At 57.5% G+C, this 461,373-nt stretch carries 379 protein-coding genes, 10 tRNA genes, 3 rRNA genes, 2 other RNA genes, 6 pseudogenes and 2 other annotated features (2 of these 402 cut by a window edge); of the genes and pseudogenes, 257 read left to right on the forward strand and 143 right to left on the reverse strand.

The window, feature by feature from the left end; all coding sequences use genetic code 11:
- The 16 genes and pseudogenes from C1N60_RS03460 to C1N60_RS03535 form a co-directional block, all read left to right on the forward strand.
- A protein-coding gene (locus C1N60_RS03460) for a DcrB-related protein (RefSeq protein WP_058757152.1) crosses the window boundary here: on the forward strand, positions 1–31 show its 3' end. Its footprint begins 764 nt before the window's first position; 31 of the gene's 795 nt are visible here — the last part of the coding sequence; its start codon lies beyond the left edge, outside the window; its stop codon occupies positions 29–31.
- 3 nt (positions 32–34) lie between these two features.
- Positions 35–1,297 carry a polymorphic toxin type 46 domain-containing protein gene (locus C1N60_RS03465; protein WP_394521402.1) on the forward strand — a complete coding sequence of 421 codons (1,263 nt, stop codon included), beginning with the start codon at positions 35–37 and terminating at the stop codon, positions 1,295–1,297.
- Positions 1,298–1,299: 2 nt separating this feature from the next.
- A complete protein-coding gene (locus tag C1N60_RS03470) occupies positions 1,300–1,650 on the forward strand; it encodes an immunity protein Tsi6 family protein (RefSeq protein WP_394521403.1) in 351 nt (116 codons plus the stop codon).
- A gap of 770 nt (positions 1,651–2,420) precedes the next feature.
- A complete protein-coding gene (locus C1N60_RS03475; RefSeq protein WP_394521404.1) occupies positions 2,421–2,561 on the forward strand; it encodes a hypothetical protein in 141 nt (46 codons plus the stop codon).
- A 434-nt stretch (positions 2,562–2,995) separates the two neighbouring features.
- Complete coding sequence (gene tri1 / locus C1N60_RS03480; protein ID WP_394521731.1) at positions 2,996–4,060, forward strand: ADP-ribosylarginine hydrolase Tri1; 1,065 nt, start codon at positions 2,996–2,998, stop codon at positions 4,058–4,060.
- A 357-nt stretch (positions 4,061–4,417) separates the two neighbouring features.
- On the forward strand, positions 4,418–4,888 hold the full coding sequence (locus tag C1N60_RS03485) for a hypothetical protein (RefSeq protein ID WP_394521405.1): 471 nt from the start codon (positions 4,418–4,420) through the stop codon (positions 4,886–4,888).
- A gap of 352 nt (positions 4,889–5,240) precedes the next feature.
- A complete protein-coding gene (locus C1N60_RS03490; protein ID WP_021506800.1) occupies positions 5,241–7,376 on the forward strand; it encodes a type VI secretion system Vgr family protein in 2,136 nt (711 codons plus the stop codon).
- Positions 7,377–7,378: 2 nt separating this feature from the next.
- Positions 7,379–8,533, forward strand: a complete 1,155-nt coding sequence (locus C1N60_RS03495; protein WP_282954869.1) for a DUF2169 family type VI secretion system accessory protein — start codon at positions 7,379–7,381, stop codon at positions 8,531–8,533.
- Complete coding sequence (locus C1N60_RS03500) at positions 8,526–9,818, forward strand: PAAR-like domain-containing protein (protein ID WP_021506802.1); 1,293 nt, start codon at positions 8,526–8,528, stop codon at positions 9,816–9,818. Before C1N60_RS03495 ends, C1N60_RS03500 begins: the two co-directional genes overlap by 8 nt.
- A gap of 7 nt (positions 9,819–9,825) precedes the next feature.
- Positions 9,826–10,572 carry an ankyrin repeat domain-containing protein gene (locus tag C1N60_RS03505; protein ID WP_282954870.1) on the forward strand — a complete coding sequence of 249 codons (747 nt, stop codon included), beginning with the start codon at positions 9,826–9,828 and terminating at the stop codon, positions 10,570–10,572.
- Positions 10,573–10,706: 134 nt separating this feature from the next.
- A complete protein-coding gene (locus C1N60_RS03510; RefSeq protein WP_282954871.1) occupies positions 10,707–11,333 on the forward strand; it encodes an ankyrin repeat domain-containing protein in 627 nt (208 codons plus the stop codon).
- A gap of 212 nt (positions 11,334–11,545) precedes the next feature.
- Positions 11,546–15,562, forward strand: a complete 4,017-nt coding sequence (locus tag C1N60_RS03515; protein ID WP_394521406.1) for an RHS repeat-associated core domain-containing protein — start codon at positions 11,546–11,548, stop codon at positions 15,560–15,562.
- A 10-nt stretch (positions 15,563–15,572) separates the two neighbouring features.
- Positions 15,573–15,923 carry a hypothetical protein gene (locus C1N60_RS03520; protein ID WP_394521407.1) on the forward strand — a complete coding sequence of 117 codons (351 nt, stop codon included), beginning with the start codon at positions 15,573–15,575 and terminating at the stop codon, positions 15,921–15,923.
- A 636-nt stretch (positions 15,924–16,559) separates the two neighbouring features.
- Positions 16,560–16,670 (forward strand): annotated as a pseudogene (locus C1N60_RS03525) (RHS repeat-associated core domain-containing protein); the annotation flags it as partial.
- A 295-nt stretch (positions 16,671–16,965) separates the two neighbouring features.
- Entirely contained in the window at positions 16,966–17,400 is a 435-nt protein-coding gene (locus C1N60_RS03530) for a type IV secretion protein Rhs (protein ID WP_236569469.1), read from the forward strand.
- Positions 17,401–17,757: 357 nt separating this feature from the next.
- Positions 17,758–17,955 (forward strand): hypothetical protein, encoded by a 198-nt coding sequence (locus C1N60_RS03535; RefSeq protein WP_159377905.1) that lies wholly within the window; start codon positions 17,758–17,760, stop codon positions 17,953–17,955.
- 46 nt (positions 17,956–18,001) lie between these two features.
- Here the strand turns inward: C1N60_RS03535 and C1N60_RS03540 are convergent, their stop codons facing one another.
- Entirely contained in the window at positions 18,002–18,070 is a 69-nt protein-coding gene (locus tag C1N60_RS03540) for a type I toxin-antitoxin system SymE family toxin (RefSeq protein ID WP_236569477.1), read from the reverse strand.
- A gap of 485 nt (positions 18,071–18,555) precedes the next feature.
- On the opposite strand from C1N60_RS03540, the gene C1N60_RS03545 reads away from it, so the two are divergent.
- The 7 genes and pseudogenes from C1N60_RS03545 to C1N60_RS03575 all read left to right on the forward strand — a co-directional run bounded on the left by C1N60_RS03545 (position 18,556) and on the right by C1N60_RS03575 (position 23,830).
- Positions 18,556–18,894 (forward strand): hypothetical protein, encoded by a 339-nt coding sequence (locus C1N60_RS03545; protein ID WP_159377904.1) that lies wholly within the window; start codon positions 18,556–18,558, stop codon positions 18,892–18,894.
- Positions 18,895–19,269: 375 nt separating this feature from the next.
- A pseudogene (locus tag C1N60_RS03550) lies at positions 19,270–19,356 on the forward strand (RHS repeat-associated core domain-containing protein); the annotation flags it as partial.
- 325 nt (positions 19,357–19,681) lie between these two features.
- On the forward strand, positions 19,682–19,978 hold the full coding sequence (locus tag C1N60_RS03555) for a hypothetical protein (protein WP_236569468.1): 297 nt from the start codon (positions 19,682–19,684) through the stop codon (positions 19,976–19,978).
- 571 nt (positions 19,979–20,549) lie between these two features.
- A complete protein-coding gene (locus C1N60_RS03560) occupies positions 20,550–21,140 on the forward strand; it encodes a hypothetical protein (RefSeq protein WP_058776205.1) in 591 nt (196 codons plus the stop codon).
- A 495-nt stretch (positions 21,141–21,635) separates the two neighbouring features.
- The gene (locus tag C1N60_RS03565; protein WP_159377903.1) at positions 21,636–22,241 is read left to right on the forward strand and encodes a hypothetical protein; all 606 of its coding nucleotides are present in this window, start codon (positions 21,636–21,638) and stop codon (positions 22,239–22,241) included.
- A 478-nt stretch (positions 22,242–22,719) separates the two neighbouring features.
- Positions 22,720–23,031, forward strand: a complete 312-nt coding sequence (locus C1N60_RS03570; RefSeq protein WP_394521408.1) for a hypothetical protein — start codon at positions 22,720–22,722, stop codon at positions 23,029–23,031.
- 535 nt (positions 23,032–23,566) lie between these two features.
- A complete protein-coding gene (locus C1N60_RS03575) occupies positions 23,567–23,830 on the forward strand; it encodes a hypothetical protein (RefSeq protein WP_146068797.1) in 264 nt (87 codons plus the stop codon).
- A gap of 169 nt (positions 23,831–23,999) precedes the next feature.
- Here the strand turns inward: C1N60_RS03575 and C1N60_RS03580 are convergent, their stop codons facing one another.
- Complete coding sequence (locus C1N60_RS03580) at positions 24,000–24,674, reverse strand: YtjB family periplasmic protein (protein WP_021506808.1); 675 nt, start codon at positions 24,672–24,674, stop codon at positions 24,000–24,002.
- A gap of 107 nt (positions 24,675–24,781) precedes the next feature.
- Here C1N60_RS03580 and serB point away from each other — a divergent pair, with 107 nt between their 5' ends.
- The 3 genes from serB (at position 24,782) to nadR (ending at position 28,627) form a co-directional block, all read left to right on the forward strand.
- The gene (serB, locus tag C1N60_RS03585; protein ID WP_058780963.1) at positions 24,782–25,759 is read left to right on the forward strand and encodes a phosphoserine phosphatase; all 978 of its coding nucleotides are present in this window, start codon (positions 24,782–24,784) and stop codon (positions 25,757–25,759) included.
- 13 nt (positions 25,760–25,772) lie between these two features.
- The gene (gene radA / locus C1N60_RS03590; RefSeq protein ID WP_021506810.1) at positions 25,773–27,155 is read left to right on the forward strand and encodes a DNA repair protein RadA; all 1,383 of its coding nucleotides are present in this window, start codon (positions 25,773–25,775) and stop codon (positions 27,153–27,155) included.
- A 245-nt stretch (positions 27,156–27,400) separates the two neighbouring features.
- Positions 27,401–28,627 carry a multifunctional transcriptional regulator/nicotinamide-nucleotide adenylyltransferase/ribosylnicotinamide kinase NadR gene (gene nadR / locus C1N60_RS03595; RefSeq protein WP_010618490.1) on the forward strand — a complete coding sequence of 409 codons (1,227 nt, stop codon included), beginning with the start codon at positions 27,401–27,403 and terminating at the stop codon, positions 28,625–28,627.
- Positions 28,628–28,676: 49 nt separating this feature from the next.
- Here nadR and ettA read toward each other — a convergent pair whose 3' ends face one another.
- From ettA to atzF, 10 genes are all read right to left on the reverse strand, one after another.
- Complete coding sequence (gene ettA / locus C1N60_RS03600) at positions 28,677–30,344, reverse strand: energy-dependent translational throttle protein EttA (protein WP_071813584.1); 1,668 nt, start codon at positions 30,342–30,344, stop codon at positions 28,677–28,679.
- A gap of 116 nt (positions 30,345–30,460) precedes the next feature.
- Complete coding sequence (gene deoR / locus C1N60_RS03605; RefSeq protein ID WP_058757230.1) at positions 30,461–31,225, reverse strand: DNA-binding transcriptional repressor DeoR; 765 nt, start codon at positions 31,223–31,225, stop codon at positions 30,461–30,463.
- Positions 31,226–31,338: 113 nt separating this feature from the next.
- Complete coding sequence (gene urtE, locus C1N60_RS03610) at positions 31,339–32,037, reverse strand: urea ABC transporter ATP-binding subunit UrtE (protein WP_394521409.1); 699 nt, start codon at positions 32,035–32,037, stop codon at positions 31,339–31,341.
- 1 nt (position 32,038) lies between these two features.
- A complete protein-coding gene (urtD, locus tag C1N60_RS03615) occupies positions 32,039–32,830 on the reverse strand; it encodes an urea ABC transporter ATP-binding protein UrtD (protein WP_058771510.1) in 792 nt (263 codons plus the stop codon).
- Positions 32,823–33,899, reverse strand: a complete 1,077-nt coding sequence (gene urtC / locus C1N60_RS03620) for an urea ABC transporter permease subunit UrtC (RefSeq protein ID WP_058757138.1) — start codon at positions 33,897–33,899, stop codon at positions 32,823–32,825. The genes urtD and urtC overlap by 8 nt, the downstream gene beginning before the upstream one ends.
- Positions 33,899–35,464, reverse strand: coding sequence for an urea ABC transporter permease subunit UrtB (gene urtB, locus C1N60_RS03625; RefSeq protein ID WP_325969715.1), 1,566 nt, complete (start codon positions 35,462–35,464; stop codon positions 33,899–33,901). Before urtB ends, urtC begins: the two co-directional genes overlap by 1 nt.
- Positions 35,465–35,679: 215 nt before the next feature.
- A complete protein-coding gene (urtA, locus tag C1N60_RS03630; protein WP_031279577.1) occupies positions 35,680–36,948 on the reverse strand; it encodes an urea ABC transporter substrate-binding protein in 1,269 nt (422 codons plus the stop codon).
- Positions 36,949–36,978: 30 nt separating this feature from the next.
- On the reverse strand, positions 36,979–37,680 hold the full coding sequence (locus C1N60_RS03635) for a GntR family transcriptional regulator (protein ID WP_058776210.1): 702 nt from the start codon (positions 37,678–37,680) through the stop codon (positions 36,979–36,981).
- A gap of 9 nt (positions 37,681–37,689) precedes the next feature.
- Entirely contained in the window at positions 37,690–41,307 is a 3,618-nt protein-coding gene (gene uca, locus C1N60_RS03640; protein WP_394521410.1) for an urea carboxylase, read from the reverse strand.
- Between the two features lie 2 nt (positions 41,308–41,309).
- Positions 41,310–43,106, reverse strand: a complete 1,797-nt coding sequence (atzF, locus tag C1N60_RS03645; protein ID WP_104093705.1) for an allophanate hydrolase — start codon at positions 43,104–43,106, stop codon at positions 41,310–41,312.
- A 256-nt stretch (positions 43,107–43,362) separates the two neighbouring features.
- Between atzF and sltY the strand changes: the two genes are divergently transcribed.
- Complete coding sequence (gene sltY, locus C1N60_RS03650; protein ID WP_262257973.1) at positions 43,363–45,282, forward strand: murein transglycosylase; 1,920 nt, start codon at positions 43,363–43,365, stop codon at positions 45,280–45,282.
- Between the two features lie 43 nt (positions 45,283–45,325).
- On the forward strand, positions 45,326–45,634 hold the full coding sequence (trpR, locus tag C1N60_RS03655) for a trp operon repressor (RefSeq protein ID WP_021508685.1): 309 nt from the start codon (positions 45,326–45,328) through the stop codon (positions 45,632–45,634).
- Here the strand turns inward: trpR and yjjX are convergent, their stop codons facing one another.
- The gene (yjjX, locus tag C1N60_RS03660; RefSeq protein ID WP_021508686.1) at positions 45,635–46,153 is read right to left on the reverse strand and encodes an inosine/xanthosine triphosphatase; all 519 of its coding nucleotides are present in this window, start codon (positions 46,151–46,153) and stop codon (positions 45,635–45,637) included. It lies immediately after the preceding gene.
- Between the two features lie 51 nt (positions 46,154–46,204).
- Between yjjX and gpmB the strand changes: the two genes are divergently transcribed.
- The gene (gpmB, locus tag C1N60_RS03665; protein ID WP_021508687.1) at positions 46,205–46,852 is read left to right on the forward strand and encodes a 2,3-diphosphoglycerate-dependent phosphoglycerate mutase GpmB; all 648 of its coding nucleotides are present in this window, start codon (positions 46,205–46,207) and stop codon (positions 46,850–46,852) included.
- A gap of 331 nt (positions 46,853–47,183) precedes the next feature.
- Here gpmB and robA read toward each other — a convergent pair whose 3' ends face one another.
- On the reverse strand, positions 47,184–48,059 hold the full coding sequence (robA, locus tag C1N60_RS03670) for an MDR efflux pump AcrAB transcriptional activator RobA (protein ID WP_262257181.1): 876 nt from the start codon (positions 48,057–48,059) through the stop codon (positions 47,184–47,186).
- 193 nt (positions 48,060–48,252) lie between these two features.
- Here robA and creA point away from each other — a divergent pair, with 193 nt between their 5' ends.
- A complete protein-coding gene (creA, locus tag C1N60_RS03675; protein ID WP_022548913.1) occupies positions 48,253–48,726 on the forward strand; it encodes a protein CreA in 474 nt (157 codons plus the stop codon).
- A gap of 50 nt (positions 48,727–48,776) precedes the next feature.
- Here the strand turns inward: creA and arcA are convergent, their stop codons facing one another.
- Entirely contained in the window at positions 48,777–49,493 is a 717-nt protein-coding gene (gene arcA, locus C1N60_RS03680) for a two-component system response regulator ArcA (protein WP_021508652.1), read from the reverse strand.
- A gap of 609 nt (positions 49,494–50,102) precedes the next feature.
- Here arcA and C1N60_RS03685 point away from each other — a divergent pair.
- The 5 genes from C1N60_RS03685 (at position 50,103) to thrC (ending at position 55,832) form a co-directional block, all read left to right on the forward strand.
- Entirely contained in the window at positions 50,103–50,822 is a 720-nt protein-coding gene (locus C1N60_RS03685) for a tRNA/rRNA methyltransferase (RefSeq protein ID WP_031279901.1), read from the forward strand.
- 171 nt (positions 50,823–50,993) lie between these two features.
- Positions 50,994–51,065, forward strand: coding sequence for a thr operon leader peptide (thrL, locus tag C1N60_RS03690; protein WP_128601299.1), 72 nt, complete (start codon positions 50,994–50,996; stop codon positions 51,063–51,065).
- Positions 51,001–51,124: a sequence feature (Thr leader region), on the forward strand. Its footprint overlaps the gene before it by 65 nt.
- Before the next feature lie 26 nt (positions 51,125–51,150).
- On the forward strand, positions 51,151–53,613 hold the full coding sequence (gene thrA / locus C1N60_RS03695) for a bifunctional aspartate kinase/homoserine dehydrogenase I (protein WP_021508654.1): 2,463 nt from the start codon (positions 51,151–51,153) through the stop codon (positions 53,611–53,613).
- Between the two features lie 2 nt (positions 53,614–53,615).
- Positions 53,616–54,545 carry a homoserine kinase gene (gene thrB, locus C1N60_RS03700; protein WP_211725047.1) on the forward strand — a complete coding sequence of 310 codons (930 nt, stop codon included), beginning with the start codon at positions 53,616–53,618 and terminating at the stop codon, positions 54,543–54,545.
- A 3-nt stretch (positions 54,546–54,548) separates the two neighbouring features.
- Entirely contained in the window at positions 54,549–55,832 is a 1,284-nt protein-coding gene (thrC, locus tag C1N60_RS03705) for a threonine synthase (RefSeq protein WP_021508656.1), read from the forward strand.
- A 119-nt stretch (positions 55,833–55,951) separates the two neighbouring features.
- On the opposite strand, the gene yaaA is transcribed toward thrC, so the two are convergent.
- Positions 55,952–56,725, reverse strand: coding sequence for a peroxide stress protein YaaA (gene yaaA / locus C1N60_RS03710; RefSeq protein ID WP_058757132.1), 774 nt, complete (start codon positions 56,723–56,725; stop codon positions 55,952–55,954).
- A 212-nt stretch (positions 56,726–56,937) separates the two neighbouring features.
- On the opposite strand from yaaA, the gene tal reads away from it, so the two are divergent.
- The 3 genes from tal (at position 56,938) to C1N60_RS03725 (ending at position 60,027) form a co-directional block, all read left to right on the forward strand.
- Positions 56,938–57,891, forward strand: coding sequence for a transaldolase (gene tal, locus C1N60_RS03715; RefSeq protein ID WP_058757131.1), 954 nt, complete (start codon positions 56,938–56,940; stop codon positions 57,889–57,891).
- A gap of 124 nt (positions 57,892–58,015) precedes the next feature.
- On the forward strand, positions 58,016–58,603 hold the full coding sequence (gene mog, locus C1N60_RS03720) for a molybdopterin adenylyltransferase (protein WP_021508659.1): 588 nt from the start codon (positions 58,016–58,018) through the stop codon (positions 58,601–58,603).
- A gap of 113 nt (positions 58,604–58,716) precedes the next feature.
- Positions 58,717–60,027, forward strand: coding sequence for an MFS transporter (locus tag C1N60_RS03725; RefSeq protein ID WP_058757129.1), 1,311 nt, complete (start codon positions 58,717–58,719; stop codon positions 60,025–60,027).
- 39 nt (positions 60,028–60,066) lie between these two features.
- On the opposite strand, the gene satP is transcribed toward C1N60_RS03725, so the two are convergent.
- A complete protein-coding gene (gene satP, locus C1N60_RS03730; RefSeq protein WP_058757128.1) occupies positions 60,067–60,627 on the reverse strand; it encodes an acetate uptake transporter in 561 nt (186 codons plus the stop codon).
- 297 nt (positions 60,628–60,924) lie between these two features.
- On the opposite strand from satP, the gene dnaK reads away from it, so the two are divergent.
- From dnaK to C1N60_RS03750, 4 genes are all read left to right on the forward strand, one after another.
- Positions 60,925–62,835, forward strand: a complete 1,911-nt coding sequence (gene dnaK, locus C1N60_RS03735; RefSeq protein WP_021508662.1) for a molecular chaperone DnaK — start codon at positions 60,925–60,927, stop codon at positions 62,833–62,835.
- 103 nt (positions 62,836–62,938) lie between these two features.
- Positions 62,939–64,075, forward strand: a complete 1,137-nt coding sequence (gene dnaJ, locus C1N60_RS03740; protein ID WP_021508663.1) for a molecular chaperone DnaJ — start codon at positions 62,939–62,941, stop codon at positions 64,073–64,075.
- A 376-nt stretch (positions 64,076–64,451) separates the two neighbouring features.
- Complete coding sequence (locus C1N60_RS03745; RefSeq protein WP_264250687.1) at positions 64,452–65,225, forward strand: siderophore-interacting protein; 774 nt, start codon at positions 64,452–64,454, stop codon at positions 65,223–65,225.
- A gap of 85 nt (positions 65,226–65,310) precedes the next feature.
- Positions 65,311–65,850, forward strand: a complete 540-nt coding sequence (locus C1N60_RS03750) for a PadR family transcriptional regulator (protein WP_021314062.1) — start codon at positions 65,311–65,313, stop codon at positions 65,848–65,850.
- A gap of 5 nt (positions 65,851–65,855) precedes the next feature.
- On the opposite strand, the gene C1N60_RS03755 is transcribed toward C1N60_RS03750, so the two are convergent.
- Complete coding sequence (locus C1N60_RS03755; protein ID WP_021506610.1) at positions 65,856–66,143, reverse strand: SelT/SelW/SelH family protein; 288 nt, start codon at positions 66,141–66,143, stop codon at positions 65,856–65,858.
- A gap of 342 nt (positions 66,144–66,485) precedes the next feature.
- Between C1N60_RS03755 and C1N60_RS03760 the strand changes: the two genes are divergently transcribed.
- Genes C1N60_RS03760 through C1N60_RS03780 form a run of 5 tightly spaced genes read left to right on the forward strand, consistent with a single transcriptional unit; the run spans position 66,486 to position 72,521 of the window.
- Positions 66,486–68,852, forward strand: a complete 2,367-nt coding sequence (locus tag C1N60_RS03760) for a TonB-dependent receptor domain-containing protein (protein WP_394521411.1) — start codon at positions 66,486–66,488, stop codon at positions 68,850–68,852.
- 50 nt (positions 68,853–68,902) lie between these two features.
- On the forward strand, positions 68,903–69,934 hold the full coding sequence (locus C1N60_RS03765) for a hemin-degrading factor (protein ID WP_394521412.1): 1,032 nt from the start codon (positions 68,903–68,905) through the stop codon (positions 69,932–69,934).
- A complete protein-coding gene (locus C1N60_RS03770) occupies positions 69,931–70,755 on the forward strand; it encodes a heme/hemin ABC transporter substrate-binding protein (protein WP_282996058.1) in 825 nt (274 codons plus the stop codon). The genes C1N60_RS03765 and C1N60_RS03770 overlap by 4 nt, the downstream gene beginning before the upstream one ends.
- Positions 70,748–71,749 (forward strand): FecCD family ABC transporter permease, encoded by a 1,002-nt coding sequence (locus C1N60_RS03775; RefSeq protein WP_282996059.1) that lies wholly within the window; start codon positions 70,748–70,750, stop codon positions 71,747–71,749. The genes C1N60_RS03770 and C1N60_RS03775 overlap by 8 nt, the downstream gene beginning before the upstream one ends.
- Positions 71,742–72,521 carry a heme ABC transporter ATP-binding protein gene (locus tag C1N60_RS03780; RefSeq protein ID WP_282996060.1) on the forward strand — a complete coding sequence of 260 codons (780 nt, stop codon included), beginning with the start codon at positions 71,742–71,744 and terminating at the stop codon, positions 72,519–72,521. Before C1N60_RS03775 ends, C1N60_RS03780 begins: the two co-directional genes overlap by 8 nt.
- Before the next feature lie 16 nt (positions 72,522–72,537).
- Here the strand turns inward: C1N60_RS03780 and C1N60_RS03785 are convergent, their stop codons facing one another.
- Positions 72,538–73,530 (reverse strand): acrylyl-CoA reductase (NADPH), encoded by a 993-nt coding sequence (locus C1N60_RS03785; protein ID WP_104093694.1) that lies wholly within the window; start codon positions 73,528–73,530, stop codon positions 72,538–72,540.
- Between the two features lie 560 nt (positions 73,531–74,090).
- Here C1N60_RS03785 and C1N60_RS03790 point away from each other — a divergent pair.
- Entirely contained in the window at positions 74,091–76,238 is a 2,148-nt protein-coding gene (locus C1N60_RS03790; RefSeq protein WP_394521413.1) for an ornithine decarboxylase, read from the forward strand.
- A gap of 67 nt (positions 76,239–76,305) precedes the next feature.
- Here the strand turns inward: C1N60_RS03790 and mltC are convergent, their stop codons facing one another.
- Genes mltC through mutY form a run of 3 tightly spaced genes read right to left on the reverse strand, consistent with a single transcriptional unit; the run spans position 76,306 to position 78,797 of the window.
- The gene (gene mltC / locus C1N60_RS03795) at positions 76,306–77,385 is read right to left on the reverse strand and encodes a membrane-bound lytic murein transglycosylase MltC (RefSeq protein ID WP_059011803.1); all 1,080 of its coding nucleotides are present in this window, start codon (positions 77,383–77,385) and stop codon (positions 76,306–76,308) included.
- Positions 77,386–77,439: 54 nt separating this feature from the next.
- Positions 77,440–77,712: an oxidative damage protection protein gene (locus C1N60_RS03800; protein ID WP_059011805.1), complete on the reverse strand. Its 273-nt coding sequence runs from the start codon at positions 77,710–77,712 to the stop codon at positions 77,440–77,442.
- On the reverse strand, positions 77,712–78,797 hold the full coding sequence (gene mutY, locus C1N60_RS03805) for an A/G-specific adenine glycosylase (protein ID WP_394521414.1): 1,086 nt from the start codon (positions 78,795–78,797) through the stop codon (positions 77,712–77,714). Before mutY ends, C1N60_RS03800 begins: the two co-directional genes overlap by 1 nt.
- A 154-nt stretch (positions 78,798–78,951) precedes the next feature.
- Here mutY and trmB point away from each other — a divergent pair, with 154 nt between their 5' ends.
- The 4 genes from trmB (at position 78,952) to C1N60_RS03825 (ending at position 83,468) form a co-directional block, all read left to right on the forward strand.
- On the forward strand, positions 78,952–79,671 hold the full coding sequence (trmB, locus tag C1N60_RS03810) for a tRNA (guanosine(46)-N7)-methyltransferase TrmB (protein ID WP_394521415.1): 720 nt from the start codon (positions 78,952–78,954) through the stop codon (positions 79,669–79,671).
- A complete protein-coding gene (locus C1N60_RS03815; RefSeq protein WP_021313105.1) occupies positions 79,671–79,997 on the forward strand; it encodes a YggL family protein in 327 nt (108 codons plus the stop codon). Before trmB ends, C1N60_RS03815 begins: the two co-directional genes overlap by 1 nt.
- A gap of 288 nt (positions 79,998–80,285) precedes the next feature.
- Positions 80,286–81,002: a YggN family protein gene (locus C1N60_RS03820; protein ID WP_127834535.1), complete on the forward strand. Its 717-nt coding sequence runs from the start codon at positions 80,286–80,288 to the stop codon at positions 81,000–81,002.
- A 210-nt stretch (positions 81,003–81,212) separates the two neighbouring features.
- Positions 81,213–83,468, forward strand: a complete 2,256-nt coding sequence (locus C1N60_RS03825) for an Ig-like domain-containing protein (protein WP_394521416.1) — start codon at positions 81,213–81,215, stop codon at positions 83,466–83,468.
- A 70-nt stretch (positions 83,469–83,538) separates the two neighbouring features.
- Here the strand turns inward: C1N60_RS03825 and hemW are convergent, their stop codons facing one another.
- The 4 genes from hemW to C1N60_RS03845 are packed head-to-tail and all read right to left on the reverse strand — an operon-like array spanning position 83,539 to position 86,550.
- Entirely contained in the window at positions 83,539–84,669 is a 1,131-nt protein-coding gene (gene hemW / locus C1N60_RS03830) for a radical SAM family heme chaperone HemW (protein ID WP_394521417.1), read from the reverse strand.
- Positions 84,662–85,255 (reverse strand): XTP/dITP diphosphatase, encoded by a 594-nt coding sequence (locus tag C1N60_RS03835; RefSeq protein WP_058776229.1) that lies wholly within the window; start codon positions 85,253–85,255, stop codon positions 84,662–84,664. The genes hemW and C1N60_RS03835 overlap by 8 nt, the downstream gene beginning before the upstream one ends.
- 20 nt (positions 85,256–85,275) lie before the next feature.
- Entirely contained in the window at positions 85,276–85,830 is a 555-nt protein-coding gene (locus C1N60_RS03840) for a YggT family protein (RefSeq protein ID WP_021506626.1), read from the reverse strand.
- Positions 85,831–85,842: 12 nt separating this feature from the next.
- Positions 85,843–86,550 (reverse strand): YggS family pyridoxal phosphate-dependent enzyme, encoded by a 708-nt coding sequence (locus C1N60_RS03845; protein WP_021506627.1) that lies wholly within the window; start codon positions 86,548–86,550, stop codon positions 85,843–85,845.
- A 16-nt stretch (positions 86,551–86,566) separates the two neighbouring features.
- Here C1N60_RS03845 and C1N60_RS03850 point away from each other — a divergent pair, with 16 nt between their 5' ends.
- A complete protein-coding gene (locus C1N60_RS03850) occupies positions 86,567–87,559 on the forward strand; it encodes a type IV pilus twitching motility protein PilT (protein ID WP_278707369.1) in 993 nt (330 codons plus the stop codon).
- Between the two features lie 66 nt (positions 87,560–87,625).
- On the opposite strand, the gene ruvX is transcribed toward C1N60_RS03850, so the two are convergent.
- From ruvX to metK, 8 genes are all read right to left on the reverse strand, one after another.
- A complete protein-coding gene (gene ruvX / locus C1N60_RS03855; protein WP_058757113.1) occupies positions 87,626–88,042 on the reverse strand; it encodes a Holliday junction resolvase RuvX in 417 nt (138 codons plus the stop codon).
- Positions 88,042–88,605, reverse strand: a complete 564-nt coding sequence (locus C1N60_RS03860) for a YqgE/AlgH family protein (RefSeq protein ID WP_021506630.1) — start codon at positions 88,603–88,605, stop codon at positions 88,042–88,044. The genes ruvX and C1N60_RS03860 overlap by 1 nt, the downstream gene beginning before the upstream one ends.
- 85 nt (positions 88,606–88,690) lie before the next feature.
- Positions 88,691–89,635, reverse strand: coding sequence for a glutathione synthase (gene gshB, locus C1N60_RS03865; RefSeq protein WP_021506631.1), 945 nt, complete (start codon positions 89,633–89,635; stop codon positions 88,691–88,693).
- A 96-nt stretch (positions 89,636–89,731) separates the two neighbouring features.
- On the reverse strand, positions 89,732–90,463 hold the full coding sequence (gene rsmE / locus C1N60_RS03870) for a 16S rRNA (uracil(1498)-N(3))-methyltransferase (RefSeq protein WP_021506632.1): 732 nt from the start codon (positions 90,461–90,463) through the stop codon (positions 89,732–89,734).
- Positions 90,464–90,536: 73 nt separating this feature from the next.
- Complete coding sequence (gene endA / locus C1N60_RS03875) at positions 90,537–91,244, reverse strand: deoxyribonuclease I (protein WP_127834530.1); 708 nt, start codon at positions 91,242–91,244, stop codon at positions 90,537–90,539.
- A gap of 78 nt (positions 91,245–91,322) precedes the next feature.
- Positions 91,323–91,835 (reverse strand): SprT family zinc-dependent metalloprotease, encoded by a 513-nt coding sequence (locus tag C1N60_RS03880; RefSeq protein ID WP_275028166.1) that lies wholly within the window; start codon positions 91,833–91,835, stop codon positions 91,323–91,325.
- Between the two features lie 104 nt (positions 91,836–91,939).
- Positions 91,940–93,334, reverse strand: a complete 1,395-nt coding sequence (locus C1N60_RS03885; protein ID WP_394521418.1) for a sugar porter family MFS transporter — start codon at positions 93,332–93,334, stop codon at positions 91,940–91,942.
- 521 nt (positions 93,335–93,855) lie between these two features.
- Complete coding sequence (gene metK, locus C1N60_RS03890; protein ID WP_058771539.1) at positions 93,856–95,007, reverse strand: methionine adenosyltransferase; 1,152 nt, start codon at positions 95,005–95,007, stop codon at positions 93,856–93,858.
- Between the two features lie 796 nt (positions 95,008–95,803).
- Between metK and speA the strand changes: the two genes are divergently transcribed.
- The 7 genes from speA (at position 95,804) to speB (ending at position 118,361) form a co-directional block, all read left to right on the forward strand.
- On the forward strand, positions 95,804–97,783 hold the full coding sequence (gene speA, locus C1N60_RS03895; protein WP_071813582.1) for a biosynthetic arginine decarboxylase: 1,980 nt from the start codon (positions 95,804–95,806) through the stop codon (positions 97,781–97,783).
- 706 nt (positions 97,784–98,489) lie between these two features.
- Positions 98,490–99,185 (forward strand): EAL domain-containing protein, encoded by a 696-nt coding sequence (locus C1N60_RS03900; protein ID WP_394521419.1) that lies wholly within the window; start codon positions 98,490–98,492, stop codon positions 99,183–99,185.
- Positions 99,186–99,385: 200 nt separating this feature from the next.
- A complete protein-coding gene (locus C1N60_RS03905) occupies positions 99,386–112,381 on the forward strand; it encodes an Ig-like domain-containing protein (protein ID WP_394521420.1) in 12,996 nt (4,331 codons plus the stop codon).
- A gap of 71 nt (positions 112,382–112,452) precedes the next feature.
- A complete protein-coding gene (locus C1N60_RS03910; RefSeq protein ID WP_031279469.1) occupies positions 112,453–113,904 on the forward strand; it encodes a TolC family outer membrane protein in 1,452 nt (483 codons plus the stop codon).
- Positions 113,901–116,084 carry a type I secretion system permease/ATPase gene (locus C1N60_RS03915; protein WP_394521421.1) on the forward strand — a complete coding sequence of 728 codons (2,184 nt, stop codon included), beginning with the start codon at positions 113,901–113,903 and terminating at the stop codon, positions 116,082–116,084. Before C1N60_RS03910 ends, C1N60_RS03915 begins: the two co-directional genes overlap by 4 nt.
- Positions 116,084–117,307: an HlyD family type I secretion periplasmic adaptor subunit gene (locus C1N60_RS03920; protein WP_369974314.1), complete on the forward strand. Its 1,224-nt coding sequence runs from the start codon at positions 116,084–116,086 to the stop codon at positions 117,305–117,307. Before C1N60_RS03915 ends, C1N60_RS03920 begins: the two co-directional genes overlap by 1 nt.
- Before the next feature lie 133 nt (positions 117,308–117,440).
- Positions 117,441–118,361 (forward strand): agmatinase, encoded by a 921-nt coding sequence (gene speB / locus C1N60_RS03925; RefSeq protein ID WP_021506644.1) that lies wholly within the window; start codon positions 117,441–117,443, stop codon positions 118,359–118,361.
- Positions 118,362–118,618: 257 nt separating this feature from the next.
- Here speB and C1N60_RS03930 read toward each other — a convergent pair whose 3' ends face one another.
- Positions 118,619–119,374, reverse strand: a complete 756-nt coding sequence (locus C1N60_RS03930) for a metalloprotease LoiP (protein WP_021506645.1) — start codon at positions 119,372–119,374, stop codon at positions 118,619–118,621.
- 273 nt (positions 119,375–119,647) lie between these two features.
- On the opposite strand from C1N60_RS03930, the gene tkt reads away from it, so the two are divergent.
- The 6 genes from tkt (at position 119,648) to argO (ending at position 127,273) form a co-directional block, all read left to right on the forward strand.
- On the forward strand, positions 119,648–121,639 hold the full coding sequence (gene tkt / locus C1N60_RS03935) for a transketolase (protein ID WP_058771542.1): 1,992 nt from the start codon (positions 119,648–119,650) through the stop codon (positions 121,637–121,639).
- A gap of 398 nt (positions 121,640–122,037) precedes the next feature.
- Entirely contained in the window at positions 122,038–123,057 is a 1,020-nt protein-coding gene (gene epd, locus C1N60_RS03940; RefSeq protein WP_394521422.1) for an erythrose-4-phosphate dehydrogenase, read from the forward strand.
- 51 nt (positions 123,058–123,108) lie between these two features.
- Positions 123,109–124,272, forward strand: a complete 1,164-nt coding sequence (gene pgk, locus C1N60_RS03945) for a phosphoglycerate kinase (RefSeq protein WP_021506648.1) — start codon at positions 123,109–123,111, stop codon at positions 124,270–124,272.
- A gap of 104 nt (positions 124,273–124,376) precedes the next feature.
- Entirely contained in the window at positions 124,377–125,456 is a 1,080-nt protein-coding gene (gene fbaA / locus C1N60_RS03950) for a class II fructose-bisphosphate aldolase (protein ID WP_058757103.1), read from the forward strand.
- A 188-nt stretch (positions 125,457–125,644) separates the two neighbouring features.
- Positions 125,645–126,520, forward strand: coding sequence for a small-conductance mechanosensitive channel MscS (gene mscS / locus C1N60_RS03955; protein ID WP_021506650.1), 876 nt, complete (start codon positions 125,645–125,647; stop codon positions 126,518–126,520).
- Positions 126,521–126,649: 129 nt separating this feature from the next.
- The gene (gene argO, locus C1N60_RS03960; protein ID WP_104093682.1) at positions 126,650–127,273 is read left to right on the forward strand and encodes an arginine exporter ArgO; all 624 of its coding nucleotides are present in this window, start codon (positions 126,650–126,652) and stop codon (positions 127,271–127,273) included.
- Here the strand turns inward: argO and C1N60_RS03965 are convergent.
- Positions 127,252–129,528 (reverse strand): FAD-dependent oxidoreductase, encoded by a 2,277-nt coding sequence (locus C1N60_RS03965; RefSeq protein WP_370445703.1) that lies wholly within the window; start codon positions 129,526–129,528, stop codon positions 127,252–127,254. The genes argO and C1N60_RS03965 overlap by 22 nt on opposite strands.
- 61 nt (positions 129,529–129,589) lie before the next feature.
- Between C1N60_RS03965 and C1N60_RS03970 the strand changes: the two genes are divergently transcribed.
- Complete coding sequence (locus C1N60_RS03970) at positions 129,590–130,288, forward strand: IclR family transcriptional regulator domain-containing protein (RefSeq protein WP_021506653.1); 699 nt, start codon at positions 129,590–129,592, stop codon at positions 130,286–130,288.
- Here the strand turns inward: C1N60_RS03970 and C1N60_RS03975 are convergent.
- A complete protein-coding gene (locus tag C1N60_RS03975) occupies positions 130,275–131,582 on the reverse strand; it encodes an MFS transporter (protein WP_058775867.1) in 1,308 nt (435 codons plus the stop codon). The genes C1N60_RS03970 and C1N60_RS03975 overlap by 14 nt on opposite strands.
- Positions 131,583–131,801: 219 nt before the next feature.
- Between C1N60_RS03975 and C1N60_RS03980 the strand changes: the two genes are divergently transcribed.
- Entirely contained in the window at positions 131,802–132,533 is a 732-nt protein-coding gene (locus C1N60_RS03980; RefSeq protein WP_058771547.1) for an oxidative stress defense protein, read from the forward strand.
- 126 nt (positions 132,534–132,659) lie between these two features.
- Here C1N60_RS03980 and C1N60_RS03985 read toward each other — a convergent pair whose 3' ends face one another.
- Complete coding sequence (locus C1N60_RS03985) at positions 132,660–133,565, reverse strand: LysR family transcriptional regulator ArgP (RefSeq protein WP_021506656.1); 906 nt, start codon at positions 133,563–133,565, stop codon at positions 132,660–132,662.
- A gap of 182 nt (positions 133,566–133,747) precedes the next feature.
- Between C1N60_RS03985 and rpiA the strand changes: the two genes are divergently transcribed.
- On the forward strand, positions 133,748–134,407 hold the full coding sequence (gene rpiA, locus C1N60_RS03990; protein WP_021506657.1) for a ribose-5-phosphate isomerase RpiA: 660 nt from the start codon (positions 133,748–133,750) through the stop codon (positions 134,405–134,407).
- Between the two features lie 279 nt (positions 134,408–134,686).
- Positions 134,687–135,925 (forward strand): phosphoglycerate dehydrogenase, encoded by a 1,239-nt coding sequence (serA, locus tag C1N60_RS03995; RefSeq protein WP_021506658.1) that lies wholly within the window; start codon positions 134,687–134,689, stop codon positions 135,923–135,925.
- 30 nt (positions 135,926–135,955) lie between these two features.
- Here serA and C1N60_RS04000 read toward each other — a convergent pair whose 3' ends face one another.
- The 3 genes from C1N60_RS04000 to zapA form a co-directional block, all read right to left on the reverse strand.
- Positions 135,956–136,561, reverse strand: coding sequence for a 5-formyltetrahydrofolate cyclo-ligase (locus C1N60_RS04000; RefSeq protein WP_058775868.1), 606 nt, complete (start codon positions 136,559–136,561; stop codon positions 135,956–135,958).
- 70 nt (positions 136,562–136,631) lie between these two features.
- Positions 136,632–136,815, reverse strand: a non-coding RNA gene (gene ssrS / locus C1N60_RS04005) — 6S RNA.
- 39 nt (positions 136,816–136,854) lie between these two features.
- Positions 136,855–137,184, reverse strand: coding sequence for a cell division protein ZapA (zapA, locus tag C1N60_RS04010; protein WP_021506660.1), 330 nt, complete (start codon positions 137,182–137,184; stop codon positions 136,855–136,857).
- 170 nt (positions 137,185–137,354) lie between these two features.
- Here zapA and C1N60_RS04015 point away from each other — a divergent pair, with 170 nt between their 5' ends.
- The 8 genes from C1N60_RS04015 (at position 137,355) to C1N60_RS04050 (ending at position 147,557) form a co-directional block, all read left to right on the forward strand.
- Positions 137,355–137,936 (forward strand): YecA/YgfB family protein, encoded by a 582-nt coding sequence (locus C1N60_RS04015; RefSeq protein ID WP_058757098.1) that lies wholly within the window; start codon positions 137,355–137,357, stop codon positions 137,934–137,936.
- 50 nt (positions 137,937–137,986) lie between these two features.
- Positions 137,987–139,309: a Xaa-Pro aminopeptidase gene (pepP, locus tag C1N60_RS04020; protein WP_394521423.1), complete on the forward strand. Its 1,323-nt coding sequence runs from the start codon at positions 137,987–137,989 to the stop codon at positions 139,307–139,309.
- Entirely contained in the window at positions 139,306–140,484 is a 1,179-nt protein-coding gene (gene ubiH / locus C1N60_RS04025) for a 2-octaprenyl-6-methoxyphenyl hydroxylase (RefSeq protein ID WP_394521424.1), read from the forward strand. The genes pepP and ubiH overlap by 4 nt, the downstream gene beginning before the upstream one ends.
- Before the next feature lie 20 nt (positions 140,485–140,504).
- Positions 140,505–141,707, forward strand: coding sequence for an FAD-dependent 2-octaprenylphenol hydroxylase (ubiI, locus tag C1N60_RS04030; RefSeq protein ID WP_104188396.1), 1,203 nt, complete (start codon positions 140,505–140,507; stop codon positions 141,705–141,707).
- Positions 141,708–142,261: 554 nt separating this feature from the next.
- Positions 142,262–143,359: a glycine cleavage system aminomethyltransferase GcvT gene (gene gcvT / locus C1N60_RS04035; protein ID WP_372771865.1), complete on the forward strand. Its 1,098-nt coding sequence runs from the start codon at positions 142,262–142,264 to the stop codon at positions 143,357–143,359.
- Positions 143,360–143,381: 22 nt separating this feature from the next.
- On the forward strand, positions 143,382–143,768 hold the full coding sequence (gcvH, locus tag C1N60_RS04040; protein ID WP_215481486.1) for a glycine cleavage system protein GcvH: 387 nt from the start codon (positions 143,382–143,384) through the stop codon (positions 143,766–143,768).
- Between the two features lie 98 nt (positions 143,769–143,866).
- Positions 143,867–146,740 carry an aminomethyl-transferring glycine dehydrogenase gene (gene gcvP / locus C1N60_RS04045; RefSeq protein WP_021506667.1) on the forward strand — a complete coding sequence of 958 codons (2,874 nt, stop codon included), beginning with the start codon at positions 143,867–143,869 and terminating at the stop codon, positions 146,738–146,740.
- A gap of 73 nt (positions 146,741–146,813) precedes the next feature.
- The gene (locus C1N60_RS04050) at positions 146,814–147,557 is read left to right on the forward strand and encodes an SDR family oxidoreductase (RefSeq protein ID WP_282954906.1); all 744 of its coding nucleotides are present in this window, start codon (positions 146,814–146,816) and stop codon (positions 147,555–147,557) included.
- 60 nt (positions 147,558–147,617) lie between these two features.
- Here the strand turns inward: C1N60_RS04050 and C1N60_RS04055 are convergent, their stop codons facing one another.
- Together C1N60_RS04055 and C1N60_RS04060 are read right to left on the reverse strand one after the other, a co-directional pair.
- A complete protein-coding gene (locus C1N60_RS04055) occupies positions 147,618–149,057 on the reverse strand; it encodes a 6-phospho-beta-glucosidase (RefSeq protein ID WP_058781311.1) in 1,440 nt (479 codons plus the stop codon).
- A gap of 124 nt (positions 149,058–149,181) precedes the next feature.
- The gene (locus C1N60_RS04060; protein ID WP_058757092.1) at positions 149,182–149,913 is read right to left on the reverse strand and encodes a MurR/RpiR family transcriptional regulator; all 732 of its coding nucleotides are present in this window, start codon (positions 149,911–149,913) and stop codon (positions 149,182–149,184) included.
- 176 nt (positions 149,914–150,089) lie between these two features.
- Here C1N60_RS04060 and C1N60_RS04065 point away from each other — a divergent pair, with 176 nt between their 5' ends.
- The gene (locus C1N60_RS04065; RefSeq protein WP_021506671.1) at positions 150,090–150,743 is read left to right on the forward strand and encodes a PAQR family membrane homeostasis protein TrhA; all 654 of its coding nucleotides are present in this window, start codon (positions 150,090–150,092) and stop codon (positions 150,741–150,743) included.
- Between the two features lie 52 nt (positions 150,744–150,795).
- Here the strand turns inward: C1N60_RS04065 and ygfZ are convergent, their stop codons facing one another.
- Positions 150,796–151,779: a tRNA-modifying protein YgfZ gene (gene ygfZ / locus C1N60_RS04070; RefSeq protein ID WP_394521425.1), complete on the reverse strand. Its 984-nt coding sequence runs from the start codon at positions 151,777–151,779 to the stop codon at positions 150,796–150,798.
- A 228-nt stretch (positions 151,780–152,007) separates the two neighbouring features.
- Here ygfZ and sdhE point away from each other — a divergent pair, with 228 nt between their 5' ends.
- Both sdhE and C1N60_RS04080 read left to right on the forward strand, forming a co-directional pair.
- Entirely contained in the window at positions 152,008–152,274 is a 267-nt protein-coding gene (sdhE, locus tag C1N60_RS04075) for an FAD assembly factor SdhE (protein WP_010616925.1), read from the forward strand.
- The gene (locus tag C1N60_RS04080) at positions 152,249–152,668 is read left to right on the forward strand and encodes a protein YgfX (protein ID WP_394521426.1); all 420 of its coding nucleotides are present in this window, start codon (positions 152,249–152,251) and stop codon (positions 152,666–152,668) included. The genes sdhE and C1N60_RS04080 overlap by 26 nt, the downstream gene beginning before the upstream one ends.
- On the opposite strand, the gene fldB is transcribed toward C1N60_RS04080, so the two are convergent.
- The gene (gene fldB, locus C1N60_RS04085) at positions 152,665–153,183 is read right to left on the reverse strand and encodes a flavodoxin FldB (protein ID WP_394521427.1); all 519 of its coding nucleotides are present in this window, start codon (positions 153,181–153,183) and stop codon (positions 152,665–152,667) included. The two genes, C1N60_RS04080 and fldB, sit on opposite strands and share 4 nt — an antisense overlap.
- A gap of 100 nt (positions 153,184–153,283) precedes the next feature.
- Here fldB and xerD point away from each other — a divergent pair, with 100 nt between their 5' ends.
- From xerD to recJ, 3 genes are read left to right on the forward strand one after another with little or no spacing between them, the layout of a single operon-like run.
- Positions 153,284–154,177, forward strand: coding sequence for a site-specific tyrosine recombinase XerD (gene xerD / locus C1N60_RS04090; RefSeq protein ID WP_058757089.1), 894 nt, complete (start codon positions 153,284–153,286; stop codon positions 154,175–154,177).
- Positions 154,178–154,199: 22 nt separating this feature from the next.
- On the forward strand, positions 154,200–154,913 hold the full coding sequence (dsbC, locus tag C1N60_RS04095) for a bifunctional protein-disulfide isomerase/oxidoreductase DsbC (protein WP_021506677.1): 714 nt from the start codon (positions 154,200–154,202) through the stop codon (positions 154,911–154,913).
- 9 nt (positions 154,914–154,922) lie between these two features.
- Positions 154,923–156,650, forward strand: a complete 1,728-nt coding sequence (gene recJ, locus C1N60_RS04100; RefSeq protein ID WP_211726626.1) for a single-stranded-DNA-specific exonuclease RecJ — start codon at positions 154,923–154,925, stop codon at positions 156,648–156,650.
- 3 nt (positions 156,651–156,653) lie between these two features.
- Here the strand turns inward: recJ and C1N60_RS04105 are convergent, their stop codons facing one another.
- A complete protein-coding gene (locus C1N60_RS04105) occupies positions 156,654–159,410 on the reverse strand; it encodes an autotransporter domain-containing protein (protein WP_394521428.1) in 2,757 nt (918 codons plus the stop codon).
- A gap of 551 nt (positions 159,411–159,961) precedes the next feature.
- On the opposite strand from C1N60_RS04105, the gene prfB reads away from it, so the two are divergent.
- Both prfB and lysS read left to right on the forward strand, forming a co-directional pair.
- Positions 159,962–161,060, forward strand: a protein-coding gene (gene prfB / locus C1N60_RS04110) for a peptide chain release factor 2 (protein WP_152999247.1) whose coding sequence is annotated in 2 segments (ribosomal slippage) — positions 159,962–160,036 and positions 160,038–161,060 — 1,098 coding nt in all. Because the reading frame shifts where the segments join, the coding sequence is not laid out codon by codon here.
- Between the two features lie 9 nt (positions 161,061–161,069).
- On the forward strand, positions 161,070–162,590 hold the full coding sequence (gene lysS / locus C1N60_RS04115) for a lysine--tRNA ligase (RefSeq protein WP_150059322.1): 1,521 nt from the start codon (positions 161,070–161,072) through the stop codon (positions 162,588–162,590).
- 213 nt (positions 162,591–162,803) lie between these two features.
- Here the strand turns inward: lysS and C1N60_RS04120 are convergent, their stop codons facing one another.
- Positions 162,804–163,430, reverse strand: coding sequence for a hypothetical protein (locus C1N60_RS04120; RefSeq protein ID WP_059012300.1), 627 nt, complete (start codon positions 163,428–163,430; stop codon positions 162,804–162,806).
- A 391-nt stretch (positions 163,431–163,821) separates the two neighbouring features.
- On the opposite strand from C1N60_RS04120, the gene C1N60_RS04125 reads away from it, so the two are divergent.
- Entirely contained in the window at positions 163,822–164,985 is a 1,164-nt protein-coding gene (locus tag C1N60_RS04125; protein ID WP_058775879.1) for an MFS transporter, read from the forward strand.
- On the opposite strand, the gene C1N60_RS04130 is transcribed toward C1N60_RS04125, so the two are convergent.
- Complete coding sequence (locus C1N60_RS04130; RefSeq protein ID WP_058771565.1) at positions 164,982–165,902, reverse strand: LysR family transcriptional regulator; 921 nt, start codon at positions 165,900–165,902, stop codon at positions 164,982–164,984. The genes C1N60_RS04125 and C1N60_RS04130 overlap by 4 nt on opposite strands.
- A gap of 110 nt (positions 165,903–166,012) precedes the next feature.
- On the opposite strand from C1N60_RS04130, the gene lysA reads away from it, so the two are divergent.
- The 3 genes from lysA (at position 166,013) to C1N60_RS04145 (ending at position 169,059) form a co-directional block, all read left to right on the forward strand.
- Entirely contained in the window at positions 166,013–167,266 is a 1,254-nt protein-coding gene (gene lysA / locus C1N60_RS04135) for a diaminopimelate decarboxylase (RefSeq protein WP_021506686.1), read from the forward strand.
- Positions 167,266–167,718: a GNAT family N-acetyltransferase gene (locus tag C1N60_RS04140; protein WP_058757074.1), complete on the forward strand. Its 453-nt coding sequence runs from the start codon at positions 167,266–167,268 to the stop codon at positions 167,716–167,718. Before lysA ends, C1N60_RS04140 begins: the two co-directional genes overlap by 1 nt.
- Positions 167,719–167,904: 186 nt before the next feature.
- Positions 167,905–169,059, forward strand: coding sequence for an IS481 family transposase (locus tag C1N60_RS04145; protein ID WP_394521429.1), 1,155 nt, complete (start codon positions 167,905–167,907; stop codon positions 169,057–169,059).
- A 91-nt stretch (positions 169,060–169,150) separates the two neighbouring features.
- On the opposite strand, the gene galR is transcribed toward C1N60_RS04145, so the two are convergent.
- The gene (gene galR, locus C1N60_RS04150; protein ID WP_031279486.1) at positions 169,151–170,152 is read right to left on the reverse strand and encodes an HTH-type transcriptional regulator GalR; all 1,002 of its coding nucleotides are present in this window, start codon (positions 170,150–170,152) and stop codon (positions 169,151–169,153) included.
- Between the two features lie 196 nt (positions 170,153–170,348).
- Between galR and C1N60_RS04155 the strand changes: the two genes are divergently transcribed.
- From C1N60_RS04155 to lplT, 8 genes are all read left to right on the forward strand, one after another.
- A complete protein-coding gene (locus C1N60_RS04155; protein ID WP_394521430.1) occupies positions 170,349–172,622 on the forward strand; it encodes a molybdopterin-dependent oxidoreductase in 2,274 nt (757 codons plus the stop codon).
- A 311-nt stretch (positions 172,623–172,933) separates the two neighbouring features.
- Positions 172,934–174,664: a penicillin-binding transpeptidase domain-containing protein gene (locus C1N60_RS04160; RefSeq protein ID WP_021506690.1), complete on the forward strand. Its 1,731-nt coding sequence runs from the start codon at positions 172,934–172,936 to the stop codon at positions 174,662–174,664.
- Positions 174,665–175,107: 443 nt separating this feature from the next.
- Positions 175,108–176,313, forward strand: a complete 1,206-nt coding sequence (locus tag C1N60_RS04165) for an MdtA/MuxA family multidrug efflux RND transporter periplasmic adaptor subunit (protein ID WP_104188418.1) — start codon at positions 175,108–175,110, stop codon at positions 176,311–176,313.
- Positions 176,310–179,459, forward strand: coding sequence for a multidrug efflux RND transporter permease subunit (locus tag C1N60_RS04170; protein ID WP_394521431.1), 3,150 nt, complete (start codon positions 176,310–176,312; stop codon positions 179,457–179,459). The genes C1N60_RS04165 and C1N60_RS04170 overlap by 4 nt, the downstream gene beginning before the upstream one ends.
- The gene (locus C1N60_RS04175) at positions 179,456–182,557 is read left to right on the forward strand and encodes an efflux RND transporter permease subunit (RefSeq protein ID WP_394521432.1); all 3,102 of its coding nucleotides are present in this window, start codon (positions 179,456–179,458) and stop codon (positions 182,555–182,557) included. The genes C1N60_RS04170 and C1N60_RS04175 overlap by 4 nt, the downstream gene beginning before the upstream one ends.
- Positions 182,558–182,569: 12 nt before the next feature.
- Positions 182,570–183,961, forward strand: coding sequence for an efflux transporter outer membrane subunit (locus C1N60_RS04180; RefSeq protein WP_394521732.1), 1,392 nt, complete (start codon positions 182,570–182,572; stop codon positions 183,959–183,961).
- Between the two features lie 90 nt (positions 183,962–184,051).
- Positions 184,052–186,202: a bifunctional acyl-ACP--phospholipid O-acyltransferase/long-chain-fatty-acid--ACP ligase gene (gene aas, locus C1N60_RS04185; protein WP_394521433.1), complete on the forward strand. Its 2,151-nt coding sequence runs from the start codon at positions 184,052–184,054 to the stop codon at positions 186,200–186,202.
- Entirely contained in the window at positions 186,199–187,389 is a 1,191-nt protein-coding gene (gene lplT, locus C1N60_RS04190) for a lysophospholipid transporter LplT (RefSeq protein WP_394521434.1), read from the forward strand. The genes aas and lplT overlap by 4 nt, the downstream gene beginning before the upstream one ends.
- Before the next feature lie 131 nt (positions 187,390–187,520).
- Here lplT and C1N60_RS04195 read toward each other — a convergent pair whose 3' ends face one another.
- From C1N60_RS04195 to mutH, 4 genes are all read right to left on the reverse strand, one after another.
- Positions 187,521–188,561 carry an NADP(H)-dependent aldo-keto reductase gene (locus tag C1N60_RS04195; protein ID WP_394521435.1) on the reverse strand — a complete coding sequence of 347 codons (1,041 nt, stop codon included), beginning with the start codon at positions 188,559–188,561 and terminating at the stop codon, positions 187,521–187,523.
- 143 nt (positions 188,562–188,704) lie between these two features.
- Positions 188,705–188,923, reverse strand: coding sequence for a YgdI/YgdR family lipoprotein (locus tag C1N60_RS04200; RefSeq protein ID WP_021506698.1), 219 nt, complete (start codon positions 188,921–188,923; stop codon positions 188,705–188,707).
- A 116-nt stretch (positions 188,924–189,039) separates the two neighbouring features.
- Positions 189,040–189,750, reverse strand: coding sequence for a TerC family protein (locus C1N60_RS04205; protein ID WP_021506699.1), 711 nt, complete (start codon positions 189,748–189,750; stop codon positions 189,040–189,042).
- A gap of 97 nt (positions 189,751–189,847) precedes the next feature.
- On the reverse strand, positions 189,848–190,534 hold the full coding sequence (gene mutH, locus C1N60_RS04210; protein WP_058757065.1) for a DNA mismatch repair endonuclease MutH: 687 nt from the start codon (positions 190,532–190,534) through the stop codon (positions 189,848–189,850).
- 684 nt (positions 190,535–191,218) lie between these two features.
- On the opposite strand from mutH, the gene rppH reads away from it, so the two are divergent.
- The 12 genes from rppH (at position 191,219) to recD (ending at position 209,541) form a co-directional block, all read left to right on the forward strand.
- Positions 191,219–191,749, forward strand: coding sequence for an RNA pyrophosphohydrolase (gene rppH / locus C1N60_RS04215; protein ID WP_031279497.1), 531 nt, complete (start codon positions 191,219–191,221; stop codon positions 191,747–191,749).
- A 12-nt stretch (positions 191,750–191,761) separates the two neighbouring features.
- The gene (gene ptsP, locus C1N60_RS04220; RefSeq protein ID WP_058757064.1) at positions 191,762–194,008 is read left to right on the forward strand and encodes a phosphoenolpyruvate--protein phosphotransferase; all 2,247 of its coding nucleotides are present in this window, start codon (positions 191,762–191,764) and stop codon (positions 194,006–194,008) included.
- Between the two features lie 112 nt (positions 194,009–194,120).
- A complete protein-coding gene (gene lgt, locus C1N60_RS04225; RefSeq protein WP_021506703.1) occupies positions 194,121–195,002 on the forward strand; it encodes a prolipoprotein diacylglyceryl transferase in 882 nt (293 codons plus the stop codon).
- Positions 194,999–195,793, forward strand: a complete 795-nt coding sequence (thyA, locus tag C1N60_RS04230) for a thymidylate synthase (protein WP_371221510.1) — start codon at positions 194,999–195,001, stop codon at positions 195,791–195,793. Before lgt ends, thyA begins: the two co-directional genes overlap by 4 nt.
- Before the next feature lie 203 nt (positions 195,794–195,996).
- Positions 195,997–196,467 (forward strand): prepilin-type N-terminal cleavage/methylation domain-containing protein, encoded by a 471-nt coding sequence (locus C1N60_RS04235; RefSeq protein ID WP_394521436.1) that lies wholly within the window; start codon positions 195,997–195,999, stop codon positions 196,465–196,467.
- A complete protein-coding gene (locus tag C1N60_RS04240; RefSeq protein WP_394521437.1) occupies positions 196,458–196,997 on the forward strand; it encodes a prepilin peptidase-dependent protein in 540 nt (179 codons plus the stop codon). Before C1N60_RS04235 ends, C1N60_RS04240 begins: the two co-directional genes overlap by 10 nt.
- Complete coding sequence (locus C1N60_RS04245; RefSeq protein ID WP_132466992.1) at positions 196,994–197,422, forward strand: DUF2509 family protein; 429 nt, start codon at positions 196,994–196,996, stop codon at positions 197,420–197,422. The genes C1N60_RS04240 and C1N60_RS04245 overlap by 4 nt, the downstream gene beginning before the upstream one ends.
- 1 nt (position 197,423) lies before the next feature.
- Positions 197,424–197,714, forward strand: a complete 291-nt coding sequence (locus C1N60_RS04250; protein ID WP_238561997.1) for a prepilin-type N-terminal cleavage/methylation domain-containing protein — start codon at positions 197,424–197,426, stop codon at positions 197,712–197,714.
- Positions 197,715–197,775: 61 nt separating this feature from the next.
- Positions 197,776–201,156, forward strand: a complete 3,381-nt coding sequence (gene recC / locus C1N60_RS04255) for an exodeoxyribonuclease V subunit gamma (protein ID WP_394521438.1) — start codon at positions 197,776–197,778, stop codon at positions 201,154–201,156.
- 107 nt (positions 201,157–201,263) lie between these two features.
- Positions 201,264–204,161, forward strand: a complete 2,898-nt coding sequence (gene ptrA / locus C1N60_RS04260) for a pitrilysin (protein ID WP_394521439.1) — start codon at positions 201,264–201,266, stop codon at positions 204,159–204,161.
- Entirely contained in the window at positions 204,158–207,697 is a 3,540-nt protein-coding gene (recB, locus tag C1N60_RS04265) for an exodeoxyribonuclease V subunit beta (RefSeq protein WP_394521440.1), read from the forward strand. The genes ptrA and recB overlap by 4 nt, the downstream gene beginning before the upstream one ends.
- Positions 207,694–209,541, forward strand: a complete 1,848-nt coding sequence (gene recD / locus C1N60_RS04270; RefSeq protein ID WP_238561580.1) for an exodeoxyribonuclease V subunit alpha — start codon at positions 207,694–207,696, stop codon at positions 209,539–209,541. The genes recB and recD overlap by 4 nt, the downstream gene beginning before the upstream one ends.
- Before the next feature lie 52 nt (positions 209,542–209,593).
- On the opposite strand, the gene argA is transcribed toward recD, so the two are convergent.
- Positions 209,594–210,922: an amino-acid N-acetyltransferase gene (gene argA, locus C1N60_RS04275; protein WP_021506712.1), complete on the reverse strand. Its 1,329-nt coding sequence runs from the start codon at positions 210,920–210,922 to the stop codon at positions 209,594–209,596.
- 232 nt (positions 210,923–211,154) lie between these two features.
- Between argA and amiC the strand changes: the two genes are divergently transcribed.
- Positions 211,155–212,390 carry an N-acetylmuramoyl-L-alanine amidase AmiC gene (gene amiC, locus C1N60_RS04280; protein ID WP_031279511.1) on the forward strand — a complete coding sequence of 412 codons (1,236 nt, stop codon included), beginning with the start codon at positions 211,155–211,157 and terminating at the stop codon, positions 212,388–212,390.
- Positions 212,391–212,478: 88 nt separating this feature from the next.
- Here amiC and C1N60_RS04285 read toward each other — a convergent pair.
- The 3 genes from C1N60_RS04285 to C1N60_RS04295 all read right to left on the reverse strand — a co-directional run bounded on the left by C1N60_RS04285 (position 212,479) and on the right by C1N60_RS04295 (position 212,813).
- Positions 212,479–212,555, reverse strand: a tRNA-Met gene (locus tag C1N60_RS04285).
- Between the two features lie 52 nt (positions 212,556–212,607).
- Positions 212,608–212,684: transfer RNA gene (locus C1N60_RS04290), tRNA-Met, on the reverse strand.
- 52 nt (positions 212,685–212,736) lie between these two features.
- Positions 212,737–212,813, reverse strand: a tRNA-Met gene (locus C1N60_RS04295).
- A 207-nt stretch (positions 212,814–213,020) separates the two neighbouring features.
- On the opposite strand from C1N60_RS04295, the gene mltA reads away from it, so the two are divergent.
- Both mltA and tcdA read left to right on the forward strand, forming a co-directional pair.
- Positions 213,021–214,169: a murein transglycosylase A gene (mltA, locus tag C1N60_RS04300; RefSeq protein WP_021507388.1), complete on the forward strand. Its 1,149-nt coding sequence runs from the start codon at positions 213,021–213,023 to the stop codon at positions 214,167–214,169.
- Positions 214,170–214,229: 60 nt separating this feature from the next.
- Positions 214,230–215,036 (forward strand): tRNA cyclic N6-threonylcarbamoyladenosine(37) synthase TcdA, encoded by an 807-nt coding sequence (gene tcdA, locus C1N60_RS04305; RefSeq protein ID WP_021507387.1) that lies wholly within the window; start codon positions 214,230–214,232, stop codon positions 215,034–215,036.
- On the opposite strand, the gene csdE is transcribed toward tcdA, so the two are convergent.
- Together csdE and csdA are read right to left on the reverse strand one after the other, a co-directional pair.
- Positions 215,024–215,476, reverse strand: coding sequence for a cysteine desulfurase sulfur acceptor subunit CsdE (csdE, locus tag C1N60_RS04310; protein WP_021507386.1), 453 nt, complete (start codon positions 215,474–215,476; stop codon positions 215,024–215,026). The genes tcdA and csdE overlap by 13 nt on opposite strands.
- A gap of 4 nt (positions 215,477–215,480) precedes the next feature.
- Positions 215,481–216,686: a cysteine desulfurase CsdA gene (gene csdA, locus C1N60_RS04315; protein WP_394521441.1), complete on the reverse strand. Its 1,206-nt coding sequence runs from the start codon at positions 216,684–216,686 to the stop codon at positions 215,481–215,483.
- Between the two features lie 208 nt (positions 216,687–216,894).
- Between csdA and C1N60_RS04320 the strand changes: the two genes are divergently transcribed.
- The 4 genes from C1N60_RS04320 (at position 216,895) to rlmM (ending at position 219,918) form a co-directional block, all read left to right on the forward strand.
- Positions 216,895–217,119, forward strand: a complete 225-nt coding sequence (locus C1N60_RS04320) for a YgdI/YgdR family lipoprotein (protein ID WP_010616412.1) — start codon at positions 216,895–216,897, stop codon at positions 217,117–217,119.
- A 342-nt stretch (positions 217,120–217,461) separates the two neighbouring features.
- Entirely contained in the window at positions 217,462–218,379 is a 918-nt protein-coding gene (locus tag C1N60_RS04325; RefSeq protein ID WP_010616414.1) for a transcriptional regulator GcvA, read from the forward strand.
- Between the two features lie 50 nt (positions 218,380–218,429).
- Complete coding sequence (locus C1N60_RS04330) at positions 218,430–218,825, forward strand: DUF423 domain-containing protein (protein WP_021507384.1); 396 nt, start codon at positions 218,430–218,432, stop codon at positions 218,823–218,825.
- A complete protein-coding gene (gene rlmM / locus C1N60_RS04335) occupies positions 218,818–219,918 on the forward strand; it encodes a 23S rRNA (cytidine(2498)-2'-O)-methyltransferase RlmM (RefSeq protein ID WP_021507383.1) in 1,101 nt (366 codons plus the stop codon). The genes C1N60_RS04330 and rlmM overlap by 8 nt, the downstream gene beginning before the upstream one ends.
- Before the next feature lie 715 nt (positions 219,919–220,633).
- On the opposite strand, the gene C1N60_RS04340 is transcribed toward rlmM, so the two are convergent.
- The 4 genes from C1N60_RS04340 to queF all read right to left on the reverse strand — a co-directional run bounded on the left by C1N60_RS04340 (position 220,634) and on the right by queF (position 225,037).
- A complete protein-coding gene (locus C1N60_RS04340) occupies positions 220,634–221,596 on the reverse strand; it encodes an IS110 family RNA-guided transposase (RefSeq protein WP_021312959.1) in 963 nt (320 codons plus the stop codon).
- 238 nt (positions 221,597–221,834) lie between these two features.
- Positions 221,835–222,602 carry a flap endonuclease Xni gene (gene xni / locus C1N60_RS04345; RefSeq protein WP_058780277.1) on the reverse strand — a complete coding sequence of 256 codons (768 nt, stop codon included), beginning with the start codon at positions 222,600–222,602 and terminating at the stop codon, positions 221,835–221,837.
- 38 nt (positions 222,603–222,640) lie between these two features.
- The gene (gene ppnN, locus C1N60_RS04350) at positions 222,641–224,005 is read right to left on the reverse strand and encodes a nucleotide 5'-monophosphate nucleosidase PpnN (protein ID WP_021507381.1); all 1,365 of its coding nucleotides are present in this window, start codon (positions 224,003–224,005) and stop codon (positions 222,641–222,643) included.
- 186 nt (positions 224,006–224,191) lie between these two features.
- Positions 224,192–225,037 carry an NADPH-dependent 7-cyano-7-deazaguanine reductase QueF gene (queF, locus tag C1N60_RS04355; protein ID WP_394521442.1) on the reverse strand — a complete coding sequence of 282 codons (846 nt, stop codon included), beginning with the start codon at positions 225,035–225,037 and terminating at the stop codon, positions 224,192–224,194.
- A gap of 62 nt (positions 225,038–225,099) precedes the next feature.
- Here queF and syd point away from each other — a divergent pair, with 62 nt between their 5' ends.
- The 4 genes from syd to C1N60_RS04375 all read left to right on the forward strand — a co-directional run bounded on the left by syd (position 225,100) and on the right by C1N60_RS04375 (position 227,801).
- Positions 225,100–225,648 (forward strand): SecY-interacting protein, encoded by a 549-nt coding sequence (gene syd / locus C1N60_RS04360; protein ID WP_394521443.1) that lies wholly within the window; start codon positions 225,100–225,102, stop codon positions 225,646–225,648.
- 588 nt (positions 225,649–226,236) lie between these two features.
- The gene (locus C1N60_RS04365; RefSeq protein ID WP_394521444.1) at positions 226,237–226,563 is read left to right on the forward strand and encodes a YqcC family protein; all 327 of its coding nucleotides are present in this window, start codon (positions 226,237–226,239) and stop codon (positions 226,561–226,563) included.
- Entirely contained in the window at positions 226,563–227,342 is a 780-nt protein-coding gene (truC, locus tag C1N60_RS04370; RefSeq protein ID WP_278708617.1) for a tRNA pseudouridine(65) synthase TruC, read from the forward strand. The genes C1N60_RS04365 and truC overlap by 1 nt, the downstream gene beginning before the upstream one ends.
- Positions 227,343–227,354: 12 nt before the next feature.
- Complete coding sequence (locus C1N60_RS04375; RefSeq protein ID WP_104189650.1) at positions 227,355–227,801, forward strand: flavodoxin; 447 nt, start codon at positions 227,355–227,357, stop codon at positions 227,799–227,801.
- A 73-nt stretch (positions 227,802–227,874) separates the two neighbouring features.
- Here the strand turns inward: C1N60_RS04375 and garD are convergent, their stop codons facing one another.
- Positions 227,875–229,434 carry a galactarate dehydratase gene (gene garD / locus C1N60_RS04380; RefSeq protein ID WP_021507374.1) on the reverse strand — a complete coding sequence of 520 codons (1,560 nt, stop codon included), beginning with the start codon at positions 229,432–229,434 and terminating at the stop codon, positions 227,875–227,877.
- A 507-nt stretch (positions 229,435–229,941) separates the two neighbouring features.
- Between garD and C1N60_RS04385 the strand changes: the two genes are divergently transcribed.
- The 6 genes from C1N60_RS04385 (at position 229,942) to C1N60_RS04410 (ending at position 236,936) form a co-directional block, all read left to right on the forward strand.
- The gene (locus C1N60_RS04385) at positions 229,942–231,288 is read left to right on the forward strand and encodes an MFS transporter (protein ID WP_058771607.1); all 1,347 of its coding nucleotides are present in this window, start codon (positions 229,942–229,944) and stop codon (positions 231,286–231,288) included.
- Between the two features lie 10 nt (positions 231,289–231,298).
- Complete coding sequence (locus C1N60_RS04390) at positions 231,299–232,645, forward strand: enolase C-terminal domain-like protein (protein WP_104094368.1); 1,347 nt, start codon at positions 231,299–231,301, stop codon at positions 232,643–232,645.
- Between the two features lie 10 nt (positions 232,646–232,655).
- Positions 232,656–233,987 carry a glucarate dehydratase gene (gene gudD / locus C1N60_RS04395; protein WP_058757045.1) on the forward strand — a complete coding sequence of 444 codons (1,332 nt, stop codon included), beginning with the start codon at positions 232,656–232,658 and terminating at the stop codon, positions 233,985–233,987.
- A 52-nt stretch (positions 233,988–234,039) separates the two neighbouring features.
- Positions 234,040–234,807 (forward strand): 2-dehydro-3-deoxyglucarate aldolase, encoded by a 768-nt coding sequence (gene garL / locus C1N60_RS04400; protein ID WP_021507370.1) that lies wholly within the window; start codon positions 234,040–234,042, stop codon positions 234,805–234,807.
- Positions 234,808–234,826: 19 nt separating this feature from the next.
- Positions 234,827–235,711: a 2-hydroxy-3-oxopropionate reductase gene (gene garR / locus C1N60_RS04405; RefSeq protein WP_058771604.1), complete on the forward strand. Its 885-nt coding sequence runs from the start codon at positions 234,827–234,829 to the stop codon at positions 235,709–235,711.
- Between the two features lie 85 nt (positions 235,712–235,796).
- Positions 235,797–236,936: a glycerate kinase gene (locus tag C1N60_RS04410; RefSeq protein ID WP_058757043.1), complete on the forward strand. Its 1,140-nt coding sequence runs from the start codon at positions 235,797–235,799 to the stop codon at positions 236,934–236,936.
- A gap of 172 nt (positions 236,937–237,108) precedes the next feature.
- Here C1N60_RS04410 and barA read toward each other — a convergent pair whose 3' ends face one another.
- On the reverse strand, positions 237,109–239,838 hold the full coding sequence (gene barA, locus C1N60_RS04415; RefSeq protein ID WP_394521445.1) for a two-component sensor histidine kinase BarA: 2,730 nt from the start codon (positions 239,836–239,838) through the stop codon (positions 237,109–237,111).
- 90 nt (positions 239,839–239,928) lie between these two features.
- Between barA and rlmD the strand changes: the two genes are divergently transcribed.
- The 6 genes from rlmD to queE all read left to right on the forward strand — a co-directional run bounded on the left by rlmD (position 239,929) and on the right by queE (position 248,498).
- On the forward strand, positions 239,929–241,245 hold the full coding sequence (gene rlmD, locus C1N60_RS04420; protein ID WP_394521446.1) for a 23S rRNA (uracil(1939)-C(5))-methyltransferase RlmD: 1,317 nt from the start codon (positions 239,929–239,931) through the stop codon (positions 241,243–241,245).
- Positions 241,246–241,277: 32 nt separating this feature from the next.
- Positions 241,278–243,512, forward strand: a complete 2,235-nt coding sequence (relA, locus tag C1N60_RS04425; RefSeq protein WP_021507365.1) for a GTP diphosphokinase — start codon at positions 241,278–241,280, stop codon at positions 243,510–243,512.
- A 109-nt stretch (positions 243,513–243,621) separates the two neighbouring features.
- Complete coding sequence (gene mazG / locus C1N60_RS04430) at positions 243,622–244,404, forward strand: nucleoside triphosphate pyrophosphohydrolase (RefSeq protein ID WP_125310165.1); 783 nt, start codon at positions 243,622–243,624, stop codon at positions 244,402–244,404.
- 259 nt (positions 244,405–244,663) lie between these two features.
- On the forward strand, positions 244,664–246,301 hold the full coding sequence (gene pyrG, locus C1N60_RS04435; RefSeq protein ID WP_021507363.1) for a glutamine hydrolyzing CTP synthase: 1,638 nt from the start codon (positions 244,664–244,666) through the stop codon (positions 246,299–246,301).
- Between the two features lie 77 nt (positions 246,302–246,378).
- Positions 246,379–247,677 (forward strand): phosphopyruvate hydratase, encoded by a 1,299-nt coding sequence (eno, locus tag C1N60_RS04440; protein WP_021507362.1) that lies wholly within the window; start codon positions 246,379–246,381, stop codon positions 247,675–247,677.
- A gap of 149 nt (positions 247,678–247,826) precedes the next feature.
- On the forward strand, positions 247,827–248,498 hold the full coding sequence (gene queE, locus C1N60_RS04445; RefSeq protein WP_021507361.1) for a 7-carboxy-7-deazaguanine synthase QueE: 672 nt from the start codon (positions 247,827–247,829) through the stop codon (positions 248,496–248,498).
- Between the two features lie 204 nt (positions 248,499–248,702).
- On the opposite strand, the gene queD is transcribed toward queE, so the two are convergent.
- Positions 248,703–249,065 carry a 6-carboxytetrahydropterin synthase QueD gene (gene queD, locus C1N60_RS04450; protein WP_176428100.1) on the reverse strand — a complete coding sequence of 121 codons (363 nt, stop codon included), beginning with the start codon at positions 249,063–249,065 and terminating at the stop codon, positions 248,703–248,705.
- Positions 249,066–249,358: 293 nt separating this feature from the next.
- Here queD and cysJ point away from each other — a divergent pair, with 293 nt between their 5' ends.
- Genes cysJ through C1N60_RS04465 form a run of 3 tightly spaced genes read left to right on the forward strand, consistent with a single transcriptional unit; the run spans position 249,359 to position 253,616 of the window.
- Positions 249,359–251,161 (forward strand): NADPH-dependent assimilatory sulfite reductase flavoprotein subunit, encoded by a 1,803-nt coding sequence (gene cysJ / locus C1N60_RS04455; protein WP_059010908.1) that lies wholly within the window; start codon positions 249,359–249,361, stop codon positions 251,159–251,161.
- Positions 251,161–252,885: an assimilatory sulfite reductase (NADPH) hemoprotein subunit gene (cysI, locus tag C1N60_RS04460; protein ID WP_021507358.1), complete on the forward strand. Its 1,725-nt coding sequence runs from the start codon at positions 251,161–251,163 to the stop codon at positions 252,883–252,885. Before cysJ ends, cysI begins: the two co-directional genes overlap by 1 nt.
- A complete protein-coding gene (locus C1N60_RS04465) occupies positions 252,882–253,616 on the forward strand; it encodes a phosphoadenylyl-sulfate reductase (protein ID WP_058759741.1) in 735 nt (244 codons plus the stop codon). The genes cysI and C1N60_RS04465 overlap by 4 nt, the downstream gene beginning before the upstream one ends.
- Positions 253,617–253,672: 56 nt before the next feature.
- Here C1N60_RS04465 and C1N60_RS04470 read toward each other — a convergent pair whose 3' ends face one another.
- Positions 253,673–254,692: an aminopeptidase gene (locus tag C1N60_RS04470; RefSeq protein WP_394521447.1), complete on the reverse strand. Its 1,020-nt coding sequence runs from the start codon at positions 254,690–254,692 to the stop codon at positions 253,673–253,675.
- Between the two features lie 248 nt (positions 254,693–254,940).
- On the opposite strand from C1N60_RS04470, the gene cysG reads away from it, so the two are divergent.
- The 17 genes from cysG to rpoS all read left to right on the forward strand — a co-directional run bounded on the left by cysG (position 254,941) and on the right by rpoS (position 272,782).
- Complete coding sequence (cysG, locus tag C1N60_RS04475) at positions 254,941–256,356, forward strand: siroheme synthase CysG (protein ID WP_264250848.1); 1,416 nt, start codon at positions 254,941–254,943, stop codon at positions 256,354–256,356.
- Positions 256,357–256,365: 9 nt separating this feature from the next.
- A complete protein-coding gene (gene cysD / locus C1N60_RS04480; RefSeq protein WP_021507354.1) occupies positions 256,366–257,274 on the forward strand; it encodes a sulfate adenylyltransferase subunit CysD in 909 nt (302 codons plus the stop codon).
- A 10-nt stretch (positions 257,275–257,284) separates the two neighbouring features.
- The gene (cysN, locus tag C1N60_RS04485; RefSeq protein ID WP_058771479.1) at positions 257,285–258,712 is read left to right on the forward strand and encodes a sulfate adenylyltransferase subunit CysN; all 1,428 of its coding nucleotides are present in this window, start codon (positions 257,285–257,287) and stop codon (positions 258,710–258,712) included.
- The gene (gene cysC / locus C1N60_RS04490; RefSeq protein ID WP_058775993.1) at positions 258,712–259,317 is read left to right on the forward strand and encodes an adenylyl-sulfate kinase; all 606 of its coding nucleotides are present in this window, start codon (positions 258,712–258,714) and stop codon (positions 259,315–259,317) included. Before cysN ends, cysC begins: the two co-directional genes overlap by 1 nt.
- Positions 259,318–259,371: 54 nt before the next feature.
- Positions 259,372–259,692 (forward strand): DUF3561 family protein, encoded by a 321-nt coding sequence (locus tag C1N60_RS04495; RefSeq protein WP_021507351.1) that lies wholly within the window; start codon positions 259,372–259,374, stop codon positions 259,690–259,692.
- A 170-nt stretch (positions 259,693–259,862) separates the two neighbouring features.
- Complete coding sequence (ftsB, locus tag C1N60_RS04500; protein ID WP_021507350.1) at positions 259,863–260,180, forward strand: cell division protein FtsB; 318 nt, start codon at positions 259,863–259,865, stop codon at positions 260,178–260,180.
- 3 nt (positions 260,181–260,183) lie between these two features.
- The gene (ispD, locus tag C1N60_RS04505; RefSeq protein WP_021507349.1) at positions 260,184–260,900 is read left to right on the forward strand and encodes a 2-C-methyl-D-erythritol 4-phosphate cytidylyltransferase; all 717 of its coding nucleotides are present in this window, start codon (positions 260,184–260,186) and stop codon (positions 260,898–260,900) included.
- The gene (ispF, locus tag C1N60_RS04510) at positions 260,900–261,382 is read left to right on the forward strand and encodes a 2-C-methyl-D-erythritol 2,4-cyclodiphosphate synthase (protein ID WP_031279680.1); all 483 of its coding nucleotides are present in this window, start codon (positions 260,900–260,902) and stop codon (positions 261,380–261,382) included. The genes ispD and ispF overlap by 1 nt, the downstream gene beginning before the upstream one ends.
- Positions 261,379–262,422 (forward strand): tRNA pseudouridine(13) synthase TruD, encoded by a 1,044-nt coding sequence (truD, locus tag C1N60_RS04515; RefSeq protein WP_394521448.1) that lies wholly within the window; start codon positions 261,379–261,381, stop codon positions 262,420–262,422. The genes ispF and truD overlap by 4 nt, the downstream gene beginning before the upstream one ends.
- Before the next feature lie 15 nt (positions 262,423–262,437).
- On the forward strand, positions 262,438–263,481 hold the full coding sequence (locus C1N60_RS04520) for a LacI family DNA-binding transcriptional regulator (RefSeq protein ID WP_394521449.1): 1,044 nt from the start codon (positions 262,438–262,440) through the stop codon (positions 263,479–263,481).
- A 158-nt stretch (positions 263,482–263,639) separates the two neighbouring features.
- Entirely contained in the window at positions 263,640–264,710 is a 1,071-nt protein-coding gene (locus C1N60_RS04525; RefSeq protein WP_058771484.1) for an SIS domain-containing protein, read from the forward strand.
- Between the two features lie 30 nt (positions 264,711–264,740).
- On the forward strand, positions 264,741–266,108 hold the full coding sequence (locus tag C1N60_RS04530) for a PTS transporter subunit EIIC (RefSeq protein ID WP_125310172.1): 1,368 nt from the start codon (positions 264,741–264,743) through the stop codon (positions 266,106–266,108).
- 79 nt (positions 266,109–266,187) lie between these two features.
- Positions 266,188–267,579, forward strand: coding sequence for an OprD family outer membrane porin (locus C1N60_RS04535; RefSeq protein WP_152390527.1), 1,392 nt, complete (start codon positions 266,188–266,190; stop codon positions 267,577–267,579).
- 11 nt (positions 267,580–267,590) lie between these two features.
- Positions 267,591–269,435: a glycoside hydrolase family 9 protein gene (locus C1N60_RS04540; RefSeq protein WP_394521450.1), complete on the forward strand. Its 1,845-nt coding sequence runs from the start codon at positions 267,591–267,593 to the stop codon at positions 269,433–269,435.
- A 385-nt stretch (positions 269,436–269,820) separates the two neighbouring features.
- Complete coding sequence (locus C1N60_RS04545; RefSeq protein WP_021507341.1) at positions 269,821–270,447, forward strand: protein-L-isoaspartate(D-aspartate) O-methyltransferase; 627 nt, start codon at positions 269,821–269,823, stop codon at positions 270,445–270,447.
- 166 nt (positions 270,448–270,613) lie between these two features.
- The gene (nlpD, locus tag C1N60_RS04550) at positions 270,614–271,738 is read left to right on the forward strand and encodes a murein hydrolase activator NlpD (RefSeq protein ID WP_058776000.1); all 1,125 of its coding nucleotides are present in this window, start codon (positions 270,614–270,616) and stop codon (positions 271,736–271,738) included.
- A gap of 51 nt (positions 271,739–271,789) precedes the next feature.
- A complete protein-coding gene (rpoS, locus tag C1N60_RS04555) occupies positions 271,790–272,782 on the forward strand; it encodes an RNA polymerase sigma factor RpoS (protein WP_021507339.1) in 993 nt (330 codons plus the stop codon).
- A 95-nt stretch (positions 272,783–272,877) separates the two neighbouring features.
- Here rpoS and mutS read toward each other — a convergent pair whose 3' ends face one another.
- Entirely contained in the window at positions 272,878–275,421 is a 2,544-nt protein-coding gene (gene mutS, locus C1N60_RS04560) for a DNA mismatch repair protein MutS (protein WP_058776001.1), read from the reverse strand.
- Between the two features lie 472 nt (positions 275,422–275,893).
- Here mutS and mltB point away from each other — a divergent pair, with 472 nt between their 5' ends.
- The 17 genes from mltB (at position 275,894) to luxS (ending at position 288,731) form a co-directional block, all read left to right on the forward strand.
- Positions 275,894–276,976, forward strand: coding sequence for a lytic murein transglycosylase B (gene mltB / locus C1N60_RS04565; protein WP_031279678.1), 1,083 nt, complete (start codon positions 275,894–275,896; stop codon positions 276,974–276,976).
- 86 nt (positions 276,977–277,062) lie between these two features.
- Entirely contained in the window at positions 277,063–277,398 is a 336-nt protein-coding gene (locus C1N60_RS04570; RefSeq protein WP_088516493.1) for a zinc ribbon domain-containing protein YjdM, read from the forward strand.
- A 212-nt stretch (positions 277,399–277,610) separates the two neighbouring features.
- Positions 277,611–278,387 (forward strand): trans-aconitate 2-methyltransferase, encoded by a 777-nt coding sequence (gene tam / locus C1N60_RS04575; RefSeq protein WP_058776002.1) that lies wholly within the window; start codon positions 277,611–277,613, stop codon positions 278,385–278,387.
- A 102-nt stretch (positions 278,388–278,489) separates the two neighbouring features.
- Positions 278,490–278,984, forward strand: coding sequence for a nicotinamide-nucleotide amidase (gene pncC, locus C1N60_RS04580; protein ID WP_132467015.1), 495 nt, complete (start codon positions 278,490–278,492; stop codon positions 278,982–278,984).
- 93 nt (positions 278,985–279,077) lie between these two features.
- Positions 279,078–280,148, forward strand: a complete 1,071-nt coding sequence (recA, locus tag C1N60_RS04585; protein ID WP_021507334.1) for a recombinase RecA — start codon at positions 279,078–279,080, stop codon at positions 280,146–280,148.
- 107 nt (positions 280,149–280,255) lie between these two features.
- Positions 280,256–280,771 carry a regulatory protein RecX gene (locus C1N60_RS04590; RefSeq protein ID WP_394521451.1) on the forward strand — a complete coding sequence of 172 codons (516 nt, stop codon included), beginning with the start codon at positions 280,256–280,258 and terminating at the stop codon, positions 280,769–280,771.
- A 135-nt stretch (positions 280,772–280,906) separates the two neighbouring features.
- Complete coding sequence (gene alaS, locus C1N60_RS04595; RefSeq protein WP_215481437.1) at positions 280,907–283,534, forward strand: alanine--tRNA ligase; 2,628 nt, start codon at positions 280,907–280,909, stop codon at positions 283,532–283,534.
- Between the two features lie 249 nt (positions 283,535–283,783).
- Entirely contained in the window at positions 283,784–283,969 is a 186-nt protein-coding gene (gene csrA / locus C1N60_RS04600; protein ID WP_058759760.1) for a carbon storage regulator CsrA, read from the forward strand.
- A 307-nt stretch (positions 283,970–284,276) separates the two neighbouring features.
- Positions 284,277–284,369, forward strand: a tRNA-Ser gene (locus tag C1N60_RS04605).
- Positions 284,370–284,378: 9 nt separating this feature from the next.
- A tRNA-Arg gene (locus C1N60_RS04610) sits at positions 284,379–284,455 on the forward strand.
- 233 nt (positions 284,456–284,688) lie between these two features.
- A tRNA-Arg gene (locus tag C1N60_RS04615) sits at positions 284,689–284,765 on the forward strand.
- 58 nt (positions 284,766–284,823) lie between these two features.
- A tRNA-Arg gene (locus tag C1N60_RS04620) sits at positions 284,824–284,900 on the forward strand.
- A 56-nt stretch (positions 284,901–284,956) separates the two neighbouring features.
- A tRNA-Arg gene (locus tag C1N60_RS04625) sits at positions 284,957–285,033 on the forward strand.
- A 404-nt stretch (positions 285,034–285,437) separates the two neighbouring features.
- A complete protein-coding gene (yqaB, locus tag C1N60_RS04630) occupies positions 285,438–286,004 on the forward strand; it encodes a fructose-1-phosphate/6-phosphogluconate phosphatase (protein ID WP_058771641.1) in 567 nt (188 codons plus the stop codon).
- Positions 286,001–286,429 carry a YqaA family protein gene (locus C1N60_RS04635; protein ID WP_021507330.1) on the forward strand — a complete coding sequence of 143 codons (429 nt, stop codon included), beginning with the start codon at positions 286,001–286,003 and terminating at the stop codon, positions 286,427–286,429. Before yqaB ends, C1N60_RS04635 begins: the two co-directional genes overlap by 4 nt.
- Positions 286,430–286,460: 31 nt before the next feature.
- Entirely contained in the window at positions 286,461–288,065 is a 1,605-nt protein-coding gene (gene gshA / locus C1N60_RS04640; RefSeq protein WP_021507329.1) for a glutamate--cysteine ligase, read from the forward strand.
- A gap of 150 nt (positions 288,066–288,215) precedes the next feature.
- On the forward strand, positions 288,216–288,731 hold the full coding sequence (gene luxS / locus C1N60_RS04645) for an S-ribosylhomocysteine lyase (protein ID WP_010617126.1): 516 nt from the start codon (positions 288,216–288,218) through the stop codon (positions 288,729–288,731).
- A 57-nt stretch (positions 288,732–288,788) separates the two neighbouring features.
- Here luxS and C1N60_RS04650 read toward each other — a convergent pair whose 3' ends face one another.
- Positions 288,789–290,075 carry an HlyC/CorC family transporter gene (locus tag C1N60_RS04650; RefSeq protein ID WP_058759620.1) on the reverse strand — a complete coding sequence of 429 codons (1,287 nt, stop codon included), beginning with the start codon at positions 290,073–290,075 and terminating at the stop codon, positions 288,789–288,791.
- Positions 290,076–290,088: 13 nt separating this feature from the next.
- Complete coding sequence (locus C1N60_RS04655) at positions 290,089–290,883, reverse strand: cytochrome C assembly family protein (protein ID WP_010617128.1); 795 nt, start codon at positions 290,881–290,883, stop codon at positions 290,089–290,091.
- Between the two features lie 166 nt (positions 290,884–291,049).
- Between C1N60_RS04655 and ffh the strand changes: the two genes are divergently transcribed.
- From ffh to rplS, 5 genes are all read left to right on the forward strand, one after another.
- A complete protein-coding gene (ffh, locus tag C1N60_RS04660; RefSeq protein WP_021507327.1) occupies positions 291,050–292,411 on the forward strand; it encodes a signal recognition particle protein in 1,362 nt (453 codons plus the stop codon).
- 142 nt (positions 292,412–292,553) lie between these two features.
- Positions 292,554–292,802, forward strand: a complete 249-nt coding sequence (gene rpsP / locus C1N60_RS04665) for a 30S ribosomal protein S16 (protein WP_007893313.1) — start codon at positions 292,554–292,556, stop codon at positions 292,800–292,802.
- An 18-nt stretch (positions 292,803–292,820) separates the two neighbouring features.
- The gene (gene rimM, locus C1N60_RS04670) at positions 292,821–293,369 is read left to right on the forward strand and encodes a ribosome maturation factor RimM (RefSeq protein ID WP_021507326.1); all 549 of its coding nucleotides are present in this window, start codon (positions 292,821–292,823) and stop codon (positions 293,367–293,369) included.
- A 35-nt stretch (positions 293,370–293,404) separates the two neighbouring features.
- Positions 293,405–294,169: a tRNA (guanosine(37)-N1)-methyltransferase TrmD gene (gene trmD, locus C1N60_RS04675; RefSeq protein ID WP_021507325.1), complete on the forward strand. Its 765-nt coding sequence runs from the start codon at positions 293,405–293,407 to the stop codon at positions 294,167–294,169.
- A 42-nt stretch (positions 294,170–294,211) separates the two neighbouring features.
- On the forward strand, positions 294,212–294,562 hold the full coding sequence (rplS, locus tag C1N60_RS04680; protein ID WP_021507324.1) for a 50S ribosomal protein L19: 351 nt from the start codon (positions 294,212–294,214) through the stop codon (positions 294,560–294,562).
- A gap of 57 nt (positions 294,563–294,619) precedes the next feature.
- On the opposite strand, the gene C1N60_RS04685 is transcribed toward rplS, so the two are convergent.
- The gene (locus tag C1N60_RS04685) at positions 294,620–295,141 is read right to left on the reverse strand and encodes a GNAT family N-acetyltransferase (RefSeq protein ID WP_394521452.1); all 522 of its coding nucleotides are present in this window, start codon (positions 295,139–295,141) and stop codon (positions 294,620–294,622) included.
- A 303-nt stretch (positions 295,142–295,444) separates the two neighbouring features.
- Here C1N60_RS04685 and C1N60_RS04690 point away from each other — a divergent pair, with 303 nt between their 5' ends.
- Together C1N60_RS04690 and tyrA are read left to right on the forward strand one after the other, a co-directional pair.
- Positions 295,445–296,524, forward strand: coding sequence for a 3-deoxy-7-phosphoheptulonate synthase (locus tag C1N60_RS04690; RefSeq protein ID WP_021507322.1), 1,080 nt, complete (start codon positions 295,445–295,447; stop codon positions 296,522–296,524).
- 6 nt (positions 296,525–296,530) lie between these two features.
- On the forward strand, positions 296,531–297,652 hold the full coding sequence (tyrA, locus tag C1N60_RS04695) for a bifunctional chorismate mutase/prephenate dehydrogenase (protein WP_394521453.1): 1,122 nt from the start codon (positions 296,531–296,533) through the stop codon (positions 297,650–297,652).
- 33 nt (positions 297,653–297,685) lie between these two features.
- Here the strand turns inward: tyrA and pheA are convergent, their stop codons facing one another.
- The 3 genes from pheA to raiA all read right to left on the reverse strand — a co-directional run bounded on the left by pheA (position 297,686) and on the right by raiA (position 299,420).
- Positions 297,686–298,849: a bifunctional chorismate mutase/prephenate dehydratase gene (pheA, locus tag C1N60_RS04700; RefSeq protein ID WP_021507320.1), complete on the reverse strand. Its 1,164-nt coding sequence runs from the start codon at positions 298,847–298,849 to the stop codon at positions 297,686–297,688.
- Positions 298,850–298,871: 22 nt separating this feature from the next.
- Positions 298,872–298,996 (reverse strand) — a sequence feature (Phe leader region).
- On the reverse strand, positions 298,948–298,995 hold the full coding sequence (gene pheL / locus C1N60_RS04705) for a pheA operon leader peptide PheL (RefSeq protein ID WP_121497579.1): 48 nt from the start codon (positions 298,993–298,995) through the stop codon (positions 298,948–298,950). (Overlaps the previous feature by 48 nt.)
- A gap of 97 nt (positions 298,997–299,093) precedes the next feature.
- Entirely contained in the window at positions 299,094–299,420 is a 327-nt protein-coding gene (gene raiA, locus C1N60_RS04710) for a ribosome-associated translation inhibitor RaiA (protein WP_021507319.1), read from the reverse strand.
- Positions 299,421–299,484: 64 nt separating this feature from the next.
- On the opposite strand from raiA, the gene C1N60_RS04715 reads away from it, so the two are divergent.
- Entirely contained in the window at positions 299,485–299,676 is a 192-nt protein-coding gene (locus tag C1N60_RS04715; protein ID WP_132467019.1) for a hypothetical protein, read from the forward strand.
- 11 nt (positions 299,677–299,687) lie between these two features.
- Here C1N60_RS04715 and bamD read toward each other — a convergent pair whose 3' ends face one another.
- The gene (gene bamD, locus C1N60_RS04720) at positions 299,688–300,428 is read right to left on the reverse strand and encodes an outer membrane protein assembly factor BamD (RefSeq protein ID WP_058759616.1); all 741 of its coding nucleotides are present in this window, start codon (positions 300,426–300,428) and stop codon (positions 299,688–299,690) included.
- 129 nt (positions 300,429–300,557) lie between these two features.
- On the opposite strand from bamD, the gene rluD reads away from it, so the two are divergent.
- From rluD to C1N60_RS04765, 9 genes are all read left to right on the forward strand, one after another.
- Entirely contained in the window at positions 300,558–301,538 is a 981-nt protein-coding gene (rluD, locus tag C1N60_RS04725) for a 23S rRNA pseudouridine(1911/1915/1917) synthase RluD (RefSeq protein ID WP_021507316.1), read from the forward strand.
- Positions 301,535–302,263 (forward strand): purine nucleoside phosphorylase YfiH, encoded by a 729-nt coding sequence (gene yfiH / locus C1N60_RS04730; RefSeq protein ID WP_262265114.1) that lies wholly within the window; start codon positions 301,535–301,537, stop codon positions 302,261–302,263. The genes rluD and yfiH overlap by 4 nt, the downstream gene beginning before the upstream one ends.
- A gap of 125 nt (positions 302,264–302,388) precedes the next feature.
- Positions 302,389–304,962, forward strand: a complete 2,574-nt coding sequence (clpB, locus tag C1N60_RS04735; protein ID WP_394521454.1) for an ATP-dependent chaperone ClpB — start codon at positions 302,389–302,391, stop codon at positions 304,960–304,962.
- A 472-nt stretch (positions 304,963–305,434) separates the two neighbouring features.
- A 16S ribosomal RNA gene (locus C1N60_RS04740) occupies positions 305,435–306,976 on the forward strand.
- Positions 306,977–307,050: 74 nt separating this feature from the next.
- Positions 307,051–307,127: transfer RNA gene (locus C1N60_RS04745), tRNA-Ile, on the forward strand.
- A gap of 149 nt (positions 307,128–307,276) precedes the next feature.
- Positions 307,277–307,352, forward strand: a tRNA-Ala gene (locus C1N60_RS04750).
- Between the two features lie 197 nt (positions 307,353–307,549).
- Positions 307,550–310,453: ribosomal RNA gene (locus C1N60_RS04755) — 23S ribosomal RNA — on the forward strand.
- Between the two features lie 197 nt (positions 310,454–310,650).
- Positions 310,651–310,766 (forward strand): 5S ribosomal RNA (gene rrf / locus C1N60_RS04760).
- The 16S, 23S and 5S rRNA genes sit together here with 2 tRNA genes alongside, the layout of an rRNA operon.
- A 211-nt stretch (positions 310,767–310,977) precedes the next feature.
- The gene (locus tag C1N60_RS04765) at positions 310,978–312,279 is read left to right on the forward strand and encodes an MFS family transporter (RefSeq protein WP_211725403.1); all 1,302 of its coding nucleotides are present in this window, start codon (positions 310,978–310,980) and stop codon (positions 312,277–312,279) included.
- Here C1N60_RS04765 and C1N60_RS04770 read toward each other — a convergent pair whose 3' ends face one another.
- The 5 genes from C1N60_RS04770 to trxC form a co-directional block, all read right to left on the reverse strand.
- Complete coding sequence (locus tag C1N60_RS04770; protein ID WP_211725402.1) at positions 312,280–312,600, reverse strand: YfiM family lipoprotein; 321 nt, start codon at positions 312,598–312,600, stop codon at positions 312,280–312,282.
- Between the two features lie 3 nt (positions 312,601–312,603).
- Positions 312,604–313,962 (reverse strand): CDP-diacylglycerol--serine O-phosphatidyltransferase, encoded by a 1,359-nt coding sequence (gene pssA, locus C1N60_RS04775; RefSeq protein WP_176428114.1) that lies wholly within the window; start codon positions 313,960–313,962, stop codon positions 312,604–312,606.
- A gap of 83 nt (positions 313,963–314,045) precedes the next feature.
- Positions 314,046–316,733: a bifunctional acetate--CoA ligase family protein/GNAT family N-acetyltransferase gene (locus C1N60_RS04780; protein WP_394521733.1), complete on the reverse strand. Its 2,688-nt coding sequence runs from the start codon at positions 316,731–316,733 to the stop codon at positions 314,046–314,048.
- Positions 316,734–316,819: 86 nt separating this feature from the next.
- Positions 316,820–317,512 (reverse strand): tRNA-uridine aminocarboxypropyltransferase, encoded by a 693-nt coding sequence (locus C1N60_RS04785; RefSeq protein WP_394521455.1) that lies wholly within the window; start codon positions 317,510–317,512, stop codon positions 316,820–316,822.
- Positions 317,513–317,588: 76 nt separating this feature from the next.
- Positions 317,589–318,008: a thioredoxin TrxC gene (gene trxC / locus C1N60_RS04790; protein WP_021313847.1), complete on the reverse strand. Its 420-nt coding sequence runs from the start codon at positions 318,006–318,008 to the stop codon at positions 317,589–317,591.
- Between the two features lie 156 nt (positions 318,009–318,164).
- Between trxC and C1N60_RS04795 the strand changes: the two genes are divergently transcribed.
- Positions 318,165–319,307, forward strand: a complete 1,143-nt coding sequence (locus C1N60_RS04795; protein ID WP_021506463.1) for a tRNA/rRNA methyltransferase — start codon at positions 318,165–318,167, stop codon at positions 319,305–319,307.
- Positions 319,308–319,349: 42 nt separating this feature from the next.
- On the opposite strand, the gene emrB is transcribed toward C1N60_RS04795, so the two are convergent.
- The 11 genes from emrB to C1N60_RS04850 form a co-directional block, all read right to left on the reverse strand.
- Complete coding sequence (emrB, locus tag C1N60_RS04800) at positions 319,350–320,885, reverse strand: multidrug efflux MFS transporter permease subunit EmrB (protein ID WP_021506464.1); 1,536 nt, start codon at positions 320,883–320,885, stop codon at positions 319,350–319,352.
- Positions 320,886–320,902: 17 nt separating this feature from the next.
- The gene (emrA, locus tag C1N60_RS04805; protein WP_058770894.1) at positions 320,903–322,075 is read right to left on the reverse strand and encodes a multidrug efflux MFS transporter periplasmic adaptor subunit EmrA; all 1,173 of its coding nucleotides are present in this window, start codon (positions 322,073–322,075) and stop codon (positions 320,903–320,905) included.
- 149 nt (positions 322,076–322,224) lie between these two features.
- Positions 322,225–322,755, reverse strand: a complete 531-nt coding sequence (gene mprA, locus C1N60_RS04810; RefSeq protein WP_021506466.1) for a transcriptional repressor MprA — start codon at positions 322,753–322,755, stop codon at positions 322,225–322,227.
- Positions 322,756–323,468: 713 nt separating this feature from the next.
- Positions 323,469–324,464, reverse strand: a complete 996-nt coding sequence (gene proX, locus C1N60_RS04815) for a glycine betaine/L-proline ABC transporter substrate-binding protein ProX (protein WP_021506467.1) — start codon at positions 324,462–324,464, stop codon at positions 323,469–323,471.
- A gap of 63 nt (positions 324,465–324,527) precedes the next feature.
- Positions 324,528–325,718 (reverse strand): glycine betaine/L-proline ABC transporter permease ProW, encoded by a 1,191-nt coding sequence (gene proW, locus C1N60_RS04820; protein ID WP_211727384.1) that lies wholly within the window; start codon positions 325,716–325,718, stop codon positions 324,528–324,530.
- Entirely contained in the window at positions 325,715–326,911 is a 1,197-nt protein-coding gene (proV, locus tag C1N60_RS04825) for a glycine betaine/L-proline ABC transporter ATP-binding protein ProV (RefSeq protein ID WP_021506469.1), read from the reverse strand. The genes proW and proV overlap by 4 nt, the downstream gene beginning before the upstream one ends.
- Positions 326,912–327,573: 662 nt before the next feature.
- Positions 327,574–328,533: a class 1b ribonucleoside-diphosphate reductase subunit beta gene (nrdF, locus tag C1N60_RS04830; RefSeq protein WP_058781804.1), complete on the reverse strand. Its 960-nt coding sequence runs from the start codon at positions 328,531–328,533 to the stop codon at positions 327,574–327,576.
- 8 nt (positions 328,534–328,541) lie between these two features.
- The gene (gene nrdE / locus C1N60_RS04835; RefSeq protein WP_394521734.1) at positions 328,542–330,623 is read right to left on the reverse strand and encodes a class 1b ribonucleoside-diphosphate reductase subunit alpha; all 2,082 of its coding nucleotides are present in this window, start codon (positions 330,621–330,623) and stop codon (positions 328,542–328,544) included.
- Between the two features lie 35 nt (positions 330,624–330,658).
- Positions 330,659–331,063, reverse strand: a complete 405-nt coding sequence (gene nrdI / locus C1N60_RS04840; protein ID WP_021506472.1) for a class Ib ribonucleoside-diphosphate reductase assembly flavoprotein NrdI — start codon at positions 331,061–331,063, stop codon at positions 330,659–330,661.
- A gap of 4 nt (positions 331,064–331,067) precedes the next feature.
- Complete coding sequence (gene nrdH, locus C1N60_RS04845) at positions 331,068–331,310, reverse strand: glutaredoxin-like protein NrdH (protein WP_104188769.1); 243 nt, start codon at positions 331,308–331,310, stop codon at positions 331,068–331,070.
- Between the two features lie 343 nt (positions 331,311–331,653).
- Positions 331,654–331,971, reverse strand: a complete 318-nt coding sequence (locus C1N60_RS04850; protein WP_021506474.1) for a DUF883 family protein — start codon at positions 331,969–331,971, stop codon at positions 331,654–331,656.
- Between the two features lie 149 nt (positions 331,972–332,120).
- Here C1N60_RS04850 and C1N60_RS04855 point away from each other — a divergent pair, with 149 nt between their 5' ends.
- The 4 genes from C1N60_RS04855 to C1N60_RS04870 all read left to right on the forward strand — a co-directional run bounded on the left by C1N60_RS04855 (position 332,121) and on the right by C1N60_RS04870 (position 335,452).
- A complete protein-coding gene (locus tag C1N60_RS04855; protein ID WP_021506475.1) occupies positions 332,121–332,459 on the forward strand; it encodes a DUF2002 family protein in 339 nt (112 codons plus the stop codon).
- 133 nt (positions 332,460–332,592) lie between these two features.
- Entirely contained in the window at positions 332,593–334,008 is a 1,416-nt protein-coding gene (gene mmuP, locus C1N60_RS04860; RefSeq protein WP_058776476.1) for an S-methylmethionine permease, read from the forward strand.
- The gene (gene mmuM / locus C1N60_RS04865; protein WP_104188767.1) at positions 333,998–334,930 is read left to right on the forward strand and encodes a homocysteine S-methyltransferase; all 933 of its coding nucleotides are present in this window, start codon (positions 333,998–334,000) and stop codon (positions 334,928–334,930) included. Before mmuP ends, mmuM begins: the two co-directional genes overlap by 11 nt.
- Positions 334,931–335,029: 99 nt before the next feature.
- Complete coding sequence (locus C1N60_RS04870; protein WP_058758247.1) at positions 335,030–335,452, forward strand: hypothetical protein; 423 nt, start codon at positions 335,030–335,032, stop codon at positions 335,450–335,452.
- A gap of 87 nt (positions 335,453–335,539) precedes the next feature.
- Here the strand turns inward: C1N60_RS04870 and speG are convergent, their stop codons facing one another.
- The 6 genes from speG to C1N60_RS04900 all read right to left on the reverse strand — a co-directional run bounded on the left by speG (position 335,540) and on the right by C1N60_RS04900 (position 341,130).
- A complete protein-coding gene (gene speG / locus C1N60_RS04875) occupies positions 335,540–336,085 on the reverse strand; it encodes a spermidine N1-acetyltransferase (protein WP_021506478.1) in 546 nt (181 codons plus the stop codon).
- 89 nt (positions 336,086–336,174) lie between these two features.
- On the reverse strand, positions 336,175–336,840 hold the full coding sequence (locus C1N60_RS04880) for an ABC transporter ATP-binding protein (RefSeq protein WP_058776474.1): 666 nt from the start codon (positions 336,838–336,840) through the stop codon (positions 336,175–336,177).
- The gene (locus tag C1N60_RS04885) at positions 336,833–337,666 is read right to left on the reverse strand and encodes an ABC transporter ATP-binding protein (protein ID WP_104188765.1); all 834 of its coding nucleotides are present in this window, start codon (positions 337,664–337,666) and stop codon (positions 336,833–336,835) included. Before C1N60_RS04885 ends, C1N60_RS04880 begins: the two co-directional genes overlap by 8 nt.
- Positions 337,656–338,513: an ABC transporter permease gene (locus C1N60_RS04890; RefSeq protein ID WP_282995806.1), complete on the reverse strand. Its 858-nt coding sequence runs from the start codon at positions 338,511–338,513 to the stop codon at positions 337,656–337,658. The genes C1N60_RS04885 and C1N60_RS04890 overlap by 11 nt, the downstream gene beginning before the upstream one ends.
- The gene (locus C1N60_RS04895; RefSeq protein WP_021506482.1) at positions 338,510–339,562 is read right to left on the reverse strand and encodes an ABC transporter permease; all 1,053 of its coding nucleotides are present in this window, start codon (positions 339,560–339,562) and stop codon (positions 338,510–338,512) included. Before C1N60_RS04895 ends, C1N60_RS04890 begins: the two co-directional genes overlap by 4 nt.
- Entirely contained in the window at positions 339,562–341,130 is a 1,569-nt protein-coding gene (locus tag C1N60_RS04900; RefSeq protein WP_278426630.1) for an ABC transporter substrate-binding protein, read from the reverse strand. The genes C1N60_RS04895 and C1N60_RS04900 overlap by 1 nt, the downstream gene beginning before the upstream one ends.
- 751 nt (positions 341,131–341,881) lie before the next feature.
- Between C1N60_RS04900 and mgtA the strand changes: the two genes are divergently transcribed.
- Complete coding sequence (mgtA, locus tag C1N60_RS04905; protein WP_394521456.1) at positions 341,882–344,605, forward strand: magnesium-translocating P-type ATPase; 2,724 nt, start codon at positions 341,882–341,884, stop codon at positions 344,603–344,605.
- 159 nt (positions 344,606–344,764) lie between these two features.
- Positions 344,765–345,442 carry an SDR family oxidoreductase gene (locus C1N60_RS04910; protein ID WP_394521457.1) on the forward strand — a complete coding sequence of 226 codons (678 nt, stop codon included), beginning with the start codon at positions 344,765–344,767 and terminating at the stop codon, positions 345,440–345,442.
- A gap of 37 nt (positions 345,443–345,479) precedes the next feature.
- Here the strand turns inward: C1N60_RS04910 and C1N60_RS04915 are convergent, their stop codons facing one another.
- The 4 genes from C1N60_RS04915 to C1N60_RS04930 all read right to left on the reverse strand — a co-directional run bounded on the left by C1N60_RS04915 (position 345,480) and on the right by C1N60_RS04930 (position 347,693).
- Positions 345,480–346,136, reverse strand: a complete 657-nt coding sequence (locus C1N60_RS04915; protein WP_031279356.1) for an epoxyqueuosine reductase QueH — start codon at positions 346,134–346,136, stop codon at positions 345,480–345,482.
- A 202-nt stretch (positions 346,137–346,338) separates the two neighbouring features.
- Positions 346,339–346,524 carry a YegP family protein gene (locus C1N60_RS04920; RefSeq protein ID WP_021506487.1) on the reverse strand — a complete coding sequence of 62 codons (186 nt, stop codon included), beginning with the start codon at positions 346,522–346,524 and terminating at the stop codon, positions 346,339–346,341.
- A gap of 191 nt (positions 346,525–346,715) precedes the next feature.
- The gene (locus tag C1N60_RS04925) at positions 346,716–347,195 is read right to left on the reverse strand and encodes a hypothetical protein (protein ID WP_394521458.1); all 480 of its coding nucleotides are present in this window, start codon (positions 347,193–347,195) and stop codon (positions 346,716–346,718) included.
- A 144-nt stretch (positions 347,196–347,339) separates the two neighbouring features.
- Positions 347,340–347,693, reverse strand: a complete 354-nt coding sequence (locus C1N60_RS04930) for a hypothetical protein (RefSeq protein ID WP_021506488.1) — start codon at positions 347,691–347,693, stop codon at positions 347,340–347,342.
- Between the two features lie 449 nt (positions 347,694–348,142).
- On the opposite strand from C1N60_RS04930, the gene C1N60_RS04935 reads away from it, so the two are divergent.
- Positions 348,143–348,532 (forward strand): hypothetical protein, encoded by a 390-nt coding sequence (locus tag C1N60_RS04935; RefSeq protein WP_288445433.1) that lies wholly within the window; start codon positions 348,143–348,145, stop codon positions 348,530–348,532.
- A 105-nt stretch (positions 348,533–348,637) separates the two neighbouring features.
- Here C1N60_RS04935 and C1N60_RS04940 read toward each other — a convergent pair whose 3' ends face one another.
- Positions 348,638–349,552 carry an AraC family transcriptional regulator gene (locus C1N60_RS04940; RefSeq protein ID WP_394521735.1) on the reverse strand — a complete coding sequence of 305 codons (915 nt, stop codon included), beginning with the start codon at positions 349,550–349,552 and terminating at the stop codon, positions 348,638–348,640.
- 230 nt (positions 349,553–349,782) lie between these two features.
- On the opposite strand from C1N60_RS04940, the gene C1N60_RS04945 reads away from it, so the two are divergent.
- From C1N60_RS04945 to C1N60_RS04960, 4 genes and pseudogenes are all read left to right on the forward strand, one after another.
- Positions 349,783–350,538, forward strand: a complete 756-nt coding sequence (locus C1N60_RS04945; RefSeq protein ID WP_394521459.1) for an SDR family NAD(P)-dependent oxidoreductase — start codon at positions 349,783–349,785, stop codon at positions 350,536–350,538.
- 67 nt (positions 350,539–350,605) lie between these two features.
- Positions 350,606–351,034, forward strand: a complete 429-nt coding sequence (locus C1N60_RS04950) for a tautomerase family protein (RefSeq protein ID WP_166712026.1) — start codon at positions 350,606–350,608, stop codon at positions 351,032–351,034.
- A gap of 130 nt (positions 351,035–351,164) precedes the next feature.
- Positions 351,165–351,383: pseudogene (locus C1N60_RS04955) on the forward strand (hypothetical protein); the annotation flags it as partial.
- Positions 351,377–351,676, forward strand: coding sequence for a DUF1493 family protein (locus C1N60_RS04960; protein WP_262265090.1), 300 nt, complete (start codon positions 351,377–351,379; stop codon positions 351,674–351,676). The pseudogene C1N60_RS04955 and the gene C1N60_RS04960, both read left to right, overlap by 7 nt.
- Before the next feature lie 36 nt (positions 351,677–351,712).
- Here the strand turns inward: C1N60_RS04960 and C1N60_RS04965 are convergent.
- The 4 genes and pseudogenes from C1N60_RS04965 to C1N60_RS04980 all read right to left on the reverse strand — a co-directional run.
- Positions 351,713–352,734: pseudogene (locus C1N60_RS04965) on the reverse strand (phage portal protein).
- A gap of 383 nt (positions 352,735–353,117) precedes the next feature.
- On the reverse strand, positions 353,118–353,585 hold the full coding sequence (locus tag C1N60_RS04970) for a hypothetical protein (RefSeq protein WP_394521460.1): 468 nt from the start codon (positions 353,583–353,585) through the stop codon (positions 353,118–353,120).
- Positions 353,572–354,492, reverse strand: coding sequence for an endonuclease/exonuclease/phosphatase family protein (locus C1N60_RS04975; RefSeq protein ID WP_394521461.1), 921 nt, complete (start codon positions 354,490–354,492; stop codon positions 353,572–353,574). The genes C1N60_RS04970 and C1N60_RS04975 overlap by 14 nt, the downstream gene beginning before the upstream one ends.
- Before the next feature lie 508 nt (positions 354,493–355,000).
- Positions 355,001–355,573, reverse strand: a pseudogene (locus C1N60_RS04980) (primase-like DNA-binding domain-containing protein); the annotation flags it as partial.
- A 92-nt stretch (positions 355,574–355,665) separates the two neighbouring features.
- Between C1N60_RS04980 and C1N60_RS04985 the strand changes: the two are divergent.
- Positions 355,666–356,052, forward strand: a pseudogene (locus C1N60_RS04985) (DUF5906 domain-containing protein); the annotation flags it as partial.
- 723 nt (positions 356,053–356,775) lie between these two features.
- Here C1N60_RS04985 and C1N60_RS04990 read toward each other — a convergent pair.
- The 7 genes from C1N60_RS04990 to C1N60_RS05020 all read right to left on the reverse strand — a co-directional run bounded on the left by C1N60_RS04990 (position 356,776) and on the right by C1N60_RS05020 (position 363,040).
- Positions 356,776–358,857 carry a hypothetical protein gene (locus C1N60_RS04990; protein WP_394521462.1) on the reverse strand — a complete coding sequence of 694 codons (2,082 nt, stop codon included), beginning with the start codon at positions 358,855–358,857 and terminating at the stop codon, positions 356,776–356,778.
- 221 nt (positions 358,858–359,078) lie between these two features.
- Positions 359,079–361,394, reverse strand: coding sequence for a primase-like DNA-binding domain-containing protein (locus C1N60_RS04995; protein ID WP_394521463.1), 2,316 nt, complete (start codon positions 361,392–361,394; stop codon positions 359,079–359,081).
- A gap of 14 nt (positions 361,395–361,408) precedes the next feature.
- Positions 361,409–361,750, reverse strand: a complete 342-nt coding sequence (locus tag C1N60_RS05000; RefSeq protein WP_285720155.1) for a DUF5375 family protein — start codon at positions 361,748–361,750, stop codon at positions 361,409–361,411.
- Complete coding sequence (locus tag C1N60_RS05005; protein WP_058781704.1) at positions 361,737–362,003, reverse strand: hypothetical protein; 267 nt, start codon at positions 362,001–362,003, stop codon at positions 361,737–361,739. Before C1N60_RS05005 ends, C1N60_RS05000 begins: the two co-directional genes overlap by 14 nt.
- Positions 362,000–362,524, reverse strand: a complete 525-nt coding sequence (locus C1N60_RS05010) for a host cell division inhibitor Icd-like protein (RefSeq protein WP_241798369.1) — start codon at positions 362,522–362,524, stop codon at positions 362,000–362,002. Before C1N60_RS05010 ends, C1N60_RS05005 begins: the two co-directional genes overlap by 4 nt.
- A gap of 13 nt (positions 362,525–362,537) precedes the next feature.
- Positions 362,538–362,786, reverse strand: a complete 249-nt coding sequence (locus tag C1N60_RS05015; protein WP_241798368.1) for a hypothetical protein — start codon at positions 362,784–362,786, stop codon at positions 362,538–362,540.
- Positions 362,783–363,040 (reverse strand): helix-turn-helix transcriptional regulator, encoded by a 258-nt coding sequence (locus C1N60_RS05020; RefSeq protein ID WP_241798367.1) that lies wholly within the window; start codon positions 363,038–363,040, stop codon positions 362,783–362,785. The genes C1N60_RS05015 and C1N60_RS05020 overlap by 4 nt, the downstream gene beginning before the upstream one ends.
- A gap of 521 nt (positions 363,041–363,561) precedes the next feature.
- On the opposite strand from C1N60_RS05020, the gene C1N60_RS05025 reads away from it, so the two are divergent.
- Positions 363,562–364,278, forward strand: a complete 717-nt coding sequence (locus C1N60_RS05025; protein WP_394521464.1) for a hypothetical protein — start codon at positions 363,562–363,564, stop codon at positions 364,276–364,278.
- Positions 364,275–364,526, forward strand: coding sequence for an ogr/Delta-like zinc finger family protein (locus C1N60_RS05030; RefSeq protein WP_058781709.1), 252 nt, complete (start codon positions 364,275–364,277; stop codon positions 364,524–364,526). The genes C1N60_RS05025 and C1N60_RS05030 overlap by 4 nt, the downstream gene beginning before the upstream one ends.
- A 351-nt stretch (positions 364,527–364,877) precedes the next feature.
- Here the strand turns inward: C1N60_RS05030 and C1N60_RS05035 are convergent, their stop codons facing one another.
- From C1N60_RS05035 to smpB, 5 genes are all read right to left on the reverse strand, one after another.
- Complete coding sequence (locus tag C1N60_RS05035; RefSeq protein ID WP_241798365.1) at positions 364,878–365,879, reverse strand: DNA-processing protein DprA; 1,002 nt, start codon at positions 365,877–365,879, stop codon at positions 364,878–364,880.
- Positions 365,879–367,336 carry an HAD-IA family hydrolase gene (locus C1N60_RS05040; protein WP_394521465.1) on the reverse strand — a complete coding sequence of 486 codons (1,458 nt, stop codon included), beginning with the start codon at positions 367,334–367,336 and terminating at the stop codon, positions 365,879–365,881. The genes C1N60_RS05035 and C1N60_RS05040 overlap by 1 nt, the downstream gene beginning before the upstream one ends.
- A gap of 44 nt (positions 367,337–367,380) precedes the next feature.
- Positions 367,381–368,613: an integrase domain-containing protein gene (locus C1N60_RS05045; RefSeq protein ID WP_394521466.1), complete on the reverse strand. Its 1,233-nt coding sequence runs from the start codon at positions 368,611–368,613 to the stop codon at positions 367,381–367,383.
- Between the two features lie 192 nt (positions 368,614–368,805).
- Positions 368,806–369,170, reverse strand: a transfer-messenger RNA (tmRNA) gene (ssrA, locus tag C1N60_RS05050).
- 43 nt (positions 369,171–369,213) lie between these two features.
- The gene (gene smpB / locus C1N60_RS05055; protein ID WP_021506506.1) at positions 369,214–369,696 is read right to left on the reverse strand and encodes an SsrA-binding protein SmpB; all 483 of its coding nucleotides are present in this window, start codon (positions 369,694–369,696) and stop codon (positions 369,214–369,216) included.
- A gap of 159 nt (positions 369,697–369,855) precedes the next feature.
- Between smpB and C1N60_RS05060 the strand changes: the two genes are divergently transcribed.
- Complete coding sequence (locus tag C1N60_RS05060; protein WP_021506507.1) at positions 369,856–370,290, forward strand: type II toxin-antitoxin system RatA family toxin; 435 nt, start codon at positions 369,856–369,858, stop codon at positions 370,288–370,290.
- Positions 370,283–370,573 carry an RnfH family protein gene (locus C1N60_RS05065; protein WP_125309220.1) on the forward strand — a complete coding sequence of 97 codons (291 nt, stop codon included), beginning with the start codon at positions 370,283–370,285 and terminating at the stop codon, positions 370,571–370,573. The genes C1N60_RS05060 and C1N60_RS05065 overlap by 8 nt, the downstream gene beginning before the upstream one ends.
- Positions 370,574–370,624: 51 nt before the next feature.
- On the opposite strand, the gene bamE is transcribed toward C1N60_RS05065, so the two are convergent.
- The 3 genes from bamE to nadK form a co-directional block, all read right to left on the reverse strand.
- Positions 370,625–370,972, reverse strand: coding sequence for an outer membrane protein assembly factor BamE (gene bamE / locus C1N60_RS05070; protein ID WP_021506509.1), 348 nt, complete (start codon positions 370,970–370,972; stop codon positions 370,625–370,627).
- Positions 370,973–371,156: 184 nt separating this feature from the next.
- Entirely contained in the window at positions 371,157–372,818 is a 1,662-nt protein-coding gene (gene recN / locus C1N60_RS05075) for a DNA repair protein RecN (protein ID WP_394521467.1), read from the reverse strand.
- Positions 372,819–372,903: 85 nt separating this feature from the next.
- Entirely contained in the window at positions 372,904–373,782 is an 879-nt protein-coding gene (gene nadK, locus C1N60_RS05080; RefSeq protein WP_058758272.1) for an NAD(+) kinase, read from the reverse strand.
- A gap of 122 nt (positions 373,783–373,904) precedes the next feature.
- On the opposite strand from nadK, the gene grpE reads away from it, so the two are divergent.
- Positions 373,905–374,483 carry a nucleotide exchange factor GrpE gene (gene grpE / locus C1N60_RS05085; protein ID WP_394521468.1) on the forward strand — a complete coding sequence of 193 codons (579 nt, stop codon included), beginning with the start codon at positions 373,905–373,907 and terminating at the stop codon, positions 374,481–374,483.
- A 45-nt stretch (positions 374,484–374,528) separates the two neighbouring features.
- Here grpE and ung read toward each other — a convergent pair whose 3' ends face one another.
- Positions 374,529–375,206, reverse strand: a complete 678-nt coding sequence (ung, locus tag C1N60_RS05090) for a uracil-DNA glycosylase (RefSeq protein WP_058775636.1) — start codon at positions 375,204–375,206, stop codon at positions 374,529–374,531.
- A 263-nt stretch (positions 375,207–375,469) separates the two neighbouring features.
- On the opposite strand from ung, the gene grcA reads away from it, so the two are divergent.
- Positions 375,470–375,853, forward strand: a complete 384-nt coding sequence (gene grcA / locus C1N60_RS05095) for an autonomous glycyl radical cofactor GrcA (RefSeq protein ID WP_021506514.1) — start codon at positions 375,470–375,472, stop codon at positions 375,851–375,853.
- Positions 375,854–376,039: 186 nt separating this feature from the next.
- Here grcA and srmB read toward each other — a convergent pair whose 3' ends face one another.
- Positions 376,040–377,368 (reverse strand): ATP-dependent RNA helicase SrmB, encoded by a 1,329-nt coding sequence (gene srmB, locus C1N60_RS05100; protein WP_021506515.1) that lies wholly within the window; start codon positions 377,366–377,368, stop codon positions 376,040–376,042.
- 137 nt (positions 377,369–377,505) lie between these two features.
- Between srmB and C1N60_RS05105 the strand changes: the two genes are divergently transcribed.
- Positions 377,506–378,255: a tRNA(1)(Val) (adenine(37)-N(6))-methyltransferase TrmN gene (locus C1N60_RS05105; protein ID WP_058758274.1), complete on the forward strand. Its 750-nt coding sequence runs from the start codon at positions 377,506–377,508 to the stop codon at positions 378,253–378,255.
- Here C1N60_RS05105 and nadB read toward each other — a convergent pair.
- Entirely contained in the window at positions 378,252–379,859 is a 1,608-nt protein-coding gene (gene nadB / locus C1N60_RS05110; protein ID WP_058758275.1) for an L-aspartate oxidase, read from the reverse strand. The two genes, C1N60_RS05105 and nadB, sit on opposite strands and share 4 nt — an antisense overlap.
- A gap of 442 nt (positions 379,860–380,301) precedes the next feature.
- Here nadB and rpoE point away from each other — a divergent pair, with 442 nt between their 5' ends.
- The 11 genes from rpoE to acpS all read left to right on the forward strand — a co-directional run bounded on the left by rpoE (position 380,302) and on the right by acpS (position 389,643).
- Positions 380,302–380,880: an RNA polymerase sigma factor RpoE gene (gene rpoE / locus C1N60_RS05115; protein ID WP_010617748.1), complete on the forward strand. Its 579-nt coding sequence runs from the start codon at positions 380,302–380,304 to the stop codon at positions 380,878–380,880.
- A gap of 27 nt (positions 380,881–380,907) precedes the next feature.
- Entirely contained in the window at positions 380,908–381,564 is a 657-nt protein-coding gene (rseA, locus tag C1N60_RS05120; RefSeq protein ID WP_021506518.1) for an anti-sigma-E factor RseA, read from the forward strand.
- A complete protein-coding gene (gene rseB, locus C1N60_RS05125; RefSeq protein WP_031279374.1) occupies positions 381,564–382,520 on the forward strand; it encodes a sigma-E factor regulatory protein RseB in 957 nt (318 codons plus the stop codon). The genes rseA and rseB overlap by 1 nt, the downstream gene beginning before the upstream one ends.
- The gene (rseC, locus tag C1N60_RS05130) at positions 382,517–382,981 is read left to right on the forward strand and encodes a SoxR-reducing system protein RseC (RefSeq protein ID WP_021506520.1); all 465 of its coding nucleotides are present in this window, start codon (positions 382,517–382,519) and stop codon (positions 382,979–382,981) included. The genes rseB and rseC overlap by 4 nt, the downstream gene beginning before the upstream one ends.
- A 218-nt stretch (positions 382,982–383,199) precedes the next feature.
- Positions 383,200–384,999 (forward strand): translation elongation factor 4, encoded by a 1,800-nt coding sequence (lepA, locus tag C1N60_RS05135; protein ID WP_058758277.1) that lies wholly within the window; start codon positions 383,200–383,202, stop codon positions 384,997–384,999.
- 9 nt (positions 385,000–385,008) lie between these two features.
- Positions 385,009–385,980: a signal peptidase I gene (gene lepB / locus C1N60_RS05140; protein WP_021506522.1), complete on the forward strand. Its 972-nt coding sequence runs from the start codon at positions 385,009–385,011 to the stop codon at positions 385,978–385,980.
- Positions 385,981–386,098: 118 nt separating this feature from the next.
- Positions 386,099–386,779 (forward strand): ribonuclease III, encoded by a 681-nt coding sequence (gene rnc / locus C1N60_RS05145; protein ID WP_021506523.1) that lies wholly within the window; start codon positions 386,099–386,101, stop codon positions 386,777–386,779.
- Between the two features lie 48 nt (positions 386,780–386,827).
- The gene (gene era, locus C1N60_RS05150; RefSeq protein ID WP_058758278.1) at positions 386,828–387,730 is read left to right on the forward strand and encodes a GTPase Era; all 903 of its coding nucleotides are present in this window, start codon (positions 386,828–386,830) and stop codon (positions 387,728–387,730) included.
- 3 nt (positions 387,731–387,733) lie between these two features.
- Entirely contained in the window at positions 387,734–388,471 is a 738-nt protein-coding gene (gene recO / locus C1N60_RS05155) for a DNA repair protein RecO (protein WP_058775641.1), read from the forward strand.
- Between the two features lie 60 nt (positions 388,472–388,531).
- Positions 388,532–389,263, forward strand: a complete 732-nt coding sequence (gene pdxJ / locus C1N60_RS05160; RefSeq protein ID WP_394521469.1) for a pyridoxine 5'-phosphate synthase — start codon at positions 388,532–388,534, stop codon at positions 389,261–389,263.
- Positions 389,263–389,643 (forward strand): holo-ACP synthase, encoded by a 381-nt coding sequence (gene acpS, locus C1N60_RS05165; protein ID WP_010617758.1) that lies wholly within the window; start codon positions 389,263–389,265, stop codon positions 389,641–389,643. The genes pdxJ and acpS overlap by 1 nt, the downstream gene beginning before the upstream one ends.
- Here the strand turns inward: acpS and C1N60_RS05170 are convergent.
- The 5 genes from C1N60_RS05170 to C1N60_RS05190 form a co-directional block, all read right to left on the reverse strand.
- A complete protein-coding gene (locus C1N60_RS05170; protein ID WP_010617759.1) occupies positions 389,640–389,888 on the reverse strand; it encodes a YfhL family 4Fe-4S dicluster ferredoxin in 249 nt (82 codons plus the stop codon). The two genes, acpS and C1N60_RS05170, sit on opposite strands and share 4 nt — an antisense overlap.
- Positions 389,889–390,204: 316 nt before the next feature.
- Positions 390,205–391,626: a glucosyltransferase domain-containing protein gene (locus C1N60_RS05175; RefSeq protein ID WP_282954688.1), complete on the reverse strand. Its 1,422-nt coding sequence runs from the start codon at positions 391,624–391,626 to the stop codon at positions 390,205–390,207.
- Positions 391,623–392,534, reverse strand: a complete 912-nt coding sequence (locus tag C1N60_RS05180; protein ID WP_021506529.1) for a glycosyltransferase family 2 protein — start codon at positions 392,532–392,534, stop codon at positions 391,623–391,625. Before C1N60_RS05180 ends, C1N60_RS05175 begins: the two co-directional genes overlap by 4 nt.
- A complete protein-coding gene (locus C1N60_RS05185) occupies positions 392,531–392,893 on the reverse strand; it encodes a GtrA family protein (RefSeq protein ID WP_031279382.1) in 363 nt (120 codons plus the stop codon). The genes C1N60_RS05180 and C1N60_RS05185 overlap by 4 nt, the downstream gene beginning before the upstream one ends.
- 182 nt (positions 392,894–393,075) lie before the next feature.
- Complete coding sequence (locus tag C1N60_RS05190; protein WP_021506531.1) at positions 393,076–393,915, reverse strand: MurR/RpiR family transcriptional regulator; 840 nt, start codon at positions 393,913–393,915, stop codon at positions 393,076–393,078.
- A 216-nt stretch (positions 393,916–394,131) separates the two neighbouring features.
- Here C1N60_RS05190 and yfhb point away from each other — a divergent pair, with 216 nt between their 5' ends.
- Complete coding sequence (gene yfhb / locus C1N60_RS05195; protein ID WP_010618503.1) at positions 394,132–394,770, forward strand: phosphatidylglycerophosphatase C; 639 nt, start codon at positions 394,132–394,134, stop codon at positions 394,768–394,770.
- Between the two features lie 57 nt (positions 394,771–394,827).
- On the forward strand, positions 394,828–395,322 hold the full coding sequence (tadA, locus tag C1N60_RS05200) for a tRNA adenosine(34) deaminase TadA (protein WP_071813580.1): 495 nt from the start codon (positions 394,828–394,830) through the stop codon (positions 395,320–395,322).
- Here the strand turns inward: tadA and mltF are convergent.
- Positions 395,319–396,776, reverse strand: coding sequence for a membrane-bound lytic murein transglycosylase MltF (gene mltF / locus C1N60_RS05205; protein ID WP_021506534.1), 1,458 nt, complete (start codon positions 396,774–396,776; stop codon positions 395,319–395,321). The two genes, tadA and mltF, sit on opposite strands and share 4 nt — an antisense overlap.
- A 270-nt stretch (positions 396,777–397,046) precedes the next feature.
- Here mltF and purL point away from each other — a divergent pair, with 270 nt between their 5' ends.
- The 5 genes from purL (at position 397,047) to glnB (ending at position 405,432) form a co-directional block, all read left to right on the forward strand.
- The gene (gene purL / locus C1N60_RS05210; RefSeq protein WP_394521470.1) at positions 397,047–400,937 is read left to right on the forward strand and encodes a phosphoribosylformylglycinamidine synthase; all 3,891 of its coding nucleotides are present in this window, start codon (positions 397,047–397,049) and stop codon (positions 400,935–400,937) included.
- Between the two features lie 642 nt (positions 400,938–401,579).
- On the forward strand, positions 401,580–403,007 hold the full coding sequence (locus tag C1N60_RS05215) for a sensor histidine kinase (RefSeq protein ID WP_275028227.1): 1,428 nt from the start codon (positions 401,580–401,582) through the stop codon (positions 403,005–403,007).
- A gap of 3 nt (positions 403,008–403,010) precedes the next feature.
- Positions 403,011–403,682, forward strand: coding sequence for a two-component system QseEF-associated lipoprotein QseG (gene qseG, locus C1N60_RS05220; protein ID WP_394521471.1), 672 nt, complete (start codon positions 403,011–403,013; stop codon positions 403,680–403,682).
- A gap of 2 nt (positions 403,683–403,684) precedes the next feature.
- Positions 403,685–405,016 (forward strand): two-component system response regulator GlrR, encoded by a 1,332-nt coding sequence (glrR, locus tag C1N60_RS05225; protein WP_394521472.1) that lies wholly within the window; start codon positions 403,685–403,687, stop codon positions 405,014–405,016.
- 77 nt (positions 405,017–405,093) lie between these two features.
- Positions 405,094–405,432, forward strand: coding sequence for a nitrogen regulatory protein P-II (gene glnB / locus C1N60_RS05230; protein WP_007886217.1), 339 nt, complete (start codon positions 405,094–405,096; stop codon positions 405,430–405,432).
- Between the two features lie 51 nt (positions 405,433–405,483).
- Here the strand turns inward: glnB and hmpA are convergent, their stop codons facing one another.
- A complete protein-coding gene (gene hmpA, locus C1N60_RS05235; RefSeq protein WP_059009936.1) occupies positions 405,484–406,668 on the reverse strand; it encodes an NO-inducible flavohemoprotein in 1,185 nt (394 codons plus the stop codon).
- A 337-nt stretch (positions 406,669–407,005) separates the two neighbouring features.
- Here hmpA and glyA point away from each other — a divergent pair, with 337 nt between their 5' ends.
- On the forward strand, positions 407,006–408,259 hold the full coding sequence (glyA, locus tag C1N60_RS05240) for a serine hydroxymethyltransferase (RefSeq protein ID WP_021506540.1): 1,254 nt from the start codon (positions 407,006–407,008) through the stop codon (positions 408,257–408,259).
- Between the two features lie 124 nt (positions 408,260–408,383).
- Positions 408,384–409,520, forward strand: coding sequence for a 3-phenylpropionate MFS transporter (locus C1N60_RS05245; protein ID WP_394521473.1), 1,137 nt, complete (start codon positions 408,384–408,386; stop codon positions 409,518–409,520).
- On the opposite strand, the gene csiE is transcribed toward C1N60_RS05245, so the two are convergent.
- Positions 409,517–410,785, reverse strand: a complete 1,269-nt coding sequence (gene csiE, locus C1N60_RS05250) for a stationary phase inducible protein CsiE (RefSeq protein ID WP_058770857.1) — start codon at positions 410,783–410,785, stop codon at positions 409,517–409,519. The genes C1N60_RS05245 and csiE overlap by 4 nt on opposite strands.
- A 158-nt stretch (positions 410,786–410,943) precedes the next feature.
- Here csiE and C1N60_RS05255 point away from each other — a divergent pair, with 158 nt between their 5' ends.
- The 3 genes from C1N60_RS05255 to C1N60_RS05265 all read left to right on the forward strand — a co-directional run bounded on the left by C1N60_RS05255 (position 410,944) and on the right by C1N60_RS05265 (position 413,753).
- Positions 410,944–411,570 carry a DUF1007 family protein gene (locus C1N60_RS05255; RefSeq protein WP_058758288.1) on the forward strand — a complete coding sequence of 209 codons (627 nt, stop codon included), beginning with the start codon at positions 410,944–410,946 and terminating at the stop codon, positions 411,568–411,570.
- Positions 411,561–412,538: a nickel/cobalt transporter gene (locus C1N60_RS05260; RefSeq protein WP_394521474.1), complete on the forward strand. Its 978-nt coding sequence runs from the start codon at positions 411,561–411,563 to the stop codon at positions 412,536–412,538. Before C1N60_RS05255 ends, C1N60_RS05260 begins: the two co-directional genes overlap by 10 nt.
- A gap of 201 nt (positions 412,539–412,739) precedes the next feature.
- Positions 412,740–413,753, forward strand: a complete 1,014-nt coding sequence (locus tag C1N60_RS05265; RefSeq protein ID WP_058758290.1) for a hypothetical protein — start codon at positions 412,740–412,742, stop codon at positions 413,751–413,753.
- Positions 413,754–413,800: 47 nt separating this feature from the next.
- On the opposite strand, the gene suhB is transcribed toward C1N60_RS05265, so the two are convergent.
- Positions 413,801–414,604, reverse strand: a complete 804-nt coding sequence (gene suhB, locus C1N60_RS05270; protein ID WP_058758291.1) for an inositol-1-monophosphatase — start codon at positions 414,602–414,604, stop codon at positions 413,801–413,803.
- A gap of 122 nt (positions 414,605–414,726) precedes the next feature.
- Between suhB and trmJ the strand changes: the two genes are divergently transcribed.
- The 5 genes from trmJ (at position 414,727) to sseB (ending at position 419,526) form a co-directional block, all read left to right on the forward strand.
- Positions 414,727–415,470, forward strand: coding sequence for a tRNA (cytosine(32)/uridine(32)-2'-O)-methyltransferase TrmJ (gene trmJ / locus C1N60_RS05275; RefSeq protein ID WP_031279390.1), 744 nt, complete (start codon positions 414,727–414,729; stop codon positions 415,468–415,470).
- Between the two features lie 135 nt (positions 415,471–415,605).
- Positions 415,606–416,103: a Fe-S cluster assembly transcriptional regulator IscR gene (gene iscR / locus C1N60_RS05280; protein ID WP_031279392.1), complete on the forward strand. Its 498-nt coding sequence runs from the start codon at positions 415,606–415,608 to the stop codon at positions 416,101–416,103.
- A gap of 89 nt (positions 416,104–416,192) precedes the next feature.
- Entirely contained in the window at positions 416,193–417,362 is a 1,170-nt protein-coding gene (locus C1N60_RS05285; RefSeq protein ID WP_136545942.1) for an IscS subfamily cysteine desulfurase, read from the forward strand.
- A 57-nt stretch (positions 417,363–417,419) separates the two neighbouring features.
- Positions 417,420–418,706 (forward strand): aminopeptidase PepB, encoded by a 1,287-nt coding sequence (gene pepB, locus C1N60_RS05290; protein ID WP_058758293.1) that lies wholly within the window; start codon positions 417,420–417,422, stop codon positions 418,704–418,706.
- A 52-nt stretch (positions 418,707–418,758) separates the two neighbouring features.
- Entirely contained in the window at positions 418,759–419,526 is a 768-nt protein-coding gene (sseB, locus tag C1N60_RS05295; protein WP_058758294.1) for an enhanced serine sensitivity protein SseB, read from the forward strand.
- Positions 419,527–419,646: 120 nt separating this feature from the next.
- Here the strand turns inward: sseB and sseA are convergent, their stop codons facing one another.
- Positions 419,647–420,486, reverse strand: a complete 840-nt coding sequence (gene sseA / locus C1N60_RS05300; protein ID WP_021506552.1) for a 3-mercaptopyruvate sulfurtransferase — start codon at positions 420,484–420,486, stop codon at positions 419,647–419,649.
- 146 nt (positions 420,487–420,632) lie between these two features.
- Between sseA and C1N60_RS05305 the strand changes: the two genes are divergently transcribed.
- The 13 genes from C1N60_RS05305 to C1N60_RS05365 all read left to right on the forward strand — a co-directional run bounded on the left by C1N60_RS05305 (position 420,633) and on the right by C1N60_RS05365 (position 440,763).
- A complete protein-coding gene (locus tag C1N60_RS05305; RefSeq protein WP_394521475.1) occupies positions 420,633–425,513 on the forward strand; it encodes an alpha-2-macroglobulin family protein in 4,881 nt (1,626 codons plus the stop codon).
- Positions 425,514–425,519: 6 nt separating this feature from the next.
- A complete protein-coding gene (gene pbpC / locus C1N60_RS05310; RefSeq protein WP_394521476.1) occupies positions 425,520–427,838 on the forward strand; it encodes a peptidoglycan glycosyltransferase PbpC in 2,319 nt (772 codons plus the stop codon).
- A 169-nt stretch (positions 427,839–428,007) separates the two neighbouring features.
- Positions 428,008–428,439 (forward strand): nucleoside-diphosphate kinase, encoded by a 432-nt coding sequence (ndk, locus tag C1N60_RS05315; RefSeq protein ID WP_021506555.1) that lies wholly within the window; start codon positions 428,008–428,010, stop codon positions 428,437–428,439.
- Positions 428,440–428,626: 187 nt separating this feature from the next.
- Positions 428,627–429,796: a bifunctional tRNA (adenosine(37)-C2)-methyltransferase TrmG/ribosomal RNA large subunit methyltransferase RlmN gene (locus C1N60_RS05320; protein WP_021506556.1), complete on the forward strand. Its 1,170-nt coding sequence runs from the start codon at positions 428,627–428,629 to the stop codon at positions 429,794–429,796.
- Positions 429,797–429,871: 75 nt separating this feature from the next.
- Entirely contained in the window at positions 429,872–430,606 is a 735-nt protein-coding gene (gene pilW / locus C1N60_RS05325) for a type IV pilus biogenesis/stability protein PilW (protein WP_021506557.1), read from the forward strand.
- Positions 430,596–431,618: a cytoskeleton protein RodZ gene (rodZ, locus tag C1N60_RS05330; RefSeq protein WP_104188682.1), complete on the forward strand. Its 1,023-nt coding sequence runs from the start codon at positions 430,596–430,598 to the stop codon at positions 431,616–431,618. Before pilW ends, rodZ begins: the two co-directional genes overlap by 11 nt.
- 38 nt (positions 431,619–431,656) lie before the next feature.
- Positions 431,657–432,778 carry a flavodoxin-dependent (E)-4-hydroxy-3-methylbut-2-enyl-diphosphate synthase gene (ispG, locus tag C1N60_RS05335; RefSeq protein WP_104188680.1) on the forward strand — a complete coding sequence of 374 codons (1,122 nt, stop codon included), beginning with the start codon at positions 431,657–431,659 and terminating at the stop codon, positions 432,776–432,778.
- A gap of 105 nt (positions 432,779–432,883) precedes the next feature.
- Positions 432,884–434,158 (forward strand): histidine--tRNA ligase, encoded by a 1,275-nt coding sequence (hisS, locus tag C1N60_RS05340; RefSeq protein WP_031279395.1) that lies wholly within the window; start codon positions 432,884–432,886, stop codon positions 434,156–434,158.
- A 39-nt stretch (positions 434,159–434,197) separates the two neighbouring features.
- Positions 434,198–434,815 carry a YfgM family protein gene (locus C1N60_RS05345; RefSeq protein WP_021506561.1) on the forward strand — a complete coding sequence of 206 codons (618 nt, stop codon included), beginning with the start codon at positions 434,198–434,200 and terminating at the stop codon, positions 434,813–434,815.
- A gap of 19 nt (positions 434,816–434,834) precedes the next feature.
- Complete coding sequence (gene bamB, locus C1N60_RS05350) at positions 434,835–436,016, forward strand: outer membrane protein assembly factor BamB (protein WP_058758300.1); 1,182 nt, start codon at positions 434,835–434,837, stop codon at positions 436,014–436,016.
- Positions 436,017–436,192: 176 nt separating this feature from the next.
- Positions 436,193–437,683, forward strand: a complete 1,491-nt coding sequence (gene der / locus C1N60_RS05355; protein WP_021506563.1) for a ribosome biogenesis GTPase Der — start codon at positions 436,193–436,195, stop codon at positions 437,681–437,683.
- An 84-nt stretch (positions 437,684–437,767) separates the two neighbouring features.
- Positions 437,768–437,995, forward strand: a complete 228-nt coding sequence (locus C1N60_RS05360; RefSeq protein WP_132464726.1) for a zinc ribbon domain-containing protein — start codon at positions 437,768–437,770, stop codon at positions 437,993–437,995.
- 329 nt (positions 437,996–438,324) lie between these two features.
- Positions 438,325–440,763 (forward strand): glucose/quinate/shikimate family membrane-bound PQQ-dependent dehydrogenase, encoded by a 2,439-nt coding sequence (locus tag C1N60_RS05365; RefSeq protein ID WP_021506565.1) that lies wholly within the window; start codon positions 438,325–438,327, stop codon positions 440,761–440,763.
- A gap of 86 nt (positions 440,764–440,849) precedes the next feature.
- Here the strand turns inward: C1N60_RS05365 and C1N60_RS05370 are convergent, their stop codons facing one another.
- From C1N60_RS05370 to xseA, 4 genes are all read right to left on the reverse strand, one after another.
- Positions 440,850–441,032, reverse strand: a complete 183-nt coding sequence (locus tag C1N60_RS05370; protein WP_071813581.1) for a con-10 family general stress protein — start codon at positions 441,030–441,032, stop codon at positions 440,850–440,852.
- A 102-nt stretch (positions 441,033–441,134) separates the two neighbouring features.
- The gene (locus tag C1N60_RS05375; protein WP_021314501.1) at positions 441,135–441,464 is read right to left on the reverse strand and encodes a protealysin inhibitor emfourin; all 330 of its coding nucleotides are present in this window, start codon (positions 441,462–441,464) and stop codon (positions 441,135–441,137) included.
- Positions 441,461–442,474 (reverse strand): M4 family metallopeptidase, encoded by a 1,014-nt coding sequence (locus C1N60_RS05380; protein WP_059011394.1) that lies wholly within the window; start codon positions 442,472–442,474, stop codon positions 441,461–441,463. The genes C1N60_RS05375 and C1N60_RS05380 overlap by 4 nt, the downstream gene beginning before the upstream one ends.
- 125 nt (positions 442,475–442,599) lie before the next feature.
- Positions 442,600–443,967 (reverse strand): exodeoxyribonuclease VII large subunit, encoded by a 1,368-nt coding sequence (gene xseA / locus C1N60_RS05385; protein WP_394521477.1) that lies wholly within the window; start codon positions 443,965–443,967, stop codon positions 442,600–442,602.
- A gap of 168 nt (positions 443,968–444,135) precedes the next feature.
- Between xseA and guaB the strand changes: the two genes are divergently transcribed.
- Positions 444,136–445,602, forward strand: coding sequence for an IMP dehydrogenase (guaB, locus tag C1N60_RS05390; protein WP_021506568.1), 1,467 nt, complete (start codon positions 444,136–444,138; stop codon positions 445,600–445,602).
- Positions 445,603–445,674: 72 nt separating this feature from the next.
- Positions 445,675–447,255 carry a glutamine-hydrolyzing GMP synthase gene (guaA, locus tag C1N60_RS05395; protein ID WP_021506569.1) on the forward strand — a complete coding sequence of 527 codons (1,581 nt, stop codon included), beginning with the start codon at positions 445,675–445,677 and terminating at the stop codon, positions 447,253–447,255.
- A gap of 213 nt (positions 447,256–447,468) precedes the next feature.
- On the opposite strand, the gene C1N60_RS05400 is transcribed toward guaA, so the two are convergent.
- Complete coding sequence (locus C1N60_RS05400; protein ID WP_394521478.1) at positions 447,469–451,104, reverse strand: SIR2 family protein; 3,636 nt, start codon at positions 451,102–451,104, stop codon at positions 447,469–447,471.
- A 603-nt stretch (positions 451,105–451,707) separates the two neighbouring features.
- Entirely contained in the window at positions 451,708–452,619 is a 912-nt protein-coding gene (locus C1N60_RS05405) for a LysR family transcriptional regulator (protein WP_275028234.1), read from the reverse strand.
- Positions 452,620–452,714: 95 nt separating this feature from the next.
- Here C1N60_RS05405 and C1N60_RS05410 point away from each other — a divergent pair, with 95 nt between their 5' ends.
- From C1N60_RS05410 to C1N60_RS05420, 3 genes are all read left to right on the forward strand, one after another.
- The gene (locus tag C1N60_RS05410; protein WP_394521479.1) at positions 452,715–453,164 is read left to right on the forward strand and encodes an ester cyclase; all 450 of its coding nucleotides are present in this window, start codon (positions 452,715–452,717) and stop codon (positions 453,162–453,164) included.
- A 20-nt stretch (positions 453,165–453,184) separates the two neighbouring features.
- A complete protein-coding gene (locus tag C1N60_RS05415; RefSeq protein WP_394521480.1) occupies positions 453,185–454,105 on the forward strand; it encodes an NADP-dependent oxidoreductase in 921 nt (306 codons plus the stop codon).
- Between the two features lie 125 nt (positions 454,106–454,230).
- The gene (locus C1N60_RS05420) at positions 454,231–454,599 is read left to right on the forward strand and encodes a hypothetical protein (RefSeq protein WP_394521481.1); all 369 of its coding nucleotides are present in this window, start codon (positions 454,231–454,233) and stop codon (positions 454,597–454,599) included.
- 6 nt (positions 454,600–454,605) lie between these two features.
- Here the strand turns inward: C1N60_RS05420 and C1N60_RS05425 are convergent, their stop codons facing one another.
- Positions 454,606–455,514: a LysR family transcriptional regulator gene (locus C1N60_RS05425; RefSeq protein WP_394521482.1), complete on the reverse strand. Its 909-nt coding sequence runs from the start codon at positions 455,512–455,514 to the stop codon at positions 454,606–454,608.
- 140 nt (positions 455,515–455,654) lie between these two features.
- On the opposite strand from C1N60_RS05425, the gene C1N60_RS05430 reads away from it, so the two are divergent.
- The 4 genes from C1N60_RS05430 to C1N60_RS05445 all read left to right on the forward strand — a co-directional run bounded on the left by C1N60_RS05430 (position 455,655) and on the right by C1N60_RS05445 (position 459,887).
- Positions 455,655–456,971 (forward strand): amidohydrolase family protein, encoded by a 1,317-nt coding sequence (locus C1N60_RS05430; RefSeq protein ID WP_394521483.1) that lies wholly within the window; start codon positions 455,655–455,657, stop codon positions 456,969–456,971.
- Positions 456,972–457,024: 53 nt separating this feature from the next.
- Positions 457,025–458,212 (forward strand): arabinose transporter, encoded by a 1,188-nt coding sequence (locus C1N60_RS05435; protein ID WP_072208956.1) that lies wholly within the window; start codon positions 457,025–457,027, stop codon positions 458,210–458,212.
- Between the two features lie 10 nt (positions 458,213–458,222).
- Positions 458,223–458,987, forward strand: a complete 765-nt coding sequence (locus tag C1N60_RS05440; RefSeq protein WP_021506577.1) for an SDR family oxidoreductase — start codon at positions 458,223–458,225, stop codon at positions 458,985–458,987.
- 123 nt (positions 458,988–459,110) lie between these two features.
- The gene (locus C1N60_RS05445) at positions 459,111–459,887 is read left to right on the forward strand and encodes a DUF3750 domain-containing protein (RefSeq protein WP_021506578.1); all 777 of its coding nucleotides are present in this window, start codon (positions 459,111–459,113) and stop codon (positions 459,885–459,887) included.
- A gap of 54 nt (positions 459,888–459,941) precedes the next feature.
- On the opposite strand, the gene C1N60_RS05450 is transcribed toward C1N60_RS05445, so the two are convergent.
- Both C1N60_RS05450 and mgtE read right to left on the reverse strand, forming a co-directional pair.
- Positions 459,942–460,121 carry a hypothetical protein gene (locus tag C1N60_RS05450; RefSeq protein ID WP_010617609.1) on the reverse strand — a complete coding sequence of 60 codons (180 nt, stop codon included), beginning with the start codon at positions 460,119–460,121 and terminating at the stop codon, positions 459,942–459,944.
- A 47-nt stretch (positions 460,122–460,168) separates the two neighbouring features.
- On the reverse strand, positions 460,169–461,373 hold the 3' portion of the coding sequence (gene mgtE, locus C1N60_RS05455) for a magnesium transporter (protein WP_021506579.1). It continues 232 nt past the right edge of the window; only the last 1,205 of its 1,437 coding nucleotides appear in the window; its start codon lies off the right edge, out of view; the stop codon is at positions 460,169–460,171.

Here is a 461,373-nt window from a genome sequence, read left to right on the forward strand (position 1 = left end):
TGCTTTTCTTCAGAGGCACAGGGATGAATAAATCATGGCGGAATTCAATGCGGCCAGAGAGCAGGACGACGTAGCGCATACAGCTTCTGAAGGATGGATGATAGCCGGTCTTATCGGCGGAGCGATACTTGGAGCTGCGGCTGTGGTTGTTACTGGCGGTGCGGCGTTGATCGCGGTATCCGCTGCGGCGGCAGGAGCTTGTGCAGCAGGTGGGATAGGCGAAGTACTGGGTAGTATGTCCTGGGCACCACGACATAACACCGGTAAGCTCATGTCTGGCTCTCCTAACGTTTTTATCAACAGCAGAGCAGCGATACGTGCCCATTTATCCAAAGGGACCTGTGATGAACACAGTGGTTCGCTGCAATTGGTCGCAGAAGGTTCAGATAAGGTCTTTATCAATAATTACCCAGCCGCACGCATCGGTGACCGTCTAACCTGTAGCGCCGAGATAGCCAGCGGATCTGCCAACGTTTTTATCGGCGGAGGGAAGTACCAGACCGATGACATTAATCCGGAAATTCCTGGCTGGGTTAACTGGATCATGATGGGAGTTGGAACGGCTGCCGTTGCAGTTTTAGCTTCGCCAGCCATAGCATTACTTGGATTAGCCGGCGGGATCGGCGGTGGCTATGGCGGCAGCTGGATTGGTGGCAGGCTCTTCGGTGAAGGATCGGATGGGCAAAAATGGTCTATGCTGGCAGGGAGCTTCATTGGCGGCGCTGCTGGCGGCAAAGGCGGGATGAAGTTTGATGGCTGGCGGGCAGGCGAACTACCACAGCCAATCGAAACAACTGCTGCCCATGTAGAAATATCTCCACGGCGTGCAGAATTGAATGAAAAATTTGGACGCACTGGAGATTTAAATAAAGATATTACGATTCGGGGTAATAAAGAAATAGCTCGGGATTGGTTAGAGTCCAAAGGCTTCGATCCCCAGCAAATTAAAGATTTTGATAATGGAATTGATTATTCGCAAAGAGTAAGTATCGAAACATTCAACAGAAATAAAGTTCTATATCAAAATCAAGTGCCTGGTGGGCGTCAGGGAAATTGGTATGCATTAAGTGAAGATGTTAAGCCTACCAGGCTTGGTATCAATCCAAAGGGTACTATATATGGAACTGAAAATGTGGTTGATAAGGTAGTTAAGCCTTATACTATACAGCATAAGGTCGAGATGTTGCGGAGTACGTCACTGCCTGCACTTGATACATGGTCGGTTAAGAACAAACCATACCAAACAGAAGGTGGAGCAATACAGTTGCTCTCGAATGAAAAAAGCGCGTTGAGGTGAAAATGGAAAAAAATGAATATACCGCTCTGGATTATATCAATAATGCTATAGAGGCAACTAATAAAAGAGCTGCGGAAAAGCCAGACTTCATACTGTTTCAAATTGCTTTGGAACAACTTATTTATATTAAAAAAATTTTAACTGGCCAAGAGAAAGATAAAAGCCCCATACATAGTATGACTTTAGGTAGTCTAGCGTCAAAAGAATTTGATACAACAGATCCAGAACTTGCGAAGCATCTTTCAAATGCAAATTATATTGCCTCACAAATTGGTGCAGGGCTTAAAGTTATCCTTCCTCATCAGGTCGATCCCGAATATGAGAAAAGGAAAAAAAGATACCTTAAAGGTTAGAGGGGAGTATACGATAATTAAATATATGTTAGTGTGTGGGATGGAGTGACCGTTTATTTTAAATCAGGAGGCGCACAAATGCGGTTTAATTTAGAGCGTCCCTTTGCTAAAGCTAAGCGCAATCTCCAGTTCAATTAATTATCCAATAATGTGATTTGGTCCTAATGCTTAGACGTTTAGCTTCGTTAGTTATTGCTTGAGATGCCTAAGCGCTGGGAACAGTGGTGGCTATGCTAGTAATCGTTGAATCGCCTTGGATAATCAAGATACTTTTGAGTCGTTGGTAATATCGTTTTTAATATTCTGTCAGTAGTATCTTCCCGCTCAAATCATGTTTACGCTTACTGTTATAAAAAATCGTTATGATCAAAAATATCGCTGTGTGCTTCTTCCAGCGTTATGTAAATATTTTCTTTATCAGTCGTAAAGTGGTGACTTGGTCAGGAGTGATTTTTAAACTTGGGGGGGAAATAGTTAAAAATTCCTGATGGCAACGAGTGGGGTGCCAGGGACACTGGCCCCATATGGCTTCCGGGTGGCAAACCACTAAATGGTGATTGGGAGGCAGTAGTGTCTACTAAAGGTGCGGAAAAGGCATTCATTACGAAGTTTATGATTTCAAAACTGGAGAGATTGATGATAAAGGGTGTTTTGATTTATGAGAAAAAGGTGACTATGCAATTGTCGAAGCTAATGATGGTTTTATATTGAAAGTATTGACCTCTAATTTTTATGAAAATTCTCATCTTGATGTAAGTAAGGGTTTTTTGATGGGTATCGATGATTTAATTAAAGAGAGAAACTTCAATGAAATGATTTCTTTGGCTGGTGATGTAAAGAAAAACTACAACTCTTACATAGATAAAGAAGTCAGGCGGGTTAATGTCATAGGCAAAAGTTTAATTGTGTGATTGTGCATTGTGAAATTAATAGTAGCAGTAAACTCATGGGATTTCACGCTGTATAAATGTGATGATTTATATTATGTTATGAAAGTTATTTTCAGTGAGGGGGATTTTAAGATAGATATTGAGAGATATTTTATTGTAACTGAATTTATTAGTGTCAATGCCACTAATGTTGAAGAACTTAAACATCTTTCAAGTAAGATAAGGGAGAGTTATTATCTTTTTAGAGGGAATGAAATAAGCAAAAAGGATTTTAATTTTATTTAAATTTAAATAATTCTGTTTTATATTAATGCATAAACCTGCAAAAAAAGAAACTTCATGCAAAATATTCTGATGAAGCTGAAGTCTTATAGCCATTTAATGCTTATTTTAAATCTATTGATAAAGTTAATAGTTGTGGTAAGGCAGTTTTAGTTTATTTATAAGGAACTATGATGATTGACTTACATGGATCTGATGATGTTATTAATCAGTACGCCGAAAGATATCATCACCTTTTGCCTGTAAGTAAAAGACAGGCATCTCGTTCTCCAGAAGGGCAGGATGCGCTAAATCAACCTGATTGGTATGAAAGCTACCCTCAGTTAAATACAGATGTTGATGCATTGGACCGGGCAAAAGGAGCTTTTCTGGGATTAGCTGTTGGCGATGCTGTGGGTACGACGTTAGAGTTTAAAATTAGAGATAGCGCCTATGTAGAAGATATGGTAGGCGGAGGCCCTTTTAAATTAAAGCCTGGTGAATGGACGGATGATACATCAATGGCTATTTGTTTGGCAGAAGCCTGTATTGAATCGGGGCGCGTTGATATTAATTTATTCCGCGATAAGATGGTTGACTGGTATAAACATGGTGTTAATAGCGTTAACGGCTATTGCTTTGACATTGGTAATGCGACGCGCTATGCCCTGGAGCAATATATGGAGAAAGGTGGGAGCTGGTTTGGAAATACGGCGAAAAATACTGCAGGTAATGCGGGATTAATCAGGCAAGCGCCAGCAGTCATTCTTAATTGGCGCTCATTGCAGGATATCTATTTCGCTACCAAAGCGCAAAGTATGGCGACGCATGCAGCTGCAGAATCATTATCGGCATGTAATTTTCATGGCTACCTTCTTCATATGTTGATCAATGGATGCAGTAAAGATGCTGTTTTTTCCCCGCATCTTATGCCATTAGTTTCAAGGGTGCTGATAATAAATGCCGGTGAGTACAAAAGTAAGCAGCGAGAACAAATTCGTTCAAGCGGATATGTTATAGACACGCTTGAGGCAGCTATGTGGGCTGTGTGGAATACTAATAATTTTCGCGACGCTATTCTCCTGGCCGCGAATTTAGCAGACGATGCTGATAGTGTTGCTGCTACAGCAGGGCAAATAGCAGGAGCTTTATATGGTTATTCTGAGATCCCTCATGAATGGCTTGATAAGTTAGCACAACGAAAAAAGTTAGAGTTGATGGCAGAGAAATTGTTTCTCATGGGATGTGAAAATGCTTGATGACAAACATCTTAACTTCATTTTTAGATGCATTGTCCTTAGGGTGGTAATTATATATTTTAATAATGAAAATTAGATTGATTCTCATCTGTCTCTTGTATGATACGGTAGTATATTTTCGACGGTGGTGGACCTTGGATACTTTGGGTATTTTTAATTATCAGTGTCTCTCTCAAGAATTTTTTTACCGATGCTATAAGTAGTCGAAGCGCCAGAAGTGATATTCGTAACTCTGGCCTTATGGTTTCAAAATAATTTTAAGCTGCGGGTTCAAAATGTGCCAGGCATCTGCTCAGTGAAATTATATTGCCGCTCAAATAAATTGTGAGCTGAAAGATTAGTGACTGGAAAATGGTTTTGGTTGGTGATAATAAAAGTGGTGGCAGCAGTATGGGGATCGCAGCGTTTTTATTTTTCTTATTGGTGACGATATATTTTATCTGGAGTAGTAAGGTTTCCTATGGAGGAAAAACACTGGCTGGCATAGGGAAAGCTTTTATTGGGATCTTTATCGCCATTATCGCTATCGGGTTTGTGCTTAAAGGACTGGCAGCGATAATCCCAGGTTTTACCAGGGACGCCGCAGGGGATTTAATGGAAGCGTTAGGTGTGTCTTTGGTTTTTATATGGGGGATGAGGTTTATGCTTGTTGCGTTGTGCAATATTTTTGGCGCAATTATGAATTTTCACAAGAAATATAATGCTGAAAATTACATAAGGTTTTCACCGGCTATCAATAAACTGACGCCAGGGCTGTTCATTTTTTCAAAGGTCATTCTTTCTCTTGGAGCTATAGTGATTTTTTACGGTATTTGGCTGGCAAACTAAATTAAGAAGGGGAACCGATTATGATTATCGATATAGACTCTGCTTTTCCTCTTGCGCTGGTTTTTTCTAAAGAAGAGATCGGGCAGCACTTCTGAAAATGCCTTTATGCTTCGGTCAGAGAAAAAATGCTGCATTACCGGGTTGTGCTGCCAAAAAGATTCAATCCAGCGGAACATTGCCCGGTCGCGGTCAATACCCGGCTCATCGGACAGTTCCCGAATATGAAATAAGAAAAAAGCACTACAAGACCGGGTGTTAATTTTTAGCGTAATGCTTATATGCTGCATTTCACGCTATGGCGTTTAACCTCCCCCGATGACTCAATCATTTAAATAAGTTACGGAATCTGCTTATGTTCTCACGCATCACCGCGCAGCTGCCGATGGACGGCCTGCTGTTCTGGAAACTCACCGGCGCCGAGGCGCTGTCGCAGTCGTTTGAGCTGAACGCCGAGCTGCTGGCCACGGACGCGCGCATTGACCGGCACGCGCTGCTGGGGCAGCCGGTCACGTTCACGCTGCCGACGCAGAGCCTGCTGTCGCCGCGCTACCTCAACGGGAAAATCACGCGGGTGGCGGTGCGCAGCGAGGAGCTGAGCGGGACGCGCTACGCGGTGTACCAGCTGCGGGTGGAGCCGGACCTGTGGCCGATGCGCCGGGACCGCAACCTGCGGATATTCCAGGGTCAGACGGTGCCGCAGATAGTGCAGACGCTGCTGCAGGAGAACGGGGTGAACGTGGAGACGCGGCTGGGCAGCAGCTACCGTGTGTGGGAGTACTGCGTGCAGTACCAGGAGAGCAGCTTCGACTTCATCAGCCGGCTGATGGAGCTGGAGGGGATTTACTACTGGTTCCGCCACGAGGCGGAGCGCCACGTGATGGTGCTGTGCGACGGGGCGGACCAGCACGAGGCGTTCGCGGGCTATGAGACGATACCGTATCACGTGACGGCGTCGGGGGGGAGCGTGACGGAGGAGGGCATCAGCCAGTGGTCGCTGTGCGAGAGCGTGACGCCGGGGATGTACAGCACGGACGACTACGACTTCCGCAAGCCGAACGCGTGGATGCTGCAGGCGCGGCAGAACCCGGTGTCGCCGGTGCCGGGGGCGGTGGACGTGTACGACTGGCCGGGCCATTTTGTCGACCACAGCCACGGGGAGTTTTACACGCGCATCCGCCAGGAGGTGTGGCAGGTGGCGCACCACAGCGTGAGCGGAACGGGGACGGCGACGGGCATCGCGCCGGGGTACCGGTTCGGCATCGTGAACGCGCCGCACTTCAGCGACAACGGAGAGTACCTGGTGACGTCGGCGCGGTACGACTTCGAGGAGAACGGGTACGCGAGCGGCGGCGGCGGAGCGCGGCACAACATCGCGTTCACGGTGCTTCCGTCGTCGGTGACGTACCGCGCGGAGCCGGCGACGGCGTGGCCGAAGACGCACGGGCCGCAGACGGCGAAGGTGGTAGGCCCGGCGGGGGAGTCAATCTGGACGGACCGCTACGGCCGGGTGAAGGTGAAGTTCCACTGGGACCGCCTGGCGAAGGGGGACGACACGAGCTCGTGCTGGGTGCGGGTGTCGAGCGCGTGGGCGGGCCAGGGGTTCGGCGGGGTGCAGATCCCGCGGGTGAACGACGAAGTGGTGGTTGACTTCATCAACGGTGACCCGGACCGGCCGCTGATCATCGGTCGCGTGTACAACGAGGCGAGCATGCCGCCGTGGGCGCTGCCGGCGGCGGCGACGCAGATGGGGTTTTTGAGCCGTTCGAAGGACGGCACGGCGGACACGGCAAACGCGCTGCGCTTCGAGGATAAGGCGGGCGAGGAGCAGGTGTGGCTGCATGCTGAGAAAAATATGGACACCGAGGTGGAAAATGATGAAACCCACTCGGTTGGTAGTAATCGCACTAAAACCATCGGCGGCAACGAAACCACTGAGGTTAAAAAGAACCGCACTGAAACCGTCGATCAGAACGAAACCATTACCATTCACCAAAACCGTACGGAAACAGTGGACGGCAATGAAACCATCACTGTGCACAGTAACCGCACTGAAACGGTTGATCAGAATGAAAATGTGCGTATTGGTCAGAATCAGTCAGTGACCATCAATGGCAACCAAACGCTGAAAGTCGATCAGACGAAAACTGAAACGGTCGCATTAGCCTCGATGTTAAATGTCGGGCTGGCGCAGAATACCAATATTGGTGCTGCTTATGTACTCAATGTAGGGGCCGGCTGGATGACTAACGTGGGTGCGATGCAAATGCACAACGTTGGCATGAAATATTCACTTAATACCGGGCGGGACATTGGCCTTTCAGCAGGAACATCGGCGGAGTTTAGTGCGGAAGACAAGATTACCCTGGTTTGTGGCGAATCGATGATCGTGCTCGAACAGAACGGCACCATTACCATCAGTGCAAACAAAATTAAGCTGGTTGGTGAGAAGGTGATAGACATTGACGGAACGCAGATAGATATCAACTAACTATGGAAAATTTTGTCAACTATAGTGCTTTCCCGGCACAGCTTTTTGAGTCGATAGACCAGCACGATCATGGATTTAGTGTGCTGGTAACACGCGTCAGTTACGATCTGGATATTCACAGCGGCCAACTTACGTTATGCGAAGATCAGGGTGAATTGGTTGAACAGGATGAATATTACGATGAGCCGGGCAGAAGCAGTGTTCGATTCGAGAGCGATCTGGCACCCTTTAAGCCGCGTTTGGATGTCATTATCAACGGTAGTGCTCACGCTCCGGAAGGTAAGCCGGCGCGTCATTTCACCGTCGGAGCGCGTATTGGCGATTTTACTCGTTTACTAAACGTGTATGGCCCACGCGAGTGGCGCAAAATGGTGACTAGCTGGCAATTAAGCGAGGCTAAAGCGATCACTGCTCTCGAATTACGTTACGAGCATGCGCAGGGCGGAATGTTCCGCTTAGATCATGGCGACGAGATTGCATCCGCCACTAATAGCGTCGGTGTTGGCTGGCTACCCGCCAGGGCGCAGAAACAGCTTAAGTTACAGCGTATCGCAGCGCCACAGTTTGAATTACTGCCCCAGCCGATTAAAAACATTGATGATGAAACCTTGCCTGCCGGTTTTGGTTTTTATGGTCGTGGCTGGAAACCGCGTATTGGCTTTGCCGGTACTTATGACGAGGCGTGGAAGCAGCAGCGTCATCCTTTTCTGCCGCAGGATTTTCGCTTTGATTACTGGTGTGGCGCTCATCCGTGGATGCAGTTTCCATTACCCAAGCCGCTGTCACATATTCCGGTTACGCTAAAAAATCTTATCTCACAACAGGATAAGCCCGGACAGGAAATCAGTTTTTCAGTACCGGTTGAAACCTTATTTGCCTTTGTCACCACACAACTGGGGGCTGGAGTAAGCTACGATTTGCAGCTGGACACGCTGGTGGTTAATTTGCCCGAGCGCAAAGTGCACTGTACTTATCGCACAGTGTTTTCTGAATTGCTTGAGGCAGCAGTAACAGAGTTACGCTTCATCACCGCAAAGGAACGTAAGGCGATAGTGCAGAAGGCACAACAACAAATCGCGGATACCAATGACGATAGTTTTACCCCGCTGCCGCCTTCACTGGTAGGGCTCATCTCGCAGGAGTCAGGTCATGGCTGATAATTACGCTGCACGCAAGGATGGTGTGTATAAGGTGGTGGGATTACTACCCGATTTGTGTTTCACCCCCGGCATTCAGCCGCCAGTGCCATATCCGGTTACTGCCACACTGGCACCCTCGAAAAGTACGGTGGAAAGCGTACGCTTCAATGGCCACCCGGCATTCGTCTATGACATTAGCTTTGTGCCGACGACTATTGGAGATGCGGCCGGGCGTAACAAGGGCGTAGTCAGCGGTACAGTTGAGGGTGACTGCTGGTCAATTGAGCACAGTCCGGATACCTATATCGGTGGTTTTCCCCTCAACCGCGTACAGGATATCTTTGCCATGAACGGCAAGGCCAAGGGAGGGCGCGGCGGTAATCTGACCAAAAAAGAAACCTGGGAGCGACGCAAGGCGCTGATAGCAAAAGGTAAGCAGAGCAGTGACCCAAAAGTTCGGGCAGCCGCTGAAAGGCTGGAACTGAATAATACGGGGATGGAAAAAGCGAGACTTGCCGACTATGTTTATGAACCACGTGATCCCACTAAGCCTATGCCAGAAATACCTGAAGGCTGGAGTGATATTAGTAATGATCCTGAAGCTCTAACCAAATATGGTTTGTCACCGCGTGACTTAAATGCGCCCGGTGCACCGCAATTCAAAGCTAAAGTCTATGCTCCAGATAAAGAAGTATTTGGAGATGATATGTCTGCTTCAGTGGTTTTTCGGGGTACTCAGTCTGGACCTGACTGGGCAGCCAATGCGCAGCAAGCATTAAATCTTCCCACCCCATACTATAAGCAGTCAGTGGAAATTGCGTCTCAGTTGGAAAACACCACGGCTAAGATTGACTGCGTTGGGCATTCACTTGGAGGAGGCATGGCTTCAGCTTGCTCTAGGGGAAGCGGAAAACCAGGCTGGACATTCAATGCGGCAGGATTAAACAAAAATACTGTTAATAAATATGGTGGTAGCGTAATAGATCGCACCGTTGAAAATGAAAACATAAACGCTTATCGCGTTAAAGGTGAGGTTTTAACGTCGGCTCAAGAGCCTGGCTTGTGGGGAGGCGCGCTGGTCGCTACTTTAGGTGGTGTAGGGGCATTACTGGGAGGTGTTGTAGGAGCTGCTATTGGTTCAACTTTAGGGATGATCATAGTTGCTCTGCCTGCTGCACTTGGATTAAAACACGATATGGATGGTGGCGTAGGAAATCCAGTCAATAGGCACTTCATGAGTCAGGTTATCCCCTGCATAGAAGCAGAAAAACAGGCTGATGAAGAAACATTAAGTACATTATGAGGGTTGTATGATAAAAAATATCAAAAATATCATGAGGTTATTTTTATTTATTCCTTTTGCTATAATGTCTAATATAGGATGTGCAAGTATGAAAGTGTCTGAGCCAGAGGCTTATTTTAGCGGCGAGCAGCTGCAATTGGCCCAAGCGATTAAAGAAGGGAATATTAAAGAAGTTGAAGCCTTATCTTCTAATGTGAATTTAAATAAGCCAGGTGGTGAGGACATGACTATACTGGTTTATTCATTGCTCGTAGCAAGTAGTAATGATACAAAAACGGGCTTTGATATCATCTCTTTACTAGTTAAGGCCGGGGCAGATCCACTATTTAATATACCAAATTACGGAAGTGCGGCTGAGGTGATGGCGACTTCAGACGATCCTCGTTACCTGAAGGCATTAATTGATGGCGGTCTGGATAAAAATGCAGTGAGCAATTATCGTCCGCTAATTATTAATGCAACTTCCCACCATTCAAGAAAAGTGCTGGAATATCTGGTCGGTATCGGTGCTGATGTAGATCAACCTGACTCAGCTGGCAAAACTGCACTGATGGTGGGATTGGGGAGGTATGATTTAGATGAAGTTGATTTCCTGTTACAACATGGTGCAAATCCTAACGTAAAAAATAAAGCAGGCTGGGGTTTTAGAGAAATGCTACAGAAAAAAATTGAAAAAGGCGACAATGATACTACAATGAAAAAACTTCTCGACATCAAAAAAATAGCCGAAAGTAAAGGCATGAGGACCTTTTAAGAAGGAAAGGGAGTGCTAAAAATTATTACAGGGACGTACTGCATAAAGTTCTTTGCTTTCGTATTCATTCTTCTTGTTGTGAATAAATGTCTGGCTAAGGCTGTTTCAGCTGAAAATAATTCTCAGGTTATGCTTTGAAAGCCGCTGTTGCTATCAGAGAGGGAAACGCTTTTGCAGTGGATACCTTAGCTAAGGTCGATATCCTGAATATGTCAGGCAAGAAGGGAATGACACTTTTGATGTACGCGCTTTTAACCGCAACAAACAAAAAAACAGATGCCAGTTTTCAAATCGTAACCGAACTGGTAAAGAAAGGCGCGGATCCATTGTACATTATTCCTCAATATGGCAGTGCTGCAGATGCTATGGCCCGCTCAAACGATCCCCGCTATCTTAAGGCATTGATTGCGGGTGGTCTTGATAAAAATGCTGTTAGTAGTGCACGTCCATTAATTATGAACGCAACGTCAGAAAACTCAATGCCTGTGCTGGAATATCTTGTCAGTATAGGTGCCGATGTTAATAAGCCCGATACCGCTGGTAAAACGGCGCTTATTTTTGCTTTGACAAGAATGGACCTCGATCAGGTTGAATACCTCTTACATCATGGCGCCAACCCAAACGCAGTGACAAAAGCGGGATGGGGGTTTAGCAATCTACCCGAAGACATGCTTAAAAAGGAAGGTAAAAACAATGATGCTACGGCACTTAAATTAATGGAAATCAAAAGACTTGCTGTTGCTAAAGGCATGCGGATTTGAGTTTAAACTTTACTGTTGTTACCTCTTAATTTATGGGGTTCTATGATTTCTCCACAAAAGATATTACCTTCAGCCTGAAATCTCAACCTACAGTTTAGTTAGTCACCATTTTAAATGGCGGCTGCGTCAACGTTACTTTACCTTTTATTAATCTGAAAGTACCCGCACATATCCTTACTCATTAATACCTGAATTTCCTGCACGGAGCTCCAATGGCAACCGGAAACACGATTGGTAAATTACAATATGCGCCTGCGCCCCAGGGTCACGTTACGGCGGGCAGTGCCAACCCGCCAAAAAAGAAAAGCTGGTGGAGCGATTATGGCGACTGGGTGCACACTGGCCTGGATGTCCTTGGCGCAGTACCCGTCATTGGTGCCGTAGCAGACGGCGCTAACGCTGCCATTTATACCGCTGAGGGCGATTATGGCAACGCGGCACTTTCAGCTGCCTCAGCTGCAGCCAACTTTGTGCCTGGGGGTGGAGCCGCTTTTAAAGCGGGTAAGCTGGCAGCGAAAGCTGGCAAAGCGGTTGAGGCGGCAAAAGTCGGGAAAACCGTCGCCAAAGAAAGCACAGCACTGGCTGAAAAGGCTGCAGTGAAGGCAGAAAGTTCTGCGGCCAGAGCAGAAACCAAAGCAGCAAAAAAAGAAGCTGACGAAGTTATTAAAGCGAAAAAGGCCGGCAGTAATAAAGGCGGAAATGATAAAGGACATGGGCAGAAAAAAACTGAGCCCTGCAAAATTCCGCAGAGGCCATTGCCAGAGGTTGAGATGGCAATTGGTAGTCCGGTAAATCCTTTACTGGGTATTAAATTACTTTTTGACGATCATGATAAAGATTTTTCTTTTCCCGCTGCGGTACCGCTTAACTGGCAGCGTTTGTATTTCTCCGACGAAACAGGTAACGGCTGGTTAGGTCAGGGGTGGTCTTTACCTTTCGCTCAGGAATTACGCAAAGACAACGAACTGCTGATTCTGGTTGATGAACAGGGTCGAGAAATTGATTTTCCCTGGCCACAGCCGGGTCGGGAGCCGCAGTTGCATCGCTATGAGCAGCTATCACTTTCCCAGCCACAGCCGGGCGAGTTTTGCATTTCTACGCCTGATGAAAGCCAGCACTGGCACTTCTCTCATCAGGCAGGAGAGGGCCGCTGGCTACTTACGGCAATCAGCGATCGCCATGGTAATCGCCTCACTCTGCAGTACAACGCGCAACATCAGCCGATAGTAATTACTGACAGTGCAGGGCGACGCTTCAATATTACCTTTACCCGACTGATGCTTGATGAAGATCGAAGCGTTGAACGTATCACTGCCGTAAGCGTTTGTTATCCATCTGCCCCCCTGAGTGCCGAAAAGCTCTGCAGCTATGATTATTCTTCTGAAGGAGATTTAAGTGCTGTTCGCAATGAGCATGATGAGGTGCTGCGTGAATTTCGTTATCGGAATCATGTAATGGTGGCACATCGTCGTGCGGGCGAACTTGAGTGTTTCTATCACTACGATAAACACGCACCGGATGGCAAAGTACTGGCGCATCGTGACTGTCTTGGCGGTGAATGGCGTTTCGACTACGCCAGTAACAGTACAACCGTCACTGACGCATTGGGCCGCGTCACGCGCTATGACTTTGACGATAACCACGAGTTAACCGGTTTTCGTGATGCTTCGGGCGGCTATATCCGCATTCGCCGTAACGCGCGTGGACAGATAATACAGCTTACTGATCAGGCTGGCCGTGTGACGCGTTATCGCTATGATGAGCGCGGTAACTGCACTGCCGTTATCGAACCGGATGGCCAGACGACACGCTTTGACTACCATGCTCGCTGGAACCTGCCAGTGCGGGTTACAAACATGCTGGGCGGTATTCGCGAATACCATTATGACGTTGCAGGCAGCCTGATTCGCTTCACTGATGAGATTGGCCGCATTACCGAATATAACCATGACGATCAGGGTAACCTGGTTCGTATCCGCGACGCGGCAGCAGGTGTTCAAAAGCTGAGCTGGAACAGCGCCGGCTTTTTAACTAGCCATACCGATTGTTCCGGACGCACCACATGCTTTGATTATGACAAGTACGGCTGGCTCAGGCAGCAAACTGATGCCGCAGGCAACGTTACCAATCTTTATAACCGTCGTGATGGCCTGCCACAGCGCATTGTGCATGCGGATGGCGGTGTCGAGCGCTTCGAGTTTGACCGCTGGCAGCGCCTGACAGCCTGGTATGACGCACAGAACCAGGCAACACGCTGGACGCTGGCGGGGGACGGTCTGCCGTTGACGCGAACAGATGCGCTCGGTAACCCTATTAGCTATGAATACGATCGCGCACGTCGTCTGGTTGCTCTCATCAATGAAAATGGCACGCGCTATAGCTTCAGTTACGATGTGCATAACAATCTGATCGGTGAACAGAGGTTCGATGGTTCTGCCACCTATTATGAATATGATGCCAGTGGAAATGCGCTGACGCGTACCGAGCGAGGCAACGGCAGCGGCCCGGAAATTCGCACGCATTATCGGCGCGATAACTGCGGCAGGCTGCTTGAGAAGCTGGTGGCACGCGGCGGAGATGCAAAGTGGCAGCGTACCCGCTTCAGTTACGATGCGCTGGGACGTCTGACAACTGGCGTCAATCACGGCGGACGTGTGGAGCTGGAGTGGGATGATGCCAGCCAGTTGCTGGCGGAGCGCAGCCTGATTCGTGGTATTAATTACGAGCTGCGCCATCAGTATGACGAGCTGGGTAACCGTACTCATACCAGGCTACCGGACGGTCGTGAGCTGAGTAACCTTTATTATGGCAGCGGTCACCGCGTGCAGGTCAATTTTGGCGGTCGCGTCATCAGCGAAAGCGAACGTGACATGCTGCACCGTGAGGTGCGCCGTACCCAGGGAGCGCTGGCCAGCGAGTATGTTCATGATGAGATGAGCCGGCTGGTGAGTCAGCGCGCTATGCGCGGTGACAGCACGGCGGTGGCACGTGATTATGTATGGCAACGCAACGGCCAGCTGATGCAGATGGTCGATCACTACACCGGTGACCACCGCTATGAATATGACGCACTGGGCCGACTCACGCGAGCGCAGGATGAGCGGTTTGCTTTTGACCCCGCACATAATTTGCTGAGTGAGGTCGGCGCGCCGCCGCTGAAGGATAACCGTCTAAGGGTGCACGAAGACCGGCGCTGGGCGTATGACAGCTTTGGCAACGTGGCTGAGAAGCGCATTGGTCGGCACACGGTGCAACAGTTTTCCTGGAACGCCGAGCACCAGCTGACAGAGGCGGTAAGCACGCGTAACGGCACAGAACAGCGCACTACTTACGGCTACGATGCGTTCGGCCGTCGCAGCTGGAAACGTGACGCCTTTGGCGTGACGTGCTTTATCTGGGACGGCAACCGTCTGCTGAGCGAAGTGCGTGGCTCGCGCCAGCATATCTGGATTTATGAAGACGAGAGCTTTGCACCACTGGCACAGATCAGTCTGCAGCAGGGTGAAACGGAGCACGCAGCGCAGGTACACTGGTATCATAATGACGTTGCAGGCATGCCGCGTGAGCTGACCAGTGCGGATGGTAGTGTAGCGTGGCGGGCAGAGTACCGGGCGTGGGGCAACACGGTGCGGGTAGAGCATGCGCAGACGCGCCATGCTGAGCCAGTACACCAGCCGCTGCGCTATCAGGGCCAGTACTACGATGCAGAAACGGGTTTGCACTATAACCGGTTCCGCTACTATGATCCGGATGCGGGGCGGTTCATCAGTCAGGACCCGATAGGGCTGGCGGGTGGGCTAAATCTTTATCAGTATGCGCCGAACCCGCTGAACTGGATCGACCCGCTGGGGTTAAGAAAATGTGATCCTGAAAAATGGGATGTAAGTTCTCATCAAAGTAATAAAAATGCTGTTAAAGGTAAAAATCTTGGACTGGACTCTCATCATGTTGGTCAGAAGAATATTATGAAAGATCTGGTTGAAGGATATGATCCTGCGACAGCTCCAGCCATATTAGTTCCTCGAGTCGGCCACACCGTATCTAAAGAAGGATTAGGCATTGTATCCAGAAGTAAAATAAATCCCAAGACTGGATTGCCATTTGCAAATGCCAGAGATGTCGTAGCGAGGGATATAAGGGAGTTAAGAAGGGTATATCCTGAGATACCAAATAGTAAACTTCAGGAACTTATCAAATTGAACAAGTCTATGTATCCTGAATTAAGATAAAGAGGCATGTATGAATCTTGACGAACAAGTAGTTAATGCTATCTTCAAAGAGTTGTTTGAAGATAACTCCGAGCGTTATAGGCAGTCTCTCAGCAAACCAGTAAATAATGATACTGATACCTATGGTAAAGCAAGAAATGCTCTGGCTAATCTAAGTCAGGCAGAAAAGGAATGTATATTTAAATTTATAGATCTCGCGATCGCCGATAGTGCTTCGGTCATATTAGGTACTCTGGATGGTTCTCATTACCCTGATAATATTGATGGTGATTTTATTGTGATCTATAAAGATGATGAAATACAAGGAAGCCTGCAAGATATATTTATAGAAAAAGCTGAAAGTAAAGGTATATATAATTAAAAAAAGCCGGAAGCGATCTTAACGATCCTTCCGGATTTTTATTAAAAATCTTGGTGGAATGGATCATATCCAGCCGATGCGAAATGGTAATTTCAGAAGCTCTTTCCCTAAAGACATGACATGGCATCATGTTGACATGCCTGCCACACCACAACTTGCTGATTTTAATAGTTATAAAAGTTAGTACAAGATTTATCATCCTGATGGTGCCGGGGGTGTAACAAATGGCGTGGCGGAAAAAAATGCAGAAAATAAAGGAGGTTAAATGATTGCTATTTAATATTTTGATGAGATGCTAAAGAAATACAAAGGGCTTCCGGATGTAGGTCGGCTATATGTGGACAGTTCATTTGATACGGAGTCTAGGGACGATATTTATAATGGAAAGTATTATCATTAAGAGAATGAAGATGAAGAAATTGATTTTGTAAATTAATATGATGATTTTTTAGACGCTCCAATGTTTACTGCTTTAATCGAAAATTACCTTGTAAAAAGCCCTGGTTCGACGAAACTCGATCTTTTCGAAGCCACGTTTTGTTATCTTGAAAATGATGACTTCTTAATGGACTAAAAAAATGGAGGCGATCTCAACATTCCCTCCGGCTTTTTCTTTTAAGCTGCCATGTTCTGTATGCGGGGCGGTTCATCAGTCAGGACCCGATAGGGTTGGCGGGTGGGCTGAATCTTTATCAGCATGCGCTGATCTCGCTGAACTGGATCGACCCGCTGGGGTTGACTAAGTGTAAGGATAGTTTGAGCAAGCCAGAAACAAAGCACTAAAGTGGCTTGAAGAAAGAGGCTTCAAGGCTGAAAAAGTTAACACAGGGAAGTTTGGATCTACCAGAGGCAAGCCTGTAGGAATGACGACTTCAGATGGTAAAACCGGATTCAGAATAGAATATGATGAGCGTAGTGGCGCTCATATAAATGTATTCAGCGGTAAAGAAAAAGGTGAGCATTATCTATTTGAAGCTACGGAGTCATCGGTGAAAAGACTGCAGAGATTATTTGACTTGCCATCAAAATTATGGAGAGCAAAGTGACTTTAGAACAGGATGTGTTATCAGATATGGATGGCTTTTCTCCAAGGCCAATAATTATTAATGAATGGGAGCCTGTTGCGGATATTCTTTCTGAAGCTTTTCAATGGAAAGGTTCAAAAATTGATTGGGATTCTTTATTAAGACATGTTGTACGGCCAATTAAATTTGATTCCATGCAGGTTGATTTTGATGTTAAAGAGTTCATAAAAGATAGTGGCTTATATGAATTCTTAAACAAAAAGGATAAAATTTACTATATCAATGATTCCTCACTTGATTTTGCGGTTTCTCTGGATCCGAAGATTTTCCTTGAGTTTGTGGTTTATGTGATTCACAATATTCCTCAGCATCACTATTTTTTTGACGAAAGTGCAAAATGGTGCTTAGCTATCACTTCTGAAGGTTATATTGATTTCGGTGTTAGGAATTAGTTATTGCAGCCATTGATTGTGATTAGAGCCTGTAAGTAATTATTTATAACAGCCCAATGCTTAAAGGTTAGCGCTCATGGGTCTACATTATTCAATGAACTGAAATTCATTGCCTGTCGCCAGTACTGAACCGGCAACTCTATTTTTGACGCATCCTTCATAGTCAGATAAATAGTATTTTGCACTGATTTATTAGTAGAGAACACCTGGCCTTTCTTTATATGTGCTTGGATCATGCTGTTTAACTATCCGATAGCGTTAGTTGTATTGATAGCTTTGGGGCTTATCCGGCGGATAATTGATTAACATTTTATCAAGTTTAGTATTGGATCGGGCTTATCATTTTTGAGGCTGAATATGCAAAGAAAAGAACTTATAGAGTTAATTGAAAAAATCCAGCGTGGTGAAGGCACAGAAGAAGAAGCGGATAATGATATTGACTTTCTTTGTAGAAGCGTTGCAGATCCTCAGGCTGCAAATTATATCTTCCAGGAAGATCTTAGTGCTGAGGAAATAGCTGACAAAATACTGGACTATAAACCTATCCAGTTATAAAAACGAAGTCGGAAGCTATCTGAATGATCCTTCCGGCTTTTTTACTTTAGCTGCCCGCCGTCAGGATCAGGCAGCCCTGTTCCACCGTCACCTTCTGACCCACCTCAAACCCCATCTCAGCCAGCCACTTCCCGGCAAGGTTTACCTGCGGCGTGCTCCGTCTCCTCTGTGCGGGCGGTATCCCACAACATACTGCCGTTCTGTCTTTGCCGCTTTATCTGCGGCGGTGCCTGACTTAGAATGCGTTCCAGCCATCATAACTACCTCACTTAGTGGTTGTGGTGAGCAGCCTGGCGGTAGCACATTGAGGACGAATCCAGGCACAAGGCTTGTCCCTTGAAGAATCTGTTTCATGGAGCCAAGACCCCCCCCTTACGGCAGATGATGCTAAGAAAATGATGATGGAGCTTAAGGGAAAGTTAAAAAACGTGATTTAACGCTAAGAAACGAGGCATTCCAAAAGGCAGAAAAATTCATAACTAATGCTAGTAAATGTGGGGGAGCTGATGCACCTGTAAGTAAAACATTTATGGTAAAAGACACTAAGCATGAACGCGTAGATATTGAAATTATTTCTGGGAAAGAATTTTTGGAGTGAATATGTTTAATAATTACCTTGTTAATGTGAATGAATATTTGGAACTGGAGTCTTCATTGCGAAATTTCTTTTTAAGCATTGTAAACAATGGAAACACAGTGGACTGCCCATATTACAATACCACCTTTTCAAATGGAACGCCGTTCATGGATGGTGATCCTATATTTTCAGCGAGAAAGAAAAATAATGGCGATGTCATTAAGGTTGTTTTAGATGAAGATACTGTTTCAATTACCGAGTTTGATAACCAAGTAGATGGTTCTTCCATCCATGTTATAGTTGCTAATGTCTCTTCTTTGGAGTTAATTAAAAAAAGAATTATTGATTGGTGCGTAAATTAAGAAGTATCTAAAGCAAAATGATATATGGCTGTATAAATTGGAAGTGACAATGATGAACTATATAGATATTCATTTTTAATACTGGAGACATTATTGGCTAAATATGATGTCAGTTTTGGATGTGGATAATTTTAATTTTGCTGAAGTAATCAAATCACAGATATAATCATCGCAAAACAGTCCAGTGTTGAAAGAAAATAAAGAAATTATTATTTTTTTCTCTACGTCTGTAATGATTATGAAGAGTCTCGACTTGCTGGTGTTTTATATTGGCTTCAAAGAGAGGTCAGTTTTATGAGTTTTAGTCTAAAAGTTTCAGTGAACTAGGAACGAAACTAGCACTATGATTCATAATTTAGCCGAATAACATTCTAAGACCCGATAGGGCTGGCGGGTGGGCTGAATCTTTATCAGTATGCGCCGAACCCGCTGAACTGGATCGACCCGCTGGGGTTACAACGCAAATGCTCTGATGTAAATGAACCTAACTGGGCTCCTCACGGCTATAAGCATGTGGCCCCCAAAAATTCAACCTGGAAAGATGTTATTAAATCGACAAAGTCAGGCCCAGCAAAATATAAACCTGGGACTGACATAGAATCACTTGAAAGATCAGTTTATAAAAATGGTGAGTCGGTGAGTAATGGAAAACCTTGGAAAGTGAAAGACATGGGGAAATTATTGTAGCCAGTGAGGGCAAAGAAAGTCGATGGTTAAGGGTTGAAGAAAGTGGGGGGACAATTCATGGGCACCCTATATCTGAAAATGAATTTATGAGGCTTACAAAATGATTAATATGGATTTCACAACTAAGGGCGGAATTGTGACATTTGATGACTTTCATATTGATGAAAAAAAACCATTGGAGAATTTCTTAGAAGACTTAAAAGAAGATATGCTCCAGGTTGAGTTTCCAGGTGGGTTTCTTTTAGATATTGGATGGAGACCATCATTTAACATTCGGGGGAGTTTTTTTGTTTCCCTAATTAAAGATTATGATTGGGGGGCGCCAATATTTAGTGATTCAGCAAGTAATATCGAAGTGCTTAAATTGAAAGTATCCGAGGCTATTAGGTTAGTGTAATGATTAGTGCATGATTAATTATGGATATTATTGCCTTGCGTTTTAAATTGGCGTTTTTTGATTATTTATTTATGATTGTAAAAAAATAATGTGCTATTTTATAACCAGATAAATAAAAATTCAGTTAACTACCAGAGAAGTTTCCACCAAGATCTAAACTTAGTCGTATAACGTATTAAGATCCGATAGGGCTAAACGGCGGGTTAAACCTCTCCTCTCATGCGCCGAGTCCGCTTAACTGGATTGGCCCATTGGGGTTGAGTAAATAGAATGTTATAGAAAATAAAGAATCGACGCGAGGCTATAAATCTGGCTAAACAATATTCTCAAGTCCCAGGGAATTCAATAGGCGGAAAAATAGATGAACTGAATGCAACCAGTCAGGATAAAAATTGGTCAATGATGAAATCTAAAGGTGCCACAAAGCTGGGCCGAGAATAAAAGTATGGTCCAAATAAATAGTTCAAACATTCAGCTGGTCATCCAGGTGCGGGTTTACCTAATATACCAAACATCATGATTCAGGTTATGTGCATTCAGTGAACTCTAAGGGTAAAGAGGTTGTATTTACATGGTGAAGAATGAAAGGATAATAAAATTCCCAGTACCAGACTGGAAAAGGTTGTTTTCGAAGGAGTTTGATAAAATTACAACCTGTTTCTGCTATCAATATGATATTGATGAGGGTTTTTATGGGCCTTATGGTTTTGACTCCTCTATCGCTAAAAAAATCATTAATGATTTCATAAGTGATTTTCTTTTTTATGATGTTATTGAAAGAAACTTAATTAACGTTAATAACGTTTATAGGAATGGGTTGTATGTTTCCTCAGATGGAAATCCCTTAGGTAACGAAATTGAAAGTTATTCAATGGCTGTTAAGAAAAATGAATTAAGGAAGAGAAGGGGGTTGAATGAAATTGAGGTTAAAAAACCTATGTTGTTAAGTATGGATAGCGAATGTAAAATCCCAGACAAAGTCATTTTTCACTTGATAAATAATCACATTCCTTTTTTTATTGTGAATGGTTACATGCCTGAAGCCGGTAAAAGCATAATGATTTTTTCAGATGAAGTGGTTGAGCGGTTTTTGGATGTTGTGAGAAAATATAATGTTGATATTTGTGCGGTTGATAATATAGATTTGATGAAGTCATGGTGAGAAATTTAATCTAAAACTGTGATTTTTATTAAGTCACTGCTGGATTGTCTTGGCAATACCAGGCAGACTCGCTGCAACGTAAGCCACGCAATCGGGGACAGGATACGGGGTATTATTACTACCGTTTCCGCTAATATGGTTGGGATGTTGGCCGGTTAATCAGTTAGGACCCGATAGGGCTGGCGGGTGGGCTTTATCTTTATCAGTATGCGCCGAACCCGCTGGCATGGATTGATCCCCTGGGTCTTTCAAAATGCCACTTAGATAATCCTAAGAAAAAAGTAAACAGTGCTGAAATAGGCGATATAGTAAGGACTCCATCATCACATCCTGAAGATTTTGTTAAAGTAAAAGGTGGGGATTATAAGAATAATCATACAAATGAAATATGGAGTAAAAGTAATACATCGCATAGTGATAAACAAGGCGAATGGAAAGTTGGTATAGGTAAAGCGGAACCAAAGCCAAGGCATAAAATAACTATAGGTATGAGTGATGGAAAGATCATTAAAATCGATAAGTAGCCTCTCACTAAATGAAATTAATTTCTCTGGATTTAGATTGTCCAAAAGTTGGGTCGGTTTTTTTGAAAAAAAAGATTCCTTTTCATACCCTCTAATTGACGAGGCTATTTCTTTATTCGAGGGTTTTTTTGGTAAAGAGGATGAAGGTGTAATTGTTATTACAGCTCTTTCATTTAATGATGAAAGAGAGGGTGATAGAGTAACGATTGATAATTATCAGGCTTTATATGAGGAGATGAAAGATAAAAAATTACTTTCACCAATGACTGACGATTTTGAAAGTTATCTTTATGGTGATTCTTGTTTGCCGGCTTTTTCACTCAGTCTAAGTAATAACAGTAATGACTTCAGGGGATTATCAAGATTGATGATGTGCCATGCTGGAGTTGTTGGTCAGGTTTGTTTTTATATTAATCTGAATTTAAATGTGGCCATTTATCCCCACGATGATGTTGGGTTTGGATGTATTGCTCTTAATGAAAAATATAAAGAATGTGAAAAGTTTCTGCATTATTGCGCGAAAAACGAATCGTTCAATGTTTTTATTGGTGGCAGTAATGGATTGGTAAAATTATGATGGTAGATGTATTTGAAAGTTTATTATTGACTTGTTTATCCAAAACTTTCTGGATGATTAGTGGTGAGTATAAATAATAACGCAAGATACTATTAATCAATCTAATAAAACTCTTGTGAATGGGGTGGTGTTATAAATATGGGAAAAATGTAACATAATGCCATTTTGTTGACGAGGCTGATTTGTGGTCTTAATGTTTTATGGTGATCTTTATTTAATTAAGTGGTAATGATTATATTCTTTATTAATTGATTGCTATTTTTGTTAGCTATGTTTTAGTGCGTTTTTTTCAATCATTGATAAATGATTTTTACAGGGGGCTTTAGTGTTCAGGTGAATTATCCAAACGGTATTTTATTGAAATAAATGCCCAACCTCGAGTCGGGATGAATTCTAAATCAACGGTGTCATAATGATGAATTAACTGTTAATTGTGATATTTAAATTAATGATTACATAATGATTAAAGGAAATGATAGTGTCGCACATTAAAAAGAAAATCTATTTAACAGAGGCTGAGGCAATTGATTTATATAAGGAGGTTGATTATATATTGGTGTCATTAAACAATATAGCTCATTATTATTATAACGAATCAAAAATCAATGAGGAGAAGCGAAGAGCGTATGAGCGAGAAACTACCAATTTCATTGATGACAATGATATTACTACATTGTTATCGAAGATGAGAGGAATGATTGGAGGTAAATTTGACCGTGAGCCTGGAGAGGATGATATGGACGATTTGGAGAGAGCTACTGAAAACAATAAATATTGGGAAGGTCCATAATTATCAGAGTGTTAGCATAAAATTTAATTCAAACTATCCTTATGTCGATACATTGCTATATCTTTTCGGGTAAGGATAGTGCTACAACTCTCCATAAATTTTAAGAGTAGTAGATGATCAGTTAGATCTAACCGGTGGTTTAAACATTAAAACCTGTATGCCTGATTATTAAAGCTGGATCGATTCGCGGATTTTATCAAATAAACGCTACGAAAAGAAAATAGTTTTAACAATTCGATCTATTAATGGAAATTTAAAGATTATTATACTCAGCGTGATATTTTAGCGCTGATGTCATAAGATGATTGCAAAATAGTCGTCACAGTTGTTATTGTGATAATAAATTTCCCTATTATGCCAAAAACTAACAATCCGTCATGACTGGAGAGTAATCATAATTAATCTATTAGAACTTAAGGCCCCGAAGTGAAGGTTCTGCAGCTGCTCAGGGCGCTGGATATCCTGGCTTAGGATATCAAGCTGTGGTTTCAAATCTCCCCAGAACATGGGTTGTTAAAACTATGAGGGTTCCCTGGTGAATGCTTTAAATGAATTAATGAGATCGCTCGAAAAAATAATAGTTGAGCTTAATGCGAATGGTAAAATTGAGTCAGCGATTTTTTTCACTATTCGTTATAATGAAATAATTAAGTATGGTGATGATTTTTCTCTTGAAATAGTTGAAACACTATCAACATGCAGAGCTATGTCTCAATATGCTAATTTCTCCCAGAAAGAAGAAATGCTGCTTGATGATGTCGTAGATAGTGCAATAGCGATTAAAATTAAGGTCCCATAATAGTAGCCGGACGCAATCTTAACGATCCTTCCGGCTTTTTCTCTTTAGCTGCCAGTCGTCAGGATCAGGCTGTCCTGTCCAACCTTCACCGTCACTCTGTATCCCATCCCAGCCAGCCACCTCCCGGCAATATTAATCTGCGACGTGCTTCTATAGAGAGCTATCTGCCTCAACCCTCTTTCCTCTCTGTCTCCACACTCTCCGCCGCCGTCTCTTCCTCTTTATCCTCTTTCACCGTTCTGCTGGCCGTCAGCAGGAACGGGGATTGCTGCCAGCGGGTGCGGCGGTCGCGCAGCAGGGTGCGGGTCAGGATAATGCCGATCGCCAGCGCCAGCAGCATCATCAGGCGCAGAATATTGGTGGTGTTATCCACCTGACGCGATTCCGTCACCAGCACATGGGTATCCAGCGTGATACGCAGAAAACCCTGCGGACCCTCTTTCCCTTCCAGCGGCTGGACAATCTGATGATTGAAATAACTACCAGCACGTTTACCGTCGAGCGCCAGGCGGTCGCGCACATTAATACTCTCACCGCTGTGGGCCACCAGGCTACCGTCGTCGGCATAGACCGAAGCGTCCAGCACGCGGCTGTTATCCGTCATCTGATTCAGGATGGCTTCAATCTGCGTGCGGTTATCGTCGCTGTTATCCATGAGCGGTTTCAGGCTGAACGCCACCTGGCGCGTCAGCGTGTGCGCCAGCTCCTCGACCTGCTCGGAACGGGCCATCTGATGGCCAAGACTAAACCATGACGCGCCCTGCATCAGCACCACTAACAGCGCCAGCGAGATAAGAACGATCACCGTGCGATGCAGGCGAAATTTCAGTGCGGTTTTGACCATCAGAAACCCGTGTGACGTAACAGCAGAAAGGCTGGCAATTATGTTGCCAGAACCCGCGCAGACAAGGTAGCCTCTTGCGTGGTTTTGTTGTCCCTACAGGAGCTGTAATGCCAAATCGTCTTACCTGGTGCGATCTGCCCGCCGATGTCTCTCTTTGGCCGGGTTTACCCCTTTCCCTGAGCGGTGATGAAGTGATGCCGCTGGATTACCGTGCCGGTCGGACTGGCTGGTTACTGTATGGGCGCGGGCTCGATAAACAAAAACTGACTGATTATCAGCATCAGCTGGGCGCGGCGATGGTGATCGTCAGCGCGTGGAATGTCGATGAGTATCAGGTAATCCGGCTGGCGGGCTCGCTGACGCCGCGTGCCAGCAAGCTGGCACATGAGGCTGGCTTTGATGTGGCGCCGCTTGGCAAAATCCCCCATCTGAAAACGCCAGGGCTGCTGGTAATGGACATGGATTCCACCGCCATCCAGATCGAGTGCATCGATGAGATCGCCAAACTGGCGGGCTGTGGCGAGCAGGTGGCGGAAGTGACGGAGCGCGCGATGCGCGGCGAGCTGGATTTTAAAGCCAGCCTGCGCGAGCGCGTGGCGAAGCTGGCCGGCGCTGACGCCAACATCATGAAGCAGGTGCGCGACACGCTGCCGCTGATGCCGGGCCTGACCACGCTGGTGCACAAGTTGCAGGCGCTGGGCTGGCAGGTGGCGATTGCCTCGGGCGGGTTCACCTTCTATGCCGATCACCTGCGGCAGACGCTGCATCTGGCCGCTGCGGTAGCCAACGAACTGGAAATGCGTGACGGTAAGCTGACCGGTGAAGTGCTGGGGCAAATCGTCGACGCGCAATTTAAAGCCGATACCCTGAACAGTCTGGCCCAGCGCTTTGACATCGCACCGGAACAAACCGTGGCGATTGGCGATGGTGCTAACGATCTGCCGATGATTAAAACCGCGGCGCTGGGTATCGCCTATCATGCTAAACCCAAAGTGAATGAGCAGACGGAAGTGATTATCCGCCACGCTGACCTGATGGGAGTGTTCTGCATTCTCACCGGCAGCCTGATTCACGAAGAGCGTTAACTGAGGATTTGATTTGGCCAAAGCGGCAAAACGCGCCTTCGTCTGTAACGAATGCGGCGCTGACTATCCGCGCTGGCAGGGGCAATGCAGCGCCTGTCACGCCTGGAATACCATTACCGAGGTGCGCATTGCCGCCTCGCCTGCGGCCGCGCGCAATGAGCGCCTGAGCGGCTATGCCGGCAGCGCCGGCACCAGCCGGGTGCAGAAGCTGTCGGAGATCAGTCTGGAAGCGCTGCCGCGTTTCTCGACCAGTTTTAAAGAGTTTGACCGCGTGCTGGGCGGTGGCGTGGTGCCAGGCAGCGCGATACTGATTGGCGGTAACCCTGGTGCCGGTAAATCAACACTGCTGTTGCAGGTGATGTGTAAGCTGGCGGAAGGGATGAAAACCCTGTACGTCACCGGCGAAGAGTCGCTGCAACAGGTAGCGATGCGCGCCCATCGTCTGGGATTACCGACGGAAAACCTCAATATGCTGTCGGAAACCAGCATTGAGCAGATCTGCCTGATCGCCGAGCAGGAGCAGCCGAAGCTGATGGTGATCGACTCGATCCAGGTGATGCACATGGCGGAGATCCAGTCATCGCCGGGCAGCGTGGCGCAGGTGCGGGAAACTGCCGCTTACCTGACGCGCTTCGCCAAGACGCGCGGCGTGGCGATCATCATGGTCGGCCACGTCACCAAAGATGGCTCGCTGGCCGGACCGAAGGTGCTGGAGCACTGTATCGACTGTTCGGTACTGCTGGACGGCGATGCCGATTCGCGCTTCCGCACGCTGCGCAGCCACAAAAACCGCTTTGGCGCGGTGAATGAGCTGGGCGTCTTTGCCATGACCGAGCAGGGCATGCGCGAAGTCAGTAACCCGTCTGCTATCTTTTTGTCACGCGGCGATGAGATCACCTCCGGCAGTTCGGTGATGGTGGTCTGGGAGGGCACGCGCCCGCTGCTGGTTGAGATTCAGGCGCTGGTGGACCATTCGATGATGGGCAATCCGCGCCGCGTGGCGGTTGGGCTGGAGCAGAACCGTCTGGCGATTCTGCTGGCGGTGCTGCACCGCCACGGCGGCCTGCAGATGGCCGATCAGGATGTATTTGTGAACGTGGTCGGCGGCGTCAAAGTCACCGAGACCAGTGCAGACCTGGCGCTGCTGCTGGCGATGGTGTCGAGCCTGCGCGATCGCCCGCTGCCGCAGGATCTGGTGATTTTTGGCGAAGTCGGGCTGGCCGGGGAGATTCGTCCGGTGCCGAGCGGCCAGGAGCGCATTTCCGAAGCGGCCAAGCACGGCTTTAAGCGCGCCATTGTGCCGGCAGGGAATGCGCCGAAGAAGGCCATTGACGGTATGAAGGTGTATAGCGCGAAGAAGCTGGCGGACGCGCTGGCGATTCTGGACGAGCTGTAAGGCGGGTTGTTGAGGGAGGGGTGGCTTGTGGTGTGGCCTGTGCTCAACCTTTGCCTTTATCTTTGCCCTCACCCTAACCCTCTCCCGCTGGGCGGGAGAGGGAACCGTTCGCAGGGGCGGGAAGTACGGTACCGATCTGTTGTTAACCGCTCTGTTCAGGATTTTCCCCCTCTCCCGCGGGCGGGAGAGGGCCGGGGTGAGGGCCCGCGCGCACCATCCCTCTAATTCCATGCAGGAGGCACTACATGTCATCGTTTGACTATCTGAAAACCGCGATTCGCCAGCAGGGACACACATTACAGCAGGTGGCTGATGCCAGCGGGATGACCAAAGGCTATCTGAGCCAGTTGCTGAATGCCAAAATCAAAAGCCCGAGCGCGCAGAAGCTGGAAGCGCTGCACCGTTTTCTCGGACTGGAATTCCCGCGCCGCGACAAAACCGTGGGCGTGGTGTTCGGGAAGTTCTATCCGCTGCACACCGGTCACATCTACCTGATCCAGCGCGCCTGTAGCCAGGTCGATGAGCTGCACATCATCATGGGCCATGACGATCCGCGCGATCGCCAGCTGTTTGAGAACAGCGCCATGTCGCAGCAGCCCACCATCAGCGATCGTCTGCGCTGGCTGCTGCAGACCTTCAAGTACCAGAAAAACATCCGTATCCATTCGTTCAACGAAGAGGGCATCGAGCCCTATCCGCACGGCTGGGATGTGTGGAGCGCTGGCGTGAAAACCTTCCTCGCGGAGCAGGGGATTGAGCCCGACTGCGTTTATACCAGCGAAGAACCGGATGCGCCGATGTATCAGCAGCATCTGGGCATTCCGGCAGTGGTGATCGATCCGCATCGATCGTTTATGAACATCAGCGGCAGCCAGATTCGTCAGGATCCGTTCCGCTACTGGGAGTACATCCCGACTGAAGTGAAGCCGTTCTTCGTGCGCACCGTGGCGGTGCTCGGCGGTGAATCGAGCGGCAAATCGACGCTGGTCAACAAGCTGGCCAACATCTTTAACACCACCAGCGCGTGGGAGTATGGCCGCGACTATGTCTTTTCGCACCTCGGCGGCGACGAGATGGCGCTGCAATACTCCGACTACGATAAAATCGCGCTCGGCCAGGCGCAGTACATCGATTTTGCCGTCAAATACGCCAACAAAGTGGCGTTTATTGACACGGACTTCATCACTACTCAGGCGTTCTGCCTTAAGTATGAAGGGCGCGAGCACCCGTTCGTGCAGGCGCTGATCGATGAGTACCGCTTTGACCTGGTGATTCTGCTGGAAAATAACGTGCCGTGGGTGGCCGACGGCCTGCGCAGCCTCGGCAGTTCGATGGATCGCCGCGAGTTCCAGTCGATGCTGGTCACCATGCTGCGTGAAAATCACATTGAATATGTGCACGTCAAAGAGGATGACTACGACACACGCTTCCTGCGCTGCGTCGAGCTGGTGAAGCAGATGCTGGGCAGCTAGCGCAGCACAACAAAAAAGGCGCCGCGGCGCCTTTTTGTTATCACAGCGATTACTTCGCCATGCGCTTGTACTTGATACGCTTCGGCTCCAGCGCTTCGGCGCCGAGGGTGCGTTTCTTGTACTCTTCGTACTCGGTAAAGTTACCTTCGAAGAACTCCACCTTACCTTCATCCTGATAGTCGATGATGTGGGTGGCGATACGGTCGAGGAACCAGCGGTCGTGCGAGATCACCATCGCGCAGCCCGGGAACTCCAGCAGGGCGTTTTCCAGTGCGCGCAGGGTTTCGATGTCCAGGTCGTTGGTTGGTTCGTCGAGCAGCAGCAGGTTGCCGCCCACCTGCAGCAGTTTCGCCAGGTGCAGACGACCACGCTCACCGCCAGACAGTTCGCCGACGCGTTTGCCCTGATCGGTACCCTTGAAGTTAAAGCGACCGACGTAAGCGCGGCTCGGCATTTCGGTGTTGCCGATGCGCATGATGTCCTGACCGCCAGAAACTTCTTCCCACACGGTTTTGGAATTATCCATCGCATCGCGGAACTGATCGACCGACGCCAGCTTCACGGTTTCGCCCAGCTCGATGCTGCCGGAATCCGGCTGCTCCTGACCTGACATCATGCGGAACAGCGTCGATTTACCGGCGCCGTTAGGACCGATGATGCCGACGATGGCGCCTTTCGGCAGCGAGAACGACAGATCGTCAATCAGCACGCGATCGCCATACGCTTTGCTCAGGTTCTTCACTTCCAGCACTTTGTCGCCGAGGCGCGCGCCAGGTGGAATGAACAGTTCGTTGGTCTCGTTACGTTTCTGATAATCGGTGTTGTTGAGCTCTTCAAAGCGCGCCAGACGGGCTTTGCCCTTGGACTGACGGCCTTTCGCGCCCTGACGCACCCACTCCAGCTCTTTCTCGATCGATTTGCGACGCGCCGCTTCCTGAGAAGCCTCCTGCGCCAGACGCTGATCTTTCTGCTCCAGCCAGGAGGAGTAGTTGCCTTCCCATGGAATGCCTTCGCCACGGTCCAGCTCCAGAATCCAGCCGGCAACGTTATCGAGGAAGTAACGGTCGTGGGTGATGGCTACCACGGTGCCTTCGAAGTCGTGCAGGAAACGCTCCAGCCACGCGACGGATTCGGCATCCAGGTGGTTGGTCGGTTCGTCGAGCAGCAGCATGTCTGGCTTTTCCAGCAGCAGACGGCACAGCGCGACGCGGCGGCGTTCACCACCGGACAGGTTGGCGATTTTGGCATCCCACTCCGGCAGACGCATGGCATCGGCGGCGCGGTTCAGCTGGGTTTCCAGGTTGTGCCCGTCGTGTGCCTGGATCACTTCTTCAAGACGACCCTGCTCAGCGGCCAGCTTGTCGAAGTCGGCATCCGGATCGGCGTACAGCGCGTACACTTCGTCGAGACGCTTCAGCGCGCCAACCACTTCCGCGACCGCTTCTTCCACCGACTCACGCACGGTGTGTTCCGGGTTCAGCTGAGGTTCCTGCGGCAGATAGCCGACTTTGATGCCCGGCTGCGGGCGCGCTTCCCCTTCGATATCTTTATCGATGCCGGCCATGATGCGCAGCAGGGTCGATTTACCCGCGCCGTTCAGGCCGAGTACGCCAATTTTGGCGCCAGGGAAAAAGCTAAGGGAGATATTCTTCAGAATGTGACGCTTCGGCGGAACCACTTTGCCGACGCGATGCATGCTATAGACGAATTGAGCCACGTTGTGATGAGCCTCTTGGTCTGTAATGGGTGGAACGTCAGATGCTGAAGTTTAGCCGTTTTCACCCGGCAATCACAGCCGCATTGCGCGCAATCTTCCGCAGCGGCGGAATAATGCTAGCCGCAGTGCAGGGTGAGCCTGGCCGCCTGCAGCACGGCGAGCAGCGCGGGCGGAGGCGGGCTGTCGCTGACCAGCATATCAAACAGCGAGAAGTCGCCAATGCGCGCCGGCAGTACCTTGCCGTACTTGCTGCTGTCGCCGACCACGATTTTGGTCTGCGCCCGCTGCAGCGCCAGATGCTTGATGGGCAGTTCATTGAGGTTATAACAGGTGGCACCCTGCGCGGCGTCCATACCGGCGGCAGAGATAAAGGCTTTATTGGGGCAGAGCGCATCCAGCACCGTGACCTGCTCGAGCGGGGTAAACACGGCGTTATCGGCGTGGAATTCGCCGCCGCACAGAATCACCCGACAGTGCGGCTTCTCTTTTAACGCCAGAAAGGTATTGATCGCGCTGCAGATGGCGGTGAAGGGCAGATCGTTATCGATCGCTTCTATCACCAGCGGCAACGTGGTGCCGCAGTCGAAAAACACCGTGTCGTTGGCCTGTACCAGCGCGGCAGCCCGCTGTGCCAGCAGACGTTTCTTGCTGACGTTGAGGTTTTGCTGGTCGCTGACAAAATAGTGCGCCACGTTCTGCCGCGGGTCGCGCATCACATAGCCACCCAGCAGCACCACGCCCTGCGTCGCGCCGGTTAAATCGCGGCGGATGGTCATTTCTGACACGCCCAGCAGTTGCGCGGCCTGTTTTAAGTGCAGGGTGTCGCTGTGTTTCAGCGCCTGCGCCAGCTTATTGATTCGTTCGTCGCGGCGGGTTTCCATCAGTAACAGTTCGCTCAACCTTCGCTGCGGCCGGAATGGCCGGGTGGAGGGTAAACATAAGTTTTTTCTTGCAGATTAACAACCTGTCTTCTGCCTGCCCGCCCGCCGCGCGGCTAAATCGCCACCAGCCCGCGCACGCCCTCGCTCTCCATATTCGCCCCTGCGCCGCGCTGCACAATTTCGCCGCGCGACATCACCAGATAGCTGTCGGCCAGTTCGGCGGCGAAATCGTAAAACTGCTCGACCAGCAGGATCGCCATGTCACCGCGCTGCGCCAGCTGACGGATCACCGCACCGATCTCTTTGATCACCGACGGCTGGATCCCTTCGGTCGGCTCATCGAGGATCAACAGCTGCGGCTGGCAGGCCAGCGCCCGGCCGATCGCCAGTTGCTGCTGCTGGCCGCCTGACAGATCGCCACCGCGCCGCGTTTTCATCTCGCGCAGCACCGGAAACAGCTGGTAGATCTCCTCCGGGACGCGGCTGGCCTGGGCGCCGGAGAAGCGCGCCAGCCCCATCAGCAGGTTCTCTTCCACCGTCAGACGCGGAAAAATTTCGCGCCCCTGTGGCACATAAGCGATACCGGCCTGCACGCGCTGGTGGGGCTTGCGCGTGTTAATCAGCTGGTTCTGCCAGCGAATCTCGCCAGATTTGACCGGAATCAGCCCCATCAGACACTTCAGCAGCGTGGTTTTGCCCACGCCGTTGCGCCCCAGCAGGCAGGTGATCTCGCCCGGGCGAGCCTCAAACGACAGACCGCGCAGGATATGGCTGCCGCCGTAATATTGATGCAGTTCTGCTACCTGTAACATCTTAGCGCCCCAGATATACGTCGATAACCCGATCGTCCGCCTGTACCTCGCGCAGCGATCCCTCAGCCAGCACCTGGCCCTGATGCAGCACCGTCACGTGGTCGGCAATGGTTTCCACAAAGCCCATGTCATGTTCCACCACCATCAGCGAGTGCTTGCCCGCCAGGCTGCGGAACAGTTCGGCGGTGTAGTCGGTTTCGGCATCGGTCATGCCGGCTGCCGGTTCGTCCAGCAGCAGCAGGTGTGGCTCCTGCACCAGCAGCATGCCGATTTCGAGAAACTGCTTCTGCCCGTGCGACAGCAGACCCGCCTGACGCTGGCGTTCGCCGCCGAGCCGCAGCAGTTTCAGCACCTCGTCGATGCGATCGCGCTGCTCGCCGCTAAGCCGGGCGCGCAGGCTGGCCCACACCGATTTATCGTTTTTCAGCGCGATTTCGAGGTTTTCAAACACCGTCAGCGCTTCAAACACCGTGGGTTTCTGAAACTTGCGGCCAATGCCGGCGCGGGCGATTTCGACCGGCGACAGCTGGCGCAGATCGGTATCCTGGTCGTAGATCACCTGGCCGCTGTCCGGCCGGGTTTTACCGGTGATCACGTCCATCAGCGTGGTTTTTCCCGCGCCGTTCGGGCCGATCACGCAGCGCAGCTCGCCGACGCCGATCTGCAATGACAGATCGGTCAGCGCGCGGAAGCCGTCAAACGAGACGTTGATGTTCTCCAGCAGCAGCACCGGATCGGTTTGCTGACGATGGCGATCCGCCGGGTGCGGTTGGGTAAACAGTTGCTCAGTCATGACGCCTCCGGCGCAGCAGGCCAATTACGCCACGCGGCAGGAACAGCGTGACCAGGATGAACATCAGGCCCAGGAAAAACAGCCAGTATTCCGGGAAGGCGACGGTGAACCAGCTTTTGGCACCGTTGACGATGGCCGCACCCAGCAGCGGGCCAATCAGCGTGCCGCGTCCGCCGAGCGCCACCCAAATCGCCGCTTCAATCGAGTTGGTCGGCGACATTTCACTCGGGTTGATGATGCCGACCTGCGGCACGTACAGCGCACCGGCCAGCCCGCACAGCACGGCGGAGAGCGTCCAGACGAATAGCTTGAAGCCCTTCGGATCGTAACCAATAAACATCAGGCGGTTTTCCGCATCGCGCACCGCCGTCAGCACGCGACCAAACTTACTGCGCGCCAGGGCAAAGCCCAGCGCCAGGCTGAACAGCAGCAATAGCACGGTCGCGATAAACAGTGCGATACGCGTGCCGGTGGCGGTGACGCTGAAACCGAGCAGGGTAGTAAAACCGGTAAAGCCGTTGTTGCCACCAAAGCCGGTTTCGTTGCGGAAAAACAGCAGCATGCCGGCGTAAGTCAGCGCCTGCGTCATGATGGAAAAGTAGACGCCTTTGATTCTGGAGCGAAAGGCGAAGAACCCAAACAGCAGCGCCAGCAGGCCCGGCACCAGTACAATCAGGCACAGAGCCCAGAGAAAGTGCTGGCTGCCGGCCCAGAACCACGGCAGCTCATTCCACGACAGAAACGACATAAACGCCGGCAAACCGCTGCCTGCAGCCTGGCGCATCAGGTACATGCCCATGGCATAGCCGCCGAGGGCAAAAAACAGTCCGTGGCCGAGCGACAGCAGCCCGGCGTAGCCCCACACCAGATCCAGCGCTACCGCGACAATCGCATAGCAGAGGATTTTGCCCACCAGCGTCAGCGTATAGGTGGAGATCGCCAGCGGATGGCTGGCGGGCAGCAGGGCGCAGAACGGCAGCACCAGCAGCAGCGCGGTCACGATGACGCCGAGAATCAGGCTGAGGCGCGGCGCTTTGCGCACCGCGCGTAAGGTCAGTGGCTGGCTCATCAGTCAATCACCCTCCCTTTAACGGCAAACAGACCTTGTGGACGTTTCTGGATGAACAGCACAATCAGCACGAGGATCAGGATTTTGCCGAGCACCGCGCCAATCTGCGGCTCCAGCACTTTGTTGAGGATGCCGAGACCAAAAGCCGCCACCACGGTGCCGGCCAGCTGACCGACGCCGCCGAGCACCACCACGAGGAATGAATCGATGATGTAGCCCTGACCCAGTTCCGGCCCGACGTTGCCCAACTGCGACAGCGCGACGCCGCCGAGTCCGGCAATGCCGGAACCGAGGCCAAACGCCAGCATATCGATGCGCCCGGTCGGCACGCCGCAGCAGTCCGCCATGGCGCGGTTCTGCGTGACCGCCCGCACATTCAGCCCCAGCCGGGTTTTATTCAGCAGCAGCCAGGTGAGCGCCAGCACCGCGATGACAAACAGGATTACCGCGATGCGGTTATACGGCAGCACCAGATTCGGCAGCAGCTGCCAGCCGCCGGACAGCCAGCCCGGGTTGGCCACTTCGAGGTTCTGCGCGCCAAACAGCATGCGCACCAGCTGAATCAGCATCAGGCTGATGCCCCAGGTGGCGAGCAGCGTCTCCAGCGGACGACCGTATAAGTGGCGGATGATGGTGCGTTCCAGCAGCATGCCCATCGCGGCGGTGACGGCGAAGGCCACCGGCAGCGCCAGCAGCGGGTACCACGCCAGCCACTGCGGGGCAAACTGCTGGAACAGATTCTGCACCAGCCAGGTGGCGTAGGCCCCGAGCATCAGCATCTCGCCGTGCGCCATGTTGATTACGCCCAGCAGGCCGTAGGTGATCGCCAGGCCGAGCGCGGCCAGCAGCAGAATGGAGCCGAGCGACAGACCGGTAAACGCCTGCCCGAGCCAATCGCCCCACATCAGGCGCTGCCTGATGTGCTGCAGGCTGGCGGCCGCAGCGGCGCGCACCTGCGCATCGGGTTCGTTGCTGGCCTGGGTTAAGCGCGTCAGGCTGGCCTGCATCGCCGGATCGCCCGATTCTCCGAGCAGCGTGACCGCTTTCAGGCGCAGCGCGGCGTCCGGGCTGGCGAGCTGCAGATTCGCGGCGGCCATCGCCAGCACCGCGTGCACCTTGCTGTCCTGTTCGGCGGCGAGGCGCTGTTCAATCAGCGGCAGCTGGTCAGGTGCGGCATCGTTTTGTAACTGTTGCGCCGCGCGCAGGCGAGTCGCCGCATCGTCACTCACCAGCTGGTGGGCGGCGAGGGCGCTGGCAATCAGCACGCGCAGCCGGTTGTTCATGAAGAGTTTTTTGGTTTCGCCGTCCGGCTGCCGGGCGCTGTCGAGCGGCAGAAGCTGGTCAGCCTGTTTGCTGAACGGCTGTTTGTTCTGGTCGATAACCACGCTTTCATTGCGCAGCGCCTGCAGCAGCGGCAAGCGGCTGGCCTGCGGCGCCGCAGCCCACTGCTGCAGCAATGTCGCCTGCTGCGTGCGGCTGGCAGCGGCGAAATCAGCGCCATCACCGGCCTGCGCCAGCCACGGCAGCAGTAACAGCAGGCAGCTGAGAATACGGCGGAGTGTCATGGTGATCATCCTGTTATGGTTACGTTGGGTGCGGTGTGGCCCTCATCAGGGTTAGGGCGTTGTCTGGCCCTCACCCCGGCCCTCTCCCGGAGGGAGAGGGAGACGCTGCTACAGGTGAGTTCGGTAGCGGCGTGCTGGCTCGATCGGTTCCCTCTCCCGCCAGCGGGAGAGGGTGAGGGCCAGCGGGCCAGAGGGCGAGGGCCATCAGCCTCCCCTTACTGCGCCGACTTCACCGGATAGTCCGGCTTCTTATCATTCCCGGCGATGTACGGACTCCACGGCTGGGCGCGTACCGGCTGTTCGGTCTGCCACACCACGTTGAACTGGCCGTTCTCCTCCACTTCACCAATCATCACCGGCTTGTGCAGATGGTGGTTGGTTTTGTCCATGGTCAGCGTGAAGCCGTCCGGTGCTTTGAACGTCTGTCCGGCCATCGCGGCGCGCACTTTATCCACATCGGTGGTGCCGGCTTTCTCTACCGCCTGTGCCCACATGTGCAGGCCAACGTAGGTGGCTTCCATCGGATCGTTGGTGACCACCGTACTGGCGTTCGGCAGGTTGTGCGCTTTGGCGTAAGCGCGGTAGTCGGCCACGAACTTCGCATTAGTCGGGTTATCCACTGACTCAAAGTAGTTCCACGCCGCCAGCTGACCGACCAGCGGTTTGGTGTCGATGCCGCGCAGCTCTTCTTCCCCCACCGAGAAGGCGATTACCGGAATGTCGGTTGCTTTAATGCCCTGGTTCGCCAGCTCTTTGTAGAACGGGACGTTGGAATCACCGTTGATGGTGGAGATCACCGCGGTTTTGCCACCGGCGGAGAATTTTTTGATATTCGACACGATGGTCTGGTAATCGCTGTAACCAAACGGCGTGTACACCTCTTCGATATCCTTATCCTGCACGCCTTTGCTATGCAGGAAGGCGCGCAGAATCTTGTTGGTGGTGCGCGGATAGACGTAGTCGGTGCCGAGCAGGAAGAAGCGTTTGGCGCTGCCGCCATCTTCGCTCATCAGATACTGCACCGCCGGGATCGCCTGCTGGTTCGGCGCGGCGCCGGTGTAGAACACGTTCGGCGACATCTCTTCGCCTTCGTACTGCACCGGATAGAACAGCAGGCCGTTCAGCTCTTCAAACACCGGCAGCACCGATTTGCGCGAGACCGACGTCCAGCAGCCAAACACCACCGCCACTTTGTCCTGAGTCAGCAGCTGGCGCGCTTTTTCGGCGAACAGCGGCCAGTTAGAGGCCGGATCGACCACCACCGGTTCCAGCTTCTTGCCCAGCACACCACCTTTGGCGTTGATCTCATCAATGGTCATCAGCGCCACATCTTTCAGCGGCGTTTCGGAAATCGCCATGGTGCCGGACAGCGAATGCATAATGCCGACTTTAATGGTGTCTGCCGCCTGTGCGGTAAAGGCGAAGCCCATGCTGGCAACGGTAGCGGAGAGCGCGAAAGCTTTAAGCAACGAACGTCGTTTCATCATTTAAACCCCTAACTGTGTTATCTGTTGTTATTCAATGGGTTGAAGCCGAGCCTGCTGTAACATATGCAACGTAATCTTCCTGACCTCGGCCTTACTGACGGCAATGTGGTCGGTTAAAATGCGCTGTGCCTCCTCGGTGTGTTGCTGAAAAATCGCCCGTAAGATCTGAGCGTGCTCGCGGTACGTGGCATCGACCCGGTCATCCCGCGTGAAGTCGAGACGGCGAATGATGCGGATTTTTTCTGTCAGCTCGGCGTGGATGCGCGCCATCTCCTGATTGCCCGCCGCGGCCACCAGCGCCATGTGAAACGCTTCGTCGTGCGCTGATACCGCTTTGCCATCTGCCAGCCGGGCATCGTCGATCCAGAAGGTTTTCAGCGCGGTCAGGGTTTCCGCGCAGGCCAGCGGCGGCAGCGCGCACAGGCGGCGCACCGCTTCGCGTTCCAGCACGGTGCGGAAGTCGTACAGCTCCTCGAAGTAGGCGAAATCGAACGGCCGCACCTGCCAGCCGCTGCGAAACCACACCTCGACGTAGCCTTCGCGCTCCAGCCAGAACAGCGCCTGACGCACCGGCGTGCGGCTCACCGCCAGCCGATCGGCGATTTCGTTTTCGCTGAAGCGGTCACCCGGCATCAGACGGAACTCAAAGATGTCCTGCTTTAGCGCCTGATAAACCTTTTCGGCCAGCGCTTCGGGACGGCCTTTGCTGCGGGGCGCGCTACTGTTCATACCTGCTCCTTAAGCCAGCCACAGCAGGGTGTCGCCCGGACTTACCGGACGGCCCGCCTGGCAGGCAATGCGTTTCACCGTGCCGGCCTGCGGCGCGACAATCGCCAGCTCCATCTTCATCGCTTCCACGATGATCAGCGTCTGGCCGGCCTGCACCGTATCGCCCGGCGCAACCAGCACTTTCCAGATGTTGCCGTTCATGTCAGCGCACACCGCCAGCGCATCGTCCTCTGCGTCGGCGACCACCAGCGTCTCTTCACTGGTGAGCGGCGCTTCCTGCTCTTCCTGCGCCCATAGCGTGACCTCCTGCTCAAACGCTGCGGCCTGACGTTCACGGAAAGCACTGATTTCCGGCGCGTTGTCGGCGAGGAACTGCTGATGCGCCGCGAAATCAAACTCGCTCTGCTCGATGCGGATGCGGGCACGACCGGCGCGGAAATCGTCGCGCAGCTGCGTCAGTTCCGCTTCGCTCACCGGATAGAAACGCACCTGGTCAAAGAAGCGCAGCAGCCAGGGTTCGCCGGCGGCAAACTGATCGTTTTGCAGGAACTTATTCCAGATGGGCAGCGTGCGCCCCACCAGCTGATAGCCGCCCGGTGAATCCATGCCGTAGATGCACATGTACATGCCGCCAATGCCCACCGTGCCTTCGGCGGTAAAGGTGCGCGCCGGGCTGTATTTGGAACTCAGCAGGCGATGGCGCGGATCGATCGGCACCGCGCACGGCGCGCCGAGATAGACATCGCCGAGACCGAGAATCAGATAGCTGGCGGCAAACAGGGTGTCGCGTACCGCTTCGCGGCTCGCCAGTCCATTGATGCGCTGAATGAAGTCAACGTTATTCGGCAGCCACGGCGCGCTGGCGCGAACCGTCTCTTTGTAACGCTCCACCGCGCCGAGCGTGGCGCTGTCTTCAAACGCCATCGGCAGCCAGACGATGCGCGACGGCACTTTCAGCGCGCTGACGTCACCCAGCCCGGCTTCCAGCTCCAGCAGCAGCGTCATCAGCTGCTGCTGACCGATCACCAGGCTGTCATAGCGCACCTGCAGCGAGCGCACGCCGGGCGACAGCTCTTCAATGCCGGGCTCTGCACGCTGGCGCAGCGCCTGCATCAGCAGGTGTACGCGCAGGCGCAGCGCCAGATCCAGCACGTTATCGCCGTACTCAATCAGCACATATTTGTCGCCCGCCTGGCGGTAGACCGCAGCAGGCGTGGTGGCGGTCGCCGGCAGCGCCGCTAACAGGGTGGCAGAACCGATGTCGCTCGCCGCCAGCGAAGGCACCGCGAAGGTCGGTGCGTGCTGGCTGCGCAGCGTGGTTACGCTGTGCGCCTGGGCTTTCTCCAGCGCGACCGCTTCGTCGGCGCTGATCGGGTGGAAGCGGATGCGATCGCCCGGTTTGACCTGGCCGACTTTCCACAGCTCGGCTTTGGCGATGGTGACCGGGCAGACGAAGCCACCAAGGCTTGGGCCGTCGTGCGTCAGGATCACCGGGAAGTCACCGGTAAAGTTCACCGCGCCGATGGCGTATTCGCAGTCGTGTACGTTAGACGGATGCAGCCCGGCTTCACCGCCGTTAGCGCGCGTCCAGCTGGGTTTAGGCCCGACCAGACGGACGCCCAGCCGGTTGGAGTTGTAATGCACCTGCCAGTCGCTGGCAAAGAACTCATCGATGGCAGCCTGGGTGAAGAAATCCGGTGCGCCGTGCGGGCCGTACAGCACGCCAATGCGCCATTCGCTGCCGTAGTGCGGCACCAGCGCGCGATCCAGCGCTTCAGGTTCGCTGACCGGGGCTGGCGTGGTGCAGGCGGCGAGCGCCGGCTGGGAGATCGGCAGCATGTCGGCGACGCGCAGCGTACGTCCGGCGTGGCCGCCAAACTGGCCCAGCGAGAAGGTGGCGCGGCTGCCGAGGTATTCCGGCACGTCGAAACCATTACGCACCGCTAAATAGGTGCGGCAGCCGCTCTGCGCGCGGCCCAGCGTCAGGGTTTGTCCGGCTTTCACCGCCACCGGCTGCCAGTAGTCGACCGTGCTGCCGTCGAGATCGGCCGGACAGTCGGCACCGGTCAGCGCGATCAGCGCATCGCTGTGGAAACGCAGCGTCGGGCCCTGCAGGGTGAACTCCAGCCCGGCGGCGCTGGCGTGGTTGCCAACGATACGGTTGGCCAGGCGGAAGGCGAAGTCATCCATCGGGCCGGACGGCGGCACGCCGATGTCCCAGTAGCCCAGGCGGCCGGGAAAGTCCTGAATGCTGCTGAACGTGCCCGGCTGCAGCACTTCGATGACGCTGGCCGCCGGCGTAAAGCCGTCAAGGAAGCGCGTCCAGACGTTACCGCTGCGGAAGGCGTCGGTCGCCACGATCTGACGCAGATAATCGAGATTGGTGGCGATGCCGTGCAGTTGGGTAGCGTCAAGCGCCTGCTGCAGCTTCGCCAGCGCGGCGTCGCGCGTTTCGCCATGCACGATCAGTTTGGCTACCATCGGATCGTAAAACGCCGTCACTTCGCTGCCGGTCTCGATCCAGCCGTCGACGCGCACCCCCGGCGGGAAGCTGACGTGGGTTAACACGCCCGGGCTCGGCTGGAAGTTTTTCAGCGGATCTTCGGCGTACAGCCGCACCTCAATTGATGCGCCGTGCGGTGCCTGCTGCAGACGATCCCAGTCGATGGCATCGGCCGCCGCCACCTGCAGCATGCACTCCACCAGGTCAAGGCCGGTGACGCACTCGGTCACCGGATGCTCCACCTGCAGGCGGGTGTTCACTTCGAGGAAATAAAACGCGTCCTGCGCGGCGTCATAGATGTACTCCACGGTGCCGGCGCTGCGGTAATTAACCAGCTCGCCCAGCCGCACCGCTGAAGCCAGCAGCGCTTCACGCGTGGCCTGCGGCAGATTAGGAGCCGGCGTCTCTTCCACCACCTTCTGATTGCGGCGCTGCAGCGAACAGTCGCGTTCGCCCAGCGCAATCACCTTGCCCTTGCCGTCGCCAAAAATCTGCACTTCCACGTGGCGCGCACGATCAATGCAGCGTTCAAGAAACACGCCGGCATCGCTGAAAAACTGTTCCCCCAGGCGACGCACGCTCTCCCACGCGTTCTCCAGGGCCGTGGCGTCGGCGCAGCGGGTCAGACCGATGCCGCCGCCACCGGCGGTGCTTTTCAGCATCACCGGATAGCCAATGTCTTCCGCCGCGCTGAGTGCGTCCTGCAGCGAACTGAGCAGCGGCGTGCCCGGCGTCATCGGCACGCCAGCGCTGGCCGCCAGCTCACGGGCGCGATGCTTGAGACCAAATTCGCCGATCTGCTGTGCGGTCGGGCCGACAAACGCGATGCCGGCCTCTTCGCAGGCGGCGGCGAACGGCAGGCTCTCCGACAGAAAACCGTAGCCGGGCCAGATGGCCTGCGCGCCGCTTTGCTGCGCAGCGGCCAGAATTTTGTCGATGCGCAGATAGCTGTCGCTGGCTTTGTCACCGCCAAGGGCGATGGCCACATCGGCTTCGGTAACGTGACGCGCATTGCGGTCGGCATCCGAATAGACCGCCACGCTGGTTACGCCGAGGCGCTTCAGGGTGCGGATGGCACGACAGGCGATTTCGCCACGGTTAGCAATCAGAACGGTGCTGAACATGATTAGTGATTCCCCTGTGACGTCAGCCAGTTGCGCCAGCCGCCGAATTCAGTGATTTCCAGCGCCTGCGTCAGCGCTGCCGGTTCGCAGATAAAGCCTTTCACGATGCGTCCATCCGCCAGCGTCAGCGAGCCGATGCCGAGCGGTGCCGGGATTTCCGCGACGAATTCGCCAAAGCGCGCCAGCGGGATGTCCCACAGTTCAACGGTGATGGCGGCGCCGCTGTCGCCGCGCAGCAGGCCGGGCTTTTTGATCGGGCCATCGAGCAGGGCGAACAGGCGATAGTGGCTGGCGGTTTGCGTCTCTTCGACCCACACCGCCTGACGCGTGGTGAGCTGGAAATTCAGCGGCATGCCGGTGAGATGAGCGCCGACCACCGCCACGCGCACGTGGTCAGGCGACGGTGGCAGCGCGGCGGGCTGCGGCGGCAGTGCTTTGCCGGTGGCCCCGAGCGGCAGCGCCAGCTGCTGCTGCCAGCGCAGGCCAAACGTCGCCAGCGCGCGGTCGTGCCACGCCGGGGCGATCAGCGTGATGCCCGCAGGCAGCCCATCGGCGCGGAACGGGCCAGGCAGCGCCAGCGCGCTGAGATCGGCCAGGTTCGTGAAGTTGGTATAGGTGCCGAACTGCGAGTTGTAGTGCACCGGCTCCTGCTGCATCTCTTCCAGCGTATGGATGGTGGGCGAGGTCGGCACCACCAGCGCATCGAACCGGGCCAGCGTCTGCTGGATCTGGCGCGTCAGTTCGGCACGCAGATATTCGGCCTGATACGCCTCGACGGCGCTGTACTGGCGGCCGCTGCTGACGATGCCGTACACCACCGGATCCATCTCTTCCGGGCGGTCGAGCATCTCGCCGACCGCCACGGTGCGCTCGGCCACCCACGGGCCGTAATAGAGCTGCTCTGCCAGCTGATGGAAAGGGGCGAAGTCGATAGGGTGCAGCGTCGCACCGCTCGCCGTAAGCTGCTCCAGCGCGCTGAGCCACGCCGCTTCCGCCTGCTGGTCACCGTAAAACTGCGGCGCGGCAGGGATCGCCAGCGAGGGTTGCGGCTGGAAACTGGCCGGTGCGCTGCGTAGCGACTGGCGCGCGTAGGCGTCACCGGCGTCGTAGCCGCCCGCGATGCTGGCGACGCTAAAGGCATCGGCAACCGTCAGGGCAAACACCGAGATGGTGTCATTGAGGCGGCAGGCCGGTACCACACCGCTGGCCGAGAACCAGCCTTTGGTCGGCTTCAGCCCGACGATATTGTTAAAACCTGCCGGCACGCGGCCGGAGCCGGCGGTATCGGTGCCGAGCGAGAAGCCGACCAGGCCGCGCGCCAGCACAGACGCGGAGCCGGAGCTGGAGCCGCCGCTGACGTAGGCTGGATTAAAGGTGTTGCTCACCGCGCCATACGGCGAGCGGGTGCCAACCAGACCGGTCGCGTACTGGTCGAGGTTGGTTTTACCGATGACGATAGCGCCTGCCGCTTTCAGCCTGGCCACCACGAAGGCATCGGCCGCGGCCTGATACGTCAGCGCCGGGCAGGCGGCGGTGGTCGGCCAGCCTGCCACGTCGATGTTGTCTTTGACGGCAAACGGCACGCCAAACAGCGGCAGCGCGGCCGGATTGCGCTGATACGCCGCCAGCAGCGGTTCAACCTGCGCCAGCAGCTGGGCCGGCGAAGCGAGGTACAGCCAGGCATTATCCTGGTTATCGAGTGCGTCGAGATGTGCGGCCAGCAGTGCAGGGATCTGCTGTGCATCCTGCTGTGCGCAACGTTGCCAATCCTGAAGCGTAAAACCGAAGGTCGATGCCATGAGTGAATTCCAGCTGGTATACAAGATGGCATTCAACAGAGCAAAGCACGTGCCAGAGTTGTAACTGAATGAAAACGCGTAGCTATTTGATGGGTAATAAGTTTTTCTGATGATTATTTGCACAATTGCGGCGCAGGCGCTGAACAATCACGGTGCGCCTGGGTAAATTTTGTGAAGAACGTGGCAAGAGCCGGTTGGCCTGGTTAGCATGAAGGGAGTCCGGCATAAGCTGGAGCGCAGCAATGAGGAGAGCGGAGTGGAGAAGTGGCGTAACTGGATGATAGGGATCTGTCTGGTCAGCACGGCCGGCAGCGTGTGGGCCGATTCGCTGGATCAGCAACGACAGCACTATGCGCAGATCAAACAGGCCTGGGACAACAAACAGATGGACCAGGTTGAGCAGCTGATGCCAACGCTGCAGGATTATCCGCTCTATCCGTACCTGCAGTACCGCCTGCTGGCGCAGGATCTCGATCAGGAGACCGGGCTGGCGGTGAAAAACTTTATTCAGCAGTATCCGACGCTGCCGCCGGCGCGTTCGCTGCAGACGCGCTTTGTTAACGTGCTGGCGCACCGCCAGGACTGGCCGGGCGTGCTCAGCTTCAGCCCGGATGAGCCGAAGCCGGTGCAGGCGCGCTGTAACTGGTACTACGCCAAATGGGCGACCGGTCAGCAGCAGGCGGCGTTTGACGGGGCCAAAGCCATCTGGCTGCGCGGGACCGCGTTACCGAACGACTGCGACAAGCTGTTCTCGGTGTGGCAGGCCTCAGGGCAGCTGTCGCCGATCACCATCCTCGAACGCATCCGCCTGGCGATGAAAGCCGGCAACGACAGCCTGGTTAATTATCTGGCGAAAATGCTGCCGGCGGATTATCAAACCACCGCCAGCGCGCTGATTGCGTTGCAGCAGAATCCCCAGACCGTCACCACTTTTGCCAGCACCCTCGGCCCGACCGATTTTACCCGCATGGCCACCAGCTACGCCTTTGCCCGCGTGGCGCGTCAGGATATGGACAATGCGCGCATGATGATCCCGCAACTGGTTCAGGCGCAGAAGATGAGTCCGGCGGAAGAGCAGGATCTGAAAGAGACGGTGGTGTGGCGCATGATGGGCGCCGATCTCACCTCGGAGCAGGCGCGCTGGCGCGATGCGGTGGTGATGAACAGCGAATCCACCGCGCTGATTGAGCGGCGCGTGCGGCTGGCGCTGAGTGAAAACGACCGTCGCGGCCTGAACACCTGGATTGCCCGGCTGCCGGTGGAAGCCAAAGAGAAAGATGAGTGGCAGTACTGGCAGGCCGATTTACTGATGGCGCAGGGGCGCAAAGAGGAAGCGGAAGAGATACTGCGTAAGCTGATGCAGCAGCGCGGTTTCTATCCGATGGTGGCGGCACAGCGGCTGGGCGTCGAGTATCCGCTGCTGGTGGATCAGGCACCGGCGGCGGACAATAGCGTGGTGCAGGGGCCGGAGATGGCGCGCGTGCGCGAGCTGATGTACTGGGGGCTGGATAACCTGGCGCGCAGCGAGTGGGCCAACCTGATCAGCAGTAAAACTCATACCCAGCAGCAGATGCTGGCGCGCTACGCCAATGAACAGGACTGGTGGGATCTTAGCGTGCAGGCCACCATCACCGCGAAAATGTGGGACAGCCTGAAAGAGCGTTTCCCGCTGGCGTGGCGCAATCTGTATCAGCAATACACCAGCGATAAAGGCATCACGCCAAGCTACGCCATGGCGATTTCCCGCCAGGAGAGCGCGTGGAACCCGAAAGCGCGCTCACCGGTTGGCGCCAGTGGCCTGATGCAGGTGATGCCGGGCACCGCCAGCCATACCGTGAAGATGTACAACATTCCGGGCTACGTTAACAGCAGCCAGCTGCTCGATCCGCAGACCAATATTCAGATTGGTACGCAGTATCTGGAGTATGTCTATCAGCAGTTTGGTCAGAACCGCATCTTCTCTTCTGCCGCCTATAATGCCGGCCCGGGGCGGGTGCGCAGCTGGCTGAATATCAGCGGCGGCAAACTGGATGCGGTGGCGTTTATCGAAACCATTCCCTTCTCGGAAACCCGCGGCTACGTGAAAAACGTGCTGGCCTACGATGCCTATTACCGCTACTTCATGGGCAAGCCGGATAAGATTCTCGCCGACGGCGAGTGGAATCGCCGTTACTGACTGTGTTATGCTTCCGTACTCGTTAATGAGTACGGAAGCCTTCATGAGCCAACCCCTTTCCCCGCAGCCGGTTGAAGACAACTGGCTGCGTTTCATCGACCTGATGCACAACGCGTTTTCCGATGACGTAGCGCTGCCCTTGCTGCAGCTGATGATGACGCCGGATGAGCGCGAAGCCTTAGGCACGCGCCTGCGCATTATCGAAGCGTTGATCAACGGTGATATCAGTCAGCGCGAGCTGAAAAACGAATTGGGCGTCGGGATTGCCACCATCACCCGTGGATCCAACAGCCTGAAAGAGGCGCCGCCCGAGCTGAAACGCTGGCTGGAAGCGCGCCTCGGGCGTAGCTGATCACTGCTGATACAGCGGGTGAGTGAACGGACAGAGCGCCAGAATCAGGGCCTGATGATAGACGCTGGAGCGGCTCAGCAGGCCGTGGGTGAAGGCGCCAATCGCACCGCCCTTGTGTTTGATATTCTCCACGCCGGTTAAGCGCGCCATTTCGTCACCGAGCTCATGCCCGGCAGCCAGACCGGCCATCACCACCGGCGGCAGCGTAAAGCTGGCAGAGCGGGATTCACCGCGCTGCTGCGCATTCTCCACCACCATCCAGGCAAAGGCGCAGTCGCCCTCGATGCCCGCTTCAATCGCCACCCAGTAATCCGCCTGTGGCCGCACATGACGCGCGTTCGCCACGCGCTGGCGTGCGCCAGTTCGCGTTTCGGCATCGCTTAAGGGCTGCGCGGCGACGCCGCTCTCGACCTCGACCCCTTCAATATGGCAGGATCCTTCGCCGAAAACGTCGTTGAACGCCTGAGCAATTGCGCGGATTTTTGCCGGATTGATGGTGGCTGCGACAACATGGTACATAATTACCTGAACCCTCAAGACAAATTTGTCGCAGTATAACGGAAATTAAGCATGTTACAGGTCTATCTTGTTCGTCACGGTGAAACGGTTTGGAATGCGGCCCGACGCATTCAGGGGCAGTCCGACAGTCCGCTGACGGATAAAGGTGAGCAGCAGGCGCATCAGGTGGGCGAGCGCGTGAAATCGCTGGGCATTACTCACGTGATTGCCAGCGATTTAGGACGTACCCGGCGCACCGCGGAGATTATCGCTGATGCCTGCGGTTGTACGGTAACGCTGGATGCCCGCCTGCGCGAGCTCAATATGGGCTGTCTGGAGCAGCGTCCGCTCGACGGCCTGACGGCGGAAGAGGAGAGCTGGCGTAAAGCGCTGGTGGATGGCACCGAAGGCGGCCGGATTCCGGGCGGCGAGTCGATGGAGGAGATGGCGACGCGCATGCATGCCGCGCTCAACGCCTGTCTCGATCTGCCGGCGGGTAGCCGTCCGCTGCTGGTCAGCCACGGCATGGCGCTGGGTGTGCTGGTAAGTACCATTCTCGGGCTGCCGGCCCATGCGGAGCGCCGTTTGCGTCTGCGTAACTGCTCGATTTCGCGCGTCGATCATCAGCAAAGCGCCTGGCTCGCCGCCGGCTGGGTGGTGGAGACGGCCGGTGATGTGTCGCATCTGGATGCCCCGGCGCTGGATGAGCTGCAGCGTTAATCGCGGTAGCGCACGGCGCAGAATGACCGCGTATCGGTGCGCATGAATGCGCACCCTACGAGGGCATGGGCAATGCGCATCGGCGACAAACGGTAGGGGTTGTTGCTGCGGTTGAATCGGTGCGCATGAATGCGCACCCTACGAGGGTATGGGCAATGCGCATCGGCGACAAACGGTAGGGGTTGTTGCTGCGGTTGAATCGGTGCATATAAATGATCGCATATCGGTGCGCATGAATGCGCACCCTACGAGGGCATGTGCAATCCGCATCGGCGACAAACGGTGATGCTTCTGTAGGGTCGCCATTCATGGCGACCTTCGGCAACGCCCGTTACTGCTGCGGACGAATCGGAATCAGATATTCGCAGCGAATCTCCATTGGCGGCTCGCTGCGCTTCTTGCCACCGTGCGTATAGAAGCGCTCAATATCCTGGCCCTGACGGCGCACCAGGCCGAGGGTTGGCATACAGGTGCCGTACAGCAGCAGAATAAACTCCTGCAGCGCAGTGCGCGGTCCCTGATAGCTGAACTGCACATAATCCCCGGCTTCCAGAATCACGCTCTGGTTTGACTGCATGCTCAGCGCCTGCTGGTCGGCCGGCACCGCCGTGGTGTACAGAATCTCCTGCTCATCATCCTTCTCATGACTGGCGCATACCTGATGCAGGCCATACAGCACCGGTGGCACGGTATCGGTCTCCAGCAGGAACTGCTTCCAGAAGTGGATGCGCATCTCGTCGCGGTAGCTGGAGATCTGCTCCAGCGTACAGGTATAGCTTTGCGTTTGCCCCACCAGCACCGTTTCCGGCAGCGTGACGAACTGCGCTTGCGGCATCGGGTAATCATCGAGGCGAATCGGCGGGCGAATGCCGTACGAATTCCACTCCGACGAGCGGCGATACCACGCAGGTGTCTGATTAAACTGCTTTTTAAACGCGCGGGTAAAGGTTTGCTGCGAATCGAAGCGATACTGCAGCGCAATGTCGAGGATCGGCCGGCTGGTGAGACGCAGCGCGACGGCGGCCTTGGACAGCCGGCGGGCGCGGATATACGCGCCGATGGCGTGGCCAGTAACTTCCTTGAACATTCGCTGCAGGTGCCACTTGGAATAGCCCGCTTTTAGCGCAACGTTATCGAGCGAAAGGGGTTGATCCAGATGGCTTTCCAGCCAGACAAGCAAATCGCGAATGATACCGGCTTGGTCCATAAAACATCCTCATAACTCTCTGGTGGCGCAACGATGAAGTCACCGAATAGTAGCACGAATTGCACAACGGCGCGGGGGTGGTTTGCCAGTTAACTGTGCTACATCAATGCGGGTTGAAACCCGTTAGGTTTGGTTCTCGGTTCGATTAACAGTACATTACATTCACATCTATTCCGTTTGCAATGGTAACTCAATGACAATAGCTCGCAATCTTATAGTCACGCTGGCAACATTTATGTTGAGTCAGAGCGTGCTGGCCGAGGAGATCGGCTCCGTTGACACCGTATTCAAGATGTTTGGCCCCGATCATAAGATCGTGGTGGAAGCCTTCGATGACCCCGACGTTAAAAATGTAACCTGTTATATCAGCCGGGCAAAAACCGGCGGTATTAAGGGCGGACTGGGTCTGGCGGAAGATACTTCCGACGCGGCCATCTCCTGTCAGCAGGTGGGACCGATAGAGCTTAGCGATAAAATCGCGCAGGGCAAGGCGCAGGGTGAAGTGGTGTTCCGCAAACGCACTTCGCTGGTGTTTAAAAAGCTGCAGGTGGTGCGCTTCTTTGACCAGAAACGTCATGCGCTGGTGTACCTGAGCTATTCGGATAAAGTGGTCGATGGTTCACCGAAAAATGCGCTGAGCGCGGTGCCGATTATGCCGTGGCACTGAGCCGATAAAAAAACGCCCTGACGGGCGTTTTTTTGTTTCGCGACGGACGCTTAATCCTGCAGCTCGCCGCAGAAGCGGTAGCCTTCGCCGTGGATAGTGGCGATGATTTCCGGCGTATCCGGCGTCGACTCAAAGTGTTTGCGGATGCGGCGAATAGTAACATCCACCGTGCGGTCATGCGGCTTCAGCTCGCGACCGGTCATCTTCTTCAGCAGGTCAGCACGCGTCTGGATTTTGCCTGGATTTTCACAGAAGTGCAGCATGGCGCGGAACTCACTGCGCGGCAGCTTGTACTGATCGCCGTTCGGGCTGATCAGCGAGCGGCTGTTAATATCCAGTTCCCAGCCGTTGAAGCGATAGCTCTCGACCTGACGGCGCTCTTCGCTCGGCATCGCCAGATTCATGGTACGCGACAGCAGGTTGCGCGCACGAATCGTCAGCTCACGCGGATTGAACGGCTTGGTGATGTAGTCGTCGGCACCGATCTCCAGACCGAGGATTTTATCCACTTCGTTATCACGGCCGGTGAGGAACATCAGGGCGACGTTAGCCTGTTCGCGCAGTTCACGCGCCAGCAGTAAACCGTTTTTGCCCGGCAGGTTGATATCCATAATCACCAGATTGACGTCGTTATCGGTCAAAACCTGATGCATCTCGGCGCCGTCGGTGGCTTCATAGACCACGTAACCTTCGGCCTCAAAAATACTTTTGAGGGTGTTACGCGTGACCAGTTCGTCTTCAACGATAAGAATGTGCGGGGTCTGCATGTTTCGCTACCTAAAATTTGCCAACAAATCGAAAACAGGGCGTACGGCGGTTGCCATAACTGTTCCACTGAACAGTGGGCCGTTCGCAACCGGTGTACGAAATGATCTTCGGAATACACCATCCATCTACGTCAACTTCAGTGTTAGCTCAGCCAGTCAGGATGAATATTTGCGTGCCCCGTGGGTATCGGACTGGCGCTTATCCTAACCGTATTAACAGCAACCTAACAGCACCAACAACAACCGATAAGCATAAAAACAACGCTTCGTTGACTTATATCAAATGCAAGTGTAGCACGTTAACACTTTTATGAAAAACTCTTACTGGAATGCCAGCTTAGCTCACAAAAAGCAGCATTTTCGCTACATTTCAGCTGCATCAGCGCAAAAGTAAAACCTGCAGGTAATAACTTTTCAATTGCATGAAAAATAATGTTTTAATATGGGTTTGGTGCATAAATTTTGCTTATTACGCATAATTACGCCTGCCCGGCATTTTTGCCCTGTTTTAACATCCTTAACATCTTATTTTCTCAGGCCCGTGCGGTTGGTATTTTGTCGCCTGCATGCCAACATAGGTCGGGTTATTAACCGTTCGATGGAAAAATCATGCATTTCCCCCTGATCCTTGTCTCACCCGCTCGCCCGGAGAATATCGGCGCGGCCGCCCGCGCCATGAAAACCATGGGATTTAGCGAGTTGCGTATTGTCGCCAGTGACGCCTGGCAGGATCCGGCCGCGCGGCGTGTGGCCCACGGCGCCGGTGAGATTCTTGACCACGTGAAAACCTATGACACGCTGAGCGCTGCGCTGGCGGATGTCGATTTTTCCGTGGCCACTACCGCCCGCAGCCGGGCGAAGTTTCGCTATTACGCCACGCCGGCGCAGGTCGAAACCATCCTGCAGGAGAAGCGTCAGTGGCTGAACCGCATCGCGCTGGTGTTTGGCCGTGAAGACAGCGGGCTGACTAATGAGGAGCTGGAACAGGTCGATCTGCTGACCGGCATTCCGATGGCGCAGGACTATCCTTCGCTGAATCTCGGCCAGGCGGTGATGGTGTACTGCTATCAGCTATCGGCGCTGCACCAGGTAGCGGCCGCGCCGGTTGAGGCGGCTAACGCGCAGCAGCTGCAGGCGCTGCGTCAGCGTTTTCATCAGCTGCTGGTGACGCTGGAGGTCAGCAATGATGCCAAGCTGGCGGACTGGATCGATCAGCGCATCGGTCTGCTTGAGCAGCGCGACAGCGCCATGCTGCACCGTTTGCTGCACGACGTAGAAAAAAAACTTATAGATAATTGCTCGGGAAAACCGGCGCCGGACAGTGAGTGATCGGGCGTCTGTGACGCTGCCTGAACGATCGCAATCCGTTTCGGCGTCTGCGGCGCAGCACTGCGCAGCAGCACCATTCGGGTGCAAAGACAAATTCGTTGACTTAACGTGCGCTTTGCTTTACTTCTGGAAGGCAGACGGACAAGACAAAGACAGACAGAAAAAATCTCAATGCGTAACCACAGCCTGAACACCACCATTATTATTACCACCACCATTACCACAGGTAACGGTGCGGGCTGACGCATACAGGAAAAACAAAAGAAAGAAGCCCGCACCTCAACAGTGCGGGCTTTTTTTTCGGCAAAAATTCAGGAGAGCTTCAATCATGCGAGTGCTGAAATTCGGCGGAACCTCGGTAGCCAATGCGGAACGTTTTCTCCGCGTGGCAGATATTCTGGAAAGCAATGCGCAACAGGGACAGGTTGCCACCGTGCTCTCTGCGCCAGCGAAAATCACCAATCATCTGGTAGCGATGATTGAGAAAACCATCAGCGGCCAGGATGCGCTGCCGAATATCAGCGATGCCGAACGCATTTTTGCCGAACTGCTGCAGGGGCTGGCCGACGCTCAGCCAGGTTTCGATTACGATGGCCTGAAAACCCGCGTTGAGCTGGAGTTTGCCCAGCTGAAACAGGTGCTGCACGGCATCAGCCTGCTGGGCCAGTGCCCGGATGCCGTGAACGCCGCCATTATCTGTCGTGGTGAGAAGCTGTCTATTGCCATCATGGAAGCGCTGCTGCAGGCGCGCGGCCACAAAGTGACGGTGATCGATCCGGTCGAAAAACTGCTGGCGGTGGGCCACTATCTTGAATCGACCGTGGATATCGCCGAATCCACCCGGCGTATCGCGGCCAGCCAGATCCCGACCGATCATATGATCCTGATGGCGGGCTTCACCGCCGGCAATGAGAAGGGCGAGCTGGTGGTGCTGGGGCGTAACGGCTCCGACTACTCAGCGGCCGTGCTGGCGGCGTGTCTGCGCGCGGACTGCTGTGAAATCTGGACCGATGTCGATGGCGTTTACACCTGCGATCCGCGTCAGGTGCCGGATGCGCGTCTGCTGAAGTCGATGTCTTATCAGGAGGCGATGGAGCTCTCCTACTTTGGCGCCAAAGTGCTGCACCCGCGCACCATCGCGCCGATTGCTCAGTTCCAGATTCCGTGCTTAATCAAAAATACCGCCAATCCTCAGGCGCCGGGCACTCTGATTGGCGGCGAAGGCGAAGTGGATGAAAATCCGGTAAAAGGCATCACCAATCTGAATAACATGGCGATGTTTAACGTCTCCGGTCCGGGCATGAAAGGGATGGTGGGCATGGCGGCGCGCGTGTTTGCCGCGATGTCGCGCACCGGCATTTCCGTGGTGCTGATTACTCAATCCTCCTCCGAATACAGCATCAGCTTCTGCGTGCCGCAGAGCGAGCAGGCGCGCGCACGTCGCGTACTGGAAGAGGAATTCTACCTCGAACTGAAAGATGGCCTGCTCGATCCGCTCGACGTGCTGGAGCAGCTGGCGGTGATTTCGGTGGTGGGTGACGGCATGCGCACGCTGCGCGGCATCTCCGCTAAATTCTTCTCGGCGCTGGCTCGCGCCAACATTAATATCGTGGCGATTGCTCAGGGCTCCTCTGAGCGCTCCATCTCGGTCGTGGTCAGCAACGATGACGTGACCACCGGCGTGCGCGTGGTGCATCAGATGCTGTTCGCCACCGATCAGGTGATCGAAGTGTTTGTGGTGGGCGTCGGCGGCGTCGGTGGCGCGCTGCTTGAGCAGCTGCACCGTCAGCAGGCGTGGCTGAAGGGCAAGCATATCGATCTGCGCGTGTGCGGCATCGCCAATTCGCATGCGCTGCTGACCAACGTGCACGGCATCGACCTCAGCAACTGGAAGGCGGCGCTGGCGGAAGCCAAAGAGCCGTTTAACCTCGGCCGGCTGATTCGTCTGGTGAAAGAGTACCATCTGCTCAACCCGGTGATCGTCGACTGTACCTCCAGCCAGGCGGTGGCCGATCAGTACGCAGACTTCCTTGCCGAAGGTTTCCACGTGGTCACGCCAAATAAAAAGGCCAATACCTCGTCGTGGAATTACTACCAGCAGATGCGTGCGGCGGCGGCGAAATCGCGCCGTAAGTTCCTTTACGACACCAACGTCGGTGCCGGTCTGCCGGTGATTGAAAACCTGCAGAACCTGCTGAACGCCGGCGATGAGCTGATCAAATTCTCCGGCATCCTGTCGGGCTCGCTGTCGTTTATCTTCGGCAAGCTGGATGAGGGCGTGACGCTGTCCGAAGCCACCCGCATGGCGCGCGAGCTGGGCTTTACCGAGCCGGATCCGCGTGACGACCTGTCCGGTACTGACGTGGCGCGTAAGCTGCTGATTCTGGCGCGTGAGGCGGGTCATCAGCTGGAGCTGAGCGACATCGACATCGAACCGCTGCTGCCCGCCAGCCTGACGGACATCGCCGACGTCGATCAGTTTATGGCGCGGCTGCCGGAGCTGGACAACGCCTTTGCCGCGCGCGTTGCCAAAGCGCGTGATGAGGGTAAAGTGTTACGCTTCGTCGGCGCGATTGAAGAGGGCGGCGCCTGCAAAGTTAAAATCGATGCGGTGGACGGCAACGATCCGCTGTACAAAGTGAAGAACGGCGAGAACGCCCTGGCGTTTTACAGCCGCTATTATCAGCCGATCCCGCTGGTTCTGCGCGGATATGGCGCGGGGAATGATGTCACCGCGGCGGGTGTGTTTGCCGATTTGCTGCGCACGCTGACGTGGAAGTTGGGAGTTTAATGATGGTAAAAATTTATGCACCGGCCTCGATAGGTAACGTCAGCGTCGGCTTTGATGTGCTGGGCGCGGCGGTTTCGCCGGTGGATGGCTCGCTGCTGGGCGACTGCGTGTCGGTCGAAGCGGCAGACCAGTTTAGCCTGCAGAATAAAGGGCGCTTTGTCAGTAAACTGCCCGCCGATCCGCAGGACAACATCGTTTATCAGTGCTGGCAGCGTTTCTGCCAGGCGATCGGTAAAGAAGTCCCGGTGGCGATGACGCTGGAGAAAAACATGCCGATTGGCTCAGGCCTCGGTTCCAGCGCCTGCTCGGTGGTGGCCGGCCTGATGGCGATGAATGAGTTCTGCGGCCAGCCGCTTAACGACACCGAGCTGCTGGCGCTGATGGGCGAGCTGGAAGGGCGCATCTCCGGCAGCGTGCACTATGACAACGTCGCGCCGTGCTTCCTCGGCGGCGTACAGCTGATGATTGAAGAGAACGGGATCATCAGCCAGGAGGTGCCGTGCTTTGATGACTGGCTGTGGGTAATGGCTTATCCGGGCATCAAAGTCTCCACGGCGGAAGCACGCGCCATCCTGCCGGCGCAGTATCGCAAGCAGGATGCCATCAAACATGGTCGTCTGCTGGCCGGCTTTATTCACGCCTGCCACACCCGTCAGCCGCTGCTGGCGGCTAAACTGATGCAGGATGTGATCGCCGAGCCGTATCGCACCAAACTGCTGCCGGGCTTTGCTGAGGCGCGGCAGGCGGCCAGCGACATTGGCGCGCTGGCCTGCGGTATTTCGGGCTCTGGCCCGACACTTTTCGCCGTTTGCAACGAGATGGCAACGGCACAGCGGATGGCAGACTGGCTGAGCCAGCACTATCTGCAGAATGAGGAAGGCTTCGTCCATATCTGCCGTCTTGATACGGCTGGCGCACGTAAACTGGGATAACGCATGAAACTCTACAACCTTAAGGATCATAACGAGCAGGTTAGCTTCGCGCAGGCCGTGAAACAGGGCCTCGGCTCGCAGCAGGGGCTGTTTTTCCCGCTGGAACTGCCGGAATTCGAGCTGACCGACATTGATGCGATGCTGGAGATGGATTTCGTCAGCCGCAGCAGCAAGATTCTCTCTGCTTACATCGGCGATGAAATTGCCGCGCACCAGCTGGCCGAGCGCGTGAAGAACGCCTTTGCTTTTCCGGCCCCGGTGAGCCAGGTGAGCGACGATGTGGCCTGCCTGGAACTGTTCCACGGTCCGACGCTGGCGTTTAAAGATTTCGGCGGGCGCTTCATGGCGCAGATGCTGTCATACGTGTCTGGCGCGGATGAGCAGATCACCATTCTGACTGCGACCTCCGGCGATACCGGTGCAGCGGTGGCGCACGCATTCTACGGCATGGAAAACGTGCGCGTGGTCATCCTCTATCCGCAGGGCAAAATCAGTCCGCTGCAGGAGAAGCTGTTCTGTACGCTGGGCGGCAACATCGAAACCATCGCGATCGATGGCGACTTCGATGCCTGTCAGGCGCTGGTTAAGCAGGCGTTTGATGACGAAGAGCTGAAGAAAGCCATCGGGCTGAATTCGGCTAACTCCATCAATATCAGCCGTCTGCTGGCACAGATTTGCTATTACTTCGAGGCGGTGGCGCAGCTGCCGCAGGAGAAACGTAATCAGCTGGTGGTGTCGGTGCCAAGCGGTAACTTTGGCGATCTCACGGCCGGCCTGCTGGCGAAATCGCTCGGTCTGCCGATCAAGCGCTTTATCGCCGCGACCAACGCCAACGATACCGTGCCGCGCTTCCTTGCCGACGGTCAGTGGCAGCCGAACGCGACCGTGGCAACGCTGTCGAACGCGATGGATGTCAGCCAGCCTAACAACTGGCCGCGTGTGGAAGAGCTGTTCCGCCGCAAAACCTGGCGCCTGACCGATCTGGCCTACGGCGCGGTGTCGGATGAGACCACCAAAGCCACCATGCGCGAGCTGGCAGAGCTGGGTTACCTGTCAGAACCGCACGCGGCGATTGCCTATCGTCTGCTGCGCGATCAGCTGCAGGAAGGGGAGTTTGGCCTGTTCCTCGGCACTGCGCATCCGGCGAAGTTTAAGGAGAGCGTGGAAGAGATTCTCGGCCAGCCGCTGCCGCTGCCGGAAGCGCTGGCCGCGCGCGCCGATTTGCCGCTGCTGTCGCATGCCATGAAGGCGGATTTCGCCGCACTGCGGGCATTTTTGCTGAAGTAAATACCCAACGGGCCGGTCACATCGGCCCATTATGCATATTTATCGCGGCGCGATTTAACGCGCGGGTTTTTAACAGACGCGCATTAATTTGCGCCGCTACGATTCAGGTGAAGCTGGCGTTATTGCTCGCGGCGCTTAAATACCAGCTCGTTACCCTTACTCTCCGCCGCATCAAAGAAATAACCGTCAACATCAAACTTCTTCAGCTGCGTCGGTTTCGTCAGGCGCTTCTCAATCACATAACGGCTCATCAGGCCACGCGCCTTCTTGGCGTAGAAACTGATCACCTTGAACTTACCGTTTTTCTCATCGAGGAACACCGGCTTAACCAGCTCGGCATTCAGCTGCTTCGGCTTGATGGCTTTGAAATACTCATCGGAGGCGAGGTTGATCAGCACGTCATCGCCCTGTTCCGCCAGCGCGTCGTTGAGCTTTTGCGTCAGCAGGTCGCCCCAGAAGCTGTAGAGATCTTTGCCGGCCGGATTCGCCAGTTTGATGCCCATCTCTAAACGGTACGGCTGCATCAAATCCAGCGGGCGCAGCAGGCCGTACAGCCCCGAAAGCATGCGCAGGTGTTTTTGGGCAAAATCAAAGTCGGCTTCGCTGAAGGTCTCTGCCTGCAAACCGGTATAAACATCACCTTTGAAGGCCAGAATTGCCTGCCGCGCATTATCGGGTGAGAAGGGCGGCTGCCACTGGCTGAAACGGTCGGCGTTGAGGTGCGCCAGTTTGTCGCTGATGCCCATCAGCGAAGCGATTTGCGCCGGGGAAAGATCGCGCGCCACGTCAATCAGCTGCTGTGATTTTTCTAACAGCGCCGGTTGGGTAAACCGTGACGTTGCCAGCGGGCTTTCATAATCCAGTGTCTTGGCTGGCGAGATAACCATCAGCATTGTGTCTGTCCTCGTTGACCCGCTGTTTTCAGGGGATTGATGGGAAAAATGTCGCGACGAGTGTAGCAAAAAAGCTGCACGGATCGGCAAATCGCTCCCATTTGTTAGCGCTATCGTAAAGGGCACGCGGCGATGTTGCGCCGCTTAGCCTGCGTGATATTATCGCAACAGCCTTTTACACCCTGACAGTCAACTTAAGAGAAAAGAGAACCATGACGGACAAACTTACTTCCTTGCGTCAGCTGACTACTGTGGTCGCCGACACCGGTGATATCGCGGCAATGAAACTCTACCAACCGCAGGATGCCACTACTAACCCTTCTTTGATCCTCAACGCTGCGCAAATCCCTGAATACCGCAAACTGATTGACGAAGCCATTAGCTGGGCACGTCAGCAGAGCAGCAACAAAGAAGAGCAGCTGGCGCTGGTTTCTGACAAGCTGGCCGTCAACATTGGTCTGGAAATTCTCAAACTGATCCCGGGACGTATCTCTACTGAAGTTGATGCGCGTCTCTCTTACGACACCGAAGCGAGCATCGCGAAAGCACGCAGCCTGATCAAACTGTACAACGATGCCGGCATCAGCAACGATCGTATTCTGATCAAACTGGCCTCAACCTGGCAGGGCATCCGCGCGGCGGAGCAGCTGGAGAAAGAAGGCATCAACTGTAACCTGACGCTGCTGTTCTCCTTCGCCCAGGCGCGTGCCTGTGCCGAAGCGGGCGTGTTCCTGATTTCGCCATTTGTTGGCCGTATCCTCGACTGGTACAAGCAGAACACCGACAAGAAAGAGTACGCAGCGCATGAAGATCCAGGCGTGGTATCCGTGTCTGAAATCTACAACTACTACAAGCAGCACGGCTATGAAACCGTGGTGATGGGCGCCAGCTTCCGTAACGTCGGCGAAATCATCGAGCTGGCCGGTTGCGACCGCCTGACTATCTCTCCGGGCCTGCTGAAAGAGCTGGCCGAGAGCGAAGGCAGCGTAGAGCGTAAACTGAGCTACAGCGGCGAAGTGAAAGCGCGTCCGGCTAAAATGACCGAAGCGGAATTCCTGTGGCAGCACAACCAGGATCCAATGGCGGTGACCAAACTGGCCGAAGGTATCCGCAACTTTGCCATCGACCAGGGCAAACTTGAGAAGATGATCGCCGAACTGCTGTAAGGTGATATGCCGTGGCGGCTGCCGGTCGCCACGGTTTTCGCGTTTCCCTCGCTGATGCTTTGTATTATCCTTTCTGCCATTCCCCTTTTTCTCACCGCCCCGCGGTCAACACAGCGATAACTCTATGGATACTTTACGTATTGGCTTAATTTCCGTGTCCGATCGGGCCGCTAACGGCATCTATCAGGATCAGGGCATTCCGGCGCTGGAAAGCTGGCTTAGCGCTGCGCTGGCGACACCGTTTGAGATTGACACCCGCCTGGTTCCGGATGAACAGCCGATGATTGAGCAGGCGATTTGCGAGCTGGTCGATGAACGTTTTTGCCACCTGGTGCTGACCACCGGCGGTACCGGTCCGGCCCGGCGCGACGTCACGCCGGATGCGACTCTGGCGGTAGCCGACCGCGAGATGCCCGGCTTTGGCGAGCAGATGCGGCAGATCAGCCTGCAGTTTGTGCCGACCGCGATTCTGTCACGCCAGGTGGGCGTGATCCGCAAGCAGTCGCTGATCCTTAATCTGCCAGGACAGCCGAAATCGATTAAAGAGACGCTGGAAGGGTTGAAAGCGGATGACGGCACGGTGAAAGTGCCAGGGATTTTCGCGGCTGTACCCTATTGTTTACAGCTGCTGGAAGGGCCTTACGTCGAAACCCACCCGGAGGTGGTAGCAGCTTTTCGCCCGAAAAGCGCACGACGTGAGACAAACGTCTGAAAATTGCCGTTTTCAGGCATAAAATGCAGAGTGACTGGTGTAGCAAAATATTGACGGTATAGTAACCGCAGCTTTACAACCATACTGACATGGCCACTGGATACCGCACTCTTATGGATTCGCTGACAACGCGTCGACTCAACCGCCAGGACTACAAAACCCTGGCGCTGGCTGCCCTGGGCGGGGCGCTGGAATTCTACGATTTTATCATCTTCGTCTTCTTCGCTGCGGTGATTGGCGAGCTGTTCTTTCCGCCAGACATCCCGGAATGGCTGCGTCAGGTGCAGACCTTTGCCATCTTCGCCGCCGGTTATCTGGCGCGCCCGCTGGGCGGCATCATCATGGCGCACTTTGGCGACAAAGTCGGGCGTAAGAAGATGTTCAGCCTGAGTATTCTGCTGATGGCGCTGCCGACGCTGGCGATGGGCGCGCTGCCCACCTACGCCAGCATTGGCATTGCCGCACCGTTACTGATGTTGCTGATGCGCGTGCTGCAGGGCGCGGCCATTGGCGGCGAGGTGCCGGGCGCGTGGGTGTTTGTTGCGGAGCATGTGCCGGAGAAGCGCATCGGTTTTGCCTGCGGCACGCTGACTGCAGGCTTAACCGCCGGCATTCTGCTCGGTTCGCTGGTGGCGACGGTGCTGAATACTTCGCTCTCGCCGGCGGCGATACGCGATCACGGCTGGCGCATTCCTTTCTTCCTCGGCGGCCTGTTTGGCCTGCTGGCGATGTATCTGCGTCGCTGGCTGCATGAAACCCCGGTATTTCGTCAGATGCAGCAGCGCAAAGCGCTGGCGGAAAAACTGCCGCTACAGACCATTCTCGCCAGCCATAAGCGCGGTATTGCGGTGTCGATGCTGCTTACCTGGCTATTATCAGCCTGTATTGTGGTGGTGATTCTGATGGCGCCGACGCTGATGCAGAAGCAGCATGGCGTGCCGGCGGCGCTCAGTCTGCAGGCCAACAGTTTCGCGACCGTGATGCTGCTGATCGGCTGCGTGCTGGCGGGCTGGATCGTCGATCGCTACGGTGCGGCGCGCACCTTACTGATTGGTTCGCTGCTGCTGGCGCTGTGCAGCTGGAGCTTTTTCCAGCAGCTTGGTGGCACGCCGCAGATGCTGTTCATCTGGTACGGTCTGGCGGGACTGAGCGTGGGCGTGGTCGGCGTGGTGCCGTTTGTTATGGTGCGGGCGTTTCCGGCGGCGGTGCGCTTCACCGGCATTTCCTTCTCTTACAACGTGTCGTACGCCATCTTTGGCGGCCTGACGCCGATCAGCGTGACGCTGATGATGTCGCTGACGCCGATGGCGCCGGCCTGGTACGTGCTGGCGCTGGCGCTGATCGGCATGCTGGTGGCGCTGTGGTTATGGCATGACAGCCGCCAGGCTAATGCGCAGCTGGATGTCTCGCTGCATTCATCGTAATGGAAGCGCGCGGAGCGGCATGGCTCCGCGCGCCGTTGATTACTCGCCAATCGGCAACACGCTGCGCTCAAACTTCTCGTTCAGCACTTCGCCCATCGCCAGATAAAAGGCGCTGGCACCACAGACGATGCCCACCCAGCCGGCGATGCGCAGCAGCGCCGCGTGATCCAGCAGATGGCCGATAGCCAGCAGCGCAAACAGCAGCGTCAGGCTGGCAAACACAAACTGCAGCACTTTTGCGGCCCGCAGCGTGCCAAAGAACAGAAACAGCGTGAAGAGGCCCCACAGTGCCAGATAAGCGCCGAGGAAATGGCCATCGGCGGCGGCAGCCAGTCCCATTTTTGGCAGCAGCAGAATCGCCACCAGCGTCAGCCAGAAACTGCCGTAGGAAGTAAAGGCGGTCAGGCCGAAGGTGTTGCCTTTTTTATACTCCAGCAGCCCGGCAAGGATTTGCGCGATGCCGCCATAAAAGAGGCCCATCGCCAGGATAATTACATCCATTTCAAACAGACCGGTGTTGTGTAAGTTGAGCAGGATGGTGGTCATACCAAAACCCATCAGGCCCAGTGGGGCGGGATTCGCCAGCGTGGTGTTGCCCATAATTCCTCAGCAGCAGCGTTATTGTTTATTGGTTTAACGCCCGCGCCAACAGCGGTGGGGCGCGGGGCGCTGCATCATAATCAGGTGGCTTTTGCCGCACTTTGATCTCACGCGGTAAGAGAATCTAAATTTTTTTTAGTTTTAACCCTTGATGCGCTTCGAAGCGGCCCCATTTAGTTGTCATCAAGCATTGTGAGGCAGCAAAAAAATCTGCCGCAGCAGTTGAAAGTGGTCAGCGTGACCGCATCTCTGCTTCACAACCCAATTTGGCAAAGAATTTAAGTGGGAGACGTTTAGATGGGTAAGATTATTGGTATTGACCTGGGTACAACCAACTCATGTGTGGCGATTATGGACGGTGGCAAAGCACGCGTGCTTGAAAACGCCGAAGGCGATCGCACCACACCGTCAATCATTGCATATACCGGGGATGGCGAAACTCTGGTCGGTCAACCGGCTAAACGTCAGGCGGTGACCAACCCGCAGAACACCCTGTTTGCAATCAAGCGCCTGATCGGTCGTCGTTTCCAGGACGAAGAAGTGCAGCGTGATATCAAAATCATGCCGTACAAAATCATCGGTTCTGACAACGGTGACGCATGGCTGGATGTGAAAGGCCAGAAAATGGCACCGCCGCAGATCTCTGCAGAAGTGCTGAAAAAAATGAAGAAAACCGCGGAAGATTTCCTCGGTGAACCGGTGACCGAAGCAGTTATCACCGTACCAGCCTACTTCAACGATGCGCAGCGTCAGGCGACCAAAGACGCCGGCCGTATCGCGGGTCTGGACGTAAAACGTATCATCAACGAACCGACCGCAGCGGCACTGGCTTACGGCCTGGATAAAGGTCAGGGCAACCGCACCATCGCGGTATATGACCTGGGTGGCGGTACCTTCGATATCTCTATCATTGAGATCGACGAAGTCGACGGCGAGAAAACCTTTGAAGTACTGGCGACCAACGGTGATACCCACCTGGGTGGTGAAGACTTCGACAGCCGTCTGATCAACTACCTGGTTGCCGAATTCAAGAAAGATCAGGGCATCGATCTGCACAACGATCCGCTGGCGATGCAGCGCCTGAAAGAAGCGGCAGAGAAAGCGAAAATCGAGCTCTCTTCTGCGCAGCAGACCGACGTTAACCTGCCGTACATCACGGCGGATGCGACTGGTCCTAAGCACCTGAACATTAAAGTGACCCGCGCGAAGCTGGAATCACTGGTGGAAGATCTGGTTACCCGTTCGATTGAGCCGCTGAAAGTGGCGCTGAATGACGCTGGTCTGTCGGTTTCTGACATCAACGACGTGATCCTGGTTGGTGGTCAGACGCGTATGCCAATGGTGCAGGCGAAAGTGGCGGAGTTCTTCGGTAAAGAGCCACGTAAAGACGTGAACCCGGACGAAGCAGTCGCTGTGGGTGCTGCGGTACAGGGCGGCGTGCTGGCCGGTGAAGTAAAAGACGTTCTGCTGCTGGACGTGACCCCGCTGTCGCTGGGTATCGAAACCATGGGTGGCGTGATGACGTCGCTGATCAGCAAGAACACCACGATCCCAACCAAGCACAGCCAGGTGTTCTCGACTGCTGAAGACAACCAGTCTGCCGTGACCATTCACGTGCTGCAGGGTGAGCGTAAGCGTTCGGCGGATAACAAATCGCTGGGCCAGTTTAACCTCGACGGTATTCAGCCTGCGCCGCGCGGTATGCCACAGATCGAAGTGACCTTCGACATCGATGCTGACGGTATTCTGCACGTGTCTGCGAAGGACAAAAACAGCGGTAAAGAGCAGAAGATCACCATCAAAGCTTCTTCTGGCCTGAACGAGGAAGAGATCGAAAAAATGGTTCGTGACGCGGAAGCTAACGCCGAGTCAGACCGTAAATTCGAAGAACTGGTGCAGACGCGTAACCAGGGCGACCAGATTGCGCACAGCACGCGCAAGCAGCTGGACGAAGCCGGTGACAAACTGTCAGCGGAAGACAAAGCACCGATCGAGTCTGCCCTGAACGAGCTGAACACCGCGCTGAAAGGCGAAGATAAAGCAGAAATCGAAGCCAAAATGCAGGCGCTGATGGAAGTGTCCAGCAAGCTGATGGAACTGGCGCAGCAACAGGCTCAGGCCGGCGCAGCGGATGCCGGCGACGCTTCGGCGAAGAAAGATGACGACGTTGTCGACGCTGAATTCGAAGAAGTGAAAGATAAAAAATAATTGCCCCTGACCGGGCGCGACGGCTGGCCTGACAGCCGTTGAAACCAGCACGGGCGTCGGAGATCTCTCCACGCCCGTGCGATCATGTTAAGGGCAGAGAAAAATGGCTAAGAGTGATTTTTACGAGATCTTAGGCGTCTCAAAATCCGCCGATGAGCGCGAAATCAAAAAGGCCTATAAGCGCCTGGCGATGAAGTATCACCCGGACCGTAATCCGGGCGATAAAGAGGCCGAGACGAAATTCAAAGAGGTCAAGGAAGCCTACGAGATCCTCACCGATGCGCAGAAGCGTGCAGCTTACGATCAGTACGGTCATGCGGCGTTTGAGCAGGGCGGTGGTGGCGGCTTCGGCGGCGGCTTTGGTGGCGGCGGTGCCGACTTCAGCGATATCTTTGGCGACGTGTTCGGCGATATCTTTGGTGGTGGTCGCCGTCAGCGCGCCTCACGCGGCGCCGATTTACGCTACAACATGGAACTGACGCTGGAAGAAGCGGTACGCGGCGTGACCAAAGAGATCCGCATTCCAACGCTGGAAGAGTGTGATGTCTGCCACGGCAGCGGCGCCAAAGCGGGCACCCAGCCGCAGACCTGCCCGACCTGTCACGGTGCGGGCCAGGTACAGATGCGTCAGGGCTTCTTTACCGTGCAGCAAGCCTGTCCAACCTGTCATGGTCGCGGCTCGGTGATTAAAGATCCGTGCAACGCCTGTCACGGCCACGGCCGCGTTGAGCGCCAGAAAACGCTGTCGGTGAAAATCCCGGCGGGCGTCGATACCGGCGACCGTATCCGCCTTAGCGGAGAAGGTGAAGCGGGTGAGCATGGCGCACCGGCTGGCGATCTGTATGTGCAGGTTTCGGTGAAGAAACACCCGATCTTCGAGCGTGAAGATAACAACCTGTACTGCGAAGTGCCGATCAACTTTGCCATGGCAGCGCTGGGCGGCGAGATTGAAGTGCCGACGCTCGACGGTCGCGTGAAGCTGAAAGTGCCGGCAGAAACTCAGACCGGCAAACTGTTCCGCATGCGCGGCAAAGGCGTGAAGTCGGTGCGCGGCGGTGCTGTCGGCGATCTGCTGTGTCGCGTGGTGGTGGAAACCCCGGTCAGCCTCAACGACAAGCAAAAAGCGCTGCTGCGCGAGCTGGAAGAGAGCTTCGGCGGACCCACCGGCGAGAAAAACAGCCCGCGTTCGAAAAGCTTCTTCGACGGCGTAAAGAAGTTCTTTGACGATCTGACCCGCTAATCGGGTGCGCAGACAGTAACAAGCGGAGAGGCGACTCTCCGCTTTTTTTTATGCGCAGTTCTGCCATGCAGATATTCAACGGTATTGTTTTTCGTCATTCACATCCCCGACAGCCGTTACCTTTCAAAAATACGCTGACACGCTGTAGGGTCGCCATTTATGGCGACCTCAAGCCGTGAAAATCTCCACTAAAAAACGCTTCCTCACCTTGCAAAAACCGGCTCCGTTTTCGCCAATAGCATTTTTCGGCATTGCGTCGAAAATATATCATAGGTATCTTGCAAGGCGTTTAATGAGAATGATTTTCGATAACATGCACCATTAGCGGTGTGCGGCAGCGCAGTAGCGCGGGACCGTCGCTGCAGGGAGAGAAACGTTGCCAAACCCGACTCACCACCGCGCTCCACAACGCGTGCGCAATGAATTACGCTTCCGTCACATCACCGTCGCCAGCAAAACGCGGGTGGCCGATGCCTTCTGGCGCATCGTCTTTAGCGGCAGCGATCTGGCGGGGTTCCACTCGCCCTCTTTTGACGACCACATCAAAGTGTTTTTCCCGGATACGCCGGGCGGTGCGCTGGCGCTGCCACACATGACCGACGAAGGCATCGTCTGGCCTGACGGCGTACGTCCGGCGGCGCGCGACTATACGCCGCTGGCTTTTAATGGCAGCGATTCGCTGACGCTGGATTTTTACATCCACGACGGCGGCGTCGCCAGCAGCTGGGCGAGTGCCGCTCAGCCGGGCGATCGCATTGCGATGGGCGGCCCGCGCGGCTCATGCGTCGTGCCGGTGGATTATGCCTGTCAGATTTATGTCTGTGATGAGACCGGTCTGCCGGCATTTAAGCGCCGCTATCAGGAAATGCAGGCACAACAGATTCATCTGCTGGCCTGTGTTGATGAGCCAGTCGGCCGCGCGTATCTTGGCGACCTGCCGGACGTCACGGTGAGCTGGCTTGGCAGCGGCAACATGCAGGCTGAGGCGCTGACGCCGCTGCTGGACCCGATTGTGCTGCCTGCTGATGACTACTTTATCTGGCTGACCGGCGAAGGCGCGGCGGTGAAACAGCTGAGCGATTACTTTACTCAGCAGCGCGCGGCGCACAGCGACCTGGTGCGCGCCGTCGCTTACTGGCATCAAAAATAACCGGCGCCCGCCCGCTGCCGCCTGTGTTGAATTTTACCAGGCACCAGACTACTATCAACCTCCCTCAACTGACCCCGGGAAGGCGATGAAACAGCAGCGGGATGTTCCAGAGCACGCCGATGCGGCACAGCGTGCCAGCTGTGCCGGCGCACGCAGAAAGCGGCGCGAAAGGATGCTGGATGCCAGTGATATTCGCCTGCTGATGCTGCACTTTCTGGCCAGCGGCGCGGCGCACGGTTATGAGCTGATCAAATCGGTGGAAGAGTTGTCGAAAGGCGAATATTCCCCCAGCCCCGGCATTATTTATCCCAACCTGACGCTGCTGGAAGAGATGGACGCCATTCGCGTGGTGGATGCCCAGGCCACGCGCAAAGCCTACGCGCTCAACGATGCGGGCCGCGCGCTGCTGGCGGAAAATGGCGAAAACGTGGCGGTGATTATCGGGCGGCTCACTTCGCTGGCGATCCTGGTCAACAACCGCAGCATTCCGCAGGTAGAGCAGGCGATCCATACGCTTCGCTATACGCTCAATCACCGGCTGTCGCAGGAGCAGATTTCACCGGCCACGGTGGAAATTGTCGTGGCGGCGCTGCAGGACGCGGCAGAGAAGATCGCCAACAGCTAAGCGCGTTACGGTTTCTTCTTGTCCACGTGCCCCAGTTCGCGATCCGGCCAGCAGACATCGCGCACCCGCTGCTTCAGTGCTGCCGCATCGGGAAAGCCGCCTTCCTGTTTGCGTTCCCAAATTACCTGACCATCAATGCTGATCTCGAACACGCCGCCGCTGCCGGGCTGGAGCGTGACCGCGCTGAGATCGCCGGCAAAGGTATGCAGCAGCTCCTGCGCCATCCACGCCGAACGCAGCAGCCAGTTACATTGAGTACAGTAGTGAATGGTTACTGCCGGTTTATCTGCCATCTTATCCCTCCTGTTAGTGCCTGATTAAACACAGGTTAACAAATTGTGCGCACAAAGATACATCCTGATGCAAATGATATTGATAATGATTACCAATTGCATTAAATTGTTTTCGCCATCATTTGACTCTCTATAAATCCCACAGGCATCCCTGCGGCGCTGCGGCCAGTGACGCAGGGCAGCTGTGCACTGAAGCGCGCACGACACTGTGCCACAGGTGCCGGGATCGATAACATTAACTGGCCAGCGTGACGCGCTGTTTCACGGTTTTTAGCATAAAGCCGTGGTTTTCTGGCAGCAAATAAGTGAGCGAATACTAACAATTAACCAGGTATTTCGCGCATGTCTTTCAACCTTCAGGGAAATTTCCGGCAGCGTCTGTTTAACGTCGCTGTCCTTGCTTCAGCCATTCACGCAGCCTGCAGCTATGCCGCCAGCGACAGCAGTACGCTGGCGCGTTCCGCAGAGAACAACAGCAGCAATGAACCGGTAATGACCGTTACCGCACCTAAGCAGCAGGCCGGCAGCAAAACCACGCTCACCGCCAGCGATCTGCAAAAACGCGGCGCCAATGACTTCGGTTCGATCATGCGTTATGAGCCGCTGGTCAGCGCCACTGGCGCGGCGGGCGGTTCGTCAGCCGGTAAAAGCGGCTTTGACCGTGCAGGCTATACCGGCTACAACATTCGCGGGCTGGAAAGTAACCGTGTCGGTCTGGATATTGATGGCATTCCGGTGCCGGACGCCACCGGTCGTCCGTACGTCAGTCGCGCCGGTAACAATACCTTCGGTATCGGTCGCGACTATATCGACCCGTATATGTTTGGCAGCGTCGAAATTGAGAAGGGCGCTACATCGGTGGAACAACCTAACACCGCCATCGGCGGTAACGTATCGTTTCATAACAAGTCGCCGGACGACTACCTCAGCAGCGATAAAACCCACTATTTCGGTTATCAGAGCGACTACAGTTCGGCAGATCGCAGCTGGCACAACGGCATCACCGCGGCGGCAGGGGATGATGAACTGCGCGGCCTGTTTGTTTACAGCCGCCGCGACGGCCAGCAGACGCGCAACAACAGCGGCGTAAAAGACGCCTACCCGGCCAACTGGCACTCGGATGCCTTTATGACGTCGGGCATCTGGCAGCCAAACGATCAGCACAAGCTGAGCGCCACCTTCGACTACTACCACAAAACCAATCACACCCACTACGATACCTGGGACAGCAGCAGCGGCAACACTATTTGGGGCACTGCGCAACAGCAGAGCGATTCGCGCCGCTGGGGCATTAACCTTGCCGACGAGTGGACGCCGTACAACGAGATGATCGATACGCTGACCACGCGGATTTACTGGCAGCAAACCGAGGCGCACGACACCACCTGGTTACCGACCAGCGCCAGTCAGTACGGCTTCGTCTACTCTGACTACAACGTCGATACCTTAGGGTTTGACACGCGCGCCAGCAAAACCCTCGGCCGCCACGAGCTGAGCGGCGGCGTCAACGCGCGTGTGGAGAACAGCGAGCGTCCGTTCCGCCAGGAGCCGAACCCGGGCACCTTCGGCACCATCACCCAGCCACAGTCGGACAGCCGTTCCTGGACCGTGGCCGGTTATCTGCAGGATAAAATCAATTTCGATCTCGATAGCCACAATTTCGCGGTGATTCCCGGCGTGCGCGTTATTCATCAAAGCACCAAACCGAAGAACCTCGGCGATCTGACCAACGGCAGCACGGTGCTGACCGAAGAGCAGGTGGAAAAACTGTACGGCAAGACCAATTCAGACACCGAAGTGCTGCCGTCACTGACCTTCCAGTACGATATCAACCCGGCGCTCACCACCTGGCTGCAATATAAGCGCGGCGTGGAGTTCCCGACCACCAGCCAGCTGTACGGCTCGTGGAACCTTGGTTCAAGCTACGCCGGCAGCGCGCAGTATGCGCTGATTGGTAATGCCGATCTGAAAACCGAGACCAGCAACAATTTTGAGTGGGGTCTGAAAGGACAGCCGACCGACGGCATCACCCTCAATACCTCGGTGTTCTACAACACCTACAAAAACTTTATTGCCTATACCCGCTATCGTCGCGCCACCAACCCGGCGATGTTCGTCAATGTTCCGGCCAACATCTACACCAGCTATCAGGCTGAGAACCGCGACAAAGCCTACATTTATGGGGCGGAGATCAGCACCCGCGTCAACTACGGCAGCTGGTTCCCGACCGTGGATGGCCTGAGCAGCACGTTCGCGCTCGGCTACAGCGAGGGGAAAGCGAAATCCCGCTATCTGGGCGACAAATACATCGATCTCGACAGTGTCGCGCCGCTAAAAGCGATTGTCGGCGTCGCGTGGGACGACAAAGCGCGCGGTTACGGCGCGGCGCTCACCGCCACCTTCGTCAAAGGCAAACAGGCCAGCGCCACCAACCGTGAGAGCTACAGCAACAGCGGGGCGGCCATCAGCGACGCCAGCAGCGAATACATGCGCGTGCCGGGCTACGGCCTGATCGATGCCACCGCGTACTGGCAGCTGACGAAAAACGTCAGGCTGAGCGGCGGTGTCTACAACATTACCGATCGTAAATACTGGGATTACCTCAGCAGCCGCACGCTGACCAGCGCCAGCGCGCAGGAGCGCAACGACATCAATCTGGCCGTGATGCCGGGACGCACCTGGCAACTGGGCGTGAACGTCGACTTCTAATCACTTTTCGCCATGCGGTGGCGCAGGGCATTTTCACGGGAGCAAGCGCAATGCATCAACGCTATCAACACTATCTGGCGCTGAAAGGCCAGCAGCCAAAAATGTACGCGCGTGATTTAGCCGCGCTGATGGGCATAGGGGAAGCACAGCTATGCGAAGCGCGCGTGGGCCACGACGCGCAGCCGCTGCGCGCCGATTTTCCGGCGCTGCTGACGGCGCTGGCGGCAGTGGGTGAGACCAAAAGTATTACGCGCAATGCCTGGGCGGTGCACGAACAGCTGGGAACCTACAGCAATCTGCATCTCGGCGAACATGGCGGGCTGGTGCTTAATCCGCGTGCGCTCGACCAGCGTCTGTTTCCCGCGCAGTGGCACAGTGCTTTCTTCCTGCACGAGCAGACCGCGCACGGCGAACGCCAGAGCATACAGATTTTCGATCGTCACGCTGATGCGGTGCTGAAAATCTACACCACCGCGCAAACGGAGATGCCGGCGTGGCAGGCGTTAATTGAGCGCTTCCGGCTGGCGCACGCGCCTCAGCTGCAGCCGCAGCCGGTCAGTGCCACGCCGTTCAGCGACAGGGTGGATGCCGGCACTGTCGAAGCGGAGTGGCGTGCCATGACCGATGTGCATCAGTTCTTTGGCCTGCTGAAGCGTCACCATCTCTCGCGGCCGCAGGCATTTCACGCGGTGCCGGATGATTTAGCGCGTCAGGTGAGCAACACCGCGCTGGCAACGCTGCTGCCCCAGGTACAGCAGGATGGCAATGAAATCATGATCTTCGTCGGCAATCGCGGCTGTACCCAGATCTTTACCGGCACTATCGGGAAAGTGGTGCCGCTGGATAACTGGATTAACGTTTTTAACCCCACGTTCACGCTGCATCTGATGGCGGATCGCATTCACGAGAGCTGGGTGACGCGCAAGCCGGGCGGCGATGGCTTCGTCACCAGTCTGGAGCTGTTTGCTGCCGATGGCACGCAGATTGCCCAGCTGTACGGCCAGCGCAGCGAGGGCACGCCGGAACAGGCACGCTGGCGCGAGCAGGTGATGGCGCTGACGCCGACAGGAGCCGCCGCATGAAAGCGCTGATCCTGACACTGCTTGCTCTGCTGACGCTGCCGGCGTGGGCGACGCAGCGCATCATTACTATCGGGGGCGATGTAACGCAGATCGTCTACGCGCTGGATGCGCAGGCGCAGCTGGTGGCGCGCGACAGCACCAGCCAGCATCCGGCGGCGGCCACCAGGCTGCCGGATGTCGGCTATATGCGCCAGCTCAACGCGGAAGGCATTCTGGCACTGAAACCGACGCTGGTACTGGCCAGCGCGCTGGCTAAACCGTCGCTGGTGTTGCAGCAGGTGGCGGACGCCGGGGTAACGGTGGTGGAGGTCAGTGGGGATAACCGCCTCGATGCCATCACGGACAAAATCGCCACCATTGGCAAAGCGCTGCAGCGTGAACAGGCGGCCCGCGCGTTGATCGACAAGGTCAACAAACAGCGTGCGCAGCTACCGCAGCAGCCGCTGCCGGTGAAAGTGCTGTTTATCATGGCGCACGGCGGTTTACGCACCCAGGCGGCTGGTGCGCAGACCGGCGCTGACGGCGCAATTCGCGCTGCCGGCCTGGTCAATGCCATGGGCGCGGTGCCGCACTATCAGCAGCTGTCACAGGAGGGCGTCGTGGCGGCAGCACCGGATTTGGTGGTGGTCGGCGAAGAGGGGCTGCGCACGCTGGGTGGCGAACAGGCGGTGTGGGCGCTGCCGGGCCTGCAGCTGACGCCGGCCGGCCAGCATCACGCGCTGCTGGTAATTGATGAGATGGCGCTGCTGAGTTTCGGCCTTGATACGCCGGGCGCGATTTTGCGCCTGCGCCATGCGGCGGAAGCCGCGCAGCATGATTAACCGCCTGATGATGCGCTGGCTGATGTTAATGAGTATCAGCATGCTGGCGTGCATGCTGCTGGCGGCCAACCTCGGCGCGATGCCGCTGTCGCTGCGCACGCTGTGGCAGGCGCCGCTCAGCGATCTGGCCTGGCAAATCTGGCTCACAATTCGCCTGCCGCGCGTATTGCTGGCGGTGCTGACTGGCATGGCGCTGGCGGTGTCCGGCGCGGTGATGCAGGGGCTGTTTCGTAATCCGCTGGCCGATCCCGGACTGCTGGGTATCAGCAGCGGTGCCGGGCTGGCGGTGGCGCTCTCAGTGGTGTTGCCGGTCAGCCTGCCGCCGCTGCTGACGCTGTGGCTGCCCTCGCTGGCAGCGTTTGCCGGCAGCCTGGTAGTGACGCTGCTGATCTTCAGCTTTAGCCGGCTGGCGCAGGGCCAGCTGCCACGCCTGTTGCTGGTGGGCATTGCGATTAATGCGCTGTGCGGCGCGGCAGTTGGCGTGCTGTCGTGGCTGAGCAACGACCAGCAGCTGCGTCAGCTGTCGCTGTGGGGCATGGGCAGCCTGACGGGTGCCCAGTGGCCGAGCCTGCTGGTGTGTGCGCTGCTGATTGTTCCGGCGCTGCTGCTGGTACAGACGCGCGCGCGTCGCCTCAATCTGCTGCAGCTGGGCGAAGAGGACGCGCACTATATGGGCGTCGATGTTAAACGCACGCAGCGCCAGCTGCTGGTGCTGAGTGCGCTGCTGGTGGGCACGGCGGTGGCGGTCAGCGGCATTATCGGTTTTGTCGGGCTGGTGGTGCCGCACGTGATGCGTTTTTGTCTCGGCAGTGACCACCGCTGGCTGCTGCCGGGCGCGGCGCTGGCGGGAGCGATTCTGCTGTTGCTGGCGGATACGCTGGCGCGCACCGTGGTGATTCCGGCCGAAATGCCGGTCGGGCTGCTAACCAGTCTGCTGGGCGGGCCGTGGTTCCTGTGGCAGATTCTGCGCCAGCAAAGGGGGCTGAATGAGTGAGCAGTTGCAGGCGCGCGGACTGCGGTTTTGCCGGGGAACGCGTACCTTAATCGATGATATTTCCCTGACGCTACCGCCGGGCGAAATGGTTGCCCTGATCGGCCCTAACGGTGCCGGTAAGTCGACGCTGCTGCGGCTGCTGACCGGCTTTCTGCACGCGGACGCCGGCGAATGCTGGCTGGGCGATCGTCCACTAACGGCCTGGCCGCGCGAACCGCTGGCGCAGCGCCGGGCAGTGATGCGCCAGCAAAACAGCGTCACCTTTCCGCTGCCGGCTGCCGACGTGGTGGCGATGGGGCGCGCACCCTGGCCGACCGGTAACTGCCAGGCGGTGGTGCAGGAGGTGATGCAGTTAACCGGCAGCGCGCCGCTGGCGCAGCGCGACTATCGCTCGCTGTCGGGCGGGGAGCAGCAGCGCGTGCAGCTGGCCCGGGTGCTGGCGCAACTGTGGCATGACGACGGCCCGCGCGGCTGGCTGTTGCTGGATGAACCCACCTCCGCGCTCGATCTCTACTGGCAGCAGTCCACTCTGCGCCTGCTGCACCGGCTGACGCGCAATGGCCGTTTTAGCGTCTGCGCGGTGCTGCACGATTTGAATCTGGCCTCACTGTGGTCGGATCGGGTGTTGTTGTTACACCACGGCCAGCTGGTGGCGCAGGGCGCGCCGCACGCGGTAATGACCGAACCGATCCTGACGCGCTGGTATCGGGCCGACCTGCAGGTGGTTACGCCGCCAGCGCAGGATCGGCCGCAGATACAGTTGCGGCCATAACTGCACCTGCACCGGGTCAGGGCGCCTGGCGGCAATCGACAATCAGCCGCCCACGCACCTGGCCTGCCAGCAGCTGTTCTGCGCCTGCGCGCGCCTCGCTCAGTGGAATCACTTTGGTCATTTGCTCCAGCAGCGCGCCGTCAACCAGCTCCGCCAGACGCTGCCACGCCTGCTGACGCAGCGGTTTGGCGCACATCACGCTGTCCACGCCGGCCAGCGTAACACCGCGCAGAATAAACGGCGCAACGCTGGTGGGCAGATCGAGGCCCTGCGCCATGCCGCAGGCGGCGACCACGCCGTCGCGCTGGATCCCGGCTAACACATTGGCCAGCGTGTGGCTGCCGACGCTATCGATCGCGGCGGCCCAGCGCTCTTTCGCCAGCGGTTTGCCGGGCGCGCTCAGTTCGTTACGGTCGATAATCGCGGAGGCGCCGAGCGTATCGAGCAGGTAGGCGCTGTCGCTGGCGCGGCCGCTGGATGCCACGACCTCATAGCCGAGACGCGCCAGCAGGCTCACGCTGAAGCTGCCCACGCCGCCGCTGGCACCGGTAACCAGTACCGGACCGTGCTGCGGTGTGATGCCCTGTTTTTCCAGCGCCAGCACGCACAGCATCGCGGTAAAGCCGGCGGTGCCAATCGCCATGGTTTGCAGCGGGCTGAGCGCCGCCGGGACGCTAACCAGCCAGTCGCCGGAGACGCTGGCTTTCTGCGCCAGCCCACCCCAGTGTTTTTCACCCACGCCCCAGCCGGTGAGCAGCGCAACATCGTCCTGCTGCCACTCCGGATGACGGCTGTGGATCACCCGGCCAACAAAATCGATGCCCGGCACCATGGGAAACTGGCGCACAATCGGCCCTTTATTGCAGATGGCCAGCGCGTCTTTGTAGTTGAGGGTGGAGTAGCTTACTTCGAGGGTAACATCCTGATCGGGCAATTGTTGCTCTGACAGATCCTGCAGGGATGTGCGGTATCCCTGTTCATCATTTTCAATGACCAGTGCCTTGAACATGCAGCCTCCGGCTGGTTGGAAGAAGTGCGCTCCATAGTACGCTTCTGTCTTAGGGAGTGCCAGGCGGATGGGCGCGGCAGGCTGTCGCTATCGCACCGGTGTTACATTCTGCATAACTTTGCGTAATCTTCGACTATTCAGGCAGTTAAAAATAGACGCCTTAACTATTATTCATGTAAATCAATGAAGTAGCACATTGGTGTTCTGCATCAAAATTCCGCCCTGATTGGTTGTTCCCGGTAAAAAAAGATGCCATCATGTCGCCCGAATTTCTTCCCCATCTTCATCGCTGAGGACGCCGCCATGTCCGGTACAATGCACATCTGCACTTGTCGCCGTGCGCTTCATGACAAGCGCGCCTCTGTCATCTGTTGTTCGCATTTCCCGCTCACCATGCGGTGAGGCTACGCCCCGTTCGCTGTTGGATATGAGTAAAGACAGACGCGATCTGGCTTTACTGATGTCTATCGGTTGCGGCCGCCGGACGTTATTCGCCGGGGAAATTTCCTCATTGCTGTGCCACTGGCACCCACTCATCCTTCATTACGGGGATTTGTGTTATGAACCCATTGAAAATTGCTGCCAGCGTAGCGGTAGCGCCAAGCCTGAGTCTCAACACCGCGCGCGACGTGGTGACGCTGGATAATACCGATTTCACCGACGTGGCCGCGTTAGTGGTCTCGCTGGCCGATACACGCAGCGGCGTGCTGACGCTGCTGCGCCAGACCGGCTTCAATCTGCCGGTGTTTGTCGCGAACGCCTTTGATGACGCGGTGCTGACGCTCCCGGGTGTGACCGGAGAGATCAACGGCGCAGCGGAAGAGTGGCAGGCGCTGGAGCAGGCGGCGCAGGCGTACGAGGCGGAACTGCTGCCGCCGTTTTTCGACACACTGACGCGCTATGTCGATATGCAGAACAGCACCTTTGCCTGTCCGGGCCATCAGGGCGGGGCGTTTTTCCGCCGCCATCCGGCCGGACGCCAGTTTTATGAGTTCTACGGCGAGAACGTCTTTCGCTCCGATATGTGTAACGCGGACGTCAAGCTGGGCGATTTACTGATCCACGAAGGCTCGGCCAAGGATGCGCAGAAATATGCTGCGCGCGTGTTCAACGCCGATAAAACCTACTTCGTGCTGAACGGTACCTCCAGCGCCAACAAAGTGGTGACCAATGCGCTGCTGACGCGCGGCGATCTGGTGCTGTTTGACCGCAATAACCATAAATCTAACCACCACGGTGCGCTGATCCAGGCGGGCGCCACGCCGGTTTATCTGGAAGCGGCGCGTAATCCGTTTGGTTTTATTGGCGGCATCGATGCGCACTGTTTCGACGAGACGTATCTGCGCGAGCAGGTGCGCCAGGTCGCGCCACAGCGCGCGGATCAGCCGCGTCCGTTCCGGCTGGCGATCATTCAGCTTGGTACCTACGATGGCACGGTATACAACGCGCGCCAGGTAGTGGATCGCATCGGGCATCTGTGTGATTACATTCTGTTTGATTCGGCATGGCTGGGTTATGAGCAGTTTATTCCGCTGATGGCCGGCTGCTCGCCGCTGACGCTGGAGCTCAATGAGAACGATCCGGGGATTTTTGTCACCCAGTCGGTGCATAAGCAGCTGGCGGGCTTCTCGCAGACTTCGCAGATTCACAAGAAAGATAACCATATTCGCGGCCAGAAACGTTTCTGCCCACACAAGCGGCTGAACAACGCGTTTATGCTGCACGCCTCAACCAGCCCGTTCTATCCGCTGTTCGCTGCGCTGGATATCAACGCCAGAATGCATCAGGGCGAAGCGGGGCGCAGCATGTGGCACGACTGCGTCACGCTGGGCATTGAGGCACGCAAAGCGATCCTTGAGCGCTGCAGCCTGATTCAGCCCTTCCTGCCGGAGCAGGTGCACGGCAAGCCATGGCAGGCGGCAGAAACCGCCACCATCGCCGCCGATCCGGCGTATTTCAGCTTCGAACCGGGCGCGAAGTGGCACGGTTTTGCCGGTTACGATGCCGGACAGTATCTGGTGGACCCGTGCAAGCTGCTGCTCACCACGCCAGGCATTGATGCCACCAGCGGCGAATACACCCGCTTTGGCATTCCGGCCACCATTCTCGCCAACTATCTGCGCGAGAACGGTATCGTACCGGAGAAGTGCGATCTCAACTCAATCCTGTTCCTGCTGACCCCAGCGGAAACGCCGGAAAAAATGGCGCATCTGGTGGCGATGCTGGAGCAGTTTGAACAGCACGTGCGTGAGGATGCGCTGCTGGCCGAAGTGCTGCCGAGCGTGTATCGCAGGCACGTTGAGCGCTATCAGGGCTACACGCTGCGTCGCCTGTGCCAGGAGATGCACGATTTGTACGTCAGCTACGACGTCAAAGATCTGCAGCGCGACATGTTCCGTCAGGCGTGTTTCCCGAAAGTCGAGGTCAATCCGCAGGATGCGCATCAGGCGTATATTCGCGGTGACGTTGAGCTGGTGCCGATCGCCAGCGCCGAAGGGCGCATTGCCGCCGAGGGGGCGCTGCCGTATCCGCCGGGTGTGCTGTGCGTGGTGCCAGGCGAAACCTGGGGCGGGGCAGTGCAGCGCTATTTCCTCGCGCTGGAAGCGGGTATCAATCTGCTGCCGGGCTTTTCACCGGAGTTGCAGGGGGTTTACACCGAGGAGGATGACAGCGGGCACAAGCGGTTAGTGGCGAATATGATGTTGTAGGAGGGGGCTGTTCCCTACCGCACGGCACCTTCTCCCGCAGGCGGGAGAAGGTGGCGATGAGCGCGAATCAATAACGGTGGTAGCTGCGCTGTGCCTGGCTCACTTTGTACAGATAGCGGCGCGACTCGGCCGACGGATGGTTGGTGGTCAGCGTCTGATACACCTGGCTCGGTGACATGCCGTTGATGGTGGCGAAGGCGCGGTCTTTATCGCTGGAGAACACGCGCAGCACGCTGCCCGCCCCGCCGTTATAAGCGGTGATCACTGCGTAACGGCGCGACAGCGGATCCTGAATCCCGCCGAGATAGCTCTTCTGCAGCAGCGACAGATATGCGGTACCGGCATCAATATTATTGGCCGGATCGAGCAGATAGCTGCGGCTCGGTTTACCCCATTTGCCCTTCATGCGGAACACATCGACCCCGGCAGTATGCTGCACCACCTGCATCAGACCCAGCGCATCGGCGTTGCTTACCGCATAAGGGTTGAAGCTCGATTCGGTCTGCATGATCGCCAGAATCAGCGAGGCATCAACGCCATACTGTTCGGCGGCTTTGCGCACCAGCGGCAGATATTTATGCGCACGTTTGTCGAGGTGGTTGGGCACCATCGGAATGGTCACCGACCAGATAACGTGCAGCCCGGAGGTGCGTCTCTGCAGTTTGTTCTGAATCAGGTAATCGGCAAAGTTACCGGCGCGTCCCTGCCAGCGGATCGGCTGACCGGTATTATCCAGCACCTGGCCGTAGAGCAGCGGCTCTTTACTGATCTGAATATCGTTGGCGTCGGAGTAGAGATCGACGTTGCCCGGATCGTCACCAATCAACAGCGTGGTGATGATGGCCTGACGCAGGCTGGCCATCGGATCGGTGCCGGAAATGGTCTCAATGGTGATGCTACCGCTGTCGAAGTTGATGTGACTGCGGGTGTAATAGTTATCGCTGTATTTGACGTAGTCCTTGGGTCCGGCGATCAGAACCTCATTGATTCCCCAGATATTCTCGATGTTGGCGGCAAATTGCCCCATCAGAATGTCAAAACCGTTGGTGTCCTTAACCCACTCTTCATGGTACTGCGATTTTTTTTGTCCGGAGCAGGAGACTAACAGGGGTGCGATGACCAGCAGTGCTATCAGTTTTTTATTCATTGTGAATGCGTGCCTGACTCGAAAAAGAGGGCCTCAAAGGGAGGCCCTGAACGTTTATTTTTCTGGCGGGGTGTAACCTTCAATGTGCACATCTTTGCCTTCGAACAGGAAATTCACCATCTCCTTCTCCAGCACTTTGCGATCTTCCGGGTTCATCATGTTGAGCTTCTTCTCGTTGATCAACATGGTCTGCTTGGACATCCACTGCTGCCAGGCTTCTTTGGAAATCTCATTGTAGATGCGCTTACCCAGTTCGCCAGGATAGAGCTGAAAGTCCTGGCCTTCAGCTTCGCGTTGCAGATAAGAACAAAAAATGGTGCGGCTCATTACTCTTCCTCTTCGGTCAAACTGGTTCGCAGTTGAAGCTGCCGGGGATGGCGCAGCTCATGCAGCAGGCGCTCTACCGGCGCGGCCAGCCCCACTGACGGTGGTTGCGCTAAGTTATACCAGAGACCGCCGGCTTCATCCATCAGCGACCCGGAGGAAGGCCACGCCAGCCACATAGGCACAATATCTAAGTGGAAATGGCTGAAGGTGTGACGAAACGCGGTAAGCTGCTGCGGTTTCGCGTAGATGCCGCGCGCCGCCAGCCAGTCAGTCAGCGCTTGCTCACTGGTGAACTGCGGGAAGCAGAACAGGCCGCCCCACAAACCCACCGGCGGACGCTGTTCCAGAAACACCTCGTCGCCGTGCTGCAGCATCAGGAACCAGCCGCTGCGCTCTGGTAGCGTGACTTTCGGTTTCTTACCGGGATAATCAGCCCAGTTGCCTTGTGCATAAGCCGCGCAGCCGCTATTCAGCGGGCAGATTTCGCATTTCGGGCGGGAGCGAGTACACACTAACGCGCCGAGATCCATCATCGCCTGATTGAACTGGCTGACGCCTTCCGCTGGCGTGACGTCTTCACTGATCTGCCACAGTCGCTTCTCCACCTCTTTTTTGCCCGGCCAGCCGCTCACCGCATAGCAGCGTGCCAGCACGCGTTTTACGTTGCCGTCGAGGATCGGGAAATGCAGGCCAAGCGACAGCGACAGGATCGCGCCCGCCGTGGAGCGGCCGACGCCCGGCAGCGCCGCGACCTCATCGAAATGGGGCGGGAATACGCCGCCGTGCAGCTCAACCACCTGTTTAGCCGCCTTGTGCAGGTTACGCGCCCGTGCGTAATAGCCGAGGCCGGTCCACAGATGCAGCACTTCATCAAGCGGCGCGGCGGCCAGGTCGGCAACCGTGGGGAAGCGCGCCATAAAGCGTTCGAAATAGGGAATAACGGTGGCAACCTGCGTCTGCTGCAGCATCACTTCGGAGAGCCACACCTTATAGGGCGTTTTCTCCAGCTGCCACGGCAGAGTTTTACGGCCAAAGCGTTGGTACCACTCCAGCACCTGTTGCGCGAACTGCGGCGCCTGCATCATAAGAAGGAAATTTTCCGTGTTTACTCTACAATCAGGCAGGAATTCCAGCACAGAGACATCAGGGTGTAAACCGGAAGATTGCAAAGGCTTGCTTCTGTTACTTAACTTTGCATAATGCCCGTTTCCCTGAACAGGCTAACCAGCAGGTTTCAACATGATTAATGACGTCATCACCCCGGAATTTGATGAGAACGGGCGGCCTTTGCGCCGTATCCGCAGTTTTGTGCGCCGCCAGGGGCGCTTAACGAAAGGACAGCAGCTCGCGCTCGACAATTACTGGCCGGAGATGGGCGTCGAGTATCAGCCGCAGCCGCTGGACATGGTTGCGCTGTTTGGCCGCGATGCGCCGCTGGTGCTGGAGATTGGTTTTGGCATGGGCGCCTCACTGGTGACCATGGCGCAGAACAATCCGCATCAGAACTTCCTCGGCATTGAAGTGCATGCGCCAGGCGTCGGTGCCTGTCTGGCCTCGGCCAAAGAGGCTGGCGTGCAGAATCTGCGCGTGATGTGTCACGATGCGGTGGAAGTGCTGGAGAACATGGTGCCGGACAATTCGCTGCGCATGGTGCAGCTGTTTTTCCCGGATCCATGGCATAAGGCGCGCCACAACAAGCGCCGCATTGTTCAGGTACCGTTTGCCGAGCTGGTGCTGCGTAAGCTGAAGCTGGGCGGCGTGTTCCACATGGCGACCGACTGGGAAGAGTACGCCACACATATGCTCGAAGTGATGAGCAGCATTGATGGCTACAGCAATCAGTCGGAGAGCCAGAATTACGTGCCGCGTCCGGAAACGCGTCCGTTAACCAAATTTGAGCAGCGCGGGCAGCGACTGGGCCATGGCGTATGGGATCTGATGTTTGAGAGGGTGAAATAATGGCTGTAAAACGTAGCCGCCGTTTACGTAAAAAGTTGCATGTTGATGAGTTTCAGGAGCTGGGCTTCTCTGTTGCCTGGCGTTTTGCCGAAGGCACCAGCGAGGAAGAGGTGGATGCCACGCTCGATCAGTTCATCAATGAGGTGATCGATCCGAATGGTCTGGCCTATGACGGCAGCGGCTATCTGGTGTGGGAAGGGCTGGTGTGTCTGCAGCAGACCGGCAAATGCACCGACGCGCACCGCGAGCTGGTGCGTAACTGGCTGGAAAAGAAAAATCTCGCCGATATTCAGGTCACTGAACTCTTCGACGTTTGGTGGGACTAAGTTTTATTACAGTATGCTGGTGCGCATAAATGCGCACCCTACAGGGGATTGCCCTTACGGGGGCGCCATTTATGGCGACCTGGACCGCATGCTGAAGCGTATAAATGCGTACCCTGCGGGGGATGGTCCTTTGTAGGGTCGCCATTTATGGCGACCTGGACCGCATGCTGAAGCGTATAAATGCGCACCCTGCGGGGGATGGTCCTTTGTAGGGTCGCCATTTATGGCGACCTGGTAACAACCGCAAACTGTCTTGCTCTTTCCCGCACAGAATACTCAGGAGATTTCATGGTTCGTAAGGCTCTTCTCGCCGCGCTGCTGCTGGCGGCGGCTCAGGCGCATGCTGACTATCAGTGCAGCGTCAATCCAAAGGATGATGTGATCATCAAACCCCAGAGCGTGCAGGTGGTGGGCAGCAACGGCAACCTTGAAATCACGCCGCAGGGCGATGTGCAGTTCAACGGCAAGTCGGTGAGCATCGATAACGCCACGCGCCAGCAGGCGATTGACTACCAGAACGCGCTGCGTCGCGATCTGCCGTGGGTCGACAGCGGCGCAACCACCCGTCTGGAACGGGGCCGCGTGGCGCTGGATAAAGTGATTGTCGAAAAACTCGGGGCGGACAGCAATGTGCGCAATCGCCTGACCACGCTGAACGGCCAGCTCAAGCAGCAGATGAACCGCATCATCGAGCATCGCCCGGATGGCCTGACCTTCCATCATCAGGCCATTGAGCAGGTGCGCGCCGACGGCGAGAAGCTGGTGCAGAGCACGCTGGGCGGGGTGTTGCAGGATAGTCTGAACGAGATGGGCACCAAACAGGCCGCCAGCGGCAGCAATCCGCTACAGGCGCTGATGGGCAACCTCGGCGGGCTACAGCAGTCGATTCAGACTGAATGGAACAATCAGGAGCAGGATTTCCAGAACTTCGGTCATGAAGTGTGTAACCGGGTGACCGCACTGGAAAGCCAGCGCAAGACGCTGATGCAGAACGTAAAGGGCTAAGCCAGCCGCGTTGCCGCTGAATGCACGGAACATCACGGCGTCATTGTTCTTCTGAACAGTGGCGCCTTTTTTATCCCCGCAACTTTTAAGCCATGATTTAACAGATTGTCTTAGATTCGGGACGAATCTGATAACGGCAAAATTTCCGCATTAATAACTATATCAACGGGCATTCAGCCTGTTGAAATTATTAATTTTTAAGGAAATTTTATGTTATTTTCTGACACCTCTGCTTCCAGTTCACACCCGGTTTTATCACCCCCTGTGGTTATCGTTGCCGAACGCGGCTGGTACAACGATCCGCAAAAACGCTGGCAGGGAACGGTACAAACGCCGGACGCCGTTGAAGTCATCGTGACGGTTAACGGTGGCAATCCGCTACGCGTGCCGGTGATAAATGGTCACTTCGAGTGGATGCCGCCGCAGCCGATGGCCGATGGTGAATACCAGCTAACCTTCACCGCCGTGGATGCCGCCGGCAATCACAGCGCACCCACGCGCGTGGATTACAATATTGATACCCATCCGCCCGCCAGACCGATCATTGAAGCGATTGAAGACCACGTTGCCGGCGGCGTGGAGGACGGTAACAGCATCAGGCGTAACGGCTATACCAACGATGATCAGCCGGTGGTACGCGGGCAGGTCGAAGCCAACGCGCTGGTTTATCTCTATAATGGCAACCAACTTCTCGCCTCTGTCCGTGCCGATGCGCAGGGCAACTGGCAGGCGCAGCTCGATCTGCCGCAGGACGGAACCTATAACCTGACGGCGCAGGCCGAGGACCGCGCCGACAACCGCAGTCAGCCGTCGCCGAAGTGGACCTTTCATCTCGATACGCTTACCCCGGAAACGCCGACGTTCAGCTATTACGACGACAATCGCGGGCTGTATCAGGGCCAGTTTGGCCGCGGCAAACCCACCGATGATGTCCGGCCGGAACTGCACGGCGAAGCCGAGCCCGGCAGCGTGGTGCGCATTCAGTATGCCGCACCGGGCGGAAAGTGGGTTGTCGGCGGTACGGCCACCGTCGACAGCAGCGGCCACTGGCACTGGACGCCGCCGCAGGATCTGCTGCCGGACGGCGACTGGCGTTTTCGCAGCCGCAGCAGCGATAAGGCCGGCAACGTCAGTCAATGGAGCGACAGCTGGACGCTGACCGTCGACACCCGTATCAACACGCCCACCATCCTGCAGGCTATCGATGACGTCGGCACCATCCAGCCGGTGCTGCCGGGCCAGACCACCGACGATAAGCGGCTCGATTTTTCCGGACAGGCCGAGCCTTACAGTCAGGTGACGCTATACCAGAACGGCGTGGCAGCCGGCAGCGCGACGGTGGGGGCCGATGGGCGCTGGCAGATTACCCCGGACCGCGACATGCAGCCGGGTAGCAACAACTTTACGGTAAAAGCGGTCGATCTGGCGGGGAATGTCAGCAACTATGCGCCCAACTGGGCGATTAACTATGATTCCGGCGTGAAGCACAGTTCTGGCGAAGAGAACTGGAACTGTCGCGCCAATACCAGCTGGCAAACCGGCCGGGTGTATCAGTACGGCGGGTTGAAAGTCACCGAACTGAAACATGGCACCAGCAACAACTGTTTCTATACCGGCATCATGAACCGGCCGGATGGCTATGAAAGCAAAGCGATTGAGATGCTGGATCATTCGATCGTGCAGTTTGATTTTGGTGCCACCAATTACGTGGAGTTCAATTATGGCTATCTCCACAATTGCGATACCTACGTGGATATCTTCTCCCCCAGCGGCGAGCTGCTGGGGCGCGAATACCTGCAGCCCGGCGGCGCCAGCCGGTCTGAGCAGGGGTTGAACACCTTTAGCTGGCAGGCTCCGGCGGGCCAGCAGATTGGCTATATTGACGTCCATTCGGGCGAAGATCCGGATACCTATAAAAAAGTGCTGTGCTGGAACGTGCTGGTGAAGCGCGATGTCGGCTGGATTATTGATACTGTGCGCTGGGGCAAAGACGAGAGCCTGGTACAGCACCATACGCTGCCGGAAACGCAGGAACAGGAGGGCGCGCAGCTGCATCTGAATGATGTGCAGCAGTGGCTGGCGGCGCACAGCGGACAACCGCTGCAGGGCTTCTCTGCGCTGGTGCTGGAAGGAGAACATCAGCAGCTTGATTATCAGCAGCTGACGCAGCATATCAGCGGCCTGCAGCATATCGATCTCACCGGCTCCGGAGACAATCTGCTGCAGCTGGATGCGCAGCAGCTGTTGCAGCAGGCGCACCAGCATGTGCTGCTGCCAGAGCGCACGCGCAGCTGGCTGATTGATGGTGATGCCGGCGACGTGGTGCAGCTCAGCGATAGCACGCAATTTTATCAGCAGTGGCAGCAGCAGGGGACGCAGCAGAGCGGTGGCAAAGTGTGGCAGGTGTTTGAGAGTCTCGACCACAGCGCGACGCTGTTAATCAATAATGAGGTGATGGTCGCCTGAGCGTAACAGATGCAGCCGTGCGGTTTAGTACGGCTGCCAGCGGAAAAGGCGCGTGCCTTCTCCGCTGAATTTACATGAACAGCTCCAGCAGCGAATTGAGGAACAGTTTGCCTTTTTCAGTGATCTGCCAGTGCTCTGGCTGTTCCTGCACATAACCGGCGGCGATGGCTGCGTCGATCTGCGGGCGAATCACTGCCTCGTCCAGCCCGGTGTAGCGCTGAAAATCGGCGCGCGGTGCGGCTTCCAGCAGGCGGAAACGGTTCATAAAGAACTCGAACGGCTTGTCCGCGTCCGGCACGTCATGCTGCTTATCCAGATAGTTGCCCTTCATAAAACCGCGCGGATGACGGGTTTTCACCGTGCGCACGATGCGCCCGTCCGGCTGCGTCAGCTTGCCGTGCGCGCCACAGCCGATGCCGAGGTAATCACCGAAGCGCCAGTAGTTCAGGTTATGCTCGCAGCGATAGCCCGGTTTGGCGTAGGCCGAGGTTTCATACTGCTGATAGCCTGCGGCGCTCAGCAGCTGATGACCCTGCTCAAAGATATCCCACAGCGCATCGTCATCCGGCAAAACCGGCGGGCGTGAACCAAACAGCGTGTTGGGCTCAATGGTCAGCTGATACCACGACAGATGCGGCGGGTTGAGGGCAATCGCCTGGCGCAAATCGTCCAGCGCCTCTTCCAGCGACTGATCCGGCAGACCGTGCATCAGGTCGAGGTTAAAGCTGCGCAGGCCGAGACCGGCCGCCAGCTGTGCCGCGCGGACCGCCTCGTCCGGACCGTGGATGCGGCCCAGGCGCGTCAGCTTTTGCGGACTGAAACTCTGCACGCCAATCGAAATCCGGTTAATGCCCGCCCGCTGATAGCCGCTGAAGCGATCGGCTTCCACCGTGCCCGGATTGGCTTCCATGGTGATTTCGGCGTCCGCCGCCAGCGGCAGGCGCGCGCGCGCGCCATCCATCAACTGCTGCATCGCTTCGCTGCTCAGCAGGCTGGGCGTGCCGCCGCCGATAAAGATGGTGCGCACTTCGCGCCCGGCGGTCAGCGGCAGATCCTGGTCAAGATCGTTGAGCAGATGCTGTACATACTCGCTGTGCGGCACTTCGCCTTTGAGCGCGTGCGAGTTGAAGTCGCAGTACGGACATTTCTGCACGCACCACGGGATGTGGATATAAAGGCTTAACGGTGGTAACTCAGGCATTGCGCATCGCTTCCAGCAGCAGCGTCAATGCTTTACCCCGGTGCGACACGGCACGCTTTTCATCCTTGCTCAGCTCGGCGGCGGTTTTACCCAGCGCCGGCACGTAGAAGATCGGATCATAACCGAAACCGCCTTCACCGGCGGCTGCGCGGATAATCTCCCCGGCCCAGCTGCCGTGGAACACCAGCGGCGTCGGGTCGGCGGCGTGACGCACGTACACCAGCACGCAGTGGAACTGAGCCTGGCGCTCGCCGTCCGGCACCTGCTCCAGCGCCTGCAGCAGTTTGTCGAGATTCTGCTGGTCGCTGGCATCAACGCCGGCATAGCGCGCCGAGTAAATGCCCGGTGCGCCGCCCAGCGCATCGACCGCCAGCCCGGAGTCATCGGCAATCGCCGGCAGGCCGGTGATCTGCGCCGCGTGACGCGCTTTCAGGATGGCGTTTTCGATAAAGGTCAGCCCGGTCTCTTCGGCAGACTCTACGCCCAGCTCGGTTTGCGCCACGATATCCAGGCCGAAGGCCGCTAACAGATCGGCCAGTTCACGTACTTTGCCCGGATTACCGGTGGCGAGCACAACTTTTTGCATAACAGTTCCAGATTAACGAATTACAGCAGGTACCAGAGACCCGGGAACAGGTCCATACCGAGGAAGTTCAGCGCATACAGCACCAGAATCACGATCATCGCTGAGAAATCGATGCCGCCCATCGCCGGCAGGATACGGCGAATCGGTGCCATCAGCGGTTCGGTCAGCTGGATCAGCACATAGTCCATCGCGCCGCGTCCCTGGCTGATCCAGCTCATCAGCGAGCGAATGATGATCACCCAGAACACCAGATAGCCGGCGGATTTGACCAGTGACAGCAGGCCCACCAGCAGGTTGGTCGGATCGACGGAGAACACTCCGACCTGAATCAGCAGCAGAATCGGATATTTCAGCGTGGTCAGCACGAATGCCAGCAGCAGCGACGCGGTGTCAATCGGTCCCAGCGCCGGCAAAATGCGGCGCAGCGGTTTAACAATCGGCTGGGTGATCTTCACGACAAACTGCGCCAGCGGATTGTAAAAGTCACAGCGTGACCACTGCATCCAGATGCGCAGCAGCAGCACCATCACGTACAGATCAATCAGCGTTTTGACTAAAAACGTCAGTGTTAACATGAGGTTCCTCAATTATTGTTGTGAAGGGCGTGCATAATCCCGCGCGCCAAATACCGCGGTGCCGATGCGCACCATCGTACTGCCTGCGGCAATCGCCGCATCCATATCGTCGCTCATTCCCAGAGAAAGCGTATCGACGCCTGGATAGTCCTGTTGCAAGGCACGAAACGCGCTGGCCATCTGCTGGCACACCGCCAGCTGGCGCGCGTAATCCTGCTCGGGCGCCGGAATTGCCATCAGTCCACGCAGGCGCAAACGCGGCAGGGCGGCAATCTGTTGCGCCAGCCCGGCGACGGCCTCCAGCATGATGCCAGATTTGCTGTGCTCGTCACTGATATTTACCTGAATTAACACGTTGAGCGGCGGCAGCGCGGCCGGACGCTGATCGTTCAGCCGCTGCGCGATACGCAGACGGTCAACGGTATGGCACCAGGCAAAGTTTTCCGCCACCAGACGGCTTTTATTGGATTGTAACGGCCCGATAAAGTGCCATTGCAGATCAGGATGTGCGGCCAGTTCGGCAACTTTTTCAACCCCTTCCTGCACGTAATTTTCACCGAAGGCGCGCTGTCCGGCGGCAATGGCTTCTGCGATAGCGCTCGCAGGTTTGGTTTTGCTCACCGCAAGCAGCGTAATTTCTTCTGGCGCGCGGCCGCAACGTGCGGCGGCAGCAGCGATCCGCTCGCGCACTTGCTGTAAGTTGTGCTCAATGGAAGTCATAGTCAGGAGAAGTTAAATGGATTTGGATGACGTTGTGGCGCTTAGTGTAAAGCATAATGCGGCCGATCTGCACCTTTGCAGCGGACATTTACCGCACTGGCGCCGGCAGGGCGTGCTGGAGCCAATACCGCAACAGCACAGCTTGCCTGAGCGCTGGCTGCAGGCCTTTAGCGAGCAGTGGCTTAGCGCCGCGCAGCGCAGCGAGTTAGCCAGCAGCGGTCACGTCGATTTCGCCATCACGCTCGGCAACGGCAGCCGGCTGCGCGCCAATCTGTTCCGCCAGCGTCACGGACTGGCGCTGGCGCTGCGGCTGATTGCCAGCCAGCCACCGGATATAGCGCGCCTGCAGCTGCCGGACGTGGTGCGCTCAATGCTGCAGCTGGAGGAGGGGCTTATCCTCATCACCGGCGCGACCGGCAGCGGCAAATCCACCACGCTGGCGGCACTGGTGGATAGCCTCAATCGTCAGCAGGCGCGCCACATTATCACGCTGGAAGATCCGATCGAGTTTGTCCATTACAGCCAGCGTTCGCTGATTCAGCAGCGCGAAATCGGCGCGCACTGCGCTTCGTTTCAGCTCGGATTAAAAGCGGCGCTGCGTGAAGATCCGGATGTGATCCTGCTGGGTGAGCTGCGCGACAGCGAAACCATCCGGCTGGCGCTGACCGCTGCTGAGACCGGCCATCTGGTGCTGGCCACGCTGCATACGCGCGGCGCGACGCAGGCGGTGGACCGGCTGGTGGATGTGTTTCCGGCCGAGGAGAAAAACCTCGTGCGCACGCAGCTGGCCGGCAGCCTGAAAGCGGTGCTGGCGCAGCGTTTAGTCGCCGCCAAAGCCGGCGGCCGCATTGGCCTGTTTGAAGTACTGGTGGCGACGCCGGCGGTCGCTAACCTGATCCGCGAAGGCAAAATGCATCAGCTGCCCGGTGTGTTGCAGACCGGCGCGCAGGCAGGGATGCAGACTTTCGCTCAGAGCGAGCAGGCCCGGCGTGAGGCGGGATTAATTTGAGCGGCGACGTGCCCTGAGAACCGTCGACACGGCGGCGCGAAACCGCGCGGCCGCATTCGGGCTGATTTAATGCGTCTCGAACCAGTCCTGCAGGATAATCACCGCGGACTGCGAATCAATATGGCCTTTCTGCAGCGCGCGATAGCCGCCGCGTTCGAACAGGTCGGCACGCGCTTCAACGGTGCTCAGGCGCTCATCCTGCAGCTCCACCCGCACGCCGAAGCGGCCGTGCAGCCGGTTCGCAAACTTGCGCGCGCGCGCCGTCAGCGGCTGTTCGCTACCGTCCATGTTGAGTGGCAGGCCAACCACCACGTAATCCGGCTGCCACTCTTTCAGCAGCTTACCAATGAGCTCCCAGTCCGGCGTGCCGTCCTGCGCTTTCAGCGCGGTGAGCGGGCGCGCAGTGCCGGTCAGCTGTTGCCCGATGGCAACGCCGATGCTTTTGGTACCGAAGTCAAAGCCGAGCAGCGTTTCACTGGCCATCAGGCGTGCCCTGCATCGCTGGTCATGTTGTGGATGTCCACACCCATGCTGCGCGCGGCTTCACGCCAGCGTTCGGCAATCGGCGTCTGGAACAGGATTTGCGTATTGGCCGGCGTGGTCAGCCAGGCATTCTCCAGCAGCTCATTTTCCAGCTGATCCTTCTCCCACGCGCAATAACCCAGCGCCACCAGCACGTTCTCTGGCTGTTCACGCGTGCCAATCGCTTCCAGCACATCACGCGAAGTAGTGATCACCGTATTGTCAGAAATGCGGATACTGGAGGAGAACACGCGCTGGGCCGAGTGCAGAATAAAGCCACGATCTTCCGCCAGCGGGCCACCGGCAAACACCGGTTTGTCCAGTTTGATGGCAGGATCGCGTTCTGATGGGCTGATCTTAAGTTTTTTCAGGATGCCTTCGACCGTCAGGTTGTCCATCGGCTTGTTAACGATCAAACCCATGGCACCCTCTTCGTTATGCTCGCAGATATACACCACCGAGCGTTTGAAGAAAGGGTCCTGCAGCGACGGCATCGCAATCAAGAAATGGTGCTGTAAATTCATTCTCACTCGTTTACCAAAAATAGCCGGTGCTGAACGGCTGCACCGGCTTTGGGTGGTTCACGGAGCTCTCACTCCTGCGGCATCCTCAGCCCAAACGTTTTTCAATCGCGTCCATCAGCATGCCGGTGATGGAGACCGGGAACGCCGCCTCGATTTCGCGGATGCAGGTTGGGCTGGTGACGTTAACTTCTGTCAGTTTATCACCGATAATATCGAGGCCGACAAAAATCAGCCCTTTGGCTTTCAATGTCGGACCTACGCGGCGGGCAATTTCCCAGTCGCTGTCGCTCAGCGGACGGGCTTCGCCGCGGCCACCGGCGGCGAGGTTGCCACGGGTTTCGCCGCCCTGTGGAATGCGTGCCAGGCAGTATGGCACCGGTTCACCATCGACCACCAGCACGCGCTTATCACCGTCTTTGATCGCCGGCAGATAATTTTGCGCCATGCAGAAGAACTGACCGTGGTTGGTCAGCGTTTCGGTGATCACGCCGAAGTTGGCATCATCTTTTTTGATGCGGAAAATCGACGCGCCGCCCATGCCGTCGAGCGGCTTGAAGATTACATCGCCATGCTCCTGCCAGAACGCGCGCAGCTGCTCTTTGTTGCGCGTCACCAGCGTGTCTGGCGTCAGGTCGGCAAACCAGGCGGTGTAGAGTTTTTCGTTGCAGTCACGCAGGCTCTGCGGTTTGTTAACGATCAGCGTGCCTTGCTCTTCCGCGCGCTCCAGCAGATAGGTTGCGTAAATGAACTCGGTATCAAACGGCGGGTCTTTACGCATCAGCACCACGTTAAGATCGGCCAGCGGGATAGTCTGCTCGCTGCCAAACGTATACCACTGATCGTAGTTCTGCTCGACGCTCAGCAGCCGGGTGCGCGCGTAAGTCACGCCACCACGCAGCGACAGATCGCCCATCTCCATGTAGTGAATTTCATAACCGCGGCGCTGTGCTTCCAGCAACATGGCGAAGCTGGAGTCTTTTTTAATGTTGATGGACGAAATCGGGTCCATAACGATGCCAAGCTTAATCATTATTCTCTCCTCAAAGGGGAATTCAGCCACCCCGTTCCGTGCGAAAGCGTTGTGCTGGTCAGTTATCTGCGTGTGTCTTCGGGCTGAAAGTATCCCTTAACCGAGGTCACCAAACCTCACCTGAAGTGCCGTGATGGCGGTGAGCGCCGTGGTTTCGGTGCGCAAAACGCGCGGACCGAGCAGGATATCGGTAAAGCCGTGCTGCGCCGTCATGGCAATTTCCTCTGCCGACAGGCCGCCTTCCGGGCCAATCAGCAGCCGTACGCGCTCAACCGGCTGCGGCAGCGTATTGATGCTGTGACTGGCGCGCGGATGCAGATTGAGCTTCAGGCCGTCATCCGCTTCGGCGCACCAGGCTTCGAGCGTCATCGCGGCGCGGATTTCCGGCACGCGATTACGACCGCACTGCTCGCAGGCGGCGATGGCAATTTTCTGCCACTGCTGAATCTTTTTCGCCAGGCGTTCGGCATCCAGCTTTACGCCACAGCGTTCAGAAAACAAGGGCGTAATCACATTCACGCCCAGTTCGATCGATTTCTGGATAGTGAATTCCATTTTTTCACCGCGCGACATCACCTGACCGAGGTGTAAGTGCAGCGGGGATTCGCGATCGTCAGGTTGGCTGGCAAGGACCTTTACTTTTACACGCTTTTTGTCGGCCTGGGTGATTTCGGCGCTAAAAGTCAGATTACTGCCATCAAACAGCTCGATCTGCTGTCCGGCGCTCATGCGCAGCACGCGGCCGACGTGGTTGGCGGCATCTTCATCAAGCAGAACTTCACTGTTAACGGTTAGAGCTTCGGGGTGATAAATGCGGGGTATGCGCATGCGGTTCCTGCCGGCGTTATGCCGCATCGCGCGATGCGGCCCAATCGAAAAAAGCTAGTGTAGGGTAGCGCTTTCAGCGCTGGCAAGCCTGCTGTACCCAGGAATTGTGATTTCCCTGCACCGCGGCAATGCGCTGGTCGCGTTCGCACTCCCACGGCGTGACCGGATACTGCTTGTTCCACGCGGTGAACAGCTGGGTTTGCTGGCGTGACAGGCGCAGATGATACTGGTCGCGCATATAGAAGTAGGTGCGGGCGATGGCGCCGCGCGCGCGCTCGGGAGGCTCGGCGCGCTTCTGCTTAAAATCGATCTTCATGCTGCACTGACCGTACGGCTGCTCGCCACCGTTCCACTGGCTGTACTGGAAGTTGTTGCGGTCGCCGTTCACTTCGCCGATTGCTGGCTGCAGGTTGTGCAGATCGCTTTCGATGCGGCGGTAATCTGCGTCTTTGCTGCAGTTTTTCCGTCCGCCATTTTGCCAGCACTGACGCTGATGACCAAACTCCCACGCCGGCATGACGTGTTCCCACTCGATGCGTTCCGCGCGGTTGGCGTTCTTGCGCACGCTATAGCCGCAGCTGCTCAGATCCGGCACGCCTTTTTTACCGTGCCAGCTGATTTTGCAGCCGCAGTAAAAATCCGCTGGCGCATCCGCGTTGATCTTTGCCGCGACCACTTTCGCCTGCTGAAAATTGTTCTGGTTGTAATGGGTGAGACTGAGGCTGTACGCGCTGAGCGGCGCGACCAGCAGAGAGAGTAATAACAGCGTTTTGCGAGACATATTCCAAAAAGTAACCTGGTACCGAAAAAGGGCGGCAGGGTAACAGAATGGTCGGGCGCGGGGAATGAGAATCGCGGACTAATCCGCTGCGTATTCACCGGGTTGCAGCAGGGTACCGCAATGCACGCAGCGATATTCGCTCTCACCACGCAACACGCGGTTGTGGCGGCGTACCGTCAGCTGATGTTGCTGGCAGCGACAGCGATAGGGGAAGGTATTGCTGCGCACCGAAGTGATGGCGAACTGGTGGGTGCGGCGGGCGGGCACGCCCAGCACGTCCTCCATCATCCACTTCCACTCTTTGCCGTGCGGCGGTACGCGGCCGAAGGTTTTCCACACCAGCAGATGCGCCAGCTCATGCGGCACCACTTCATCAATAAAAGCCTGCTGGTTTTCCAGCAGCAGCACCGGGTTGAGGCGAATTTGCCACTGCTCCAGCCACGCGGTGCCTGCGGCCGTACCGCGCTGCTGATAAACCAGCGTTGGCTCTTCGAAATGACGTTCGAGTTTTTGCTGAGCCAGCTGCAAAAAATGGCGCAGCGAGCGCATGACGGCTTGTTGCAGGGAGATGGGCAGACGTGGCGTTTTCATGTGCGGCAGCATAAGGCGTTGCCGCGGGGTACGCAACTGCATGCGTAAAGGGGGCAGATAAAAAAAGGGCCGCCCTGCGGCAGCCCCGGTTAACGCATCTGGCCTTATTGCTGGCCGATATCGCGCAGTTTTTTGCCCGACATCAGGTTGCGCTCGATGTGCTCCAGCGAGACGTTTTTGGTCTCCGGAATCAGCGCGACCGTCAGCAGAATAAAGAACACGTTCAGCGCGGCGTAGACCCAGAAAGTCGGCGCGTTGCCCAGCGAGTTCAGCATGGTCAGGAAGGTGGCACCAACGATCATGTTGGCAATCCAGTTGGTCGCGGTAGAGACGGTGATACCAAAATCACGCCCTTTCAGCGGCTGAATTTCAGAACACAGTACCCAAATCAGCGGACCGGCTGACATCGCGAAGCCAACAATGAACATCAGCAGCATGGCGATGGCAAAGTACTGCTCACCGGCAGAGTTAATGCCAATGTGCAGCATGGTACCAAGGATGCCCATACCGGCTGCCATCACCAGGAAGCCCAGCACCAGCGTTGGTTTACGGCCCCAGCGATCCACCAGACCGATAGCAATAAAGGTGGCCAGCACGTTCACCAGACCTACGATCACCGTGCCCCACATTTGCTGCGTGGTATTGGCGAAGCCGGCGATTTCGAAGATTTTCGGTGCGTAGTACATGATGACGTTCATGCCGGTGAACTGCTGCATCACCTGCAACAGCACGCCGAGGAACACCGCGCGGCGGAAGTTGCTGTTGCTCTGGAACAGCTGCCAGCCGGACTGTTTGATCTTCAGGCTTTCGCGGATCTCATCCAGCTCGCGTTTCGCCTGCTCGCTGGTGTCACGCAGGCGGTCCAGCACGCGCTGTGCATCGCGGAAGTCACCTTTCGCCGCCAGCCAGCGCGGGCTGTTTGGCAGGAACACCACGCCAAACAGCAGCAGCACCGCCGGAATAGTGATGATGCCCAGCATCCAGCGCCAGTCGCCCGAGGCACTGAACGCGGTGTCCGACAGGTAAGCGCCGAGAATACCGATGGTGATCATCAGCTGATACAGGGAAATCATACTGCCGCGGATCTTCTCCGGTGCGATTTCCGAGAGATACAGCGGGGCGGTATAAGAGGCAACGCCGACGGCAAGGCCGAGCACCACGCGTGCGGCAATCAGCATTTCCGGGTTTGGCGCCATTGCCGACCACAGTGAACCGATAACGAACAGGATGGCACCGGCCATCAGGCTCTTTTTACGGCCGAGACGCGAAGACATCCAGCCGCTGCCCACGGCACCGACCGCAGCACCGAACATCATTGAGCTGACGATCCACTCCTGCTGATGTGCGGTAACGTTGAAATCTTTCGCGATGAAGGGCAGGGCACCGGCGATAACGCCGATATCCAGACCGAACAGCAGGCCCGCCAGAGCGGCCAGAAAGCAGACAAACAGGGTCATCGCCTTGTTTGAGGTTCTGCTTTTGTGAGTATTACCAGGCATATTGCCTCCGAAGTTTATCCATCTTTGTTTTTATCAATGTTAAGTAAGCTGCCTGCGGGAAAAAGTGAGTGCGATCACATCGATGTAATCGGTTACACACGCTGAAACCCTGTAATCCAGCATTTTTTGCCCGAATCAGTCACATAACCAGTAAGGTATAGCACCCTTTAAGTTTCTGACATCACTATAAATATCGGCTATCAGACGACGCTGAAAATAACGCATTTTCATCACCGTTACTACGCTGAAAAATCTCTAAATTGAAGATATTAAAAGGATTTCAAAATGTAATCGTTAACACTTTGTTGTAAGCGCAGTGCTAACAGTGTAGACAGCGCTGAAAAATGCGCCTGCGGTGCTGTAGACAAAAAGTGTGATGGTGCAAAGGCGGGATAGGGGAAGCGGTCAGGGACGAAAGCGTGGAAATTTCGCCAGTAAAAAAGCCCGCTTGCGCGGGCTCGATTTTACCTTCTCCGCTAAGAGAAGATCGGGGTGAGAGCCGTTGCCCGCACCCGCGTTGATTACAGGCCTGCGGCCTCGCGCAGCTGGGCGGCTTTGTCGGTCTGTTCCCACGGGAAGTGTTCACGACCAAAGTGACCGTAGGCAGCGGTTTCTTTGTAGATTGGCTTCAGCAGATCCATCATCTGAATCAGACCGTATGGACGCAGGTCGAAGAACTCACGCACCAGCAGCGTCAGCTGTTCGGTTGAAACTTTCTCGGTACCGAAGGTTTCCACCATGATTGAGGTCGGTTCTGCCACACCAATCGCGTAAGAAACCTGGATTTCGCAGCGATCGGCCAGGCCAGCGGCAACGATGTTTTTCGCCACGTAGCGCGCAGCGTAAGCCGCTGAGCGGTCAACTTTCGACGGATCTTTACCGGAGAACGCGCCGCCGCCGTGACGAGCCATGCCGCCGTAGGTATCGACGATGATTTTACGACCGGTCAGGCCGCAGTCGCCCATCGGGCCGCCGATCACGAAACGACCGGTTGGGTTGATGTGGTATTTGGTGCTGGCGTTGATCCACTCGGTCGGCAGTACCGGCTTGATGATCTCTTCCATCACCGCTTCACGCAGATCGGCCTGTGAAATCTCTTCTGAGTGCTGAGTTGACAGCACTACCGCATCGATACCGACAATCCTGCCGCCGTCGTACTGGAAGGTAATCTGGCTTTTGGCATCCGGGCGCAGCCATGGCAGCGTACCGTTTTTACGCACTTCAGCCTGACGCTGCACCAGACGGTGCGCGTAGGTCACCGGTGCCGGCATCAGCACGTCGGTTTCATTGGTGGCGTAACCAAACATCAGGCCCTGGTCGCCCGCGCCCTGTTCCAGCGGATCGGTACGGTCTACGCCCTGATTGATGTCCGGCGACTGTTTGCCAATCGCGCTCAGCACCGCACAAGAGTTAGCATCAAAGCCCATATCGGAATGAACATAGCCGATTTCACGTACGGTATTACGGGTGATCTCTTCGATATCGACCCAGGCGCTGGTGGTGATCTCACCGCCAACCAGCACCATACCGGTTTTTACGTAGGTTTCGCAGGCGACGCGTGCTTTGGGATCCTGTTCAAGGATGGCGTCCAGCACGGCATCGGAAATCTGATCGGCGATTTTATCGGGATGTCCTTCTGATACGGACTCGGATGTAAAAAGGTGTTTAGCCATTCTGTTCTTTACCTTGCAAATGGTTTGAATTCGACTGCATAGCGTAAGCGGGATGATGCCAGCTCGACGCCCCTTCAGGCAAAGCCGCAAGCAGTAGGAAGTGTCAGCGTACCAGGCTCACACCGCCTGGATGTTAATCAGTTTAGATGGAAAACCATCTGGACGGCTATTTTAGGTCACTCAGTGCGCGTTTTTCCAGTGCTTTTTCGCCATCCGCATTTATCGCTACAGATCAACTGGAATATTTTCCTGACACCCGCCGCAGCGCGCCGACAAAGATTTTGCATTTTGCCGCGTCAGACTGTATAAAACGCCGCAGTTGTCCCATGGATGACGCCCCCGTGCGTCGCGCTGTCAGAGGCTGTTGATCTGATTTTCATCCACTCCGTTTCCGCATGCTGTTAGCAGGCGCTGGAGGTGATAAAAACAATGAACCACATTTTCGCTCTCTTCGGTTCACGGCGCCGTTCTGGCGCGCTGGCACGCCTTTCCATTTCCAGTTCTGCTCTTTTCTCTCGTCGAAGTTTTCTGCGCTGCGGTAATTATCCCGACACGAGCGCCGGCTAAGCTATTCCCCCAGTTTCTCTGCTGTGTTTCACTCGCCTGTGGTGAGGTGATGCGGGACGATTTTGCCCCGTTGTTCACCGCTTCCGGCACGGTGTTTTACACTTAACCTCAGTAAGGCGCACGGTAACCTGCTGAGGCAAGATAAGCAGAATGAGGAAATTTCCATCCGGCGCAGTAGCAGCAAAATCCGGCAACTTTTTCATATTTCAACGGAAAATTGAGGTTCGTGATGTCTGACGACATGAAGAATATCAAGGGTTCGTCAGCTGGCGAACAGGGTGTACTCCGCTCGATGCAGGAGGTGGCGATGAACGATCAGGACGCAAGCAGAATGCTGCGCACCTACAACATTGCCTGGTGGGGAAACAACTATTACGACGTCAACGAACTCGGCCACATCAGCGTCTGTCCGGATCCGGATCAGCCGGAAGTGCGCGTTGACCTGGCGAAGCTGGTTAAAGAGCGCGAGGCCGACGGCCAGCGCCTGCCTGCGCTGTTCTGCTTCCCGCAAATTCTGCAGCACCGTCTGCGTTCGATTAATGCCGCCTTTAAACGCGCGCGTGAATCCTACGGCTATAAGGGCGACTACTTCCTGGTTTACCCGATCAAAGTTAACCAGCATAAGCGCGTGATTGAATCGCTGGTCAACTCAGGCGAGCCGCTGGGGCTGGAGGCGGGTTCCAAAGCTGAGCTGATGGCGGTGCTGGCGCACGCCGGGAAAACCCGCTCGGTGATTGTGTGTAACGGCTATAAAGACCGCGAATATATCCGTCTGGCGCTGATTGGTGAAAAGCTCGGCCATAAAGTCTATCTGGTGATTGAGAAGATGACCGAAGTGCGCCTGGTGCTGGAAGAAGCCGAGCGGCTGAACGTGGTGCCGCGCCTCGGCATTCGCGCCCGTCTGGCATCGCAGGGCTCCGGTAAGTGGCAGTCGAGCGGCGGCGAGAAATCCAAATTTGGTCTGGCGGCATCGCAGGTGCTGCAGCTGGTCGATATCATGCGCAAAGCGGGTCGTCTCGATAGTCTGCAGCTGCTGCATTTCCACCTCGGCTCGCAGATGTCCAATATTCGCGATATCGCCACCGGCGTGCGTGAATCGGCGCGCTTCTATGTTGAGCTGGCGAAGCTGGGCGTCAACATCAAGTGCTTTGACGTCGGCGGCGGGCTTGGGGTTGACTACGAAGGCACACGTTCGCAGTCAGACTGCTCAGTCAACTACGGCCTGAACGAATACGCCAATAACGTGATCTGGGCCATCGGCGACGCCTGTGAAGAGCACGGTCTGGAACATCCGACCGTGATTACGGAATCGGGGCGTGCGGTGACCGCGCACCATACCGTGCTGGTCTCCAACATCATCGGCGTTGAGCGCAATGAATTCAGTACGCCGGTCGCACCGGATGCCGACTCACCGCGCCCGATTCAGAGCCTGTGGGATACCTGGCAGGAGATGCACGAGCCAAGCGTACGCCGTTCGCTGCGCGAATGGCTGCATGACAGCCAGATGGACCTGTTCGACATCCATACCGGCTATTCATCAGGCACCTACGATCTCGGTCAGCGCGCCTGGGCAGAGCAGCTGTATCTCAGCATCTGCCACTATATTCAGCAGCACCTTGACCCGAGCAACCGCGCCCATCGGCCGATCATTGATGAGCTGCAGGAGCGCATGGCGGACAAGATTTACGTCAACTTCTCGCTGTTCCAGTCGATGCCGGATGCGTGGGGCATCGATCAGCTGTTCCCGGTGCTGCCGCTGGAAGGGCTGAACAAAACTCCGCAGCGGCGTGCGGTACTGCTGGATATCACCTGTGATTCCGATGGCACCATCGATCACTACGTTGACGGCGACGGTATTGCCACCACCATGCCAATGCCAGAGTACGATGTGGATAATCCACCGATGCTGGGCTTCTTCATGGTCGGGGCGTATCAGGAAATCCTCGGCAATATGCACAACCTGTTTGGCGATACCGAAGCGGTTGACGTCTTCGCCTTCCCGGATGGCAGTGTAGAAGTGCAGCTGTCTGATGAAGGGGATACCGTGGCGGATATGCTGCAATACGTGCAGCTCAATCCTAACGATCTGATGACGTTATTCCGCGATCAGGTAAAACAGCAGCAGGATATTGACGAAGAGCTGCGGGCGCAGTTTCTTGAAGAGTTTGAGAGTGGGCTTTACGGCTATACCTATCTCGAAGACGAGTAAGTGTATTTCCCGCAACGGGCTCCGGCTGGAGCCCGTTATTATCACCTTCCCTGACAATCCATCCTGCCATTTATTCAATTCGTGATCGCTATCACTCTGAAATTATCCCGGCCGAAACAGCAAATTCAAACCGTTTATTAACAAAAGCTATCTGCTTAATTCAGCAGCGAAAGCGCATCGGCAGCAAAAAAATCGTTTTTTAAATCTGTGGCTTAGTGTTGCACCTGCCCGCAAATGACCAATCTTTCTTTTATGAGTTTCTGGCTATCTATAATAAAAATTTAAGCATAAGGCGGTGGGTTAGCGATGTGCAGGCCGTCGGTTTTTTGACGCTTTCTGGAATCCCGCTCTAAGCAGTGCATTATCTCATCTTAAGGACAAAGCCAGAATTTATACCAATGCTGTATAATTTATTTCTTATTAATCAATTGATTATTGGTTTTATTTTTTTGTCAGTGCCGATAAGTAAAATCTGAAATCTAAGAATTATCTGATCTTTATATGAAACATGCAGTGAAAATGGAGCTTTATTGATTGGTTTAAACGATTAAAGTTCACGCTGTTGTTCACTGAAATCTATTTTTCAAAATGTAAGTTGTAAGTTAACCTTCAGTTAAGGTGTTAAGTTTTATCGATGTTTCCCTTACGAATCACATGAGAAAAGCTGACGGTTTAACGCGCTGTCAGCCAGTGTAAGGATCGTAAAATGCGCTGCAAATCCGACTACATTCTGATGCTGGAGCCGGTTCACGCTATTTCCGGTGAAGTGGTGGCATGGGAATTGTTGACGCGTTTCGCAGATGATGCAGATACCAATAATAAGCGTAACCCTGACAGGGATGCAGGGTTCTTCAGTCGGCTTTCTGCTGACGAAAAATGGCAGTTATTCCTCCACCAGGTCGAAAAACTTATTCAGCTTTACCATGCGGGGTTTGAGCAGGTCATCAGCGTTAATGTAGACAGAGATATTGTTTCAGGCATTTTTAAAGATGCTGAAATACCAAGAAAACTGGCCGCGCTGACGCGATTACGGCTGGAAATCTCTGCCTTCTTCACCGCACGCTTTAATAGCGCCGACCTGTTGATCCTGAAAGGCGTAGCCAAAATCACGCCGGCCCCGTTATGGCTCGATGACTTTGGTCCGGGTTATTCCAACCTGACCATGCTCGATAGCGGAATATTCGACATCGTCAAGATTGATAAAAAATTTTTTTGGCAATTTGGCGAAGATCGCACTTTCGACATTCTGCTCGACCACCTCAATCAATTATGTCGCGGCGTGATTATTGAGGGCGTTGAACATCAACGTCAGGTTGATTTGCTGTCGAAAAAATCAATTTACGGCATGCAAGGCTACCACTGGAAGAGCGTCTATCTCACTGATTTGTTGGCGCAAGTCTGAAAAGAGTTCGGCAGAGCTGTTTTTCGCACGGGCGGCAAATAACGACTCAGCGCGTTTTCACTGTGCCTCTGGCAGATGAAACCGGCCTGGAGAGGATGTGAGTAATTCATTGAATTATTCGCGAAGAATACCGGTGTCTGGCGATACCGGCCGTTTTTATGGATGCCATTAAGCTTATAACTGCGCGGGATATCGATAAAATGAACAATATCTCTGTAACGCCTAAAGGCGGAACGATTGCTACTGAAGTGAGCGGTAATCAGGTTAATTTGACTGCTCCCAGTGTGGTTAAGCTCAACCTTAATCAGGCTGATATTAAGTCTTTCACACGCAATGGTAGTGATTTAGTGGTCACCACTAAATCCGGTGAAGTCGTTGTTATTCATAAATTCTACGATGCTAACGGCGACAGCGATCTGGTGCTGCAGGACGACAAAGGCGCGCTGTGGTGGGTGGAAGATCCCGGCACAGAAGGCTTCCAGTTTGTCTCTATCGACAGCACGGAAGGGCTGTTAGCGGAAAACGTCACGGGTGACGGAACACTGACCGCCTTTGGTATCGCCGGCGCTGCGCTGGCCGGTATCGGTGCGCTGATCGCCGGTAACAACGGCGGTGGCGGTGGCGGTGGCGGTGGCGGTGGTGGGGATAACGGCGGCGGCGACAATGGCGGCGGCGGTGATACCACGGCTCCGGCGGCAGTCAGCGATCTGCTGATCACGGATAACGCGGGCAGCGTGCAGGGCGCTATCACGGGCGGCACCAGCACCGATGACAACACGCCTACGCTGAGCGGCACGGCCGAAGCGGGGACCATTGTCAGTATTTACGACGGCACCACGCTGCTGGGCACGGTCACCGTCGGTGCCGATGGCCGCTGGAGCTTCACGACACCTGCCCTGGGTGAAGGGCAGCACAGCCTGACGGTTACCGTCACCGATGCGGCCGGCAACACCAGTCCGGCCACCAGCCCGGTTGATTTCACTGTCGATACGCAGCCACCGGCAGTTGCCACGGACGTGTCCCTGACCAACAACAGCGGCGGCAGCACCACGCCGGTACCAAACGGATCGAGCAGCGATGACAACACGCCGACCCTGAGCGGCCGTGGTGAAGCGGGCGCTGTCGTCAGCGTTTACGATGGTCAGACGCTGCTCGGCACGGCGCTGGTGGGCGCGAACGGCAACTGGAGTTTTACCACGCCAGCGCTGAGCAATGGCAGCCACAGCCTGACCGTGACGCTGACGGACGCTGCCGGCAACGTCAGCGCTGCGTCCTCGCCGTTTGTGGTGACGATTCAGGCGGGCCTGCCCTCAACCAGCAGTTCGCTGCAAATTACCGACGATAGCGATGCCACGCTGCGCACGCTGAGCGATGGCGCCAGCACCAAAGACAGCACGCCGGTGCTGAGCGGCCTGGCGAGCGCTAACGCCGTCATCACGCTGTACAACGGCACCACGCTGCTGGGCAGTACTATTGCCGACGGCAGCGGTCAGTGGCGCTTCACTCCCGCTACGCTGGCAGATGGTACTTACGCGTTCCGCGCGGTTGCCACCGACGCCGCCGGTAACGTCACCACCTCCGTCACCCTGACGGTCACCATTGATACCGTGGCGCCCGGCGCGGCAGGCGATCTGCTGCTGACCGGTGACAGCAATGGCACCGTGACGCCGATTGCCGCCGGCGGCAGCAGCAATGACAACACGCTGTCGCTGAGCGGCACGGCAGAGGCCGGCAGCACCGTTACGGTACGCGATGGCAACGTCGTGCTCGGCACGGCTATCGTCGGCAGTAACGGCAGCTGGAGCTTCACCACGCCAGCGCTTAGCGACGGCAATCACAGCCTGACTACCACGGTAACCGACAGCGCCGGCAACACCGGTCCGGCGTCAGCGGCTATCGTGGTCACCGTCGATACCACCGCACCGGCGGCGATCGGCGATCTGCAGGTGATCGACAACGTGGGTGCCAGCCAGGGCCCGCTGACGTCGGGCGCCACCACCGATGACAACACACCTACCCTGAGCGGCAGCGGCGAAGCCGGTGCGCTGATCAGCATTTACGACGGCAGCACGCTCCTGGGCAATACTCTTGTCGGGGCCAACGGCAGCTGGAGCTTTACCACGCCAGCGCTCAGCAACGGCAGCCACAGCCTGACCGTTACGCAAACCGATGCGGCGGGCAACGTCAGCAGCGCGACCGCGGAATTTGTGGTCAATGTGGATGCTGCGCTGCCACCCGCCAGCGCCAGCATTGAGCTGGTGGGCGACAGCGGCAATACCCTCGTCTCACTGCAAAACGGCGCCGTCACCAATGACGACAGCCCGACCCTCGCCGGCCTGACCCGGGCGGGCAGCCTCGTCCGCATCTTTGACGGCGGCGATCTGCTCGGCAGCACTACCGCCGACGGCAATGGGCAGTGGAGCTTTGCCCTGAGCAACCTGAGTGAGGGCGGCCATGCGTTCAGCGCCACCATTACCGACGTTGATGGCAATGTGATTGACACCGTCACTCTGAACATTACGGTTGATACCACGCCACCGGCGGCAGCCAGCGATCTGGCACTGCTGAACGATGCCGGCAGTACCGCACAGCCGGTAACGGGCGGCAGCACGATCAACGATGCGACACCGCTGCTGAGCGGCACGGCGGAAGCCGGCAGTATTGTCACGATTCGCGATGGCAACACCGTTCTCGGCAGCGTCAGCGTGGCCAGTAACGGCAGCTGGAGCTTCACCACGCCAGCGCTGGGCGAGGGCAATCACAGCCTGAGCACCACGGTGACCGATGCCGCCGGCAACGTCAGCCCGGCATCAACGCCGATCGCCTTTAGCGTTGACACCACCGCGCCTGCCGCCGTCAGCGGCCTGCAGGTGACGGATAACGCGGGCAGCGCCACCGGCGCGCTGGATTCCGGCCAGACCACCGACGATCGCACGCCAACCCTGAGCGGTTCGGCAGAAGCGGGCGCGGTGGTGCGTATCTATGACGGCACCACGCTGCTCGGTAGCGTTACCGCCGGCAGCAACGGCAGCTGGAGCTTTACGCCAGATGCGCTCACCAACGGGCAGCACAGCCTGACCACCACGGTGACTGACGCGGCCGGCAACGTCAGCCCGGCATCGCCGGTGTTCACGGTCAACATTGAGGCGGGCGTGCCGGCCACCAGCAGCCTGCTGATTGTCACCGATGATAACGGCAGCACGCTGGTCGAACTGGCCAATAACGACAGCACCACCGACAGCACGCCGATTCTCAGCGGCCAGGCCGGGGCGGGCGATCTCGTCACCCTGTACAACGGCAGCACGGTTTTGGGCAGCGTGGTCGCGGGCAGCAACGGACAGTGGAGCTTCACGCCAGCGGCGCTGGCCGACGGCACCTACGCATTCCGCGCCAGCGCCGATAACGGCAGCGGCACGGTGACGGATTCGCCGGTAATCACCATCACCATCGACACCGTCGCGCCCGCGGCACCGACAGGCATCCAGCTGACCAACGATGACGGCGATCCGCTGGGCACTGGCAGCACTAACGTCTCTGCGCCAACCCTGAGCGGCAGCGGCGAAGCCGGCGGTGTGGTGATTATCTCCGATGGCGGTACGGTGATTGGCAGCACCACGGTGGGCAACGATGGCAACTGGAGCTTCACCACGCCGCCCCTCAGCGATGGCAGCCATAGCCTGACCAGCACCGTGACCGATGCGGCCGGCAATACTGGCCCGGCGTCAACACCGGTAACCGTCACCGTCGATACGCAGGCACCAGCGGCGGCAGGCAATCTGCAGCTCAGCAATGGCGACGGCACACCGGTTGCCGCGGGCGGCAGCACCAATGACACCACGCCAACCCTAAGCGGTACCGCTGAACCTGGCAGCACGGTGACCGTCAGCGACGGCGATACGGTGCTGGGCACGGCGACGGCAGGCAGCGACGGCAGCTGGAGCTTCACCCCGACCGCTCCGCTGAGCGAAGGGCAGCATAACCTGACGTCCACCGTTACCGACACGGCGGGCAATACCGGGCCGGGCAGTACGGCGGTGATTGTCATCGTCGATACCAGCGCCCCTGCTGTGGCCAGCGAGCTGCTGCTCAGCAACGACCAGAGCGGTACACCGGTGCCGGTCAGCAATGGCCTCACCAATGACACCACGCCGGTGTTGAGTGGCCGCGCGGAACCGGGCAGCACCGTAACCATTTCCGATGGCGATACGGTACTGGGCACCGCCACCGTCGGTAACGACGGCAGCTGGAGCTTCACCGCACCGGTGCTGGCAGCGGGCGACCATAGCCTGACGGCGACGGTGACCGATACCGCTGGCAATACCAGCGAACCCTCGGCCGCCCTCAGCTTTACCATTGATACCACCACGCCAGCCGCGCCGGGCAATGTGCAGCTCAGTGATGATCAGAGCGGCACGCCGGTGCTGATCACCAGCGGTGCCACTAACGACACCACGCCGGTCCTGAGCGGCAGCGGCACCGCCGGCAGCACCATCACCGTCTCGGATGGCAATACCGTGCTGGGCACCACCACGGTCAACGACGACGGCAGCTGGAGCTTCACGCCAGTCACTGCGCTGGGCGAGGGGCAGCACAGCCTGACGGCGACCGAAACCAGTCCGGCTGGCAATACCAGTGCACCGTCGGCTCCGCTGGAGGTGAACATCGATCTCACCGATCCGGCGCCCGCCGCAGACTTGCTGCTGGTTAACGATCAGGGCGCAACGCCGCTGCCGATCGCGGCGGATGGCGTCACTAATGACACCACGCCGCTGTTCAGCGGCAGCGCGGAGCCGGGCAGCCTCGTCGCGATTTACGACAATGGCAGCGTGATTGGCTCGGCGCAGGCCGATGCAAACGGCAACTGGAGCTTCACGCCGGATCCGGCACTGGAGGCGGGCACGCATAGCCTGACCACCATTGTCACCGACACGGCGGGCAACAGCGGGCCAGCGTCTGATGCGTTTGATTTCACTATCGATCTCACCGCACCGTCTGCCGCCGCTGATGTCGTGCTGAACAACGATAACGGCGAGACGCTGCAGCCGATTAACAGCGGCACCGCGACCAACGACACCACGCCGCAGCTGAGCGGCACCGCCGATGCCGGCAGCACCGTCACCATCCTCGATGGCAACACGGTGCTGGGCAGCGTGCTGGTGGGTGCCGGTGGCACATGGACCTATGCGGTACCGACGCTGAGCCAGGGCGAACATAGCCTGACCACGACGGTTACCAGCCCGGCGGGCAACGTTAGCGCACCGTCCGCGGCAATTGATTTTACCGTGGATACCACGGCACCGGCCGAGCCGACCGGCCTGCTGCTGGTGAACGATGAGGTTGATCCGGCCGTACCGGTGGCCTCTGGCGGGGCGACCAACGACACCACACCAGTGTTGAGCGGTAGCGCCGAGCCTGACAGCGTGGTGATCGTGCGCGACAACGGCGTGATCATCGGCTCGGCTACCGCCGGCAATGACGGCAGCTGGCGCTTCACGCCAGATACCGCCCTGGAAGCGGGCAGTCACAGCCTGACGGCCAGCGTCACCGATCCGGCAGGCAACGTCGGGCCGGAGTCAGCGCCGTACACCTTCACCGTTGATCTCACGCCACCGGCAGCGCCAGTGGACGTGGTGCTGAGCAATAACGATGGCAGCACGCTGGTGGCGATTGCCGCCAATGGCGCGACCAACGACACTACGCCGCAGCTCTCCGGCAGCGCCACGGCGGGCAGTATCATCACTGTCTACGATGGCGACAGCACGACGCCGATCGGTTCTGTGACCGTGGGCGCCGATGGCAGCTGGCAGTTTGTTACCGGTACGCTGGACGAGGGCGATCACAGCCTGACGGTAACGGTGACTGATGCGGCGGGTAACGTCAGCGATCCTTCCGCGCCGATTAGCTTTACCGTGGATACCACGGCGCCGGACGCGGTCGTCGATCTGCTGCTGGTGAACAACAATGTCGATCCGGCCACGCCGATCGCCTCAGGCAGCAACACCAATGACAGCACGCCGCTGCTCAGCGGAACGGCGGAGCCGAACAGCACCATCATCGTCTATGACGGACAGACGCCTATCGGCACGGCGACGGCAGGTAACGACGGCGCATGGACCTTCTCACCTGAACTGACCGATGGCTCGCACAGCCTCAGCGTGACGGTCACCGACGTCGCCGGCAATGTCAGTGCACCGAGCGCCAGTGTGGCGATCACCGTCGATACCGTAGCACCGTCGGCGGTCACCCAGCTGAGCGTCGCCAGCGACAATGGCAACGGCGATCCGGTCACCATCCCGAACGGCGGCTTAACCAGTGACAACACGCCGGTGCTGAGCGGCAGCGGCGATCCGGGCAGCCTGATTGTGATTACCTCTCAGAATGGTCCGGTGGGCAGCGTCACTGTCGGCAGCAGCGGCAGCTGGAGCTTCACACCAGCCAGTGCGCTGAGTGACGGCAGCTACACCTTAACCGTTGTGGCGCGCGACGCGGCGGGCAACGTCAGCGCGCCGGTCACGGCACAGCTGGTGATTGACGCCACCGCACCGGATCAGGTGACGGAAATCAGTCTCTCCAATGACAACGGCAGTGCGCTGGTAGATATTCCGTCGGGATCGACCACCAGCGATACCACGCCGTTGCTGGCGGGCGTTGCTGAGCCGGGCAGCACGGTGAACATTCTGGATAATGGCGCGCCGATTGGTACGGCGATTGCGGGCAGTGACGGCGCGTGGAGTTTCAACGTGCCAACCCTCACCAACGCGGCGCACAGCCTGACGGTGACCGTTACCGATGCGGCCGGTAACACCGGACCGGCGTCGGCACCGATTACCTTTACCGTGGATAGCCAGGCTCCGGCCCAGGCCACGCTGGAAGTGAATAACGACAACGGTACCGATCTGGTACTGGTGCCCGATGGCACCTTTACCAATGACAACACGCCACGCCTGAGCGGTACGGCGGAGGCTGACAGCCTGGTGACCATTTACGATGGCAATGTGGTGCTGGGTTCGACCACCGCCAATGCGGCCGGCGAATGGGTGTTCCTGTCGCCCGTGCTCACCGATGGTCAGCACACCCTGACGGCCACGGTGACGGACAGCCTCGGCAACGTCAGTGCGCCGTCTTCCAGCTTCACCGTTCAGGTTGATGCCACGCCACCGCAACCGGTCAGCGCCGTGCTGCTGCAGAATGACAACGATCCGGATAATCCAGTCACTATCGCCAACGGTGGCGCCACCAACGACAACACGCCGCTGCTGAGCGGCAGCGGTGAGGCGGGTGGTCTCGTCAACGTGTACAACGGCAACGTGCTGGTGGGGTCGGCGACGGTGGACACTGAGGGCAACTGGAGCCTGAATACGTCGCCGCTGGATAACGGCAGCTACACGCTGACGGTCGTCGTCAGTGACAACGCGGGTAACGTCAGTGACCCGGTGAGCATTGGCGTAACGGTCAACACCGTCGGGCCGGATCCGGTGCTGTCGTTTGAGGTCAACGCCAATAACGGTCCGACCGCACTGCCGCTGGTGGATGGCAGCTTTACCAACGACACCACGCCGGTGCTGAGCGGAACGGCGCAGGCGGGTGCCATCATCAATCTGTTGCAGGACGATACGGTGATTGGCTCGGTGGTCGCCGATGCCAATGGCGTATGGCGCTTTGAAACCAGCGCGCTGCAGGATGGCAGCTACGCCTTCTCGGTGCAGGTGGTGGATGCCGCTGGCAACGTCAGCGAGCCGGTTGGGCCGGTGAATGTCACCGTCGATACGCTGGTGCCAGACGCGGTTCCTGACCTGGTGGTCGCCGATAACGTGGGTGGCACGACGGGCCCGCTGGATGACGGCGCGTCGACTGATGACAACACGCCAACCCTGAGCGGCACGGCAGAAGCTGGCAGCACGGTGAACATCTACGATGGCACCACGCTGCTGGGCACTGCGCTGGCCGGCTCGGGCGGGGCCTGGAGCTTTACGACCGCGGCGCTCAACAACGGACCTCACAGCTTCACCGTGACCGTCACCGATGCGGCGGGCAACGTCAGCACGGCGACGCCGGCGTTCAGCCTTAACGTGCAGGCCGATCTGCCACCAGCCACCTCGACGCTGCAAATCACTGACGACACGGGCACGACGCTGGTGACGCTGGCAGACGGCGTGGTAACCCGCGACACCACGCCAACGCTCAGCGGCTCTGCCGAAGCCGGTCAGCTGATTCGTATTTATGACGCAAACACGGATGCGGTAATCACCAGCGTTACGGCGGATGCTAACGGCCAGTGGAGCTATACGCCGACACTGGCTGAAGGCAGCTACGCATACTACATTACCGCGCAAAACCCTGGCGGTGATGAGGGGACGCCATCGGCTACCCTCGGCTTCACCGTGGATATCACCGCGCCGGCGGTGGCCGCTGATGTGGTGATCAGCAACGATCGCAGCGGCACGGCGGTGCCGATTAGCGACGGCAGCGTCATCAATGACAACACGCCGGTACTCAGTGGCAGCGCCGAAGTGGGCAGCCTGGTCACAGTGTACGATGGCAACACCGCTATCGCGTCGGTGGTGGTGGGCGCAGGGGGAAGCTGGACGCTGACCACGCCTGCATTGAGCGAAGGGACGCACGCGCTGAGCGTGGGCGTCAGCGATGCGGCGGGTAACAGCAGCGACCGCACCCCGGCGCTTAGCTTCACTGTGGACAGCATCGCACCGAACGCCTCGACGCTGGTCATCACCAACGATGATACCGCGCAGCCGGTGCTCAACGGCGGCTACAGCAGCGATGCCACGCCAACCCTGAGCGGCGTAGCGGAAGCGGGCAGCACGGTCACCATCCTCAACAATGGTGATGTGCTGACCACGCTGACCGTGCCGTCCGGCGGCAACTGGAGCTACACGCCAGCGACAGCGCTAAGTGAAGGATCGCACACCCTGAGCGTTTCGGTGACCGATGCGGCGGGCAACGTCAGCACCAGCACCAGCGCGACGGTAATCGTTGATACCCTGGCGCCGGACGATCTGACGCTCACGGCCAGCAATAACAACGGCAGCACGCCGGTGACGATTGCTGACGGCGATACTACTAATGACAACACGCCGCTGTTACGCGGTGTGGCAGAGGCGGGCAGCGTGGTGACCATTCGCCTCGATGGCGATGTGGTGGCCTCGCTGACGGTCGGCAGCAGCGGTAACTGGAGTTACACCTCTGCGGCACTGAGCGACGGCAGTCACACCTTCAGCGTCACGGAAACGGACGCGGCGGGTAACACCGGCGAGGCGCTCAGCGTGACGCTGATCGTTGATGCGACGCCACCGCTGGTGGCTACCAACCTGACCATCACTAACGATGTGACCGGCGTCAGCATACCGGCTGGCGGCGCGACTAACGACACTACGCCAACGCTGAGCGGCAGCGCCGAGGCCAACACCACGGTTAGCGTTTATGACGGCAATACGCTGCTCGGCACGGCGCTCGTGAACGGCAGCGGCGCATGGAGCTTTGTCTCACCGACACTGGGTAACGGCGCGCATGCGCTGAGCGTGGTGGTCACCGATGCGGCGGGCAATACCGGCCCGCGCACCACGCCGGTGACCATCACCGTCGATACCGTTGCGCCGGGCGCGGCCACGCTGGTGGTCACCAACGACGTCAGCGGCAGCGTCATCCCGAATGGCGGCGTCACCAGCGATACCACGCCGGTGTTGAGCGGTCGGGCGGAGGCGGGCAGCATCGTCACCGTGCTGGATGGCACCACGCTGGTCGGTTCCGCGCTGGTGGGCAGTGACGGTAACTGGACGCTGACGCCAGCCACGGCGCTGAGCGAAACGCTCCATACGCTCAACGTCACGGTCACCGATGCGGCCGGTAACGTCAGTGCCACCACCAGCGCCACGCTGGTGATCGACACCACGCCGCCGGTGGCTATCACCGGGCTGGCAGCGGTAAACAACAACGGCAGCACGCCGGTGGCGATTGCGGCGGGTGGCGTCACTAATGACAGCACGCCACGCCTGAGCGGCACGGCGGAAGCCAACAGCATTGTGACCATCCGCGATGGTGATACGGTGCTGGGTTCGGTTACCGCCGCCAGCAACGGCAGCTGGAGCTTCGTCACTGGCACCTTGTCTGACGGTTTACACTCCTTCAGCGTGACGGCCACCGATGCAGCAGGCAATACCGGTCCCGCAGCGTCCCTGGCGCTGACCGTCGACACCGCCCCGCCGCTGGCGGCAACCGGGCTGACGCTGACCAACGACGTCACCGGTGTGGCTATCGTTAATAACGGGGTCACCAACGACAGCACGCCGACGCTGCAGGGCACGGCGGAAGCGAACGCGATTGTCACGGTTTACGATGGCAACGCGCTGCTCGGAACGGTGCAGGCTAACGCCAGCGGCAGCTGGAGCTTCGTCTCGCCGACGCTGAGTAATGCCGCCCACGCGCTGAGCGTGACGGTGACCGACAGCGCGGGCAACGTCAGTCCCCGTTCTGAGGTGATTAACCTCACCGTGGATACGGTGGCGCCAGCGAACACCAGTCTCACCATTATTAATGATGCGACCGGTGCCACCATCGTCAACGGTGGTGCGACCAACGACACCACGCCAACGCTGCGCGGCAGCGTCAGCGCGGCGGAGGCCGGGGCACGCGTCACCATTCTGGACAACGGTCTGGCACTGGGCACGGCGATTGTGCAGGCGGACGGCAGCTGGAGCTTCACGCCACTGGCGGCGCTGAGCGCCGGTCCGCACCCGATCACGGTGACGGTAACGGATGCCGCAGGTAACGTCAGCGGCACCACCGCGGCCACGGTGATCATCGATACCACGGCACCGGCGGCCATCACCAATCTGCTGGCGCTCAACAACAACGGCAGCACGGCGGTGACCATTCCGAATAATGGCGTCACCAACGATAGCACGCCGCTGTTGAGCGGCAACGGCGAGGCGGGCGCGCGCATCACGGTGTACGACGGCACCACATTGCTGGGCAGCACCACGGTGGGCAGCAACGGCAGCTGGAGCTTCGTGGTGGGCAACGCGCTGAGCAACGGCAGCCACACGCTCAACGTGACGCAGACCGACCCGGCGGGCAACGTCAGCCCGCAGGTGTCGACCACGCTGATCGTCGATACCGTGGTGCCGGTTGCCAGTACGCTGACCATCATTGATGACATCAGCGGTACGCCGGTGACGCTGGCGAACGGCGCCTTTACGCGCGATACCACGCCAACGCTGCGCGGCACCACGGAAGCGGGTGCCGTGGTCACCATCTACGACGGTGCCAGCGCCATTGGTTCTGTGACCGCGGGGAGTGATGGCAGTTGGAGCTTCACCACCGCCACGCTGGCGAACGGCGCGCACACGCTGAGCACCACGGTGACCGATGCGGCGGGTAACGTCAGCACCGGCAACATCACGGCGACGGTAAATGTGGATACCCTGCCTCCGGCGGCGGTAAGCGGGCTGGCGATCAACAGCGCCGGTACCCTCGTCACCGGTAGCGGTGAAGTGGGGGCCACGGTGACGGTGCGCGATGCCAGCGGCAACGCGCTCGGTACCACCACGGTCGGCAGCGGCGGCAACTGGTCGGTGACGCTCACCACCGCGCAGATCACCGGTGCGCCGCTCTCGGTGATCCAGACGGATCGCGCCGGTAACGTCTCGCCGGGGGCCTCGCTGACCGGTGCGATTCGCATCGTGGCGACCAACGACAGCAACGAGGTGGATTACACCAGCACGCAGGCAACGGTGAACAACGGTACGGTCAACTCGTCGCACACCGCGCTGCTGACCGTGGGGCTGGGTACGGTGCTCAATGCCAGCGTACTGAACAACGGTAATGCTTACCTGTTCAGCGTGGGTAACGATGACAGCCGTACCGTGACGCTCAACGGTTCGGTAACCAGCCTCGGCGTGGCCGCCAACTATTCGTTAAACCTGTACGAACAGCAGGCGAACGGCTCGTGGCAGTTGATCAGTATTAAGACCAACTACATTAACGCGCTGCTGACGATCGGTACGCTGAAAGGGGCAAACGTAACCTACACCGGACTGGGGACCGGCAACTATGCGGTGGTGGTGGCAGCCACCACCAACATTAGTGTGTTGCCAACCACCACGGTAAGTACGGTGTCGGATTTCACCACGCTGGCGGTCACCACCGCCGCGACGGTCACCGGTAACCTGCTGACCAACGACACCAGCTCCATCGCCGGGACGATTCCGTCCGGCACGGCGGTGGCGTCGGTGGGCAGCAGCGCGGTGGCGTCCAGCGGCAATACGGTGATCAACACCACCTACGGTACGCTGACCATTGATGCGAAGGGTAACTACACCTACACGCTGAAGGCCGGGCTGGATATCGATACCCTGCCATCCGCAGACACCTTCACCTACTCGGTGCGGGATGCCAGCGGTGCAGTGACCTCGGCGACGCTGACGGTGACGTTGCATAACGGTGCGGCCACCGCGCTGTTCGCCACCACCAGTCTGGCGGCGGAAACCACCACCAGCAGCGAGCATGATGCCAGCGGCAGCATCTGGGGAGACAGCAACGTCAGCCACAGCGGCACGCTGAGCATCCTCAATGAGCACGGCGATCTCACCACCGTGAGCAGCGTGGGCAGCACGGCGGTGGCCGGGGACTTTGGTGTGCTGACCATCGCCGCCAACGGCAGCTATACCTATACCCTGAACGCGGATGTGAATATCCAGAACATCACGCATAAGGAGGTGTTTACCTACACCCTGGCGTCGTCCGACGGCACCATCACCAGCAACACCTTTACCATTGAGCTTCACCCGACCATCACGGGCAGCGCCGCGGCTGACAGCCTCACCAGCAGCGCCTACGACGACACCATCACCAGCGGTGCCGGCGCAGATACGCTGGTTTATCACCTGCTGAGCAGCGCAGATGCCACCGGCGGCAACGGTCACGACACCTGGACCGACTTCAGCGTCGCGCAGGGTGACAAGATCGACGTCAGCAGTCTGCTGATCGGCTGGAATGATTCCACCAGTAATATCAATGACTTTGTGAAAGTGGATCATACCGCGGACGGCAATACGGTGTTGTCGATTGACCGTGACGGCAGCGGCACGGGGTACAGCAGTACGCAGCTGATTACCCTGGAAGGCGTAAACGTCTCACTGGAGGAGTTGCTGCAGCAACCGCATCAAAACCACACGGCTTAGTGGGTGTAACGCAGGGAAGCATAACGGGCACAGGGAGGTGCCCCTTTCTCTCTTTTACTGGTGAACAATCGATGGATCTGATGCAATCAGGCGCAACAACTCGCCGTACCTGTAAGCTCAGCGCCCTGTGTGCTGGCATTGTGTTTTTTCACAGTTCTCATCTTATGGCTGCCAGTGATGCCGTGACGCAGGCGGGGCGCATAACCTCAGCCGGTCTGGCGCAGCAGCAGGATCTTCCCTCCTTAACCGGTCAGGTGGCCGAACCCGCGCTGGCTAACGTGCCGGATACCTTAACCCTTAACCAGGCCGTACAGCGTGCCATCCAGTGGCATCCGGACATCGCACAGGCGATTGGCAAAATGCTGGAGCAGGCCAGCCAGGTCGATGTGGCGCAGGCCAAATACTATCCGCAAATCAGTGCCGGCATGAACAACGGCTACAGCAACGCCTACAGCGAAAAAGGCTTCAGCCCGTCATTTGTGCTGTCGGTATCACAGATGCTGTATGACTTCGGCAAAGTCAGCAGTTCGGTGCGCTCCGCCGAAGCCGGAGTGGCGCAGGAGCAGGCCAGCGTGCTGGTGAGTATTGATACCGTCGCGCACGACACCGCCGCCGCGCTGGTGCAGGTGCAGGGCTATCAGCAACTGGTGAAGATCGCCCAGGATCAGCTGACGGCGCTGAGTAAGATTGGCGATCTGGCGCGTCAGCGCAATGAAGAGGGGGCAGCATCGCTCTCGGACGCCACCCAGACCGACGCGCGTATCGAAGGCGCGCGCACCACGCTGACCCAGTATCAGGCCAGCCTCAACCGCTGGCGTGCCACGCTGGCCAGCTATCTCGGCTGGCCACTGGTGAAAAAGGTCAGCGATGCGTTTCCGCCCAGCCTGACGCGCGCCTGCGCGGTGGGCAAAGCTGACGACAAATCCAATCCGGCGGTGCTGGCGGCGTGGGCGCAGGCACGGCAGGCGCAGGCTAAACTGGATAACGCCAACGCGCAGAATTTACCCACCATTTCGCTGGAACCGCAGGTCACGCATTACCTCAACAATCACTACTCCGGCAGCGAAACGCTCGACCGCACCCAGTATTCCGCGTTCGTTAAAGTTGAGATGCCGCTGTATCAGGGCGGCGGCATTACCGCGGCGCGCGATGCGGCGGCCAGCGCGCTGCAGGCGGCCAATGCGGCGGTAAACTCGGCGCGTCTCAAAGCGCAGCAGCAGCTCAGCGAATCGCAAACCGAAGCGCTGAGCCTGTCGCAGAGCCTGGCGATCATGTCGCGCCAGCAGACGCTGGGCGAGAAGACGCAGCAGCTGTATCAGGATCAGTATCTGCAGCTCGGCACCCGTCCGCTGCTGGACGTGCTCAACGCCGAACAGGAAGTGTTTCAGACGCGCTTCGCCATGCAGCAAACCATCAGTCAGTTACGTTCACTGCAGCTCGACTGCTTATACAGCACCGGGCAGATGCGGTCAGCGTTTGCGCTGAATAACCAGCGCATCCAGTCCGTGGAGATCCAGCCATGACGCAATTACAGATTCCGGACGCCCCCAATGGCAATCCCGCCAGCGCCGCCGGTGGCGAGGTGCCGCTACACGGCTGGGCCACCGCCATTATTCTCATCGCGACCCATTATCGCCTGCCGTGCTCGCCGGGCATGATCATGGCTGCCAGCGAATGGCAGGGCAAACAGTCACATGATAAAGCACTGCGCCATCTGGCGCGTCAGGCCGGGCTGTCGCTGCAGCTGTATGAAGAGCATCAGTGGGAGATCAGCAGCTGGCGCTTGCCGCTGGCGGTGGAACTGAGCGACGGCCAGGTTGGCGTCATCACCAGCTTTGATGGCGATGACACGGTGCGCGTGCACCTGGCCGGCGATGAACAACCGGCGCCGATCGCGCTGAACACGCTGCTGCCGCAGATCCGCTACGCCGCGGCGCTGCGTCCGGTGACGGCCGCCAAAGATAGCCGTTTCGATCGCTATCTCGCCACGGTCAGGCCCGACTGGCTGCGCCGTCTGGTGCTGCACGACATGCGTCCTTACGGCTACGTGATGCTGGGATCGTTCCTGATAAACCTGCTGGCGCTGGTCGGCATCATCTTCTCGATGCAGGTGTACGATCGGGTGATCCCGGCACAGTCGTACCCCACGCTGTACGTGCTGTATATCGGGGTGATCCTCTCGGTGGTGTTCACCTATATTCTGCGCGTCGGTCGCGATCACGTCACCGATCTGCTCGGCAAGCGCGCCGATATGCGCGTCTCCGATCGCGTGTTCGGCCACGCGCTGCGGCTGCGTAACAGTGCGGTGCCGCGATCGACCGGTACCTTTATCTCGCAGCTGCGCGAGCTGGAAGCGGTGCGCGAAATGGTGACGTCGACCACGGTGACGGCGATCGTCGATATGCCGTTCTTCCTGCTGTTTATGCTGGTGATGGCGATCATCGCGCCGCAGCTGGCGTGGATCGCGCCGGTGGCGGTGCTGCTGATGATCCTGCCCGGCGTGCTGAGCCAGAAAAAACTGGCGAAGCTGGCGCAGCAAAACCTGAAAGAGTCGACGCTGCGCAACGCAGTGCTGGTGGAGAGCGTGCAGGGGCTGGAAGATATCAAGCTGATGCAGGCGGAGGATCGCTTTCTGCAGCAGTGGAACAGCTATATCCGCATCACCGCGCAGTCGGGCGTCGAGATGCGCAAAGTGATGCATGCGCTGATCAGCTGGGGCGTCACCATTCAGGGACTGGTGTACGCCAGCGTGATCGTGGTCGGAGCGCCGATGGTGATCAACGGCGATATCACCACCGGGGCGATTGTCGCCGCGTCGCTGTTGTCTTCGCGCATGATTGCGCCGATGGCGACGCTGTGTGGCGTGCTGGCGCGCTGGCAGCAGGTAAAAGCGGCGAAGAGCAGCCTCGATGCGCTGATGAATCTGCCGGTGGAGAACAGTAAAGACGAAACGCGCATTCACTGTCCGGTGCTGTTTGGCCACTATCAGTTCACCGATGCCATGTTCCGCTACTACAGCGATTCGCTGACGGTGGCACTGCGCATCAAGACGCTGACCATCAAGCCGGGTGAGCGTATCGCCGTGCTGGGGCGCAACGGCTCTGGCAAATCCACGCTGCTGCAGGCGATGGCCGGCGGCATGGATCTGGTGGGCGGCGAGCTGCGGCTGGACAACCTCAGCCTGCCGCATATTGATGTCGCGGACGTGCGGCGCAACGTCGGGCTGCTGACGCAGAACGCGCGGCTGTTCCACGGTACGCTGCGGGAAAACCTCACCATGGGCGCGGCGCACGCCACCGACGAAGCGATTTTTGCCGCGCTGACGGTCAGTGGCGGGGCCGATTTTATTCGCCGTCTGCCGCTCGGGCTCGATCATCCGGTCATGGAGGGCGGCGTCGGGCTGTCCGGCGGTCAGCGCCAGTCGCTGCTGCTGGCGCGCATGCTGCTGCGCGATCCTAATATCGTGTTGCTGGATGAGCCGACCGCTTCGCTCGACGATCATACCGAGAAGGATTTTATTGAGCGGCTGGGCGCCTGGCTGAATGGCCGCACGCTGATCGTGGCGACGCACCGCGCGGCGATTCTGTCGCTGGTGGATCGCATACTGGTGCTGAAAGAGGGGCAGCTGGTAATGGACAGCCCGAAAGAGAACGCGCTGCCGGCACCGCGCGCCAGCGGAGCGGCGGGGGAGGGACAGGCATGATGAAACAATTGCCGGCAAAACTGCGGCTGGTGACCGCAGCGGAGGTGGATTCGTCCGACGATCTGCTCGGTGAACTGAAATCGGAAAGCCACTACACCGGCGCAGTGCGGCTGATCGTCATCAGCACCGCGCTGATCGTGGTGGCGCTGGTGTGGGCGTGGTTTGGCATGCTGGATGAGGTCTCAACCGGCACCGGGAAGGTGATCCCCAGTTCGCGCGAGCAGGTGCTGCAGTCGCTGGAGGGCGGCATTCTTACGGAACTGTATGTGCATGAGGGCGATCGCGTGCAGGCCGGGCAGATCGTGGCGAAACTGGATGCCACGCGCTCGCAGTCCAGCGTCGGCGAGAGCGCGGCGCGCTACCGGGCCGCGCTGGCAGCGGCCTCGCGCCTGCGTGCGGAAGTGAACGATGATCCGCTTACGTTTCCCGCCGAGCTGAAGGGCTACCCGGATCTTATCGCGGCGGAAACCCGGCTGTATAACACCAAACGCGCCCAGCTCAATGATGCAACCCGGCAGTTTAAGGAGTCGCTGGCGCTGGCTAATCGCGAACTGGCGATCACCCAGCGACTGGCGAAAACCGGTGCCGCCAGCAGCGTGGAAGTGCTGCGCTTACAGCGCGATAAGTCTGACCTGGAGCTGAAACTTACCGATATGCGCTCGCAGTATTATGTGCAGGCGCGCGAAGAGTTGGCGAAGGCCAGCGCCGAAGCCGACAGCCTGGCGCAGGTGATTAAAGGACGCGAAGATACCGTAACGCGTCTGACCATCCGCGCGCCGATGCGCGGCATCGTGAAAAACATCAAAGTCTCGACGGTGGGCGGGGTGATTCCGCCCAACGGTGAGTTGATGAACATCGTACCGATGAACGATCGGCTGCTGATTGAAGCACGCCTTTCGCCGCGCGATATTGCTTTTATCCATCCCGGCCAGCGCGCGGTGGTAAAAATCTCCGCTTACGATTACGCCATCTACGGCGGCCTGAACGGCGTGGTGGAAAGCATTTCGCCGGATACCATCCAGGATGAAGTTAAACCGGAGATTTACTACTACCGCGTGTTTATTCGTACTGATAACGACTATGTGCAGAACAAGGCTGGCCGGCGCTTTGCCATCAGCCCTGGCATGGTATCCACCGTGGATATCAAAACCGGCGAGAAGAGCATCATGGATTATCTGGTCAAACCGTTTAACAAGGCCAAAGAGGCGATGCGCGAGCGCTAATTGCGATGCGCGGCAATCTCGGCGATAATCACGCCCATCAATCCCTTCCTCGTCGGGCCTAACGACGCGGAGGGGATTTTTTTCATCTATACCTTAACTGGCTAACCGATTTAAGGATTTAAGAGGACTCGTTATGTACAACACGCTGGGCAATCAGTACGACAACTCCCTGGTTTCTAACGCCTTCGGTTTCATGCGTTTTCCGCTGAACTTCCAGCCTTACGACAGCGACGCCGAGTGGGTGATTACCGGCGTGCCGTTTGATGCCGCGACGTCAGGCCGGCCGGGCAGCCGTTTAGGGCCGGGCGCGATCCGTCAGATCTCTACTAACCTGGCGTGGGAAGGCTGCCGCTGGCCGTGGGATTTCGATCTGCGTCAGCGCCTCAACGTGGTGGACTGCGGCGATCTGGTGTACGCCTTCGGTGATTCACAGGATCTGTCCGACAAGCTGCAGGCGCACGCGGAAAAGCTGCTGGCGAACGGCAAGCGCATGCTGACTTTTGGCGGTGATCACTATGTCACACTGCCGCTGCTGCGTGCGCACGCTAAACACTTCGGTAAGATGGCGCTGGTGCACTTCGATGCGCATACCGATACCTACTCCAACGGCCCGACTTTTGACCACGGCACCATGTTCTACACTGCGCCGCAGGAAGGGCTGATCGATCCGCAGCATTCGGTGCAGATTGGTATCCGTACCGAGTTCGATAAGAGCCTGGGCTTCAACGTGCTGGACGCCGCGCAGGTTAATGACCGCAGCGTGGATGACATTCTGGCCGAAGTGAAGCGCACCGTGGGCGATCTGCCGGTGTACCTGACGTTTGATATCGACTGCCTCGATCCGGCCCATGCGCCAGGCACCGGTACGCCAGTGATTGGCGGCCTGACCAGCGATAAAGCCACCAAGCTGATTCGCGGCCTGCAGGGTATGAACATTGTGGGGATGGATCTGGTGGAAGTGGCACCGGGTTACGATCACGCCGACCTGACCTCACTGGCTGCTGCCACGCTGGCGCTGGATATGCTGCACGTGCAGGCGGCGAATAAAGGTTAAGCGGCGGTGCGGGCGGCTGCCCTCACCCTGACCCTCTCCCCCAGGAGAGGGAACCGATCGAGCGGGCGGTGAGAACAGCACAGACTGCTCCCTCTCCCGCGTGCGGGAGAGGGAGGCGATCGAGCTGGCGGTGAGAACAGCACGGACTGCGCCCTCTCCCTCAGGAGAGGGAACCGATCGAGCGGGCGGTGATAACAGCACGGACTGCTCCCTCTCCCGCGTGCGGGAGAGGGCTGGGGTGAGGGGAAGAGCGGCGACTACTTACCATCCGCCGCGATGCGGTCGCGAATATGCTGCGCGCGCGACTCAGAATCCGGATGCGAGTCAAACATTGAGCTCTGGCGGCCCTGATCCAGCTTCGCCAGCTTCTCGAAGCTGGTCGCCAGACCAAGCGGATTAATGCCGCGCTTCTTCAGCAGATCGTACGAATAGTCATCCGCCTGCGACTCCTGGGTCTGTGAGAACTGCGCGTTAACCAGCTTCTCGCCCATCTCGCCCAGCTGTGACTGCGACAGCGAACCAATCACGCCACCCACCGACGCCGCAGCGTTGCGTGCCGCCGTGGTCGCGAAAGCCACCTGCATTGCTTTGCGCGTATGGCCGAGCGCGACGTGGCCCATTTCATGGCCGAGCACGCCTTCCACTTCGTTGTCGCTCATCATATCCATCAGACCGCTATAAACGCGGATACAGCCATTCGCCATCGCCCAGGCGTTGACGTCTTTGGTCAGATACACCTTGTAGTTGGCCGGTACGCCGTTGATGTTATCGCCCAGCGCGGCGGCGATTTTGTTCAGCCGCTGCTGATAGCTGCTGTTGGCTGGCGCCAGCTGGTTCTCTTTATCCATCTGGGCACATGACTGATCGCTCAGCTCTTTAACCTGGGCATCATTCAGCGAGTAAGCCTGAAACGCCTGCGCGCCAGACTGCAACAGTGCGTTATTATCCATTCCTTCGCAGCCGCTCAGCAGCGAAACCATTCCCAGCGCGACAACCATGGCGCGAATTTTCATATCAGCATCCTTTGAGTAACAAGTAGAGAAAACAAACACCTGAAAAACCACGCAGGTGTTTAAACGCATTGGTTATAGCGTGCCAGGGGCGGATTGGCTAGCAGACAGGCCCCGAAATGCAACCCTGAACCGCAGATTTAGCATCCTGATACATGTACTTTTGCCCCGATTTTCATGTACATTGATGTGCGACTTTTTTCTCGCTTCGCCTTATAACTCATTAATTACAATCAGTTAAGCGTGGCGGAGCATTAATCCGACCTGGAGTAGAAGATGCCCTCTCGTAAAGAGCTTGCCAACGCCATTCGCGCGTTAAGTATGGATGCAGTACAGAAAGCGAAATCGGGACATCCGGGTGCCCCAATGGGCATGGCCGATATCGCTGAAGTGCTGTGGCGTGATTTCCTGAACCACAATCCAACTAACCCGCTGTGGGCAGATCGCGACCGTTTCGTGCTGTCCAACGGCCACGGCTCGATGCTGATTTACAGCCTGCTGCACCTCACCGGCTATGACCTGCCGATGAGCGAGCTGCAGAACTTCCGTCAGCTGCACTCTAAAACCCCAGGCCACCCGGAATACGGCTACACCGCAGGCGTAGAAACCACCACCGGCCCACTGGGTCAGGGCATCGCGAACGCCGTGGGCTTCGCCATTGCTGAGCGCACGCTGGCGGCGCAGTTCAACCGTCCGGGCCATGACATCGTAGACCATCACACTTACGTGTTCATGGGCGACGGCTGCATGATGGAAGGCATCTCACACGAAGTGTGCTCCATCGCCGGTACCCTGAAGCTCGGCAAGCTGGTGGCGTTCTATGACGACAACGGCATCTCTATCGACGGTCACGTGGATGGCTGGTTCACCGACGACACCGCCAAACGCTTCGAAGCCTACGGCTGGCACGTGGTGCGTGGCGTGGACGGTCACGACGCCGACGCGATCAAAAAAGCGGTAGAAGAAGCCAAAGCGGTCACCGACAAGCCATCGCTGCTGATGTGCAAAACCATCATCGGTTTCGGTTCCCCGAACAAAGCCGGTACGCACGATTCGCACGGTGCCCCGCTGGGTGACGACGAAATCGCGCTGACCCGCAAACAGCTGGGCTGGAACTACGCGCCATTTGAAATTCCTTCTGATATCTACGCACAGTGGGATGCCAAAGAAGCCGGCCAGGCGAAAGAGAAAGCCTGGGACGAGAAGTTTGCTGCTTACGCCGCTGCGCATCCGGAACTGGCCACAGAGTTCAAACGCCGCGTGAACAACGAGCTGCCCGCTAACTGGCAGGCGGAATCGCAGAAGTTCATCGAGCAGCTGCAGGCTAATCCGGCAAAAATCGCCAGCCGTAAAGCGTCGCAGAATGCCATCGAAGCCTTCGGTAAGCTGCTGCCAGAATATCTGGGCGGCTCGGCTGACCTGGCACCAAGCAACCTGACCATGTGGTCTGGCTCGAAGCCGATCAATGAAGATGCCGCAGGCAACTACATTCATTACGGCGTGCGTGAGTTTGGTATGACTGCCATCGCCAACGGTATTGCGCTGCACGGTGGCTTCCTGCCGTACACCGCAACCTTCCTGATGTTCGTCGAATACGCGCGTAACGCAGCACGTATGGCGGCGCTGATGAAAATCCGTCAGGTGATGGTTTATACCCACGACTCTATCGGTCTGGGTGAAGATGGCCCGACGCACCAGCCGGTTGAGCAGATGGCCAGCCTGCGCACCACCCCGAACATGAGCCTGTGGCGTCCGTGTGACCAGGTAGAGTCTGCGGTGGCATGGAAATACGCTATCGAGCGCGTTGACGGCCCATCAGCCCTGATCTTCTCGCGTCAGAACCTGGCGCAGCAGGATCGTAGCGCTGAGCAGCTGGCTAACGTGGCGCGCGGTGGTTACGTGCTGAAAGATTGCGACGGCACGCCGGAGCTGATTCTGATTGCGACCGGTTCTGAAGTTGAGCTGGCAGTCGGCGCTTACGAGCAGCTGAGCGCGGAAGGTCGTAAGGTGCGCGTGGTGTCCATGCCGTCTACCGATGCGTTTGATAAGCAGGATGCGGCTTATCGTGAGTCTGTGCTGCCGAAAGCGGTTGGCGCACGCGTTGCTATCGAAGCCGGTATTGCGGATTACTGGTTTAAATACACCGGCCTGCACGGTGCCATCGTTGGCATGACCACCTTCGGTGAGTCAGCGCCAGCTGAGAAGCTGTTCGAAGAGTTCGGCTTCACCGTGGCCAACGTGGTGAAAACCGCGAAATCGATTCTGTAATTTCGCGTAACAAGTCGCGCCGCTGCGCGTTGTAGCGGCGCGATTCATCGCGCATTTCTGCTGCCATCCTTATGCTTTACCACGCGCAATAAATTGCGCCGCGACACCGATGTGCAGATCGGCGGCCCTGTTATCGCCTGAACCTGAAACGGTTCAATTATTCCTGCAGTAATAATTGTCATTGCCTGAATTTGTGACGCAGATCCAATAATCAGCAGCACAGTTGATCGCAATCATTCCTGTTATTCCTTCCATGCTTTATTCTCGCTGAACCGTTTCAGTTGCAGCCGTGTGCTCTCCGTCAGCAACCGTAACCGGGCAAGAATTCCCTGTACAAAACGCAGCGAAACGCTCAAGGTATTTGGCACGTTTTTTCAGGTGTGGCTGCAGGAAGTGAGATGACCATTCGTATCGCAATAAATGGTTTTGGTCGTATCGGGCGCAACGTGTTGCGTGCGCTGTATGAAACCGGTCGCCGGGCGGAAATCACCGTAGTGGCGATTAACGAACTGGCGGAAGCGGCTGGCATGGCGCATCTGCTGAAGTACGACACCAGCCACGGCCGCTTTGCCTTTGAGGTCCGCCAGGAGCGCGATCAGCTGTGGGTTGGTGACGATACCATCCGTATCCTGCATCAGGCTGAGATTACCGCGCTGCCGTGGCGCGAACTGAATGTTGATATCGTGCTGGACTGCACCGGCGTGTACGGCAGCCGCGACGATGGTGAAGCGCATCTGCAGGCTGGCGCGAAGAAAGTGTTGTTCTCGCATCCCGGCGGCAACGATTTGGATGCCACCGTAGTGTTCGGCGTTAACGAACAGGCTCTTAAACAAACTGACCGCATTGTCTCCAACGCATCCTGCACCACCAACTGCATTATTCCGGTGATCAAGCTGCTGGATGACGCCTTTGGCATTGAGTCGGGCACCGTGACCACCATCCACTCAGCGATGCACGATCAGCAGGTGATTGACGCGTATCACAGCGACCTGCGCCGTACCCGTGCCGCCAGTCAGTCGATCATTCCGGTCGATACGCGTCTTGCCGCTGGCATTACCCGTATTTTTCCGAAATTTAACGATCGCTTCGAGGCTATCGCGGTGCGCGTGCCGACGATCAACGTGACCGCCATTGATCTGAGCGTTTCGGTGCGCCAGGCGGTGAAGGCGTGTGAGGTCAACGCGTTGCTGCAAAACGCGTCAGAGGGGGCATTTCGTGGTATAGTTGACTATACGGAATTACCGTTAGTCTCAGTAGATTTTAACCACGATCCGCACAGTGCCATAGTGGACGGCACGCAAACGCGGGTCAGCGGTCACCACCTGATCAAAACCCTGGTCTGGTGTGACAACGAATGGGGCTTTGCTAACCGCATGATCGACACCACGTTAGCAATGGCCGCAAGCGGTTTCAGGTAAGACGCGGACTGCGTCTGGCAAAACTTATGAGAATCAACGAGAGGGTTCACCATGTCTGTAATTAAGATGACCGATCTGGATCTTGCTGGTAAACGCGTTCTGATCCGTGCCGATCTCAACGTACCAGTGAAAGAAGGGAAAGTGACGTCAGATGCACGTATTCGTGCTTCTCTGCCTACCATCGAAGCGGCGTTGAAACAGGGCGCGAAAGTGATGGTTACCTCTCACCTGGGTCGCCCGACCGAAGGTGAATACAACGAAGAGTTCTCCCTCCTGCCGGTTGTTAACTACCTGAAAGAAAAACTGAACGGCACTAACGTGACCCTGGCGAAAGACTACCTCGACGGCGTTGAAGTGGGCGCGGGTGAACTGGTGGTGCTGGAAAACGTTCGCTTCAACAAAGGCGAGAAAAAAGACGACGAAACCCTGTCGAAGAAATATGCCGCGCTGTGTGACGTGTTCGTCATGGATGCATTCGGCACCGCGCACCGCGCGCAGGCGTCTACTCACGGCGTGGGCAAATTCGCCCCTATCGCCTGTGCCGGTCCGCTGCTGTCTGCCGAACTGGAAGCGCTGGGCAAAGTGATGAGCAATCCACAGCGTCCGCTGGTCGCCGTGGTGGGTGGTTCTAAAGTGTCGACCAAATTCGACGTGCTGCAGTCGCTGGTGAAAATCGCTGACACCGTGATTGTCGGTGGCGGTATCGCTAACACCTTCGTGGCGATCGACAACAACGTCGGCAAATCGCTGTACGAGCCAGACTTCGTTGAGGCCGCTAAAGGCCTGCGCGACCAGTACGGCATTCCGGTACCGACCGATTCACGCGTCGGCACGGAATTCTCCGAAACTGCCCCGGCAACCGTGAAAAAGGTTTCCGAAGTAGCAGATAACGAAGAAATTATGGACTTCGGTGACGAAACCGCTCAGAACATGGCGAAACTGCTGAAAGACGCAAAAACCATTCTGTGGAACGGTCCGGTTGGCGTGTTTGAGTTCCCGAACTTCCGTAAGGGCACCGAAATCGTTGCCAACGCTATCGCAGACAGCGACGCGTTCTCTGTTGCCGGCGGCGGTGATACCCTGGCGGCTATCGACCTGTTCGGTATCGAGGACAAAATCTCCTACATCTCTACCGGTGGCGGTGCGTTCCTCGAGTTCGTGGAAGGCAAAAAACTGCCGGCAGTTGCCATGCTGGAAGAACGCGCGAAGCAGTAATTTTTGGGGGCAGCGCTTCGGCGCTGTCTGAAGGCTTGCCCGCTGTGGGCGAACAGATCGCATTCCCATTGGGGAGTGGACGATAAACGAAACAGGACACAACCATGTCTAAAATTTTTGATTTCGTAAAACCCGGCGTTGTCACTGGTGATGACGTTCAGAAAATCTTCAAAGTAGCGAAAGAAAACAAATTCGCTCTGCCAGCCGTTAACTGCGTCGGCACGGATTCCATCAACGCGGTACTGGAAGCTGCGGCTAAAGTTAAAGCGCCGGTCATCGTTCAGTTCTCCAACGGTGGTGCTGCCTTCATCGCCGGTAAAGGTTTCAAAACCGACAAACCACAGGGCGCTGCGATTTTCGGCGCAATCGCTGGTGCACATCATGTGCATCTGATGGCTGAACAGTACGGCGTGCCAGTAATCCTGCACACCGACCACTGTGCGAAGAAACTGCTGCCGTGGATCGACGGCCTGCTGGATGCTGGCGAAGAGCACTTCAAAAAAACCGGTAAGCCACTGTTCTCTTCACACATGATCGACCTGTCTGAAGAGTCACTGGAAGAGAACATCGAGATTTCTTCTAAATATCTGGCGCGCATGGCGAAACTGGATATGACGCTGGAAATCGAACTGGGCTGCACCGGTGGTGAAGAAGATGGCGTCGACAACAGCCACATGGACGCTTCTGCACTGTACACTCAGCCAGAAGACGTGGATTACGCTTACACCGAGCTGAGCAAAATCAGCCCGCGTTTCACCATCGCTGCGTCCTTCGGTAACGTGCACGGCGTGTACAAGCCAGGCAACGTGAAACTGACCCCAACCATTCTGCGTGATTCGCAGAAATACGTTTCAGAGAAACACGGCCTGCCGCACAACGCGCTGGACTTCGTGTTCCACGGCGGTTCCGGTTCTTCTGCTGCAGAAATCGAAGAGTCTATCAGCTACGGCGTGATCAAGATGAACATCGATACCGATACCCAGTGGGCAACCTGGGACGGCATCCTGCAGTACTACAAAACCAACGAAGCGTACCTGCAGGGTCAGCTTGGCAACCCTAACGGCGCTGACAGCCCGAACAAAAAATACTACGACCCACGCGTCTGGCTGCGTGCGGCACAATCTTCCATGGTTGTGCGCTTAGAGCAGGCTTTCAAAGAGCTGAACGCTGTCGACGTACTGTAATTTTTGCTTACCGTACAAAAAAGGCCCGAAAGGGCCTTTTTTTATGCGTCCCGTCTGGAAATCCCGGTTTATACAGCACATTTTTGGCGCTTCGCCCCATTATTGTTTACCCTTGTACTCGGGAGTGTCGGATTGAATCTGGCAGTTTTTGTACTTTCCTGCGGGAAACTCAACAACAGGGCTAACAAATGGAAGATCTTAACGTCGTTGACGGCATTAACAATGCAGGTGGCTGGCTGGTGCGCAACCAGGCGCTGATCCTCAGCTATGCGGTGAACATCGTGGCGGCTATCGCCATCATTATTGTCGGGATGATTATCGCGCGCGTGGTATCGAACGGCGTCAATCGCCTGCTGGTCGCGCGTCATATTGATGCCACCGTGGCTGATTTCCTCTCGGCGCTGGTGCGCTACGGTATCATTGCCTTCACGATTATTGCCGCGCTGGGCCGCGTCGGTGTGCAGACCGCCTCGGTGATTGCCGTGCTCGGTGCTGCCGGTCTGGCCGTCGGTCTGGCACTGCAGGGGTCGCTCTCCAACCTGGCGGCAGGCGTACTGTTGGTGACCTTCCGTCCATTCCGCACCGGTGAGTTCGTCGATCTCGGTGGCGTAATGGGGACCGTACAGAATGTACAGATCTTCTCGACCACGCTGAAAACCGCTGACGGCAAAATCGTGGTGGTGCCAAACGGCAAAATCATCGCCGGCAACATCGTTAACTTTTCGCGCGAACCTATCCGCCGCAACGAGTTCATTATTGGCGTCGCCTACGATGCGGATGTCGATCAGGTGATCGATCTGCTGCGTGAAGTGGTGGAAGCTGACGAGCGCGTACTGAAAGATCTGGGTATTCAGATTGGCCTGAACGAACTGGCGGCTTCGTCGCTGAACTTTGTGGTGCGCTGCTGGAGCAAAAGCGGAGATCTGCAGAACGTCTACTGGGATCTGATGAAGAACTTCAAGCGCACGCTGGATGCGCACGGTATCGGTATTCCTTATCCGCAGATGGACGTGCACCTGCATCAGGTGCAGAGCGAGGCGCAGCAGCCTGCGCGCAGCGAGTAAGTTATCAGGGCACCGGCTGGTGCCCTTGTTTTATCAGTTCCGCTAATGACCGATTAATTCTTTCCATTTCCGCTAATATCCGCGCCTCACTATACTGCACAACAACACCCCTTTTTCAGGAACTCTTCTGTGTTATCTGTTTACTTACAAGGGCTTGCCCTTGGTGCTGCGCTGATCCTGCCGTTAGGCCCGCAAAATGCCTTTGTCCTGAACCAGGGCATTAAGCGCCATTACCATTTGATGACCGCATCGTTGTGCACATTGAGCGATATTGCGCTGATCTGTGGCGGAATATTTGGCGGCAGCGCGCTGTTGCAGCAGTCGCCGGTTCTGCTGATGCTGATCACCTGGGCTGGCGTGGCGTTTCTGCTGTGGTACGGCTGGGGCGCGCTGCGCAGTGCCTGGCAGGGCGATGTCACGCTGGCGTCAGAGGCGGCGCTGAAGCAGGGGCGCTGGCGCATTGTCGCCACTATGCTGGCGGTGACCTGGCTCAATCCGCATGTCTATCTCGACACCTTCGTGGTGCTCGGCAGCCTCGGCAGTCAGCTGCCGTCGGCGGAGGCGCGCCGCTGGTTCGCTTTCGGCACCGCCAGCGCCTCGCTGGTGTGGTTTTTCGGTCTGGCGCTGCTGGCCGCCTGGCTGTCGCCGCGCCTGCGCACCGTGCGCGCGCAGCGCATCATTAATCTGCTGGTGGGTGGCGTGATGTGGTTTATCGCCCTGCAGCTGGCGCGTCAGGGCATCGCCGGCTGGTGATGCACATGCAGGCCGTAAAGCGCGGGCAGGGCGCCTGCGCTGGCCAGCAGCTCCAGCCGAATCTGGCGGAATGCGGTATCCGGTGGCAGCACATGATGGCACAGCGAGTGATGATTATCGCTGACCTCGGCCAGCAGCCTGTCATCCAGCCACAGGCGATAATGGGTAGTGCAGTGCGGCGTCACCGCCTGCGCATGGCCCATCTGCACCGTTTCCATCGCATGATCGAAATCGTTATCGAACAGCAACGTAATCTGGCTGGCGCGCTGCGCGTCCGGCCACTGCCAGCACACCCACGGCTGGCGATCGTCCGCCGCCGGCAGCCAGCCGTTGGTGTGGCTTTCCGGCCGCAGTTTACCGTTGAGCAAATAGTCGCAGTGCCACAGCCGCAGCGGTGTCGCCAGACTAAACGCGATCAGGATCTGATTGGGCGCGCGGCGCGGTAGCCAGAAATCAAACTCTTCCACGCCGTAATCGCCGTCGTTTATCTGCCGGGTGCGTTTCGCGACGCGCGGATTGAGGCTGTTGAAGACCATCATAATGCCCGGCAGGCGCTGGCGGGTGAGCGCCACTTCAACCGCCGGATTTTCTTCAAAGGCGATAAACAGGTAACGATCGCACTCCGCACGGTAGTCAAACGGCAGCGAATACGCCTCTTCAGCGTCAATCTGCAGGCTGTGTGTGGCCAGCAGCCGATCGCCGCAGGTATTGGCCGGATTGTCGCTGGTCAGCAGTGAAACCTTCAGCGTCTGCGTGGATGACGCCCGCAGCCGCACCGTCAGCGCCGGCAGGCGTTCTCCGGCTTTAAGCGGCAGCAGCAGGGCGCAGCGTGAGGTGAGGGCGTGCCAGCCGCCATCCGCGGGCAGGGCGTGCAGCGCGAAGGTGCTGCTGGCGCTGACCTGAGCGGCACCGGCCGGATGTGCCAGCTGCTGACGCGGAATGTACGCGCCGTGGCGCAGCAGCTGTTGCTGCAGCTGACCAATATGCTCCGGCTGCGCCAGCTGACGCGGTGTCTGGTTGTGCTGCTGACACAGCGCCGCCGCGCGGCCCACCACTTCGCCCAGCACGCCACAGGTGCACATCACGCGCGCGCTGCCAAAGGCAACGTGCGTGGCAGAGATAAGCCGACCGGTCAGCAGCAGATTATCCAGCGACTGGCTGTACAGCGCCCGAAACGGAATGGTGTAAGTGCCTTTGCTGTGGAACTGGCGGCAGCCGTCGTGAGCGCTGTACACGCCGTCGGCCGGATGCAGGTCAATCGACCAGCCGCCGTAGGCCACCGCATCGTAGTGGTCGCGCTGCGCGATGATATCCTGCTGACACAGTAGAGTATCGCCGAGAAAGCGTCGGCTCTCGCGCTTGCCGGGAATCAGCCCAACCCATTCAATGGTCAGCGTGTCGGCATCGGCAAACTCGCCGGAATTTTTGATGTAATCCCACACGCCCCAGACAATCTTCCACAGTTCCCACTTGATGGTTTCGCTTTCATGCACGGTATCCAGCCGGCCGCCCCACTCAAGCCACCACAGATCGCAGCCGTTGAGATCGGAGCTCAAACGTTTATAGCGCGGAATGGCGGTGATCTCTTTCAGCGCGAAGGAGGGCGGTACAAAGCGCACCGGCTGCGCGCTGCGTTTGGTATAAAAATAAATCGAGTGGCCGAGCTTGTGGCCAAACTGCTCGCCCGGCGCCATTTTTTCGCCAAACTCCTGCGGTGATTCTGCGCCCACACGGTGCGCTGCCCCGGCCAGATAGCCGAGCACGCCGTCGCCGCTGGCATCAATAAACTGGTCGGCCGTCACGCGATAGCGGGTCTGATTGATGGCGTTGAAAGCCTGAACCGCCTGCAGGCGCTGCGCGGATTTTTCGATGTCGCTGACTATGGTATTGAGCAGCAGCGTCAGACGCGGCTGCGCCTGCACGATGTCCAGCAGCACCATGTCGAACAGCACCGGGTTGCCCTCTTTGTTGCGCCAGAGGTTCTCCTCCATGATCTCGCCCATGATGCCGCCTTCACGCGCCCAGCGGTTGTTATTACCCATATGCGACGTCGCGCCGTTGGCCCACAGCCGCACTTCGCTGGAGGCGTTGCCGCCGAGCACCGGGCGATCCTGAATCAGCACCACCTGCTGGCCCGCGCGTGCCGCAGCCAGCGCGGCGCAGACGCCAGCCAGACCGCCACCGGCGACCAGCACATCGGCGTGTAACGACTGCAACGGAAAGGCACGCGCGGCCTGAGAAGAGAAAGTTTGCATCATGAGGTTACTCCAGCCTGAAGGCTGCTAAGATTGAATTTTTACCGTCACAAGGTGATTTATGTCTTCGCAACCCAACCAGAGCCTGATTGACGGAATTCGCTGCCTGCAATATCTGGTCTCCAGTGACAAAGCGGTCGGCGGCCGTGAACTGGCGCGCCAGATGGGGATGAACAGCACGCGGGTAAATCGTCTGCTGATGACCATGGCGTCCATCGGCCTGACGATTCAGGATGAACACCGGCGCTATCTGCCGGGCCCGGGCATTCATGCGCTGGCGGCGCAGGCCATTCGTGGATCGTCGCTGTTTGCTTCGGCACTGCCGCAGCTGGAGGCGCACGCGCCGCGCGATATCGTGGTGGCGCTTGGCGTGCTGTGGGAGGACCAGGTCATCTACATCTGGCACTCGGAGCCCGGCGAGCGCACCAGTACCAGCCAGGCGCTGGCCGGATTCCGCATGCTGCCCGCGTGGCAGTCGGTGATTGGCGTCGCGCTGCTGGCGGCGGAGAGTGACGAGGTGCTGCGGCCACGCTTCAGTGACGAACAGTGGGCGCAGATTGCGCCGCTGCTGGCGCGCAAACGCACCGGGGATTATCTGGTGTGGCATCGCGAGGACGGCGAAATCAGTATGGCGCAGCCGATCAATAACAACCGTGCGGCGCTGGCCTTCGCCAAAATCTGGCAGGCCGATGAAGCCCAGCTGGCGCAGCGTCTGCAACAGCTGCACGCGCTGGCGAAACGGCTCATCAGCGCGCGCTGACATGGTCAATTTTTCCTACCACAAACAGATAGCTGCAGATGCCAATAGCGGCCAGCACGGCGATAAAGGCCAGCGCCGGCGCGAAGTTGCTGCCGTCAATCAGGGCGCCGATGGCGATCGGCACTACGATGGATGACAGCGCGCCGGTAAAGTTAAATACGCCGCCGGCCAGACCGATCAGATGGCGCGGCGCCAGCGCGGTAACAAACACCCAGGTGATGGTCGCCAGGCCATTACCAAAAAACGCCAGCGACATAAACAGGATGATTAGCCGCGAATCTTCGGTGTAGTTAGCACCCAGAATGAACAGCGTCAGGAACAAGCCGAGGATCACCGGCAGCTTGCGCGCCACGCTGGCTGAGACGCCGCGCCGGATCATGCGGTCTGAGGCAAAGCCAGCCAGCAGCACACCACAAAACGCCGCGAAGTAGGGCAGCGACGCCACATAGCCGCTCTTGATAAAGTCCATGTGGCGATACTCCACCAGATAGGTAGGAAACCAGGTGAGGAAAAACCAGAAGGTGGCGGAGATGGTGAACTGGCCAATATAGATGCCGACCAGCTTGCGGCTGCGAAACATCTGCGCCAGATCGGCCCAGCGTGCGCGCGGCGGCTGGCTGTCCTGACGATTTTCCAGCAGTGCGCCGTTGTCACGCAGATAGTTAAGTTCAGCCTCTGATACGCCTTTATGCTGGTGCGGCTCGCGATACAGCAGATACCACACCAGCGCCCAAATCATGCCCGCCACGCCGGTAATCAGAAACAGCCCGCGCCAGCCAAACGCAGCCTGCACGTGAAACAGCAGCGGCGTCATACAGGCGAGGCCAACAAACTGTGCGGACGAGTAGATGCCAATTGCACTGGCACGCTCCTGCTCGGGGAACCAGCTGGAAATCACCCGATTGTTAGCCGGCATCACCGGTGCCTCGAAGGCGCCGACGCCGAGGCGCAGACCGAACAGCGCGCCGAAGCTGCTGGCAAAAGCGTGCAGCGCGGTGATCAGCGACCAGGCAAACAGCCCCGCGCCGTATACCAGCCGCGCACCGAGACGATCGATCAGGAATCCGCCGGGAATTTGCAGCGCCGCATAGATCCAGCCGAACGCCGAGAAGATCAGCCCCATCTCCAGCGGCGAGAAGCGCAGTTCACCGGCCATCTGCGTGGCGGCCACCGACAGGTTGGTGCGATCCATGTAGTTAATGATGATGTTGATAAACACCAGTGCCAGCATCATAAAGCGTGTGCGTCCGGCTCGCACGCTGACCGCGCTTTGGCTAAGTGGCTGTTCTGTCATAATACAACTCTCCCGAGGGGCAGAAGTGTTTCTTTAATAGAAACGCAGGCGGCGCTTTTCAGCGAATCTGTAGCGATAAATTTGCGATCGCGGATACGTTAAACCTGAGCAAAGCCGAACTTTTTGCTAATTTCAAACTCAGACCATCACGCATAGTAATGTGTTTTGGGTTTCGCCATAGTGGCGACCTGCAAATTGAACCCTTCAAGGAGGACTTTCGTGAAACTGAAAGCACTGGCGCTGGCCGCCGTAATGAGCACGGGCGCACTGTCCGGTCTGGTCCAGGCGGGAGAAGTGCCGAACGGACCGCACGTGGTGACATCAGGACAGGCCAGCGTGGATGCCCGTCCGGATATGGCTACGCTCTCCATCGTGGTGAATGTTTCGTCGAAAGACGCGGCGGATGCAAAAAAACAGGCTGACGACCGCGTGGCGCAATATTTTGATTTCCTGCAAAAGAACGGCATCGAGAAGAAAGATATTGATGCGGCTAATCTCAGCACCCAGCCGGAGTATGACTACACCAAAGAGGGTAAATCGGTGCTGAAAGGCTACCGTGCGGTGCGTCAGGTGGAAGTGACGCTGCGCCAGCTGGATAAGCTGAATGAGCTGCTGGACGGCGCGCTGAAGTCGGGCCTGAATGAGATTCGTTCTGTCGAGCTGGGCGTGGCTAACGCAGACAGCTACAAAGATCAGGCGCGTAAAGCGGCGATTGCCAATGCCACACAGCAGGCGAGCGCCCTGGCGGAAGGCTTCAATGCCAAACTGGGCCCGGTGTACAGCATTCGCTATCACGTGGCTAACTACCAGCCGATGCCGATGGCGCGCATGTACAAAGCGGCCGGTGCCGCAGCGGACACCACCGCGCAGCAGACCTACGAGCAGCAGAGCATCCATTTTGACGATCAGGTGGATGTGGTCTTCGAAATCAAACCGAATACGGCGCAGTAATCACAAGCTGTTAGCGTTTCCTGGTCGCCATAAATGGCGACCCTACGTGAATCACAATTGTTTACTGTAGGGTGCGTATTTATACGCACCAGGAAAAATGATGAACATACAGCCTGAAGATGTGGATCAGGCCGCAACTTCATCCTGGCGCAGCACGCGGTGGCCGTGGGCAATCAGCGCATCGGTCACGCTGCGCATCAGACGGCTTTCCGGCGCGAAACGGTGCCAGTACAGCATCCGGCGCTGATACAGACCCGGTGTCAAATCAACCAGCTCTCCCTGCGCCAGCTCGCGCTCAATCTGCAGGTGCGGAATCATACAGCACACCGATCCCTGTCGCGCCAGCTGCACAAAAGCCTCTGACGAGTTCACGATGTGGCACGGCACGCTGCCCGGCGATAAATCAAAGTTCTGCTGCAAAAAGGCCTGATGCATGTCGTCGAGGTGATCAAACGCCACCGCCGGGGCTTTCAGCAGCGCCGAGCGCGTCACGCCATTGGGGAAATAGCGCGCGGCAAATTCCGGCGAGGCGCAGAACAGATAGTCCAGCGCACCCAGCTGATCCACCAGGCAACTTGGCAACGGCTGCGGCTGGATACTCACCGCGCCGACCACTTCACCGCGCCGTAAACGCTCCTGCGTGCGGGTTTCATCTTCCACCTGCAGATTCAGGCGCACCGGCGAGTCGGCCAGTACATCTTTCAGCGCCGGCAGCAGCCAGGTAGCAAGACTGTCGGCGTTCACCGCCAGCGACAGCAGCAGTGGCGTGGTGCCGCCGTTATCATCGCCCAGCCACTCCTCTTCCAGCAGCTCCACCTGATGCAGCAGCGCCAGCAATTTTTGTCCCTGCTCGGTCGGGCGCGGCGGCACGGTACGCACCAGCAGCGGCTGACCAAATAAATTTTCCAGCTGTTTAATGCGCTGCGACACCGCAGACTGCGTGATGCACAGCTTCTGGGCGGCACGCTCAAAGCCGCGTTCGCGAATCACAGCATCCAGCGCCTGAAGCGTTCGATAATCCGGGCGTTTCATTGTTGTTCTCTCTCGTTCAGGGTGGAAACTACTATGCCATAAAACGGCGAAGCTGTGCGGCCGACGCGTTTTTGCGGGCTGGCTTCCAAAGGCTTACATCCAACGTCGGTCAGCCGCGCTTTTTGACAGCGCCTTGTTTTATACTACGCGCACTTCGATGTCGCACAGGTTTTAAACATACCATGACCCAGGATGAACTGAAAAAAGCGGTAGGTTGGGCAGCGCTGCAGTACGTGCAGCCAGGCACCATTGTTGGCGTAGGCACCGGTTCAACGGCGGCGCATTTTATTGACGCGCTTGGTACCATCAGGGATCAGATCGAGGGCGCGGTTTCCAGTTCGGAAGCCTCAACCGAAAAGCTCAAATCGCTGGGCATTCCGGTGTTCGATCTCAACAATGTGGATGCGCTGTCGGTGTATGTCGACGGTGCTGATGAGATCAATCCGCAGATGCAGATGATCAAGGGCGGCGGCGCAGCGCTGACGCGCGAGAAAATTGTCGCGGCGGTGGCGCAGAAATTTATCTGCATCGCGGATGCGTCCAAGCAGGTCGATGTGCTGGGCAACTTCCCGCTTCCGGTGGAGGTGATTCCGATGGCGCGCGCTTATGTGGCGCGGGAGCTGGTGAAGCTGGGCGGCCTGCCGGAGTATCGTCAGCACGTGGTTACGGATAACGGCAACATTATTCTCGACGTACATAATCTGCGCATCCTTGACCCGATTGCGCTGGAAAAAACCATCAATGCGCTGCCGGGCGTCGTCACCGTGGGGCTGTTTGCCGCACGCGGAGCGGATATTGCGCTGATTGGCACGCCGGACGGCGTGAAAACCATCACCAATTGATCTCACCGGCGCGCCGCCAGCGCCGGTTATTTCCATCCGCAAAACATCTTTTCTTGCTGCAGTGAAATTTGGTGACTTATGTCACAAATGATTCATCAACAGCAGGTTCGTACTTTGCGCTCTCGTCATCTCACGATTTTGTGTGGATTTGTGTTGTCTGCACGTGGGCGCGTGCTGGCGTGCAGGCAATCGTTTGTATTGCCGCGCCGGAAAATTTTGATATTTTGACAGAAGGCTACCTTATGGTAGTCCTCGTTGAATTCTGAATAGGGTCGGGAAATGGCAAAGGTATCACTGGAAAAAGACAAGATTAAGTTCCTGCTGGTGGAAGGCGTTCACCAGAGTGCGCTGGATAATCTGCGCGCCGCAGGTTACACCAACATCGAGTTCCACAAAGGCGCACTGGATGCTGAGACGCTGAAGTCCTCCATCCGCGATGCCCACTTCATTGGTATCCGTTCCCGTACCCAACTGACTGAAGAGATCTTCGCGGCAGCTGAAAAGCTGGTGGCGGTGGGCTGCTTCTGTATTGGTACTAACCAGGTTGATCTCAGCGCGGCAGCGAAACGCGGCGTGCCGGTGTTCAACGCCCCGTTCTCCAATACCCGTTCGGTCGCGGAACTGGTGATCGGCGAAATGCTGCTGATGCTGCGTGGCATTCCGGAAGCCAACGCCAAAGCACACCGCGGCATCTGGAATAAAATCGCCACCGGTTCGTACGAAGCGCGTGGTAAGAAGCTGGGTATCATTGGCTACGGCCATATCGGGATGCAGCTCGGCGTGCTGGCGGAAAGCCTCGGCATGCACGTATTTTTCTACGATATCGAAAACAAGCTGCCGCTGGGCAATGCCACCCAGGTGCGCCATCTCTCTGACCTGCTGAACATGAGTGATGTGGTCAGCCTGCACGTGCCGGAAACGCCGTCCACGCAGAACATGATTGGCAGCGAAGAGCTGGCGCTGATGAAGCCCGGCGCGCTGTTGATCAACGCCGCGCGCGGTACCGTGATCGACATCCCGGCGCTGTGTAATGCGCTGGCCAGCAAGCACCTGGCTGGTGCCGCCATCGACGTCTTCCCGGTTGAACCTGCAACCAATAGCGATCCGTTCAACTCGCCGCTGTGCGAATTCGACAACGTGATCCTGACGCCGCACATCGGCGGATCAACGCAGGAAGCGCAGGAGAACATCGGTCTGGAAGTGTCTGGCAAGCTGGCCAAGTACTCTGACAACGGCTCGACGCTCTCCGCAGTAAACTTCCCGGAAGTTTCGCTGCCGATGCACGCTGCCAGCGCCAGCCGCCTGCTGCACATCCATGAAAACCGCCCGGGCGTGCTGACCGCCATCAACCAGATCTTTGCCGAGCAGGGCATCAACATTGCCGCTCAGTATCTGCAAACCTCGCCAGTGATGGGCTATGTGGTTATCGATATTGATGCCGAAGAGGATGTGGCGGAGAAAGCGCTGCAGCTGATGAAGGCGATTCCGGGCACCATGCGCGCCCGTCTGCTGTACTGACAGTGCAGGGCGCCGCTGGGCGCCCTGTCTTTATCCCGCCAGCGTTTCCCACTGCCACAGCTTTGACGGCGTGAGAATCGCCGGCAATGGCACATCCCAGGCCGCCACCGGCAGCGCATCCACGCGCTGGCAGTCGTGCGCAATACCCAGCGGTAAAAAGCCATGCTGCTGCCAGTGCTGTAGCGTGCGATCGTAAAAACCCCCGCCCATGCCTAAGCGTTGTCCCTGCGCGTCAAACGCCACCAGCGGTACCAGCATCACATCCAGCTGATCGAGTGTGGCCAGCTGCGTAATATCCAGCGGCGGCTCAGGGATGCGCAGCTTGTTAGGTCGCAGCGGGGTTTCTGGCGTGTAGCGCAAAAAAAGCAGGTGACCGGGCGCAAACGGATGCAGCACCGGCAGAAAGACCTGCTTCTTTTGCTGCCACAGTTTGGCAATCAGCGGTCGGGTATTGATTTCGCCATCGACGGAGAGAAACAGCGCGATGCGTTGTGCGCTGGCCAGCGGGGCAAAATTGATGGCATGTTCAGCCAGCAGATCGGCGGCCTCAACCTGTTGCTCAGGCGTAAGATTGCGGCGCAGATGGCGCACATGCTGACGAATATCCTGACGGTCGAGAAGAGAAGATGCTGGCATGATGTCCCCGGCTGATAAGGCTGTTGATAGCCACATTATCACACCGGGAATAACAGGGTGGAACTAAGAGGAGATCTCCGAGATGCCGCCGCAGGCTGTAACCCTTGAACCCTTGGTTCAAGGTGAGTATGCCGTCGTAACCATCAGGCTTCTCGGACGGACCGAGCATGCTCACAGGTTACAGAGCGTCACACTCTGTTGGTATGAAATATCGGCTCAGGGGACTGGCCCGCTTGCAAACATCTCAGAGAAAATTGACTTCACCGTTACTCTAACACGAGTACCATGAAGTGTTATTCGAATTTAGGGCCCTGACGTTCAGTTATGCGACCTTGCTCAACTAATGCCTGCTCAATGGTCTGCTGCAGCATACGGATGCGTTGTTCCATATTGGCTGCGTAATCGCGCGTTTTACCTTTCTCTTGTGCCAGCTCGTGGCAAATGTTTAACGCGGCGATGAACACCAGCTGCTCTGTATTTGTGACTCTAGTGCGAACTTTTAAATCTTGCAACCGTTGATTGAGATCCTCTGCGGCCAGATTCAGCGCATCTTGCTGTTCAGGCGGACAATTCACTCTCAATGAACGACCAAAAATCTGAATATCTACCGGTTGTGCAGACATGCCACCATCCTGACTGATTACTTCGTTCGCATCTCCCTTACCTGTCAATGGGTTGGGAGGTGCGCAACTATATAGACCCGCGTGATAAGTTACAACCCCTTTTCTGGAAACCCTGAGGCACCTGGTGGTAGCATAACACGAACTTATTCTGCCAACGACGACCAAAGCTTATGTCTTTACAGAACGCAACACCCACTTACAACGCGCTGGCCGCGGCACTTTCCCAGCAGGGCGTAGGCATGACGCCCGCCGAGATGCACGGACTGCTGTGTGGCATTCTGTGCGGCGGCAATCAGGACAGCAGCTGGAAAACCCTGGTGCACGACCTGACTAACGAGGGCATGGCGTTCTCGCAAAGCCTGTCGCAGCCGCTGCAGGCGCTGCATGAAAACCTGGCCAACACGCTGGATGAAGAGGGTTTCCTGTTCCAGCTAATGCTGCCGGATGAGGAAGACATCACGGTGTTCGATCGTGCTGACGCGCTGGCCGGCTGGGTCAATCACTTCCTGCTGGGCCTGGGCGTGACGCAGCCGAAGCTGGACAAAGTGACCGGTGAGACCGGCGAAGCGATTGACGATCTGCGCACCATTGCGCAACTTGGCTACGATGAAGATGAAGATCAGGAAGAGCTCGAACAGTCGCTGGAAGAGGTGATTGAGTACGTGCGCGTTGCCGCGCTGCTGTGCCATGACACCTTCACCCGGCCACGCACGCCGACCGCACCGGAAGTGCAAAAACCTACGCTACACTAAGCGCGTCATCGTGGGCAGGTCGCTGCCCGTTTTCTACAGGGAGTGCAAATATGATTACACTGGAAACTTTCCGGCAACGTCGTCAGGCGCTGATCGCCCGCATGGCGCCCGGCAGCGCGGCTTTGATTTTTGCTGCACCTGAAGTGACGCGCAGCAACGACACCGAATATCCCTTTCGCCAGAACAGCGACTTCTGGTACTTCACCGGTTTCAACGAGCCGCAGGCGCTGCTGGTATTAATTAAGAGCGATGACAATCATAACCACAGCGTGCTGTTTAACCGCGTACGCGACCTGACGGCCGAGATCTGGTTCGGGCGTCGGCTTGGTCAGGAAGCCGCACCGGCGAAGCTGGGCGTTGACCGCGCGCTGCCGTGGGATGCGATTGACGAGCAGCTGCACCAGCTGCTCAACGGACTCGATGTGGTCTATCACGCACAGGGTGAATACGCGGAAGCGGATACGCTGGTGTTCAGCGCGCTGGAGAAATTGCGCCGTGGTTTCCGGCAAAACCTCAGCGCGCCGTCGACGCTGACCGACTGGCGTCCCTGGGTGCATGAGATGCGCCTGTTTAAAAGCGAAGACGAGATCGCCATTCTGCGCCGCGCAGGAAAAATCAGCGCGCTGGCACATACCCGTGCGATGCAGGCGTGCCGTCCCGGCATGTTTGAGTATCAGCTGGAAGGCGAAATCCATCACGAATTCACCCGCCACGGCGCGCGCTTTCCGTCTTACAACACCATTGTGGGCTCCGGTGAGAACGGCTGCATTCTGCACTACACCGAAAACGAAAGCGAAATGCGCGACGGCGATCTGGTGCTGATTGATGCCGGTTGCGAATTCCATGGCTACGCCGGCGATATTACCCGCACCTTCCCGGTTAACGGTAAATTCAGCCAGCCGCAGCGCGAGATCTACGACATCGTGCTCGCCTCGCTGTATAAGGCGCTGTCGATGTTCCGCCCGGGCATCAGCATCCATGAAGTCAACGACGAAGTGGTGCGTATCATGATCACCGGTCTGGTCGATCTGGGCATTCTGGAAGGCAATATCGATACGCTGTTTGAAGAGCAGGCGCACCGTCCGTTCTTTATGCACGGCCTTGGTCACTGGCTGGGGCTGGACGTGCATGACGTCGGCCACTACGGCACGCCCAGCCGCGACCGCCTGCTTGAGCCCGGCATGGTGCTCACCGTTGAACCGGGCCTGTATATCGCGCCGGATGCCAAAGTGCCGGCACAATATCGCGGCATCGGTATCCGTATCGAAGACGACATCGTTATCACCGCCGACGGTAATGAAAACCTGACCGACAGCGTGGTAAAAGACGCTGAGGCGATCGAAGCACTGATGGCGGCGGCGCGCAGCGTATGAGTATCCTGATTGCAGGCGGCGGCATGACCGGCGCCACGCTGGCACTGGCGATTTCGCATCTGACGCAGGGCCAGTTGCCGGTGACGCTGATTGAACGTCATCAGCCGGACAGCCGCGCGCACCCGGGCTTTGACGGGCGCGCCATCGCGCTGGCGGCGGGCACCTGTCAGCAGCTGGCGGAAATTGACCTGTGGCGGTCGCTGGCGGATTGCGCCACGCCCATTACCCACATCCACGTTTCCGATCGCGGGCACAGCGGGTTTGTTCAGCTGCAGTCTGAGGATTATCAGCTGTCGGCGTTGGGCAACGTGGTCGAGCTGTATGACGTGGGACAGCGCCTGTTTAAACGTCTGCGTGAGGCACCCGGCGTGACGCTGTGCTGCCCGGATCACGTTACCTCAGTAACCCGCAGCGCCGATAGCGTGCAGGCGACGCTCAGCAGCGGCGCAACGTTACAGGGCGCGCTGCTGGTGGCCGCTGACGGCGCACGCTCGCCGCTGGCAGCATCCTGCGGCATGCGCTGGCAGCGCGACGACTACCAGCAGCTGGCGGTGATTGCCAACGTCGCGACGCAGTTGCCGCATCAGGGCCGCGCGTTTGAGCGCTTCACGCAGCATGGCCCGCTGGCGCTGCTGCCAATGTCCGGCAACCGTCTGTCGCTGGTGTGGTGTCATCCGGCGGCCGCCGAAGCCACGGTTAAGCAGTGGGACGATGCCACCTTCCTGCATGAATTACAGCGCGCCTTTGGCTGGCGGCTGGGGCGCTTTACTCACGCCGGCCAGCGCGAAATCTATCCGCTGGCGCTGCAGACCGCAGAGCGTCAGGTGACGCACCGGCTGGCGCTGGTCGGCAATGCGGCGCAGACGCTGCATCCGATCGCCGGGCAGGGCTTTAACCTCGGACTGCGCGATGTGATGTCGCTGGCGGAAACCCTTGCGGCGGCGCATCGTCATCAGCAGGATCCGGGCAGCCACGCGGTGTTGCACCATTTTGCTGCGCGCCGCCAGCCGGATCGTGCGGCGACCATTGGCGTCACCGACGGTCTGGTGCGGCTGTTCGCCAACCGTTATGCCCCGCTGGTGGCAGGACGAAATCTTGGGCTGGTGGCAATGGACTACCTGCCATGGCTGCGAAACCCACTTGCCGTGCGCACGCTCGGCTGGGTTAAGCGTTAAGCATGAATTAAGGGGCAGCAATGCAAACATTTGATGTGGCGATTGCCGGTGGCGGCATGGTCGGTCTGGCGGTGGCCTGTGGCTTACAGGGCAGCGGCCTGCGCGTTGCGGTGCTGGAAAAAGCGCCTGAGCCACAATTTGATGCGGCGGCGCCAGCGTCGGTTCGCGTCTCGGCCATCAACGCCGCCAGCGAGCGTCTGCTGCAAAAACTCGATGTCTGGTCCACCATTCTCGCGCTGCGCGCCAGCGCGTATCACGGCATGGAAGTGTGGGATCAGGACAGCTTTGGCTCGATCAGCTTTGATGACGAGCAACAGGGGCTGTCGCACCTCGGACATATCATTGAAAACGAGGTGATTCACAGTGCGCTGTGGCAGCGCGCCAGCCAGTGTAGCGACGTGACGCTGATTGCGCCGGCTCAGCTGCAGCAGGTGGCGTTTGGCGATAACGAAGCCTTTATTACCCTGCAGGACGGCAGCATGATGAGCGCGCGCCTGCTGATTGCTGCGGACGGGGCCAACTCGTGGCTGCGTGACAAAGCGGATATCCCGATCACCTTCTGGGATTACGAACATCACGCGCTGGTGGCCAATGTACGCACCGATATGCCGCACGATGCCATCGCGCGCCAGGTGTTCCACGGCGACGGCATTCTGGCCTTCCTGCCGATGCAGAATCCGCACCTGTGCTCCATCGTCTGGTCGCTGTCACCGCAGGAAGCGGCGCGACTGCAATCCATGCCGGAAGCGCTGTTTAACCAGCAGCTGTCGGTGGCATTCGATATGCGCCTTGGTCTTTGCCAGGTGGAAAGCGAACGTAAAACCTTTCCGCTGACGGCGCGTTACGCCCGCAACTTTGCTGCGCACCGGCTGGCGCTGGTGGGCGATGCGGCGCATACCATCCATCCGCTGGCCGGGCAGGGGGTTAACCTCGGCTTTATGGATGCCGCCGAGCTGATTGGTGAAATCCGCCGTCTGCATCAGCAGGGCAAAGATATCGGCCAGCATCTCTATTTGCGGCGTTATGAACGCAGCCGCAAGCACAGCGCAGCGCTGATGCTGGCCGGCATGCAGGGTTTCCGTGAGCTGTTTGCCGGGCACCATCCGGCAAAAAAACTGCTGCGCGACGTCGGGCTGAAGCTGGCCGACACGCTGCCTGGCGTGAAGCCGTTACTGCTGAAGCAGGCCATGGGCCTCAACGACCTGCCCGGCTGGATCCGCTAACCCTCCTTATTACGGCACCGTTTCAGGTGCCGTTTTTCCTGCACTGACGTTACGCGATCCCCTCAAGGGTGGGCGTGGCAGTCGGCTGCCGCTTATGAATCACCGAACTGCACAGCGTTGTCCCTACCCATCGCGACCCTGTGCGCACCCGGTAACGTCACTGCAAAACCCGCCCCGGCACCATTATTGTGCATCGCTGCACCCAAATTGCCCTTCATTTGATTTATTCTAATTTCAGGCCTCAATTCGCATTACTTTAACTAATCCAAAATGTTTCTCGCCCCCGAACCATTTCCCTTGTCTGCGGCACGGCTTCCATTATTCGGCTGAATTACTGCGCAACAGGTGAATTATATGCGCGGTAAATCACATAAATGCAGTGAGATATGCTGGCGTGGCTGCCGGGGCAGCACAAAGGATGATAAGGTTTCACCCTCGTTTTCCTTATGGTTAATTGCCGTATTCGGTGGTAACTTCAGCGTAAAGAGAACGTTTGCGTCGCTCAAAACTGACGGCGCAGGCGCGTCACACTCACTTGTCTTCACAGGATGGTTATGACTCAGCAAACGCCTCTATTCGAACAGCATCAGGCCTGCGGTGCCCGCATGGTGGACTTCCACGGCTGGATGATGCCGCTGCACTACGGCTCGCAAATGGATGAACACCACGCGGTGCGCAACGATGCCGGAATGTTTGACGTTTCCCACATGACCATTGTCGATCTGCACGGCGCGCGCACCCGTGAATTTCTGCGTTACCTGCTAGCCAACGACGTCGCCAAACTGACTCAGCCCGGCAAAGCCCTCTATACCGGCATGCTGAATGCTTCAGCTGGCGTCATTGATGACTTAATTGTTTACTTTATGAGCGAGGATTTCTTCCGCCTGGTGGTCAACTCCGCCACGCGCGAGAAGGATCTGGCGTGGATCGCTGAGCATGCGCAGCCGTTTGGGGTTGCGCTCACCGAGCGTGACGATCTGGCGCTGATCGCCGTTCAGGGACCGAACGCGCAGCAAAAAGCACAGAGCCTGTTTAGCGCGGCACAGCGTGACGCGGTTGCAGGCATGAAGCCGTTCTTTGGCGTACAGGCCGGCGATCTGTTTATCGCCACGACCGGTTATACCGGTGAAGCCGGTTATGAAATCGCCCTGCCTGCCGCTCAGGCCGCAGATTTCTGGCAGCAGCTGCTGGCCGCGGGCGTGAAACCAGCCGGACTGGGCGCACGCGATACGCTGCGTCTCGAAGCTGGCATGAATCTGTATGGTCAGGAGATGGATGAAGGCGTTTCGCCGCTGGCCGCCAACATGGGCTGGACCATCAGCTGGGAGCCCGGCGACCGTGATTTCATTGGCCGTGAAGCGCTGGAAGCGCAGCGCGAGAACGGCACGGAAAAACTGGTCGGGCTGGTGATGACCGAAAAAGGCGTGCTGCGTAACGGTCTGACGGTGCGCTTTACCGATGCGCAGGGCCAGCCGCAGCAGGGCATCATTACCAGCGGCTCCTTCTCGCCAACGCTGGGCTATAGCATTGCGCTGGCGCGCGTGCCGGCCAGTATCGGTGAGCAGGCGATTGTTGAAATCCGCAATCGTGAAATGCCGGTGAAAGTGACTAAACCTATTTTTGTTCGCGCCGGCAAGCCGGTCGCTCAGTAATTTTTTTTCAGGAGAAATGGCGATGAGCAATGTGCCAAATGAATTGAAGTACCGTGATAGCCACGAGTGGGTGCGTAAAGAAGCTGACGGTACGTTTACCGTGGGCATCACCGAACACGCGCAGGAACTGCTGGGCGACATGGTGTTTGTCGACCTGCCTGACGTGGGCGCCAGCTTTGCCGTCGGTGACGACTGTGCGGTAGCCGAATCCGTGAAAGCGGCATCGGATATCTATGCCCCGCTGAGCGGTGAAATCGTGGCGGTCAACGAAGAGCTGGGCGATGCCCCGGAGCTGGTGAACAGCGAACCGTACGCCGCCGGCTGGCTGTTCCGCATCAAAGCCAGCGACGAGTCCGAGCTCGACGCGATGCTCGATGCCGAGGCCTATAAAAAGTCCATCGACGAGTAACCGGTAGTCTCGGAAGGTGCCGCACTGCGGTGCCTTCTTTTTTATCTGCCTGATTTAATGCCATTTTGTCACCCAGCCCGATTCAGGATGTACTGTAAATGACCCAGACTCTCAGCCAGCTCGAACATAACGGTGCTTTTATTGAGCGCCATATCGGTCCTGATGCCGCGCAGCAGGCCACCATGCTGGAAGCGATTGGTGCCAGCTCGCTGGCTTCGCTGATCGCTTCAATTGTGCCTGCTGATATCCAGCTGCCAGGCCCGCCGGCGGTAGGCGATGCCGCGACTGAACAGCAGGCGCTGGCAGAGCTGAAAGCCATTGCCAGCCAGAATCAGCGTTACAAATCCTGGATTGGAATGGGTTACAGCGCCGTGATCACCCCGCCGGTGATTCTGCGCAACATGCTGGAAAACCCGGGCTGGTACACGGCGTACACGCCGTATCAGCCGGAAGTGTCGCAGGGCCGTCTGGAAGCGCTGCTCAATTTCCAGACCCTGACGCTCGATCTCACCGGGCTGGATATCGCTTCAGCTTCGCTGCTGGATGAAGCCACCGCGGCCGCCGAAGCGATGGCGATGGCTAAACGCGTCAGCAAGCTGAAAAACGCGACCAAATTCTTTATCGCCGATGACATCCATCCGCAAACGCTGGATGTGGTGCGCACCCGCGCTGAAACCTTTGGCTTTGAGCTGATTATTGATCGCGCCGAAAAAGCCCGCGAGCACGACGATCTGTTTGGCGTGCTGCTGCAGCAGGTCGGTACCAGCGGAGAAGTGCACGACTACCGTGAACTGATTGCTGAGCTGAAAAGCCGCAAAGTGGTGGTGAGCGTGGCGGCGGATTTCATGGCGCTGGTGCAGCTGGAAGCGCCGGGCAAACAGGGTGCTGATATCGTCTTTGGTTCCGCCCAGCGCTTTGGCGTACCGATGGGCTACGGCGGTCCGCACGCGGCCTTCTTTGCCAGCCGTGATGAGCACAAGCGCTCCATGCCGGGCCGTATCATCGGTGTGTCACGCGATGCCGCAGGTAACACTGCACTGCGCATGGCGATGCAGACGCGCGAACAGCATATCCGCCGTGAGAAAGCCAACTCCAACATCTGTACCTCACAGGTGCTGCTGGCGAATATCGCCGGCCTGTACGCGGTTTACCATGGCCCGGCCGGACTGAAGCGCATCGCCTCGCGCATTCACCGTCTGACCTCGATTCTGGCAGCAGGCCTGCAAAACGGCGGCCTGAAGCTGCGCCATCACAGCTGGTTCGATACGCTGACCGTTGAAGTCGCGGACAAAGCGGCGGTGCTGAACCGTGCGCTGAGCTTCGGCGTCAATCTGCGCAGCGATATCCTCAATGCGGTTGGTATCACGCTGGATGAAACCACCACGCGTGAAGACGTGCTGGCGCTGTTTGCCATTCTGCTGGGTGACGCGCACGGTCAGGATATCGAGGCGCTGGACGCCGCGGTGGCGGCGGAAAACAGCGCTATTCCGGCAGGCCAGCAGCGTACCAGCGAATTCCTTACCCATCCGGTGTTCAACCGTCATCACAGCGAAACTGAGATGATGCGCTACATGCACAGCCTGGAGAAAAAGGATCTGGCGCTGAATCAGGCGATGATCCCGCTCGGCTCATGCACCATGAAACTGAATGCCGCCGCCGAAATGATTCCGATCACCTGGCCGGAATTTGCTGAACTGCACCCGTTCTGCCCGGCAGAGCAGGCGAGCGGTTATCTGCAGATGATCGGTCAGCTGTCCCAGTGGCTGGTCCAGCTCACCGGTTACGATGCGCTGTGCATGCAGCCGAACTCTGGTGCGCAGGGCGAATACGCCGGTCTGCTGGCCATCCGTCGCTATCATGAGAGCCGTAATGAAGCGGGCCGCACGATCTGTCTGATCCCGAGCTCGGCGCACGGCACCAACCCGGCGTCCGCGCAGATGGCGGGCATGGCGGTGGTGGTGGTGGCCTGTGATAAGCAGGGCAACATCGATCTCGGCGATCTGCGTGAAAAAGCAGCGCAGGCCGGTGACGCGCTGTCGTGCATCATGGTGACCTACCCGTCGACGCACGGCGTCTACGAAGAGACCATTCGCGAAGTGTGCCAGATCGTGCATCAGTACGGCGGCCAGGTGTACCTCGACGGCGCAAACATGAACGCGCAGGTTGGGATCACCACGCCTGGCTACATTGGCGCTGACGTGTCGCATCTCAACCTGCACAAAACCTTCTGCATTCCGCACGGCGGTGGCGGTCCGGGCATGGGGCCGATCGGGGTGAAGGCGCATCTGGCGCCATTCGTACCGGGCCACAGCGTGGTGCAGATTGACGGCGTGCTGACCCAGCAGGGCGCGGTTTCTGCGGCGCCGTTCGGCAGCGCATCTATTCTGCCCATCAGCTGGATGTACATTCGCATGATGGGTGCCGAAGGGCTGAAGCAGGCCAGCTCGGTGGCGATTCTCAACGCCAACTACATCGCCAGCCGGCTGCAGTCGGCGTACCCGATTCTGTACGCCGGCCGCGACGGTCGCGTGGCACATGAGTGCATTCTCGACATTCGTCCGCTGAAAGAGCAGACCGGCATCAGCGAGCTGGATATCGCGAAACGCCTGATCGACTATGGCTTCCATGCGCCGACCATGTCGTTCCCGGTCGCCGGCACGCTGATGGTCGAGCCGACCGAATCCGAGAGCAAAATCGAGCTGGACCGCTTTATTGACGCGATGCTGGCGATCCGCATGGAAATCGATCGCGTAGCCGACGGTGAATGGCCGGCTGACGACAACCCGCTGGTGAATGCACCGCATACCCAGATGGAAATCGTCGGCGACTGGACTCATCCGTACAGCCGCGAGCTGGCGGTCTTCCCGGCCGGCAGCGCCAACAAATACTGGCCGACCGTTAAGCGTCTCGACGATGTGTTTGGCGATCGCAATGTGTTCTGTTCATGCGTTCCGATGAGCGAATACCAGTAATTTGCAGGCGTAATCCAAACCCTTCAGTAATACTAAAGGCCAATTTGTCGGCCTTTTTTTATGGGAGAAGCATATGAATCTGGCACTGGTCACCGGCGGTAGCCGCGGAATTGGACGGGCAACATCGCTGCTGCTGGCGCAGGCGGGTTATCGCGTGGCAATCAATTTCCGGCAGCGCGCAGCAGAAGCGTTGCAGGTGGTAGCAGATATCGAAGCGCAGGGCGGCAGCGCGTTTGCCTTACAGGCGGATATTGCCGATGAAGCGCAGGTGGTGCGCATGTTCCGCCAGCTGGATCAGCAGCCGTGCGCGCTGCGCGTGCTGGTGAATAACGCCGGTATTCTCTTCTCCCAGTGCCGGGTTGAGGATCTGGATGCTGCGCGCATTCAGCGCGTGCTGGCAACCAACGTCACCGGCACGTTTATCTGCTGCCGCGAAGCGGTAAAACGCATGAGCACCGCACACGGCGGCCAGGGCGGCGCCATTGTTAACGTCTCGTCAGCGGCCGCGCGTACCGGCTCGCCCAATGAGTATGTCGATTATGCGGCGTCGAAAGGCGCGATGGACACGCTGACCAGAGGATTGTCACTGGAAGTGGCGGCGCAGGGGATTCGCGTCAATAGCGTGCGGCCAGGGCTGATCTACACCGATATGCATGCCGACGGCGGCGAGCCGGGGCGCGTTGATCGTCTCGCGGCATCGCTGCCGATGCAGCGCGGCGGCCAGGCGGAGGAGGTCGCTGCCGCCATCGCCTGGCTGGCCAGTGACGCCGCTTCCTACGTCACCGGCAGCTTTATTGATGCATCAGGCGGCCGTTGAGCCGCACTTCACAGCCTGTCTGCGCACGGCGCACATTTATACGTCGCGCGCCATTAGCGGTTACAGCACTTCACCATTGCTGGCAATCACCTGCTGATACCAGGCGAAACTCTTCTTCTTCGAACGGGCAAAGCTGCCGCTGCCGTCATCGTTTTTATCGACGTGGATAAAGCCGTAGCGCTTGCTGTACTGGCCGGTGGTAAAGGAGACGCAGTCGATGCAGCCCCACGGCGTATAGCCCAGCAGATCAACGCCATCCAGCGCCACCGCTTTTTTCATCTCTTCGATGTGCGCGCGCAGATAATCAATGCGGTAGTCATCTTCGATTACGCCCTCAGCATTGGCTTTATCAATGGCACCAAAGCCGTTCTCAACGATAAACAGCGGCTTCTGGTAGCGCTCATACAGCGCATTCAGCACGTAGCGCAGGCCGACCGGATCAATCTGCCAGCCCCAGTCAGACGCTTTCACATGCGGGTTAGGCACTACGCCGTCGAAGCCGGTGATCGGGTCGTCGACGCCGCTGGCTTTGGTGTCCACCGCGTTGCTCATGTAGTAGCTGAAACCGATGTAGTCGCAGCAGCCCTGACGCAGCGTTTCGGCGTCATCGGCTTCCATCGCAATGTGATAGCCCTTGCGCGCCCACTCTTTCAGCGTATAAGCCGGGTACGCGCCGCGCATCTGCACGTCGCTGAACACGTAGCGCTGATGCATCGACTCCTGCGCGCGCATCACGTCGTCTGGATGGCAGGAGAACGGATAGACCGGTACCATGGCGATCATGCAGCCAATCTGGAAATCCGGGTTGATTTCGTGGCCGCGCTTCACCACTTTGGCACTGGCAACGAACTGGTGATGCATCACCTGATACATCGTCTGCTCCGGCTTTTCATGCTCTGTGAATACGACGCCGGAGCAGCAGTAGCCGAACAGCGGATACTGCCAGTTGCGCTGGTTATTGATTTCATTGAAGGTCATCCAGTACTTCACCTTGTGGCGATAGCGCGTCATCACCACGTCACTGAAGCGCACAAAGAAATCGACCACTTTGCGATTAGCCCAGCCGCCGTACTCTTTAACCAGATGATAAGGCATCTCAAAGTGCGACAGGGTGATCACCGGTTCGATGCCATATTTCAGCAGTTCATCAAACAGGTCATCGTAAAATTGCAGGCCGGCTTCATTGGGCTGCAGTTCATCGCCGTTGGGGAAAATGCGCGTCCAGGCAATCGAGGTGCGGAAGCATTTGAAACCCATCTCAGCAAACAGCGCCACGTCCTGTTTGTAGTGTGAATAGAATTCCACCGCCTGATGGTTGGGATAGTGCTGGCCGGGCTGGACGCCGGGCGTGATGACGCGATCAACGCCGTGTGCGCCGCCGGTGAGAACATCGGCGATGCTGACGCCTTTGCCGCCCTGATCCCAGCCGCCCTCAACCTGATGGGCTGCCACCGCGCCGCCCCAGAGAAATCCGTTGGGTAACTGCAATCCTTCATTCATTTCAATACCTCGTCACGCTGTTGGCGAAAATAACACTGCCCGCAGTGTAACAACTGAAATAGCAAAGTCACGCTATAACACCGGCGCGGAAATGTGACTTGTTACCGCCAAAAAACAGGCTGTTTTATACTTGCGTGAGGCGGGCAATATAACGGCCCAGCGTCTCCAGAATATAAATGACCGGTACCTGGGTGGTAATATCGTAGCGGTCAGGCAGTTTCTCCTGCGGCACATGATAGGAGAGATTGAAATCCGCCATTTTCGCCAGCGAGCAGTTGTCGTGATTGGTGATGGAGATGATTTTACAGTGATGCAGACTGAACTGACTGGCAAAGCGCAGGATCTCTTCGGTTTCGCCAGAGACGGATAAAATAATCGCCAGCGCATTTTCCCAGGCGCTCTTACTCACCGGGTAATAAGGATCATCGATGTGATGACTGAATTTACCAATATTAGAAAAATAGCGTGCACCATATTTGCCGAGACTGCCTGAAGTACCGGCACCAATAAAGAAAATGTGCTCAGCCTCAATAATCATTTGCGCCGCGGTGGCAATCTGCTGATCAAATTCTGCGTTATTGATGCTTTTAAAAAAGCTCAGCATTTCTCCGACGCCGGAGGGCAGCAGCACCGGCGCGCTTTGCTCCTGCGCCAGGCGAAAACGGATGCGGAATTCTGACCAGCCGTCACAGTGCATTTTGCGGCAGAAGCGCAGCACCGTGGTGGTCGAGACGCCCGCCTGCGCCGCCAGTTCACGGATGGTCATATAACTGACACTTTCCCGGTGTTTGATGATGAAGTGATAAACCTGCATCTCAAGGTCATTCAAACGGGACAGGTCGCTGTGTGAAAACATTCGGGCGGCGCTCACGGCAAAAAGAAGCCTCAGTGTAACAGATTGGTTTGCCGCTGGGTTGTCACACCTCTTCACAGAATAATTTTAGCGTACATGTGTACTCTGAAATTGTTCTTCGCTACTCTGGTGCACAGAAAAAGCACAACTTTCGTTACGATGTTCAGGAATCCGACGCCATGGTACAGAACCGACTTATTGCCCAGGGCTATTCACTGGCCGAAGAGATCGCCAACAGCATCAGCCACGGCCTGGGCTGTGTGTTTGGCATCGTGGGGCTGGTGTTGCTGTTGACCCAGGCCGTTGAAATGCAGGCGAATATCACTGCCATTACCAGCTATAGCCTGTACGGTGGCAGCATGATTCTGCTGTTCCTCGCCTCGACGCTGTATCACGCCATTCCGCATCAGCGTGCCAAATACTGGCTGAAGAAATTTGACCACTGCGCCATCTATTTGCTGATCGCCGGGACTTACACGCCGTTTCTGCTGGTCGGGCTGCAATCGCCGCTGGCGCAGGGATTGATGGTGGTGATCTGGAGTCTGGCGCTAGCGGGCATCATCTTTAAGCTGACCATTGCGCATCGCTTTAAAGTGCTGTCGCTGGTGACCTATCTCAGCATGGGCTGGCTGTCGCTGGTAGTGATTTATCAGCTGGCAACCAAACTGTCGGCCGGCGGCGTCTGGCTGTTGGCGGCGGGCGGGATTGTCTATTCACTCGGGGTAATTTTCTATGTGTCGCGCCGTATCCCGTACAATCATGCCATCTGGCACGGTTTCGTGCTGGGCGGCAGCGTGCTGCACTTTTGCGCCATCTATTTTTACGTGATGTAACAAGGCCAGGGTCGCCACTGATGGCGACCCTGCGGCATACCAGCCGTAACCGTTACTCTTCCAGCGAATAGGGCAGCGGCTGAATGGTCAGCTTACCGTTTTCATCGCCTTCAACGCGCAGCACGCTATCCGGCTCCAGATCGTTGTTCAGCACCGCCTGCACCCACACGCTGCCATCATCCAGCTGTACGCCGCTCAGCACCGTGCCGGTGCGACGCCATTTGTCGCCCATCTGCAACTCCAGCGAACTGGCCGCGTCCGGTACTTTGCTGGCGCTGCCCGCCAGCCAGTAGAGCGCACGTTTGTTGGCGCCGCGGAATTTTGCGCGCGCCACCATCTCCTGGCCGGTATAACAGCCTTTTTTAAAGCTGATGGCATCCAGCGCCTGCAGGTTGGTGGCCTGCGGAATCAGCTGCGCCGTGGTGGCGCTGTCGATCACCGGCACGCCCGCCGCAATATCCAGCGCCAGCCACTGCGTGCTGTCATTCAGTTGCGCTTCCCCGGCCAGCTTCTGCTGCAGCGCTTCGGCCTGCGCCGGCGTGGTGACCAGCAGAAAACGTTCGGCCGGTTCGGCGAACCACAGCAGGGTGGTGTCATCCTGCTGCACCACTGGGATTGTGGCATCCGGCAGCGTGGCGAAAACGTTAGCCAGCGCGGCGCGCGCCTGAAAACCGGCAACGCCGAGCAGGACCGCGTCATCATCGGCCGCAATGGTCACTTTGGCGAACACCGCATACTTCTTCAGTTCGGTCACCTGCTGCTCGCGCAGATTGCGGCGCACCAGGTAGGCATAACCTTCTCCACGATGGAACAGACGCAGATTGCTCCACATTTTACCTTTGGCATCACAGTGCGCCGCCGGGCGATGCTGCGCTGCGTCCAACGCCGCCACGTCCAGCGTCAGCTGACCCTGCAAATAAGAGGTGCTGTCTTTGCCCTGCACCGATACCAGCGCCCACTCGTCGAGCGACATCAGCGTTAAAGGCAGGCGCGACGCCGCAGCGGGCTGGCGAGGCGGAAGGGTGAAAATCGGCATGAGTCCGTCCTGATCAATAAGGTTTATCCAGTAATATGCTTACCAATGTTAAAAGAGCAGTGCGCCATTGCAACCTGTTTGCGGAATCTGGCGCACAAATCGCGTGATAACCCTGTAACCGGTGGCATTGCTGTGCGTCATCGCGCGCAGCGTCTGGTTGCACGCCTGCAGCGCGGCGAAAAAGCAGGTACACTGAGCGCCACTGTTATCAGCTGTGGAAGAAGACACATGGATATTCATGACAAAGCGCGCGTCCAGTGGGCATGCCGTCGCGGCATGCTGGAGCTGGATGTCTCGATCATGCCGTTCTTTAAATATGAGTATGATTCGCTGAGCGACAGCGACAAGCAGGTATTTGTCGCGCTGCTAAAGAGCGACGATCCGGACCTGTTTAACTGGATGATGAACCACGGCGAACCGGCCGATCCCGAGTTCAAACGCATGGTGAAACTGATTCAGCAGCGCAACCGTGAACGCGGGCCGGTGGCAATGTAATCTGCGCGCGTCACGCAGCGCGCGGGCGCTGAATGTGACGCTGTTCGGGCTGGGTGGCGCGCTGTTGCTGAGCTGTCGCTGGCCGGCGGGCTGGGCCTGGGTTCAGATCGCGGTAGTGATTCTGCTGACACTGCAGTACTGGCGTAACGCGCGTCGCCTGCAGCAGCGCTGCGGAGCGCTCATGCTGGATGACAAGGGTGACTGGTACTGGCGCGGTGAGCGCTGGCAGGCGCAACGGCAGCCAGACTGGCTACCGTGGGGCGTGTTGCTGGTGCTGCGTAACCGGCGCGGGCAACGCTGGCGGCTATGGCTGCTGCACGACAGCATGCCGCCCGACGCGTGGCGCGCGTTACGCGCCCGCTGTTTTTTGCTGGATGGCGCGACGCCGCATTAAAGCAGCGCGGCGGTTTCGGTCAGAATCTGTTCGCACCACTGCTCGACGCGCTCTTCGCTCAGCTCAAACTGATTAACGTCGTCGAGCGCCAGACCGACAAACTGCTGACCATCGGCGGTCAGCGGTTTTTTACTGGTAAACTGGTAGCCGTCGAGCGGCCAGTAACCGACAAACTGCACGCCCATCGGCAGCAGCAGTTCGTACAGCATACCCAGCGCATCGAGGAACCATTCGCTGTACTCGACCTGGTCGCCCATGCCGTACAGCGCCACAATTTTGCCCTGCAGGTTGAGTGCTGGCAGCTGTTGCCACACCGCTTCCCAGTCCTCCTGCAGTTCGCCGAAATCCCAGGTCGGAATACCGAGAATCAGTAAATCGTACTGCTCCATCAGCGACGGATCGTCATCTTTCAGGTTATGCAGTGTGACTAATTCTTCACCGATAAAGTCGCGGATTTTCTCCGCCGTCATCTCGGTGTAACAGGTACTGGAACCGTAAAACAGACCGATATTCATGCAATTAATGCTCTGACTGAAACTCACTCTGGCGCAATTGTACCAGAAGCAGGCCAGTTTCAGGCATAATGAGCACGATTTCACACGGCGAGGGGCAACAGTGCAGGACAGCGATCTGATAGAACAGTTTCTCGACGCGCTCTGGATTGAGCGCAACCTGGCGCAGAACACGCTGGCGTCCTATCGTCAGGATTTGCAGACGCTCACTGCCTGGCTGCACCACCATGAGCGCACGCTGCTGACGCTGGAAGCCGCTGATTTACAGCAGTTTCTGGCTGAGCGGATTGAGGGCGGTTACAAAGCCACCAGCTCAGCGCGTACTCTGAGCGCGATGCGCCGTCTGTTTCAGTATCTGTACCGCGAAAAGCTGCGCAGTGACGATCCCAGCGCGCTGTTATCAGCGCCGAAATTGCCGCAGCGCCTGCCAAAAGACCTGTCAGAAAATCAGGTCGAGCGCCTGTTACAGGCGCCGGCGACGGACATACCGCTTGAACTGCGTGACAAAGCGATGCTGGAGCTGCTGTACGCTACCGGGCTGCGCGTCTCTGAGCTGGTCGGTCTGACGTTGAGTGATGTCAGCCTGCGTCAGGGCGTGGTGCGCGTCATCGGTAAAGGCAATAAAGAGCGGCTGGTGCCATTAGGTGAAGAAGCAATTTACTGGCTGGAGCACTATATGGAACATGGGCGGCCGTGGCTGCTAAACGGGCAGACCATTGACGTGCTGTTCCCCAGCAACCGCGCGCAGCAGATGACACGCCAGACCTTCTGGCATCGCATCAAACACTATGCCACCCTTGCCGGCATCGACAGCGAAAAGCTGTCACCGCACGTGCTGCGCCACGCATTTGCCACACATTTACTGAACCATGGTGCCGATTTACGCGTCGTACAGATGTTGCTGGGGCACAGCGACCTGTCGACCACCCAGATTTACACGCACGTGGCGACTGAGCGCCTGCGTCAGTTACATCAACAGCATCATCCGCGCGCCTGAGCAGCGGCAACAAGGATTTGAGATGAAAAAAACCGTTACGACGCTGGCTCTGCTGGTCAGCGCCTTTTCTGCGCTGGCCCATGCCGATGACAGCGCGATTCAGCAATCACTGAAAAAACTGGGTATGCAGCAGGCGGAAATCCAGCCGTCGCCGCTGCCGGGTATCAAAACGGTGATGACCGAAAGCGGTGTGCTGTACGTCACCGAAGACGGCAAGCACATGATTCAGGGCCCGCTGTACGATGTCAGCGGCGCGCAGCCGGTTAATGTCACCAATCAGCTGCTGGAGAAAAAAGTCGCCGCGCTGGCACCGGAAATGATTGTCTACAAAGCGCCGAAAGAGCAGCACGTGATCACCGTGTTCACCGACATCACCTGCGGTTACTGCCGCAAGCTGCACGAGCAGATGGCTGACTACAACGCGCTGGGCATCACCGTGCGCTATCTGGCGTTCCCGCGTGAAGGCCTGCACGGCCAGGTGGAGAAAGCCATGACCGCCATCTGGTGCAGCGCCGATCGCAACAAGGCGTTTGATGCCGCAATGAAAGGCGACGCACCGCAAATGGATGCGCCGGCGAGCTGCAAAATCAATCTCGATCAGCACTACAAGCTGGGCATTCTGTTTGGTATTCAGGGCACGCCCGCCATCCTCACCGACAGCGGCATGATGATTCCTGGCTACCAGGGACCGCAGGAGCTGAAGCAGGTACTGGACGGCCAGAAGCGTGGTGGTTAAGACACAGTGATGCACTCTGTAGAATTGCGTCGGCGTGAAGCCCAGGCCGACGCGCAGTTACCCGATGATTTACCGCCGCTGCTGCGTCGTCTCTACCTGCAGCGCGGTGTCAAAGACGCCGCCGAACTGGAACGCGGCGCGAAATTCCTGCTGCCGTGGCAAAGCCTTGGCGGCATTGAGCGCGCCGTGACGCTGCTGCACCAGATGCTGCAGCAGCAACGCCGTATCGTGGTGGTGGGCGATTTCGATGCCGATGGTGCCACCAGCACTGCGCTCACCGTACTGGCGCTGCGCAGCATGGGCGGCAACGTCGATTATCTGGTGCCGAACCGCTTTGAGGACGGCTATGGCCTGAGCCCGGAAGTGGTGGAGCAGGCGCGCGCGCGTGGCGCGGAGCTGATCCTCACCGTGGATAACGGCATTTCGTCGCACGCGGGCGTCGATACCGCACACCAGCACGGGATTCCGGTACTGATCACCGATCACCACCTGCCGGGCGAAACGCTGCCGGCGGCCGAGGCCATCGTTAACCCTAACCTGAGCGACAGCGCATTCCCGTCACGTTCGCTGGCGGGCGTCGGCGTGGCGTTTTATCTGATGCTGGCGCTGCGTGCCCATCTGCGTCAGCAGAGCTGGTTCAGCGACGGACGCAGTGAACCCAATCTGGCCGAACTGCTGGATCTGGTGGCGCTCGGTACCGTGGCCGACGTGGTGCCGCTGGATGCCAACAACCGCATTCTGGTGTGGCAGGGGCTGAGCCGCATCCGCGCCGGTAAATGCCGTGCCGGCATCCGCGCGCTGCTGGAGATTGCTAACCGCGATGCGCGTCAGCTGGCGGCCAGCGATCTCGGTTTTGCCGTCGGGCCACGCCTCAATGCTGCCGGCCGGCTGGACGATATGTCGGTTGGTGTTGCGCTGCTGCTGACGGAAGATATTGCCCAGGCGCGCATGCTGGCCAGCGAACTTGATGCGCTCAATCAGACGCGCAAAGAGATTGAGCAGGGCATGAAGAGCGAAGCGCTGGCACTGTGCGATGAGCTGGAGCGCCAGCATCGCGATCTGCCGCTCGGGCTGGCGTTTTATCACCCGGAGTGGCATCAGGGCGTGGTTGGCATCCTCGCGTCACGCCTGAAAGAGCGCTTCCACCGTCCGGTCATCGCCTTCGCGCCCGCCGGTGACGGCACGCTGAAGGGCTCTGGCCGTTCGATTGCCGGGCTGCACCTGCGCGACGCGCTGGAACGTATCGACACGCTCTATCCTGGGCTGATCATCAAATTTGGCGGGCACGCCATGGCGGCGGGGCTGTCGCTGGAAGAGGCGAAGTACGATGAGTTCCGCCAGCGCTTTGCTGCGCTGATCGACGAATGGCTGGAGGGCGAGGCGCTGCAGGGCGTGATGTGGTCCGATGGCGAACTGCATGCGCAGGAATTTACCCTGCACACCGCGGAAATGTTGCGGGAAGCCGGCCCCTGGGGCCAGGCGTTTCCGGAGCCGGTGTTCGACGGTCAGTTTAAGCTGTTGCAGCAGCGTCTGGTGGGCGAGCGTCACCTTAAGGTGATGGTCGAGCCGCTGGGTGGCGGCCCGTTACTGGATGGTATCGCTTTTAACGTCGACACCAGCCTGTGGCCAGACAGCAGCGTGCGTCAGGTGCAGCTGGCCTACAAGCTGGATATCAACGAATACCGCGGCAATCGCTCGGTACAGCTGATCATCGACCATATCTGGCCGCAGTCGTAACCTTTAGAACGTGACGTCGACACCGCCGCGCAGCACCTTCTCATCGCCGCGATCGGCCACGTGGCGGTCGGCACGCAGAAACAGCCGCGCGCGTGCCGACTGCACCAGATCAACCCGCGCACCAAACCACTGCGAGCGGCGATCGAGCTGCATACCCGGAATGGTAAAGCTCTGCTGACCGCTGCCGAAGCCGCTCCAGCGCGCGCTGACGTCCATCGACGGATTGCTGAACGCGTACTGGTATTCGCCGTACAGGCTCAGCATGCTCCACCAGCCCGCCGACCAGTCCTGGCGCGCGCTGAGATTCAGACCACCGTAACCGACGCTGCGGCGATAGCTGTCGCCGTCGCCCTGCAAACCAAACGCGCTGCCGCTGTCGCTGAAGCTGCCGGTTTGCAGGCCGGTTTCACGCCAGCCGAGGTAGGGCTCAATGCGATAATCCTCCTGCAGCGTCCAGCGATAGCCGCTCTGCAGCGCCGCCTGCCAGCTGTCAGTGCGGGCGGAAGAGGAGACCGGCGCGGCCTCGTCCAGCAGCACCAGGCGCTGCAGCTTATCGCGTCCATGCTGATAGCTGAGATTGCCCTGCCAGTACCAGGCTGGCGTCACCGCATAGCGCCCATACAGCATTACGCCCTGCAGGCTGTTCTGGCTGTTGCCGCCGGTGTCGTCATAGGTGGCATCAAGCTGAGTGTGCGTCCAGGCGATGCCGAGGCGCAGGCCGGGCAGGCCAAAGTCGCTGTCGGCACCCAGCGCGGTCAGGGTATTGCGATAGCGGTTGCCGAGATAGCCGTCCTGATCGAGCGAGCCGCGCAGCTGGCCGCTCTCCAGCCAGAAGCCAAAGCGCCCCTGTTCGCTGGCATCATCAATGCGGTTGTTGAGCAGGCGCGTCTGATAATCCAGTGCGTTAAACAGCACCGCATTGCCGGAGGCATGCGCCTGGCCGGACAGGGAGTTGATCGCCGCCTGTGCGCTGCGGGTGTCCGCCAGCGTCTGGAAGGCGCCTGCGGCCGCCAGCGCTGACTGCTGCGCACTGCTCAGCGTCGCCTGACCCTGCCAGCGGTCCGCCAGCTCAAACGCCTGCTCCAGGTTGCGGCTGGTTTGCTGCGCGCTGGCACTGTCCATTCCCATCGCCTGTGCCGCTGCGGCGGTGTTCTTGCGCGTGAGCTGGCCGGTAACGCTGTGGGCGTCATAGCTGACGGAACCGTCGAGAAATACGCCGGTATTGACCTGGCTAAACTGACCGCTCACGCCGCCGCCGCTGGTCAGCAGCGTTTCCTGCTGTTTCACCACGTAGCTGGCGGAGGGCGGCGCGAGATTCAGCGTGCCGTCGAGCGCCGCGTTGCCGGCCACGCGCAGCGGATTGTTCAGCGTGACGTTGAGCGTACCGTTGGCGCTTTGCTGATAGTTGCCCGCCACCTGCAGGCCGCTATTAACCGATCCCTGGTTGACCAGATTGCCGCCGATGCGTCCGCTGCCACCCAGTTTGCCGCTGCCGTTCACCAGCGCATTGCCGGCAATCGCACCGTCAATCAGCAGGCTATTGGCGGAGACCTGCGTCATGCCCTGATAGCTGTTGTTGCCGGTCAGCTGCAGCGTACCGCCGCGTTCGCTGCCGTCCAGCACCAGCCCGCGATCGCCGCTGATGTCATTGCTGAACACATACTGGCCGCCGTCGAGGCGCGCACTGAAGTCCTCTGCCCAGAATTGTCCCGGCCCGTTTAAGGCTTTGGCGGCGTTAAGATCGCCCCAGCCGAACGTCTCATTGTATGGCCGCCCGTTGGCGCTGTCGGCGACGTTATCGTGCGCATCACTGCGGTAAGTGGCGGTGGTCAGCAGGGTTTGCTGCAGATTATGGCCGCTCATCCACGGGAAACGCTGCAGCAGCTGCGAGGCCGCAGCCGTCACGCGCGGTGCGGCAAATGAGGTGCCGTAGCTGCGCGCCTGCACCCAGCTGCCGTCGGAGTTTTGATACAGGTAATCGGTATAGCCCGGTGCGGTCAGGCACCACGCGGCGGCCGCGCCGCAGGCGTCAAACGGTCCGGTGCCGGCTGCGCGGCCTGGCAGGTCATAACCGGTATGACTCAGGATACCGGTCACCGCCAGCAGATTACGCGCCAGCTGCGGGTCGTTATACATCAGCGGTGTCAGCACGTCCGGTGCCGGCGTGGCGCCGCTGTTGTTGCCGGTGATCATCACCGCCAGCCCATCTGCCGCAGCCACCGCGTTGAGCCCCTGATACAGCGACTGATAGCGCTGGCGCGCATCGGTTAGCGCCTGCTGGCTGGTGAGGCGCTCCTGCGAACCGTAGGACATATTGAAGATGCGTACGCCCTGCGCCACCAGGCCCTGCACGGCGCGCGCAGTATTGTCATAGCTGAAAATGTTATTTTGTGATGCCTGCGCTACATACAGCGCGCTGTCAGGCGACAGCCCCAGTAGCGTCATCGCCACCAGCGTGCCGTGGCCGTTGATTCCCATGTTGTCGTTAAGCGCGGTGTTGCTGCCGACATAGCTGGAGAAATTCACGTTGGCGTAATTAATTTCGCTGCGGCCCGGGGCCAGGCCGGAGTCAATGATGCCTACTTTATTGCTGGCGGCCGTGGCCGGCACCGCAGGTTCAACGACCGGCGTGACCGGGGTCAGGGTGCTGCCGCCGCCGCTACCACCGCCGCCGCCGCCACCACAGGCGCTCAGCAGAAACGGGATGAGGAGCGCCAGCAGGCGCGGTGAGGGTCGAAAAGTAACAACAGGATAATGCATGGCAACTCCTCATGCCTCTCAGGGCATGTTGTCGCCCGTTCACGTTAACGGGCCTGAATGCAGTCTTTCCCTGTCACGAATACTCCTGAGCAACGTGGCTGACAGACAGAACGCAATAGATGAAGCACTAACCCCTGAGATTCCGCCAGGGTGCAGAAAGGATAAGGTGCGCACTGGCCGGTTGATGGCCAGGACAGCGCAGCATTGCGCAGGCTAATCGCGCTATATCACGCTTCGAACCAGACATTTCTGATGGTGGAGTTTTAATGATTTTGTCTGAGAAATCATGGGTTTTAATGACGCCAGCTGGCGTTTATTGCCGTGATTATGTAGGAAAATTCTGAAGACGCACCGCGCCGGTGGCGAATGACAGCGGGATTTCTGGCAACCGCCATACCTGCTGGTTTCCAGAACTGGCGCAATTATTTTCTGCCGGTTCATACGCGGTATAGCCATTGATGTGCAAAGCTACAAACCAGGCGCGCTTTCGGGTAAACTAGCGCGTTACTTTTATCTCCTCTCACCGAATCGTCAAAAAAGACTGAAAAGCCATGTTTGAAATTAATCCGGTCAAAAATCGTATCCAGGACCTCAGTGAGCGCAGCAGCGTTCTTAGGGGGTATCTTTGACTACGATGCCAAGAAAGAACGCCTCGAAGAAGTAAACGCCGAGCTGGAACAGCCGGACGTCTGGAACGAACCTGAACGCGCGCAGGCGCTGGGCAAAGAGCGCGCCTCGCTGGAAGCGGTAGTTGAAACGCTCGACCAGATGCAGCAGGGGCTGGAAGATGTGCAGGGTCTGCTGGAGCTGGCGGTTGAAGCCGACGACGAAGAGACCTTCAACGAAGCCGTGGTCGAGCTGGACGCGCTGGAGGTGAAGCTGGGTGAACTGGAGTTCCGCCGTATGTTCTCCGGCGAATACGACAGCGCCGACTGCTACATGGATATTCAGGCTGGCTCCGGCGGCACCGAAGCGCAGGACTGGGCCAGCATGCTGCTGCGCATGTATCTGCGCTGGGCGGAAGCCAAAGGCTTCAAAACCGAGATCATCGAAGAGTCCGAAGGCGAAGTGGCCGGTACCAAATCAGCCACCATCAAAATCATCGGTGATTACGCTTACGGCTGGCTGCGTACCGAAACCGGCGTTCATCGTCTGGTGCGTAAGAGCCCGTTCGACTCCGGCGGTCGTCGTCACACCTCCTTCAGTTCGGTATTTATTTACCCGGAAGTGGATGACAACATCGACATCGAAATCAACCCGGCCGACCTGCGTATCGACGTCTATCGCGCCTCGGGTGCTGGTGGTCAGCACGTTAACAAAACCGAGTCAGCGGTGCGTATTACCCACCTGCCGACCAACATTGTGGTGCAGTGCCAGAACGACCGCTCGCAGCATAAGAACAAAGATCAGGCCTTCAAACAGCTGCGTGCCAAGCTGTATGAATACGAAATGCAGAAGAAGAATGCCGACAAGCAGGCGGCGGAAGAGAACAAGTCGGACATCGGCTGGGGCAGCCAGATCCGTTCATACGTTCTTGACGATTCGCGCATCAAGGATCTGCGTACCAGCGTAGAAACGCGTAACACCCAGGCCGTACTGGATGGCGATCTTGACCGTTTTATTGAAGCAAGTTTAAAAGCAGGGCTATAAGGAACCGACATGTCTGAACAACAACCGCAGAGCGCTGATGCCGCCCTTGAGTTAAACAACGAACTGAAAGCGCGTCGCGAAAAACTCAGCGCGCTGCGTGAAAAGGGCGTGGCGTTTCCTAACGATTTCCGCCGTGACACCACCTCCGATCGTCTGCATGCCGACTATGACAGCAAAGAGAACGACGAGCTGGAAGCGCTCGGCGTTGAGGTGAGCGTAGCCGGTCGTATGATGACCCGCCGCATCATGGGTAAAGCGTCGTTCGCCACCCTGCAGGATGTGGGCGGTCAGATCCAGATCTACGTTTCGCGTGACGATCTGCCGGAAGGCGTCTATAACGAGCAGTTCAAAAAGTGGGATCTCGGCGATATCCTCGGCGCGCGCGGTAAGCTGTTCAAAACCAAAACCGGCGAGCTGTCGATCCATATTTCTGAGCTGCGCCTGCTGACCAAAGCGCTGCGTCCGCTGCCGGACAAATTCCACGGCCTCGCCGATCAGGAAACCCGTTACCGTCAGCGTTACCTTGACCTGATCTCCAACGACGATTCGCGTAAGACCTTCAAAATTCGCTCACAAATCATGGCCGGCATTCGTCAGTTCATGGTTAACCGCGACTTTATGGAAGTGGAAACACCGATGATGCAGGTGATTCCGGGCGGCGCGTCCGCGCGTCCGTTCATCACCCATCACAATGCGCTCGACATCGACATGTACCTGCGTATCGCGCCGGAGCTGTATCTGAAGCGTCTGGTGGTTGGCGGTTTCGATCGCGTGTTTGAGATCAACCGTAACTTCCGTAACGAAGGTATTTCGCCGCGCCACAATCCAGAGTTCACCATGATGGAACTCTATATGGCGTATGCGGATTACAAAGATCTGATCGAACTGACCGAGAGCCTGTTCCGTACTCTGGCGCAGGACGTGCTGGGCACCACGGAAGTGCCTTACGGTGAGCACACCTTCGATTTCGGCAAGCCGTTTGAGAAGCTCACCATGCGTGAAGCGATCAAGAAATACCGTCCGGAAACGGACCTCGCCGATCTGGATGACTTTGATAAAGCAGTGGCGATTGCCAATGAGCTGCACATCAAAGTGGAGAAGAGCTGGGGTCTGGGCCGCGTGGTGACCGAGATCTTCGAAGAGACCGCCGAAGCGCACCTGATTCAGCCAACCTTCATCACCGAGTATCCGGCAGAGGTGTCACCGCTGGCGCGTCGTAATGACGAGAACCCGGAAATCACCGACCGCTTTGAGTTCTTCATCGGCGGCCGTGAAATCGGTAACGGCTTCTCCGAGCTGAACGATGCGGAAGATCAGGCCGAGCGTTTCCTGCAACAGGTTAACGCGAAGGACGCCGGTGATGACGAAGCGATGTTCTACGACGAAGACTACGTCACCGCGCTGGAGCACGGTCTGCCACCGACTGCGGGTCTGGGCATTGGTATCGACCGCCTGGTCATGCTGTTCACCAACAGCCACACCATTCGTGACGTGATCCTGTTCCCGGCTCTGCGCCCGACCGGTAAGTAATCAGGTTGCCTTCACCCTCACCCTAACCCTCTCCCGTGGGGAGAGGGGACTTGCCTGTACCCCGGTGGGAGAGGGCCGCTGTGGTTTTCTCCCTCTCCCCGTGGCAGAGGGCCGCTGTGGTTTTCTCCCTCCCCCTGTGGCAGAGGACCGCTGTGGTATTCTCCCTCTCCCTGTGGGAGAGGGCCGGGGTGAGGGCATCAGCGCGCACCCAACCTAAGACTTCACCACGCCCTCCAGCCACGCCTGGAACCGCGCATAAGGCACATACAGCGCCACATCTTTAAACAGCGTTTTGCCGCTTTTATTATCATCAATCCGACTGCTATAGCCGACAATCACCCCGGCCAGCGTGTCGTCGCTGGCGTTATACACCGCGCCGCCGGACATGCCTTTCACCACACCGGCATTGGCCGCCACCACTACGCAGCTGGCCTTATTCCAGTCATTGCTCAGCGTCGTATTGATCAGGTTTTTGCCGCTTGATGCCACCGGCAGCGCGGAGATAAAGCTATACCCATACAGATTAACGTTGTCGCCGATATGGCTGTTGCGGAACTGCGGGGGCAGATTGGCTTCTTTATTTGCATGATAAACCACGGCGATATCGCACTCCGGATGCCACGCCTTCACCCGATACAGCGAATATTTGGCCACGTGCGCCGCCGTCAGGCTGTATTCGCGCGTCAGGGGGATAGTGGTGCCCAGCGCACCCATGCCGAGCACGGTGGGGATGCCGGTGACGGTCATATCGACGCGCCTGGCCGCTTCTGAGCTGTATTCATAGTGCCCGACCGAGCAGCCGCTTAAGCCGCCGATCGTCAGCGCGATGATCCATCGCATAACTCTGTCCCCCTGTTGTGTTGACGCCGCATTACCGGGCAATCCATTGGGGTATCGGCAATGTGCGACCATCCTTTACTGCCTGATTTAACGCCAGAAAGCGCCGTCGCTGTGACAGCGATCACAACCTGTTATCAAGCGTAGTCTGTTATCGCCGTCCTGTCTCAGTGATGCATAAGCGACACTTTTTAGCGCCGGGATTATTGCCGCGCAGGCAAAATAGCCTTGCGGCCGCCCGGGTGGTTGAGAGTCAGAGGCTGTGCTTTAATAGCAGACTGTGACGCAGTTCAAAAATAAACATCCCCGCACTGTCGGAGGGATACGCGTCTGTCTTAACCGTACGGCGTTCGTCGTGCGGCCCGCCTGCAAAATTATTTTGGGAGAGTGTGTTATGCCTGTTGCATTACTGGCGCTGGCGCTGAGTGCGTTCGCCATCGGCACCACGGAGTTCGTCATTATGGGGTTACTGCCGGAAGTGGCGGGTGACCTGCAGGTGTCGATTCCTTCTGCGGGCTGGCTGATCAGCGGCTATGCGCTGGGCGTGGCCATCGGCGCGCCAATCATGGCGCTGCTGACCGCGAAACTGCCGCGTAAACGTACCCTGATTCTGCTGATGATCATCTTCATCATCGGCAACGTACTCTGTGCGCTGGCTTATACCTATAACCTGCTGATGCTGGCGCGCGTCATTACCGCGTTGTGTCACGGTGCGTTCTTCGGCATCGGTTCAGTGGTGGCGGCCAGCCTGGTGGCGCCGAGCCGTCAGGCGTCGGCGGTGGCGCTGATGTTTACCGGTCTGACGCTGGCCAACGTGCTGGGCGTGCCGCTCGGCACCTGGTTTGGTCAGCTGTTTGGCTGGCGCGCCACCTTCTGGGGCGTGGCGATTATCGGCATTCTCGCGTTCATCGCGCTGATTGTCAGCCTGCCGACTAACAAAGATGAAAAACCGGTACACCTGGCGAGCGAAATCAGCGCGCTGGCCAACGGCAAACTGTGGCTGTCGCTGCTGATGACGGTGTGTTTTGCCGCCGCGATGTTTGCGCTGTTCAGCTACATTGCGCCGCTGCTGTTACAGGTGACCGGCATCAGCGATCGCGGTGTCAGCTGGACGCTGTTCCTGATTGGTGCTGGCCTGACGGTGGGTAACATTGTTGGCGGGAAACTGGCGGACTGGAAAGTGTCGTTCAGCCTGATCCTCAGCTTCTCGCTGATCGCCGTGTTCTCGCTGCTGTTCAGCTGGACCAGCCATGCGCTGTGGCTGGCAGAGGTAACCCTGTTCCTGTGGGCAATGGCGACCTTCGCCACCGTGCCGGGCCTGCAAATTAACGTGGTGCGCCACGGTAAAGACGCGCCAAATCTGGTGTCGACGCTCAACATTTCGGCCTTCAACGTCGGTAACGCACTCGGTGCGTGGGTGGGCGGCGCAGTAATCGATAAAGGCTATGGCCTGACGGCGGTGCCGGTCGCGGCGGCAGCGCTGGCGGCAGCGGGATTAGTGGTTTGTCTGCTGACCTTCCGCAAATCGGGCGGTCAGCGCGAGACGGTGCGCGCTTAAGCCAGCCGCCGGGCGATGCGCTGCGGAAAGGTGGCCACCTGCTGCTGCAGGTGGTCGCAGAAGTGATCGACCAGCGCCGATGCCGGCCGATGCTGTGGCCGCACCAGGCTCACCGTGAACGGCACGGCAATACTGAAGCGGCGCATCACCACGCCGCTGTCGGCGTAATCCAGCGCCGTCAGCGGATTAACAATCGAAATACCCACCCCGGCGCGCACCATCGCGCACACCGACGCGGCGCTGTGCGTCTCCAGCACCAGCCGCCGCTCCACCTGCTGCTCATGGAACAGCGCATCCAGCAACTGACGATAGCTATCGCTGCGCGACAGGCTGACATAGTTTTCACCGTGAAAATCCTGCGGCGTCAGCACCGCCCGCTGACACAGCGGATGCTGCGGCGGCAGCACGCACACTTCATCACTGGTCAGCAGAGCCAGACGTTCAGTCCCGGCGGGCGCATGCTGGGTTTCGGTCAGACCGAGATCGTAGCGCTGCGCCGACAGCCACTCCTCCAGCAGCGGCGACTCCTGCGGAATAATATTCAGGCTCACCTGCGGATAGCGCTGTAAAAACGGCTGCAGCAGCGGCGGTAACAGCGACTGGGAAAAGACCGGCAGGCAGGCGATGGAAAGCTCGCCCTGGCGGAAATTGCGCAGCCCTTCGGCGGCATCCATGATGCGATCCAGACCGTACCACGAGCGCTGCACCTCTTCGTACAGCCGCAGCCCCTGCACGGTGGGCTGCAGGCGGCCGCGCACCCGCTCAAACAGCTGTAAGCCCAGCTGCTGCTCCAGCCGCGCCAGTTCGCGGCTCACCGTTGGCTGCGAGGTGTGTAACAGCGTGGCGGCCTGGGTCAGATTGCCGCTGGTCATCACCGCGTGAAAGATTTCGATATGCCGCCAGTTAATTTTTGCCATCGTCGCCTCCGTGTCATCCATATCATATTTGCATAGCTGATGCTTAAACAGATATTTTTCTGCATCACTGTGCTGTGGCTAAATGACAGCAACGACTCAGGAGAATGCTCATGCCACGTCCACTTAACGATTCCCAGACGGCGCTTAACGCCACAAATCTGCTGCCGCTGGCGCAGCGCTACAGCGGCCCGTTCTGGGCTTACGATGCCGAAATCATTCAGCAGCGTATTGCACAGCTCAGCGCGTTTGACGTGGTGCGCTTTGCGCAAAAGGCCTGCTCGAATATTCATATTCTGCGCCTGATGCGCGCTGCCGGCGTCAAGGTCGATTCGGTCTCGCTCGGCGAGATCGAACGTGCGCTGGCCGCCGGTTTTCAGCCGGGCGGCGAGGATATTGTGTTCACCGCCGATGTGCTGGACTCACCGACGCTGGCGCGCATCGCCGAGCTGAAGGTGCCGGTAAATGCCGGCTCCGTGGATATGCTGCATCAGCTCGGCGCGGTTTCGCCGGGTCACAGCGTCTGGCTGCGCATTAATCCGGGCTTTGGCCACGGTCACAGCCAGAAAACCAATACCGGTGGCGAAAACAGTAAGCATGGCATCTGGCACAGCGATCTGCCGCTGGCGCTGGCGGCGATTCAGCAACATGGCCTGCAGCTGGTGGGGCTACATATGCACATTGGCTCCGGCGTCGATTACGGCCATCTGCAGCAGGTGTGCGACGCGATGGTCGATCAGGTCGTGGCCTTTGGCCAGGACCTGCAGGCCATTTCGGCGGGCGGCGGGTTATCGATTCCTTATCGCTTTGGTGAGGAGGCGATTGATACGCAGCACTATTACGGCCTGTGGAACGGCGCGCGCGAGCGTATCGCGGCGCACCTCGGCCATGCGGTGAAGCTGGAGATCGAGCCGGGCCGTTTCCTGGTGGCGGAGTCGGGCGTGCTGGTGTCGCAGGTGCGGGCGGTGAAGCAGATGGGCAGCCGTCACTTTGTGCTGGTGGATGCCGGTTTCAGCGATCTGATGCGTCCGTCGATGTACGGCAGCTATCACCATATTTCGCTGCTGCCTGCCGATGGCAGCGCGCCGGGTGAGGCGCATGTGGAGAGCGTGGTGGCCGGGCCGCTGTGTGAGTCGGGAGATGTGTTTACCCAGCTGGAAGGGGGCAAAGTGGAAACCCGCGCGCTGCCAGCGGCACAGGTCGGCGATTATCTGGTGTTCCATGATACCGGCGCTTACGGCGCATCAATGTCCTCCAACTACAACAGCCGTCCGCTGATCCCGGAAGTGCTGTTTGAGCAGGGCGTGCCGCGTGAGATTCGCCGTGCGCAGACCATTCAGGAACTGCTGGCGCTGGAGCTGAACTGATGCGCATCGTGCCGCTCAGCAGCGTGCCGCATCACGCCAGCCAGATCACCGACTGGCTGTGGCAGGCGTTTGGTGACGGCACCTCGCGCGCGTTTTACGACAGCATTGTACGCAGTAGCCTGAACGGGGCCGCGTTTCCGGTGACCTTTGTTGCGCTGGACGACGATGACGTGCCGCACGGCACGGTAGGGTTCTGGCGTTGCGATTTGATTAGCCGTCAGGATCTCTATCCGTGGGTTGCCGCGCTGTATGTGGATGAAGCGGCGCGCGGGCAGGGGCTGAGCGCCGCCCTGCAGCAGCACGTGCTGGATTATGCCCGCCAGCGCGGCTATGCAACGGTGTGGCTGTGGTCAACGTTTGGCGGCTACTACGAGCGATTCGGCTGGCAGTATCAGTGTGATGCGCTGGAGTTTCCTGAGGTGCAGGTGAAGGTATATTCGCAGGATTTATAGTGGGTTGGGTGCGCGCTGGCCCTCACCCCAACCCTCTCCCGCAAGCGGGCGAGGGGGCTGACCGCGCTCTCCTTGCCGCGCGCTCTGGAACGTTCCCTCTCCCTCAGGGTGTACAGTCCGGGGACATCGTGAACACTTGTTCGGGGACATGGTAGACACCTACAACTAAGGCATAAGAACCCGTTTATGGAGTCGCTTATGCCCTGGGATGCGAGAGATACCATGTCATTACGTACTGAGTTTGTTCTGTTCGCCTCGCAAGACGGGGCGAACATCCGCGAGCTGTGCCGCCGCTACGGCATATCTCCCGCCACCGGCTACAAGTGGCTTCGCCGCTGGGAGGAGGAAGGACCGTCCGGCCTTCAGGACCGCTCCCGCGCGCCCCGTCACTCACCCAACCGCTCATCTGACGACATCACTGAGCTGCTGCGTATGGCGCATGAGCTTCATCAGCACTGGGGGGCCCGCAAGATTAAGCGCTGGCTTGAAGACCGCGGGCACGGCATGCCGGCCTTCAGCACCGTCCACAACCTGATGGCCCGCCACGGCCTGCTGCCGGGCGCAGCGCCGGGCGTCCCGGCCACCGGCCGGTTTGAGCATGCGGCCCCGAACCGGCTCTGGCAGATGGATTTTAAGGGCCACTTTCCCTTTGGCGGCGGCCGCTGCCACCCGCTTACCCTGCTGGACGACCACTCCCGGTTCTCGCTGTGCCTGGTGCACTGCGCTGACGAACGGCGTGAGACGGTACAGGAGCAGCTGGTCAGCGTCTTTGAGCGCTACGGCCTGCCGGACCGGATGACGATGGACAACGGCTCGCCGTGGGGCGACACCACCGGCACCTGGACGGCAGTGGAGCTGTGGCTGATGCGCCACGGCATCCGGGTGGGGCACTCGCGGCCGTATCATCCGCAGACGCAGGGCAAGCTGGAGCGCTTTCACCGCAGCCTGAAGGCGGAAGTGCTGCAGGGGAAGTGGTTCGCGGACAGCGGTGAGCTGCAGCGCGCCTTCGACCACTGGCGGACGGTCTACAACCTCGAGCGCCCGCATGAGGCGCTGGAGATGGCGGTGCCGGCGTCGCGCTATCAGCCCTCATCGCGGCAGTACAGCGGTCGCGTAGCGCCACCGGAATACGACGAGGGCGTGATGGTCAGGAAGGTGGATATCAGCGGGAAGCTGAGCGTAAAAGGACTCAGCCTGAAGGCGGGCAAGGCGTTCAGGGGAGAGCGTGTCGGGCTGAAGGAGACGGGGGAAGACGGTTATTACGAGGTGTGGTGGTACAGCACAAAAGTGGGGGTGATCGACCTGAAGAAAAAGTCGATCACCATGGGTAAAGGATGTTAAAAAGTGTTCACTATGTCCCCGAACACCTGTCTGCCATGTCCCCGGACTGTACACAGGGAGAGGGTCAGGGTGAGGGAAAGCCCGCCCCCGTTTAACCCGGTCCACCCACCGAATGCCTCCTGACCAGCGTCGGGCTAAACATATTGGTCACCTCCGGCAGCGCGGTGCCGTTGGCCAGCGCCAGCGCCAGCTGCGCGGCCTGCTGCGCCATGGTCACAATCGGATAGCGCACCGTGGTCAGGCGCGGACGCACGTAGCGCGACACCAGCACATCATCAAAGCCAATCAGCGACATCTCTTCCGGCACGCGAATGCCGTTATCGCTCAGCACTGCCAGCGCACCGGCGGCCATCGAATCGTTGTAGCACGCCACCGCGCTCACCTGCTTGCCGCGTCCGAGCAGTTCCGTCATTGCCTGCTCGCCACCGACCTCATCCGGTTCTCCCCACGCCACCAGCCGGTCGTTGCACGGCAGACCGTGCTCCTTCAGCGCATCGTAGTAGCCCTGCAGCCGATCTTCGGCGTCAGAAATGGTGTGCGTCGAGCAGATAAAGGCGATCTGCGTATGACCCTGCTGAATCAAGTGGCGCGTGGCCAGCCAGGCGCCGTAGCGGTCATCCAGCGCAATGCAGCGCGACTCAAACCCCTGCAGCAGCCGGTTCAGCAGCACCATGCCCGGCACCTGCTTCATCAGCAGCTCTAAATCGTCATCGGGAATTTTCTTGGCGTGCACCACCAGCGCGGCACAGCGATGGCGCATCAGCTGTTCAATCGCCTGACGCTCTTTCTGCTCATTATGGTAACCGTTACCAATCAGCAGAAAGTTGCCGGTTTGCCCGGCGACTTCATCGACCGCTTTCACCATCGCGCCAAAAAACGGGTCTGACACATCGCCTACCACCAGCCCGAGCGTTTCGGTGGATTGCTGCGCCAGCGCGCGGGCATTGGCGTTCGGGTGATACTGCAGCTGTTCCATGGCCTGGGTAACGGCGAGGCGCGAACTCTCGCTGGCTTTGGGCGAATTATTGATGACGCGGGACACGGTCGCGACCGACACCCCCGCCATGCGGGCAACATCCTTAATAGTAGCCATGCAATGGTCGACATCCGGGAAAACGTTTACACATGCTCTCAGTGTTACGGAAAAGCCCGGCAGCCGCAACCCGCCAGAATGTCAGCGCTGTCGCAAAAGTGCGGAAAATCAGACGCTCACGGTGAGGCTTTAGCCCGGTAACGGCACCGTGCTATGCTGCCAGCCTGAATCACACCTGCCTGCCGGACCCATAACCATGAAAACTCGTGTGCCGCACCTTGCGCACTGGGGCGCGTTTACCGCCGTCACCGAAAATCAGCGCCTGATTGCCTGCGAACCTTTCTTCGCCGATGCCGATCCTTCCCCGATGATCCACACTCTCCCTGAACTGGTGTACTCGGATAAACGCATCCGTCAGCCGATGGTGCGCCGTTCGTGGCTGAAGTCGCGTGAAAACAGCGATCGCACGCTGCGCGGCCGGGAGGATTTTGTCGCCGTGGACTGGGACACCGCGCTCAATCTGGTGGCGGAAGAGAACCGCCGGGTGCGCGACCGCTACGGCGCTTCCGGCATTTTCAACGGTTCGTACGGCTGGTCATCAGCCGGTCGCGTTAACCACGCGCGCACCCTGATTCGTCGCTTCTATTTCCAGGGCGGCGGTGGTGTTGATCAGCAGGGTAACTACAGCTGGGGCGCGGCACAGTTCTTTCTGCCGTACGTGATTGGCACTTATATGCCGCTCACCGGCCGCGTCACCGACTGGCCGCAGGTGGTGGAGCATGCAGAAATTTTCGTCGCCTTTGGCGGCCTGGCGCTGAAAAATGCGCAGGTGGCCTCCGGCGGCGCCGGCGAGCACAGCCTGAAACCGGCGCTGCAGCAGCTGAGCGCCAAAGGCACGCCGATCATTAACATCAGCCCGATGCGCGATGACTGCCCGGCATTCGTTAACGCCGAGTGGATTCCGATTCGCCCGAACACCGACGTGGCGCTGATGCTGGCGCTCGGCCATGAAATTACCCGCCGCAACGCTATCGATGAGGCTTTCCTCGCCAGCCACTGCACCGGCTGGCCGCAGCTGCGTGCCTATCTGCTGGGCGAAAGCGACGGCGTGGCGAAAACGCCCGCGTGGGCCAGTGCGATAACCGGCATCCCGGCAGCGCGTATCGCGCTGCTGGCGCAGCAGCTGGTGGGCAAACGCAGTTTTATCACCTGTGCTTATGCGGTGCAGCGCGCCCATCGCGGCGAGCAGCCGTACTGGATGATGATTGCGCTCTCGTCGATGCTGGGCCAGCCAGGACTGCCGGGCGGCGGCTTCTCTTTTGGCCATGGCTCGATGAATAGCGTCGGCAATCCGCGCCAGGAAGGCCCGGCGCCGCTGATGAGCACCGGCCCGAATCCGGCGAATCTGTCGATCCCGGTGGCGCGCATCAGCGACATGCTGCTCAATCCCGGGCAGCCGTATGCGTTTCAGGGCGAGACGCTGCACTATCCCGACATTCACCTGGTGCACTGGGCAGGCGGCAATCCGTTCCACCATCATCAGCAGCTCAACCGGCTGGTCGAGGGCTGGCAGCGTCCGGATACGGTCATCGTGCAGGATATCGTCTGGACGCCCGCGGCGCAGATGGCGGACATCGTGCTGCCGGCCACCACCACGCTGGAGCGCAACGACATTGGCGGCTCCTCGCGTGACCGCTTCGTGCTGGCGATGCACCAGGCGATTAAACCGCAGCATCAGGCGCGTAACGACTTTGATATTTTTGCCGATCTGGCCGATCGCCTCGGCTACCGCGAGCGCTTTACCGAAGGACGCAACGAGATGCAGTGGATTGAGCATCTTTACCAGCAGTGCGCGCAGGCGCATGCGCAGCTGGACATCGCGTTTCCGGAGTTCGAGGCATTCTGGCAGCGCGGTTTTGTTGAGATTCCGCAGGGCGGCAAGCCGTACGTGTTTATGGATGATTTCCGCGCCGATCCGCAGGCGCATCCGATTCACACCGCCAGCGGCAAAATTGAGCTGTTCTGCCAGACCATCGCCGATTACCAACTGGCGGATTTCGCCGGACATCCGGAGTGGCGCGCGCCGCAGGAGTGGCTTGGCGCAGCGCTCAGCGCGCAGTTCCCGCTGCACATGATTTCGGTGCAGCCTGCGGATCGCCTGCACAGCCAGCTGGATGCCACCGCCACGGTGCAGGCCGGCAAAACCGCCGGTCACGAAACGCTGTATATGCACATTGACGATGCCGCCGCGCGCGGTATCAGCGACGGCGATGAGATTGAAGTGAGCAATGCGCGTGGCCGTATGCTGGCTGGCGTTCGCCTGACGGACGGCCTGACGCCCGGCGTGGTGATCATCGCCACCGGTGCCTGGTTCGATCCCGGTTTTGGCAAAGCGTGGCAGCCGTGGGACCGCGCCGGCAACCCTAACGTGCTGACGCTCGACATCGGAACTTCGTCGTTAACTCAGGGACCAAACGCCATGAGCTGCCTGGTGGAAATCAAAAAACACGCCAGTTGCACAATCGGCTAACAATCTCACCGCTGGTTACATTTTGCCGGTAACTGTTGCGTTTGAGTGATAGTTTCTGCGCTGAGCAACTTGCTACAGTCAGGGTCCCAGAGGTATTGATGGGTGAACATCAACAGTTTTCTTGATTACACCGACCTGCGCAGATGCGCAGGTTTTTTTTGCCTGCGATCTGCCGGTGTGATGCGTCCCGTTGCGGTGACCTCAATCGGGCATAAACGAACTGATACATTGTTTTCCTGTCAACTCGCTTTACCTTTCTTTATAACTGCAGCTAACCCCTTTGGATTCATCTTTTATCGCAGCGGATCGCCATGCCCCCGATTAAAAAATTTCTGGGAAAAGACCAGATTAAAGCCCCGTTTAACCCGTTTCGTTTTCGTCTGATTTGTCTGGGCGTATTAGGCTGCATGGGCCTGCTGCTGGCGCGCGTCGGCGATCTGCAGCTGATCAATCATCCGATGCTGGAGCACGAGGCCGACCAGCGCTCGCTGCGGACCGTGACGCTGCCGACCAACCGCGGCACGCTGCTCGACCGCGACGGCCAGGCGCTGGCGCTCAGCGTGCCATCGCGCGATATCATCGCCGATCCGCTGCGCGTGCTGGAGGCCAATCCCGATTTCACCAGCGCCAAATGGAGCTATCTGGCGGCGGCGCTGAATCTGCGACCGGACGAGCTGCGCGCGCAGATCACCGCCAATCCGAAAAAGCGCTTCCTCTACCTCGGGCGCAAAATCGAGCTGGGCATTGCCAAAGATATTGCTGAGCTGCATCTGAAAGGCATCAGTTCGGTGTATGACGACAGCCGTTTTTATCCGATGAGTGAAGCCGCGGCGCCGCTGATTGGCATCGTCGGGGCGGACAATAACGGGCTTAATGGGCTGGAGAAGGGCTTTGACCGGGTACTGCAGGGCGAGCCGGGTAAAGAGGTGTATCGCCAGGACGGGGACGGCAACATTATTGCGATGATCGATTACGAGCCGCCGAAGCAGCCGCCGACGGTGCAGCTCAGCATCGATAAGTTTGACCAGTTTACGTTGTACAGCAAGCTGCGCGACGGCGTGCTGCTCAACAAGGCCGATTCGGGCGCGGCGGTGCTGGTGAAGATCGACACCGGCGAGATCCTCGCTATGGCGTCTTATCCGTCGTTCAACCCCAACAATTATGACAACGCCACGCCGGCGCAAATGCGCAATACCGCCATTAACGACAGCTACGAGCCCGGTTCAACGGTGAAACCGCTGGTGGTGATGGAAGGGCTGCAGCGTCATCTGGTGCGCCCCGATTCGGTGATCGACACCACGCCCTACAGCGTCAACGGCCACCTGATCCGCGATGTCGGCCACTGGCCGCGCCTGACCATGACCGGCATTTTGCAGAAATCCAGCGACATCGGCGTCTCGCACATCGCGCTGGCAATGCCGGCGGAAGCGCTGGTGAACACCTATCAGGCGTTTGGTCTCGGCAAGCCGACCGGGCTGGGGCTGACCGGTGAGAGCGTGGGCTACTTCCCGCTGCATCGCCAGCGCTGGGCGGACATCGAGCGCGCCACCTTTTCGTTCGGTTACGGTCTGCGCGTAACGCCGCTGCAGATTGCGCGTGAATACGCCACACTCGGTTCGTATGGCGTCTATCGCCCGCTGTCGATCACCAAAGTGACGCCACCGGTGCTGGGCAGGCAGGTGGCGGATCCGCAGATCGTGCAAACCGTGGTGCACATGCTGGAGAGTGACGTGCTGCCGGGCGGTACCGGGGTGAAAGCAGCGGTACCGGGCTACCGGCTGGCGACCAAAACCGGCACCGCGGAGAAGATGGGCAGCAGCGGCAAATATGACGGCGGCTACGTTAACTACACCGCCGGCATCGCGCCGGCCAGCCATCCGGAAGTGGCGCTGGTGGTGATGATTAACCATCCTACCGCTGGCGATCACTTTGGCGGCTCGGTGGCCGCGCCGGTATTTGGCAACATCATGGGGCCGGTGCTGAAACACATGAACGTGGCACCCGACGCGATTTACAGTAAACCGGCATCAGATAAATCTTAACGAAATCAGGATGTAAACGCGCAGTCGAGCTTTTCACACCTCGTTGCATTTCGCCGAACTCCGTTGCGATTTGCGGCTGTTATCCGCGCCGCCATTGCGCGACGATAAAGGTCCCAGAGGTATTGATTGGTGTGAAGATCGGCTGCTGCGGCAGCGATACCCTTGTGGTATTCACCCTGTTCGGTTGCACCGACCCACGCGGATGCGTGGGTTTTTTTTGCCTGTAAGTTGTCCTCCTCTCCCGTTTATAGCGCCTGCGCGCGCCATCACCGACCGCTGCCGGGCGCGGTTTAAATCCTGCATCTCTTAACGAAACGCTTACGGTTTGCGTATAGAAAACGTTCTGGCGATCCGCCGATAATGCGCGTCGTGATGATTTTCGCTGAAATAATCCCCTGCTTACCGGGGTTTTTACCCACACTTTTGCTGATCTGAAGACGCTGATGACTATCCATGCTCCCCGTTCTGGTTTCTCCCGCTGGCTGAAATGGCTGCTTGTGTTGCTGGTGCTGCTGATCGCGGCCGGCGTGATCTGGCGTGTGGCAGGCGGCAAGCGGGGCGCAGCACCCGGCGACCTGCCGCCAGGCGGTCATCGCGGCGCGGCGCAGATGAGCGGCCCGGCAACGCTGGTGCACAGCGGCATTGCCGCGACGACCGACGTACCGGTGTACCTGAATGCGCTCGGCACGGTGATCCCCAACGCCAGCGTCACCGTCACCAGCCGCGTGGCCGGGCAGCTGCAGCAGGTGTTCTTTACTGAAGGGCAGAAAGTCAGCGCCGGTCAGCTGCTGGCGCAGATCGATCCGCGCAGTTATCAGGCGACGCTGGCGCAGTATCAGGGCGATCTCAGCCAGAACCAGGCGCTGCTGCACAGTGCGCAACTGACGCTGGCACGCTACAAAAAGCTGGCAGCGCAGGACTCGCTGTCGCGCCAGGATCTGGATAGCCAGATTGCTACCGTCGGCCAGTATCAGGGCGCGGTGGCGGCGGATCAGGCGCAAATCGCCAGCGCAAAACTGGATATTGAGTATGCCCGCATCACCTCGCCGATCAGCGGCCGCGTAGGTCTGCGGCTGGTCGATCCGGGCAATATGGTGCAGACCAGCGACACCACCGGCATTGTGGTGGTGACGCAAATGCAGCCTGCCGCCGTGACGTTCAGCGTGCCGCAAAGTTACATCGCGCAGCTGACGCGCGCACTGCGCAACGGCCAGAGCCTGCCCGCGACGGCCTTCGATCAGGACAACAGCACCATACTGGCGCAGGGTGAGGTGAAGTACATCAGCAATCAGATCGATACCAGCACCGGCACCATCGAACTGAAAGCCAGCTTTCCTAACCAGGACGAAGCGCTGTTTGCCAACCAGTTCGTTAATCTGCGTTTGCAAACCGGCACGCTGAAAAACGCGACGGTGATTCCGGCGCAGGCGCTGCAGCTGAGCAGCGACGGGAGCTTTGTGTTTATTATCAACAAAGATAATAGCGTGACGCGCAAAGCGGTCACCGCCGGACCGGCACTGGGGGAAGATCGTCAGGCGATCCTGCAGGGCGTGGCGCCAGGCGATCGTCTGGTGACCGAGGGGATCGATCGTCTGACTAACGGCAGCAAAGTCCAGCTGGCTGACGACAGCAAAAGTACCCAGCCATGAATCCGTCTCGTCTGTTTATCCTGCGCCCGGTGGCGACGATTCTGCTGATGGTCGGCGTGCTGATCGCCGGTCTGTTCGCTTATCGCTTTCTCTCCACCTCGGCGCTGCCGCAGGTGGATTATCCGACCATTCAGGTTACCACCCTTTATCCTGGCGCCAGCCCGGACGTGATGGCCTCGTCCGTGACCTCGCCGCTGGAGCGTCAGCTCGGTCAGATGGCCGGTCTTAGCCAGATGACGTCTGCCAGCTCGGGCGGATCATCGATTATCACCCTGAAGTTCAGCCTCGATCTGTCGCTTGACGTCGCCGAACAGGAAGTCCAGGCGGCAATCAACGCGGCGAATAATCTGTTACCGGACGATCTGCCCAATCCGCCGACGTATAAAAAGGTCAATCCGGCCGACAGTGCGGTGATCACGCTGGCCGCCAGTTCCGACACGCTGCCGCTGACTGAGGTGCAGGATCTGGTGAACACGCGCGTGGCGCTGAAGCTGTCGCAAATCAACGGCGTGGGGATGGTGACCCTGGCGGGCGGTAATCAGCCGGCGATTCGCGTGCAGATGGATCCAAAAGCGCTGGCGGCGCACAAGCTGTCGCTGGAAGACGTCAATACGCTGATCGCCAACAGCAACGTCAACGGTTCGAAAGGCGGTTTCGACGGCAAATATCACTCGGTGACCATCGACGCCAACGACCAGCTGCGCACCGCGGCCGAATACGGCAATCTGATTCTCACCTGGCAGAACGGTGCGGCGCTGCGGCTGAAAGATATCGCCCATATCGAGCAGGGGCCGGAGAATCGCTTTCAGTCGGCGTGGGCCAATAACCGTCCGGCGATTGTCATCAGCGTGCAGCGCCAGCCTGGCGCCAACGTCATTCAGGTGGTGGATAGCATTAAAAAACAGCTGCCCGTTTTGCAGGCGGCGCTGCCGGATGGCGTGAAAATGCGTGTGCTCGCCGATCGCACGCAGACCATCCGCGCCTCGATCAGCGACGTACAGTTTGAACTGATGCTGTCGATCGCACTGGTGGTGATGGTGACCTTCCTGTTTCTGCGCAACGTGGCGGCGACGCTGATTCCCAGCGTGGCAGTACCGCTGTCGCTGATTGGCACCTTTGGCGTGATGTATCTCGCCGATTTCAGCCTCAACAACCTGTCGCTGATGGCGCTGACCATCGCCACCGGGTTTGTCATTGATGACGCGATTGTGGTGGTGGAGAACATTTCGCGCCGGCTGGAGCAGGGGGAAACGCCGATGCAGGCCGCGCTGAAAGGCTCGCAGCAGATTGGCTTCACCATTATTTCCCTGACGTTTTCCCTGATTGCGGTCCTGATTCCGCTGCTGTTTATGGGTGATGTGGTTGGACGGCTGTTCCGCGAATTCGCCATCACCCTGGCCGTGTCGATTCTGGTGTCGATGGTGGTGTCGCTGACGCTGACGCCGATGCTGTGTGCCTGGCTGTTAAGGCATATTCCTGAGGCGCAGCAGTCACGCTTTGCGCGCAAAGGCGGCGAGCTGTTTGACAAACTGGTCCGCGGCTATGACCGCCTGCTCAGCGTAGTGCTCAACCATCAGAAGCTGACGCTGCTGGTGGCGCTGGCAACCTTTGCACTCACCGCGCTGCTGTATCTGGCCATCCCGAAAGGGTTCTTTCCCACGCAGGATACCGGGCTGATTCAGGGGGTGACCGTGGCGTCGCAGGATGTCTCCTTCACGGCGATGGCGCAGCGTCAGCAGGCGCTGGCAACGGTGATCCTGCAAAATCCGGCGGTCGAGAGTGTGTCCTCAACCATTGGTATCGACGGCAATAACACCAGCCTCAATAGCGGGCGCCTGCAGATCAACCTGAAAGCGTTTGACCAGCGCGACGTCAAAGCCGATGAGGTGATTGCGCAGCTACAGCAGGCGGCGCGCCGGGTCGCCGGCATTCAGCTTTATCTGCAGCCAGCACAGGACCTGACGGTCAACGATCAGGTGACGCCGAGCCAGTACCAGTTCACCCTTGATGATGCCGACAGCGAAAACCTGGTGCGCTGGACGCCGCAGCTGATAGCTGCGCTGCAGCAGCGCCCGGAGTTTAATGGCGTGGTCAGCAACCTGCAGGATCAGGGGCGCGTGGCCTATGTGGAGCTGAATCGCGATAAAGCGGCGCGCTACGGCATCACGGCAGCTGACGTCGATACCGCGCTGTACAACAGCTTTGGTCAGCGGCTGGTTTCCACCATTTTTACCCAGGCGAACCAGTATCGCGTGGTGCTGGAAGTGGCGCCGCAGTATCAGCAGTCGCCGGCGTCATTTGATGACGTTTATCTGCCGGTGAGCAGCAGCGCATCAACCAGCAGCGACAGCGACAGTGAGACCACCACCACCGGCATGGTGAAACTCACCGCCATCGCCAGCGTGCATGCGCGGACCGGGGCGCTGATGCACATGCGCCTGAATCAGTTCCCGGCGGTGATGGTGTCGTTCAATCTTAACCCCGGTTATTCGCTGGAGGAGGGGCAGCGGGCGATTGCGCAGGTCACGCAGCAGCTTAAACTGCCCGCCAGCATAACGCTGCGCTATCAGGGTGAAACCGCGGCGTTTCAGAGTGCCACCGGCAACACGCTATGGCTGATTCTGGCGGCGCTGATCACCATGTACGTGGTGCTGGGCATTCTGTATGAAAGCTTTATTCATCCGGTGACCATTCTCTCCACGCTGCCGTCGGCGGCGGTCGGGGCGCTGCTGACGCTGATGCTGGCGGGCAGCGAATTCAGCCTGATCGCGCTGATTGGCGTCATTCTGCTGATTGGCATCGTTAAAAAGAACGCCATTATGATGATCGACTTCGCGCTGGAGGCGCAGCATAAGCAGCATATGACGCCGCGCGAAGCGATCCATCAGGCCTGTCTGCTGCGCTTCCGGCCGATTCTGATGACCACCATGGCGGCGCTGCTCGGGGCGCTGCCGCTGATGCTGGCCTCCGGCTCCGGTGCTGAACTGCGTCAGCCGCTCGGGCTGGTGATTGTCGGTGGCCTGCTGGTGAGCCAGGTGCTGACGCTGTTCTCCACCCCGGTGATCTATCTGTGGTTTGATGGGCTGGCGCAGCGCGGTAAGCGCTACGTGCAGCGCCGGCAGCAGCAGGCGCGGGGCGAGCCATGAACATCACCCGGCTGTTTATCTTTCGCCCGGTTGCCACGCTGCTGCTGACGCTGGCGATCCTGCTGCTCGGGGCGCTGGGCTACCGGTTGCTGCCCGTCGCGCCGCTGCCGCAGGTGGATTTTCCTACCATCATGGTCAGCGCCAGCCTGGCCGGCGCCAGCCCGGAAACCATGGCGGCCACGGTGGCGACGCCGCTGGAGCGTTCGCTCGGCCAGATTGCCGGTGTGACGGAGATGACGTCGACCAGCTCGCAGGGCTCGACCAGCGTGATACTGCAGTTTGAACTTGACCGCGATATCAATGGTGCAGCGCGCGACGTGCAGGCGGCGATCAATGCGGCACGCAGCCTGTTACCGAGTGCCATGGAGTCGCTGCCGACCTATCGCAAAGCGAATCCCTCGGACGCGCCGATTGTGATGCTGGCGCTTACCTCAGCCACGCGCACGCCGGGTGAACTGTATGACCTCGCCGAAAGCAAAATCGAGCAGGCGATGGGCCAGGTCAGGGGCGTAGGCGAGGTGTCGCTGATGGGCAGCGCGCTGCCGGCGGTCCGCATCGATCTGCAGCCGCAACAGCTGACGCACTATGGCATTGCGCTGGATACGGTGCGCAGCGCCGTCGCCAGCAGCACCACCAATCTGCCGAAAGGCATGCTGCAGGGCAGCAGCCAGTCCTGGATGGTGGACGGCAACGGCCAGCTGGACAAAGCGGCACAGTACCGCGACCTGATAGTCAGCTACCACGCGGGTAAGGCGGTGCGACTGCATGATGTCGCCACGGTGTATGACTCGGTGGAGGATCAGTATCAGGCCGGTTTTCTCAATTCACAGCCGTCGGTGATGATCGCCATCAAGCGTCAGGCCGGCGCTAACATGCTCGACACCATCGATGCCATCAAAGCGCAGCTGCCACAGCTGGAGAAAGATCTGCCTGCCGATACCCAGCTCAAAGTGGTGGTAGACCGTTCGCCAACGGTGCGCGCCTCCCTGTATGACACCGAAGAGACGCTGCTGGTGGCGATGCTGCTGGTGATTGCCGTGGTATTTGTCTTCCTGCGTAATCTGCAGGCGGTGGTGATTCCGGCGCTGGCGCTGCCGGTGTCGCTGATTGGCACCTGCGCGGTGATGTATCTGCTCGGCTACAGTCTCGATAACCTGTCGCTGATGGCGCTGATCATCGCCACGGGCTTTGTCGTTGATGACGCCATCGTGGTGCTGGAAAATATCACCCGGCACATCGAAGCCGGTCTGAGTCCGCTGCGTGCCGCCCTGCGCGGTGCCCATGAGGTGAGCTTTACGGTGCTGTCGATGACGGTGTCGCTGGTGGCGGTGTTTATCCCGATTCTGCTAATGGGCAGTATTGTTGGCCGCCTGTTCCGTGAATTTGCTGTGACGCTGACGGTCTCGCTGCTGATCTCCATGCTTGTCTCGCTCAGCCTGACCCCGATGCTGTGCGCCCGGCTGCTGCGGCCGAAGCCGCAGGTCACCCGGCGACCACATCCGCTCTATCAGCTAATCGAAAATGCGCTCAACGCGCTGCTGGCCGCCTACGCGCGTGGCCTGGCGTGGGTGATGGCGCACCAGAAGATCACCCTGCTGAGTTTGCTGCTCACCGTGCTGCTCAATCTGTTTCTGTTTAGCGTGGTGCAAAAGGGCTTTTTCCCCAATCAGGACACCGGCCTGCTGATGGGCGCCCTGCGCGCTGACCAGAACATCTCCTTCCAGGCGATGAAGCCAAAGATGCTGGCGTTTACCAAAATCATTGAGGCCGATCCGGCGGTAGACAGCGTGATGTCGTCAATGGGCAGCGGCATGTTTGGCTCGCGCAATAGCGCCAACTTTTTTGTCCGGCTGAAAGATTTTGACCAGCGCAGCGCCAGCGCCACCGAAGTGGCTAACCGGCTGAGCCTGAAAACCCGCCATATTGCCGGGGCGCAGCTGTTCCTGATGGCCGCGCAGGATCTGCACATCGGCGGGCGCAGCGCCAACGCTACTTATCAGTACAGCCTGCAGGCTGACGATCTCGACCTGCTGCGCCGCTGGACACCGAAAGTCCAGGCGGCGCTGGCCGCGATACCGCAACTCAACAGCGTGGATTCCGATGCGCAAACCGGCGGACAGGAGGTGGTGATCAATATCGATCGCGACCGCGCCACGCGGCTGGGCGTTAATGTGCAGATGCTGGACACGCTGCTGAACAATGCCTTTAGCCAGCGACAGATTGCCACGCTCTATCACACGCTCAATCAGTACCATGTGGTGATGGCCCTGCAGGATAGCGACACGCGCGATCCGGCCATGCTGCAACAACTGTATGTGATTAACGACAGCGGCGATCGCGTGCCGCTGTCGGCCTTTGCCCGCTTCAGCGGCGGCAACGCGCCGCTGTCGGTTGCGCATCAGGGCCAGTCAGCGACCAGCACCATCGCCTTCAACCTCAACGACGGCGTGTCGCTGGAGCAGGCGCAGACGCTGATTAAGCAAGCGATGGCACAACTGGGGTTGCCCTCCAGCATTCAGGCGGGCTTTGCCGGCACCGCCGCGGCGTTCTCTCAGCTCACCGCCACCATGCCGTGGCTGATTATTGCGGCGCTGGCGGCGGTGTATATCGTCCTGGGCGTGCTGTATGAGAGTTACATTCACCCGCTGACCATTCTCTCCACGCTGCCGTCGGCAGGCGTCGGGGCGCTGCTGCTGTTGCTACTGACCAATACGCAGCTGACGGTGATTGCGCTGATCGGCATCATTTTGCTGATCGGTATCGTCAAGAAAAACGCCATCATGATGATCGATTTTGCCCTGCACGCCGAGCGCAGCCAGGGGCTGTCGCCGCAGCAGGCGATTACGCAGGCGTGCCTGATGCGCTTTCGGCCGATCATGATGACCACGCTGGCCGCCTTCTTCGGCGCTCTGCCGCTGGCGCTGGGCAGCGGCGGCGACGCTGATTTACGCAGTCCGCTGGGGATTGCGATTGCCGGCGGTCTGGCCCTGAGCCAGTTGCTGACCCTGTTCACCACGCCAGTGGTCTATCTCTGGCTGGATCGTCTCAGCCGCGCCACCCAGCGTCAGTGGCGGCGCGTGCGTCATGTGGAATCCTGATTGATGAAAATGATGAACATTGGCGCGCTGACGGCGGCGCTACTGGTTGCTGGCTGTAGCGTTGGCCCCGATTATCAGCGTCCGGCGATGGCGCTGCCGACGCACTATAAAGAGGCCAAAGGCTGGACGCAGGCCACGCCGCAGGACGCCAGTCGCAAAGGGGAGTGGTGGACGGTGTATCACGATGCCACCTTGTCCAGCCTGCTGCGCCAGGTGAGCATCTCTAACCAGAACGTCGCCAGTTATGCGGCGCAGTATCGCGAAGCCCAGGCGCTGAGCGCGCAGTCGCGCGCGGCGCTGTTTCCCTCACTCGACTACGATGTCAGCAGCACGCGCAGCGGCAGCCGTGCCAGCACCAGCGGTCAGCGCAGCGTCAGCAACAGCCACAGCGCTACGCTGAATGCCAGCTGGGAGCTGGATCTGTGGGGCAAACTGCGCCGCACCCAGGAAGAGGATAAGGCCAGCGCGCAGGCCAGCCAGGCTGAACTGGCCAATGTCACGCTGAGCGCCCAGTCAGAGCTGGCGCAGGACTATTTTCAGCTGCGCATCATCGACGAAAAGATCGCGCTCTATCAGCGCAGCATTGAAGCTTATCAGCGCTATCTCAGCGTGATTAACAACAAGTACCGCGCCGGTAGCGAATCCCGCGCCACCCTGGCGCAGGCACAGATGCAGCTGGAGAGCGCCCGCGCTTCGGCGCAGGATTATCAGTGGCAGCGCGCGCAACTGGAGCACGCGGTGGCGCTGCTGCTGGGGCGTGCGCCAGCCGACTTTACGTTGCCGGTGGCGAAGCTGGATGCCACGCTGCCGTCCATTCCGCAGAGCCTGCCTTCGGCGCTGCTGCAGCGCCGTCCGGACATCGCCTATGCCGAACGTAACGTGGCGGCCGCCAACGCGGCGGTCGGGGTGGCGATTGCCGGTTATTATCCCGACCTGACGCTCAGCGCCAGCGGTGGCGTGACCGCCTCAGCGATCCACAGCTTATTGTCGCTGCCGAATCGCGCCTGGTCGCTGGGGCCGGAGCTCAGCGGTACGCTGCTCGACTTTGGCTCGACCTCGGCGAAAGTGGCGCAGGCGCGTGCCGCCTATGATGCCAGCGTGGCCACTTATCGCCAGACGGTGCTGAGCGCGCTGGGAGAAGTGGAAGATAACCTGGTGGAACTGAATACCCTGCAGGGGGAAATCGCCGCGCAGCAGCGCGCCGCCGTGGCAGCACAGGCGTCAGCACGCGTAACGCGCAACCAGTATGACGCCGGCATGATTGATTACCTTGATGTCGCTACCACGGAAAACAGCAGCCTGAGCGAGCAGCAGAGCCTGCTGTCGTTGCAGAGCAGCCAGTGGGTGAGCAGCGTGGCGCTGATCGCCGCGCTGGGCGGCGGCTGGCAGGGCGAATCACCCTGAATTCATCACGATAAATCACTGCGCTACTTGTCGAACATCCCCGGATCCTGCAAGGTAAGAACCATTTTTTACCGCTGCTAAGGAGCTGGCATGCTATTTACCGTTCTGCGTTTCCTCTGTCGCCTGTTATGGCGCGTTGAGCTGCGTGGCGATCTGACTGCCCTGCACAAAGAAAAAGTACTGATTACGCCAAACCATATGTCGTTTCTCGATGGCGTGCTGCTGGCGCTGTTTCTGCCCATCAAACCGGTGTTCGCCGTCTATTCTTCGATCAGTGAACAGTGGTATATGCGCCTGCTCAGGCCGGTCATCGACTTCGTGCCGCTCGACCCCACCAAACCGATGTCGATCAAACATCTGGTGCGCATGATCAACGAAGGGCGTCCGGTGGTGATCTTTCCGGAAGGGCGCATTACCGTCACCGGCTCATTGATGAAAATCTACAGCGGCGCTGGCTTCGTCGCGGCGAAATCCGCCGCCACCGTGGTGCCGATGCGTATTGAAGGCGCAGAGTACACGCCGTTTGGCCGCCTGGCCGGGGTGTTTAAACGCCGCCTGTTCCCGCGCATTACCCTGACGGTGCTGCCGGCCACGGTGATTCCCATGCCGGAAGCGAAACGCGCGCGCGACCGCCGCGTGCTGGCCGGTGAGCATTTACATCATGTGATGATGGAAGCGCGCATGGCGGTGCGCCCGCGCGAAACGCTGTTCGACGCTTTTCTCAATGCGCGCACCCGTTACGGGTTGAGTAAAGCCTGCATCGAAGACATCAACTTTAAGCCTGACAGCTACACCGGGCTGCTGAAAAAAGCGCTCGGTGTCGGACGCATTCTGGAGCGCTACAGCCAGCAGGGCGAATTCGTTGGCCTGCTGCTGCCGAACGCCACGGTGACCGCGGCGGCGATTCTCGGGGCTTCACTGCGCGGTCGCGTGCCGGCCATGCTCAACTACACCGCCGGCATCAATGGCATGCGCGCGGCGCTGACCGCCTCGCAGGTGAAAACCGTGTTTACCTCGCGCCAGTTCCTCGAGAAGGGCAACCTGTGGCACCTGCCGCAGGGGCTGACGGAGGTGCAGTGGATCTATCTGGAGGATCTGAAGGATACCGTCACGCTGCAGGACAAACTGTGGATCCTCGCGCACCTGCTGCTGCCACGCCGGGCACAGGTTGCCCAGCAGCCAGAAGACGCGGCAATGGTGCTGTTTACCTCCGGCTCGGAAGGCAATCCCAAAGGTGTGGTGCACTCGCATAAAAGCCTGCTGGCGAACGTGGAGCAGATTCGCACCGTGGCGGATTTCACCCCGCGCGACCGCTTTATGTCGGCGCTGCCGCTGTTCCACGCCTTCGGTCTCACCGTAGGGCTGTTCACGCCGCTGCTGACCGGCGCGCAGGTGTTCCTCTATCCCAGCCCGCTGCACTATCGCATCGTGCCGGAGCTGGTATACGACCGTAACTGCACCGTGCTGTTTGGCACCTCCACCTTCCTCGGCAACTATGCGCGCTTTGCCAGCCCGTACGATTTCGCCCGGCTGCGCTACGTCGTCGCCGGTGCCGAGAAGCTGCAGGAAGGCACGCGCCAGATCTACATGGAGAAGTACGGCATCCGCATCCTTGAAGGTTACGGCGTGACCGAATGTGCACCGGTGGTGGCAATCAACGTACCGATGGCCGCCAAATCGCATACCGTCGGGCGTATTCTGCCGGGCATGGATTCACGTCTGATTGCGGTACCCGGCATTGAGCAGGGCGGACGGCTGCAGCTGCGCGGTCCGAACGTCATGAATGGCTACCTGCGGGTGGAAAACCCCGGCGTGCTGGAGCCACCGGTGGCGGATAACGGCGAAGGCGAACAGGAAGCCTGCTGGTACGATACCGGGGATATTGTCAGCTTTGACGAGGGCGGTTTCTGTCAGATTCAGGGGCGCGCTAAACGCTTCGCCAAAATCGCCGGAGAGATGGTGTCGCTGGAGAGCGTGGAGCAGATTGCCCTGAAAGCCTCGGCGGAGAAACAGCACGCGGCGTCGCTGCGGCCCGATGGCCAGCGTGGCGAAGCGCTGGTGCTGTTTACCACTGACAGTGAACTCAGCCGCGAGCGGCTGCAGCAGGCCGCGCGTGAGATGGGTGCGCCAGAGCTGGCCGTGCCGCGCGATATTCGCTACATGAAACAGCTGCCGATGCTGGGCAGCGGTAAACCTGACTACGTCAGCCTGAAACAGCTGGCAGAAGAGGAGCGGGCATGAGTCAGTCGGTGAATCCGGACGCCCCGTTGCTGTCGCGCAGTATGCTGGCGGTGATCGTGGCACAGTTTTTCTCTGCCTTTGGCGACAACGCGCTGCTGTTCGCCACGCTGGCGCTGCTGAAAAGTCAGTTCTATCCGGACTGGAGCCAGCCGATCCTGCAGATGTTGTTTGTGGCCACTTACATTCTGCTCGCGCCGTTTGTCGGACAGATGGCCGACAGCTTTGCCAAAGGACGGGTGATGATGTTTGCCAACAGCCTTAAGCTGCTCGGTGCGCTGGTGATCTGCTTCGGCTTTAATCCGTTTCTCGGCTACACGCTGGTGGGCGTTGGCGCGGCGGCATATTCGCCGGCGAAATACGGCATCCTGACGGAGATCACCAGCGGCGCGCGGCTGGTGAAAGCCAACGGGCTGATGGAGTCGTCGACTATCGCGGCGATTTTGCTCGGCTCGGTGGCAGGCGGCGTGCTCGCCGACTGGCATCTGCTGGCAGCACTGGTGGTGTGTGCACTCACTTACGCACTGGCGGTGGTGGCGAATCTGTTCATTCCGCGTCTGCTGGCAGCGCGCCCCGGCCAGAGCTGGCACGCTGGCGCGATGCTGCGCAGCTTTATCGCCTCGGCACAGCTGCTGTGGCGTAACGGTGAAACCCGCTTCTCGCTGCTCGGCACCAGCCTGTTCTGGGGCGCCGGCGTCACGCTGCGCTTCCTGCTGGTGCTGTGGGTGCCGGTGGCGCTGGGCATCACGGACAATAAAACGCCGACCACGCTAAATGCCATGGTGGCGATCGGTATTGTTATCGGCGCGGCCGCGGCGGCAAAACTGGTCACGCTGCAAACGGTGCGGCGCTGCATGCCGGCCGGCGTGCTGATTGGCGTGATGGTGGTGCTGTTCTCGCTGCAGCATAGCCTGCTGAATGCGTATCTGCTGCTGATGCTGATTGGTGCGCTGGGCGGCTTCTTTGTGGTGCCGCTCAACGCGCTGTTGCAGGAGCGCGGCAAAGATACCGTGGGTTCTGGCAACGCGATTGCGGTGCAAAACCTGGGTGAGAACAGCGCGATGCTGCTGATGCTGGGGCTGTATACCGTGGCGATTAAGCTGGGTGCGCCGGCGGTCGCGACGGGCGTGGGCTTCGGCGCGCTGTTCGCCATGGCGATTGCCGTGCTGTGGTGGAGAACGCGTCGCTGAGCGGCGCAGAAAGGGACCAGGTCGCCATGAATGGCGACCCTACCCTGGCCCGGCGCATACGCCAAAACCACAGCAGGTACACGAGGGTAACACAAACCCTGTAGGGTGCGCGTTAACGCGCACCAGGGAGATTACGGTGCCGGATACGTGTACTGACGGTGAATCGCTTCCAGCGCCTCTAACACCTCGCCGCTCAGCGTCAGGTTGAAACTCTCCACGTTAACCTTCAGCTGTTCCATGGTGGTGGCACCGAGCAGGGTGCTGGCCACAAACGGCTGCTGCCGCACATAGGCCAGTGCCATCTGTGACGGATCCAGGTTGTGCTGTTTCGCCAGCGCCACGTAAGCAGCAATCGCCTGCTGTGACTGCTCGCCGCTGTAGCGGGTAAAGCGGCTGAACAGCGTATTGCGTGCGCCGGCCGGTTTCGCCCCGTTGAGGTATTTGCCGCTCAGCGTACCAAAGGCCAGGCTGGAATAAGCCAGCAGTTCCACGCCCTCATGCTGGCTAATCTCTGCCAGACCCACTTCGAAACTGCGGTTCAGCAGGCTGTACGGATTCTGAATGGTGACGATACGCGGCAGCTCGTGCTTCTCCGCCAGCTGCAGGTAGCGCATCACGCCCCAGGCCGTTTCGTTCGAGACGCCAATGTAACGGATCTTGCCCGCGCGCACCTGTTCGGTCAGCGCTTCCAGCGTCTCCAGCAGCGTAACGGTGGCGGTGTTGTCACTATACTGATAACCGAGCTTGCCAAAGTAGTTGGTCTGGCGCTGAGGCCAGTGCAGCTGGTAGAGGTCGAGGTAATCGGTATTGAGGCGCTTCAGGCTGGCGTCCAGCGCTTCGCGGATGTTCTTGCGGTCCAGCGCCTGGTTGGGGCGAATCAGCGCATCGCTGCCGCGCACCGGGCCGGCGACTTTACTCGCCAGAATGATTTTGTCGCGGCTGCCGCGCTTTTGCAGCCAGCTGCCAATGTATTTTTCGGTCAGGCCCTGGGTTCCCGGACGCGGTGGCACCGGATACATCTCGGCGGTATCAATCAGGTTAATACCCTGGCTAACGGCGTAATCAAGCTGCTGGTGGGCGTCGGCTTCGCTATTCTGCTCACCAAACGTCATCGTGCCTAACCCCAGCTGACTGACTTCCAGCGTGCTATGGGGGATACGGTGATAATGCATTGCCGGCTTCCTTTTTTCATTATGAAACGGAATGTTGTGTTCTCTGGGACTATAGCCTGTGAAGTGGCGCAGAAGGAAGGGGGGAAAGTTCGGGAAATCGCCTGCACAGGGGGAAAACGCGTACAGGCGAGGCAATTTGGCACTTAACGCTCAATGATGGTGGAAACCTCGTCACCATTAATTTGCATAACATGGCCCTGTTCGTCGGTGTACTGCACCAGACCGGTTTCTTTATCAATCGACGGCTTACCTTCGGTCATAATCATGCGGCCATCTTTGGTGGCCATAACGTAATCACTGCTGCAACCGCTTAATGCCAGCGCCGCCAGCAGCAGGCCCACTGCACTTACCAACCCTTTCATTCTCAGCTCCCTCAAGCCACTTCAACAGCAAAAGTGTAGTAATAAATGCTTTTGCCAGCTGGAGTAATCGCATCATTCCTAAAATAACAGGGCGAGATGCGCTCGCCCTTGACAGGTTACGCTTTGTTTTTCCTGCTGCGCATCAGGTTCAGACACTCTACCGCCATGGAGAAGAACATCGCAAAATAAATGTAACCTTTTGGTACATGCATACCAAAACTCTCGAGGATCAGGGTAAAGCCGACCAGAATCAGAAACGCCAGCGCCAGCATCTTGACCGACGGATGCCGCTCAACAAACTCGCCAATCGCGCGCGCGGCCACCATCATCATCAGCACCGCGATGACCACTGCCGCCATCATAATGAACAGGTGATCGGACAGACCGACGGCGGTGATCACTGAATCCAGGCTGAAGATGATGTCGAGCAGCATGATCTGCACGATGGCGCCGAAGAAAGAGTGCACATTGGTTTTGTGCTCCTCTTCGCCGCCTTCGATGGTTTCATGGATCTCCATGCTCGACTTCCACAGCAGGAACAGGCCGCCGAACAGCAGAATCAGATCGCGCGCGGAGAAGGCGTGGTCCATGATGGAAAACAACGGCTGCGTCAGTCTCACCACCCAGGCGATGGAGGCCAGCAGCCCGAGGCGCATCAACATCGCCCCCATCAGACCCAGCCGGCGCGCCCGGTTTTGCTGGTGCTGCGGCAGTTTCGCGACCACCAGAGACAGGAAAATAATGTTATCGATACCCAGCACCACTTCCAGAATGGTTAATGTTCCCAGCGCCAGCCAGGCGTTGGGATCAGCAATCCAGTCAAACATGAATCCTTCATTCCTAAACGAAAAGTAAACGGGAATTATACACGGCGCAGGCGGCGCTGCCTAAAGCGATCCTGCAAGGGCGAAGTTGTACCGGGAATTACAGCAGAAAATGCCGTGCCAGCAGCGGTCCGGTAAAGCTCTTCTTGAGATAAAAACCGCGCGGCAGCGTCATGATCGGCTCGCCGTGTTCGCCGATGGCTTCGGTCAGCGCTTTGCTGTTGGCCGCTTTCGGCCGGATTTGCAGCCACGCACCGTGGCGGGCGGTGATGCGCTCCACCTGGCCGAGCACGATCATGTCCATCAGCTCTTCCCAGTCCTCACGTAACTGCTGCTCTTCCTGCGCATTCGGCTGCCACAGCAGCGGCGAACCCACGCGGCGCTCGGCCAGCGGAATGGCGCGATCGCCCTCCACCGGGATCCACAGCACCCGCGCCAGCTTGTGGCGCACGTGGCTGGTTTGCCAGGTAACGCCGCTGTTGCCGGTGAGCGGTGCCACGCAGACAAAGGTGGTTTCCAGCGGCTTACCCAGCGCGTCGACCGGAATGGTTTTGAGTTCAATACCGAGATGCGCAAAATCCTGCTCGGCTTTACTGCCGGCGCTGGCGCCCAGCAGCAGCTCCAGCAGCATACCGACCCAGCCTTTGTCACGGCGTAAATCGGCGGGCATCGGCAGGCCAAGCTGCGCGGCCAGCGCGGCAAAGCTCTGACCAGCCAGCTGTTGGGCACGCTGGAGCAGTTCGGCTTCGTTACGGGGCGCAGCAGGCAAGGCGGCAGGGCAATTCATGATAAAACTCGCATTGGTCAAAATATGGTCAGTAAGGGTCAGCGCGTGTTGTCCACACCGTGCCGGACAATGTAAACGTGATAATAGCATGATTCAGCATGCTTTTTTAGCGCGATTGACCAGGAGCTACCCAAGGTAAGAGGCGGTTATCCCGGTTTGTTATCGACAATGAACAGGATCTTAAACCCAGTTATCCACAGAAAAGTGGGATAACCCCACGTTTTGCCCACCCCTGTTTCCATTTACAGCCTTGACTTTGCCGAACTGCGCGCTTTTTTTCCATTCTCTGCCCAGGTTTAGGACATTCTCTGTGGATAAAATCAACGGTGATGGATCTTTGAGCAGCGGTAACCGCGTGGGGAAGAATAACCGGCTTTCACACCGTGTATCTGAACGGGTTAATTGGCTATCACTATGATAAATTGGGATTTTAGTGCTATTCTCCCCGGTGTGCATGAGAATTTTCCGAAGCGGTTATTCAACTCATTCCCGTGTTCTGCACAAAGCTATCCACAGAAAAGGTGAATAAGATCGCCGTTAAATGCCCCTGTCTGTTTATAACATGGCTATTATCTGTGAGTTATCCCATTGTTATCCGGTCAGCGGCGCGGATATCCAGTGGTTTACCGCCTGTAAGGAGTATGAAACAATCAGGCTATTCAAATTTAGCTTTGAGGTAGTCCAGTGATCGATGATGATGGCTACCGCCCGAATGTTGGTATCGTAATCTGTAACAGGCAAGGACAAGTGTTATGGGCCAGGCGCTTTGGACAGCACTCCTGGCAGTTTCCTCAGGGAGGCATCAATCCGGGTGAAACCGCTGAACAGGCGATGTATCGCGAACTGTTCGAAGAAGTGGGTTTACACCGCAAAGATGTTCGAATACTTGCTTCAACCCGTAACTGGTTACGTTACAAGTTGCCAAAACGTTTGGTGCGTTGGGACACAAAGCCGGTGTGTATCGGCCAGAAACAAAAGTGGTTTCTTCTGCAGTTGATGTGTAGTGACGCGGATATCAATGTGCAACACAGCAGCACGCCGGAGTTCGATGGCTGGCGCTGGGTCAGCTTCTGGTATCCGGTACGTCAGGTTGTCTCTTTCAAGCGCGATGTGTATCGCCGCGTCATGAAGGAATTCGCTGGCGTGGTGATGTCTATGCAGGAGAGTGCGGGGCAGCGCAATAACAACGCCGCCCATCGACGTAAAAGAGGATAGGCCACGCCCTTTATGCTCACTCAGTTGCGCGAAATTGTAGAAAAAGTGGCGAGTGCACCGCGTCTGAATGAAGCACTCGACATTCTGGTCAACGAAATATGCCTGGCGATGGAGACCGAGGTCTGCTCGGTTTACCTCGCCGATCACGATCGGCGTTGCTACTACCTGATGGCGACGCGCGGCCTGAAAAAGCCGCGCGGCCGCACGGTTACGCTGGCGTTCGACGAAGGTATCGTCGGGCTGGTGGGCCGCCTGGCCGAGCCGATCAACCTCGCCGATGCGCAAAGTCATCCCAGCTTCAAATACATTCCCTCCGTCAAAGAAGAGCGCTACCGCTCGTTTCTGGGTGTGCCAATCATCAGCCGGCGTCAACTGCTCGGCGTGCTGGTGGTGCAACAGCGAGAGCATCGTCAGTTCGACGAAAGCGAAGAGTCGTTTCTGGTTACGCTGGCCACGCAGATGGCCGCGCTGCTGTCGCAGTCGCAGCTTGGCCAGCTGTTCGGTCAGTTCCGCCAGACGCGCGTCAAAGCGATTGCCGCCGCGCCGGGCGTCGCCGTCGCACCTGGCTGGGTTGATGAAACACAGCCGCTGCTCGACCAGGTGTCCGCCGCCTCTACGCTCGATCCACAGCGTGAACGCGAGCGCCTGATTGTCGCCATGGGCGAGGCGGGCAACGAGTTTCGTCGCTTCAGCAAGCGTTTCGCGGCCAGCGTGCAGAAAGAGAGCGCGGCGATCTTCGATCTCTATTCGCACCTGCTCACCGATGCGCGACTGAAAAAAGATCTGTTTGCCGAGATCGAGCGCGGATCGGTAGCCGAGTGGGCGGTTAAAACGGTGATCGAGAAGTTTGCCGCACAGTTTGCCAGCCTGCAGGATCACTATTTACGCGAGCGCGCCGGGGATTTGCGCGTGCTCGGCCAGCGCCTGCTGTTCCACCTTGACGACACGCTGGTGGGTACTAATGCCTGGCCGGAACGCTTTGTGCTGGTGGCCGATGAACTCACCGCCACCACACTGGCGGAGCTGCCGCAGGAGCGGCTGGCGGGCGTGGTGGTGCGCGATGGCGCAGCCAACTCGCACGCGGCGATCCTCACGCGCGCCATGGGTATTCCGACCGTGATGGGCGCGGATATCCTGCCGTCGCAGCTCAACAAGCGGCTGCTGATCGTGGACGGCTATCGCGGCGAAGTGCTGATCGATCCGGAGCCGGTGCTGGTGCAGGAGTATCAGCGGCTGATCAGCGAAGAGAACGCGCTGAGTAAAATGGCCGAAGATGTGGTGGAGCAGCCCGGCGAGCTGAAAAGCGGCGAGCGCGTGCAGGTGATGCTCAACGCCGGTCTCAGCCCGGAACACGAACAGGCGCTCGACAACTGGGTTGACGGCATCGGCCTGTATCGCACCGAAATTCCGTTCATGCTGCAAAGCGGCTTCCCGTCGGAAGAGGAGCAGGTGGCGCAATATCAGGGCATGCTGCAACTGTTTTACGACAAACCGGTGACGCTGCGTACGCTGGATGTCGGCGCTGACAAACAGCTGCCTTACATGCCGATCAGTGAAGAGAACCCCTGTCTCGGCTGGCGTGGCATTCGTCTGACGCTCGACCAGCCGGAGATCTTCCTGGTGCAGGTGCGCGCCATGCTGCGCGCCAACGTTGCCTCAGGCAACCTGAGCATTCTGCTGCCGATGATCAGTCATATTGACGAGATCGAAGAGGCGCGGCGCCTGATCGATCGCGCCGGTCGCGAAGTGGAAGAGATGCTCGGTTATGCCATTCCGAAACCGCGCATTGGTGTGATGATTGAAGTGCCGTCGATGCTGTTTCTGATCCCGCATCTGGCGCAACGCGTGGATTTTATTTCCGTCGGCACCAACGATCTCACCCAGTATCTGCTGGCGGTCGATCGCAACAATACCCGCGTCGCCAACCTTTACGATTCGCTGCATCCGGCGATGCTGCGGGCGTTGCAAACCATCGCCAGTGAAGCCCGCCAGGCCAAACTGGAGCTGTGCCTGTGTGGTGAAATGGCGGGCGATCCGATGTGCGTCGCGCTGCTGGTGGGTCTGGGTTATCACCATCTCAGCATGAACGGCAAGAACATTCCGCGCGTCAAATACCTGCTGCGCCACCTCGATTATGAAGAGGCGCAGAAACTGAGCCAGCAGGGCGTGATGGCGCACACCGCAACGGAAGTGCGCCATCTGGTGTCGGCCTTCATGGAGCGGCGCGGCCTGGGCGGACTGATTCGCGGCGGACGTTAACTGTTTACATTTCTGCGGAAATTGTGAAAAGCGGCTGTGCTATGATGCGCAGCCTTTTATTGTATGGCCCTTTAGCCACGCCCTTTTGCGGGCAGAAAAAACATGGTGAAAGATGACTAACGGCTACATTTCATTTCCCCAATTCGATCCGGTGATCTTCTCCATCGGACCGGTTTCGCTGCACTGGTACGGCCTGATGTATCTGGTAGGCTTTGTGTTTGCTATGTGGCTGGCGGTGCGCCGCGCCAACAAACCCGGCAGCGGCTGGAAGAAAGAAGAAGTTGAAAACCTGCTGTACGCGGGCTTCCTCGGCGTGTTCCTCGGCGGCCGCATCGGCTACGTGCTGTTCTATAACCTGCCGCTGTTCCTCGACAACCCACTCTATCTGTTCAAAGTGTGGGACGGGGGCATGTCATTCCACGGTGGTCTGATTGGGGTGATCGTGGTGATGCTGATCTTCGCCCGCCGTACCAAACGCACCTTCTTCCAGGTCTCTGATTTCATTGCGCCGCTGATCCCGTTTGGCCTCGGTGCTGGCCGTCTCGGCAACTTCATCAACGGCGAACTGTGGGGCCGCGTGGCACCTGACTTCAAATTCGCCATGCTGTTCCCGGGTTCGCGCAGCGAAGACCTCGCGCTGGCGGCCAACAACCCGCAATATCAGGAACTGCTGAACACGTACGGCGTGCTGCCGCGCCATCCGTCACAGCTGTATGAGCTGTGTCTGGAAGGCATCGTGCTGTTTATCATTCTCAACCTGTTTATTCGCAAGCCGCGCCCGATGGGCAGCGTCTCCGGCCTGTTCCTGATTGGCTACGGCGCATTCCGCATCATCGTGGAATTTTTCCGCCAGCCGGATGCCCAGCTTGGCCTGTTCGAAGGCGGTATCAGTATGGGCCAGATTCTGTCGATCCCGATGATTCTGGCCGGCGTAATTATGATGGTCTGGGCGTATCGTCGTCGCCCGCAGCAACAAACGCGTGAGGTAAAATGAAACAGTATCTGGATTTGATGCAACATGTGCTGAATGAAGGCGCAGAAAAGGCCGACCGTACCGGTACCGGCACGCTCTCCATCTTTGGCCACCAGATGCGTTTCAATTTGCAGGACGGTTTTCCGCTGGTCACCACCAAGAAGGTGCATCTGCGCTCGATCATTCATGAGCTGCTGTGGTTCCTCAAAGGCGACACCAACATCGGTTACCTGAAAGAGAACAAGGTCACCATCTGGGACGAATGGGCGGATGAAAACGGCGATCTGGGACCGGTCTACGGCAAGCAGTGGCGCAGCTGGGGCAAAGCTTCCGGCGAAGAGATCGATCAAATCAGCAGGGTGATTGAGCAGCTGAAACGCGATCCGGATTCGCGCCGTATTATCGTTTCGGCATGGAACGTCGGTGAGCTGGATCAGATGGCGCTGGCGCCGTGCCACGCGTTTTTCCAGTTCTACGTGGCGAATGGCAAGCTGTCGTGCCAGCTGTACCAGCGTTCGTGCGATATCTTCCTCGGCCTGCCGTTCAATATCGCCAGCTATGCGCTGCTGGTGCATATGGTGGCACAGCAGTGCGATCTTGAGGTGGGTGATTTCGTCTGGACCGGCGGCGATACGCACCTGTACAGCAACCATCTCGAACAGGCGCGACTGCAGCTGACGCGTGAACCGCGACCGCTGCCGAAACTGGTGATTAAGCGTAAGCCCGCGTCGATTTTTGATTACCAGTTCGATGATTTTGAGATCGAAGGCTACGATCCGCATCCGGCGATCAAAGCGCCGGTCGCCGTGTAATCTGCTGCTCTTTAGCATCAGGCCCTGCCATCGCGCAGGGCTTTTTTTTGCCTGGCCTCCGCCCGCTTCTGCGGGGATTTTCTGAATCCGACGCGCAAAAAAAAGGGTGTTGTCTGCACCGGGCATAACTTTCCTGCGGCACGCTTTCCATCTTCTCTGTTTGCCGCTGTTGCTTTTCGTCCGGCAGGCGCAGAGTGCCGGTTATGAACAGAACCCAAAACGCCGGCTTTACGCTGCCGGAACTGCTGTTGGTTATGGTGATTGCCGGCATCCTCAGCATCGCCGCCTTACAGGGCTGGCAGCGCTGGCAACAGTATCAGCAACTGCGTGACAGCGTTCTGCAACTGCAGAGCTTTTTGCTGCGGCTGCGCGCACACGCCAGCTGGCACAACCGCGACCTCAGCCTGTGGCTGCAACCAGGCGAAAACGGCTGCCTCGGCACCGGGCCGCAGCCCGCAGAAGGGTGTCAGCTGCCGTCGCGCTGGCTGTTCCTGCCGCCTTATCGCGAAGTGCGCATCACCGCACTGGTCGGCGAGCCGGGCTTTTACGGCCGACGCGATGTTGCCCGGCCCGGTAGTATCGAACTGGAGAGCGCAGCTGGCCGCTGGCGCGTCATCCTCTCCGCCCGGGCGCGCATCCGGGTCTGCCAGCCGGGAGAGAAGGGATGCGAATAGCGCAGGGGGGCTTCAGTCTGCTGGAGATGCTGATCGCCATGGCGATTGGCGCGGTGCTGATGGTCAGCGTCGGCCGCTTTCTGCCGCTGCTGCTGGAACAGAACCTGCGCCTGCAGCAGCGGGTCCATCTGCAACAGGAGCTGCAGCAGATTGCCGGCTCACTGAACAAAGCGCTGCGCCGTGCCGGTTACTGTCACGGCCAGTGCAGCGGTGCGGCGCTCACGCTGGTGAGCAGCGGCAGCTGTGTATTGCTGCGCTGGGACGAAAACAGTAACGGACGCTGGGAAGGCGTCGGTCACAGTGAAAGCGATTATTACGGCTATCGTCTGCGCAACGGACAGCTGGAGATGCAGCGCGGCGTGGACGAGTGCAACAGCAACGGCTGGGAGCGCATCACCGATCCGGCATTCCTCACCCTCAACACCTTCCGGGTTGAGCGTCAGGGCACGCGGCTGCTGTTGCAGCTGGCCGCCACGGCGGGCCGCCAGCAGGCAGAGCTGACGATGATGATTGAGGGGCTGAATCTGTGAAGCAGCGGGGCAACAGCACGCTTGGCATGGTCGTGATGTTACTGCTGATGGGCGGGCTCACGCTGCACGCCGCGCGCACGCAGCTGGCGCAGGGCATGGCGCTGGTCGCCGACGAGCAGCAGCATCAGCAGGATTTCTGGCAGGCGCAGGCCGCTTTAACGTGGGGTCGGCTGCAAAACTGGCCGCGGGCCGCGGGCTGGCAGTGTCAGACCGCTCTGGCCGACGCGTGGCAAAGCTGTCTGCTGCGGCAGGAGGAGAATCATGGCTTATTATCGGCGCGCGGCACCGGACGTGCGCTCGTGCTCTATCAGTGGGTGTTGCTGCGCAACGGTCAGCTGCAGCCACAGCCGCATGGCTGGATCGACTACTGCCCGCTGGCGAAGGCGGAGCAGTGTCAGCTGCCAGAGGCGACAGCAGGGTTTTAGCCTGGCGGAAACACTGGTCGCGATGCTGCTGCTGGCGATGACCATCAGCACGCTGCTGCAGTATCATCGCGCACTGGCGCTGGGATTTAGCCAGCAGTGGCAGCAGCGCCAGGCGTGGCAGGTAGCCGGGCAGGCGCTGCTCGGGCGTGATACCACCGGCTGGCACATTGTGCATCAGCCGCAGAGTTTACCTGGCAGCTGCGTGCTGGATCGCGTTACCGTCACCGGACCCCATCAGCGCACGGCGTCACTGGCGCGGCTCAATTGCCGCGAAGGTGATGCCGGCGGGTAGGCAGGCCAGGCGATTAAGGGTAGAGTGACCGGGCTGCGCTTTCCCTTCTTTAAGGAGTTTTATGTTCCGGGTTTACCACTCCAATCGGTTAGATTTATTGAAAGACTTAGCGGTAGAGCTGATAAAACTCCAGCCGCTGGCCGATCCGCTCGCGGCTGAGCAGGTGCTGGTACAGAGCCCGGGCATGGCGCAGTGGCTGCAGATGGAGCTGGCTAACCGCTTCAACATTGCCGCCAACATTGATTTTCCGCTGCCCGCCAGCTTTATCTGGAGCATGTTCGTTAAAGTGCTGCCGGATATCCCGGAAGAGAGTGCTTTCACCAAAGCCAGCATGAGCTGGAAGCTGATGCACCGGCTGCCGGTGCTGCTGGAGCAGGAGGCGTTTCAGCCGCTGCGCAGCTATCTGCATGACGACGACGATCAGCGCAAACTCTACCAGCTCAGCGCGCGCGTGGCGGATCTGTTCGACCAGTATCTGGTCTACCGCTCCGACTGGCTGAACCGCTGGGAGCGCGGCGAACAGGTGGACGGGCTGAGCGATGCTCAGCAGTGGCAGGCGGCGCTGTGGCGCGATCTGGTCGAATTCACGCGCAGCCTCGGTCAGCCGATGTGGCACCGTGCCAACCTCTATGCACGGTTTATCCAGGCGCTGGAGCAGGCGTCAACGCCGCCGCCGGGACTGCCGCAGCGCGTCTTCATCTGCGGTATCTCTGCGCTGCCGCCGGTTTATCTGCAGGCGCTGGAAGCGCTGGGCCGCCATATTGATATTCACCTGCTGTTTACCAATCCCTGTCGTCACTACTGGGGCGACATTCAGGATTACGCCTTCCTCGCGAAGCTGCAGAGCCGCCAGCGGCTGCGCCTGCATTCGCAGGAGACGCAGCCGCTGTTCCGCGACCCGGATGCCGCGCCAGCGCTGTTTAACGAACTGGGCGAGCAGCAGCTGACCAATCCACTGCTGGCCTCGTGGGGCAAGCTGGGCCGCGACAACCTGTTTCTGCTGAGCCAGATGGAGTCAGCCGCCAACGACATCGATGCGTTTGTGGAGATGTCACCGGATAATCTGCTGCACTGCCTGCAGGCCGATCTGCTCAATCTTGACGATCGCGCGGTGATTGGGCTCAGCGCTGGCGAGCTGGCCGACAGCATGGACAAGCGCCGGCTCGATCCGCACGATCGCTCCATCACGCTCCAGGTGTGTCACAGCGCCCAGCGTGAAGTGGAAGTGCTGCAGGATCACCTGCTGGCGCTGATGGAAGCCGACCCGGAGCTGAAGCCGCGCGATATTATCGTCATGGTGGCAGACATCGACAGCTACGCGCCTTTTATTCAGGCGGCTTTTGCCAGTGCGCCGCCTGAGCGCTATCTGCCGTTCGCCATTTCTGACCGGCGCGCCAGTCAGGCGCATCCGGCCATCCTCGCGCTGCTCAGCCTGCTGGCACTGCCGGACAGTCGCTTTGCCTCAGAAGAGGTGCTGGCGCTGCTCGAGGTGCCGGCGCTGGCACAGCGTTTCTCCGTAGAGGAGAGCGGCCTGCGCCTGCTGCGCCGCTGGGTGATGGAATCCGGCATCCGCTGGGGACTGGATGACGCCAGCGTGGAAGCGCTGGCGCTGCCGGTCACCGGCCAGCACACCTGGCGCTTCGGCTTGCAGCGTATGCTGCTGGGCTACGCGCTGGAAAGCCGCAACGGCGACTGGCAGGGCATTCTGCCGTATGACGAATCCAGCGGCCTGATCGCCGAGCTGGCGGGCCATCTGGCCGAGCTGCTGGCGCGGCTCGACAGCTGGCGCACGCGCCTTGCGCAGACGCGCACCCTGGCCGAGTGGCTGCCGCTGTGCCGCGAGCTGATCGACAGCTTCTTCAGCGGCGATGCCGACAGCGAGGCGGCGCTGCTGCTGGTGGAAACGCAGTGGCAGGAGATCATTGAACAGGGGATGCAGGCCGCCTATCAGCAGCCGATTCCGGTCACGCTGCTGCGCGATGAGCTGCGTGCGCGCCTCGATCAGCAGCGCATCAGCCAGAGTTTCCTGGCCGGGCCGATCAACTTCTGTACGCTGATGCCGATGCGCTCCATCCCGTTTAAAGTGGTGTGCCTGCTGGGCATGAACGACGGCGTGTATCCGCGCACCCTGGCGCCGCTCGGTTTTGACCTGATGCAGCAGCAGACGCGGAAAGGCGATCGCAGCCGGCGTGATGATGACCGCTATCTGTTCCTTGAAGCGCTGATCTCGGCGCAGCAGCAGCTGTACATCAGCTACATTGGCCGGGCGATTCAGGACAACACCGAGCGCTATCCCTCGGTGCTGGTGACTGAACTGGTGGATTATCTGGCGCAAAGCTTCTGTCTGCCGGGCGATGAAGCCTGTGAGCCGGACGTCAGTGAGCAGCGGGTGCGGGCACATTTGCAATGCCTGCACAGCCGCATGCCGTTTGCAGCGGAAAATTTCCAGCCGGGAAGCCACGTGCAGAGCTTTGCCGCAGAGTGGTTGCCGGCGGCGACCGGCAGCGGCGTGGCGCAGCCCGGGTTTGTCCAGCCGCTGCCGGTTCAGCCGCTGACCACGCTGTCGCTGGAGCAGCTGCTGCGCTTCTGGCGTCATCCGGTGCGGGCGTGGTTTCAGCAGCGCCTCGGCGTGGCTTTCTGGATGGAGGAGAGCGAGCTGCCGGACAGCGAACCGTTCGCACCGGACAGCCTGGAGCGCTATCAGATTAACGCTGAACTGCTCAATACGCTGGTCAACGGTGACGATCCGGCCCAGCTGTATGCGCACCACCGCGCCGCCGGTAATCTGCCTTACGGCGCCTTCGGGGAACTTTTCTGGCAAAGCCAGACCGAAGAGATGCAGGAAGTGGCGGCGGAAGTGAGCGCGCAGCGGCTGCCGGCGGAGAGCTGGGAAGTCAACCTGACGCTGGGCGCAACGCAGTTGACCGGCTGGCTGACTCAGGTGCAAGCTGATGGGCTGTTACGCTGGCGTCCGGGCGTGCTCAACATCAACGATGGCCTGCTGCTGTGGCTGGAACATCTGGTGTATTGTGCGCTGGGCGGCAACGGCACCAGCCGCATGTATGGTCGCAAACAGAGCCGCTGGCGCTTCGCGGCCGTGGCACCTGCCCAGGCGCAGGCGCAGCTGGCTGAATATGTGGCCGCCTGTGAGGCGGGTCTGGCGCAGCCGCTGCTGCTGCTGAATAAATCCGGCGGCGCCTGGCTGGACGCCAGCTTTGACAGCAAATCCGGCCAGCTTCAGGAAGATGACGCCACGCAGAAAAAGGCGCTCAACAAGCTGTTGCAGGCGTGGCAGGGCGGCTACCAGGTTGAAGGCGAGGGCAGCGATCCCTATCTGCAGCGCCTGTGCCGCACGCTGGACGAGCCGACGCAGCAGCAGATCATCGCTGCGGCGCGTCAGTGGTATTTGCCGGTGCGCCTCGCGCATCAGGATGATGAATAGCAACGGAAGTGCGGCCTGTACCTTGGCAGCCACCGTCTTATAAGAAAGTGTTTGAGTATCCCGACCGGCGCAACGCCGGCGGATAAGGGTAACGTTAAGGGGTTGAAATGCGGATTTACGCACGCTGGATAGGAGCGCTGCTGCTGAGCATGCTGGCGCTGAATGCCTTTGCCGACGACGGGCGCGGCTGGCAGCCGATTGATGAAACCATCCGCAAGAGCGATCACGATCCGCGCAGTTATCAGGCCATTACCCTGAGCAACGGCATGACGGTGCTGCTGGTGTCGGATGCTGCCGCGCCGAAATCGCTGGCAGCGCTGACGTTACCGATCGGTTCTCTGGACGATCCCGACAGTCAGCTGGGCCTGGCACACTATCTGGAACACATGGTGCTGATGGGGTCAAAAAATTATCCGCAGCCGGATAACCTGGCGGAGTTTCTCAAGAAGCACGGTGGCAGCCACAATGCCAGCACAGCCTCGTACCGCACTGCGTTTTACCTGGAAGTTGAAAACGATGCGCTGCAACCGGCGGTGGATCGTCTGGCGGATGCGATTGCGCAACCCCTGCTCGACCCGACCAACGCGGACCGCGAGCGGCATGCGGTTAACGCTGAGCTGACGATGGCACGCTCGCGCGATGGGCTGCGTATGGCGCAGGTTGGCGCGGAAACCCTCAATCCGGCGCACCCCGGCTCGCGCTATTCGGGCGGTAACCTTGATACCCTGAGTGACAAACCCGACAGCAACCTGCATCAGGCGCTGCTCGACTTCTATCATCGCCACTATTCGGCGAATCTGATGAAAGCGGTGATTTACAGTAACAAACCGCTGCCGGAGATGGCGACGATCGCTGCCGAGACCTTTGGTCGCGTGGCCAATCATCAGGCCAGCGTGCCGGACATTACCGTGCCGGTGGTCACCGATGCGCAGAAAGGCATCATCATTCATTACGTGCCAGCGCAGCCGCGCAAGCAGCTGAAAATTGAGTTTCGCATCGCCAACGACAGCGACCAGTTCCGCAGCAAAACCGACACCTTAATCAGCTATCTGCTGGGCAACCGCAGCAAAAATACCCTGAACGACTGGTTGCAGCAGCAGGGACTGGCGGATGGCGTCAATGCCGGCGCGGATCCGATGACCGAGCGCAACAGCGGCGTGTTTGCCATCTCGGTTTCGCTGACCGACAAAGGCCTGGCGCAGCGCGATCGCGTGGTGGCTGCAGTATTCAGCTACCTTGATATGCTGCGCAAACAAGGCATTGACAAGCGCTATTTCGATGAAGTTGCGCACGTGCTGGCGCTGGATTTCCGCTATCCATCAATTACCCGCGATATGGATTACATTGAGTGGCTGGTGGATACCATGCTGCGCGTGCCGGTAACGCACACGCTGGATGCGCCTTATCTGGCCGACCGCTATGATGCGGCCGCGATCAGCGCCCGTCTGGCTGAGATGACGCCGCAGAACGCCCGCATCTGGTACATCAGTCCCGCTGAGCCGCACAACAAACAGGCTTACTTTGTGAATGCGCCTTATCAGGTGGATAAAATCAGCGCCGCGCAGTTCAGCGCCTGGCAGCAGCAGGCGCAGCAGATTCCGCTGTCGCTGCCGACCCTGAATCCCTACATTCCGTCGGATTTCTCCCTCATCCCCTCTGACGGTAAGCACTACGATCATCCGGTGGCGCTGACCAATGGTGACAGCATGCGCATCTACTGGATGCCGAGCCAGTTCTACGCCAGCGAGCCGAAGGCCGCTATTACGCTCGCGCTGCGTAACAAATCCGCGATCAGCGATGCGCGCCAGCAGGTGTTGTTTGGTCTCAACGACTACCTCTCCAGCCTGGCGCTGGATGAGCTGAATTCGCAGGCTTCGGTGGGCGGCATCAGCTTCTCTACCGGTGAGGACGACGGGCTGGTGTTCAATGCCAGCGGCTTCACCCAGCGCCTGCCGGAGCTGCTGAAAAAGCTGGTTGAAGGCTACGCCAGCTTCCAGCCGGATGCGCAGCAGCTCGAGCAGGCGAAATCCTGGTATCTGGATCGGCTGGAAGCAGCGGAAAAGGGCAAAGCGTTTGAACAGGCGATTCAGCCGATGCAAATGCTGTCCCAGCTGCCTTATACCCAGCGTGAGGCGCGACGCCAGCTGGTGAAACAGATCACGCTGCAGGAGGTGATGGATTACCGCGATGCGCTGATCCAGCATGCCACGCCGGAAATGATGGTGGTCGGCAATCTGTCGGCCGATCGCGTAAAACAGCTGGGCGAAGAGCTTAAACAGCAGCTGCACAGCACGGGGCACGGTTACTGGCACAGCGATTATGTGGTGGTGGATAAGCCGATCAAAGCCAACCTGCAGAAAACCGGCAGCAGCACCGACTCGGCGCTGGCGACGCTGTATGTGCCGCTCGGCTACAGCGAGTATCAAAGTATGGCTAACAGCACCATGCTTAGCCAGATTGTGCAGCCGTGGTTCTACAATCAGCTGCGCACCGAGGAGCAACTGGGCTATGCGGTGTTCGCTTATCAGATGCCGATTGGCCGCCAGTGGGGCATTGGCTTCCTGCTGCAAAGCAACAGTAAAGCGCCCGCTTATCTGCTGCAGCGTTTCCAGGCGTTCTATCCGCAGGCGGAACAGCGTCTGCGCAGCATGAAAGCGGAGGATTTCGCCCAGTATCAGCAGGCACTGATCAACGATCTGAAACAGCGTCCGCAAACGCTGGATGAAGAGGCCAACCGTTACAGCCGTGATTTTAATCGCCAGAACTTCGCGTTTGATACGCGTGAGAAAGCCATTGCGCAAATTCAGCAGCTGACACCGGCCAGCCTGGCTGACTTTTTCCATCAGGCCGTGCTGGCGCAGCAGGGCATGGCGATGATCTCGCAGATTGGCGGCAGTCACGATGGCACCCACGATGCGGATTACGCGCCGCTGCCGGGCTTTACCACCTGGGATGAAGTCGCCCGGCTGCAGCAGTCGCTCTCCGTGAAGAGTGATGCGCCATGAGTCAGCGCCCTGAATCGCTCAATCCCCTGACGCTGCCGCTGCAGGGTGAGCGTCTGATTGAGGCCTCCGCCGGCACCGGTAAGACCTTTACCATTGGTCTGCTCTACCTGCGTTTGCTGCTGGGACTTGGCGGACAGAATGCCTATGCGCGCCCGCTGTCGGTGGAAGAGATTCTGGTGGTGACCTTTACCGAAGCCGCCACCGCCGAACTGCGCGGCCGTATCCGGGAAAATATTCATGAGCTGCGGCTGGCGTGTCTGCGCGGCGTCAGCGCAAATCCGATGCTGATGCAACTGCTGGACGACATTGCCCAGCCCGCTGAGGCGGCCTCGCTGCTGCTGGCGGCGGAACGGCAGATGGACGAGGCGGCGATATTCACCATTCACGGCTTCTGCCAGCGCATGCTCAATCTCAACGCGTTTGAGTCCGGTATGCTGTTCGAGCAGCAGCTGATTGAAGATGAACAGCAGCTGTTGCGTCAGGCGACGGCGGATTTCTGGCGGCGCCACTGCTATCCGCTGACGCTGGATATTGCGCGCGTCATCGTTGCGGAATGGAGCGGGCCGGAACAGCTGTTATCGACGCTGCGCCCGTGGCTGCAGGGCGAGTCGCCCAGCCTGCGCCTGGCGCCGCACGACAGTGAAACCCTGACATCGCGCCACAGCAGCAACCTGGCACGCATTGCCGAAATGAAAGCGCAGTGGCGGGCGCTGGGCGAAGAGGTGCTGACGCTGGTCGGGCAGTCTGATGTTGATAAGCGCAGCTACAGCAGTAAAAACCTGCCGCTGTGGGTCAGCAAAGTCAGCGCCTGGGCGCAGAGCGAGACCGCGGATTACCAGATTCCCACCGAGCTGGCGCGTTTCGGTCAGCAGGTGCTCAATGAAAAAACCAAAAAGGGCGCGCCACCGCAGCACCCGTTGTTTGCCGCCATTGATACATTCCTGGCGCAGCCGCTGTCGCTGCGCGATTTGGTGATTGCACGCGCGCTGGTGGAGGTGCGTCACGCGGTGCGTAAAGAGAAACGCCTGCAGGCGCTGCTGGGGTTTGACGATCTGCTGAGCCGGCTGGACGAGGCGCTGCAACAGCCCGGCGGCGAGCAGCTGGCGCAGGCGATTCGCCAGCGCTTTCCGGTGGCGCTGATTGACGAATTCCAGGATACCGACCCGCTGCAGTACCGTATTTTCCGCACGCTCTATTTACAACAGCCGCAGCATGCGCTGCTGCTGATTGGCGACCCGAAACAGGCTATCTACGCCTTCCGCGGTGCGGACATTTTTACCTATATCCGCGCGCGCAGTGAAGTTCAGGCGCACTACACGCTGGATACCAACTGGCGCTCATCACCGGCGATGGTGGAGAGCGTCAATCAGCTGTTTATGCGCCAGCCCGCCCCGTTTCTGTTTGCGGACATCCCGTTTCTGCCGGTCAATGCCGCGCCGCCCAATCAGCGTTTGTCGCTGAGTATCGACGGCGAGGAACAGGCCGCGCTGCGCTTCTGGCTACAGCCGGGCGCAGGCTGCAGCGTCAGCGAATACCAGCAGCTGATGGCGCAGCAGTGCGCCGCTGATATCAGCCGCTGGCTGCAGGCGGGTCAGCAACAGCGCGCGCTGCTGGGCAAAACCCCCGATCAGCGGCCGGTGCAGGCCTCGGACATCACCGTACTGGTGCGCAGCCGGAACGAAGCCAATCTGATTCGCGCCGCGCTCAATCAGCTCGGCATCCCTTCGGTGTATCTCTCCAACCGCGACAGCGTGTATACCACGCCCGAGGCGCGAGAACTGCTGTGGCTGTTGCAGGCGATCCTTGCACCCGAGCAGGAGCGGATGCTGCGCACCGCGCTGGCCACGTCGCTGTTTGCCTTTGATGCCGCGCAGCTGGACGCACTGGATCAGGATGCACGCGGCTGGGATGCGCTGGTGGATACCTTTGCCCGCTGGCAGCAATTGTGGCACCAGCGTGGCGTACTGCCGATGCTGCGTCAGCTGATGCTGGAGCGCCAGCTGGCAGAAAATCTGCTGGCCTCAGAGAATGGCGAGCGTCGCCTGACCGATCTGCTGCATCTCGGCGAACTGCTGCAGGAGGCGGCGGCACAGCTCGACAGTCCGCACGCGCTGGTGCGTTATCTGGCGCAGCAAATCGCCCGACCGGACAGCCAGTCGGCCAGCCAGCAGCTGCGGCTGGAGAGCGACCGCCACCTGGTGCAGATTGTCACCATCCATAAATCCAAGGGGTTACAGTATCCGCTGGTGTGGCTGCCGTTTGCCGCCGGTTTCCGCGAGGCCGATATCGCGCTCTATCACGACCGCGAGCATTACAACGCGGTGCTGGATTTGCAGAATGATGAGCAAAGTCTGGCGCTGGCAGAGCAGGAGCGGCTGGCAGAGGATTTACGCCTGCTGTACGTGGCGCTGACGCGTTCGGTGTATCACTGCAGCGTTGGTGTCGCCCCACTGTTTCGCGGCACGCGCAAGAAAGAGGGCGAGAGCGATTTACATAAAAGCGCGCTGGGTTTCCTGCTGCAGCGCGGCGAGCCGGCCACCGCAGAACAGCTGGCGAGTTTACTGCACGACATCAGCGTGACCGGAACCGAAGTGGTGCTGGCGCAGCCGCAGGGCCATGAACGCTGGCAGGCGCTGGACGAGGTTGACGATGAGCTCGATGCGCGTAGCGTCACGCGCGCGCTGGCCGATCCGTGGCGTGTCACCAGCTACTCCGGGCTGCAGCAGCACGGCAGTCACCGTCTGCTGGATGTAATGCCGGGTTTCGATGCGGAAGCGGTCGGAGAAGATCGCGAGGCGGAAGTGCTGGAAGCCGCGCTGACGCCGCACCATTTCCCGCGTGGCGCAGCGCCCGGGACTTTCCTGCATACGCTGTTTGAATCGCTCGACTTCACCCAGCCGCCGTCAGCGCCACAGCTGGAACAGCAGTTGCAGCAGAGCGGCTATCCGCTGCACTGGCAGCCGATGCTGAGCGAGTGGATTACCCGCGTGGTGAACACGCCGCTCAACACTCAAGGGATCCGGCTGAGCGACATCACACCGGGCAATCGCCTGATCGAGATGGAGTTCTATCTGCCGATTGATGGACTGCTGACGGCACCGGCGCTGGACGCGTTGATGCGGCAGGATCCGCTGTCGCGTCAGGCGCCGCCGCTCGACTTCCGTCAGGTGCAGGGCATGCTGAAAGGCTTCATCGACCTGGTATTTCGCTGGCAGGGCAAATACTATCTGCTGGATTACAAATCAAACTGGCTGGGCGAGAGCCATCAGGCATACACACCGCAGGCGATGGCGCAGGCGATGATCGACCACCGTTACGATTTGCAGTATCAGCTGTATACGCTGGCGCTGCATCGCTATTTGCAGCACCGCCTGACGGATTACGATTATGAACAGCATTTTGGCGGCGTATTCTATCTGTTTTTACGCGGCATGGATGGCAGCTCGCCGGATAACGGGGTGTTCTATACCCGACCGACGTCAGATTTCGTTTCACAACTGGATAGCCTGTTTCGCGGGCCGGGAGCAGCAGCATGAGTAGCATGAGTACGCTATTGGCACAGGCGGCAGAACTGCGCCTGCTGCGGGCGCTGGATATTCAGTTTGCCCGGCTGCTGGCCGACGACGATCGGCCCGCACATCTGCTGGCGGCTGCCTGTCTCAGCGCGGAAGCCGGTGACGGTCACGTCTGCCTGCCGCTGTCGCAGCTTACCCGCGAAGGGCTGTTCAGCGGTCGTCATCCGGAGCTGGCGCACGCCATCTGGCAGGCCGCCGGCGAGCCGCAGGACTGGCCGACACTGCTGGCGGACTGGCAGGCGCTCAGCGCCAGCGATCGCCCGGCACCGGTGGTGCTGCGTGATAACCGGCTCTATCTGCACCGGCTCTGGCATCACGAAGGGGAAGTGGCGCGCTTCTTCCAGCCACAGGCGGCGCCGCAGCTGTTTGCGCCCGAACAGGTGCGCAGCGTGCTGGATACCTTTTTCGGCTGCCAGCCTGAGGACTGGCAGAAAATTGCGGCGGCGGTGGCGCTGACGCAAAAAACCGCGGTGATCTCCGGCGGGCCTGGCACCGGCAAAACCACCACGGTGGCGAAGCTGCTGGCGGCGCTGATTCGCCTCAGTGAGGGAACGCTGCGCATTCAGCTGGCCGCCCCTACCGGCAAGGCGGCGGCGCGGCTCACCGAGTCGCTGGGTAAGGCGCTGCGTAGTCTCGACGTCAGCGATGCGGAGCGCCAGCGTTTTCCGGCAGAAGCCACCACGCTGCACCGTTTACTCGGTGCCCAGCCCGAGACGCAGCGCCTGCGCTACCACGCCGGTAATCCGCTGCATCTCGACGTGCTGGTGGTCGATGAGGCCTCAATGGTCGATCTCGGCATGATGGCAAACCTGATCGCCGCGCTGCCCGCTCATGCGCGGGTGATTTTTCTCGGCGATCGCGATCAGCTGGCCTCGGTTGAAGCCGGTGCGGTACTCGGGGATATCTGCCGCTGTGCCGAGGCGGGCTACAGTCCGGTGCGCGCGTTGCAGCTCACCACGCTGACCGGCTGCGAGGTTGCCGGCACCGATGATGCGGTGGCCCCGGCGGTGCGCGATGCCATCTGCCTGCTGCGCAAAAGCTACCGTTTCGCGGCGCACTCCGGCATCGGTCAGCTGGCTGCGGCGGTCAACGCCGGCGAAGCGCAGGCGGTCGAGGCGGCCTTTCAGGCGGGCTTCAGCGATATCGTGCGCCAGCCGCTCAACGATGCCGAAGCGTATCAGGCGATGCTGACGCAGATTGCCGAAGGCTATCGGCCATTTCTCCAGCTGATTAACCAGCGTGCTGCACCGGCCGAGGTGATTGCTGCGTTTGGCCGTTATCAGCTGCTGTGCGCCCTGCGCGAAGGGCCATTTGGCGTGCAGGGGCTCAATCAGCGTATTGAGCACAAGCTGATGCAGCTGCAGCTGATTCGGCGCCCGGCAGGGGGCAGCCGCTGGTATCAGGGGCGTCCGGTGATGGTGACGCGTAACGACAGCGCGCTCGGCCTGTTCAATGGTGACATCGGCATTACGCTGTTCGATGAGGAAGGGCTGCTCAAGGTGTTTTTCCCGCTGCCCGATGGCAGCATCAAAGCGGTACAGCCAAGTCGCCTGCCGGCCCATGACACGGCATGGGCGATGACGGTGCACAAATCACAGGGTTCGGAGTTTGACCACACCGCGCTGGTGATGCCGGCTCAGTTCCTGCCGGTACTGACGCGCGAGCTGATTTACACCGCCATTACCCGGGCGCGCAGCCAGCTAACGCTGTTCAGTGATGAAGCGGTATTCCGGCGCGCGGTGCAGCTGCGCACGCAGCGGCGCAGCGGGCTGCTGGATCGCTTAGGGGGAGAAGAGGGTAGATGATTGCGCCGCCGCGGAGACTTTCCCTCAGCGGCGCTTTGATGAGCAGTGGCGCTTAGCGTAAGTCTGCCATCAGCACTTTGGAACGACGCTGATAGTTGTACATCTGCTTTTTGCTTTCAGGCAGCGACTCAATATCCACCGGCGTGAAGCCGCGCTCCTGGAACCAGTGGATACTGCGCGTGGTCAGCACGAACAGCTTCTTCAGCCCCATCTGCCGCGCCTGCAGCGCTACGCGCTCCAGCAGCAGCTCGCCGCGTGACGAGCTGCGATAGTCGGGGTGCACCGCCACGCAGGCCATCTCGCCGATTTGCTCGTCCGGGAACGGATAGAGCGCTGCGCAGGCGATGGTCATGTTGTCGCGCTGAATAATGGTGAATTTGTCGATCTCCATCTCCAGCTGCTCGCGTGAACGGCGCACCAGAATGCCCTGCTGCTCCAGCGGACGAATCAGTTCGAGAATCCCGCCGATGTCGTTGATGTTGGCGCGGCGAATCTGCTCGGCCGACTCCATGACAATCTGCGTACCGATACCGTCACGCGAGAACAGCTCCTGCAGCAGTGCGCCATCTTCCTGATAGCTGATCAGATGGCTGCGGCGCACGCCGCTGCGGCAGGCTTTGACCGCGCCACGCAGGAAGCGCACGGTGCCGGAGAGAAAATCACCGTCGCTCTCCATTTCATCAATCCGCGTCTGCGCCTCGTTCGGGAACAGCTCGGAAATGATGGTGCCTTCGCGATCGGTTACGCCCTGTTCAGAGCAGAAACCGATCATCTTCTCGGCTTTTAGCTTGATCGCCAGCTGCGTCGCCACCTCTTCCGAGGTCAGGTTAAAGCTTTCGCCGGTCACCGAGACCGCCACCGGACCCAGCAGCACAATGGCATTGTTATCCAGCTGACGATGGATCGCCTCTTCGTCAATGCGGCGGATGCGGCCGCTGTGGCAGTAATCGACGCCGTCATCCACGCCCAGCGGCTGAGCGATGATGAAGTTACCGCTCACCACATTAATATGCGCGCCCTGCAGCGGCGTATTATTCAGGCTCATCGACAGACGCGCCGTAATATCGAGCTGTAAACGCCCAGCCGCCTGCTTCACCAGCTCCAGCGATTGGGCATCAGTCACGCGGGTGTGTTTGTGATAAATCGGCTCCAGCTGCTGCTGCGCGAGGCTGGCATCGATCTGCGGCCGCGCGCCATAAACCACCACCAGGCGAATGCCGAGACTATGCAACAGGCCGATATCGTTAACGATGCTGGAGAAGTTCTCATGCTCGATGGCCTCGCCACCCAGCATGATGACAAACGTCTTGTCACGGTGGGCATTAATATAGGGAACGGTATGGCGAAAACCCTGAACCAGTTCGGTACTGCGTTCCTTCACGGCAAACCCTCTGTGAATGGTTATTCGAAATTTATGTATTTTTATGCTCTTTCGCCGCTTTTTGCAAGCATCGGACCTGACGTTACTTTACGATTTTCCTGATGCAAGCCACGCTAACAGACTGCATTATCTGATTTTTCCGGCAAGACAAGACATTCCTCATTGAATAAAGTTTTCGCCTTCTGCTCGTCAACTGACGATTTTTTAGACATAACACAGTAGCTGGAGCGGCATGTCCGAAGCTTTTACCCGAAGACGACTTTTACAGGGCGCAGGTGCGCTGTGGTTGCTGAGCGTGACGCGCAGCGGTTTTGCGGCCAGTCAGCACATTGTGGCCGTGCGCATCTGGCCATCCTCGACTTACTCGCGCGTGACGCTGGAATCCAACGTCGCGCTGCACTATAAGCAGTTCACGCTGAGCAATCCCGAACGGCTGGTGATCGATATCCAGAACCTGCATATCAACAGCGCGCTGAAAGGCATTGATAAGCTGGTGCGGGTGGACGATCCCTACATTAAAACCGCGCGCGTCGGTCAGTTTGATCCCACCACGGTGCGCGTGGTGCTGGAGCTGAAGCGCAGCGTGGCACCGAAAACCTTCACCCTCGATCCGGTCGCCGGTATTCGCCACCGGCTGGTGGTCGATCTCTATCCCAGCCAGTCGTCACAGGAAGAGGATCCGCTGCTGGCGTTACTGAAGGATTACAACCAGGGTGAACTGGAGCGCGATCAACCGGCGCAGGCGCCGCTACCGGGTAAAGCCGGGCGCGATCGACCGATTATTATCATGATCGATCCCGGTCACGGCGGGGAAGATCCCGGCGCGCACGGCAAGTACAAAACGCGCGAGAAAGATATCGTGCTGAAGATTGGACGCTATCTGAAAGCGCTGATCGACAAAGAACGTAATATGAAGGCTTACATGACGCGCAACGAAGATGTGTTTATACCGCTGCGCGTGCGGGTCGCGAAAGCGCGCAAGCAGCGCGCCGATCTGTTTGTCTCAATTCACGCCGACGCCTTTACCAGCCGGGCGGCGCGCGGCTCTTCGGTCTTCGCGCTCTCCACCAGCGGCGCAACCTCGGCCGCCGCGCGCTTTCTCGCCCAGACGCAGAACGAAGCGGATTTGATCGGCGGGGTCAGCATGAGCGGCGATCGCTATCTCGACCACACCATGTTCGATATGGTGCAGCGGCAGACCATCAGCGACAGTCTGAAGTTTGGCAAAGAAGTGCTGACGCGCATGGGCCACATTAACCACCTGCATAAACGCACGGTGGATCAGGCCGGCTTTGCGGTGCTGAAAGCGCCGGATATCCCGTCGATTCTGGTGGAAACGGCGTTTATCAGTAACGTTGAAGAGGAGCGGAAGTTGCGTACGCCGCGCTATCAGCATCAGGTGGCGGAAGCCATTCTGCACGGCATCAAGGCATATTTTGACAAAGGCGGCGTGCTGGCACGGCGTTAGGGCAGGGCGGCAGCGATGCCGCTTTTTACCGGGCGCAGAAACAAAAAAACACCCGTCAGGGTGTTGTGATGTTCTTCCGCAGAAGAAGTGGTTGCGGGGGCCGGATTCGAACCGACGACCTTCGGGTTATGAGCCCGACGAGCTACCAGGCTGCTCCACCCCGCGTCCGTCTGTCGCACTGAGCGACTTTGCACATTGTATTCTTCGTTAAGACAATTGGTTGCGGGGGCCGGATTCGAACCGACGACCTTCGGGTTATGAGCCCGACGAGCTACCAGGCTGCTCCACCCCGCGTCCGTCTGTCGCGCTAAGCGACTTGCCACATTGTCTCTTCATTACGAAGAATTGGTTGCGGGGGCCGGATTTGAACCGACGACCTTCGGGTTATGAGCCCGACGAGCTACCAGGCTGCTCCACCCCGCGTCCGTGGATGCGCACTATACACCGGGCGTATGATGATGCAACCCCTTTTTTGCGTTAAAGCGCTAAATAGACAAACAGTTGCTGAATTATTTGACCATTGGGCGATTTATTATACAGATGTGAGCGCGCTAGCCTGCGGCAGATTTCATTCTGTCTGCCCCTTTGCTATCGTCGCCGTGCAAACAACCAGCTTAAAAAGAGAAGGTAATGAAAGGACATTGGGCGAAGTATGCACTTACTGGCGCATTTCTGGCGCTGTTAGCCGGTTGTAGCTCTAAGCCGACCGATCGCGGTCAGCAATATATTGATGGCAAGCTGGAGCAACCGCTCGGGCTGGTGAATGAGCCGAACGCCAAAGGGCGTCCGGTCAATGGCCGTGATTTCGGCCTGCAGGTGCAGCAGATCCAGTCGGCGTCGTCCGGTCTGTATGGCCGCAACCTCGGCACTTACAGTGCGATTCAGAACTGGCTGCTCTCCGGCGCCGATACGCGTCAGCTGCGCCAGTTCGGCCTGAACGCCTATCAGATGGAAGGCACCGACAGCTACGGCAACGTACAGTTTACCGGTTACTACACGCCGGTGGTGGAAGCGCGTTATACCCGTCAGGGCGAATTCCAGTATCCAATTTATCGCATGCCGCCGCGTCCGCGCGGACAGAAGCTGCCAAGCCGCGCTTCTATCTATAGTGGCGCACTGGATGAGCGTTATGTGATTGCCTGGAGCAACTCGCTGATCGACAACTTTATGATGGACGTGCAGGGCAGCGGCTATGTCGATTTCGGCGATGGCCGTCCGCTGCGCTTCTTCGGCTACGGCGGCAAGAACGGCTGGGCTTACCACAGTATTGGTAAAGAGCTGATCGATCGCGGTGAAGTGAAGCGCGAAGATATGTCGATGCAGGCGATTCGGCAGTGGGCGCAGGAGCACTCACCGCAGGAAGTGCGCAACGTACTGGAAACCAACCAGTCGTTCGTGTTCTTTAAGCCGGAAGAGTATGTGCCGGTGCGCGGTGCCAGCGCGGTACCGCTGATTGCCAAAGCCTCGGTGGCGTCCGATCGTTCACTGATTCCCGCCGGCACGGCGCTGCTGGCTGAAGTGCCGCAGCTGAATGAGAAGGGCAAATTCAACGGCAAATATGAGATGCGCCTGATGGTCGCGCTGGACGTGGGCGGCGCGATCAAAGGCCAGCACTTCGATATCTACCAGGGCGTCGGCCCGGATGCGGCGCATCTGGCGGGCTTCTACAACCATTATGGCCGCGTCTGGGTGCTGAAAGCCGCACCGGGAACCGGCCAGCCGCTGTTCAGCAATCCGCAAAACGGCAATAATGGTTCATTGATTATCGGCGCAAATTGATAGGCTGCGCACCCTGGGTTTGTCGGGTGCGCGTCTGCGCATCGTACCAAAAGGTTAGCTATGAAAGTTGTCAGCGACGCCTGGCGCCAGCGATTTGGCGGCACGGCGCGTCTCTACGGGCAGGAAGCACTGCAGCGTTTTGCCGACGCGCATTTCTGCGTCATCGGCATTGGCGGCGTCGGTTCCTGGGCGGCCGAAGCGCTGGCGCGCACCGGCATCGGTAAAATTACCCTGATTGACATGGATGATGTGTGTATTACCAATACCAACCGTCAGATTCATGCGTTGCAGGGGCATGTCGGTCAGGCGAAAACCGAGGTGATGGCGCAGCGTATTCACGCCATCAATCCGGAGTGTGAGGTGATCTGCATCGATGACTTTATCACGCCGGACAATACCGCTGAGCTGATGGCGGCGGGGTTCGACTATGTGATTGACGCGATTGATAGCGTGCGCCCCAAGGCTGCGCTGATTGCCTGGTGCCGGCGCAATAAGATTCCGCTGATCACCACCGGTGGCGCCGGCGGACAGATTGATCCGACGCAGATTCAGGTCAGTGACTTAGCCAAAACCATTCAGGATCCGCTGGCTGCCAAACTGCGCGAGCGGCTGAAAAGTGATTTTGGCGTAGTGAAAAACAGCAAGGGTAAACTGGGGATCGACTGCGTGTTCTCTACCGAGGCGCTGGTGTATCCGCAGCCGGACGGCAGCGTATGCGCTTCGCGCAGCACGGCGGAAGGGCCAAAGCGCATGGACTGTGCCGCCGGCTTTGGTGCGGCCACCATGGTGACCGCCACCTTTGGTTTTGTTGCGGTGTCGCACGCGCTGAAAAAATTCCTCGCGCGCGCGGCGCGTCAGTCTGCCTGATGCGCGCGGGCGGCGCGCTGTACCGCCTCTGCCAGCGCCTGTAAACCACTGCTGCGCGAGGCGCTCAGCTGCGCGCGCAGCCCTAAGGTATCAAACAGCGCCAGCGGGTCTGTGGCTAACAGCGCTGCGGGCGTTTTTCCTTCCACCGCTGTCAGCAGCACCGCCAGCAATCCGCGCACAATGCGTCCCTCGCTGTCGCCGTAAAAATGCAGCGTGCCGTCGGCCCGCTGCTGGCTGCTGAGCCAGACGCGGTTTTCGCAGCCGGAGAGCTCAATTTCCGCCGTTTTCAGCGCTTCCGGCAGTGCCGGCAGCTGGCGGCTGAGCTGAATCAGCTGGCGGTAGCGATCTTCCCACTGATGAAAATGGGCAAACTTCTCCGTCAGGCTGGCTTCGGTAATCAGGTCACCAAACGGATGGGGGGCAAGCAGGGCTGATGTCATTACGTTACTCACTTAGTAAATCCACGGCATGGTGCATGGCGCGCACCAGCGCGTCCACATCCTGCAGATTATTATAGGGGGCAAATGAGACGCGCAGCGTGCCGCTGACGCCAAGCGCCGCCATCAGCGGCTGGGCACAGTGCTGGCCGGCGCGCAGCGCGATGCCCTGTTCCGCCAGCAGCGTCACGATATCGCTGTGGTGAATACCGGCGATATCAAACGCCAGCAGGCTGGCGCTGCCGCAGCGGTAACTGCGGAAGCCGGGAATAGCGCTGAGTTGCTCTTCGGCAAGGCTGGCCAGCTGCTGGCTCCAGCGTTCGGCTTTCCCGGCATCATACTGTGTCAGCCAGTCCAGCGCCGCACTCAGCCCGACCACGCCCGCCACGTTCGGCGTGCCTGCTTCAAAGCGCCACGGCACCGGCTGCGGCGTGAAGCCGCTGAAATCGACCTGCGTCAGCATTTTGCCGCCGCCCTGCCACGGCGGCATCGCGTCCAGCAGCTCCGCTTTGCCGTACAGCACGCCAGTGCCCATCGGACCGTACAGCTTGTGCGCGGAAAAGGCGTAGAAGTCGATATCCAGCGCCTGCACATCCGGCGGGCAGTGCACCACGCCCTGCGCGCCATCCACCATCACTTTCGCCCCGACGCCGTGCGCCAGCGTAATCGCCTGCGCCAGATCCGGACAGCCGCCGGTCACGTTAGACATCTGACCTATCGCCAGCAGACGGGTGCGCGCGTTGAGCAGCTGCGGCAGCAGGGCGATATCCGGCCGCCGGTCAGCGCCAAGCGGCCACTTTATCACTTTCGCACCGCTGGCCTGCGCCACCATCAGCCACGGCACCAGATTGGCGTGGTGCTCGGCTTCGCTCACCACAATCTCGTCGCCCGGCTGCAGGCGCGGCGCCAGCCAGCTGTGCGCCACCAGGTTGATGGCTTCCGTGGTGCCACGCGTCCAGACGATTTGCCGATCGTCCGCCGCCTGCAGCCAGTGCGCCACGCGCGCCCGCGCCTGTTCATATTGTGCCGTCAGCGCGCGGGCAGCGGCGAACTGGCTGCGGTGGACGGTGCCGCCGCTCAGCGAATAAAACTGCGCGGTCGCGTCAATCACCGCCTGCGGCTTCAGCGCGGTGGCGGCGCTGTCGAGATAGACACCCGCATCGCTCAGCGCGGGAAACTGCTGACGAAACTCGCCAGGAGAGAAATGGGTCATACTCAGCTCACTTACTTGGATGTTAGGACCAGGCTGAAAGCCACGCCGTGGCCTGGCAAAGCTGGAAAAGCGCGTTATGCTAATTATTGCAAGGTTTGAACCGAAACCCGCATAACGAATCGGTCTGTTCCAGTCGATCGCTCTGTTTGCTGCCACTGATCAGCGCACGCGGGTGGTTTAATGCAATCAATCTGCAAGGAGATAGAAGATGAATAAACTCGCCGCAGTGCTGGCCGTGTGCACCATGGCCTTTACCCTGGCCGCCTGTTCCAGCAACTACGTCATGCATACCAATGATGGTCGCACCATTGTTGCGGATGGCAAACCAAAAGTTGACGATGAAACCGGTATGATCAGCTATAAAGATGCCAATGGCAACGAGCAGCAGATTAACCGCTCAGATGTGAAAGAGATGGTGGAAATGGGCCAGTAAGCCCGGTTAGCAGGTAAAAAAAAGCACCGCAATTTGCGGTGCTATTTAAAATCACTATGGACAGACAGGGTAAATCTACAGGAATTAAAAGTTTGATCTGCAATCGTCAGATCAAAATGCAAACACAACATCACGACCACAAGCCAAAAGCTCTCTAAAAGTCTGCGATCTCTCGCACGTTTCCAGAAATCTTTTCGTTCCGGCTCAGGAAGTGCGGCAACTATAGGTATTTGCTGGAGCTTCCTCAACGGACAAATTATAATGTCTCGGATTAAAAAATCTAATACGTAACGACTTTGTATAAGTTGCAGTGTTACGCTGTCAATCCGGGTACGGAAAACCATGTCAAAACGCCTTCCGCCGCTTAATGCTCTTCGCGTCTTCGACGCTGCGGCCCGTCATTTGAGCTTCACCAAAGCCGCTGAGGAGCTGTTTGTCACCCAGGCGGCTGTCAGCCATCAGATTAAATCGCTGGAAGATTTTCTCGGTCTCAAGCTGTTTCGCCGGCGCAATCGTTCGCTGTTACTGACCGAAGAGGGTCAAAGCTACTATCTCGATATCAAAGAGATTTTTTCGGCACTGAACGATGCCACGCGCAAACTGCAGGCGCGCAGTGCCAAAGGGGCTCTCACCGTCAGCCTGTTGCCGAGTTTCGCCATTCAGTGGCTGGTTCCGCGCCTCTCCAGCTTTAATCTGGCTTATCCGGGCATTGATGTGCGTATCCAGGCGGTAGACCGTGATGAGGAGAAGCTGGCCGACGATGTCGACGTGGCGATTTTTTACGGCCGCGGCAACTGGCCCGGTTTGCGGGTAGAGAAATTGTATGCCGAATATCTGCTGCCGGTCTGCTCGCCGCTGCTGCTGACCGGCGACAATCCGCTCAAATCACCAGCCGATCTGGCGCATTTCACGCTGCTGCATGACGCCTCGCGCCGTGACTGGCAATCCTATATTCGTCAGCTGGGCTTGCAGCACATTAATGTTCAGCAGGGGCCGATCTTCAGCCACAGCGCCATGGTGCTGCAGGCGGCGATCCACGGCCAGGGCGTGGCGCTGGCCAATAACGTGATGGCGCAGAGTGAAATTGAGGCCGGACGGCTGGTCTGTCCTTTCAACGATGTCTTAGTGAGTAAAAATGCTTTTTATCTGGTTTGTCATGACAGCCAGGCAGAACTGGGTAAAATAGCCGCCTTTCGGCAGTGGATTCTGGAAAAAGCCGCAACTGAACAAGAAAAATTCCGCTTCCGCTACGATCACTAACGCGTTGCCTGCCGCACAGTGATGTGTGGTTTCACCTTGAGGATAAATGAATGTCCAGTCGTGCCATGTTTATATTTGCCGCCATCAGCGGCTTTCTGCTGGTGGCGTTTGGTGCTTTTGGGGCGCACGTGCTGAGCAAAGCGCTCGGCGCGGCCGAGATGGCGTGGATCCATACCGGCCTTGAATATCAGGCGTATCATACGCTGGCGATTATCGGTATTGGCGCAGCGATGCTGCGTCGCGCCAATATCTGGTTTTACTGGAGTAGCGCCGCGATGGCGCTGGGTATCGTCCTGTTCAGCGGTAGCCTGTATTGTCTGGCGCTGTCGCACCTGAAGTTTTGGGTGTTTGTTACGCCGGTTGGAGGCCTGTGCTTCCTGATTGGCTGGTTTTTGATGTTGATTGGCGCGCTGCGTCTGAAACGAAAGGCAGATCGCCATGAATAAAGTTTTACTCTATTGCCGTCCGGGATTTGAGAAAGAGTGTGCGGCAGAAATCAGTGCCAAAGCAGCGGAACGTGAAATCTACGGTTTTCCGCGTGTTAAAGATGACGCCGGTTACGTGCTGTTTGAGTGCTATCAGCCAGAAGAGGCGGAAAAACTGATCGCCACGCTGCCGTTCGCGGAGCTGATTTTTGCCCGGCAAATGCTGGTGGTGGGCGAGCTGCTGCGCGATCTCCCGCCAGAAGATCGTATTACCCCGATCGTCGGTATGCTGAGCGGCGTAGTGGAGAAGGGCGGCGAGCTGCGCGTTGAAGTGCCCGACACCAATGAAGCCAAAGAGCTGACCAAATTTTGCCGCAAGCTGACGGTACCGCTGCGCGCCAGCCTGCGCGACAGCAAAATCCTGCTGAATTATGAGAGCAATAAACGTCCGGTGGTGCATGTGTTCTTTATCGCGCCGGGCACCTGCTACGTTGGTTATTCGCTGCCGCACAACAACTCGCCGTTTTACATGGGCATTCCGCGCCTGAAGTTCCCGGCCGATGCGCCAAGCCGCTCTACGCTGAAGCTGGAAGAAGCATTCCATGTGTTCGTGCCGGCCGATGAGTGGGACGAACGGCTGGGCAGCGGCATGTATGCGGTCGATCTTGGTGCCTGCCCCGGCGGCTGGACCTATCAGCTGGTAAAGCGCAGCATGTGGGTCTACGCGGTGGATAACGGCCCGATGGCGCCGAGCCTGATGGATACCGGACAGGTTACGCACTGCCGCGAAGACGGGTTCAAATTCCGCCCGCCGCGCAGCAACATCAGCTGGCTGGTGTGCGACATGGTGGAAAAACCGGTGCGCGTCGCCAGCCTGATGACCGAATGGCTGGTCAACGGCTGGTGCCGTGAGGCGATCTTCAACCTCAAGCTGCCAATGAAAAAGCGCTATGAAGAAGTTACGCAGAACCTGGCAATGATGGACGCGGCGCTGAAGGAGAAGGGCGTAAACGCGCAGATCCAGGCGCGCCAGCTGTATCACGACCGCGAAGAAGTGACCGTGCATGTGCGCCGGATTTGGGCGGCAGTCGGCGGACGGCGCGACGAACGCTAGTTCTGCTTCATACTTTGCGCTATCGCGGCGTTGGCTGCGCCTGCTCGCCCCGGTCACATACTAATGTATGCTCCCGGGGACTCCCAGGCTTGCCGCCTTGCGCTAGCACAAATTATTTCGCAGAACTTAGTTGCACTCATCCGTAGCGGCGCGATTTATCGCGCAATGAGCGGGATTGAAACTTCCCTGAACAGCTCGGGCTTGTCGTCCTGCGGTGGCACAAATTATTTCGCAGAAACTAGGTGCACTAGCCCGTAGCGGCGCGATTCATCGCGCAATGAGCGGGATTGAAACTTCCCTGAACAGCTCGGGCTTGTCGTCCTGCGGTGGCACAAATTATTTCGCAGAAATTAGGTGCACTAACCCGTAGCGGCGCGATTCATCGCGCAATGAGCGGGATTGAAACTTTCCTGAACAGCTCGGGCTTGTCGTCCTGCGGTGGCACAAATTATTTCGCAGAAATTAGGTGCACCAGCCCGTAGCGGCGCGATTCATCGCGCAATGAGTAGGGTTGAAACTTCCCGGATCAGCTCAGGCTTGCCGCCTTGCACTAGCACAAATTATTTCGCAGAACTTAGTTGCACTCATCCGTAGCGGCGCGATTCATCGCGCAATAAATTGCGCCGCAACTAAACCCGCGATCGTTGTGGAATGGGGCTGAAACCTGCCTGAACAGCTCAGGCTTGCCGTGCTGCTGTAGATACCGTCTTGCCGGTTACCTGGCAAGACATATTTCGGCATCGAACGGACGACCCGATTTCAGCACGCCATAAGCCAGCTGCAGCAGCTTCTTCATCGCCGCGCACACCACGACTTTTCCCGTTTTCTTACCCGCATCCAGCCGTTTCTTCAGCGCACTCACCGCCGGATTCCACTTCATCGCCACTATCGCAGGCATGTACAGGGCCTTGCGCATCGCGCTGTTGCCCATCTTCGATATCCTGCTTTTGCCCTTCCACTCACCGGACTCCTGCCGCATCGGATTCAGACCCACCCACGCCACAAGCGCCTTGCTGCTGCTGAACCTCGACATGTCCCCCAGATACGCCAGCATCGTGCTGCTCAGCACGCCCGCGATGCCCGGGATGGACTCCAGCAGTTCCCTGTTCTTTTTAAGGCCCGGATCATTGTCGATATGGTCGTTTATTGCCCGCTTCGTTTCGTCTATCTGCGCATCCAGCGCCGCAATGACCACGCGGATTGAGGGCTGCACCACCGCATCCGAGACCTCCAGCCGGTTCTCTTCCATCTGCCGCATTTCCTGAAGATTCGTCAGGCGCTTCACCAGCGCCTTCAGCCTGCGTTCATTCAGCGGCGCCGGCTGCCACAGCGACGGGCCGTGCAGTTTACAGTAGCGCGCTATCATGCGCGCATCGTCTTTATCCGTCTTGTTACGGCTCAGCTCCGCCTGTCCGAAGCGCCTGATGCGCGCGGGATTTTCCACGCTGACATCATAGCCTTCGTCGTGCAGGAAGGTGGCCAGCGGCTCACTGTACGCGCCGGTAGCCTCCATGCAGATATGGCAGCAGCCGAACGGCTCCAGCCATTTTTTCAGGGCGATAAAGCCCTTAGGGGTGTTGGGAAAGACTTTGGTTTTGTAAGACGTGTCGCCTTTCCAGACGGCCACATCAAACTTTCCGGAGGCAACATCAATGCCGACAGGCATACGGGTTTGCATAGATTCTCCTTAACAGCACAGGGAAACCGCCATGACCATCCTTATGGATGCGTGCTCGGGGCACAGGATACCGTCCGGTCTTGAAGGCGGGAGTTAAGTTGCCGGGGATGAATCTACGAAGCAGGCTTTATGCCCAGGGGGCGCCCCCATCTCACCAGCAACTTCCCGATGATCAGTCGGGGATCATCATACCCGGAGGAGAATGATCGGGATATAAGGGGCGCCATTCATGGCGACCTCAATGACGCGCCGGACCCTGATACCGCAAGGTATTTAAATTCCCCTGCAACACCAAATCCCGCTTCAGCGTTGACACCTGTCGGCACACCTCCGCGGTCGCGCGGTGATCGCGTAACTTCTTCTGCCACTTCTCAGGTACCTGATCCAGCTGCTGATACAGGGCCTCGAGCGAACCAAACTGCAGCAGCAGTTCCCGTGCGCTTTTCGGTCCGATGCCGGGCACGCCTGGAATTTTGCTGCTGCTGATACCGCATAAGCCCCAGTAATCCGCCAGCTGGGCCGGCGCGACGCCGAACTCCTGTTCGATAAACGGCACGTCCAGCCAGCGCTTCTGAAAATAATCGCGGATGCGGATGCTCGGCGCCAGCAGCTGGCAGTAACCTTTATCGGTGGAAACGATGGTGGCCTGATGACCGGCGTCGGCCATCTTCACTGCCAGCGTCGCGGCCAGATCGTCCGCTTCATCCTGTTCGGCAACCCAGCAGCTGACACCGCTGGCCTCAAAGGCCGCCTGCAGCGAGGCCATCTCCTGCTGTAAATCGTCCGGCATCGGCGGGCGGCCCGCTTTGTAATCCGGCAATAACTGATGACGCCAGCCAGGCTGTCGGTCATGGCTGTCAAACACCGCCACCACGTGCGTTGGCCGCGTGTGGCCCAACAGCTGATGCAGCGCCGCCACGCAGGCCTCACGACAGGGTGAACCCTGCACCGCGTGCAGGCGGCGGATCAGATTGAGCGCGTCGATAATAAGCAGATGAAGCGACATAGTGATATCGGCAGCCCGCAGGCTGCCTTCCTGATGGGTTATTTGATGATTTCGTAGCAGGGGATGTAAGCGCTGCCGGGCAGCTTCATGCGCTGCTGCGCGACGAAGCCCTGCAGCAGTTCGTCCATACGGTGCATCAGATCGGCATCGCCTTGCAGCTGATACGGACCTTTTTCCCGGATTTCGCGGATCCCCATCTCTTTGACGTTACCGGCCACGATGCCCGAGAAGGCACGCCGCAGATCCGCCGCCAGTTTTTCTGCTGGCTGATTCGGGAACAGTTTGAGGTTGGCCATATTTTCGTGGGTCGGCAGGAACGGCACCTGCAGATCCGGCGCAATGCGAATCGACCAGTTAAAGCTGTAAGCATCGCCGGTTTCGCGGCGGTACTCTTTCACCTGCGGCATGGCTTTCTTCATCAGACGCGCCACTTCCGCAGCATCATCAATGATGATTTTGTAATGCCGGCGCGCAGCTTCACCCAGCGTATTAACGATGAAATCATCCAGCACGCGGAAGTAATCGGCGCTCTCTTTTGGCCCGGTGAGGATCAGCGGCAGGACCTGATCGCTGTTCTGCGGATTCATCAGAATGCCCAGCAGATACAACAGCTCTTCTGCCGTGCCCACGCCGCCCGGGAAGATCACGATGCCGTGCGCGATGCGCACAAAGGCTTCCAGACGCTTTTCGATATCCGGCATGATGATCAGTTCATTCACCAGCGGGTTAGGTGGCTCCGCAGCGATGATCGACGGTTCGGTCAGGCCGATAAACCGGCTGTCGTGATAGCGCTGCTGTGCATGGCCTACCGCTGCCCCTTTCATCGGCGCTTCCATCACGCCCGGACCACAGCCGGTACAGATGTTCAGTTCGCGCAGGCCCATCTGCGTCCCGACATTGCGGCAATATTGATATTCGACCGCGTTGATGGAGTGACCGCCCCAGCACACCACGGTGTTGGGATATTCGCCCACGTGCAGCGCGCGCGCATTGCGCAGAATAGAGAACACCTGATTGGTGATGTGCGCGGAGTCGGTGACATCCTGATTCTGCAGACGATCCGCTGCCGAGAGCTGACCGTTAACAAACAGAATATCGCGCAGTACGGCAAACAGGTTCGCCTGCAGCGAACGGATAATCCGGCCGTCAACAAACGCCTCTTCCGGCGGGTTGATCAGCTCCAGTTTCACGCCGCGCTCGCGGCGCAGCACGTTGATGTCAAAATTTTCAAAGCGGGAAAGCAGTTCGTGGCTACTGTCGGTCTGGCTGCCGGAGTTGAGTACCGCCAGCGAGCAGTTACGAAACAGCTGGTAGAGATCGCTGCTGGCAGTACGCTTCAGCATGTCGACTTCCAGCTGGGAGAGCAGATCCATTGAGCCAAGCGGGCTGATATGTGTAATCAAGAGAACTCCTTTACACGCAAATGCGTGACTGATGACGCTGCGCTTAACCCGTTGAGCGCAGTGACGAAAATCCTTCGGTAAGCACGCTGTCGCCCTCGCGCCTGTACCAGAGTACCGTTGTCGGCCGCGAATGCTCAAGTGGAACCGCGCATCCGTGCGGCGGCCCGCGAGACATCTCGCAATCTGCTACTGGCGCACCAGGCGGGAGTAGCCCGGCGTGAAGGGGACATTGCTGCGCCACGGATTGATATCCAGCCCGCCGCGCCGCGTGTAGCGCGCGTAGACGGTTAATGCTGCTGGCTGACAAAAGCGTTGTATATCGTTAAAAATGCGCTCGACGCACTGCTCATGAAACTCATTGTGCTGGCGGAACGAAATCAGATAGCGCAGCAGCGCTTCGCGATCGATACGCGGGCCCTGATAGCGAATCATCACCGAGCCCCAGTCCGGCTGATTGGTGATCAGACAGTTCGATTTCAGCAGATGGCTGACCAGCGTCTCTTCAACCACTTCGCTGCCCGTTGCGCTGGCGAGGTAATTGGCGTTAAAGCCGTAATCGCTGATGGTGATATCCTGCTCGTCGATGACATCGCCAGCGAAGTGCCCGATCGGCTGACCTTCCACTTCGCTCAGGCGAAACAGCGCCACGCTGACCTTGCCGTTAGCGCAGGCGCTGAGATCGCGCTCCAGCGTTTGCCGTACGGCGCCCCAGTCGGCGAAAATCGTCTGGTTAAAGCTGTTAAGATAGAGTTTGAAGCTTTTGGACTCGATCAGATTCACGCTGTCGGCGCTTAGCACCACTTCGCCGACCGCGACCTGCGGCACGCCTTTGCTGTTAAGCCAGGAGAGTTCATACAGCGTCCAGATATCTGCGCCGTGGAACGGCAGGTTGTCGGGATAGAGCCCGAGCGGCTCGCGATTCAGGCTGCGCGGCACCGCCTGCAGCAGCGTGTTATCGTAGCGATCAACATACGCGGTGGGCTTACCCAAAGTCAGGCCGCTCAGCGCCGTATCCCGGTTTTCAGAAGACATAACGGTTACCACTAAAATCCATCAAAGGGAGTCAGTGTAACCGATCACCAGCGAGAAGATGAATGATGCAGCAAACCGCAGAGGCCCTGCGCGATTTTACCGCCCGTTATGTAGCGCACTGGCAGCAGCAGCACGGCCATTTTCCCGCCAGCGCAGAGCTGTACGGCGTGCCGTCGCCCTGCATCATCAGTGAACTGGATGAGCGCGTTCTGTGGCAGCCGCAGGACTTTAGCCTGCCAGCCTCGCTGGCAGCCGTTGAGCGCGCACTGGATATTCAGCTGCAGCCGGACCTCACCACGTTCTATACCACACAATTTGCCGGCGACATGCACGCGCAGTTTGCACAGCAGTCGCTGACGCTGCTGCAGGTGTGGAGCGAGGACGATTTTACCCGCCTGCAGGAGAACCTGATTGGTCATCTGGTGATGAAGCGCCGTCTGAAACAGAGCCCGACGCTGTTTATCGCCACGACAGATTCGGAGCAGGATGTTATCGCGGTGTGTAATCTGACCGGCGAAGTGATCCTGGAGCAGCCGGGTACGAAGAAGCGGCAGAAACTGGCGGTGGATATTCAGACATTTCTTAATGCTTTACAACCGGTTAGTTCGTGAGTTGCAGACTTTTCTCGCAGCTCTTGTAAGAGATCTCTCACAACTGTTGTGCGAGATCGCCAGAACATTGCGCAGACTTCCGGAAGTCCGCAATGTAAAAATATTGTGAATCATGCAGTTATGGCATCAATCCGAAAATACAGACATGGCTTAATCGTTTAACGGCGCTTACTGACTTGTTATTGCGATGGTTTCTGCCAGAATAGTCACCACTGGCAGGAAGCCACGGATTGAGAGACGTTCAGGAGAATGTCAGCCAGGCGGCAGGAACGTAACGGAGTTTACGTCACAGGGAAGGCTTCAGGATGAAGCAGGACACTCCGGAGTGAGTAAAGGACACCTCCAGGATGGAGAATGAGAGCCACGCGGGATGTGGCGGGCCAGGATGCTAAGGACCAATGTCACGATGACAGGCGACGGAAAGCGCAGGAACAGTTGTCATGGATGAGCAGGGAGCACAGCGGTGGCGGGAATGCTGCAAACGAACCGGGAGCACTGTAATCACAGTGCTCCCTTTTTTTATGCCGTTTTTGCGCGCGCACCCACTAATGATATGCTTGCCGCCCCTTTTTGACGCGGAGGTAGCGTATGTCGACGCACCTGATTATTCAGCGGCTGCAGCAGGTCGAAGCGGTGATGCGCGAACACGGCCACTGGCAGACGCACGCCCCGGCGGCGGCGGCCTTTAATAGCACGCAACCTTTCTGTCTCGATACCCTGCAGCCGCTCGAATGGCTGCAGTGGGTCCTGCTGCCGCGCATGCAGGCGCTGCTTGACGCCGGCGCCGCGCTGCCGCAAAACTTCGCCGTTACGCCTTATTATGAGATGGCCCTGCCGCCCACCACGCCGGGCCATGCAGCGCTGCTGCTGACGCTCAGCCAGCTTGATGCGCTGTTTGCGCCGCCGGACGCCTGATGCTGGAGATCATTTATCAGGATGCATGGCTGGTTGCGGTGAATAAACCGGCGGGCTGGCTGGTGCACCGCAGCTGGCTCGATCGCAAAGAGAAAGTGGTGGTGATGCAGACGGTGCGCGATCAGATTGGTCAGCACGTATTTACCGCGCATCGCCTCGATCGGCCCACGTCTGGCGTGCTGCTGATGGGGCTCTCCAGCGAAATCGGGCGGCTGCTGGCGCAGCAGTTTGAGCAGCATCAGATTCAGAAAACCTATCACGCAGTGGTGCGCGGCTGGCTGGACGGTAGCGCAACGCTGGATTATCCGCTGGTAGAAGAGCTGGATAAAATTGCCGACAAGTTTGTCACGGAACCGCGCGCGCCGCAGCCGGCAGTCACCGATTATCGCGCGCTGGCGCAGGCAGAACTGCCGGTGGCCATCGGCAAGTACCCCAGCGCACGTTATACGCTGGTTGAGCTGTCGCCGCACACCGGGCGCAAACATCAGCTGCGACGCCATATGGCGCACCTGCGTCATCCGATCATCGGTGACAGCTCGCACGGCGATCTGCGGCAGAACCGCGGTGCCGCAGCCCACTTTGGCATGGATCGACTGATGCTGCACGCCAGTGCGCTGACGCTAACGCATCCGGTGACCGGCGAACCGCTGGTGATTCGCGCCGGGCTGGATCGCGTCTGGCAGCAGATGCTGCACCCGTTTGGCTGGCAGCAGCAGTTGCCTGATGTGCCGAGGGTTGAGTTTGCCGCTGAGGCAGTCCAGGATAAGCCGACAGAATAAAGGAGCTGCAAGATGGCAAAGATTGGCATTTTTACAGGTACGGTGTATGGCAACGCGCTGCTGGTTGCCGAAGAGGCGCAGCCGGTGCTGGAAGCGCAGGGGCATGAGGTGAAGGTGTTTGAAGATCCGTCACTCGCCGACTGGCAGGCTTACAGCAAAGAGGTCGCGTTAATTATTACCTCGACCACCGGGCAGGGCGATTTTCCGGACAATATCGCGCGGCTGTATGTGCAGGTGCGCGATGAGCTGGGCTATCAGCCTGAGCTGCGCTATGGCGTAATCGCTTTAGGCGACAGCAGTTACGACCACTTCTGTGGGGCCGGTAAGACTTTTGATGCCACGCTGCAGGAGCAGCAGGCGCAGCGTATTGGCGAGGTGCTGCTGGTGGATGCGACGGAAAATCCGGAGCCCGAGTCAGTGACCACGCCGTGGGTAGAGAGCTGGGGTAAGCTGGTGTAAATCAGGCCCTCACCCTAACCCTCTCCCGCAGGCGGGAGAGGGAACCGATCGCGCCGAAAGTTAATTTTGCATATCACGTCACCGGTGCCGGATTGAATACCGCCAGCTGATTACGGATTCCCCAGCGATCTGACCACGTCTGTTTACGTCCGCTGGCGATATCCAGAATCAGCTCAAACAGCCGCCAGCCGACCTGTTCAATACTCTCTTCACCCGTCGCGATGGTGCCGGCATTGATATCCATTAAATCGTGCCAGCGGTTCGCCAGCGCGCTGCGCGTCGCCATTTTGATCACCGGAATTGCCGCCAGGCCGTAAGGCGTGCCGCGCCCGGTGGTGAACACCTGCAGCGTAATGCCGGAAGCCATCTGCTGGGTGCCACAGACAAAATCGCTGGCCGGCGTGGCGGCGTAAATCAGCCCGCGCTGCGTCGGGCGCTGTCCGGGTGACAGCACTTCGACAATCGGGCTGCGGCCGGATTTGGCAATTGAGCCCAGCGCTTTTTCTACCACATTGGCCAGGCCGCCTTTTTTATTGCCCGGCGACGGATTCGCGCTGCGGTCGGTTTGCCCCTGGCTCAGATAATCGTCGTACCACGCCATCTCCTCCAGCAGCCGTTTGCCCACCGCTTCGTTTACCACACGCGGCGTCAGCAGATGGATCGCATCGCGCACCTCGGTCACTTCCGAGAACATCACCGTCGCACCACAACGCACCAGCAGATCCGAGGCAAAGCCAACCGCCGGATTGGCCGTCACGCCGGAAAACGCGTCGCTGCCGCCGCACTGGGTACCCACTACCAGCGCCGACGCCGGACAGGTTTCGCGCTGACGCTGATTGAGTTTTTTCAGATGGCGCTCGGCCACCTGCAGAATTTCATCGACCATCGCGCCAAAGCCCACGTGACGCTCATCCTGCAGGCGCACGATATCGCGCTCATCCAGCGAAATGGCCTGTACGTCCGGTGTACCGGTGAGCAGGCGCTCCGGCTGTAATTTCTCGCAGCCGAGGCTCACCACCATCACTTCGCCGCCAAAATTAGGATTCAGTGCAAGGTTGTGAATGGTGCGAATGGGCACCACCGCCGCCGGTGCGTTGATCGCCACGCCGCAGCCATATAAATGGTTGAGCGCCACCACGCCGTCGACGTTGCTGTAGCGCGGCAGCAGATCGCGCTCAATCAGCTGCACCACGTAATCCACCACGCCCGCCACGCAGTGCACGCTGGTGGTGATGCCGAGCAGATTGCGCGTGCCGACGCTGCCGTCGGCGTTGCGATAGCCTTCAAAGGTGTATCCTTCCAGCGGCGGCAGGGGCGGCGGCACGTTGGTTGCCAGCGGCAGGCTGGCCAGAGGTGGGGCGGCGGGCAGCGCCACCAGTGACTCCTCAATCCAGCTGCCGCGCGCAATCGGGCGCAGCGCTGTGCCAATCACTTCACCGTAACGCACGATGTCGCCATGCAGGGCGATATCGCTCAGCGCCACTTTGTGCCCCTGCGGCACATGCTCAGTCAGTTGCAGACCGTCATCAAAGCGGCTGCCTGCGGGCAATCCCTGATCGTTGACCACTATCGCCACGTTATCGGCGTCGTGCACTTTAATGTAGCGCGGTTTGTCTGTCAGAGGTCGGTTCATTGCTCACCTTCCGGTTCGTCGCACCGGTCATAGCGGTGCGGTTGAAATCACGTCCGTCACATCATCGTTATTTGCCAGCCTCAGTATAAGCAGGGGTATTGGCCCACGCATTGTGCAACTGACTGGCTTTGTGCCGCGATCGGCGCGCAGTTTGGTTCGTTTTACCAAACGCAAGTGAAGAGCCTCACAAAGCGTACGCTTGCTGTTCACTTTTACAGCAATCTGGCGGCTGGATGGCGGGTTCCGTGAGCCACGCCGCAGCGTTATGGGCAAATGCCACAAAATTGTGCCGGATTGGGGATTATCCTCGGGCGTTCCTCCAGTGTTTCGCGGCGATGCTGTTCCTATACTGATTGCCGTTCTTCAACGTTTGGTTATTCGTCACGACGCATCATCGTTTTGCCATAACAACAATCGCCGTGTTTAACCCAACATCATTCTGATACCCAACGCGATGTGTATGCAGTCAGAGTGAATGTAGCGTTCGCTATATTTCAGGAGTGCATCATGAATAGTTACAGCCAGACAGCGGCAGCGGTGCAGAAGCGCACCAACGCCCGTTACTGGATTGTGGTGATGTTATTTATCGTCACCTCGTTCAACTACGGTGACCGGGCCACCATTTCGATTGCCGGTTCGGCGATGTCGAAGGAGATCGGTCTCGATTCCGTCGGCCTCGGCTACATCTTCTCCGCCTTCTCGTGGGCGTACGTTATCGGTCAGATTCCTGGCGGCTGGCTGCTGGACCGCTTCGGCTCCAAACGCGTCTATTTCTGGAGCATCTTCCTGTGGTCGCTGTTTACCCTGTTGCAGGGCTTCGTCGACATCTTTAGCGGCTTCGGCATTGTGGTGTCGCTGTTCCTGCTGCGCTTCATGGTGGGACTGGCGGAAGCGCCATCTTTCCCGGGTAACAGCCGTATTGTTGCTGCCTGGTTCCCGGCGCAGGAGCGCGGTACCGCCGTCGCCATCTTTAACTCCGCCCAGTACTTCGCCACGGTGATTTTCGCACCAATCATGGGCTGGCTGGTGGCCGAGGTGGGCTGGGCGCACGTGTTCTGGTTCATGGGCGGGCTGGGCATCATTCTCAGCTTTATCTGGCTGAAAGTGATTCATGACCCGAACGATCACCCTGGCGTGAACAAAGCCGAGCTGGAGTACATGGAGCAGGGCGGTGCGCTGATCAACATGGATGCGAAGAAAGCCGAGCGTAAAGTGAGCTGGGATGAGAAATGGTTCCAAATTAAGCAACTGCTCTCCACCCGCATGATGTGGGGGATCTATCTCGGTCAGTACTGCGTTAATGCCCTGACCTACTTCTTTATTACCTGGTTCCCGGTGTATCTGGTGCAGGCGCGCGGCATGTCGATTCTTAAAGCCGGCATGATCGCCTCGATTCCCGCCATCTGCGGCTTCCTCGGCGGCGTGCTGGGCGGCGTGATTTCAGATTATCTGATGCGTAAAACCGGCTCGCTGAACATCGCGCGTAAAACCCCGATTGTCATCGGTATGCTGCTCTCCATCAGCATGGTGATGTGTAACTACACCGAAACCGAATGGGTGGTGGTGCTGTTTATGGCGCTGGCGTTCTTTGGTAAAGGCATTGGCGCGCTGGGCTGGGCGGTGATGGCCGATACCGCACCCAAAGAGATCAGCGGCCTGAGCGGCGGTCTGTTCAATATGTTCGGTAACTTCTCTGGCATCGTCACGCCGATTGCCATTGGTTACATCATCGCCACCAGCGGTTCGTTTGAAGGGGCGCTGATTTATGTCGGCATCCATGCGTTTGTGGCGGCGTTCAGCTTCCTGGTGATAACCGGCGATATCAAACGTGTCGAACTCAAACCCCGGTCATAAGGAACCGAATATGAATACGCAAAGTTCCCCGGTGATTACCGACATGCAGGTGGTTCCGGTGGCGGGTTACGACAGCATGCTGCTCAACATCGGCGGCGCGCACAGCGCCTGCTTCACCCGCAATATCGTGGTGCTGACCGACAGCGCCGGCCACACCGGCGTCGGCGAAGCGCCGGGCGGTGAAACCATCTATGAGACGCTGGTCGCGGCAATACCGCAGGTGAAAGGGCAGCAGGTGGCGCGCATGAACCGGCTGGTGCAGCAGGTGCACAAAGGTAACCAGTCGGCGGATTTCGATACCTTCGGCAACGGCGCCTGGACGTTTGAGCTGCGGGTCAATGCGGTGGCGGCGCTGGAAGCGGCGCTGCTCGACCTGCTCGGCCAGTGCCTCGGCGTGCCAGTGGCCGAACTGCTGGGGCCGGGTCAGCAGCGCGATGAGGTCACGGTGCTGGGCTACCTGTTTTACATTGGCGATCGGCGTAAAACTGATTTGCCGTATCAGAGCGGCGACGCGGCCGGTCACGACTGGTATCACCTGCGCCATCAGGAGGCGCTGACGCCAGACGCGGTGGTGCGCTTAGCCGAAGCGGCGCAGGACAGGTACGGCTTCAAAGATTTCAAACTGAAAGGCGGCGTGCTGCCGGGCGAGCAGGAGATTGCCTCGGCGGTGGCACTGAAGCAGCGTTTCCCGGACGCGCGCATCACCGTCGATCCCAACGGTGCCTGGCATCTGGATGAAGCCATCGCGCTGTGCAAAGGCCTGCACGAGGTGCTGACCTATGCCGAAGATCCGTGCGGTGCCGAGCAGGGATATTCCGGGCGCGAAGTCATGGCCGAGTTTCGCCGCGCCACCGGTCTGCCGGTCGCCACCAATATGATCGCCACCAACTGGCGGGAGATGAACCACGCGGTGATGCTCAACGCGGTCGATATTCCGCTGGCCGACCCGCACTTCTGGACGCTGAGCGGCGCGGTACGCGTGGCGCAGCTGTGTGATGAGTGGGGGCTGACCTGGGGCTGCCACTCCAATAATCACTTCGACATTTCGCTGGCGATGTTTACCCACGTCGGCGCAGCGGCACCGGGTAAACCGACCGCCATCGATACCCACTGGATTTGGCAGGAGGGCGACCAGCGTCTGACTAAAGAGCCGCTGCAGATCCGCAACGGCAAAATTGCCGTGCCGGACAAGCCCGGCCTCGGCGTTGAGCTGGACTGGGATCGCCTGCGCCAGGCTAACGCCCTGTATCAATCGCTGCCGGCAGGCGCACGTAATGACGCCACGGCAATGCAATATCTGGTTCCCGGATGGTCGTTCGACCGCAAGCGTCCGGCTTTTGGACGCCGCCATGCATAAGGAGCAGGAAATGAGTCACACCCCGAAAATTACTTCAATGCAGGTCATTCCGGTGGCCGGTTACGACAGCATGCTGCTGAATCTGAGCGGTGCCCACGCGCCGTTTTTTACCCGCAATATCGTGATTGTGAAAGATAACGCCGGCCACACGGGCGTGGGCGAGATCCCCGGCGGCGAGAAAATCCGTCAGACGCTGGAAGACGCGGCGGCGCTGGTGACCGGAAAAACCGTCGGCGAGTACAAAAATATCCTTACCCTGGTGCGCACTACCTTTGCCGATCGCGATGCCAGCGGGCGCGGCAATCAGACCTTTGACCTGCGCACCACCATTCACGTGGTGACCGGCATCGAAGCGGCGCTGCTGGATCTGCTCGGCCAGCATCTTGGCGTCAACGTGGCGTCGCTGCTGGGCGAAGGACAGCAGCGTGACCGCGTCGAGATGCTCGGCTACCTGTTTTACGTCGGCGATCGCCGCAAAACGTCACTGCCGTATCAGAGCCAGACCGATGATCCGTGCGACTGGTATCGCCTGCGGCATGAGGAAGCGCTGACGCCGGACGCGGTGGTGCGCCTGGCAGAAGCCGCCTACGAAAAATATGGCTTTAACGATTTCAAACTGAAAGGCGGCGTACTGCGCGGCGGTGAAGAGGCCGAAGCAGTAACCGCACTGGCGAAGCGTTTCCCGCAGGCGCGCGTGACGCTCGATCCCAACGGGGCCTGGTCGCTGAATGAGGCCATCCTGCTCGGTAAACAGCTGAAAGGCGTGCTGGCTTATGCAGAAGATCCGTGCGGCGCTGAACAGGGTTACTCCGGACGTGAAGTGATGGCCGAGTTCCGGCGCGCCACCGGTCTGCCTACCGCCACCAATATGATCGCCACCGACTGGCGCCAGATGGGCCACACGCTGTCGCTGCAGTCGGTCGATATTCCACTGGCCGATCCGCATTTCTGGACCATGCAGGGCTCGGTGCGCGTGGCGCAGATGTGTCACGACTTCGGCCTGACCTGGGGTTCGCACTCCAACAACCATTTCGATGTTTCGCTGGCGATGTTCACCCATGTGGCCGCCGCCGCACCGGGCGCCATTACCGCCATCGACACCCACTGGATCTGGCAGGAGGGGAACCAGCGCCTGACCAAAGAGCCGTTGCAGATCAAGGGTGGCATGGTGCAGGTGCCGCAGAAGCCGGGCCTTGGCGTCGAACTGGACATGGATCAGGTGATGCAGGCCCATGCGCTGTATCAGCAGCATGGACTGGGCGCGCGCGACGATGCGCAGGCGATGCAGTTCCTCGTGCCGAACTGGACATTTGATAACAAGCGTCCGTGCCTGGTGCGCTGATTTTATTCCGCGCGCCCGCGGGCGGCGGTGCTAAATAACAGGAGTAGAGATCATGAGCAATGCCTGGCCCAACCCTTTTCGTCGTCGTTTGCTGGCAGGGGAAACCCTGATTGGCAGCTGGTGCGCCCTTGCCAATCCTCTCACCACGGAAGTGCTGGGGCTGGCGGGCTTTGACTGGCTGGTGCTGGACGGCGAACACGCGCCGAACGACATCACCACCTTTATTCCGCAGCTGATGGCGCTGAAAGGCAGCCCGAGCGCGCCGGTGGTGCGACCGCCGTGCAATGAGCCGATCATCATCAAGCGTCTGCTGGATATTGGCTTCTATAACTTCCTGATTCCGTTTGTGGAAACCGCAGAAGAGGCGGCGCGCGCGGTGGCATCGACCCGCTATCCGCCAGCCGGTATACGCGGCGTGTCAGTTTCGCATCGTAGCAACATGTACGGCACGCTGGCGGACTACAACGCCACCATCAATGACAACATCACCGTGCTGGTGCAAATCGAAACCCAGCAGGCGGTGGACAACATTGACGCCATTGCGGCGGTTGACGGTGTAGACGGCATCTTTGTCGGCCCGGGCGATCTGTCAGCGGCGCTGGGCTATCTCGGCCAGCCGGCGCATCCGGAAGTGCTGAAAGTGATCCGTTACATCCTTGAGCGCGCCAAAGCCGCCGGTAAGCCGAGCGGGATTCTGGCGCCGGTGGAGGCTGACGCACGCCGTTATCTCGAATGGGGTGCCAGCTTTGTTGCCGTTGGCAGCGATTTGGGTGTTTTCCGCCACGCCACGCAGGCGCTGTGCGACAAATTTAAGCAGTAACTGACGAAGGGGAAAGGCAATGAAAATTGGATTTATCGGCCTCGGCATCATGGGCAAACCGATGAGTAAAAACCTGGTGAAAGCCGGTTACACCCTGGTGGTGCGCGACCACAACGCCAGCAACGAAGCCGAACTGGTGGAGCTGGGTGCCACCGTGGCGAAAACGCCCAAAGAGCTGGCCGCGCAGGTAGACGTGGTGATCACCATGGTGCCGAACTCACCGCAGGTGAAAGAGGTGTGTCTGGGCGAGAACGGCATCATCGAAGGGGCGAAGCCGGGACTGGTGGTGATCGACATGAGCTCCATCGCGCCGCTGGCCAGCCGCGAAGTGCATGATGCGCTGGCAGAAAAAGGCATCCGGATGCTGGATGCGCCGGTGAGCGGCGGTGAGCCAAAAGCAATTGAAGGCACGCTGTCGGTGATGGTCGGCGGCGATAAAGCGCTGTTTGATCAGTGCTACGATGTTCTTAAGGCGATGGCCGGTTCGGTGGTGCACACCGGTGATATCGGCGCGGGCAACGTCACTAAACTGGCCAACCAGGTGATTGTGGCGCTCAACATTGCCGCGATGTCAGAGGCGCTGTCGCTGGCCACCAAAGCCGGCGTCAATCCGGAACTGGTTTACCAGGCGATTCGCGGCGGTCTGGCGGGCAGCACCGTGCTGGATGCCAAAGCGCCCATGGTGCTGGATCGCAACTTTAAGCCTGGCTTCCGTATCGATTTGCATATCAAGGATTTAGCTAATGCGCTTGATACCTCACACGGCATTGGCGCACATCTGCCGCTGACCGCAGCGGTGATGGAGATGATGCAGGCGCTAAAAGTCGACGGGCAGGGTACGTCCGATCATAGCGCGCTGGCTTGCTATTATGAAAAATTAGCCAAAGTTGAGATCACCCGGTAGTGCCCGCGTCCGGTGTCTGCGGATGCCGGACGCTGTACTGCCTTAGCCAGACGGATTTCCGTCACCTACCGCGCTCGGATTGCCTATGAAAATTGTCATCGCACCGGATTCATACAAAGAGAGTTTGTCCGCCCTGGAAGTGGCTACCGCGATAGAAGCGGGATTTCGCGAAATTTTCCCCGCCGCTGACTATGTCAAAATACCGGTCGCCGACGGCGGAGAAGGCACGGTTGAAGCAATGGTGGCGGCAACCCAGGGCAACATCGTCAGACTGACGGTGACCGGGCCGCTCGGCGAGCCGGTCGACGCGTTTTACGGATTATCCGGTGATGCGCGTACCGCCTTTATTGAGATGGCGGCGGCCAGCGGGCTGGAGCTGGTGCCTGCGGCACAGCGCGATCCGCTGATCACCACCTCTTACGGTACCGGTGAACTGATCAAAAATGCGCTGGATCGCGGCGTCGATCACATCATCATCGGCATCGGCGGCAGCGCCACCAACGACGGCGGCGCCGGCATGGTGCAGGCGCTCGGTGCCCGGCTGCTGGACAGCGACGGCAGCGGGATTGGCTACGGCGGCGGGGCACTGCCGCAGCTGGCGAAGATTGAGATCGCCGATCTGGATCCGCGCCTGCTGCAGTGCCGCATTGAAGTGGCGTGCGACGTGACCAATCCGCTGATTGGCGAAGAGGGTGCGTCAGCGATTTTTGGCCCGCAGAAAGGGGCCACGCCGCAGCTGGTGCAGCAGCTGGATGCCGCGCTCGGCCATTACGCCGCGATTATTCAGCGCGATCTGGATATTGATGTGCTGCACATCGCCGGCGGTGGTGCAGCCGGCGGCATGGGCGCAGCGCTGCATGCGTTTTGCCACGCGGAACTGCGGCGCGGCATTGAGATTGTCACCGAAGCGCTGGGACTGGCGCAGCAGGTGCAGGATGCCGATCTGGTGATTACCGGTGAAGGGCGCATCGACAGTCAGTCAGTCAACGGCAAAGTGCCGGTTGGCGTGGCGCAGGTGGCGAAGCAGTTTAATAAGCCGGTGATTGGTATTGCCGGCAGCCTGACGGCGGATGTCGGTGTGGTGCATCAGCACGGTATCGACGCGGTGTACAGCGTGCTGTCGGGTATCTGTTCGCTGGAAGAGGCGCTGGCCAATGCCGCGCAGAATGTCCGCCTGACGGCAAGGAACGTCGCTGCCACGATCAAGGTGGGGCAGGGGTTGTAGGGGGAGGCGGTGCGGTTTTCCCCTCACCCTAACCCTCTCCCGGCGGGAGAGGGAACCGTCCGGCGCGATCCAGAGGAACAGCGCGAAATCCAAATCCTTGCACCATCAGCCCCCTCTCCCGCGTGCGGGAGAGGGCTGGGGTGAGGGCCCAGCGCACACCCCACAACCCTCACTACACCACGCCCAGCACCTGACGCGCTTCGCGCGCCACATTCGCCATCTCGTCGCTCAGCTCCAGCAGCTCTGGTTCCAGCGCTGCGATATCGCTCTCCTGATGCAGACTCTTCTCCAGCTGCTGACACAGCTGTTTCAGCCGCGGCACGCCGCTGTAGCTGGCGCTGCCGTGCAGCTTATGAATAATCTCGCGCAGCCCATCGACGTCATTCTGCGCCATACACTGCGCCACGTGCTGCTCCACTTCCGGCAGAAAATCCAGCAGCATCTGCAGCAGATCGCGCGCCAGCTCGGCTTTATTCGCCGCCTGGCGCAGCGCAAGCGCCCAGTCGAGTGAGGGCGCGATCGCCGGTTGTCGCACCGCGCTCGCCACGCTGCCCGGCGCATAGCGCTGCAGCAGCTGCTTCAGCTTGTCCTCATCAATCGGCTTGGCGAGATAATCATTCATGCCGGCGGCGATCAGCTGCTCGCGTTCGCCATCCAGCGCATGCGCCGTGACCGCGACAATCGGCGTGCTGGCGTGCTGTGGCAGGCTGCGGATGATCTCGCTGGCGCGAATGCCGTCGATGTCCGGCATTTGAATATCCATCAGAATCACGTCCAGCCGCTGCTGCCGCGCCTGATGAATCGCCTGACTGGCGTTGTCGCACAGAATGATGTTCTGGACCTGCTCCTCCAGCAATGCGCCGATCAGCTTCAGGTTGGCCGGATTATCATCCACCGCCATCACCGTCAGCGGCTGTCTTACGCCGCGCGGGGCGGCGTCGCTATGACGCATGTTGAGATCGAGCAGCATCGGCAGCAATCGCGTCAGCGACACCGGTTTGGCAATGCAGCCGGCAATACCGCGCGCGCGCAAATCGTCAGCGAACAGCATCATTTCGCTTGGCAGCGCCAGCAGCACGGAGTCGGCGTGTGCGCGCAGGCGGGCAATCAGCGCATCGGACAGCGTAGCCGGATGCGGATCGCTGACCGGCAGCCCCATCAGCAGCAGCGGGAAGTGGGCGTCGGGCAGATCGTCAAGGCTGGCAAAGTGCTGCACCTGCAGAGGCGTAATGCTCAGCATCTCCTGAACCGCTTTCGCCACCGCCGGATGGGGTTCGATATAAGCCAGCGGCGTGGCGTGCAGATCGTCCAGCATGCGTGGAATCGCCGGTGCGTTAGGATTGAGATCCAGATGTACTTGTACCCAGAAGGTGGAGCCCTGATTCTGCCGGCTGTGGAAGGCGATCTCACCGCCCATTTCGTGTACCAGTTTCTGCGTAATCACCAGGCCAAGACCGGTACCGCCGTGACGGCGCGAAATACTGGCGTCCGCCTGACGAAATGCCTGGAACAGCTGCGACTGCTGCTGCTCAGAGATACCGATGCCGGTATCGTGCACCTGAATCTCCAGTTCCGCCCGTGTGATGCTGAGATGACGCAGCTCGACGCGCAGATCAATGTGGCCGCGCTCGGTGAATTTGATGGCGTTGCCAATCAGGTTGATCAGAATTTGCTGCAGACGCAGCGGATCGCCAATCACATTATCCGGCACCTGTTTCTCCAGGCACACGGTGATCTCGAGGCCTTTCTCATGCGCGGACGGCGCCAGCAGCACCAGCGTTTCATCCAGCGTGGCGCGCAGCGGGAACGGGATCGACTCCAGCACCAGCTTACCAGCTTCCAGTTTGGAGAAATCGAGCACGTCGTTAATGATGCTCAGCAGGTTATTGGCCGAGCGCTCAATGGTGCTCATGTAATCACGCTGGTTGGTGCTCAGCCCGGTTTTCAGCATCTGGCGGGTAAAGCCAATCACGCCATTGAGCGGCGTGCGCAGCTCGTGCGACATATTGGCGAGAAACTCCGACTTGATGCGTGCCGCTTCCTGGGCGCGCTTTTTCGCCAGGTCCAGCTCGACGTTCTGAATCTCCAGCTGCTCCAGCGTTTCGCGCAGATCGTAGGTTGCCTGGTCGATGTTCTGCTGCATCTCTTCATGGTAGGCGGTGAGTGACATCGCCATGGCGTTGATGCCGTTTTTCAGGATGCTCAGCTCGCCCAGCATATAGCCATCCACGCGGCTGTCGAGCTGGCCGCGCCGGATGCGGTCCACGGTGGTAACCATGTTGCGAATCGGGCCGGTGACGTCGCGCATCAGTCGATAGGCAAACAACATGGCGATACACAGGCAAAACAGCAGCAGCAGAGTGGCGACAAACACCTCTTTGTACTGTTCCAGCCGCACCGACTGCAGATCCAGCTCAATCGCCACATAACCCAGCGGATTGCCTGCCGGCTTGGCGTCTTCACCCGGCAGTTCGTCCACCGAATAGCGTTCAGAGATAATCGGCGTGCGCAGCACCATCAGGTTGCCGTGTCGCTCCACCGACACGCCATCCGCCAGCGTGGAAATATCGGCTTTTTGCAGCAGCGCGAGGTTCTGGTTGTTATTGGAGCTGACGTAGATGTGATTGTTGTTGTCGAAAACCGTAATGGCACGGACAATATCGGAATGACGGCGATGCAGCAGGCTGACCAGCTCGCGAATCGCATCACGATTATGCCACGTCATGCCGTACTCGCTCGACACCGCCAGCGGTTCGATAATGTTAGCGCCGGCATCGCGCACCTGGTGCTGCAGTTCGTTGTAGCGGTGCACCACGAAGAAGGTACTGAGCAGCAGGCCAATCATCAGCGTCGGCGCCAGTATCAGAATCATCATTCGCGCCCGCAGGCTGTATTTGGTCATAATTGTGGCCTGGCGACTCCTGGCATTTTATCCCTGTGCAAAAACCGCGTACGGCTGCACACCTAATGAAAACTGAGAATTCACAATACTATGGCGCAATTTTACTCCGCAAAACAGCGCGTGACGACGAAGCAACGTCTCAGCGTCACCATTGACGAGCTCGATCCCTACGGTCAGGGCGTGGCGCGCCATAACGGTAAAACGCTGTTTGTCAGCGGCGCGCTGCCCGGCGAACAGGCCGAGGTGATCCTGACCGAAGATAAGCGTCAGTTTGCGCGCGGCAAAGCCAAAAAGATTACACAACCGAGCCCGCAGCGCCAGCAACCGCGCTGCATCCATTTCGGCGTGTGCGGCGGCTGCCAGCAGCAGCACGTGTCCGTGGCGCTGCAGCAGGAGAGCAAAGCGCGGGCGCTGGGCCGCATGCTGAGTCAGGAAGCGGCGCTGCCGGTGCAGGTGGATGAGATCATCAGCGCTGCGCCCTGGGGCTATCGCCGGCGCGCGCGTCTCGGTTTGCAGTGGCTGCCGAAGCAGCAGCGCCTGCAGATGGGCTTCCGTCAGGCGGCCAGTAACGATCTGATTGATGTGACGCAATGCCCCGTTTTGGTGCCCGAGCTTGAGGCGCTGCTGCAGCCGCTGCACCACTGTCTCAGCAGCCTGCACGCAGCGAAACGGTTGGGGCATGTGGAACTGGTGCTGGCGGATAACGGTCCGCTAATGGTGCTGCGCCATCTTGATGCGCTCTCCGCTGCGGACCGGACAAAACTGGAACGTTTTTCGCATGAGCACCGGCTGATGATCTGGCTGGCGGACGGCAGTGACGCGCTGCAGGCGCTCGGCGCGGAGCAGCCTTACTACCGCTCGTTTGATTTGCAGCTAACCTTTAGCCCGCAGGATTTCATTCAGGTCAACGATGGCGTGAATCAGCAGATGGTGGCACAGGCGATTGCCTGGCTGGATCTGCAGCCGGACGATCGGGTGCTCGATCTGTTCTGCGGCATGGGCAACTTCACATTGCCGCTAGGAAAGTTCGTACAAAATGCGGTGGGTGTGGAGGGCGTTGCAGCATTAGTGCGCCAGGCAGAGTATAATGCTCAGCTTAACAATCTCAGAAATGTCTGCTTCTTCCAGCACAATTTAGAGGAAGATGTCTCGCGCCAGCCCTGGGCGGCGCAGGGATTTAATAAGGTGTTACTGGATCCGGCGCGTGCCGGGGCCGCGGGCGTGATGTCGCATATCGTTAAACTTGCGCCGCAACGCGTGGTCTATGTTTCCTGTAACCCGACAACACTTGCCCGCGACAGTCAGACATTACTGTCGGCGGGCTACCATCTGGAAAGGGTCGCGATGCTGGATATGTTCCCTCATACCAGCCATCTCGAATCCATGGTGCTGTTTAGCAAAACATAAGCGATGTTTAAGTCGCTGTGGCAGGAGAGGATATGGTTGCGGTTAGAAGTGCGCATTTAAATACGGCCGGGGAATTTGCCCTTGACCAGTGGATCGCCAGCTTGAGTATCAGTAATCCGCAATCCTGCGAACGACTGGCGGAAACATGGCGCTACTGTGAAGCCGAAACGCACGACCATCCAGATCAGGCTCTGCTGCTGTGGCGCGGTATTGAGATGGTGGAAATTCTCACCATGCTCAGTATGGACATCGACAGTCTGCGCGCCGCGCTGCTGTTCCCGCTGGCCAATGCGGGCGTGGTGAGCGAAGAGGATCTGGAGAAGGCCTTTGGCAAAAGCATCGTCTCGCTGGTGCACGGCGTGCGCGATATGGATGCCATCCGCCAGCTGAAAGCCATTCACAACGACTCGATGGCCTCAGAGCAGGTGGATAACGTGCGCCGCATGCTGCTGGCGATGGTGGAAGATTTCCGCTGCGTGGTCATCAAGCTGGCAGAACGTATTGCCCATCTGCGCGAGATGAAAGATGCGCCAGAAGATGAGCGCGTGCTGGCGGCGAAAGAGAGCACCAACATTTATGCGCCGCTGGCCAACCGTCTCGGGATCGGCCAGCTCAAATGGGAGCTGGAAGATTATTGCTTCCGCTATCTCCATCCTGACGAATACAAACGCATCGCCAAACTGCTGCACGAACGCCGCATCGATCGTGAACAATACATTGATAACTTCGTCGATAACCTGCGTAAAGAGATGCAAAAAGAGGGCGTGCGTGCGGAAGTTTACGGCCGTCCCAAGCATATCTACAGCATCTGGCGCAAAATGCAGAAGAAGTCGCTGGCGTTTGATGAGCTGTTCGACGTGCGCGCAGTGCGCATCGTCGCTGAACGCCTGCAGGACTGCTACGGCGCGCTCGGCACCGTCCACACGCTGTATCGTCATCTGCCTAGCGAGTTCGACGATTACGTCGCCAATCCCAAGCCAAACGGCTATCAGTCGATTCATACCGTGGTGCTGGGCCCGCAGGGCAAAACGGTCGAGATTCAGATCCGTACCCGCCAGATGCATGAGGACGCTGAACTGGGCGTCGCGGCACACTGGAAGTACAAAGAAGGGCCGACGGCCAGCAACGCGCGCGGTGCCGCAGGGCACGAAGAGCGCATCGCCTGGCTGCGTAAACTGATTACCTGGCAGGAAGAGATGGCGGATTCCGGCGAGATGCTGGAAGAGGTGCGCAGCCAGGTATTTGATGACCGCGTTTACGTGTTTACGCCGAAGGGCGACGTGGTCGATTTGCCGGCCGGTTCCACGCCGCTCGACTTTGCCTACCACATTCACAGTGATATTGGTCATCGCTGCATCGGTGCCAAAATCGGCGGCCGTATCGTGCCCTTTACCTATCAGCTGCAGATGGGCGATCAGATTGAGGTGATCACCCAGAAGCAGCCGAACCCGAGCCGCGACTGGCTGAACCCCAACCTCGGCTATATCACCACCAGCCGCGGGCGCTCGAAGATTCATGCCTGGTTCCGTAAACAGGATCGCGACAAAAATATCGCGGCCGGCCGGCAGATTCTCGATAGCGAGCTGGGCCAGCTGGATATCAGCATGCGCGAAGCCGAGAAGCTGCTGCTGCCGCGTTATAACGTCAGCTCGCAGGATGAGCTGCTGGCGATGATTGGCGGCGGGGATATCCGTCTTAACCAGATGGTTAACTTCCTGCAGGCGAAGCTCAACAAGCCGAGCGCTGAAGAGGAAGATCGCGAGGCGCTGCGTCAGCTGACGCAGAAATCGCATCAGCCGTCGTCGGCGCGCAAAGAGAGTGGCCGCGTGGTGGTGGAGGGTGTCGGCAATCTGCTGCACCACATTGCGCGCTGCTGCCAGCCGATTCCGGGCGATGATATTGTCGGGTTTATTACCCAGGGGCGCGGCATTTCGATTCACCGCGCCGACTGCGATCAGCTCAGCGAACTGATTTCGCATGCGCCGGAACGCATTGTCGATGCGGTGTGGGGCGAAAGTTACTCCAGCGGTTATTCGCTGGTAGTACGCGTGACGGCCAACGATCGCAGCGGGCTGCTGCGCGACATCACCACCATTCTGGCCAATGAAAAGGTCAACGTGCTGGGCGTGTCCAGCCGCAGCGACACCAAAAAGCAGCTCGCCACCATCGATATGGATATCGAGATTTATAACCAGCAGGTGCTGGGTCGCGTGCTGGCGCGCCTTAATCAGGTGCCGGATATTATCGATGCGCGCCGCTTACATTAAGCCCTGCTGAGACCGGTGCGCAGCAATGCGCACCCGGGCAAAACCGCGTAATTACCCTGCAGGGTCGCCATTAATGGCGGCTTTTTATCTTGTTGTTCCGGGGACTTTCATGACTGCTTTAAACCGCCTGCTCACCATCATGCAAACCCTGCGCGATCCGGTGCGCGGCTGCCCGTGGGATCGCCAGCAGACCTTCGCCTCTATCGCGCCTTATACGCTGGAAGAGACCTATGAAGTTATCGACGCCATCCAGCGCGAAGACTTTGACGATCTGCGCGGCGAACTGGGCGATCTGCTGTTTCAGGTGGTGTTTTACGCCCGCATGGCCGAGGAGCAGCAGCGTTTCAACTTCGATGACATCTGCAACGCCATCAGTGACAAACTGGAGCGTCGCCATCCGCACATCTTCGGTGAAGTCCAGGTCGATTCCACGGCCGAAGTGCTGAAAAACTGGGAGGCGATCAAGCAGCGCGAGCGTGCGGAGAAGTCGCAGCACTCGGTGCTGGACGATATCCCTAAAGCGCTGCCGGCGCTGATGCGCGCCTATAAAATCCAGAAGCGCTGTCACAGCGTAGGCTTCGACTGGGACAGCCTCGGGCCGGTGCTGGATAAAGTGCATGAAGAGATCGACGAAGTAATGCATGAAGCGCAGCAGGCCGTGGTGGACAGCGACAAGCTGGAAGAGGAGATTGGCGATCTGCTGTTCGCCACCGTCAATCTGTCACGCCATCTCGGCAGCAAAGCGGAAACCGCGCTGCAAAAGGCCAACGACAAGTTCGAGCGCCGCTTCCGTCAGGTAGAGAATATCATTCAGGCCCAGGGGCTGAGCATGGAACAGGCTACGCTGGCGCAGATGGAAGCCGCCTGGCAGCAGGTCAAAGCCGGCGAATAACCTTATTCAGCCTCTCTGCGCAGCGCTGGTGATTATTCCAGCGCTGCGCATAAAATCACCGTCTGAGCTTACTCGATTCAGCCAGTCGGCAACTTTGTGACGTATGTCAACATTTCACCCGGCACTCTCCGCTATGTTACAGGCTGTAATGCGAGGAGGATGGTGTGATTCATCAATTGTGGCTGCGGACGACTTCGGGTATACTGTTTTCCCGTCCTGGTTATTCCACCGTCTTTAAACCTAAACTCTCAGGTTCAGCATGACAACGAATTATATTTTTGTGACCGGCGGGGTCGTTTCCTCTCTGGGCAAAGGCATTGCCGCAGCCTCCCTCGCAGCCATCCTTGAAGCACGTGGTCTGAATGTGACCATCATGAAACTCGATCCGTATATCAACGTCGATCCGGGTACCATGAGCCCTACGCAGCACGGTGAAGTGTTCGTCACCGATGACGGGGCCGAGACCGATCTGGATTTAGGTCACTACGAGCGCTTCATCCGTACCAAAATGTCGCGCCGCAACAACTTTACTACCGGCCGTATCTACTCAGAAGTGCTGCGCAAAGAGCGTCGCGGCGACTATCTGGGCGCGACCATTCAGGTCATCCCACACATCACCAACGCCATCAAAGAGCGCATCATTGAAGGTGGCGAAGGTCATGACGTCGTGCTGGTGGAAATCGGCGGAACCGTGGGCGATATCGAATCCCTGCCGTTCCTGGAAGCGATTCGCCAGATGGCGGTCGATGTTGGCCGTGAACACACCATGTATATGCACCTGACGCTGGTGCCTTACATGGCGGCGGCGGGTGAAGTGAAAACCAAGCCAACACAGCACTCGGTTAAAGAGCTGCTGTCGATTGGTATTCAGCCTGACGTGCTGATTTGCCGTTCAGACCGCGCGGTGCCCGCTAACGAGCGCGCGAAGATCGCCCTGTTCTGTAACGTGCCGGAAAAAGCGGTTATCTCGCTGAAAGACGTTGATTCGATCTACAAGATCCCGGGCCTGCTGAAATCGCAGGGTCTGGATGATTACATCTGCAAGCGTTTCAACCTGAGCGCGCCGGAAGCTAATCTGGCCGAGTGGGAGCAGGTGATTTACGAAGAAGCCAATCCGGGCGGCGAAGTCACCATCGGTATGGTCGGCAAATATGTCGAACTGCCGGATGCCTACAAATCCGTGATTGAAGCGCTGAAGCACGGCGGCCTGAAAAATCGCGTCACCGTTAACATCAAGCTGATCGATTCGCAGGATGTGGAAACGCGCGGCGTCGAAATTCTGAAAGATCTTGATGCTATCCTGATTCCTGGTGGCTTCGGTTACCGCGGTGTGGAAGGAAAATTGCTGACCGCGCAATACGCGCGTGAAAACAACATTCCGTACCTCGGCATTTGCCTTGGCATGCAGATTGCGCTGATGGAATTCGCGCGCAACGTGGCCGGGATGGAAGGCGCCAACTCCACTGAATTTGTGCCAGACTGTAAGTACCCGGTGGTTGCGTTAATCACCGAATGGCGCGATGAAAACGGTAACGTTGAACAGCGTACCGAGCAGAGCGATCTGGGCGGCACCATGCGTCTGGGAAGCCAGCAGTGCCAGCTGACGCCGGAAAGCAAAGTGCGCCAGCTGTACGGCTCTGACGTCATTACTGAGCGTCATCGCCACCGTTACGAAGTAAACAATCTGCTGCTGAAGCAGATTGAAGCGGCGGGTCTGCACATTGCAGGCCGTTCCGGCGACGATCAACTGGTGGAGATCATCGAGATCCCGAATCATCCATGGTTTGTAGCCTGCCAGTTCCACCCGGAATTCACGTCGACCCCGCGTGATGGTCATCCGCTGTTCGCTGGCTTTGTGAAAGCCGCGCAGGAGCACCAGAAGCGTTTAGCGAAGTAAGAGTTTAACGAATAGCGCGCGAACTTTTCGCGCGTTGTTTGTCTTAGGATTGACTAACTTGTACTGAGGAAAATCGAATGTCCAAAATCGTTAAAGTCATCGGTCGCGAAATCATCGACTCCCGTGGCAACCCGACTGTAGAAGCAGAAGTGCATCTGGAAGGCGGTTTCGTTGGTCTGGCTGCTGCGCCATCAGGTGCATCAACCGGTTCACGCGAAGCACTGGAGCTGCGTGACGGTGATAAGTCTCGTTTCCTGGGCAAAGGCGTAACCAAAGCGGTTGCTGCGGTTAACGGCCCAATCGCTGACGCGGTAAAAGGCAAAGATGCCAAAGACCAGGCGAACATCGATAAGATCATGATCGAGCTGGACGGTACTGACAACAAATCCAACTTCGGTGCAAACGCCATTCTGGCGGTTTCTCTGGCAGCAGCGAAAGCAGCAGCAGCCTCTAAAGGTCTGCCACTGTACGCACACATTGCAGAACTGAACGGCACCCCGGGCAAATACTCTATGCCACTGCCAATGATGAACATCATCAACGGTGGTGAGCACGCGGATAACAACGTTGATATCCAGGAGTTCATGATTCAGCCGGTTGGCGCGAAAACCGTGAAAGAAGCCATCCGTATGGGTTCTGAAGTGTTCCATCACCTGGCTAAAGTTCTGAAAGCCAAAGGCATGAACACCGCGGTGGGTGACGAAGGTGGCTACGCGCCAAACCTGGGTTCAAACGCCGAAGCGCTGGCCGTTATCGCCGAAGCTGTTAAAGCAGCAGGCTACGAGCTGGGCAAAGACATCACCCTGGCGATGGACTGCGCAGCATCTGAATTCTACAAAGACGGCAAATATGTGCTGGCTGGTGAAGGCAACAAAGCCTTCACTTCTGAAGAGTTCACCCACTTCCTGGAAGACCTGACCAAACAGTACCCAATCGTTTCTATCGAAGACGGTCTGGATGAGTCTGACTGGAACGGCTTCGCTTACCAGACCAAAGTGCTGGGCGACAAAATTCAGCTGGTGGGCGACGACCTGTTCGTGACCAACACCAAAATCCTGAAAGAAGGCATCGAGAAAGGCATCGCTAACTCTATCCTGATCAAATTCAACCAGATCGGTTCTCTGACCGAAACCCTGGCTGCGATCAAGATGGCGAAAGATGCTGGCTACACCGCGGTCATCTCTCACCGCTCTGGCGAAACTGAAGATGCGACCATCGCTGACCTGGCGGTCGGTACTGCTGCTGGCCAGATCAAAACCGGTTCTATGAGCCGTTCTGACCGCGTTGCTAAGTACAACCAGCTGATTCGTATCGAAGAAGCACTGGGTGACAAAGCGCCGTTCAACGGTCTGAAAGAAGTTAAAGGCCAGGCGTAATCGCCTGCGGATGTGGCTAAACGGCCACATCGCCTGACATCAAGCCCCGCCTCGTGCGGGGCTTTTGCTTTTTATGGCACGAAGCAGCTGTGAAGCGACGCACAAAATCTGCCATAATCTGCGCCTCGAATTTCTGACGTGAGTAAAAAATGTTCTACCCGATTAACGAAATGTTCCAGACGCTGCAGGGCGAAGGTTTTTACACCGGCGTGCCGGCCATCTTTATCCGCTTACAAGGATGTCCGGTGGGCTGTAGCTGGTGTGATACCAAACATACCTGGGAAACGCGGGCGGATCGGGAGACGTCGCTGGGGGACATTCTGGTCAAAACCGTGGAGAGCGATGCCTGGGGCAGCGCCGATGCGGCCACGCTGATTGAGAGCATTCAGCGTCAGGGCTGGACCGCCCGCCATGTGGTAATCACCGGCGGTGAGCCGGCAATTTTTGACTTACGTCCACTGACCGAAGCGCTGGAAGCGGCCGGTTTTCAGTGTCAGATTGAAACCAGCGGCACGCATGAAGTGCACTGTTCCGCTGCCACCTGGGTGACGGTGTCGCCGAAGGTGAACATGCGGGGTGGCTACGATGTGCTGCCGCAGGCGCTGCAGCGTGCCGATGAGATTAAACATCCGGTGGCGCGCGAGCGGGATGTGGAAGCGCTGGATGCGCTGCTGGCTGGCCTGCAGGATGAGAAAAAACGCATTGTGGCGCTGCAGCCCATCAGCCGTGGCGAGGCGGCGACCAGACTGTGTATTGAAACCTGCATTGCCCGCAACTGGCGGCTTTCGATGCAGACACACAAATACCTGAACATCGCCTGATTCACCCGATGCGCACCCGGCGAAATCAACGCAATTGTGGCTGGTGCGCATCAATGCGCACCCTGTAAAACGCATTACACCGCAGGGTCGCCATTGATGGCGACCTGGCCAATGGTACCCGATGCGCATCAATGCGCACCCTGTAAAACGCATTACACCGCAGGGTCGCCATTGATGGCGACCTTCTGACCTTTACCGCGGCTGTCAGCCGCGATAGACGCAACCAGCGGTGCAGGTCTCTTTGATCATCACCGCACTCAGCTCAGGCAGAATCGGCTTCATCTCATCCCAGATCCATTTCGCCAGCACTTCGCTGGTCGGGTTCTCCAGACCGGGAATATCGTTGAGATAATGGTGATCGAGGCGATCGTAGATCGGCCTGAACGCCGCCTTCAGTTCGGCAAAATCCATTACCCAACCGGTATGCGCATCCACTTCACCGGTAATTTCCAGTCGCACCAGAAATGAATGGCCGTGCAGACGACCGCATTTATGCCCTTCCGGCACGTGAGGTAAGCGGTGGGCCGCTTCAAACTGGAACTCTTTAAACAGCGTGGTAGACATAATGGCTCTCAGACGTAAAAACCGCTGAAGTCTACCTGAAAAGCAGATTTTTCGCACCCGCCAGCGCTGAAAAGGGCATTTCTGCCGATCTGCCGCTTACGCCGTAAATTAACTGATTGAATTACGACAACTTTATTTACCACTTTTACTGGTTAGTCTGACCCAAAAAACCACTTAGTCATTTTGGTTATTTATTATGTCGAAGCCTTATTTAATCGTTAATATACAGGCCGGTAACCTACCCACTCTTCCGCCGCTTCCCGGTACGGATTTCTGACACTGGAATTTTTAACGCGATGACGACTCAGGCACCCCCAGCGATGCTTCCGCTATCCCCGGAGCAAATTGCGCGCTTACAGGCCGCGACCACCGATTTCAATCCAACGCAGCTGGCATGGCTCTCTGGCTACTTCTGGGGCATGGTTAATCAGGCACCGGGCACCGTTGCCGCGCCTGCGCCGGTCGCCGCTGAGGTGCCGGGCATTACGCTGATCTCCGCCTCCCAAACCGGCAATGCGCGCCGGCTGGCCGAGCAGCTGCGTGACGATTTGCTGGCGGCGAAACTGAGCGTCAACCTGGTGAATGCCGGCGACTATAAATTCAAACAGATCGGTCAGGAAAAACTGCTGGTCATCGTGACCTCAACGCAGGGCGAGGGCGAACCGCCGGAAGAGGCGGTGGCGCTGCATAAATTCCTGCTGTCGAAGAAAGCGCCGAAGCTGAGTGATACCGCCTTTGCCGTGTTCGGTCTTGGCGATACCTCCTATGAATTTTTCAGTCAGGCCGGTAAAGACTTCGACCAGCGTCTGGCTGAACTGGGCGGCGAACGCCTGCTGGATCGCGTGGATGCCGATGTTGAATACAGCGAGCTGGCCAGCGCCTGGCGGCTGCAGCTCACCGATATTCTCAAAGCGCGCGTGCCGGCGGAACCGGCAGCGCAGCTGGCAGCCAGCGCGGCTGGCAGCGTCAACCAGGTGGACAGCAGTCCTTACACCAAAGAAGCGCCGCTCACCGCCAGCTTTGCGCTGAACCAGAAAATTACCGGTCGCAACTCAGATAAAGACGTGCGCCATATCGAAATCGATCTGGGTGATTCCGGTCTGCGTTACCAGCCAGGCGATGCGCTCGGCGTATGGTATGAAAACGATGCGGAACTGGTGCAGGAGCTGCTGCAGCTGGTATGGCTGAAAGGCGATGAGCAGGTCGAGGTGCGCGGAGAAACCCTGCCGCTGGCCGAGGCACTGCAGAAACATTTTGAGCTGACGGTCAACACGCCGCAGATCGTCGAGCAGTATGCAGCCCTGTCGCGCAATGAGGCGCTGCTGGCGCTGGCGGGCGACAAGCCGAAGCTGCAAAGCTTCGCGCAGAGTTTCCCGATTGTCGACATGGTGCGCCAGGCGCCCACCGAACTGAACGCCGGCCAGCTGACTGGCCTGCTGCGTCCGCTGACGCCGCGGCTTTACTCCATCGCCTCGTCGCAGGCGGAGAGCGAAACCGAAGTGCATATCACCGTCGGCGCGGTGCGTTATGAAATTGACGGCCGTCAGCGCGGCGGCGGCGCTTCTACCTGGCTGGCCGATCGCCTGGAAGAAGATGGCGAAATCCGCGTGTTCATCGAGCATAACGATAATTTCCGCCTGCCGGCCAATCCGGATGCGCCAGTGATCATGATCGGCCCGGGCACCGGCATTGCCCCGTTCCGCGCCTTCATGCAGCAGCGTGAAAACGACGGTGCCAGTGGTAAAAACTGGCTGTTCTTTGGTAATCCGCACTTCACCGAAGATTTCCTCTATCAGGTAGAGTGGCAGAAATACGTTAAAGACGGTCTGCTGACCCATATCGATCTGGCGTGGTCACGCGATCAGGCCGAAAAGATTTACGTGCAGGATAAAATCCGCGCCAGAGGGGCGGAAGTGTGGCGCTGGATTGAAGAGGGCGCGCACCTGTACGTCTGCGGCGACGCCAATCGCATGGCGAAAGACGTTGAACAGGCATTACTGGATGTGGTGGTCGAACACGGCGGCATGGATCGTGAAACCGCTGACGAATTTTTAAGTGAGCTGCGCATTGAGCGCCGTTATCAGCGAGACGTTTACTAATGAGCGAAAAACATCCTGGACCGCTGGTGGTTGAAGGCAAACTTTCCGACGCCGAGCGTCTGAAAAAGCAGAGCAACTACCTGCGCGGCACCATTTTAGAAGATCTCGACAATGGCCTGACCGGCGGCTTTACCGGCGATAACTTCCTGCTGATCCGTTTTCACGGCATGTACCAGCAGGATGACCGCGACATCCGCGCCGAGCGCGCCGCGCAGAAGCTGGAACCGCGTCATGCGATGATGCTGCGCTGCCGTCTGCCGGGCGGCATCATCACGCCAACGCAGTGGCTGGCGATTGATAAATTTGCCACCGACAAAACGCTGTACGGCAGCATTCGCCTGACCAACCGTCAGACGTTCCAGTTTCACGGCATTCTGAAGAAGAACGTCAAGCCAACTCACCAGATGCTGCATGAAGTCGGACTGGATGCGCTGGCCACCGCCAACGACGTCAACCGTAACGTGCTGTGTACCTCGAACCCGGTGGAATCAGAACTGCATCAGGAAGCGTACGAGTGGGCGAAGAAGCTTTCCGAGCATCTGCTGCCGCAGACGCGCGCCTACGCCGAGATCTGGTGGGATCAGGAGAAGGTCGCCACCACCGATCAGGAGCCGATCCTCGGTGAGACCTATCTGCCACGTAAGTTTAAAACCACCGTGGTGGTGCCGCCGCATAACGATGTCGATCTGCATGCGAACGATCTGAACTTCATCGCCATTGCGGAGAACGGCAAGCTGATTGGCTTTAACCTGCTGGTCGGCGGCGGCTTGTCGATTGAGCACGGCAACAAAGCCACTTACGCGCGCACCGCCAGCGAGTTTGGCTATCTGCCGGTGGAGAAGATCCTTGATGTGGCTGCAGCGGTGGTCACCACGCAGCGCGACTGGGGTAACCGTACCGATCGTAAAAATGCCAAAACCAAATACACGCTGGAGCGCGTCGGCGTCGAGACCTTTAAAGCCGAAGTCGAGAAGCGTGCCGGCCTGACCTTCGAGCCGATTCGCCCATACGAATTTACCACCCGTGGCGATCGCATCGGCTGGGTGAAGGGCATCGACAAGAAATGGCACCTGACGCTGTTTATCGAAAACGGTCGCCTGCTGGATTATCCGGGCCGTCCGCTGAAGCGCGGTATCGCGGAGATTGCCAAAGTGCATCAGGGCGATTTCCGCCTGACCGCCAATCAGAACCTGATTGTGGCCGGCGTACCGGAGGCGCAGAAAGCGCAGATTGAAGCCATTGCGCGTGAGCACGGCCTGATGGAAGCGGTCACGCCGCAGCGTGAAAACTCCATGGCCTGCGTGGCCTTCCCAACCTGTCCGCTGGCGATGGCTGAAGCCGAACGCTTCCTGCCGTCCTTCGTCAGCAAAGTGGAGGAGATCATGCACCGCCACGGCGTCGGCGAAGAGCACATAGTGTTACGCGTTACCGGTTGTCCGAACGGTTGCGGGCGTGCCATGCTGGCCGAACTGGGCCTGGTGGGCAAAGCACCGGGCCGTTACAACCTGCATATTGGTGGTAATCGCATCGGCACGCGCATCCCGCGCATGTACCGCGAAAACATCACGGAAAACGAAATCCTCGCCAGCATCGATGAGCTGGTGGCGCGCTGGGCCAGCGAGCGCACGGCGGATGAAGGGTTTGGTGACTTCGTGATTCGCGCGGGCATTGTGCAGCCGGTGGTCGATCCCGCCCGTGATTTCTGGGACCCGGAGGCAGTATGACACTACCCGATCTCGCCAGCCTGAACAGCGGCAGCAAAGTCGATCGCATCATGGCGCTGGCGGAAAGCAACGTCCAGCTGGAAAAGCTCTCTGCCGAACAGCGCGTCAGCTGGGCGCTGGAGCAGCTGCCGGGCGCCTTTGTGCTGTCGTCGAGTTTTGGTATTCAGGCGGCGGTGTTGTTGCACATGGTCACGCAGCAGCGCCCGGATATTCCGGTGATCCTCACCGATACCGGTTATCTGTTCCCTGAGACCTACCGCTTCATTGATGAACTGACGCAGCAGCTGAACCTGAATCTGCAGATCTTCCGCGCCGAAACCTCACCGGCGTGGCAGGAAGCGCGCTACGGCAAGCTGTGGGAGCAGGGTGTTGAAGGGATCGAGCAGTACAACCAGCTTAACAAAGTCGAGCCGATGAACCGCGCGCTGCAAACGCTGGGTGCGCAGACCTGGTTTGCCGGCCTGCGCCGCGATCAGTCCGGCAGCCGTGCCAGCCTGCCGGTACTGGCCGTGCAGCGTGGCGTGTTCAAAATCCTGCCGATCATCGACTGGGATAACCGTCAGGTGCACCAGTATCTGAAGCAGCATGGGCTGAAGTACCATCCGCTGTGGGATGAAGGTTACCTCTCCGTGGGCGACACGCACACCACGCGCAAATGGGAGCCGGGGATGGCTGAGGAAGAGACGCGCTTTTTCGGCCTCAAACGCGAATGCGGGTTACACGAAGGCTGACGGGCGCAATTGCTGCGAGTGCGCATCGGTGCGCACCCGCAAAAACCGGCAGGATCTTACAACGTCGGATTAGCCAGCTCCGTCAGCAGCGGCTGCAAAATACGTACGCTGTCGCGCGTGCGCTGATGGATGCGCCCCGGCAACCAGTGGTCGATGTAATTCAGATTATCGCGCCCGGTCTGGTGGCGCACCGTACCCTCCGGAAAATGCGGTGAACGCGCGCGCTGCTGCTCACCGGCTTTATTGCCCAGCGCCCAGTTGGCCGCGGTGACGTCCAGCAGCGGAATCCCGGCTTTATCAAACGGATTAACGCCCGGGTAATCGTGTGCGGTCAGCACATGGCTGGCGGCCGTGATACCGTAACGGTGCGCAATCTGCAGGGCGCGCGCGCTGGTCTGCTTGCGTACCGCCGCTGGCGTATTCATGCCGTTATTAAAGTAGAGGCGATCGCCAACGATCAGGCTATTCAGATCGATCACCAGCAGCGTATCTTTCTTCTCCTGCACGCTCATGCGCGCCAGATAATCATCCATACCGTGTAAACCGGCTTCGCCTGCACTCAGCGCCACAAAGCGCACGCCATAGTGCAGCGGCGTTTGACTCAACGCCTGCGCCAGCTCCAGCATCACGCCCAGCCCGGAAGCGTTATCGTCCACGCCCTGCAATCGCAGGCCGCCGAGATTATTATCTGCCTCGTGCTGGCTGAGCGGTGTCCAGGTATCCAGATGGGTGACGATCAGAATCTCCTGCGGCACGCTGCCGGCGCGTGCGGCGATCACCGAGGTCGCCGTCACTTTATGGCGGCGCGTGATGCCCTGTTTCTCCAGCCAGTTATAGCTGGTATTAAACTGCCGGGTATTGCTCTGATAACCGAGCTGGGTGAACTGCTGCTGCAGATAATCTGCCGTCATCAGCTCGGCGGGGCTGCCGCTCATGCGGCCGGGGAAATAGGTGGCGATGTGACGCAGCTGCTGTTCGGCAAAGTGGCCTGGGGCGATCGCTGCAGCCTGCGCCAAAAGAGGCAAACCGCCGGCAATCAGTGCTGCCAGCACGCTGCGGCGGAGAGTGGCAAACATAGTGGTTGTCCTTTTCTGACATCCCGTCAGGGTAAAAAAATTCTGAGTTAGTATGAAACTGTGACGCCGCCTGCACAATTTGTATCGCTCCGAAACACCAGCAATATCATTTGTTAAGCACAAATTGTTATCAGCAATCCCGGTGCGTTATTCCATTTGGTAACTACTCATGCTAATTCGTAATTTCATCTGCCAGAAGGCGGGGACGTATAGTCGCGTTAACTTATTGTAAAACTAACAAGGTTAACGTGGATTACTTGCCTCTCTTTGCCGATCTCAAAAACCGTCCGGTGCTGGTGGTCGGCGGTGGCGAAATCGCTGCGCGTAAAATTGAGCTGCTGCGGCGTGCCGGTGCGCACGTGCGGGTAGCCGCGCGCGAGCTCGGCCATGAACTGCAGGCGCTGCGCGATATTAACGCCATCGAGTGGATTGCTCAGCACTTCGACGCGGCGCAGCTGGACGATGTTTTCCTCGTGATTGCCGCCACCGACGATAATGCTCTCAACGCGCAGGTATTTGATGCCGCCAATGCGCGCCACAAGCTGGTAAATGTGGTCGACGACCAGCCGAAATGCAGCTTTATCTTCCCGTCGATTGTTGACCGCTCACCGCTGGTGGTGGCGATCTCCTCCAGCGGCACCGCGCCGGTGCTGGCGCGTCTGCTGCGTGAAAAAATCGAAGCGCTGCTGCCCGCCAATCTCGGGCAGATGGCCGAAGTGGCCGGTCAGTGGCGCGACAAAGTCAAACAGCGTTACCACAAAATGTCTGACCGTCGTCGCTTCTGGGAGCGGGCTTTTAATGGCCTGTTTGCCAGCCAGATGGCGGCGGGTAACGTCAACGAGGCGCGCCGCACGCTCGATCGCGAACTGGAAAACACCTCCGATAATCAGGGTGAAATCACGCTGGTCGGTGCCGGACCGGGCGACAGCGGTCTGCTGACGCTGCGCGGGCTGCAGGTGATGCAGCTGGCCGATGTGGTGCTGTATGACCATCTGGTCAGCGACGAGGTGCTGGAGCTGGTAAGACGCGATGCCGATCGTATCTGCGTCGGCAAACGCGCCGGCGCCCATTCGGTGCCGCAGGAAGAGACCAATCAGCTGCTGGTGACGCTGGCGCAGCAGGGCAAGCGCGTGGTGCGCCTGAAAGGCGGCGATCCGTTTATTTTTGGCCGCGGCGGCGAAGAGCTGCAGGCGGCACAGGCGGCGGGCATTCCGTTCCAGGTGGTGCCGGGCATTACTGCGGCCGCAGGCGCAACCGCCTATGCCGGTATTCCGTTAACCCACCGCGATTATGCCCAGAGCGTGATGTTTATCACCGGTCACTGCCGCGCCGACGGCGACGGTATCGACTGGCCGTCGCTGGCGCGCGCGCGTCAGACGCTGGCAATTTACATGGGCACGGTGAAAGCGGCGGAAATTGCCGCCGGGCTGATCGAACACGGCCGCGCGCCGTCAACGCCAGTGGCGGTGATTGGTCGCGGCACGCGCCAGGATCAACAGGTGCTGACCGGCACCTTAGCACAACTCGAGGCGCTGGCAGCTGCCGCGCCGACGCCAGCGCTATTAGTGATTGGCGAAGTGGTGAATCTGCACGGGCAACTTGCCTGGTTCCAACATTCGGCACAGCAGGGGGCTCGCGAGTCCGCCGTTGTCAATTTGGCTTGAGGAAAAATTATGGACCAAAATCGTCTCACTCATCTGCGCCAGCTGGAGGCAGAGAGTATCCATATCATCCGCGAGGTGGCGGCCGAGTTCAGCAATCCGGTGATGATGTACTCCATCGGTAAAGACTCCTCGGTGATGCTGCATCTGGCGCGCAAAGCCTTCTATCCGGGCACGCTGCCGTTTCCGCTGCTGCACGTTGATACCGGCTGGAAATTCCGTGAAATGTACGAGTTCCGCGATCGCACCGTGAAAGCGATGGGCGCAGAGCTGCTGGTGCACCGTAACCCGGAAGGCGTGGCGATGGGTATTAACCCGTTCGTGCACGGCAGCGCCAAACACACCGACATCATGAAAACCGAGGGTCTGAAGCAGGCGCTGAACAAATACGGTTTTGATGCGGCATTCGGTGGCGCACGCCGTGACGAAGAGAAGTCGCGCGCCAAAGAGCGTATCTATTCGTTCCGCGATCGTTTCCACCGCTGGGATCCGAAAAACCAGCGTCCGGAGCTGTGGCACAACTACAATGGCCAGATCAACAAAGGCGAAAGCATTCGCGTGTTCCCGCTCTCCAACTGGACCGAGCTGGATATCTGGCAGTACATCTTCCTGGAAAACATCGAAATCGTGCCGCTGTACCTGGCAGCACCGCGCCCGGTGCTGGAGCGCGACGGCATGCTGATGATGATTGATGACGATCGTATCAACCTGCAGCCGGGTGAAGTGATTAAGCAGCGTATGGTGCGTTTCCGTACCCTCGGCTGCTGGCCACTGACCGGCGCGGTGGAATCCGAGGCGCAGACGCTGCCGGAAATCATTGAAGAGATGCTGGTCTCCACCACCAGTGAACGTCAGGGGCGCGTGATTGACCGCGACCAGGCCGGTTCGATGGAACTGAAAAAACGTCAGGGTTATTTCTAAGGAGACGCCGATGAATACCGTTATTGCCCAACAGATTGCCGAGCAGGGCGGCGTTGAAGCCTGGCTGACCGCGCAACAACACAAAAGCCTGCTGCGTTTCCTCACCTGCGGCAGCGTCGACGACGGCAAAAGTACGCTGATTGGCCGTCTGCTGCACGATACGCGCCAGATTTATGAAGATCAGCTGTCGTCGCTGCACAATGACAGCAAACGCCACGGCACCCAGGGCGAGAAACTCGATCTGGCGCTGCTGGTTGATGGCCTGCAGGCCGAGCGCGAGCAGGGCATCACTATCGATGTGGCCTATCGCTATTTCTCCACCGAGAAGCGCAAGTTCATCATCGCCGACACGCCGGGGCACGAGCAGTACACCCGCAACATGGCGACCGGTGCCTCAACCTGCGATCTGGCGATCCTGCTGATCGATGCGCGCAAAGGCGTGCTGGATCAGACCCGTCGCCACAGCTTTATTGCCACGCTGCTGGGCATCAAACATCTGGTGGTGGCGATCAACAAGATGGATCTGGTGGCGTACAGCCAGGAGACCTTCGAGCAGATCAAACAGGATTACCTCGATTTTGCCGCGCAGCTGCCGGACGATCTTGATATCCGCTTTGTGCCGATGTCGGCGCTGGAAGGCGATAACGTCGCCACCCCGAGCGTAACCATGCCGTGGTACAGCGGCCCGACGTTGCTCGACGTGCTGGAAACGGTAGAGCTGAAGCGCGTGGTCGACACGCAGCCGATGCGCTTCCCGGTGCAGTATGTTAACCGGCCGAACCTCGACTTCCGTGGCTATGCCGGTACGCTGGCATCGGGCGTGGTCAGCGTCGGCCAGCGAGTGAAAGTGCTGCCGTCCGGTGTGGAATCCAGCGTTGCGCGTATCGTCACCTTTGACGGCGACCTGCAGCAGGCGGCCGCCGGTGAGGCGATTACCCTGGTGCTGAACGATGAGATCGACATCAGCCGTGGCGATCTGCTGGTGGATGCCGCAGCCGATTTGCAGGCGGTGCAGTCCGCGACCGTCGACGTGGTGTGGATGGCGGAACAGCCACTGCAGCCGGGACAAAGCTATGAAGTGAAAATTGCTGGCAAGAAAGCGCGTGGCCGCGTCGAAAAGATTCTCCATCAGGTGGAGATCAATACGCTGGAAAAACGCGCGGTCGACAGCCTGCCGCTCAACGGCATCGGTCTGGTAGAAGTGACGTTTGATGAACCGATGGTGCTGGATGCTTACCAGCAGAACCCGGTGACTGGCGGCATGATCTTTATCGATCGCCTGAGCAACGTGACCGTTGGCGCCGGCATGATCCATCAGCCGCTGAGCGCCGCGCGCAGTCAGGCTGGCCAGTACAGTGATTTCGAGCTGGAGCTGAACGCGCTGGTGCGCCGTCACTTCCCGCACTGGAACGCGCGCGACCTGCTGGGCGGTCAGTAATGGCGCAGCACGACGAAAACGTGGTGTGGCATGACCACCCGGTCACGCGCACTGAGCGCGAACAGCAGCACGGCCATCGTGGCGTGGTGCTGTGGTTTACCGGGCTCTCTGGCTCGGGTAAATCCACCGTGGCCGGTGCGCTGGAGCAGGCACTGCACCGGCTGGGCGTCAGCACCTATCTGCTGGACGGCGACAATGTGCGTCACGGCCTGTGCCGCGATCTCGGTTTCAGCGATGATGACCGCAAAGAGAATATCCGGCGCGTGGGTGAAGTGGCGAAACTGATGGTGGATGCCGGACTGGTGGTGCTGACGGCGTTCATCTCGCCGCACCGTGCCGAGCGCCAGATGGTGCGCGATCTGCTCGGTGACGGGCAGTTTATCGAGGTGTTCGTTGATACGCCGCTGGCGGTGTGCGAAGCGCGCGATCCGAAAGGCTTGTATAAAAAAGCCCGTGCCGGCGAGCTGCGTAACTTCACCGGTATCGACAGCGTTTACGAGGCGCCGGACGCGCCGGAAATCCAGCTGGATGGTGAACAATTGGTTACAAAACTGACCGGCCAATTGTTAGACCTGCTGCGCCACCACGATATCATCAGATCCTGAACCGACAGCGGCAAATCTCACGGTTTGCCGCGCTTTAGCGTCAACAGGATCTCTATGCAGAACGTTACCCCCATGCTGGCACGCAAAGATGAACGCACCCCGGATGAGCCACGCTCATCGCTGCCGGGCGGCGTGATCGGCTTTCTCTCGTACTGGTGTGCGCTGGGCATCCCGTTTCTGCTGTACGGCTCTAACACGCTGTTTTTCTTTCTCTACACCTGGCCTTTTTTCCTCGCGCTGCTGCCGGTTTCGGTGCTGATTGGCATCGTGCTCAGCCTGATGCTGCGTGGCCGGCTGTGGTGGAGCGGCCTGATTACCGCCCTGGTGGTGGTGTGCCTGTTCTGGCTGCTGTTCTCCTTTCTCTCCGGCTGGTAATCCGGCGCTGATGTGCAAACGCATCGGCAGGTTACAAAACTTTACCTGCCGTCCGGTGCTTTCCCCGTCATTATTTGTCCAGACAAATCTGCTTGCGCGCCATTTTCGCTGCCGCAGTGGAGTCCGGCGTCAAGTTATGGGATGATTGAGCCGTTTTTCAGGGGGCGGGGATGGGAAAACTGACGTTACTGCTGCTCGTGCTGCTGGGATGGTTGCAATACTCCCTGTGGCTGGGCAAGAACGGTATCCATGATTACACGCGCGTCAGCGAAGACGTGGCGTCACAACAGGCGAATAACGCCAAACTCAAAGCGCGTAACGATCAGCTGTTTGCCGAAATTGACGATCTCAATGGCGGTTCAGAGGCGATTGAGGAACGCGCACGCAGCGAGCTGGGCATGATCAGGCCTGGCGAGACTTTCTATCGTCTGGTGCCAGACCAAAACAAACGTAATGCGCAACAAGCGGCGCAAAATCAACAACGATAAACCATGAATCAGCTCTCTTCCTCTGCGGATGTGATTGCCGTGGTGCCGGCTGCCGGTATCGGCAGCCGCATGCAGGCCGCCTGTCCGAAGCAGTATCTCACTATCGGTCCATTAACCCTGCTCGAACACAGCGTGGCGCGCCTGCTGGCGCATCCGGCGGTAAAGCAGGTGGTGGTGCCAGTCAGCCCGGATGACGGCTGGTTCGATAGCCTGCCGCTGGCGCAGGATGCACGTGTGCTGCGCGTCACCGGCGGCGAAACCCGCGCCGAATCGGTGCTGGCCGGATTACAGACCATCCGCCACAGCGCCTGGGTGCTGGTGCACGACGCGGCGCGGCCGTGTCTGCATCCCGATGATTTAGCGCGTCTGCTGGCGGTGCGTGAGCACAGCAAAGTCGGCGCGATTCTGGCGGCACCGGTGCGCGACACCATGAAGCGCGCGGAGCCCGGCAAAGGTGCCATTGCGCATACCGTTGAACGCGATGACTTATGGCATGCGCTGACGCCGCAGTTTTTCCCGCATGCGCTGCTGACCGCCTGCCTGACGCGCGCGCTCAATGAAGGCGCGACCATCACCGATGAAGCCTCGGCGCTGGAGTATTGCGGTTATCATCCTGAGCTGGTCAGCGGACGCAGCGACAATATTAAGGTAACGCGGCCGGAAGATCTGGCGCTGGCGGCCTTCTATCTCACTCAGATTCAGTTAAAGGAGCACGCATGATGCGTATCGGTCACGGTTTTGACGTGCACGCGTTTGGCGGCGAAGGTCCGCTGGTGATTGGCGGGGTGCGTATTCCCTTCGAACAGGGCTTTATTGCGCATTCTGACGGCGATGTGGCGCTGCATGCGCTGACCGACGCGCTGCTGGGTGCGGTGGCGATGGGCGATATTGGCAAACTGTTCCCGGACACCGATCCGGCATTCAAAGGCGCCGACAGCCGCGGTTTGCTGCGCGAAGCCTGGCGCCGCATCCAGCAGAAGGGCTACCGCATCGGCAACGTCGATGTCACCATCATCGCTCAGGCACCGAAAATGCTGCCGCACGTGCCGCAGATGCGCGTCAACATCGCCGAAGATCTCGGTTGCCACATGGATGATGTCAACGTCAAAGCCACCACCACCGAGAAGCTGGGCTTCACCGGTCGCGGTGAAGGCATCGCCTGCGAAGCCGTGGCGCTGCTGGTGAAGGCCGATCGGGCATGAGTGAACTGCTCTACCTGCACGGCGTACCCGCTGCTACCGGGGTGATCAAAGCCAGTCCCGAAGATTTCGTAGTGATTGAAGATCTCGGCTATCCCTATGATGGCGAAGGCGAACAGCTGCTGGTGCGCATCCGCAAAATTGGCTGCAACACGCGTTTTGTCGCTGAGGCAATCGCCAAATTCCTCGGCGTGCATCAGCGCGATCTCAGCTATGCCGGCATGAAAGATCGCCACGCGGTCACCGAGCAGACGCTGTGCTTCCGCGTGCCGGGCACGGCGATGCCCAACCTTGCCGGCTTCCAGCTGGAAGGCGTAGAGATCCTGCAGGTGATTCGCCACAAGCGTAAACTGCGCACCGGCGCGCTGGCGGGCAATGCGTTTCGTCTGGTGGTACGTCAGGTGTCCGATCGCGCGCAGGTGGAATCGCGGCTGCAGCGAATTCAGCAGCAGGGCGTGCCCAACTACTTTGGCGAACAGCGCTTTGGCCGCGGCGGCAATAACCTGACGCAGGCGCGCCTGTGGGCAGAGGAGAAATTCCGTCCACGCGACCGCAGTATGAAAGGCATTCTGCTGTCGGCGGCGCGCAGCCAGCTGTTCAATCAGCTGACCAGCGCGCGTCTGCAGCGTGACGGTGCGCTGGATCGCGTGCAGCCCGGTGATGCGCTACAGCTCAGCGGGCGCGGCAGCTGGTTTGTTGCTCAGACGGAAGAGTTACATGCGCTGCAGCAGCGTGTGGATAACCACGAGCTGCGCATCACCGCGCCGCTGGCCGGGCGCGGCGAGCCGGGCACCCAGGGCGAAACGCTGGCGTTTGAACAGCAGCAGCTGGCGGGCGCGGCCGATCTGCTCGGCCTGCTGGAGCGTGAACGCGTCGATGCCGCGCGGCGCGCCATGCTGGTGGTGCCGAAAGATCTGCAATGGAACTGGTGGGATGACGTCACGCTCGAGCTGCAGTTCTGGCTGCCGGCCGGCAGTTTTGCCACCAGCGTAGTGCGTGAGCTGCTGAGCAACGGCGTGGCGGCCCCGCTCGGCGACGAATAAGCGAACCCGGCGACCATGAGCAAAAATCTTACCATCAAGGATATTGCCGTACTCGCCGGTGTGTCGATCACCACCGTCTCGCGCGTGCTCAACAAGCATGCGTGGGTGTCGGAAAAAACCCGCACGCGGGTGGAGCAGGTGATCGCCGAGCATCAGTTCAGCCCCAACCTGATGGCGCGCGGCATGATATCGCGCCAGAGCTACACCCTCGCGGTGATCGTCTCTGACATCACTAACCCTTACTTCGTCACGCTGGTGGCGCAGATTCAGCAGGCCTGTCTGGCCATCGGTTACAAAATCACCCTGTACGATACCCAGTCGGCCAACCGCAGCCCTCAGCACGACGATGATGAAAGCGCGATTTTTCAGTCGATTATCGATAGCCAGATCGATGGGGTGATCGTGCTCGGCGGCCACAGCGACTATGCGCCGATTCCGGCCGGTTACCTGACGCTGCTGGAATCGCTGATGGACAAAATGGCGGTGGTGGTGGTGGGGCAGCCGCATCCTGCTGGCCGCTGGCCGTGCGTGATGCGCGACCAGCAGCACTGCGTCGGGCTGGCGGTGAATCATCTGCTGGCGCGCGGCCTGCGCGGTATCGCGTTTATTGGCGGCTCGCGCAAAGTGTGGGTGACGCGCGAGCGCGTCAGTCATTTCCACGCCACGCTGCAGCAGGCCGGCATTACGCCGCGCGACAGCTGGATCTGCCTGAATAACTTCTATCCTGAACACGGCTATCAGGCGGTTGATACGCTGTGGCAGCAGGCAGAGCAACCGCAGGCGCTGGTGGCAATCAATGATCGCGTGGCGATGGGCGCGATCCGCGCGCTACGCGATCGCGGCATTGACGTGCCTGAGCAGGTCGCGGTCATCAGCTGCGAGCGCTTCCCCGGCAGCGAGTATTTTATCCCGCGCCTGACCAGCGTCGATCACCAGAATCCGCAGCTGGGGCAAAACATTATCACCATGATGATGGCGCAGCTGGACGGCAGCTTAAGCCCGCACGCGCGCTGCAGCGCACCGCTAAAGCCGGTATTGATCCCCGGCGAATCCGCCTGATCTTCTCCCCTTAAACGTTCCGCCTGCTTTCGTTGCGCTTTGTTAGCGCGATCGCAATTTCACGATCCTTACGTTGACTTAATATGCGCCATTAAATAAGTTGGCTCACAACCTGAAAACGTTTTCAGGTTGGCGGGAAAACAGTTTAAGGAGCGGTAATGAAACCCACCATGATGACCTACATCCACCAGCAACCCGAGGTGCTGAGCCATCTGCTGGCGTGCTATCCGCAGGGATTACCGGTGCTGGGCAAGGCAAAAACAGTGCTGATTCTGGCCACCGGCTCCAGCATCAACGCCGCGCTCAGCGCCAAATATTACGTTGAGCAACTGACCGGCGTACGCATCAGCGTGCAGGAGCCGTTTCATTTTCAGCATTACGAGCAGTGGGATCCGGCGACCGATCTGGTGATCGCGATTTCACAAAGCGGCGAGAGCACTTCGACGCTGGCAGCGATCGACGCGCTGAAAAAACAGCACGGCGTGGCAACCTGGGGCATCACCAGCAAAATCACCAGTCCGCTGGCGCAGGCGGTGGATCACGCGGTAGACATCATGAACGGCGAGGAGCGCGTCGGTTATGTCACCAAAGGCTATGTCGCCACGATCCTGACGCTGATGCTGATTGGCGTGCACAGCGCGCGCCACAGCGGTCGCCTCAGTGCAGAGCAGGAGCAGCAGGCGCTGGCGCAACTGCAGCGCGGCGTCGACGCGATTCCGGATATCATCGCCCGCACCGAGCGCTTCTGGCAGCGCTGGCAGGACGATCTCACTGCGGCGCCACGCTTTATCTCGATTGGCTTTGGTCCGGCGATTGGCGTGATCAAAGAGATGGAGACCAAATTCAGCGAAACGGTGCGCGTGCCGTCGCAGGGCATTGAACTGGAAGCGTTTATGCATGGCCCCTATTTCGAAATCAATCCGCAGCACCGGCTGTTCTTCATCGACGTCGAGGCGCCGGTGCGCGAACGCCTGCAGCTGCTGCGCCAGTATGAGCAGCGCGTGACACCGCACGTCTGGAGTCTGTGTCTCGGGGAGAGCGATGATGCGCGCACGCTGGCACTCGGCGTGGAGGTCAGCGAATGGATGGCGCCGCTGCTGATGGTGATTCCGTTCCAGATCCTCGCGCATCACATCGCTGAAGCCAAAGGCAATAATCTGCCGCAGCGCATATTCACTGATTTTGGCGTGGCGATGAAGAGCAAAACCAAACCGGGTGATTACGACTAACGCCGGGCGCGAGCCATAAGGATAACAACAATGAAACTCGATTACGTGAAGCTGGCGCAGGCCATCAGGGAACAGGTCGGCGGCGACGATAATATCAGCCATATTTCACACTGCGCCACGCGACTGCGGCTGACGATAAACGATCTGGCCAGTGTCGATATGCCGGCCATCAGTAACCTGCCGGGCGTCATCCGCGTGGTGAACGCGTCCGGACAGCTGCAGATTGTGGTCGGGCCGCAGGTCGAACAGCTGTATCAGGCGATGCAGCAGGGCGCAGCGCCGGTGGCCGAGCCGGTGAAGCCCGGCAAAGACGAGCGCGGCGTTGCGGGCAAAATGCTGGCCACGCTCGGCGCTATCTTTACGCCCTACATTGGCGTACTGGCCGGCATCGGGGTGATCAAAGGCATCATGGTGCTGCTGCAGACGCAGGGCTGGGTGGCGGACGATGACCTGCTGTTCGCCATGTTCAACGCGCTGGCCAGCGGCGTGTTTGTCTTCCTGCCGCTGTTTATTGCCGTTACCGCGGCAGACCGTTTCGGTGCCAGCCGTTTCACCGCGCTGGCGCTGACGGCGGCGATGGTGTTTCCGCTCACCCAGCCGGATCTGCCGGCGCACTTTACGCTGTTCGGCCTGAGCATCAGCCTGAAGATTTACGGCGGCGCGGTGATTCCGGCGATTCTGGCGGTGCTGCTGCTGAGCAAGGTTGAGCACCGACTGAAACAGTGGATCCCCGAGGTGGCAGCGCTGGTGTTTGTGCCGTGCCTGTCGCTGCTGATTTGCGGCTTTGTGGTGTTCACGGTGATTGGCCCGCTGGCAGATTACGTTGGCGTCGGCATCGCCAGCGGCTACAGCTGGCTCTATCAGCTCAGCCCGATGATCTCCGGCGCGCTGCTGGCGGGCATTGGTCAGCTGTTCGTGGTGTTTGGTGTCCACTGGGGCATCATCCCGCTGGCGCTGATCAATATTCAGGTGCAGGGCTACGACACCATCATGGCGATGTTTATGTCGGCGGTGATGGGGCAGTTTGGCGCGGTTACCGGCGCGATCTTCATCGCCCGCAGCCTGCGCGACCGGCAGATTGCAATCTCGGCGTCGCTGTCAGCGTTCTTTGGCATCACCGAACCGGCGCTGTACGGCGTCAATCTCAAGTACCGCATGCTGTTTATCTTCGGCTGCATCGGCGCGGCGCTCGGCGGTGGCATCACCGGGCTGTTGCAGGTGAAAACCTACAGTTTCCTGCCGGTGCTGAACGTGTTTGAACTCGGCCTGTTCGAAGGCCCCGAGTCGAAGATGATCTATGAAGTGGCGGCAATTGCCGTGGCTTTCCTCACCCCATTCATTCTGACGCTGATTTACGGCCGCTGGACGCTGCGCAGCGTGAATAAAACCGGCGCCTGATGCGCTGATTCGTTAACACCAAAACAGGGAAATCGCATGCGGCTGCTTCGCAGGGCCGCGTGCACCTTAAGGAAAGGTCATGAACACATTCACCAGGAGAAAAAAGGCAGCGCTGCTGCCGCTGGCCACCCTGATGCTGGGCGCGGCACCGCCGGCGCTGGCGGAAGGATTTGTTGAAGACAGCACGCTGGAGGGCACCGTCTATTACTGGCAGCGCCACCGTGAGCGTAAAGATCTCGATCCGCACAGCACGCACTATCAGCACTATCAGACCAACCTGCATCACAGCACGCTGACCGGCGCGCTCGATTATCAGTCCGGCTATCTGGCCGATACCGTGGGCATTGATGTGGCGGCCTTCGCCACCTGGGATCTGTTTGAAGGCAGCCCGGCGCATCCCAACGAGATCAGCTTCAGTCACGGGCCTTCGATGTGGGAAGACCGTGGCGTTGGCGAACGTAGCGGACTGGATCTCTACCGTGCCGCACTGAAACTCAAAGCCGGCGACTACTGGCTGCGGGCCGGTTATATCCAGCCGAGCGGTCAGACGCTGCTTGGCACCCAATGGGGATTTCTGCCAGGCACCTACCAGGGCGTGGAAGTCGGGGCGGTCTATGACTATGGCGCTGCCGGCGCGCTGTCGCTGTCGTGGATGGGTGCCAACAAGTACAAAGCACCGTGGTATCGCAAAATGTACGAGTTTCGCGAAATCGATCGGCAAACACGCATTCCTTATCTGCACTCGCTGGGCGCGAAGTATGACTTCAAAAACGGCAACACGCTGGAGCTGGCGTGGGGTGAATCTCCGCATTATCTCGACAAATATTTCGCCAAAGCGGCACGTCAGACCACGCTGTGGGATAACCCGTTCAGCGTCAGCTGGCAGTTCTACGGCTCGCAGGATCGTACCGGTCGCCATGATGTTTACGATGAGTTTGCCTGGCAGCAGGGCCTGACGCTGGCGTACCAGTGGGATCGCTACCAGTTCCGGCTCGAGGGCAGCGCAGTACACGCACCGGGTAAACAGGGTTACTACACCGTGGCGATGACGCCGATCTATCCCAACTCCGCGGGCCGCATCGATATGTGGTGGGATTCGCGCTCTGACTTCAACGCCGACGGCGAAAAAGCGCTGTTCGCGGGCCTGATGATCGATCTCAGCGACATCGTCTGGCCGGGCGTCAGCATCGGTGGCTCGTTTGCCTGGGGCTGGGACGGTAAACCGGCGCGCGGCGGCGACTGGTCGCAGCAGCAGCGCCTGACGGAAACCGCCATCAACGGCGATCTGGTGTGGCAGGTGCAGTCCGGCTGGGCCAAAGACACGGTATTTAAGCTGCATCTCACCGCCTACAACAATCATAGCGATAACCCCAGCTGGGGCGGCGGCTATGGCAACGTTTTCCAGGATGAAAAGGACGTCAAATTCATGATGATTGCCCCTTTTAGCCTGTTCAATCACTCACGACACTAAGGATGATGACCATGAGGATTCGCTTCTCCGCGCTGACCGCAGCGCTGTTACTGGCCGGGCTGGCGCACGCCGAAACCCACGTTTTAATCAATCAGGTCGGCTACGATGTTGCCGCGCCGAAAAACGCTATCGTGCAGCTGACCGGCGACTCGCGCGCTAAGCCGCCGGTGAAATTTACCCTGCTGGATAATGAGACCAATAAAGCGGTGCTGAGCGGCACGCTGCAGCCGCAGGGTGACGTGCCGGGCTGGGGCGATCGCACCTTCTATCGTGCCGATTTCTCCGGCTGGCAAACGCCGGGCCGCTACGTGCTGCAAACCACCAGCAGCGACGGCGATGTGCGCTCCGGGCCGTTCATTATTGGTGCCGATCTGCTCGAGCGCTATACGCTGTCCGATGTGATTGCCTATTTCAAAAGCCAGCGCGTCACCGGCCTGTTCGATAAGGCGGACCGCAAACTGCCGCTGCCACCGGGCACCGGCAGCGGCACGGTTGACGTCCACGGCGGATGGTATGACGCCACCGGCGATTACGGCGTGCACCTGTCGCACCAGAATCTGACCTCTTATTTCAATCCGCAGCAGGCGCCGCTGGTGGCGTGGAGCTTACTGCGCGGTTATCAAAATCTCGGGGCGCGGGATAACCCGAACTTTGATGAGTATCGCCGGCGCATGCTCGACGAAGGGCTATACGGTGCCGATTTCCTGGTGCGCATGAAGCGGCCGGGGGAATCCTTCTTCCAGGCGATCTCATCGCCGGGCAAAGAGAAGCTGGCTCAGGACCGGGTGATCGCCAATCCCAACTGGCGCACGCAGATCAAAGAGAAGGAGTCAGATTCCACCATTGTTGAAGAGGAGGCGGTCGGCCCGCTGGCGTGGCAGGCCAGTTTCCGCTCCGGTGCCGGCATGTCAATTGCCGCGCTGGCGCTGGCCAGCACCATGGAGAATGACGGCAACTTCACGCGGCAGCAGTATCTGCAAACCGCAGAAGATGCCTTTGCCTTCCTGCAGAAAAATAACCTGCGCATGGTGAACGACGGCAAAGAGAACATCGTGGATGATTACACCGCGCTACTGGCCGCTACCGAACTGTATCGTGCCTCGCAAAAAGCGGTCTATCTGGCTGCGGCGCAGCAGCGCGCGGAGAGCCTGATGGCGCGACTGACGTCGCTGGATAACTGGCATGACTACTGGCGTGCCGACGGCGAAAAACGTCCGTTCTTCCATCCGTCCGATGCCGGTCTGCCGGTGATTGCGCTGCTGGAGTACGCGCGTATCGCGCCGCAGGCGCAGCAGGCGAACATCCGCCAGACGATAAAACGCTCGCTGGGCTTTGAGCTGGCGGTGACTAAAGAGAGCAATAACCCGTTTGGCTATGCGCGCCAGCTGATTCAGCTGAAAGACGGCGTGAAGCGCACCAGCTTCTTCTTCCCGCACGACAGCGAAGCTGCGCCGTGGTGGCAGGGCGAAAACGCGCGTATCGCCTCGCTGGCCGCCGCCGCCCGTCAGGCGATGCCGCTGTTCGCGGACGATAAAGCCTTTACGCAGCAGCTGCAGAGCTATGCCTGGGATCAGCTCAACTGGATCCTCGGTCATAATCCGTACGACGTCAGCATGCTGACCGGCAGCGGCTATCGCCACATCAGCTATCTGTTCTTCAACTCGTGGAAATACACCACGCTGCCGGGCGGCATCGTCAACGGGATTACCGGTGCGTCAAATCAGGTGGCGGACGGTATTGCCTTTGATGAAGGCTACGCGATTACGCGCAAGGATGATGACTGGCGCTGGGCAGAAGGCTGGCTGCCGCACTCGGCCTGGTATCTGTATGCGGTGAGCTTACCGGATCGTCACTGATGTCCTGAATCTGCCCGGCTTTACGCCGGGCTTTTTACTGCCTGCCGTCCGGTTGGACTGCTTATTGTTGCGACAACTGCCGACGGTTGCGTGATTTACGCCTACCACTTCCCGCGCCTCACCGCTAGAATGCAAACATCCTTGTGCTGCCAGCGCAGGACCGCTTGCGCCGCTGAAGGCGCAAAACGGGCGCGGCGGTCGGTGGACCGGTTAATGAAAAAGGTCAGAATCAGATGCGGATACGGCTCAGCAACGATGATGGAATTCAGACTCCCGGCATTGGCGTGTTCCCTGGCGTGAAGACATTACGACAGGTTGATCCTGGCGCCGGCGTGGCGCGGAAGAGGGCAGGCGACGGGCTGTACCAGGCTGAGGTGAACCCGGCATGGTAAACCGGCGCATCGAAACGCTTCTGGCCCAACTGCGCACGCAGGGTATTCACGATGAGCATCTGCTGAAAGCTATCGCTGATGTCCCGCGTGAACGCTTTATTGACGAGGCTTTTGAACATAAAGCCTGGGAGAACGTGGCGCTGCCGATTGGCAACGGCCAGACTATTTCTCAGCCTTATATGGTGGCGCGCATGACGGCGCTGCTGGAGCTGAACCCGACTTCGCGCGTGCTGGAAATTGGCACCGGTTCGGGTTATCAGACCGCCATTCTCGCGCATCTGGTTAACCACGTTTACTCGGTTGAACGCATCAAAGGGCTGCAGTGGCAGGCGAAACGCCGCCTGAAGCAGCTCGATCTGCATAACATTTCCACACGCCACGGCGACGGCTGGCAGGGCTGGGCCGCGCGGGGGCCGTTTGATGCCATTATTGTGACTGCCGCACCGCCAGAAATTCCGACTGCGCTGATAGCGCAACTGGGAGAAGGCGGCAAAATGGTGCTGCCGGTGGGTGAGGACCAGCAGGTACTTAAGCGCCTGCGTCGTCAGGGTGGTGAAATCATTGAAGAAACGATTGAGCCGGTGCGCTTTGTGCCGCTGGTTCAGGGCGATCTGGCATAAAGCCATCTTACGTATTTCTTCACAATCGTTACATGGCATGGCGCAGTTGATATTGTTACTATCCTTGTTAATCAATGCGAAAGCGCGTTTTTGACGGCACAGCTAGTGAATCATGCGGTCAACGTCGACACACAGTTTTATCCAGGATTGCCATCACGGGGGATCAATGAGCACGGGAAGCACAGTATTTCAATTACGCCGTCTGGCGGCACTTTCACTGGTCGGTTTTTGGCTGGCAGGCTGTAGCTCTGGCGACAACACACAAGCCCCCATCAGCCAGATTGGCAGCAACAGCGGTGATAGCGGTATGGCTGCAGCTCCCACCACAGGCGGCGGCATGATCGCCGCGCAGAACAGCACCGTGCCGGCGATGCCGCGTGGTGGAATGTTAAGCGGTGGTACACCATCAGCCGCGCCTGCAGGTGGAATGGTTAGTGGCAATAATAATGTGACCACCGAAAATGGTCGTATTGTGTACAATCGCAATTATGGGAATATTCCTAAAGGCAGCTACGGCGGTGAAACCTACACCGTTAAGCGAGGCGATACGCTGTTCTATATTGCCTGGATTACCGGCAATGATTTCCGCGATCTGGCACAGCGCAATAATATCGCGGCGCCCTATAGCCTGAGCGCCGGGCAGACGTTACAGGTGGGTAACGGTAACGGTCAGACCATCACCGGTGGTAACGCGATAACCGCAGCGGATGCCACGCAGGGCGGCGTTCCGGTGGCATCGAATCAGACGCAAATTAAATCCACCCCTGTTGCACAGCAACCTGTTATTACGTATTCTGATGATTCGGGTTCGACAGGCGGGAAAATGCTGCCGTCGAAAGGGGCAAATAATGTGGCAACGACCACAGCTCCGGTTACCGCACCGCCCACAGTTAGCAGCACAACTAATAGCACAACACCAGTGGGAAGCTGGCGTTGGCCGACTGATGGGAAGATCATCGATAACTTCTCCGCTGCGGAAGGCGGAAACAAAGGGATCGATATCGCCGGGTCGCGTGGACAACCTGTCGTCGCCACTGCATCAGGAAGAGTGGTATACGCAGGCAACGCGCTCCGCGGGTACGGTAATTTAATCATCATCAAACACAACGATGATTACCTGAGTGCCTACGCCCACAACGATACCATGCTGGTCCGGGAACAACAGGAAGTTAAGGCGGGGCAAAAAATCGCTACCATGGGTAGCACCGGAACCAGTTCAGTAAGATTGCACTTTGAAATTCGTTACAAGGGGAAATCCGTAAACCCGTTGCGTTATTTACCGCAGCGATAATCCGGCAGAACCTTAGGTGTTCTGCCCTTGGATCACGGGTAGGAGCCGCTTATGAGCCAGAATACGCTGAAAGTTAATGAGTTACACGATGATGCGGAATTCGAGGAGAACGGAGCTGAGGTTTTTGATGAGAAGGCTCTCGTTGAGAACGAACCTGGTGATAATGAAGTAGCTGAAGAAGAGTTGCTGTCACAGGGTGCGACGCAACGCGTTCTGGATGCGACGCAGCTTTACCTCGGCGAGATTGGTTATTCACCACTGTTAACGGCGGAAGAAGAGGTGTTCTTCGCCCGTCGCGCATTACGCGGTGACATTCCTTCTCGTCGTCGCATGATCGAAAGTAACTTACGCCTGGTGGTAAAGATTGCCCGTCGTTATAGCAATCGTGGTCTGGCGCTGCTGGACCTGATTGAAGAGGGGAATCTCGGCCTGATTCGCGCCGTAGAGAAGTTTGACCCGGAACGCGGGTTCCGCTTCTCAACCTATGCCACCTGGTGGATTCGTCAGACCATTGAACGGGCTATCATGAACCAAACCCGTACTATTCGTCTGCCGATTCACATTGTTAAAGAGCTGAACGTTTACCTGCGTACCGCGCGTGAACTGTCGCATAAGCTGGACCATGAGCCGAGTGCGGAAGAGATCGCCGAGCAGCTGGACAAGCCAGTTGACGACGTAAGCCGTATGTTGCGTCTCAACGAGCGCATTACGTCGGTTGATACGCCGTTAGGCGGTGATTCCGAGAAAGCGCTGCTGGATATCCTGGCCGATGAGAAAGACAACGGTCCGGAAGACACCACGCAGGACGATGATATGAAACAGAGCATCGTTAAGTGGTTGTTTGAACTCAATGCCAAGCAGCGTGAAGTGCTGGCACGTCGTTTCGGCCTGTTAGGCTATGAAGCGGCAACGCTGGAAGATGTGGGCCGCGAAATCGGTTTAACCCGTGAGCGTGTCCGTCAGATTCAGGTTGAAGGTCTGCGTCGTCTGCGCGAAATTCTGCAGACGCAGGGTCTGAATATCGAAGCACTGTTCCGCGAATAAGCCGTAGCTGGCAATAAAAACGGTGACCATAAGGTCACCGTTTTTTTATGCCTGTCATTCAGGCCAGCGCGCGCCGCGCACGCGCCGGTGGCAGGTTACATCAGGGTTTTCAGACGGTAAATCCACTCCAGCGCCTGTTTGGGCGTCAGGCTGTCCGGATCGAGCGCTTCCAGCGCCTCCACTGCCGGCGAGGTTTCTGCCACCAGCAGCGGCAGCTGTGAGCCTTCTACCGTTGAGCCGGCAGAACTGCCCGACAGCGCTTCCAGCTCTTTTAACTTGTGGCGCGCACGCTTAATCACCTCTTTCGGCACACCGGCCAGCGCCGCCACGGCCAGGCCGTAGCTCTTGCTCGCGGCGCCATCCTGCACGCTGTGCATAAAGGCAATGGTGTCACCGTGTTCCACCGCATCAAGATGCACATTCACCACGCCTTCCATTTTCTCCGGCAGGGTCGTGAGCTCGAAGTAGTGGGTGGCAAACAGCGTCATGGCTTTGATGCGATTCGCCAGGCTTTCGGCACAGGCCCAGGCGAGCGAAAGGCCATCATAAGTGGACGTCCCGCGGCCGATTTCGTCCATCAGCACCAGGCTGTTTTCGGTGGCGTTATGCAGAATGTTGGCGGTCTCGGTCATCTCGACCATAAAGGTAGAGCGACCGGAGGCGAGATCGTCGGCGGCACCGACACGGGTAAAAATGCGATCAATGGGGCCGATCACCGTCTCTTCCGCCGGCACATAGCTGCCGATCCAGGCCATCAGTGCAATCAGGGCCGTCTGCCGCATGTAAGTACTCTTACCGCCCATGTTGGGGCCGGTAATGATCAGCATGCGACGCTGCATCGAAAGCGACAGCGGGTTGGCAATGAACGGCTCTTTCAGCACCTGTTCCACCACCGGATGGCGACCGGCGGTGATGCGAATCCCGGCTTTCTCCTGCAGCACCGGGCGGCAATAGTTGAGTGTCCAGGCGCGCTCGGCCAGGTTGGCCAGTACGTCCAGTTCTGCCAGCGCCGCGGCGCTCTGCTGCAGCGCTTCGAGGTGTGGCAGCAGGCGATCAAACAGCTCGTCATACAGGCTCTTTTCCAGCGCCAGCGCTTTGCCTTTCGACGTGAGAACCTTGTCTTCGTACTCTTTCAGTTCGGGAATGATATAGCGCTCAGCATTTTTCAGCGTCTGGCGGCGAACGTAATGGATAGGCACCAGATGGCTCTGTCCGCGGCTGACCTGAATGTAATAGCCGTGCACAGCGTTGAAGCCAACCTTCAGCGTATCCAGCCCCAGTTTTTCGCGCTCGCGAATCTCCAGGCGGTCAAGATAGTCGCTGGCGCCATCGGCCAGCGCGCGCCACTCGTCCAGCTCGGCGTTATAGCCGGGCGCGATAACACCACCGTCGCGCACCAGCACTGGCGGCGATTCAATAATGGCGCTTTCCAGCAGTTCGCGCAGTTCGCTGAAATCCCCCATCCGATCGCGCAGCGCGTTGAGATGGGGCGCGGCCACGCCCGCTAACTGGGTATTGAGTTCTGGTAATTGCTGGAAGGCATGACGCATGCGTGCCAGATCGCGCGGACGCGCGGTGCGCAGCGCCAGACGTGCCAGAATACGCTCCAGATCGCCCACCTGGCGCAGCACCGGTTGCAGTTCTTCGCTCAGCGACTGCAGTTCGGCAATTGATTCCTGGCGGCGCGTGATGGTGGCCACGTCGCGCAGCGGCATATGCAGCCAGCGCTTCAGCATGCGGCTACCCATCGGCGTGACGGTTTTATCCAGTACCGCCGCGAGCGTATTTTCGCTGCCGCCCGCCAGATTCTGGGTGATTTCCAGATTGCGCCGGGTAGCCGCATCCATAATGACGCTGTCCTGCTGGCGCTCCATACTCAGCGAGCGAATATGCGGCAGCGAGGTGCGCTGCGTATCTTTGACATACTGCAGCAGACAGCCCGCCGCGCGCAGCGCCAGATGCGCCTGCTCGACGCCAAAGCCGCTAAGATCGCGCGTGCCAAACTGCAGGTTCAACTGCTGACGTGCGGTGTCGATTTCGAATTCCCACAGCGGACGCCGCCGCAGCCCGCGGCGCTGATCGATCAGCGTCATGGCCTGCAAATCTTCCGGATAAAGTAGCTCTGCCGGATTGGTGCGCTGCAGTTCGGCCGCCATGGTCTCGACATCGCCCGGCTCGCTAAGGCGGAAACGCCCGGAGCTGATATCCAGCGTGGCATAGCCAAAACCGCGCTGGCTCTGGAAGATGGCTGCCAGCAGGTTATCCTGGCGCTCCTGCAGTAACGCTTCATCACTGATGGTGCCGGGCGTTACAATGCGCACCACTTTACGCTCAACCGGCCCTTTGCTGAGTGCCGGATCGCCAATCTGTTCACAGATCGCCACCGATTCGCCCAGCTGCACCAGCTTCGCCAGATAGCCCTCAACGGCATGATAGGGCACGCCGGCCATCGGGATCGGTTCACCGGCGGACGCGCCGCGTTTGGTCAGCGAGATCTCCAGCAGCTGCGATGCGCGTCTGGCATCGTCGTAGAACAGCTCATAGAAATCGCCCATGCGATAAAACAGCAGGATGTCAGGATGATCGGCCTTCAGGCGCAGGTATTGCTGCATCATGGGGGTGTGGCCACTGAAGTCCATTTGCTCTGCTCCTTTCATCTCATTCTCACTCAGGATTCACTCTTTTGATTTCCGCTGGCTGGACAGGGGGCAGCCGGGGATGGATGATTATCACACTGGCGGATAACGAAAGGGCAAATGTTAGCATTTTTGCGCAGCCCGCTTCATCCGCCAGCCGATGTTTCTGGCTGGCGACCATATCAAATTGCGACAGGCGGTAAAAAGCAAATTTTACGCGGTGGGGAAAACTGTGGAGCCAGCGCGCAAATTCGGCGCTTAGCGCGGCCGGGCGCTGCCGCTGCCGCGCTACAGGTGAGTGTCAGTTCGGTCAGTGCACCCCTTACCTCTGCGGCGTTTTCATTACCTGAGCAGAGATATGGCTGGTCATAACTGCAGAATCACAACGGGCGTAAATTTACGACATTGCTCTGTAAGTCGCTTCGTTGAACGATTACCATGAGCATTCGTGTTTCATCTGGCTTATGGATATCCGATGCGTTTTAAGGTTGCTCTTCTTCCGCTTATTTGTTTGCTTGCTGCCTGCAGCAGTAAGCCTGCCCCCCAGCAGCAATCCGCCGTTGTGCCTGCACCGAAAGGGGGGTTTTTACTGGAACCTTCTCACGCCATTCAGCCGATGTTTGGCGACTTTGCCGGTAATCCGGCGGCAGAACAATTTATCGATCAGATGGTGGCGAAGCACGGTTTCAACCGCGACCAGCTGCATGCGGTCATTGGCCAGGCGAAGCGACTGGATTACGTGCTGCGCCTGATGGATCAGCAGGCGCCGAGCTATACGCCGCCGAGCGGGCCGAACGGCGCGTGGATTCGCTATCGCAATAAATTCATCACCCCGGATAACGTGCAGAACGGCGTCGCCTTCTGGAATCAATATCAGGATGCGCTGCAGCGCGCCCAGCAGGTGTATGGCGTACCGCCGGAGATCATCGTCGGGATTATCGGGGTGGAAACACGCTGGGGTCGGGTGATGGGCAAAACCCGTCTGCTGGATGCGCTGGCGACGCTCTCGTTTAGCTATCCGCGCCGTGCCGCTTACTTCAGCAGCGAGCTGGAAACCTTCCTGCTGATGGCGCGCACCGAGCAGGACGATCCGCTGGATCTGCGCGGCTCTTTCGCCGGTGCCATGGGCTACGGCCAGTTTATGCCGTCCTCCTATAAGCAGTATGCGGTCGATTTTAACGGCGACGGCCATATCAATCTGTGGGATCCGGTGGATGCCATCGGCAGCGTTGCCAACTACTTTAAAGCGCACGGCTGGCGTTCCGGTGAAAACGTCGCCGTGCCCGCCAGCGGTCAGGCACCGGCGCTGGAGAACGGTTTCAAAACCTCTTATTCAGTGAATACGCTGGCTGCCAGCGGTCTGGCACCGCAGGGTTCGCTGGATGGCAACAGCCAGGTCAGCCTGCTGCGGCTGGATCTCGGCACCAGCTATCAATACTGGTACGGTCTGCCTAATTTCTACGTGATTACGCGCTACAACCACAGCACGCACTATGCCATGGCGGTATGGCAGCTGGGGCAGGCGGTCGCCCAGGCGCGTCAGGGCAACATGCTTTAATTCTGTCCTTATAAAGTATGAGGGTATAAGATGGCGCCCGTTTTGCGGTGCCTTCTTCATCGCATACCGACCACTGAGGAATATGTATGACGACTTTACCTGCCTGCCCGGCCTGCCAGGCAGATTACACCTGGCAGGAGGGTGATAACCTGAACTGCCCCTCCTGCGGCCATATCTGGTCCGCCAGCGCGGATGACAGCAGCGAAGGGCTGGTAGTGCGCGATGCCAACGGTAACCTGCTGGCAGATGGCGATAGCGTAACCGTAGTGAAAGATCTCAAGGTGAAAGGCAGCTCTTCCACCCTGAAAATCGGCACTAAAGTGAAAAGCATCCGTCTGGTTGAAGGTGACCACAATATCGATTGCAAAATCGACGGCTTCGGTCCGATGAAACTCAAATCTGAGTTTGTGAAAAAAAACTAATTGCAGGACGGCCATGCGCCGTCCTGTTGCTTTTCCCCGCAGGATGCGGAAGTAATGACATCCGCATCCTGCGCGCTATCACCACGCCTGAGCCTGCAGCACCTGACTCCGCTGCGCCATCCACACTTTTTCTGCAACCGCACTTTTCTCTTCGCGCCTCGCGCAGCAAAACAGGTAGTGTGTGACTCTTCCACACAGACAGGAGCGTTGCTATGCAAGACTGGAATCCCCAGCTGTATCGTCAGTTTGAATCTGAGCGTACGCGCCCGGCACAGGAGCTGCTGGCGCGTATTCCCGTCCACGAGGTGCACTTTGCTACCGACCTGGGATGTGGCCCGGGCAACAGCACGGAACTGCTGGCACAGGCCTGGCCGCAGGCGCACATCACTGGCATCGACAGCTCTGAGGCGATGCTGGAACAGGCGCGGCAACGCCTGCCGGACTGTGATTTTCGTCAGGCCGATATCCGCAGCTGGCAGCCTGAGCAGCCGCAACAGGTCATTTATGCCAACGCGTCGCTGCAATGGCTGACCGACCACGAAACCTTGTTGCCGCATCTGGTAAACCAGCTGGCACCGGGCGGAGCACTGGCGGTGCAAATGCCGGATAACCTGCAGGAGCCGTCGCATCGTCTGATGCGTGAGGTGGCGGCCAGCTCACGCTGGCAGGCGCATATTTCGCCTCAGGCGGCAGAACGCAAACGCCTGCTGAGCAGCGATCGCTACTATGATTTATTAGGCGATGCAGGCTGTCAGGTCGATATCTGGCGCACCACTTACTATCATCCGATGGCGGATGCGCAGGCGATTATCAGCTGGTTGCGTGCCACCGGGCTGCGTCCGTTCCTTGCCGCGCTGGATGAGGCGCAGCAGGCTGACTTTTTACGCGACTATCATCAGGCGCTGCTGCCCGCTTACCCGACGCGCAGTAATGGACAGGTTTTGCTGGCCTTTCCGCGTTTATTTATGGTGGCGGTGAAAACGCACTGACCTCACCGGAACGCAGCGCGCAAAATGCGACGGTGGCGGTTGAAAAGGGCTTGTTGCCGCACCATTTACTGCTAACGTGAAGCGCCACAACAGGAGAAGGCGATGAACGACGAACAACTTCAGCAGCTCAGCCGACGTATTGGCGAACAGCTCAGGCATCGTCAGGCGACGGTGACGGCGGCGGAGTCCTGTACCGGCGGCTGGATTGCCAAGGTATTTACCGACATCAGCGGCAGTTCTGCGTGGTTTGAGCGCGGCTTTGTTACCTATAGCAATGAGGCCAAGCAGCAGATGGTTGGCGTGCAGGCGGCGACGCTGGCGCAGCACGGTGCCGTCAGTGAGCAAACGGTACGCGAAATGGTGACCGGCGCCTGTGCCGCGGCCGGCGCCGGCTACGGTATTGCGGTGAGCGGTATCGCCGGGCCGGATGGCGGCACGGCAGAAAAGCCGGTCGGTACCGTCTGGTTTGCGCTGGCAGGTCCGGAGGGCCGCGTGCTGGCGCAGCGCCAGCAGTTTGCCGGCGATCGTGATGCTGTCCGGCGTCAGTCGGTTAGCTGGGCGCTGCAGACGCTGCTGGATGAATTTCTGACAAATTAAACTTGATACTGTATGACTATACAGTATAATTAGCGGCAACAGAACGAGCAGGCATACACGGTGCCCGCTCACCCGGCATGATTAGGAGTGGAAATGGCGATTGACGAGAACAAACAGAAGGCTTTAGCTGCCGCGCTGGGCCAGATTGAGAAACAATTTGGTAAAGGCTCCATCATGCGCCTGGGTGAAGACCGCTCGATGGATGTTGAAACCATCTCTACCGGCTCCCTGTCGCTGGACATCGCGCTGGGCGCGGGTGGCCTGCCAATGGGCCGTATCGTTGAGATCTACGGACCTGAGTCCTCCGGTAAAACCACGCTGACCCTGCAGGTCATTGCTGCTGCGCAGCGTAAAGGCAAAACCTGTGCCTTTATCGATGCCGAGCACGCGCTGGATCCGGTATACGCCAAGAAACTGGGCGTCGACATTGATAACCTGCTGTGTTCGCAGCCGGATACCGGTGAGCAGGCGCTGGAGATCTGTGATGCGCTGGCCCGTTCTGGTGCGGTAGACGTGATCATCGTTGACTCCGTGGCGGCGCTGACGCCGAAAGCGGAAATCGAAGGTGAAATCGGTGATTCGCACATGGGTCTGGCTGCGCGTATGATGAGCCAGGCGATGCGTAAGCTGGCGGGTAACCTCAAGCAGTCCAACACGCTGCTGATCTTCATCAATCAGATTCGTATGAAGATTGGTGTGATGTTCGGTAACCCGGAAACCACCACCGGTGGTAACGCCCTGAAGTTCTACGCCTCCGTGCGTCTGGATATCCGCCGTATCGGCGCCATTAAAGAGGGCGACGAAGTGGTGGGGAGCGAAACCCGCGTTAAAGTGGTGAAGAACAAAGTGGCAGCACCGTTTAAGCAGGCTGAGTTCCAGATCATGTACGGTGAAGGCATCAACACCTTCGGCGAGCTGGTTGACCTCGGCGTGAAGCACAAACTGGTGGAAAAAGCCGGTGCGTGGTACAGCTACAACGGCGATAAAATCGGCCAGGGTAAAGCGAACGCCACCAACTTCCTCAAAGAGAACCCGGCGATTGCCAACGAGCTCGACGTTAAGCTGCGTGACATGCTGCTGACCGGTGCAACGGCAGAAGCGGCGACAGCGGATAGCGCGGCTGATAAATACGAAGAAGCCAGCGAAACCAACGAAGATTTCTAACCATACCCACGGGAGCAGCAATGCTCCCGTTTTGCTTTTTCCCGCCCGTGCTTTTCCTCTCTGCCTTCTTGCTTTACCCTGCGCAACAGTCACAACAAGGTAATCCTATGTCATCGACCTCATCACAGGCTCCGGAGCCTACCTTTTCCCGGGTACTCGATCGTGCCATGCGTATTTTGTCGCAGCGCGACCATAGCCGCGACGAGCTGAAACGCAAACTGCAGCTGAACAATCAGCGTGCGGCCTGGCTACAGCAACAGGAGAGCCAGCCGATACCGGAAGCGCTGCTGGAGAAAGTGCTCGACTGGTGTCAGGAGAATGGCTGGCTCAACGACCAGCGTTTTACCGAACGCTTTATTCAGAGTCGCGCGCGCAAAGGCTATGGTCCACAGCGGGTGCGCATGGAGCTGCAGCAAAAAGGCATCGACCGCGATGAGATAAACCAGGCGCTGTTCGATAGCGAGGTTGACTGGAGCCAGTGCGCGGGCGAGGTCGCTAAACGTAAATTCGGCGAACCGCTGCCGCAAAGCTGGGCGGAAAAAAGCAAAGTCCAGCGCTTTCTGATGTCGAAAGGCTTTATGATGGAAGACATTCAGGCGATTTTCAGAAATATTGACGACTGAAAGGCGATGGGATTTTACTTCCCATTGAAGAAAATTTATCTTATTCCCACTTTTTGTTCCTCAGTCAGTGGCGGGCCGGGCGCATGCGGTTTGCCAGCGAAAGGGAACGTTCGTTAGCGTGATTCCAGGAATTTTATGAGCAAGAGCACTGCTGAGATCCGTCAAGCGTTTCTCGACTTTTTTCATAGCAAGGGACATCAGGTTGTAGCCAGCAGCTCCCTCGTACCAAACAACGATCCGACGTTGCTGTTTACTAACGCCGGCATGGTGCAATTTAAAGACGTTTTCCTTGGTCAGGATAAGCGCGATTATTCGCGTGCCACCACGTCGCAGCGCTGCGTGCGTGCCGGCGGTAAGCACAATGACCTGGAAAACGTCGGCTACACCGCGCGTCACCACACCTTCTTTGAAATGCTGGGCAACTTCAGCTTTGGCGACTACTTCAAGAAAGAAGCCATTGCCTACGCCTGGGAACTGCTGACGGGCGAGCAGTGGTTTAAGCTGCCGAAAGAGCGTCTGTGGGTAACTGTATACGAAACCGATGACGAAGCCTTTGAAATCTGGGCCAATGACATCGGCGTACCGCGCGAACGTATTATCCGCATTGGCGATAATAAAGGCGGTGCTTACGCCTCTGACAACTTCTGGCAGATGGGTGACACCGGCCCTTGCGGTCCGTGCACCGAAATCTTCTACGATCACGGCGACCACATCTGGGGCGGCCCTCCGGGCAGTCCGGAAGAGGATGGCGATCGCTATATCGAAATCTGGAACATCGTGTTCATGCAGTTCAACCGTCAGGCCGACGGCACCATGCAGCCACTGCCGAAACCGTCGGTGGATACCGGTATGGGCCTTGAGCGTATCGCCGCGGTACTGCAGCATGTGAACTCCAACTATGAAATCGATCTGTTCGCGAAGCTGATTAACGCGGTGGCGCAGGTAACCGGCGCCACCGATCTGAACAACAAATCACTGCGCGTGATCGCCGACCACATCCGTTCATGTGCCTTCCTGATTGCCGATGGTGTCATCCCGTCGAATGAAAACCGTGGCTATGTGCTGCGCCGCATCATTCGTCGCGCGGTGCGTCATGGCAACATGCTGGGCGCGAAAGAAGCGTTCTTCTACAAACTGGTGGCTCCGCTGATCGAGGTGATGGGCGCAGCAGGTGAGGACCTCAAACGTCAGCAGAAGCACGTTGAGAACGCCCTGAAAAATGAAGAAGAGCAGTTTGCTAAAACGCTGGAGCGTGGCCTGGCACTGCTGGACGACGAGCTGGCGAAGCTGAAAGGCGACACCCTCGACGGCGAAACGGTGTTCCGTCTGTATGACACCTTCGGCTTCCCGGCGGACCTTACTGCTGACGTATGCCGTGAGCGCAATCTGAAGATTGACGAAGCGGGCTTTGAAGCGGCGATGGAGCAGCAGCGTCAGCGTGCGCGTGAAGCCAGCGGCTTCGGTACCGATTACAACACGGTTATCCGCTTTGATACGCCGACTCAATTCAAAGGTTACGACCACCTGTCGCTCGAGGCGACGGTGCAGGCGCTGTTTGTGGACGGCCAGCAGGTTGAGCAGGTCACAGCCGGGCAGGATGCGGTGGTGATTCTGGATCAGACCCCGTTCTACGGTGAGTCTGGCGGCCAGGTGGGTGATACCGGCGTTCTGACCGGGCAAAATGCTGAATTTAGCGTGCAGGATACGCAAAAATATGGCAAAGCCTTTGGTCATATCGGTAAGCTACGCCAGGGTCAGCTGCGGGTGGGCGATCGCCTGCAGGCGCAGGTCGATGAAGTGCGTCGTTCGCGCATCATCCTCAACCACTCCGCGACGCATCTGATGCACGAAGCGTTGCGCGAAGTGCTGGGCGATCACGTTGGCCAGAAAGGCTCGCTTAACAACGACAAGTACCTGCGTTTTGACTTCTCACACGGCGAAGCCATGAAGCCGCAGCAGATTCGTGCGGTTGAGGATATCGTTAACGCCCAGATTCGCCGCAACCTGCCTATCACTACTAACGTGATGGACCTGGAAGAGGCGAAAGCGCTGGGCGCCACCGCGCTGTTCGGTGAGAAGTACGATCAGCGTGTGCGCGTGGTCAGCATGGGCGAGTACTCCATTGAGCTGTGCGGCGGTACGCATGCGGCACGCACCGGTGACATCGGCCTGTTCCGCATTCAGGGCGAAGCCGGCACGGCGGCGGGTATTCGCCGTATCGAAGCGGTGACCGGTGAAGCCGCGATTGCACAACTGCACGCGCAGAGCGATCAGCTAACCGACATTGCTCAGGTGGTGAAAGCCAACCACAGTAATCTGAACGAGAAAGTGCGCGGACTGGTAGAAAACGTGCGTGCGCTGGAGAAAGAGCTGCAACAGCTACGCGATCAGCAAGCGGCGCAGGAAAGCGCTTCACTGAGTAGCAAAGCGGTTGAGGTGAAGGGCGCGAAACTGCTGGTAAGCGAACTCAGCAATGTCGAGCCAAAAATGCTGCGCACGATGGTGGACGATCTGAAAAATCAGCTTGGTTCTGCTGTCATCGTACTGGCAACCGTTGCAGAAGGTAAGGTGTCGCTGATTGCTGGCGTCACCAAAGATCTGACCGATAGGGTGAAGGCCGGTGAGCTGATTGGCGAACTGGCTGCGCAGGTCGGCGGTAAAGGCGGCGGGCGTCCGGACCTGGCGCAGGCTGGCGGAACCGACGCCCAGGCACTTTCTGGCGCGCTGGCTGGCGTGCCGGAGTGGGTGAGTAACCGGCTGTAACGAAATAAAATTAAGCATCGTGAAGAGCGCCAGGAACATCTGTTTCGGCGCTTTTTAACGCGGTGTGCACCAGGTAATGACAAAGTCCGGTTGATGTAGTGTATTTCGGCTAAACTAACTATCAGCAGAATGTATTGGCATGGCAGAACACAATGGTGTATTTGTCATAGGCATTGTTCAGCGTTATATGATGGATATGGCCGGGAGACCGAACAGGCCCGACTCTTTTAATCTTTCAAGGAGCAAAGAATGCTTATTCTAACTCGTCGAGTTGGTGAAACCCTCATGATTGGTGATGAGGTAACTGTAACGGTGCTGGGTGTTAAGGGTAACCAGGTCCGCATAGGCGTAAACGCGCCAAAAGAAGTGTCGGTTCACCGTGAAGAGATCTATCAGCGCATCCAGGCTGAAAAAACACAGATTACACCTCAATAACGTATTCAGTGCCTCGCTATGTGGCGAGGCGCTACCGCTTCTCTTCCTCCCGTCGTTGTTTTTATCCGTTCACGCTCTCCTGATTTTTCCGCGAATTATGTCGGCTGCCGCACGCTTTTACTGTTGATAAATCACTCTTTTTGTCGGCAAAACATGCGGATTGCACGTCATTTGCGCAATCAAACCTGAATCGGTAAAAAGTCGGGAAAAATTGTTTGACTTATAAGTCCGGGAAAGTAATATGTGCGCCACGCAGTGCCGATGAGCGGAAACAAAGTTCAAAAGCACGGTTCGCAAGAACGCGTAAGGTGAGGTGGCCGAGAGGCTGAAGGCGCTCCCCTGCTAAGGGAGTATGCGGTCAAAAGCTGCATCCGGGGTTCGAATCCCCGCCTCACCGCCATTTTCCGATGCATCCATAGCTCAGCTGGATAGAGTACTCGGCTACGAACCGAGCGGTCGGAGGTTCGAATCCTCCTGGATGCACCATCTTCTGCAAGATGGAAAGTGCCTCAGTGTGTCATGATGCGATAATCGTTCAGGACGTACTAAGGAGGATAACGTTGCTTCAGCAACGGCCCGCAGGGTGAGGCGCAAGCCGAATAATCCTCCTGGATGCACTATCTTCGGATATGGTATTTACTTCAGAGTAGTAAGAGTGAACGAGTAGTTCCTTTCATGGTGAGTTGTTAGCACCCTGCGTTGTACAAGAATCATTTAATGCATCCATAGCTCAGCTGGATAGAGTACTCGGCTACGAACCGAGCGGTCGGAGGTTCGAATCCTCCTGGATGCACCATTCTTTGTATCATTCCCAGGTTGATTTCAGTTAGTCCATCGTAAGAAAATCTCTCAATGCATCCATAGCTCAGCTGGATAGAGTACTCGGCTACGAACCGAGCGGTCGGAGGTTCGAATCCTCCTGGATGCACCATTTCTCTATGTTATTCTCAAGTTTGTTCAGTTTGTTCATCGAAAGAAAATCTCAATGCATCCATAGCTCAGCTGGATAGAGTACTCGGCTACGAACCGAGCGGTCGGAGGTTCGAATCCTCCTGGATGCACCATTTTCTCCGAGATGAAAAGTGCCTCAGTGTGTCATGATGCGATAATCGTTCAGGACGTGCTAAGGAGGATAACGTTGCTTCAGCAACGGCCCGCAGGGTGAGGCGCCAGCCGAATCATCCTCCTGGATGCACCATCAAATAAAAAGCAAACTGCCCTTGTGCGCTGTTCCGCTTGATTCCTGACCCGATTCAACATCCGCATTCCGAAAGATTTTCTCACGCGCCGTCTCCATCAAAAAATCACTGCATTTACCGCCATTTATCGCCGGTCGCGCGCTCTGACCTTATTCTGAAAACGAAAATTGCTAATGCTTTCAAAGCATTTGCGGTTAAGCCTGCCTGGCGACAACCTGAGCGCATTACGCTAAAGTAATGGCTCATTTTGTGGTGTTAATGGAGTCACAATGTACGACCACTATGACGCCCTGATTTTCGATATGGACGGCACCATTCTTGATACCGAGCCGACACATCGAAAAGCCTGGCAGCAGGTGCTGAGCCGCTATGGTTTCACCATGGACGAAGCAAAGATGGTGGCATTCAACGGGGCACCCACCTGGCAATTGGCCCGCTACATTCTGGAACAGAATCAGGCGCAGCACGATCCGCATCAGCTGGCGGCAGAGAAAACGGCGGCATTGAAAGCGATGCTGCTGGAAGACGTGCGTCCGCTGCCGCTGATGCAGGTGGTCAAAGCCTATCACGGTCGCCGTCCGATGGCGGTTGGCACCGGCAGCGAACACAGCTTAGCCAAAGCGCTGCTGGAAGCGCTCAACGTTTATCATCTGTTTGATGCGGTAGTCGGCGCGGACGATGTCCAGCGTCATAAGCCGCAGCCTGATACCTTCTTACGCTGTGCGGAGCTGATGGGGGTTGCGCCTGCGCGCTGCGTGGTATTCGAGGATGCTGACTTTGGCGTGCAGGCGGCTAAAGCGGCGGGCATGGATGTGGTTGATGTCCGTTTACTGTGAATGAATTTCTGACGTATGGATCGTTATTCGGCAGTAGCTTTCTGAGTGCAACGCTGCTTCCGGGCAGCTCGGAAGCGGTGCTGATTGCGTTATTGATCGCCCAGAAAGGGTCGGTCTATGGATTGTTACTGGCTGCATCAGTGGGAAACACGCTGGGCGGCCTGACCAACATTCTTCTTGGTCGCCTGATGCCAGCAACAGGGCAGGGGCGATGGCACGACACAGCAATGACGTGGCTACAACGATGGGGACCCGCAGCGCTGCTGTTTAGCTGGCTGCCAGTGGTGGGCGATTTACTCTGCGTGCTCGCAGGGTGGTTGCGCTTCTCCTGGCTGCCCTGCGTGCTGTTTCTCGCCCTGGGTAAAACGCTGCGTTATATCGTTATCGCGACCGCCACTTTACAAGGTATGCAATGGTGGCATTGATTCGCACAGATTCGAGGCTACGGTTAACATTATGCTGAACAAAAATAAATTATTCACACAGCGGGAGGTTAATGTGATCCCGGACGTATCAAAAGCGCTCTCCTGGCTGGAAGCGCATCCCGACGCGTTAAAGGGTATCGGCCGTGGCATTGAACGTGAAACACTTCGCGTCCAGCCGAATGGTCATCTGGCTACCACTGGCCACCCTGAATCGCTGGGTTCAGCGCTGAAGCACGACTGGATTACCACCGATTTTGCTGAAACGCTGCTGGAGTTCATCACCCCGGTGGATCAGAACATCGATCGCTCCCTGGCGTTTCTGCGCGACATCCACCGTCACGTGGCACGCGAGCTGGGCGACGAGCGCATGTGGCCGTTCAGTATGCCGGGCTATGTTGAAGATGTGGACAACATTGAGCTGGCGCAGTACGGCAGCTCCAATATCGGCAAAATGAAAACCCTGTATCGTCAGGGGCTGAAAAATCGCTACAGCGCGCTGATGCAGATTATTTCTGGCGTGCACTATAACTTCTCGCTGCCGCTGTCGTTCTGGCAGGAGTGGGCGGATGTCAAAGACGCGGAGAGCGGCAAAGAGACCATCTCGGCGGGCTATCTGCGCCTGATTCGCAACTACTATCGCTACGGCTGGGTGATTCCTTACCTGTTTGGCGCTTCGCCAGCCATCTGCTCTTCCTTCCTGCAGGGACGGGAAAGTAAGCTGCCGTTCGAAACCAACGGCGAAGGAACATTGTGGCTGCCGTATGCCACGTCGCTGCGCCTGAGTGATTTGGGCTACACCAATAAATCACAAAGCGGGCTGGGCATTACCTTCAATTCGCTGGAAGGGTATGTCGCTGCGCTGAAAGCGGCGATCAAAACACCGTCTGCCGAATATGCGGCGATGGGCACCAAAGACGCGGAAGGCAACTGGCTGCAGCTCAATACCAACGTGCTGCAAATCGAGAACGAACTGTACGCACCGATTCGTCCGAAACGCGTGACCCGCTCGGGTGAGGCGCCGTCCGATGCGCTGCTGCGCGGCGGCATTGAGTACATTGAAGTGCGTTCGCTGGACATCAACCCGTTCTCTGCCATTGGTGTGGATGCCGATCAGGCGCGCTTCCTCGACCTGTTCCTGATTTGGTGTACGCTGGCCGATGCGCCGGAGATGAGCGCAGATGAGCTGCTGTGCAGCCGGAAAAACTGGAACCGCGTGGTGCTGGAAGGGCGCAAGCCGGGTCAGGTGATCGGCGTGGGCTGCAGTGATACGGAACATCTGCTGGTTGATGTCGGTAAAGCGCTGTTTGCCGATCTGCGCCGGGTGGCTGAAGTGCTGGATAGCAACGACGGCAGCACGCAATATCAACAGGTTTGCGATCAACTGGTAGCGTCGTTTGACGATCCTGAGCTAACCTATTCGGCGCGCATTCTGCAAGCCATTAAAGAGCAGGGGCTGACCGGAGCTGGCGTGGCGCTGGCCGAGCAGTATCGTCATCTGCTGTGCGAAGAGCCGCTGGAAATTCTCACCGAGGCCGATTTTAGCCGTCAGGCGCAGGAGTCGGTGCTGAAACAGCAGCAGCTGGAGCAGAGTGATACACTGGATTTTGCCAGCTATCTGGCAGGTCGCGAAGGCTAGAAAAGAAAATGGCCACATCACTGTGGCCTAAATTAACATCTCTGTTGTCAGGGATGATGATAACAAATGCGCGTCTTTCATATATTCAGACGTTGGGCGAACAGAAAAGTTTCATCGTTTTAAAAAAAATCTCAAAACAGGAGGTGACGTATGCCACTACTGGATAGTTTTACTGTTGATCACACCATCATGGGCGCGCCAGCGGTACGCGTGGCGAAGACCATGAACACTCCGCATGGCGATACCATCACCGTTTTCGATCTGCGTTTCTGCCGTCCGAACATCGACATCCTGACCGAACGCGGCATCCACACGCTGGAGCACCTGTTCGCGGGCTTCATGCGTAACCACCTCAACGGTGACGGCGTGGAAATCGTCGATATCTCACCGATGGGCTGCCGCACCGGCTTCTATATGAGCCTGATTGGTACGCCAGACGAGCAGCGCGTGGCAAAAGCGTGGAAAGGCGCGATGGAAGATGTGCTGAAGGTAAAAGATCAGAACCAGATTCCGGAACTGAACGAATACCAGTGCGGCAGCTACAAGCTGCACTCGCTGGACGAAGCGCAGCAGATTGCGCGCAACGTGCTGGCGCACGACATTGGCGTTAACCGCAATGAAGATCTGAAGCTGCCGGCTGAAAAGCTGAAAGAGCTGCAACTCTAGTTGCCGCTTCTGCCATAAAAAACGCCGCGATTATCGCGGCGTTTTGTTTTTGTCGTCTCAGGAACCGATGGACGCTTTCAGCGGCTGATGCGGCGTAATGCGCACCTGCTTCACCATGTTGTCCTGCACATCAAGAATATCAATGTCGTAATGGCCAACCTGTACTTGCGTGTCCATCTGCGGGATCTCTTCCAGTGCTTCCAGCAGCATACCGTTGATGGTGCGCGCTTCCTCTTCCGGCAGCGTCCAGTTGAAGGCCTTATTAATTTCCCGCACGTTGGCGCTGCCTTCAATCAGTACCGAACCGTCGTTTTGCGGCATCACTTCTTCGGCCAGTGACGGTGACATAGAGGTGGTGAAGTCGCCGACGATCTCTTCCAGAATATCTTCGATGGTAACCAGTCCTTTGATGTCGCCGTACTCATCGATCACCAGCCCCACTTTCTTCTTATTGCGCTGGAATTTTACCAGCTGCACGTTAAGAGGCGTACCTTCCGGCACGTAGTAGATTTCATCGGCAGCGCGCAGCAGTCGCTCTTTATTGAACTCTTTTTTCCCGGCCATCATGCGCCACGCTTCGCGCACGCGCAGCATGCCGACGCTATCGTCCAGTGAGTCGCGGAACAGCACAATACGGCCATGCGGTGAGTTGCTTAGCTGACGCTCGATCGACTTCCACTCATCGTTGATATTGATGCCGACGATCTCATTGCGCGGCACCATGATGTCGTCAACGTTGACCTTCTCAAGGTCCAGCACCGATAGCAGCATGTCCTGGTTGCGGCGCGACATCAGCGAGCGGGATTCATACACGATGGTGCGCAGCTCTTCTTTGCTGAGAGCGGAGTTAATCGACCCTTCGGTCTTGATGCCCACCATGCGCATCAGAATGCGGGTAATGGTATTGAGCAGCCACACCAGCGGCAGCATCACGTACTGCAGCGGCGCCAGCAGAAAACTGCTGGGATACGCGACTTTTTCCGGATAGAGCGCCGCGACGGTTTTAGGCAGCACTTCGGCAAACACCAGCACCACGAAGGTCAGCACGCCAGTGGCGATGGCCACGCCGGCATCGCCGTACAGGCGCATACCGACAATGGTGCCGAGCGCCGAGGCGAGGATATTCACGAGGTTGTTGCCGATCAGCACCAGGCTAATCAGACGGTCGGGGCGACGCAGCAGTTTCTCAACGCGACGCGCGCTGCGGTTGCCGCTTTTGGCTTTGTGGCGCAGTTTGTAGCGGTTGAGCGTCATCATGCCGGTCTCGGAACCCGAGAAGTAGGCCGAGACCAGCACCATAATGATCAGCGTGATAATGAGCGTGGTGGTTGAAACATGTTCCAACGCAAAAATTCCTTTAGTGAGAGGTGAGCAGGTGCTGCAGAACGCGGCTGCCGAAATAGGCCATGGTCAGCAGCAGCGCACCGCCGCAGTTGAACCACACCACACGGCGACCGCGCCAGCCTTCATGATAGTGGCCCCACAGAAGCACGATGTAGACAAACCAGGCGATAATCGACAGCACCGCTTTATCAATGTTTTCCGGGCTGAACAGGTTATTCATAAAGAACAGGCCGGTGCACAACACCAGCGTCAGCAATACCACGCCAATCTGCGTGATATGGAACATTTTACGCTCAATGCTGAGCAGCGGCGGCATATCCTGGGTGAACGTCAGCTTTTTGTTCTTTAACTGATAGTCGATCCACGCCAGCTGCAGCGCATACAGCGCCGCGATGATCAGCGTGGCATAGGCAAACAGCGACAGACCGATGTGCACCATCATGCCAGGCGTGGTCTCAAGATGGGTGATAAAGGCGTTTGGCACAAAGGTGGCGAAGGCCAGATTGATCAGCGCAAAACTGTAAACAATCGGCAGCAGCAGCCAGCCGCGATTGCGCGACGCAACGATAGTCATGATGGCGCAGATGAGCAAACTGACCAGCGAACCAATATTCAGCAGGCTAAGATTTTGTCCATTATCGACGGCAAATATGCGTTGCTGTAGCGCTACCGCATGGGCAATCAGCGCCACGCAGGCGGATAACACGGCAAAACGCCGCCAGCCGCTGTTGCGTTTCAGCAGGCTCGGAATGATCAATGCAAGACTGAGAGAGTAGGCGAACAGCGCCACGATCGCGAAAACGAACATAGATCCTTTCAGGTGTCGGTCAGATAAGGAAAAAAGCAGTATAGCGCCAGCGGCAGCAGGCTCCAAACGATCTCACGGTCAATTGCAGAGATCGGCCTGGCTTCGTGTTATAATCCGCCGCATTGTGTCGCCCTGGCGGCCTCGCTACGCTATTAAGTGAGAGAGCATGTTTGATAATTTAACCGATCGTTTGTCGCAAACCCTGCGCAATATCAGTGGCCGCGGAAGGCTGACCGAAGACAACATCAAAGATACGCTGCGCGAAGTGCGTATGGCGCTGCTGGAGGCCGACGTTGCGCTGCCGGTAGTGCGCGATTTCATCAACCGCGTGAAAGAAGCCGCGGTGGGGCAGGATGTAAACAAAAGCCTGACGCCGGGTCAGGAGTTTATCAAAATCGTGCGCAACGAACTGGTTGCGGCGATGGGGGCCGAAAATAACGCGCTGAACCTTAATGCTCAGCCGCCGGCCGTGGTGCTGATGGCGGGCCTGCAGGGTGCCGGTAAAACCACCAGCGTCGGTAAGCTCGGTAAATTCCTGCGCGAAAAGCACAAGAAAAAGGTGCTGGTGGTGTCTGCGGACGTCTACCGCCCGGCGGCGATCAAACAGCTGGAAACCCTGGCGCAGCAGGTCGGTGTGGATTTCTGTCCGTCCGACCTCAGCCAGAAGCCGGTGGATATCGTTAACAACGCGCTGAAAGAAGCGCGTCTGCAGTTCTACGATGTGCTGCTGGTGGATACCGCTGGCCGTCTGCACGTTGACGAAGCGATGATGGATGAGATCAAACAGGTGCACGCCGCGATCAATCCGGTTGAAACGCTGTTTGTCGTCGATGCCATGACCGGTCAGGATGCCGCCAACACCGCGAAAGCGTTCAACGAAGCGCTGCCGCTCACCGGTGTGATCCTGACCAAAGTGGACGGCGATGCGCGCGGCGGTGCGGCGCTGTCGATTCGTCACATCACCGGCAAGCCAATCAAATTTATGGGGATGGGCGAGAAGACCGATGCGCTGGAAGCATTCTATCCGGACCGTATCGCATCGCGCATTCTCGGCATGGGCGACGTGCTGTCGCTGATTGAAGATATCGAGAGCAAAGTTGACCGCGAGCAGGCGGAAAAGCTGGCGAAGAAGCTGAAAACCGGCGACGGTTTCGATCTCAACGACTTCCTGGAGCAGCTTAAGCAGATGCGCAACATGGGCGGCATGGCCAGCCTGATGGGCAAACTGCCGGGCATGGGCCAGCTGCCGGATAACGTTAAATCGCAGATGGATGACAAAGTGCTGGTGCGCATGGAAGCCATCATCAATTCGATGACGCGCAAAGAGCGTGAGAAGCCCGAGATCATCAAAGGTTCGCGCAAGCGCCGTATCGCTACCGGTTCCGGTATGCAGGTGCAGGACGTCAACCGGCTGCTGAAGCAGTTTGATGATATGCAGCGCATGATGAAGAAAATGAAGAAGGGCGGCATGGCCAAAATGATGCGTGGCATGAAAGGCATGATGCCGCCAGGATTCCCCGGCCGCTAAGGCGACACAGCCCGAACCAGAAAAGTGAGACACTCAGGTTGCTTTTTGCGCCAAAATGAGTAAAATTTTCGGGCTTTTTATATTGCACCCGGGCCCCGTTCCTCGATGGGGCCCGGTTGTTTTATTAACTAAAGAGGATGTTATGGTAACCATTCGTTTGGCACGTCACGGCGCTAAAAAGCGTCCGTTCTATCAGGTCGTCGTCACTGACAGCCGCAATGCTCGCAACGGTCGTTTCATCGAGCGCGTAGGTTTCTTCAACCCGATCGCTTCTGGTCAGGCTGAAGGTCTGCGTCTGGATCTGGACCGTATTGAGCACTGGGTTGGCCAGGGCGCAACGCTTTCTGATCGCGTTAACGCGCTGATCAAAGAAGCAAAAAAAGCAGCTTAATCTGTCACGGTGGTGAGCATGAGCAGTAAACCTGCCGCACAGCCTCCCGTTAACCCAATCATTCTGGGCAAAATGGGTGCCGCTTACGGAATTCGGGGTTGGCTCAAAGTGTTTTCCTCCACTGAAGACGCTGAAAGCATCTTCGACTATCAACCCTGGTTTATCCAGCGCGCCGGTCAATGGCAGCAGGTCGAGCTTGAGGGTTGGAAGCACCACAATCAGGACCTGATCATCAAAGTCAAAGGCATTGACGATCGGGACGCTGCGGCACAGTTGACCAATTGCGAAATTACGGTTGACTCCACGCAGCTGCCGGCGCTGGAAGAGGGCGATTACTACTGGAAAGACCTGATGGGTTGCAAAGTGGTAAACCTCGATGGCTACGAGATGGGCAAAGTCATTGATTTGATGGAGACCGGCTCGAACGACGTTCTCGTCGTAAAGGCAAACCTGAAAGATGCATTCGGTGTACAGGAGCGGTTAATACCGTTTCTTGATGAACAGGTTATCAAGAAAGTCGATCTCGCTACTGGCACCATTGAAGTAGACTGGGATCCTGGTTTTTGATCTCCGGACAATCCGGTAACGTAACGGCGAACGCGATGTGGATTGGTGTTATTAGCCTGTTTCCTGAGATGTTTCGCGCTATTACCGAGTACGGGGTAACTGGCCGGGCAGTAAAGAATGGCCTGCTCAACATAGAGAGCTGGAGTCCACGTGACTTCACGCACGACCGGCACCGTACCGTGGACGATCGTCCTTACGGCGGCGGACCGGGTATGTTGATGATGGTGCAACCCTTACGGGATGCTATCCACGCAGCGAAAGCGGCGGCGGGAGAAGGCGCTAAGGTGATTTATCTTTCACCTCAGGGTCGCAAACTTGACCAGCAAGGAGTTTGCGAACTGGCGACCAGTCAGAAGTTAATTCTGGTTTGCGGTCGTTATGAAGGGATAGATGAGCGTGTGATTCACACTGAGATTGATGAAGAATGGTCAATCGGTGATTACGTGCTCAGTGGCGGTGAGCTGCCAGCAATGACGTTAATTGACTCGGTCGCCCGGTTTATTCCTGGCGTGCTGGGGAAACAGGCGTCAGCCGATGAGGATTCGTTCTCGGAAGGTTTGCTGGATTGCCCGCACTATACCCGACCTGAAGTGTTAGAAGGGATGGAGGTTCCGCCAGTTTTGCTGTCGGGCAACCATGCCGATATTCGCCGCTGGCGCCTGAAACAGTCGCTGGGCCGTACCTGGCTAAGAAGACCTGAACTTCTGGAAAACCTGGCTCTGACTGAAGAGCAAGCAAGGTTGCTAAGTGAGTTCCAGCGGGAACATCAGCAGCAACAAAACGATGAGGTGGAAGAGTAATCTTCCCTGACTATCAGTTTACCCAGGATAAGAGATTTAATTATGAGCAACATTATCAAGCAACTTGAACAAGAGCAGATGAAACAGGACGTACCTTCCTTCCGTCCGGGTGATTCCGTGGAAGTGAAAGTATGGGTCGTTGAAGGTTCTAAGAAACGTCTGCAGGCATTCGAGGGCGTGGTTATCGCTATTCGTAACCGCGGTCTGCACTCTGCATTCACTGTTCGCAAGATTTCTAACGGCGAAGGCGTTGAGCGTGTCTTCCAGACTCACTCTCCGGTAATTGACAGCATTACTGTCAAACGTCGTGGTGCTGTGCGTAAAGCCAAACTGTACTACCTGCGTGAGCGTACCGGTAAGTCAGCTCGTATCAAAGAGCGTCTTGGCGCGTAAGCGACATCCCAAAGTTAATAGCAAACAAGGGGTTGGCCATAAGGCCAGCCCCTTTTTTTATGGGCGTCTGAGGTGATAGATCGCCGTGTTGACCGGCCCGCTCTCCAGCACAATCAACCCGTAGCGGTAATCCACAAACGAGAAGCCGCTGCGCAGGGCCACGGCGCGGCTGGCGTGATTCTCTTCTGCAGCAAGAATCTCCAGCACAGTTATGTGTGGCTGGGCGAACGCCAGATTCACCAGCTGTGCCACTGCCCGGCGGGCAACGCCCTGTTGCTGCGCCTCGCTGCGAACCCAGTAGCCCAGCGCACTGAACTCACCGGGCTGACGCGCAAAACGTAAGCCAGCACCGCCCAGCAACCGATCGTTGCCATCGACAATCGCGAATTCTTCAGCTTCACCCTTTTGACGCTGCAGATGAGTAAAGTTGATCCAGCTGACGGCTTCATCAACGCTGTAATCCGCATGAGCCCATACCATCCACGGCTGCAGGCTGCCCAGAGACTGATTAACGGCATACGTAAACGCTTCGGCATCCTGCAGAGTAAAGGGACGCAGGGCGACTTCAGGGATAGACATAAAGCGATCCTGAATTAATTAAATGGATAACAGCATGTTAGCGATATCGTAAGGAAAAAACATCTGGCCTGGTCAGATTGGTGTAATTAAAAATTTACATTTTTGTTTGATAGATCTTACAGGCTTTAATGTTGTTAACTTAATGATTTATATATTTTAATTAACTTTTATTTTGTAGTTTAAAAGAGAGTGGTAATAAAAGTGTACATGCATGGATTGCATGATTTACATGCTGTGGTAAAGTAAGCGTCATCCTCAGTGAGGATCGTAAAACCGCATAACGAGTGAAAAAGGATCGCCATCATGCAAAAAGACGCGCTGAACAATGTGCATATCGCCGACGAACAGATTTTAATTACGCCACAGGAACTGAAAGCGAAGTTCCCGCTGACTGCGGCGCAGGAAGCGCAAATTGCCGCTTCCCGCCAGACTATCGCGGATATCATCGCGGGTCGCGATCCGCGTCTGCTGGTGGTGTGCGGTCCCTGCTCGATCCACGATACCGAAGCCGCACTGGATTACGCTCGTCAGTTACAAACACTCTCTGCACAGTTGAAGGATCAGCTGTATATCGTTATGCGCGTCTATTTTGAAAAACCCCGTACCACCGTCGGCTGGAAAGGGTTAATCAACGATCCTTACATGAACAACTCGTTTGATATGGAAGCCGGCCTGCACATTGCGCGTCAGCTGCTGGTCAATCTGGTGGAGATGGGCCTGCCGCTGGCCACCGAAGCGCTCGACCCCAATAGCCCGCAATACCTCGGCGATCTGTTTAGCTGGTCGGCGATTGGGGCGCGTACCACAGAATCGCAGACGCACCGTGAAATGGCGTCTGGCCTGTCGATGCCGGTGGGCTTTAAAAACGGTACCGATGGCAGCCTCGGCACTGCAATCAACGCCATGCGCGCCGCTGCGATGCCGCACCGCTTTGTCGGCATTAACCAGGCCGGTCAGGTATGCCTGCTGCAAACCCAGGGCAACCCGGATGGTCACGTGATTCTGCGCGGCGGTAAAGCGCCAAACTACGGCCCGGAAGATGTCGCGCAGTGCGAAAAAGAGATGCTGAAAGCGGGACTGCGTCCGGCCTTAATGATAGATTGCAGCCATGGCAATTCTAACAAAGACTATCGCCGTCAGCCTGGCGTAGCCGAATCGGCTATCGCGCAGATTAAAGATGGAAACCGCTCCATCATTGGCCTGATGCTGGAAAGTAATATTCACGAAGGCAACCAGTCTTCTGAGCAACCGCGTAGCGAGATGAAGTACGGGGTTTCCGTCACTGATGCCTGCATCAACTGGGAAACCACTGAAACTTTGCTGCGTGAAATCCATCGGGATCTGCAGGGAGTGCTGTCGGCGCGTCTGTCACACGAGGTGTAATGAGTCATGGTGGCTGAACTGACCGCGCTGCGCGATCAAATTGATGAAGTAGATAAAGCCCTGCTGGGGCTGCTGGCGAAAAGACTGGCGCTGGTGGCCGAAGTCGGCGAAGTCAAAAGCCGCTACGGTTTACCGATTTATGTGCCTGAGCGCGAGGCCAGTATGCTGGCTTCGCGTCGTAAGGAAGCGGAAGCGCTTGGCGTGTCGCCGGACCTGATCGAAGATGTACTGCGTCGTCTGATGCGTGAATCCTATGCGCATGAAAATGACAAAGGCTTCAAAACGCTGTGTCCTGAACTGCGTCCGGTGGTGATTGTCGGCGGCGGCGGTCAGATGGGACGTCTGTTCGAGAAGATGCTGACGCTCTCCGGCTATCAGGTGCGTATTCTTGATAAAGATGACTGGCCGCGCGCGGATGAACTGCTGCACGATGCGGGCATGGTGATCATCAGCGTGCCGATCCACCTGACCGAACAGATCATTGCCGATCTGCCAGCGCTGCCTGATGACTGCATTCTGGTGGATCTGGCGTCGGTGAAGAACCGTCCGCTGCAGGCGATGCTGGCGGCGCACAGCGGCCCGGTACTGGGACTGCATCCGATGTTCGGTCCGGACAGCGGCAGCCTGGCGAAGCAGGTGGTGGTATGGTGCGATGGCCGTCAGCCGGAAGCCTATCAGTGGTTCCTGGAGCAGATTCAGGTGTGGGGCGCGCGCTTACACCGCATCAGTGCGGTTGAGCACGATCAAAACATGGCGTTCATTCAGGCGCTGCGCCACTTCGCCACCTTCGCTTATGGTTTGCATCTGGCGGAAGAGAACGTCAATCTGGATCAACTGCTGGCACTGTCCTCGCCTATCTATCGCCTCGAACTGGCGATGGTGGGACGGCTGTTTGCGCAGGACCCACAGTTGTACGCCGACATTATCATGTCGTCGGAAAGTAATCTGGCGCTGATTAAACGCTACTATCAGCGTTTTGGTGAAGCCATCACGCTACTGGAGCAGGGCGATAAACAGGCGTTCATCAACAGCTTTGAGCGCGTGGAACACTGGTTTGGCGACTACGCGAAACGCTTCCTCGTCGAGAGCCGCAGCATGCTGCGCTCCGCCAACGACAGTCGCCAGTAATGATTAAGGCATCCGCGAGGATGCCTTTTTGTTTTACAGACGCGGTTCTACCGGTACCACGTTCTCACCCGGATAACAGCCCAGCACCTTCAGTGAACGCGTGAGCGCACGCAGTTCTTCCAGCGCCTGCTGCATATTCTCCGACTGCAGATTGCCCTGCACATCAATGTAAAACATCTCTTCCCATGGGTTACCGTTGATTGGCCGGTTTTCCAGCTTGCTCATGATCAGATTGTGATTACGCAACACCAGCAGTGCTTCAACCAGCGCGCCGGCCTGCTGGCCCGTCGCCATAATCAGCGTGGTTTTGGCCGGCACCTGGCTGGAGACTTCAATCGGTTTACGCGCGAGCACAATGAAGCGGGTATGGTTCTGCTGCTGATTCGCCAGGTTGCGCTCCAGCACCTGCAGACCATACAGCTCACCGCCGGCTTCGCTGCCCAGCGCGGCCACGTGCGGTGAGTTCATCGCGGCTACTTTTTCCATCGCCGCCGCCGTGCTTTCGGTGTATTCGATTTTCCACTGCGGGAAGCGGTTGATGAACTGGCTGCACTGCTGGAACGGCTGCGGATGGCTATACACGGTTTCAATCTGCTGCAAATCGGTATTACCGCTGACCAGCACGCAGTGTTCGATAGGAATGGTCAGCTCGCCGACGATCGACAGCGACGTTTGCTGCAGCAGATCGTACACGTCATTGATCGAGCCGGAGCTGGTGTTCTCAATCGGCATCACCGCGTAATCCGCCTGACCGCTTTCAACCTGCTGAATGATGTCGTGGAATTTCAGACACCCCATTTCCACCATCGAATCGAAGTGGCGCGTGGCGTATTTACGGGCGGCAAGGTGCGAGTAGGAGCCTTTTGGGCCGAGGAAGGCGATGCGCGGCGCGTGCGCATGTGGATGATTCAGGTTTTTCTGCAGCAGCGCCTGCTGGGTCAGCACCGAATCCTCAATCACTAACTGAAACAGGCGCGTGATGTAGTGCGCATCCAGCTGATGTTTTTTACCCAGTGCGATGAGGTTTTCCAGCAGGGCGCGTTCGCGCTCGACGTCACGAATCGGGCGATGGGTGGCCAGCTTGGCCTGCGCTACCTCAACGGCCAGCGCGCGCCGTTCAGCCAGCAGCGTTAACAGCCTGGCATCGACGGCGCTGATCTTATCGCGTAACGCCAGCAGCGGATTCTCGGGATTCATAGGGCTCACCTGTAAAATGTCCAATAAAAAAGCCTCCCGGTTGGGAGGCTTTGTTGTTCGTCTTCGCATTCATTTTCACACGACGAATCGCCTCCCAATCAGGGGAAGGTAAAAAAGAATGCGAAGAAGAACGGCAGCAGTTTCATGATCAATTCCGGCAATAAAGTGAACTGAGAGTAACCGCACAGCTTAAAAGCTGTCAATAAAAAACGCGCCCGCAGGCGCGTTGCTGAATAGCGATAAATTACCCGGCAGGGGTGAAATCTTTAACACTGCTGGTGGCGCGCCGTGCTTCAGGCTTGTGCTGTGCTTTATTTAGCTGGCGCTCCAGCTTGGCGATCAGGTCATTGATGGCCGTATACATATCATCGTGTTTCGCGCTGGCGACCAGCGTGCCGTTTGGCGTGTTAATGGTGGCATCAGCCACAAATTCTTTCGGCTCTTTCGATAACACAATGTGCGGATTTATCAGGTGGGTTTGCCATTTTTCCAGCTTGGCGAGACGGTCTTCGACATGGTTGCGGATTGCCGCAGTGATTTCCATTTGTTTGCTGGTAATGTTCAGAATCATAGTTAAACCTCTCTGTCATTTCCGTCTGGGTAGGACCAGCATACCGCGCAAATCAGGAAAATGTGTGATCTGGATCACACTGGAATGTCACTTTTTGTCAATGCCAGCGAATTGTGAGAAAGGCTGGGAAAAGGGCGAAAAAAGCTTGATGCACAGCGGGGATAGGGGCAAGATTGATGAGTTAACCGTAGCGGAAAAAACCATTTCAGACGGTTTTCTGACCAAAAAAAAGCAGCCACAGCGGCTGCTTTTTTAATGGCACGAAAATCAGGACGCGCTATTCGCCGCAATGATTTTCGCAACTTTGTCAGCTTCCGTCGTCAGCTGCAGCTGGCGATAGGCATTTTCCATCAGCGGCAGCGCGTCACGCGTGGCCTGGGTGTCCGGATAATCGCGCATCATACCTTCAACCCGATTAACAACGGCGACATAGGCACCGCGCTTGGTATAGAATTGCGCCACGGAGAGCTCATACTTCGCCAGGCGATCTTTCAGGAACGTCAGACGTTTCTGCGCATCTGCCGCGTACTGGCTGTTCGGATAGCCGCGCAGTAGCTGAGAGAAGTCACGGAATGCATCACGCGCATGGGTAGGATCGCGGTCGGAACGATCGATCCCGAAGAAGCCCTGCAGCGCGGAATCATCCAGTGCCATGTCCGTCAGGCCCTTCATATAGATCACGTAATCAATGTTAGGGTGCGTCGGGTTCAGGCGCATAAAGCGGGAAATGGCGGCTTGCGCCAGTGGCAGATCGGCATTTTTGTAGTACGCGTAGATCAAATCCAGCTGCACTTGCTGCGAGTAAGGACCAAACGGATAACGGTTATCCAGCGCTTCCAGTTGCTTAATCGCCGCTTTAAAGTTACCGTCCTGCAGCTTTTGCTGCGCTGTGGCGTAAATTTCAGACGGCGGGCTGTCCGGGACCGGGTCCGATGAGCCGGAACAGCCCACCAGTGCCAGGCTCAGGCTCAGTGTGGCAGCAGCCACCAGATGTTTCATACGCGTCATGACGAAATGATTATCCTCAAAGTGTTATGGCGGAAGCTGTCCGTATAGCTCCCGGTAATGACCAGTACGATAGCACATTATATTAAACGGCATCGCCGTGAAAACCCAACGTTAACGAAGAAGCTGTATATGGCACAACAAGTTCAACTCACCGCAACGGTGTCCGAAGCACAGCTTGGACAACGCTTAGATCAGACTTTGGCGGAATTGTTCCCTGATTATTCACGTTCCCGCATAAAAGAGTGGATCCTTGAGCGTCGGGTCAGCGTCAACGGCACCATCATCGATAAACCGAAAGAGAAAGTACTCGGCGGTGAGCGGGTGGCGATTGATGCCGAGATCGAAGAGGAGCAGCGCTGGGAAGCGCAAAATATTCCGCTGGATATCGTTTATGAAGATGACCACATCCTGGTGATCAACAAACCGCGCGACTTAGTGGTCCACCCTGGCGCCGGTAATCCGGACGGCACGGTACTGAATGCGCTGCTTTATCACTATCCGGCGATTGCCGACGTGCCGCGCGCCGGCATCGTGCACCGTCTGGATAAAGACACCACCGGACTGATGGTAGTGGCCAAAACGGTACCGGCGCAGACGCATCTGGTTGAAACGCTGCAGCTGCGTGAAATCACCCGCGAATATGAAGCGGTGGCGATTGGCACCATGACCGCCGGCGGTACGGTGAATGAGCCGATGGCGCGTCACTCTACCAAGCGTACCCACATGGCAGTGCATCCGATGGGCAAGCCAGCGACAACCCACTATCGCATCATGGAGCATTTCCGCGCTCATACGCGTTTACGCCTGCGCCTGGAAACCGGCCGTACTCACCAGATTCGCGTGCACATGGCGCACATTAACCATCCGCTGGTGGGCGATCCGCTGTACGGTGGTCGTCCGCGTCCGCCAAAGGGCGCTTCTGAGGCTTTCATCAGTACGCTGCGCGGTTTTGACCGCCAGGCGCTGCACGCCACTATGCTGCGTCTCTATCATCCGATCACCGGGATTGAGATGGAGTGGCACGCGCCACTGCCGCAGGACATGGTTGATCTGATTGAGGCACTGAAAGCCGATACCGACGAGTTCCGCGATCAGCTGGACTGGCTATGAGTGACTGGATCGTGCCGCAGTGGCCGGCGCCGGCGCGCGTGCAGGCTTATTCGACCACGCGGCACGGCGGCGTTAGCGCGGCGCCATGGGATTCCCTCAACCTCGGCGCGCACGTCGGAGACGAGGCGGATTGCGTGATGCACAATCGTCAGCGCGTGGTCGGGCAGCTGGCGCTACCGGCAATGCCGCAGTGGCTGGAGCAAGTACACGGCCAGACGGTGGCGCGTCTGCCGGCGGCTGCGCCCCTGCCGCGAGCCGATGCGGCGATAACGCGGGAAAGCGGCGTGGTGTGTGCAGTGATGACCGCCGACTGTCTGCCGGTGCTGTTTTGCAGCCATGATGGCAGCGAAGTTGCCGCGGCACATGCCGGCTGGCGCGGGTTGTGTCATGGGGTGCTGGAGCAAACGCTGGCACAGTTTCACTGCCCGGCGAGCGAGATTCATGCCTGGCTCGGTCCGGCGATTGGTCCACAGGCATTTGAAGTGGGGGCCGAGGTGCGCAGTGCGTTCCTGGCGCAGGATGCCGCTGCCGATGCGGCTTTTCGCCCGGCCGGCGAGAAATATTTTGCCGATATCTGGCTGCTGGCAACCCAGCGTCTGCAGGCCGCTGGCGTGCGATCTGTCACGGCTGACGCGCGCTGTACCTATCAGGAAAGCGCCGATTTTTTCTCCTTCCGACGCGACGGAATCACCGGGCGTATGGCAACTTTGATTTGGCTGAGATAACCTTACGCCGCAAGACGATCCAGTAAGCGTATTTTTTGCTCACAACTCAGGTCATTAACCTTGAAAATTTGAGGGATGACCTCATTTAATCTCCAGTAGCATTTTGACCTGTAATGGGAGGAATCATGCGTCTGGATCGTCTTACCAACAAATTCCAGTTGGCCCTGGCCGATGCACAGTCCCTTGCTCTGGGACACGATAATCAATTCATCGAACCCCTGCACCTGATGAGCGCGCTGCTCAACCAGGAGGGTGGATCGGTACGTCCGCTGCTCAGTGCGGCGGGAGCGGATGTCGCTAACCTGCGTACCAGCATCGAACAAGCCATCAATCGTTTGCCGCAGGTCGAAGGGACCGACGGCGACGTTCAGCCATCAGCGGATTTGGTCCGGGTACTGAATCTGTGCGACAAGCTGGCGCAAAAGCGCGGCGACAACTTTATTTCATCTGAATTATTTGTTCTGGCGGCCCTCGAATCGCGCGGCTCGCTGGCGGACTTACTGAAGTCTGCCGGTGCCACGGCGGACAAACTCGCTAAGGCCATCGAGCAACTGCGGGGAGGGGAAAACGTGAACGATCAGGGGGCTGAAGATCAGCGCCAGGCTTTGAAAAAATACACCATCGATCTGACGGAGCGCGCTGAGCTCGGCAAGTTAGATCCGGTTATCGGGCGTGACGAAGAGATTCGCCGCACCATTCAGGTATTGCAGCGTCGTACCAAAAACAACCCGGTGCTTATCGGTGAACCGGGCGTCGGTAAAACCGCCATCGTTGAAGGGCTGGCACAGCGCATCATTAACGGCGAAGTGCCGGAAGGGCTGAAAGGCCGGCGCGTTCTGGCGCTGGATATGGGCGCGCTGGTGGCCGGTGCGAAATATCGCGGCGAGTTTGAAGAGCGCCTGAAAGGCGTGCTGAACGACCTCGCCAAACAGGAAGGCAACGTCATTCTGTTTATCGATGAGCTGCATACCATGGTCGGCGCCGGTAAAGCCGACGGCGCGATGGATGCCGGCAACATGCTGAAGCCGGCGCTGGCGCGCGGTGAACTGCACTGCGTGGGTGCCACCACGCTGGATGAATATCGCCAGTACATTGAGAAAGATGCCGCGCTGGAGCGCCGTTTCCAAAAAGTGTTCGTCGCCGAACCGAGCGTGGAAGACACCATCGCCATTCTGCGTGGCCTGAAAGAGCGTTATGAGCTGCATCACCATGTGCAAATTACCGATCCGGCGATTGTCGCTGCGGCAACGTTGTCGCACCGCTATATTGCCGATCGCCAGTTGCCGGATAAAGCCATCGACCTGATTGATGAGGCGGCGTCGAGTATTCGTTTGCAGATTGATTCCAAGCCGGAACCGCTCGATCGTCTCGAACGGCGTATCATCCAGCTCAAACTGGAGCAGCAGGCGCTGAAGAAAGAATCGGATGACGCCAGCGTTAAGCGTCTGGAGATGCTGGAAAGCGAGCTGGATCAGAAAGAGCGCGAATATGCTGAGCTCGAAGAAGAGTGGAAAGCGGAAAAAGCCTCGCTGACCGGCACGCAAAACATCAAAGCCGAGCTGGAGCAGGCGCGTCTGGCTATGGAGCAGGCACGGCGTTTGGGTGACCTTGGCCAGATGTCGGAACTGCAGTACGGCAAAATTCCGGAGCTGGAAAAAAAGCTGGCAAGCGCCACGCAGGCTGAAGGTAAAACCATGAAGCTGTTACGCAACCGCGTAACGGATGTCGAGATCGCCGATGTGCTGGCGCGCTGGACCGGTATTCCGGTGGCCCGCATGATGGAAGGCGAGCGCGATAAACTGTTGCGGATGGAGCAGGAGCTGCATGCCCGGGTTATCGGCCAGGACGAAGCGGTTGAAGCGGTATCGAACGCCATTCGCCGTAGCCGCGCCGGTTTGTCTGACCCGAACCGGCCAATCGGATCGTTCCTGTTTCTTGGACCGACCGGTGTCGGTAAAACCGAGTTGTGTAAGGCGCTGGCTAATTTTCTGTTCGATAGCGACGACGCGATGGTGCGTATCGATATGTCGGAATTCATGGAGAAACATTCGGTGTCGCGTCTGGTCGGGGCACCTCCTGGCTACGTCGGTTATGAAGAGGGCGGTTACCTGACAGAGGCGGTGCGTCGTCGCCCTTACTCGGTGATTTTGCTGGATGAGGTGGAAAAAGCGCATCCGGATGTGTTCAACATTCTGCTGCAGGTGCTGGACGACGGGCGTCTGACCGATGGTCAGGGGCGCACCGTGGACTTCCGCAATACCGTGGTGATCATGACATCTAACCTCGGTTCGGATCTGATTCAGGAACGTTTCGGCGCGCTTGATTACGCGGAAATGAAAGATGTGGTGATGACGGTCGTCGGACACCATTTCCGTCCGGAGTTTATCAACCGTATTGATGAGGTGGTGGTATTCCATCCGCTGGGTGAAAAACATATTGCCTCGATTGCGCAGATTCAGCTGCAGCGGCTGTATCAGCGTCTGGAAGAGCGCGGTTATCAGCTGCACATTTCCGACGCGGCGCTAAAACTGCTGGGCGAAAATGGTTACGATCCGGTTTACGGCGCGCGGCCATTGAAACGGGCTATTCAGCAGCAGATTGAAAACCCGCTGGCGCAGAAGATTTTGTCTGGCGCGCTGGTTCCGGGAAAAACCATCGAAATGGATGTGCAGGACGATGCCATCGTCGCGCGTCAATAACGCAACGTGACAAAAACGGGCCTCAGGGCCCGTTTTTTTATACTGTTTCGCAAGAATCAGCTGGTTTTTGCAACGTGTTGCCTGGAAAGTGAGCGGTCGCGCAAAAACTGCAAATTAGCGCTTGTCAGGCGAAACGAAGTCCCTATAATGCGCCACCACTGAGACGGCAAAGCGGCAACGCAGAGGGCTCAGCAGGGCGTGAAGCGATTCACCCCGCCGGAGAAAAACGCTGAAAAAAGTGTTTGACTCTGAAGGAGGAAAGCGTAATATACGCCACCTCGCGACAGCAGGCCGAGCGCCGCGTCGCACCGCTCTTTAACAATTTATCAGACAATCTGTGTGGGCACTCGCAGGATTGATATCAGCGTCTCCGGACGTAAAAAAATATCAAGTCTTTGCTGAGTGAACACGTAATTCATTACGAAGTTTAATTCACAGAGCATCGCTGCACTCGTTGCAGCAAATCAAACTTAAATTGAAGAGTTTGATCATGGCTCAGATTGAACGCTGGCGGCAGGCCTAACACATGCAAGTCGAACGGCAGCACAGAAGAGCTTGCTCTTTGGGTGGCGAGTGGCGGACGGGTGAGTAATGTCTGGGAAACTGCCCGATGGAGGGGGATAACTACTGGAAACGGTAGCTAATACCGCATAACGTCGCAAGACCAAAGTGGGGGACCTTCGGGCCTCACACCATCGGATGTGCCCAGATGGGATTAGCTAGTAGGTGGGGTAATGGCTCACCTAGGCGACGATCCCTAGCTGGTCTGAGAGGATGACCAGCCACACTGGAACTGAGACACGGTCCAGACTCCTACGGGAGGCAGCAGTGGGGAATATTGCACAATGGGCGCAAGCCTGATGCAGCCATGCCGCGTGTATGAAGAAGGCCTTCGGGTTGTAAAGTACTTTCAGCGGGGAGGAAGGCGGTGAGGTTAATAACCTTGCCGATTGACGTTACCCGCAGAAGAAGCACCGGCTAACTCCGTGCCAGCAGCCGCGGTAATACGGAGGGTGCAAGCGTTAATCGGAATTACTGGGCGTAAAGCGCACGCAGGCGGTCTGTTAAGTCAGATGTGAAATCCCCGGGCTTAACCTGGGAACTGCATTTGAAACTGGCAGGCTTGAGTCTCGTAGAGGGGGGTAGAATTCCAGGTGTAGCGGTGAAATGCGTAGAGATCTGGAGGAATACCGGTGGCGAAGGCGGCCCCCTGGACGAAGACTGACGCTCAGGTGCGAAAGCGTGGGGAGCAAACAGGATTAGATACCCTGGTAGTCCACGCCGTAAACGATGTCGACTTGGAGGTTGTGCCCTTGAGGCGTGGCTTCCGGAGCTAACGCGTTAAGTCGACCGCCTGGGGAGTACGGCCGCAAGGTTAAAACTCAAATGAATTGACGGGGGCCCGCACAAGCGGTGGAGCATGTGGTTTAATTCGATGCAACGCGAAGAACCTTACCTGGCCTTGACATCCAGAGAACTTAGCAGAGATGCTTTGGTGCCTTCGGGAACTCTGAGACAGGTGCTGCATGGCTGTCGTCAGCTCGTGTTGTGAAATGTTGGGTTAAGTCCCGCAACGAGCGCAACCCTTATCCTTTGTTGCCAGCGGCTCGGCCGGGAACTCAAAGGAGACTGCCGGTGATAAACCGGAGGAAGGTGGGGATGACGTCAAGTCATCATGGCCCTTACGGCCAGGGCTACACACGTGCTACAATGGCGCATACAAAGAGAAGCGACCTCGCGAGAGCAAGCGGACCTCATAAAGTGCGTCGTAGTCCGGATTGGAGTCTGCAACTCGACTCCATGAAGTCGGAATCGCTAGTAATCGTAGATCAGAATGCTACGGTGAATACGTTCCCGGGCCTTGTACACACCGCCCGTCACACCATGGGAGTGGGTTGCAAAAGAAGTAGGTAGCTTAACCTTCGGGAGGGCGCTTACCACTTTGTGATTCATGACTGGGGTGAAGTCGTAACAAGGTAACCGTAGGGGAACCTGCGGTTGGATCACCTCCTTACCTGAAGATACCTTCCCGCGAAGTGCTCACACAGATTGTCTGATAGAAAAGTAACGAGCAGAAAAAACCTCTACAGGCTTGTAGCTCAGGTGGTTAGAGCGCACCCCTGATAAGGGTGAGGTCGGTGGTTCAAGTCCACTCAGGCCTACCAGATTTCTTCTCATGCCGCGTTATGTTTCCGGCTCGCATAGTTCACTATGCTTCGCGAAAACATGCCTTGCCTGAGACGAAATCACATTTCCCGTGTGAGAAACGTGACTCCTGGTGAGTGGTAGTAGATGGTCTCTGCAGTGACTGTATGGGGCTATAGCTCAGCTGGGAGAGCGCCTGCCTTGCACGCAGGAGGTCAGCGGTTCGATCCCGCTTAGCTCCACCATTACAGTACTGAAACTTACTTCAGAGTATACCGGCAACGGTGTGCTGCGAAGTATTTGCTCTTTAACAATCCGGAACAAGCTGAAAATTTGAAACGACGCGTCGGTTCATTCTCCGTAATAAGAATGAAATCACGATGCGTTCGGGTCTCTCAAATGCTTGCAGTCCGCAGCGTTGCAAAACGCCTGTGGGTTGTGAGGTTAAGCGACTAAGCGTACACGGTGGATGCCCTGGCAGTCAGAGGCGATGAAGGACGTGCTAATCTGCGAAAAGCGACGGTAAGGTGATATGAACCGCTACAGCCGTCGATGTCCGAATGGGGAAACCCAGTGCACTTGTGCATTATCGTTAACTGAATACATAGGTTAACGAGGCGAACCGGGGGAACTGAAACATCTAAGTACCCCGAGGAAAAGAAATCAACCGAGATTCCCCCAGTAGCGGCGAGCGAACGGGGAGCAGCCCAGGACCTGAATCAGCTTGTGCATCAGTGGAAGCGTCTGGAAAGTCGCGCGATACCGGGTGACAGCCCCGTACACGAAGATGCATGAGTTGTGAGTCCGACGAGTAGGGCGGGACACGTGGTATCCTGTCTGAACATGGGGGGACCATCCTCCAAGGCTAAATACTCCTGACTGACCGATAGTGAACCAGTACCGTGAGGGAAAGGCGAAAAGAACCCCGGCGAGGGGAGTGAAACAGAACCTGAAACCGTGTACGTACAAGCAGTGGGAGCCTACTTGTTAGGTGACTGCGTACCTTTTGTATAATGGGTCAGCGACTTATATTCTGTAGCAAGGTTAACCGCATAGGGGAGCCGAAGGGAAACCGAGTCTTAATTGGGCGTTAAGTTGCAGGGTATAGACCCGAAACCCGGTGATCTAGCCATGGGCAGGTTGAAGGTTGGGTAACACTAACTGGAGGACCGAACCGACTAATGTTGAAAAATTAGCGGATGACTTGTGGCTGGGGGTGAAAGGCCAATCAAACCGGGAGATAGCTGGTTCTCCCCGAAAGCTATTTAGGTAGCGCCTCGTGAACTCATCCTCGGGGGTAGAGCACTGTTTCGGCTAGGGGGCCATCCCGGCTTACCAACCCGATGCAAACTGCGAATACCGAGGAATGTTATCACGGGAGACACACGGCGGGTGCTAACGTCCGTCGTGAAGAGGGAAACAACCCAGACCGCCAGCTAAGGTCCCAAAGTCATGGTTAAGTGGGAAACGATGTGGGAAGGCACAGACAGCCAGGATGTTGGCTTAGAAGCAGCCATCATTTAAAGAAAGCGTAATAGCTCACTGGTCGAGTCGGCCTGCGCGGAAGATGTAACGGGGCTAAACCATGCACCGAAGCTGCGGCAGCGACACTATGTGTTGTTGGGTAGGGGAGCGTTCTGTAAGCCGCTGAAGGTGTGCTGTGAGGCATGCTGGAGGTATCAGAAGTGCGAATGCTGACATAAGTAACGATAAAGCGGGTGAAAAGCCCGCTCGCCGGAAGACCAAGGGTTCCTGTCCAACGTTAATCGGGGCAGGGTGAGTCGACCCCTAAGGCGAGGCTGAAAAGCGTAGTCGATGGGAAACAGGTTAATATTCCTGTACTTGGTGTTACTGCGAAGGGGGGACGGAGAAGGCTAGGTTATCCGGGCGACGGTTGTCCCGGTTTAAGCGTGCAGGTGTGAAGACCAGGCAAATCCGGTCTTCTTTAACACTGAGGCGTGACGACGAGCCGCCACGGCGGTGAAGTAACTGATGCCCTGCTTCCAGGAAAAGCCTCTAAGCTCCAGGTAACACGAAATCGTACCCCAAACCGACACAGGTGGTCAGGTAGAGAATACCAAGGCGCTTGAGAGAACTCGGGTGAAGGAACTAGGCAAAATGGTGCCGTAACTTCGGGAGAAGGCACGCTGGCGCGTAGGTGAAGGGACTTGCTCCCGGAGCCGAGGCCAGTCGAAGATACCAGCTGGCTGCAACTGTTTATTAAAAACACAGCACTGTGCAAACACGAAAGTGGACGTATACGGTGTGACGCCTGCCCGGTGCCGGAAGGTTAATTGATGGGGTTATCCGCAAGGAGAAGCTCTTGATCGAAGCCCCGGTAAACGGCGGCCGTAACTATAACGGTCCTAAGGTAGCGAAATTCCTTGTCGGGTAAGTTCCGACCTGCACGAATGGCGTAATGATGGCCAGGCTGTCTCCACCCGAGACTCAGTGAAATTGAAATCGCTGTGAAGATGCAGTGTACCCGCGGCAAGACGGAAAGACCCCGTGAACCTTTACTATAGCTTGACACTGAACATTGAGCCTTGATGTGTAGGATAGGTGGGAGGCTTTGAAGCGCGGACGCCAGTCTGCGTGGAGCCAACCTTGAAATACCACCCTTTAATGTTTGATGTTCTAACGTAGGCCCGTAATCCGGGCTGCGGACAGTGTCTGGTGGGTAGTTTGACTGGGGCGGTCTCCTCCCAAAGCGTAACGGAGGAGCACGAAGGTTGGCTAATCCTGGTCGGACATCAGGAGGTTAGTGCAATGGCATAAGCCAGCTTGACTGCGAGAGTGACGGCTCGAGCAGGTGCGAAAGCAGGTCATAGTGATCCGGTGGTTCTGAATGGAAGGGCCATCGCTCAACGGATAAAAGGTACTCCGGGGATAACAGGCTGATACCGCCCAAGAGTTCATATCGACGGCGGTGTTTGGCACCTCGATGTCGGCTCATCACATCCTGGGGCTGAAGTAGGTCCCAAGGGTACGGCTGTTCGCCGTTTAAAGTGGTACGCGAGCTGGGTTTAGAACGTCGTGAGACAGTTCGGTCCCTATCTGCCGTGGGCGCTGGAGAATTGAGGGGGGTTGCTCCTAGTACGAGAGGACCGGAGTGAACGCACCGCTGGTGTTCGGGTTGTCATGCCAATGGCACTGCCCGGTAGCTAAGTGCGGAAGAGATAAGTGCTGAAAGCATCTAAGCACGAAACTTGCCCCGAGATGAGTTCTCCCTGACCCTTTAAGGGTCCTGAAGGGACGTTGAAGACGACGACGTTGATAGGCCGGGTGTGTAAGCGCAGCGATGCGTTGAGCTAACCGGTACTAATGACCCGTGAGGCTTAACCTTACAACGCCAGAGGCGTTTTGGTCTGAGAGACCGAAAGAATTTTCAGCTTTGTTCACCGGATTACGTCCAGTGGATTTTGTGCTGTGACAAGGCGGCACGCGAGACGACGGGAAGGAGCATACACGAGTATGTGACTGAGCGGCGCGAGCGGGGCAACGCAGTCAGAGCGCGAAAGACGCGGACGAAAACAGAATTTGCCTGGCGGCAACAGCGCGGTGGTCCCACCTGACCCCATGCCGAACTCAGAAGTGAAACGCCGTAGCGCCGATGGTAGTGTGGGGCCTCCCCATGCGAGAGTAGGGAACTGCCAGGCATCAAATAAGTAAAAAAGCCCCGAACGAGAGTCCGGGGCTTTTTTACGTCTGGCGATCGCCAAATCCACTTCACCCCTTGCAAAATCTCTCCCTAAAACTCCAGCTCTGTCACATTTTGTCATCCTGAACGGGCTCTGATTCCCCCGCGCTGCTCTCAGATGCTTTACTCATTGCTTTAGCGATGTTCTTCGCAAGGAAATGAGGTAAAAGATGACCGACTTACAACAAAAATCGGCCCAGCCGGAAGCGGCAGCCGTCAGTAAACAACGCATCTGGGCCATTGTCGGCGCGTCGTCCGGCAATCTGGTCGAATGGTTTGATTTTTACGTCTACTCGTTCTTTTCGCTCTATTTTGCCCATGTATTTTTCCCGGCCGGCGACACCACTACCCAGCTGCTGCAAACGGCCGGCGTGTTTGCGGCGGGCTTCTTAATGCGTCCTATCGGTGGCTGGCTATTCGGCTACATCGCGGACCGTCACGGCCGAAAAAGTTCGATGCTGATCTCGGTATGCATGATGTGTTTTGGTTCGCTGGTCATCGCCTGTTTACCCGGCTACGGCGAAATCGGCATTGCGGCGCCGGTGATTTTGCTGCTGGCGCGCATGTTTCAGGGCTTATCGGTGGGCGGTGAATATGGTACCAGCGCTACCTACATGAGTGAGGTGGCACTGGAAGGGCACAAAGGCTTCTACGCGTCGTTCCAGTACGTCACCCTGATTGGCGGTCAGCTGTTAGCCGTGCTGACAGTCGTGGTACTGCAACAAATCCTCAGTGATGAAGCGCTGCGCAGCTGGGGCTGGCGTATCCCGTTCTTTCTTGGCGCGGTTCTGGCAGTGGTCGCTCTGTGGTTGCGTCGCTCACTGAATGAAACCTCCGAGAAAAAGCACCGGGAACATCGCGATGCCGGCAGTATTTTGGGCCTGCTGCGTAACCACTCACGTGCCTTCCTGATGGTGCTTGGCTTTACCGCTGGCGGATCGCTAAGCTTCTATACCTTCACAACCTACATGCAAAAATATCTGGTGAACACGGCGGGTATGGATGCGCGCAGCGCCAGTGCGTTGATGACCGGCGCGCTGCTGGTATTCATGCTGATTCAGCCAATTGTGGGCGCGCTGTCAGATAAGATTGGCCGGCGGGCATCAATGATGATCTTTGGCGCTGGCGCAGCTATCTGTACCGTGCCGATTTTGATGTTGCTGCAGAATGTGCAAAGTAGCGGGCTGGCGTTCGTGCTGGTGATGCTGGCGCTGATTATTACCAGTTTCTACACCGCCATCAGTGGCATCCTTAAAGCGGAGATGTTCCCGCCGGAAGTGCGTGCACTGGGCGTGGGGCTTTCCTATGCGGTAGCTAACGCTATCTTTGGCGGTTCGGCCGAATACGTGGCGCTGTTGCTGAAGAAGCACGGCATCGAAACCACCTTCTTCTGGTATGTCTCGGCAATGGGTGCGCTGGCATTTCTGGTATCGCTGATGCTGCACCGCAAAGGCAAGGGGATTGCGCTGTGATTACTGGCTCAGGTTCCACAGGGCAATGCCGCTGGCCGCACCGGCGACATCCCAGCTGAGATCTTTCCAGCTCCAGCCGCTCCCGGCAGGGCGGCTGTCCCAGGCTTCTTTGGCCACGCCGAAGCTTAGCGAAAAGAGCAGGCCGAAGCGCAGATTTTGCCCGCGGCTCTGATGTTGATGCTGAGCGATCTCACTGCCGGCGGCAGCCAGGGCGGCAGAGGAGAAAAAGTGTTGCGCCTTATCCTGGCCGGTCCAGTTGTCCTGCGCCACATGCGCACATCCGCTACACAGTAATACCGCACAGAGGATGAGCGCACGCATCGGCTACAGCAGACGGCTAATAAGGCGATCGATACGGATGCGACGCAGACGGCGAATCAGCTTACGCACCTTTGCCGGATAATCAGAGATGCTCTCCAGCTCGCGGAAATGTTTCACCACCGTGGTGTGCTGACGGATCAGCGCCAGTTCCTTATCGCGCTGCTCTGCCAGCTGGTTGAGCGGATCGTGAATCAGCACCGCATTTTCCAGGTCGAGTCGCCAGGCGCGCGGATTGAGGTTATTACCGGTGATCATCATCCACTCGTCATCAACCCAGATGCCTTTCAGGTGATAGCTGTTGTCGCCATCTTTCCACAAACGTACCGTCAGCTGGCCGTTATTGACGTAATACTGCAACCGGCTGAGGAAGCGACGCAGGTTGATTTCATACAGATAGGGCAGCGCACCGATAATCTTGAACGGCTCGTGTGGCGGAATGTAGAAATCGTTGGCGGTTTTATCGCCGACGATGATCTCGACCTCTTTGCCCTGACGCAGCAGCTGGATCAGATTGCGCACCAGAATGGCTGGCAGGTTAAAGTACGGCGTGCACAGCGTGAGCTTACGCTCGGCGCAGGGCATTAAATGGAAGATGGTTTTATTCAGCAGGCTACGTTTACCCAGCCCGACCAGCGGCGTGACGGCCAGTGATTCGTTGCCGGCATCACCGGTAAACTGATAGTTGAAGCTGCGCAGCTCCTGACGAAACTGGCGGGTTTCATTCTTGATTTCCGGGCTGGAGGGACGTTCGGCCTGGTCGAGACGGTTAACGGCCTCAGAATGTTTGAGATTCTCGCCAATCCACTGAAACATGGTGTCCGCCAGCTGCGGATTACGGATCAGCTGATAACGGTCATAACGGTATTTGTCATGCTGATGCAGATAAACATCGTTCAGGCTGGCACCGCTGTAGAGCAGCGTATCGTCAATGATAAAGCCTTTCAGATGCAGCACACCAAGCGCTTCACGGGTATTCACCGGAATGCCATACACCGGAATCGCGATATCGGGATGCTGCGCCGCCATTTCGCAATACCAGTCGGCGTTCGTCAGGCCGCGCGCGGCACCGATACGGCCGCGCTGCGCACGATGCCAGTCCACCAGAATGCTGACATCCAGTTCCGGGCGCGCCTGACGCGCTGCATACAGCGCCTGCATGATGCTGCGTCCGCCGTCATCATTTTCCAGATACAGGGCGGCGATGCAGATACGTTTTTCTGCCGTGGCGATTTTCGTCAGCAGGGTTTCACGAAACTCGGCGGGCGAGTAAAGCGTGGTCACATCCGACACGGACTGTGACAGTTTAGGCAGCTGTGCGAGGTGTTGTTGGTGTTTATTGCGTTTGAATTTAGACAACATCACAGTGCACTTCTTCTCTGTTCATTGTATGGCCTTTTGCCATCAAATCATGATCCTAACGGTAAATAATAACATCAACCGGCCGGTTACGGAGGATTTTTACCTTTCTCTACAGCCAGGCCGCCGGTGTCAGCCAGCGGTAAATTCAGGCTGACAATGCCATCATCCAGTTGAATATTCACACGAAAATTGAGTTTTCGCGCCAGGGTAATCATGCCGGTATTGTGCGGCATGGTGATACCGTTCAATTGTTGCAGGCCATGATCGCGCGTATAGCGGATCATCTTTTCCAGCAGCCGCCGGCCCATGCCCAAACCCTTCAGGTCGGAACGCACCAATACCGAAAATTCTGCGTCGATATTGTCAGCATCGGAGATCGCGCGCGTCACGCCGATAATCTCATCGGCACCGTTATGCTGGCGTACTGCGACAATCGCCATCTCCCGGTCGTAATCGATCTGCGTCATGTTCGCCAAATCGTCGTGGGTAAACTCATTGATCTCACTGAAGTAGCGATAGTAAAGGTCTTCTTTGGTGACCTGGGCGATGAAGGCACGTAGCTGCGGTTCATCCTCCGGCAGAATCGGCCGAAACAGGCAGCGCTGGCCATCTTTAAGCTGCACCTGCTCTTCCAGATGGTGCGGATAGGGACGAATCGCCAGCCGCGCCTCACTGTCGCCATGAAACGGAGCCAGCTGCAGCGTCACGTCCAGCAGGGTAAAGGTATTGGCGGATGCCAGCAGCGGATGAATATCCAGCCGCTGAATCTCCGGACAGTCGACCACCAGGTTTGATACCTGCACCAGCAGCTGACTCAGACCGGTGATGTCCAGCGGTCGCAGTGCACTGCGGCTGCGCACTTTGCCGCTCTTCAGTGCCTGGATCACCAGATAACGCGCCAGTGTCATATTCAGCGGCGGCAACGCCACGGCGGCCTGCTTGTCAGGCTGCCACTCCACACCGCCTTCGCCCAGCATGATGATTGGGCCAAACAGCGGGTCATGCTCAACCACCACCCGCAACTCCTGTGCACCGGCGCGGTTCGCCATACTTTGCACCAGCAGACCGTCAATGCGCGCCTGCGGATGCGTTTCACGCACGCGATCGAAGATGGCATCTGCTGCCTGTTCAACTTCTGCCGCGCTGCGCAGATAGAGCATCACGCCCTGTACATCCGACTTATGTGCAATATCCGGCGAGCGCAGCTTGAGCGCCACCGGATAACCAATCTGGTCGGCAATCTTAGCGGCAGACTGGCTGTCGCTGGTGATCCAGGTTGGCAGCGTCGCCAGCCCGTAAGCCTGCAGTATGGGCTGCACCTCGTGCGTATCCAGCGTGGTAATGCCGCTATCCAGTGCCTGTTGCAGCAGCTGATGTGCCTCGGCGCTGTTTTGCGTCAGGCCCAGCGGCAGCGCTGGCGTTTCGCGTAGCTGTTTCTGGTTACGCCGATACTCAACCTGGTGCATAAATGCCGTCACTGTGCCTTCTGGCGTGCGCCAGGTCGGAATGCCGGCCTGGGTGAATGCGCGGCGGGCTTCCTGCGAAGAGTGTTCGCCGCACCAGTTGGTCAGCAGCGTCACCTGCTTACCCCGCGGATGCGCGGCCACCGCCGCAATAATCTGCGCAGCGGTTTCACTGGCCGGAGAGACGGCGCTGGGTGAATGGATGATCATCAGCGCATCCAGTTCATGGCTGTCGAGCAGCTGTGTTACGCAGGCCACGTACAGCGCGGGCGTTGCATGATCTTTCAAATCCAGCGGATTACCGCGCCCGATGCCCTCCGGCAGCAGGGCCGCCAGCGCCTGCAGCGTGGGCTCATCCAGCGTCGCCAGCTTGCCGTTACGCGCATAGAGTTCATCCAGCGCCAGCGCTGCCGGGGCGGCGCCGTTGCTGATAATCATCAGGCGCTCACCGCGCAGCGGGCGCATATGGCTGAGCGATTCCACGGCGGAAAACAGCTCATGCGTGTCCTGCACGCGCAGCAGACCGGCGCGCTGAATGGCGGCATCCCAGGCGGCATCCAGCCCGCTGGCGGTGCCGATCATCGCCTGTGCCTGATGGCTGCGACCGCTTTTGATCACCAGAATGGGTTTATTACGCGCTGCGCTACGCGAGGCAGAAACGAAGCGCCGGGCATCGCTCAGATGTTCCAGGTAGAGCAAAATGGCGCTGGTTTTGCCATCGCGTGCAAGAAAATCCAGCAGGTCGTCGACATCAATATCCAGGCTATCGCCCAGTGCGATAAACCACGAAAAGCCCAGGTTGCGCTGTTGCGCCCAGTCGAGAATGGTGTTGGAAACCGCCGCCGATTGCGAAATAAAGGCGATACGTCCTTTCGCAATCGGTACCGGTGAGAAGCTGGCATTCAGCCCCTGCCAGGGGGCTAACAGGCCCAGACTGTTGGGGCCCAGCAGGCGCATCTGCCACTGGCTGGCACAGGCTTTCAGCGCCTCCAGCTGGCTGGCCGGCGCGGATAGAATAATGCAGGCTTTACAGCCTTTTTCTCCCAGCTGCTGTAACAGTTCCAGATTGCGTCTGGCGTGGGTGCAGATAATCGCCAGGTCGGGGGCGAAGGGCAGGCTGGCTACGTCCGGCCAGGCCAGCACGCCGCTGACCGCCTTGTATTTGGGCGTGACCGGCAACACCGGACCGCCAAAGCCGCCCGCCAGCAGGTTGCGCATCATCAGATAGCCAGCGCGGCCCGGTTTTACCGACGCACCCAGCACCGCAATTGATTTCGGTCGTAACAGCGCTTCCAGTCCACGTTGGCTCATCATTCGCTCCTGCTCTCGGGATTGGCATGATTGTAAACGCTTTTGCGCCGGTTGCCGATTTGTCGATGTCAGGCTGCGAGCCAGCTTCAGAAATTATCTGCTTGCGCGTGTATCGGATGGTGGGGTTTACCGGCCAGATAGGCCTGACGGAAGCGTTCAAAGTGTTGCTGCAACGCCTGCGCCGCCGGGATATCACCTGCCTGTTCCAGCAGCGCGGCGGCCACTTCGGCGGTGCAGTGCTGGCCTGGCGCATGGGCTTCGCGCAGCGTGTAGCGCGACGGTGTCGCCACATTCAGTGACATCACCGGAAAGCTATCCAGCCACGGACTTTTGCGAAACATTTTGCGCGCTTCGGTCCAGGTGCCGTCGAGCATAATAAATAGCGGGGGCTTGCCGCCGGTGGGTGGCGTGGTCAGCACCTGGCGATCGGCATCGGCATAGGCACCGGGAAACACCACCATCGGCTGATAATCCGCCGTCTGCACCGCCGCCAGCAGCGCGGCGTCGGGCTCGGTGCGCGACCAGCCAAAGGCCTGGGTTTCCGGCAGAATGTCGGCAATCAGCCGACCGGTATTACTGGGTTTCATTGGTTCAGTATCAAACATCACCAGGCAAAACCGGCTGCGCGCCTGTTGCGGCTGCAGGGTCGCGCACAGACAGTTTTTATGCGGCAGCAGGCAGCGCTGACAGCGCAGCACGCGGTTGCCTCGGGCGAGAAACGGGCGCGTGGCACGCGCTAAACGCTGCGCACGCAGGCGCAGAACGGCATTTTCAGACATAGCATCGCGGACAGGGAAAAACGCCAGTGTAATAGAAGGGCAAAAACAAGGCCAGCGCGTGGCTGGCCCTGGGGGATCAGAGTGATTCGTCGAGCCATTCGTTGAATGGCGCTTTCGGCATCGCACCGTTCAGCATGTCCACCATCTCACCGTTTTTGAACAGCATAATGGTTGGGATGCTGCGGATGCGAAAACGCGTGCTGAGTGCAGGTTCCGCCTCAGTGTTCACTTTCACGAAGCGCACTTTGCCGCGCCGCTCGTCGGCGACGTCTTTAAACACCGGCGCGAAGTTCACGCACGGGCCGCACCATGGCGCCCAGAAGTCGACCACGACCGGCAGATCGTCCTGCAGGTATTTATCCAGCGTGGCCGCCGTGGCATTCACCACTTCACCGCTAAACAGCGCATCGCCGCAGCGACCGCATTTGGCTCCGTCGGCCAGACGTTCTTCTGGAACGCGGTTAGTTGCCTGACAGGAGGCACATACAGTATTCATCGTCACCTCAAACCGGACCTGTAAATCTTAGGATTGGTGAACATTATGAAAAGGTTGAATGCTATGCTCAATCTGGATTAAGCAATAGGTTCAATAGTTGATAGCTAAGCGCCGACACATCAGGTAATCTTCGCGCTCTCAATGCTGGAGGAACAGATGAACGACGAATTTAAAGGCAAAAGCGGCAAGGTAAAAGTGATGTACGTACGTGATGAGGAGGGCGGTCAGAAGCCAAATCCCCGTACCGGCAAAGGCGGCCGTCCTGCTGCGCGCCAGGAAGAGAATCGTCGCTCTGGTCCTCGCAGCACTCGTAATAATGAAGAGAGCGGTCGTCCGCGCACCGCCCGTGGCGATGATGCCGGGCGTTCGCGTGGTCCACGTGATGATGCTGGCCGTTCGCGCGGTCCGCGTGACGATAGCGCGCGCGGTCGTCGCAGCGATCGGGACGATCGCGGCTTCAGTGATTCACCTTGGCGCACCGTGTCACGTCCGCCTGTCGCCGCTGAAGCGGATGCGGGTGACGAAGCGGCCAGCAGCAAGCCGGTTATCGACCCGGAACTGATTCGCCGTCAGCGTCAGGAAGAGACGCGCGTATACGGCGAAAACGCCTGCCAGGCGCTGTTCCAGAGCCGTCCCGAAAGCATCGTCCGTGCGTGGTTTGTGCAAAGCGTCACGCCGCGCTTCCGCGAAACCCTGCGCTGGCTAGCGGCAAACCGCAAAGCCTATCACGTGGTGGACGACGCCGAGCTGGCGAAAGCGTCCGGGACTGAACACCACGGCGGCGTGTGCTTCATTATTAAGAAGCGCATGGGCATGCCGGTGGCGGAATGGCTGCAGCAGGCGCAGAGCAAAGACTGCGTACTGGCGCTGGAAGATGTCAGCAACCCGCACAACCTTGGCGGTATCATGCGCAGCTGCGCGCACTTTGGCGTCAAAGGTTTGCTGGTCAATGATGCCTCGCTGCTGGAGTCGGGTGCCGCAGTTCGCACGGCTGAAGGTGGTGCAGAGCACGTCCAGGCGATCAGCGGCGAAAGCTTTGCTGCGGGTCTGGAAGCATTCCGCAAAGCCGGTTACACCATCGTGACCACATCCAGCCACGCCGGTACGCCACTGGCGCAGGCGGCGCTGCCAGCCAAAATGGTACTGGTGCTGGGTCAGGAGCGTGAAGGTCTGTCAGACAGCGCATTCCAGCAGGGCGATATCAGCCTGTCGATTGGCGGTACCGGCAACGTTGAAAGCCTCAACGTCTCGGTCGCGACCGGTATCCTGCTCGCCGAGTGGTGGCGTCAGAACGCATAAATAAAAAAACGGGCCGCTGTGGCCCGTTTTTGTTTCTGTCACTCAGTGCGCGCCACCGCCGCCACCGCCTGCGCCAAACGGCGGACGGGCAAACCACACCAGAACCAGCAGGACCAAAAACACCCCCGCCGATGCCCAGAAGATCTCGTTAGCCGAGATAATCAGGCCCTGATTAGTAATTTGCTGGGCGATATAAGCCGACGCCTGCTGCTGCGTCATGCCCATGCTTTGCAGCTGGTCATACATTTGCTGCGAATTCGGATTGAATGGATTAACCGATTCCGACAGGTAGCTGTGATGCATCGATTCGCGGTCTGTCCACATGGTGGTGGTGATCGACGTTCCGATTGAACCCGCCAGCGTACGCACAAAGTTTGACAGGCTGGAGGCCGCCGCCATACGCTCTGGCGGCAAGCCGGACAGCGTAATGGTGGTCAGCGGCATAAAGAAGCAGGCCACCGCGAACCCCTGGATAAACTGCGGCCACGCGGAGGCACCGAAATCCATCCCCGGCTCAAACGTATACGCACGCCAGTAGAAGCACACCGCGTACATGATAAAACTGAAGGTTACCAGCCGCCGCATATCGAGCTTATGGGCGAAGCGACCAATGATCGGCGACAGAATCACCGGAATGATCCCCACCGGCGCCGATGCCAGCCCGGCCCAGGTGGCGGTATAGCCGTATACCTCCTGGAGCAGCTGCGGTAGCAGGACGATCGAGCCGAAGTACAGCATGTAAGCCAGACTGATCGACAGACAGCCGATGGTGAAATTTCGCTTCTTAAACAGCGACAAATCGACAATCGGGTGATCGTCGGTCAGCTCCCACACCAGCAGCACGGCCAGCGACACCACCGCGACCACCGTGAGCACGATGATTTCGGTTGAGCCAAACCAGTCGAGTTCTTTACCGCGGTCAAGCATCACCTGCAGAGAACCAATCCCCACCACCAGCAGCACCAGACCGACCATATCGATCGGGCGGATCTCAGTTTTGGTTTCGCGCCCACGCAGGGTTTGCAGCGTGAGCATCACCACCACCACGCCAATTGGCACGTTGATGAAGAAGATCCAGCCCCAGTGATAGTTATCGCTGATCCAGCCACCGAGAATCGGACCGCAGATCGGCGCAACGATTACCGTCATCGCCCACAGCGACAGCGCCACGCTGCGCTTGGCCGGCGGGTAGTTGTTCAGCAGCAAACTTTGCGACAGCGGAATCAGCGGACCGGCCACCACGCCCTGAATCACGCGGAAGAAGATCAGCATCTCCAGGCTTTCGGACATGCCGCACGCCCAGGAGGCCAGCGCGAACAGAATGGTCGACCAGGTGAACAGCTTCACTTCACCGACGCGTTTTGCCAGCCAGCCGGTGATCGGGATCGAGATGGCATTCGCCACCCCGAACGAGGTGATCACCCAGGTGCCCTGCGAGTTGGACGCCCCGAGGTTACCGGCGATGGTTGGGATCGCCACGTTAGCGATGGTGGAGTCGAGTACCTGCATGAACGTCGCCAGCGACAGGGCGATGGTCATCAGAACTAACGGCGCACCTTCAAGCGGCTTTTGTGCCATAACAGCCTCCCGCGAGGTTATTGCGCGTTGGCACGGACAATGTCAGCGATCAGCTGGTTAACCGGCGCAAGGTCGATTGCCAGCGCGTTACTTTCATACGCGGCCTGGGTGCGGACATTGCTGGCCAGCGCGGCGCCATCTTTGTTCTGGGTATCTACTTTCACCAGCGTGGACAGGCCGATACGCAGCGGATGTTGCGCCACTTGCTGCGGATCGAGTTCGATACGCACCGGCAGGCGCTGTACCACTTTGATCCAGTTACCGGTGGCGTTCTGCGCTGGCAGCAGCGAGAAGGCGCTACCGGTGCCCATATCCAGACCCACCACTTTGCCGTGATACTCCACATCATCGCCGTAGATATCACTGATTACCGTGGCGGGCTGACCGATGCGCACGCCTGCCAGCTGCGTCTCTTTAAAGTTGGCGTCAACCCACAGGTTGGTGGCCGGCACCACCGCCAGCAGCGGAGTGCTGGTGGAGATCTGTGAACCGACCTGCACGCTGCGACGCGAGACATAGCCGTCCATCGGGCTGCGGATGTCGGTGCGCTGCAGCGCCAGCCAGGCATCGCGCAGCTCAGCAGCGCTCTGTTTTACCGCCGGCTGATTTTCGAGGTCGGTATTCAGGATCATTGCCTGGTTCGCGTTGTACTGCTGAATCGCCACGTCCAGCTGAGCTTTCGCCGTGGCCACGGCATCACGCGCGTGCTGCAGCTCTTCGCGACCAATCAGATTGGCGGCACCGAGCGGCTCGCGACGTTTCAGGTCGGATTCGGCCTGATCCAGCGCGGTCTGTTGCAGCTTGATGGTGGCCTGATACTGTTTGCCGTTGATCATCAGCTGGTGCGTCTGGCGCACGCTGGTGGCCAGCGCGGTCTGCGCTTTCTCGAATGCCTGCTGCGCATCGGTTTTATCCAGGGACACCAGAATGTCACCTTTTTTCACCCGATCCGTATCCTCGAACCACACTTTATTCACGCTGCCGGAAACCTGGGCCATTACCTGCACCTGGTTGCCTGCCACGTAGGCGTCATCGGTTTCCTGGAAGTGGCGCAGCACCAGATACCAGTAAGCCAGATAACCCACACCAATCACGATAAACACGATAGCCAGCAGGATCAGCGCACCTTTGCGCTTCTTCTTTTTGTTCGCGGGCTGTTGCGGGCTTTGAGCTTCCGCTGTCGCACTCATGTCGTTCTCCACGTTTGCCATTTAGTCGGGATGTGTTGATCCATCAACACGGTCGCCCGAGTCGAAAAAGCCAGCGTTTGCAACGCTGGCCGGATAAAAGGGGATTAAAATAGCGATTTCGGTGGGTGATTGTGTCGCAGTTCTTGCTATTAACGCGACAGGGAAGCGATAACCTGATCTTCGTCCATTTTATCGAGACGGTTAAGCAACTTACGCGTAATGGCTTCCAGCTGCTCCTGCTCGGTATCGGTCAGCGAGGACCACAGATACTGCAGGCTCTGATGCTGTGGTGGCAGCAGCTGACGTAAGAATTCGTTACCTTTTTCCGTCAGATGCAGGTGCAGGCAACGGCGATCGTTATCGCTCTCACGACGCTCGATCCAGCCGCGCTTTTCCAGTTCATCAGCGATGCGCGTCGCGTTGGTGCGGGAAGAACCCAGCGCCGAGCTCAGCTCAGAAGGCTGAATGCTCTGGTTTTCCTGCGCGTCCAGCGTAATCAGCGCCATGAATAAAGTTTCGTTAATTCCCTGCGCCTTCAACATTTTGTTGCGATTATCCAGCAGCTTGCCCTGCATGTGCATGCACAGACGGGTCAGGATGATCTCCTGCAGCGGAAAATCTTTGTGGCGATTAGCACGGATGTTTAGCATCTGCTCAATGGGAGTAAACGAGCTTTCCATTAAAAACCTCTTAGTTGCAACAAATATAATAATGAGGGTGACAGATTAAGCGTAGTCATATTTTCCGCCTGTGATTGTTTGCACCGTCACACTGTCAGCACCTGGCGTTCCAGGTCGGTCCATAACCCTGGGCTCTGCGCCCTGACCAGCCGCTTTGCAGACAAAGCCGCCATCGTCATCAATTCGCTAAGCGAAACCTTCAGTGGATTGAATAATTTCGCGAGTAAAAATAACTTAGGTGAATAACTGTGTGGCTAACCATAACAAAGCCAATCATTAATGAACAGTATCGCTCACCACTTTGCATTGATCTTTACGTTTTCTAAACACTTTTCCCGGCCGGCTTTGCTGGAGTAAATCAATGGGTTAATCGACAAGGCACCGGTTAGTCCGGGTAACGCGCCAGCACCAGCGGCGTGATGAATTCCGTTCGTCGTCTGCCGTATAACCGGCATGTGGCAGGGTGAATGCCAGCGATAACGCAGACTCATCCTGGCGCGACGGACCCGATGCGGGCGGCGGAAAGGAGACATAGCTGGTGGGAAAAGCGGGTAAATAATCATATGTGGGTAATAGTAACCCAAAAAATTATTTCAATGTTGTGTTAATTAACAGGACGTACCAGTGCGCTATAGCGCACGCTTCGCTTACTGACGGGTCGGGAGGGCGGAAAATGGCGGCACCACGTGGCTGAGACGGGGTGCCGCGCGGGCTTATTTCGCCGCCGCCATGGCGTCGCTGACCCATTTATCAAATTCCGCCTGATGAGCTTTGATCCAGCCGTCAACGTGGCCGTTGATGTCCGCTTCTGAGGCGTGACCGGCATGCATTGCGGCGTTCTCGGCATTGATGTCGCCAATCGGCAGCTTCATTTCAGCAAACAGTTTTGCCGCCGCCGGATTCTTCTCCGCCCAGGCTTTGTTGGCCACGATATGCATGGTGTTCACCGGGAAGCCATAGTTGGCGCCGTTAGCCAGTCTGGTATCCACTTTGCTCTGCGCGCCTGGCAGTGAGGAGAACGGTACCTGTAACCACACCACATCTTTGCCTGGCTTCAGCACGTCGCTGACCCAGTATGGCGTCCAGGTGTAATAGAGAATCGGTTTACCCTGTTTGAAGCGCGTAATGGTGTCGGCAATCATCGCTGAGTAGTTACCCTGGTTGTGCACCACGGTATCGCTCAGTTTGTAGGCCTCGATCTGGTGGTTAATCACCGCCTCACAGCCCCAGCCAGGCGTACAGCCGGTCAGGTCTGCTTTGCCATCGCCATTGGTATCAAACAGTCTGGCCAGCTTCGGATCCTTCAGCTGCTCAATGTTGGTGATGTGGTACTGATCGGCGGTTTTCTTGTCGATCAGGTAACCCTGCGCGGCACCGCTGACGTAGGTGCCCTGGCGATAAAATTTATTATCCCCGCCGGCGGCTTTGTACATGTCGTCATGCAGCGGTTGCCAGTTGGTGGCGATAAACGTGGCATCACCGCCGGCAATGGTGGTGTAAGCCACGTTGTAATCCACTTCACTCGGCTTCTCAACGGTGTAGCCCAGCTTCTCCAGCGCGCGGCTCACCAGCAGCGTCTGGAAGGTCTCTTCGGAAATGGTACTCTGAGCCGGTTTAACGGTAATGCCTTTGCCCGGAAGGTCGGCGGCGGACACGTGCGTCGCGGCAACCGTGGTCAGGACGGCGGCGAATAGAGCTGTCTTGCGCATAGTCATTCCTTATTTTACGTGTGACGTCGGAGACGGGCGACCGCAGCGGGCCGCCCAAAGAAATCAGGCTTTTTTACTGAATGGACGCAGCAACAAACCCAGCGGCCCGCTGCTGTACCAGTGGCGGCTGCCACGGCTGCGGCTGTCGCGGCCTACCGACTGCGTCAGGCGGTCGAGAATGATGGCGAGGATCACGATACCGACGCCGCCCACGCTGGCGAGCCCCATATCGAGACGGCCAATACCGCGCAGCACCATCTGGCCCAGACCGCCAACGGCAATCATCGAGGCGATGACCACCATCGATAGCGCCAGCATCAGCGTCTGATTGACGCCAGCCATAATGGTCGGCATCGCCAGCGGCAGCTGGACCTTGAACAGCATCTGGCGCGGGCTGGCACCGAAAGATTCACTGGCTTCGATCAGGTCAGCCGGCACCTGCTTAATACCGAGTATGGTGAGACGCACCACCGGCGGCAGGGCAAAGATAATCGTCACCACCACGCCCGGCACGTTGCCGATACCAAACAGCATGACGATGGGCACCAGATAGACGAACGCCGGCGTGGTTTGCATCGCATCCAGCAGGGGCCGCACGATGCGCGCCGCGCGCTCACTGCGCGCCAGCCAGATGCCAAGCGGCAGGCCAATCAGTACGCAGAACAGCAGGGCGGTGAGCACCAGCGCCAGCGTCACCATCGCCTGGGACCAGGCACCGATCATGCCAATCAGCACCAGCGATATCAGCGTGGCGAGGCCCATCGCCGGGCTGGCAATCTGCCAGGCAATCAGCGCAAACACGACGATCGCCACTGGTGCAGGCAGACCCATCAGCAGTTGCTGGAAGGCGCTGAGGATATAATCCACCGGCACGCGAATGCCCTGAAACAGCGGGCGGAAGTGGGTTACCACCCAGTCAATGCCTTCGGTGACCCAGCGATCCAGCGGAATCAGCGTGGTGTGGAACGGATCCAGCAGGCTGAAGTGCTCCGGCGCCGCGGCCGGTGCACTGCTCAGCCAGTCGCTGCTGCTGGCGGCGCTGCTGACGGCATCGTGTCCACCACTGCTGGCAGCATCCGATGTACTGCCGGCGGCGTTGCTCCAGGCATCGGCGGCGCTGGCGCTGCTGTCAGCCGGTGTGCTGCTGCCTGTCGCGGACCACGGATCGCTGCTGGCTGCGGCGGCGTTGCTGGTGGCGGGTGGTGCGCTGGTCTGGCTGGCGCTTTCCCATGGATTGGCGTTTTGTGCACTCATGGCTGGGCTCCTTCACGATCTAAAGCGCGTAACAGCGTGCTTTTGGAAATGATACCGACGTACTGCTGATCTTCGCCGATCACCGGCACCGCACAGGGCGCCTGCGCGACGTGAGAGAGCAAATCGTTAAGCGAGGTATCGGCAGGAACCGCCAGCGGTGCGTCGAGCAGGGCGTTATCCAGCCCTTCACCGGCGGCGAGTGCCGCTTTCAGCGAGTCAGTGGAGACGACGCCGATGAATTTCTGTTTCTCCAGCACGTAGCCATATTCGCGGTCTTCATCCTGCAGCAGTTTGATTGCCGAACGCGGACCGAAACCGGCGGCCTTACGAATCAGCGCGCCGGCGCTGCGGCGGGCGATATCTTTGGCGCTGAAGACGTGACTGATATCCACGCCGCGGAAGAAGGTGCGCACATAATCGTTGGCCGGATTATTGAGGATTTCATCCGGCGTGCCGACCTGCACCACTTCGCCGCCCTGCATGATGGCGATGCGGTCGCCAATACGCATGGCTTCATCCAGATCGTGGGAAATAAACACGATGGTGCGCTGATGTTTCGCCTGCAGTTTTACCAGTTCATCCTGCATTTCCGTGCGAATTAATGGATCAAGTGCGGAAAAGGCTTCGTCCATTAGCAATATATCCGGATTAATCGCCAGTGCGCGGGCTAATCCAACACGCTGACGCATTCCGCCGGAGAGTTCATCGGGCCAGGCGTGGGCATAATTTTCCAGTCCGACCTGACGCAGCGCGTCGAGCGCTTTTTCCTGCCGCTCCTGCAGCGCCACGCCAGCTAATTCCATGCCGAACGCGGTATTATTTAGCACCGTCATGTGCGGCATCAGTGCGAATGACTGGAATACCATGCTGATTTTATTTCTGCGCACATCACGCAATTCTGCGTCGGATATTTTGGCAATATCGACGCCATCAATGATCACCTGGCCGCGTGTCGGCTCGATCAGACGATTGAGAAGGCGAACCATAGTGGACTTGCCGGAGCCGGACAGCCCCATGATGACAAAGATCTCGCCTTCTTCAATGGCCAGACTGGCATTTTTGACGCCGAGTGAGAGGCCTGTTTTCGCCAGAATACTCTCTTTACTCTCGCCTTTTTCAATCAGCTTAAATGCCTTTTCAGGATGATCGCCAAATACCTTATATAAATTCTTTACTTCGAGTTTAATTGCCATGCAGTAATGAAATTCCTGGTTAAATGTCTGACTATTTCTTGTTGTACCCTGCGTAAATTTAAGCGCCTATACCGTAGCATAGTGAGATTATCTGACAACCCTTAACGGAAATATCTGGCGTGACACGTATGGCGCGACAGTGGCTAATTCCAGTGCCTGCAAGGGATGAGACGGGGTAAATTTTTTCTGAATTTTTTGTGAAATTAAACCGGTTTCGGCCAGAATTATTGCCGGAAGGCGGATAAATCACGCTTAGTCAGGCGAAATATTCCGACGATGAATGGCGCTAAATAGATAAAATAATCACGCGCGGAATTAACGTTATTTCGGGGGGATGGCGAGAATGCTGGAAAGGAAAATGAATGGTCGGAGCGTGGTGGAATCGGCATGAAATTAATCTGGTCGGCATAAATGCCGACCCTGTGGATGTATCATCAACCTAACCGCTGGGGCGCGTTCCGGTCGGCATGAATGCCGACCCTACAGATGCATCAATATTACCGCTGCGGGCGGGTTCCGGTCGGCATAAATGCCGACCCTACAGATGCATCAACCTAACCGCCGGGTGCATTTCAGGCGACATGATTAACCCAACCGTAGGGTGCGCATTGATGCGCACCGCTTACGGTGCAATGCGCCCACTTACCGCGCACCGCACGCGACTAAAAATTCCAGTCCTCGTCCTCGGTTTCAACCGCTTTGCCCATCACATAGGATGAACCGGAACCCGAAAAGAAATCGTGGTTTTCATCGGCGTTGGGCGACAGCGCCGACAGAATCGCCGGATTCACCGCCGTCAGCTCCGCCGGGAACAGCGCTTCGTAACCCAGGTTCATCAGCGCCTTGTTGGCATTGTAATGCAGGAAGGTTTTCACCTCTTCAGCCCAGCCCACGTCGGCATACAGCGCTTCGGTGTACACCACCTCGTTTTCATACAGCGCCAGCAGTAAATCGATGGCGAACTGCTGCAGCTCAGCGCGGCGCGCGTCGTCAACGGTTTCCAGCGCTTTCTGGTACTTATAGCCGATGTAATAACCGTGTACTGCTTCATCACGGATAATCAGTCGAATCAGATCGGCGGTGTTGGTCAGCTTGCCGCGGCTTGACCAGTACATCGGCAGCCAGAAGCCGGAGTAAAACAGGAACGACTCCAGAAAGACGCTGGCGATTTTCTTCTTCAGCGGATCGCTGGCGCGGTAGTGATCCAGCACGATTTTCGCCTTGTTCTGCAGGGCGGTATTCTCCTCACTCCAGCGGTAGGCGGCATCCACGTCGGCGGTGTTACACAGCGTGGAGAAGATCGAACTGTAAGAGCGCGCGTGAACCGCTTCCATAAAGCTGATGTTCGACAGCACCGCCTCTTCGTGCGGCGTCAGCGCATCTTCCATCAGTCCCGGTGCGCCAATGACGTTCTGAATGGTGTCGAGCAGCGTCAGACCGGTAAACACCCGAATCGTCAGCTGCTGCTGCTGCGGGTCGAGCGACTGCCATGCCGGCAGATCGTTGGACAGCGGCACTTTCTCCGGCAGCCAGAAGTTGCTGGTAAGACGGTTCCACACTTCGAGATCTTTCTCGTCCTGAATGCGGTTCCAGTTAATCGCCTGAATCTGTTTAAGTTGCATAGTCATCATCACAGTGCACAGGAAACGCAGCCCTGTACCTCCGTGCCTTGTAGCGCCATCTGACGCAGTCGAATGTAATAGAGGGTTTTGATGCCTTTCTTCCAGGCGTAGATCTGCGCTTTGTTGATATCGCGCGTCGTGACGTCATCGCGGAAAAACAGCGTCAGAGACAGTCCCTGATCGACGTGCCGGGTGGCTTCGGCGTAAGTATCAATAATCGCTTCGGGACCAATCTGGTAAGCATCCTGATACAGCTCAAGGTTGTCATTGGTCATAAACGGAGCCGGGTAATAGACACGGCCGGTTTTGCCCTCTTTACGGATCTCAATGCGCGACACAATCGGGTGGATGCTCGACGTGGCGTGGTTGATATAAGAGATGGAGCCGGTCGGCGGGATCGCCTGCAGGTTCTGGTTATACAAACCGTGCTGCATTACCGACGCACGCAGCGCCTGCCAGTCCGCCTGGTCGGGCAGGGCGATGCCGGCATCGGCAAAAATCTGCGCCACCCGGGCAGTACGCGGCTGCCAGCTGTGTTGGGTATATTTGTCGAAATAGGCGCCGCTGGCGTACTGCGACTGCGCAAAGCCGTCAAAGCTCGCGCCGCGCTCCTGCGCCAGCAGGTTAGAGGTGCGCAGGGCGTGATAGGTCACGCAGTAGAAATAGAGGTTGGTGAAATCCAGCGCCTCTGGCGAACCGTAAGCCATGCCTTCACGCGCCAGATAGCCGTGCAGGTTCATCTGCCCGAGACCGATAGCGTGCGAACGGCGATTGCCTTCCGCCACCGACGGCACGGAGGTGATGTCACTCATCTCGGAAACCGCCGTCAGCGCGCGCACCGCCACTTCCACGGTTTGCGCCAGATTACGCGAATCCATGGCGTGGGCGATATTCAGGGAGCCGAGGTTACAGGAGATATCTTTGCCGACGCGGCGATAGCTCAGGTCGTCGTGATACTCGCTGGCGCTGTTAACCTGCAGGATCTCTGAACACAGGTTACTCATGTTGATGCGACCGGCAATCGGGTTGCTGCGGTTCACGCTGTCCTCATACATGATGTAGGGATAGCCGGACTCAAACTGAATTTCCGCCAGCGTCTGGAAGAAGTCGCGCGGCTTGATGAAGGTTTTACGGATGCGATCGTCGGCCAGCATCGCCTCGTAGTACTCGCTGATGCTGATATCAGCAAACGCCTTGCCATAAATACGCTCAACATCGTAAGGCGAAAACAGCGCCATATCGCGGTTCTCTTTGGCCAGCTGGAAGGTGATATCCGGAATCACCACGCCGAGCGACAGCGTTTTGATACGGATCTTCTCGTCAGCGTTTTCACGTTTGGTATCGAGGAAGCGCAGGATATCCGGATGGTGCGCATTCAGCCACACCGCGCCCGCGCCCTGACGCGCACCAAGCTGATTGGCGTAGGAGAACGCATCTTCCAGCATCTTCATCACCGGAATTACGCCGGACGACTGATTTTCAATGCGCTTAATCGGCGCGCCGGATTCACGCAGGTTGGAGAGCAGAAACGCCACGCCGCCACCACGCTTCGACAGCTGCAGCGCCGAGTTCACCGCGCGGCCAATCGACTCCATATTGTCTTCAATGCGCAGCAGAAAACAGGAGACCAGCTCGCCGCGCTGCTGTTTACCGCAGTTGAGGAAGGTCGGCGTAGCCGGCTGGAAGCTACCGCTCAGCATCTCGGCCAGCAGTTCCCGCGCCAGCGTTTCATTACCGCGCGCCAGCGTCAGCGCCACCATGCAGGCGCGCTGCTCAAAGGTTTCCAGATAGCGTTTGCCGTCGAAGGTTTTTAGCGTGTAGCTGGTATAAAACTTCCACGCACCGAGGAAGGTGTGAAAACGGAAGCCCCAGGCGTCAGCCTCTTCGTGCAGCTGGCACAGGAAGGCGAAATCGTACTGGTTCAGCACCCCGGCTTCATAATAGCCTTCGGCCACCAGATAGCGCAGACGCTCGCCGTGCGAGTCGAATGGCACGCTGTTGGGATGGACGTGCTGCTGGAAAAACTGGCGTGTGGCTTCATGATCTTTGCTGAACTGGATGCGGCCATCGGCGTCATACAGGTTCAGCATCGCGTTGAGCGCGTGGTAGTCCAGCTGTGTGCTGTTCAGGGTGTCTGTCGTTGCCAAAATTGGGTCACTCCCGCTTTAACATGGGCAATATCGTCGGCGGTTCCCATCAGTTCAAAGCGGTAGAGATAGGGAACCTGACATTTCTGCGCAATGATGTCGCCCGCCAGGCAGAAGCCCGCGCCAAAGTTGCGATTGCCCGCAGCAATCACACCGCGAATACCGCGCCGGTTGGCGTCATCATTAAGGAACTGAATCACCTGTTTCGGCACTGCCCCACGCGCACTGCCGCCGCCGTAGCTCGGCACCACTAAAATGTAGGGCTGGTCGATGTGCAGGCGCTGCGTGGCGTCGAGCGGAATACGCCGCGCAGGCAGGCCGAGACGGGTGATAAACCGGTGCGTGTTTTCCGACTGGCTGGAAAAATAGACCAGTGGAAACATCGCTTTATCCCCCGACGGCAGCGAGCTGGCGCAGGCCGGCGATTTTGTCGGGACGGAAGCCGCTCCAGTGGTCGTTGTGCGTCATCACGACGGGCACCTGGCGATAGCCGAGCGATTTGAGCTGATCGATGGCTTCCGGTTGGGTATCGAGGTTAATCAGCTGGTAGTCGATGCCACTGCGATCCATGGCATTTTTGGTGGCGTCACACTGGACACATTGGTTCTTGGTGTAAATAATAATGCGCATGATTCGTATTTCCCTCTGGTTGTGGTCAGGTTGCGAGATACGAAGCAAAAACCCTTTTGCTGCGAACGTCGTCCCTGCTGACATCTGGTAGCGAGTTGATGTGTTGAATACTAGATGTAGTGGTATTGGTGGTCAAGCCCACCAGATATAGGGTTTTGTGATTTAAGCAGCCGGATTAGGGCGAATGCCAGCGATGATGCGCCCTGGCGCAGGGAAAAAATTTTTGTAAAGGGTTTTGCGGCAATTTTAACCAGCCTGGCAGCGGCCGCATTGGCGCGCTAATGCGGAGTGACGCGCAAAAAAAAGCCCCGCATGCGCGAGGCTCCTGATGATTTTTAGCGGTTTAGCGGCGTGACATCAGCAGCGCGCCCAGCACCAGACCGACGGCGGCACCGACACCCACGCCGTACCACGGTTTGTCATGCACGTAGGCATCCACCTGATAACCCGCATCGCGCGCGGCCTGAGTCACGCGGTTGCCACTGCCGTTCAGTTTAGCGCGCGTCTGTTTCAGCAGGGCCTGCGCCTGGCTGCGTGCGCTATCCACTTCATCTTTGGCTTCACTGCCATAAGATTTCAGTAAGGCTTCCAGCGAATCGGCCAGTTCGTTTACATCCTGATTAATATCAATGTCATCGTTTTTGCTGGTTCGATTAAACATTTTTCGCTCCCTTTGACTTAAAACGTAATACTAAGTGTAGACGAAACGTGACTAAACGCAGCCGTGTGCCAGGCTTTAGGGAAATTCCGAATGTCCTGTGCTGTCGTGCTGATGTAAGGTTGCGGGGCTGTGAGAAGAGAGGAGCAAGCATGTATTTACGTCCGGATGAGGTAGCGCGCGTACTGGAAAAAGCAGGATTCGAAATGGACGTCCTGACACCCAAAACTTATGGTTATCGCCGTGGCGAAAACTATGTCTATGTGAATCGCGAAGCCCGCATGGGGCGCACAGCGTTGATCATTCATCCCACCCTGAAAGAAAAAAGTCAGCACTTCGCTGAACCCGCATCAGAGATGAAAACCTGCGACCACTACACGCAGTTCCCTCTCTACCTGATGGGGGATTCGCAGGAGCACTACGGTATTCCCCACGGTTTTAGCTCGCGCATGGCGCTGGAGCGTTATCTGCAGGGCGTCTTCGGCGCCTGACTGGTGTGCCCCGTCGCGGCGGGGCCGCACACGCTTTCCCAATCCTTACCTTTTCCCACGTTGCAAATTGCCGCGCGGATGCGTATAACTCTGTGTCCATATAGAAGTTTAGACGTCCATATGGATATAAAGAATGCAAACTGAACCGACGCCTTCGCAGGCAAACTTCAAGCGCAGCATGAAGGTGCGGCATCTGGTGATGCTGTCGCTCGGCGGCGTGATTGGCACCGGGCTGTTTTTCAACACCGGCTACATCATCTCCACCACCGGCGCAGCGGGCACGCTGCTGGCCTATCTGATTGGTGCGCTGGTGGTATGGCTGGTGATGGTGTGTCTTGGCGAGCTGGCGGTGGCGATGCCGGAAACCGGCGCGTTTCACGTCTACGCCGCGCGCTACCTCAGTCCGGCGACCGGTTACACCGTGGCCTGGCTCTACTGGCTCACCTGGACGGTGGCGCTCGGCTCCAGCCTCACCGCCGCCGGTTTCTGCATGCAGTACTGGTTCCCGACGGTGCCTGTGTGGCTGTGGTGCCTGGTGTTCTGTGTCGCCATCTATCTGCTGAATAGTGTTTCGACGCGCTTCTTTGCCGAGGGGGAGTTCTGGTTCTCCATCATTAAAGTGATCACCATCATTGCCTTTATCGTGCTGGGCGCGGCGGCGATGCTGGGGTTCATCCCGATGAAAGACGGCAGCGCGGCACCGGGATTACATAACCTGACGGCTTCCGGCTGGCTACCGCACGGTACGCTGCCGATTCTGATGACCATGGTGGCGGTGAATTTTGCCTTCTCCGGGACCGAGCTGATCGGCATTGCGGCGGGTGAAACCGAGCAGCCGCAGAAAGCGCTGCCGCTGGCGATTCGCACCACCGTGGCGCGCCTGATCATCTTCTTTATCGGCACGGTCTTTGTGCTGGCCGCGCTGATCCCGATGGATCAGGCGGGCATCGTTAAAAGTCCGTTCGTACTGGTGTTCGAAAAGATAGGCATCCCGTACGCGGCGGATATTTTCAACTTCGTGATCCTCACCGCGATCCTGTCAGCGGCAAACTCCGGACTGTACGCCTCGGGACGGATGCTGTGGTCGCTGGCCAATGAAAACACGCTGCCGCGCTGCTTTGCCCGGGTCAACCGGCGTGGCATTCCGCAGCTGGCCATCACCGTGAGTATGCTCGGCGGCCTGCTGGCGCTGTTTTCCAGCGTGATCGCCCCGGATACGGTGTTTGTGGCGCTGTCAGCGATTTCCGGCTTTGCCGTGGTGGCGGTGTGGCTGAGCATTTGCGCCTCACACTACATGTTCCGTCGCCGCTATCTGCAGGCGGGCAATGCGCCGCAGCAGTTGGCGTACCGCGCGCCGTTCTATCCGCTGGTGCCGATCCTCGGATTTACCCTGTGTCTGCTGGCGTGCATCGGGCTGGCCTTTGACCCGTCACAGCGCATCGCGCTATGGTGCGGCATTCCTTTTGTACTGTTCTGCTACGCTGCTTATTATCTGACGCAAAAACGCCAACACGCTTTCAACGCTAAGGAGACCGATGATGTCGCGTAACCCCATCGCTGCGGCCCTGACCCACACTGATACCCTGATTCTGGATGGCGCGCTGGCGACAGAGCTGGAAGCGCGCGGCTGTAATCTGGCCGATACGCTGTGGTCAGCCAAAGTGCTGATGGAAAATCCCGAGCTGATTTATCAGGTGCACTATGACTACTTCGCCGCCGGCGCTAATGTGGCGATCACCGCCAGCTATCAGGCGACGCCGCTGGGCTTCGCCGCCCGCGGACTGGATAGCGGCCAGGCCAGCGCGCTGATCCGCCAGAGCGTGGCGCTGGCCCAGCGGGCGCGCGACGATTATCGTGCCACCACAGGCAGCCAGGCACCGCTGCTGGTGGCCGGATCGGTCGGTCCTTATGGCGCTTATCTGGCCAACGGCGCCGAGTATCGCGGCGACTACGCCTTGCCGGCTGCCGAAATGAAAGATTTCCACCGTCCGCGCGTGGCGGCGCTGCTGGAGGCGGGCGTGGATTTGCTGGCGTGTGAAACGCTGCCGTCGTTTGGTGAAATTCAGGCGCTGATTAGCCTGCTGGCGGAGTTTCCGCACAGCAGCGCGTGGTTCTCCTTCACGCTGCGCGATGCGCAACACCTGAGTGACGGCACGCCGCTGAGCAAGGTGGCGGAAGTCATCAATGCCGCGCCGCAGGTGGTCGCTGTCGGCCTCAACTGCGTGGCGCTGGAGAGCGTGACGCCGGCGCTGCAAACGCTACAGGCGCTGACGGACAAGCCGCTGCTGGTCTATCCTAACTCCGGCGAGCAGTATGATGCGGTCAGCAAAAGCTGGCACTCGGCGCCGTCTGGCTGCACGCTGCACGATAAGTTCCCCGAGTGGCAACAGGCGGGCGCACGGCTGATTGGCGGCTGCTGCCGCACCACGCCGCAGGATATCGCGGCGATTGCCGCCTGTTGTCAACCGTAATAAAGCGCAGAAAAGCGCCACTGATAGCGCGATTGAGGCGAGTGAAAAGGTCGAGAGGGCAGTTTAGACTGTCCTTTCTGATTCTGAAGCGGACCTGCTATGAACCTGCGACATCTTCTTCCCGCCTGCGCGCTGCTGCTGAGCGGCTGTGCCACGATTGTCGGCACCGAAACGCAACCGGTAAAAATTGACTCTGTGCCGCAGGGCGCGCGTTTCACCGTGCAGGATGAAACCGGCCGCGCGGTGGCGCAGGGCTATACGCCGCAGACGGTGGATCTGGCGAAATCCAATGGCACCTATTTCGGTAAGAAACATTATCAGGTGATGCTGGAGAGTCCGGGCTACGTGCCGCTGACGCTGCCCATCGAGGCCAGCGCCAACCTGTGGTACGTGCTGGGCAATATTCCGCTGCTCGGTTTCCCAGGCTGGCTGGTGGTCGATCCGTTTTATGGTGGTATGTATGACCTGAAGCCAGCGCACCCGCAGCCGCATCTCAACGTGGTCGGCGCACGCGGCGGTTAATTTGCACGGATGCGTAGCGGCGCGATTTATCGCGCTTAGTTAAATACGCGCAATAAATTGCGCCGCTACGGTTCGTGCCGATGGTTATTATTGCGCGGTAGGTTTCACCATCGCATTACCGGATTTATGCTGTGCCAGGTACTGCTGCTGGAAAATGCACATGCGGATGGTGTTGCGGTACTCGCCGTTGATGAAAAACTCGTGCTTCAGCACGCCTTCCACCTCGAAACCGAGCTTGGTGTAGATATGAATCGCCTTCTCGTTCTCCTGATCGACAATCAGATACAGCTTGTAGAGATTGAGCACCGAAAAGCCGTAATCCATCGCCAGCTTTGCCGCTCTGCTGGCTAAGCCCTTGCCCTGATGCGCCGGGTCGATGATGATCTGAAACTCCGCCCGGCGATGCACGTGGTTGATCTCCACCAGCTCGACCAGCCCGGCTTTTTGCCCGTCGTGTTCCACCACAAAGCGCCGCTCGGTCTGATCGTGGATGTGCTTGTCATACAGGTCAGAAAGCTCCACAAACGCTTCGTACGGCTCTTCAAACCAGTAGCGCATCACGCTGGCATTGTTATCCAGCTGATGGACAAAGTGCAGATCTTCCCGCTCCAGCGGACGTAATTTTACCGTCATACGGTGTTCCTTTAGATGACTGAATGGCTGTTGGGCAGCGGCGCAATCTACCTTCGGGATAAACTGCGCCGCGTTGCGCTCATGCCATGCTAACCAACAATCCGGCCCTGCGCCATGCGCGCGGCGCGATCGCACATATGATCGATCACGTCAGGATCGTGGCTGACCAGCACCATCGTCAGGCCATCATTCTGTTTGAGATCGTTAAGCAGATTCAGGATCTCGGCCTGCACCGACATATCCAGCGCCGACGTAGGCTCATCCAGCAGCAGGATCTTAGGCTCCAGCAGCAGGGCACGCACAATGGCCACGCGCTGACGCTGTCCGCCGGACAGCTGATGCGGATAGCGATCCGCCAGCGCCGGATCCAGCCCGACATGGCGGAAGCCCGCGTTGATGCGATCGTCGATGTTATCGCGTCGCAGCAGCTTAAGCGGTTCCGCCAGCGTGCGGCGCAGCCGGTGGCGCGGATGCAGCGAAGCGTAGGGATCCTGAAACACCATCTGCACATCGCGCCGCAGCTGGCCGGTAAAGGGTTTGCCTGGCTGCACGGCGGTATTCGCCAGCGTCATCTGGCCGTGCCAGTGCGGATTCAGTCCGGCCATTACCCACAGCAGCGACGATTTACCGCAGCCGGAAGGCCCCACCAGACCGAAACACTCGCCGGCCGCCACCTGCAGGTTCACATCGTGCACCACGGTGCGCAGTTCATAACCCTGTTTATGCGAGACGCTCAGGTTAGCTAATTCAATCATGCATCTTCTCCAGCGCCGCGCGATCCAGCACCGGCAGGCGTTCGCCGTGCGTCGCTTTACCCGGACGGCAGGCCCACAGCGTGCGGGTATAAGGATGGCTGGCGTCTGACAGCTGCGCCGCCGGCAGGGTGTCCAGCAGGCGGCCTTTGTACATCACCATCACCCGCTGACAGTGCTCGGAAACCTGTTGCAGATCGTGACTGATCAGCAGCAGGCCCATATTGCGCTGCTCCACCAGACGACGAATCAGCGCCAGCACCTGATCGCGCATGGCGTGATCGAGCGCCGAGGTCGGCTCATCGGCAATCAGCAGATCGGGATCGGTAATCAGCGCGATCGCCAGCATCACGCGCTGGCCCATGCCGCCTGAGAGCTGATGCGGATAGCGCTTCATCAGCTGGCGCGGCTCGGGCAGGCCCACCGCGTCCAGCATCTCGCACACTTTCTCTTTGCGCTCGGCACGGCTCAGCTTGCGGTGCAGCACCAGCGGCTCTTCAACCTGCCAGCCAATGGTGCGCGTCGGGTTGAGCGCGTATTTCGGATCCTGCATGACCATCGCCACTTTGCCGCCGCGCAGGCCAATCCAGTCGCGCTCGCGCAGGTGCAGGGCGTCTGCGCCCGCCACCTGCAGCTGGTCAGCCTGCAGCTGCAGCGCGGGCGACAGCAGGCCCATCAGCGCACGCGCGGTCAGGGATTTGCCCGAGCCGGATTCACCGACCAGAGCCACGCGTTCGCGGCCAAGGGTAAAGCTGATGTTATCCACCAGCAGCGCGTCGTGGCTGCGAATCGTCAGCCCCTGCGCATCAATTAACAGATCATTTGGCATGGCGGGTATCCAGTCGGTCACGCAGGCCGTCGCCTGTCAGGTTAAACGCCAGGCTGGCGAACAGAATGGCTGCGCCGGGCGCTGCCGCCACCCACCATTGGTCGAAAATCACTTTACTGCCTTCTGCTACCATCGAGCCCCATTCGGCGGTTGGCGGCTGTACGCCCATGCCGAGGAAGCCCAGCCCGGCGGCAGAAAGAATAATCCCGCCGAGGCTCAGCGCGGCACGCACCACGGCGGTCGGCAGGCAGAGCGGCAGAATGTGGCCAAACATCAGGCGCAGGCCGGTAATACCCTGCATGCGCGCGGCGGCGAGGTAATCGCTGCGGCGCAATGCCAGGGTTTCCGCGCGTGCCTGCCGGGCAAACGGCGGCCAGCTGGTGAGTGCCAGCGCCAGCGCGCCGTTCATCAGGCCCGGACCCAGCATCGCCACCAGCGCCAGCGCAATCACCAGGTTGGGCAGCGACAGAAAAATATCGGTGATGCGCATCAGCACGCGTTCGGTCCAGCCGCCGACGTAGCCGGCGGTGATGCCGACTAACAGGCCAACCGGGATAGTCAGCACCAGGATCAGCGACACCAGCAGCAGCGTCGGACGTGCGCCGTAAATCACGCGCGACAATAAATCGCGCCCGAAGCCGTCGGTGCCGAACCAGTGCAGCGCAGATGGTGCCAGCAGACGCTGTTCAATCACCTGCGCGTTAGGATCAAACGGCGCCAGCAGCGGTGCCAGCAGCGCCATGACCACCAGCACGATCACCAGCGTCAGGCCGATGGTCAGCGAAGTGATACGCGCCCGGCGCCGGCGCGGGCGCACGGTTTCCAGTTCATGAAGTTGTTGAGTCATCGGGTTCTCGGATCGGTTAACCAGGTGAGAGCGTCGGCCACGGCATTGAGCAGGATAAAGCAGCTGCCAATCAGCAACGTAGCGCCGAGAATCGCCGGAACATCCGCGGAAAACAGCGCGTTGGTCATGTAGCGACCGACGCCCGGCCAGGCGAATACGGTTTCCGTCAGCACGGACCCTTCCAGCAGCGTGGCGTAGGAGAGGGCGATAACGGTGATCAGCGTGCCCAGCACGTTGGGGAAAATATGACGCAGCAGAATGCGCGCCCGGCCAGCGCCTTTCGCGCGCGCCAGCACCACATACTCTTTGCTGCTCTCTTCCAGCAGTGCCGCGCGCAGCAGGCGCGTAATGCCTGCCATCGCCAGCAGGCCGAGAATCACCACCGGCAGCCACAGATGGGCAATCGCGTTGCGAAACATTTCCGCATCGCCGGAGAGCCAGCTATCAATCAGTACAAAGCCGGTCTTCGGTTCAAGGGTATAAATCCATATATCATCCAGCTGGCCCGGACCGGCGGACCAGTGCAGCACGGCGTAGAACAGCAGCAGGCCCAGCAGGCCGAGCCAGAACACCGGCACCGAGTAGCCCAGCAGCGAGATAAAGCGCGCCACGTTATCAATGACGCTGCCCGGTTTCCACGCCGCCAGCAGCGCGAGCGTCACGCCGAACACCGCAGCGAAAATCATCGAACAGGTCGCCAGCTCAAGCGTGGCGGGGAAGGTGCGCATCAGGTCGGCGCTGACTGGCTGATTGGTCAGGTGCGACAGGCCGAGATTGCCCTGCGCCAGATGGCTGATATAGCGCCAGAACTGCACCAGCACCGGCTGATCCAGTCCCAGGTCGTGACGCACCTGAGCATAGGTGGCCTCGCTGGCGTGATCGCCGGCGATTTGTTGTACCGGGTCGACTGGCGACAGGTGCGACAGCATGAAAGTAAACGCTAACAAACCCACCAGCGTCACCAGCAGCGACAGCAGACTGGTGACGAGGCGGCTGAAGCGCTGCCAGAGTGGCCGGGCGAACCCGGCCGATGACGCTGACGCTGCCATTACTTCGAAACCTGCGCGTAATACACCATGTCCGGGTTGATCCCCTGCACATAGCCCTGCAGATTGTCGCGCAGCGCAATCAGGTTACGCGCCTGCAGGCCAATCACGTACGGCGAGTTCTTCAGCACTTCGCGCTGCATCGCCTGATAAAGCGCAACGCGCTTATTGCTGTCGGCTTCGGCCGTCGCCGCCAGCGTCTGTTTGCTCAGCTCCGGGATGTGCCAGTCTGAACGGTAAGCAATGGTTTTGCTGCCATCTTCCGGATTGTATGCGAAGGACGCAGCGTTGGTGTTCGGGTCGAAATAATCCGCGCCCCAGGCGTTGAGCGTAGCTTCATACTGATGCGCCTTCACGCGGGTGGAGACTTCAGAGCTTAAGCCCGGCTGCACTTCCACCTTCACGCCGCCTTTGGCGAAGCTGCCCTGCAGCGCCTGCGCGATATCAAGGTACGGCGGCTGATTGCTGGTGGAGAGCTTAAAGCTGACGTTGGTCAGGCCGGCCTTTTGCAGAATCGCTTTGGCTTTCTCCGGATCGTAGCTGTAAGGCGTGTCGTTCAGCGCACCGGGGAAACCCTTCGGCAGGAAGGTCTGATGCACTTCAAACTGGCCTTTCAGCAGGTCATTGGCGATACCTTTGTAGTCGAACAGGTAACGTGCCGCTTCCCACAGCGCCGGGTTCTTCAGTACCGGATTGGCACCGACATTGAACTGAATGTAGTAGAGCGACGCCATCGGAATCGCTTCGGTCTTCACGCCGGCTTTGCCCTTCAGCGCAGCGATCTGGTCAGCACCGAGGTTACGCGCGATATCGACATCGCCCTGTTCCAGCAGCAGACGGCGCGCTGCCGGCTCCGGCACGTTTTTGATCAGAATGTTTTTCAGCTTCGGTGCACCGGCCGGTGAGGTCGGGTTGGCGCTGAGCAGTATCGCTTCATGCAGCACCACTTTACGAATCTGGAACGGGCCGCTGCCGGCCGAGTGGGTGCCGAGCCACGCGTGGCCGAAATCACCGTTTTTGGCGTTGGCCTGCGCGGTTTTTTCATCAACGATCGAGGAGACCGGCGCGGACAGCAGGCTCAGCACGTAGGCCGGGCTGACGTTGGCGCTCCAGCTAATCTGTACGTGGTCTTCATCGACCTTTTTCAGGAAGCTGTCAACGTTGTCTTTGTTCCAGCCGAGCTGGGTCAGAATAAAGGACGGATCGAGGTTGAGTTTCACCACGCGGCCCAGCGAGAAGATGACATCTTCCGGGCGCAGCGGGTTACCGCTGGCAAACTTCGCGTCTTTGCGCAGCGCAAACGTCAGGCTGCGGTTATCGCTGCCCGGCTGCCACGACGTCGCCAGCGTTGGCTTAAGATCGGTCGGATTGGCCGGATCGGACTGCACCAGGCGCTGATAAATGTTAGTGAACGCTTGCACCGTGGTCAGTTCAAAGCCCTGGGCCGGATCAAAGCTGTCCGCATCATCCGTAGACTGCGCAATCACCAGCGTATCTTTCGGCGTGGCGGCCTGCGCAGAGAAGGCGGCTACCAGCGACAGCGCCAGCAGTGAGGGAATAATTTTTTTCATGTTGTTTCCTTGCCTTAAAAAAGTAACGCGAGTTTACGAGAGCGCTACAGTGAAGAATAGTCAATTTATGGCTATGCATATGCCGTAAGGTTCTAAGCGGTGCGCTTCAGTTATAAGCAAGAGGGCGCAATGCGATCGGATTAATCTGGCGCACCTTATATCCGCACGCTTTATCAACCAAATCGCAACGAAAATTAAATCAACCTGAACCCCGGAATAATTAACTTTACTTCGCTTTTCGCCCTCCTATAATAGCCGCAACTTCACACAGGAGAATTCAGTTGGACAGTCACCCTTATCGATGGCAATACAAGGCAAGCTGACGCGCGAATTCTTTTGTCGCTGCTTGCCAACATGGCGGGCAGCAATCCTCACCTGTTTCTGATGATTGTTCCCTGATAATGACACCACAGCGGGCTGATGCCCGTGGGAATAGCATCATGCACATGATTTTAAACGCACTTTTCCCTCCGCCTCGATGCGCGCGCTGATCTTCAGCGTGCTGAGCTTCCCTGCGCGTTAAGCCGCTTCAGGCTGCTGCTGCGCGCAGCGTTATCCAGGATTATGTTATTTCACTCGTTATTCAGCGAGCGACTTTCTTCGCCCATTATTTCCGGGAGGTAATATGGAAATTCCCGACAGGTTATTTTTAATTTAATCCGGTCACGCCGTGACAATTAATGTTTTCGACTTGTGCGCCTGGCGCGCAGGGATCGTTATTGCCGTAAAAAAATAAACGAGGAGTGTCATCATGACTGACATGAAACTCAACCAGGAAAAAAAAGCCTGGAACACCGTGCGTCCGGCACGTCAGAAAACCGCACGCTATCTGATTGAAGACGAAGCCGCTTTTACCGCCGACGAAACGCTGCTGCGCCTGCGCAGCGATGCGCTGGGGCTGGTCGAACGCGAAGCGGAAGCGCGGCTGCAGATTTATGGTCGTAATCAGGTAGAGCATGATAAAGCGCCACCGGCGCTGGTACAGCTGATCCAGGCTTTCAATAATCCGTTCATCTATGTGCTGCTGGCGCTGGCGCTGGTGAGCTTTTTCACCGACTACTGGATGCCGCTGCGCCATGGCGAGGAGACCGACCTGACCGGTGTCATCATCATTGTGACGATGGTAACGCTCAGCGGTTTGCTGCGCTTCTGGCAGGAGTTTCGCACCAACAAAGCGGCACAGGCGCTGAAATCGATGGTACGCACCACCGCCACCGTGCTGCGCCGGGAATCGGCGCAGCAGGCGCCGCAGAAACAGGAAGTGGATATCACCAGCCTGGTGCCTGGCGATATCATCTATCTGTCGGCGGGCGATCTGGTACCCGCCGATGTGCGGCTGCTCGACTCACGCGATCTGTTTATCAGCCAGGCGATTCTGACCGGCGAATCGCTGCCGGTGGAGAAATATGATGTCACCGGCCACGTAGCCAGCAAGCAGGCCAGCGCCAGCGACAAAGATGCATCGCTGCTGGAACTGGGCAGCGTATGCCTGATGGGCACTAATGTCTCCAGTGGCAGCGCCAAAGCGGTGGTGGTGGCGACCGGCGGGGAAACTTACTTCGGCAGCCTGGCGAAATCGATTGTTGGTAACCGCACACAAACCGCTTTCGATCGCGGCGTCAACAGCGTCAGCTGGCTGCTGATTCGCTTCATGCTGGTGATGGTGCCGGTGGTGCTGCTGATTAACGGCCTGACCAAAGGCGACTGGCTGGATGCTTCGCTGTTCGCGCTGGCGGTGGCGGTGGGACTGACGCCGGAAATGCTGCCGATGATTGTCAGCTCGAATCTGGCCAAAGGGGCGATTGCCATGTCGCGCCGAAAAGTGATCGTCAAACGCCTGAACGCGATCCAGAACCTCGGCGCCATGGACATTTTGTGTACCGACAAAACCGGCACGCTGACGCAGGACAACATCATCCTGGAGCATCATCTCGATTGTGCCGGGGTAGAGAACTCGCGCGTCCTGATGCTGAGCTGGCTCAATAGCCATTACCAGAGCGGCACGCCTAACCTGATGGATCGCGCCATCCTGCGCTACGGCAAAGGACGCATCAGCGCGGACATGAGCGACTACTACAGCAAAGTGGATGAGCTGCCGTTTGATTTTGTGCGTCGTCGCGTTTCAGTGGTGGTGCGTGACCGCCGCCTCAACCAGCAGATGCTGATCTGTAAGGGCGCGGTCGAAGAGATGCTGAGCATTGCCAGCGCCGAACGCGAAGGCAAACTGATTCAGCCGCTCAATGAAACCCGTCGCGCTGAGCTGCTGGCGCTGGCGCATCAGTACAATCAGCAGGGCTTCCGCGTACTGCTGGTGGCCAGCCGCGCGCTGGCGGAGCCAGGTCTGCAACAGGCGCTGAGCGTCGCGGATGAGCAGGGGCTGACCATCGAAGGGCTGCTGACCTTCCTCGATCCGCCGAAGGAGAGTGCGGCGAAGGCGATTACCGCGCTGAACGAGAACGGCGTAACGGTCAAAGTGCTGACCGGCGATAATCCGGTAGTGACGGCGCGCATCTGTCAGCAGGTGGGCATCGACTGTGGCGAGATCCTCACCGGCGAGGCGATTGCGGCGATGAGCGATGAGCAGCTGGCGCAGGCCGCGGCGCGCAGCTCGGTGTTTGCCAAACTGACACCGCTGCAGAAGTCACGCATTCTGCGTGCGCTGCAGCAGCAGGGCCATACGGTGGGTTTTCTCGGTGACGGCATTAATGATGCGCCGGCGCTGCGTGACGCCGATGTGGGGATCTCGGTCGACAGCGCGGCGGACATCGCCAAAGAGTCTTCAGACATCATCCTGCTGGAAAAGGATTTGATGGTGCTGGAAGAGGGCGTTATGAAGGGGCGCGAGACGTTCGGCAACATCATCAAGTACCTGAACATGACCGCCAGTTCCAACTTCGGTAATGTGTTCTCGGTGCTGGTGGCGAGCGCATTCATTCCGTTCCTGCCGATGCTGGCGATTCATCTGCTGATTCAGAACCTGATGTACGATCTGTCACAGCTGGCGCTGCCGTGGGACAAAATGGATCGCGAGTTCCTGCGCAAACCACGCAAATGGGACGCGCGCAACATCAAACGCTTTATGCTGTGGATTGGGCCAACGTCGTCAATTTTTGACATCACCACCTTTGCGCTGATGTGGTACGTGTTCGCGGCGAATTCCCCAGCGATGCAGTCACTGTTCCAGTCCGGCTGGTTTGTGGAAGGGCTGCTGTCGCAGACGCTGGTGGTGCACATGCTGCGCACGCGCAAGATTCCGTTTATCCAGAGCCGCGCGGCGCTACCGGTGCTGCTGACCACCGCCTGCGTAATGATTGCCGGCATTCTGCTGCCGTTCTCGCCGCTCGGCGCGATGGTCGGCCTGGTGCCGCTGCCATGGAGCTATTTCCCCTGGCTGCTGGCCACGCTGCTCGGCTACTGCCTGGTGGCGCAGGGTATGAAAACGCTGTACATCAAGCGCTTTGGCCAGTGGTTCTGAGTGCAGGAGGCGCGATGAAGCAACGCAACCTGGATAAAACGGTGTGCCACCTGCTGATAATTATGGTGGTCATCGTCGTGCTAACGTTAGTGTTCCGGTAAGGACAACAGGGCAGGGTATCCTGCCCTTTTTCGTGGCACACCAACCAGCGAGAGACAGATGAGCCAACAACAGCGAGCATTGATTATTGGGGCGTCAAAAGGCATTGGCCTGGCCGTGGTGCAGCAACTACTGCAGGCGGGCTGGCAGGTGACCGCCACCTACCGTTCCACGGCGGTTTCGTTTCAGCATCCGCAGCTGCAGTGGCTGGCGCTGGATATCACCGATGGCGCGCAGCGTGACGCGCTGGTCCGGCAGCTCGGCAACGCACCCTTTGATTGCATCCTGATTAACGCCGGGATTCTCGGTCCGCACGCGTCACAGCTGCGCGACGTGGACGATGCGCAGCTCAGCGAACTGTTCTTTACCAATGCGGTGGCGCCGGTGCGCCTGGCGGAGAGCCTGCTGCCGCTGCTGCGCGATAAACAGAGCGTGCTGGGCCTGACCACGTCGCGTCTCGCCAGCCTCAACGAGAACCGTGACGCGGCGATGCCGTTCTACTCAGCCAGCAAAGCGGCGCTGAATATGCTGAGCCGCGCGCTGGCGACGCAGATGCACCAGCAGGGCAGCACATTGCTGTCACTGCATCCGGGCTGGGTAAAAACGGATATGGGCGGTGAGGGCGCGGATATCACCGTCACCGAGAGTGCGCAGGGCATGGTCACGCAACTGCAGCAGTTTAGCGGGCGTGGCGGCCATCATTACGTGGATTACCGCGGCCAGCTGCTGAACTGGTAATGATTAACCTGCTGGTTAGCGCCAGCAGGTTTTTTTCTTACTCGTCCGGCGAATAGTACTGCACGCCGATTTCGATACGTTCGCGACCGCTCGCCACGCGGTGGCGGTTGGTATCGCGCAGCGAATAGATGCAGCCGCAATACTCCTGCTGATAGAAGCGCTCGCGCTTGCTGATCTCAATCATGCGCGACGAACCGCCACCTTTACGCCAGTTAAACTCCCAGTACAGCATATCCGGATAACGTGCCGCCGCGCGCACGCCGCAGTCGTTGATTTGCTGCATATTCTTCCAGCGCGAAATGCCGAGTGAACTGGTGATCACCGGGAAGCCGTGTTCATGCGCGTACAGCGCGGTGCGCTCGAAGCGCATGTCGAAACACATGGTGCAGCGCACGCCGCGCTCCGGCTCCCACTCCATGCCACGCGCGCGCTCGAACCAGTTGTCTTTGTCGTAATCGGCATCAACAAAAGGCACGCCAAACTGCTCGGCAAAGCGGATGTTCTCCTCTTTGCGCAGCTCGTACTCTTTCAGCGGATGGATGTTCGGGTTGTAGAAGAAGATGGTGTAATCGATGCCGGAAGCCAGCATCGCTTCCATCACTTCTCCCGAGCAGGGAGCGCAGCAGGAGTGCAGCAGCACTTTATTATGGCCATTCGGCAAGGGCAGCGGCTGGCGTTGAAATGTATCGGACATAAAGTTAATTAATGGTTAAGGGCGATGCGGCAAGTGTAGGGGCAAAGGCCGGCCGATGCAAAGCGTCGGTGGCGTTTCAGGGAGGGGGCTGTGGTACTGCGTGGTACCCGCTCGCCGGAGATGCTTAGCGGCGCAATTGATCGCGTAATACATTGCGCCGCTTGCAGGGTCAATGACCCACCTTCGCGCATCACTGCGCAGGTCAGGTCTCGTCGTGAATGGTGGTCGACGCACCGTTCTGCTGCACCGAGCGGATGCCGTTTTCCGCCGCCTGTTTGGAACTGTACATCTCGCTGGTGGCGATGGTTTCGCCGTTGCTGGCTTTAAGCACAAACCAGTATTTCTGTGACAATGCTGTATCACTTTTTCTCAGTACGTAATATCCCATGTGCTTTCTCCTTGTGCCGGCACCCGATGGCCGGTTCGTTTACTATTCGCGCAGTCTGCTTATTAATCAATCACTGATTAGGAATTTGCCCGAATCCAGGAGCGAGATCGCAGCGTTTTGTATTAATCCGGTTGCTGGCAGGCACAAAAAAGGCCGCATCGCGGCCTTTTGGGGTAATGAGTTCGTGTCTATCACGCGGGTAAAGCCGTGATGTTCATGAATCGGGTAAATGCTTTACTGCGGGAGACACCTTTCGGATCGTTGAAAAATGGCAGCTGGAATTTCGGTGATTCTTCCAGTTTCAGGCTCCAGATATAATCACCGATAAAACGAAACTGGAGTGAATGGTCACTGATGTGCAATTGCTCAAATGTGCCGGAGTTATACTCATTGCCAATAGTGACAATTTCCTGAATGCCCTGAGAGAAATCAATCAGCACAATCGTTAGTGATTCCTCGTAGAGCACGTCATCCGTGACAAATAGCACATAGCGGTTATCAGTAACTTTAACTGCTGCCTCAAGGATTTTTCCGGGGATGATTATGCCGGTAGAACTACCGCTGAGTAATACCTCTGATTTCGCCTGTTCGCGGTCCGTTGCGTGTTGCACTTCAACCAAAGATACATCATTAACTATTTGCATCAGCGCCAAATCCATCCCATTTGCCATGCCGCGAGAGCAGCTCCTGCGAATGAAATTTAACTAAGTTCGCTGCGGATTAATATGCTTATGATGTAAAAACGCCTGATGCAGTGCACCAGGCGTTTTCGACTCAAATGAATGCAGAGCAATCGCTGTCTACATCAGAAGAAATTACTCAGAGACTTTCTTCTTCAGATCGCTGGCACCTTCTTTGGTTTTGTTCCAGCCTTTCTGCGCGCCTTCTTTGGTGGCGTCCCAACCTTTTTCAGTACCTTCTTTGGTGCTGTTCCAGGCTTTCTGTGAGTTTTCACTCGCTTTGCTGGTCAGGCTATCGCTTTTGCCTTCGGCAGCATGTTTGGCTTTGAGCTGCTGCTCTTCACCCTGATGCTGCGCCTGATGCAGTTTCTCTTTCGCCGTATTGGCGCCCGCTTTGGCGTCAGCGACGGTTTCATCGGTTGCGTGTGTGGCGGCAAACGCCGTAGAAGTCAGAAGAATAGCGGATAACGCAATAATCGTCTTTTTCATAATATATTCCCTCATTAAGCATCATAAGTGTTATGAGCGTAGTTAAGAGTGGCACAGAGCGCAACGCAGGGCATTAGGAATAAACTGTAAGTGAATCGTACCGTTTCTGTGGGCGTTTCTGGCATAAATGCGCAGCCGTGTGCCGTAGGAGCCAGCCATGCGTAATGCTCGCGCAGCGCAGAGGAGAAGGAAACGATGTGTGCTAAGTGCAATAGTCGGCTAGAGAAAAGGCGGGGCAACAGCGCAAGCCTAAATGGTTGTGCGATTTTTTGTGCAGGTACTGGAGTAAGACGTAAAAGCCAACTGGAATCACGCCATAGCCGATCAGGCAGGTCTTTGATTGAGATTACCGAAGCCCTGAACAGTGGGTTGATTGACTCAAAAGCTTCAAATAATGCAGACAAGGTCAGTATAATGTCCATGCGAGTCAGGCCAGGGAGGTGAAAATTATGGATGAAAAAACCAACAAAAAGTTGAAGAAAATTCAATCAAAAATTCGGGGTAATGATTTTAACAAGGCTGAGTTACTTAGTTTCAGAGCCGGTTATAAAGAGATAAATTCGGTTTTTACAAAGAAAATCACCTCGGATATTAACCTGCGTTCAGTCATCGCGATCTTGTCAAATGATGTGTCTTCAGTTGTCGTTATTTATCTCTATATTCTGATTCTTTTTACGGCGGCTTTTTGTTTTGTCGGTGAAACGGAAGGTGCAGGATTATTTTTTGGCATGATAGGTATTGCTGCCGTAGTGCATTTCATTTACATGGCCAGGAAAAATAAGTTAGGACTCTTCACCCAAGTGAAGCTGGTTAATCTCTATATTAGAAGTGTTTTCTAAAAATCCTTCTTGTAACCCCCTCTTCGGAAACGACAGACTCGAACAATTTATTGCCTGTTTGAGACGTCGTTAACCGTGAATGTTGACACAGCATTGTGCGAAAAATCAACTGCGCCACGCAGGCTCACCGGACAGGGCTGAACGCTCAAGTGCGCGGGTTTCCCGAATATTTCGCGCTGGCGGTGAACCAAACAGCCGTGAATATTCACGGGTAAACTGCGTCACGCTCTCATATCCTACCGCATTAGCAGCAATACCGATGGCTGTCCCTTCCGTCAGCATCAGTCTCCGCGCTTCAAGCAGGCGCAGCTGTTTCTGGAATTGCAGTGGGGTGAGCGTGGTGACATGGCGGAAATGCGTATGAAATACCGAGAGGCTCATACCGGCGGCGTCAGCAAGGGTTTTCATGCGCAGCGGTTGCGCATAATTGGCCCGAATGATTGCGACTGCCCGCGCAATCCGTCGGGCATGGCTGTCAGTACTGCCGAGGGCACGCAGCGCGCTGCCGTGTCGTCCTGACAGTAGCCAGTAATGTAACTCTCGCACCAACTGGCTGCCCAGCACGGCGAGCGCGCGCGGTCTGCTGAGCATGTTCAGCAGGCGCAAAGCGGCTTCTGCCACATCTTCTTCGATCTGATCAATGCTGACGGGCAAATCCGTGGCAGCCTCCAGCCCGACCATGTTTGCCATCAGTTCACTAATCACCGCCGCATCCAGTTCCACGACCAGAGAATAATAAGGGGTGTCGGCACTGGCGCTGATAACCTGACTCACGGTTGGCACGTCCATGGTGATCAGCAGGGATTCCCCCGCGCCAAAATCAAAACGATCAGTGCCCATGGTCACGCGTTTGCTGCCTTGCAGCACCATTGCGATCAATGGTTTAGTGATCGCGAATTGCAACGCGGTAGGCGCGGTCTCGCGCAGAATGAACACCCCATCAACTGGCGTTGCAGCAACGCCCGCTCCGTTGTGGTGTTCATCAGCATAATGCCTTGCCGCCTGCAGCAAAGCCGCCATCCTCCCGGCAGAGTTGAATTCATCGTCCCGTGCAGTGCGTTCCTCATAAGCGTGAAGATGCTTTTTCATATTATCAGGCAATCAATTAAAAATTTAAATTGCAATCATTCTAGTAAATACGGCATCAAATAAAAATATAAAAATAATCAGGCAATAATTAAAAATTATTGGGCAACCTTGTAAGTCTGCCGATTGTTAGAATCACTCTCCCACTATTGAGGAGATATTTCATGACAACCCTTTCTCTTGTAACTGGCGCCAGCCGGGGTCTTGGCCGTAATACCGCACTGAGCATTGCCCGTCATGGTGGTGATGTCATCGTGACTTATCGTACTGGTAAAGAAGCGGCGGATGCCGTGGTGAATGAAATTCAGGCGCTTGGCCGTAAGGCAGTTGCGCTGCAACTGGACACCAGTAACGTATCGTCCTTCCCGGGTTTCGTCGCCGCCGTGGGCAATATCCTGAAAGGTGACTGGGGACGCGAAACGTTCGACCATCTGATCAACAACGCCGGGCATGGGGAAATGGCCGACTTTAGCGCAACCACGGAAGAGCAGTTCGACGCGTTATTTAATGTACACGTCAAAGGAGTGTTTTTTCTGACGCAGTCGCTGCTGCCGCTGCTGGTCGATGGCGGACGCATCGTCAACTTCTCTTCGGGGCTGACCCGCGTGTCGTTCCCGGGCTTCTCAGCCTATTCGGCTGCCAAGGGCGCCGTTGAAATTCTCTCCGTGTATATGGCGAAAGAACTGGGCAGCCGCGGCATCACCGTGAATACCGTGGCCCCGGGAGCGATTGAGACCGATTTCCTGGGTAGCGCGGTGCGTGACATCCCGGATTACAACCAGGCGTTTGCTGGCATGACCGCGCTGGGTCGCGTGGGCCTGCCTGATGACATCGGTCCGATGATTGCCAGCCTGCTGGGACCGGACAACCGCTGGGTCACCGGTCAGCGTATTGAAGTCTCCGGTGGGCAGTCAATTTAGTTGCCCGATGATGGATTCCGCCCGGTGCGGAATCCATCCTGTTCCCTGATGCAATAAGAGGTATTTGATGCCTAAAATGATCATTCATGCGCCAGCAGGTACCTTTGATGCGGCTGAGCGTCAACAGGTTGCCAGAGATCTGACGCAGTTAGGACTTGATTGCGAGGCGCTGCCAGACTCCCCTCTGGTTCGTAGTACGGTATGGACCTACTTTGCCGAATACTCTTCTGATGCCGTTTTTATGGGAGACAAACCCGCATGGTTGCCGGTTGTGTCCCTTCAGATATATGTCATCAAAGGTGGCCTGGATGAGGGTGCAAAGAAGAGGCTGATTATGGGAGCAACCGCAATTCTGGATCGTCGTCCGTCAGGCACCTCTGTCGCTCCTGTCTATGTGGTGATTCATGAAGTCGAAGAAGCCAACTGGGGGATATTCGGTCAGCAGGCCGATCTGGCAGTGCTTCGCGCCAGCGATGTAAATGCTGCGGCGATTTGAAGGAAATGTTTTTGATAGGGGGGCGAGAAAACTATCAGGGAATGGTGTGAAGGTTATAGTGAGTGTCGTCTGAACTCCACGCTGAATTTTCGAGCCCCCTATGGAATTGCAGCGGGCTGGAGAAGGGATTAGGTTGCTGCAAAAATACAGACTGTCTCCCCCGCTGCCAACTATAATTGGAAATCCGTTTAACATGAAAATTATAATGGCTCAAAAGACAGGCACCTTCGCTGGCAGGACCGTGCCAGTTATTGGCTGGGCTGTAATGGCGTCAGACGTAAGGGTTATAGGCTGGGAGTCGATGAACCGTTACAACACGATAGTCCAGGCGGAGGATAAAATCTGGTGATGGATGATACTGAAAAGGCCATATTTGCACTGGTTGAAGAATATAACGGTTACTGTTTCTGGCTGCGTAAGCGTTTTCCACTGACACATACAACGGATTTGAACAAAGATTTCAGGATGGCGCCGGAAGACGCCGCTGAGCTGCTGGAAACTTTCGCGGAGCGATTTTCTCTCAACCCGAAAGAAATAAATTTCGGGCGTTATTTTCCGGCAGATAATGGTAAGGCGGAAAAACCTCTGACCATTCAGCTGCTAATTGATTCTGCGCGCGCCGGTCACTGGACTGATAAATAAAAAGCGCCCGCGGGCGCTCAATCCTGCCGCTGTGAGTTAGCTGCCATCTTTCAGATCGAGGTTGTAAAGTGCAAACCTTACAACCTCATCACCAAGCAGTCGTTTAACTCCTCAAAGCGTTTTATCGGCGGCATCAGTTCATTGCGCACAAGCATGTGGCTGGCCTCTTCAACGTCCCCGAACCCGCCGGTGTTGTTCGGGATAATTCCCAGCATCTGCGGCGGTACGCGGTGCGCTGCCATTATGTCGTCCCGACTGACATTTTTGATGTTCAGGAACTCATCTTTGGCCGCCACCTCTGACAGCGGGATGATCTGAATCCCGTCTTTCTTCCCGCTTTTCATCGCTTTGTGGATATTGTCCACGTCTTCCTGATTCTGAGCCGCGTCGGTCATGTACATGATTAAACCGTTATGACTGCCATTGAGATAATACTTGCGGCGAAACAGCGTTGCCGGCTCATTAAGCAGCGTGGACGGAATAGCGGAAAGGTATTCCGGCAGGCCTTAGATTTCCTGGTTGAGGTCCGGCTACATCAGGTAAAAGACGCTGCCGGCTGCGAACTGGTACGGCTGTGTGTTCATGCCGTACTGAGCGAACCAGTAGGTGTCTAGCTCGGTGCCCCGACATATGAATTTTGCCAGCGTCAGCTCAAGCGACAGCACGCCGCCGAGGCGGTTGGTGCGCTTCTCCAGGTAGGCGTTGCCGAACACCAGGTAGTCCTGAATACACAGGCTGAATGTCTACGCGTTTAACAGCGTGTGCGAGATAAACATGCTGGTCAGGATGTTGCGCTTCACATTGAACGGCGAGCTGTGATACATGGCGGCCCGGAATATGCGCGCCAGCCCGTCAAAGCTCACCGGCGGTTCATAGCAGCGATCGGTTACCACACACTTCACGTAATTCAGTAGATTGCGATGTTCCAGCACCTGTAACAGGTGCTGCGGCTTCAACTGCGTGGACGCAAAATGGACATGAACAAAAAAAGAGGTTACGTTTTCACGTAACTTCCTGTTTTGTTTGGTAGGCTGGTGGAATTTGAGTTTGTTTTTTATAATTCTGAATTATATGGTTTTATTTTAAATTCAACTTTTTCGTATACCTAGACGTATACCAATTCCGAGATCTCTTACTGGCAAGCTCTGGTCTAGCGCATTGTGCTTATCGCCTTGAATACCAGCTCCTCATTGATAATCACAGATTGTTGTTAGTAACTTCTATTTTTGACACGAAGTTGCACTTGTCGCCTCAACGGCAGCAACGAGAAAAGAGCGGAAGTCCGCAACTTTTTTGATTGCGGACGTTTTACTCACTCGCTCCGCTATAGATTAATGTGAAGCCGGTCAGAACAACTAGTAAATTCTCCTAAGCGTTACCTCAACCATATTATCACACTATAGGACGAAAATGATATTGATTGTAGAGTTTAGCGGATAATTCACTCTTCTTTATCTTTCGCTTTTTCGAATTCTTCCAGTTTTTTCAAAATGGCCTTGCCAGTTCTAACATGGCTTAATAAACTGGATATTTCATTTTCAAGATCTTCTTTGTCAGAGCAATATGATTCCCTGCCATCTATGGTAATTTTGCATGGGTAACCATTCTCCGACATATACCAGTCCGCTATAGGAATGGGATTTTTAGATTCATGATCACAGATTGACAAGCCTTTATAATCTTCTCTATCTAAACTAAGCGCGCTTAAAGCGCTTCCAAATATATTGTTAGTATTTTTAGGTTTTATCGTTCTGGTTAAGTTCCAAATACCAAAGTGTACTTTTGAATCATAGACTTCACTAAGCTGCCTATCCACTTCATTAATAACATCATATATTTCTTGCCTATTGGCCGCTGCAGTTTTAGCAGCATCAACACCTGCCAATAAATGTTTTTTAAAGTCGTTCACGATCTATCCTCTCAATTACAGAAATTATTGGTAAGTGATCAAATTTTGAGCTTGAGTTATTAATATACTGAAGGAAATCAGGGTCACTAAAAATAACTGTTTCGCTCTCGTTTAGGTGCCATGTTTTACCAGATATAAAATCAGATGAAAACATCATTTGGTCAAATGTTTTCCACTTGCTAAAATCATCATTCTTATAGTAGTAAGTGCCACCATGTACCCCGGAGGTATCTGAATTAGGATGCATTTTTGAGTAATTCATATGCCGCCAAAATGGATTATAGAGCAGACCAGGCCTCCTTTTAACTAGCGCTATGTCTCGGGTCGCGGCTAAATGATAAGTGATACTTTCATTAAAAGGTTCTTCATTGAAATCCCCTAATACAATGATTTTACTGTTTGCCGCTTGTTCGAAACAATCTGAGACAGCTGTTCTTAGCAGCATGCCAAGTTCAGCTTTTTTAGGCGAGTCTTCATAATCATATAACCGGCTAGACCAATGAACTAAAAATAACGTAAGTGGCTCTTGAGTTTCCATGATCACAAACTCAACCTTTTGCCCAGCATAAATTCGATTTCCAGTAGGGTGCAGCTTACTGATAACCGTGGAATCAGCTAATTGAAGGACATCAGACCTAAATATTATGCATATATCAAACTTCTTCCTACCTTCACGATATACGCCATCATAAACACTAAAACCATCTCCAACCACCTCGCTTATAAACTCAACATCAAGCTGTGAAACCTCGCATAAACATATAGCATCAATGTTTCTTTCGTTCAGTAATCGAATTAAAGTGAAAGCTACGTATTGTTTGTGTTCATCAGTGGATTTATTTTCTTTAGAGTGTGGCGAAAGACTAGTATTCCACCAACCCAAGGTAATTTTACCAAGATTTTTCATGAGTTATTTCGGTGGGGTTTACAGGAAAATTCATAATAATTCTTTAAATACTACTTAGTCAATATGAACAGATTACCATCTTAGCCGGACACGGGCCGGTTCGCCAGCGCCAGCAAACTTTCATTATACCTAATGACTGGACTCGTCTTCATCATGGAGCATATGCATTGATGCTCACGCGCTGTTGGCTAAGGCAAACTTCTGCTTTAGGCACAGATCAGCCCTGCCATCTTGGAAAGGATGCTGTCAGGTTTTATTGGCGCTGGTCAAATAATTTGTTAATGGTCGCCTAGTAAAATGTAATAAGCAGCATGGAGGAGGAACGGACACAGACAATGCTCCAAAAAGTAGACTTAAAAATAATTTTTTGAAAAATTCTTCACACTTTTCCATTTTTTGCATATTAAACAGTAGCTTGAGTGATGTTTGATTGGTGATGAATAACGAGGATTATTCACTGCTGGTGAAGCTTAGGCGTAAAAAACTGGCTTTCGCCGGTTCTGGTTAGTCAAATCGCAGTGGGATCATCGCATTTCGGAAGCCAGTCGCTACTGCTTTCATCCGTGAGGTCTAGATTGGTTTGCATCCCTGACTTCGTGCGCAGTTTCATGTAGTGATGTCCGTACTCCCGCATGATGCTTTCAAGCGGCAGGCCAAACATTTTCATGCTTAGCGGGTTCTTGTAGCCGTTGGCCTCCATATAGGCCAGATAGGCATGGTAAAGATAGCGCTTAGGCTGGAGCGGCCGGATGCTGGCAATGCCCATATACAGCGCATTCGGCTCCGGCGTGGTGAACAGGTAGCGGCAGAAATCCACCATCGGATCGGCGTCGCGCTTGATGCGCATGGCTTCATCTGAGTTCTGCTGCGACTGAAGCAGCGCTCTGGAGTCCTGCGGCTGGCTGAACTGCTGCATCAGCTGGCACACGATAACGGCCAGCTCACCGCTGATTTTTTCCTTTAGCTGCAAATCACGTTCACCCGGTGAGATAATTTCGGGAAAGTGCAGAATTACCAAGCGGCGCGATACGCCGCCGCAGCTGTCAGTAAAGCGCATCGGATTGTTGTTCACCGCCACAATCCCGCAGCCTGACTGACTTACGTATTGGCGTGTTTGATATGGCCACCGGCACGTTTAGTTCGCACAGCGTTCGGGCTAAAACCTCACAGGCCTTCTGCCACTGGTTAATGCGGGCCGCCGGGCATAATCACGACAAGCAGAAGCGCATCCTCGCGGCGTTATTTATGGTGCTGGCAAACCACTACGCTTGGTAGATTTTTCTCGAAGTTACCAGCCCCGGCGGCAGCGGTAAAAGCATCATGGCATCGATAGCCACTCTGCTGGCAGGAAAAGACAACACCACGTCCGACACAATTGACGCGCTGGAATCATCACGGGAACGCGCCAGCATGGTGAGATTCTCGCTGATTATTCTGCCCGATCAGGAGAAGTGGAGCGGCGACGGCGCGGGCATAAAGGTGATTACCGGCGGCGATGCGGTGTCCGTCGATTCGAAATACCGTGACGCCTACTCCACGAGCATTCCGGCGGTAATTGTTCCCACATGAGTGGCTCTATCAAGCTCGGCGTGACAATGAGTTGTTTACGTTCAACCTAGTGCTCATTTTTCTTACGCCATAGCATTTACCAAACGTACAACAATTTCTCAGAATTCAGTTGGGTTCCCCCCGGAAGATTGCAGACACAAAAAAGCCCGCAGGGCTTACGCCGTGCGGGCTTTCAGGACTTCATCGGATGACTCTGGTAATCACCGATGGAGAATTTTGGTGGGCTGGCGGAGTCTGACTTTATCTGTCAAGCAATTGAATTTGAGGGTTTTTTTATAATCAAGCATTGGGTTGTGTACCTAAACGTGTACCAATTATTGGATCTTATACCCCCAAGCAACACGGCAAGGATAACTAATGCTTGGCGCTAGATCCAAAATAAAATGATTTCAGAGAAAAGTGTTCATACTGTTCATCTTTAATCTTTGTTCAATATATTCAAACTGTTAGATAGTGAATGCTTTTAGGTAAGACCTACACTAGTGCGCACTTTTGATTATCACTTTAGCAAGACGACAAAAAGTGACTTGAGCCACTATGCTTAATGTGGAGTTATTAGACGCTTCTATTGTAAATGGTCCGCTTTGTACCAAAAGCGGTCATTGCCAATCTTGAACCATGATGAATTATTAGGATCAGGTCAACACAACAGGTCATAGTATGAGAAGAAGCCCTCTCAAGGAGGGCTGTTATCTAATATAACGTGTTTAGGTCTCACGTAGTATGCTTTATCGCGCGTGCTACATATTGAAGCGTCTCATCAGAATAGTTTTTGGTATTAACCTGTAAGAATGATGCACCTGCAACACTTCCTAAAAGGTTTGGCTCAAGGTAATACATGTGGTTTTCAGGACTTATCACTCCGTCTTGAATAAGCTGAGACAAAAGCATTCGTCCATCCTCGCCTCGTAACATACGAGCATGATTAACTTTATCTTGAAGCCTTGCCAATCGGCCTTTACTGTGAGATCTAAACGCCATGACGATTCGCCGGAATACCCTTAACGCTTCAGCAACACGATTATCGGAATTAGCATTTATTGGCTTGTTTGAAAACGCAGACCATGGAAAACCCTCTGATGATGGCCAGTTCACATAAAGCTCAGCTCCAGGGCGAACCAAAGGGGTACTAATAGTCCTATTACTTTCGAATCGGTTAGCTTCAAGAATAACGCTTGTGTTTCCCTCATCTTTTTTGACTGACTTAATAATCAATTTTTCACTATTTATGCGAAGGCATTCACAAGAGATACTAATAGGTGAAAAAAGCTCAAGCTGTTCGCTTGAAGCGAACTCAACATTTGAAGATTCCGTATTTATGAAAACGTTCCCTACTTTATTTCCGAGAACTATTGAGCTGTATCCATCGGATGTAAACTCGATCTCTCTTAAGTCTTCATCATTAGAATTAGAGATAATAAATTCAACATGAAGCTTCATGTCTTCATCATCGTTAACTATCAAGGTGGCAACGTCATTGATTTTTAGCTTAGATAGAGCAGAGTCGAAAAGAATTCCTATATATGAGCTGTCAATTTTTGAATTATCATGCTGAACCTTAGATTCAACGAAAAAATCAAATAGGAATGGGTTTGGCGTTGAAACGCCTAATAGGCAATGGTTCTTTGCAGCATTAGAAATGCTTTCGTTCTCACTCATCAATGCATAGGACAATATACATGCTTCAAAAACAGAGCTGGCAACCTTTCTTCCCGTCCCGTCTAAGAATGGATGTTGAGGTAACATACTCTCAACAGCATCGTTATACAAAGCAATTAAATCGCCACTTAGTATACTCATGCTATCTATAGGAGGAATATTAAATAATCGACATGCAAGTCGATTAAGTTGCTCATCAGTTGAATAAAGAGCTTCTTTTATTGCGTCAAACTTTTCAGGTAATTGCTGAGTCAGCTTGCCCTGCTCTCGCGACAGAACGGCTTTGCATATGCTCAGCAACATTTCACCGCTCAAAATATCTTTCATTTCCTCAAAAATTCTAGATGGATTTTTGATGGTACCAATAACTTTTGATACGGCTTCCAAAACCGGTGCATACCCGAAGAATCTAGTGGATTCAGCACCCGATATCTCTTTAAGTTCATCAACTACACCGCGGATTGAGCTTTCATATACTCCTGAGTGTATGCTAAGAGAAGATGATAAGTGTCTATATTCTTGCCTTTGACTTTTAGATAATTTTAGAAGACTTTTTTCGATGAAATCAGCAGCCTCTAACTCATTGAAAAATTCAATATCGAAAACAGGGCAGTTTATATTATGAATCTCACTTAAAATTAGCCAAGCCTCCTCAATAATGCCCACTCGGCCAAATATAACTATTGGGTTTTTATTTCTTTTTGAAACGTTACTGACGTCGAGTAAAAAATCTTCAAATGAATCTTGGGTTACTCTTAGTCTGGCTTCATCTAAAGAGTCAATTATTAAGCCAACCGTCCCAGCATTCCATGCTGGTAAAATATCTTTGTTTGCCAGTCCGCCAATAACATAATTTCCAGCAATGCTTGAAGCCTTTGATAAATCCAAATATATACTACCAGTTTTATTGCTTAACTCTCTCGCCATTACTGACTTACCAACAGCTCCGGGAGCGCTTATAAGAATTACTCTCGCACCATTAATATCTCCAGTTAGGTTTTCATTCAAAGTAAGTCTGGCTGGAACGTAGTCAATAGTTGAGTCTTGAGAGAAAAACCAACCATCACCATCTTCATTGTCACTTATTACATCAACGCCACTTAAAAGGTCTGATATGTCGTCTATTTTGTATTCCATATTGTTTCTTACTCCTATAATAAGTAAATCGTGATATGTTTTGTTCAATCTTGGACGTACAGTTGCTGACCTGCTCTCCAACGATATATCATATGTTAGCCCTCAAACCTAACGTTAATGAAAAATGAGAACGTTTGCTTTTCGCTGGCTTTGGCTGACATTAATAATTTCATCAAATATAAAAAAAACCGGACTAAGCCGGTTTACGTGATCTGATGTTATCAGGCGCTACATGCGGGCAACCAATCTGCCTCGCTGTCTTCATGTAGTGTGAGATTGGTTTGTATGCCGTTATTCGTTCTGCGCTTTAGTAGTACCCGTTCATACTCTTTCAGTGTCTGCGGCACTGCCTGGCCGAATGCGGTCAGGCTAAGCGGATGCTGATGGCCGCGCGATTCCATGAAGGACAGATACGCATGGTAGAGATAGCGCTTCGGGTTTATAGGGCGAATATTTGCGTTCCCGATAAATAGCCCATTTGGCGTGCTCAATGGCATCAGGTAACCACAGAAATCGACCAGTGGGTCAGCCTGTCTTTTAATCTCCAGCGCTTCGCCGGACGTCTGCTGCGCCTGTAGCAGCTCGCGGGCTTCATCAGGTGACGCGAAGCGCTGCATCAGGTGACGAACAATCACGGCCAGCTCGGTGCTGATTTTGTCCAGCAACTGCGGATCACGCTCTTTTGCCGGTATCACTTCCGGGAACGTCAGGATAACCCGGCGGCGCGACACACCGCCGCTGCGGTCGCTGAAGCGCATCGGATTGTTATTCACCGCCAGAATCACCGCCGGGATATGCGTTGAATAGGCATCACGGTATTTCGGGTCGATTGCAACGGCATCGCCGCCGGTGATCGCCTTGATGCCCGCGCCGTCGCCGCTCCATTTCTCCTGGTCAGGAAGAATAATCAGCGAGAAGCCCACTACGCTGGCGCGCTCGCGGGAGGATTCCAGCGTGTCGATGGTGGCGGACGTGGTGTTGTCTTTTCCGGCCAGCAGAGTGGCTATCGAGGCCATCACACTTTTACCGCTGCCGCCGGGGCCGGTCACCTCAAGAAACATCTGCCAGTCATAGCGGTTTGCCAGCACCATAAATAACGCCGCGAGAATGCGCTCCTGCTTGTCGTGATTATGCCCGGCGGCCCGCGTTAACCAGCGCCAGAATGCCGGGGCGTGGTCGGCAAGGTTTTCACCCGGACGCGGGGCGGTGTAGTCCACGCTGTTGACGGTGCGCAGCCAGTGCTCGCGGCGGTGCTGGCTGAAGGTGCCGGTAGCGGTATCAAACACGCCGTTACGGAAGCCAATCAGGCGGCGGGACGGTTCGCCCATCTGTGGCACCATCAGCTTGAGCGTGTCCAGCACGCTGCCGATACCGGCAGCGGAGAACGGTGCGCGCACCTTCTGAAACAGCGCGGCGATTTCCCGGCGCAGCGTCTTCGCCTCCATCACCTGCCATGCGCCGTTTTCATAGCGGCAGATTTCCTCCCCGACCGGCGGCACTGCCAGCGCCTCACGGTAATGGGCAACGAGCAACTCGGCTTTCTGGCTGGCGCTCATGGCCTTCAGGTCGGCCTCGCTGACGGATTCAAACGGGCTGAGCGGCTGCGGCTGAGTGAAGTCGGTGAGCTGCGCCAGCGTGGCGATATCACCCTGCCTCTGCCACACATCGTTCCAGTCACCCGTAACCGGCGGCAGGGCGGTTTTCCCGTCGCAGGCTTTCGCCGCTTCCTCTGCCTTTAACTGGCCGGTTCCGTTGTCGTCACGGTCCGCGGCAATCAGCATCAGCGCGCCGGGGTATGACTCACGCAGCCGCTTTGCCAGCGCGGGCAGGTTGTTGGCGCTCAGCGCCACGTAAACCGCCTGCCCGGTCAGCCTATGCACGGTCAGGCCGGTGGCGTACCCTTCAGTGAGCCACAGCGTTTTGCCATCCGGCTCGCCTGCCAGCCAGTACGTGCCTTTCACCTGCCCGCCGGGCAGGGTGCGCTTGTCGCCTGCGGCGCTAATGAGCTGCACGTTAACGGCGGTACCGTCTTCGCCGGTCAGCGGGATGAGCAAATCTCCGGCGGCAAAACTGACGCCACCACAGCGCAGCGCATCAGCAAGTGTGAGCGCCTGTATACCGTGCAGCCCTTTTGATGAAAGGTAGGCGTTGTCCGTGCGGCTGACAGCGGCGGTGATAAGCGCCTGCGCCCGTGCGGCTGCGTCTGCCTGTGTGCGGCTTTTGTCTGCGGCTTCATCATGCAAAACCGGGGCTGACTCCGGCAGCGTGCCGAGCATTCCGGCCACCTTCATGGCGGCCTCTTTAGCGCTGAGACTGAGCGCCTTTTCCACCAGGTTAAGGCCGTCACCGGCCCCGCACTGGTTACAGAGCCACGTTCCGCGCCCGTCCTGATTGTCGAATCGGAAACGGTCTTTACCGCCGCACGCCGGGCAGGCACCGTGTCGCCCCCCGGTGTGCACGCTGATACCGAGGGCAGGCAGAAGCTGCGGCCAGAATCCGGTGGCCGCCTTTACGGTGTCAGAGACGATATGTTTCATGTGCATGTTCTCCCTCAGTGCAGCGTGATGCGGCTGGCGGCCGCAAGCTGGCTGCGGAACAGCTCATCCATCATGGTGACGCCGAGCTGCGTCAGCCGCGGCGGCGCGGTCAGCAGGTCCGGCTCAACCATATCGCCCAGCATCGTGCAGGCCATCTCCATGCCTGCATCCGGGCCGTGGCGGCGCACATAGAAGCCTTCCAGCTCAAGGGCAATGGTCATCTGAAGCTCATCGAGCGTCGCTGACACGGTGATGCCGAGGTTTTTGCAGGCATTCAGATAGCCCTGCGCCAGCGCGCGGCGGTAAACGGCGGTGCGTACCTCAACGGGCAGGCAGGAGTGATTAACGGTCATCATGGCGGGCCTCCGTGGCTAACATGCGGGATTCACAGGTTTCAACAACTTTACCGAGCTGGTCGGTGAGCAGGGCAACGACCGAGGCCAGCGCCGCGCCGTCCGGCACGCAGCCGCGCGCGCTCATGCCGTTCACCGAGTCGAACATATCGAGCACGGTCACGCCGACCGCGTGCGCGTGCAGCAGGCGCAGGTAGTCAGCGTGTGGAATAGGGTAGGTCTCACTGTTATTCAGGCGTTTTGTGAGCGTGTTCATGCGACTACCGCCTTAACCGGCAGACGACCGGCAAAGGACAGGACGTAATCGCGGGCGAGGCTGGCGCGGGCGCTGCGTTCATCGCCTGCCACGGTACGCAGCATACAGGGCCGGGCGGTGGCATCAGTGCGTCGCACAGCGGCAAAAATAAAGGTGAATTTGGAACGAGACGTGCAGAGGATCACTGCCATGATGAATAACTCCTTTGTTAGCTGAAAAGAGCTACCACAGAAGTTCTCACGCTTGGGTGGTAGCCCGGACGGGGGTGAGAAACCGGCAACAAAGGAAACCGGCCAGCCCGAAGGCTGCCCCGCCCGGGCCACCATTACGCAGACGGCGCAACGGCGAAAGAACCGCTGCCCGGATAATGGGTGCACTGAGGCGATGACACAAAAAAACACGCCTGGCGCGTGTCGTGTCGCCTTTGTTTTGCTCGGGTTCTCACGCCCGGCTGCCGATTTTGCGGCAGCACGAAAACTGTATAACGGGCGCTCGCCAGAGAAAAGCCTTTTTTCACACATCGGGGCGTTTCCCTCAGCAACCGGTCAGGACGTGATCGGATTGCGGCGGATTTGATCGGAATTTCCCGTCTTCCTTCTTTGCGCCCTGCGTGGCAGGCTTCGCTTTTTTACTCAGCAAGGAAATATGGCCTTGCATCCCGCTGGTAAAAGCCAGTGCCGTGGCGGGTTTTCCGCTGACCGCCGCTGTCATACTTTCCGCGACTAAGGCGTCTTCTTCGCGGGTGAGCGGAAAGGTTTTTGTGCCGAAATGCAGCGTAATCATGCTGCACCCCCGGCGCGCTGTGCGATGCGGGCCTGCATCCAGCCGTCAATCTCTGACGCCAGCCAGGCGACGTTTTTACCGCCGAGGGAAATCTGTGAGGGGAACTGCTCCCGACTGATTAAGTCGTAAATGGTCGAGCGTGACAGGCCGCAGGTGCTGATGACTTCCGGCAGGCGCATGAAGCGGTCGCGCGGGTAAACGGCATCACGGATTAGGGGAATGGCAGGGGCTGGTACGGATGAAACTGCGTGCATGGTGTTACCTCATTATGAGTCCGGCCGGTGCTGTCCGGTTCCGGTGGTGTCTTCAGGTAACCCCCTATTCTGGTTATATTTCTGGTGAAGTAAACAACCCCCTGACTGCTGAAAAATGAGCAAAAAGCACTTCTCTTACCTCCTGTTTGCCTTTGTTTGCCAACGTTTGCCAGCGTTTGCCTTTTAAGAGCTTTCAGCGATTAAAAAGCTTTTATTAATAGAATTAAAATCTGAAAAAGGCTCGCCAGAAAAAAGCTTTTATCTGAGACTGTGTGCACATCTGTGAATACTCAGTGAAGACTTAACTTAAAAGTATTCACTGCCTTAATCACTGTATTAATTATCTTTTTTATCTCAGTGAATACCAGTGAACAGTTATATAAGAAATATCATCAGTTAGGGGGCTATCCTGTACCGGTTATGCCCTTGTTTGTTCATCGACAGGCGGAAAGCAATGAAATGCACTGTCCTGTGGTACACGACAGAATGGCCTCATCCTTTACAGACGATGAGAGACAATCATGACCACCCCGGACCAGAAACCTGCATCACTGGAACGCTTTGAGAATGCCCGTGCTGAACATACCGAAAGGATGAAAGCCTATAACGGCATCTGCGCCGATATCGCCCGCTGTGAAAAAGAACAGCAGGCAGCCATCGAGGCAGGGAAAGAAGCCGAGAGCAACTGGCGCACGAGCTTTCGCAACCTGCGAGGCAATCTCACCGACGAGCTGCGCGCCGAACATTCTCAGCGCATCGCCAGCCGTGAACTGGCCGATGAGTTCGGCGGGCTGCTTAAAGAGCTGGCGCTGGATAAGCAGGAGGTGATGCTGAAATGCTGCGGCAGTGGTAAAGAGTATGTTGAATCGCACCGGGAGGCTTTTACCGGGTTCGCGGATGCGCACTGGCAGTCAGCCCTGCGTAACGTAAGTCCGTCGCTGCTGTGGGCCATTAAGCTACGTCTCCGTCGCGAAGAGCTTTCCCCGACGTTTGCCGGAGACGACCGGGATAGTATTAAGGACGTGGCTTATCTGGTCGGTGAAGCGCTGACGCGGGCGGCTGCTGCTCTGCCGGACAGCATACTAAATGAGGCTCCGCTGCTGGAGAATATTGGGTTGTATCACCCGCCGCTAACGGGTATTGATATGGAGCTTTATCGCCATCCTATGCGCCGCCAGAAGCTGGCTGAATCAATCCGGGCGCAGCGTGCAAAGCTTCACGAGGGCAACCAGAAATGATGCACTGCCCTTACTGTAAAAGCGCTGCGCACACCAAATCGAGCCGCTATATGTCAGAGCAAGTGAAAGAGCGTTATCACCAGTGCACTAACCTGGACTGCTCCTGTACTTTCAAGACGAATGAAAGCATTACAAAGGTGATCACCGCACCGCCACAGCCGGAAAACGTACCGGAAGCACCACCGGAACCTGTACGAGAACGGCAGACGCTGGGCCGTTATGGTTCTGCATTCCGCCAGGTTCATTAACCCCGCACAGCCGCTGCCCAACCAGCGGCTTTTTTATGTCTGTCCTTTGTCTTTCTGAAGCCCTTTTTCTGGCCAGCCGCTTTGTAAAGAGTGATGCATGCATAGCGTGCATGGATCTGCATGCAAAACCATGCATTGTTCTCCACCGTTCAGGCCATACCGGGCGCGGCTCTGACCGCATCATGCACCTGCATGAAAAGCTATGCATAAAGCGGGCAGGCGTGGCGGGGATAGCATTGCGCGCTAACGCAAAAATAATTTTTCAAGATTAGAAAAGATTTTCCTCCCAAAAGCAATCAATAGCATCGCATGTAAGAACTTAGTCAAAAGTTAAAGTGTTATACATTTTATTCATTCTTCAAAATTAAACCCATCAGTTTCTTCCTTTATATTTCGTGAATAAAAGAAGTATTGTTCTAATTTTTTAATGGCGGAATTATAATCTGTATTGCTATTTAGTTTTACTAAAAGATTTTGATCAAAATCGTTAATTTTAAGAAGGCGCTTTACTTTTTGGTAGTCAGAGTTCAGGAGTTCGAAATTGCCTTGTGCTTTTTCCTCGTTATTAGCAATGTCAGTCTTTGATTGCCCTACCACTACTAATGGTCTGCCATATTGTAATGTCGCACGAGAAGCGTGCAGACTACCGCCTTTGATGCCTGTTTGAATTAAAAAGACCCCTGAAGATAAAGCAGCTTGAATTGCATCTCTCTTGACCAAATTTATTGGGTTTACTTTGGTCCCAATCGGGTACTCACTTACTAATGCGCCTTGCTTGTCTAAAATTTCTAATGCCAGTGATTCATTTGCTTTTGGATATGTAGAATCTAAACCGTGAGCCATTACAGCTATGGTTTTCCCCTGCAAAGCTAGAGTGCTTTTATGTGCAATAGTATCAATACCGTGTGCGAGCCCACTGATAATGTTAAAACCACTATTCACTAACCAAGTAGTGATTCTTTTTCCTATTTCCTCTCCTCTGATAGTAGGCTCTCGTGTGCCTATAACTGCAACATTTGTCTCGTTCAAGCATGAATAATTCCCTTTAGAGAAAATAAAGGGAGGGGGGGAGTTGAGATTTCGTAAGCTATAGGGATAGTTATTATCAAATATAGTATGAAGATTGACGTTATTAGAAAAACACTGGTCGCGCTGAATTTTTGCAAATTTTAACGCGCTATCCAGTTCTAACTTTGTATAAATGTTTTTTTTGCTAAAGGATTTGCCGACGATATCTTCAATTGTCATATCAAGAAAATAAGGTTCTTTTCTTAATGTAGACAATGTTTTTTCGCCAATTCCTTTGAGTCGACTTAAAGCTACTAGCTTTTCCCCGGCTTCTGAAAAAAACATTAAATTATGTCCTCGGTATGTGTACATGATCTATTATTATAGTAACCTGCGCAGCTTAAGAAGTAACTATCATTTTTTGGACTATACTGTTTGTACATATCAAGGCCACAAACTGGACATTCTTTTTCTTTAATATTAAGGACATATTTGCACTGTTCGGCCTCATGAAATCCAGTACATCCCCAAAAATGTATACCAGTACGTCCTTTCCTAAGAGTCAGTGCTCTGCCGCATTGAGGGCAAAATTTATACTCACCAGCTATACTTACTGTTTTTGCTAAACAAAGTCCCAAAATCTTTTGGGGACTATGTTGGTTTAATAAATTGAAAGCGCCCTGAAGCGTTGAGCCGGTAGTTATCACATCATCAATTACTAAAATCCTTTTTCCCCGAACTAAATTGAGGTATTTTTCCTTTAGTTTTAACTTGTCTTTTATCTCTTGAACGCGGTTTTCTTTACTTCCTAGGGTTTTCAGGCTTACAGCACCATCTTCAAAGTAAAACAAGTCATGAATAAAGTTGGTTCTGGAAAACCCTTGTCGTGAAACTCTATTTAGCATATTCTCCAGTCTAGGGTTTTTATTCTTCTTCGATGGGATGACTGTAACTAAATCAAAATAACTATTCTCGCCAAAGAAATATTTTGAGACTCTATCTATGCAATGCTGAATTAAAGAAACGATATAGTCAGGCATTACATATGTTTTTATGTGATCTTTTTTTGCTATTTCTAATGATAGCGAGTGTTGGTCGTGAATCTTAGCCGTTAATAAACCTTTTTGACTAAAGTATTTTCCTAGGCAAACAATCTCAATGTTGTCTTTTTTAATTGCTCCAACGTCACCACTTAGTGTCATGGGCATAAAATATAACCATTTTCGTGAGTGCACAAATTTATTTCTACTAGCGCAGATGTCAGCAATTAAATCAACGCTATCGAAACAGTCAATATCATCCATTAAGGCTGATGTTGAAATTATAGCGGATGGTATTACTCTGAAAGGAATGCGTGATGCCCAGGCTGGGGCTAGAGGTTTCACTCCAGCACTATAAGCAGCTATAAAATCTTTGTCATCATCTCCAATGTAAACTACTTTTGATGCTCTTGTAAGTCCAAGCTTTTCAAGAGCCATCTCGATTCCTTTTGGGCTTGGCTTTGCACCGTCTTTTAATACGTCATTATAAGTTATAATTACATCAAAATAATTTTCTAATGAATGATGTGTTATTAGCGATTCAGCATATTTTCTTGGTGAGTTTGTTATAAGCGCTGTTTTGATGGAGTTTTTTTTCAGATATTCGAGCAAAGATTTAGATTTAGCATAAATCTTGCTTTGATTGAGTGCATCCTGAGAGAGGTTAGCACTGTTACCGCTCTCTCTAAGCTGCTTAAGAGAGTCTGTACTTATTAAAGTATTGTCCAAATCAAAAAAAATAGCATCGAAGTCAATTTTCATCCTTGTCTCCTTGACAAGAACATTTTAAGTGTGAAGTGATTTATTCATGGATTTAAGATTTTTGCAATACTCTTTCTTGAGGAAAGTGAAGAATTTCTTACAAATCCGCCCCACCAGTTCATCAGGTCTACACGTTGTGCAATGTACGTTGAGCGGTTGTATGCTCTACGTACCTCATTTTTATCACTATGAGCTAAAGCTGCTTCGATTACGTCAGGGTTAAAACCTGCTTCGTTTAATGCTGTGCTCGCAATTGAACGTAACCCATGTGCGACAAGCTTTCCTCCGAATCCAATTCGTTTTAAAGCGGCATTAGCTGTCTGGCTATTCATGGCTTGCTTTGGGTCATTCCTGCTTGGAAAAACGTGCTTTCGATGAGCACTCATAGGCTTCATCACTTCAAGAATCTCTAATGCCTGAGTTGATAGAGGGACAACATGCTCTCGTTTCGACTTCATCCTTTCGGCTGGAATAGTCCAGAGTTTTGTATCAAGATCAATTTCTACCCATTGTGCACCAGAAGCTTCAGAAGGGCGCACAAGAGTTAACAGTTGCCATTCAATAAGGCATCGAGTTGGGACGGATAGATTTGACATGTTTAGGGAACGCATTAATGTCGGCAATTCTTCTGGTCGCAGTGTCGGCATATTTTGCTTTTTGGGTTTCTCAAAGGCCATTCCAACACCTGATGCCGGATTGGCATCAATCAGGCCGGTATTAACGGCATATATCATGATCTCGTTTATACGCTGAACTAAGCGACGAACTGTCTCAAGTGCGCCGCGAGCTTTAATCGGCTCCAGTGCCTCTACAATCGTTCTAGCCTTAAGCGCCTGAACAGAAATCTCACCGATAGTTGGGAAGATGTCCTTCTCGAGTGATCGCCAAATATCCTTTGCATAATCTTCGGTGACACTTTTGCTTTTAAGCTGGAACCACCTCTCGGCAACAACTGAGAAAATGCTATCTAACTCAATCTGACGCTGCTCAGAAACTTCCTCTTGCTGCTTCTGTGGATCGATTCCTTGAGCGAGAAGTGACAGATACTGATCACGCATCTGACGTGCAGCAGCTAGCGTTAGGGCAGGGTATGAGCCAAGACTAAGATTTGTGCGGCTACTACTTCTTGGCCTCTGATAGCGGAAACGCCATAGCTTCTTGCCAGACGTTTTGATTAGCAGGAAAAGCCCATCCCCATCATGTAGTGTGAAGTCTTTCTCTTGAGGCTTAGCTTTGAGGATTTCGTTATTGGTGAGGGGGCGTGTCATCCGCGCCATGACTGGTTTCCATCCATAATTGGTACACGTTTTTGGCCCACATTATAGCGTGTACCTAAACGTGTACCAATTATCTCTGGATTCAGGCGGATCATCTCGGAAGGTTACAGACACAAAAAAGCCCGCAGGGCTTGTGCCATGCGGGCTTTCAGGACTTCTACGGATGGCTCTGGAACCATCTTTGAAGAATTTTGGTGGAGCTGGCGGGAGTTGAACCCGCGTCCGAAATTCCTACATCCTCGGTACTACATGCTTAGTCTGGTCTTTACATTCGCTTGCCAGCTGCGGACAGACACGCCACTAACAAACTAGCCTGATTAGTTTTAACGCTTCAACCCCAGGCAGGGCATCCACGCGATCTCTTTTAGGTTTGACCTCTCTTGATCCCCGTCCTAAGAGCGGAGGCTAGGGAGAGAGGGCTCTAAGCAGGTTATTAAGCTGCTAAAGCGTAGTTTTCGTCGTTTGCGACTATTTTTTTGCGGTTTTTTAGCGAGGCCTACCGCACCTCGGCATGCACCTTGGGTTTCGCGAATCCCGTCGAATCCAGAATCAGCCCCAAGACTTCTTACTCTAGCAAAAAATTATAAAAGATTCCAGTGCTTAACGGCTGGCATTCTTCATAATTCGTGCTTTGTCCATCTTCCACTCGCGATCTTTAATGTCCGCACGTTTGTCATGTTCTTTCTTACCGCGTGCCACACCAATCTTCAGTTTGGCCCAGGCGTTTTTCCAGTACAGCGACAGCGCGACCACGGTGTAACCTTCGCGGTTAACGCGGCCGTACAGGGAATCCAGTTCGCGCTGGTTCAATAGCAGTTTACGGTTGCGCGTGGGATCGCACACCACGTGGCTTGATGCCACTGCCAGCGGCTGAAAAGTGGAACCGAACAGATAGGCTTCGCCATCGCGCAGCAAAATATAGCTGTCGCTGATGTTGGCTTTACCGGCGCGCAGTGATTTGACTTCCCATCCTTGCAACGCCATGCCGGCCTCGAACTCCTCTTCAATGAAGTATTCATGGCGAGCGCGTTTGTTGAGGGCAATAGTGGCTGAACCGGGTTTGTGAGCTTTTTTCTTTGTCATAGTGCGGCGTAGTCTACATCACTCAGTCTGTGGGCGCATCCCCTGTCCTGCGGGGCGGTAAAAAACACACTATTTTAGCACAGCTGGCAAAGGCGTGAATTTTTGTTTAGTAGCTTAAAATGGTATAATTCAACGGTTTTGTGACCAACAGGAACCATTATGGCCCAGATTAGCCGTTCAGCGCTGGTCCCGTATAGCGCTGAACAGATGTACCGGCTCGTGAATGATGTGGATGCTTATCCTGAATTTCTTCCGGGCTGTACCGGCAGCCGCGTGCTGGATAACAGCGGTAACCAGATGACCGCCGCGGTGGATGTTTCCAAAGCCGGCATCAGTAAAACCTTTACCACGCGTAACACCCTGACCGATAACCAGAGCATTCATATGCAGCTAGTCGATGGGCCGTTCCGCAAGCTGACCGGTGGCTGGAAATTTATTTCGCTCGGCGACGATGCCTGCAAGGTTGAGCTCAGCCTCGACTTTGAGTTCACCAATATGCTGGTCGAGATGGCGTTTGGACGCATCTTCAAAGAGCTGGCCAACAGCATGGTGCAGGCGTTTACCCAGCGCGCCAAAGAGGTTTACCGTGGCTGACATCAGCGTTGAAGTGGTGTACGCGCTACCGGATAAACAGTATCTGCGTGAGGTTAGCCTGGAAGAGGGCGCCACGGTTGAGCAGGCGATTCAGGCATCCGGACTGCTGGCGCTGCGCAAAGATATCGACCTGAGCAGCAATAAGGTCGGCATTTTCAGCCGTCCGGTCAAGCTGAGCGATACGCTGCAGGATGGCGATCGGGTCGAGATTTATCGCCCGCTGATTGCCGATCCAAAAGAGATGCGCCGGCAGCGGGCAGAGCGCGCGGCAACGAAAAAGTAAGTGTACAGGCATTAAAAAAGGCGCTCATGCGCCTTTTTTGTTGCGACTCACTCAGTCTTCAGTGCCGGTGAGGCGCGGTTTGTTGTCGATGTTTGTCAGCGTACCGTTGCTGTCGAAGGTCAGCGTCAGCGTCTGCTGCTTCACGCTTTCATGACCTGGCTCCTGACGGAACACATAATACCAGACGTTGCTGCCAAACGGGTCGTGCATCATCGGCGTACCGAGCGTGTAGGCAACCTGCTGCTGCGTCATGCCGGTGTGAATCTTCGAAACGTCGTTGGCGACCAGGTAATTCCCCTGATTGATATCCGGACGATACACAACGCGCTCAAGGGTGGAACATCCGGCGGTCATCATCAACATTACCACTGCCGCGGCAGTCAGCGTTTTACAGCGCATCTATACATTCCTTTTCTGGGGCCAAACGCCTTTCATCAGGCAGTTTTGTTGCCATCAAATTCTGAACTCTGCATACGGCAGGCTTTATTATGGCGATATGACTGCCGATGATAATAAACCTTTGAGCTATTGGAAACCTCTACAGAGCAAGCATATGACCACCAGGCCGGAAAAAAGTGCGGTGTCAGGCTGCTAAAAGTTCTTTTGCGTTCGCCAGCGTGTTGCGTGTGACTTCGCTGCCGCCAAGCAGGCGCGCCAGTTCCTGCAGACGCGCACGCTTATCCAGCGGCTGCATGTGGGTTTCGGTCATCGCACCGTCGGTCTCTTTGCTGACGAAGAAGTGCTGATGACCACAGCCCGCCACCTGCGGCAAGTGAGTTACGCACATCACCTGAGTCGATTCGCCCAACTGGCGCAGCATCTGGCCAACGACAGCGGCCGTCGGACCACTGATACCGACGTCAACCTCATCGAAAATCATCGCCGGAGTTTCCATTTTCTGTGCGGTGATCACCTGAATCGCCAGCGCAATACGTGACAGCTCACCTCCTGAGGCCACTTTACCCAGCGGCTGCAGCGGCTGGCCCGGGTTGGTGGTGACACGGAAATCAATACGGCTGGCACCTTCGGCCGTCAGCTGATCGGCATTGAATTCCAGCATAATGGCAAATTCACCGTGCGGCATGGCGAGGGTGCGCATGCTTTGCGTAATCAGCTGGCTCAGCTCCTGCGCCGAGGTGACGCGTTGCTGATGCAGGGCTTCGGCACAGGCCAGTGCGGCCTGATGATGAGCCACGACGTCGCTCTGCAGGCTTTCCTGATCGATCTCCTGCTGCGACAGCTGTTCCGCTTCATCCAGCAGCTGCTGATACAGCACCGGCAGCGCTTCCGGTGAAACATGATGCTTACGCGCCAGCGCAATCTGCCGCGACAGACGCTGCTCCAGCTCGTACAGGCGATTAGGATCAAGGTCGAGCCGTTCACAGTAGTGGCGCAGCTCATCGCTGGCTTCACTTAACTGAATCGCGGCTTCTTCCAGCAGGTTAAATACGCCGCTGACTTTATCGTCCAGCGAGACCAGCTCACTCAGCATATTACGCGCGCTATAGAGCAGGCTTTGCAGGTTGGTGTCATCGCTGTCGGCAAGAATTTGCAGCGCCTGCTGGCTGGTGGACAGCAGCTGACCGCTGTTTGCGAGGCGCTTGTACTCTTCATCAATCTGCTCAAACTCGCCTGGCTGCGGCGCAAATTCGTTGAGTTCTTTCAGCTGATACTGCAGCAGTTCGCGGCGGGCTTCACGCTCCTGCGACAGCTGCTGATGCTGTGCCAGCGTGCGGCAGCTGTGATGCCAGCGCTGATAGTGCTGACGCATCTCCGCCAGCCGATCGTCGTGTGCGGCGTAGGCATCCAGTAGGTGTTTCTGGTGATCGGTTTTGAGGAGCAGCTGATGCGCATGCTGACCGTGGATTTGAATCAGTAACTGACCGAGTTCGCGCAGCTGCGACAGCGGAACAGAGGTGCCGTTGATAAAGCCACGTGAGCGGCCATCGGCACTGATCACGCGGCGCAACAGGCATTCGTTGCCGTCGTCGAGCTGGTTCTCCGCCAGCCAGCGCTGGGCAGAGGGTGACGCTTTCAGCTGGAAGCGCGCGCAGATATCCGCGCGGCTGGCCCCCTGACGCACCATGTCTGCTTCAGCACGGCCGCCAAGGCACAGGCCCAGCGCATCAATCGCGATGGATTTCCCTGCGCCGGTTTCGCCGGTGATCGCTGTCATACCACGATGAAAGTCGATCTCCAGTTCACGAACGATTGCAAAATTACTGATGGTCAGTTGTGCCAGCATACAATTACCTGTATGTAAAAACAGATATGGTTTTTCATACAGTATAAACTGGTTTTTTATCCAGTAAAGTAGCCGGCAGGCCTTTTCAGAATAATTTTTTTGACCATCCGAGTTTTGAGCTTAAGGTATTAAAATAATTATAATTTTTGGGATGAATTAAATTGAGGTGATTGGCGCTGCGGCGAATCAGCACATCTTCCCCTTCCTGAATCGGCAGGGCGATCTGGCTGTCACAGCTGATCTCCAGGTCGCTGCGCAGTGAGGAAAAACGCAGGCGAATGGTGCTGCTACTGTTGATCACCAGCGGACGCGCCGACAGCGTGTGCGGGAACATCGGCACCAGCGCAATCGCATCGAGTGACGGCGTTAATATCGGCCCGCCCGCCGACAGCGAATAGGCAGTTGAACCGGTTGGCGTGGAAATAATCAGCCCGTCCGAGCGCTGGGAAAAGGCGAACACTTCGTCGATATAGACTTCAAATTCAATCATGTGCGCCACTTTGCCCGGATGCAGCACCACTTCATTGATGGCGCTGCCGATGCGCGGCGAACACTCTTCTTTGCATACCTGCGCTTCCAGCAAAAAGCGGCTTTCCACAAAATAATCGCCCTGCAGCACGTCATCCAGCTGCTGCTGCGCGTTATCTGGATCGAGGTCCGTGAGGAAGCCGAGATTGCCGCGGTTGATGCCAATCACCTTGATGTCGTAACGAGCCAGCACGCGCGCGGCGCCCAGCATGTTGCCATCGCCGCCGACCACCACCGCCAGATCGGCATACTGGCCGATGTCCGCCAGGCTGCCGGTACGCACATCCTGCAGGTTAAGCTCGCGGGCGATTTGCTGTTCCACGATCACGTCATAGCCTTTGTCAGTCAGCCAGCGCCAGAGCATTTCATGGGTGGTTAACGCAGTGGGATGGCGCGGATGACCGACGATCCCAATGCAGTTAAAGTGTTTGTTCATTTAGCGGGTGTTCCTCATAAGCCAAAACGGCCAGGCAATGTGATGGGTTCACTTGAAACCGTCAAACTGATCCCCATAATAAGCCAACCAGCGAGATGAATGTGCAAAACGCGGAGAAATTCATGAGTAGTAAAGAACAGAACACCCCAAACGAGCAAGTCTCAGACGAAATTCAACAGGAACAACAGCAGCCGGAAGCGGAGACAGCAACTGAGGTGGATCCGCGTGATGAGCGTATCGCCCAGCTGGAAGCGGAATTAGCGCAGGCGCAGGGTGGCGTGCGTGACGCCCAGCTGCGCGCGCAGGCTGAGATTGAAAATATCCGTCGCCGCGCCGAAATGGACGTGGAAAAAGCGCACAAGTTTGCGCTGGAAAAGTTTGCCAACGAGCTGCTGCCGGTGATTGATAGCCTGGAGCGCGCGCTGGAAGTGGCGGATAAAGATAATACCGAGCTGGCTTCGATGATTGAAGGCATCGAGCTGACGCTGAAATCACTGCTGGGTGCGGTGCGTAAGTTCGGCGTGGAAGTGGTGGGCGAAACTAATGTGCCGTTCAACCCGGAGGTGCATCAGGCGATGTCGATGATGGAGTCTGAAGAAGTGGCGCCAAACCACGTGCTGATGGTGATGCAGCGCGGTTACACCCTCAACGGTCGCCTGCTGCGCCCGGCGATGGTTGCGGTATCGAAAGCCAAAGGCTAAGCCGCTCCCGTGCAACAACGGTCGCTGATGCGGCCGTTTGTGTTTTCAGGGCAGCACCGGCGTCCAGTCGATGGGCGTCTGGCCGGCCTGGCTCAGCAGCGCATTGGCTTTGGAAAAATGCTGACAGCCAAAAAAGCCGCGATGCGCCGAAAGCGGCGAAGGATGCGGTGCTTTCAATACGTGATGACGCTGCGCATCAATAATGCTGCCTTTCTTCTGCGCGTGCGATCCCCACAGCAGGAAAATCACCCCTTCGCGATGGGTGTTGATGGCACTGATCACGTTATCGGTGAAGGTTTCCCAGCCGAAACGCGCGTGCGAATGCGCTTTGCCGGCTTCCACGGTTAACACCGTATTCAGCAGCAGCACACCCTGTTTCGCCCAGCTTTCAAGAAAGCCGTGCTGCGGACGCTGAAAGCCAGGAATGTCCTGTTCCAGCTCTTTGTACATATTCAGCAGCGACGGCGGAATGGCCACGCCCGGCAATACCGAAAACGCCAAGCCGTGTGCCTGATTCGGGCCGTGGTACGGATCCTGGCCGAGTATCACCACTTTAATATCGCCCAGTTCGGTGAGACGGAACGCGTTAAACACGTCCTTTTGCGGCGGATAGACCGTCACGCCCGCCGCACGCTCTTCGGCTACCGCTTTCAGCGTTTCCACGAAGTAAGGTTTTTCTTTCTCTTCAGCCAGCACATCGTGCCAGGTCAGCTTCTCAGCCATCATTGACTCCCTGCAAATTGATGCCTTTAGCTTAGCGTGTCCGGCGGGGCAGCAGAAGGGTAAAAATAAGTTGAACAATTGCAGAAAAAGTTAATGGTAAATATTGTTATAAATCAATTTATTAGGACAGGAGCGAAAATTCTGGCCGGGCGAAATTGATACAGGTCAAAACGAGCCAGTCAGCGCGGTGATATACCAGAGCATCACATAACCCGAAGAACCGCGCTGTGCTCGTGCCGCAGCGCTAAGCCTTGGAGGCCTCTATGATTACCGGTATTCAAATTACTCAGGCACAAAATCCGCAGCTGCTGAATTCGTTCTGGCTGCTGGACAATGAGAAAGCCGAAGCCCGCTGCCTGTGCGCAAAAGGCGATTTCACGGAAGATCAGGTTGTTGCAGTCAGCGACCTTGGCGAGATTGCTTACCGTGAAATTCCACTGGAGCAGAAACCGCAGGTGCGCGTTGAAGGCGGTCAGCACCTCAACGTTAACGTGCTGCGCCGTGAAACGCTGGAAGATGCGGTGAAGCATCCGGAAAAATATCCGCAGCTGACCATTCGCGTGTCGGGCTATGCGGTGCGCTTTAACGCGCTGACGCCAGAACAGCAGCGTGACGTTATCACCCGTACTTTTACCGAAAGCCTGTAATTGATCGGCTGACGAAAACGCACACAGCAATACAGGCCGCGCCGGTGCTTACTGGCGCGGCTTTTTTTATTTCCTGAAGAGCGAAGAGAGCCGACTGAGGGATTTTACGCCGCGAGAGTGCGATTTCGGCAGGCCAGAAAGCAAAAAATCGCCTCAGGGAGGCGATTTAATTGCTGCGATGCTGTTTTATTCCGCACCGCTCTCCGGTGTGCTGCTGCCGCTTGGCTTGCGGCGTTTACCGATATTTTTGGTATCGCGGTGACGTTTCTTCACGCGCGGTTTCTCTTCTTCTTTCGCTTTCTTCTCTTTGCGCTTCTCAAGCGCCTTTTTCGACGGTTTACCGGTGACTTTAGCACTCGGTGCACGCGTTTCCGGACGCAGCTCATCGATTACGCGCGATTTCAGTGGCTCGTTGACGTAGCGGCTGATTTTACCCAGCAGCGGATGGTCATGTGCTTCTACCAGCGAGATTGCGGTACCTTTGCGTCCGGCGCGGCCGGTACGGCCAATGCGGTGCAGATAGACATCGGCGGTGCGCGGTAAGTCATAGTTGATGACGTGGGTGACGTTATCAATGTCGATACCGCGCGCGGCGACATCGGTCGCGACCAGCACGTTAACGCGACCGTCATTCAGGCGTTTTATCGCTTCGTTACGGTTAGCCTGTACCATTTCGCCTTCGAGGTAGCTGCTGCGCAGGCCGGCTTCGTGCATCCAGGTCACCAGCTCATGCAGGCGCTCGCGTTTGCGTACAAACACGATGGCACGCTTCACTTCCGGCTGCTTTAGCAGATGCACCAGCAGTTTGGTTTTGTGCTCAAGGTTGTCGGCGCGGTAATACCACTGCTGAATCTTTTTGCGCTCGCTTTTGCTTGGATCGGCTTCAATCGCTACCGGATCGTTCAGCAGGCGCTCGGCGAAATCTTTGATGTTGTCGCCTTCCAGCGTGGCCGAGAACAGCAGCGTCTGTTTGCGCCAGCGCGTTTCACCGGCAATGGTCTCGATATCCTGCGCAAAGCCCATGTCCAGCATGCGGTCGGCTTCGTCCAGAATCAGCGTTTCTACCGCACGGCAGTCAAAGTTCTCTTCTTTGATGTACTGCAGCAGACGGCCGGTGGTCGCGACCACGATGTCCTGATTTTCACTGAACACTTCCGCGTGGTTCATATAGGCCACGCCGCCGGTGATGGTGGCGATATCGAGATGGGTATGTTTGGCCAGCTCGCGCGCCTGGTCGGCAACCTGCATCGCCAGTTCACGCGTCGGCGTGAGGATCAGAATGCGCGGCGGCCCTGATTTTTTACGCGGGAAATCGAGCAGGTGCTGTAAAGCGGGCAGCAGGTAGGCTGCGGTTTTCCCCGTTCCGGTTGGTGCCGAACCCAGAACGTCACGGCCTTCCAGCGCGGCAGGAATGGCCTCAGCCTGAATGGCAGTCGGGCGCGTGAAGCCTTTATCCTGCAGGGCTTCCAGCAGGCTTTCGTCGAGTTCGAGTTCGGAGAATGTGGTTACGGTCATGGTCTACCTCAGTTTGGGGCGCTGATTATAGACAGTTCAGCCACAATCTTCATCTGTTTGTGTTGCACAGGTGAAGGTGAATTCACTTCGCGACCACGTTACACTTCCGGCAGGAGCAAATTCAATGGTCGTTAAGCATGTCTCAGCCGCAACCGCCAGCGCGGGCGATGTTAAGAAAAGATGGGTTCACGTTTAAGCAATTTTTTGTCGCGCACGATCGCTGTGCCATGAAGGTCGGCACCGATGGGGTGCTGCTCGGTGCCTGGGCGCCGGTGGCAGGCGTACGGCGCATACTGGATATCGGCTGCGGCAGCGGCCTGATTGCGCTGATGCTGGCGCAGCGCACGCCGGATGACGTCAGTATCGATGCCGTCGAACTGGAGCGCAGTGCCGCCGCGCAGGCGCAGGAGAACGTCGCCGCGTCGCCGTGGGCGCATCGCATCGCGGTGCATGCGCAGGACATCGTCAGCTGGAGTGAGCAGGCAGAAAAACGCTACTCGCTGATTGTCAGCAATCCGCCGTTTTTCACCCCGGGTATGGCCTCAGCCAGCGTCGAACGCGATACCGCGCGCAGCACGGCAACGCTTGATCATCCCACTCTGCTGCGCTGTGCGGCACAGCTGATTGAAGAAGAGGGGCTATTTTGCGTGGTGCTGCCCGCGGATGCCGGCGAAAACCTGATTACACTGGCGCGTGCCGAAGGCTGGCATCTGCGTTATCGCTATGATGTGGCACCTTACGCGCAGCGACCGCCGAACCGGCTGGTGCTGGGCTTTTCACCTGCCGCAGGCGAACTCGTGCAGGAGCGTCTCGCCATTCGTGATGAAGATAAAAGCTATTCGGCGGACTGGCTGAGCCTGGTAACCGATTTCTATCTGTTCCGCTAGGCTACCGGCTGCAGCACCGTAGGCTGTGCCTCGGGCAGCGTATGCGGATAGTCGCGGGTGAAGTGCAGCCCGCGGCTCTCTTTGCGCGCCAGCGCACAGCGCACCATCAGCTCTGCCACCTGTACCAGATTGCGCAGCTCCAGCAGATTGTTGGAGAGGCGAAAATGCGCATAGTATTCATCTATCTCCTGCTGTAGCAGCGTAATGCGGCGCAGGGCGCGCTCCAGCCGCTTGGTGGTACGCACGATGCCCATGTAGTCCCACATTAATAGCCGCAGCTCATGCCAGTTGTGCTGAATCACCACCCGTTCATCGGCATCGTCGACGCGGCTTTCATCCCACGCCGGCAGGTGATCGACGGCGTGCATCTGCGGCAGACGGCGCACAATATCTTCGGCCGCCGACCAGCCATACACCAGACACTCCAGCAGCGAATTCGATGCCATGCGGTTAGCGCCGTGCAGGCCGGTGTAGCTGACCTCACCAATCGCATACAGCCCGTCGACATCGGTGCGACCATGCTGATCCACCATCACGCCGCCGCAGGTGTAATGCGCGGCGGGCACAATCGGAATCGGCTGCTGTGTCAGATCGAGGCCAAACGTCAGCAGCTTGTCATAGATCATCGGAAAGTGGGCACGCACAAAGCTGGCCGGCTGATGGCTGATGTCGAGATACATGCAGTCGACGCCCAGGCGCTTCATTTCGTGATCGATCGCGCGCGCCACGATATCGCGCGGTGCCAGTTCGGCGCGCGCATCGAAATCCGGCATAAAGCGCGAACCGTCCGGGCGCAGTAGCCAGGCACCTTCGCCGCGCAGCGCTTCGGTCAGCAAAAAGTTTTGCGCCTGCGGATGAAACAGGCAGGTAGGGTGAAACTGATTGAACTCCAGATTGGCCACCCGGCAGCCGGCGCGCCACGCCATCGCGATGCCGTCGCCGGAAGCGACATCCGGATTAGTGGTGTACTGATATACCTTCGCCGCACCGCCGGTGGCCAGCACCACGCTGCGGGCGCGGCAGGTTTCAACCTGTTCGCGATTGCGATTCCAGATCCACGCGCCCACCACGCGCCGCGTTCCGGGCAGGCCAATTTTATCGGAGAGGATTAAATCCACCGCGTTGGCGCGCTCAATAACGCGAATATTGGGATGGCTGAGCGCCTGGCTGACCAGCGTGGTTTCGACCGCGCGCCCGGTGGCGTCGGCGCTGTGTAAGATACGGCGATGGCTGTGACCGCCTTCGCGCGTCAGGTGATAGCGCGCATTGCCGTTATCCTGTGGCTCGCGATCAAACGCCACGCCGTTATCGATCAGCCACTGTACGCACGGGCGCGCATTGCTGGCGATAAAATTCACCGTCTCGCGATCGCACAGGCCTGCACCGGCAATCAGCGTATCTTCGACGTGTGATTCAATGCTGTCGTTTTCATCAAACACCGCCGCAATCCCGCCCTGTGCATACAGCGTGGAGCCTTCGCTAATCTGCGCTTTACTCAGCACCGTTACCTGATAGTGCGGTGCCAGCCGCAGCGCCAGAGATAAACCGGCCGCGCCGCTGCCAACAATCAGTACATCACAGCTATGATCGGGAATGGGGTTCATGATGTTTAATTTACTAAACAAAAGGTCCCCCGAGCATAAGCCCGGACGCCGCTGGTGTGAAGTATTTTGAACAAAAAACGCGGGAAAATTCGACGCAATAATCAGATTGTAATGCGATTTCAGTAAGTTATGTCTGAAAATAAGCGATTAGTGTTTTTTATACCAAACACGCTGAAAATTCAGGGAATAAAGGTGAAAAATGCGGCGTCATAGGGTACTCTGCCAGCGATTATCGGTGCCGCCAACGACACCACCAGTGCGGTAAGTCGCTACACTGAAAGACCATCAACAACAACGATGTCAGGGCACCGGTACAGAAAATATCAGGTCGTGGTGAACTTCAGGCCAGAACGGGACTCTAAGCGCATGCTTGCTCACAATAAATGAGATGTGCTGGCAGTTCACTTACGCATAAAAGAGATTTGGGGAGACATTACCTCGGATGAGCGAGCAGTTAACGGATCAGGTTCTCGTTGAGCGGGTTCAGAAAGGAGATCAAAAGTCATTTAATTTACTGGTGATCCGATACCAGCATAAAGTGGCGAGCCTGGTTTCACGTTATGTCCCGTCAGGCGATGTGCCTGATGTGGTTCAGGAATCTTTCATTAAAGCGTATCGCGCACTGGAGTCGTTCCGGGGTGATAGCGCCTTTTACACGTGGCTGTACCGCATTGCGGTCAACACCGCGAAGAATTATCTGGTGGCTCAGGGGCGCCGGCCGCCGTCCAGCGATGTGGACGCGATTGACGCGGAAAATTTCGAAAGTGCGGGTGCGCTAAAAGAAATTTCGAACCCTGAGAACTTAATGTTGTCAGACGAACTGAAACAAATTGTTTTTCGGACGATTGAGGCGTTGCCTGAAGATCTGCGTATGGCCATCACCCTGCGGGAACTGGATGGTCTGAGTTACGAAGAGATCGCCGCCATCATGGATTGTCCGGTAGGTACCGTACGTTCACGTATCTTCCGGGCCCGGGAAGCCATTGATAATAAAGTTCAACCGCTTATCCAACGTCAGTGATAACGGCTACTGGAAGGGTACCAAAACATGCAGAAAGAAAAACTTTCCGCTTTAATGGATGGTGAAACTTTAGATAACGAGCTGCTGGCGTCGTTATCGAAGGATGCAGATCTACAAAAAAGCTGGGAAAGCTACCATCTGATCCGCGACACCCTGCGGGGCGATGTGGGCGAAGTGCTGCATTTTGATATCTCCGCACGCGTTGCTGCCGCGATCGAAAACGAGCCGGTGCGCAAAGTGACTTCGTTGATCCCGGAAGCACAGCCGGAGCCGTCGCGCTGGCAGAAAATGCCGTTCTGGCGTCGCGGTGGCGGCTGGGTTGCTCAGGTCACGCAGATTGGTGTGGCGGCCTGTGTGTCGCTGGCGGTGATCGTCGGTGTGCAGCACTACAACAGCTCACCAGCGGGTAGTGCGACGGAAACCTCGGACGCGCCAGCCTTTAATACCTTACCGATGATGGGTAAAGCGTCACCGGTCAGCCTGGGCGTGCCGTCTGATGCTTTTGACACCAACAGCTCAAATCAGCAGGTGCAGGAGCAGCGTCGCCGCGTGAATGCCATGTTGCAGGATTACGAACTGCAACGCCGTCTGCATGCCGATCAGGTGCAGTTTGAAAGCAATGCGCCGCAACAGGCGCAGGCTAACGTTCCCGGAACTCAGTCGTTAGGAACTCAACAGCAGTAATGAAGCAGCTTTGGTGTGCCGTTAGCCTGCTGGCAGGCAGCCTGCTTTGGTCATCTACCGCCCCGGCGCAGACATCTGCGTCCGGGGCGTTGTTACAGCAGATGGAGCAGGCCAGCCAGAACCTCAACTACGAATTCGCCTATATCAATGTCTCACGTCTGGGCATTGAATCCCTGCGTTACCGCCATGCGGTCATCGACAATCGCGTGTTCGCTCAGCTGTTACAGATGGACGGACCGCGTCGTGAAGTGATCCAGCGCGGCAACGACATCAGCTATTTCGAACCGGGTCTCGATCCGTTCTCGCTGCCGGGCAACCACATTATTGATGCGCTGCCGGCGCTGATGTTCGCTGACTTCTCGCGCCTTGGCGATGCCTACGATTTTATTCCGGTAGGGCGTTCCCGCATGGCCGATCAGATGTGCGAAGTGGTGCGCATCGTGTCGCGTGACGGCACGCGTTATAGCTACGTGGTGTGGCTGGACGTCGATACCAAATTGCCGCTGCGGATTGATTTGCTGGATCGCGACGGTGAGACGCTGGAGCAGTTCCGCGTCATCAGTTTTGCCGTCGATGAAGGCGTGCGCAATCTGATGCAGGGGCTGGAAAAAGCCAATCTGCCGCCGTCGCTGTCGTTACCGGCGGGCGATAAAGTGCAGCTCAGCTGGCAACCGGGCTGGCTGCCGGCCGGCATGAAGCTAATTTCGCAAAGCCGGCGTGATATTCCGGCGATGAACAAAACCGTAGAATCTCGTCTGTACAGCGATGGCCTGTTCAGTTTCGCTATTAACATCACGCCTGCCGATAAAAGCAGTTCGCCACAGTCATTGCGCACTGGGCGTCGTACGGTGCAGACCGAAGTGCGCGATAATCGTGAAATTACCGTGGTGGGCGAATTGCCGCCGACCACTGCCAAACGTATCGCGGACAGCATAGATTCAGGTGCGACAAAATGATGAGAGAATGGGCCACCGTGGTGGCATGGAAAGAGGGCGTCGCTACTCTGCATTCGGAAGCGAAAACCTCCTGCAACAGTTGTTCAGCGCGCAAAGGCTGCGGCAGCCATGCGCTCAACCAGCTGGGACCGAAAAACGCCCATGTGATGACTATCGCCAGTCCGGAGCCGCTACAGCCGGGCCAGCGCATTGAACTGGGCATTCGCGAAAGCAGCCTGCTCGGCTCTGCGCTGCTGGTGTATATGACGCCGCTGTTTGGTCTGTTCCTGGTCGCGGGCCTGTTCCAGATGCTGTTCCACAGCGACCTGGCGGCGGCCTGCGGTGCGCTGCTGGGTGGCGTTGGCGGCTTTATTGTTGCCAAAGGGGTTTCCAGCCGGTTTGGCGATCGCGAAGCGTTCCAGCCGGTGATTCTCAGCGTTGCGCTCCCGCCTGATGCGCTACGAGTGGAAAACCATAGTTGATCCCCGTTCAGGCCGCGTATTGCGCGGCCTTTTCATTTCGTCTTAATCGCTGAATTCTGTTGCGATTCCCCGCAGTTCCATTCTTTAACGCGCGGCGTTAACAGTGTAATATGCGTCGTCATTAATGAGGCTGACAGGGTTCCGGGTAAAGCTCACTTGCCTGAATGTGTCTGTGCTCACGTTTTCAACTGATTTTCTACGTGAAGATATTCATATAAATGAAGCACATACGAAATTTCTCCATTATCGCTCACATTGACCACGGCAAATCAACGCTCTCTGACCGTTTGATTCAGATTTGCGGTGGCCTGAGCGATCGTGAGATGGCGGCGCAGGTTCTGGATTCGATGGATCTGGAGCGCGAGCGCGGCATCACCATTAAAGCGCAGAGCGTTACGCTCGATTACCACGCGCCAAACGGTGAAACTTACCAGCTCAATTTTATCGACACCCCAGGCCATGTTGACTTCTCTTATGAAGTTTCCCGCTCGCTGGCGGCCTGTGAAGGGGCATTGCTGGTGGTTGATGCAGGTCAGGGCGTTGAAGCGCAGACCCTGGCGAACTGCTACACCGCCATGGAAATGGATCTGGAAGTGGTACCGGTACTGAACAAGATCGACCTGCCTGCGGCCGACCCGGAGCGCGTGGCGGAAGAGATTGAAGATATCGTCGGCATTGACGCCGCGGATGCGGTGCGTTGCTCGGCGAAAACCGGCGTCGGCGTACCGGATGTGCTGGAACGTCTGGTGCGCGACATTCCGCCGCCGGAAGGTGATGCGGAAGGCCCGCTGCAGGCGCTGATCATCGACTCCTGGTTTGATAACTACCTCGGTGTTGTGTCGCTGATCCGTATTAAAAACGGCACGCTGCGTAAAGGCGATAAAGTGAAGGTAATGAGTACCGGCCAGGTGTACAACGCTGACCGTCTCGGCATTTTCACGCCAAAACAAATTGACCGTACCGAGCTGAAGTGTGGCGAGGTAGGCTGGCTGGTGTGCGCCATCAAAGACATCCTCGGCGCCCCGGTGGGCGATACCCTGACGCTGCAGCGCAACCCTGCGGATAAAGCGCTGCCGGGCTTCAAAAAAGTGAAGCCGCAGGTGTATGCCGGTCTGTTCCCGGTAAGCTCCGACGACTACGAAGCTTTCCGTGATGCATTAGGCAAGCTGAGCCTGAACGACGCCTCGCTGTTCTATGAGCCAGAGAGCTCCACCGCGCTGGGCTTTGGCTTCCGCTGTGGCTTCCTCGGCCTGCTGCACATGGAGATCATCCAGGAGCGTCTGGAGCGTGAATACGATCTCGACCTGATCACCACCGCGCCAACGGTTGTGTACGAAGTGGAAACCACTGACGGAGAAGTGGTGTACGTCGACAGCCCATCGAAGCTGCCGCCGCTGAATAATATTGCTGAACTGCGCGAACCGATCGCTGAGTGTCATATGCTGCTGCCGCAGGAGTTTCTGGGCAACGTCATTACGCTGTGTATCGAAAAACGCGGTGTGCAGACTAACATGGTTTACCACGGCAAACAGGTTGCGCTGACCTATGAGATTCCGATGGCGGAAGTGGTACTCGACTTCTTCGACCGTCTGAAATCAACGTCGCGCGGCTATGCGTCGCTGGACTATAACTTCAAACGTTTCCAGACCTCTGACATGGTGCGCGTCGACGTCCTGATTAACTCAGAACGCGTTGATGCGCTGGCGCTGATTACGCACCGTGATAACTCTCAGTATCGTGGCCGCGAGCTGGTGGAGAAGATGAAAGATCTGATCCCGCGCCAGCAGTTCGATATTGCGATTCAGGCTGCAATCGGCAACCACATTATCGCTCGCTCAACAGTGAAACAGCTGCGTAAAAACGTCCTGGCGAAATGCTATGGCGGTGACGTCAGCCGTAAGAAAAAGCTGTTGCAGAAGCAGAAAGAAGGTAAGAAGCGAATGAAGCAGGTCGGCAACGTTGAGCTGCCGCAGGAAGCATTCCTTGCCATTCTGCATGTCGGTAAAGACAGCAAATAAGGAACTTTAATGGCTAACATGTTCGCCCTGATTCTGGTGATTGCCACTCTGTTAACCGGCATCATCTGGTGTATCGATCGCTTTAAGTGGGCCCCGGCGCGCCGGGCAAAGCAGGCGGCGGCACAGGCTCAGGCAGGTAATTCGCTCGACAGCAAAACGCTGGCCAAAGTGGCCGCGCAGCCAGGCTGGGTTGAAACCGCAGCGTCGGTGTTCCCGGTGCTGGCGGTGGTACTGATCGTGCGCTCGTTTATCTTCGAACCGTTTCAGATCCCTTCTGGCTCGATGATGCCGACGCTGCTGATTGGCGACTTCATCCTGGTGGAGAAATTTGCTTACGGCATCAAAGATCCGATCACGCAAACCACGCTGATCCCGACCGGCCATCCGCAGCGCGGAGATGTCGCGGTGTTCAAATACCCGAAGGATCCGAGCGTGGATTACATCAAGCGCGTGATCGGTCTGCCGGGCGACAAAGTGGTGTTTGATCCTTACAGCAAAACCCTGACCATCAACCCAGGCTGCGGCACGGGCAAGTGTGACACGGCGCTGCCGGTGACCTATACCAACATTGAGCCGAGCGATTTCATCCAGACCTTCAGCGGCTTTGATGGTAACGAAACCGGCAACGGTTTCTACCAGGTGCCGCAGGGCGAAACGCTGCGGGGCGGCCTGCGTCTTGGCACGCGCAAAGAGACGCTGGGCAACGTCACGCACGATATCCTGCTGGTGAACGAAGCGCAGAGCCAGGCGAGCATGTATTATCAGCAGCCGGGTCAGCCGCAGGCCACGTGGATTGTGCCGCAGGGGCAATACTTCATGATGGGCGATAACCGTGATAACAGCGCCGACAGCCGCTACTGGGGCTTTGTGCCCGAGAAGAATCTGGTCGGCAAAGCGGTTGCTATCTGGATGAGCTTTGAGAAACAGGAAGGACAGTGGCCGACCGGCGTGCGACTGAGTCGCATTGGCGGTATTCACTGATTTAAAAACGGTTGGCTTCCTGCGAGTCAGGGAGCCACTGCACACCAAACAGAACGTGCTGGACCTTCAGCCCTGTTTGGTATGCAGAGTCACAGACGCACAGAACAACTGGAATCGCATGAACCCCATCCTCATTAACAAGCTGCAGCGCAAACTGGGCTACACTTTTACTCATCCGGAATTACTGCAGCAGGCTCTGACTCACCGCAGCGCCAGCAGCAAACATAACGAGCGTCTTGAATTTCTTGGCGATTCTATCCTCAGCTATGTGATTGCCAACGCGCTGTATCACCGCTTCCCGCGCGTGGACGAAGGCGACATGAGCCGCATGCGTGCCACGCTGGTACGCGGCAACACGCTGGCCGAAATGGCGCGCGAGTTTGAGCTGGGCGAATGTCTGCGTCTGGGGCCGGGCGAGCTGAAAAGCGGCGGATTTCGCCGGGAATCCATCCTCGCGGATACCGTGGAAGCGCTGATCGGCGGCATCTTCCTCGACAGCAATATTCAGACGGTAGAGAAGCTGATTCTCGACTGGTACCAGAATCGCCTTGAGCAGATCAGCCCGGGCGATAAGCAAAAAGATCCGAAAACGCGCCTGCAGGAGTATCTGCAGGGCCGTCATCTGCCGCTGCCGTCTTATCTGGTGGTACAGGTACGTGGCGAAGCGCACGATCAGGAATTCACCATTCACTGTCAGGTGAGTGGGATGGCTGAACCGGTGGTGGGCGTGGGCTCCAGCCGCCGTAAAGCAGAGCAGGCCGCTGCCGAACAGGCATTGATCAAACTTGGCCTCGAATAAATTGTCATTTCGCAGCTTCAGCAGTGAGGCTGCCCAATCAGGACCCGAATGAGCGAACTCGAAACATACAGCGGCTTTATCGCGATTGTCGGCCGGCCTAACGTCGGCAAATCCACCTTACTGAACCAGCTGCTGGGGCAGAAGGTGTCGATCACCTCGCGCAAACCGCAAACCACGCGCCACCGCATCATGGGTATTCATACCGAAGGCGCTTACCAGGCGATCTACGTGGATACACCCGGGCTGCACATGGAAGAGAAGCGGGCGATCAACCGCCTGATGAACCGTGCTGCCAGCAGCTCCATCGGCGATGTTGAGCTGGTGATTTTTGTCGTGGAAGGTACGCGCTGGACGCCTGACGATGAGATGGTGCTCAACAAGCTGCGTGACGGCAAAGTGCCGGTGGTGCTGGCGGTAAACAAAGTCGACAACATCCAGGATAAAAGCATCCTGCTGCCGCACCTGCAGTTCCTCAGCCAGCAGATGAACTTCCTCGAGATCGTGCCGATTTCCGCCGAAACCGGTAAAAACGTGGATGCGATTGCGGAAATTGCCCGCAAGCGCCTGCCGCTGTCGGATCACCACTTCCCGGAAGACTACATCACCGATCGCTCGCAGCGTTTCATGGCTTCAGAAATCATCCGTGAAAAACTGATGCGCTTCCTCGGCGCCGAGTTACCGTATTCGGTTACCGTGGAGATCGAGCAGTTCGTCTCTAACGAGCGCGGCGGCTATGACATCAACGGTTTGATTCTGGTCGAGCGCGAAGGGCAGAAGAAGATGGTGATTGGCAACAAAGGTGCCAAAATCAAAACCATCGGTATCGAAGCGCGCAAAGACATGGAAGAGATGTTCGAGGCGAAAGTTCATCTCGAGCTGTGGGTCAAAGTGAAATCGGGCTGGGCGGACGACGAACGTGCGCTGCGCAGCCTGGGTTATACAGACGACTAATTGATGGAAGGCTGGCAACGCGCCTTTGTGCTGCATAGTCGCCCTTACAGCGAAACCAGCCTGCTGCTCGACCTGTTCAGCGAAAGTCAGGGACGCGTCCGCGTCCTTGCCAAGGGCGCACGCTCGCGCCGTTCCCAGCTTAAAGGCGCACTGCAACCCTTTACACCGCTACTGGTGCGCTGGGGCGGTCGTGGCGAAGTCAAAACCCTGCGTAACGCCGAAGCGGTGTCGCTGGCGCTGCCGCTCAGCGGCATCACGCTCTACTGTGGCCTGTATGTTAACGAGCTGCTGTCGCGGGTGCTGGAGCAGGAAATTCCCTTCTCCGAACTGTTCTTCGATTATCTCTCCTGTATCCAGACGCTGGCGGCGGCCAACGGTTCGCCCGAGCCAGCGCTGCGCCGTTTTGAGCTGGCACTGCTTGGCCATCTGGGCTACGGCGTCGACTTTCTGCACTGCGCCGGCAGCGGCGAGGCGGTCGACGACAGCATGACCTACAGCTATCGCGAAGAGAAGGGCTTTATCGCCAGTCTGGTGGTCAATCAGCGCAGTTTTACTGGCCGCCAGCTGCGCGCGCTGTGGGAGCGCGAATTTCCTGATGCCGACACGCTGCGTGCCGCCAAACGCTTCACGCGCATGGCGCTGAAACCTTATCTGGGCGGTAAGCCGCTGAAGAGTCAGGAGCTGTTCCGTCAGTTTGTGCCGAAAAAACGACCGAACGTGGCAAACGACGAGCGCGGGTGATGCACCTGACAGGCTCCGCGCGTTACACTGCAAACATACTGAACACATTTAAGGATTGTCATGGCTGAGTTGCTGTTAGGGGTCAACATCGATCACATTGCCACCGTACGTAACGCACGTGGCACAAACTATCCTGATCCGGTACAGGCCGCGTTTGTCGCGGAGCAGGCGGGCGCAGACGGCATTACCGTGCACCTGCGTGAAGATCGCCGTCACATCACCGATCGCGACGTGCGGATCCTACGCGACACCATTCATACCCGCATGAATCTTGAGATGGCGGTCACCGACGAAATGGTCGGCATCGCCTGCGACATCAAACCGCATTTTGTCTGCCTGGTGCCGGAAAAGCGTCAGGAAGTGACGACCGAAGGCGGCCTTGATGTGGCCGGTCAGCAGGACAAGGTCAACGCGGCAGTCAAACAGCTGAGCGAGGCGGGCATTCTGGTGTCGCTGTTTATCGATGCCGATCAGCGCCAGATTGAAGCGGCGGTCGCCAGCGGTGCGCCTTACATTGAAATCCACACTGGCGCCTATGCTGAAGCAGCGGAAGGGCTGGCGCGCGATGCCGAGCTGGCGCGTATCGCCAGCGCTGCGACCTTTGCCGCCAGCTGCGGCCTGAAGGTGAATGCTGGCCACGGTCTGACGTATCACAACGTCCAGCCAATTGCTGCCCTGCCGGAAATGCATGAGCTGAACATTGGTCACGCGATTATCGGTCGTGCGTTGTTCAGCGGTCTTGCAGCGGCGGTCAGCGACATGAAGGCGCTGATGCGGGAAGCGCGTCGCTAATGGCCATTCTGGGGCTGGGCAGCGATATCGTCGAAATCGAGCGTATCGCCGGCGTGATTGAACGCTCCGGCGATCGTCTGGCGCGCCGCGTGCTGAGCGAAGCTGAGTGGCAGCAGTATCAGGCGCATCAGCAGCCGGTGCGCTTCCTCGCCAAACGTTTTGCGGTGAAAGAGGCAGCGGCAAAAGCGTTCGGCACCGGCATTCGCGGTGGTTTAGCGTTCAATCAGTTTGAAGTGTACAACGATGCGCTGGGGAAGCCAGGCCTGCGTTTCTTTGAACAGGCCAAAGTGATTGCCAGCCAGCTGGGCGTGCAGCATGTGCACGTCACGCTGGCCGACGAGCGCCACTATGCCTGCGCCACGGTGATTATCGAAGATTAAGCGTGCAGCAGCACAAACTTCTCCCACAGCGCGTCGCGACTTTCCACGTGCTGTGGGTCTGAAAGAATAGTGTTATCAATCGGGCAGACGCTCTGACAGGTCGGCTCATCATAATGACCCACGCATTCAGTGCAGCGGTCAGCGTCGATCTGATAGATCGATTCACCCATGCTAATCGCCTGGTTCGGGCACTCAGGCTCGCACATGTCGCAGTTAATGCAGCGCTCAGTAATTATCAGTGCCATGGCATAAGCTCATCAGTTGCTTGTTTTCATTGCATGTTTCATGGTTAGTTCCGCTCTCCGGGGTAAAACGCCTGCTGAAATAGCGCTTTGCAGTTTGATTTTTCAATCGATGCAGGCGTAAACCAGCGGGGCGAGCCCCTGAGCGGCACGCATATTATCACGCCGGGTGGCGTTCAAAAAATGACTTAGCGTAGTATTCAGCCGCCAGCAGAACGTGGCTGCTACCAGCCGATCTGATGTCGCGCCATAGCCAGAAAACCACGCAACGGTAAGCAGAGCCGTTGCGCGGTTAGCGAAATAGTGGCGGCGCTGGCCTTTATTTTACCGGTGCCAGCACGTGGGTGGCATCCAGCGTCAGACAGTCACCTGGACATTGATCGCTGCCGTAGATAACGGGCGCCTTTGGCAAGGAAAACTTCATCGCGTGCTCTTTTTTAATCGCGTCGGCCATACCGGCAAAGGACCATGGCATACCCAGCGAAAGCGAACCGAACTCATCGTATTTTTTGGATTTTGCGACAGCAGGTAAGTTGTCACTATCGATACGATAATAAAGCTGGCCAGAATATTCTGCAGGCACGTTCTCTATGATTGCGTTGCTTAACAACTGATACTCGCGCTGCTGAGGCGTAGAAAAGCCCTTCTGAATATTCAGCATGCATGAGAGCACTGCAATAACGAGGCAAACGATACTGGCAGACGTGGTTATCTTCAGCTTATTAAAGATCACGAATAAGCCAGCAATGAAGGCTGAGGTAGTGATTAACGACAGCGCGATAACCGTGCGATAGGCTGCCCAGTCCTCACTCACCAAAAGATTAGGAATGCCCGCCGCCAGCAGGAAAAACAGGAACAGAAAAGCTTTACGCGGTTTGAAATCGGGTGCCTTCACAATGCCCACGATGATCAGTGAGCAGGAGATGATAATACTGACAATCGAGCGCCCGGTATCAAAGTTGCACAGCGCATTTCTGAGCGGCTCAGCGATAAACCAGGTGATTTTTTTCAGCGGCGCTAAGGTGATATTGGTTCTGGCCAGTACTTCATTGAACAGCACGAGCGGCAGAACTTTCGCCAGTACCAGTGCCATCACCATGCCAAATCCCAGCATCAACATCAGCTTGATCACCGCGCTGCGCTGATAATTATTCCGGGTCATGCCCAGATCGAGCAGGGCAAAGAATAAAAAGCTCATGGCTGCGGGTTGGTAAATCGCAAAGGAAAGCGTCAGGCAAATAGCCGACAGTAGCACCCGGCCCAGGCCTTTGTTTTCCGCCAGCGTTGAGTAACTGATGCCCGCCAGCAGCACGGACAGGACATAAGGAAAGCAGACTGTCCAGCCGACAAAAACCTGAAATGAAGGCAGCAAACAAATCAACGTGGCAAACGTCAGACGCTGGACCGCGCTGGCGAAAATGCTGCGACGCTCTAGGAAACGGATGATGTACCCGCCCAGTAAAATCAGGCTTAATAATGAGAGTACACGGAGCCAGGTCAAATCCTGCACGTCATCGATCAGGAAAGCGAAGAAGTAGCGGATGGCACCATAAAAAGGTCGGCCCGATAAGATATCCCATTTGAAAATACTGAATGCATCGGTAGTGGATGCGTATAAATAGAACCAGTCGTCGGAAAATCCGTATGTTGATAAATAAACCGGGCTATAACCGATGAGTAAAGCGATGGCCAGTATCAGATACATGGCGGAGGGATGACGCTCAAAAACTGTTTTTTTCATTTCCTGCTCTTAATCACGTAGCGTGGTCTTTGTTTGGACTCAATGTAGATTCGGCCAATATATTCGCCCAGAACACCGATGCCGATAAGTTGCACTCCACCCAAAAACAGAATGGAAACCAGCAACGAAGGGTAACCCGCCACCGGATTGCCCCAGAGCAGTTTATCGATGATCATCCAGAATCCATAAAGAAAGGAGAGTAACGCGACGCTACCGCCGATGTAACTCCAGATGCGTAAGGGGAAGGTTGAAAAACTGGTTAATCCTTCTAATGCCAGATTCCACAATTTCCAGCCATTAAATTTCGACACCCCTGTGACGCGTTCAGCCCGATCATATTCCACAATCGCTGTTTTACCGCCAACCCAGGATAAAATGCCCTTCATGAACAGATTCCTTTCCGGCAGGCTTTTTATATGTTCTACCGTCTCGCGCGACAGCAGACGAAAATCGCCAACGTTTTCCTCTATTTTCGGCGAGCTGATTTGGTTGTGAAAGTGATAAAACCACTCGGCTGTTTTACGTTTGACATGCCCATCGGCGCTGCGATCTTTCCGTTTAGCCAGAACCACATCGGCACCCGCTTGCCAGCGTTCAACCAGTTGATGGATAACGGCGATGGGATCCTGCAGATCAACATCAATCGGGATAACCGCGTCACCGGTGGCATGCTCTAGTCCGGCAAACAACGCGGGTTCTTTGCCGAAATTGCGGGTAAATGACAGCGCAATGACCAGCGGATCCGAGATGGCCAGAGCATTGATGATGTTTTCGCTGCCATCGCTACTGCCGTCATTGATAAAAACAATTTCCACCTGATAGCCGGCTAATTCATGACGAACCGCCTGATAAAAGAGCGGAATGGTTTCCTCTTCATTGAAGACGGGCACGACGAGAGACAATTTCATTTTACTTCCCTGAAAACGATGTAATTAGAGTAGATGAAGCCGCAACCCAGGCTAATAAAGGAAAAGAGTATCAGGGTAATCACCGGGGAAAGCGTGCAGGCGTCGGCCATCCAGCCAACCAGCGCCGCCATGCCTCCCATAAAGCTGACATAAAGCAGGTAACGCAAGGGCGTGGCTGCAGAAGAGAAGGTCCAGCGGGCATTAGCAAAAAAAGAAAACGTCACCGCAACGCAGAATGCACCAAAGTTTGCCATAGCCTGGCCTGACTCGAACAGCTTGAGAATAAGCGCAAACACCGTCCAGTGAATCGCGGTGTTGATAACGCCAATTCCTGCATAACGGGAAATAAGTTTCAGCATGACGAGAGAGATGAGTAAATTTGCCCTGATCATATACATCGGAAATTATCCTGCAAGCCCGATGCTGAAAATGCGTTTAATCGGGCCGAAACAAGGATAACGACAGGCAACAAAAGCATTGCCCCGCCCGATGATCAATTTCGGGCTAAGGCAGGGTGGGGAATACCCTGATCATGGGGCAATCAGACCAGCTTTTTCACTAGCTCCTCGCTGTGACGAATATGGCTGGAGGCGCGTTCCGGATCGTTCTGCACCAGCGCCATAAACAGCAGATCGGTCAGCGCCAGCTGGGCGCTGGTGGAGGAGATGGCCGCGCTGCGCGTGCTCTGCTCCTCGGCGACGGTGTACAGGCAGACCGTGGCGCACTGCTGCAGCGAATTCGGGGTAAAGCCGGTAAACGCCAGCACATCGGCGCCAATCGCCGCCGCTTCCTGCGCCGCGAGATTTATCTCGCGACGTTCGCCGGTGTAGGAGATTGCCAGCAGCACATCGCCGGGTGCCATCGCCTGAACGCTGGCCAGCAGCGCGTGCATGTCCTGCTCGGCGACGGCGTTGATGCCAATCTTCATCAGCTTCCACGAAAAATCTTTCGCCACCAGCCCGGAAGCGCCAATGCCGACCAGCAGAATGCGGTTGGCGTTTTTCAGCAGCTGCAGCGTTTCCGTGAGTTTCTCTTCGCTGTTGATATCCAGCGTGGCGCGAATCGCCGAAATTTTTTCCGTCAGCAGCTTTTCGCCGACAACTTTAAGCGGATCGTCACTCAGAATGTGGTTGTGCACGGTGATGGCATCGCGGTCGGCCAGCGACTCACTCAGCGCCAGCTTCAGCGCCGGAAAGCCTTTGTAACCCAGTTTCTGGGCGAACTTCACCACGCTCGACTGGCTGACGCCTGACTCTTCCGCCAGTTTTTGTGAACTCAGATGCCGTGCCCGATCAGGCTGCGACAGCAAAAAATCCGCCAGCCGACGCTCGTTCAGCGCCAGGCGTGGGTAGAGCTGGCGAATTCGCAGCAATGAACTCATGTCCGATCCTTAATCCATAGTCCCGCACACAGCTTAGCCGCTCGCGGAAGGAAATGTCTGGCCAGGAATGTCAGATGACATCGCGCCGACGCAGAGAATAAACTATTCAAATGGCATTGTAGCCATTGGAATTAAAAATGACAGCTTTCGCCCCGGCGCGCGATGCTGGCTACACTGTAGAGCAGGTATCGCCGCGTTTAGAAAAAGGAGTCGGGTTTGACAAAGGGTTCGCATCGCCGCGTAGTATTTTTTGACCTGGACGGCACGCTGCATCAGCAGGACATGTTTGGCACATTTATGCGTTATCTGCTGCGCCGCCAGCCGCTCAATCTGGTGCTGGTGGTGCCGCTGCTGCCGGTCATCGGCATGGGTATGCTGATAAAGGGCCGCGCTGCGCGCTGGCCGATGAGCCTGCTGCTGTGGGCTATCACCTTTGGCCATCGTGAGGCCACGCTGCGCCAGCGTGAGGCCGAATTTGCCCGCTGGTTTCGCGAGCGCGTTACCGCGTTTCCGGTGGTGCAGCAGCGGCTGACTGACTACCTCAGCAGTGAAGATGCCGATGTCTGGCTGATTACCGGCTCGCCGCAGTCGCTGGTGGAGCAGGTCTATTTTGATTCCGCGTTTCTGCCGCGCGTGAAGCTGATCGCCAGCCAGATGAAGCCGGGCCGTGGTGGCCGGGTATTAGCCATGCGCTGTCTCGGCCATGAAAAAGTGGCGCAGCTCGAGGAAAAAATCGGTACGCCGCTACAGCTGTACAGCGGCTACAGCGACAGCAAGCAGGATAACCCGCTGCTGTTTTTCTGCCAGCACCGCTGGCGCGTGACGCCGCGCGGTGAACTGCAACAGCTGGAGTGAATCGCAGCTGGATTCCGTCTATAATGCGCCGCCTTGTTAATCCGCAGGAGTTGCCCGTTGAACCCACAAACTGATGAATACTGGATGCGCCACGCGCTTGAACTGGCGCGGCGTGCGTGGGAGCAGGGCGAAGTGCCGGTCGGTGCGGTGCTGGTGCAGGGTGACCGAGTGATTGGCGAGGGCTGGAACCGGCCGATTAGCCAGTGCGATCCCACCGCGCATGCCGAGATTATGGCGCTGCGTCAGGGCGGAAAAGTGATTGATAACTACCGGCTGCTCGACACCACCTTATACGTGACGCTGGAGCCGTGCGTGATGTGTGCCGGTGCCATGGTGCACAGCCGGATTACCCGTCTGGTCTATGGCGCGAAGGATGAGAAAACCGGTGCCGCCGGTTCGCTGCTGGATGTGATCGGCCATCCGGGCATGAATCATCAGATTGAGATTGCGCATGGCGTGCTGGCCGAGGAGTGCGCCACGCTGCTGAGCGACTTTTTCCGTATGCGGCGCGAACAGAAACGTGCGCAGCGGCAGGCGCTGCGCGCCGATTAGTTCATCGCAATCTTCGGTTCGACAGCCGGATAACCGGCACCGAGTTCCGCTTCCAGCGCCGACTGCTGCGCCAGCCGTTTCTCCTGCTCCTGCAGATAGCCTACCAGGCTGATCTGATACTTACGGATGTTCTCAACGTAGTTATAAGCTTCGTGGCCGCGCGCATAGCCGTATGTGGTCTGCGCGTAATAGCGCTTCTGGCTCAGCATCGGCAGGCGCAGCTTAACGTCGGCCCAGCTGTCCGGATTGCCACCTTGTTTGAGGGTCAGCCGGCGTGCATCCAGCATATGCGCGTAACCCATGTTGTAGGCCGCCAGCGCAAACCAGATGCGTTCATCTTCCGGAATAGTCTCCGGCACTTTTTCCATCATGCGCCGCAGGTATTCGCTGCCGCCGCGAATGCTCTGTTCCGGATCGAGACGATCGTTCACGTCGAGGCTGTCAGCGGTATTGCGCGTCAGCATCATCATGCCGCGCACGCCGGTGGGCGAGGTCGCCTGCGGATTCCAGTGCGACTCCTGGTAGGAAATCGCCGCCAGCAGGCGCCAGTCGATACTGGATGCGTACTTCTCAAACAGCGGCTTGATATCCGGCAGCGTGTTATCAATTGCGCGCAGGAAGGTGCGGGTATCGACATAATCAAAGGTGCCGACGTGGCCGAGATACTTCTCTTCCAGCCGCGCCATGGTGCCTTCTTCCCCCATCTGACTGTAGAAGTCGAGCATGGCGGCGTTCAGGCTATCGTCATCGTTACGCGGCAGATACCAGGTCACCGGCTCTTCATCGGTAATATCAAACGCCACCGCCAGCTGTGGATGGATGCGCTGCAGCAGGCCGATGGTCACCGAATCCCCCACGGTATAGTCAAGCTTGCCGTCGGCAACCGCTTCCAGCAGCGCTTTCTGGCCCATATCGGTGGAAATGGCCCAGTCGAGATCGGGATAGCTGTCCGCTTTGGCGGAACGTAACGTTGACAGATAGGCTGAACCGGACTGCACAATCAGCCGGCCTTTCAGATCACCAAGGTTTTTGGGCCGCGGCTTGTCGATGCGATACACCAGCTGCTGCGACACCGAATAGTAGCTCGGGCCACTCTGATAACGGCTGAGGCGCTCGCTGTTGTAGATCAGCCCGGCGGCCAGCAGGTCGGCTTTGCCGTCGTCGAGATCGTCAAACAGGTCGCCGAGGTTGGGCCGCACCGTGACTTCCAGCTTCACGCCAAGATAATCGGCGAAGCGCTTCGCCAGCTCGTAGTCCATACCGGCTGGTGCATTATTGATGGTGTAGTAAGTCAGCGGCGAGTTGACGGTACTGATGCGCAACACTCCCCGCGATTTGATCTGTGATAACGCGTCTTTTCCGCCCCCGTACCAGGGGATGGACGGCCACAGCGCCAGCGCAAGCAGCACGGTGATCAGACCGATAAACAGATAATTTAATTTCAGGCGTTTCAAATAGTTGTCTCGTAATGGCTCACAGGCCTCTGTCTTTTAAAGGCAGTATTTATGTTGTTTTGCACTCCCAGAGCGAGGGGCATTTTGCGCAACAAAGCGCAACAGGGCAACTTATATAGCAAGATTTGCGCAAAATTCAGGCAAATCCCGAGGCTCAGTTTTTCTGCGCAAACGGTTTCGTAACCCGTGCCATTTCTCTATAATACCGCCCGTTTTCCCTGTTGCGCCCCATGAAGCGTCGCCCGGCGCTTCGAAGACGAGAGATCTTTAATGATGGAAATTCTGCGTGGTTCGCCCGCTCTGTCGGCATTTCGTGTAAACAAACTGCTGACCCGCTTTCAGGACGCTCATCTGCCGGTGAGTGATATTTACGCCGAGTACGTCCATTTCGCCGATGTCAGCGCACCGCTCAGCGCGGAACAGCAAGCCCGCCTGCAGCGTCTGCTGAAATACGGTCCTTCTCTCGCCGAACATGCGCCACAAGGGCGTCTGTTGCTGGTGACGCCGCGTCCCGGCACCATTTCTCCCTGGTCATCGAAAGCCACCGATATCGCCCACAACTGCGACCTGCCACAGGTATTGCGCCTGGAGCGCGGTCTGGCCTTCTATGTACAGGCACCGCAGCTGACTGACGCGCAGTGGCAGCAGCTGGCCAGCCTGCTGCACGACCGCATGATGGAAACCGTGTTCACGGAGCTCAGCGCGGCAGAACAGCTGTTCGCGCATCATGAGCCGCAGCCGCTGAAAAGCGTAGACGTGCTGGGCGGAGGGCGCGAGGCGCTGGAACAGGCTAACCGCACGCTCGGCCTGGCGCTGGCCGATGACGAAATTGATTACCTGCTCGATGCCTTCACCAGACTGGGCCGCAATCCGAACGACATCGAGCTCTATATGTTCGCTCAGGCGAACTCCGAGCACTGTCGTCACAAGATTTTTAACGCCGACTGGATTATCGACGGCGAAAAACAGCCGAAGTCGCTGTTTAAAATGATTAAAAACACCTTTGAGCAGCATCCGGAACACGTCCTGTCGGCGTATAAAGACAATGCCGCGGTGATGGAAGGCTCCGAGGTCGGGCGTTTCTACGCGGATGCGCAGCAGGGCGAATACGAGTTCCATCAGGAAGCCGCGCATATCCTGATGAAGGTGGAAACCCACAACCACCCGACGGCCATTTCGCCATGGCCAGGTGCCGCCACCGGTTCCGGCGGGGAAATCCGTGACGAAGGCGCCACCGGACGCGGCGCGAAGCCGAAAGCGGGTCTGGTCGGCTTCTCGGTTTCCAACCTGCGTATTCCCGGCTTTGAACAGCCGTGGGAAGAGGATTTCGGCAAGCCGGATCGCATTGTTACCGCGCTGGATATCATGACCGAAGGCCCGTTAGGCGGCGCCGCGTTCAACAACGAATTTGGTCGCCCGGCGCTGAACGGCTATTTCCGTACTTATGAAGAGCAGGTCAACAGCCATAACGGCGTTGAGCTGCGCGGCTATCACAAGCCGATCATGCTGGCCGGCGGCATTGGTAACATCCGCGCCGATCACGTGCAGAAGGGTGAAATCGTGGTTGGCGCGAAGCTGATTGTGCTGGGTGGTCCGGCGATGAATATCGGCCTTGGCGGCGGCGCGGCGTCCTCGATGGCGTCCGGCCAGTCGGATGCCGATCTCGACTTCGCCTCGGTGCAGCGTGACAACCCGGAGATGGAGCGTCGCTGTCAGGAAGTGATTGACCGCTGCTGGCAGTTGGGCGAAGCCAACCCGATTCTGTTTATCCACGACGTCGGTGCCGGTGGCCTGTCTAACGCCATGCCGGAGCTGGTGAGCGACGGCGGCCGCGGCGGCAACTTCAACCTGCGCGACATCCTCAGCGATGAGCCAGGCATGAGCCCGCTGGAAGTGTGGTGTAACGAGTCGCAGGAGCGTTATGTGCTGGCGGTTGCGCCGGACAAACTGGCGCTGTTCGATGAGCTGTGCCAGCGCGAACGTGCGCCGTACGCGGTGATTGGTGAAGCGACCGAAGAGCAGCACCTGAACCTTGCCGACAGCCACTTCGATAACAAACCGATCGACATGCCGCTCGACGTGCTGCTGGGTAAAACGCCAAAAATGACGCGCGACGTGGCCAGCCAGCAGGCGAAAGGTGATGCGCTGGTGCGGGACGGCATTACCATTGCCGATGCGGTAAACCGCGTGCTGCACCTGCCAACCGTGGCGGAAAAAACCTTCCTGGTGACCATCGGTGACCGCAGCGTAACCGGCATGGTGGCGCGCGATCAGATGGTCGGGCCGTGGCAGATCCCGGTGGCGAACTGCGCTGTGACCACTGCCAGCCTCGACAGCTACCACGGTGAAGCGTTTGCCATGGGCGAACGTGCCCCGGTAGCGCTGCTTGATTTCGCCGCGTCTGGCCGCCTGGCGGTGGGCGAAGCGCTAACCAACCTGGCCGCGACCGCGATCGGTTCGCTGAAGCGCGTGAAGCTGTCGGCAAACTGGATGGCTGCAGCCGGTCACCCGGGCGAAGGCGCTGGCCTGTACGCCGCGGTAAAAGCGGTGGGCGAAGAGCTGTGCCCGGCGCTGGGGATCACCATTCCGGTGGGTAAAGACTCCATGTCGATGAAAACCCGCTGGCAGCAGGGCACTGAACAGCGCGAAATGACCTCGCCGCTGTCGCTGGTCATTACGGCTTTTGCACGCGTTGAAGATGTGCGTCGCACCGTGACGCCACAGCTGCAGCCGGAGGGCGACAACCTGCTGCTGCTGGTGGATCTCGGCAACGGCGCCAACACCCTCGGCGCCACGGCGCTGTCACAGGTGTATCGCCAGCTGGGCGACAAACCGGCCGACGTGCGCGATGCCGCGCAGCTGGCCGGCTTCTTCAATGCAATTCAGACGCTGGTCAGCGAGCAGAAACTGCTGGCTTACCACGACCGCTCGGATGGCGGTCTGCTGGTCACGCTGGCTGAGATGGCCTTCACCGGCCACTGCGGTATTGAGGCGGATATCGCCGCGCTGGGCAGCGATGCGCTGGCAGCACTGTTTACGGAAGAGCTGGGCGCCGTACTGCAGATTAACGCTGCCGACCGCGCGGCCGTGGAAAAAGTGTTTGCCGATCACGGTCTGAGCAGCAATGTTCACGTCATCGGTAAAGCGCTGCCGGGTGACCGTTTTGTTATCCGCTCCGGCGACAGCGCGGTGTACAGCGAAAGCCGTACCACCCTGCGTACCTGGTGGGCTGAAACCACCTGGCAGATGCAGCGCCTGCGCGATAACCCGGCCTGTGCCGATCAGGAACATGAAGCGAAGAGAGACGATAACGATCCTGGCCTGAACGTGCAGCTGACCTTCCGTCCGGAAGAGGATGTGGCAGCACCGATGATCGCCACCGGCGCGCGTCCGCGCGTTGCCGTGCTGCGCGAGCAGGGCGTGAACTCGCACGTTGAGATGGCCGCTGCCTTCCACCGCGCAGGCTTTACTGCGGTTGACGTGCACATGAGCGATCTGCTGGCGGGCCGTCGTGGTCTGGAGGAGTTCCACGCGCTGGTCGCCTGTGGCGGCTTCTCCTACGGCGACGTGCTGGGTGCGGGCGAAGGCTGGGCGAAATCGATTCTGTTCAACGGCCGCGTGCGTGACGAGTTTGAAAACTTCTTCCATCGTCCGCAGACGCTGGCGCTGGGCGTATGTAACGGCTGCCAGATGATGTCGAACCTGCGTGAACTGATTCCGGGCAGTGAGCTGTGGCCACGCTTTGTGCGTAACCAGTCCGAGCGCTTTGAAGCACGCTTCAGCCTGGTGGAAGTGGCCGCCAGCCCGTCACTGCTGCTGGACGGCATGGTCGGTTCTCGCATGCCGATTGCCGTCTCGCACGGTGAAGGTTTTGTTGAAGTACGTGACGCTGCGCATCTGGCTGAGCTGGAAGCGAAAGGGCTGGTGGCGCTGCGCTTCGTCGATAACTTCGGTAAAGTCACCGAGACCTATCCGGCAAACCCGAACGGCTCACCGAACGGCATCACCGCCGTGACCAACGAAAGCGGGCGCGTCACTATTATGATGCCGCATCCGGAGCGCGTGTTCCGTACCGTCAGCAATTCGTGGCATCCGGCGGAGTGGGGCGAAGACAGCCCGTGGATGCGCATTTTCCGCAACGCGCGCAAGCAGCTGGGTTAAACCTGCATCCTGTCTCTTACCGGTGCCCATTCACGGGCACCGTGCCAAGGCCGCTCAACGCGGCCTTTTTTATTTTTTTGTCGCGTGGGCACCGCTGTCTATCCGCTGTTATTCGCTGACCTCTGTGGCATGTCGGAAAATGACGACAATCCCATGGCTGAATTGTCGCTAAAAGGTGACATTTAAATCGTTGTTTTTTATGGGTGCGAAGTTAGTGCGTTAAAGCCGTTGCTAATCGGCGACACTTTTTCCAGACCAGCCGGTCCGAAAGCGTCGTTAATTCCCTCTCTGAGCTGGCAGTATGCTGATTAACAAGGCTATTTATTTTCTGGCACGATAGTTGCTATACTCCTTATGTTGCTCATTCTCCTGTCTATGATTGCCCCGCACTGCGGTTGAGCTCATAAAATATCGAATGACGCACCAAACGGAGCCTGCCGTCCACCCAACCGATAATCGCTTGCTTTGCAACGTTATCAAGCACCGGACGCAACGTTGAGTTAGGCTCCACCTATTTTGCAGGCGATGCTGCGGCGTCGCTCTCACGGCAGGCCAAAAGGCCTGCCGTTTTCGTTTTCAGCCTTTCTAACCTTGCCGGACTTCGCTAGCATGCCTGCAACTCACCTCAAAGGAAGCGCGGTTGTGAAGAGATGGCGTCTGTTTCCCCGATCCCTGCGGCAACTGGTTTTAATGGCCTTTCTGCTGGTGCTGCTGCCGCTGCTGGTGCTGGCATGGCAGGCGTGGGAAAGCCTTTCAGCATTGAGTAATCAGGCGGCGGACACTAACCGCAACACCTTCACCGACGTGCGTCGCAGTGAGGCGATGGCGCGTACGGCGCTGGAGCTGGAGCGTAGCTATCGCCAGTATTGCGTGCTGGGCGATGCCAGTCTGGCACGCCTGTATCAAACGCAGTGGAGCCGCTACGGCCAGATGCTCAGCAGCCATGCCGCCAGCCTGCCCGATTTGCCAACGTTCAAAATATTGCAGAGCGCGCTGCCGCAGCTGGAAAAGCTGCAGTGTGATAACGGCAATCTGCTGGCACCGGCGGCGAGCGCGCTGGAGGCATTCTCCGCCGCCAACACCCGCATGGTGCAGGCCACGCGTGAAGTGGTGTTTTCACGCGGCCTGCAGCTGCAGCGCGAAATTGCCGATCGCGGCCAGTTTTTTGGCTGGCAGGCGCTGATACTGTTTTTAATCAGTCTGGTGCTGGTGCTGCTGTTCACCGGCATGATTATCGGCCCGGTTAAGCGCGTCGAACGCATGATCAACCGGCTGGGTGAGGGCAAAACGCTGGGCAATAGCGTCAGTTTTCGCGGGCCACGCGAAATTCGCTCGCTGGGACAGCGCATTGTCTGGCTCAGCGAACGTCTTAGCTGGCTGGAGGCACAGCGGCATGAGTTTCTGCGCCACCTGTCGCACGAACTCAAAACACCGCTGGCCAGCCTGCGCGAAGGCACCGAACTGCTGGCCGACCAGGTTGCCGGCCCGCTCAATGCGGAGCAGCAGGAAGTTGTCGCCATTCTCGATACCAGCAGCCGTCATCTGCAGCGGCTGATTGAACAGCTGCTCGACTACAATCGCCGGCTGGCGGAGAGTCCGCTGCGGCTGGAACCGGTGGCTATCGACGCTATCATTGATAGCGTCGTCAGGGTGCACTCACTGCCCGCCAGCGCGCGCCAGATGCACACGCATATCGATCTGCAGGCCCGCTATTGTCTGGCGGAACCGACGCTGTTGCAGCGAGTGATTGATAACCTCTACTCGAACGCCGTGAACTACGGTAGCGAATCCGGTAACATCTGGCTGCAGAGCCAGCAGAAGGGCAACCAGGTGTGGATTGAGGTGGCCAACACCGGCACGCCGATTCCGGCTGAAGAGCAGGCGATGATCTTTGAGCCCTTTTATCAGGGGAGCCAGCAGCGCAAAGGGCCGGTGAAAGGCAGCGGGCTGGGATTAAGCATCGCCAAAGATTGCCTGCGCAGGATGCAGGGTGATTTGCAGTTGGTCACGCGCACGGACGCGGACGTCTGTTTTCGTATCATTTTGACTACCAGCGCCGGGAATGCCTGATTAATGAAACTCACATCCAGCCGATTTCTCGTCGGCGCACTGATCGCCATCGGCCTGAGCGCCTGTCAGGCGCCTCCCCAGAGCAGTACGCCGCGCGGTGCGGTGAACCTGCCGGAGCCGGACGTGCGCCTGGCGGATTATCTGGCCACCGATTGCCAGAATGTCTGGCAGATTGAAGCACCGGCGGCCATGAGCAATCCACTTTACTGGCAGCGCGCTATCGACTGCGGTGAGCGGCTGTCGGCGGCCGAAGCGCGGGCGGAAGCGCGGCGCTGGCCGGTACAGAACTGGGCGCGCGCCTTTAAGCAGGGCATCCTGCTGGCGAACGGCAACGTGACGCCGGTGGAGCGCCGTCAGTACGTTGATACGCTCGACAGCTACAGCGCGGATTATCCGGCGGCGCTGCGTCCGCTGCTGCAGCTGTGGCGCAGTAACCAGGCCGCGCAGCTGGAGCTGAGCGAGGCGCGCGGCCGCTACGCCGCGCTGCAGCAAAGCAATGACGCCGAACTCGATCGCCTGCGTCAGCAGCAAACGCAACTGCGGCAAACGCTGGACGATACCCAGCGTAAATTGCAGCGACTGACTGACATCGAGCGTCAGCTGTCATCGCGCAAAGCGCCGGACAGCGGCGACAGCACACACGGTGCCAGCGATGCCCAAAGCGAGGAGCAGTAACCATGAAACAGGCCGCACGCTTACTGCTGGTGGATGACGATCCGGGCTTACTCAAGCTGCTCGGTATGCGTCTCAGCAGTGAAGGCTATCAGGTAGCGACCGCGGCCAGCGGGCCGGAAGCCCTGCGTCATTTGCAGAAAGAGAAAGTCGATTTGGTGATCAGCGATCTGCGCATGGATGAAATGGATGGCCTGGCGCTGTTTGCTGAAATCCAGAAGCGCCACACCGGATTACCGGTCATTATCCTGACTGCGCACGGCTCGATCCCGGAAGCGGTAGCGGCGACGCAGCAGGGCGTATTCAGCTTCCTGACCAAGCCGGTCGATCGCGACGCGCTGTACAAAGCGATCGACGATGCGCTGGCCCAGCGTGCACCGGTCAGCGATGACGGCTGGCGCGAAGCGATCGTTACGCGCAATCCGCTGATGCTGCGGCTGCTGGAGCAGGCGCACATGGTGGCGCAATCCGACGTCAGCATTTTGATTAACGGCCAGAGCGGCACCGGCAAAGAGGTGCTGGCGCAGGCGATTCATGCCGCCAGTCCGCGCGCCGGCAAACCTTTCATTGCCATCAACTGCGGCGCGCTGCCGGAACAGCTGCTGGAGTCCGAGCTGTTTGGCCACGCCAAAGGCGCCTTCACCGGTGCCGTAAGTGCGCGCGAAGGGCTGTTTCAGGCGGCAGAAGGCGGCACGCTGTTTCTCGATGAGATTGGCGACATGCCGCAGGCGCTGCAGGTGAAGCTTCTCCGCGTGCTGCAGGAGCGCAAAGTGCGCCCGCTGGGCAGCAACCGCGATCTTGACATCAACGTGCGCATCATCTCTGCCACGCACCGCGATCTGCCGAAGGCGATGGAGAAGAAAAGCTTCCGCGAAGATCTCTACTATCGTCTCAACGTGGTGAATCTCAGGATCCCGGCGCTGCACGAACGCGCCGAAGACATCCCGCTGCTGGCCAACCATCTGCTGCGCCAGTCGGCCGATCGCCACAAACCGTTTGTGCGCAGCTTCTCGGTCGATGCGATGAAACGGCTGGTGAGTGCCAGCTGGCCGGGAAATGTGCGCCAGCTGGTTAACGTGATTGAGCAGTGCGTGGCCCTTACTACGTCGCCGGTGATTGGTGACGCGCTGGTAGAGCAGGCGCTGGCCGGCGAGAACACGGCGCTACCGACCTTTGTCGAAGCACGCAACCAGTTTGAGCTTAACTATCTGCGCAAACTGCTACAGATGACCAAGGGTAATGTGACGCATGCGGCGCGTCTGGCTGGACGCAACCGTACCGAGTTTTATAAGCTGCTGTCGCGCCACGAACTGGACGCCAGCGAATTTAAAGAGTAGCTTGCTGCGGCAGCGTCAGGAACACTTATACTCATAGTTACCCGTCCATCATGGAGGGAGCGAAAAAAGGATCTGTGATGAAAAAGATCGATGCAATTATCAAACCATTCAAACTCGATGATGTGCGTGAAGCCTTAGCGGAAGTGGGCATCACCGGGATGACGGTCAGCGAAGTGAAAGGCTTCGGACGTCAGAAAGGCCACACCGAGCTGTATCGCGGTGCCGAATACATGGTCGATTTTCTGCCAAAAGTGAAAATCGAGATGGTGGTGGGCGATGATATCGTCGATACCTGCGTAGAAACCATCATGAAAACCGCGCAGACCGGTAAAATCGGCGACGGCAAAATTTTTGTCTTTGACGTGGCGCGCGTCGTGCGTATTCGTACCGGCGAGGAAGACGAAGAGGCCATCTGAGCCCTTCGCTCCTCACCAGACACAAAGCCTGCCGCGTGCAGGCTTTTTCATTTACAGCACTTTGTGCGGACCGAACACCTCGTAGTGAATGCGGTCGGCGCTGATGCCGGCGTCGGTCAGCTGGCGCGCAACAAACTGCATGAATGCCAGCGGGCCGCAAATCCAGAACTCCCCCTCTGGCTGGGTCAGTGCGGTTGAGACGGTGGCTAAATCCATCAGGCCTTGCGCGTCGTAACGTCCCGCGTCGTCAGCTTGCGGCTGGCGATACCAGACGTGGCGGCTAAAGCGCGGCAGCTGCGCACCCAGCGCTGCGACCTCATCAGCAAACGCGTGCTGCGCGCCGTTTTCGCTAGCGTGCAGCCAGCATACTGCGGCCGGGTGCTGCTGCTCCGCCAGGCTGGCCAGCATGGCTAATAGCGGCGTTTGCCCGACGCCGGCTGAGATCAACGTCACCGGCGTCTGCGCTGCTGCCTGCAGGAAGAAATCCCCGGCCGGCGCGGCGCACTGCACGATATCGCCAACCTTCGCATGCTGATGCAGCCAGCCGGAGACGCTGCCCTGCGCTTCGTGCTTCACCGCAATGCGATAGGCTTTGCCATCCGGCAGATGCGTCAGCGAATACTGGCGGTGCTGAATGTAGTCGCTGTCCGCCGGGCGCAGACTGAGGGTCAGATACTGACCGGGCAGGAAGTCCGCCACCGGCTCTCCATCATTCGGCACCAGCTCAATACTCTTGATCACCGAGCTCTGCGCGGTAATCGCACGGATACGGAAATCGCGCGCGCCGCGCCAGCCGCCGACCTTTTCTTCTGACGCACGGTAAATCGCTGCTTCACGCTGGATAAACACCTCAGCCAGCACGCCATAGGCTTTGCCCCACGCCGCCAGTACCTCATCGCCTGGATTGAGCAGCTCTTTAATCGTCGCCAGCAGGTTTTCCCCGACAATCGCGTACTGCGCCGGCTGAATATTCAGGCTGGCATGCTTCTGCGCAATTTTCTCCACCGCCGGCAGCAGCACCGCAAGATTTTCCAGGTTGCTGCCGTACGCACAGATCGCGTTAAACAGCGCTTCACGCTGATTGCCGCTGCGCTGGTTGTTCATGTTAAACACGTTCTTCAGCTCGGGATGCTGCGTCAGCATCCGCTGATAAAAGTGACCGGTCAGCTGCGGGCCGAGTTGAGCAATCGCGGGCAGGGTAGATTTCACGGTGGCGATGGTTTGCGCGTCAAGCATAGGCTGATCCTCAGGGTAATTTTAAACATGTATTTTAAATACATGTTATGCCTGTTGCCGCGTACTGTAAATCCCCGGTTTTGTCTGGGGTGACGAGTGCCAATCTGCTGGCGGGCGCGCAAAGCTGAAAAATTTTCCCGCTGCTGATGAACAAATATCCGGTTTTCTTCCCCGGCTAAAAAGCGTAAAAATCCCGTACCAGCGCCTTGCCAATCGTTTGCGTAAAAAGAGGGGATTGGCGCTACCGTCCCCTGGCAAAACCGTTTACACTGTTGGCCTTCGCCCCTTAGCCGGGGCTTAAACTGCCGTTAAAAAGTTGCTGAGTCAGGAGATGCGGATGTTAAAGCGTGATATGAACATTGCCGATTATGATGCCGAGTTGTGGCAGGCTATGGAGCAGGAGAAGGTGCGTCAGGAAGAGCACATTGAACTGATTGCTTCGGAAAACTACACCAGCCCACGCGTTATGCAGGCGCAAGGTTCACAGCTCACCAACAAATATGCCGAAGGCTATCCGGGCAAACGCTACTACGGCGGATGTGAATATGTGGATATCGTTGAGCAGCTTGCGATCGATCGCGCCAAAGCGCTGTTCGGCGCGGATTACGCTAACGTGCAGCCGCACTCCGGCTCCCAGGCTAACTTCGCGGTGTACACCGCGCTGCTGCAGCCGGGCGACACCATTCTGGGCATGAACCTGGCACACGGTGGTCACCTGACCCACGGTTCGCCGGTCAACCTGTCCGGTAAGCTGTACAACGTTATCCCTTACGGCATCGATGAAACCGGCAAAATCAATTACGAAGAGCTGGCCGAACTGGCGCAGACTCATAAGCCAAAAATGATCGTGGGCGGCTTCTCTGCTTACTCTGGCGTGTGCGACTGGGCCAAAATGCGTGAAATTGCTGACAGCATCGGCGCCTGGCTGTTTGTCGATATGGCCCACGTTGCCGGTCTGATCGCTGCTGATGTGTACCCGAACCCGGTACCGCACGCGCACATCGTAACCTCGACCACGCACAAAACGCTGGCCGGCCCGCGCGGTGGCCTGATCCTGGCGAAAAACGGCGACGAAGAGCTGTACAAGAAATTGAACTCCGCGGTGTTCCCGGGTGGTCAGGGCGGCCCGCTGATGCACGTTATCGCCGGTAAAGCCGTCGCGTTCAAAGAAGCCATGGAGCCGGAGTTCAAGGCTTATCAGCAGCAGGTCGCGAAGAATGCCAAAGCGATGGTGGAAGTGCTGCTGGAGCGCGGTTACAACATCGTCTCAGGCGGTACTTACAACCACCTATTCCTGATCGATCTGGTGAGCAAAGGTCTGACCGGTAAAGAGGCGGATGCCGCTCTGGGCCGCGCTAACATCACCGTGAACAAAAACAGCGTACCTAACGATCCGAAGAGCCCGTTTGTGACCTCCGGTGTGCGTATCGGTACGCCAGCAGTGACCCGTCGCGGTTTCAAAGAAGCGGAAGTGCGCGAACTGGCGGGCTGGATCGCTGACGTTCTCGACAATATCAACGACGAAGCCACTATCGAGCGCACCAAACAGAAAGTGCTGGATATCTGTGCCCGTCTGCCGGTTTATGCCTGATAAGCGCTAAACCCGCAGTGTGAAGAAGGATGGCGCAAGCCATCCTTTTTTTATTCCCTTTCGCAGGCGGCTTTGAGAAAGTAACGGCCATTCCGCGCACGGCGGAGCGTCAACAGGAGGAAACATGACCATCGGATCGGCCAGGTGGCTGGGACTGAGCTACTTCACCTACTTTTTCTGCTATGGCATCTATCTGCCGTTCTGGAGCGTGTGGCTGAAAGGCAACGGGCTGGATGCGGAAAAAATTGGCCTGCTGCTCGGCTGTGGCATGGTGGCGCGCTTTGCCGGCAGCCTGTTGATTGCTTCGCAGGTGAAAAATCCAGCGCAGCTGATTGTTGCGCTGCGCCTGCTGGCGCTGGCGACCTGTCTGTTCGCGCTCGGTTTCTGGCTGGGCAGTCAGTGGCTATGGCTGCTGCTGGTGATGATTGGTTTTAACCTGTTCTTCTCGCCGCTGGTGCCGCTGAGTGATGCGCTGGCGGCCACCTGGACACAGCAAATCGGGCTGGCCTATGGTCCGGTACGGCTGTGGGGCTCGCTGGCGTTTGTTATCAGCTCGGCGCTTACCGGTATGCTGGTCAGCGCCTGGTCATCGCAGGTGATTCTGCTGCTGCTGAGCGTCGGTGCGCTGGCGATGCTGTCCGGCATGCTGCTGCCGCCACAAACCCGACCGCAGGGTGAGCTACGCCAGGGCGCGAGCGGTGGCTGGGCGGCGTGGCGCGACCTGCTGCGCGAGAACAGCGTCTGGCGTTTCATGCTGTGCGTAACGCTAATGCAGGGCGCGCACGCCGCGTATTACAGCTTCAGTGCGATCTGGTGGCAGGAATCCGGGTATTCGGCCTCGGTGGTCGGTTATCTGTGGTCGCTGGGCGTGGTGGCTGAAATCGTAATTTTTGCCCTGAGCAACCGGCTGTTTCGCCGCTGGAGCGCGCGCGATCTGCTGCTGCTGTCAGGCATATGCGCGCTGGTGCGCTGGACGCTGCTGGGCGCCAGCACTGCGCTACCATTGTTGATTGTGGCGCAGATTCTGCACTGCGGCAGCTTTACCGTCTGCCATCTGGCGGCGATGCGCTTTATTGCCGCGCGTAAAGGCGCAGAGGTGATTCGTCTGCAGTCGCTCTATTCGGCGCTGGCAATGGGCGGCGGCATCGCGGTGATGACGATGGTGTGCGGCGTGCTGTTTACCCACCTGCACGGCCAGCTGTTCTGGGTCATGGCGCTGGTGGCGCTGCCGGCGCTGTTCCTGCGGCCACGCGCGGCTTAAGACTCCAGCAGCTGACGAATGCGCTGCTGCTGGTGATCGCTCAGTGGCAGCTCAGCGTGGATCAGCGGCGGCGAGTAGAGCGGCAGGGCGGTGGCGTAGGGCGTCACCACCAGTGCCACATCGCGCGGTGCGCCTTCACGCTGAAAGTGCAGCATATCCTGATAGGTAATATTGATTGGCAGCAGCATCATTTCCCGCAGCTGCTGCTCCAGCAGCTGTTCCAGCGCCGCGTCAGCGCCGGTCAGTAACAGCACCTGTTTCTCCTGTAGCGCGCTCTCCTGCATCAGCCAGCCACCAAACTGCACCGCCACCAGGCTCACTTCTTCTGCGCTAAACTGCGTGCCGAAATCGCTGCTGAAGTGCTGCAGCGCGCGCGCCGTGGTGCGCAGCAGGCGCGGATAGAGACGCGCTACGTCCAGCGCCACGCTGTTATCAATGCCGATGGCAAAGTGGCTACGATCCAGCGCCTGCGCCAGGTGAGTATAGAGCTGCAGCTTAAGCTGCTGCTGATTTTTGATGCGCGTCTGCGCCAGTTGCTCAAAGCGGGCAATCAGCGCTTCCACCGCAGCCATCAGCTTGTGTGCCTGACTGTCCGCCAGCTGGCTGCCGTCTGGCGCGTGAATCAGGCTGAACAGCAGCGTCCAGAAATCGGTTTCGCTGACGTCCGGTGCCAGATGGCAACGTTTTTGCCAGTGATGGATCACGTCATCCGCTGCGCTGCGTTCAATCTTCGCCGCCAGCCAGGCGCGCTGGCGCTCGCTGAACAGCGCCGTCTGACGCTGACACAGCGCATATTTCATGAAGATTTGCAGAAACAGCCGGTCGCGAGGCGTGAAATCGCGCGCCAGCCGCAGGCTGCAATGCTGGATCAGCGCCTGCAAATTGGTTTCATCCCACAGCGCTTTCTCAATTTTCAGCACCTTCAGCCGCTGGCGCAGTGCCGGCGCAAAATGCGTGCAGACGAAATCCTGCGACAGGCGCAGCGCGCGGCGCAGCCAGTGCAGCAGGCACAGACGCCGGTCCAGTTCCGTGCCATGAATGCGAAAGCTGCCATCCACCATCTGGTGTAATTCCAGCTGGTGAAAGCGCTGTATCTCATCTCCGACATCCGCGATATCCTGTCGGGCGACAACAGGGTCCACGCCATTCAACTGGCAGAGCTTTTCAAGCGTTAACGCGGGAGCAGGCAGAAACAGCAGCAACAGCAGATGGCAACGACGCTGGGCGCGGCTGAAGAGGGGAGCAGTAGAATGCGCTGAACTCATCAATCGTGTTATCCGCAGGTCATTTTTCAGCTAAGAATAGCCAACTCCACGCGCTGACCCTGGCCTTTGTCATGACTTTTGTTCAGAGCTTCAGGGCGGGTCACAGTTTTTTCTGGCCCGGTATCCTTCTGACTTTAAAATTTGTTACTTTATAACATATGAAAATTGCGCTCGTTAGCTTTACGCTGTTGTTCAGCGGCGCCGTGTGGGCGCATCCACACAGCTTTATTGATATGCAGACCGAACTGATCGGTAAGGACGATCATCTCAGCGCGATGAAGATGGTATGGACCATGGACGAGATCACCTCCGCCGATCTGCTGTACGATGCCGGCAACGCCAAACCCGGCGAGGTGGTGTGGAAAAAGCTGGCGGCGCAGGTAATGGCCAATGTGCTGGGCCAGCACTATTTTACCGAAGTGTGGCAGGATAAAAATCGGGTGAAATTTCTCAACCTACCGCAGGAGTATCAGCTGTCGCGCAAGGGCAACAAAGCAGTGCTGGAGTTCATTGTGCCGTTCGGCGAACCGCAGTCGTTAAGCGCCAGGCAGTACCGCATCCAGACCTTCGATCCCAGTTACTTTGTTGATATGTATTATGACAATCCGCAAGCCATCACCATGGATGAGACCGTGAAAGCCCATTGCCAGTTTGACTTACACACGCCCAAACCGGATGACTCGCTAAAACAGTACGCGCTGTCGCTGGATAAAGCTGACGCACCGCCCGAGGATATGGATCTCGGCCAGCAGTTTGCCCAGACGGTAACCCTGACATGTCGTTAATTTCACTGCCTAACGCTTCCCGTCGCTGGTGGCCGCTGTGGCTGCTGGCTGCGCTGCTGATTATCGCGGGCGCGTTGCTGTGGCTGCACTGGCCGCAGATTCTGCTGCAAAGCGTACTGTGGCAGAAGGTTCTGCACCGTGAGATGACGCAGCTCCTGCAACAGGTGGCGCAGCAGCCGCAGCAGGCCGGTGTCACGCTGATGCTGTTTAGCCTGGCCTATGGCGTGCTGCATGCGCTGGGGCCGGGCCACGGCAAAGTGGTGATTAGCACCTTTCTCGCTACCCATCCGGCGCAGCTGAAAACCAGCATGAAGCTGACGCTGCTGGCGGCGCTGTTGCAGGGCACGGTGGCGATTGCTCTGGTGACGCTGATGCTGGTGGTGCTGCAAACCTCCTCGCGCCAGCTGCATCTCACCAGTTACTGGCTGGAGAAAGGCAGCTATTCGCTGGTGATAGCGCTCGGCGTCTGGGTGGGCTGGCGCGCGCTGCAGGGGTTACGCCGCGCGCTCCGTCCGGCGACCGGGCTCCAGATTCGCGCGGTACGGCCGCATCATCAGCACCATGCTGACTGCGGCTGCGGTCATGCCCACCTGCCGAGCGCGCAACAGCTGGCCGGTGCGGTAAGTGGCAAAACCCAGGCGCTGGTGGTGCTGTCGATGGGGCTGCGGCCCTGTTCCGGTGCCATTATGATGCTGTTGTTTGCCAAAGTGATTGGCGTATATGGCTGGGGCGTGGCCTCGGCGCTGACCATGGCGCTGGGCACCGCGCTCACCGTGTCGCTGCTGGGTTTGCTGGTGCAGCGCTCGCGCGTGCTGGCGGTGCGCCTCGGCAGGGTCAGCAGCAGAGGGACTGCGCAGTGGTTATTGCCGGCCGTGATGCTGGCTGGCAGCCTGCTGTTGCTGCTGGCCGGCTTTATTTTATGGCACAGTGCTACGCCCGGCTTCGGTGGCGGTCTGCGTCCTTTTTAATTAATACGCTTTAAAAAATAAGCGCAGCATGTTCCCTGAATATGCTGCGTTTTTTTTTGCCCGCGACGCAGAGTTTAATTTCTCTTGCCCGACGATCTGGTGAAAAGAGTTTTCTCTGTCTACGCTAGATAATATCAAAAAGGACAGGGTGTGCTCTTATATGCGTTACTCTTTATCGTCAATGTTTGTGAGGAAATAAATATGCCTGAAACCTGGACTAATAATGGCAGCACGGAAACGGTGGTGGAAACGCACGGCGGTTTACCGTTGAAACGCATTTCCTGGAGTGCCGTATTTGCAGGGGTGATTGCGGCATTAATCATTCATATTTTACTGGGGCTGCTTGGAACCGCAATCGGTGCCACGACCATCGATCCCCAGCAGGAACAAAATCCGCTGGAACACCTGGGGACAGGGGCGCTGATTTGGACCGGGGCCAGCATGCTGATTGCGCTGGCGGTCGGTAGCTACGTTGCCGGACGGCTGGCTCAGCGCGAAGGTGCGCTGCACGGTCTGCTGATGTTTGGTGTCAGTACCCTGATTACGCTGTGGCTGGCGATTTCACTTGCCAGCGGTATTATCGGCGGCGCCTTTAATATTTTAGGCTCCGGTTTTAATGCCCTGGGGAACGGTATTTCTGCGGTAGCGCCATCGGTGACAAATATGGCGAAAGAGAAGCTGCAGGAAAATAATATCAACCTGGATGATTTGCAAAATGAATTGCAAACCACGCTGCGTCAAACCGGCAAACCGGAACTGCAGCCGGAAAATTTACAGCAGGATGTAAATAGCGAAGCGAATAATGCGCAAAACCAGGCGAAACAGACGGCACAGAATCCACAGAATGCCGACAATGATATTGCCAATTGGATCCGTGGTGTACTGAGTCGTCATGCCGATACGCTGCAGGCTGCAGACCGCGATGCGCTGAAAAACATTATTAAAGCGCGGACCGGAAAAAGCGATCAGGAAGCGGAACAGATCGTTAATCAGACTGAGCAAAGCTATCAACAGGCGATGCAGAAATATCAGCAGCTGAAGCAGGAAGCGGAGCAGAAAGCGCGGGAAGCCGCAGAGAAAGCCGCGGCGGCAACGGCGAAAGCCAGCTGGTTTGCCTTCTTCATGATGCTGATCGAGGCGGTGCTGGCGGCGGTCCTCGGCGGTGTCGGTCGGCGTACCCAGCCGCGCACCGTGTTAACCCACGAGCGTCGGTAACAAAGTCAGTAATAAAAAAGGCGGCTGATTTAGCCGCCTTTTTTTGCTTAGCGCTTCAGCGCTTCGCTCAGTTCTTCGCGCATGCTGGCCAGCATCGCCTTCACCACACGCGGGTTACCGGCCACCAGGTTGCCAGACAGCATATAGCCGTGGTTACCGGTGAAATCGGTCACCAGACCGCCCGCTTCACGCACCAGCAGTTCACCGGCAGCGAAATCCCATGGCTTCAGGCCAATCTCAAAGAAACCGTCAACGCGACCTGCGGCCACATAGGCCAAATCCAGCGCAGCAGAGCCAGTACGGCGGAAATCAGCGCACTGGGTAAACAGTTTTGCCACGATGTTGATGAACGGCGTAGCGTGCTGCTTCAGCTTGAACGGGAAGCCGGTAGCCAGAATGGTGCCGTCGAGGTCACGCGCCGTGCTGCCGCGCAGGCGATAGCCGTTAAGCTGCGCACCCTGACCGCGTACCGCGGTGAATAGTTCGTTACGCATTGGATCGTAAACCACCGCCACTTCGGTGCGGCCTTTGATGCGCACGGCGATAGAAACAGCAAAGTGGGGCAGACGTTTGATGAAGTTGGTGGTGCCATCCAGGGGATCGATTACCCATTGAACATCCTGATCGTCGCCCGCCAGCTCACCGCTTTCTTCGGTGATGATGGTGTGTTGCGGGTAGGACTTGCGAATCACTTCGACAATCAGACGTTCTGCGTCGCGGTCAACATTGGTAACGAAGTCGTTGCTGCCTTTCTGGCTGGCTTCGACGGCGTCCGGGGTTTCATAATTCTTGGCAATCAAATTTCCGGCCTTGCGCGCTGCGCGCACGGCGATGTTGAGCATCGGATGCATCGGTATCTCTCACTGGATGTTAAAGAACGGGGTGAAAACGGCGCGGAGTATATCAGGGTGTTCAGCAAATGTCCTGCTTTTATGTTAGGATGCGCGCCATCATTTCCTTATCGCTATCTATTATGCTGCAAAATATCCGAATCGTACTGGTAGAAACCTCGCACACCGGCAACATGGGTTCCGTTGCCCGCGCCATGAAAACCATGGGCTTAAGCAACCTGTATCTGGTCAATCCGCTGGTGAAACCGGACTCGCAGGCCATTTCACTGGCTGCCGGTGCCAGCGATGTGATCGGTGAGGCGAAGATCGTCGATACGCTGGATGAGGCGATTGCCGGCTGTAGCCTGGTGGTGGGCACCAGCGCACGCTCGCGCTCGCTGCCGTGGCCGATGCTTGACTCGCGTGAATGCGGCATCAAAAGCGTGGAAGAGGGCCAGCAGGCGCCGGTGGCGCTGGTGTTTGGCCGCGAGCGCGTGGGCCTGACCAACGAAGAGCTGCAGAAGTGCCACTATCATGTCGCCATTCAGGCCAACCCGGAGTACAGCTCGCTCAACCTGGCGATGGCGGTGCAGATTATCGCCTATGAAGTGCGCATGGCGTGGCTGGACGCGCAGGAGAAAGCCAGTCCGCAGCCCCAGTACGAAGCCTCGCCGTATCCGCTGGTTGACGATCTGGAGCGCTTCTATCAGCACATCGAACAGATGATGCTGAACAGCGGTTTTATCCGCCAGGGCACACCGAGCCAGGTGATGAGCAAACTGCGTCGCCTCTATACCCGTGCGCGTCCGGAGCGCGACGAACTCAACATTCTGCGCGGCATGCTGTCGTCGTTTGAAAAACCCAAAAACGACAAGGGTAATAGTTGAGTAAAACACCAGGTTAAATAGTTGAGCGAAATACTCGGTTAAATAGTTGACCAAAATACTCGGGAATGTCAGACTGGCCTCCATTCTTCAGATAACCCGCCGACTCGCTGGCGGACGCTTACGAGGTTGTATGCTATGAGACTGACATCCAAAGGACGTTATGCCGTAACCGCTATGCTGGACGTTGCCCTGCACTCGCACGAGGGCCCGGTACCGCTGGCCGATATTTCAGAGCGTCAGGGCATTTCGCTCTCCTATCTGGAGCAGTTATTCTCGCGTCTGCGTAAGCATGGTCTGGTGGCCAGCGTGCGGGGTCCGGGTGGCGGTTATCTGTTAGGCAAAGACGCCGGCGCGATTGCAGTTGGTGCGGTGATTACCGCGGTGGACGAATCCGTTGACGCCACCAAATGCCAGGGTAAAGAGGGTTGCCAGGGCGGCGAGCGCTGCCTGACCCACGTTCTGTGGCGCGACCTGAGCGAGCGCATCAGCGACTTCCTCAACAACATCACGCTGGCGGAACTGGTGAATAACCAGGAGATCCTCGACGTGGCCGATCGCCAGAACAGCGTTGATAACCGTCGCTTCCAGCAGCATCGCGTGCAGGAAACCATCAACGTCAATCTGCGCGCCTGATCCTCTCCCGTTCAGCCTCTGCTGTTAACCCAGGAGAGGCTGAATCGTGCTATAAAGACGTATGATTTTTTATACGGAGTTTTAGCGCAATGAAATTACCGATCTACCTGGATTACGCAGCGACAACGCCTGCGGATCCGCGTGTCGCCAGCAAAATGATGCAGTTCCTCACTTTGGATGGCACCTTCGGTAACCCCGCTTCCCGTTCCCACCGTTTTGGCTGGCAGGCTGAAGAGGCCGTTGACGTGGCGCGCAACCAGGTTGCCGAACTGATCAACGCCGATCCACGCGAAATCGTGTTTACCTCCGGTGCCACCGAAGCCGATAACCTGGCGCTCAAGGGCGCAGCGCAGCAGCATCAGGCGCGCGGTAAACACATCATCACCAGTCAGACCGAACACAAAGCGGTGCTCGACAGCTGTGCTCAGCTGGCGCGCGAAGGCTTTGACGTCACCTTTCTGCAGCCCGGCGCGGACGGCATCGTCACGCCTGCGATGCTGGAAGCGGCACTGCGCGACGACACCGTGCTGGTGTCGCTGATGCACGTCAATAACGAAACCGGCGTGATTCAGGACATCGCCGCGCTGGGCGCGCTGTGTCACGCGCGCGACATCCTGTTCCACGTGGACGCCACGCAAAGCGTGGGCAAACTGCCGCTCGACGTCAGCGCGCTGCCGGTGGATTTGATGTCGTTCTCAGCGCACAAACTGTACGGGCCGAAAGGCATCGGCGCGCTGTGGGTGCGGCGTAAACCAAAACTGCAGATCGACGCGCAGATGCACGGCGGTGGTCACGAGCGCGGCATGCGTTCGGGGACCTTACCGGTGCACCAGATTGTCGGCATGGGCGAAGCCTATCGCATCGCGCGCGAAGAGATGGCGGACGAGAGCGCGCGCCTGGCTACGCTGCGCCATCGTCTGTGGCAGGGCATCAGCACGCTAAGCGACGTACAGCTCAACGGTTCACTCGAACAGGGCGCGCCGAATATCCTCAATATCAGTTTTGCCCACGTCGATGGCGAATCGCTGATCATGGCGCTGAAAGATCTGGCGCTGTCGTCGGGATCCGCCTGTACTTCTGCCAGCCTTGAACCTTCCTACGTTCTGCGCGCCATGGGCGTGGATCAGCAGCTGGCTTACAGCTCGCTGCGCTTTTCGCTGGGTCGCTTTACCACGCAGGAAGAAATCGATTATGCCATCGGGGTGGTACATAAGGCGGTAACGCGCTTACGGGCGCTGACGCCGGCCACTTCCCGCTAAATTTTCGCCCTGCGCCGGTCAGTGCGCAGGGATAACAAACGCAAACGGAGCCACGCGATGACAACACAACCCATGACGATTACGCTCAGCTCCCAGGCCGCCGACGCGCGCTGGGGCGAGAAAGCCTTGCTGAGCAGCAATGAAAGTGGCATGACCGTTCACCTGACCGGTGCCGATGCGCTGATGAGCATTCAACGTGCCGGACGCAAGCTGGACGGTCAGGGCATCCGCCACGTCGCGCTGAGCGGCGAAGGCTGGGATCTGGAGAAATGCTGGGCGTTCTGGCAGGGTTTCCGCAGCCCGAAAGGCCAGCGTCAGGTCGAATGGCCGACGCTGAGTGAGGCCGATCAGGCCGAATTCGATCGTCGCCTGAAGATCGTTGACTGGGTGCGCGACACCATCAACCTGCCTGCGGAAGATCTGAGCCCGGAGCAGCTGGCGCACAGCGCCATCGATCTGATCAGCGAAGTAGGCGGTGACGCGGTGAGCTATCGCATCATCAAAGGTGAGGATCTGCGTGAGCAGGGCTATGCCGGAATTCATACCGTAGGCCGCGGCTCGACGCGTCCGCCAGTGCTGCTGACGCTGGACTTCAACCCCGGCGGCGACGACAGCACACCGGTGTACGCCTGCCTGGTGGGCAAAGGCATCACCTTTGATACCGGCGGTTACAGCCTGAAGCAGAGCGCGTTTATGGATTCGATGAAATCCGATATGGGCGGCGCGGCAACGGTAACCGGTGCGCTGGCGCTGGCGATTGCGCGCGGCCTGGATAAACGCGTGAAGCTGTTCCTGTGCTGCGCCGATAACATGGTAAGCGGCAACGCGTTCCGCCTTGGCGACATCATCCGCTATCGCAACGGGAAATCCGTTGAAGTGATGAACACCGACGCCGAAGGGCGTCTGGTACTGGCCGATGGACTGATCGACGCCAGCGAACAGCGTCCGCAGCTGCTGATTGATGCGGCCACGCTGACCGGTGCCGCGAAAACCGCGCTGGGCAACGATTACCATGCGCTGTTTACCTTTGACGACGTGCTGGCGGAGTCGCTGCTGGGCAGCGCCACCAGCGAGAATGAAGCTTTCTGGCGTCTGCCGCTGGCCGAATTCCACCGCAACCATCTGCCGTCCAACTTTGCCGATCTGAATAACATCGCCAGCGCGGCACATGCAGCGGGCGCCAGCAGCGCGGCGGCGTTCCTCTCATGGTTCGTCAGCAACTATCAGCAGGGCTGGCTGCACATTGACTGCTCCGCGACCTATCGCAAAAGCGCGGTGGATCAGTGGTCTGCCGGTGCGACAGGCCTTGGCGTGCGTACCATTGCCAATCTGTTACTGAAATAATCCCGACAACGGCAGGCTGCAACCTGCCGTCTTTTTTGGAAGCCTATCCCTTATGAGTAACCGTCTTGAAGAGGTGCTGAAGCTGGCGGCCACCGAGCCTGCGCACCGTCCGGAATTTTTTCAGCTATTGCTGGAGGCCGATGTCTGGGTGCCGGGCGAAAGTCCCGCGGAGCAGTTTGATGCCACCTCGCCGGTAGAATTACAGCACTGGGAGAAAGAGGGTGGCGGCAGCGTGATCCCTTTCTTTACCTCAGAAGCAGCGATGAGCGAAGCCATCCAGGGTGAGCAGCCGTACCTGCGTTTACCGACGCGCACGCTGTTTGAAATGACGCTGGGCGAAACGCTGTTCCTCAATCCGAAACTGCCGGCCGGCAAAGAGTTTTCACCCGGCGAGATCGCGCATCTGCTGGGCGAAGAGGGCAGTGCGCTGAGCCAGCAAACGGTGCTGGAGGGCGGTCATGCATTGCTGCTGTCCGAAGTGGCCGAGCCGCCGGCGCAGATGATCGATTCGCTGACCCAGCTGTTTGCGAAATACAAACAGGTGCGTCGCGCCTACGTTGCCAGCATTCGTGAGCGTGCCGATGAACAGGCGAATCTGTTGATTGGGATTGAAGCCGACAGCGATATTGATGCGATTATTCAGGCGGCCGGCAGCGTGGCGACCGATACGCTGCCCGATGACGCGCCAATTGATATCTGTGAAGTGGTCAGCAACGAACAGGGTGTCAGCCATTTCTTCACCGCGCACATTACGCCGTTTTATGAGCGCCGCTGGGGCAGTTTCCTGCGCGATTTCAAAGGCAGCCAGCGGATTATTTAGTGCCGGTGCGCATCAGTGCGCCGATAAATCGCACCGATTTCACCCAGGTGCGCATAAATGCGCACCCTACGTGTAGGGTCGCCGTTTACGGCGACCGGTTATACGCACCACATCCGACACTTATTTCTCAATCGGTAAATCGTCGCGGCTGCCCCATTCTCCCCACGAACCGTCGTACAGCGTCACATCACGCACGCCCAGCGCGGTCAGCGCCAGAATCACCACCACCGCCGTCACACCGGAGCCGCAGCTGGCGACAATCGGCTGATCCAGCTTAATGCCTGCCTTTGCAAACAGATCGCGCAGCTCGGCGGCCGGTTTCAGCTCACCGTTGGCCACCAGATCGTTCCACGGCATATTCAGGCTGTGCGGGATATGGCCGCGCAGCAGGCCGGGACGCGGCTCATCCACTTCGGCATTGAAACGGTTGGCCGCGCGCGCATCGACAATCTGCGCGCCGCCCTCGTGGCTGATCAGCAGCACATCGGTCAGGCGCTTCACCTGGCTGCTGTCGTACTGCGCGTCAAACTCGCCTTCAGGCAGATTCACCGGACCGGTAGCCAGGCTGAAGCCAGCGGCTTTCCAGCCCTGCAGGCCGCCCGCCAGAATCGACACCTGTTCACAGCCAAAGGCGCGCAGCATCCACCAGGCGCGCGGCGCGGAGAACAGATTGCCTTCGTCGTACACCACCAGATGTTTATCCTGGCTGATGCCCAGCTCGCGCATCGCCACGGCAAAGGTCTCTGCGCGCGGCATCATATGCGGATACGGGCTGGTGTGATCGGACAGCGCTTCGATGTTGAAAAAAGGCGCATCCGGCAGATGCCCGGCCAGATACTCCGCCGTGATATCGCGCACCGCTTCCTGACCTGGCGGCAGCATGCGGGCATCCAGCACCTGCAAACGCTCTTCGTGGTAATGTTCATTCAACCAATCAGCGGACACAAACATGGCTGTCATAGCAACCTCTTCTCCATCAGCGGCAAAGGCCCAGTGTCCGGGAATGTGAAGGCTATCTCAAGGGTAACATTGCTAAAGTTGGCGGCTTGATGTGAAATTGCGCAGCACAACACGTTTAACCTTTTGGGGCTGGTGAGGGAATTACCATGGCAAGATGTGTAAAACGACTGCTGTTCAGCGTGCTGATCGGCGGCGCATTACTGGGCGGCGCGCAGCCGTCGCTGCAGGCGGCTGATACGCCTGCGCCGCAGGCCGCGACACACGCTCTCGCGGTGATCGACCTTTCCGAGCTGCAGCTGGACGGCGCGGCGGCGCTGGTACTGACCTTCAACCGCGCGCTCGACGGTCAGCAGGATTTCAACCACTGGATCAGCCTCACCGATGACAGCAGCGGCAAGGTCGACGGAGGCTGGGAGCTGGCGCAGAACGGCAAAGTGCTGCGCTTCCGCCATCCGCAGCCGGCGCGCAAGCTCACCGTCACGGTCAATGCCGGCCTGAAGGCCGCGGATGGCAGTGCCTTAGCCAGCCCATTCAGCCAGACACTCACCACGCGCGACATCCAGCCGATGGTCGGTTTCGCCAGTCGTGGCTCGCTGCTGCCGCTGCGCCTGGCGCAGGGACTGCCGGTGCTGGCGCTCAACGTTAACCAGATCGATGTTGATTTCTTCCGGGTGAAAAATGCCTCGCTGGCGGATTTTCTCGCCCAGTGGAATTACGGCAACAATTTGTCGTACTGGGAATCGCGCGATCTGCTGAAAAACGCCGATCTGGTTTACAGCGGCCGCTTCGATCTCAACCCGGCACGCAATACGCGGGAAAAAATGCAGCTGCCGCTCGGCGACGTCGCGGCGCTGAAACAGCCGGGTGTCTATCTGGCGGTGATGAAACAGGCCGGCACCTACAACTACACGCAACCGGCGACACTGTTCACCCTGAGCGACATTGGTTTGTCGCTGCATCGCTTCCCGGGCCAGCTCGAACTCTTTAGCCAAAGTCTTGCCAGCGGTGCGCCGTTAGAAGATGTCACCATTCAGCTACTGGATGAAAAAGGCCAACAGCTGGCGAGCGGCAGCAGCGACAGCGAGGGGCATCTGCGTTTAGCGGCTAACGCCAAAGGCAAGCTGCTGCTGGCGACCAGTAAAGGCCAGACTTCGCTCATCGACCTTAATCGCCCGGCGCTGGATCTGGCCGAATTCCCAATTGATGGTCCGCAAGGCTACGACAAACAGTTCTTCATTTTTGGCCCGCGCGATCTCTATCGTCCTGGCGAAACGGTCATCGTTAATGCGCTGCTGCGCGATGCCGATGGCAAACCACTGCCGCCGCAGCCGGTGAAAGCTGAAGTGGTGCAGCCGAATGGTGAAGTGGCACAAACCTTCGTCTGGCAGCCAGAGAACGGCGTTTATCAACAACGTTTTGCCTTACCGGCCTCGGCGATGACCGGTAAATGGACGCTGCGTATTAACAGCGGCGACAACCAGCCGCGCAGCTGGCCGTTCAATGTAGAAGATTTCCTGCCCGAACGGATGGCGCTGTCGCTTAAAAGCAACACTCAGCCTCTGTCGCCAGATGCCGACGTCACCTTTGCTGTCGAAGGTCGCTATTTGTATGGCGCGCCAGCGACAGGCAACGAACTGCAAGGCCAGCTGTTCCTGCGCCCGGCGCGTGAAGCGGTCGCTGCGTTGCCAGGTTATCAGTTTGGCGACATCACTGAGGAACTGAAACGTAGCCTTGATGATGTGGATGAAAAGCTGGACGACAGCGGCAGGCTGCAGCTTAAGGTTGAAAGCAGCTGGGCGGAGAGCCACTCTCCGCTCAACCTGATTTTGCAGGCCAGCCTGCTGGAGACCGGCGGTCGTCCGGTAACGCGGCGTGCCACGCAAGCGATCTGGCCTGCGGCCGCGCTGCCGGGCATTCGTCCGTTGTTTAACAGCGAATCAGTGTACGACTATCGCACCGATCGTTATAACGATGAGCCAACCGTGCCGGAAAACAGCCTCGCCGAATTTGACGTGGTGTACGCCAATGCGCAGGGCGAAAAGCTGGCGGCGCAGGATCTTGATGTGCGTTTGATCCACGAACGTCGCGACTACTTCTGGAGCTTCTCCGACAGCGAAGGCTGGCAGTCACGTTACGATGAAAAAGATTTGCAGGAAGAGCAGCAGCGCATCAGCATTGCGGCGGGCGGCACCCAGAAAGTCAGCTTCCCGGTGGAGTGGGGCACCTATCGTCTTGAAGTGCATGCCGGTGACAACATCGTCAGCAGCGTGCGTTTCCAGGCAGGTTACTGGTGGCAGGACAACACCAACGGCACCGGCGCGCTGCGTCCGGATCAGGTCAAACTGAAGATCGACAAAGCCGCCTATCAACCCGGCGACACCGCGCGTGTCACGGTGGAATCCCCGGCGGCCGGCAAAGGCTATCTGCTGGTGGAGTCGAGCAGCGGCACCTTGTGGTGGCAACCGCTGGATGTGCCGGCGGGCGGCGCAACCATTAATGTGCCAGTCAGTGCGGAGTGGAAACGCCACGATCTGTATCTCAGCGCGATTGTGGTGCGCGACGGCGACAAAGCGAACGGCACCACGCCAAAACGCGCGGTCGGCTTGTTGCATCTGCCGATGGCAACCGCCGCGCGCCGCCTGACGCTGGCACTTGAGGCACCGGACAGGATTCGGCCGGAACAAACCGTGAAAGTGAAGGTTAAAGCCCGCCGCGAGGGCGGTGCGCTGCCGCAGCAGGTGCAGGTATTGCTGTCGGCGGTGGACAGCGGCGTGCTGAGCATTACCGACTATGCCACCCCCGATCCGTGGAACGGCTTCTTTGGCCGCAAGCGCTACAACGCCGATCAGTATGACGTGTTCGGGCAATTGATTGAGGGCGGTGGCAAACTGGCGGCGCTGCGTTTTGGCGGTGACGGGGATGATGCCGATGCGCTGTCGCGCGGCGGTAAAAAGCCGGTCACCGAGGCGCAGATTGTGACGCAGCAGCTGCAACCGGTGACGCTGGATGCCAGCGGCGAGGGCACGCTGGAACTGCCGGTACCGGCCTTCAACGGCGAGCTGCGGCTGATGGCGCAGGTGTGGAGCGAAGACAGTTTCGGCGCGGCGGATCGTAAAATGGTGGTCGCCGCACCGCTGGTAAGCGAACTGGCGACGCCGCGCTTTCTTGCCAGCGGCGATCAATCAACACTGGCGCTGGATTTGACCAACCTCACCGATCAACCACAAACGTTGAACGTCACGGTTAACACCAGCGGCTTGATTGCACTCAACGGCCAAATCCCGGCCAGGGTGCAGCTGGCGAAGGGGGCGCGAACCACGCTGGCGATTCCGGTTAAAGCGCAGGACGGTTTTGGTGAGGGCGACGTGCAGGTGACCGTTTCGGGGCTGAGCCTGCCGAACGAGACGCTGGCACCGAGCGTGCGCCGCTGGAAGATTGGCGTGCGTCCGGCTTATCCGGCGCAAACCCTGAGTTTCGATAACGTAATGAACAGCGGGCAGCGCTGGCAGGTGATGGCAAGCGCTTTCAACGGCCTGCAGGCTGGCACGCTGAGCGGCCAGCTGTCGCTGAGTTCTCAGCCGCCGCTGAATATCGCCAGCTACATCAGCCAGCTATACGCTTATCCCTATGGCTGTCTGGAGCAGACCGCCAGCGGTATCTGGCCTTCACTCTTCACTAATCACGCCCAGCTCAGCGCGATGGGCATCAAAACCAGCAGCGATGAGGCGCGCCGCGCGGCAATTGACACCGGCATTGCGCGCCTGGCCGGCATGCAGCGCGGTAACGGCAGCTTTGGCCTGTGGAGCAAAGAGAGCAGCGAGGAGTTCTGGCTCACCGCTTACGTCACTGACTTCCTGCTGCGCGCCAGCGAAGCAGGCTACAGCGTGCCGGAGGGCGTGATTAATCGCGCCGACCAGCGCCTGCTGCGTTATTTGCAGGATCCGGCGCAAATCGAAACCAGCTGGAGTAGCGATGCCGATGCGCTGCGTTTTAGCGTGCAGGCCTATGCGGGGCTGGTACTGGCGCGTCAGCAGCAGGCGCCGCTCGGCGCGCTGCGGGCGCTGTATGACCAACGCGCCCAGGCGAAGTCCGGACTGGCGCTGGTGCAGCTTGGCGTGGCGCTACAGCAGACGGGCGATACGCAGCGCGCGCAGCTGGCGCTGATGCAGGGCATCGCGCTGCAACGCCAGCCTGACATGTGGCTGGGCGATTACGGCAGCCCGCTGCGTGACCGCGCGCTGACGCTGGCGCTGCTGAGGGAAAATCAGCTGCTGCCGGCGCAGCAGGGGCCATTGCTGATTGAACTGGCGCAAACGCTGCACGGGCAGCGCTGGTTCTCCACTCAGGAGAACAATGCGCTGTTCCTCGCCGCGCGGACGCTGCAGCAGCATCCGGGTGAAGCCTGGCAGGCCACGCTGCAGGACCAGCCGCTGCGCAGCGATCGGCCGCTGAGTCTCGGGCTGAGCGCGCAGCAGTTGCAGCAGGGCCTGACGGTGACCAGCGACACACCGTCGCCGCTGTACGGTACGCTCAATGTGGTGGGCTATCCGCGTACCGCGCCGTCACCGGTCAGCAACGTGCTCAGCATCAGTCGCGAATACTTCACGCTGGACGGTAAACCGGCCGATCTCAATAACCTTAAGAGCGGCGAGCTGCTGGTGGTGCGGCTGAAGGTGGGCGCCAGTCAGCGCGTCAGCGATGCGCTGGTGGTGGATCTGCTGCCGGCCGGACTGGAGCTGGAAAATCAAAACCTGAGCGACAGCAGCGCCAGCCTGGGCGACAGTGCCGATGCGCTGAAAGAGAGCATGATGGACATGCAGCAGGCAAACATTAAACATCTTGAGTTCCGCGACGACCGCTTTGTCGCCGCGCTGGCGCTGGATGGCTACACGCCCGGCACGCTGCTGTATCTGGCGCGCGCGGTGACGCCGGGCAGTTATCGTCTGCCGCCACCGCAGGTGGAGTCGATGTATGTGCCCGCGTGGCGCGCCATCGGCACCACGCCGGAAAAACTTCATGTGCGTTAAGCGCCCGTGACGCAGCGCCACCGACGCCTGTGCGGGCTGGCGCTGCTGTTACTGCTGCTGGTGGGCGCAGTATGGCTGCTGGACCGGCTCGATCCGCTGCCGCTGCGCCAGTTACAGCCGGCGCGGGTGGTGGTAGCGGAAGATGGCACGCCGCTGTGGCGCTTTGCCGATCGACAGGGTGTGTGGCGCTATCCGGTGACGCTGGATGAGGTGTCACCGGCCTATATCGAGGCGCTGCTGACCTACGAAGACCGCTGGTTCTGGCACCATCCCGGCATTAATCCGCTGGCGATAGTGCGCGCCGTCGGGCAAAACCTGCTGCAGCACGACATTGTCTCCGGCGGCAGCACGCTGACTATGCAGGTGGCGCGGCTGATTGATCCGCAGCCGCGTACCCTGCGTGGCAAAGTGGTGCAGGCGTGGCGCGCGCTGCAGCTGGAGTGGCATCTGTCAAAGCGCGAGATCCTCACGCTGTATCTCAACCGCGCCCCGTTTGGTGGCACGGTTGAGGGCGTCGGCGCTGCCAGCTGGATGTGGCTGGGCAAACCGGCGTCGCAGCTTACCCGCGGCGAGGCGGCGCTGCTAGCGGTGCTGCCGCAGGCACCCAGCCGTTTGCGCCCGGACCGCTGGCCGCAGCGCGCTGAAGCTGCCCGCAATAAAGTGCTGGACCGCCTGGCGCAGTATCAGGTGTGGCCGGCGCAGACCGTCGCCGAAATCAAACAGGAGCCGGTATGGCTGCCGCCGCGCCAGCTGCCGCAGCTGGCACCGCTGCTGGCGCGCCGGCTGCTGTCGCTGTCGCCCGAAAGCAAAATTACCTCCACGCTGGATGTGTCGCTGCAGCGCGAACTGGAGAACCTCGCTGCGTCGCTGCAAACCCGGCTGCCGCCGCGCACCTCGCTGGCACTGCTGGTTGTCGACCACAGCAGCATGAAGGTGCGCGGCTACGTCGGCTCGGTGTCTTTCAATGACGACAGCCGCTTTGGCCATGTGGATATGATTGCCAGCGTGCGTTCGCCGGGATCGCTGCTCAAGCCGTTTGTCTACGGCATGGCGCTGGATGATGGCCTGATTCATGGCGAATCGCTGCTGCAGGATGTGCCACGCCGCTTTGGTGACTATCGTCCCGGCAATTTCGACAGCGGCTTTCACGGCCCGGTCAGCGCCAGCGAAGCGCTGCAGCGTTCGCTCAATCTGCCGGCGGTGCAGCTGCTGGAGGCGCTTGGATCGAAAAACGTCGCCGCGCGGCTGCGCAACGTCGGCCTGAATCTGCGCTTTCCGGCGGGCGGTGAACCGAATCTGTCGCTGGTGCTGGGCGGCACCGGCGCGCGGCTGGACGACATTGTCGCCGCCTACAGCGCCTTTGCCCGCCACGGTAATGCTGCGCAGCTGCGCTGGCTGCCGCAGCAGCCGCTGCTGCAGCGCCCGTTACTGTCGCCCGGCGCGGCGTGGATTGTGCGCCGCATTCTCGCCGGTGAGGCGCAGCCTGCCGCCAGCGGGGCGGTCGCCGATATCGTGCCGCTGGCGTGGAAAACCGGCACCAGCTACGGCTATCGCGACGCCTGGAGCGTCGGTATCACGCCACGCTATCTGATTGGCGTCTGGGTGGGCAGGCCGGATGCCACGCCGGTTGCCGGCCAGTTCGGTTACGCGTCGGCGGTGCCGGTGATGCAGCAGGTTAATCACCTGCTGGCGGGACACCTGCCGGCGCGCGGCGTACCCGGCGATCCGCGCCCGGCGACGGTCAGCGCCGTCAGTATCTGCTGGCCCGGCGGCCAGCCATTGCCCGCCGGCGACGAGAACTGCCGGCAGCGGCGTTATAGCTGGGTGTTGAATCAGACCGTGCCGCCAACGTTGCTGGCGCCGGGTCAGGAGGGCGTCAATGGCTTACGCCAGCGCTTCTGGCAAAACAGCAAAGGACTGCGCGTGGCGGCGGATTGTCCGGATGCGCAAAGCCGGGAACGCATGATGTGGCCGCTGCCGCTTGAGCCGTGGCTGCCACCGGGCGAACGGCGGGCGCAGCGCCTGCCGCCGGTGGATGCGACCTGTCCGCCGCTGAATCAGGGGGACAGCGCGCCGCTGCTGGTGACCGGCGTGATCAATGGCCAGCGCGTGCAGCCGCTGCCCGGTAAGGTCGTATTGCTGCTGCCGGTGGCGGTACAGGGCGGGCAGGGTACGCAGCGCTGGTGGTTTTTAAACGGGCAGCCGGTGGAGCTTGCTGCGGGAAAAAGCAGCGCCTCGCTGGTGCTGCGCGAGCCCGGTCGTTATCAGCTGGTGGTGATGGATGAGGCCGGGCAGCTGGCTTCGGTGTCTTTCACGCGCGGCTAAACGCAGCGCTATGGCATATTTTTTGCGTGTTTGCCCCGACAGAAATCAATTATTTTCAATAATTCCTCTCTTCACTCATAGGCAAGGCGCGCCGATCTCCCTATAATCGGCGCGTTTTCTTACCGGGAGCGGGTTCCCGGTTTCTTCAGGATGCTAATCAGAGGTAATCATGGCAATCGAACGCACTTTCTCCATCATCAAACCAAACGCCGTCGCTAAGAACGTGATTGGTGCTATCTACAACCGTTTCGAAAGCGCTGGCTTCAAAATCGTTGGTGCGAAAATGCTGCACCTGACCAAAGAGCAGGCTGAAGGCTTCTACGCGGAGCACAAAGGCCGTCCGTTCTTTGATGGTCTGGTTGAGTTCATGACTTCTGGCCCGGTTGTGGTATCTGTTCTGGAAGGCGAAAACGCTATCCAGCGTCACCGCGATCTGATGGGTGCAACTAACCCGGACAACGCGCTGGCCGGTACGCTGCGTGCTGACTACGCAGACAGCTTCACCGAAAACGCCACCCACGGTTCTGACTCTGCAGAATCTGCGGCACGCGAAATCGCTTACTTCTTCGCAGAAAACGAAGTCTGCCCACGTACCCGCTAAGTGCGCGGTAGCGGATGCGGACAGGCGTCTTTACACCTTGTAACCGGTGGCTAAGACGTTCCCCTGGCATCACGCAGCAGATGTAGTACAATTATGCGCCCTTGTTGAGCCTGGCTCAGCGAGGGCGCTGTTTTTTTCCTATTCTTAACCAGAGCCGTAACGTGTAACAACGAGGCCAGAGAACATTATGTCCGAACAGATTGTGACGCCGTCGTCCGCTTCCCCCGTGGTTGTTTCCCCGAAAAACGAAAAAATTAACCTGCTGGATCTTAACCGTCAGCAGATGCGCGAATTCTTTGTTGAGATGGGCGAAAAACCGTTCCGTGCCGATCAGGTCATGAAGTGGATGTACCACTACTGCTGCGATGATTTCGAGCAGATGACAGACATCAATAAAGTGCTGCGTGGCAAGCTGATGCAGCGCGCTGAAATTCGTGCGCCGGAAGTGGCGGAAGAGATGCGCTCCAGCGATGGCACCATCAAGTGGGCGATTCGCGTCGGCGATCAGCTGGTGGAAACCGTGTATATCCCGGAAGCCGACCGCGCCACGCTGTGCGTCTCCTCGCAGGTAGGCTGTGCGCTGGAGTGTAAATTCTGTTCGACCGCGCAGCAGGGCTTTAACCGTAACCTGCGCGTGTCTGAAATCATTGGTCAGGTATGGCGCGCGGCAAAAATTATCGGTGCCGCTAAAGTGACCGGCCAGCGTCCGATCACCAACGTGGTCATGATGGGCATGGGTGAGCCGCTGCTCAACCTTACCAACGTGGTACCGGCGATGGAGATCATGCTGGATGACTTCGGTTTCGGCCTCTCCAAACGTCGCGTGACGCTGTCGACCTCGGGCGTAGTACCAGCGCTGGATAAGCTCGGCGATATGATCGACGTGGCACTGGCGATTTCGCTGCACGCACCGAATGACACCATCCGCGATGACATCGTGCCAATCAACAAAAAGTACAACATCGAAGCCTTCCTAGCGGCGGTGAAGCGCTACATTGGCAAATCCAACGCCAATCAGGGCCGCGTGACGATTGAGTACGTGATGCTGGATCACGTCAACGACAGCACCGAACACGCGCATGAGCTGGCGGCGCTGCTGAAAGAGACGCCGTGCAAGATCAACCTGATTCCGTGGAACCCCTTCCCGGGCGCGCCGTATGGCCGCAGCTCAAACAGCCGCATCGACCGTTTCTCCAAAGTGCTGATGGAGTACGGTTTCACCACCATCGTGCGTAAAACGCGCGGCGACGACATTGATGCCGCCTGTGGTCAGCTGGCCGGCGATGTTATCGACCGCACCAAGCGTACGCTGCGTAAAAAAATGGCCGGTGAAGCCATCTCTGTGAAGGCGCTCTGAAAGATCGCGCCCGCTGCTACGCATCGGGCGTCAGGCATGGCAGTCTCTGCGCTGAACTGACAGGGAGAGACTGAGATGCATAAAGGAATATCCGCCGCGCTGCTGGCCGGCTTTGTTGTAACCGGGTGTGTCGAAGCACCGGCGCGGCACGGCGCGGCCGATATCCGGCTGCAGCTGGGATTGCACTATCTGGCGGTGAAGGATTATGCCGCGGCGCAGCGCAATTTGCTGCGCGCGCAGCAGGCCGCGCCGCGCGATTACCGGGTGCCGCTGGCGCTTGCGCGCGTCGCGCAGGCACAGCAGAATAACGCCCGGACGCGCCATTACTACCAGCGCGCGCAGCAGTTAGCGCCGCTGAATGGTTATGTGGCTAACAATTACGGTGCGTTTCTCTGCGGTTTGAGGCAGTATGACGAAGCGCATCAACAGTTTAAGCTGGCAACTGAAGCGCAGCACAGCGACGCCGCTCAGGATGCCCTGCTGTTTTCGGGCTATTGTTACCTGCAGGCGGGAGAGGATCGCGCCGCGCGCCAGCAGTTCGATCTCGCGCTGGATGCCGCACCGGAGCAGGGCAGTATGCTGCTGACGGAAGTGGAACGACGGCTTGAACAGCAGCAGTGGGCTTCAGTGCCGCTGCTTTTAGAAGTTTACCATCAGCATTTGCCGGCAACGGCAGAGAGTCTGGGGTTACAGATACGTTTCGCCGCGCAACAGGGAAACGCTGCTGACGTTACACGTTATGGCGACCGGTTGGCGCGAAGTTTTCCACAATCGATACAGTACCAGCGTTATTTAGCTAATGAATACTGAAGCCACTCAAGAGAATTCTGCAGTACATTCCACAGGTGAACGCCTGCGTCTGGCCCGTGAGCAGATGGGGCTGACCCAGCAAAACGTCGCTGAGCGCCTGTGCCTGAAACTTTCTACCGTGCGTGATATTGAAGAGGATAAATCCCCGGCGGACTTGGCCTCGACCTTTCTGCGCGGCTACATTCGCTCTTATGCGCGTCTGGTGCATGTACCTGAAGATGACCTGCTGCCGATGATGGCGAAGCAGGCTCCGGTGCGTGCGGCGAAAATTGAGCCGATGCAGAGCTTCTCACTGGGTAAGCGTCGTAAAAAGCGTGACGGCTGGTTGATGATCTTCACCTGGCTGGTGATTTTCGTGGTGGTCGGCCTGACCGGCGCCTGGTGGTGGCAGAACCATAAAGCCTCGCAGGCAGATCTGGTGTCGATGGCTGACCAGAACGGCAGCAGCAGTGACAACAGCCAGTCGATTCCGCTGGGTGACAACAGCACAGACAGCACTACCGACAGCGACACTAACGCGGCCGGTACGCCGATTGACACCGGTGCCGGAGCGGCCAGCACGCCAGACAACGCTGGCAGTACCAGCAGTGCGCCAGCAGCGACCAGCAGCAACACGGCAACCAGCAGCGACAACGCGGTGGTGTCTCCGAGCCAGGCGCCGATTGATAACGCACCGCCAGCGGCCACCTCACCGGCGCCGGCCAACAGCGTGCCGGCAGGCTCAATGCCAACCGGTACCGCTGCCGTCAGCCAGCCCGCAGGCGATCCTAACGCCGTGGTGATGAACTTCAAAGCTGACTGCTGGCTGGAAGTCACCGATGCGACCGGTAAGAAGTTGTTCAGCGGATTGCAACGTAGCGGCGGTAAACTCAGCCTGTCCGGCACCGCTCCGTATCGTCTGAAAATTGGCGCTCCGGGTGCGGTTGACGTGCAATATCAGAATCAGCCCGTTGATTTAAGTCGTTTTATCCGTAATAACCAGGTTGCCCGTCTGACGCTGGGTGCGCAATAACGCGCAGCGCGCTTTCCGGGTAATTGTGGAGAGAGAATATGCATAACGAAGCACCCATTATCCGTCGCAAATCTACACGTATTTACGTCGGCAAGGTGCCGGTTGGCGATGGCGCGCCTATCGCCGTTCAGTCAATGACCAACACCCGTACCACGGACGTCGAAGCCACGGTGAATCAGATCCGTCAGCTGGAGCGCGTCGGCGTGGATATCGTGCGTGTGTCCGTGCCCACTATGGATGCGGCGGAAGCCTTCAAACTGATTAAGCAGCAGGTCAACGTGCCGCTGGTAGCGGACATTCACTTTGACTACCGCATCGCTCTGAAAGTGGCCGAGTACGGCGTCGATTGCCTGCGCATTAACCCGGGCAACATCGGTAACAACGAGCGTATTCGCCAGGTAGTGGATTGCGCCCGTGACCACAATATTCCGATCCGTATCGGCGTTAACGCCGGTTCGCTGGAAAAAGATCTGCAGGAAAAATACGGTGAGCCAACGCCGCAGGCGCTGCTCGAATCTGCGATGCGTCATGTTGATCACCTCGATCGCCTCAACTTTGACCAGTTCAAAGTGAGCGTCAAAGCCTCCGATGTGTTCCTGGCGGTGGAATCTTACCGTCTGCTGGCAAAAGCCATCGATCAGCCGTTGCACCTTGGCATCACCGAAGCTGGTGGCGCGCGTGCGGGAGCGGTGAAATCAGCGATCGGCCTTGGTCTGCTGCTGGCGGAAGGGATTGGCGATACGCTGCGTATTTCACTGGCCGCCGACCCGGTTGAAGAGGTCAAAGTCGGCTACGACATCCTGAAATCACTGCGCATCCGCTCACGCGGCATCAACTTCATCGCCTGCCCGACCTGTTCGCGCCAGGAGTTTGACGTCATTGGCACGGTGAACGCGCTGGAAGAGCGGCTGGAAGACATCATCACGCCGATGGACGTCTCGATCATTGGCTGCGTGGTGAACGGTCCCGGCGAAGCCACGGTCTCGACGCTCGGCGTCACCGGCGGCAACAAGAAAAGCGGTTTCTACGAAGATGGCGTGCGCCAGCGCGATCGCCTCGACAACAGTGACATGATCGATCAGCTGGAAGCGCGCATCCGTGCAAAAGCCACCATGCTGGACGAGAGCCGCCGCATCAACGTGCAGCAGCTGGAAAAATAAAGGACGGTGTGCGCCCGGCGCACGCCAGTTGTGATTGAACCTGTGCGGTTTCATCCTCATAAGGTATGATGCCGGACAGGTTTTTTTGTATTAAGAGATTCTAACGTGGCGAAGAATATTCAAGCGATTCGCGGGATGAACGATTACCTGCCGGCAGATACCGCCATCTGGCAGCGTATTGAGGGCACCCTGAAGCAGGTGCTGGCCAGCTACGGCTACAGTGAAATCCGTCTGCCAATCGTCGAGCAAACCCCACTGTTCAGCCGCGCGATCGGTGAAGTCACCGACGTGGTTGAAAAAGAGATGTATACCTTTGAAGACCGCAACGGCGAGAGCCTGACGCTGCGTCCGGAAGGCACCGCAGGCTGCGTGCGCGCCGGTATCGAACATGGTCTGCTGTACAATCAGGAGCAGCGCCTGTGGTACATCGGTCCGATGTTCCGCTACGAGCGTCCGCAGAAGGGGCGCTATCGCCAGTTCCACCAGATGGGTGTCGAAGTGTTTGGCCTGCAGGGGCCGGACGTGGACGCCGAGCTGATCATGCTGACCCATCGCTGGTGGAAAGCGCTGGGTATTGCTGACCACGTTGAGCTGGAGCTGAACTCCATCGGTTCACTGGACGCGCGCGCCAACTACCGCAGCGCGCTGGTGGCCTTCCTCGAACAGCATAAAGAGGTGCTGGACGAAGATTGCAAACGCCGCATGTATACCAATCCGCTGCGCGTGCTGGACAGCAAAAATCCGGATATTCAGACGCTGCTTAACGACGCGCCGACGCTGGGTGAATTCCTCGACGAGGAGTCACGTGAACACTTCAGCGGCCTGTGTGCGCTGCTCGACGATGCCGGCATCAAATACCGCATTAATCAGCGCCTGGTGCGCGGCCTCGACTACTACAACCGCACCGTGTTCGAATGGGTGACCAGCAGCCTCGGCTCGCAGGGCACCGTGTGCGGCGGCGGTCGCTATGATGGTCTGGTGGAGCAACTGGGCGGCCGCGCGACGCCGGCGGTCGGTTTTGCCATGGGGCTCGAGCGTCTGGTGCTGCTGGTGCAGGCGGTGAATCCGGAATTTGAACCGACGCGCATTGTTGATGTCTATGTTATCGCTTCGGGGCAGGGCGTGCAGTCCGCCGCGATGCAACTGGCGGAAAAACTGCGTGATGCCGACCCGGCGCTGAAGCTGATGACCAACTTCGGCGGCGGTAACTTCAAGAAGCAGTTTGCCCGTGCAGACAAGTGGGGCGCACGCATTGCGCTGGTGCTGGGCGAAGACGAAGTGAAAGCGGGCCAGGTGGTGATTAAAGACCTGCGCACCGGCGATCAGCAGACGCTGGCGCAGAGCGACGCCGCCGCGACGCTGCACACGCTGCTGCAGTAAGCGCAGCACTGCAACAGGCATTTTAAGGAGAGGGATTGCGTGGAAGTTTACAGCAACGAAAACGAACAGGTTGATGCGCTGCGTCGCTTCTTTGCCAATAATGGCAAAGCGCTGGCGGTCGGGGTCATCGTCGGTATCGCTGCGCTGGGTGGCTGGCGTTTCTGGAGCAGCCATCAGGAAGGAGCGGACAAAGCCGCGTCGGCGCAGTATCAGCAGCTGACCAGCGCCATGCAGGCAGACAAGCCGCAGACGCTGGAAGCGGTCGCCAGCTTCGCCAGCGAGAACAACAACACCTACGGTGCGCTGGCCGCGCTGGATCTGGCTAAACAGTACGTTGCCGCCAACCAGTTAGACAAAGCCATCACGCTGTTACAGAGCGGGCTGAAAGACACCAAAGATGCCAATCTGCAGGCGGTGATCAACCTGCGTCTGGCACGCATTCAACTGCAGCAAAATCAGGCCGATGCCGCCCTTACTACCCTGAACAATGTGAAGGGTGATGGCTGGACAGCCATTGTGGCGGACATTCGTGGCGAAGCACTGCTGAGCAAAGGCGATAAGCAGGGCGCCCGTGATGCCTGGAGCAAAGGTGCGGAATCGCAGGCTTCTCCTGCGCTGAAGCAGATGCTGCAGATGAAGATGAATAACTTAAGTTAAGCCAGTCAAGAGAGCGCACATGGAATTACGTAAATACCTGCTGCCAGGGCTGATGTCAGTCACTCTGCTCAGCGGTTGCTCGCTGTTCAGCGGCGAAGAAGATGTAGTGAAAATGGCCCCGCTGCCGAAGGTTGAAAACCAGTTCACGCCGGAAACCGCGTGGAGCACCTCGGTCGGTGACGGCGTGGGTGATTTCTACTCCAATCTGCATCCCGCCTGGCAGGACGGCACCGTGTATGCCGCCGACCGCTTCGGTATCGTGAAAGCGCTCGACGCCAGCAACGGCAAAGAGAAGTGGAAAGTGAACCTCTCTGAGAAGACCGGCTTCTTCTCGAAAAACATTTCGGCACTGCTGTCTGGCGGTATCACGGCCAATGGCGATCGCCTCTACATCGGTAGCGAGCGGGGACAGGTATTTGCCCTGAACAGTAGCGACGGCAGCATTGCCTGGCAGACCAAAGTGGCTGGCGAAGCGCTGTCGCGTCCGGTGGTCAGCGATGGTCTGGTACTGATTCACACCAGCAACGGTATGCTGCAGGGGCTCGATCAGAGCAGCGGCGCGGTGAAATGGAGCGTGAATCTGGATATGCCAGCGCTGTCGCTGCGCGGTGAATCGGCGCCGGCAGTAGCGTTCGGCGGCGCGATTGTTGGCGGTGATAACGGCCGCGTCAGCGCGGTGATCATGAACCAGGGTCAGCTGATCTGGCAGCAGCGTATCTCCCAGCCAAGCGGCGCGACCGAGATCGATCGTCTTAACGATGTCGACACCACGCCGGTGATCGTCAATGGCGTGGTCTATGCGCTGGCCTACAACGGTAACCTGACGGCGCTGGATCTGCGTTCCGGTCAGATTCTGTGGAAGCGTGAAATCGGCGGCGTCAAAGATCTGATCGTCGATGCCGGTCGCATCTATCTGGTGGATCAGGATGACCGCGTGATTGCGCTCAACGCCGATGGCGGCGTGGCGATCTGGCGTCAGAGCGATCTGCTGCACCGTAACCTGACGTCTCCGGTGCTGTTCAACGGTTACCTGGTGGTCGCCGATAGCGAAGGCTACGTGCACTGGATCAACACCCTGGACGGCCGCTTCGTGGCGCAGCAGAAACTGGACAGCGATGGCTTCCAGACCGAGCCAGTCGTGGCCGGTGACAAGCTGCTGATCCAGGCGAAAGGCGGTGAGGTCTACGCCATCACCCGTTAAGGCGATGGCCCGACGGGCAGCGTTTCGCACGCATTGATACGGCTCCTGATTCGTCAGGGGCCGTTCTGTTTTTAGTCAGGCATGATATTCTTGGCGCCTGCGGCCTGAACCTGACGGCAAATGCCGTTATAATCACGCCATTCGGGCGATTTATTTTTAAAACTGAGGCAAGTGTTATGGTACCTGTGGTCGCGCTGGTTGGGCGTCCCAATGTGGGGAAATCCACGCTGTTTAACCGCTTAACGCGCACACGTGATGCGTTAGTGGCCGATTTCCCTGGACTGACTCGCGATCGCAAATATGGTCGCGCCGAAGTGGAAGGGCGCGAATTTATTGTTATCGATACCGGCGGTATTGATGGCACCGAGGAAGGCGTGGAAAACCGCATGGCGGAGCAGTCGCTGCTGGCGATTGAAGAGGCCGATGTGGTGCTGTTTTTAGTTGATGCGCGTGCTGGCGTCATGCCGGCGGATCAGCAGATCGCCAATCATCTGCGTTCGCGCGATAAAGCGACGTTCCTCGTTGCCAACAAAACCGATGGTCTCGATCCGGATGCTGCGGTGCTGGACTTCTACGCGCTCGGCCTGGGTGAGATTCACCCGATTGCCGCGTCGCACGGTCGTGGCGTCACCAGCCTGCTGGAAACCGCGCTGCTGCCGTGGATGGATGACATCGCGCCGCGGGAAGTCAGCGAAGAGGACGAAAACGAAGCTTACTGGGCCGCGTTAGCCGCCGAAGAGAACGGTGAAGCGCTGGAGGAAGAAGAGGAAGAAGCCTTCGATCCGACCGGTCTGCCGATCAAACTGGCGATTGTCGGGCGTCCCAACGTAGGTAAGTCAACGCTCACCAACCGTATCCTCGGTGAAGATCGTGTGGTGGTGTATGACATGCCGGGCACCACGCGTGACAGCATCTACATTCCGATGGAGCGTGATGACCGCGAGTACATCCTGATTGATACCGCGGGCGTGCGTAAGCGCGGCAAAATCACTGATACGGTGGAAAAATTCTCCGTCATCAAAACGCTGCAGGCGATTGAAGATGCCAACGTGGTGATGCTGGTGATTGACGCGCGTGCGGGCATTTCCGATCAGGACCTGTCGCTGCTCGGCTTTATCCTGAATAGTGGGCGCTCACTGGTGATTGTGGTCAACAAGTGGGATGGCCTGTCGCAGGAGATTAAAGATGAAGTGAAAGAGACGCTGGACTTCCGTCTCGGCTTTATCGACTTCGCGCGCGTGCACTTTATCTCGGCACTGCACGGCAGCGGCGTGGGCAACCTGTTTGAATCCGTGACCGAAGCGTACGACTGCTCGACCAAGCGCGTAAATACCTCCATGCTGACGCGTATCATGAACATGGCTGCTGACGACCATCAGCCGCCTCTGGTGCGTGGCCGCCGCGTGAAACTCAAATACGCGCATGCCGGTGGTTATAACCCGCCGATTGTGGTGATTCACGGTAATCAGGTGAAGGATCTGCCGGATTCCTACAAGCGTTATCTGATGAACTACTTCCGCCGCTCGCTGAACGTGATGGGAACGCCGATTCGCATCCAGTTTAAAGAGGGCGATAACCCGTATGCGGGCAAACGCAACCTGCTGACGCCAACCCAGCAGCGTAAGCGTAAGCGTCTGATATCGCATCTGAAGAAAAACAAACGCTAAACATGATGAGGGCCCGGATGGGCCCTCTTTTTTTGGCGTAACATCCGGTTTATCACGATCCTCAGCCACGATTCCGGAGTCATCATGCTCACCCCATGTCCTCACTGTCAGCAACCGCTCACTTACAGCGAACAACGCTTCGATTGCCCGCACTGCCAGCGTCATTTCACCGCGCTGGCCTGCTGTCCCGACTGCCAGCAGCCGCTGCAGGTGCTGAAAGCGTGCGGTGCCATAGATTATTTCTGTACCCACGGTCACGGCCTGATCTCAAGCAGGCGCGTGCATTATCGCCCGGAAGACGTCAGGGAATGAGGGGTTGCGATAGCGCGAAGTGGCGCTGGCTGCTCGCTTCGCGCTACGTTTGTAGCAAAAATGCTATTGCCCAGTAACTACCGCGTTATGGATGTTCACTTTTAATTGTACCGGATGGTACAATCCTGCCCGCCTTGTGGCGAATGCCAGCGAATGTTGTTCCTGCGGCCTCGCTCACAAGCGCTGCATAACGGGCGTAGCTCCCGTACCAACAGATATAAAATAAAGCGTAACGGATAACTTCCTGTCCCTGCTCAGTCAGTAGGACATTGACCGGCTGCTCCCGCATTCCGGCCGCCACGCGTTATTTTTTCAGGAGAGTTTGTGTTATGGCAGAAAATTCCGCTCGTCCCGGTAAAGGGTTGAGTCTCTGGTCCGTGTTATTCGGGCTGGTCCTGCTGGCGATCGGCCTGTTCTTCGCGATCGGTGGCGGTAAACTGGTGGCCCTGGGCGGCAGCTGGTACTTCCTCATTGCCGGTATCGTCATGTTACTGTCGGCGATTCAGTTCTTTCGCCGTAAATCCTCGGCGGTTACGCTGTTCATTCTGGTCTTCGCCGGCACGTTGATCTGGGCGCTGTACGATGCTGGCTGGCAGTTCTGGCCGCTGGTGTCGCGCCTGATGGTGCCGGCCGGCCTGATGGTGCTGGCGTTTATTACCTGGCCGGCGCTGCGTAAGCGTGAGGGCAAGGCCTCGCTGGCGAAGCTTTCGTATGCGCTGTCGGCGGTGATTGCCGTTGGTATGGTGGTCACCTTTGTCCAGATGTTCCAGCCGCATCCGACTGTGGCTTTCACCGGCAAGCAGCTGCCGCTGATCCCGGTAGATAAAAGCAAACCGCAGCAGGACTGGAGCAGCTACGGCCGTACGCCGCAGGGTGACCGTTTTGCCGCTATCGACCAGATTACCCGCGACAATGTGAAAGACTTGCAGGTTGCCTGGACGTTCCATACCGGCGACACGCCGATCAGCCCGACCGGTAACGGTGCAGAAGATCAGGAAACGCCACTGCAGGTGGGTAACACCCTGTATCTGTGTACGCCGCACAACAACGTGATTGCGGTGGAAGCCGACAGCGGTAAGCAGATCTGGAAGCGCGAAATCAATGCGCAGGCGCAGGTGTGGAACCGTTGCCGTGGTCTGGCGTATTTTGATGCCACCAAACCGGTACAGCAGCCAACGCAGCCGGGCTCCACGCCGGTGCCAGCGGTAACGCTGGCGGCGGGCGATAGCTGCCAGCGTCGCATCCTGATGAACACCATCGATGCGCGTCTGATTGCCATCAACGCCGATAACGGTGAACTGTGTGAAAACTTCGGTAACCACGGTGTGGTCGATCTGAAGCAAGGTCTTGGCAGCGCGCCGGACCCGCAATATCAGCTGACCTCGCCGCCGCAGGTAGCGGGCACCACGGTCGTGGTGGGCGGTCGCGTCGCGGATAACGTCCAGACAGACATGCCTGGCGGCGTTCTGCGTGGCTTCGACGTCATCACCGGCCAGATGCGCTGGGCGTTTGACCCGGGCAATGAAGATCCGAATGCCGTGCTGATGCCGGGTCAGGATTACACCCGCAGCACGCCAAACTCATGGGCGCCAATCTCTTACGATCCGGCGATGAACACCGTGTTCCTGCCGATGGGCAGCTCGTCGGTGGACCTGTGGGGTGCCAACCGTACCGCGCTGGATCACAAATATGGCGCGTCGGTGCTGGCGCTGGATGCCACCACCGGTAAAGAGAAGTGGGTGTATCAGACGGTCCACAATGACCTGTGGGACTTCGACCTGCCAATGCAGCCGAGCCTGGTGGACTTCCCGATGAAGGACGGTACCACCAAACCTGCGGTGGTGATCGGCGGGAAAACCGGCATGATCTGGGTGCTGGATCGCCTGACCGGCAAGCCTTTAACCAAAGTTGAAGAGCTGCCGATGCCGCAGGGCCATATCCCGAACGAGCAGTACACCAAAACTCAGCCGCACTCGGTAGAAATGCCAAACATTGGCAATCAGAAACTGACCGAGTCAGACATGTGGGGTGCTACGCCGTTTGACCAGCTGGCTTGCCGTATTGCTTTTAAAGGCATGCGTTATGACGGCCTGTTCACCGTGCCGGACACCGATGTTTCGCTCAGCTTCCCGGGCTCGCTCGGTGGCATGAACTGGGGCAGCATCTCGTTCGATCCGAACAACCAGTACATGTTCGTTAACGATATGCGTCTCGGCCTGTGGGTGCAGATGATTCCACAGGACACCACCAAATCGGCTGCCAGCAACGGCGGTGAAGCCATCAACACCGGCATGGGTGCGGTACCGCTGAAAGGCACGCCGTACGCAGTAAACAAAAACCGCTTCATGTCGCCGCTGGGCATTCCATGCCAGGCACCGCCGTTCGGTACGCTGTCGGCCATCGACATGAAGACCCGTCAGATTGTGTGGCAGGTGCCGGTGGGTACGGTGCAGGATACCGGTCCGTTTGGTATCAAAATGCATGCGCAGATGCCGGTCGGTATGCCGACGCTGGGCGGTACGCTGGCAACGCAGGGCGGTCTGGTATTTATTGCCGGCACCCAGGATTACTACCTGCGCGCCTTCGACAGCTCAACCGGTAAAGAAGTGTGGAAAGCACGTCTGCCGGTGGGCAGCCAGGGCGGACCAATCAGCTATGTTTCGCCGAAAACCGGCAAACAGTACATCCTGATCTCTGCAGGCGGTGCGCGTCAGTCGCCGGATCGCGGTGATTACGTGATTGCTTACGCGCTGCCCGACAGCAAGTAAGCCGCAGTAAAAGAAAGGCCGACATCATGATGTCGGCCTTTTTTATTAACCTTCCGTGGCGTACTCCTTCCTGTAAGGATCCTTACTTACTTCTGCTTAGAGGGGCGACGGCTTTTTTGACCTCCTTTTCTTCCAGCTTCCCTGGCTCTCTCAGGATCGTTCCTGAAATTGCCCCCACTGACTTTGCCGCCCGCGCTACCGGCTTCCCTGGCGCGCTCCGGGTCCTCTGCAAAGTTCCCGGCACCGCCTCGTTGCTTGGTTTGTGTCATAGCAGAGACCTCATCTAAGGGTATTTTCTTTGATGTGGACTAGCTAGCCACGTTATCCAGTATAGTCAGTTAGTTACGGCGATGCTGTGGGAACTGTCTAAGTTATTCTTCGCCATCGCGCCACAGCGCCTGCAGTTCAGGAGGCGCAACGTTTTCCGGAATCAGAATCACAATCGTTCCGGCTTCGCGGTGAGTCGCGTAGCTAATCTGGATGCGGAAATAGCGCTGGTCGCCGCGCCCGATGCTGGCGGCCTGTTCCTCCGGCTCGCCGAGCGGCAGCGCCTGCTCCAGCACGTTGCACACGCGCTGCTTCTGCGGTTCCGGCAGCTGCGCCAGCGCAAATCGCCGCTCGCTGCGCAGGCCGGGGATAAATGCAATGCCGCCTTCACGCGCCAGCTCAATGATGGCGTCATCGGTCAGCTGAATATTCACCTTACACCTACCTCGTGCCACGCGGACTGGATCGCCTGTGCCACCGTATTATCAAAACGTTTTGCGGCATGCTGTACGGTAAAGCGCGCAAAGGTGCTGAAGTCGGCATCCTGCGGCAGTTCCTTGTCGCACAGTGTGTCGTACCATGCCTGACCGGCCCGTTCCCAGGCAAAGCCGCCCAGCGCGGTCGCCGCCAGATAGAAGGCGCGATTAGGAATGCCGGAGTTAAGATGCACGCCGCCGTTGTCTTCGCGCGTGTCGATATAGTGATCCATATCGGCAGGCTGCGGATCTTTGCCGAGCAGCGGATCATCATAGGCGGTACCGGGCGCGGACATCGAGCGCAGGCCGCTGCCCTTAATACCCGCCGCCAGCAGCCCTTCGCCGATGATCCAGTCGGCCTGATCGGCGCTTTGCCTGAGGTGATACTGCTTCACCAGCGAGCCGAACACATCGGACATCGATTCGTTGAGCGCACCCGCCTGCTGGAAGTAAATCAGCCCGGCTTCGGTTTCGGTCACGCCGTGCGTCAGCTCGTGCGCGACCACATCAATGGCAATGGTAAAGCGATTGAAGATCTCACCGTCGCCGTCGCCAAATACCATCTGCTGGCCATTCCAGAAGGCGTTCTGGTACTCCCTGCCGTAATGCACGGTGCCATCCAGTTTCAGGCCTTTGTTGTCCAGCGAGTTGCGCTGGTAGATCTGCCAGTAGAAATCATAAGTGATGCCGAGATAGTTCCACGCTTCGTCTGCGGCGACGTCACCGTTACCGGGCTGGCCTTCCTCACGGATCAGGGTGCCGGGCAGATTTTGCGTATTACCCGCGTCGTAGATAGCACGCAAAACACTGCCGGGCTGCGCAGTGCTGGCTGCGCTGGCGGTGTGAGGATGTTCCGCCATCAGCTGTTGCACGTGGGTGAGGGTGCGCCGCGCGTAATCCTGCTGTGCGCCGGAACAGTTATCGATGATGTTTCGCAGAATATACGGAGGAATAACGCTGTAAGGCATGTCGAACTCCCTGACGGATGGGTATGTCAGAAAGTATAGACCTGCTTATCAATCGTGCGCCGCTGCGTCTGCAGCCCGCGCGATTTACAGGGGGTTATCAACCATTTATGCGTCTGAAAAGATTATCACGCCTTACGGCTGCGCGTCTTCTGTGGTTGTAACGCCGTCACCTGACTCTCCACCCAGCCATCATCCAGCCGGGTACGCAGCAGATCGCCGGTATGCAGCTGACGGGTCTTTTTCACCACCTGGCCCTGAGCATCGGTGGTGACGCTAAAGCCGCGCGCCAGCGTCGCCAGCGGACTCACGCCTTCCAGCTGTGCTGCCAGCGTACCAAAACGCTGCCGGCTGTGATTGAGCTGTTTTTCCATGCCCTGCTGCAACCGGTAGTGCCACTGCTGTAACTGCTGCTGAGCGCGCAGAATACGTCCCTGCGGCTGCTGGGATTGCAGGCGCTGCAGCAGGCGGTCCTGCTGGCGACGCGCCAGGCGCAGCCGCTGGTCGACCGCTTCCTGCAGACGACGCTGCAGCTGAATCAGCGTGGTTTGCTGGCGTGCCAGGCGCAGCTGCGGATGCTGTTGTTGCAGACGATGCTGCAGCCGGGTGAAGCGGCGCTGCTGCTGCGCCACGTAATAGTCCATCGCCATCTCCATGCGCTGCTGCTGAGACTGCAAACGGCGCAGCAGCTCGATCTGGTTGCGGCTCACCAGCTCGGCAGCGGCAGAAGGCGTCGGCGCGCGCAGATCGGCAACAAAGTCGGCGATGGTGACATCGGTTTCATGCCCAACGGCGCTGACGATTGGCAGGCGGCTGGCGAAAATCGCCCGCGCCACGCGCTCGTCGTTGAAGCTCCACAGATCTTCCAGTGAACCGCCGCCGCGCCCGACGATCAGCACGTCGCACTCGTCACGCTGGTTGGCCAGCTCGATGGCGCGCACGATGGCGGCGGGCGCATCAACGCCTTGCACTGCGGTCGGATAGATCACCACCGGCAGCGAGGGATCGCGGCGATGCAGCACGCGCAGCACATCGTGCAATGCCGCGCCGGTGGCAGAGGTGATCACGCCCACCTGGCGCGCCGGCTCCGGCAGCGGCTGTTTAAACTGCTGGTCGAACAGCCCCTCCGCCGCCAGCCGGGCTTTCAGCTGCTCAAACTGTTGCTGCAGCAGCCCTTCACCGGCCGGATGCATGCTTTCGATAATCAGCTGATAGTCGCCGCGCTGCTCATACAGCGTGATGCTGGCACGCACCAGCACCTGCTGACCGTGCTGCGGGCGAAAGCTGACGCGTCGATTGCTGTTGCGGAACATGGCACAGCGCACCTGCGCGCCATCGTCCTTCAGGGTGAAGTACCAGTGACCGGAAGCGGGCTGAGTGAAATTGGAAATTTCAGCGCTGAGCCACACCAGGCCCATCTCATTTTCCAGCAGTTGGCGCACCGTGGTGTTCAGGCGGCTGACAGTAAAAATATTGGCGGTTGGCGGTAGCGACATGTGATGAGGATCAAATTTCAAATCAGAGGGTTAATTAACCGATACTACATGCCTGCCCCGGAGGATCAAGACTTTTTCCGAAAAAACACTGGAGGCAACCGATTTCGGCCTGTATAATGCCGCGGCAATATTTTATCTGTTTTAAACGCCCCAGGTGGAGATATTGCAATGTTAAGAATCGCGAAAGAAGCCCTCACATTTGACGACGTCCTGCTCGTTCCCGCTCACTCCACTGTTTTACCCAACACGGCCGATCTCAGCACCCAGCTGACCAAAAACATCCGTCTCAACATTCCTATGCTGTCTGCAGCGATGGACACCGTAACCGAAGCCGGTCTGGCGATTGCGCTGGCGCAGGAAGGCGGTCTGGGCTTTATCCACAAAAACATGTCGATTGAGCGCCAGGCGGATGAAGTTCGCAAGGTGAAAAAACACGAAAGCGGCGTCGTAACGGAGCCACAGACCGTGCTGCCAACCACCACGCTGGCCGAGGTGAAAGAGCTGACCGAACGTAACGGCTTCGCCGGTTACCCGGTGGTCAACGCCGACAACGAGCTGGTGGGCATCATTACCGGTCGTGACGTGCGCTTCGTGACCGATATGACGCTGCCGGTGACCGCGGTCATGACGCCGAAAGAGCGCCTGGTGACGGTGAAAGAGGGTGAAGCGCGTGAAGTCGTGCTGCAGAAAATGCACGAAAAACGCGTCGAGAAAGCGCTGGTTGTTGACGACAGCTTCCACCTGCTGGGCATGATTACCGTTAAAGATTTCCAGAAAGCCGAGCGTAAACCTAACGCCTGTAAAGATGCGCAGGGCCGTCTGCGCGTCGGTGCCGCAGTGGGTGCCGGTGCCGGCAACGAAGAGCGCGTTGATGCGCTGGTCGCTGCGGGCGTTGACGTACTGCTGATCGACTCCTCGCACGGCCACTCCGAAGGCGTGCTGCAGCGTATCCGTGAAACCCGCGCAAAATATCCGGACCTCGAAATCATCGGCGGCAACGTGGCGACCGGTGCAGGCGCACTGGCGCTGGCTAACGCGGGCGTGAGCGCGGTGAAAGTGGGCATTGGCCCGGGCTCCATCTGTACTACCCGTATCGTTACCGGCGTCGGCGTACCGCAGATCACGGCAGTATCCGACGCGGTTGAAGCGCTGGAAGGTACCGGTATTCCGGTCATCGCTGACGGCGGTATCCGTTTCTCTGGCGACATCGCCAAAGCCATCGCCGCGGGTGCGTCGGCGGTAATGGTTGGCTCCATGCTGGCCGGTACCGAAGAATCTCCGGGCGAAATTGAGCTCTACCAGGGCCGTGCGTTCAAATCCTACCGCGGGATGGGTTCACTGGGCGCGATGTCCAAAGGCTCGTCTGACCGCTACTTCCAGAGCGATAACGCCGCCGACAAACTGGTGCCGGAAGGCATCGAAGGGCGCGTTGCCTATAAAGGCCGCCTGAAAGAGATCGTGCACCAGCAGATGGGCGGCCTGCGCTCCTGCATGGGCCTGACCGGTTGCCCGACCATCGACGATCTGCGAACCAAAGCCGAGTTCGTGCGCATCAGCGGCGCCGGCATCAACGAAAGCCACGTGCACGATGTGACCATCACCAAAGAGTCACCGAACTACCGCATGGGTTCATAATCCCGTAAGATTTCCCGCCCGGCTCCAGCCGGGCGCTTTTATTATTAAGTCCATCCCAATGGAAACGCCTCAATGACGACTGAAAATATTCATAAACATCGTATTTTGATCCTCGATTTTGGTTCTCAGTATACGCAGCTGGTCGCGCGCCGCGTGCGTGAGCTGGGCGTCTACTGCGAACTCTGGGCGTGGGATGTCACCGAAGAGCAAATCCGCCAGTTCAACCCGAACGGCATCATCCTGTCCGGTGGCCCGGAAAGCACCACCGAGCACAACAGCCCGCGCGCGCCGGAATATGTGTTCAACGCCGGTGTGCCGGTGCTGGGCGTGTGCTACGGCATGCAGACCATGGCGATGCAGCTGGGCGGTAAGGTTGAAGGCTCGAACGAGCGTGAATTTGGTTACGCGCAGGTTGAAGTGACAACCCCGAGCGCGCTGGTGCGTGATATCGAAGATGCCATCAGCGCGGCGGGCAAACCGCTGCTCGACGTGTGGATGAGCCACGGTGACAAAGTCACGGCGATCCCGGCAGACTTCGTGACGGTTGCCAGCACCGAAAGCTGCCCGTTTGCCATCATGGCCAACGAAGAGAAGCGTTTCTACGGCGTGCAGTTCCACCCGGAAGTGACGCACACCCGTCAGGGCCTGCGCATGCTGGAGCGTTTTGTGCGCGACATCTGCGGCTGTGAAGCGCTGTGGACGCCAGCCAAAATCATCGAAGATGCGGTAGAGCGCATCCGTGAGCAGGTAGGTGAAGACCGCGTGATTCTCGGCCTGTCCGGCGGCGTGGACTCGTCCGTGACCGCGATGCTGCTGCACCGCGCGATTGGCGAGCGCCTGACCTGTGTGTTCGTTGATAACGGACTGCTGCGTCTGAATGAAGCTGAGCAGGTGATGGACATGTTCGGCGACCACTTTGGTCTGAACATCGTGCACGTTGCGGCAGAAGGGCGCTTCCTCGACGCGCTGGCGGGCGAGAACGACCCGGAAGCCAAACGTAAGATCATCGGCCGCGTGTTCGTGGAAGTGTTCGACGAAGAAGCACTGAAGCTGACCGACGTGAAATGGCTGGCGCAGGGCACCATCTATCCGGACGTGATTGAGTCGGCGGCTTCAGCTACCGGTAAAGCGCACGTGATCAAATCGCACCACAACGTGGGCGGTCTGCCGAAAGAGATGAAGATGGGCCTGGTTGAGCCGCTGAAAGAGCTGTTCAAAGATGAAGTGCGTAAAATCGGTCTGGAACTCGGCCTGCCTTACGACATGCTGTACCGCCATCCCTTCCCGGGCCCGGGTCTGGGCGTGCGCGTACTGGGTGAAGTGAAGAAAGAGTACTGCGACCTGCTGCGTCGTGCCGATGCCATCTTTATCGAAGAGCTGCGCAAAGCCGATCTGTACAACAAAGTCAGCCAGGCCTTTACCGTGTTCCTGCCGGTGCGCTCCGTCGGCGTGATGGGCGATGGCCGTAAATACGACTGGGTAGTTTCCCTGCGCGCTGTCGAAACTATCGACTTCATGACGGCCCACTGGGCGCACCTGCCGTACGACTTCCTCGGCCGCGTCTCCAACCGCATCATCAACGAAGTGAACGGCATTTCACGCGTGGTTTATGACATTTCAGGTAAACCGCCTGCGACGATTGAGTGGGAATAGAGCTGCTTTTAACTTGTTGATTTTATCAGGTTAGAGACGATATCTATAATTCGTATATCATCAATTGTGGTTTTCATGGCATGTGTAAGGCATGCCATGAAAATCTTTAGGGCCATGACTAGTTACATAACGCTGGCATGGTATCAGGAAAGCGCATAAGCAACTCCTGATGAGACAAGATTAAATTCTCGAATCATGTTCGAACATCATGCATCATCTCGCGTCCCATCGTCGCTTCAGAGAAACCAGCCTATCGTCGTTATTTAGTGCGCTGCTTGCCTCTCCAATTTGTTTCAATATCTCTTCTGTTCCATATGGCCATGTTAGCGCGTTGTCTGGTAGAACGGCATAAAGTAAAGCCAGCGCCTGTTCCGGGTACCGGTTTACTATGTTGCCTCCTGATCGACGAAGCTCTGGTAGCATCAAATGGTCATGCTCAATTCTACCCAAGAACGGCAAAACCAATGCAGCTATGGTAGGAAATTCATCGCCGCTAGAGAAAGCCAATTCGCAAAGGCGAGCCGACGTGTTGGGTGTTCTGGCTGAAAGTTGGCGCGGCCAAATCTGCAGCAGTTCGGGAAACTGTCCTCTCCATCGTTCGTTTGAGTTTTCGTTTATCTCGTCAGACCATCGTTGAGCCTGCCATAGTATTCGTGACCGAAACTCGTCATCGACTATCAAAAGTAAGCTGCGCATCTCATCATTGGAGATACAACGCTCGCCGGTGATGCCGTCAACAGTTCCCCACCCGGCAAGGATCATACCTGCGATGATTTCACTATATGAACGTCGCGATGGGAGAGGGTCAACAGCGAACTGCAGCATGTCATTCTTCAACCGCATATAGAGCTCTCGATTTGGAGTTCTCGCCTTCCACAAGAAGCCTGACCATGCTGCGTCGCGATCGCTCCTGTCGCTACCCTGAAGCGCAGGCAATAAGTAATGTTCTGTCCATTTCGGGTCGACAGCAAAAAACCAGGTGAGGTTGTGGAAAAAGATCACAATCGCATGTCTGCGCAAGTCATCTGGAAGTGCCAACAGTGCCTCAGCGTGAACAACCCATTCGTAAGGAAGACTTTGATTTTGATTGAGATTATCCGTACGAGGATCGTTAAAAAGCACCTGCGCAATCTTACCTGTAGGAGAATTAATTGCCTCCATAGCCCAGTCTGGTGCCTTTGAACCTCGAATAATTCCCGAACGACCTTCGTCCGGCGATTCACGAAGGACGCCAACCAGCTTATTCAAAATGCGGTTGAAAATAGGAAGGTAATCTCTGCTTAGCTTCGTACTGGCATTTTGCAGCCAATCGGTCGCGGGGCGGAGAATCGTTGCAAGCTGCACATTTGGATAGCGAGATAGTCGTTCGGCAATCAAACAAGCTAATTTTGCCTTGTCATTCTTTCGTGCCTCTGAAGTAAGGAACCGTTGCCATGCCCAATCTGGAAAATTCCCTCGTTTAGCAGCATAGGTCAAAGCAGCAAAAGCGCGCGCAGGGCGGTGAGCGGCCAGCCCGGAAAAAGGATCGTTCTCGACGAGAAAATCGTCTGATCGACCACTACGTTCTTTCGCTCGCAGCAGTACTAGTGAAAGGGGGATTTCTGCTAGCTCCTCATGGCTAGTATTAGTCCTGACCCATCCAGTCCGACTTTCCAACGATTCAGCAGCCCTCCCGCCATAGTCCTCTTTCCAGTCGGGCACAGCAGCACGAAGCAGTTTCGCTTGTTTACGGGTGCTAGCTGAAAGTTTGCATTGTGAGTCTTGAAGCCACTGAATGCGATCCAGAATCGACCAGGCTCGTCTGCTATCGAAAGCTGCAACTTTCTCGTGCTGCCATCGCTTTGGACCTACCAACAGCTTTTGTTCGATTAACTTACGCGATGCCCTACTGAGTTTCTTCCATCGCTCTGCGATAACCAGTAATAGGTCTCGTTGATGGTAACTATCCCAGAAGGCGGTATTGCTTAAAGACGATATGAATAGTCCAAATTCATTATCTGGAACAACACTTTTTTTTCCTGATGCCCATATTCGTAGCCGAGCAAATATTGTGTCATCTTCCGTAGGCCATGATATAAATTCTCGTTTAGCTGCTGATTTATTAGTTTGAACTAGTTGTGTGAACAGTTCCGCAAACTGGATTACGAATGCTGAAAGCCCATGCTTTCGATGATAGTCGTCGGCACCTTCAAAATTATCTTTCACTAATGGGCTTATATTTCTAAGGCCGAAGCCGCCAATTTCTTGTTCTAGCGAAAGAGCCAGTTCGAGATTCTGTCGTAGGGCTTTAACAATTGCTGAACACCATTCATCAGGAACAGTGATTGTTTCGTGCTTTTCAGGATATTTAACGTCCATCCACAGCAAGTTATCGTCGTCTGCCTGAACGGTCTCTGCTTCGGGCGATTTCGGTGTATTCCGGGAAGAAGGCCTTGCAGAAAGGTGGGGCCGAAGCACCTCTCCAAAGCGCCTAACTATAGCGCTACTCCATCCCTCAACCTTGATAACATCTTGCAGCTTATGCCACTCTTGATAAAAGTCTTCGACGTGGCTCCAGGTTTCAAAAAGCAACCTCCAGGAGTTACGAATGTTCTGCGGTATGGGGTGATTGCTTCGCTCTAGCTCCCAAGATATAAGCCGTTGAATGTTATTATTAAGTGACGACTGATGGGATGCCCACCATACAGCAGCAGGTTGGTCGCAAACTTTTGCGAGCCATACGCCCAATTTATCTATGCGCGGAACAATACGTGGTAAATGATTAGCCCAATGACCGCGAAACGCAGTAAGATTTTCATCGCGGATCGCTGCTTTATCAAGATGATTAAGTTCGAAAGCATCCCACGCATTGGATGGTGTTTCTCGCTTGGCGTAATTATTTTCAGGATCTGGTTTAGTCGGAAGGGGGTCTGAATCAAGGCCATATTGATCGAATGGATCAACATAGGCTTCTTTGCTACTAAGTGAGATTGAATTAACCGGCCTTGCGAATCGTCGGTATTTATCGAACACACAAAGCCATTCAGCAGGGGGAAGAACCTCTCCCTCGCAGAACCTTTTTACTCCTTCGTAGGTTGAAATAACATGTGTTACCTGACCCCGTTCATGAGGCTGAAGCGCTGTCGGTCCTTTTTTGGATGTTTCAATCACCTTTGTTAACCAGGCATCAGGATTACGAGCTCGCTCTGCCCAGGCATCAAGAGATTGCCATAAGGCAGCATGTGCATCATCTGGACTGTATGGGATGGCTTCAACACCTTTGTGCCGCCATCGTGCGATGGCATCGTCATGGTCGCCAGATTGGAAAGCATAAGCGTTTTCGCGGTTCCCTGAGGTTTTACGCAAAGCTTCAAGAAGGTATTGAACTGGAGGATCGTCAGCCGTATACCCAACAAATACAACAATATACTTTCCAAGGATTTCACGAATGAAGGCTGTTGCCCACCCGTCGGATAGATATGCACGACCAAATTCTGAACTTGAGAGAACAAAGCCATCATTTTCAGCAGCTGTATAAGTCGGCGTTGAGCGGCCATGGAGATAAACTATTCCGTTGATCTCATTTGGAAGTGAAGGGTTCGGTAATCTCGGTGGTTGCCATACACGAAGATTGCGCCCGCAGTCATCAAACAGTCTATCGAAGTTTGTCGTGACTAATTGAACAGTGCCTTCTGGCGTCGTCGCCAAGTCTAGCAAAATCCTGTGAGCAGTCAGATCGCAATTCGCAGGTGGTTTTAATGCAGATGCAACCGCCTCCTCGATATCGCGTGAGGCGAAGTCTCTTTCTAGAAGCCCGAAAACACGGTCAGCAGATATGACGCCGGGTATGCCAACACGGTGGTCAATCACTCTAGCTTCTTGGATTAGTCTATAAGCAGGACTATTTTGGTCGACACCAAGCCTGGCAACTACTTGACTTGCTAAGCCAAAGAAATCTGGTAATTGAGCTCGCGCTCGGGATACGCCCGCCCCGCAAAAGAAAATTACTCTGCCCTGATCTCTGGCAAGAAGTAGATCATCAGGGATTGATGGTCCGTTGGGTAAAAATCGCAAATCCCTTCCTCCATACTTTGCGTTATTTTCAAACTATAAAACCTAAGACATAATTGTTAGATTTTTGATTGAATTCTTTATTGTCTAAATTTACAACATTGCCTGTTTATAAGTTGTAGTTCTGATCACACCCGATAAAATAATTAAAAAGTTTTTAAACTGAGAACATTATCTGACTTAGGCCAATGGCTCACATGGTGTTTTTTTTAGCATGACATAGTGAGTACTTGTTAATAAATTGATTGTCAGTGATTAGAGCTTACCATTAATACTGAAGTGGAAGTATTTCCCACTCAGCTAACCGCCAGCACCTGAAGCCTCAAAGCCCGCGTAACTGCGAGCTTTTTTATTCTGCCATCTTTCGCGTCGCCCTATCCGCGCAGAACCCACACACAGCGCCTACAGCCGCGCCGCCTGTTGTTCAATAAATTCCCTGAACCACTGCTGGGCGGGATGCGCGTCGCTGCGCCGATGCCAGATCAGGTTGAACACCATTTCAGGCAACGACAGCGGTGGAGGGAACAGTACCAGCTGGCGACTGGCCTGCGCATGCAGCGCCACGCGCTTCATCACGGTCGCGGTCATGTGGGTTTGCGCCACGATAGACGGCACCGTAAACATCTGCTGGACCGTCAGCCCCAGCCGGCGCTTTTTACCCTGCTGCGCCAGTACCTGATCAACCAGGCCGTACAGTTCACCTTCCGGCGAGACCAGAATATGCGGCAGCGCCAGGTAGCTCTCCATGTCCATGCCGCGTCTGGCCGCCGGATGGTTGCTGGCGACGATGGTGACGAATTCGTCGCGCAATACCGGCCGGGAGATGATGCGGCTATCGCTGTGGGTAGGCATGACGCCGATGGCGACATCAATCGCGCCGGCATCTAACAAATCGACCGCGTGATCGCGGTTAGTAAACGCCTGCACATTCAATGACACGCCGGGGGCGGCGTCCTGTAGCGCCTGCATTAACGAAGGTAGCAACACGAAAGCCGGATACTCCGACACGCCCAGTTTGAAGTTTATTTGCGCTTTTTCCGCTGCAAACGCGGGCTTTGCCACCAGCGTCGCTTCGAGCTGGCGCAACGCCCCGGCGATGGGGCCGGACAGATCGCGCGCACGCGCGGTCGGCAGTAAACCCTCCGCGCTGCGCATGAACAGCGGGTCACCGAACAGGGTGCGTAACCGTGACAAAGCCGCACTCATCGCCGGCTGGCTGACGCCCACCTGGGTCGCCGCCCGCGTGACGTTGCGCTCGTTCATCAGCGCGTCAAAAGCCACTAACAGATTAAGATCGATGCCATGAAAATCCATACGGCAAATAATCACTCATATTGAATATTTGTTGGACGAATTGTAGGGCGCTGCGCAAAATTCCACAACCAACCCCCACCTGAAAGTGAATAACGATGAATCCAGCAGCAGAATCAGAATACGTACAACGGCTCAAAATTGAACGACAGGCGGTAGAGACGCTCTATCAGGCCTTCAGCGACAACAACCCCGATCTGGTCGATAGCGTGCTGGCACCGTCATGGGAAGACATTCCGCTGGCGCCAGGGCAAGTTGCCGGACCGGAAGGCATCAAGCCGATCATTCGCATGCTGGCGCAGGCTTTTCCGGACGTGCAGATCGTGGTGCATGACATGATTCAGGAACCGGGCCGCATCGCAGCGCGGGCAGAAATCAGCGGCACCCATCTCGGCGAAATTTTCGGTATCGCGCCGACTGGCACGAAAGTCAGCTTCCGTCTGCATGAGTTCCATGCGCTGGAGGACGGCCGTCTGATCACCACCTGGCACATGGAGGATTGGTTTGGCCTGTTCCTCCAGCTTGGCCAGTTTCCGCCACAAGCCTGAATCAGACCGGAGAGTTGATAATGAAAGCAGCATTGATTGATACGTTTGGCACCGCCGATGTGCTGACGATTGGCGAACGTCAACTTCGCGCCGCCAGGCCGGATGAGGTGACGGTGCAGGTTGAAGCGGCGAGCGTTAATCCGCTGGATGTGAAAATCATCTCAGGGCACATGCAGCAGGTTTTCCCGGTGGACCTGCCTTACGTGCCGGGCATGGATTTCTGCGGCGTGATTACAGCGGTTGGCGATCACGTGGGCCATTTAAACGCGGGCGATCGCGTATTCGGACGCACGCCACCGGGCGCAGGCGGGGCTTTTGCACAAAGCCTGGTGATCGCCGCCGATGACGTATGCCTTGTCCCGGCAGCGATGAGCGCTGAACAGGCCGCAGCGCTGCCTACCGCGTTTGGCTCCGCGCAGCAGGCATTGTTCGATGTGGGCCAGCTGCAGCGCGGCGAGCGCGTGCTGATTCACGCCGCAGCGGGTGGCGTCGGCAGCATGGCCGTCCAGCTGGCGCATCAGGCGGGCGCTTATGTCATCGCCACGGCGTCGGCGAAAAACCACGCGCTGGTGACCAGTCTGGGCGCCGATGAGGTGATTGATTATCGTACTGAGGACTTCACGGCCACGCGCGATATCGACCTGGTGATTGATAGCGTCGGCGGCGAAACGCTGAGCCGCTCCTGGTCCGTGCTGCGCGCCGGCGGGCGCATTGCCACGCTGGTGGAGTTCGGCATCACGCCCGTCGGCGGCCAGCACGGCGAGTTTGTCTTCTTCGCCAGCGCGACGCCGTATCTTGCCCGGGCGAGCAGCCTGTTCCAGGCCGGGCAGTTACAGGTCATCACCGACGCTATCTTTTCGCTGGATGATGCACGCTCCGCACTGGAGAAGGTGGCGACCGGCCATGCGCGCGGCAAAGTGATTATCCGCGCCAATCCTTAACGCCTGGCGTCATGTCGCAGTAAAAACGCGCCCGCTACCCCGCGGGCGTTTGTTTACCGGTCTGTCGCAGGGGATAAGGATGTGTTAATAATCTGGCGTTAACGGCAGAGGCTTCAGGAGGAAACGTGCTGTTTAATTTCAGAGCCGCGGGCAAGCGCGCACCACCTGGCAAACGCTCGCTGACATCCATCATCATTCTCTATCTTGCGATGCTGTGCGGTACGGCTTTTCTCGCGTTTCTGCCGCTGATCTGCGCGATGGGCGCCGGATATGTCGCCAGTCTGGCAGGCTGCCAGCTGGACGAAGGCAACGTGCATCCCTGTTACATCCTGGGAGAAGATCGCGGCCAGTTGCTGTATGAATTAGGCGTCATGGGCTGGTTCCTGCTCGGCACCATTCCCATGGGTGGGATACTGTTTTTACTCGCGACGCTCACCTTCATCGTTCAGCTGGTGGGCTATTACCGGCAAACACGCGCTGAAGGTAATCGGTAATTTGCGTCAGTGCTGTTCCGCACAAATCTCCAGGCAAAACCCGAGAAATGCCTCCACCGCCGCCGGGGCCAGACGGCGCGAAGGCCGGGTGATAAACAGCGGATAGGTTTCGTCAGGCCAGTCGGGGAAAAGTTCGACCAGTTCACCGCTGGCGATCAGATGTTGCACGCTCAGCACCAGCACCTGGGCCACGCCGGCACCGCCGACGCACGCCTGTACCATTAAATCCGGATCGGTGGTGGTCAGATGGCCGTGGGTGGCGACCGTCAGCCGCTGCGTGCCGCGATGAAACTCCCAGCTAAAGGGCTTATTGCTGCGCGGATCGATGTATTGCAGACAATTGTGCTCAGTCAGCTGCTGCGGCTGCGTCGGGCGGCCACAGCGTGCCAGATAGTCCGGAGCGGCCACCGTCAGGACGCGCGTTTGTAACAGCAAGCGTGAGGTCATGGTGGACGGCGGCTGCGGCCCGAAACGCACCGCAACATCAATACCTTCTGCCACCAGATCGCCTACATCGGGCTGCTGCAAAATCGTCAGTTCCAGATGCGGATAACGGGCACGCAACAGCGGCAGCTTTGCCGCCAGCACATAGCGGGAAAACAGCGGATTCAGGCTCACGCGCAGCGTACCGCGCACCGTCACGGCGGCACCGGAGACGTAGTTTGCTGCTTCTTCAATCCCTTCCAGATGCGGCGCTGCCCGCTCATACAGGCTGGCACCTTCGCTGGTGAGATGCAGGGTGCGGGTGGTGCGATCCAGCAGGCGCACGCCAAGACGCTGTTCCAGTCGTGAAATCGCCCGGCTGACGCCCGAGGCGGATAACCCCAGCACCTCACCGGCGCGGCTGAAGCTGCCGGCTTCAACCACGGCTGCCAGCACGCTCATGCCGGATAATAGTCGGCCATCAAAACTCATCCTGTTCTCCATCTTTGATTTTTAGCAAAGATCATTTGCCTGAGCCTACCTTTATCAAAAATGCGCTGCAACTTATTGTGTGCCCCGAAACGCGACCGGCACTGAACGCCGGATTCCTGATCCCTTTTGAGGAGAATGTTATGACTGTACGGCGCACCCTTTTTAAAGGCGGCACTATCCTGACGCTGGACGCCAGCGTGCCCGACCTCGTCTGTGGCGATGTGCTGATTGAGGACGATCGTATCGCCGCCGTGGGGGAAAACCTTTCCGCCGACGATGCGCAGGTGATTGATGCCCGCGGCCATATCGTGATGCCAGGCCTGGTGGATGCGCATCACCATATGTGGCTGGGTGCGATGCGCCGCCTGATGCCCAACGTTGACGACCTGTTTGTCTATATCGATGTGGTGGCAGAAACGCTCGGCGCGCATTACCGTCCGCTGGATATGTACCTCAGCACCCGGCTGACGGCGCTGGCTTGCCTGGATGCCGGCATCACCACGGTGATTGATGCCTGCCACAGTTCACGCAGTCCGGCGCATACCGATGCGGCGCTTGACGCGCTGCAGGAGAGCGGGATTCGTGCACTGCACATGGTTGGCGCAGCAATGGATAAGCAGGCTTCCAGCGATCATCTGCCGGGCGATCTGGCCCGTCTCGCCAGCCGCTGGAACCACGCCGACAGTCGCGTACAGGTTGGCCTGTTTGGCCAGCTCAACCTGGCGTGGTGGCGCGTGGCGCGCGAGCTGGATATGCGCATTCTCACCGAGTTTATTGGTGACCTGGCGCAGCTGCCGGCGGAGTTTGCCGAACCCGGCTTGCTGGGTCCGCACAACATTTTCAACCACTGTACGCGCGTACCGGCGCACACCTGGCAGCAGCTGGCGGACGCGGGCGTCAACATTACCGTGAATCCGCGTTCGGATGCGCTGTTTGGTTTCGACGACGACAGCTTTGCCTGGCAGCAGGCGGTCGATCGCGGAATGACGCCGGCGCTTGGTATCGATCTCGATACCGCCTTCGGCAGCGATCTGTTCGGTGAAATGCAGGCGCTGTTTAACCAGCAGCGCTCAGCGATGCGCTATCGCCGCTTCCGGGGCGAAAGCGACGTACCGGCACCGATTAGCGTGGAAGCCGTACTGCGGTCGGCAACGATTAACGGCGCGCGTGCGGCCGGGCTGGAGCAGCAAACGGGCACGCTGACGCCAGGTAAACAGGCCGACGTCATTATGCTGCGCACCGATGGTATTGGCGTTTTCCCGCTGACCAGCGTGACGGCAACGGTGGTGCAGGCGGTGCAACGCGCCGATGTTGATACCGTGATGGTAGCGGGTGAACTGCGTAAACGTCATGGTCAGTTGCTCAACGTCGATGTGGCACAGCTGAACGCGGAAATCACCGCTTCGCGCGACTATCTGCTGAATGCCAGCGGCTATCACCATCCTTTGTTTGCCTGATTTTCCGCAGCGCGGCGGCCTGCCGCGCTGTCTGTTCATCTATGGAGGCTGTTATGTCTGCATTAAGCGCGCAGGCTGAAGCTGCGCATTTGTCGCGACCGGCGACCGGCGTGATTGCCGCGCTGTTTTGCGGTTATCTGGCGGTCGGCTTGCCGCTGCCGGTAATCCCGCTGTTTATCCATCAGCATCTCGGTTTCAGCAACCTGTGGGTCGGGCTGGTGATCGGGATACAGTTTGTCGCCACCGTGCTGACGCGCGGTTACGCCGGTCAACTGACCGATCGCGTTGGCGGTAAGCGCTCGGCGCTGCAGGGCGCGGCGGTGTGCGCGCTGGCTGGCGTGCTCTACTGGCTGGCCGCACTGCCGGGCTTTTCACCGGCGGTCAGTCTGGCGCTGGTGATTGCCGGACGGCTGGCGGCGGGTATGGGCGAAAGCCAGTTCGTCACCGGCTGCGTGGCCTGGTCAATCGCCTCGGTCGGGCCACAGCGTGCCGGTCTGTCGATGTCCTGGACCGGTATCGCCATGTTTGCCGCGCTGTCGCTCGGTGCCCCTGCCGGCATGATGCTGTATCAGCATGTCGGCTTAGCGGCGGCGATGCTGGCCTGCATCGCGGCTCCGCTGCTGGCGGCGCTCATCGCCACGGCTGCCAGCGGTTATCGCGTGGTCGGGGGAACACGTTTGCCGTTCTATCGGGTGATTGGCCGCATCTGGCGGGAAGGCTGTGGCCTGATGCTGCAGGGCGTCGGACTGGCCGGCCTGACGGCCTTCGCCTCGCTCTACTTCGCCGCGCGTCACTGGCAGCTGGCCGGCTGGGTGATGACCGCGTTTGGCGTTGGTTTTATCGCCGTGCGCCTGGTGCTGGGACATCTGCCGGATCGCATTGGTGGCTACCGCGTGGCGGCTTATTCACTGCTGGTGGAGGCGCTGGGGCAGATGCTGCTGTGGTTTGCGCCTGACGAAACCCTGGCGCTCACCGGCGCGCTGATTACCGGTCTTGGCTGTGCGCTGATCTTTCCCGCCCTCGGCGTGGAAGCGCTGAAGCGCGTGCCGCCGGCCAGTCGCGGCAGCGCCATGGGCGCCTTCGTTGCTTTTCTCGACATCGCTTATGGTATTTCCGGACCGATTGCCGGTGCCATCGCCAGCCACTTCAGCTATGCCGCCGTCTATCTGTTTGGTGCGGCCTGTGCGCTGCTCGGTGCGCTGCTGGCGCTGACATCGCGCGCCGCTTCACTTCACGCTTAAGGAGTTTTCCATGTCACGTATTTTTATTTCCGGTTCATCCACCGGCCTCGGGCTGATGGCGGCTGAACTGCTGGTTGAGCAGGGCCATCAGGTGGTGCTGCACGGACGCAACGCCGCGCGTGCCCGCGCCGCGCAGGAGGCGCTACCGCAGGCTGAAGCCGTGGTGAGCGGCGACGTGATAACCATCGCCGGCGCCCGCAGTGTGGCGCAGCAGGTTAATGCGCTCGGCAGATTTGATGCGGTGATCCACAACGTGGCGGTTGGCTATCGCGAGCCTTATCAGTTAACCGCAGATGGCCTGCCGCATCTGTTCGCCATCAACACGCTGGCACCCTATATTCTTACGGCGCTGATTGAACGGCCGCAGCGGCTGATTTACCTCAGCTCCGGCATGCATCATCATGCCGAAGCTAACCTGGATGATATTTTGTGGCAGCGGCGGCGCTGGCACGCTTCGCAGGCTTATGCTGAGAGTAAACTGCATGATGCCATACTGGCGTTTGCCATCGCCCGGCGCTGGCCGCAGGTATACAGCAACGCGCTGGAGCCAGGCTGGGTGCCGACCAAAATGGGCGGTGCCGGGGCACCCGACGATCTTGATCAGGCGCATCGTACCCAGGTGTGGTTAGCCACCGCCGATGAGGCGCGGGTCAGCGGAGAGTACTTTTATCACCGTCAGGCGCTGGCGGCTAATCCGCAGGCGCGCAATCCACGGCTGCAGCAGCAGTTGCTGGCGATATGCGCCGATATCAGCGGTATCGCCCTGCCTGACTAAGGAAAAATCAGCTGACCGGGCACCGCAACGCATTTTTTGTCCACCGCATAGTTGGTGAATACAGACGCTACCGTTTCGGCGCATCATGGCGGGAGCGTTTTTTCACCACCGGGATGCCCATGCATGTTGCCTGTTAAAGCTGTTTTACTCTCTTTTCTCTGTGTGGTGTTACTGTCGCTGGCGGCCAGCCTGGCGCAGGCGACGCGCAGCGGTGAGTTCACCACCGAACGCGGCGGCTGGGCGACGGCGCGGCGTGATTCGGCCGGGCTGGCACCGGATCCGCAGCGCTTCGCCAGTGAGGCAATTGTGCAGGTGTATGCTGCGCCGACCTACGGCTGGAAAGGTGCGGTGGCCGTGCATCCGTGGATTATCTTTAAGCGCGCCGGAGAAACCCGCTACAACCGTTATGAGGTGATCAGCTGGGGCAGCGGCGATAAAGTGCGGCGCAACAGCAATCTGCCGGACGGCTACTGGTACGGTGCGCGTCCGCGTTTGCTGGTGTCACATCGCGGTGCGGCTGCGCAGGCGATGATCCCGCAGATTGAAGCGGCGATTCAATCCTATCCGTGGCCCAATACCTATCATGCGTGGCCGGGCCCCAACAGCAACACCTTCCTCGCTCACATTGGCCGTGAAGTGCCGGCGCTGAAGCTCGATTTGCCCGCCAATGCTATCGGTAAGGATTTCCGTTCGCTGCTGCATCCGCTTGGCCTGCCGCCATCCGGGCGCGGCGTGCAGCTGTCGCTGCTCGGCGTGCTGGGCGTGACGCTGGGTGCGGAAGAGGGCGTGGAGGTGAATCTGCTGGGACTTAATCTGGGGCTGGATTTCACCCCGCTGCGTCTGCGGCTGCCGTTTATCGGCGGGGTGGGGCAGGATAATTTACAGAAGGATAAGCCCTGAGACAGCGCCGCGCCGCGACAGCATCGGTTCGCGGGTGGCGCGGGCTCGCAGCCGTTAACAGACGCCGAAATCCCCGTCTTCATGATAGAGATTGACGCTGTCGGCCTTCACCTCGATCTCTTTTTTGATCGGATCGTCAACGCGGGCGCACCACAGCGTGTCGCCCGCAACGCGCAGCACCTGCATTTTTGGCCCACCGGTTTTCGCCTGCACAAAATCATCCACGTTAAACATCACTGCTCTCCAGCTGATTAGGGATCAACGCTGATTGTAGCTGCGCTTTAGTGGCCGTGCAGCAGAAACAGCGTGGCCAGACCGAGGAAGATAAAGAAGCCGCCGGTATCGGTGATGGCGGTGATCAGCACGCTGGAGCCGACCGCCGGGTCGCGTTTGAGTTTGGTCATGATGAGCGGAATCAGCACGCCCATCAGCGCCGCCAGCAGCAGATTCAGCACCATCGCCAGCATCATCACGCCGCCCAGTTGCAGGTTGTCGTACATCAGCCAGGTCACGCCACCCATGATGCCGCCCCAGAACAGGCCGTTAAGCAGCGCCACGCCCAGTTCGCGCGCAATCAGAAACGAAAAGTTGCCGGGTTCAACCTGATGCAGCGCCAGCGCGCGCACGATCATGGTGATGGTCTGATTGCCGGTGTTACCGCCAATGCCGGCGACAATCGGCATCAGCGTGGCCAGCGCCACCAGCTGCGAAATGGTGTCCTCAAATAGGCCAATGACGCGCGAGGCGATAAACGCCGTACACAGGTTGACGGCCAGCCAGGTCCAGCGCTTTCTTACTGCCTTGCGCACCGGTGCAAACACGTCTTCACCCTGGCTGATGCCGCCCATCTTACGGATGTTGCTTTCGTTCTCTTCGTTCACCAGGTCAATGACATCTTCCACGGTGATACGGCCAATCAGCTTGCCTTTGGCATCGGTCACCGCAGCAGAAATCAGGTTATAGCGTTCGAAGGCGCTGGCGGCCTCTTCCGCTTTGTCATCCAGCTGGAAAGTGGTGGGGCGCGCGTTCATCACCTCAGCCACCAGCGTTTTAGGCTTGTTGAGCAGGATATCGGTCAGCGCCAGTTCACCCAGCAGCTGATTGTGTTCGTCGGTGATGAAGATTTTATCGGTGCCGTCCGGCATGCTTTTGCGCTTGCGCAGAAAGCGTTGCACCGTCGCCAGCGTCACGTCTGAGCGCACGGTCAGGATATTGAAGTCCATCACCTGGCCGACGCGATCGCGATCCAGCTCAATCACGTCCAGCAGCCGGGCGCGCAGGCTGGGATCGAGCGTGGTGAGCAGGCGGCCGGTGAGATCGCGCGGCAGATAACGCGCCAGATAGACCTGATCGTCAATATCCAGCGGCTCGATGGCGCGCAGGATTTCGCGGTCGGTCATCTCTTCCGTCAGGCTGGCCCATACGGTTTCGGAGGCCTCCACCAGCACGCGACCGCGCTGCTCGTAGGGCACCAGCCGCCACAGTG

The sequence above is a fragment of the Pantoea sp. SGAir0184 genome, from assembly GCF_043544755.1.

Coding starts and splice junctions, on each gene's coding strand:
- C1N60_RS03465 (WP_394521402.1), top strand. CDS start 35: ATGGCGGAATTCAATGCGGCCAGAGAGCAGGACGACGTAGCGCATACA.
- C1N60_RS03470 (WP_394521403.1), top strand. CDS start 1,300: ATGGAAAAAAATGAATATACCGCTCTGGATTATATCAATAATGCTATA.
- C1N60_RS03475 (WP_394521404.1), top strand. CDS start 2,421: ATGGGTATCGATGATTTAATTAAAGAGAGAAACTTCAATGAAATGATT.
- tri1 (WP_394521731.1), top strand. CDS start 2,996: ATGATTGACTTACATGGATCTGATGATGTTATTAATCAGTACGCCGAA.
- C1N60_RS03490 (WP_021506800.1), top strand. CDS start 5,241: ATGTTCTCACGCATCACCGCGCAGCTGCCGATGGACGGCCTGCTGTTC.
- C1N60_RS03495 (WP_282954869.1), top strand. CDS start 7,379: ATGGAAAATTTTGTCAACTATAGTGCTTTCCCGGCACAGCTTTTTGAG.
- C1N60_RS03500 (WP_021506802.1), top strand. CDS start 8,526: ATGGCTGATAATTACGCTGCACGCAAGGATGGTGTGTATAAGGTGGTG.
- C1N60_RS03505 (WP_282954870.1), top strand. CDS start 9,826: ATGATAAAAAATATCAAAAATATCATGAGGTTATTTTTATTTATTCCT.
- C1N60_RS03515 (WP_394521406.1), top strand. CDS start 11,546: ATGGCAACCGGAAACACGATTGGTAAATTACAATATGCGCCTGCGCCC.
- C1N60_RS03520 (WP_394521407.1), top strand. CDS start 15,573: ATGAATCTTGACGAACAAGTAGTTAATGCTATCTTCAAAGAGTTGTTT.
- C1N60_RS03535 (WP_159377905.1), top strand. CDS start 17,758: ATGCAAAGAAAAGAACTTATAGAGTTAATTGAAAAAATCCAGCGTGGT.
- C1N60_RS03545 (WP_159377904.1), top strand. CDS start 18,556: ATGTTTAATAATTACCTTGTTAATGTGAATGAATATTTGGAACTGGAG.
- C1N60_RS03555 (WP_236569468.1), top strand. CDS start 19,682: ATGATTAATATGGATTTCACAACTAAGGGCGGAATTGTGACATTTGAT.
- C1N60_RS03560 (WP_058776205.1), top strand. CDS start 20,550: ATGGTGAAGAATGAAAGGATAATAAAATTCCCAGTACCAGACTGGAAA.
- C1N60_RS03565 (WP_159377903.1), top strand. CDS start 21,636: ATGGAAAGATCATTAAAATCGATAAGTAGCCTCTCACTAAATGAAATT.
- C1N60_RS03580 (WP_021506808.1), bottom strand. CDS start 24,674: ATGGTCAAAACCGCACTGAAATTTCGCCTGCATCGCACGGTGATCGTT.
- serB (WP_058780963.1), top strand. CDS start 24,782: ATGCCAAATCGTCTTACCTGGTGCGATCTGCCCGCCGATGTCTCTCTT.
- nadR (WP_010618490.1), top strand. CDS start 27,401: ATGTCATCGTTTGACTATCTGAAAACCGCGATTCGCCAGCAGGGACAC.
- deoR (WP_058757230.1), bottom strand. CDS start 31,225: ATGGAAACCCGCCGCGACGAACGAATCAATAAGCTGGCGCAGGCGCTG.
- urtE (WP_394521409.1), bottom strand. CDS start 32,037: ATGTTACAGGTAGCAGAACTGCATCAATATTACGGCGGCAGCCATATC.
- urtD (WP_058771510.1), bottom strand. CDS start 32,830: ATGACTGAGCAACTGTTTACCCAACCGCACCCGGCGGATCGCCATCGT.
- urtC (WP_058757138.1), bottom strand. CDS start 33,899: ATGAGCCAGCCACTGACCTTACGCGCGGTGCGCAAAGCGCCGCGCCTC.
- urtB (WP_325969715.1), bottom strand. CDS start 35,464: ATGACACTCCGCCGTATTCTCAGCTGCCTGCTGTTACTGCTGCCGTGG.
- urtA (WP_031279577.1), bottom strand. CDS start 36,948: ATGAAACGACGTTCGTTGCTTAAAGCTTTCGCGCTCTCCGCTACCGTT.
- C1N60_RS03635 (WP_058776210.1), bottom strand. CDS start 37,680: ATGAACAGTAGCGCGCCCCGCAGCAAAGGCCGTCCCGAAGCGCTGGCC.
- uca (WP_394521410.1), bottom strand. CDS start 41,307: ATGTTCAGCACCGTTCTGATTGCTAACCGTGGCGAAATCGCCTGTCGT.
- atzF (WP_104093705.1), bottom strand. CDS start 43,106: ATGGCATCGACCTTCGGTTTTACGCTTCAGGATTGGCAACGTTGCGCA.
- trpR (WP_021508685.1), top strand. CDS start 45,326: ATGAGCCAACCCCTTTCCCCGCAGCCGGTTGAAGACAACTGGCTGCGT.
- yjjX (WP_021508686.1), bottom strand. CDS start 46,153: ATGTACCATGTTGTCGCAGCCACCATCAATCCGGCAAAAATCCGCGCA.
- gpmB (WP_021508687.1), top strand. CDS start 46,205: ATGTTACAGGTCTATCTTGTTCGTCACGGTGAAACGGTTTGGAATGCG.
- robA (WP_262257181.1), bottom strand. CDS start 48,059: ATGGACCAAGCCGGTATCATTCGCGATTTGCTTGTCTGGCTGGAAAGC.
- creA (WP_022548913.1), top strand. CDS start 48,253: ATGACAATAGCTCGCAATCTTATAGTCACGCTGGCAACATTTATGTTG.
- arcA (WP_021508652.1), bottom strand. CDS start 49,493: ATGCAGACCCCGCACATTCTTATCGTTGAAGACGAACTGGTCACGCGT.
- C1N60_RS03685 (WP_031279901.1), top strand. CDS start 50,103: ATGCATTTCCCCCTGATCCTTGTCTCACCCGCTCGCCCGGAGAATATC.
- thrA (WP_021508654.1), top strand. CDS start 51,151: ATGCGAGTGCTGAAATTCGGCGGAACCTCGGTAGCCAATGCGGAACGT.
- thrB (WP_211725047.1), top strand. CDS start 53,616: ATGGTAAAAATTTATGCACCGGCCTCGATAGGTAACGTCAGCGTCGGC.
- thrC (WP_021508656.1), top strand. CDS start 54,549: ATGAAACTCTACAACCTTAAGGATCATAACGAGCAGGTTAGCTTCGCG.
- yaaA (WP_058757132.1), bottom strand. CDS start 56,725: ATGCTGATGGTTATCTCGCCAGCCAAGACACTGGATTATGAAAGCCCG.
- tal (WP_058757131.1), top strand. CDS start 56,938: ATGACGGACAAACTTACTTCCTTGCGTCAGCTGACTACTGTGGTCGCC.
- mog (WP_021508659.1), top strand. CDS start 58,016: ATGGATACTTTACGTATTGGCTTAATTTCCGTGTCCGATCGGGCCGCT.
- C1N60_RS03725 (WP_058757129.1), top strand. CDS start 58,717: ATGGATTCGCTGACAACGCGTCGACTCAACCGCCAGGACTACAAAACC.
- satP (WP_058757128.1), bottom strand. CDS start 60,627: ATGGGCAACACCACGCTGGCGAATCCCGCCCCACTGGGCCTGATGGGT.
- dnaK (WP_021508662.1), top strand. CDS start 60,925: ATGGGTAAGATTATTGGTATTGACCTGGGTACAACCAACTCATGTGTG.
- dnaJ (WP_021508663.1), top strand. CDS start 62,939: ATGGCTAAGAGTGATTTTTACGAGATCTTAGGCGTCTCAAAATCCGCC.
- C1N60_RS03750 (WP_021314062.1), top strand. CDS start 65,311: ATGAAACAGCAGCGGGATGTTCCAGAGCACGCCGATGCGGCACAGCGT.
- C1N60_RS03755 (WP_021506610.1), bottom strand. CDS start 66,143: ATGGCAGATAAACCGGCAGTAACCATTCACTACTGTACTCAATGTAAC.
- C1N60_RS03760 (WP_394521411.1), top strand. CDS start 66,486: ATGTCTTTCAACCTTCAGGGAAATTTCCGGCAGCGTCTGTTTAACGTC.
- C1N60_RS03765 (WP_394521412.1), top strand. CDS start 68,903: ATGCATCAACGCTATCAACACTATCTGGCGCTGAAAGGCCAGCAGCCA.
- C1N60_RS03770 (WP_282996058.1), top strand. CDS start 69,931: ATGAAAGCGCTGATCCTGACACTGCTTGCTCTGCTGACGCTGCCGGCG.
- C1N60_RS03775 (WP_282996059.1), top strand. CDS start 70,748: ATGATTAACCGCCTGATGATGCGCTGGCTGATGTTAATGAGTATCAGC.
- C1N60_RS03780 (WP_282996060.1), top strand. CDS start 71,742: ATGAGTGAGCAGTTGCAGGCGCGCGGACTGCGGTTTTGCCGGGGAACG.
- C1N60_RS03785 (WP_104093694.1), bottom strand. CDS start 73,530: ATGTTCAAGGCACTGGTCATTGAAAATGATGAACAGGGATACCGCACA.
- C1N60_RS03790 (WP_394521413.1), top strand. CDS start 74,091: ATGAACCCATTGAAAATTGCTGCCAGCGTAGCGGTAGCGCCAAGCCTG.
- mltC (WP_059011803.1), bottom strand. CDS start 77,385: ATGAATAAAAAACTGATAGCACTGCTGGTCATCGCACCCCTGTTAGTC.
- C1N60_RS03800 (WP_059011805.1), bottom strand. CDS start 77,712: ATGAGCCGCACCATTTTTTGTTCTTATCTGCAACGCGAAGCTGAAGGC.
- mutY (WP_394521414.1), bottom strand. CDS start 78,797: ATGATGCAGGCGCCGCAGTTCGCGCAACAGGTGCTGGAGTGGTACCAA.
- trmB (WP_394521415.1), top strand. CDS start 78,952: ATGATTAATGACGTCATCACCCCGGAATTTGATGAGAACGGGCGGCCT.
- C1N60_RS03815 (WP_021313105.1), top strand. CDS start 79,671: ATGGCTGTAAAACGTAGCCGCCGTTTACGTAAAAAGTTGCATGTTGAT.
- C1N60_RS03820 (WP_127834535.1), top strand. CDS start 80,286: ATGGTTCGTAAGGCTCTTCTCGCCGCGCTGCTGCTGGCGGCGGCTCAG.
- C1N60_RS03825 (WP_394521416.1), top strand. CDS start 81,213: ATGTTATTTTCTGACACCTCTGCTTCCAGTTCACACCCGGTTTTATCA.
- hemW (WP_394521417.1), bottom strand. CDS start 84,669: ATGCCTGAGTTACCACCGTTAAGCCTTTATATCCACATCCCGTGGTGC.
- C1N60_RS03835 (WP_058776229.1), bottom strand. CDS start 85,255: ATGCAAAAAGTTGTGCTCGCCACCGGTAATCCGGGCAAAGTACGTGAA.
- C1N60_RS03840 (WP_021506626.1), bottom strand. CDS start 85,830: ATGTTAACACTGACGTTTTTAGTCAAAACGCTGATTGATCTGTACGTG.
- C1N60_RS03845 (WP_021506627.1), bottom strand. CDS start 86,550: ATGACTTCCATTGAGCACAACTTACAGCAAGTGCGCGAGCGGATCGCT.
- C1N60_RS03850 (WP_278707369.1), top strand. CDS start 86,567: ATGGATTTGGATGACGTTGTGGCGCTTAGTGTAAAGCATAATGCGGCC.
- ruvX (WP_058757113.1), bottom strand. CDS start 88,042: ATGGCCAGTGAAACGCTGCTCGGCTTTGACTTCGGTACCAAAAGCATC.
- C1N60_RS03860 (WP_021506630.1), bottom strand. CDS start 88,605: ATGAATTTACAGCACCATTTCTTGATTGCGATGCCGTCGCTGCAGGAC.
- gshB (WP_021506631.1), bottom strand. CDS start 89,635: ATGATTAAGCTTGGCATCGTTATGGACCCGATTTCGTCCATCAACATT.
- rsmE (WP_021506632.1), bottom strand. CDS start 90,463: ATGCGCATACCCCGCATTTATCACCCCGAAGCTCTAACCGTTAACAGT.
- endA (WP_127834530.1), bottom strand. CDS start 91,244: ATGTCTCGCAAAACGCTGTTATTACTCTCTCTGCTGGTCGCGCCGCTC.
- C1N60_RS03880 (WP_275028166.1), bottom strand. CDS start 91,835: ATGAAAACGCCACGTCTGCCCATCTCCCTGCAACAAGCCGTCATGCGC.
- C1N60_RS03885 (WP_394521418.1), bottom strand. CDS start 93,334: ATGCCTGGTAATACTCACAAAAGCAGAACCTCAAACAAGGCGATGACC.
- metK (WP_058771539.1), bottom strand. CDS start 95,007: ATGGCTAAACACCTTTTTACATCCGAGTCCGTATCAGAAGGACATCCC.
- speA (WP_071813582.1), top strand. CDS start 95,804: ATGTCTGACGACATGAAGAATATCAAGGGTTCGTCAGCTGGCGAACAG.
- C1N60_RS03900 (WP_394521419.1), top strand. CDS start 98,490: ATGCGCTGCAAATCCGACTACATTCTGATGCTGGAGCCGGTTCACGCT.
- C1N60_RS03905 (WP_394521420.1), top strand. CDS start 99,386: ATGAACAATATCTCTGTAACGCCTAAAGGCGGAACGATTGCTACTGAA.
- C1N60_RS03910 (WP_031279469.1), top strand. CDS start 112,453: ATGGATCTGATGCAATCAGGCGCAACAACTCGCCGTACCTGTAAGCTC.
- C1N60_RS03915 (WP_394521421.1), top strand. CDS start 113,901: ATGACGCAATTACAGATTCCGGACGCCCCCAATGGCAATCCCGCCAGC.
- C1N60_RS03920 (WP_369974314.1), top strand. CDS start 116,084: ATGAAACAATTGCCGGCAAAACTGCGGCTGGTGACCGCAGCGGAGGTG.
- speB (WP_021506644.1), top strand. CDS start 117,441: ATGTACAACACGCTGGGCAATCAGTACGACAACTCCCTGGTTTCTAAC.
- C1N60_RS03930 (WP_021506645.1), bottom strand. CDS start 119,374: ATGAAAATTCGCGCCATGGTTGTCGCGCTGGGAATGGTTTCGCTGCTG.
- tkt (WP_058771542.1), top strand. CDS start 119,648: ATGCCCTCTCGTAAAGAGCTTGCCAACGCCATTCGCGCGTTAAGTATG.
- epd (WP_394521422.1), top strand. CDS start 122,038: ATGACCATTCGTATCGCAATAAATGGTTTTGGTCGTATCGGGCGCAAC.
- pgk (WP_021506648.1), top strand. CDS start 123,109: ATGTCTGTAATTAAGATGACCGATCTGGATCTTGCTGGTAAACGCGTT.
- fbaA (WP_058757103.1), top strand. CDS start 124,377: ATGTCTAAAATTTTTGATTTCGTAAAACCCGGCGTTGTCACTGGTGAT.
- mscS (WP_021506650.1), top strand. CDS start 125,645: ATGGAAGATCTTAACGTCGTTGACGGCATTAACAATGCAGGTGGCTGG.
- C1N60_RS03965 (WP_370445703.1), bottom strand. CDS start 129,528: ATGCAAACTTTCTCTTCTCAGGCCGCGCGTGCCTTTCCGTTGCAGTCG.
- C1N60_RS03970 (WP_021506653.1), top strand. CDS start 129,590: ATGTCTTCGCAACCCAACCAGAGCCTGATTGACGGAATTCGCTGCCTG.
- C1N60_RS03975 (WP_058775867.1), bottom strand. CDS start 131,582: ATGACAGAACAGCCACTTAGCCAAAGCGCGGTCAGCGTGCGAGCCGGA.
- C1N60_RS03985 (WP_021506656.1), bottom strand. CDS start 133,565: ATGAAACGCCCGGATTATCGAACGCTTCAGGCGCTGGATGCTGTGATT.
- rpiA (WP_021506657.1), top strand. CDS start 133,748: ATGACCCAGGATGAACTGAAAAAAGCGGTAGGTTGGGCAGCGCTGCAG.
- serA (WP_021506658.1), top strand. CDS start 134,687: ATGGCAAAGGTATCACTGGAAAAAGACAAGATTAAGTTCCTGCTGGTG.
- C1N60_RS04000 (WP_058775868.1), bottom strand. CDS start 136,561: ATGCCAGCATCTTCTCTTCTCGACCGTCAGGATATTCGTCAGCATGTG.
- zapA (WP_021506660.1), bottom strand. CDS start 137,184: ATGTCTGCACAACCGGTAGATATTCAGATTTTTGGTCGTTCATTGAGA.
- C1N60_RS04015 (WP_058757098.1), top strand. CDS start 137,355: ATGTCTTTACAGAACGCAACACCCACTTACAACGCGCTGGCCGCGGCA.
- pepP (WP_394521423.1), top strand. CDS start 137,987: ATGATTACACTGGAAACTTTCCGGCAACGTCGTCAGGCGCTGATCGCC.
- ubiH (WP_394521424.1), top strand. CDS start 139,306: ATGAGTATCCTGATTGCAGGCGGCGGCATGACCGGCGCCACGCTGGCA.
- ubiI (WP_104188396.1), top strand. CDS start 140,505: ATGCAAACATTTGATGTGGCGATTGCCGGTGGCGGCATGGTCGGTCTG.
- gcvT (WP_372771865.1), top strand. CDS start 142,262: ATGACTCAGCAAACGCCTCTATTCGAACAGCATCAGGCCTGCGGTGCC.
- gcvH (WP_215481486.1), top strand. CDS start 143,382: ATGAGCAATGTGCCAAATGAATTGAAGTACCGTGATAGCCACGAGTGG.
- gcvP (WP_021506667.1), top strand. CDS start 143,867: ATGACCCAGACTCTCAGCCAGCTCGAACATAACGGTGCTTTTATTGAG.
- C1N60_RS04050 (WP_282954906.1), top strand. CDS start 146,814: ATGAATCTGGCACTGGTCACCGGCGGTAGCCGCGGAATTGGACGGGCA.
- C1N60_RS04055 (WP_058781311.1), bottom strand. CDS start 149,057: ATGAATGAAGGATTGCAGTTACCCAACGGATTTCTCTGGGGCGGCGCG.
- C1N60_RS04060 (WP_058757092.1), bottom strand. CDS start 149,913: ATGTTTTCACACAGCGACCTGTCCCGTTTGAATGACCTTGAGATGCAG.
- C1N60_RS04065 (WP_021506671.1), top strand. CDS start 150,090: ATGGTACAGAACCGACTTATTGCCCAGGGCTATTCACTGGCCGAAGAG.
- ygfZ (WP_394521425.1), bottom strand. CDS start 151,779: ATGCCGATTTTCACCCTTCCGCCTCGCCAGCCCGCTGCGGCGTCGCGC.
- sdhE (WP_010616925.1), top strand. CDS start 152,008: ATGGATATTCATGACAAAGCGCGCGTCCAGTGGGCATGCCGTCGCGGC.
- fldB (WP_394521427.1), bottom strand. CDS start 153,183: ATGAATATCGGTCTGTTTTACGGTTCCAGTACCTGTTACACCGAGATG.
- dsbC (WP_021506677.1), top strand. CDS start 154,200: ATGAAAAAAACCGTTACGACGCTGGCTCTGCTGGTCAGCGCCTTTTCT.
- recJ (WP_211726626.1), top strand. CDS start 154,923: ATGCACTCTGTAGAATTGCGTCGGCGTGAAGCCCAGGCCGACGCGCAG.
- C1N60_RS04105 (WP_394521428.1), bottom strand. CDS start 159,410: ATGCATTATCCTGTTGTTACTTTTCGACCCTCACCGCGCCTGCTGGCG.
- lysS (WP_150059322.1), top strand. CDS start 161,070: ATGTCTGAACAACAACCGCAGAGCGCTGATGCCGCCCTTGAGTTAAAC.
- C1N60_RS04120 (WP_059012300.1), bottom strand. CDS start 163,430: ATGCGATGGATCATCGCGCTGACGATCGGCGGCTTAAGCGGCTGCTCG.
- C1N60_RS04125 (WP_058775879.1), top strand. CDS start 163,822: ATGCCTGTTGCATTACTGGCGCTGGCGCTGAGTGCGTTCGCCATCGGC.
- C1N60_RS04130 (WP_058771565.1), bottom strand. CDS start 165,902: ATGGCAAAAATTAACTGGCGGCATATCGAAATCTTTCACGCGGTGATG.
- lysA (WP_021506686.1), top strand. CDS start 166,013: ATGCCACGTCCACTTAACGATTCCCAGACGGCGCTTAACGCCACAAAT.
- C1N60_RS04140 (WP_058757074.1), top strand. CDS start 167,266: ATGCGCATCGTGCCGCTCAGCAGCGTGCCGCATCACGCCAGCCAGATC.
- C1N60_RS04145 (WP_394521429.1), top strand. CDS start 167,905: ATGGAGTCGCTTATGCCCTGGGATGCGAGAGATACCATGTCATTACGT.
- galR (WP_031279486.1), bottom strand. CDS start 170,152: ATGGCTACTATTAAGGATGTTGCCCGCATGGCGGGGGTGTCGGTCGCG.
- C1N60_RS04155 (WP_394521430.1), top strand. CDS start 170,349: ATGAAAACTCGTGTGCCGCACCTTGCGCACTGGGGCGCGTTTACCGCC.
- C1N60_RS04160 (WP_021506690.1), top strand. CDS start 172,934: ATGCCCCCGATTAAAAAATTTCTGGGAAAAGACCAGATTAAAGCCCCG.
- C1N60_RS04165 (WP_104188418.1), top strand. CDS start 175,108: ATGACTATCCATGCTCCCCGTTCTGGTTTCTCCCGCTGGCTGAAATGG.
- C1N60_RS04170 (WP_394521431.1), top strand. CDS start 176,310: ATGAATCCGTCTCGTCTGTTTATCCTGCGCCCGGTGGCGACGATTCTG.
- C1N60_RS04175 (WP_394521432.1), top strand. CDS start 179,456: ATGAACATCACCCGGCTGTTTATCTTTCGCCCGGTTGCCACGCTGCTG.
- C1N60_RS04180 (WP_394521732.1), top strand. CDS start 182,570: ATGAACATTGGCGCGCTGACGGCGGCGCTACTGGTTGCTGGCTGTAGC.
- aas (WP_394521433.1), top strand. CDS start 184,052: ATGCTATTTACCGTTCTGCGTTTCCTCTGTCGCCTGTTATGGCGCGTT.
- lplT (WP_394521434.1), top strand. CDS start 186,199: ATGAGTCAGTCGGTGAATCCGGACGCCCCGTTGCTGTCGCGCAGTATG.
- C1N60_RS04195 (WP_394521435.1), bottom strand. CDS start 188,561: ATGCATTATCACCGTATCCCCCATAGCACGCTGGAAGTCAGTCAGCTG.
- C1N60_RS04200 (WP_021506698.1), bottom strand. CDS start 188,923: ATGAAAGGGTTGGTAAGTGCAGTGGGCCTGCTGCTGGCGGCGCTGGCA.
- C1N60_RS04205 (WP_021506699.1), bottom strand. CDS start 189,750: ATGTTTGACTGGATTGCTGATCCCAACGCCTGGCTGGCGCTGGGAACA.
- mutH (WP_058757065.1), bottom strand. CDS start 190,534: ATGAATTGCCCTGCCGCCTTGCCTGCTGCGCCCCGTAACGAAGCCGAA.
- ptsP (WP_058757064.1), top strand. CDS start 191,762: ATGCTCACTCAGTTGCGCGAAATTGTAGAAAAAGTGGCGAGTGCACCG.
- lgt (WP_021506703.1), top strand. CDS start 194,121: ATGACTAACGGCTACATTTCATTTCCCCAATTCGATCCGGTGATCTTC.
- thyA (WP_371221510.1), top strand. CDS start 194,999: ATGAAACAGTATCTGGATTTGATGCAACATGTGCTGAATGAAGGCGCA.
- C1N60_RS04235 (WP_394521436.1), top strand. CDS start 195,997: ATGAACAGAACCCAAAACGCCGGCTTTACGCTGCCGGAACTGCTGTTG.
- C1N60_RS04240 (WP_394521437.1), top strand. CDS start 196,458: ATGCGAATAGCGCAGGGGGGCTTCAGTCTGCTGGAGATGCTGATCGCC.
- recC (WP_394521438.1), top strand. CDS start 197,776: ATGTTCCGGGTTTACCACTCCAATCGGTTAGATTTATTGAAAGACTTA.
- ptrA (WP_394521439.1), top strand. CDS start 201,264: ATGCGGATTTACGCACGCTGGATAGGAGCGCTGCTGCTGAGCATGCTG.
- recB (WP_394521440.1), top strand. CDS start 204,158: ATGAGTCAGCGCCCTGAATCGCTCAATCCCCTGACGCTGCCGCTGCAG.
- recD (WP_238561580.1), top strand. CDS start 207,694: ATGAGTAGCATGAGTACGCTATTGGCACAGGCGGCAGAACTGCGCCTG.
- amiC (WP_031279511.1), top strand. CDS start 211,155: ATGTCCGAAGCTTTTACCCGAAGACGACTTTTACAGGGCGCAGGTGCG.
- mltA (WP_021507388.1), top strand. CDS start 213,021: ATGAAAGGACATTGGGCGAAGTATGCACTTACTGGCGCATTTCTGGCG.
- tcdA (WP_021507387.1), top strand. CDS start 214,230: ATGAAAGTTGTCAGCGACGCCTGGCGCCAGCGATTTGGCGGCACGGCG.
- csdE (WP_021507386.1), bottom strand. CDS start 215,476: ATGACATCAGCCCTGCTTGCCCCCCATCCGTTTGGTGACCTGATTACC.
- csdA (WP_394521441.1), bottom strand. CDS start 216,686: ATGACCCATTTCTCTCCTGGCGAGTTTCGTCAGCAGTTTCCCGCGCTG.
- C1N60_RS04320 (WP_010616412.1), top strand. CDS start 216,895: ATGAATAAACTCGCCGCAGTGCTGGCCGTGTGCACCATGGCCTTTACC.
- C1N60_RS04325 (WP_010616414.1), top strand. CDS start 217,462: ATGTCAAAACGCCTTCCGCCGCTTAATGCTCTTCGCGTCTTCGACGCT.
- C1N60_RS04330 (WP_021507384.1), top strand. CDS start 218,430: ATGTCCAGTCGTGCCATGTTTATATTTGCCGCCATCAGCGGCTTTCTG.
- rlmM (WP_021507383.1), top strand. CDS start 218,818: ATGAATAAAGTTTTACTCTATTGCCGTCCGGGATTTGAGAAAGAGTGT.
- C1N60_RS04340 (WP_021312959.1), bottom strand. CDS start 221,596: ATGCAAACCCGTATGCCTGTCGGCATTGATGTTGCCTCCGGAAAGTTT.
- xni (WP_058780277.1), bottom strand. CDS start 222,602: ATGTCGCTTCATCTGCTTATTATCGACGCGCTCAATCTGATCCGCCGC.
- queF (WP_394521442.1), bottom strand. CDS start 225,037: ATGTCTTCTGAAAACCGGGATACGGCGCTGAGCGGCCTGACTTTGGGT.
- syd (WP_394521443.1), top strand. CDS start 225,100: ATGATGCAGCAAACCGCAGAGGCCCTGCGCGATTTTACCGCCCGTTAT.
- C1N60_RS04365 (WP_394521444.1), top strand. CDS start 226,237: ATGTCGACGCACCTGATTATTCAGCGGCTGCAGCAGGTCGAAGCGGTG.
- truC (WP_278708617.1), top strand. CDS start 226,563: ATGCTGGAGATCATTTATCAGGATGCATGGCTGGTTGCGGTGAATAAA.
- C1N60_RS04375 (WP_104189650.1), top strand. CDS start 227,355: ATGGCAAAGATTGGCATTTTTACAGGTACGGTGTATGGCAACGCGCTG.
- garD (WP_021507374.1), bottom strand. CDS start 229,434: ATGAACCGACCTCTGACAGACAAACCGCGCTACATTAAAGTGCACGAC.
- C1N60_RS04385 (WP_058771607.1), top strand. CDS start 229,942: ATGAATAGTTACAGCCAGACAGCGGCAGCGGTGCAGAAGCGCACCAAC.
- C1N60_RS04390 (WP_104094368.1), top strand. CDS start 231,299: ATGAATACGCAAAGTTCCCCGGTGATTACCGACATGCAGGTGGTTCCG.
- gudD (WP_058757045.1), top strand. CDS start 232,656: ATGAGTCACACCCCGAAAATTACTTCAATGCAGGTCATTCCGGTGGCC.
- garL (WP_021507370.1), top strand. CDS start 234,040: ATGAGCAATGCCTGGCCCAACCCTTTTCGTCGTCGTTTGCTGGCAGGG.
- garR (WP_058771604.1), top strand. CDS start 234,827: ATGAAAATTGGATTTATCGGCCTCGGCATCATGGGCAAACCGATGAGT.
- C1N60_RS04410 (WP_058757043.1), top strand. CDS start 235,797: ATGAAAATTGTCATCGCACCGGATTCATACAAAGAGAGTTTGTCCGCC.
- barA (WP_394521445.1), bottom strand. CDS start 239,838: ATGACCAAATACAGCCTGCGGGCGCGAATGATGATTCTGATACTGGCG.
- rlmD (WP_394521446.1), top strand. CDS start 239,929: ATGGCGCAATTTTACTCCGCAAAACAGCGCGTGACGACGAAGCAACGT.
- relA (WP_021507365.1), top strand. CDS start 241,278: ATGGTTGCGGTTAGAAGTGCGCATTTAAATACGGCCGGGGAATTTGCC.
- mazG (WP_125310165.1), top strand. CDS start 243,622: ATGACTGCTTTAAACCGCCTGCTCACCATCATGCAAACCCTGCGCGAT.
- pyrG (WP_021507363.1), top strand. CDS start 244,664: ATGACAACGAATTATATTTTTGTGACCGGCGGGGTCGTTTCCTCTCTG.
- eno (WP_021507362.1), top strand. CDS start 246,379: ATGTCCAAAATCGTTAAAGTCATCGGTCGCGAAATCATCGACTCCCGT.
- queE (WP_021507361.1), top strand. CDS start 247,827: ATGTTCTACCCGATTAACGAAATGTTCCAGACGCTGCAGGGCGAAGGT.
- cysJ (WP_059010908.1), top strand. CDS start 249,359: ATGACGACTCAGGCACCCCCAGCGATGCTTCCGCTATCCCCGGAGCAA.
- cysI (WP_021507358.1), top strand. CDS start 251,161: ATGAGCGAAAAACATCCTGGACCGCTGGTGGTTGAAGGCAAACTTTCC.
- C1N60_RS04465 (WP_058759741.1), top strand. CDS start 252,882: ATGACACTACCCGATCTCGCCAGCCTGAACAGCGGCAGCAAAGTCGAT.
- C1N60_RS04470 (WP_394521447.1), bottom strand. CDS start 254,692: ATGTTTGCCACTCTCCGCCGCAGCGTGCTGGCAGCACTGATTGCCGGC.
- cysD (WP_021507354.1), top strand. CDS start 256,366: ATGGACCAAAATCGTCTCACTCATCTGCGCCAGCTGGAGGCAGAGAGT.
- cysN (WP_058771479.1), top strand. CDS start 257,285: ATGAATACCGTTATTGCCCAACAGATTGCCGAGCAGGGCGGCGTTGAA.
- cysC (WP_058775993.1), top strand. CDS start 258,712: ATGGCGCAGCACGACGAAAACGTGGTGTGGCATGACCACCCGGTCACG.
- C1N60_RS04495 (WP_021507351.1), top strand. CDS start 259,372: ATGCAGAACGTTACCCCCATGCTGGCACGCAAAGATGAACGCACCCCG.
- ftsB (WP_021507350.1), top strand. CDS start 259,863: ATGGGAAAACTGACGTTACTGCTGCTCGTGCTGCTGGGATGGTTGCAA.
- ispD (WP_021507349.1), top strand. CDS start 260,184: ATGAATCAGCTCTCTTCCTCTGCGGATGTGATTGCCGTGGTGCCGGCT.
- ispF (WP_031279680.1), top strand. CDS start 260,900: ATGCGTATCGGTCACGGTTTTGACGTGCACGCGTTTGGCGGCGAAGGT.
- truD (WP_394521448.1), top strand. CDS start 261,379: ATGAGTGAACTGCTCTACCTGCACGGCGTACCCGCTGCTACCGGGGTG.
- C1N60_RS04520 (WP_394521449.1), top strand. CDS start 262,438: ATGAGCAAAAATCTTACCATCAAGGATATTGCCGTACTCGCCGGTGTG.
- C1N60_RS04525 (WP_058771484.1), top strand. CDS start 263,640: ATGAAACCCACCATGATGACCTACATCCACCAGCAACCCGAGGTGCTG.
- C1N60_RS04530 (WP_125310172.1), top strand. CDS start 264,741: ATGAAACTCGATTACGTGAAGCTGGCGCAGGCCATCAGGGAACAGGTC.
- C1N60_RS04535 (WP_152390527.1), top strand. CDS start 266,188: ATGAACACATTCACCAGGAGAAAAAAGGCAGCGCTGCTGCCGCTGGCC.
- C1N60_RS04540 (WP_394521450.1), top strand. CDS start 267,591: ATGAGGATTCGCTTCTCCGCGCTGACCGCAGCGCTGTTACTGGCCGGG.
- C1N60_RS04545 (WP_021507341.1), top strand. CDS start 269,821: ATGGTAAACCGGCGCATCGAAACGCTTCTGGCCCAACTGCGCACGCAG.
- nlpD (WP_058776000.1), top strand. CDS start 270,614: ATGAGCACGGGAAGCACAGTATTTCAATTACGCCGTCTGGCGGCACTT.
- rpoS (WP_021507339.1), top strand. CDS start 271,790: ATGAGCCAGAATACGCTGAAAGTTAATGAGTTACACGATGATGCGGAA.
- mutS (WP_058776001.1), bottom strand. CDS start 275,421: ATGGACTTCAGTGGCCACACCCCCATGATGCAGCAATACCTGCGCCTG.
- mltB (WP_031279678.1), top strand. CDS start 275,894: ATGCGTTTTAAGGTTGCTCTTCTTCCGCTTATTTGTTTGCTTGCTGCC.
- C1N60_RS04570 (WP_088516493.1), top strand. CDS start 277,063: ATGACGACTTTACCTGCCTGCCCGGCCTGCCAGGCAGATTACACCTGG.
- tam (WP_058776002.1), top strand. CDS start 277,611: ATGCAAGACTGGAATCCCCAGCTGTATCGTCAGTTTGAATCTGAGCGT.
- pncC (WP_132467015.1), top strand. CDS start 278,490: ATGAACGACGAACAACTTCAGCAGCTCAGCCGACGTATTGGCGAACAG.
- recA (WP_021507334.1), top strand. CDS start 279,078: ATGGCGATTGACGAGAACAAACAGAAGGCTTTAGCTGCCGCGCTGGGC.
- C1N60_RS04590 (WP_394521451.1), top strand. CDS start 280,256: ATGTCATCGACCTCATCACAGGCTCCGGAGCCTACCTTTTCCCGGGTA.
- alaS (WP_215481437.1), top strand. CDS start 280,907: ATGAGCAAGAGCACTGCTGAGATCCGTCAAGCGTTTCTCGACTTTTTT.
- csrA (WP_058759760.1), top strand. CDS start 283,784: ATGCTTATTCTAACTCGTCGAGTTGGTGAAACCCTCATGATTGGTGAT.
- yqaB (WP_058771641.1), top strand. CDS start 285,438: ATGTACGACCACTATGACGCCCTGATTTTCGATATGGACGGCACCATT.
- gshA (WP_021507329.1), top strand. CDS start 286,461: ATGCTGAACAAAAATAAATTATTCACACAGCGGGAGGTTAATGTGATC.
- luxS (WP_010617126.1), top strand. CDS start 288,216: ATGCCACTACTGGATAGTTTTACTGTTGATCACACCATCATGGGCGCG.
- C1N60_RS04655 (WP_010617128.1), bottom strand. CDS start 290,883: ATGTTCGTTTTCGCGATCGTGGCGCTGTTCGCCTACTCTCTCAGTCTT.
- ffh (WP_021507327.1), top strand. CDS start 291,050: ATGTTTGATAATTTAACCGATCGTTTGTCGCAAACCCTGCGCAATATC.
- rpsP (WP_007893313.1), top strand. CDS start 292,554: ATGGTAACCATTCGTTTGGCACGTCACGGCGCTAAAAAGCGTCCGTTC.
- rimM (WP_021507326.1), top strand. CDS start 292,821: ATGAGCAGTAAACCTGCCGCACAGCCTCCCGTTAACCCAATCATTCTG.
- trmD (WP_021507325.1), top strand. CDS start 293,405: ATGTGGATTGGTGTTATTAGCCTGTTTCCTGAGATGTTTCGCGCTATT.
- rplS (WP_021507324.1), top strand. CDS start 294,212: ATGAGCAACATTATCAAGCAACTTGAACAAGAGCAGATGAAACAGGAC.
- C1N60_RS04685 (WP_394521452.1), bottom strand. CDS start 295,141: ATGTCTATCCCTGAAGTCGCCCTGCGTCCCTTTACTCTGCAGGATGCC.
- C1N60_RS04690 (WP_021507322.1), top strand. CDS start 295,445: ATGCAAAAAGACGCGCTGAACAATGTGCATATCGCCGACGAACAGATT.
- tyrA (WP_394521453.1), top strand. CDS start 296,531: ATGGTGGCTGAACTGACCGCGCTGCGCGATCAAATTGATGAAGTAGAT.
- pheA (WP_021507320.1), bottom strand. CDS start 298,849: ATGAATCCCGAGAATCCGCTGCTGGCGTTACGCGATAAGATCAGCGCC.
- raiA (WP_021507319.1), bottom strand. CDS start 299,420: ATGATTCTGAACATTACCAGCAAACAAATGGAAATCACTGCGGCAATC.
- bamD (WP_058759616.1), bottom strand. CDS start 300,428: ATGACGCGTATGAAACATCTGGTGGCTGCTGCCACACTGAGCCTGAGC.
- rluD (WP_021507316.1), top strand. CDS start 300,558: ATGGCACAACAAGTTCAACTCACCGCAACGGTGTCCGAAGCACAGCTT.
- yfiH (WP_262265114.1), top strand. CDS start 301,535: ATGAGTGACTGGATCGTGCCGCAGTGGCCGGCGCCGGCGCGCGTGCAG.
- clpB (WP_394521454.1), top strand. CDS start 302,389: ATGCGTCTGGATCGTCTTACCAACAAATTCCAGTTGGCCCTGGCCGAT.
- C1N60_RS04765 (WP_211725403.1), top strand. CDS start 310,978: ATGACCGACTTACAACAAAAATCGGCCCAGCCGGAAGCGGCAGCCGTC.
- C1N60_RS04770 (WP_211725402.1), bottom strand. CDS start 312,600: ATGCGTGCGCTCATCCTCTGTGCGGTATTACTGTGTAGCGGATGTGCG.
- C1N60_RS04780 (WP_394521733.1), bottom strand. CDS start 316,733: ATGAGCCAACGTGGACTGGAAGCGCTGTTACGACCGAAATCAATTGCG.
- C1N60_RS04785 (WP_394521455.1), bottom strand. CDS start 317,512: ATGTCTGAAAATGCCGTTCTGCGCCTGCGTGCGCAGCGTTTAGCGCGT.
- trxC (WP_021313847.1), bottom strand. CDS start 318,008: ATGAATACTGTATGTGCCTCCTGTCAGGCAACTAACCGCGTTCCAGAA.
- C1N60_RS04795 (WP_021506463.1), top strand. CDS start 318,165: ATGAACGACGAATTTAAAGGCAAAAGCGGCAAGGTAAAAGTGATGTAC.
- emrB (WP_021506464.1), bottom strand. CDS start 320,885: ATGGCACAAAAGCCGCTTGAAGGTGCGCCGTTAGTTCTGATGACCATC.
- emrA (WP_058770894.1), bottom strand. CDS start 322,075: ATGAGTGCGACAGCGGAAGCTCAAAGCCCGCAACAGCCCGCGAACAAA.
- mprA (WP_021506466.1), bottom strand. CDS start 322,755: ATGGAAAGCTCGTTTACTCCCATTGAGCAGATGCTAAACATCCGTGCT.
- proX (WP_021506467.1), bottom strand. CDS start 324,464: ATGCGCAAGACAGCTCTATTCGCCGCCGTCCTGACCACGGTTGCCGCG.
- proW (WP_211727384.1), bottom strand. CDS start 325,718: ATGAGTGCACAAAACGCCAATCCATGGGAAAGCGCCAGCCAGACCAGC.
- proV (WP_021506469.1), bottom strand. CDS start 326,911: ATGGCAATTAAACTCGAAGTAAAGAATTTATATAAGGTATTTGGCGAT.
- nrdF (WP_058781804.1), bottom strand. CDS start 328,533: ATGCAACTTAAACAGATTCAGGCGATTAACTGGAACCGCATTCAGGAC.
- nrdE (WP_394521734.1), bottom strand. CDS start 330,623: ATGCTGAACCTGTATGACGCCGATGGCCGCATCCAGTTCAGCAAAGAT.
- nrdI (WP_021506472.1), bottom strand. CDS start 331,063: ATGTTTCCACTGGTCTATTTTTCCAGCCAGTCGGAAAACACGCACCGG.
- nrdH (WP_104188769.1), bottom strand. CDS start 331,310: ATGCGCATTATTATTTACACCAAGAACCAATGTGTCCAGTGTGACGCC.
- C1N60_RS04850 (WP_021506474.1), bottom strand. CDS start 331,971: ATGTTTAATCGAACCAGCAAAAACGATGACATTGATATTAATCAGGAT.
- C1N60_RS04855 (WP_021506475.1), top strand. CDS start 332,121: ATGTATTTACGTCCGGATGAGGTAGCGCGCGTACTGGAAAAAGCAGGA.
- mmuP (WP_058776476.1), top strand. CDS start 332,593: ATGCAAACTGAACCGACGCCTTCGCAGGCAAACTTCAAGCGCAGCATG.
- mmuM (WP_104188767.1), top strand. CDS start 333,998: ATGTCGCGTAACCCCATCGCTGCGGCCCTGACCCACACTGATACCCTG.
- C1N60_RS04870 (WP_058758247.1), top strand. CDS start 335,030: ATGAACCTGCGACATCTTCTTCCCGCCTGCGCGCTGCTGCTGAGCGGC.
- speG (WP_021506478.1), bottom strand. CDS start 336,085: ATGACGGTAAAATTACGTCCGCTGGAGCGGGAAGATCTGCACTTTGTC.
- C1N60_RS04880 (WP_058776474.1), bottom strand. CDS start 336,840: ATGATTGAATTAGCTAACCTGAGCGTCTCGCATAAACAGGGTTATGAA.
- C1N60_RS04885 (WP_104188765.1), bottom strand. CDS start 337,666: ATGCCAAATGATCTGTTAATTGATGCGCAGGGGCTGACGATTCGCAGC.
- C1N60_RS04890 (WP_282995806.1), bottom strand. CDS start 338,513: ATGACTCAACAACTTCATGAACTGGAAACCGTGCGCCCGCGCCGGCGC.
- C1N60_RS04895 (WP_021506482.1), bottom strand. CDS start 339,562: ATGGCAGCGTCAGCGTCATCGGCCGGGTTCGCCCGGCCACTCTGGCAG.
- C1N60_RS04900 (WP_278426630.1), bottom strand. CDS start 341,130: ATGAAAAAAATTATTCCCTCACTGCTGGCGCTGTCGCTGGTAGCCGCC.
- mgtA (WP_394521456.1), top strand. CDS start 341,882: ATGACTGACATGAAACTCAACCAGGAAAAAAAAGCCTGGAACACCGTG.
- C1N60_RS04910 (WP_394521457.1), top strand. CDS start 344,765: ATGAGCCAACAACAGCGAGCATTGATTATTGGGGCGTCAAAAGGCATT.
- C1N60_RS04915 (WP_031279356.1), bottom strand. CDS start 346,136: ATGTCCGATACATTTCAACGCCAGCCGCTGCCCTTGCCGAATGGCCAT.
- C1N60_RS04920 (WP_021506487.1), bottom strand. CDS start 346,524: ATGGGATATTACGTACTGAGAAAAAGTGATACAGCATTGTCACAGAAA.
- C1N60_RS04925 (WP_394521458.1), bottom strand. CDS start 347,195: ATGGCAAATGGGATGGATTTGGCGCTGATGCAAATAGTTAATGATGTA.
- C1N60_RS04930 (WP_021506488.1), bottom strand. CDS start 347,693: ATGAAAAAGACGATTATTGCGTTATCCGCTATTCTTCTGACTTCTACG.
- C1N60_RS04935 (WP_288445433.1), top strand. CDS start 348,143: ATGGATGAAAAAACCAACAAAAAGTTGAAGAAAATTCAATCAAAAATT.
- C1N60_RS04940 (WP_394521735.1), bottom strand. CDS start 349,552: ATGGCGGCTTTGCTGCAGGCGGCAAGGCATTATGCTGATGAACACCAC.
- C1N60_RS04945 (WP_394521459.1), top strand. CDS start 349,783: ATGACAACCCTTTCTCTTGTAACTGGCGCCAGCCGGGGTCTTGGCCGT.
- C1N60_RS04950 (WP_166712026.1), top strand. CDS start 350,606: ATGCCTAAAATGATCATTCATGCGCCAGCAGGTACCTTTGATGCGGCT.
- C1N60_RS04975 (WP_394521461.1), bottom strand. CDS start 354,492: ATGAAAAATCTTGGTAAAATTACCTTGGGTTGGTGGAATACTAGTCTT.
- C1N60_RS04990 (WP_394521462.1), bottom strand. CDS start 358,857: ATGGAATACAAAATAGACGACATATCAGACCTTTTAAGTGGCGTTGAT.
- C1N60_RS04995 (WP_394521463.1), bottom strand. CDS start 361,394: ATGAAACATATCGTCTCTGACACCGTAAAGGCGGCCACCGGATTCTGG.
- C1N60_RS05000 (WP_285720155.1), bottom strand. CDS start 361,750: ATGATGACCGTTAATCACTCCTGCCTGCCCGTTGAGGTACGCACCGCC.
- C1N60_RS05005 (WP_058781704.1), bottom strand. CDS start 362,003: ATGAACACGCTCACAAAACGCCTGAATAACAGTGAGACCTACCCTATT.
- C1N60_RS05010 (WP_241798369.1), bottom strand. CDS start 362,524: ATGTGTGAAAAAAGGCTTTTCTCTGGCGAGCGCCCGTTATACAGTTTT.
- C1N60_RS05015 (WP_241798368.1), bottom strand. CDS start 362,786: ATGATTACGCTGCATTTCGGCACAAAAACCTTTCCGCTCACCCGCGAA.
- C1N60_RS05020 (WP_241798367.1), bottom strand. CDS start 363,040: ATGCACGCAGTTTCATCCGTACCAGCCCCTGCCATTCCCCTAATCCGT.
- C1N60_RS05025 (WP_394521464.1), top strand. CDS start 363,562: ATGACCACCCCGGACCAGAAACCTGCATCACTGGAACGCTTTGAGAAT.
- C1N60_RS05030 (WP_058781709.1), top strand. CDS start 364,275: ATGATGCACTGCCCTTACTGTAAAAGCGCTGCGCACACCAAATCGAGC.
- C1N60_RS05035 (WP_241798365.1), bottom strand. CDS start 365,879: ATGTTTTTTTCAGAAGCCGGGGAAAAGCTAGTAGCTTTAAGTCGACTC.
- C1N60_RS05040 (WP_394521465.1), bottom strand. CDS start 367,336: ATGAAAATTGACTTCGATGCTATTTTTTTTGATTTGGACAATACTTTA.
- C1N60_RS05045 (WP_394521466.1), bottom strand. CDS start 368,613: ATGGCGCGGATGACACGCCCCCTCACCAATAACGAAATCCTCAAAGCT.
- smpB (WP_021506506.1), bottom strand. CDS start 369,696: ATGACAAAGAAAAAAGCTCACAAACCCGGTTCAGCCACTATTGCCCTC.
- C1N60_RS05060 (WP_021506507.1), top strand. CDS start 369,856: ATGGCCCAGATTAGCCGTTCAGCGCTGGTCCCGTATAGCGCTGAACAG.
- bamE (WP_021506509.1), bottom strand. CDS start 370,972: ATGCGCTGTAAAACGCTGACTGCCGCGGCAGTGGTAATGTTGATGATG.
- recN (WP_394521467.1), bottom strand. CDS start 372,818: ATGCTGGCACAACTGACCATCAGTAATTTTGCAATCGTTCGTGAACTG.
- nadK (WP_058758272.1), bottom strand. CDS start 373,782: ATGAACAAACACTTTAACTGCATTGGGATCGTCGGTCATCCGCGCCAT.
- grpE (WP_394521468.1), top strand. CDS start 373,905: ATGAGTAGTAAAGAACAGAACACCCCAAACGAGCAAGTCTCAGACGAA.
- ung (WP_058775636.1), bottom strand. CDS start 375,206: ATGGCTGAGAAGCTGACCTGGCACGATGTGCTGGCTGAAGAGAAAGAA.
- grcA (WP_021506514.1), top strand. CDS start 375,470: ATGATTACCGGTATTCAAATTACTCAGGCACAAAATCCGCAGCTGCTG.
- srmB (WP_021506515.1), bottom strand. CDS start 377,368: ATGACCGTAACCACATTCTCCGAACTCGAACTCGACGAAAGCCTGCTG.
- C1N60_RS05105 (WP_058758274.1), top strand. CDS start 377,506: ATGTCTCAGCCGCAACCGCCAGCGCGGGCGATGTTAAGAAAAGATGGG.
- nadB (WP_058758275.1), bottom strand. CDS start 379,859: ATGAACCCCATTCCCGATCATAGCTGTGATGTACTGATTGTTGGCAGC.
- rpoE (WP_010617748.1), top strand. CDS start 380,302: ATGAGCGAGCAGTTAACGGATCAGGTTCTCGTTGAGCGGGTTCAGAAA.
- rseA (WP_021506518.1), top strand. CDS start 380,908: ATGCAGAAAGAAAAACTTTCCGCTTTAATGGATGGTGAAACTTTAGAT.
- rseB (WP_031279374.1), top strand. CDS start 381,564: ATGAAGCAGCTTTGGTGTGCCGTTAGCCTGCTGGCAGGCAGCCTGCTT.
- rseC (WP_021506520.1), top strand. CDS start 382,517: ATGATGAGAGAATGGGCCACCGTGGTGGCATGGAAAGAGGGCGTCGCT.
- lepA (WP_058758277.1), top strand. CDS start 383,200: ATGAAGCACATACGAAATTTCTCCATTATCGCTCACATTGACCACGGC.
- lepB (WP_021506522.1), top strand. CDS start 385,009: ATGGCTAACATGTTCGCCCTGATTCTGGTGATTGCCACTCTGTTAACC.
- rnc (WP_021506523.1), top strand. CDS start 386,099: ATGAACCCCATCCTCATTAACAAGCTGCAGCGCAAACTGGGCTACACT.
- era (WP_058758278.1), top strand. CDS start 386,828: ATGAGCGAACTCGAAACATACAGCGGCTTTATCGCGATTGTCGGCCGG.
- recO (WP_058775641.1), top strand. CDS start 387,734: ATGGAAGGCTGGCAACGCGCCTTTGTGCTGCATAGTCGCCCTTACAGC.
- pdxJ (WP_394521469.1), top strand. CDS start 388,532: ATGGCTGAGTTGCTGTTAGGGGTCAACATCGATCACATTGCCACCGTA.
- acpS (WP_010617758.1), top strand. CDS start 389,263: ATGGCCATTCTGGGGCTGGGCAGCGATATCGTCGAAATCGAGCGTATC.
- C1N60_RS05170 (WP_010617759.1), bottom strand. CDS start 389,888: ATGGCACTGATAATTACTGAGCGCTGCATTAACTGCGACATGTGCGAG.
- C1N60_RS05175 (WP_282954688.1), bottom strand. CDS start 391,626: ATGAAAAAAACAGTTTTTGAGCGTCATCCCTCCGCCATGTATCTGATA.
- C1N60_RS05180 (WP_021506529.1), bottom strand. CDS start 392,534: ATGAAATTGTCTCTCGTCGTGCCCGTCTTCAATGAAGAGGAAACCATT.
- C1N60_RS05185 (WP_031279382.1), bottom strand. CDS start 392,893: ATGCTGAAACTTATTTCCCGTTATGCAGGAATTGGCGTTATCAACACC.
- C1N60_RS05190 (WP_021506531.1), bottom strand. CDS start 393,915: ATGAGTTCATTGCTGCGAATTCGCCAGCTCTACCCACGCCTGGCGCTG.
- purL (WP_394521470.1), top strand. CDS start 397,047: ATGATGGAAATTCTGCGTGGTTCGCCCGCTCTGTCGGCATTTCGTGTA.
- qseG (WP_394521471.1), top strand. CDS start 403,011: ATGAAACTCACATCCAGCCGATTTCTCGTCGGCGCACTGATCGCCATC.
- glrR (WP_394521472.1), top strand. CDS start 403,685: ATGAAACAGGCCGCACGCTTACTGCTGGTGGATGACGATCCGGGCTTA.
- glnB (WP_007886217.1), top strand. CDS start 405,094: ATGAAAAAGATCGATGCAATTATCAAACCATTCAAACTCGATGATGTG.
- hmpA (WP_059009936.1), bottom strand. CDS start 406,668: ATGCTTGACGCGCAAACCATCGCCACCGTGAAATCTACCCTGCCCGCG.
- glyA (WP_021506540.1), top strand. CDS start 407,006: ATGTTAAAGCGTGATATGAACATTGCCGATTATGATGCCGAGTTGTGG.
- C1N60_RS05245 (WP_394521473.1), top strand. CDS start 408,384: ATGACCATCGGATCGGCCAGGTGGCTGGGACTGAGCTACTTCACCTAC.
- csiE (WP_058770857.1), bottom strand. CDS start 410,785: ATGAGTTCAGCGCATTCTACTGCTCCCCTCTTCAGCCGCGCCCAGCGT.
- C1N60_RS05255 (WP_058758288.1), top strand. CDS start 410,944: ATGAAAATTGCGCTCGTTAGCTTTACGCTGTTGTTCAGCGGCGCCGTG.
- C1N60_RS05260 (WP_394521474.1), top strand. CDS start 411,561: ATGTCGTTAATTTCACTGCCTAACGCTTCCCGTCGCTGGTGGCCGCTG.
- C1N60_RS05265 (WP_058758290.1), top strand. CDS start 412,740: ATGCCTGAAACCTGGACTAATAATGGCAGCACGGAAACGGTGGTGGAA.
- suhB (WP_058758291.1), bottom strand. CDS start 414,604: ATGCATCCGATGCTCAACATCGCCGTGCGCGCAGCGCGCAAGGCCGGA.
- trmJ (WP_031279390.1), top strand. CDS start 414,727: ATGCTGCAAAATATCCGAATCGTACTGGTAGAAACCTCGCACACCGGC.
- iscR (WP_031279392.1), top strand. CDS start 415,606: ATGAGACTGACATCCAAAGGACGTTATGCCGTAACCGCTATGCTGGAC.
- C1N60_RS05285 (WP_136545942.1), top strand. CDS start 416,193: ATGAAATTACCGATCTACCTGGATTACGCAGCGACAACGCCTGCGGAT.
- pepB (WP_058758293.1), top strand. CDS start 417,420: ATGACAACACAACCCATGACGATTACGCTCAGCTCCCAGGCCGCCGAC.
- sseB (WP_058758294.1), top strand. CDS start 418,759: ATGAGTAACCGTCTTGAAGAGGTGCTGAAGCTGGCGGCCACCGAGCCT.
- sseA (WP_021506552.1), bottom strand. CDS start 420,486: ATGACAGCCATGTTTGTGTCCGCTGATTGGTTGAATGAACATTACCAC.
- C1N60_RS05305 (WP_394521475.1), top strand. CDS start 420,633: ATGGCAAGATGTGTAAAACGACTGCTGTTCAGCGTGCTGATCGGCGGC.
- ndk (WP_021506555.1), top strand. CDS start 428,008: ATGGCAATCGAACGCACTTTCTCCATCATCAAACCAAACGCCGTCGCT.
- C1N60_RS05320 (WP_021506556.1), top strand. CDS start 428,627: ATGTCCGAACAGATTGTGACGCCGTCGTCCGCTTCCCCCGTGGTTGTT.
- pilW (WP_021506557.1), top strand. CDS start 429,872: ATGCATAAAGGAATATCCGCCGCGCTGCTGGCCGGCTTTGTTGTAACC.
- rodZ (WP_104188682.1), top strand. CDS start 430,596: ATGAATACTGAAGCCACTCAAGAGAATTCTGCAGTACATTCCACAGGT.
- ispG (WP_104188680.1), top strand. CDS start 431,657: ATGCATAACGAAGCACCCATTATCCGTCGCAAATCTACACGTATTTAC.
- bamB (WP_058758300.1), top strand. CDS start 434,835: ATGGAATTACGTAAATACCTGCTGCCAGGGCTGATGTCAGTCACTCTG.
- der (WP_021506563.1), top strand. CDS start 436,193: ATGGTACCTGTGGTCGCGCTGGTTGGGCGTCCCAATGTGGGGAAATCC.
- C1N60_RS05360 (WP_132464726.1), top strand. CDS start 437,768: ATGCTCACCCCATGTCCTCACTGTCAGCAACCGCTCACTTACAGCGAA.
- C1N60_RS05365 (WP_021506565.1), top strand. CDS start 438,325: ATGGCAGAAAATTCCGCTCGTCCCGGTAAAGGGTTGAGTCTCTGGTCC.
- C1N60_RS05370 (WP_071813581.1), bottom strand. CDS start 441,032: ATGACACAAACCAAGCAACGAGGCGGTGCCGGGAACTTTGCAGAGGAC.
- C1N60_RS05380 (WP_059011394.1), bottom strand. CDS start 442,474: ATGCCTTACAGCGTTATTCCTCCGTATATTCTGCGAAACATCATCGAT.
- xseA (WP_394521477.1), bottom strand. CDS start 443,967: ATGTCGCTACCGCCAACCGCCAATATTTTTACTGTCAGCCGCCTGAAC.
- guaB (WP_021506568.1), top strand. CDS start 444,136: ATGTTAAGAATCGCGAAAGAAGCCCTCACATTTGACGACGTCCTGCTC.
- guaA (WP_021506569.1), top strand. CDS start 445,675: ATGACGACTGAAAATATTCATAAACATCGTATTTTGATCCTCGATTTT.
- C1N60_RS05405 (WP_275028234.1), bottom strand. CDS start 452,619: ATGGATTTTCATGGCATCGATCTTAATCTGTTAGTGGCTTTTGACGCG.
- C1N60_RS05410 (WP_394521479.1), top strand. CDS start 452,715: ATGAATCCAGCAGCAGAATCAGAATACGTACAACGGCTCAAAATTGAA.
- C1N60_RS05415 (WP_394521480.1), top strand. CDS start 453,185: ATGAAAGCAGCATTGATTGATACGTTTGGCACCGCCGATGTGCTGACG.
- C1N60_RS05425 (WP_394521482.1), bottom strand. CDS start 455,514: ATGAGTTTTGATGGCCGACTATTATCCGGCATGAGCGTGCTGGCAGCC.
- C1N60_RS05430 (WP_394521483.1), top strand. CDS start 455,655: ATGACTGTACGGCGCACCCTTTTTAAAGGCGGCACTATCCTGACGCTG.
- C1N60_RS05435 (WP_072208956.1), top strand. CDS start 457,025: ATGTCTGCATTAAGCGCGCAGGCTGAAGCTGCGCATTTGTCGCGACCG.
- C1N60_RS05440 (WP_021506577.1), top strand. CDS start 458,223: ATGTCACGTATTTTTATTTCCGGTTCATCCACCGGCCTCGGGCTGATG.
- C1N60_RS05445 (WP_021506578.1), top strand. CDS start 459,111: ATGTTGCCTGTTAAAGCTGTTTTACTCTCTTTTCTCTGTGTGGTGTTA.
- C1N60_RS05450 (WP_010617609.1), bottom strand. CDS start 460,121: ATGTTTAACGTGGATGATTTTGTGCAGGCGAAAACCGGTGGGCCAAAA.